Source organism: Pseudomonas lutea (assembly GCF_000759445.1).
Taxonomy (GTDB): Bacteria; Pseudomonadota; Gammaproteobacteria; order Pseudomonadales; family Pseudomonadaceae; genus Aquipseudomonas; species Aquipseudomonas lutea.
Genome location: NZ_JRMB01000001.1, coordinates 459,031 through 920,403, shown reverse-complemented (window position 1 = coordinate 920,403; position 461,373 = coordinate 459,031). Strand labels below are relative to the sequence as shown.

Annotated in this window: 387 protein-coding genes, 3 tRNA genes, 13 pseudogenes and 1 riboswitch (2 of these 404 cut by a window edge); of the genes and pseudogenes, 216 read left to right on the top strand and 187 right to left on the bottom strand. The window is 61.8% G+C overall.

Annotation, left to right across the window (positions count from 1 at the left end):
- On the bottom strand, positions 1 to 1,178 hold the 5' portion of the coding sequence (locus tag LT42_RS03830) for a hybrid sensor histidine kinase/response regulator (RefSeq protein WP_037010086.1). It extends 889 nt beyond the left edge of the window; 1,178 of the gene's 2,067 nt are visible here — the first part of the coding sequence; its start codon is at positions 1,176 to 1,178; its stop codon lies off the left edge, out of view.
- A gap of 139 nt (positions 1,179 to 1,317) precedes the next feature.
- On the opposite strand from LT42_RS03830, the gene LT42_RS03825 reads away from it, so the two are divergent.
- Together LT42_RS03825 and LT42_RS03820 are read left to right on the top strand one after the other, a co-directional pair.
- On the top strand, positions 1,318 to 1,689 hold the full coding sequence (locus tag LT42_RS03825; RefSeq protein ID WP_276209487.1) for a hypothetical protein: 372 nt from the start codon (positions 1,318 to 1,320) through the stop codon (positions 1,687 to 1,689).
- Positions 1,690 to 1,799: 110 nt separating this feature from the next.
- Positions 1,800 to 3,386 (top strand): putative bifunctional diguanylate cyclase/phosphodiesterase, encoded by a 1,587-nt coding sequence (locus LT42_RS03820; RefSeq protein ID WP_052075049.1) that lies wholly within the window; start codon positions 1,800 to 1,802, stop codon positions 3,384 to 3,386.
- Here LT42_RS03820 and LT42_RS03815 read toward each other — a convergent pair.
- Positions 3,376 to 3,951 (bottom strand): cyclodeaminase/cyclohydrolase family protein, encoded by a 576-nt coding sequence (locus LT42_RS03815; RefSeq protein ID WP_081955303.1) that lies wholly within the window; start codon positions 3,949 to 3,951, stop codon positions 3,376 to 3,378. The two genes, LT42_RS03820 and LT42_RS03815, sit on opposite strands and share 11 nt — an antisense overlap.
- A 186-nt stretch (positions 3,952 to 4,137) precedes the next feature.
- Here LT42_RS03815 and LT42_RS24830 point away from each other — a divergent pair, with 186 nt between their 5' ends.
- Positions 4,138 to 4,674, top strand: a complete 537-nt coding sequence (locus LT42_RS24830) for a hypothetical protein (protein ID WP_052075047.1) — start codon at positions 4,138 to 4,140, stop codon at positions 4,672 to 4,674.
- Between the two features lie 205 nt (positions 4,675 to 4,879).
- Here the strand turns inward: LT42_RS24830 and LT42_RS03800 are convergent, their stop codons facing one another.
- From LT42_RS03800 to LT42_RS03785, 4 genes are all read right to left on the bottom strand, one after another.
- Positions 4,880 to 5,065: a hypothetical protein gene (locus LT42_RS03800; protein ID WP_037010079.1), complete on the bottom strand. Its 186-nt coding sequence runs from the start codon at positions 5,063 to 5,065 to the stop codon at positions 4,880 to 4,882.
- Positions 5,066 to 5,271: 206 nt separating this feature from the next.
- Entirely contained in the window at positions 5,272 to 5,643 is a 372-nt protein-coding gene (locus tag LT42_RS03795; RefSeq protein ID WP_037010078.1) for a histone-like nucleoid-structuring protein, MvaT/MvaU family, read from the bottom strand.
- Between the two features lie 91 nt (positions 5,644 to 5,734).
- A complete protein-coding gene (locus LT42_RS03790; RefSeq protein ID WP_037010077.1) occupies positions 5,735 to 6,175 on the bottom strand; it encodes a DUF421 domain-containing protein in 441 nt (146 codons plus the stop codon).
- 9 nt (positions 6,176 to 6,184) lie between these two features.
- Positions 6,185 to 6,697 (bottom strand): hypothetical protein, encoded by a 513-nt coding sequence (locus LT42_RS03785; protein WP_037010075.1) that lies wholly within the window; start codon positions 6,695 to 6,697, stop codon positions 6,185 to 6,187.
- A 214-nt stretch (positions 6,698 to 6,911) separates the two neighbouring features.
- Between LT42_RS03785 and LT42_RS03780 the strand changes: the two genes are divergently transcribed.
- Entirely contained in the window at positions 6,912 to 8,057 is a 1,146-nt protein-coding gene (locus tag LT42_RS03780) for a zinc-dependent alcohol dehydrogenase (protein ID WP_037010074.1), read from the top strand.
- Positions 8,058 to 8,108: 51 nt separating this feature from the next.
- Here LT42_RS03780 and LT42_RS03775 read toward each other — a convergent pair whose 3' ends face one another.
- Positions 8,109 to 9,119 carry a zinc-dependent alcohol dehydrogenase family protein gene (locus tag LT42_RS03775; RefSeq protein WP_037010073.1) on the bottom strand — a complete coding sequence of 337 codons (1,011 nt, stop codon included), beginning with the start codon at positions 9,117 to 9,119 and terminating at the stop codon, positions 8,109 to 8,111.
- A 181-nt stretch (positions 9,120 to 9,300) separates the two neighbouring features.
- Here LT42_RS03775 and LT42_RS03770 point away from each other — a divergent pair, with 181 nt between their 5' ends.
- Together LT42_RS03770 and LT42_RS03765 are read left to right on the top strand one after the other, a co-directional pair.
- Positions 9,301 to 10,200, top strand: coding sequence for a LysR family transcriptional regulator (locus LT42_RS03770; protein WP_037012902.1), 900 nt, complete (start codon positions 9,301 to 9,303; stop codon positions 10,198 to 10,200).
- Positions 10,201 to 11,494: 1,294 nt separating this feature from the next.
- Positions 11,495 to 12,274, top strand: a complete 780-nt coding sequence (locus LT42_RS03765) for a YkgJ family cysteine cluster protein (protein ID WP_276209486.1) — start codon at positions 11,495 to 11,497, stop codon at positions 12,272 to 12,274.
- A 48-nt stretch (positions 12,275 to 12,322) separates the two neighbouring features.
- Here LT42_RS03765 and LT42_RS03760 read toward each other — a convergent pair whose 3' ends face one another.
- Positions 12,323 to 13,279 carry a threonine dehydratase gene (locus LT42_RS03760; RefSeq protein ID WP_037010067.1) on the bottom strand — a complete coding sequence of 319 codons (957 nt, stop codon included), beginning with the start codon at positions 13,277 to 13,279 and terminating at the stop codon, positions 12,323 to 12,325.
- A gap of 97 nt (positions 13,280 to 13,376) precedes the next feature.
- Between LT42_RS03760 and LT42_RS03755 the strand changes: the two genes are divergently transcribed.
- Entirely contained in the window at positions 13,377 to 14,192 is an 816-nt protein-coding gene (locus tag LT42_RS03755) for a helix-turn-helix transcriptional regulator (protein ID WP_037010065.1), read from the top strand.
- Between the two features lie 21 nt (positions 14,193 to 14,213).
- On the opposite strand, the gene LT42_RS03750 is transcribed toward LT42_RS03755, so the two are convergent.
- Together LT42_RS03750 and LT42_RS03745 are read right to left on the bottom strand one after the other, a co-directional pair.
- Entirely contained in the window at positions 14,214 to 14,840 is a 627-nt protein-coding gene (locus LT42_RS03750) for a glutathione S-transferase family protein (RefSeq protein ID WP_037010064.1), read from the bottom strand.
- Positions 14,841 to 14,851: 11 nt separating this feature from the next.
- Positions 14,852 to 15,082: a DUF6434 domain-containing protein gene (locus tag LT42_RS03745; RefSeq protein WP_037010062.1), complete on the bottom strand. Its 231-nt coding sequence runs from the start codon at positions 15,080 to 15,082 to the stop codon at positions 14,852 to 14,854.
- A 260-nt stretch (positions 15,083 to 15,342) separates the two neighbouring features.
- Here LT42_RS03745 and LT42_RS03740 point away from each other — a divergent pair, with 260 nt between their 5' ends.
- Positions 15,343 to 15,630 carry a hypothetical protein gene (locus tag LT42_RS03740; RefSeq protein WP_037010060.1) on the top strand — a complete coding sequence of 96 codons (288 nt, stop codon included), beginning with the start codon at positions 15,343 to 15,345 and terminating at the stop codon, positions 15,628 to 15,630.
- A 63-nt stretch (positions 15,631 to 15,693) separates the two neighbouring features.
- Here the strand turns inward: LT42_RS03740 and LT42_RS03735 are convergent, their stop codons facing one another.
- The 3 genes from LT42_RS03735 to gcvA form a co-directional block, all read right to left on the bottom strand.
- Positions 15,694 to 16,455 carry an SDR family oxidoreductase gene (locus LT42_RS03735; protein WP_037010057.1) on the bottom strand — a complete coding sequence of 254 codons (762 nt, stop codon included), beginning with the start codon at positions 16,453 to 16,455 and terminating at the stop codon, positions 15,694 to 15,696.
- Between the two features lie 68 nt (positions 16,456 to 16,523).
- Complete coding sequence (locus LT42_RS03730) at positions 16,524 to 17,351, bottom strand: DMT family transporter (protein WP_037010055.1); 828 nt, start codon at positions 17,349 to 17,351, stop codon at positions 16,524 to 16,526.
- A gap of 123 nt (positions 17,352 to 17,474) precedes the next feature.
- The gene (gene gcvA, locus LT42_RS03725) at positions 17,475 to 18,380 is read right to left on the bottom strand and encodes a transcriptional regulator GcvA (RefSeq protein ID WP_037010052.1); all 906 of its coding nucleotides are present in this window, start codon (positions 18,378 to 18,380) and stop codon (positions 17,475 to 17,477) included.
- A gap of 1,054 nt (positions 18,381 to 19,434) precedes the next feature.
- Between gcvA and LT42_RS03720 the strand changes: the two genes are divergently transcribed.
- The 7 genes from LT42_RS03720 to LT42_RS03690 all read left to right on the top strand — a co-directional run bounded on the left by LT42_RS03720 (position 19,435) and on the right by LT42_RS03690 (position 27,398).
- Positions 19,435 to 20,640 (top strand): transporter substrate-binding protein, encoded by a 1,206-nt coding sequence (locus LT42_RS03720; protein ID WP_081955302.1) that lies wholly within the window; start codon positions 19,435 to 19,437, stop codon positions 20,638 to 20,640.
- On the top strand, positions 20,637 to 21,221 hold the full coding sequence (locus LT42_RS03715) for an ANTAR domain-containing response regulator (protein ID WP_037010051.1): 585 nt from the start codon (positions 20,637 to 20,639) through the stop codon (positions 21,219 to 21,221). The genes LT42_RS03720 and LT42_RS03715 overlap by 4 nt, the downstream gene beginning before the upstream one ends.
- Entirely contained in the window at positions 21,218 to 22,066 is an 849-nt protein-coding gene (locus tag LT42_RS03710) for an ABC transporter permease (protein WP_037010048.1), read from the top strand. Before LT42_RS03715 ends, LT42_RS03710 begins: the two co-directional genes overlap by 4 nt.
- A complete protein-coding gene (locus tag LT42_RS03705; RefSeq protein WP_037010046.1) occupies positions 22,066 to 22,992 on the top strand; it encodes an ABC transporter permease in 927 nt (308 codons plus the stop codon). The genes LT42_RS03710 and LT42_RS03705 overlap by 1 nt, the downstream gene beginning before the upstream one ends.
- Before the next feature lie 26 nt (positions 22,993 to 23,018).
- Positions 23,019 to 24,626: an ABC transporter substrate-binding protein gene (locus tag LT42_RS03700; RefSeq protein WP_037010044.1), complete on the top strand. Its 1,608-nt coding sequence runs from the start codon at positions 23,019 to 23,021 to the stop codon at positions 24,624 to 24,626.
- Between the two features lie 85 nt (positions 24,627 to 24,711).
- Entirely contained in the window at positions 24,712 to 25,659 is a 948-nt protein-coding gene (locus LT42_RS03695; RefSeq protein ID WP_037010042.1) for an acetamidase/formamidase family protein, read from the top strand.
- Complete coding sequence (locus LT42_RS03690) at positions 25,656 to 27,398, top strand: ABC transporter ATP-binding protein (protein ID WP_037010041.1); 1,743 nt, start codon at positions 25,656 to 25,658, stop codon at positions 27,396 to 27,398. The genes LT42_RS03695 and LT42_RS03690 overlap by 4 nt, the downstream gene beginning before the upstream one ends.
- 861 nt (positions 27,399 to 28,259) lie before the next feature.
- On the opposite strand, the gene LT42_RS26455 is transcribed toward LT42_RS03690, so the two are convergent.
- A complete protein-coding gene (locus tag LT42_RS26455; RefSeq protein ID WP_420806891.1) occupies positions 28,260 to 29,027 on the bottom strand; it encodes a methyl-accepting chemotaxis protein in 768 nt (255 codons plus the stop codon).
- 93 nt (positions 29,028 to 29,120) lie between these two features.
- A pseudogene (locus LT42_RS26450) lies at positions 29,121 to 30,203 on the bottom strand (cache domain-containing protein); the annotation flags it as partial.
- A gap of 273 nt (positions 30,204 to 30,476) precedes the next feature.
- On the opposite strand from LT42_RS26450, the gene LT42_RS03680 reads away from it, so the two are divergent.
- Positions 30,477 to 30,716, top strand: a complete 240-nt coding sequence (locus tag LT42_RS03680) for a hypothetical protein (RefSeq protein ID WP_037010037.1) — start codon at positions 30,477 to 30,479, stop codon at positions 30,714 to 30,716.
- A gap of 20 nt (positions 30,717 to 30,736) precedes the next feature.
- Here LT42_RS03680 and LT42_RS03675 read toward each other — a convergent pair whose 3' ends face one another.
- The 8 genes from LT42_RS03675 to LT42_RS03640 all read right to left on the bottom strand — a co-directional run bounded on the left by LT42_RS03675 (position 30,737) and on the right by LT42_RS03640 (position 41,172).
- On the bottom strand, positions 30,737 to 31,891 hold the full coding sequence (locus LT42_RS03675; RefSeq protein WP_037010036.1) for a P-loop NTPase family protein: 1,155 nt from the start codon (positions 31,889 to 31,891) through the stop codon (positions 30,737 to 30,739).
- 625 nt (positions 31,892 to 32,516) lie between these two features.
- On the bottom strand, positions 32,517 to 33,353 hold the full coding sequence (locus tag LT42_RS03670) for a phosphodiesterase (protein WP_037012898.1): 837 nt from the start codon (positions 33,351 to 33,353) through the stop codon (positions 32,517 to 32,519).
- A gap of 18 nt (positions 33,354 to 33,371) precedes the next feature.
- On the bottom strand, positions 33,372 to 34,403 hold the full coding sequence (locus LT42_RS03665; RefSeq protein WP_037010034.1) for an ABC transporter ATP-binding protein: 1,032 nt from the start codon (positions 34,401 to 34,403) through the stop codon (positions 33,372 to 33,374).
- Positions 34,400 to 35,194 (bottom strand): ABC transporter permease, encoded by a 795-nt coding sequence (locus LT42_RS03660; RefSeq protein ID WP_037010032.1) that lies wholly within the window; start codon positions 35,192 to 35,194, stop codon positions 34,400 to 34,402. The genes LT42_RS03665 and LT42_RS03660 overlap by 4 nt, the downstream gene beginning before the upstream one ends.
- The gene (locus LT42_RS03655) at positions 35,191 to 36,030 is read right to left on the bottom strand and encodes an ABC transporter permease (RefSeq protein WP_052075246.1); all 840 of its coding nucleotides are present in this window, start codon (positions 36,028 to 36,030) and stop codon (positions 35,191 to 35,193) included. The genes LT42_RS03660 and LT42_RS03655 overlap by 4 nt, the downstream gene beginning before the upstream one ends.
- Positions 36,031 to 36,060: 30 nt before the next feature.
- Positions 36,061 to 37,065, bottom strand: a complete 1,005-nt coding sequence (locus LT42_RS03650; RefSeq protein WP_037010028.1) for an ABC transporter substrate-binding protein — start codon at positions 37,063 to 37,065, stop codon at positions 36,061 to 36,063.
- Positions 37,052 to 38,080 (bottom strand): LacI family DNA-binding transcriptional regulator, encoded by a 1,029-nt coding sequence (locus LT42_RS03645; RefSeq protein WP_037010026.1) that lies wholly within the window; start codon positions 38,078 to 38,080, stop codon positions 37,052 to 37,054. The genes LT42_RS03650 and LT42_RS03645 overlap by 14 nt, the downstream gene beginning before the upstream one ends.
- Positions 38,081 to 38,589: 509 nt before the next feature.
- Complete coding sequence (locus LT42_RS03640) at positions 38,590 to 41,172, bottom strand: M10 family metallopeptidase C-terminal domain-containing protein (protein ID WP_052075045.1); 2,583 nt, start codon at positions 41,170 to 41,172, stop codon at positions 38,590 to 38,592.
- A gap of 519 nt (positions 41,173 to 41,691) precedes the next feature.
- Here LT42_RS03640 and LT42_RS03635 point away from each other — a divergent pair.
- Positions 41,692 to 42,180 (top strand): hypothetical protein, encoded by a 489-nt coding sequence (locus tag LT42_RS03635; protein WP_037010025.1) that lies wholly within the window; start codon positions 41,692 to 41,694, stop codon positions 42,178 to 42,180.
- A 122-nt stretch (positions 42,181 to 42,302) separates the two neighbouring features.
- Here LT42_RS03635 and LT42_RS03630 read toward each other — a convergent pair whose 3' ends face one another.
- Positions 42,303 to 42,617, bottom strand: a complete 315-nt coding sequence (locus LT42_RS03630) for an RcnB family protein (protein ID WP_052075043.1) — start codon at positions 42,615 to 42,617, stop codon at positions 42,303 to 42,305.
- 489 nt (positions 42,618 to 43,106) lie between these two features.
- On the opposite strand from LT42_RS03630, the gene LT42_RS03625 reads away from it, so the two are divergent.
- Complete coding sequence (locus LT42_RS03625) at positions 43,107 to 45,557, top strand: PAS domain-containing protein (RefSeq protein WP_420806890.1); 2,451 nt, start codon at positions 43,107 to 43,109, stop codon at positions 45,555 to 45,557.
- Positions 45,558 to 45,560: 3 nt separating this feature from the next.
- Here the strand turns inward: LT42_RS03625 and LT42_RS03620 are convergent, their stop codons facing one another.
- Together LT42_RS03620 and LT42_RS03615 are read right to left on the bottom strand one after the other, a co-directional pair.
- Positions 45,561 to 46,613 (bottom strand): GGDEF domain-containing protein, encoded by a 1,053-nt coding sequence (locus LT42_RS03620; RefSeq protein WP_037010024.1) that lies wholly within the window; start codon positions 46,611 to 46,613, stop codon positions 45,561 to 45,563.
- Positions 46,614 to 46,963: 350 nt separating this feature from the next.
- Positions 46,964 to 47,263: an ArsR/SmtB family transcription factor gene (locus LT42_RS03615; RefSeq protein ID WP_037012886.1), complete on the bottom strand. Its 300-nt coding sequence runs from the start codon at positions 47,261 to 47,263 to the stop codon at positions 46,964 to 46,966.
- Positions 47,264 to 47,347: 84 nt separating this feature from the next.
- Here LT42_RS03615 and LT42_RS03610 point away from each other — a divergent pair, with 84 nt between their 5' ends.
- Entirely contained in the window at positions 47,348 to 48,439 is a 1,092-nt protein-coding gene (locus tag LT42_RS03610) for an NADH:flavin oxidoreductase/NADH oxidase (protein ID WP_037010023.1), read from the top strand.
- A 139-nt stretch (positions 48,440 to 48,578) separates the two neighbouring features.
- Entirely contained in the window at positions 48,579 to 49,457 is an 879-nt protein-coding gene (locus LT42_RS03605; protein ID WP_037010022.1) for a LysR family transcriptional regulator, read from the top strand.
- A gap of 31 nt (positions 49,458 to 49,488) precedes the next feature.
- Here LT42_RS03605 and LT42_RS03600 read toward each other — a convergent pair whose 3' ends face one another.
- Complete coding sequence (locus tag LT42_RS03600) at positions 49,489 to 49,914, bottom strand: VOC family protein (protein ID WP_037010021.1); 426 nt, start codon at positions 49,912 to 49,914, stop codon at positions 49,489 to 49,491.
- A 308-nt stretch (positions 49,915 to 50,222) separates the two neighbouring features.
- Here LT42_RS03600 and LT42_RS03595 point away from each other — a divergent pair, with 308 nt between their 5' ends.
- The 17 genes and pseudogenes from LT42_RS03595 to LT42_RS03520 all read left to right on the top strand — a co-directional run bounded on the left by LT42_RS03595 (position 50,223) and on the right by LT42_RS03520 (position 72,064).
- On the top strand, positions 50,223 to 50,735 hold the full coding sequence (locus LT42_RS03595) for an acyloxyacyl hydrolase (protein WP_037010019.1): 513 nt from the start codon (positions 50,223 to 50,225) through the stop codon (positions 50,733 to 50,735).
- Between the two features lie 238 nt (positions 50,736 to 50,973).
- A pseudogene (locus LT42_RS26445) lies at positions 50,974 to 52,008 on the top strand (HAMP domain-containing protein); the annotation flags it as partial.
- Positions 52,009 to 52,023: 15 nt separating this feature from the next.
- Positions 52,024 to 52,863 carry a methyl-accepting chemotaxis protein gene (locus LT42_RS26440; RefSeq protein ID WP_420806889.1) on the top strand — a complete coding sequence of 280 codons (840 nt, stop codon included), beginning with the start codon at positions 52,024 to 52,026 and terminating at the stop codon, positions 52,861 to 52,863.
- 126 nt (positions 52,864 to 52,989) lie between these two features.
- Positions 52,990 to 54,201, top strand: a complete 1,212-nt coding sequence (locus tag LT42_RS03585) for a GGDEF domain-containing protein (protein WP_037010016.1) — start codon at positions 52,990 to 52,992, stop codon at positions 54,199 to 54,201.
- Positions 54,202 to 55,197: 996 nt separating this feature from the next.
- Positions 55,198 to 60,813, top strand: coding sequence for a putative Ig domain-containing protein (locus LT42_RS03580; RefSeq protein ID WP_037010015.1), 5,616 nt, complete (start codon positions 55,198 to 55,200; stop codon positions 60,811 to 60,813).
- Between the two features lie 383 nt (positions 60,814 to 61,196).
- Complete coding sequence (locus tag LT42_RS03575; protein WP_037010014.1) at positions 61,197 to 62,552, top strand: iron-containing redox enzyme family protein; 1,356 nt, start codon at positions 61,197 to 61,199, stop codon at positions 62,550 to 62,552.
- Complete coding sequence (locus tag LT42_RS03570; protein WP_081955300.1) at positions 62,549 to 63,547, top strand: methyltransferase; 999 nt, start codon at positions 62,549 to 62,551, stop codon at positions 63,545 to 63,547. The genes LT42_RS03575 and LT42_RS03570 overlap by 4 nt, the downstream gene beginning before the upstream one ends.
- Positions 63,544 to 63,873 (top strand): hypothetical protein, encoded by a 330-nt coding sequence (locus LT42_RS03565; protein WP_037010012.1) that lies wholly within the window; start codon positions 63,544 to 63,546, stop codon positions 63,871 to 63,873. The genes LT42_RS03570 and LT42_RS03565 overlap by 4 nt, the downstream gene beginning before the upstream one ends.
- A 164-nt stretch (positions 63,874 to 64,037) precedes the next feature.
- Positions 64,038 to 64,553: a DUF4142 domain-containing protein gene (locus LT42_RS03560; protein WP_037010010.1), complete on the top strand. Its 516-nt coding sequence runs from the start codon at positions 64,038 to 64,040 to the stop codon at positions 64,551 to 64,553.
- A 140-nt stretch (positions 64,554 to 64,693) separates the two neighbouring features.
- The gene (locus LT42_RS03555; protein ID WP_052075041.1) at positions 64,694 to 64,927 is read left to right on the top strand and encodes a hypothetical protein; all 234 of its coding nucleotides are present in this window, start codon (positions 64,694 to 64,696) and stop codon (positions 64,925 to 64,927) included.
- 18 nt (positions 64,928 to 64,945) lie between these two features.
- The gene (ligD, locus tag LT42_RS03550; RefSeq protein WP_037010008.1) at positions 64,946 to 67,651 is read left to right on the top strand and encodes a DNA ligase D; all 2,706 of its coding nucleotides are present in this window, start codon (positions 64,946 to 64,948) and stop codon (positions 67,649 to 67,651) included.
- Positions 67,652 to 67,671: 20 nt separating this feature from the next.
- Complete coding sequence (locus LT42_RS03545; RefSeq protein ID WP_037010006.1) at positions 67,672 to 67,896, top strand: DUF2188 domain-containing protein; 225 nt, start codon at positions 67,672 to 67,674, stop codon at positions 67,894 to 67,896.
- Positions 67,897 to 68,263: 367 nt separating this feature from the next.
- Positions 68,264 to 69,487 (top strand): zinc-dependent alcohol dehydrogenase, encoded by a 1,224-nt coding sequence (locus tag LT42_RS03540; protein WP_037010004.1) that lies wholly within the window; start codon positions 68,264 to 68,266, stop codon positions 69,485 to 69,487.
- 22 nt (positions 69,488 to 69,509) lie between these two features.
- Positions 69,510 to 69,728 carry a PLD nuclease N-terminal domain-containing protein gene (locus LT42_RS03535; RefSeq protein ID WP_037010003.1) on the top strand — a complete coding sequence of 73 codons (219 nt, stop codon included), beginning with the start codon at positions 69,510 to 69,512 and terminating at the stop codon, positions 69,726 to 69,728.
- Positions 69,729 to 70,011: 283 nt separating this feature from the next.
- Positions 70,012 to 70,809, top strand: a complete 798-nt coding sequence (locus tag LT42_RS24825; RefSeq protein ID WP_052075039.1) for a hypothetical protein — start codon at positions 70,012 to 70,014, stop codon at positions 70,807 to 70,809.
- Positions 70,809 to 71,228 carry a phage holin family protein gene (locus tag LT42_RS03525; protein ID WP_037010000.1) on the top strand — a complete coding sequence of 140 codons (420 nt, stop codon included), beginning with the start codon at positions 70,809 to 70,811 and terminating at the stop codon, positions 71,226 to 71,228. The genes LT42_RS24825 and LT42_RS03525 overlap by 1 nt, the downstream gene beginning before the upstream one ends.
- Positions 71,225 to 72,064 (top strand): DUF3618 domain-containing protein, encoded by an 840-nt coding sequence (locus LT42_RS03520; RefSeq protein WP_052075037.1) that lies wholly within the window; start codon positions 71,225 to 71,227, stop codon positions 72,062 to 72,064. The genes LT42_RS03525 and LT42_RS03520 overlap by 4 nt, the downstream gene beginning before the upstream one ends.
- Before the next feature lie 70 nt (positions 72,065 to 72,134).
- On the opposite strand, the gene LT42_RS03515 is transcribed toward LT42_RS03520, so the two are convergent.
- Positions 72,135 to 72,992: an SDR family oxidoreductase gene (locus LT42_RS03515; protein ID WP_037009998.1), complete on the bottom strand. Its 858-nt coding sequence runs from the start codon at positions 72,990 to 72,992 to the stop codon at positions 72,135 to 72,137.
- Positions 72,993 to 73,431: 439 nt separating this feature from the next.
- Here LT42_RS03515 and LT42_RS03510 point away from each other — a divergent pair, with 439 nt between their 5' ends.
- Positions 73,432 to 73,812, top strand: coding sequence for a RidA family protein (locus tag LT42_RS03510; RefSeq protein WP_037009995.1), 381 nt, complete (start codon positions 73,432 to 73,434; stop codon positions 73,810 to 73,812).
- Positions 73,813 to 73,934: 122 nt separating this feature from the next.
- Positions 73,935 to 75,929, top strand: coding sequence for a peptidase U32 family protein (locus tag LT42_RS03505; RefSeq protein ID WP_037009992.1), 1,995 nt, complete (start codon positions 73,935 to 73,937; stop codon positions 75,927 to 75,929).
- Between the two features lie 56 nt (positions 75,930 to 75,985).
- On the opposite strand, the gene LT42_RS03500 is transcribed toward LT42_RS03505, so the two are convergent.
- Positions 75,986 to 76,315 (bottom strand): hypothetical protein, encoded by a 330-nt coding sequence (locus LT42_RS03500; protein WP_037009991.1) that lies wholly within the window; start codon positions 76,313 to 76,315, stop codon positions 75,986 to 75,988.
- Positions 76,316 to 76,602: 287 nt separating this feature from the next.
- Here LT42_RS03500 and pcsA point away from each other — a divergent pair, with 287 nt between their 5' ends.
- Positions 76,603 to 77,322, top strand: a complete 720-nt coding sequence (gene pcsA / locus LT42_RS03495) for a phosphatidylcholine synthase (RefSeq protein ID WP_037009990.1) — start codon at positions 76,603 to 76,605, stop codon at positions 77,320 to 77,322.
- A gap of 101 nt (positions 77,323 to 77,423) precedes the next feature.
- Here the strand turns inward: pcsA and LT42_RS03490 are convergent, their stop codons facing one another.
- Positions 77,424 to 77,885, bottom strand: a complete 462-nt coding sequence (locus LT42_RS03490) for an Lrp/AsnC family transcriptional regulator (RefSeq protein WP_037009988.1) — start codon at positions 77,883 to 77,885, stop codon at positions 77,424 to 77,426.
- 203 nt (positions 77,886 to 78,088) lie between these two features.
- Between LT42_RS03490 and LT42_RS03485 the strand changes: the two genes are divergently transcribed.
- Positions 78,089 to 79,249 (top strand): aminotransferase class V-fold PLP-dependent enzyme, encoded by a 1,161-nt coding sequence (locus tag LT42_RS03485; RefSeq protein WP_037009987.1) that lies wholly within the window; start codon positions 78,089 to 78,091, stop codon positions 79,247 to 79,249.
- A gap of 332 nt (positions 79,250 to 79,581) precedes the next feature.
- On the opposite strand, the gene LT42_RS03480 is transcribed toward LT42_RS03485, so the two are convergent.
- The 11 genes from LT42_RS03480 to LT42_RS03430 form a co-directional block, all read right to left on the bottom strand.
- Positions 79,582 to 80,235: a hypothetical protein gene (locus LT42_RS03480; RefSeq protein ID WP_070356508.1), complete on the bottom strand. Its 654-nt coding sequence runs from the start codon at positions 80,233 to 80,235 to the stop codon at positions 79,582 to 79,584.
- On the bottom strand, positions 80,232 to 84,920 hold the full coding sequence (locus LT42_RS03475) for an RHS repeat-associated core domain-containing protein (RefSeq protein ID WP_037009985.1): 4,689 nt from the start codon (positions 84,918 to 84,920) through the stop codon (positions 80,232 to 80,234). The genes LT42_RS03480 and LT42_RS03475 overlap by 4 nt, the downstream gene beginning before the upstream one ends.
- Positions 84,917 to 87,751: a type VI secretion system Vgr family protein gene (locus tag LT42_RS03470; protein WP_037009983.1), complete on the bottom strand. Its 2,835-nt coding sequence runs from the start codon at positions 87,749 to 87,751 to the stop codon at positions 84,917 to 84,919. Before LT42_RS03470 ends, LT42_RS03475 begins: the two co-directional genes overlap by 4 nt.
- 420 nt (positions 87,752 to 88,171) lie before the next feature.
- Positions 88,172 to 89,518: an APC family permease gene (locus LT42_RS03465; RefSeq protein ID WP_037009981.1), complete on the bottom strand. Its 1,347-nt coding sequence runs from the start codon at positions 89,516 to 89,518 to the stop codon at positions 88,172 to 88,174.
- Between the two features lie 144 nt (positions 89,519 to 89,662).
- Positions 89,663 to 89,884 carry a DUF2934 domain-containing protein gene (locus tag LT42_RS03460; protein WP_037009979.1) on the bottom strand — a complete coding sequence of 74 codons (222 nt, stop codon included), beginning with the start codon at positions 89,882 to 89,884 and terminating at the stop codon, positions 89,663 to 89,665.
- A gap of 25 nt (positions 89,885 to 89,909) precedes the next feature.
- Positions 89,910 to 90,950 carry an SDR family NAD(P)-dependent oxidoreductase gene (locus LT42_RS03455; RefSeq protein WP_037009977.1) on the bottom strand — a complete coding sequence of 347 codons (1,041 nt, stop codon included), beginning with the start codon at positions 90,948 to 90,950 and terminating at the stop codon, positions 89,910 to 89,912.
- Between the two features lie 95 nt (positions 90,951 to 91,045).
- On the bottom strand, positions 91,046 to 91,540 hold the full coding sequence (locus LT42_RS03450) for a CinA family protein (RefSeq protein ID WP_037009975.1): 495 nt from the start codon (positions 91,538 to 91,540) through the stop codon (positions 91,046 to 91,048).
- A gap of 127 nt (positions 91,541 to 91,667) precedes the next feature.
- A complete protein-coding gene (locus tag LT42_RS03445; RefSeq protein WP_037009973.1) occupies positions 91,668 to 93,431 on the bottom strand; it encodes an ABC transporter ATP-binding protein in 1,764 nt (587 codons plus the stop codon).
- Positions 93,421 to 94,626 (bottom strand): glycoside hydrolase family 1 protein, encoded by a 1,206-nt coding sequence (locus tag LT42_RS03440; RefSeq protein ID WP_052075031.1) that lies wholly within the window; start codon positions 94,624 to 94,626, stop codon positions 93,421 to 93,423. The genes LT42_RS03445 and LT42_RS03440 overlap by 11 nt, the downstream gene beginning before the upstream one ends.
- On the bottom strand, positions 94,623 to 95,813 hold the full coding sequence (gene glf / locus LT42_RS03435; protein WP_037009970.1) for a UDP-galactopyranose mutase: 1,191 nt from the start codon (positions 95,811 to 95,813) through the stop codon (positions 94,623 to 94,625). Before glf ends, LT42_RS03440 begins: the two co-directional genes overlap by 4 nt.
- The gene (locus LT42_RS03430) at positions 95,801 to 96,970 is read right to left on the bottom strand and encodes a glycosyltransferase family 1 protein (RefSeq protein ID WP_037009968.1); all 1,170 of its coding nucleotides are present in this window, start codon (positions 96,968 to 96,970) and stop codon (positions 95,801 to 95,803) included. The genes glf and LT42_RS03430 overlap by 13 nt, the downstream gene beginning before the upstream one ends.
- Before the next feature lie 312 nt (positions 96,971 to 97,282).
- Between LT42_RS03430 and galE the strand changes: the two genes are divergently transcribed.
- Positions 97,283 to 98,308 (top strand): UDP-glucose 4-epimerase GalE, encoded by a 1,026-nt coding sequence (gene galE, locus LT42_RS03425; RefSeq protein WP_037009966.1) that lies wholly within the window; start codon positions 97,283 to 97,285, stop codon positions 98,306 to 98,308.
- A 425-nt stretch (positions 98,309 to 98,733) separates the two neighbouring features.
- Here galE and LT42_RS03420 read toward each other — a convergent pair whose 3' ends face one another.
- The 3 genes from LT42_RS03420 to LT42_RS03410 form a co-directional block, all read right to left on the bottom strand.
- On the bottom strand, positions 98,734 to 98,958 hold the full coding sequence (locus tag LT42_RS03420; RefSeq protein ID WP_037009964.1) for a DUF6555 family protein: 225 nt from the start codon (positions 98,956 to 98,958) through the stop codon (positions 98,734 to 98,736).
- Between the two features lie 87 nt (positions 98,959 to 99,045).
- Positions 99,046 to 99,828, bottom strand: a complete 783-nt coding sequence (locus LT42_RS03415) for an OBAP family protein (protein WP_052075029.1) — start codon at positions 99,826 to 99,828, stop codon at positions 99,046 to 99,048.
- A gap of 564 nt (positions 99,829 to 100,392) precedes the next feature.
- On the bottom strand, positions 100,393 to 100,704 hold the full coding sequence (locus LT42_RS03410) for a hypothetical protein (protein WP_037009963.1): 312 nt from the start codon (positions 100,702 to 100,704) through the stop codon (positions 100,393 to 100,395).
- A 263-nt stretch (positions 100,705 to 100,967) separates the two neighbouring features.
- Here LT42_RS03410 and LT42_RS25125 point away from each other — a divergent pair, with 263 nt between their 5' ends.
- The 5 genes from LT42_RS25125 (at position 100,968) to cyoD (ending at position 105,188) form a co-directional block, all read left to right on the top strand.
- Positions 100,968 to 101,228: a metallothionein gene (locus tag LT42_RS25125; protein WP_081955299.1), complete on the top strand. Its 261-nt coding sequence runs from the start codon at positions 100,968 to 100,970 to the stop codon at positions 101,226 to 101,228.
- A gap of 95 nt (positions 101,229 to 101,323) precedes the next feature.
- Positions 101,324 to 102,256 (top strand): ubiquinol oxidase subunit II, encoded by a 933-nt coding sequence (gene cyoA / locus LT42_RS03405; RefSeq protein ID WP_052075026.1) that lies wholly within the window; start codon positions 101,324 to 101,326, stop codon positions 102,254 to 102,256.
- Between the two features lies 1 nt (position 102,257).
- Positions 102,258 to 104,231, top strand: coding sequence for a cytochrome o ubiquinol oxidase subunit I (gene cyoB / locus LT42_RS03400; protein WP_037009959.1), 1,974 nt, complete (start codon positions 102,258 to 102,260; stop codon positions 104,229 to 104,231).
- A 2-nt stretch (positions 104,232 to 104,233) separates the two neighbouring features.
- Positions 104,234 to 104,848, top strand: a complete 615-nt coding sequence (gene cyoC / locus LT42_RS03395; protein ID WP_037009958.1) for a cytochrome o ubiquinol oxidase subunit III — start codon at positions 104,234 to 104,236, stop codon at positions 104,846 to 104,848.
- 1 nt (position 104,849) lies between these two features.
- Positions 104,850 to 105,188, top strand: a complete 339-nt coding sequence (gene cyoD / locus LT42_RS03390) for a cytochrome o ubiquinol oxidase subunit IV (RefSeq protein ID WP_052075024.1) — start codon at positions 104,850 to 104,852, stop codon at positions 105,186 to 105,188.
- 39 nt (positions 105,189 to 105,227) lie between these two features.
- On the opposite strand, the gene LT42_RS03385 is transcribed toward cyoD, so the two are convergent.
- A complete protein-coding gene (locus LT42_RS03385; protein ID WP_037009956.1) occupies positions 105,228 to 105,755 on the bottom strand; it encodes an aldo-keto reductase family protein in 528 nt (175 codons plus the stop codon).
- 256 nt (positions 105,756 to 106,011) lie between these two features.
- Here LT42_RS03385 and LT42_RS03380 point away from each other — a divergent pair, with 256 nt between their 5' ends.
- Positions 106,012 to 106,521, top strand: a complete 510-nt coding sequence (locus LT42_RS03380) for a ferritin-like domain-containing protein (RefSeq protein WP_037009954.1) — start codon at positions 106,012 to 106,014, stop codon at positions 106,519 to 106,521.
- Between the two features lie 174 nt (positions 106,522 to 106,695).
- Positions 106,696 to 108,642, top strand: coding sequence for a putative bifunctional diguanylate cyclase/phosphodiesterase (locus tag LT42_RS03375; RefSeq protein WP_037009953.1), 1,947 nt, complete (start codon positions 106,696 to 106,698; stop codon positions 108,640 to 108,642).
- Here the strand turns inward: LT42_RS03375 and LT42_RS25610 are convergent.
- Positions 108,639 to 109,298: a hypothetical protein gene (locus tag LT42_RS25610; RefSeq protein ID WP_152597580.1), complete on the bottom strand. Its 660-nt coding sequence runs from the start codon at positions 109,296 to 109,298 to the stop codon at positions 108,639 to 108,641. The genes LT42_RS03375 and LT42_RS25610 overlap by 4 nt on opposite strands.
- A gap of 244 nt (positions 109,299 to 109,542) precedes the next feature.
- A complete protein-coding gene (locus LT42_RS26435) occupies positions 109,543 to 110,034 on the bottom strand; it encodes a helix-turn-helix domain-containing protein (protein WP_052075022.1) in 492 nt (163 codons plus the stop codon).
- A 560-nt stretch (positions 110,035 to 110,594) separates the two neighbouring features.
- Here LT42_RS26435 and LT42_RS03365 point away from each other — a divergent pair.
- The 4 genes from LT42_RS03365 to LT42_RS03350 all read left to right on the top strand — a co-directional run bounded on the left by LT42_RS03365 (position 110,595) and on the right by LT42_RS03350 (position 128,392).
- Entirely contained in the window at positions 110,595 to 123,515 is a 12,921-nt protein-coding gene (locus LT42_RS03365) for a BapA/Bap/LapF family large adhesin (protein WP_152597579.1), read from the top strand.
- 106 nt (positions 123,516 to 123,621) lie between these two features.
- Positions 123,622 to 125,025, top strand: coding sequence for a TolC family outer membrane protein (locus LT42_RS03360; RefSeq protein ID WP_052075245.1), 1,404 nt, complete (start codon positions 123,622 to 123,624; stop codon positions 125,023 to 125,025).
- Positions 125,022 to 127,187 (top strand): type I secretion system permease/ATPase, encoded by a 2,166-nt coding sequence (locus tag LT42_RS03355; protein WP_037009950.1) that lies wholly within the window; start codon positions 125,022 to 125,024, stop codon positions 127,185 to 127,187. The genes LT42_RS03360 and LT42_RS03355 overlap by 4 nt, the downstream gene beginning before the upstream one ends.
- Positions 127,184 to 128,392, top strand: a complete 1,209-nt coding sequence (locus tag LT42_RS03350) for a beta-barrel domain-containing protein (protein ID WP_052075018.1) — start codon at positions 127,184 to 127,186, stop codon at positions 128,390 to 128,392. The genes LT42_RS03355 and LT42_RS03350 overlap by 4 nt, the downstream gene beginning before the upstream one ends.
- Here LT42_RS03350 and LT42_RS03345 read toward each other — a convergent pair whose 3' ends face one another.
- Positions 128,393 to 128,989: a trypsin-like peptidase domain-containing protein gene (locus tag LT42_RS03345; protein WP_037009949.1), complete on the bottom strand. Its 597-nt coding sequence runs from the start codon at positions 128,987 to 128,989 to the stop codon at positions 128,393 to 128,395.
- A 395-nt stretch (positions 128,990 to 129,384) separates the two neighbouring features.
- On the opposite strand from LT42_RS03345, the gene proP reads away from it, so the two are divergent.
- The 3 genes from proP to LT42_RS03330 all read left to right on the top strand — a co-directional run bounded on the left by proP (position 129,385) and on the right by LT42_RS03330 (position 132,767).
- A complete protein-coding gene (gene proP, locus LT42_RS03340) occupies positions 129,385 to 130,887 on the top strand; it encodes a glycine betaine/L-proline transporter ProP (protein ID WP_037012863.1) in 1,503 nt (500 codons plus the stop codon).
- 94 nt (positions 130,888 to 130,981) lie between these two features.
- Positions 130,982 to 131,656 carry an HAD family hydrolase gene (locus tag LT42_RS03335; protein ID WP_037009947.1) on the top strand — a complete coding sequence of 225 codons (675 nt, stop codon included), beginning with the start codon at positions 130,982 to 130,984 and terminating at the stop codon, positions 131,654 to 131,656.
- 91 nt (positions 131,657 to 131,747) lie between these two features.
- On the top strand, positions 131,748 to 132,767 hold the full coding sequence (locus tag LT42_RS03330) for a UV damage endonuclease UvsE (protein WP_037009945.1): 1,020 nt from the start codon (positions 131,748 to 131,750) through the stop codon (positions 132,765 to 132,767).
- Between the two features lie 89 nt (positions 132,768 to 132,856).
- On the opposite strand, the gene LT42_RS03325 is transcribed toward LT42_RS03330, so the two are convergent.
- Positions 132,857 to 133,981 (bottom strand): alkene reductase, encoded by a 1,125-nt coding sequence (locus LT42_RS03325; RefSeq protein ID WP_037009943.1) that lies wholly within the window; start codon positions 133,979 to 133,981, stop codon positions 132,857 to 132,859.
- A 1,007-nt stretch (positions 133,982 to 134,988) separates the two neighbouring features.
- Positions 134,989 to 136,590: a hypothetical protein gene (locus LT42_RS03320; protein WP_037009940.1), complete on the bottom strand. Its 1,602-nt coding sequence runs from the start codon at positions 136,588 to 136,590 to the stop codon at positions 134,989 to 134,991.
- Between the two features lie 238 nt (positions 136,591 to 136,828).
- Here LT42_RS03320 and LT42_RS03315 point away from each other — a divergent pair, with 238 nt between their 5' ends.
- Positions 136,829 to 137,077, top strand: coding sequence for a hypothetical protein (locus LT42_RS03315; RefSeq protein ID WP_037009936.1), 249 nt, complete (start codon positions 136,829 to 136,831; stop codon positions 137,075 to 137,077).
- A 93-nt stretch (positions 137,078 to 137,170) separates the two neighbouring features.
- A complete protein-coding gene (tspO, locus tag LT42_RS03310) occupies positions 137,171 to 137,611 on the top strand; it encodes a tryptophan-rich sensory protein TspO (RefSeq protein ID WP_037009934.1) in 441 nt (146 codons plus the stop codon).
- 5 nt (positions 137,612 to 137,616) lie between these two features.
- Here the strand turns inward: tspO and LT42_RS03305 are convergent, their stop codons facing one another.
- Positions 137,617 to 138,822 carry an MFS transporter gene (locus LT42_RS03305; RefSeq protein ID WP_052075014.1) on the bottom strand — a complete coding sequence of 402 codons (1,206 nt, stop codon included), beginning with the start codon at positions 138,820 to 138,822 and terminating at the stop codon, positions 137,617 to 137,619.
- 105 nt (positions 138,823 to 138,927) lie between these two features.
- Between LT42_RS03305 and LT42_RS03300 the strand changes: the two genes are divergently transcribed.
- Positions 138,928 to 139,476 carry a TetR/AcrR family transcriptional regulator gene (locus LT42_RS03300; RefSeq protein WP_037009931.1) on the top strand — a complete coding sequence of 183 codons (549 nt, stop codon included), beginning with the start codon at positions 138,928 to 138,930 and terminating at the stop codon, positions 139,474 to 139,476.
- A gap of 132 nt (positions 139,477 to 139,608) precedes the next feature.
- Positions 139,609 to 140,898: a leucine-rich repeat-containing protein kinase family protein gene (locus tag LT42_RS03295; protein WP_037009929.1), complete on the top strand. Its 1,290-nt coding sequence runs from the start codon at positions 139,609 to 139,611 to the stop codon at positions 140,896 to 140,898.
- Between the two features lie 780 nt (positions 140,899 to 141,678).
- Here LT42_RS03295 and LT42_RS03290 read toward each other — a convergent pair.
- The 6 genes from LT42_RS03290 to LT42_RS03265 all read right to left on the bottom strand — a co-directional run bounded on the left by LT42_RS03290 (position 141,679) and on the right by LT42_RS03265 (position 148,124).
- Positions 141,679 to 142,383 (bottom strand): YebC/PmpR family DNA-binding transcriptional regulator, encoded by a 705-nt coding sequence (locus LT42_RS03290; RefSeq protein ID WP_037009927.1) that lies wholly within the window; start codon positions 142,381 to 142,383, stop codon positions 141,679 to 141,681.
- A 266-nt stretch (positions 142,384 to 142,649) separates the two neighbouring features.
- Positions 142,650 to 143,423 carry an enoyl-CoA hydratase gene (locus LT42_RS03285; RefSeq protein ID WP_037009925.1) on the bottom strand — a complete coding sequence of 258 codons (774 nt, stop codon included), beginning with the start codon at positions 143,421 to 143,423 and terminating at the stop codon, positions 142,650 to 142,652.
- An 85-nt stretch (positions 143,424 to 143,508) separates the two neighbouring features.
- Positions 143,509 to 144,720: an acetyl-CoA C-acyltransferase gene (locus tag LT42_RS03280; protein WP_037009923.1), complete on the bottom strand. Its 1,212-nt coding sequence runs from the start codon at positions 144,718 to 144,720 to the stop codon at positions 143,509 to 143,511.
- A gap of 16 nt (positions 144,721 to 144,736) precedes the next feature.
- A complete protein-coding gene (locus tag LT42_RS03275; protein WP_037009922.1) occupies positions 144,737 to 145,504 on the bottom strand; it encodes an SDR family NAD(P)-dependent oxidoreductase in 768 nt (255 codons plus the stop codon).
- 145 nt (positions 145,505 to 145,649) lie between these two features.
- On the bottom strand, positions 145,650 to 147,044 hold the full coding sequence (locus tag LT42_RS03270; protein WP_037009919.1) for a DHA2 family efflux MFS transporter permease subunit: 1,395 nt from the start codon (positions 147,042 to 147,044) through the stop codon (positions 145,650 to 145,652).
- A 192-nt stretch (positions 147,045 to 147,236) separates the two neighbouring features.
- Positions 147,237 to 148,124, bottom strand: coding sequence for a DMT family transporter (locus tag LT42_RS03265; RefSeq protein WP_037009917.1), 888 nt, complete (start codon positions 148,122 to 148,124; stop codon positions 147,237 to 147,239).
- A gap of 219 nt (positions 148,125 to 148,343) precedes the next feature.
- Between LT42_RS03265 and LT42_RS03260 the strand changes: the two genes are divergently transcribed.
- The 4 genes from LT42_RS03260 to LT42_RS03245 all read left to right on the top strand — a co-directional run bounded on the left by LT42_RS03260 (position 148,344) and on the right by LT42_RS03245 (position 151,541).
- Positions 148,344 to 149,255 (top strand): LysR family transcriptional regulator, encoded by a 912-nt coding sequence (locus tag LT42_RS03260; protein WP_037009915.1) that lies wholly within the window; start codon positions 148,344 to 148,346, stop codon positions 149,253 to 149,255.
- Between the two features lie 70 nt (positions 149,256 to 149,325).
- Entirely contained in the window at positions 149,326 to 150,234 is a 909-nt protein-coding gene (locus LT42_RS03255; RefSeq protein ID WP_037009913.1) for a LysR family transcriptional regulator, read from the top strand.
- 130 nt (positions 150,235 to 150,364) lie between these two features.
- Positions 150,365 to 150,643, top strand: coding sequence for a DUF2790 domain-containing protein (locus LT42_RS03250; RefSeq protein ID WP_037009911.1), 279 nt, complete (start codon positions 150,365 to 150,367; stop codon positions 150,641 to 150,643).
- A 133-nt stretch (positions 150,644 to 150,776) separates the two neighbouring features.
- Positions 150,777 to 151,541, top strand: coding sequence for a 2-keto-4-pentenoate hydratase (locus tag LT42_RS03245; RefSeq protein ID WP_037009909.1), 765 nt, complete (start codon positions 150,777 to 150,779; stop codon positions 151,539 to 151,541).
- 379 nt (positions 151,542 to 151,920) lie between these two features.
- Here LT42_RS03245 and LT42_RS03240 read toward each other — a convergent pair whose 3' ends face one another.
- Entirely contained in the window at positions 151,921 to 152,829 is a 909-nt protein-coding gene (locus LT42_RS03240) for a LysR family transcriptional regulator (protein ID WP_037009906.1), read from the bottom strand.
- A 108-nt stretch (positions 152,830 to 152,937) separates the two neighbouring features.
- On the opposite strand from LT42_RS03240, the gene gcl reads away from it, so the two are divergent.
- The 3 genes from gcl to LT42_RS03225 all read left to right on the top strand — a co-directional run bounded on the left by gcl (position 152,938) and on the right by LT42_RS03225 (position 156,653).
- The gene (gcl, locus tag LT42_RS03235) at positions 152,938 to 154,713 is read left to right on the top strand and encodes a glyoxylate carboligase (RefSeq protein WP_037009904.1); all 1,776 of its coding nucleotides are present in this window, start codon (positions 152,938 to 152,940) and stop codon (positions 154,711 to 154,713) included.
- A 39-nt stretch (positions 154,714 to 154,752) separates the two neighbouring features.
- Complete coding sequence (gene hyi, locus LT42_RS03230) at positions 154,753 to 155,535, top strand: hydroxypyruvate isomerase (protein WP_037009901.1); 783 nt, start codon at positions 154,753 to 154,755, stop codon at positions 155,533 to 155,535.
- A gap of 215 nt (positions 155,536 to 155,750) precedes the next feature.
- Positions 155,751 to 156,653 carry a 2-hydroxy-3-oxopropionate reductase gene (locus LT42_RS03225; RefSeq protein WP_037009899.1) on the top strand — a complete coding sequence of 301 codons (903 nt, stop codon included), beginning with the start codon at positions 155,751 to 155,753 and terminating at the stop codon, positions 156,651 to 156,653.
- Positions 156,654 to 156,928: 275 nt separating this feature from the next.
- Here the strand turns inward: LT42_RS03225 and LT42_RS03220 are convergent, their stop codons facing one another.
- A complete protein-coding gene (locus LT42_RS03220; RefSeq protein WP_037009897.1) occupies positions 156,929 to 158,251 on the bottom strand; it encodes an OprD family porin in 1,323 nt (440 codons plus the stop codon).
- 312 nt (positions 158,252 to 158,563) lie between these two features.
- Here LT42_RS03220 and LT42_RS25605 point away from each other — a divergent pair, with 312 nt between their 5' ends.
- The 8 genes and pseudogenes from LT42_RS25605 (at position 158,564) to LT42_RS03190 (ending at position 164,331) form a co-directional block, all read left to right on the top strand.
- Positions 158,564 to 158,755 (top strand): hypothetical protein, encoded by a 192-nt coding sequence (locus LT42_RS25605; RefSeq protein WP_152597578.1) that lies wholly within the window; start codon positions 158,564 to 158,566, stop codon positions 158,753 to 158,755.
- A gap of 115 nt (positions 158,756 to 158,870) precedes the next feature.
- Positions 158,871 to 159,380 (top strand): annotated as a pseudogene (locus LT42_RS26430) (MCP four helix bundle domain-containing protein); the annotation flags it as partial.
- Between the two features lie 72 nt (positions 159,381 to 159,452).
- On the top strand, positions 159,453 to 160,508 hold the full coding sequence (locus tag LT42_RS26425; RefSeq protein WP_420806888.1) for a methyl-accepting chemotaxis protein: 1,056 nt from the start codon (positions 159,453 to 159,455) through the stop codon (positions 160,506 to 160,508).
- 256 nt (positions 160,509 to 160,764) lie between these two features.
- Positions 160,765 to 161,151 (top strand): copper homeostasis periplasmic binding protein CopC, encoded by a 387-nt coding sequence (gene copC, locus LT42_RS03210; protein WP_037009891.1) that lies wholly within the window; start codon positions 160,765 to 160,767, stop codon positions 161,149 to 161,151.
- A 4-nt stretch (positions 161,152 to 161,155) separates the two neighbouring features.
- Positions 161,156 to 162,019, top strand: a complete 864-nt coding sequence (gene copD / locus LT42_RS03205) for a copper homeostasis membrane protein CopD (RefSeq protein WP_037009889.1) — start codon at positions 161,156 to 161,158, stop codon at positions 162,017 to 162,019.
- A gap of 177 nt (positions 162,020 to 162,196) precedes the next feature.
- Entirely contained in the window at positions 162,197 to 163,402 is a 1,206-nt protein-coding gene (gene ada, locus LT42_RS03200) for a bifunctional DNA-binding transcriptional regulator/O6-methylguanine-DNA methyltransferase Ada (protein ID WP_081955296.1), read from the top strand.
- Positions 163,403 to 163,447: 45 nt separating this feature from the next.
- Positions 163,448 to 163,894, top strand: a complete 447-nt coding sequence (parS, locus tag LT42_RS03195; protein WP_276209484.1) for a type II RES/Xre toxin-antitoxin system antitoxin — start codon at positions 163,448 to 163,450, stop codon at positions 163,892 to 163,894.
- A complete protein-coding gene (locus LT42_RS03190; protein WP_037009883.1) occupies positions 163,894 to 164,331 on the top strand; it encodes an RES family NAD+ phosphorylase in 438 nt (145 codons plus the stop codon). The genes parS and LT42_RS03190 overlap by 1 nt, the downstream gene beginning before the upstream one ends.
- A 24-nt stretch (positions 164,332 to 164,355) precedes the next feature.
- Here the strand turns inward: LT42_RS03190 and acuI are convergent, their stop codons facing one another.
- Positions 164,356 to 165,339, bottom strand: coding sequence for an acrylyl-CoA reductase (NADPH) (gene acuI / locus LT42_RS03185; RefSeq protein WP_037009880.1), 984 nt, complete (start codon positions 165,337 to 165,339; stop codon positions 164,356 to 164,358).
- A 49-nt stretch (positions 165,340 to 165,388) separates the two neighbouring features.
- On the bottom strand, positions 165,389 to 166,027 hold the full coding sequence (gene acuR / locus LT42_RS03180; RefSeq protein ID WP_037009879.1) for an acrylate utilization transcriptional regulator AcuR: 639 nt from the start codon (positions 166,025 to 166,027) through the stop codon (positions 165,389 to 165,391).
- A gap of 82 nt (positions 166,028 to 166,109) precedes the next feature.
- On the opposite strand from acuR, the gene LT42_RS03175 reads away from it, so the two are divergent.
- The 7 genes from LT42_RS03175 (at position 166,110) to LT42_RS03150 (ending at position 173,901) form a co-directional block, all read left to right on the top strand.
- Positions 166,110 to 167,186: an NAD(P)H-dependent flavin oxidoreductase gene (locus tag LT42_RS03175; RefSeq protein WP_037009878.1), complete on the top strand. Its 1,077-nt coding sequence runs from the start codon at positions 166,110 to 166,112 to the stop codon at positions 167,184 to 167,186.
- Positions 167,187 to 167,318: 132 nt separating this feature from the next.
- On the top strand, positions 167,319 to 168,086 hold the full coding sequence (gene modA, locus LT42_RS03170) for a molybdate ABC transporter substrate-binding protein (RefSeq protein WP_037009876.1): 768 nt from the start codon (positions 167,319 to 167,321) through the stop codon (positions 168,084 to 168,086).
- Positions 168,087 to 168,773 (top strand): molybdate ABC transporter permease subunit, encoded by a 687-nt coding sequence (modB, locus tag LT42_RS03165; protein WP_037009874.1) that lies wholly within the window; start codon positions 168,087 to 168,089, stop codon positions 168,771 to 168,773.
- Positions 168,770 to 169,858, top strand: a complete 1,089-nt coding sequence (gene modC, locus LT42_RS03160; RefSeq protein WP_037009872.1) for a molybdenum ABC transporter ATP-binding protein — start codon at positions 168,770 to 168,772, stop codon at positions 169,856 to 169,858. Before modB ends, modC begins: the two co-directional genes overlap by 4 nt.
- 96 nt (positions 169,859 to 169,954) lie before the next feature.
- On the top strand, positions 169,955 to 171,025 hold the full coding sequence (locus LT42_RS03155) for a DNA topoisomerase IB (protein ID WP_037009870.1): 1,071 nt from the start codon (positions 169,955 to 169,957) through the stop codon (positions 171,023 to 171,025).
- A complete protein-coding gene (locus LT42_RS25895) occupies positions 171,022 to 171,195 on the top strand; it encodes a hypothetical protein (protein ID WP_160176708.1) in 174 nt (57 codons plus the stop codon). The genes LT42_RS03155 and LT42_RS25895 overlap by 4 nt, the downstream gene beginning before the upstream one ends.
- 36 nt (positions 171,196 to 171,231) lie before the next feature.
- On the top strand, positions 171,232 to 173,901 hold the full coding sequence (locus LT42_RS03150; RefSeq protein ID WP_037009868.1) for an excinuclease ABC subunit UvrA: 2,670 nt from the start codon (positions 171,232 to 171,234) through the stop codon (positions 173,899 to 173,901).
- Between the two features lie 266 nt (positions 173,902 to 174,167).
- Here the strand turns inward: LT42_RS03150 and LT42_RS03145 are convergent.
- Positions 174,168 to 174,254 (bottom strand) — tRNA-Leu (locus tag LT42_RS03145).
- A gap of 295 nt (positions 174,255 to 174,549) precedes the next feature.
- Between LT42_RS03145 and LT42_RS03140 the strand changes: the two genes are divergently transcribed.
- Complete coding sequence (locus LT42_RS03140; RefSeq protein WP_037009865.1) at positions 174,550 to 174,981, top strand: hypothetical protein; 432 nt, start codon at positions 174,550 to 174,552, stop codon at positions 174,979 to 174,981.
- 123 nt (positions 174,982 to 175,104) lie between these two features.
- Here LT42_RS03140 and LT42_RS03135 read toward each other — a convergent pair whose 3' ends face one another.
- On the bottom strand, positions 175,105 to 175,857 hold the full coding sequence (locus LT42_RS03135; RefSeq protein WP_037009863.1) for an SDR family oxidoreductase: 753 nt from the start codon (positions 175,855 to 175,857) through the stop codon (positions 175,105 to 175,107).
- 110 nt (positions 175,858 to 175,967) lie between these two features.
- Between LT42_RS03135 and LT42_RS03130 the strand changes: the two genes are divergently transcribed.
- Entirely contained in the window at positions 175,968 to 176,918 is a 951-nt protein-coding gene (locus LT42_RS03130; RefSeq protein WP_052075012.1) for a LysR family transcriptional regulator, read from the top strand.
- 36 nt (positions 176,919 to 176,954) lie between these two features.
- Here the strand turns inward: LT42_RS03130 and LT42_RS03125 are convergent, their stop codons facing one another.
- Complete coding sequence (locus LT42_RS03125; protein WP_037009861.1) at positions 176,955 to 177,911, bottom strand: LysR family transcriptional regulator; 957 nt, start codon at positions 177,909 to 177,911, stop codon at positions 176,955 to 176,957.
- A gap of 130 nt (positions 177,912 to 178,041) precedes the next feature.
- On the opposite strand from LT42_RS03125, the gene LT42_RS03120 reads away from it, so the two are divergent.
- A complete protein-coding gene (locus tag LT42_RS03120) occupies positions 178,042 to 179,298 on the top strand; it encodes a cation:dicarboxylate symporter family transporter (protein WP_052075010.1) in 1,257 nt (418 codons plus the stop codon).
- Between the two features lie 59 nt (positions 179,299 to 179,357).
- Here LT42_RS03120 and LT42_RS03115 read toward each other — a convergent pair whose 3' ends face one another.
- Together LT42_RS03115 and LT42_RS03110 are read right to left on the bottom strand one after the other, a co-directional pair.
- Complete coding sequence (locus LT42_RS03115; protein ID WP_037009859.1) at positions 179,358 to 180,956, bottom strand: argininosuccinate lyase; 1,599 nt, start codon at positions 180,954 to 180,956, stop codon at positions 179,358 to 179,360.
- Positions 180,957 to 181,017: 61 nt separating this feature from the next.
- Positions 181,018 to 182,259: an OprD family porin gene (locus LT42_RS03110; RefSeq protein ID WP_037009858.1), complete on the bottom strand. Its 1,242-nt coding sequence runs from the start codon at positions 182,257 to 182,259 to the stop codon at positions 181,018 to 181,020.
- Positions 182,260 to 182,721: 462 nt separating this feature from the next.
- On the opposite strand from LT42_RS03110, the gene LT42_RS03105 reads away from it, so the two are divergent.
- The 3 genes from LT42_RS03105 (at position 182,722) to LT42_RS03095 (ending at position 185,146) form a co-directional block, all read left to right on the top strand.
- Entirely contained in the window at positions 182,722 to 183,243 is a 522-nt protein-coding gene (locus LT42_RS03105; protein ID WP_052075009.1) for an RNA polymerase sigma factor, read from the top strand.
- A gap of 221 nt (positions 183,244 to 183,464) precedes the next feature.
- Positions 183,465 to 183,983, top strand: a complete 519-nt coding sequence (sodC, locus tag LT42_RS03100; RefSeq protein ID WP_052075007.1) for a superoxide dismutase family protein — start codon at positions 183,465 to 183,467, stop codon at positions 183,981 to 183,983.
- A 110-nt stretch (positions 183,984 to 184,093) separates the two neighbouring features.
- Entirely contained in the window at positions 184,094 to 185,146 is a 1,053-nt protein-coding gene (locus LT42_RS03095; protein WP_052075005.1) for a D-cysteine desulfhydrase family protein, read from the top strand.
- A 136-nt stretch (positions 185,147 to 185,282) separates the two neighbouring features.
- Here the strand turns inward: LT42_RS03095 and LT42_RS24815 are convergent, their stop codons facing one another.
- The 3 genes from LT42_RS24815 to LT42_RS03080 form a co-directional block, all read right to left on the bottom strand.
- On the bottom strand, positions 185,283 to 186,131 hold the full coding sequence (locus LT42_RS24815; protein ID WP_152597577.1) for a GNAT family N-acetyltransferase: 849 nt from the start codon (positions 186,129 to 186,131) through the stop codon (positions 185,283 to 185,285).
- Positions 186,132 to 186,339: 208 nt separating this feature from the next.
- Positions 186,340 to 187,227 (bottom strand): alpha/beta fold hydrolase, encoded by an 888-nt coding sequence (locus LT42_RS03085; protein WP_160176707.1) that lies wholly within the window; start codon positions 187,225 to 187,227, stop codon positions 186,340 to 186,342.
- A gap of 108 nt (positions 187,228 to 187,335) precedes the next feature.
- Positions 187,336 to 188,046 (bottom strand): SDR family NAD(P)-dependent oxidoreductase, encoded by a 711-nt coding sequence (locus LT42_RS03080; protein ID WP_037009852.1) that lies wholly within the window; start codon positions 188,044 to 188,046, stop codon positions 187,336 to 187,338.
- 79 nt (positions 188,047 to 188,125) lie between these two features.
- On the opposite strand from LT42_RS03080, the gene LT42_RS03075 reads away from it, so the two are divergent.
- A complete protein-coding gene (locus tag LT42_RS03075) occupies positions 188,126 to 189,010 on the top strand; it encodes a LysR family transcriptional regulator (RefSeq protein ID WP_037009850.1) in 885 nt (294 codons plus the stop codon).
- A gap of 160 nt (positions 189,011 to 189,170) precedes the next feature.
- On the opposite strand, the gene LT42_RS03070 is transcribed toward LT42_RS03075, so the two are convergent.
- From LT42_RS03070 to LT42_RS03045, 6 genes are all read right to left on the bottom strand, one after another.
- Positions 189,171 to 189,244: transfer RNA gene (locus LT42_RS03070), tRNA-Cys, on the bottom strand.
- Positions 189,245 to 189,289: 45 nt separating this feature from the next.
- Positions 189,290 to 189,365: transfer RNA gene (locus tag LT42_RS03065), tRNA-Gly, on the bottom strand.
- Positions 189,366 to 189,426: 61 nt separating this feature from the next.
- Positions 189,427 to 189,987: a CDP-diacylglycerol--glycerol-3-phosphate 3-phosphatidyltransferase gene (pgsA, locus tag LT42_RS03060; RefSeq protein WP_037009848.1), complete on the bottom strand. Its 561-nt coding sequence runs from the start codon at positions 189,985 to 189,987 to the stop codon at positions 189,427 to 189,429.
- A gap of 32 nt (positions 189,988 to 190,019) precedes the next feature.
- Complete coding sequence (gene uvrC / locus LT42_RS03055; RefSeq protein ID WP_037009846.1) at positions 190,020 to 191,843, bottom strand: excinuclease ABC subunit UvrC; 1,824 nt, start codon at positions 191,841 to 191,843, stop codon at positions 190,020 to 190,022.
- 1 nt (position 191,844) lies between these two features.
- The gene (gene gacA / locus LT42_RS03050; protein ID WP_037009844.1) at positions 191,845 to 192,489 is read right to left on the bottom strand and encodes a response regulator transcription factor GacA; all 645 of its coding nucleotides are present in this window, start codon (positions 192,487 to 192,489) and stop codon (positions 191,845 to 191,847) included.
- Positions 192,490 to 192,697: 208 nt separating this feature from the next.
- Entirely contained in the window at positions 192,698 to 193,048 is a 351-nt protein-coding gene (locus LT42_RS03045) for a helix-turn-helix domain-containing protein (protein WP_037009842.1), read from the bottom strand.
- An 81-nt stretch (positions 193,049 to 193,129) separates the two neighbouring features.
- Here LT42_RS03045 and LT42_RS03040 point away from each other — a divergent pair, with 81 nt between their 5' ends.
- The 12 genes from LT42_RS03040 to LT42_RS02990 all read left to right on the top strand — a co-directional run bounded on the left by LT42_RS03040 (position 193,130) and on the right by LT42_RS02990 (position 206,455).
- Complete coding sequence (locus LT42_RS03040) at positions 193,130 to 193,360, top strand: DNA-binding protein (RefSeq protein WP_037009840.1); 231 nt, start codon at positions 193,130 to 193,132, stop codon at positions 193,358 to 193,360.
- A gap of 402 nt (positions 193,361 to 193,762) precedes the next feature.
- On the top strand, positions 193,763 to 193,915 hold the full coding sequence (locus LT42_RS25985; RefSeq protein WP_162835388.1) for a hypothetical protein: 153 nt from the start codon (positions 193,763 to 193,765) through the stop codon (positions 193,913 to 193,915).
- Positions 193,916 to 193,954: 39 nt separating this feature from the next.
- Positions 193,955 to 195,040, top strand: coding sequence for a 3-deoxy-7-phosphoheptulonate synthase (locus LT42_RS03035; RefSeq protein ID WP_037009838.1), 1,086 nt, complete (start codon positions 193,955 to 193,957; stop codon positions 195,038 to 195,040).
- A 313-nt stretch (positions 195,041 to 195,353) separates the two neighbouring features.
- Positions 195,354 to 196,235 (top strand): triacylglycerol lipase, encoded by an 882-nt coding sequence (locus tag LT42_RS03030; protein WP_037009836.1) that lies wholly within the window; start codon positions 195,354 to 195,356, stop codon positions 196,233 to 196,235.
- Between the two features lie 107 nt (positions 196,236 to 196,342).
- A complete protein-coding gene (locus LT42_RS03025) occupies positions 196,343 to 196,624 on the top strand; it encodes a peptidylprolyl isomerase (protein ID WP_027898593.1) in 282 nt (93 codons plus the stop codon).
- A 386-nt stretch (positions 196,625 to 197,010) separates the two neighbouring features.
- A complete protein-coding gene (locus LT42_RS03020; protein WP_037009835.1) occupies positions 197,011 to 198,879 on the top strand; it encodes an extracellular solute-binding protein in 1,869 nt (622 codons plus the stop codon).
- Entirely contained in the window at positions 198,879 to 199,943 is a 1,065-nt protein-coding gene (locus tag LT42_RS03015) for a microcin C ABC transporter permease YejB (RefSeq protein WP_037009834.1), read from the top strand. The genes LT42_RS03020 and LT42_RS03015 overlap by 1 nt, the downstream gene beginning before the upstream one ends.
- Complete coding sequence (locus LT42_RS03010; protein WP_037009829.1) at positions 199,943 to 200,965, top strand: ABC transporter permease; 1,023 nt, start codon at positions 199,943 to 199,945, stop codon at positions 200,963 to 200,965. The genes LT42_RS03015 and LT42_RS03010 overlap by 1 nt, the downstream gene beginning before the upstream one ends.
- 1 nt (position 200,966) lies before the next feature.
- A complete protein-coding gene (locus tag LT42_RS03005; RefSeq protein WP_037009827.1) occupies positions 200,967 to 202,550 on the top strand; it encodes an ABC transporter ATP-binding protein in 1,584 nt (527 codons plus the stop codon).
- Positions 202,551 to 202,613: 63 nt separating this feature from the next.
- Positions 202,614 to 204,032, top strand: a complete 1,419-nt coding sequence (locus LT42_RS03000; RefSeq protein WP_037009824.1) for a sigma-54 interaction domain-containing protein — start codon at positions 202,614 to 202,616, stop codon at positions 204,030 to 204,032.
- 250 nt (positions 204,033 to 204,282) lie between these two features.
- The gene (locus tag LT42_RS02995; protein ID WP_037009822.1) at positions 204,283 to 205,674 is read left to right on the top strand and encodes a GntP family permease; all 1,392 of its coding nucleotides are present in this window, start codon (positions 204,283 to 204,285) and stop codon (positions 205,672 to 205,674) included.
- Positions 205,675 to 205,684: 10 nt separating this feature from the next.
- Positions 205,685 to 206,455: a 3-hydroxybutyrate dehydrogenase gene (locus LT42_RS02990; RefSeq protein WP_037009821.1), complete on the top strand. Its 771-nt coding sequence runs from the start codon at positions 205,685 to 205,687 to the stop codon at positions 206,453 to 206,455.
- 930 nt (positions 206,456 to 207,385) lie between these two features.
- Here LT42_RS02990 and LT42_RS02985 read toward each other — a convergent pair.
- On the bottom strand, positions 207,386 to 208,552 hold the full coding sequence (locus tag LT42_RS02985) for a PilT/PilU family type 4a pilus ATPase (RefSeq protein ID WP_037009820.1): 1,167 nt from the start codon (positions 208,550 to 208,552) through the stop codon (positions 207,386 to 207,388).
- A 214-nt stretch (positions 208,553 to 208,766) separates the two neighbouring features.
- Between LT42_RS02985 and LT42_RS02980 the strand changes: the two genes are divergently transcribed.
- Entirely contained in the window at positions 208,767 to 209,042 is a 276-nt protein-coding gene (locus tag LT42_RS02980; protein ID WP_037009819.1) for a peptidylprolyl isomerase, read from the top strand.
- 180 nt (positions 209,043 to 209,222) lie between these two features.
- On the opposite strand, the gene kdgK is transcribed toward LT42_RS02980, so the two are convergent.
- The 8 genes from kdgK to LT42_RS02940 all read right to left on the bottom strand — a co-directional run bounded on the left by kdgK (position 209,223) and on the right by LT42_RS02940 (position 215,745).
- Positions 209,223 to 210,164: a 2-dehydro-3-deoxygluconokinase gene (gene kdgK, locus LT42_RS02975; protein ID WP_037009818.1), complete on the bottom strand. Its 942-nt coding sequence runs from the start codon at positions 210,162 to 210,164 to the stop codon at positions 209,223 to 209,225.
- A gap of 12 nt (positions 210,165 to 210,176) precedes the next feature.
- Positions 210,177 to 211,382, bottom strand: coding sequence for an amino acid deaminase (locus LT42_RS02970; protein ID WP_037009817.1), 1,206 nt, complete (start codon positions 211,380 to 211,382; stop codon positions 210,177 to 210,179).
- A 54-nt stretch (positions 211,383 to 211,436) separates the two neighbouring features.
- Positions 211,437 to 212,201, bottom strand: coding sequence for an IclR family transcriptional regulator (locus LT42_RS02965; protein WP_037009816.1), 765 nt, complete (start codon positions 212,199 to 212,201; stop codon positions 211,437 to 211,439).
- A 104-nt stretch (positions 212,202 to 212,305) separates the two neighbouring features.
- Positions 212,306 to 212,692, bottom strand: coding sequence for a RidA family protein (locus LT42_RS02960; protein WP_037009815.1), 387 nt, complete (start codon positions 212,690 to 212,692; stop codon positions 212,306 to 212,308).
- A gap of 24 nt (positions 212,693 to 212,716) precedes the next feature.
- Complete coding sequence (locus LT42_RS02955) at positions 212,717 to 213,508, bottom strand: amino acid ABC transporter ATP-binding protein (protein WP_037009814.1); 792 nt, start codon at positions 213,506 to 213,508, stop codon at positions 212,717 to 212,719.
- The gene (locus tag LT42_RS02950) at positions 213,505 to 214,167 is read right to left on the bottom strand and encodes an amino acid ABC transporter permease (protein ID WP_037009813.1); all 663 of its coding nucleotides are present in this window, start codon (positions 214,165 to 214,167) and stop codon (positions 213,505 to 213,507) included. The genes LT42_RS02955 and LT42_RS02950 overlap by 4 nt, the downstream gene beginning before the upstream one ends.
- Positions 214,168 to 214,179: 12 nt before the next feature.
- Positions 214,180 to 214,842, bottom strand: coding sequence for an amino acid ABC transporter permease (locus LT42_RS02945; RefSeq protein WP_037009812.1), 663 nt, complete (start codon positions 214,840 to 214,842; stop codon positions 214,180 to 214,182).
- 75 nt (positions 214,843 to 214,917) lie between these two features.
- Positions 214,918 to 215,745 carry a transporter substrate-binding domain-containing protein gene (locus LT42_RS02940; RefSeq protein ID WP_420806873.1) on the bottom strand — a complete coding sequence of 276 codons (828 nt, stop codon included), beginning with the start codon at positions 215,743 to 215,745 and terminating at the stop codon, positions 214,918 to 214,920.
- A gap of 510 nt (positions 215,746 to 216,255) precedes the next feature.
- Here LT42_RS02940 and LT42_RS02935 point away from each other — a divergent pair.
- The 9 genes and pseudogenes from LT42_RS02935 to LT42_RS02905 all read left to right on the top strand — a co-directional run bounded on the left by LT42_RS02935 (position 216,256) and on the right by LT42_RS02905 (position 223,965).
- Positions 216,256 to 216,624, top strand: coding sequence for an NUDIX hydrolase (locus tag LT42_RS02935; protein ID WP_037009808.1), 369 nt, complete (start codon positions 216,256 to 216,258; stop codon positions 216,622 to 216,624).
- Positions 216,625 to 216,856: 232 nt separating this feature from the next.
- Positions 216,857 to 217,585: pseudogene (locus LT42_RS26420) on the top strand (PAS domain-containing protein); the annotation flags it as partial.
- Positions 217,565 to 218,167 carry a methyl-accepting chemotaxis protein gene (locus LT42_RS26415; protein WP_420806887.1) on the top strand — a complete coding sequence of 201 codons (603 nt, stop codon included), beginning with the start codon at positions 217,565 to 217,567 and terminating at the stop codon, positions 218,165 to 218,167. The pseudogene LT42_RS26420 and the gene LT42_RS26415, both read left to right, overlap by 21 nt.
- 145 nt (positions 218,168 to 218,312) lie before the next feature.
- On the top strand, positions 218,313 to 218,843 hold the full coding sequence (locus LT42_RS02925) for a GAF domain-containing protein (protein WP_037009802.1): 531 nt from the start codon (positions 218,313 to 218,315) through the stop codon (positions 218,841 to 218,843).
- A gap of 215 nt (positions 218,844 to 219,058) precedes the next feature.
- Positions 219,059 to 219,481 (top strand): hypothetical protein, encoded by a 423-nt coding sequence (locus LT42_RS02920; RefSeq protein ID WP_037009799.1) that lies wholly within the window; start codon positions 219,059 to 219,061, stop codon positions 219,479 to 219,481.
- A 184-nt stretch (positions 219,482 to 219,665) separates the two neighbouring features.
- Positions 219,666 to 219,894, top strand: a pseudogene (locus LT42_RS26150) (hypothetical protein); the annotation flags it as partial.
- Between the two features lie 5 nt (positions 219,895 to 219,899).
- Positions 219,900 to 221,486, top strand: coding sequence for an ABC-F family ATPase (locus LT42_RS02915; protein WP_081955294.1), 1,587 nt, complete (start codon positions 219,900 to 219,902; stop codon positions 221,484 to 221,486).
- Positions 221,487 to 221,811: 325 nt separating this feature from the next.
- Positions 221,812 to 223,026, top strand: coding sequence for an MFS transporter (locus LT42_RS02910; RefSeq protein ID WP_037009795.1), 1,215 nt, complete (start codon positions 221,812 to 221,814; stop codon positions 223,024 to 223,026).
- Positions 223,027 to 223,185: 159 nt separating this feature from the next.
- Positions 223,186 to 223,965, top strand: a complete 780-nt coding sequence (locus LT42_RS02905) for an endonuclease/exonuclease/phosphatase family protein (RefSeq protein WP_052075243.1) — start codon at positions 223,186 to 223,188, stop codon at positions 223,963 to 223,965.
- 43 nt (positions 223,966 to 224,008) lie between these two features.
- Here LT42_RS02905 and LT42_RS25980 read toward each other — a convergent pair whose 3' ends face one another.
- Positions 224,009 to 224,173, bottom strand: coding sequence for a hypothetical protein (locus tag LT42_RS25980; RefSeq protein WP_162835387.1), 165 nt, complete (start codon positions 224,171 to 224,173; stop codon positions 224,009 to 224,011).
- Between the two features lie 230 nt (positions 224,174 to 224,403).
- Here LT42_RS25980 and LT42_RS02900 point away from each other — a divergent pair, with 230 nt between their 5' ends.
- From LT42_RS02900 to LT42_RS02880, 5 genes are all read left to right on the top strand, one after another.
- Complete coding sequence (locus LT42_RS02900; RefSeq protein ID WP_037009792.1) at positions 224,404 to 225,399, top strand: aldo/keto reductase; 996 nt, start codon at positions 224,404 to 224,406, stop codon at positions 225,397 to 225,399.
- Positions 225,400 to 225,459: 60 nt separating this feature from the next.
- Positions 225,460 to 226,182, top strand: coding sequence for an aspartate/glutamate racemase family protein (locus LT42_RS02895; protein WP_037009789.1), 723 nt, complete (start codon positions 225,460 to 225,462; stop codon positions 226,180 to 226,182).
- A gap of 408 nt (positions 226,183 to 226,590) precedes the next feature.
- A riboswitch (cobalamin riboswitch) is annotated at positions 226,591 to 226,788 on the top strand.
- A gap of 138 nt (positions 226,789 to 226,926) precedes the next feature.
- Positions 226,927 to 227,928: an ABC transporter substrate-binding protein gene (locus LT42_RS02890; protein WP_037009787.1), complete on the top strand. Its 1,002-nt coding sequence runs from the start codon at positions 226,927 to 226,929 to the stop codon at positions 227,926 to 227,928.
- Complete coding sequence (locus LT42_RS02885; RefSeq protein ID WP_052075242.1) at positions 227,928 to 228,971, top strand: FecCD family ABC transporter permease; 1,044 nt, start codon at positions 227,928 to 227,930, stop codon at positions 228,969 to 228,971. Before LT42_RS02890 ends, LT42_RS02885 begins: the two co-directional genes overlap by 1 nt.
- Positions 228,968 to 229,762, top strand: a complete 795-nt coding sequence (locus LT42_RS02880; RefSeq protein ID WP_037009785.1) for an ABC transporter ATP-binding protein — start codon at positions 228,968 to 228,970, stop codon at positions 229,760 to 229,762. The genes LT42_RS02885 and LT42_RS02880 overlap by 4 nt, the downstream gene beginning before the upstream one ends.
- Before the next feature lie 765 nt (positions 229,763 to 230,527).
- Here LT42_RS02880 and LT42_RS02875 read toward each other — a convergent pair.
- Together LT42_RS02875 and LT42_RS02870 are read right to left on the bottom strand one after the other, a co-directional pair.
- Complete coding sequence (locus LT42_RS02875) at positions 230,528 to 231,802, bottom strand: glucarate dehydratase family protein (RefSeq protein ID WP_037009783.1); 1,275 nt, start codon at positions 231,800 to 231,802, stop codon at positions 230,528 to 230,530.
- A gap of 19 nt (positions 231,803 to 231,821) precedes the next feature.
- Positions 231,822 to 233,108 carry an MFS transporter gene (locus tag LT42_RS02870; RefSeq protein WP_276209521.1) on the bottom strand — a complete coding sequence of 429 codons (1,287 nt, stop codon included), beginning with the start codon at positions 233,106 to 233,108 and terminating at the stop codon, positions 231,822 to 231,824.
- Between the two features lie 230 nt (positions 233,109 to 233,338).
- Between LT42_RS02870 and LT42_RS02865 the strand changes: the two genes are divergently transcribed.
- Positions 233,339 to 234,247 carry a LysR family transcriptional regulator gene (locus LT42_RS02865; RefSeq protein WP_037009778.1) on the top strand — a complete coding sequence of 303 codons (909 nt, stop codon included), beginning with the start codon at positions 233,339 to 233,341 and terminating at the stop codon, positions 234,245 to 234,247.
- A gap of 177 nt (positions 234,248 to 234,424) precedes the next feature.
- Here LT42_RS02865 and LT42_RS02860 read toward each other — a convergent pair whose 3' ends face one another.
- The gene (locus LT42_RS02860) at positions 234,425 to 235,714 is read right to left on the bottom strand and encodes an MFS transporter (protein ID WP_052075001.1); all 1,290 of its coding nucleotides are present in this window, start codon (positions 235,712 to 235,714) and stop codon (positions 234,425 to 234,427) included.
- A gap of 337 nt (positions 235,715 to 236,051) precedes the next feature.
- Here LT42_RS02860 and LT42_RS02855 point away from each other — a divergent pair, with 337 nt between their 5' ends.
- Positions 236,052 to 237,095: a mannonate dehydratase gene (locus LT42_RS02855; RefSeq protein ID WP_037009775.1), complete on the top strand. Its 1,044-nt coding sequence runs from the start codon at positions 236,052 to 236,054 to the stop codon at positions 237,093 to 237,095.
- A gap of 416 nt (positions 237,096 to 237,511) precedes the next feature.
- Here LT42_RS02855 and LT42_RS02850 read toward each other — a convergent pair whose 3' ends face one another.
- The 3 genes from LT42_RS02850 to LT42_RS02840 form a co-directional block, all read right to left on the bottom strand.
- A complete protein-coding gene (locus tag LT42_RS02850; RefSeq protein WP_037009772.1) occupies positions 237,512 to 238,219 on the bottom strand; it encodes a FadR/GntR family transcriptional regulator in 708 nt (235 codons plus the stop codon).
- Between the two features lie 225 nt (positions 238,220 to 238,444).
- Positions 238,445 to 239,575 carry a mannitol dehydrogenase family protein gene (locus tag LT42_RS02845; protein ID WP_037009770.1) on the bottom strand — a complete coding sequence of 377 codons (1,131 nt, stop codon included), beginning with the start codon at positions 239,573 to 239,575 and terminating at the stop codon, positions 238,445 to 238,447.
- Between the two features lie 11 nt (positions 239,576 to 239,586).
- On the bottom strand, positions 239,587 to 240,597 hold the full coding sequence (locus LT42_RS02840; RefSeq protein ID WP_037009768.1) for a zinc-binding alcohol dehydrogenase family protein: 1,011 nt from the start codon (positions 240,595 to 240,597) through the stop codon (positions 239,587 to 239,589).
- Between the two features lie 287 nt (positions 240,598 to 240,884).
- Here LT42_RS02840 and LT42_RS02830 point away from each other — a divergent pair, with 287 nt between their 5' ends.
- Complete coding sequence (locus LT42_RS02830; protein ID WP_208855882.1) at positions 240,885 to 241,286, top strand: hypothetical protein; 402 nt, start codon at positions 240,885 to 240,887, stop codon at positions 241,284 to 241,286.
- 108 nt (positions 241,287 to 241,394) lie between these two features.
- Here the strand turns inward: LT42_RS02830 and LT42_RS02825 are convergent, their stop codons facing one another.
- Positions 241,395 to 242,246, bottom strand: a complete 852-nt coding sequence (locus LT42_RS02825) for an urea carboxylase-associated family protein (protein ID WP_037009763.1) — start codon at positions 242,244 to 242,246, stop codon at positions 241,395 to 241,397.
- A gap of 224 nt (positions 242,247 to 242,470) precedes the next feature.
- On the opposite strand from LT42_RS02825, the gene LT42_RS02820 reads away from it, so the two are divergent.
- Both LT42_RS02820 and iolG read left to right on the top strand, forming a co-directional pair.
- On the top strand, positions 242,471 to 243,496 hold the full coding sequence (locus LT42_RS02820; protein WP_037009761.1) for a LacI family DNA-binding transcriptional regulator: 1,026 nt from the start codon (positions 242,471 to 242,473) through the stop codon (positions 243,494 to 243,496).
- A 60-nt stretch (positions 243,497 to 243,556) separates the two neighbouring features.
- Positions 243,557 to 244,555 carry an inositol 2-dehydrogenase gene (gene iolG / locus LT42_RS02815; protein WP_037009758.1) on the top strand — a complete coding sequence of 333 codons (999 nt, stop codon included), beginning with the start codon at positions 243,557 to 243,559 and terminating at the stop codon, positions 244,553 to 244,555.
- A gap of 380 nt (positions 244,556 to 244,935) precedes the next feature.
- Here iolG and LT42_RS02810 read toward each other — a convergent pair whose 3' ends face one another.
- The 8 genes from LT42_RS02810 to LT42_RS02775 form a co-directional block, all read right to left on the bottom strand.
- Positions 244,936 to 248,037 (bottom strand): error-prone DNA polymerase, encoded by a 3,102-nt coding sequence (locus LT42_RS02810; RefSeq protein WP_037009756.1) that lies wholly within the window; start codon positions 248,035 to 248,037, stop codon positions 244,936 to 244,938.
- On the bottom strand, positions 248,034 to 249,461 hold the full coding sequence (locus LT42_RS02805) for a Y-family DNA polymerase (protein WP_037009755.1): 1,428 nt from the start codon (positions 249,459 to 249,461) through the stop codon (positions 248,034 to 248,036). Before LT42_RS02805 ends, LT42_RS02810 begins: the two co-directional genes overlap by 4 nt.
- A 7-nt stretch (positions 249,462 to 249,468) precedes the next feature.
- Entirely contained in the window at positions 249,469 to 250,086 is a 618-nt protein-coding gene (gene imuA / locus LT42_RS02800) for a translesion DNA synthesis-associated protein ImuA (protein ID WP_037012839.1), read from the bottom strand.
- The gene (gene lexA, locus LT42_RS02795; RefSeq protein ID WP_037009754.1) at positions 250,086 to 250,703 is read right to left on the bottom strand and encodes a transcriptional repressor LexA; all 618 of its coding nucleotides are present in this window, start codon (positions 250,701 to 250,703) and stop codon (positions 250,086 to 250,088) included. The genes imuA and lexA overlap by 1 nt, the downstream gene beginning before the upstream one ends.
- 119 nt (positions 250,704 to 250,822) lie before the next feature.
- On the bottom strand, positions 250,823 to 251,626 hold the full coding sequence (locus tag LT42_RS02790; protein WP_037009752.1) for an isocitrate lyase/PEP mutase family protein: 804 nt from the start codon (positions 251,624 to 251,626) through the stop codon (positions 250,823 to 250,825).
- 93 nt (positions 251,627 to 251,719) lie between these two features.
- Positions 251,720 to 252,250 carry a methylated-DNA--[protein]-cysteine S-methyltransferase gene (locus LT42_RS02785; RefSeq protein WP_052074999.1) on the bottom strand — a complete coding sequence of 177 codons (531 nt, stop codon included), beginning with the start codon at positions 252,248 to 252,250 and terminating at the stop codon, positions 251,720 to 251,722.
- A 116-nt stretch (positions 252,251 to 252,366) separates the two neighbouring features.
- Complete coding sequence (locus LT42_RS02780) at positions 252,367 to 253,287, bottom strand: DNA-3-methyladenine glycosylase family protein (RefSeq protein ID WP_052074995.1); 921 nt, start codon at positions 253,285 to 253,287, stop codon at positions 252,367 to 252,369.
- A 186-nt stretch (positions 253,288 to 253,473) separates the two neighbouring features.
- Complete coding sequence (locus tag LT42_RS02775; RefSeq protein ID WP_037009750.1) at positions 253,474 to 254,154, bottom strand: hypothetical protein; 681 nt, start codon at positions 254,152 to 254,154, stop codon at positions 253,474 to 253,476.
- 479 nt (positions 254,155 to 254,633) lie between these two features.
- Between LT42_RS02775 and LT42_RS02770 the strand changes: the two genes are divergently transcribed.
- Both LT42_RS02770 and LT42_RS02765 read left to right on the top strand, forming a co-directional pair.
- Positions 254,634 to 255,620, top strand: coding sequence for an aliphatic sulfonate ABC transporter substrate-binding protein (locus LT42_RS02770; protein ID WP_037009747.1), 987 nt, complete (start codon positions 254,634 to 254,636; stop codon positions 255,618 to 255,620).
- Between the two features lie 65 nt (positions 255,621 to 255,685).
- Positions 255,686 to 256,492: an ABC transporter permease gene (locus LT42_RS02765; protein ID WP_037012833.1), complete on the top strand. Its 807-nt coding sequence runs from the start codon at positions 255,686 to 255,688 to the stop codon at positions 256,490 to 256,492.
- 325 nt (positions 256,493 to 256,817) lie between these two features.
- Here LT42_RS02765 and LT42_RS26145 read toward each other — a convergent pair whose 3' ends face one another.
- Positions 256,818 to 256,940, bottom strand: a complete 123-nt coding sequence (locus LT42_RS26145) for a hypothetical protein (RefSeq protein ID WP_276209483.1) — start codon at positions 256,938 to 256,940, stop codon at positions 256,818 to 256,820.
- 839 nt (positions 256,941 to 257,779) lie between these two features.
- On the opposite strand from LT42_RS26145, the gene LT42_RS02755 reads away from it, so the two are divergent.
- The 5 genes from LT42_RS02755 to LT42_RS02735 all read left to right on the top strand — a co-directional run bounded on the left by LT42_RS02755 (position 257,780) and on the right by LT42_RS02735 (position 263,077).
- Entirely contained in the window at positions 257,780 to 258,763 is a 984-nt protein-coding gene (locus LT42_RS02755) for a LacI family DNA-binding transcriptional regulator (RefSeq protein ID WP_052074994.1), read from the top strand.
- 105 nt (positions 258,764 to 258,868) lie between these two features.
- Positions 258,869 to 259,684 carry a sugar phosphate isomerase/epimerase family protein gene (locus tag LT42_RS02750; protein ID WP_037009741.1) on the top strand — a complete coding sequence of 272 codons (816 nt, stop codon included), beginning with the start codon at positions 258,869 to 258,871 and terminating at the stop codon, positions 259,682 to 259,684.
- A complete protein-coding gene (locus LT42_RS02745; protein ID WP_052074992.1) occupies positions 259,677 to 260,690 on the top strand; it encodes a sugar kinase in 1,014 nt (337 codons plus the stop codon). The genes LT42_RS02750 and LT42_RS02745 overlap by 8 nt, the downstream gene beginning before the upstream one ends.
- A gap of 75 nt (positions 260,691 to 260,765) precedes the next feature.
- On the top strand, positions 260,766 to 262,082 hold the full coding sequence (locus LT42_RS02740; RefSeq protein WP_037009739.1) for an MFS transporter: 1,317 nt from the start codon (positions 260,766 to 260,768) through the stop codon (positions 262,080 to 262,082).
- Between the two features lie 14 nt (positions 262,083 to 262,096).
- Entirely contained in the window at positions 262,097 to 263,077 is a 981-nt protein-coding gene (locus LT42_RS02735) for a 2-hydroxyacid dehydrogenase (RefSeq protein ID WP_037009734.1), read from the top strand.
- Between the two features lie 107 nt (positions 263,078 to 263,184).
- Here the strand turns inward: LT42_RS02735 and LT42_RS26140 are convergent.
- A pseudogene (locus LT42_RS26140) lies at positions 263,185 to 263,520 on the bottom strand (methyl-accepting chemotaxis protein); the annotation flags it as partial.
- A gap of 332 nt (positions 263,521 to 263,852) precedes the next feature.
- Between LT42_RS26140 and LT42_RS02730 the strand changes: the two are divergent.
- Complete coding sequence (locus LT42_RS02730) at positions 263,853 to 264,146, top strand: DUF1652 domain-containing protein (protein WP_081955291.1); 294 nt, start codon at positions 263,853 to 263,855, stop codon at positions 264,144 to 264,146.
- Between the two features lie 54 nt (positions 264,147 to 264,200).
- Here the strand turns inward: LT42_RS02730 and LT42_RS02725 are convergent, their stop codons facing one another.
- Positions 264,201 to 266,618: a UvrD-helicase domain-containing protein gene (locus tag LT42_RS02725; protein ID WP_152597642.1), complete on the bottom strand. Its 2,418-nt coding sequence runs from the start codon at positions 266,616 to 266,618 to the stop codon at positions 264,201 to 264,203.
- Between the two features lie 376 nt (positions 266,619 to 266,994).
- On the opposite strand from LT42_RS02725, the gene LT42_RS02720 reads away from it, so the two are divergent.
- Positions 266,995 to 267,690, top strand: coding sequence for a pirin family protein (locus LT42_RS02720; protein WP_037009728.1), 696 nt, complete (start codon positions 266,995 to 266,997; stop codon positions 267,688 to 267,690).
- A gap of 376 nt (positions 267,691 to 268,066) precedes the next feature.
- On the opposite strand, the gene pgm is transcribed toward LT42_RS02720, so the two are convergent.
- The 7 genes and pseudogenes from pgm to LT42_RS02690 all read right to left on the bottom strand — a co-directional run bounded on the left by pgm (position 268,067) and on the right by LT42_RS02690 (position 277,372).
- Complete coding sequence (gene pgm, locus LT42_RS02715; protein WP_037009726.1) at positions 268,067 to 269,710, bottom strand: phosphoglucomutase (alpha-D-glucose-1,6-bisphosphate-dependent); 1,644 nt, start codon at positions 269,708 to 269,710, stop codon at positions 268,067 to 268,069.
- A 162-nt stretch (positions 269,711 to 269,872) separates the two neighbouring features.
- On the bottom strand, positions 269,873 to 272,143 hold the full coding sequence (locus LT42_RS02710) for an ATP-dependent DNA helicase (RefSeq protein ID WP_420806886.1): 2,271 nt from the start codon (positions 272,141 to 272,143) through the stop codon (positions 269,873 to 269,875).
- 317 nt (positions 272,144 to 272,460) lie between these two features.
- Entirely contained in the window at positions 272,461 to 272,859 is a 399-nt protein-coding gene (locus tag LT42_RS02705; RefSeq protein WP_037009723.1) for a hypothetical protein, read from the bottom strand.
- Positions 272,831 to 274,225, bottom strand: coding sequence for an aminotransferase-like domain-containing protein (locus tag LT42_RS02700; RefSeq protein WP_037009722.1), 1,395 nt, complete (start codon positions 274,223 to 274,225; stop codon positions 272,831 to 272,833). Before LT42_RS02700 ends, LT42_RS02705 begins: the two co-directional genes overlap by 29 nt.
- An 80-nt stretch (positions 274,226 to 274,305) precedes the next feature.
- Positions 274,306 to 275,807: pseudogene (locus tag LT42_RS02695) on the bottom strand (hypothetical protein).
- A complete protein-coding gene (locus LT42_RS25885; RefSeq protein WP_160176706.1) occupies positions 275,804 to 275,944 on the bottom strand; it encodes a hypothetical protein in 141 nt (46 codons plus the stop codon). The pseudogene LT42_RS02695 and the gene LT42_RS25885 overlap by 4 nt, the downstream one beginning before the upstream one ends.
- Positions 275,945 to 276,349: 405 nt before the next feature.
- Positions 276,350 to 277,372: a zinc-dependent alcohol dehydrogenase family protein gene (locus LT42_RS02690; RefSeq protein WP_037009720.1), complete on the bottom strand. Its 1,023-nt coding sequence runs from the start codon at positions 277,370 to 277,372 to the stop codon at positions 276,350 to 276,352.
- 478 nt (positions 277,373 to 277,850) lie between these two features.
- On the opposite strand from LT42_RS02690, the gene LT42_RS02685 reads away from it, so the two are divergent.
- The gene (locus tag LT42_RS02685) at positions 277,851 to 278,765 is read left to right on the top strand and encodes a LysR family transcriptional regulator (protein WP_037009717.1); all 915 of its coding nucleotides are present in this window, start codon (positions 277,851 to 277,853) and stop codon (positions 278,763 to 278,765) included.
- A 117-nt stretch (positions 278,766 to 278,882) separates the two neighbouring features.
- Here LT42_RS02685 and LT42_RS02680 read toward each other — a convergent pair whose 3' ends face one another.
- The 4 genes from LT42_RS02680 to LT42_RS02665 form a co-directional block, all read right to left on the bottom strand.
- On the bottom strand, positions 278,883 to 279,926 hold the full coding sequence (locus LT42_RS02680; protein WP_037009715.1) for an alpha/beta fold hydrolase: 1,044 nt from the start codon (positions 279,924 to 279,926) through the stop codon (positions 278,883 to 278,885).
- A gap of 177 nt (positions 279,927 to 280,103) precedes the next feature.
- Positions 280,104 to 280,550 carry an NUDIX hydrolase gene (locus LT42_RS02675; protein WP_037009713.1) on the bottom strand — a complete coding sequence of 149 codons (447 nt, stop codon included), beginning with the start codon at positions 280,548 to 280,550 and terminating at the stop codon, positions 280,104 to 280,106.
- A 361-nt stretch (positions 280,551 to 280,911) separates the two neighbouring features.
- Complete coding sequence (locus LT42_RS02670) at positions 280,912 to 282,171, bottom strand: type II toxin-antitoxin system HipA family toxin (RefSeq protein ID WP_037009711.1); 1,260 nt, start codon at positions 282,169 to 282,171, stop codon at positions 280,912 to 280,914.
- Positions 282,164 to 282,478 carry a helix-turn-helix domain-containing protein gene (locus tag LT42_RS02665; protein WP_037009709.1) on the bottom strand — a complete coding sequence of 105 codons (315 nt, stop codon included), beginning with the start codon at positions 282,476 to 282,478 and terminating at the stop codon, positions 282,164 to 282,166. Before LT42_RS02665 ends, LT42_RS02670 begins: the two co-directional genes overlap by 8 nt.
- 365 nt (positions 282,479 to 282,843) lie before the next feature.
- Here LT42_RS02665 and mexE point away from each other — a divergent pair, with 365 nt between their 5' ends.
- From mexE to LT42_RS02640, 5 genes are all read left to right on the top strand, one after another.
- On the top strand, positions 282,844 to 284,085 hold the full coding sequence (mexE, locus tag LT42_RS02660) for a multidrug efflux RND transporter periplasmic adaptor subunit MexE (protein WP_037009707.1): 1,242 nt from the start codon (positions 282,844 to 282,846) through the stop codon (positions 284,083 to 284,085).
- A gap of 12 nt (positions 284,086 to 284,097) precedes the next feature.
- Positions 284,098 to 287,289 (top strand): efflux RND transporter permease subunit, encoded by a 3,192-nt coding sequence (locus LT42_RS02655; RefSeq protein WP_037009705.1) that lies wholly within the window; start codon positions 284,098 to 284,100, stop codon positions 287,287 to 287,289.
- Complete coding sequence (locus LT42_RS02650; protein WP_037009704.1) at positions 287,289 to 288,686, top strand: efflux transporter outer membrane subunit; 1,398 nt, start codon at positions 287,289 to 287,291, stop codon at positions 288,684 to 288,686. The genes LT42_RS02655 and LT42_RS02650 overlap by 1 nt, the downstream gene beginning before the upstream one ends.
- Before the next feature lie 200 nt (positions 288,687 to 288,886).
- Positions 288,887 to 289,984: a tetratricopeptide repeat protein gene (locus tag LT42_RS02645; RefSeq protein WP_052074990.1), complete on the top strand. Its 1,098-nt coding sequence runs from the start codon at positions 288,887 to 288,889 to the stop codon at positions 289,982 to 289,984.
- A gap of 339 nt (positions 289,985 to 290,323) precedes the next feature.
- Positions 290,324 to 290,689 carry a histone-like nucleoid-structuring protein, MvaT/MvaU family gene (locus tag LT42_RS02640; protein WP_037009701.1) on the top strand — a complete coding sequence of 122 codons (366 nt, stop codon included), beginning with the start codon at positions 290,324 to 290,326 and terminating at the stop codon, positions 290,687 to 290,689.
- A gap of 454 nt (positions 290,690 to 291,143) precedes the next feature.
- Here LT42_RS02640 and LT42_RS02635 read toward each other — a convergent pair whose 3' ends face one another.
- Positions 291,144 to 291,698 carry a DUF4946 domain-containing protein gene (locus LT42_RS02635; protein ID WP_037012826.1) on the bottom strand — a complete coding sequence of 185 codons (555 nt, stop codon included), beginning with the start codon at positions 291,696 to 291,698 and terminating at the stop codon, positions 291,144 to 291,146.
- A gap of 140 nt (positions 291,699 to 291,838) precedes the next feature.
- On the opposite strand from LT42_RS02635, the gene gloA reads away from it, so the two are divergent.
- Positions 291,839 to 292,369, top strand: a complete 531-nt coding sequence (gloA, locus tag LT42_RS02630; protein ID WP_037009699.1) for a lactoylglutathione lyase — start codon at positions 291,839 to 291,841, stop codon at positions 292,367 to 292,369.
- Positions 292,370 to 292,533: 164 nt separating this feature from the next.
- Here gloA and LT42_RS02625 read toward each other — a convergent pair whose 3' ends face one another.
- Complete coding sequence (locus LT42_RS02625; RefSeq protein ID WP_052074987.1) at positions 292,534 to 294,357, bottom strand: EAL domain-containing protein; 1,824 nt, start codon at positions 294,355 to 294,357, stop codon at positions 292,534 to 292,536.
- A gap of 368 nt (positions 294,358 to 294,725) precedes the next feature.
- Here LT42_RS02625 and LT42_RS26410 point away from each other — a divergent pair.
- Both LT42_RS26410 and LT42_RS26405 read left to right on the top strand, forming a co-directional pair.
- Positions 294,726 to 295,886: pseudogene (locus LT42_RS26410) on the top strand (HAMP domain-containing protein); the annotation flags it as partial.
- Positions 295,887 to 296,750, top strand: a complete 864-nt coding sequence (locus tag LT42_RS26405; RefSeq protein WP_420806885.1) for a methyl-accepting chemotaxis protein — start codon at positions 295,887 to 295,889, stop codon at positions 296,748 to 296,750.
- A 3-nt stretch (positions 296,751 to 296,753) separates the two neighbouring features.
- Here LT42_RS26405 and LT42_RS02615 read toward each other — a convergent pair whose 3' ends face one another.
- Genes LT42_RS02615 through LT42_RS02595 form a run of 5 tightly spaced genes read right to left on the bottom strand, consistent with a single transcriptional unit; the run spans position 296,754 to position 302,178 of the window.
- The gene (locus LT42_RS02615) at positions 296,754 to 297,665 is read right to left on the bottom strand and encodes an SMP-30/gluconolactonase/LRE family protein (RefSeq protein ID WP_037009696.1); all 912 of its coding nucleotides are present in this window, start codon (positions 297,663 to 297,665) and stop codon (positions 296,754 to 296,756) included.
- Positions 297,666 to 297,681: 16 nt separating this feature from the next.
- Positions 297,682 to 298,638 (bottom strand): ABC transporter permease, encoded by a 957-nt coding sequence (locus LT42_RS02610; RefSeq protein ID WP_037009695.1) that lies wholly within the window; start codon positions 298,636 to 298,638, stop codon positions 297,682 to 297,684.
- Positions 298,635 to 299,624, bottom strand: coding sequence for an ABC transporter permease (locus tag LT42_RS02605; RefSeq protein ID WP_081955288.1), 990 nt, complete (start codon positions 299,622 to 299,624; stop codon positions 298,635 to 298,637). Before LT42_RS02605 ends, LT42_RS02610 begins: the two co-directional genes overlap by 4 nt.
- Entirely contained in the window at positions 299,621 to 301,078 is a 1,458-nt protein-coding gene (locus LT42_RS02600) for a sugar ABC transporter ATP-binding protein (protein WP_052074984.1), read from the bottom strand. Before LT42_RS02600 ends, LT42_RS02605 begins: the two co-directional genes overlap by 4 nt.
- 59 nt (positions 301,079 to 301,137) lie before the next feature.
- Positions 301,138 to 302,178: an ABC transporter substrate-binding protein gene (locus LT42_RS02595; protein WP_037009692.1), complete on the bottom strand. Its 1,041-nt coding sequence runs from the start codon at positions 302,176 to 302,178 to the stop codon at positions 301,138 to 301,140.
- Positions 302,179 to 302,436: 258 nt separating this feature from the next.
- On the opposite strand from LT42_RS02595, the gene LT42_RS02590 reads away from it, so the two are divergent.
- The 6 genes from LT42_RS02590 to LT42_RS24965 all read left to right on the top strand — a co-directional run bounded on the left by LT42_RS02590 (position 302,437) and on the right by LT42_RS24965 (position 308,519).
- Positions 302,437 to 303,711, top strand: coding sequence for a GAF domain-containing sensor histidine kinase (locus LT42_RS02590; protein ID WP_052074980.1), 1,275 nt, complete (start codon positions 302,437 to 302,439; stop codon positions 303,709 to 303,711).
- Complete coding sequence (locus LT42_RS02585; RefSeq protein ID WP_037009690.1) at positions 303,696 to 304,445, top strand: response regulator transcription factor; 750 nt, start codon at positions 303,696 to 303,698, stop codon at positions 304,443 to 304,445. The genes LT42_RS02590 and LT42_RS02585 overlap by 16 nt, the downstream gene beginning before the upstream one ends.
- 823 nt (positions 304,446 to 305,268) lie before the next feature.
- Positions 305,269 to 306,333, top strand: coding sequence for a M4 family metallopeptidase (locus LT42_RS02580; protein ID WP_037009688.1), 1,065 nt, complete (start codon positions 305,269 to 305,271; stop codon positions 306,331 to 306,333).
- A 38-nt stretch (positions 306,334 to 306,371) separates the two neighbouring features.
- Positions 306,372 to 306,677 carry a protealysin inhibitor emfourin gene (locus LT42_RS02575; RefSeq protein ID WP_037009686.1) on the top strand — a complete coding sequence of 102 codons (306 nt, stop codon included), beginning with the start codon at positions 306,372 to 306,374 and terminating at the stop codon, positions 306,675 to 306,677.
- A gap of 166 nt (positions 306,678 to 306,843) precedes the next feature.
- Entirely contained in the window at positions 306,844 to 308,382 is a 1,539-nt protein-coding gene (locus tag LT42_RS02570) for a cryptochrome/photolyase family protein (RefSeq protein ID WP_037009683.1), read from the top strand.
- Positions 308,379 to 308,519, top strand: a complete 141-nt coding sequence (locus LT42_RS24965; protein WP_070356507.1) for a DUF2256 domain-containing protein — start codon at positions 308,379 to 308,381, stop codon at positions 308,517 to 308,519. The genes LT42_RS02570 and LT42_RS24965 overlap by 4 nt, the downstream gene beginning before the upstream one ends.
- Before the next feature lie 47 nt (positions 308,520 to 308,566).
- Here the strand turns inward: LT42_RS24965 and LT42_RS02565 are convergent, their stop codons facing one another.
- The gene (locus LT42_RS02565) at positions 308,567 to 308,788 is read right to left on the bottom strand and encodes a hypothetical protein (RefSeq protein WP_037009680.1); all 222 of its coding nucleotides are present in this window, start codon (positions 308,786 to 308,788) and stop codon (positions 308,567 to 308,569) included.
- A 287-nt stretch (positions 308,789 to 309,075) separates the two neighbouring features.
- On the opposite strand from LT42_RS02565, the gene LT42_RS02560 reads away from it, so the two are divergent.
- Positions 309,076 to 309,702, top strand: coding sequence for a TetR/AcrR family transcriptional regulator (locus tag LT42_RS02560; protein WP_037009678.1), 627 nt, complete (start codon positions 309,076 to 309,078; stop codon positions 309,700 to 309,702).
- A gap of 122 nt (positions 309,703 to 309,824) precedes the next feature.
- Here LT42_RS02560 and LT42_RS02555 read toward each other — a convergent pair whose 3' ends face one another.
- On the bottom strand, positions 309,825 to 312,566 hold the full coding sequence (locus LT42_RS02555; protein WP_037009677.1) for a beta-glucosidase: 2,742 nt from the start codon (positions 312,564 to 312,566) through the stop codon (positions 309,825 to 309,827).
- Positions 312,567 to 313,036: 470 nt separating this feature from the next.
- On the opposite strand from LT42_RS02555, the gene LT42_RS02550 reads away from it, so the two are divergent.
- From LT42_RS02550 to LT42_RS25095, 17 genes and pseudogenes are all read left to right on the top strand, one after another.
- On the top strand, positions 313,037 to 313,264 hold the full coding sequence (locus LT42_RS02550; protein ID WP_037009674.1) for a hypothetical protein: 228 nt from the start codon (positions 313,037 to 313,039) through the stop codon (positions 313,262 to 313,264).
- A 92-nt stretch (positions 313,265 to 313,356) separates the two neighbouring features.
- The gene (gene gspE, locus LT42_RS02545) at positions 313,357 to 315,075 is read left to right on the top strand and encodes a type II secretion system ATPase GspE (RefSeq protein WP_037012818.1); all 1,719 of its coding nucleotides are present in this window, start codon (positions 313,357 to 313,359) and stop codon (positions 315,073 to 315,075) included.
- A gap of 2 nt (positions 315,076 to 315,077) precedes the next feature.
- Entirely contained in the window at positions 315,078 to 316,280 is a 1,203-nt protein-coding gene (gene gspF / locus LT42_RS02540; RefSeq protein ID WP_037009672.1) for a type II secretion system inner membrane protein GspF, read from the top strand.
- A 10-nt stretch (positions 316,281 to 316,290) separates the two neighbouring features.
- Positions 316,291 to 316,716, top strand: coding sequence for a type II secretion system major pseudopilin GspG (gene gspG, locus LT42_RS02535; protein ID WP_037009669.1), 426 nt, complete (start codon positions 316,291 to 316,293; stop codon positions 316,714 to 316,716).
- 1 nt (position 316,717) lies between these two features.
- Positions 316,718 to 317,155, top strand: a complete 438-nt coding sequence (locus LT42_RS02530; protein WP_037009668.1) for a GspH/FimT family pseudopilin — start codon at positions 316,718 to 316,720, stop codon at positions 317,153 to 317,155.
- The gene (locus tag LT42_RS02525) at positions 317,152 to 317,520 is read left to right on the top strand and encodes a type II secretion system protein (protein WP_037009666.1); all 369 of its coding nucleotides are present in this window, start codon (positions 317,152 to 317,154) and stop codon (positions 317,518 to 317,520) included. The genes LT42_RS02530 and LT42_RS02525 overlap by 4 nt, the downstream gene beginning before the upstream one ends.
- Positions 317,517 to 318,128 carry a prepilin-type N-terminal cleavage/methylation domain-containing protein gene (locus LT42_RS02520; RefSeq protein WP_037009664.1) on the top strand — a complete coding sequence of 204 codons (612 nt, stop codon included), beginning with the start codon at positions 317,517 to 317,519 and terminating at the stop codon, positions 318,126 to 318,128. Before LT42_RS02525 ends, LT42_RS02520 begins: the two co-directional genes overlap by 4 nt.
- Entirely contained in the window at positions 318,125 to 318,853 is a 729-nt protein-coding gene (locus tag LT42_RS02515) for a type II secretion system protein GspK (protein WP_037009663.1), read from the top strand. Before LT42_RS02520 ends, LT42_RS02515 begins: the two co-directional genes overlap by 4 nt.
- Entirely contained in the window at positions 318,850 to 319,881 is a 1,032-nt protein-coding gene (locus LT42_RS02510) for a PilN domain-containing protein (protein WP_037009660.1), read from the top strand. Before LT42_RS02515 ends, LT42_RS02510 begins: the two co-directional genes overlap by 4 nt.
- A pseudogene (gene gspM, locus LT42_RS02505) lies at positions 319,871 to 320,461 on the top strand (type II secretion system protein GspM); the annotation flags it as partial. The gene LT42_RS02510 and the pseudogene gspM, both read left to right, overlap by 11 nt.
- A 143-nt stretch (positions 320,462 to 320,604) precedes the next feature.
- The gene (locus tag LT42_RS02500; protein WP_037009659.1) at positions 320,605 to 321,120 is read left to right on the top strand and encodes a DNA utilization family protein; all 516 of its coding nucleotides are present in this window, start codon (positions 320,605 to 320,607) and stop codon (positions 321,118 to 321,120) included.
- Entirely contained in the window at positions 321,117 to 323,462 is a 2,346-nt protein-coding gene (gspD, locus tag LT42_RS02495; protein ID WP_037009657.1) for a type II secretion system secretin GspD, read from the top strand. Before LT42_RS02500 ends, gspD begins: the two co-directional genes overlap by 4 nt.
- 344 nt (positions 323,463 to 323,806) lie before the next feature.
- Positions 323,807 to 324,787 (top strand): alpha/beta hydrolase, encoded by a 981-nt coding sequence (locus tag LT42_RS02490; RefSeq protein WP_052074974.1) that lies wholly within the window; start codon positions 323,807 to 323,809, stop codon positions 324,785 to 324,787.
- A 1,244-nt stretch (positions 324,788 to 326,031) separates the two neighbouring features.
- A complete protein-coding gene (locus tag LT42_RS02485) occupies positions 326,032 to 326,847 on the top strand; it encodes a DUF1206 domain-containing protein (RefSeq protein WP_037009656.1) in 816 nt (271 codons plus the stop codon).
- A gap of 168 nt (positions 326,848 to 327,015) precedes the next feature.
- Positions 327,016 to 328,410: a response regulator c-di-GMP phosphodiesterase, NosR family gene (gene nosR / locus LT42_RS02480; protein WP_052074971.1), complete on the top strand. Its 1,395-nt coding sequence runs from the start codon at positions 327,016 to 327,018 to the stop codon at positions 328,408 to 328,410.
- Between the two features lie 418 nt (positions 328,411 to 328,828).
- Positions 328,829 to 330,223, top strand: a complete 1,395-nt coding sequence (locus LT42_RS02475; RefSeq protein ID WP_037009655.1) for a UDP-glucose dehydrogenase family protein — start codon at positions 328,829 to 328,831, stop codon at positions 330,221 to 330,223.
- A 58-nt stretch (positions 330,224 to 330,281) separates the two neighbouring features.
- On the top strand, positions 330,282 to 330,857 hold the full coding sequence (locus LT42_RS25095; RefSeq protein ID WP_081955286.1) for a winged helix-turn-helix domain-containing protein: 576 nt from the start codon (positions 330,282 to 330,284) through the stop codon (positions 330,855 to 330,857).
- Between the two features lie 69 nt (positions 330,858 to 330,926).
- On the opposite strand, the gene pmrG is transcribed toward LT42_RS25095, so the two are convergent.
- A complete protein-coding gene (gene pmrG / locus LT42_RS02465) occupies positions 330,927 to 331,688 on the bottom strand; it encodes a lipopolysaccharide core heptose(II)-phosphate phosphatase PmrG (protein WP_276209482.1) in 762 nt (253 codons plus the stop codon).
- A 268-nt stretch (positions 331,689 to 331,956) separates the two neighbouring features.
- Between pmrG and LT42_RS02460 the strand changes: the two genes are divergently transcribed.
- From LT42_RS02460 to LT42_RS02450, 3 genes are all read left to right on the top strand, one after another.
- Positions 331,957 to 332,736 carry a phosphatase PAP2 family protein gene (locus LT42_RS02460; protein WP_037009654.1) on the top strand — a complete coding sequence of 260 codons (780 nt, stop codon included), beginning with the start codon at positions 331,957 to 331,959 and terminating at the stop codon, positions 332,734 to 332,736.
- Between the two features lie 248 nt (positions 332,737 to 332,984).
- Positions 332,985 to 335,687, top strand: a complete 2,703-nt coding sequence (locus tag LT42_RS02455) for a GAF domain-containing hybrid sensor histidine kinase/response regulator (RefSeq protein ID WP_208855881.1) — start codon at positions 332,985 to 332,987, stop codon at positions 335,685 to 335,687.
- Positions 335,688 to 335,839: 152 nt separating this feature from the next.
- Positions 335,840 to 337,261 (top strand): sugar porter family MFS transporter, encoded by a 1,422-nt coding sequence (locus tag LT42_RS02450; RefSeq protein WP_037009653.1) that lies wholly within the window; start codon positions 335,840 to 335,842, stop codon positions 337,259 to 337,261.
- Between the two features lie 25 nt (positions 337,262 to 337,286).
- Here LT42_RS02450 and LT42_RS02445 read toward each other — a convergent pair whose 3' ends face one another.
- Positions 337,287 to 337,982, bottom strand: a complete 696-nt coding sequence (locus LT42_RS02445) for a tRNA (adenine(22)-N(1))-methyltransferase (protein ID WP_037009652.1) — start codon at positions 337,980 to 337,982, stop codon at positions 337,287 to 337,289.
- 104 nt (positions 337,983 to 338,086) lie between these two features.
- Positions 338,087 to 338,503 carry a RidA family protein gene (locus LT42_RS02440; protein WP_037009651.1) on the bottom strand — a complete coding sequence of 139 codons (417 nt, stop codon included), beginning with the start codon at positions 338,501 to 338,503 and terminating at the stop codon, positions 338,087 to 338,089.
- Between the two features lie 130 nt (positions 338,504 to 338,633).
- Between LT42_RS02440 and LT42_RS02435 the strand changes: the two genes are divergently transcribed.
- The 6 genes from LT42_RS02435 (at position 338,634) to LT42_RS02410 (ending at position 343,179) form a co-directional block, all read left to right on the top strand.
- A complete protein-coding gene (locus LT42_RS02435; RefSeq protein WP_037009649.1) occupies positions 338,634 to 339,560 on the top strand; it encodes a LysR family transcriptional regulator in 927 nt (308 codons plus the stop codon).
- Positions 339,561 to 339,576: 16 nt separating this feature from the next.
- Complete coding sequence (locus LT42_RS02430) at positions 339,577 to 340,062, top strand: GNAT family N-acetyltransferase (RefSeq protein ID WP_037009647.1); 486 nt, start codon at positions 339,577 to 339,579, stop codon at positions 340,060 to 340,062.
- Between the two features lie 68 nt (positions 340,063 to 340,130).
- A complete protein-coding gene (locus LT42_RS02425; protein WP_037012804.1) occupies positions 340,131 to 340,712 on the top strand; it encodes a TetR/AcrR family transcriptional regulator in 582 nt (193 codons plus the stop codon).
- A 58-nt stretch (positions 340,713 to 340,770) separates the two neighbouring features.
- On the top strand, positions 340,771 to 341,874 hold the full coding sequence (locus LT42_RS02420; protein WP_037009644.1) for an alkene reductase: 1,104 nt from the start codon (positions 340,771 to 340,773) through the stop codon (positions 341,872 to 341,874).
- 113 nt (positions 341,875 to 341,987) lie between these two features.
- Positions 341,988 to 342,731 carry an SDR family oxidoreductase gene (locus tag LT42_RS02415; protein WP_037009643.1) on the top strand — a complete coding sequence of 248 codons (744 nt, stop codon included), beginning with the start codon at positions 341,988 to 341,990 and terminating at the stop codon, positions 342,729 to 342,731.
- A gap of 61 nt (positions 342,732 to 342,792) precedes the next feature.
- Positions 342,793 to 343,179, top strand: coding sequence for a nuclear transport factor 2 family protein (locus LT42_RS02410; protein WP_037009641.1), 387 nt, complete (start codon positions 342,793 to 342,795; stop codon positions 343,177 to 343,179).
- A gap of 922 nt (positions 343,180 to 344,101) precedes the next feature.
- Here LT42_RS02410 and LT42_RS02405 read toward each other — a convergent pair.
- The 5 genes from LT42_RS02405 to LT42_RS02385 form a co-directional block, all read right to left on the bottom strand.
- Positions 344,102 to 344,482, bottom strand: coding sequence for a VOC family protein (locus LT42_RS02405; RefSeq protein ID WP_037009639.1), 381 nt, complete (start codon positions 344,480 to 344,482; stop codon positions 344,102 to 344,104).
- 323 nt (positions 344,483 to 344,805) lie between these two features.
- Positions 344,806 to 346,143, bottom strand: a complete 1,338-nt coding sequence (locus LT42_RS02400) for an MFS transporter (RefSeq protein ID WP_037009636.1) — start codon at positions 346,141 to 346,143, stop codon at positions 344,806 to 344,808.
- 158 nt (positions 346,144 to 346,301) lie between these two features.
- Positions 346,302 to 347,240 carry a hydroxymethylglutaryl-CoA lyase gene (locus LT42_RS02395; protein ID WP_037009635.1) on the bottom strand — a complete coding sequence of 313 codons (939 nt, stop codon included), beginning with the start codon at positions 347,238 to 347,240 and terminating at the stop codon, positions 346,302 to 346,304.
- Positions 347,237 to 348,430 carry a CaiB/BaiF CoA transferase family protein gene (locus LT42_RS02390; protein ID WP_037009633.1) on the bottom strand — a complete coding sequence of 398 codons (1,194 nt, stop codon included), beginning with the start codon at positions 348,428 to 348,430 and terminating at the stop codon, positions 347,237 to 347,239. The genes LT42_RS02395 and LT42_RS02390 overlap by 4 nt, the downstream gene beginning before the upstream one ends.
- 104 nt (positions 348,431 to 348,534) lie before the next feature.
- A complete protein-coding gene (locus LT42_RS02385) occupies positions 348,535 to 349,446 on the bottom strand; it encodes a LysR family transcriptional regulator (protein ID WP_037009631.1) in 912 nt (303 codons plus the stop codon).
- A gap of 213 nt (positions 349,447 to 349,659) precedes the next feature.
- On the opposite strand from LT42_RS02385, the gene LT42_RS02380 reads away from it, so the two are divergent.
- Positions 349,660 to 350,127 carry a DUF305 domain-containing protein gene (locus tag LT42_RS02380; protein WP_208855880.1) on the top strand — a complete coding sequence of 156 codons (468 nt, stop codon included), beginning with the start codon at positions 349,660 to 349,662 and terminating at the stop codon, positions 350,125 to 350,127.
- Between the two features lie 81 nt (positions 350,128 to 350,208).
- Complete coding sequence (locus LT42_RS02375; protein ID WP_037009628.1) at positions 350,209 to 351,666, top strand: YncE family protein; 1,458 nt, start codon at positions 350,209 to 350,211, stop codon at positions 351,664 to 351,666.
- Between the two features lie 37 nt (positions 351,667 to 351,703).
- On the opposite strand, the gene LT42_RS02370 is transcribed toward LT42_RS02375, so the two are convergent.
- On the bottom strand, positions 351,704 to 352,705 hold the full coding sequence (locus LT42_RS02370; protein ID WP_037009626.1) for an oxidoreductase: 1,002 nt from the start codon (positions 352,703 to 352,705) through the stop codon (positions 351,704 to 351,706).
- Positions 352,706 to 352,791: 86 nt separating this feature from the next.
- Here LT42_RS02370 and LT42_RS26400 point away from each other — a divergent pair.
- A pseudogene (locus LT42_RS26400) lies at positions 352,792 to 353,285 on the top strand (cupin domain-containing protein); the annotation flags it as partial.
- Complete coding sequence (locus tag LT42_RS26395; protein WP_420806884.1) at positions 353,277 to 353,729, top strand: helix-turn-helix transcriptional regulator; 453 nt, start codon at positions 353,277 to 353,279, stop codon at positions 353,727 to 353,729. The pseudogene LT42_RS26400 and the gene LT42_RS26395, both read left to right, overlap by 9 nt.
- Here LT42_RS26395 and LT42_RS02360 read toward each other — a convergent pair.
- Positions 353,696 to 354,262 (bottom strand): TetR/AcrR family transcriptional regulator, encoded by a 567-nt coding sequence (locus tag LT42_RS02360; protein WP_037012800.1) that lies wholly within the window; start codon positions 354,260 to 354,262, stop codon positions 353,696 to 353,698. The two genes, LT42_RS26395 and LT42_RS02360, sit on opposite strands and share 34 nt — an antisense overlap.
- Before the next feature lie 186 nt (positions 354,263 to 354,448).
- Between LT42_RS02360 and LT42_RS02355 the strand changes: the two genes are divergently transcribed.
- The 3 genes from LT42_RS02355 (at position 354,449) to LT42_RS02345 (ending at position 357,411) form a co-directional block, all read left to right on the top strand.
- Positions 354,449 to 355,105 (top strand): glutathione S-transferase, encoded by a 657-nt coding sequence (locus LT42_RS02355; RefSeq protein ID WP_208855898.1) that lies wholly within the window; start codon positions 354,449 to 354,451, stop codon positions 355,103 to 355,105.
- 164 nt (positions 355,106 to 355,269) lie between these two features.
- Positions 355,270 to 356,901 carry a methyl-accepting chemotaxis protein gene (locus LT42_RS02350; protein WP_037009621.1) on the top strand — a complete coding sequence of 544 codons (1,632 nt, stop codon included), beginning with the start codon at positions 355,270 to 355,272 and terminating at the stop codon, positions 356,899 to 356,901.
- A 60-nt stretch (positions 356,902 to 356,961) separates the two neighbouring features.
- Entirely contained in the window at positions 356,962 to 357,411 is a 450-nt protein-coding gene (locus tag LT42_RS02345) for a thiol-disulfide oxidoreductase DCC family protein (RefSeq protein WP_037009620.1), read from the top strand.
- A gap of 33 nt (positions 357,412 to 357,444) precedes the next feature.
- Here LT42_RS02345 and LT42_RS02340 read toward each other — a convergent pair whose 3' ends face one another.
- Positions 357,445 to 358,203 (bottom strand): methyltransferase domain-containing protein, encoded by a 759-nt coding sequence (locus LT42_RS02340; RefSeq protein ID WP_037009617.1) that lies wholly within the window; start codon positions 358,201 to 358,203, stop codon positions 357,445 to 357,447.
- Positions 358,204 to 358,657: 454 nt separating this feature from the next.
- On the opposite strand from LT42_RS02340, the gene LT42_RS02335 reads away from it, so the two are divergent.
- From LT42_RS02335 to LT42_RS02300, 8 genes are all read left to right on the top strand, one after another.
- On the top strand, positions 358,658 to 359,572 hold the full coding sequence (locus tag LT42_RS02335; RefSeq protein WP_037009613.1) for an SGNH/GDSL hydrolase family protein: 915 nt from the start codon (positions 358,658 to 358,660) through the stop codon (positions 359,570 to 359,572).
- Positions 359,573 to 359,954: 382 nt separating this feature from the next.
- A complete protein-coding gene (locus LT42_RS02330; RefSeq protein ID WP_081955283.1) occupies positions 359,955 to 361,331 on the top strand; it encodes an MFS transporter in 1,377 nt (458 codons plus the stop codon).
- The gene (locus LT42_RS02325; protein ID WP_037009610.1) at positions 361,312 to 362,241 is read left to right on the top strand and encodes a 2-hydroxyacid dehydrogenase; all 930 of its coding nucleotides are present in this window, start codon (positions 361,312 to 361,314) and stop codon (positions 362,239 to 362,241) included. Before LT42_RS02330 ends, LT42_RS02325 begins: the two co-directional genes overlap by 20 nt.
- 109 nt (positions 362,242 to 362,350) lie before the next feature.
- Positions 362,351 to 363,142, top strand: coding sequence for an NYN domain-containing protein (locus tag LT42_RS02320; protein ID WP_037009608.1), 792 nt, complete (start codon positions 362,351 to 362,353; stop codon positions 363,140 to 363,142).
- A 30-nt stretch (positions 363,143 to 363,172) separates the two neighbouring features.
- Positions 363,173 to 363,421, top strand: a complete 249-nt coding sequence (locus LT42_RS02315) for a hypothetical protein (RefSeq protein ID WP_037009606.1) — start codon at positions 363,173 to 363,175, stop codon at positions 363,419 to 363,421.
- 73 nt (positions 363,422 to 363,494) lie between these two features.
- Positions 363,495 to 364,367: an EthD domain-containing protein gene (locus LT42_RS02310; protein ID WP_052074965.1), complete on the top strand. Its 873-nt coding sequence runs from the start codon at positions 363,495 to 363,497 to the stop codon at positions 364,365 to 364,367.
- A gap of 204 nt (positions 364,368 to 364,571) precedes the next feature.
- Positions 364,572 to 365,870, top strand: coding sequence for an MFS transporter (gene tcuC / locus LT42_RS02305; RefSeq protein WP_037009604.1), 1,299 nt, complete (start codon positions 364,572 to 364,574; stop codon positions 365,868 to 365,870).
- Between the two features lie 11 nt (positions 365,871 to 365,881).
- On the top strand, positions 365,882 to 366,658 hold the full coding sequence (locus tag LT42_RS02300) for a substrate-binding domain-containing protein (RefSeq protein ID WP_037009601.1): 777 nt from the start codon (positions 365,882 to 365,884) through the stop codon (positions 366,656 to 366,658).
- Here LT42_RS02300 and LT42_RS02295 read toward each other — a convergent pair.
- Together LT42_RS02295 and LT42_RS02290 are read right to left on the bottom strand one after the other, a co-directional pair.
- Complete coding sequence (locus LT42_RS02295; protein ID WP_037009598.1) at positions 366,644 to 367,552, bottom strand: LysR family transcriptional regulator; 909 nt, start codon at positions 367,550 to 367,552, stop codon at positions 366,644 to 366,646. The genes LT42_RS02300 and LT42_RS02295 overlap by 15 nt on opposite strands.
- A 251-nt stretch (positions 367,553 to 367,803) precedes the next feature.
- Entirely contained in the window at positions 367,804 to 368,430 is a 627-nt protein-coding gene (locus LT42_RS02290; RefSeq protein WP_037009596.1) for a pyridoxamine 5'-phosphate oxidase family protein, read from the bottom strand.
- 163 nt (positions 368,431 to 368,593) lie between these two features.
- Here LT42_RS02290 and LT42_RS02285 point away from each other — a divergent pair.
- Positions 368,594 to 368,734, top strand: a pseudogene (locus LT42_RS02285) (DUF2986 domain-containing protein); the annotation flags it as partial.
- 113 nt (positions 368,735 to 368,847) lie between these two features.
- Positions 368,848 to 370,206, top strand: a complete 1,359-nt coding sequence (gene chrA / locus LT42_RS02280) for a chromate efflux transporter (RefSeq protein WP_037009592.1) — start codon at positions 368,848 to 368,850, stop codon at positions 370,204 to 370,206.
- 721 nt (positions 370,207 to 370,927) lie between these two features.
- Here the strand turns inward: chrA and LT42_RS02275 are convergent.
- On the bottom strand, positions 370,928 to 371,797 hold the full coding sequence (locus LT42_RS02275; protein ID WP_037009589.1) for a nickel/cobalt efflux transporter: 870 nt from the start codon (positions 371,795 to 371,797) through the stop codon (positions 370,928 to 370,930).
- A 7-nt stretch (positions 371,798 to 371,804) separates the two neighbouring features.
- Entirely contained in the window at positions 371,805 to 372,146 is a 342-nt protein-coding gene (locus LT42_RS02270) for a metal-sensing transcriptional repressor (RefSeq protein WP_037009587.1), read from the bottom strand.
- Positions 372,147 to 372,355: 209 nt separating this feature from the next.
- On the opposite strand from LT42_RS02270, the gene LT42_RS02265 reads away from it, so the two are divergent.
- A complete protein-coding gene (locus LT42_RS02265) occupies positions 372,356 to 373,987 on the top strand; it encodes a GGDEF domain-containing protein (RefSeq protein ID WP_070356505.1) in 1,632 nt (543 codons plus the stop codon).
- A 71-nt stretch (positions 373,988 to 374,058) separates the two neighbouring features.
- Here the strand turns inward: LT42_RS02265 and LT42_RS02260 are convergent, their stop codons facing one another.
- Positions 374,059 to 375,327, bottom strand: a complete 1,269-nt coding sequence (locus LT42_RS02260; RefSeq protein WP_037009586.1) for a DUF2254 domain-containing protein — start codon at positions 375,325 to 375,327, stop codon at positions 374,059 to 374,061.
- A gap of 302 nt (positions 375,328 to 375,629) precedes the next feature.
- Here LT42_RS02260 and nhaA point away from each other — a divergent pair, with 302 nt between their 5' ends.
- Complete coding sequence (gene nhaA / locus LT42_RS02255) at positions 375,630 to 376,931, top strand: Na+/H+ antiporter NhaA (protein ID WP_052075240.1); 1,302 nt, start codon at positions 375,630 to 375,632, stop codon at positions 376,929 to 376,931.
- A gap of 121 nt (positions 376,932 to 377,052) precedes the next feature.
- Here the strand turns inward: nhaA and cydB are convergent, their stop codons facing one another.
- The 3 genes from cydB to LT42_RS02240 all read right to left on the bottom strand — a co-directional run bounded on the left by cydB (position 377,053) and on the right by LT42_RS02240 (position 381,298).
- Entirely contained in the window at positions 377,053 to 378,048 is a 996-nt protein-coding gene (gene cydB, locus LT42_RS02250) for a cytochrome d ubiquinol oxidase subunit II (protein ID WP_037009582.1), read from the bottom strand.
- Positions 378,035 to 379,420 (bottom strand): cytochrome ubiquinol oxidase subunit I, encoded by a 1,386-nt coding sequence (locus LT42_RS02245; RefSeq protein WP_037009580.1) that lies wholly within the window; start codon positions 379,418 to 379,420, stop codon positions 378,035 to 378,037. Before LT42_RS02245 ends, cydB begins: the two co-directional genes overlap by 14 nt.
- Positions 379,421 to 379,504: 84 nt before the next feature.
- Positions 379,505 to 381,298: a thiamine pyrophosphate-requiring protein gene (locus LT42_RS02240; protein ID WP_037009578.1), complete on the bottom strand. Its 1,794-nt coding sequence runs from the start codon at positions 381,296 to 381,298 to the stop codon at positions 379,505 to 379,507.
- Between the two features lie 348 nt (positions 381,299 to 381,646).
- Between LT42_RS02240 and LT42_RS02235 the strand changes: the two genes are divergently transcribed.
- Both LT42_RS02235 and LT42_RS02230 read left to right on the top strand, forming a co-directional pair.
- On the top strand, positions 381,647 to 382,576 hold the full coding sequence (locus LT42_RS02235; protein WP_037009576.1) for an NADP-dependent oxidoreductase: 930 nt from the start codon (positions 381,647 to 381,649) through the stop codon (positions 382,574 to 382,576).
- 38 nt (positions 382,577 to 382,614) lie between these two features.
- Complete coding sequence (locus LT42_RS02230; protein WP_052074963.1) at positions 382,615 to 383,268, top strand: DUF2238 domain-containing protein; 654 nt, start codon at positions 382,615 to 382,617, stop codon at positions 383,266 to 383,268.
- An 11-nt stretch (positions 383,269 to 383,279) separates the two neighbouring features.
- Here LT42_RS02230 and LT42_RS02225 read toward each other — a convergent pair whose 3' ends face one another.
- From LT42_RS02225 to LT42_RS02210, 4 genes are all read right to left on the bottom strand, one after another.
- Complete coding sequence (locus LT42_RS02225) at positions 383,280 to 383,840, bottom strand: arsinothricin resistance N-acetyltransferase ArsN1 family B (protein ID WP_037009574.1); 561 nt, start codon at positions 383,838 to 383,840, stop codon at positions 383,280 to 383,282.
- Between the two features lie 7 nt (positions 383,841 to 383,847).
- Entirely contained in the window at positions 383,848 to 384,546 is a 699-nt protein-coding gene (arsH, locus tag LT42_RS02220) for an arsenical resistance protein ArsH (protein WP_037009572.1), read from the bottom strand.
- An 11-nt stretch (positions 384,547 to 384,557) separates the two neighbouring features.
- Complete coding sequence (locus LT42_RS02215) at positions 384,558 to 385,028, bottom strand: arsenate reductase ArsC (RefSeq protein WP_037009570.1); 471 nt, start codon at positions 385,026 to 385,028, stop codon at positions 384,558 to 384,560.
- Between the two features lie 77 nt (positions 385,029 to 385,105).
- Entirely contained in the window at positions 385,106 to 385,453 is a 348-nt protein-coding gene (locus LT42_RS02210) for a metalloregulator ArsR/SmtB family transcription factor (protein WP_037009567.1), read from the bottom strand.
- A gap of 230 nt (positions 385,454 to 385,683) precedes the next feature.
- Between LT42_RS02210 and LT42_RS02205 the strand changes: the two are divergent.
- From LT42_RS02205 to LT42_RS02195, 3 genes and pseudogenes are all read left to right on the top strand, one after another.
- Positions 385,684 to 386,186 (top strand): annotated as a pseudogene (locus LT42_RS02205) (HIT family protein).
- 47 nt (positions 386,187 to 386,233) lie between these two features.
- Complete coding sequence (locus LT42_RS02200; RefSeq protein WP_037009565.1) at positions 386,234 to 387,121, top strand: serine hydrolase domain-containing protein; 888 nt, start codon at positions 386,234 to 386,236, stop codon at positions 387,119 to 387,121.
- A gap of 37 nt (positions 387,122 to 387,158) precedes the next feature.
- The gene (locus tag LT42_RS02195; RefSeq protein WP_037009562.1) at positions 387,159 to 387,695 is read left to right on the top strand and encodes a RipA family octameric membrane protein; all 537 of its coding nucleotides are present in this window, start codon (positions 387,159 to 387,161) and stop codon (positions 387,693 to 387,695) included.
- Positions 387,696 to 387,720: 25 nt separating this feature from the next.
- Here the strand turns inward: LT42_RS02195 and LT42_RS02190 are convergent, their stop codons facing one another.
- Positions 387,721 to 389,304: a sensor domain-containing diguanylate cyclase gene (locus LT42_RS02190; RefSeq protein ID WP_081955282.1), complete on the bottom strand. Its 1,584-nt coding sequence runs from the start codon at positions 389,302 to 389,304 to the stop codon at positions 387,721 to 387,723.
- Positions 389,305 to 389,410: 106 nt separating this feature from the next.
- On the opposite strand from LT42_RS02190, the gene LT42_RS02185 reads away from it, so the two are divergent.
- Both LT42_RS02185 and LT42_RS02180 read left to right on the top strand, forming a co-directional pair.
- A complete protein-coding gene (locus LT42_RS02185; RefSeq protein ID WP_037009560.1) occupies positions 389,411 to 389,962 on the top strand; it encodes a GNAT family N-acetyltransferase in 552 nt (183 codons plus the stop codon).
- A 123-nt stretch (positions 389,963 to 390,085) separates the two neighbouring features.
- Positions 390,086 to 390,529 (top strand): GNAT family N-acetyltransferase, encoded by a 444-nt coding sequence (locus LT42_RS02180; protein WP_037009557.1) that lies wholly within the window; start codon positions 390,086 to 390,088, stop codon positions 390,527 to 390,529.
- A gap of 23 nt (positions 390,530 to 390,552) precedes the next feature.
- On the opposite strand, the gene LT42_RS02175 is transcribed toward LT42_RS02180, so the two are convergent.
- Together LT42_RS02175 and LT42_RS02170 are read right to left on the bottom strand one after the other, a co-directional pair.
- Positions 390,553 to 391,767 (bottom strand): sensor histidine kinase, encoded by a 1,215-nt coding sequence (locus LT42_RS02175; protein WP_052074962.1) that lies wholly within the window; start codon positions 391,765 to 391,767, stop codon positions 390,553 to 390,555.
- Positions 391,768 to 391,848: 81 nt separating this feature from the next.
- Complete coding sequence (locus LT42_RS02170) at positions 391,849 to 393,429, bottom strand: histidine kinase famiy protein (RefSeq protein WP_152597574.1); 1,581 nt, start codon at positions 393,427 to 393,429, stop codon at positions 391,849 to 391,851.
- A gap of 293 nt (positions 393,430 to 393,722) precedes the next feature.
- On the opposite strand from LT42_RS02170, the gene LT42_RS02160 reads away from it, so the two are divergent.
- From LT42_RS02160 to LT42_RS02140, 5 genes are all read left to right on the top strand, one after another.
- Positions 393,723 to 394,151 (top strand): DUF2231 domain-containing protein, encoded by a 429-nt coding sequence (locus tag LT42_RS02160; RefSeq protein ID WP_037009551.1) that lies wholly within the window; start codon positions 393,723 to 393,725, stop codon positions 394,149 to 394,151.
- Complete coding sequence (locus LT42_RS02155) at positions 394,148 to 395,443, top strand: PQQ-dependent sugar dehydrogenase (protein WP_037009548.1); 1,296 nt, start codon at positions 394,148 to 394,150, stop codon at positions 395,441 to 395,443. The genes LT42_RS02160 and LT42_RS02155 overlap by 4 nt, the downstream gene beginning before the upstream one ends.
- Positions 395,444 to 395,770: 327 nt before the next feature.
- Entirely contained in the window at positions 395,771 to 396,700 is a 930-nt protein-coding gene (locus LT42_RS02150) for a LysR family transcriptional regulator (RefSeq protein ID WP_037009546.1), read from the top strand.
- A 291-nt stretch (positions 396,701 to 396,991) separates the two neighbouring features.
- Positions 396,992 to 398,323 (top strand): MFS transporter, encoded by a 1,332-nt coding sequence (locus tag LT42_RS02145; RefSeq protein ID WP_037009544.1) that lies wholly within the window; start codon positions 396,992 to 396,994, stop codon positions 398,321 to 398,323.
- A gap of 75 nt (positions 398,324 to 398,398) precedes the next feature.
- A complete protein-coding gene (locus tag LT42_RS02140; protein WP_037009542.1) occupies positions 398,399 to 399,385 on the top strand; it encodes a M14 family metallopeptidase in 987 nt (328 codons plus the stop codon).
- 696 nt (positions 399,386 to 400,081) lie between these two features.
- Here LT42_RS02140 and LT42_RS02135 read toward each other — a convergent pair.
- Positions 400,082 to 401,221 (bottom strand): glutathione-independent formaldehyde dehydrogenase, encoded by a 1,140-nt coding sequence (locus LT42_RS02135; protein WP_037009540.1) that lies wholly within the window; start codon positions 401,219 to 401,221, stop codon positions 400,082 to 400,084.
- 198 nt (positions 401,222 to 401,419) lie between these two features.
- Here LT42_RS02135 and LT42_RS02130 point away from each other — a divergent pair, with 198 nt between their 5' ends.
- Positions 401,420 to 402,529 (top strand): serine hydrolase domain-containing protein, encoded by a 1,110-nt coding sequence (locus LT42_RS02130; RefSeq protein WP_037009539.1) that lies wholly within the window; start codon positions 401,420 to 401,422, stop codon positions 402,527 to 402,529.
- A gap of 1 nt (position 402,530) precedes the next feature.
- A complete protein-coding gene (locus LT42_RS26130; protein ID WP_276209481.1) occupies positions 402,531 to 402,656 on the top strand; it encodes a hypothetical protein in 126 nt (41 codons plus the stop codon).
- A 30-nt stretch (positions 402,657 to 402,686) separates the two neighbouring features.
- Here the strand turns inward: LT42_RS26130 and LT42_RS02125 are convergent, their stop codons facing one another.
- A complete protein-coding gene (locus tag LT42_RS02125) occupies positions 402,687 to 403,208 on the bottom strand; it encodes a cupin (protein WP_037009536.1) in 522 nt (173 codons plus the stop codon).
- 313 nt (positions 403,209 to 403,521) lie between these two features.
- On the opposite strand from LT42_RS02125, the gene LT42_RS02120 reads away from it, so the two are divergent.
- The 3 genes from LT42_RS02120 (at position 403,522) to LT42_RS02110 (ending at position 408,695) form a co-directional block, all read left to right on the top strand.
- Positions 403,522 to 405,777, top strand: coding sequence for a putative bifunctional diguanylate cyclase/phosphodiesterase (locus LT42_RS02120; protein WP_081955279.1), 2,256 nt, complete (start codon positions 403,522 to 403,524; stop codon positions 405,775 to 405,777).
- Between the two features lie 198 nt (positions 405,778 to 405,975).
- Positions 405,976 to 407,202 (top strand): MFS transporter, encoded by a 1,227-nt coding sequence (locus LT42_RS02115; RefSeq protein ID WP_037009533.1) that lies wholly within the window; start codon positions 405,976 to 405,978, stop codon positions 407,200 to 407,202.
- 182 nt (positions 407,203 to 407,384) lie between these two features.
- Positions 407,385 to 408,695: an ATP-binding protein gene (locus tag LT42_RS02110; protein WP_037009530.1), complete on the top strand. Its 1,311-nt coding sequence runs from the start codon at positions 407,385 to 407,387 to the stop codon at positions 408,693 to 408,695.
- Between the two features lie 308 nt (positions 408,696 to 409,003).
- On the opposite strand, the gene LT42_RS02105 is transcribed toward LT42_RS02110, so the two are convergent.
- The 7 genes and pseudogenes from LT42_RS02105 to LT42_RS02070 all read right to left on the bottom strand — a co-directional run bounded on the left by LT42_RS02105 (position 409,004) and on the right by LT42_RS02070 (position 417,001).
- A complete protein-coding gene (locus tag LT42_RS02105; RefSeq protein ID WP_037009527.1) occupies positions 409,004 to 410,524 on the bottom strand; it encodes an ArnT family glycosyltransferase in 1,521 nt (506 codons plus the stop codon).
- 3 nt (positions 410,525 to 410,527) lie between these two features.
- Positions 410,528 to 410,806, bottom strand: coding sequence for a lipid-A-disaccharide synthase N-terminal domain-containing protein (locus LT42_RS02100; RefSeq protein ID WP_037009524.1), 279 nt, complete (start codon positions 410,804 to 410,806; stop codon positions 410,528 to 410,530).
- A complete protein-coding gene (locus LT42_RS02095; protein WP_037009521.1) occupies positions 410,803 to 411,549 on the bottom strand; it encodes a glycosyltransferase family 2 protein in 747 nt (248 codons plus the stop codon). The genes LT42_RS02100 and LT42_RS02095 overlap by 4 nt, the downstream gene beginning before the upstream one ends.
- Positions 411,550 to 411,569: 20 nt before the next feature.
- Entirely contained in the window at positions 411,570 to 412,553 is a 984-nt protein-coding gene (locus LT42_RS02090; RefSeq protein ID WP_037009519.1) for an NAD-dependent epimerase/dehydratase family protein, read from the bottom strand.
- 1,059 nt (positions 412,554 to 413,612) lie between these two features.
- Positions 413,613 to 415,010: pseudogene (locus LT42_RS02080) on the bottom strand (right-handed parallel beta-helix repeat-containing protein); the annotation flags it as partial.
- A gap of 94 nt (positions 415,011 to 415,104) precedes the next feature.
- Positions 415,105 to 415,806 (bottom strand): DUF3053 domain-containing protein, encoded by a 702-nt coding sequence (locus LT42_RS02075; protein ID WP_037009514.1) that lies wholly within the window; start codon positions 415,804 to 415,806, stop codon positions 415,105 to 415,107.
- A gap of 250 nt (positions 415,807 to 416,056) precedes the next feature.
- Positions 416,057 to 417,001: a DNA/RNA non-specific endonuclease gene (locus tag LT42_RS02070; RefSeq protein WP_037009511.1), complete on the bottom strand. Its 945-nt coding sequence runs from the start codon at positions 416,999 to 417,001 to the stop codon at positions 416,057 to 416,059.
- A gap of 336 nt (positions 417,002 to 417,337) precedes the next feature.
- Between LT42_RS02070 and LT42_RS02065 the strand changes: the two genes are divergently transcribed.
- Positions 417,338 to 419,764, top strand: a complete 2,427-nt coding sequence (locus tag LT42_RS02065) for a DUF3772 domain-containing protein (RefSeq protein ID WP_052074960.1) — start codon at positions 417,338 to 417,340, stop codon at positions 419,762 to 419,764.
- A gap of 99 nt (positions 419,765 to 419,863) precedes the next feature.
- On the opposite strand, the gene LT42_RS02060 is transcribed toward LT42_RS02065, so the two are convergent.
- The gene (locus tag LT42_RS02060) at positions 419,864 to 420,733 is read right to left on the bottom strand and encodes an SDR family oxidoreductase (protein WP_037012779.1); all 870 of its coding nucleotides are present in this window, start codon (positions 420,731 to 420,733) and stop codon (positions 419,864 to 419,866) included.
- 190 nt (positions 420,734 to 420,923) lie between these two features.
- Between LT42_RS02060 and LT42_RS02055 the strand changes: the two genes are divergently transcribed.
- Entirely contained in the window at positions 420,924 to 421,817 is an 894-nt protein-coding gene (locus LT42_RS02055) for a LysR family transcriptional regulator (protein ID WP_037009509.1), read from the top strand.
- A 175-nt stretch (positions 421,818 to 421,992) separates the two neighbouring features.
- Here the strand turns inward: LT42_RS02055 and LT42_RS02050 are convergent, their stop codons facing one another.
- The 16 genes from LT42_RS02050 to tssA form a co-directional block, all read right to left on the bottom strand.
- Complete coding sequence (locus tag LT42_RS02050; protein WP_052074959.1) at positions 421,993 to 422,970, bottom strand: serine/threonine-protein kinase; 978 nt, start codon at positions 422,968 to 422,970, stop codon at positions 421,993 to 421,995.
- Positions 422,967 to 423,695, bottom strand: coding sequence for a PP2C family protein-serine/threonine phosphatase (locus LT42_RS02045; RefSeq protein ID WP_037009508.1), 729 nt, complete (start codon positions 423,693 to 423,695; stop codon positions 422,967 to 422,969). The genes LT42_RS02050 and LT42_RS02045 overlap by 4 nt, the downstream gene beginning before the upstream one ends.
- Positions 423,695 to 427,219, bottom strand: coding sequence for a type VI secretion system membrane subunit TssM (gene tssM, locus LT42_RS02040; RefSeq protein WP_037009507.1), 3,525 nt, complete (start codon positions 427,217 to 427,219; stop codon positions 423,695 to 423,697). The genes LT42_RS02045 and tssM overlap by 1 nt, the downstream gene beginning before the upstream one ends.
- Positions 427,220 to 427,232: 13 nt before the next feature.
- Positions 427,233 to 428,126: a type IVB secretion system protein IcmH/DotU gene (icmH, locus tag LT42_RS02035; RefSeq protein ID WP_037009505.1), complete on the bottom strand. Its 894-nt coding sequence runs from the start codon at positions 428,124 to 428,126 to the stop codon at positions 427,233 to 427,235.
- A 5-nt stretch (positions 428,127 to 428,131) separates the two neighbouring features.
- Entirely contained in the window at positions 428,132 to 429,463 is a 1,332-nt protein-coding gene (tssK, locus tag LT42_RS02030) for a type VI secretion system baseplate subunit TssK (RefSeq protein ID WP_037009503.1), read from the bottom strand.
- Entirely contained in the window at positions 429,460 to 429,963 is a 504-nt protein-coding gene (tssJ, locus tag LT42_RS02025; protein ID WP_037009501.1) for a type VI secretion system lipoprotein TssJ, read from the bottom strand. Before tssJ ends, tssK begins: the two co-directional genes overlap by 4 nt.
- 5 nt (positions 429,964 to 429,968) lie before the next feature.
- Entirely contained in the window at positions 429,969 to 431,180 is a 1,212-nt protein-coding gene (gene tagH, locus LT42_RS02020; RefSeq protein ID WP_037009499.1) for a type VI secretion system-associated FHA domain protein TagH, read from the bottom strand.
- A gap of 15 nt (positions 431,181 to 431,195) precedes the next feature.
- On the bottom strand, positions 431,196 to 431,336 hold the full coding sequence (locus LT42_RS02015; protein ID WP_037009497.1) for a hypothetical protein: 141 nt from the start codon (positions 431,334 to 431,336) through the stop codon (positions 431,196 to 431,198).
- Between the two features lie 79 nt (positions 431,337 to 431,415).
- Positions 431,416 to 432,933, bottom strand: a complete 1,518-nt coding sequence (locus tag LT42_RS02010; protein ID WP_037009494.1) for a sigma-54-dependent Fis family transcriptional regulator — start codon at positions 432,931 to 432,933, stop codon at positions 431,416 to 431,418.
- 10 nt (positions 432,934 to 432,943) lie between these two features.
- Positions 432,944 to 435,607 carry a type VI secretion system ATPase TssH gene (gene tssH / locus LT42_RS02005; RefSeq protein WP_037009492.1) on the bottom strand — a complete coding sequence of 888 codons (2,664 nt, stop codon included), beginning with the start codon at positions 435,605 to 435,607 and terminating at the stop codon, positions 432,944 to 432,946.
- On the bottom strand, positions 435,604 to 436,626 hold the full coding sequence (gene tssG / locus LT42_RS02000) for a type VI secretion system baseplate subunit TssG (RefSeq protein ID WP_037009490.1): 1,023 nt from the start codon (positions 436,624 to 436,626) through the stop codon (positions 435,604 to 435,606). Before tssG ends, tssH begins: the two co-directional genes overlap by 4 nt.
- Positions 436,590 to 438,377, bottom strand: a complete 1,788-nt coding sequence (gene tssF / locus LT42_RS01995; protein WP_037009488.1) for a type VI secretion system baseplate subunit TssF — start codon at positions 438,375 to 438,377, stop codon at positions 436,590 to 436,592. The genes tssG and tssF overlap by 37 nt, the downstream gene beginning before the upstream one ends.
- Before the next feature lie 109 nt (positions 438,378 to 438,486).
- Complete coding sequence (gene tssE / locus LT42_RS01990) at positions 438,487 to 438,897, bottom strand: type VI secretion system baseplate subunit TssE (RefSeq protein ID WP_037009485.1); 411 nt, start codon at positions 438,895 to 438,897, stop codon at positions 438,487 to 438,489.
- A 13-nt stretch (positions 438,898 to 438,910) separates the two neighbouring features.
- Positions 438,911 to 440,386, bottom strand: a complete 1,476-nt coding sequence (gene tssC / locus LT42_RS01985; RefSeq protein WP_037009482.1) for a type VI secretion system contractile sheath large subunit — start codon at positions 440,384 to 440,386, stop codon at positions 438,911 to 438,913.
- Between the two features lie 26 nt (positions 440,387 to 440,412).
- Positions 440,413 to 440,916, bottom strand: coding sequence for a type VI secretion system contractile sheath small subunit (tssB, locus tag LT42_RS01980; protein WP_037009480.1), 504 nt, complete (start codon positions 440,914 to 440,916; stop codon positions 440,413 to 440,415).
- A gap of 26 nt (positions 440,917 to 440,942) precedes the next feature.
- On the bottom strand, positions 440,943 to 442,499 hold the full coding sequence (gene tssA, locus LT42_RS01975; protein WP_037009478.1) for a type VI secretion system protein TssA: 1,557 nt from the start codon (positions 442,497 to 442,499) through the stop codon (positions 440,943 to 440,945).
- A gap of 585 nt (positions 442,500 to 443,084) precedes the next feature.
- On the opposite strand from tssA, the gene LT42_RS01970 reads away from it, so the two are divergent.
- Positions 443,085 to 443,603: an Hcp family type VI secretion system effector gene (locus tag LT42_RS01970; protein ID WP_037009475.1), complete on the top strand. Its 519-nt coding sequence runs from the start codon at positions 443,085 to 443,087 to the stop codon at positions 443,601 to 443,603.
- Between the two features lie 117 nt (positions 443,604 to 443,720).
- Here LT42_RS01970 and LT42_RS01965 read toward each other — a convergent pair whose 3' ends face one another.
- Positions 443,721 to 444,893, bottom strand: a complete 1,173-nt coding sequence (locus LT42_RS01965; protein ID WP_037009474.1) for an aspartate aminotransferase family protein — start codon at positions 444,891 to 444,893, stop codon at positions 443,721 to 443,723.
- Between the two features lie 98 nt (positions 444,894 to 444,991).
- Here LT42_RS01965 and LT42_RS01960 point away from each other — a divergent pair, with 98 nt between their 5' ends.
- From LT42_RS01960 to LT42_RS01950, 3 genes are all read left to right on the top strand, one after another.
- The gene (locus LT42_RS01960; RefSeq protein WP_037009472.1) at positions 444,992 to 445,894 is read left to right on the top strand and encodes a LysR family transcriptional regulator; all 903 of its coding nucleotides are present in this window, start codon (positions 444,992 to 444,994) and stop codon (positions 445,892 to 445,894) included.
- Positions 445,895 to 446,116: 222 nt separating this feature from the next.
- Positions 446,117 to 447,130, top strand: coding sequence for a zinc-dependent alcohol dehydrogenase family protein (locus LT42_RS01955; RefSeq protein ID WP_037009469.1), 1,014 nt, complete (start codon positions 446,117 to 446,119; stop codon positions 447,128 to 447,130).
- Positions 447,131 to 447,420: 290 nt separating this feature from the next.
- Positions 447,421 to 448,359 carry a PI-PLC domain-containing protein gene (locus LT42_RS01950; RefSeq protein ID WP_276209480.1) on the top strand — a complete coding sequence of 313 codons (939 nt, stop codon included), beginning with the start codon at positions 447,421 to 447,423 and terminating at the stop codon, positions 448,357 to 448,359.
- On the opposite strand, the gene LT42_RS01945 is transcribed toward LT42_RS01950, so the two are convergent.
- The 3 genes from LT42_RS01945 to LT42_RS01935 all read right to left on the bottom strand — a co-directional run bounded on the left by LT42_RS01945 (position 448,346) and on the right by LT42_RS01935 (position 450,861).
- The gene (locus tag LT42_RS01945; RefSeq protein ID WP_037009467.1) at positions 448,346 to 448,663 is read right to left on the bottom strand and encodes a hypothetical protein; all 318 of its coding nucleotides are present in this window, start codon (positions 448,661 to 448,663) and stop codon (positions 448,346 to 448,348) included. The two genes, LT42_RS01950 and LT42_RS01945, sit on opposite strands and share 14 nt — an antisense overlap.
- Before the next feature lie 254 nt (positions 448,664 to 448,917).
- On the bottom strand, positions 448,918 to 449,355 hold the full coding sequence (locus LT42_RS01940) for a DoxX family protein (protein ID WP_037009465.1): 438 nt from the start codon (positions 449,353 to 449,355) through the stop codon (positions 448,918 to 448,920).
- A gap of 102 nt (positions 449,356 to 449,457) precedes the next feature.
- Complete coding sequence (locus tag LT42_RS01935; protein ID WP_037009464.1) at positions 449,458 to 450,861, bottom strand: MltF family protein; 1,404 nt, start codon at positions 450,859 to 450,861, stop codon at positions 449,458 to 449,460.
- Positions 450,862 to 451,057: 196 nt separating this feature from the next.
- On the opposite strand from LT42_RS01935, the gene LT42_RS01930 reads away from it, so the two are divergent.
- Both LT42_RS01930 and LT42_RS01925 read left to right on the top strand, forming a co-directional pair.
- A complete protein-coding gene (locus LT42_RS01930; RefSeq protein WP_037012770.1) occupies positions 451,058 to 451,894 on the top strand; it encodes a TatD family hydrolase in 837 nt (278 codons plus the stop codon).
- A 112-nt stretch (positions 451,895 to 452,006) separates the two neighbouring features.
- Positions 452,007 to 452,228 carry a hypothetical protein gene (locus LT42_RS01925; protein WP_052074958.1) on the top strand — a complete coding sequence of 74 codons (222 nt, stop codon included), beginning with the start codon at positions 452,007 to 452,009 and terminating at the stop codon, positions 452,226 to 452,228.
- 155 nt (positions 452,229 to 452,383) lie between these two features.
- Here LT42_RS01925 and LT42_RS01920 read toward each other — a convergent pair whose 3' ends face one another.
- The 8 genes from LT42_RS01920 to LT42_RS01885 all read right to left on the bottom strand — a co-directional run.
- Entirely contained in the window at positions 452,384 to 453,178 is a 795-nt protein-coding gene (locus LT42_RS01920; RefSeq protein ID WP_037009462.1) for an acyl-CoA thioesterase, read from the bottom strand.
- A gap of 158 nt (positions 453,179 to 453,336) precedes the next feature.
- Positions 453,337 to 454,116, bottom strand: coding sequence for a CHAD domain-containing protein (locus tag LT42_RS01915; RefSeq protein ID WP_037009459.1), 780 nt, complete (start codon positions 454,114 to 454,116; stop codon positions 453,337 to 453,339).
- A 21-nt stretch (positions 454,117 to 454,137) separates the two neighbouring features.
- Positions 454,138 to 456,138 carry a transglutaminase TgpA family protein gene (locus tag LT42_RS01910; RefSeq protein ID WP_037009456.1) on the bottom strand — a complete coding sequence of 667 codons (2,001 nt, stop codon included), beginning with the start codon at positions 456,136 to 456,138 and terminating at the stop codon, positions 454,138 to 454,140.
- Positions 456,139 to 456,151: 13 nt separating this feature from the next.
- Positions 456,152 to 457,108 carry a DUF58 domain-containing protein gene (locus LT42_RS01905; protein ID WP_037009454.1) on the bottom strand — a complete coding sequence of 319 codons (957 nt, stop codon included), beginning with the start codon at positions 457,106 to 457,108 and terminating at the stop codon, positions 456,152 to 456,154.
- Entirely contained in the window at positions 457,105 to 458,022 is a 918-nt protein-coding gene (locus LT42_RS01900; protein ID WP_037009452.1) for an AAA family ATPase, read from the bottom strand. The genes LT42_RS01905 and LT42_RS01900 overlap by 4 nt, the downstream gene beginning before the upstream one ends.
- Before the next feature lie 158 nt (positions 458,023 to 458,180).
- Entirely contained in the window at positions 458,181 to 458,459 is a 279-nt protein-coding gene (locus LT42_RS01895; RefSeq protein ID WP_037009450.1) for a hypothetical protein, read from the bottom strand.
- 179 nt (positions 458,460 to 458,638) lie between these two features.
- Positions 458,639 to 459,328 (bottom strand): response regulator, encoded by a 690-nt coding sequence (locus LT42_RS01890; protein WP_037009447.1) that lies wholly within the window; start codon positions 459,326 to 459,328, stop codon positions 458,639 to 458,641.
- Positions 459,329 to 459,389: 61 nt separating this feature from the next.
- Positions 459,390 to 461,373, bottom strand: partial view of a sensor histidine kinase gene (locus LT42_RS01885; RefSeq protein WP_037009444.1) — the 3' portion only. 674 nt of this gene lie beyond the right edge of the window; only the last 1,984 of its 2,658 coding nucleotides appear in the window; its start codon lies beyond the right edge, outside the window; its stop codon occupies positions 459,390 to 459,392.

The following is a 461,373-nucleotide window of genomic DNA, read 5'->3' as shown; positions in this document are numbered from 1 at the left end:
TCCATCTCGGCGATGAGCACGTGCACGTCGGTGTTCTTCGGCAGTAGCGTCTGCCGGCGCGAGAAGGCCAGCAACCGATGGGTCAGCGCTGCCGCCCTCTGCGCGGCACCGTAAGCCACGGAGACGTAACGCTCGACGTCTGCCGAACGGCCCTGACTCACCCGCAGCTTGATCAGGTCCAGGCTCCCGGTGATGCCTGCCAGCAGGTTGTTGAAATCGTGGGCGATGCCGCCGGTGAGCTGCCCGATCGCTTCCATCTTCTGCGACTGGCGCAGGGCGGCCTCGGCCATTTCACGCTCGGCGATTGCCTGGGTGATGCGCGCCTCCAGCGTTTTGTTCAGCTCAAGCAGCGCGGACTCGGCTTTTTTGCGCGCGGTGACGTCGATGGACGAGCCAATCAGGCCGATCACGGCGCCGCGATCATCCAGCAGCGGGGCTTTCGAAGACAGCCACACCGCAGCGGTGCCGTCCGGCATGTTGACGTGCTCTTCGATCTGCTCGGCCCTGGCGCTGCGCATGATGCGCTGATCGGTTTCCATGATCAGACGCGCCTGATCCTTGTCCTCGAGAAACTCCAGGTCAGTCTTGCCAATGTAGAACTCGGGCGGCCTGCCAATCAGTTCGGTGGTGCCATGGTTGGCCACCAGCATTCTGCCGGCGAGGTCTTTGGCGTAAACCACGCCGGGAACGGCTGCGGTGAAGGTCGCCAGCAGCGCGGACATCCGGTCACGCTCGGCCTCGGCAGCGCGTCGGGACTCGATGTCCATCAGCACCCCGGGAAAGCGAACCGCGTGGCCTTGCCCGTCGAGTTCCGCACGGCCATTGGCTTCCACCCAGCGGTAGAGCCCGTCATGGTGCCGGACCCGGTATTCACAGCGATAAGGGCCACCGCGACGCATCGCTTCCTGAATGTCGGCCGCTACCCGGTCCACGTCGTCGGGGTGGATCGAGGAGAACGCTTCGGCGATGGGCACCCCAGCCCTGCAGCGCTCGGCGGACAAGCCAAAGGTGCGTGAAAACCTTTCGTCCGCCGTCACCGTATCCCCGGCGATGTCCCATACCCAGGTGCCGATGATGGCACCTGCGTCCAGGGCAAGCTGCAAACGCTCCGAGGTGTCCGTCGGGAACTCCTGAGCGGCGTGCAGTGGAGCGGGAACATCGCTGTCGTGTTGATTCATCTACAAACCCGGATGGCTGCCTGGTGATCAGGGGCGAAGCATACCTGTCGACACGTTCAACGCGAAGAGCCTGCCCGCGGGGGGTAGGTTGAGGTGGCACGCCAGACTGAAAGAATTGGCCCGATTAAATGAGCAGTGAATGGATCTTTTGACCAGTCCATTTCATTTCTATATTGGTTTGCACGCTGTGGGGGGGTCACCTTCAAACCCGCAGGTTTCAGCCCTCTCTAATCAGGACGCGTATTTGATGAACCCTGGAACCCGCTGTATCGGACTTGGCACATGCGCGCTTCTTGTGCTTTCGGTTCTTCGATGGTCGGGCAGCCACCCACCGACCCGAGAAGACTTTGCCAAATACCCCTCGCTGCGCCAGCGCTGGCAGATGCTGTGTGATCCTCGCAGCGATCTGGCAAGGGTCAACGCCGAAGGATGCGCTCAGCTCCAGCAATGGCAGACGGCGGATGCCCAGCCGGTTCTTGATCGTCTGATGAACCGCAACCTGGGCAGGTGAGCGTGGCCTTTACGAAAATATAAATATCGTGATCAAGTCAAGCACTGCGCCAAATGACCGATAACAACAGAGTGGCCGCACTGCCGACGGCCCTTTGAGCGCCTCCCCCCATGTCATTCATTCGCAACCCGCACCTGGTGCAAAGCCATCTGTATGCATTACTGGGCTTTTACCTGTTTTCCATCTTTCTGCTTGCCCTGACGTGGGAGTTCAAGCTGGAAGGTGTCGCCATGGGGGTCCTGGACCTGCCCTACGATGGCGACTTCGAAGTGGCTGAGCGCTGGCGCTTCGTGCTGACCTCGACCGGCTTTGCCGTGCTGGCAATGGTCGTCCCCTTCGTGCTGCTCAAGCGCCTGATTGGCAGCTTGCACCAGAGCTACAACAACCTCGTCGTCGCGCAGGCGCAGAGCGACTCTTTGGCGCGTCATGACCCGTTGTCCGGCCTGTTGAATCGCCGGGTATTTCACGAACAGCTGGCGACCCGGCTGGATCAACCCGGCGTGGGCACGGCGGTGTTCCTGATCGACCTCGACCGTTTCAAGCAGATCAACGACACCCATGGCCATGCCGCCGGTGATGTCGCGATCTGCACCATTGCCGACACGCTGCGAGAGGCAACGGCCGGATGGCAGGCCGCCGTGGCACGGTTGGGCGGCGATGAGTTTGCCCTGGCAGTGACGGGCCGTTTCAGCCGTCTTGACCTGGCCACGCTGGCCGAAACCATACTCGCCAAAATTGCCGCGGCACCGACCGGGCTGCCGGGCGTGGCCTTTAGCGCGACGATGGGGATTGCGGTATCGCCGGTGGACGGTATGGTCGCCGAAACCCTGTTGCAGCACGCCGACAGCGCGATGTATCGCGGCAAGAACAACGGCCGCGCGGTGTTCCATTTTTACGAAGCCAGCTTCGAGAATGCGCTGCGTGAACGCATGCGTCTGGAGGCAGAACTGCGTCAGGCCATTGCGCAACGGCAGATCCAGCCGTATTACCAACCCATCGTCAGCCTCCCGGAACAGCAACTGGTAGGCTTTGAGCTGCTTGCGCGATGGATGCACCCGCAGCACGGGGTCATCATGCCTCAGGACTTCATCCCGCTGACCGAACAACTGGGGCTGATCAAATCGCTCACCGAAGGGCTGCTGATACAGGCCTTTGCCGAGGCGCGCAAATGGCCGCCGGGGTTGTTACTGGCGGTCAACGTCTCCTCGTCAATGATCGAGAGCGACGACTTTCCCGACTGGCTGGCGGAACTGGCGCGCACGGGTGACTTTCCCCTTGGGCATCTCGAAGTCGAGGTCACGGAAAACGCGCTGGTCGCGAATGTGGGCAGCGCCCGGCTCAACCTTGAGCGGTTGCGTGCCATGGGCGTCAGCGTGGCGCTCGACGACTTCGGCACCGGCTACTCCGGGCTGTACCACCTGACCCAGCTGGCGATCGACAAGATCAAGATCGACCGGTCCTTTTTCGACACCTCGCTGGATAATCAGAGCGAAATGGTCAAGGCCATCCTGGCACTGGGCAAGAGCCTGCGCATGCAGATTACCGCCGAGGGCGTTGAGCATGAGCAACTGGCCGACTGGCTGACCACCCACGATTGCGATTTCGCCCAGGGTTACCTCTTCGGACGCCCGCTGCCGGTGGCCCAAGTGGCGGCACTCATGGCGCCTGACCGGCATGCCGGTCCGCTCAGGGCGTAACCCTCAGCGAAGCCAGCAAGTCATCCGCTGCGCGCTGAATCTCGGCGCGGTCGCCCATCACGCGCGCACCCTGCCTGGAACCGGACAGGTTGCCCGCGTCGGCGTCGACGTTGATCAACAACGCCGAGAGGCTGGCATGAAGCATGAGTGCGCAGGACGTCACGTCGCATTTGAGGGTTTTTTTCACGCGGGGCATGGCCGCCGCGGCGAGCTCGATGCCTTTCAGGCATGACCTCGCCGCAGCCAGCGATCCCAGCGTCACGTCCAGCGATAACTGAGGGTCATGGCCGGAGCTCGATGACGCGCTGTCTTCGATGAATGCGCCAAAGGTTTTCATGTCGTTGTCGGCGTGCGCCTTGATCACCGCCAGCAGCGCCTCCGTCTCGGCGATCCGGCCGGCCAGTTCGGGATCTTGCTCCCCACCCGCCGACTTGCGCAGCGCCATGAGTAGCAGCGCCAGTGAAAACCCTGCACTCGCGCAAGCGGCCGCACCGCAGCTTGGCACAGGCGCCGAAGATGCAACCTGCTCGCAGAACGCCTCCATTGTGGTTGACCAGATGCTCATGTCGATGCCCTCCCGCTGTGAGTCTCTCCGTCAGCATAGTGACGGTCGCACCACCGCAAAAGTTTGGAAGGTTTTCAGCGGCAGCGCCTTTTGCACTTGGCAGGAAAGCGAGACGTCAGCTATAAGTCATCACGCCGATTTCCAAGGCATTGAAGCCGAAAATACGATCCGTCAAAAGGTGCGGCGATGACAAAACGAGGCGAGAAATATTGGCTCTGGTCCGATTGCCTGCTGCAATCCACCACGCGCAAGACTGTTACGGACGGGGGCGCACAGATTGAGGTGTCCGCGCGGACGTCACGCCGGGCTGTAACGCAGCTGTTCGTCGGCGCCTACCAGGCCAATGGCCTGGCCCTTGCCGAGGAATATTACGCAGACTGCCCGGATGAGAGTGTCGAGCAAGCGCTCGACTGGGGTGAGAGGCGCGGTCAATTTCTCATCGAATCCAGAGGCATGCATCCGGCCGCCCGCGCTTGGCCGAAACGAACTTCGCGTGGCCGAACCGGTCTTGTGCTTCCCGCGATCGATGCCAGGGACTGGTCGAGAACGGCATTTCTCGCCCGGATCAATGCCGCGCAAGCCCGCTACAAGGCAGCGTGCCGCAAGATGGTGGAAGTCATGAAGCGGTCCAATGTTCCCAAAGAAGAATGGGAGGCTTGCCGTGTCGAACTCAATGCCGCCATCGACGAGCGAGCCAGCGCACTCAGGATCAATACTCACTGATCAATGGCGTCGGTGACGTGCATGAGGGGCGGCGATCGGCGCGGGATGGTCCTTATACAGACCGGAACCCACTGCTTACAGTGGGACCGGCTTTAGCCGGGAATAGGCCAGCCTGGCGCCATTGACTGTTGCGGCATGATCGCCCACGTCTTGCCGGCTAAAGCCAGTCCCACAGGAACAATGCAGTGTGCCGGTGGATCCGGGTTTACCGATCGTCGTCCTGCTGAGGCTCGTTACCGTATTCATCGTAATCGGGAGGCGTCAGGCCGTTCTGCCGTCCGGACTCCTGATCAGGCGAGTGAGCCGGCAAAGTGTCCGGCTTGTCCCGTTCAGCAGGCGTTGCGGCATGGGGGTCGCGTGTCGCGTCGGCTGGTGATTTGGCGTCAGTCATGGTGCGCTCCGAGGGGCGAGGCCCTGGCATGTGAGAAGAATGCTTGCCTGGTATCTGAGCGGTCTGCCCGGCGGAAGGTTCGACGTTTTACAGGTATCCGGGATGCGGGGTTCATTCAAACAAGGGCCCACTTGAAACAAAGCGACAGACCCGCTCTGCCGGCCCAATAAAAAAAGCCGCGTTTCGGCGGCTTACACTGAGCTCAGTCAGTGATAAACCCGCCAGTTTTCGACCTCGTCACCGAACTGGGCTTTCCAGGCTTTCAACAACTTGTGATTGCCGCCCTTGGTTTCGACCACTTCACCGGTCAGTGGGCTTTTATACACTTTCAAATCGCGGGCCTTGCGAGGTTTCTTTTCGGGGGGCGCTGAACTGTTCGCCCGGGTGTTCTGCGAGCGCGGGTCAAGCATGCCCACAATGTCCTTCAAGCCGAAACCGTAAGTCTGCAGGAGTTCTCGCAACTTCGTCTCGAATTCGATTTCTCTCTGAAGGCCGCTGTCGTTTTTCAATGTTTCAAGTTCGGCGAGTTGCGCGGCAAGCTGTTGTTCAAGTTTGCGGAATTCTGCGAGACGAGACATCTGGAGCTCCTGTTACCCGATTGAGGGTTTGATAGTAGTGCAATGACCAGCGCCCGTCATCGACCGGCAATAATCGGCGCCACCGCAGTTGTCATTTGACGATGATGGAGATCTTGCCGTTCCGCTCGATGATTGCAAACTTGATCTGTTCTACGGTTTCAACGCCCTGCCCCAGCCGCGCCGCCTGCATGATGTCATCTTCCTGCACGCGGGCCTCATGCATCCGTTGGCGCAGGTAGGTGCCGTTCTCCACCACTATCGTCGGGCCACCGTCGATCAACTTGCCGATGCGCTTTGATCGACGCTTGAGCAGAGAAAAGCCGATGTCGATGCAGAGCAGCGTGACAATAACCAGCACGGCATTGGTGACTGAAAAGTCGTCTCCCAACAATGCCTGTTGGGTCGCTTCACCAATGATCAGCATCAAGACGAAATCAAAGGAGGTCATCTCGCCCAAAGAACGGCGACCCGAGACACGAAACAACACCAGCAACACGAAGTAAATGGCGCCTGCGCGCAACACCGCATCCATACGTTTTACCTAGGGATAAATAAACTGATTGAGCGACACTTCGCCGCCGCCTTCCACCGCGATATGGCCCGCCACCAGACCCAGACCGTCGTTGCGCCATGTCAGGTACAGCGAACTGTCGCCCCGCTCGTCGCCGGTCATGGTCAGCTTCAAGCCCTGACGATTGGCGGCGGAGCCGATGGGCTGAGGCTGCATGGAGTCGACACTGAACGCCTCCAGCAAGGCGGCGTCGACAAACACCGTGTGCGGCTTGCCGGGCTGGCCGTGGCTATGAATCACCATTGCGTCGACCCCGCCGCTGCGGTGGAAGCGTTGGTACTCGACGGTGAGGTCTTTCTGCGCGGAGGTCGCCGTAGCGTCGCTGAGCAGTCCCCGGGAAAACAAACCGCCCAGTGTCAGCAACACGACCAGCAGCAACACATACCAGCCCACGCGTTCGAATTTCCAGATCCGGCGCTGAAGCGCAATGTCTTCGTCCACCGGGTGCTGCCTGTCCTGCATTTCCTGATCATATGAAGACATAAGGGCTTGATGTCCGTTTAAGAAGTCGCCAGTCGACCGCTACAGCTTAGTGCGGTGGCGCGCCAAAGCGTTCAATCACCACCCGCCCCAGACCGCCTGCGTGTGGCGGGTGAGGAGCACCCGTGCCGTTTGTCTGCCCGGCGAGAGTTCGGCTAAACCACGGGCCACGCGACAGGCTCCACCCAACATCAATCACCTAGTTGGGAGACTTGCCATGAAAGCAGTGGTGTTTCACGGAGTCGGCGACATCAGGCTCGATGATGTGCCGGAACCTACCCTTCAGGAACCAACTGACGCGATCGTGCGCATTACCGCGTCGGCCATTTGTGGGACGGATTTGCATTTTATTCGCGGCAGCGCGCCGGACATGCAGAGCGGCACGATACTGGGCCATGAGGGCGTCGGCATCGTCGAGGCGCTGGGACCGGAAGTGCGCAATCTGGCGGTTGGCGACCGGGTGCTGATCCCGTCAACCATCGCCTGCGGCAACTGTGCATATTGCCGCGCCGGCTACTTTGCGCAGTGTGACGTGGCCAACCCCAACGGCAAGAAAGCCGGCACCTCGTTCTTCGGAGGCCCGAAAGCCACAGGGCCTTTCCATGGCCTGCAAGCGGAGAAAGCGCGCATTCCGTATGCGCATGTCGGCCTCATCAAGTTGCCGGACAGCATCACTGACAACCAGGCGATTGCCATGTCGGATATTTTTCCCACCGCATGGTTTGGTGCAGAGATGGCGGAGATCGAGGACGGCGATACGGTTGCGGTATTTGGCTGCGGCCCGGTTGGCCTGTTCGCGATCATCAGCGCCAGATTGATGGGCGCCGGTCGGGTATTTGCCATCGATGGCCTGAGTGATCGCCTCGATCGAGCCCGCGAGCTGGGCGCAGAATGCATCAACTTCGAAGAGGAAGACCCCATCGCGGCACTCAACCGGCTGACCGATGACATCGGTGTTGACCGTGCCATCGACGCCGTGGGCATTGACGCCAATCACGGCCACGGCGGGCACCCTCACGGTCACGAGCAATGGCAGCCGGGGGATGCGCCCTCGCAAGCCTTGAAATGGGCCGTGGAAGGCCTGGCCAAAGCCGGCACACTGTCGATCATCGGCGTGTACCCGCAAGGTTTTGAAAGCTTCCCCATCGGCGCGGCCATGAACAAAAACCTGCGCATGAACATGGGCAACTGCCACCACCGCAAGTACATTCCCAAACTCATCGAGCTGACCCTGGCCGGCAAGGTCGATCCGGCCAGCGTGCTCACCCAGTGCGAGCCGCTGACGGACGCGATCAGCGCCTTTGCTGCGTTCGACCTGCATGAGCAAGGCTGGATCAAAGTCAAACTCAACACCGATGAGTAGCGTGCAAAAGTGGCGTGGCACCGGGCTGGGCGCTCGATGCCATCTGCACCTTTAGCTCACTTTGATCACGACCTTGCCGAACGGTCCTCGCGCCAGATGCTCATAAGCTTCGCGCGCTTGTTCGAAGGGGTACACGTGGTCGATGACCGGGCGAATGCGATGGCCGTCGAGGAACGCGTTCATCCGGTCGAAAGCGCTGCGCGGCGCAACCGCGATGCCGCGCAAGGTGGTTTGCCGGAAGATCAGCGGCATGAGGTTCAAGCCGGTGGTTTGCCCCGTCAGAAAGCCGATCTGAGCGATACGGCCGCCCACCTTGGTGGCTTGAACCGAGGCGTTGACACCCTCCCCACCCGCCACGTCCAGCAACAGATCGACACCCTTGCCGTCGGTGAGCTTCATGACTTCCGCGGCCCAGTCCGGTGTCGTGCGGTAGTTGATGCCGGCCATGGCGCCGAGCTTGATGACGGCGGCAATGTTCTCGTCGCGGCTGGACGTGATGATGACCCGGGCACCCAGCGCCATGGCGATCTGTGCGGCGAAAATCGACACGCCGCCGGTGCCTTGCACCAGGACCGTTTGGCCGGGCTGAATGTGACCGTAATCGACCAGCGAGTACCAGGCGGTCAAGGCGGCGATGGGCAGCGTCGAGGCTTCTTCATCGGTCATGTCGGCGGGGGCACGCACCGCGCTGTCTTCATGGATGATCATGAATTCCGCCAGACCGCCCGGCAAGGGTGAGCCAAAGCAGTAGTCCGGTTCATCGTGGGCAGGCATGCCGTCGAGCCACCGCGAGTACAAGTGCGAGTTGACTCGGTCGCCCACCGCAAAGCGGCGGACGCCCTCGCCCGTTGCCACCACCGTGCCCGCCACATCGCTGACCGGGATCAGCGGCTTGGGGACGGTGTGGGGCTCGTAGATTCCGTCGACAATCGCCTTGTCGCGGAAGTTAAGGGACACGGCGCCGACTTTCACCAGCAGCTCGCCGGTCTTCGGGACGGGCGTTTGCACTTCGCCCAGTTCAAGGTTGTCCAGCCCGAAGTCTTTCAGAAGCCATGCTTTCATGTGTTATCTCCAGTGATTGCCGCCGGGTCGAAGTCGACCGCAGGCGTGTTGGGCGGCATTGTTCCCCGTCTGCCTGAGCGGATAAATGCTCGTCCGGGCAAAGGATTGTTATCCTGCGCCGCAACAATCATGCTGATTTTTTAGGTAGTACGAGGGCGAACCTATGGACCTGTTGCAGTCAATGCAGGTGTTCGCGAGGCTGGCAGAGCTGGGTAGTTTCACCAGAGTGGCTGAAGCCACTCAGCTGGGGCGGCCACACATCACGCGGTCGATCCAGACCCTGGAGGCGTCGCTGGGTGTGCGGCTGTTTCAGCGAACCACGCGCTCGGTGAAGCTGACTGCTGAGGGCGAGCAGTTCTACGAGCGGGTCAAGGGGCTGCTCGCGGACATTTCGGCCACCGCGTCCATGTTCGATCGCAGCGGCGCCACCCTGCACGGGCGGCTGCGGGTCGACATTCCCACCGCGTTCTCGCAACGCGGTTTCATTGAAAGCCTGAAGCAGTTCACCGACGCCTTCCCCGCCCTCGAACTGGTAGTGGGCGTGACCGACCGCGCGGTGGATTTGGTGATGGAGGGCGTTGACTGCGTGCTGCGCATTGGCGATTTGCGGGACTCAAGCATGATCGCGAGGCAGATCGGCACGGTTGAAATGGTGACCTGTGCCGCACCCTCCTACCTCGAATCGTACGGCGAGCCGACAACGCTCGCAGACCTGTCTCGGCACCGCGGTGTTGATTTCCTGTCGGGGCACAGCAACCGGCCGCTGCCCTGGTATTTTCATGAGGACGGCGAGGACCGGCCGTACCCGAGCCGCGGGGCGATCACGGTCAACGAATCCAACGCCTACGTGCACTGCGGGGTTGCAGGTTTTGGCCTCATCCAGGCGCCAGGCATCACCGTGGATGCGTTTCTCGCCAGCGGCGAACTGATCGAAGTGCTCCAGGCTTATCGACCGGGAAGACGCAAGGTCTCGGTGCTCTACCCCAGCCGCACCCACCTTGCGCCTCAGGTCCACGTCTTTGCCGACTGGCTGCGCGAGCACTTCCCGACCCTGCATCCCCGGTGGTTCAAGCCGGAGTGAGCCGACTAAGCGCTTAACGGCTTCCCGGCTAAAGCCGGTCCCACAGAATGCACGCGGTGTTAGTGGGACTGGCTTCAGCCGGGAAGAGGGCAACATGGACACCTTCAGTTCCATGGCGTAACAACCGACGGCTTCCCGGCTAAAACCGGTCCCACAGGGTTCGCGCGGTGTTAGTAGGACTGGCTTCAGCCGGGAAGAGGCCGACATGGACACCTTCAGGTCCGTGTCGTTACAACCGGCGTCTTCGCGGCTAAAGCCGGTCCCACAGGGTTCGCGCGGTGTTAGTAGGACTGGCTTCAGCCGGGAAGAGGCCAGCATGGACGCCTTCAGTTCCGTGGCGTAACAACCGGCGCCTTCCCGGCTAAAACCGGTCCCACAGGGTTCGCGCGGTGTTAGTAGGACTGGCTTCAGCCGGGAAGAGGCCAGCACGGGCACCTTCAGTTCCGTGTCGTTACAACCGGCGTCTTCCCGGCTAAAGCCGGTCCCACAGGGTTCGCGCGGTGTTAGTAGGACTGGCTTCAGCCGGGAAGAGGCCAGCACGGGCACCTTCAGTTCCGTGTCGTTACAACCGGCGTCTTCCCGGCTAAAGCCGGTCCCACAGGGTTCGCGCGGTGTTAGTAGGACTGGCTTCAGCCGGGAAGAGGCCAGCACGGGCACCTTCAGTTCCGTGTCGTTACAACCGACGTCTTCCCGGCTAAAGCCGGTCCCACAGGGTTCGCGCGGTGTTAGTAGGACTGGCTTCAGCCGGGAAGAGGCCAACATGGACACCTTCAGTTCCATGGCGTAACAACCGACGTCTTCCCGGCTAAAACCGGTCCCACAGGGTTCGCGCGGTGTTAGTAGGACTGGCTTCAGCCGGGAAGAGGCCAGCACGGGCACCTTCAGTTCCGTGTCGTTACAACCGACGTCTTCCCGGCTAAAGCCGGTCCCACAGGGTTCGCGCGGTGTTAGTAGGACTGGCTTCAGCCGGGAAGAGGCCAACATGGACACCTTCAGTTCCATGGCGTAACAACCGACGTCCTCCCGGCTAAAACCGGTCCCACAGGGTTCGCGCGGTGTTAGTAGGACTGGCTTCAGCCGGGAAGAGGCCAGCACGGGCACCTTCAGTTCCGTGTCGTTACAACCGGCGTCTTCCCGGCTAAAGCCGGTCCCACAGGGTTCGCGTGGGACTGTTTCAGGTGGCCAGGCGCGCTGTCGGCAGGGCTGGCAGGATGTCCGGGATGTGCCGTTAAGTTAACGGCATCCGGCCAAGACCCGTATGATCTCTTTTTGAAGAACAGATGGCAGCGGTCCCATGAGTAGCGATAGATCAGGCGAGTCCTCCACCCACTCCAGTGCAGGTGTGGACAGCAACGAGCGATTCGCCTGCGTCGGGTGTGGAGCATGTTGTCGGGGCCGCTTTGTGCCGTTGACCCTGAATGAGGCCGTGACGTGGCTCAAGCGTGGCCATGGGGTTGCGGTCATGCTTGAAGCATTCGACGAATCGCTCTGGCCGGACGATTCCCCCGAATTCACCTACAACGCCGGGCGCTCTGCGGCGGTGCCATGCGCATCGGGAACGCTGCGAGTGACGGTGATTCTCGCGGCGAACGCGCTGCCCGAATGTCCGAACCTTCAGCAGGATGGGCTTTGCGGCATCTACCTTGAGCGGCCGCTGGTGTGCCGCATTTATCCGATGGAGATCAATCCGTTCATTCGCCTTGAACCCGCAGCCAAGGACTGCCCGCCCGAGAGTTGGGAGCAAGGCACGTTGCTGGCCTCGGATCAGGGGCTGGCCACCCTCGTTCAGCAGTCGCGACAGGCTGACCGTGACGATGCCCTGCGCAAAGTCGCGTTGTGTGAAAGCCTGGGGCTGACGGTTGCGGGCTGGAAAGGCAACGGCCTGGTGATCCACCAGCCCTCGGTCGAGGATCTTCTCGCCGCCTGCGAGAACATCGATGAGAACGCCGTGCCTGCCTCCCAGGCATGGCAAATCAGAGCCGACGATGCTTCATTGGTGCAATACCTCAAAGACCACGCCCTGCCCCTTGCCGACCCGGCAACCGACAGCTACATCTTTCACTCCACCCGCTGAGCCAACCCAGGCTGGGCAGCCCACAGCCCACAGCTAGCATGCCCTCCCTCAAGCAATCACCCGCGCATACACTGTCCGATCCACATTCCCGCCGGATAGAATCACGCCGACCTTCTTACCCGCCATGGCCGGGCGCTCCTGCATAAGCCCCGCCAGTGCGGCTGCACCCGCCCCCTCAGCCAGGTTATGGGTGTCGGTGTAATAGACGCGCATGGCATCGGCGATCTCGGCGTCGCTGACGGCAATGATCCGTGCAGCCCCCGTGCGGTAAATCGCAAAAGCTGAGGGGATGGGCCGGCGCACCGCCAGGCCATCTGCAAAGGTATCGGCTGACGGGGTTTGGAGCACGGCTCCGGCTTCAAACGACCATTTGGCCGCCGCCGCTTCAGTGGACACCACACCGACCACCTGGGTGCTCAAGCCCAGCGCATCGCGGGCGGCAATCACCGCGCAGATACCGGACCCGCAACCGATCGGTACATAGACGGTGTGCAGATCCGGCACGGCGGTAAACAGTTCCAGGGCATAACTGGCGATACCTTTAAGCATCTCCACATGAAACGGCGGGACCAGATAGTGCCCGTGCACGTCAGCCAGCCGCGCCGCCTCTTCACGCGCCTCGTCGAAATCCCGACCGCATTCGATCACCGTGCCACCGAGCGCGCGCATGGCGTTGTTCTTCTCCACCGAATTGCCTTGCGGCACCACGATCAGTGCACTCAGGCCCGCAGCGCTGGCTGCCAGAGCCAGGCTTTGCCCGTGATTGCCCCGCGTCGCCGTGACAATGCCCTGGACGCCAGGGTAAGTGCGTTTCAACCAGTGAATGAACGTGATCCCGCCGCGCACCTTGAACGCGCCGGTGGGCGTATGGTTTTCGTGCTTGACCCACACCGCACAGTTCAGCCGCTCGGACAGCAACGGCCAAGCGTATTGAGGGGTGGCGGGCATGACCTGGTAAACCAGACGCGCGGCCTCGGTGATGGTTTCGCGGGTCAGTCCGTGCATGGCGGGTCTCCAAAGAATTTCCGCCCAGTCTAGGCACGGGCCCGCCGAGCAGGCTTTCAGAAAACTGACCTGACTTTTCGCCGCGCGCTTGATTACCATGCAGACCATGAGCCCGACCAAATCCGTGTTGAATCCACCGCCCACTGAACCGGTACGCCGGGTCGAGGCAGGGCCGTGGATCCTCGAATTGCTGCCCGCCAGCCGCTATGCGACGCGATACGTCGCTGCGGCGTCGGCGATCGGCTTTGCCTTCGCCAGCCAGCGCGGGCTGCACGCCATCGGCAGCGACCGCGTGCAGCCCTTCGACGCCGTGCCCAACGGCCTGGCATTCGTCCCGGTGGGCTGCGATGTGTTGTCCGAATCACCCACGGGTGGGGAGTATTTGCGCGTGTTGCGCACCGATGGACTGACGCTGAAAGGCGAGCGCGCGTTCAACAACCGCATCGATGCACGCGCGATCGTCCTGGCGATGAAGATCCGCGCTGCGCTGCTGCAGGGCTCGACTGAGGACGACTGGGAGGGCTGGGGGCTGGCGCTGGCTGAGCGGATCGATGACAAGCAGAGACGGGATGCGCCGATGCACGGCTCAATCGATGCCCGACGGATGCGCAGGCTTGATGAATTCATCGACGCTGGCCTCGACGGGCCGCTGGGCGTGCAGGCCATGGCCGACCTGCTGGAATTGTCCGAAGGGTATTTCATGCGGGCCTTCAAGCACACCACCGGCCAGAGCCCGCACCGCTACCTCATTGACCGCCGGGTCGCCAAAGCCCGTGCGCTGATGCGCGACCCCACGGCACGGCTGGCCGCGATCGCCCATGACTGCGGATTCAGCTCGCAGGCGCACATGGCCACGGCGTTCAGGCTGCGCATGGGCATCAGCCCGGCGAAACTGCGCCAGGCGCTGTCCTAGCTCGTGCCGGCACGGCGACGCTCACCAGCCGTGGCGCTCCAGCACCAAAGCGATGCGCGGATGGCGGTCGACTTCCTCAAGCGACGCGTACCATTCCGGCCGGCAGACACGAAGATGCTCACGCGCCCCGCTCCACTGGCTCACCACACTGGCGAGAATTTCCACGGCGCCCGGCGCTTCCGGGTGCCAGGCCACCGGGTTGTGGAAGACATCGCTGAACACCTCCCATTGGCTGTGCAGCTTGCCTGTTGCCCCGGCGACCAAGCGGTCTAATTGCTGCTGATCGGCACCGGGCAGCCATCGCTCCGGGTAGTCGATGAGGCCGATGGTCGCGTAGCAATTGGTGGTGATGTAAGCCAACGCCCTGAGTTGCTGGGCCCGCTCCGGTGAGTCGCCGGATAAAAGGCCGGACTGCGGAAATTCAAGCGCCAGGTGGGTAAGAATCGCCGCGCTTTCGGTGAGTACGGCATTGCCGGGCGCCACCAGCGTAGGCACCTGCATCAAAGGATTGAGCCGTTTAAGCTCGTCCTGCCCGACGCCTTCATTCCACGAACTCGCGGCCACCAGGCGAAAGTCCGCCCCGCATAGCCCAAGGGCCATTTCAATCGCCGCCGAGCCGGACCTGTCCGAACCGAATAACGTGTACATGTGGCCTCCAGTCATGCCGTGGTCTTGTGAATAGCCTCGCAATGGCGCCGTTGCCACTCATCCACCACATCGCCCAGGGTTTTGGGACTGTCGTTGCGTATCCAGGCCATGAAGTCCCGGTCGAACTTGAAGGCAGCGCCACACTGCCCGGTCATGAAGCGCCGCACGTTCTGGGTATTGCGGTAGTCCTGAGTGACGGGAGTGTCTCTGCGCAGAGGCTCGCTGTGCCAGTCAAACGCCATGGAAGGCTCCTTTAAACGCTTACGATGGGCCAAATAATCGGCGGTTGCGGGCCCCCGCCCATGCGCCGAACGAGGGACCTGAACCGGCCTCCCGGGAATGATAGCCGCAGAACACGGCAGTGCGATGGACTCATGGTTTTAGCGAACAACGCTGTGCTGCCGGCAACCAACGGCGCTGAGGCGGGTCAACCGAAACAGCAACGCTTGCAGTGCCAACCGGTCACCGCAGGGATCACCCGACTATTTCTCCTGGAGACCTCATGAATCCGGACATCACCCTGGGCGATGAGGACGGTTCCCCACCGCGGCCGGACTGGTTTTCAAGCGAACATCGCGCCCGGATCGACGAGTTGATCGGCAAGCTCAAGACCAGCGACACCCGGGAAGGTGTCTCGCGCTATCACGCGATGGCCGAGGGGTATCTGCTGGGGCTGTTGGACAGCAACCACGTCAGCGTCGAGCATCACGACGCCGTCCGGCAGTACCTGCACACGCTAGCGATTGCGCGGTTGAAGGTGATCAAGCCAAAGGCGCGTCGACAGTGGTGATGAGATCGCGGTCGAAAGACTCGTCCCTGCTCGCTCGCGGCAGCAGAAAGGGAACGGCAACCCTCATTTTCCGCCTGTGACGTCCAGAAATGTACCGGTGATGAACGATGCTTCCTCGCTCGCCAGCCAGAGAATGGCTCTGGCCACCTCAACCGGCTGTCCGCCGCGGCCCATGGGTATCGAGTCCTTTACACGGTTGACGCGATCCGGCTCGCCACCGCTGGCATGCATGTCGGTGTAGATGTGCCCGGGGCGTATGCAGTTGACACGGATGCCCTCCCGCGCGACCTCCCTGGACAAACCGATGGTGAAGGTTTCAAGGGCGCCCTTGGACGCGGCGTAGTCGACATATTCGTTCGGGCTGCCCAGTCTCGCCGAGGCTGAAGAAATGTTGATGATCGAGCCGCCGCGGCCGTTGTATCGATGCGCCATGCGCCGGATGGCCTGCTGCGCGCAGAGCATCGGCCCGATGGCGTTGACCGCAAAGATGCGCTGCATGCGCTCGAAGCCCAGGTCTTCCAGCCTGGATTGGGGCCCAAGTACGCCTGCGTTATTGACCAGCACATCGATGCGCCCGAACGTCTGGTCGATGGCACTGAACATCTGCGTGACCTGTTCCGGGTCGGCGTTGTCGGCACGGATGGCCAGGCCACGGCGTCCAAGCGCTTCGACCTCAGTCACCACCGCGAGGGCTGCGGACTCGTCGGCCACATAGCTGATTGCAACGTCATAGCCACTCGCTGCCGCCAACCGTGCCGTCGCGGCGCCGACCCCGCGGCTTCCGCCGGTGATCAGCATCACTGGAGCTTGCGAAACGTCTTCCATTGAAAAGTCTCCTTTCTGGCGCTGTGAAAAGGAACAGATGTGTCGTCAATCGGCGCTGTCCTGCGCAGTCAGCCAATCAGCAGAATGCCGGTCGCAATCACCGCGCACGCTATCAGCTTGCGCGCCGTCAGTGATTCGCCAAGGAAGAAATAGCCGATCAGCGCGGCAAACAGCACGCTGGTTTCGCGCAAGGCCGATACCGCGCCCATGGGCGCTTCGCTCATCGCGTAAATCACAATGCCGTAGGCCAGCAGTGACACCAGGCCGCCGCAAAAAGCAGTGAAGAAGCCAGGCCGGATAGTCACCAGACTGCGGGCGTCGCGCAGCAGCACATACGTCATCGGCATCAGCACGCCCCAAGACGCGCACATCCAGGCGGTGTAGGCCATGGGCGCGCCGGACAAACGCCCGCCGATGCCGTCCGTCACGCTGTAGGCCGCGATGAAACAACCGGTGCCCAGCGCGTATGGCAAACCGGGGATTTCCAGCTTGCGACCCTTGAAGGCCAGCGAAATGATCCCCGCCGAAACCAGCGCAATGCCGATCATCGCAGTTGCGCCCACCACTTCGCCTGCAAACAGCGACGCACACACGGTAATCAACACCGGGGAGGAACCTCGGGAAACCGGGTACGTCTGGCCCAGATCGCCGCTGCGGTAGGTGCGCACCAGAAACAGGTTGTAACCCACGTGCAGCGACGCCGACAGCGCTGCATACGGCCAGCTTTCCGGCGCCGGCGCGACCATGAATAGCGCGCCCACGCTGCTGACGATGGCCACGGCCACGCACATGATTGTCATCGACCAGAGCTTGTCATCGCCGCCACGCAGCAACGCGTTCCAGCTGGCATGCAGCAGCGCGGCAAAGAGTATCAACAGGATGATGTGAGTAGGCATGGGCCATGTTAGGCAGCCCGCTTGCGCAAAATGAAGCAAATTCTCCTCATCCGAAGATGAGTGAATGCTCATGCATCACGCATCACGCATCACGTATCACGCATCGTGCTTTGCGCCTATGTCTCAGCCGTAAGCAAGACCGGCGGTCAGCCCTTCTTCAATGAGCCAGGCGCGGAAGCTGGCCACGTGCGGTTGGCGTTCGATGCCTTTCGGGCAAACGAAGTAATAGGCCACCGGCGACGGAAACGGTACATCGAACAGACGCAGCAAGCTGACGTCTTGCAATTCTTTCTCCACATGCCCGCTGCGCGCCAGCGCTATGCCCTGGCCCAGCAGCGCCGCTTCGACGGTCATGTTGGAGTCGGCAAAGCGCACGCTTTCCTTCAACGAAGTCACGCTGACCCCGACCTGCTGGAACCACACTTCCCATTTGGGCACCAGATCCGACCCGTCCCGGGTCAGCAGCGGATAGCGCAACAGCTCCGCCGGCTCGCGGGGAGTGCCAAAGCGCCTGAGCAGATCGGGGCTGGCCACGGGAAAAATGTGCTCCCTGAACATGAATTCAGAATGCAACGCCGGGTAGTGACCGCCGCCCAGCCGGATCGCTACGTCAGCCTCGCCGCTGGCAAAGTTGACCGGCGTGTCGGTGCTGTCCAGCGTGACGAGGATTTCCGGGTGCAGTTCGGCCAACTTGGGCAGGCGCGGCAGCAGCCATTTGAGCGCGAAGGAATAGGTCGTGCTGACTTTCAGCCTGAAGCGTCCCTTCTCTTCCCGAAGGTCGGCGAGCGTTGCTTCCAGGTTCATGAAAAACGTCCGCACGATGGGCGCCAGTGCCGCACCGGCAGGCGTCAGGCTGAGGGTCTTGCCTCGCTGAAACAGCTGCACGCCCCAGATGTCTTCGAGATTCTTCAACTGATGACTGACCGCGCTTTGTGTGACGTGCAGTTCCTCGGAAGCTGAAGTAAACGTGGCGTGACGTGTGGCGACTTCAAACGCGCGCAGGGTGGCGGTGGGTGGCAAATCTCTCATCGCAGCGGGCCTCGTCGGGCACCAGCGACGCTGCCCTGAGTATGAATGTGGGCTCATGGTATAGCACTTGAGGTGTGATACGCGGAGGCCGATCGCTTCCCGGCCAATTCGCAACGAGTGAAACCCACCGTAGAAGCGCTTGGTCTGGAACGCCTCCGGCCCCGCCAGGAACCCGAAAGCGCAGTTGATCGCCTGTAGGAGCGCGCTTGCCCGCGAAATGCTTTTTGCCAGGCACTGATGCATTGACTGACCCAGCGCATTCGCGAGCAAGCTCACTCCTACAAAGGTGTGAAGGCAACCAGTGACAGTACACCCCTCGCCTTCCCCGCAGCCAGCCGGTGACGGCCCACGCTTGCCACCGCTGCAGGCGCCCATCCAGGACGCCAGATGACCGCGCACCCGGCTGGAACCCCGAAGCGCAATTGATCGCCTGTAGGAGCGCGCTTGCCCGCGAAATGCATTTTCGCCAGGCACTGATGCGTCGACTGATCCAACGCATTCGCGGGCAAGCGCGCTCCTACAACGGTGTGACGGCAACCGGAACCGTTCACCCCCGCCACCCCCGCCACCCCCGCAGGCGGCCGATAACGATCCATGTCTGCCACTGCTGCAGGCGCCCATCCAGGACGCCAGATGACCGCGCACCCGCCAGGAACCCGAAAGCGTAATTAATCGCCTGTAGGAGCGCGCTTGCCCGCGAAATGCATTTCTGCCAGGCACTGATGCATTGACTGACCCAATGCATTCGCGAGCAAGCTCACTCCCACAGGTGCGCCCCCTTTTGCCCGCTCAAGCGTGGTGAAGGCTGCCCCGGTTTGAAGCACCATCGGGCGTAATCGCCCCACGTGAGAGCACAACTGGCAAGCCATCGACTGGCAAAAGCTGATTCAAGCGCTACAGTCTGGTTGGCATGTTTATTTCATACCCCCAAAGCACACGACAAGCCGGACTCTGGTCCTTAAGTCTCGTCCACATACGCGCCTCGAATGCGCCAGGTATCGAAGCCTGATCGACCCCTACCGGGTTGATCGGGCTTTTTTTATGGATGCTTTTCATGCCGGACTTCTTCAGACCGAAGCCTTCACTGTCAGGGCTCGCCACCCAGGCGCCCTTTGCGCCAGACCAGCGTCCCACGGTGGCGGTTGGCTTTTTGCTTTCGACCGAAGGCACGTACCGACGCATGGGGCGCAGTGCCTTGCTCGGCCTGGAGGATGCGCTCGCCGACATCAACGCCGATGCGCAACGCAGCGTGCGGCTCGAAGCCATCTGCAACGACCCGCAGGGCGACCCGGCGCGCTACAGCAGCGGTGTCGCCGAGCTGTTGGGCGCAGGGGTCCGGCACATTTTCGGCACCACGCTCTCGGCCAGTCGCAAGGAAATCATTCCTGATCTGGATCAGCACGGCGCCCTGCTCTGGTATTCAAGCCCCTATGAAGGCTACGAGAGCAGCGAAAGCGTCTTGTACCTCGGCGGCTGCCCGAACCAGACGCTGCTGCCCCTGCTGGGTTACGCACTGAGCGAGTTTGGTCATCGGGCCTTTCTGCTCGGCTCGAACTATGTCTGGGGATGGGAAAGCAACCGCATTGCGCGGGAGGTGCTGGAAGCCAACGGCGCTGAGGTGATGGGCGAAAAGTACGCTCACTTGGGCGCAACCGGATTTGAGGTGCTGATTGAAACGCTCATCCAGGACCCGCCGGCATTCGTCCTCAATAACCTGGTTGGCGAATCTTCCTACGGTTTTTTGCAGCAGCTGGACCTTGCCTGCAGCCGACAAGGCCTGCGCCTGCCGGTGCTTAGTTGCAATTTGACCGAAGCGGAGCTGGACGCGGTCGGCCCGATGCAAGCGCTGCGTCTGCTGTCCTGCGGTCCGTTTTTTGAAACCGTCGACCCAGGTTTTTGCCACGCGCAGCAGCGCCATGGTCCACGGGTCTGTTCGCATTACTACACCAGCGCCTACACCGCGCTGCGGGTGTTTGCCGACGCCCTGCAGGCCAGCAATGACGCGTCGCCCACGGCCATCTGCGAATACCTTTATGGCCACCCGGTCGCCAGCGTGCTCGGCACCGTAAGCCTGTCGTCGCGCAATCACCACAGCGCACTGGCCAGCCACATCGCCGAGCTGCGCGACGGCCGCTTTGAAGTGGTGCAGTCGGCGCATCAGCCGATTGCCGCCGACCCTTATCTCACCCATACGGATGTACACGCCGGCGTTGCCAGCCGACACGCGGCCCCGGCGCCGCGCCTGAGGATCGTCAAATGAAAACACGCGCCTTTCCTGCCCTCGATCAGGGCCATCTGCTATTGATCGACTGCGACGAACGCAGTCAGGCCAATCTGGGCAAAAGCCTTCATAGACTCGGCATTCACTCGCAAGCGCTGGCTCACGATGCGCCGTGTGAGACAGAGGGCTGCTTCGCGGCGATTCTGGAAATCGAGCACTTCGCCAGCCCGCTCGCGGTGCAGGCGTTGAACGCCGCCGGGGTTCCCATCATCGCGCTGACCGCCCACGAGACGCTGTCGCAAATCCAGCGCGCGTTGCAGCTGGGGGCCACAGCGTTGCTCAACAAGCCCATCAGCCAGGGCTCGGTGTACACGACGTTGATGATGGCGGTGGGGCTGCGCGAACGGCAGCGCGCCGACGCCGAACGGCTCTGCGAGCTGCAGCAGCGGCTGGCCATGCGTCCGCTGATGGCCCAGGCGCTGGCGCGCTTGATGGTCACCCAGAACATCAACGAGGCGACTGCCTTTGAACGCTTGCGCAGCCTGTCGATGCAGCTCAACCGGCCGATTGAGGCGCTGTGCGTCGACCTGCTCGCCGTGCGCAACGAGGACCGCGCATGAGCACGTTGAAGGCCCTGCTGCGTCGTCCCGCTGTCGCTGTTTCGCTGTTGTTTATTGCTATGGTGGTGCTGCTCGCGGTGCTGGCGCCGTGGCTGAGTCCATTCGACCCGGACGAGCAGTTCGTCGAAGGCCTGTCGATGGAAGGTGCGCCTCTGGCACCGGCCACGCCGTACTGGATGGGCACTGACTTGCTGGGCCGTGACCTGCTGTCGCGGTTGATCTTTGGCGCGCGCACTTCACTGTTCATAGGTTTGCTGGCTAATGGCATGGCCGTGCTGATCGGCACGCTGGTCGGGCTGACCGCAGGCTTTGTGCGCGGGTGGCTGGGCAGCGTGTTGATGCGCGTGACTGACCTGATGATGGCCTTCCCCGCGCTGCTGCTGGCCATCGCCCTGTCGGCGATTTTCCAGCCCAGCGTGTGGATCGTCGCCATGGTCATCGCGATGGTCAACTGGGTGCAGATTGCCCGGGTCATCTACGCCGAAACCGTGGCGCTGAGTGCGCGGGACTTCGTAGCGGTAGAACGTACGCTGGGCGCCAGTTCGCTGCGGATTCTGTTTTCACACCTGCTGCCCCACTTGCTGCCGACCATTCTGGTCTGGGCAACGCTGGGCATTTCCACCACGGTGCTGCTGGAAGCCACGTTGTCGTACCTGGGCGTGGGGGTGCAGCCGCCCACCCCGAGCTGGGGCAATATCATTTTCGAGAGCCAGACGTACTTCACCTCGGCGCCATGGCTCGTGTTCATTCCCGGGGCCGCGATCATCCTGCTGTCGCTGGCATTCAATCTGGTCGGTGACGCCCTGCGCGACGAACTCGACCCCACACTCAAGGGGCGTCGCTGATGCTGCCGTTCATTTGCCGCCGGGTCGGTTACGCGCTGTTGATCCTGCTCGGCGTGACCTTCATCACCTACCTGCTGCTGTTCCTGCTGCCTGCCGACCCCGCGCGACAAATTGCCGGGCGCAGCGCGACGCCGGAAGTCGTGGCCGCCATCCGCGCGCAATTGGGGCTGGATTTGCCGTTCTACCAGCAATACCTGAATTACCTCGGCAACCTGTTGCATTTCGACCTCGGCCGCTCGTACATCCAGCGCACTGCCGTCAGCGAGCTGATCGGCTCGCGCCTGCGGCCGTCGCTGGAGTTGATGGCGGCCGGTATCGGTTTCGAGCTGTTGATCGGCGTCAGTCTGGGCATGCTCGCCGCGCTGAAACGCGACAGCTTCGCTGACAAGCTGCTAATGGCGTTTTCCTTCGTGGGCGTGTCGGCCCCGCAATTCATTGCCGCGATGCTGTTTCTTTACTTCTTCGCGGTGCAGCTGGGCTGGTTTCCGCTGGGCGGTTACGGCGGCGCGAGCCATTTGATGCTGCCCGCATTGACGCTGGGGTTACTGGGCAGCGGCTGGTATTCGCGCATGGTCCGCTCCTCGATGATCGAAGTGCTGCATCAGGACTTCATTCGCACCGCCCGGGCCAAGGGCCTGAGCCGGGCGCGGGTGGTGTTCGTGCACGTACTGCCCAATGCCATCGTGCCGGTGATCCCGATGATCGGCATCGACATTGGCGTGTTCATGGGCGGGCTTGTGGTGGTCGAGTCGGTGTTCGGCTGGCCGGGCATCGGTCAGCTCGCCTGGCAATCGATCCAGCAGGTCGACATTCCGGTCATCGTCGGCGTGACCACGCTGTCGGCGGTGGCCATCGTGCTCGGCAATCTGCTGGCGGATCTGGTGATTCCGCTGGTGGACCCGCGCATCGACATCAAGCAGCACTGAATTCATCAACACAACGGGGCACAACAATGAAGATCAACGCGCTGACCCTGGCCGTGGCGGCCACGCTGTTTACCACGCCACTGTGGGCCGATACGCCGAAAAGCGGCGGCAATGTGGTGGTGACTTACCAGAACGATGTGGCGACGCTGGACCCGGCGATTGGCTACGACTGGCAGAACTGGTCGATGATCAAAAGCCTGTTCGTGCGCCTGATGGACTACAAGCCCGGCACCACCGAGCTGGTGAAAAGCCTGGCCGAGGACTACAGCATTTCGCCTGACGGTCTGGTCTACAGCTTCACTCTGGTCAAGGGCGTGAAGTTCCAGAATGGCCGCGAGCTGGTGGCCAGCGACGTCAAGTATTCACTGGAGCGCACGGTCAACCCGAAAACCCAGAGCCCGGGCGCAGGCTTCTTCAGCTCCATCGTCGGCTACGAAGACATGACCGCCGGCAAGAGCACCAGTCTTGACGGCGTCAAGGTGGTCGACGATCAGCACCTGACCATCACGCTCAGCGCGCCAAACGCCACCTTCCTGCACATCATGGCCATCAACTTTGCCTCGGTGGTGCCCAAGGAAGCCGTGGAGCAATGGGGTGCGGACTTCGGCAAGCACCCGGTCGGCAGCGGTGCGTTCAGGCTGGCCGACTGGAAACTGGGGCAGAAGCTTGAGCTGGTGAAGAACCCCGATTACTTCCAGAAAGGCTTGCCCTACGTCGACAAGATCACCTTCGAGATCGGCCAGGACCCAACCGTCGCGCTGCTGCGCCTGAACAAGGGCGAGGTGGATATCGCCGGCGACGGCGTGCCGCCTGCGCAATTCCTGCAATTCAAGAACGACCCGGCGTCCAAACCGCTGCTGGTCACCGGCAACCAGTTGCAGACCGGCTACGTGACGCTGAAAACCACCCTGCCGCCGTTCGACAACCTCAAGGTGCGCCAGGCCATCAACATGGCCATCAGCAAGGAACGCATCGTGCGCATCATCAACGGCCGCGCGGTGCCGGCGAACCAGCCGTTGCCACCGGCCATGCCCGGTTATGACACCCAGTACAAAGGCCTGCCCTACGACGTCGAAGGGGCGAAGAAGCTGCTCGCCGACGCCGGGCTGGCCAAGGGTTTCGACACCGAGCTGTATGTGATGAACACCGACCCACAACCGCGCATTGCCCAGTCGATCCAGCAGGACCTGGCCAAAGTCGGCATCCGCGTGCAGATCAAATCCCTCGCGCAAGCCAACGTGATCGCGGCCGGCAGCTCGAAGGATCAGGCGCCGATGGTGTGGTCCGGCGGCATGGCCTGGATCGCTGACTTCCCGGACCCGTCGAACTTCTACGGCCCGATTCTCGGTTGCACGGGCGCAGTGGAAGGCGGCTGGAACTGGTCGTTGTACTGCAACAAGGCGCTGGATGAGCGTGCCGCCAAAGCCGACGCCATGGCGCGGCCGGAGCAGCAGGCCGAGCGCACCGAGGCGTGGAAGAAGATTTTCACTGACGCCATGGCCGACGCACCGTGGGTGCCGGTCTTTAACGAACAGCGCTTCACCGTGCGCTCCAAGCGCATGGGTGGCGACGACGCACTGTACGTCGATCCGGTTCATGTGCCGGTCAACTATGACTATATCTGGGTGAAGTGATTGCCCGTGGCCCGCTCCCGGCAACGCTGGAGAATGGGCCACTGCTCCCCTCACCCATCGCCTTTTTGCACCGAGGACCTTACTCATGTGCCAGAACTGCCTGGTCAAGACCATTCACAGCGTCAACAGCCATTTCGGTTGGGACCACAGCTTCACCCCTGTCGAGCGCGTGGCGCCCGGCACCACGCTGCAGATGAACTGCCGCGACTCGTCCAATGGTTATTTCACCGCCCACTCTCAAGTGGCCGACGTCAGCGTCATGCCCTTCGACCAGATCAACCCGGTGACGGGCCCTATTTATGTCGAGGGCGCAGAACCCGGCGACGTGTTGAAAATCACGCTCGACAGTTTCAAGCCGGGCGGTTTCGGCTGGACCGCGAACATTCCCGGTTTCGGCCTGCTCGCCGATCAGTTTCAGGCGCCGGCTCTGGCGTTGTGGCACTACGACACGCAGAGCCTGGCGCCTGCTGCGTTTGGTGACTTTGCCAAGGTGCCACTCAAACCGTTCGCCGGCACCGTCGGCGTTGCCCCGGCCGAAGCGGGCCTGCATTCGATCGTGCCGCCGCGTCGGGTGGGCGGCAATCTGGACATCCGCGATCTGGCGGCCGGCAGCATTTTGTACCTGCCGGTGGAGGTTGCCGGTGCGTTGTTTTCGATTGGCGACACCCACGCCGCCCAAGGCGACGGCGAGGTCTGCGGTACGGCCATCGAGAGCGCCATGGACGTGGTCGTCAAGCTCGATCTGATCAAGCAGACGCCGCTGGCCACGCCGCGTTTCAGCACCCCGGGCCCGGTGACGCGCCACCTCGACAGTGCCGGTTACGAGGCCTTCACCGGCATCGGTCCGGATTTGATGCAGGCCGCCCGCCAGGCGGTGGCCAACACCATCGACTGGCTGTGCCGCGAGCATCACATGCCGGCCGAACAGGCGTACATGTTGTGCTCGGTGTGCGGCGATCTGCGCATCAGCGAAATCGTCGACCTGCCCAACTGGGTGGTGTCGTTCTACTTTCCGAAGGTGGTGTTCCAGTGAAACCCAACGACCAGCCCAGTCTGTCCGTGGAGCGGCTGAGCATCGATGTCGGCGGCGGTGCCTCGCGCCGGCGGGTGGTCGAGGAGCTGAGTTTCGCCTTGTATCCGCGCCGCACCCTGTGCATCGCCGGTGAGTCGGGCAGCGGCAAATCGCTGTCGTCGCTGGCGATCATGGGCCTGCTGCCCAAGGCGGCCAGTGTCCCCAGCGGCGCGATCCTGTTCGACAACCGCGATTTGCTGGGCCTGCCGGAGCGCGAGAAGCAACAGCTGCGCGGCAAGCGCATCGGCATGATTTTCCAGGAGCCGATGACCTCGCTGAACCCGCTGCTGACCGTCGGCCAGCAATTGGCGGAGACGTTGCGCCGGCATGAGGCATTGAGCCGGGACGAGATCCGCCAGCGCTGCCGGGCGATGCTTGATGCGGTGCGGATGCCGCAAGTGGACAAGCGCCTGACCCAGTACCCGCACGAACTGTCGGGCGGCATGCGTCAGCGGGTGATGATCGCGATGGCGATGCTGTGCCAGCCGGAAATCCTCATCGCTGATGAACCGACCACCGCGCTGGACGTGACCATTCAGGCGCAAATCCTTGAGCTGATGCGGGAATTGCAGCAGGAGTTTTCCACCAGCTTGTTGCTTATCACTCACGACATGGGCGTCGTGGCTGAGATGGCTGACGAGGTGGTGGTGATGAATCAGGGTCGCATGGAGGAGCGTGGCTCTCTGCATCAGGTCTTTACCGCTGCACAAGCGCCCTACACCCGCAAACTGCTGGCTGCTGTGCCGGTTTTGGGCAGCGCGCCGCCGCCCGAAGTCTTGACCGGGCAGCCGGTGGTGTTGGCGGTGCAGGACCTGTGCGTGCGCTTTGCGTTGCGCCACGGCTGGTTCGAGGCACCGCGCACGGTGCATGCGGTCGAGGGCGTGAGTTTCGAGCTGCGTCAGGGCGAAACCCTGGGGCTGGTGGGTGAAAGCGGCTGCGGTAAATCCACCACCGGCAAGGCGTTGATGAACATGCTGGACTATCAGGGCAGCGTGAAATTGCTCGGCCAGGAGCTCAACGGTCTGCAGGGCGATGCCTTGCAGCGGGTGCGCCGGGACGTGCAAATGGTGTTTCAAGACCCCTACGCCGCGCTCAATCCGCGCAAAACGGTGTTCGATCTGGTCGGCGAGCCCTTGCTGATTCACGACAAAATGCCTGAACCGCAGCGACGCGAACGCGTAGCGGAGCTTCTGCAGCAAGTCGATCTGCCGCGGGATACCCTGGAACGCTATCCGCATCAGTTCTCCGGTGGACAACGGCAACGCATCTGCATCGCCCGGGCATTGGCGCTGAACCCCAAAGTGATCATCGCCGACGAATCGGTCTCGGCGCTGGACGTGTCGGTTCAAGCGCAAGTGCTGGAACTGCTGGAGCGGCTGCGCGGCGAGCATGGCTTGAGCTATCTGTTCATTTCCCATGACATGGCGGTGGTCGAGCGCATCTGCCATCGGGTGGCGGTAATGTACGGCGGGCGCATCGTCGAAATCGGTGCCCGCGATCAGGTGCTGCACAACCCGCAGCACCCTTACACCCAACGCCTGCTCGCCGCGGTGCCCGTCCCCGAAGTCGGCCGCCGTCGCGATTTCAAAAGCCTGCTGAAAGAGCTGGAACGCCCTGACCCGATCAAACAGGCAGGCCTCATCGCCCCGGCGCAACGTTTTGCGGCGGTGGCGACGGATCATTGGGTGGCGGTGGAGTAACCAGCGGGCGGTCAGCGCTGAGGGGGGGGGTCGTCAACCGCCCAGTAATTCGTATGGCCGTGGAGGAACGCGAGAGGCTGCGGGAGCCGGCTTGCTGGCGAACCCGGTGGATCAGCACCGGACCTGTTGACTGACCCAACGCCTTCGCCAGCAAGCCGGCTCCTACAGGTCGGTGTAAGCCGCAGGTTAAGCGGCGGGCGTGCCGTTTGATGTTCGCCGCGCATTGGTGGGGTTGCCACAGTTTGATGTATCCATACATCGATGGGTGCCACGGTCTGGGATACCCATACATCAATGGGTGCCACCGTTTTATGCATGCCACACATCGGTGGGTCGCCACCCGTCATTGTAGGAGCGCGCTTGCCCGCGAAAGCGTCGGCGGGGACGATAGGGATGCGTCAAATTCGCCGACCAATTCGCGGGCAAGCGCGCTCCTACAGTTTGGTGCAGGCCGTAGATTGAGCGGTCGCCCACCGTTTGGTGTAGGCCGCAAGTTGAGCGGCGGGCGTACCGTTTGATGTTCGCCGCGCATTGGTGGGGTTGCCACAGTTTGATGTATCCATACATCGATGGGTGCCACGGTCTGGGATACCCATACATTGATGGGTGCCACCGTTTTAGGCATGCCCCACATCGCGGGTTGCCACCCGTCATTGTAGGAGCGCGCTTGCCCGCGAAAGCGTCGGCGGGGACGATAGGGATGCGTCAAATTCGCCGACCAATTCGCGGGCAAGCGCGCTCCTACAGTTCGGGGGAAGCCGCAGGTTGAGCGGCGGGCCTGCAGTTTGAGGTAGGCGCATTAAGGGGCAGTCTGGATCTAATGTACGTGGCGGCCATCCCTGGCCGGCATCGTGTCCGCTGTCAGAACTTGAAGCGTCCCACCAGGCCGTTGAGCTGACCGGAGATGTCGGTCAGGCGACCCGAGCCTGCCTGCGCGGTGTGGGCGAATTCTTCGACCAGCTGGGCGTCGGTGTGGATCTGCGAGATGTGGCGGTTGATCTCTTCGGCCACTTGATGCTGCTCTTCAGCGGCCGTCGCGATCTGGGTGTTCTGATCGCGAATCGAATCCACCGACGAGCGAATCTTGTCGAAGCTGTCGCGCGCCTGCTGGATGCACTCAACACTGCTGTGGGACACCTCAAGACTGCCGCGCATCTGCACTGTCACTTCTTGCGTGCGCCTGGCCAGGTTACCCAGCAGGCTGTCGATTTCCCCGGTGGAGTCGGCAGTGCGGCGTGCCAGCGCGCGAACCTCGTCGGCCACCACCGCAAAGCCCCGACCCTGATCCCCGGCGCGGGCCGCTTCGATCGCGGCGTTTAGCGCCAGCAGGTTGGTCTGCTCGGCGATCGAGCGGATGGTGTCCAGAATGCCGTTGATGTTCTTGCTGTCCTGCTCAAGCAACTGCATGGTTTCGGTTGACTGTTGCAGCTCCTTGCTCAGTTTCAGCACGCTGCCGTTGGCCTCGCTGATGTGTTGCTGACCGGCATGCACGTCGCGATAACCCGCATCGGCACTGGACGCCGCGTTGCTGCACGAGCGCGCCACTTCGTTGGCCGTGGCGACCATCTCGTTGAACGCGGTACTGACCAGTTCGACCGCCTCGCGCTGACGCCCGGCGGCCTCGTCCATGTTGCGCGCCACTTCACTGGTGTCTGCGGCTGCACGCTGCAAATCCGAAGACGCCCCGCCGATGCGCTGCATCAATTGCGCGATCATGCCCAGGAACTGGTTGAACCAGCCGGCCAGGGTCGCGGTTTCATCGTTGCCACGCACCTTGAGCTGGCGCGTCAGGTCGCCCTCGCCTTCGGCGATTTCCTGCAAGCCATCGGCCACGCCGCTGATAGGCCGGACAATGACGCCGGCAAAAGTGGCGCCGACGATGGCAAAAATGATCGCCAGCACAGCGGCGATTCCAGCGATCAGCCACGTCAGGCTGGACGCCTGCGCCATCACTTCGTCACGCTCGATCAGGCCGATGAAGCGCCAGCCCAGCCCTTTGGAGGTGATGACATTGGCCATGTAGACCTTGCCGTCGATCTCGATCTGCGTCGAGCCATCCCCGCCCTTGGCGAGTGCGGCGTAATTAGTACCTAAATCGGCCAGCGGCTTGAAGTTGTGTTTGGCATCGCTGGGGTCAACCAGCACGTTGCCATTGGCCTCCACCAGCATCAGGTAACCGCTGTGGCCCAGCTTGATGTTCTTTACCAGCTCGGTGAGCTGCTTGAGCGATACGTCCAGGCCCACCACTCCGACCACGGCGCCACTGGCATCGGCAACGGTATGCACGGTGCCGATCAACGACACGTCATCCGGCGCCCAGTAATAAGCGCCGGTGCGTACGGTAGTGCCCGGTGCGGCAATGGCGGCTTTGTACCAGGGACGCTGACGCGGATCGTAGTTGCTGATTTTCGGGTCATCCGGCCAGCTCGCATAGCCGCCGTCGCTCAGGCCGACCGACAGGTACGCGGTGGTCGGGTGGGTTTTGGCGAAACCGTCGAAAATCTCGAGCATGCGGACGTTACTGTCGGTCAGGGGAGTCTTCGCGGCGTCGGCGCTGGTGTAATTTTTCAGGTCCTTGACTGCGACGATTCGAGGATCACGGGCCAGGTAGTCGACGTTCTGACTGATGGCGTCGAAGAACTGCGTCATGCCGTTATTGATCTGGCGGATTTCACGACCGCTGCTGTCAACGAAGTTGGCTTCTGCAGCATCGCGCGCGTTAAACACCACCAGCCCCGCTACCACCAGCACCGGAACGCACGCGATGGCCGCGAACCCCCACGTCAGCTTCTGTTTGATGTTCATGAGACCTTCCGCATAGGTTGTAAGAGTTGTGGGCAGAATGGATGACGACGCGTGGTGTTCTAGTTGTGAAAGCGTCCACGGTGACCTGAGTTTTATCGGCCGATGGCGCGCGAACCTGAGGCGATAATCTTCGCGAAAGGCAATGGATACGGGGCTTTGCCGACTGCCGGCGCGTTACCAGCGGTCTAGAGGGTCGCGACACCGTCCAGTTGTTGGCACACTGTGGGGCATCCCTCTCAGGTGCAACGCGCCTAACCCTTCTCCGGACGTCACATGACACCCAACGCAGAACGCTATAACCCTTCGACCGAATATGCCGACAAGCTGATTTCGCAGATAGGACAAACACCGTCGTGGATCGCCAAGCGGATCGGTGTGACGGACAAGCGCATCCGCTACATTCTGGATGGCGAACGGACCGTCAAGGGAGAAACCACGCCCATCCAGATGACCTACACAGAGCAGTTCGCCCTTGAATGCCTGGTCGCAGAGGCCAAGGCCCTGAAGCGATAAGGATCCGGGCTGCTGCGAGGTTACAAGCCCTCAAGCAGCCCGTCGGCACGCAGCAAATCGACGATCACGTGCTCGTCCACCGCATAAACCCCCCGAGACGCCTTCCACACCAGATTCTTTTCCTGCAGGGCGATCAGCGCCTGTTGCACGCCTGGCACCTCCACTTTGATGGCAGTTTGCGCAATGCCTGCCTGCTTCATTGCTGCGGCGTACAAGTCCATGGTCGGTGCCTCGAACGGGGCGTAGCTGTCGCCCATGCTGCCCATGACGCGGATCACGGCAGACTGGATCGGCGTGAGGCTGTGGAGCACCTTCTTCAGATTCGCATTGAGTTCATCCGCCTGGGCGCGAACCAGCTCGGCGAACCGCTCACGGACGTTTTCAGGGTCGATAAAGAAGTCAAAGCGGATGGCATCAGCCGCGGCACCGAGCATTTCGGGGCGGTAGCCGCTCTCTTTGAACAGCTCGAACACCTCAGCCGGATCCAGCGGGGATGGCAGATCAATATGCTCGCACAGCCAGTCGATGTAGTTTCGATCCAGGGTCGGGAACGGCACCATTGAAGCACCAAAGAACGCCTGGTCCTTGCTGTTGCGCAGCATGGCCATCTTGTCCCGGTTCGAGCCGGTGCAGACGACACGAAGGCCATGGTGCCGTGAGCTGTTGAGCTCGTCCCTCGCCGCCTTGAGCGCGAACAGCGCCGCCACGCCTGCCTCGGTGGTGATCGCATGCTGCGCTTCGTCGATCATCAGCACGATAAGCTTCTGCGATTCGTCGGAGAGGGCCACCAGCGCGGTGGTGAGGTCGATGTCTTTGCCCAGACCGATTTTATCCAGGCTGAAATTGAGGCCGCCCACGGCAACTTTCTCTATTCCCGACGCCTTGGCCAGCCGCGTAATGAAACCATCGTTGCGTCCCACCGCTTCGCGGATGGCTTCGACGATGACAAGGCCCGGGTCTTTGGTCAGGTCTTGCCAGAGGTCGGCGTACAGCACGATCGCCCCTGCTTTCTCCAGTGCCGGACGCAGGTCTTCACGCGCAAATGTGGACTTGCCCGTGCGCCGTGGCGCTGCCAGGAAGACGCCGGAGCTGGCCGAACTGCCCACAGCGACCTGCATGATCAGTTTGGCGAGTCGGGCAGCCAACTCGGGGCGGTGGTAGACGACTTCGTTCATGAGTAAACCTCGACACGGCTTTATAGCGGATTATAGAGCGACTATAGACCGATTATAGGCAGAGCGAGATTGTGATTTATAGCGAATTATAGAGCGACTATAGACCGATTATAGATTGGCCTTCATGCAACCTCGCGTTGCCCGCCAGGGCGTGCGTCTTAAACAAACCCCAGGGGTCACCGCCGGATTTGCGGCTGCTCCCGGCTTGTAGGAGCGCGCTTGCCCCCGAACTGGCCGGCGAATTTGACGGATTTTTATCGCCAGCACCGGCGCCTTCGCGGGCAAGCGCGCTCCTACAGTCATCATCGGCCTGTGCCTCTGCGGTGTAGAGACGGTTGATGAGCGCCCGCTTGGCCGCGAACTGGCCGTCGAATTTGACGGATCTATCGCCAGCATCGACGCCTTCGCGAGCAAGCTCACTCCCACAGTTATCAACGTCCGATGCCTCTGCGGCGTAGCGATGGTTGATGAGCGCGCTTGCCCGCGAACGGCCGTCGAATTTGACGGATCTATCGCCAGCATCGACGCCTTCGCGGGCAGGCGCGCTCCTGCAATTTTCCGTTGCCTATCGTTGCGCCACGGCGAAACGCAGTTAAACGCCGGTCTAGCACCCGCCGCACGGGCTCTAATCGATCAACCCCTGGGCGTCATAAAACGGATACGGCCCCGGGTAATCGCCGAACACGCCGTTATGGCTCACCAGCCCCTGGCCGGGCTCCCAGCGATGCAGCAAATACCCAGGCGGTTCAAGATTGAAATGCGCGGGTGCGTCTGGGCGCAGATCGAGCACGATCTGGTGCGAGGTGCCTGGGCAGGTGCAACTGATGCTCCCGCCGAAACGTTGCTGCATGGGTCGATGCAGATGCCCGCAGAGCAGACGCTCCACTTGCGGATGGCGCCTGATGACCTGTTCCAGGGCTGCGCCGTTGATAAAGGCTTCGCGGTCCATGTGACCGATCCCGGTCACGAACGGCGGATGGTGCATGACCACCAGCGTCGGCACCTCGGGCCGGCGGCCCAGCACGTCGTCCAGCCAGACCATCTGGCTGTCCAGCACCCGGCCGCCATGAGCCCCCGGGATCGTCGTATCCAGACCGATCAGGCGTAGCGGGTGCTCTTCCACCACCCAGTCCAGTGGCGCTTCAGGGCAGAGCGGCAAATACACGTGATCGGCGAACTCGGCCAGCAGGTGCTCGCGCACGTCGTGGTTTCCGGGCACCAGGTAGTACGGCATGCTCAAGCGCGCCAGTTCTGGATGCAAAACCGCGTACTCGTCCGGCCGGCCGAAGTCCACCAGGTCACCGCTGATGACCACGATATCCGGGCGCAGCTGGCTGGCGTTCAAATGATCGACCGCGCGGCGCAGCGCACCGAGGGTGTCAACCACGCCGTAGGTCAGCTTGTTGCCGGCTTTGAGGTGCAGATCGCTGATCTGCGCAATGAGAAACGGAAGACTCGACATGAACTCGCTCGGCAATACTTAGGGATGCAGGGTAAACAGCGCCTGTGGCGCAACGGACAGGGCAATCAAATCGCCCGGGGTGTGGACGGTGCTGTCGGGGCTGTCCACCAGCAGCGGTTGCGTGGCGCCGACCTCAATCAACAGTCGACTTTGCGCGCCCTGAAAGAACTGCCCCAACAGACGCCCGCGCACATGCCCCGCGCCGCTCACCACCCGCAGATGTTCGGGCCGGCAGTACACCGTCGCCGGCTCATCGACCTGCGACCACGGCAGCTCGCCCCCGTTGACAGTCAGCCCGCCGGCCGTTCGGCCAGACACCGTAAACGCATTCAGATTGCCGACGAAGCCCGCCACAAACGCGTTGGCGGGCCGCTGATAAATCTCGCGCGGAGTGCCGAGCTGGGCGATGCGCCCCTCCTGCATCACCAGAATCCGGTCGCCCAGGGCCATGGCTTCGCCCTGATCGTGGGTAACGAACACCGAGGTGATGCCCAGCCCGCGCAGCAGTTGATCCAACTCACTGCGCAGGCGCTCGCGCAACTGCGCATCCAGCGCTGCCAGAGGTTCGTCGAGCAGCAAGACCTTGGGCCTTGGCGCAAGGGCACGGGCCAGGGCCACTCGCTGCCGCTGCCCACCCGAGAGTTCATGGATGCCGCGTTTGGCGTGTTCCTGCAGGCCGACCAGTTCCAGCAGCTCGGCGCAACGCCGGGAGCGCTCGGCCACCGGCATGCCTCGCACTTTCAAGCCGTAAACGACGTTGCCCTCCACACTGAGGTTGGGGAACAGCGCGTAGTTCTGGAACACCATGCCGACATCGCGGCGCTCGATGGGCAGACGGGTGACGTCCTGATCGCCGAACCACACCTGACCGACGTCGGGCTGCTCCAGCCCGGCAATCATCCGCAGCGTGGTGGTTTTGCCGCAGCCGGACGGGCCGAGGATGGCCAGGGTCTCCCCCGCTTCAATGGTCAGATTGAGGTCGTGAACAGCGACGGTGCCATCGGCAAAAGCCTTGCGGCAACCGATCAGGCGCAGCGTGGTTCCAGTCATCTTTGTGCTCCACGGGACAGGCGTGCGCTGATGGCCTGCAACGCCACCAGCAGCGGCACGATCATCAACAGAAATATGAGGGTGTAGGCGCTGGCGACTTCCAGCCGTGCCGAGGCGTAACTGTCGGCCAGGCCCACCGGCAGGGTTTTGGTCATTGGCGTGTGCAGCATCCAGGTCAGGTTGAATTCGCCCAGCGAGAGCGTCACCACCATCAGTACACCGGCAAGAATGCCGGCCCGACAGTTGGGCACCACGATGCCGAAAAACCGTCGCAGGGGGCCGGCGCCGAGGCTGGCGGCGGCTTCTTCCAGCACGGGAAGGTGCTGGCGCTGCATCACTGCCATCACCGGCCGCACCAGAAACGGCAGCGTGAACAGCGCGTGGCCCACCAGAATGAACAGCCAGCTGCTGCGAAAGCTGCCGAACTGGCCGTAGGTCAGCAACAGGGCCAGCGCACTGGCCAGGCCCGGCATGGCCACCGGCAAGACCATCAACTCTTCGAAGGCACGGCTGAAGCGGTTGTTCATTCGCACCAACGCATAGGCCGCAGGCACGCCGATCACGCAGACGCACACGGCGCAGGCCGCGGCCAGTTGCAGAGACAGCCACACGGTCGGCGCATACGCCTCCCACACCTGCACGATCCAGTCGAAGGTCAGTCCGCTGGACAGGCCTTGAAAGTAATTGCGGGTCAACCCGGCGAGCAGTGACATCACCACCGGCACCAGCATGAACGCGCAGACCAGCAGCGTGAACATCAATTGCGCGCCGAACAACCAGGGACGCTTCACAGGACCGTCCCCGACTGTCTGACCATGCGCCGTGCGAGCAGCAGCACGGCCCACGTCAGCGCACCGAGCACCACTGACAACGCAGCAGCGACGGTGAAATTGGCGTAGTTGGTGAACACGTTATAGATCGCCACCGGCGTGACGTTCAGCTGCGTGCCGAGGGTGAATGCGGTGCCGAAGGCGCCCATGGACGTGGCGAAGCAAATCGCGCCGCAAGACACCAGCGCTGGCGCGAGCCCGGGAATGATCACGTCGTTTACCACTCGCCATGGGCTCGCACCCAAAGATTGAGCGGCTTCTTCAAGGCTTCGGTCGAGGCTTTCGCACGCCGCCATCACGGTCAGAATGACCCGCGGAATCGAGAAATACAGATAGCCCAGAAACAGCCCCGCCAGCGAGTAAGCAAACACCCAGCGTTCCCCCGCCAGTTTGAGGCCGAGCATGGCGGACAGGCCTTGGCGCCCGGCCAGCAGAATCACCAGAAATCCGACAACCACGCCGGGGAATGCCAGCGGGAAGGTCAGCAGTGCCACCAGCGTCGAGCGACCGAAAAAACGCTGGCGCGCCAGGAACACGCCGGTGATGCCACCCACCAGCAAGGCAGCCATTGTCACGACGGCGGCGAGCAGACAGGTTTGCGCCAGGCTGCCCAGGTACTGAGCACTGCCCAGTACCTGCCAATAGCCGCTGCCGGCGGCATCGCGTGCCTGCCCGCCGAGCACGATCAAGTGCGCCAGCGGCAGCAACCAAAACGCGGCCAGCACCGCCGCTGCGGGTGCCAGGGCCCATGCCGCGGTCGGGCGCAACCGCCAGCGCGGCGCTCTACTTCCTTCCAGCCCACGGGCTGGCCATACACGGGTGCTCACTTACTTGACCTCGCTCAGGTAACGCGCGGCAAAGGCTTCCTGCACATCGGCCATGTGCTGATAATCCACCACGCCAGCCCGGGCGTAATCGCTGTCCGGCAAAAACTGCGCAGCCACATCGGCGGGCATCTGCATGGCGCGTACCGGACGCAGATACGCCTTGGCCCACAGCGCCTGGCCCTGCTCGGAAAGCACGAAATCCAGGACTTTCTCGGCGTTGGCCGGATGCGGCGCGTTGGCGACCAGGCTCATCACGTAAGGGACGCTGATGCTGCCCTCTTTCGGGATGACGAACGCGACGTTGGCCTTGTCCTTGTAGCGGGCGCGGTAGGCGTTGAAGTCGTAGTCCACCAGAATCGGCAGCTCGCCGGACAGTACTCGGGCGTAAGCGGTTTGCTTGGGCACGATGGGCGCATTTTTCGCCAGCTTCTGGAAGTAGTCGATGGCCGGTGCGAAGTTATCCAGCGTGCCGCCCATGGCCTGATTGATCGCCACGGCCGAGACGTAGCCGACGAAGGCGCTGGAGGGATCGAGGTAGCCGACCATGCCTTTGTATTCCGGCTTGAGCAGGTCCGCCCAGCTCTGCGGAACCGGCAACCCGCCCAGGGCATCGACGTTGACCATGATGCCCAGGGTTCCGGAATGAATGGCGAACCAGTGACCGTCCGGGTCCTTGAGCCCTGCCGGAATCTGTTCCCAGCCTTTGGGTTTGTAGGTGCCGACCACGCCGGCTTTCTGCGCCTGCAGCCCGAACGTCACGCCGTAATACACCACGTCGGCCACCGGCGCGGCTTTCTCGGCCACCAGTTGCGCCAGCGCCTGACCGGAGTTCTTGTTGTCCAGCGGCACCTGCACGCCGGTTTGGTCGGCGATGGCCTTGAGCTGGGTGCCCCAGTCCGCCCATTCCGGCGGGCAGTTGTAGCAGATCGCGCGGTCGGCGGCCTGGGCGAGGCTGGCAACGCCGCACAGCAGCAGTGCCGCCAGGGTTTTACTAAAGCGGATCATGGAGCGTCTCCTCGTAGGGCTGATTGTAGGGCTGAGTACTTTCGCCCGGCCGGATGTGGCACGGCAGGCAGTGGGATGTCGGGGCGCCGCCGGCAATCTGAGCCAGCAGTTGATCGATGACCGTGGTCGCCAGCGCGGCAATCGGCTGGACCACGCTGCACAGCGCCGGGTGCATCTGCGCGCCGATGGCGATGCCGTCGAAGCCGATGATCGACAGCCGCTGTGGCACAGGCCAGCCGTGGCGGCGCAGTTCGGCGATCAGGCTGATGGCGAGCAAGTCGTTGGAACACACCAGGGCGCTGGGCGCATCTACACCGTTCAACCACGGCGCGAGTGCCGAGAATTCAGCCTGGGTGTGGCTGGGCATTTCGATAATCGGCATGGCGGGCAGTTGTTGTTCGCCCATGGCATCGCAATAACCGGCGTAGCGCTGGCGCGCCCGGTCGGACTGCAAGGTCGGGCCGGCGACCATGCCGATGCGGCGGTGCCCGGCATCGAGCAGGTAGCGCGTGGCGAGTGCCATGCCGGCGCGATTGTCCACCGACACCGCGCTGTACTCGGTGCTGTCGGGCTGGTGATAGGCGAGCACGAATGGGGTGTCTTCCGTGCCGAGGTCTTGCAGCACGCGATTGCTCTGGGCGTCGGTCACGGTGAGGACGAGGCCGTCTACGCGCTGACGCAGCAACTCCTCCACCACGGCGCTTTCGCGCTCGGCGCTGTAATCGGTGGTGGCCAGCAGCAGGCTGTAACCGCGTAACCGTGCGGCGCGCTCCATGGCCTGAAGCTGTTCGGCGAACACAGGGTTAAGAAGGCTGGGCACGACCACGCCAATCAACTGCGTGGTTTGCAGTCGCAGCTGGCGGCCCAGCAGGTTGGGGCGGAAACCGAGCTCCCGGGCAGCAGCAAATACCTGGTCGCGGGTGCCGGGACGTACCACTTCAGGGGAGGAAAAACAGCGCGCGGCGGTGGCTCTTGATACACCGGCCACCCGCGCGACTTCTTTCAGGTCACTCATGTTCACTCGCTTGAGATCGATCTCATTGGCGAGGACATTACGGAGTCAATATGGCATTTGAACGGCGGGGGTGTGACAGATTGAAGACGGGTTGGCGAGGGTCGTGGCGACTGGCAGGAATGGATTCAGCCGGGAAAGGGTCTTGCGACACCCCGAGCAATGGAAATGGTCACACCGGCCTCTTCCCGGCTGAAGCCGGTCCCACTGGGTAGCGTTCGCCTTGAGAGCGCCGTCAATGTGGGACTGGCTTTAGCTGGGAAAGCGTCATGAGACACACCGAGCGATTGAGGAGATCACACCGGCCCCTTCCCGGCCGAAGCCGGCCCCCCTGGCTAGCGTTCGCTTTGAGAGCGCCGTCAATGTGGGACTGGCTTTAGCCGGGAAGGCGTCATAAGACACACCGAGCGATTGAGGTGATCACACCGGCCCCTTCCCGGCTGAAGCCGGTCCCACTGAATAGCGTGCGCGTTGGGAGCGCTATCGATGCGGGGCCGGCTTGGAGCTTGAGATCAGGCGTGGGTGATGACCGCAGGGTCCGTCGCTGTGGCCACACCCACCACCGTGATTTCACCTGCGCCTGCGCCAGCGCTGAACACGAACGCATCGGCATTCAAGGTGTGGCTGTAATCGCCGGCCAGGGTGACCTGGAACTTGTGCCCGGCGCTGTCGGCATCGTCGCTGCGCACGTAAGTGCGGTCGCTGCCGGCGTTGTAGCTGACTTTCAAGGTGCCGTCGTGACCGTCGCCCAGCCCGGTGAAGCCGAGGGCCGAGACGTCCAGTGTGTCGTGACCGGTAGTGAAGTCAGTGATCAGATCTGCGGCACCGACGTAGCTGTCGCTGATCTGATCGAAACGGAAAGTGTCTGCACCCGAGCCGCCGGTCAGACGGTCACTGCCGCCGCCGCCCACCAGCAGGTCATCACCGACACCGCCGCCCAGCACATCGTTCCCGGCCAGGCCGTACAGCGAGTCGTTGCCCCAGTTGCCATACAGCGTATCGACGCCTGCGGTGCCGGTTGCGTTCACCGATGTCAGCGGCTGCGACGAATCGGTGCGTGCATCGTCGGGGTTGGCGAACAGCACGTTGGTCGCGGTCAAGTCATACAGGTGATTGCCGTTGAGCAGGATTTCGAAGCGGTTGCCGTCGGCGTCCGGCTCCAGCGACTTGAGCGCCGTTTGATCGCCCGCCAGGTTCAGCACCACCTTGAGCGTGCCGTCATAGCCGTTGCCCAGGCCCTTGAAGTTCAGCGCGGTCAGGTCCAGACGGTCATGGCCGTTGCTGTTGAAATCCATGATCAGGTCGCGTTGCGCGTAGCTGCCGCTGGCGTCGTTGCGCAGGCTGTCGCTGACGCTGGTGTAGACAAAGGTGTCGGCGCCAGCCCCGCCGATCAGCGTATCGCCGCCGCTGCCGCCCAGCAGCCGGTCCGCGCCGCCGTCACCGGACAGCGTGTCGCGCCCTGCACCGCCCATCAACACGTCATCGGCCAGGGTGCCCAGCAGCTTGTCGTCGCTGGCGGTGCCCGTGATGGCCGAGAAAAAGTTGTCGGCACCCAGGGTGCTCAGGTGATTGCCGTCGAGTGCCAATTGAAAGCGATTGCCACTGGCATCAGCGTCCAGACTCGACAGGTAGGTGGTGTCGCTCGCGGCGTTATACGTCGCCTTAAGGGTGCCATTATGGCCATTGCCCAGACCGGACAGCCCGAGCAGAGTGAGGTCGAGACGGTCAGTGGCGTCGTTGAAATCAGTGATACGGTCACTGTAGGAGGTGGTTGCCGTGCGATAGCTGTCGGTCACGGAGGTGAAACGGAACACATCGCTGCCCGTGCCGCCGCTAAGCCGGTCGGCCCCTGCTCCGCCGTTAATCACGTCGTTGCCTGCGCCACCATCGATGCGGTCACGGCCGGCGCCGCCGCTGATCAGTTCATCCGAGCGGCTGCCAAACAGCGTGTCGGCGGCGGCACTGCCGCGCACGATCAGCACATCGCTGTTGTTGTACACCTGACTCTCGCTGCCAGCCGCACTGATGTCGCCGGCGGGCGTGCCGTTGATCACGTTGCCAAAGATCACGCTGCCTTCCACGCCTGCGACTTCCGACGGCACCTCGGCCACGCCCCACGTCGAACCGTCACCGCCGGTGATCAGGTTGTCGTACACGAAGTTTTGCGAACCGGGTTCGCCGCCCAGGGTGCGGATCGCCACTTCCGGAACGTCGCTGCTCTGCGCGTTGGTATGGATGACGTTATCGGAGACCTCGATGTGGGTCGTGCCTTGCAGGTTTACCCCCGAGCCGCCGTTGTCGTGGATATCGAGGCGGTAAACGCCGCCGTACTCGATACCGCGCATGTGCACGCCATCCCCGCCATTGCCGTGTACGTCGCCGCCGATAACGGTGAAAAAGCCGGTGTCCACGCCGCTTTGTTCATGAACATAGATACCGTCGCCAGCGTTGCCGGACACCAGGTTATCGGTCAATGACATCGGCATGCCGCCGAGCCCGACGTTGATGCCGTGGCCGCCGTTGTCCACCGCGCGGTTGTCCTGAAAGGTCAAGGCCGACAACGCGCCACCCAGCACAAAGCCATCCGAGCCATTGTCGGTTGCCGTGCTGTTGCGCACCACCAGCCCGGTGGCCGCGCCGCTCAGGTCGAAACCGCTGCCGCTGAAGTGGGTCGCGGTCACGCCGTCGATCAACAGATGAGAAACGCTGCCACCCGACTGTGACCAACCGCTGACCTCGCCGCTCGAACCGGAGGCATTGCCTTCCAGCGACAGGTTGCTGACGGCAGCGTCCCGCACCGTGCTGCCCGCCAGCACACCCAAAAGGGCTGTCGTGGAGGCCCCCGGACCTTCGCCAAGTGTGAGCACACTGTTCGCTGCGCCGTCGCCCGTCAGGGTCACATTGCTCTTCAACGACAGCGCGTTGCCCGAACCATCGGCGTCCGACACCCGCCAGGTTCCGGCCGGGATATACACCTTGCCCCCACCCGCAGCGCTGGCGGCGCCGATGGCCTTCTGGATGGCCACGGTGTCGTCCGTGACAGCGTCGCCCTTGGCGCCATAGGTACGGATATCAAAAGTGGGGATGGTGCTCATGCGCTGCTCCTGCCTGGAAAAATACTGACGACCTGTGAACCTGTTGCCGTAACCGGTTCGGCGAACAGCTTGGACCGACAGAGTTCATGATTGTTAGAGACGTGGAGCGGGCTTTCGTCGGATCGGCTTCAGCATCAACCAAGCCTGTCCTCGCGGGCCTTTGCACGCGGGAGCGTTGCGATAATGGGTATTTCCTCGCGCGACGACTGTTTAAGGTAAAAGCGGCAGGAAACGAACATTTCGTCATTAAAAAACCAGGGTCGGGGAACTTTTTTGCAGCGGATACATTTGCGCTGAGGCGAGGTGTCGAAATCCGTGCTAAAAGCCTTACCGCCTCGGTGAAGTTTCCGCATGATCGGCACAAAAACATGGATTTATGGCGTTGCCAGTCGAGCGGGAACACGGAAACCGGGGCGCGAGCTGATCGGCAGACAGGAATGCAGTGACAGGTCTTGTGCGCAGCGCAGCCAGACACCGTCACTCCCTCTGCCAAACCGTCTATTGACCAGGAAGGCTGCCTTGATACTTCGTCCCATTTGCGGCGCCGTTGCGCTGTTGTTGTCTCTCAACTGCGCGGCGGAACTGCGCGTCAAATCCCCCGTTCAGATCTGCCGGCTGCTGGCTGATACGCAACTGCGTGCCGGGGACTGGCGCCAGGACGACACGGGCAGTCAGGGCTGTTCAAGCGGCACTCGACCGGTTTCAGCCGACGTGCCCGCCGGCAGTCAGATCGGGTATGCCGCAGAGGGGGCGGATGACATTCCCACCCGAGTCACACTGACACTTGGCGGCATCTCCAAAGCGGATGACGACCTTGCCAAGCGGGAGTTGGTGAGAGCCTCCAAGCGACTGGCCGTGCGAGTACTGGGCTTGTCGATGCCGCACAGTGCTGAAGAATCGATCATGAAAGGCGCCCCAGCCAAGCTTGAGTTCGGCAGCGGCACCCTCACCATCATTCGTACCGCAAAGGCCGAGGGTCGTTACGAGATGAAAGTCGTGATGCAGTGATTGCCCAAGCGGATCTGGCCACGTTTTGAGCAGTGGGCCGGTCAGCCCGACAGCCGTGACCGGCTGATCACCGCCCCGGTGCTCGGCCGGCGCGCTCAACGAGTGCCTGAGGCAACCCGCTTTTATTTATGGGCTTTGGCTTTAGGGACCATTTTCCTGATGGTGCCGGTCGGGATGTCGATCAAAGCGTACTGATCATGGATCTCAACCCACTGTTTGTCGTCGCCCGGCTCGCTCAGGTGACGGGCGCGCCAATCCTTGAGTGCCAGATCCGGCCGTTGATACTGATCAGGCGCGTTGTCGCCTTCCTTGAGTTCCTTGACGCCGTACCCCGGGCGATCCAGTTTCACACTGGGCTCTTCGGCAGCGTGGGCAAAACTGCCCACGGCGCAAAGGGCGGTGAACATCAAATGAGGGAGGTATTTTTTTGCGAGCATGATCAGGTCCTTTGGCAAAAATGTGCAGCGGGCGGCGTTTTGATTAACGGTGCACCCGTCTTCCTCTGACCGTGGCCGTTTAGAGGGAGTTCGATCCAATCACGCCCCGTCACGAAGCCCGTCCCACAGCGCATCCTGCCTCCTGTCTTTCCCCCCGTCCGGCCTGCTTGACCGAAACTTTATCTGTACGGCCCAGTCCTCTTCTAAACCCGTATTGCGTTCTGCCAGTACCCGGCGTAAAACGCTGTGCGCCGCATCCTCCTGACGCCGGCGACCGAAAACCAGCACGCCACGGGTCAATACGGCCTCAGGTCACGACGTTATTTCGCAGGTGAAATCTTGAAGCATCTGACCCGGGAAGAGCTTGAGGCTGAAGTGCAGCGGCTGCGGTTGGCATTGCAAGCACGTGAAACGGCGTTCCTCGGCGCGTCCGCCACGTGCGAAAGTCAGAACATCGCCGCCGCTGCGCAACACTCGTCCGAGGACAGCGTGCCTTCACTCGCAGACCTCACCCACGATGACGCCCAGTTACGCTATCGCCTCGCTGTCAAAGCCACCAATGACGCCATTTGGGACTGGGACCTCAGAGCGGATCACGTGTTGTGGAACGACGCGCTGGAGCGGGTGTACGGGCACTCTCTAGCGACTATTGGTAAAACCGGGGAATGGTGGCTTGCCCAGATTCACCCGGAGGACCGTGACCGCGTCTCCGTCTCCATCCACAACGTCATCGACGGTGCGGACACCGGCTGGAACGAGGAGTACCGGTTCCGTCGCGCGGACGGCTCGTTCGCCCAGGTCCTGGACCGGGGGCACGTCAGCCGGGACGCTGATGGCAACGCCGAGCGGATGATCGGCGCCATGCTCGACCTCTCGGCGATTCGCGACACGCAGGCGGCGTTACGCCAGAGTGAGGAGCGATTCAGGACCATTCTCGAAACGGTCGAGGCCGCGTTTGCGATCGTCCAGGTCAAATTCGATGCCGACGACAAACCGGTCGATTACCGCTTTGTCGAAGCCAATCCCGCCTTCGAACGCGAGGCCGGGGTCAACCTGCGCGGCAAGTGGGTAACGGAGTTTGCCCCCGATCTGGAGCAGTTCTGGTTCGACACCTATGGACGCGTGGCCAAGACCCGTGTGCCGACCAATTTCGAGAGTTACGCCAAAGCGTTCGAGCGCTGGTTCGACGTGCGCGCCGTTCCGGTGGGCGACCCGGACGAGCGCCAGATCGCGATCATCTTCAACGACGTGACCGGAAGACGCGACGCCGAAGAGCGCCTGCGCCAGAGCGAAGCCATCGCCCGGGCCAACGTGGAACGCGTGCAGCTGGCGCTGGAAGCCGGGGCAATCTTTGGCACCTGGCACTGGGACTTGAGCAGCGACAGCTTCACGGTGGACGAGGCGTTCGCTCGCGCTTTCGGACTGGACCCTGCCCTGGGCCACGAAGGGCTGACCCTTGACCAGGTCATCGTCACGGTGCACCCCGAAGACAAAGTCGGGCTGATGGCCGCGATTGAAGAGGTCATCGCCCGCGGCGGGGCCTATGCGCACCAGTATCGGGTGCGCCGGGCCGACGGCAAGTACTACTGGATCGAGGCAAACGGCCGCGTCGAACTCAGTGAAGAAGGCGTTCCACTGAGGTTCCCCGGCGTGCTGATCGATGTCCAGGAACGGCGATCCGTGGAGGCGCAGCGCGACCTGGCGACTGCCGCGCTGCGAGCGCTCAACGAAACACTGGAGCAACGCGTGGCCGAACGCACCACCGCCCTTATGCAGTCTGAAGAAAAGCTGCGCCAGTCGCAGAAGATGGAGGCCGTCGGGCAACTGACCGGCGGGCTCGCCCATGATTTCAATAATCTGCTGGCCGGCATCTCGGGATCGCTGGAACTGCTGGGTGCGCGCATGGCCCAGGGCCGCCTGGCGGATGTCGACCGCTACCTGACCACCGCGCAAGGCGCAACCCGACGCGCCGCCGCCCTGACCCACCGTTTGCTGGCATTTTCCCGCAGACAAACCCTTGATCCCCGTCCCACCGACGTCAATGCATTGGTCGCCGGCATGACAGAACTGATCCAGCGCACCGTGGGGCCGAGCATCCAGGTGCAAACACTGGGGGCGGCCGACGGCTGCGTTGCCCAGGTCGACGCGAGCCAGCTGGAGAATGCGCTGCTCAATTTATGCATCAATTCGCGCGATGCCATGCGCGACGGCGGGCTGATCACCATCGAAACCAGTCATCACCGGGTCATTGACGCCGAAGCCGCTGCGCTGGATATCCCCGAGGGTGACTACCTGACCCTGAGCGTCACCGACACCGGGACCGGCATGCCCGAGGACGTCGTGGCCAAGGCGTTCGATCCATTCTTCACCACCAAACCCATCGGCCAGGGCACCGGCCTGGGCTTGTCGATGATTTACGGTTTCGCCAAGCAGTCAGGTGGCCAGGTGCGTATTACCTCGGTGGTCGGCCAGGGCACGACGCTGTGCATTTACCTCCCTCGCTATCACGGCGCGGCGAGCGCAAGCGACGGCGATGCGTCACAGTCGACCAACGAGGGCACCGGTGTCGGTGAGACCATTCTGGTGGTCGATGATGAGCCCACGGTGCGCATGCTGGTGACCGAGGTATTGGCCGATCTGGGTTACACGCTGATCGAAGCGGCTGACAGCGTGGGCGGGCTGAATCTGCTGCGCTCGGACATGCGCATTGACATGCTGGTCACCGATGTCGGCTTGCCCGGAGGCATGAACGGCCGTCAGATGGCGGACGCTGCCCGGGAAATCCGGCCCGGGCTGAGAACCCTGTTCATCACCGGCTACGCTGAAAGCGCGGCCGTCGGTGCAGGCCAGTTGGAGCCCGGCATGCAGGTGCTGACCAAACCGTTCGCCATCGAAACGCTGACGGCGCGCGTACGGGAAATGATGAACCTGCCCGCCTGACGGCTACTGCGCCAGCATCACGCGGTTACGCCCTTCCTGCTTGCCCTCGTACAAGCGCTGATCCGCACGGTTCAGCGCGTCCCGGAAGGCTTCTCCCTCCTCCACTGTCGCCACGGCCAGTGTCGCGGTCAGGGTCAGGGTGACCTGGCGGATCGCACCGCCCTGCTCGCGCAACTGCGTGAGGATGCGTTCGGCAATCAGCCGCGCATCTTCCAGAGGGGTGTCCGGCATCAGCACCAGAAACTCTTCCCCGCCCCAGCGCGCCGCGATGTCCGTGGTGCGCACGCAACTGGCGATGATGTCGGCCACCTGCTGCAACACCACGTCGCCCAAATCGTGGCCGTGCTGATCGTTGATCTGCTTGAAGTGGTCGATGTCGATCAACACCAGCGCGGTGGGAACCTCGCGCCGGCTTGCGCCCAGCTGACGAAAGCGCTGCAGCACCCGGCGTCGGGTGTAGAGGTTGGTCAGGCTGTCGCGGTGGGCGGAATGGTAAAGATTCATGTGCATCGACAGGTTGAAACGTACCGAGAGCGCGGTCGCATGCAGCAGCAGCGCGGTCGCGGTCAGCGCGTTGATGGCGCCGAACAGGTCTTGCGCGTCTTCGCTGATGCTGGTCACCGGCACTTTGTTGCGCATCAGGTAGCCACCGACGGTGACGAGGAGCACGGCGGCGCTCAGGCATCCCCGACGCACCGGTGAGGAATGAAACCCGAACGCAATGATCGGCACGATACAGAACACATACAGATGGAAGTTGCTGTCCCAGCCGAGCCGCCAGGTGGCGATGGCGGCGTGGGCAATGATCTCGATGCTGATCAGCATGCCGGCGCAGCGGTACAAACGGTGCTTGATGGCCAGCAGGCAGGCGATGTAGGCCAGGACGCTGACGGCGTTGGTGATCCACATCACCCGCAGCCCGACGATCAGGAACAGCCCCAGCAGCAATACGTGGATCGCAAAGGCGATCTGCACGATGGGGATGATGTGTTTCCAGTATTCGGCGGTGGCTTCCCGAGTGACCTGGGTGCGGTCATCGGCGGTAAGGCTGTTCATCAAGGTTTCTCGGCGCGAATTAATACGATAGGTGGCAGGGAGTAGCTAAGAACAGTGTGCGGGAAGCTGCAACGCGGCCCCGAGAATTAGCTTGAGGGAGGATGCAATTCGCTTGATCTGATTACCGGGCAATTTCGAAGTCAGGCATTTTGCCACTATTTTATCGGCGCGCTGTATAAAACTCCTTGAAACGCGAAGCTGTCGCTTATTTGCCGAGAAAAGGGTATGTGCATGCCGGAAAGGACTTGAGCCGAGGTTAACAACCGGCACGAAAAAAAATGGCCCGATCGAGTGATCGGGCCATTTTCGTTTCAGCGCCAGTGCATCGTTACCGCAACGTTACCGCAACGTCAGTGCTGAGCCAGGATGCAGCGCAACAAACCTGGGAAGCGCACTTCCAGCTCGTCCGACCGCAAAGAGTTCATGTGCGTGGTGCCAATATTTCGCGTGTGCACCAGGCCCGCGTCGCGCAGCACCCGAAAGTGATGAGACATGCTGGACTTGGGTCGCCCGCCGTCGAGTTCGCCACAGGTGGCTTCGGCGACAGACGAAAGACAGCGAACGATGTCGAGGCGCACAGGGTCACTTAAGGCGTAAAGCAAACGCTCAAGTGTGAGTTCGGTAGGTGACGGGTGTTTGAAGGCGCGCATGCGCACATCATAGCGGGGGGTTTCCTCCTGCGCCATATTTCGAATACTATCGAACAAGCGAATTCAATCATCAGGAGTATTTCCATGTCTGCACTGTTCGAACCCTTCACGCTGAAGGACGTGACCCTGCGTAACCGCATCGCCATTCCTCCAATGTGCCAGTACGTCGCAGACAACGGCGTCATTAACGATTGGCACCACGTGCACCTGGCGAGCATGGCACGCGGCGGCGCGGGTCTGGTGGTCGTCGAGGCGACTGCGGTCTCCCCTGAAGGCCGGATCACCCCGGGCTGCGCCGGTATCTGGAGCGACGAGCACGCCCAGGCGTTCATCCCTGCGGTGCAGGCGATCAAGGCAGCGGGCTCGATCCCGGGCATTCAGATTGCCCACGCCGGCCGCAAGGCCAGCGCCAACCGTCCCTGGGAAGGTGACGACCACATGGCAGCCGACGATACCCGCGGCTGGCAGACCATCGCGCCCTCGCCCATCGCTTTTGGTGCAAACCTGCCGAAAGTCCCGCAGGAAATGACGCTGCACGACATCGCCCGGGTCAAGCAGGACTTTGTCGATGCCGCACGGCGCGCACGCGAAGCTGGCTTCGAATGGATCGAGCTGCATTTCGCCCACGGTTACCTGGGCCAGAGTTTCTTCTCCGAACATTCCAACCAGCGTACTGACGCCTACGGCGGCAGCTTCGACAACCGCAGCCGCTTCCTGCTGGAAACCCTTGCCGCCGTGCGCGAAGTCTGGCCGGAAAACCTGCCACTGACCGCACGCTTCGGTGTGATCGAGTACGACGGTCGTGACGAGCAGACCCTCACCGAATCCATCGAACTGGCGCGGCGCTTCAAGGCCGGCGGCCTGGACCTGCTGAGCGTCAGCGTCGGCTTTACCATCCCGGAGACCAACATTCCGTGGGGCCCGGCGTTCATGGGCCCGATCGCTGAGCGCGTGCGCCGCGAGGCCGATATCCCGGTGACCTCGGCGTGGGGCTTTGGCGATCCGAAACTGGCCCAGGCGGCCGTGCAGAATGGTCAGCTGGACCTGGTGTCGATCGGCCGTGCGCACCTGGCTGATCCGCACTGGGCGTATTTCGCCGCCAAGGAACTGGGCGTCGACAAAGCGTCCTGGACCCTGCCAGCACCGTACGCGCACTGGCTCGAACGCTACCGTTAAGCGTCCTGCCACTGAAAATGCCGCCCTCCGGGGCGGCATTTTTATTTGCGCGCGCAGCTGGGTATGATCCGCTGCCGGCCGCTTCAAGGCCGCTGTGCAACGGCTCACACACGACTTCACCACCGCCCAGGACCTGACGATGATCAGAGAGCTGAAAACCTTCGTCTGCGTCGCCCGCCGAGGCACCTTCGCGGCTGCGGGCCGTGAAGTGGGACTGACCCAGTCGGCGGTCAGCGCGCAAATCAAGAACCTGGAAGACACTTTGGGCGTCAGCCTGTTCGACCGCACCGGTCGCGCCGCCACGCTCAATGCAGCCGGGCAACGCGCGGTGACGCTGGCCGAAGAGATGCTTCAGCTGTTCGTGCGAATGGGCACCCCCGACAGCGCCAATGACTTTCGGGGCTCATTGCGCATTGGCGCAATCAGCACCGCGCAGACCGGCATCCTGCCTCAGGCCCTGGTGGCCCTGCGCAGCAAGGCGCCGTTCATCGAAGCCAGCCTGATACCCGGCGTGTCGCTGAACCTGCTCAGCCAGGTCGACGCCGGCGAGCTTGACCTGGTGATCATGATCAAACCGCCGTTTGCGTTACCCAAGGAATTGCACGCCGAGGTGATTGCCCGGGAGCCCTTCGTGCTGGTCGCACCGCTTGATCTGGAGGGAGACGACCCGCGACAGTTGCTCAGCGAGCAACCGTTCATTCGCTACGATCAACGCTCGTTCGGTGGCCGGCGGGTGACTCAATTTCTGCGCGAACGCAAACTCGAGGTCCGGCAAACGCTGGAACTCGACGAACTGGACGCCATCGTCAAAATGGTTCGAGCAGGCCTGGGCGTGGCGCTGGTGCCGATGGCCGGCTTATGGCTTGAGCATGCCCGGGACGTGCGGGTTATCGATCTGGGCGAGATGGTTTTCTTTCGCGAAATCGTGCTGGTGACCAAATACCTGCAGCGGCAGTCGCCGCTTCAGGCGCTGTTCCGCACCTGCGTGATCGACACGCTGACGGGCCAGGCGCGCTAGCGGCGTCAGGCCCGCTGCTTCAATGGCGCGATTACTTGGCGAACAACTGACTCATGTCCTTGAACGCCTTGAATTCAAGCGCATTGCCACAGGGATCGAATAGAAACATCGTCGCCTGCTCCCCCACCTGCCCCTGAAAGCGGATGTACGGTTCGATCACAAAGGAGGTGCCGCGATCGCGAAGACGCTGCGCCAGCGCCTCCCACTGCTCCCAGTGCAGAATGATGCCGAAGTGTGGCACCGGCACGTCATGGCCATCCACGGCGTTGGAATGCACTGATTCCTGGGAAGTGGTTTTGGGGTGCTCGTGGATGACCAACTGATGACCATAGAAGTCGAAATCCACCCATTGTTCGCTGGAACGGCCCTCCGAGAGGCCGAACACGTCACCGTAGAAATGCCGCGCGGCCGCAAGGTCATAAACAGGGATAGCGAGGTGGAACGGCGAAAGGCTCATCGTAGGGTCCTTGGGTCGGAACTAAGTAAGCCCATTGTTGAGATTAAATACGTTTGACGAAAGCGGAATTTTTTACTGCCGAGCCCCAATATTATTGATCAATGCAGAGCATCACCGCGGCATCCGTTCGTTAGGAAAGTGTCGGGGCGATGGCAAAACTGTTAGCTCGACGGGTTTGGCAGAAGCGAGGAACGCCGCCGAGCAGGAAAAATGTGAACCCAAATGGAACTTAGTAGTGGCACTATGCCTCATATCCGTTCGAGTGAGCTGTACCCCGGGTCCCATTTACAATTTTCGGCAGTTAAATCATGAAAAAATTATTGCTTGCTGCGCTGTGCCTGTCCTCACTGGCAATGAATGCCAACGCAACCCAGATGTCCGGCGCCCTGGGTGCCACCAGTCAAGGCGGGGTCACTGCCCGCGTGGGACTGGGTTTTGACTGGGACAAGGCCTGGCTTGAAAGCTCGACGGGCAAACTGACCGGCTACTGGGACTTGGGTTACACCTACTGGGAAGCCGGTAAACAAGCCGGTGCACGTCACTCGGTGTCCTTCGCTCCGGTGTTCGTGTATGAATTTGGCAGCGGCCAGATCAAGCCGTTTATCGAAGCGGGCGTGGGTGTTTCCATGTTCACCGGTGCCAGTGCCGGCGATCAGAAGTTCGGCTCCGCTTTCAACTTCGAGGATCGCCTGGGCGCCGGCCTGAAGTTCGGCGACACCCAACGCGTGGCCCTTCGGGTCACCCACTACTCCAATGCCGGCATCAAAGAACCAAACGACGGTATCGAATCCTACGCGCTGGTCTACAGCCATACGCTTTGAGTGATTAACCCAGCTAAACGCTATCAAGCGGTGTGCCACTCGGCTGCCGCTTGCTCCCTGTCTCACCCTCGCTTTTTCGCCCATGGGCCTCCTTCTCCCTCCCCTCCCGCGACCGGTTGTCCGATTCCACTCAAATAGAGGTGATTAGTTGGAGGACGGTCTTCATCTATAGAAACCCCAGCCGATAGCCCCGTTGACTGTGTTTCTTTCCCTGCAACACCTTGAAGGCTCGTACGGCATGACCAAATCCCTGAAATTCAGCCACAAAATCCTGCTGGCGGCCTCGCTGGTGGTGATCGCGGCGTTTAGCTTGTTCACCCTTTACAACGATTATCTGCAACGCAATGCCATCCGGAATCAGCTTAGGGAAAGTCTGAACCAGATGGGCGAAAGCACGGCGGGTAATATCCAGAACTGGATGTCGGGACGCATCCTGCTGGTGGAAAACGTGGCCGAAGCGGCCGCCACATCGCAATCCCAGGACGCGCTTAACCGCCAGCTCGGCCAGCCGACCCTGATCTCGACATTCATGAGCATCTATCTGGGCAAAAATGACGGCTCATTTTTTACCCAGCCGCCTGACGACATGCCCGGCGACTACGACCCGCGCACCCGTCCGTGGTACACCGACGCGGTGAAGGCTGGCAAAACCACGCTGACGGAACCGTATCTGGACGCCGTGACCAAAGGCCTGATCGTGACCATTGCCACACCGGTCAAAGGCCCGTCCGGTGTCAGCGGTGTGGCGGGTGGCGACTTGAGTCTCGAAGTACTGGTCAAAATGATCAGCGCGTTGCACTTGCAAAACGACGGCCACGCCTTTCTGGTTGACGCCAACGGCCGCATCCTCGTCCACCCGGACACCTCGCTGGTCATGAAAACCCTGGCCGAGGTTTACCCCGATGCGACGCCTCGCCTGTCACAGGACATCAGCGAGAGCGAGCACGCCGGCCGCACGGAGATCATCACCTTCGCCCACGTCAACGGCCTGCCTTCAGTGAACTGGTACGTCGGCATCGCCGTCGACAAAGCACAGGCCTACGCCGCGCTGGGCGATTTCCGTACTTCGGCCATCGTCGCCACGGTGATTGCCGTGGTGCTGATCATCCTGCTGCTCGGTGTGCTGCTGAACGTGCTGATGCGTCCGCTGAACACCATGGGCCGGGCGATGCACGACATTGCTGCCGGCGAAGGTGATCTGACCAAGCGTCTGGAAATCCTCAGCCAGGATGAGTTCGGTTACTTGGGCAACGGCTTCAACCTCTTCGTCGGGCGAATCCATGATTCGATGCGTCAAGTCGCCTCCTCCACCGTACAGCTGAATGAAGTGGCCCTGCGCGTGGTGAGTGCATCGAACTCCTCGATGCTGAACTCGGATCAACAAGCCAACCGTACCAGCAGCGTGGCAGCGGCAATCAACGAACTCGGCGCTGCGGCGCAGGAAATCGCGCAGAACGCCGCGATGGCCTCGGGGCATTCCAGCGATGCGCGCGATCTGGCTTCAAACGGTCAGGCGGTGGTGGGTCAAAACATTCAAGCGATGAACCGGTTGTCCACGCGCATCAGCGGCGCCAGCGAGCAGATTGAACAGCTCAACGCCAAGACCGCCAACATCGGGCAGATTCTCGAAGTCATCACCGGGATTTCCCAGCAGACGAATCTGCTGGCGCTCAACGCGGCCATTGAAGCCGCGCGTGCCGGTGAAGCCGGCCGTGGGTTCGCCGTGGTGGCTGACGAGGTCCGCAGCCTGGCTCATCGCACCCAGGAATCGGCGAGCCAGGTGCAGAAGATGATCGAGGAGCTGCAACTGGGTGCGCGTGAAGCGGTGGCGATCATGAACGACAGTCAGCGCGAGAGCCATGAAAGCGTCAGCATCGCCAATCAGGCCGGTACCAGCCTGGAGAGCGTGACCGTGCGCATTGGCGAGATTGATGCCATGAACCAGTCGGTGGCCACTGCAACGGAGGAGCAGACGTCGGTGGTCGAGGCCATCAATGTCGACATCACCGAGATCAATACGCTTAACCAGGAAGGCGTTGAAAACCTGCAAGCGACGTTACGCGCCTGTGCTGACCTGGAAAGTCAGTCGGCACGCTTGACTCAGCTGGTCGGCAGCTTCCGCATCTAAATTGGCGCCTGTTTTTTCGGGTGACCGGTGAGGACCAACGGCACCCGAAACGTATTCCGACGAAATGATGGCACTAAGGCATCACTCATCTGTCATAGTCCGGTCAACTCACCCTTTTGGTGCATCATGCTTTCCTTTGTCCTCGACCGCCCTGGCCCCAACGATGCGCAAGTCCTCGCCGAGGTCGACCGCACTATCGCGTCGCGCTTCCGTGGCCTGCGTTTCAGTGCCGAACTGGAGTCACGGTATGAGGCCGAAACCCTTGAACAGCGGCGGCGGTTTCTGACAGCGGTCGGTATTACCGGCGGCATCATTTACAACGTGTTCATGGTCAGCGACTGGCTGAGTCTCAACGACATGTTTGCCTACGTGGCGCTTGGGCGGGTTTTCCTGATCACGCCCTTGTTTATCTTCCTGACGGTGATCGTGCTTCGCGCCAAGACCCGTGCGGTTGTGGAAGCGGCCGCAGGGACCGGCACTGTGCTGTGCTCGCTGATGCCGCTGGTGGTGATGATCTTCAGCGAGAGTCCGTTCCGGCTGCATTACCAGCTGGGCATGCTGTTGATCATGGTTTACTGCACGGTGATTCAACAGTTGCCGATCCGCTACTCGGCCGTAGCGATGGCATTCATGCTGACGTTCCAGCTGGTGACCACTTACATCGCCGACTTCGCCGACTTTCAGATCTGGCAGGCCAACGCGCTGCTGTTTGTGTCGACCGTCGCGTTGCTGCTGATGGCGTCCTGGTTTCTGGAGCACGGCAGTCGGCTGAGTTATCTGTTTGCGCTGCGTGGGCGGTTGCTGCAGAAGCAACTGCTGGAACTGGCGCGCATCGATTCCCTTACGCAGCTGTTCAATCGGCGGTTTCAGGGTGAGGTGTTGGCGTCCCTGTGGAGCCGGGCTGCGGAGGTGCCGATGAATGTCGCGGTGATCCTGCTGGACATCGATCACTTCAAATCCTACAACGACAACTATGGGCATCTGCAGGGCGACACGTGCCTGCGGCTGCTCAGCGGGGTCATTCAGCGCACCGCGAACAAGGCTGACGCATTGACCTTCAGGTTTGGCGGCGAGGAGATACTGGTGTTGATGACCCATGCCCATCCGGCTCAGGCGCGGGCGCTGGCGGAAAACCTGCGTTCCGCGGTGTCAGCGCTCAACGTGCCACACCCGGCGCTGGGCGCTGGCGCCAAAGTCACCATCAGCCTCGGGGTCGCGGTTGCCAATGCGCCTCAGATCAGCGCCGAAGCACTGATCGCCATGGCCGACAAAGCCTTGTACGCCGCCAAACGCGAAGGCCGCGACTGCCTGCGCTGCGCCCCGGCGGAAGTGGCCTGATCGTCAATCGCGACCGCTAACGCCTTCCCGGCTGAAGCCGGTCCCACGAAAAACGCACAAACCACCCCAATGCCCCGTATCACCCAATGCGTACCCTTCACCCCAATGCGTACGTATCAGCCCAGTGCGTACGTATCACCCAACGCGTACCCGTCACGACAATGCGAACGTGTCACCCCAATGCGGACGTGTCCCAATGCGAACGTGTCACCTGATGCGTACGCCTAACCCGAAACGGCGGACCTGTTGGATGCACACGGTCCCACTGTAGGAGCCGGCTTGCTGGCGAACCCGCTGTGTCAAGCGCTGCAGCAGCGAAGGCCAAAACCCTCGCGCCAGCTTCCACCGAAACCAGCCATCGCCACGACTAACCCTTCGCGGGCAAGCGCGCTCCTACGGTCGATCCCGACAAAACATGCAACCGGCGACGTTCAAATGACCCGTAGGAGCCGGCTTGCTGGCGAACCCGCCGGGGCAGACGCTGCAGCGGTGATAGCCAGAACCCTTTCGCCAGCATCCACATACATCGCCGTCGACCGCATTTACCCCTTCGCGGGCAAGCGCGCTCCTACGGTCGATCCCGCCAAAACATGCAACCGGCGACGTTTAAATGACCCGTAGGAGCCGGCTTGCTGGCGAACCCGCCGGGGCAGACGCTGCAGCGGTGATAGCCAGAACCCTTTCGCCAGCATCCACATACATCGCCGTCGACCGCATTTACCCCTTCGCGGGCAAGCGCGCTCCTACAGAAACGTGCACGGCGTAGTTGCAGGGCCAATTGACAGGTTCTAAAACCGCTCGCCGTGCCAGAAAAGCGCACCCTTAATTCGTCAAATACCTGACGTAAAAATCAACCGAAATGTGCCGGTCGTCACAAAACGACGGTTTCCCGACATACGGCTACAACTTTCCCATCCAGTTAGGTCATACCTGCGGTGCAAGCCGATCGGAAATTGGCACGCAGTACGACCACAGCCTGGAACCGGAGATAAGTACATGATTTTTAACGTCCAAAATTTTGGCGCCAAAGGAGATGGCGTCTCTGACGACACCGCGGCGATTCAACAAGCGATTGATGCAGCCGCGGCGGCCGGCGGAGGACAAGTGTACGTACCGCCCGGGACCTACATCGTGACGGGCGGCGAAGAACCGTCTGACGGCTGTCTCATGCTCAAAAGCAACGTCTACATGTACGGCGACGGCATGGGCGTTTCGAACATCAAAGTGGCCGACGGCTCTGACACCAAAATCACCGGCGTCATCCGCTCCGCCTACGGAGAAGAAACCCACGACTTCGGCCTCAGCAACCTGACCATCGACGGCAACCGGGACAACACCACCGGCAAGATCGATGGCTGGTTCAACGGTTTCATTCCTGGCAAGGAAGGCTACGACTCCAACGTCACGCTGGACGGCGTCGAAATCAAGGACTGCTCCGGTTACGGTTTCGACCCGCATGAACAGACCGTCAACATGGTCATCAAGAACAGCGTGTCCCACGGCAATGGCCTGGACGGTTTTGTTGCCGACTTCCTGAGCAACAGCACCTTCGAAAACAACGTCGCCTACGACAACGACCGTCACGGCTTCAACGTCGTGACCAGCACCCACGACTTCACCCTCAGCAATAACGTTGCCTATGGCAACGGCGGCGGCGGAATCGTTGTACAGCGTGGCAGCGAGAACATCCCCTCGCCCAATAACATCACCATCACCGGTGGCGAGGTGTATGACAACGGCGCCGAAGGCGTGCTGATCAAACTGTCCGGCGGCGTCACCCTCACTGGCGTCGACATCCACGACAACAGCAGCGCCGGCGTGCGCATCTACGGCAGCAACAACGTCGACGTCATCAACAACACCCTGAGCAACAACGCCCTGGGTGGCGGCGTGCCGGAAATCATCATTCAGTCCTACGACGACACCAAGGGCGTTTCCGGCAAATATTTCAACGGCAGCGACAACACGGTCCAGGGCAACACCATCAACGGCAGCGCGCTGTCGACTTACGGCGTCGCCGAGCGCAACGAAGACGGCACTGATCGCAACGCCATCATCGGCAACACCATCAGCCACACCACCAAGGGCGACACCCTGGTGTACGGCGATGGCAGCTACGTCAGCGACACCGTGCCGGTCATTGCAGTCCAGGGCACCGATGGCAACGACACCCTGCTGGGCACCGATGCCAACGAGATTTTCTACGGCGCGGCCGGCAATGACACCATCAACGGTGGCGCGGGTGATGACATCGTGATCGGCGGCGCCGGCGTCGACAAGCTCAGCGGCGGCACGGGCGCAGACATCTTCCGCTTCACCAGCGAAACGGACAGCTATCGCAACGCGACCACCAGCTTCGATGACACCATCACCGACTTCGACCCGACCAAGGACAAGATCGACCTCGCCGACCTGGGCTTCACCGGTCTGGGCAACGGCCGTGGCGGCACCTTGCAGGTCAGCTACAGCGCGAGCAACGACCGCACCTACATCAAAGATTACGACGCCGACGCCAACGGCAACCGGTTCGAGCTGATTCTGACGGGCAACCTGGTCAGCTCGCTCACCGCCGACAATTTCATCTTCAACCGCACCCTCACCGGCACCGCCAACAACGATTCTCTGCAGGGCACCGAGGGCAAGGACACACTTCTGGGCCTGGCGGGCAACGACAGCCTGGCGGGCGGCGGCGGTGATGATCGCCTGGACGGCGGCGCCGGTCAGGACACCCTGAGCGGCGGAGCGGGCGCTGACACGTTCGCGTTCTCCAGCCGGCTCGACAGCTACCGCAACTACAATGAAGGCGGCGCTAACCTGGGTGATCTGATCACCGATTTTGATGTCACCGCCGACAAGATCGACCTGTCCAAGCTGGGCTTTACCGCGCTGGCCGACGGCATGAACAACACCGTGTATGCGGTCCTCAACGACGCTGGCGACAAGACCTACATCAAGTCGCTGACGGCCGATGCGGACGGCAACCGGTTCGAGGTTGCGCTCGCGGGCAATTATGTCGACAAGCTGACCAGCGCCAATTTCGTCTTCGCCACCCCGCCGACGGTCAACCAGGCACCTGTGGTGGCCAATCCACTGCTTGATCAGAACGCCACCGAAAACACGCCGTTCAGCTACGTGGTACCGGGCACCAGCTTTACCGACCCGGACAACGACAACCTGAGCTACACCGCGACCCTGGAAGACGGCACCGCCCTGCCGGCCTGGCTGACGTTCGATGCCGCCACGCGCACGTTCAGCGGCACACCGGGCAACACGGCTTCGGGCACCTACGCGATCAAGATCACCGCAAGCGATGCCAGCAACGCCGTGGTCAGCGACAGCTTCACCCTCGCAGTGCAGGACGTCCCGCTGACCCCGGGCGTAATCAACGGCACGCCGGGTAACGACACCCTCACGGGCACTGCGGGCAACGATCAATTGTTCGGGGGCGCGGGCAACGACGTACTCAATGGCGGTGACGGCAACGACGTCATCATCGGCGGTGCCGGCGCAGACAAACTGACCGGTGGCGCGGGTGCGGACGTGTTCCGCTTCACCTCTACCCAGGACAGCTATCGCACCGCCACCAGCAGCGTCAGCGATCAGATCCTTGATTTCGATGCCGCCGCCGACAAGATCGACGTGTCAGCCCTCGGCTACACCGCGCTGGGCAACGGCCAGAACGGCACGCTGCAGGTGACCTACAACGCCGGCAACAACCGCACGTACATCAAGGACAGCGTGGCCGACGCCAACGGCAACCGTTTTGAGCTGTCCCTGGCCGGCAACCTGACCGGCAGTCTCAATGCCAGCCATTTCATCTTTGCCAACCAGAACGTGCCGGTTAACGTCGCACCCGTGGTGGTGATACCGCTGCTCGACCAGAACGCCACCGAAAACTCGCCGTTCACGTACGCCGTCACCAGCAACAGCTTTACCGACGGCAATAACGACACGCTGAGCTATACCGCGACCCTGGCCGATGGCAGCGCCCTGCCCGACTGGCTGACCTTCGACAGCACGCTGCTGACCTTCAGCGGCACGCCGACCAGCACTGCGGCGGGAACTTACACGCTGCTGATCAAGGCCACCGACCCGTCAGGCGCTTCTGTCAGTGACAGCTTTGCCCTGGCGGTGGCCGATGCACCGGCGAGCACCCTCACCGGCACCGACAACGGCGAGACGATCGCCGGCACCGCAGGCGCCGACCTGATCCTGGGTCTGGGTGGCAGCGACACTATTCGCGCCGGCGCCGGGGACGACATCATCGACGGCGGCCTGGGACGTGACGCGCTGTACGGCGGCGAAGGTGCCGACACCTTCCGCTACACCAGCGTCCAGGACAGCTATCGCGACTACAGCACCGGCGGCGTCACGGCCACCGACACGATCTACGACTTTACTCACGGCGTAGACAAGATCGATGTGTCCGGCCTGGGCTTCCTCGGTCTGGGTGACGGCAGCAACGGCACGCTGTACCTGAGCCTGAACGCCGCTGGCGACAAGACGTACATCAAATCCAGCCAGCCCGACGCTGACGGTCATCGCTTCGAGATCGCCCTGAGCGGCAACTACCTCAATACCCTGACCGCCGACGATTTCGTGTTTGGCTCCCGGGCCGATCAGGAGATCTTGTTCCTGCCAACCCTCGGCCAGTCCAATGCGCGTCTGCTGCGCATGACCGAAGATGACAGCCAGTCCGGCACCTCCATGCTGGTGGACGGCTTGAGCAAGTACACCACCTACGACGTGCGCAGTCAGTTCAACGACGCCGACGGCAACGGGATCGACATTGCAGTGGGCGGCAGCACGGTCAACGGCATGTCCACCCTTGGCGCCGAAGAACTGAAGCTGTGCTGGTGGCTGACCGATATCGACCAGCCGGGCCCTGCCCTGTTGCGTGCCGTCGCCCTGCTGAACGACCAGCTCACTGAGCTCAAGTCAATCGACAAGGTGACCATGGGCATCATCTGGGGCCAGGGCGAGGAAGCGGCGCAGGAAATCGCCCGCGCCTCGGACAAGGACGCTGCTGCAGCCGCCTACAAGGCGGCGACCCTGTCGGTGTTCGATTACCTGCACGCGCAGTTCGGCAACTTCAACGTGTACATGATGGAAACCGGTCACTACGACCAGGATGCGGCGCGCGCTCGCGGTTTCTCGGAAGAAAAAATCGCCGGCATCGTTGAGGGCGTTGGCTATGTCCGCGCCGCGCAAGAGGCGATTGCCGCCCAGCGCGACGACGTCAAGCTGGCGGTGGATTACACCGACCTGCCACTGCGCCATGAGGTCGACCCCCTGGTTTACCCGGACGACGTCTGGCACCTGCACGAAGAGTCCGCCGAGATCGTCGGCCAGCGTCTGGCCGACTACATTGCCGACGACCTGGGCTTCCATGGCGACCCGAGCGACAACAACAGCGTGCAGGCAATCTTCGACGGCGCGCAAAACGAAGGCGGCATGATTTTCGGTACTGACCAGGACGACACCCTGGTCGGCTCGGCCGGCAACGACACGCTGGACGGCGACCTCGGGGCCGACACCATGAGCGGTGGCGACGGCAACGACATCTATATCGTCGACAACGCCTTTGACAGCGTTACCGAATCCAGCGACTCACCTTCGCAGATCGACACCGTGCAGGCGTCGGTCAGCTGGACCCTCGGCGCGAATCTGGAGAACCTGGTACTGACGGGCGTTTCCGCCATCGACGGCAACGGCAACGACCTGCGCAACTTCATCACCGGTAACGCGGCAGCCAACGTGATCAACGGCGCAGGCGGGGCCGACAGCATGAGCGGCGGCAACGGCAACGACACTTACTACGTCGACAACAGCGGCGACAGCGTGATCGAAACCAACGCCGATCGTGTCTCTGGCGGCATCGACAGCGTGCACAGCACCCTGGCGACCTTCACCCTGGGCAGCAACGTCGAGAACCTGTACCTGGACAGCAGCGATGCGGCCAACGGTATCGGCAACGCGCTGGACAACGTGCTGTTCGCCGGCATCGGCAACAACGTGCTGGATGGACGTGACGGTAACGACACGGTCTCCTACAGCGGCGCTCAGTCGGGGATCACCGTGACGCTGTCGACCTCGGCGCAGCAGAACACGCTGGGCTCGGGGCTCGATTCGCTCAAGAGCATCGAAAACCTGATCGGCAGTGCCTTTGGTGACACCCTGACCGGCAACAGCGGCGCCAACGTACTCAACGGCGGCGCGGGCAATGACACGCTGGTGGGTGGTTCAGGCAATGACCGTCTGATCGGTGGTCTGGGCACTGACACGCTGACCGGCGGCACCGGAGCCGACACTTATGTGTTCAATTCCGTTGCGGACATGGGTGTGGGCGTATTGCGCGACGTGATCAATGGCTTCAAGACCGCCGAAGGTGACTTGCTCGACTTCAGCGGCCTGGACGCCAATCCGCAGACCCCGGGCATGGACCACTTCACCTTCATCGGCAACAACGCCTTTGACAGCAACGATGCGACCGGCCAGTTGCGTTTCGCCGACGGGATTCTCTACGGCAGCGTCAACGCCGATGCGACCCCTGACTTCGAGATCCAGCTGGTGGGCGTCAAGGAGCTGCATGCCACTGACCTCGTGGTCTGATAAACCGCTGTGAACCCGGACGGCCTCCGCAATGGAGGCCGTTTTTTCGTCTGGCAGTTGTGCGGCATCCTTCTAATAGGAGGGCGCACATACCGGCGTCTTCCCGGCTGAAGCCGGTCCCACTAAGTTGGTGCCACCCACACCGCATATCGGTGTAGGAGCGCGCTTGCCCGCGACCCTCGATCAACCTGCGCCATTCATGCGCCTGACCTACCCTCTCGCAGGAACGCGAGCCCCTACCCCGTCGGGCGTAATTATACTGAGCACTAACTTCGCCTTTCATCGGCAACAGGTGTCGATCATCGACTGCGCTGCAACTCTTTTGAATTTTCGGGAAGCGGCTCCCTCTGACATACATATCAAGAAAAGTCAGCAGGCTATCCATGACCTCTTTACAGCTACTTTCCGAGCGTTCTGCCACGGCGCATGTATCCACCGGCGCCCACTACTCGCTGTACTCCCGTCTGTTGCGTGGACAGGTTGAAGGCGAGCAGGACAACGTGCGTGACTTTCTCCATGAGCAACTGGAGATCGCGAAAAAGCTTCCGTCGAACCTGCCTGCTGACTTGGCCGACCTGTCTGGATGGGTGGCGAGCAACAGCCACTCGGTGGCCGAGCGCTACCGCGTGTATCTGGAAGAGCGCCGCGCAGGCGGCCCTCGCAAATTCTTCACCAACAAAGCCCATGCGCTTTACTTTCTGCAGAGCGTTGCGCCGAGCAAGCTGGTCGATGGCGCCTGGCTTTACGGCACTGTGAAGCACGCCGATGACTGGCGCTATCACGGCCTGATTCGCACTTATCTTGAAGAGTTGGGTGACGGCGAACCTGCACTCAACCACGTGGTGCTGTACCGCAACCTGCTCACCGAACACGACTGCGCACCCATCGCTGCGCTGGACGATGCGTTGTACTTGCAGGGTGCGATTCAACTGGGCCTTGGTCATCTGAGCGATGAGTTTCTGCCCGAGGTGCTGGGCTACAACCTGGGCTACGAGCAACTGCCGCTGCACTTGCTGATCACCTCGTTCGAGCTGAGCGAGTTGGGCATTGATCCTTATTACTTCACCCTGCACGTCACCATCGATAACGCCAGCTCCGGCCATGCCCATAAGGCCGTACAGGCTGTGCTGGACTTGCTGCCCAATGACGACAGCAAAGGCGAATTCCTGCAGCGCCTGCAAGCGGGCTATTTGCTCAACGACCTGGGCCTGGGTTCGACCGACATCGTTCGAGGGTTTGATCTGGAAGAAGAAGTGGTGTCGATGCTGGAGACCAAGAGCACCTTCGGTCAACACATGCATTCGGACTACTGCCGCCTCGAAGGCCGCACCATCAACGACTGGCTTGCCACGCCGGGCCAAAGCCGCCAGCTGTTGACTGCTCTGGAAGACCGAGGCTGGATCAAGCGCAATCAGGACCCTCAGGACAGCCGTTTCTGGCAGCTGATCGACGGGCCGGGCGCCGTGATGTTTGGCGTTTTCAGCGGCTACGAAATGCAGTTGCTCAAGGACTGGATCGCGGGCGACTGGCAAGCGCCGGGCCAGAACAATCCTTTCCGTACGCGCTTTCGCCGCCGCCACGTGGCATCCACCGACACCGGCCGACCAGACGCCTCGCCTGCCCTGCCGTTCGCTGAACTGGTCCGGTTGATCGCGCCCGATGCACATCCGACTCCCGAAGGCCTTGCCGCCACCCGTATCTATGCTCGCCAACTGGCGCAAGGAAGCCTGACTCGATGAATCAGCAGAACGTAATAGAGCCGCAAATCGACACTGAACTCGACGCCCCGGAACTGACCGATGAGAGCCACGACCTCGCCCTTTTGCAACTGGGTCAGCATCTACAAGCCGAGGATTATCGTTTCGTCACGGTTACGCCGCTGACTCACCAGCGGGTCAACGCGCGGGATGAAAATCGGGTAGCCCGCACGCTGCGCGATGTGTTCGGCTGGAGCCGGCCCTTTGAAACCGGCCTGCTCGATGAAACCGAACTGGAAACTCTGCTGGCCAGCGGTATTCTCCGCGCCCACGCTGGCATGTGGGTCAGCGAAGTGCGCTGGTCAAGCCTTGACGACCTGTTGTTCGTCCACTCCGCCTTCCCCACGGTGGCGCATGACTCGGTGTTCTTCGGCCCCGACACCTACCGCTTCGCCCAGGCGATTGAAGACCATTTGCGCACGTCCTCACACCCGATCCGCACCGCCGTCGACATCGGCTGCGGCAGTGGCGTCGGCGCGATTCTGGTTGGCCGGGCCCGTCGCGATGCACACGTACTCGCGGTGGACATCAACCCGACTGCCTTGCGGTTTACCGCCGTCAACGCGTCTCTCGCCAAGGCCGATAACGTGGTTGCCTATCACAGCGACATCCTGGCAGGCACCACGGGCGAATTCGACCTGATCGTCGCCAATCCGCCCTACATGAAAGACACCCAGGAGCGCGCGTACCGCCATGGCGGCGAGCATCTGGGCTCGGAACTGTCGGTGCGCATTCTCGGGCAGGCCATTGAGCGACTGGCGCCAGGCGGCAGCGTGCTGTTGTACACCGGCGCGCCTTCCATCGACGGCGAAGATGTCTTTCTGCAACAGGCTCGGGGGCTGATCGACCGCCCTGATCTTGCCTGGTCCTACCGCGAGATGGACCCGGACGTATTCGGTGAGGAGCTGGAAACCGAGACCTATCAGCAGGCTGACCGCATCGCCGCCGTTGTGCTGACGGTCACGCGGACCCGGTGAGATACCCATCGACGCCGGACGGGCGTTACATCGTCGTCAAGGGTCAGCTGTGGCGCTGCAGCAATCCAGCGCTGGATGAAAATGAACGCCAGCGCTGGGTCAACGCCTTGATGGCAGCGCGTCAGGCGGTCAAAGCGGCGAAGCGGCAGGACGATGCATCGGCCCTCAAAGCCGCCCGCGCCGAGGTGAATGCAGCGAAAATCGCCCTTGGCGAGCGCGGTCCGGTCTGGTGGACGGACGGCTCACCAGACTTCAATCGATACAAGGCAGTTAATACTCCCTACCGCGAGTGGTTCGAGTCGCAAGTGGATCTGCAACTGCACTAATCGGCCGTATCAAGATGCCCTTGATATCCGGTTAACCCGTCGACGAATCCATCCGGGCGATCTGTTTAAAAATTCTCTGAACGTTTTACAAATGGCCCCGTCGGAAAGAATACGGGCGCTTAAAGCGGCTCCTACGAATCAATACACTGAAGAGGAACTTCACGATGAACAAACTATTCAAGACTTCCGCACTGGCTCTGTTGATGGCGGTGGGCAGCCAGGGCGTATTCGCTGCGCAGGATAACGATGACTTCGTGGAAGACGCTTCTGCCAAGGGCGTTGCTGAAGTTGAAGCCGGCAAGTTGGCGCAAGAGAAAGGCACCGCTGCCGACGTGAAAACTTTCGCTGCGATGATGATCAAGGATCACACCGAGGCGAACACCAAGCTCAAAGGCATTGCTGACACCAAGAAGCTGGAAGTGTCCGACAACGCGATGCTGATGGACAAAGCCAAGTCGATGATTCTGGAACTGCGCAGCGCCAAGTCGTTTGATCAGGCCTACGCCAACAATCAGGTTGTTGCACATGAACAGACCATCAAGCTGTTCGAGAAAGAGTCCACTGATGGCAAAGATCCAGAGCTGAAAGCCTTCGCAACTCAGATGCTGCCCAAGTTGAAAGAGCACCTGGTTCACGCTAAAGAACTGGCCAAGGCTCACGGCGGCGACGCTGCCAAGTAAGCCGATTAATCCTTTTAAGGATTAGTACCCGGTTTAGTTGATGAAGGCAGGGTGAAAGCCCTGCCTTTTTTGTGTCTGATGCCATACAAATGCGGGCCTGATACATAGCCCGATCGTTGCACCACAAGCAGGAGCCGGACATGAGCGATGCGATACGCAATCAGATGGCAATCGTGCTCAATCAACTGGACACACTTCGGGCCTGTGTCGAGGCACTCGCCCGTCTGGAACTCAGCGAGGTACCCGAGCTTGCCGGGCACCAGACCGTCGACAATTCGCAAAGCATCGCTCAAGGCTTCGTGACACTTGAGGCCTCCATTGTCGAGATGGAACAGACGTTGGCGATGCTAGCGGAGGCCACCGAGCAGCGTTAGGTAAAGGGAGAGAAAGTCATGAGTGCCGGACTCGACGAGTACAACCGCAAGCGCGATTTCGACGCGACGCCCGAGCCGTCGGGCGGCGCGAAACCCAAGCGTACGGCCGCCAAAAAGCGCGGTCAGGCGCATGCCCTGCAGTTCTGTATCCAAAAGCATGACGCAACCCGCCTGCATTACGATTTCCGCCTCGAAATCGACGGCACGCTCAAGAGCTGGGCCGTGCCCAAAGGTCCGTCGCTGGACCCGAAGATCAAACGCCTCGCCGTTCACGTAGAGGACCATCCCCTCGATTACGCCAGTTTCGAAGGTCACATCCCCGAAGGGCATTACGGTGCGGGGGATGTCATCGTCTGGGACCGTGGGGTATGGACGCCGCTCTCCGACCCTGCAGAGGCCTATGCGAAAGGCAAACTCAAATTCGAGCTTCAGGGCGAAAAGCTTGGCGGCGTCTGGAACCTGGTCAAAACCCATATTCCCGGCAAGCAGGAGCAATGGTTCCTGATCAAGCATCAAGACGAATCGGCCCGCCCGGAAGCCGAATACGACGTCGTCAAGGCGCTGCCGGACAGTGTGCTCAGTGACCGGACGTTGATCCCTAAAAAACGTGGAGGGAAAGCCGCCGCTCCCAAACCCGTCGAGAGCGTTCCGGCTTCGCGCAAGAAACCCGCCAAGGCACAGCTGTCAGGCGCCGCGCCGGGTGAACTGCCTGCGCTGCTCAAGCCAGAGCTGGCCACGCTGGTGGACTCTGCCCCCGAGGGCGACTGGCGTTACGAGATCAAGTTCGACGGTTACCGGGTCATGGCGCGGGTCGCGGATGGCAACGTCCAGCTGTTCACCCGAAATGGCCATGACTGGACCCACAAACTGCCTCGCCAGGCCGAAGCCATCGCAGCGCTGGGACTGGAATCAGCCTGGCTTGACGGCGAAATGGTGGTGGCCAACGAACAAGGCGTGCCGGACTTTCAGGCCCTGCAGAACGCCTTCGAAGCGGGCCGCAGCGGCAACATCGTCTATTACCTTTTTGACATGCCCTTTCTCAACGGCATGGACCTTCGCGAAGTGCCGGTCGAGCAGCGCCGCACCGCCCTGGCGACGGTGCTTGAGCGCAGCGAGGACGAAGTCCTGCGTTATTCGCAAGACTTCGACGAAGTGCCCGACGCCCTGCTCAACAGTGCCTGCCAGATGCAGATGGAGGGGCTGATTGGCAAGCGATCGGGCAGCCCGTACGTGTCACGCCGCAGCGGTGACTGGATCAAACTCAAGTGCAAGCGTCGTCAGGAGTTCGTGGTGGTGGGCTACACCGACCCCAAAGGCGCACGCAGCAAATTCGGCGCGCTGCTGCTGGGGCTGCACGACGCCGACAGCGGCGAATTGCGCTACGCGGGCAAGGTAGGCACCGGGTTCAACGAGGCGACCCTGGGGACCATCTTCGATCAGTTGACGCCATTGCAGGCCAAGCAGGCTGCGGTAGTCAATCCGCCCACCGGCTTTGAGGCCAAGGGTGTGCACTGGCTCAAGCCGGTCCTGTTGGCAGAGGTCGCCTTTGCCGAGATCACCAAAGAGGGATCAGTCCGGCACGCCGTGTTCCACGGGTTGCGCAACGACAAGCCTGCCGAGTCGATCACCGAGGAGCTCCCTGCCCCGGCCCCCGCTGCCGGCGACAGCGCTGAAGCTGAGGCTGAGGCTGAGGCTGCTGCATCGCCGAAGCCTGCCAAGCCAGCCAAGCCAGCCAAGGCGGCTAAACCCGCCAAAGCTGCAGAATCCGGCAAGGCTGACGCGACAGAATCACCGAAAACTGCCAAAGCCAAGGCCGCAGCCAAGCCTGCGCAACCGGCGGTGACCAGTGGCAAGATCCGCCTGACCCATCCCGAGCGCGTCATCGACCCCACCGGCGGCGCAACCAAACGCGACCTCGCTGATTACTACATCCGCATTTCGGAGTGGCTTCTGCCGCAGCTGGCTCAACGCCCGGTGGCGCTGGTACGCGCCCCCGAGGGCATCGGCGGCGAGCTGTTTTTCCAGAAGAACGCTGATCGCCTCGCCATCCCGGGCATCGAGACCATGGGCAAGGAATACACCGGCCACCCGGTGATGCTGATCAACAACATCGAAGCGCTGGTCGGCGCGGTGCAGATGAGCGCCATGGAGCTGCACACCTGGAACGCCGTCGCCAAAGACCTGGAGCGTCCGGACCGGTTCATCCTCGACCTCGACCCGGACCCGGTCCTGCCCTGGAAAAGTATGGTGGAGGCCACGCAGCTGACCCTAGCCGTGCTGGATGAGCTGGGCCTGACCTCGTTTTTGAAAACCAGCGGCGGCAAGGGCATTCATGTGGTCGTGCCGTTGACGCCCAAGGCTGACTGGGACGCGGTGAAGGATTTCAGCCACGCCATCGTCAAGCACATCGCCAAGCTGCTGCCGGACCGGTTTTCTGCCGTGTCCGGGCCGAAGAATCGCGTGGGGCGGATTTTCATCGATTACCTGCGCAACGGCCTGGGCGCGACGACGATCAGCGCGTATTCGGTCCGTACACGCGAAGGCTTGCCGGTGTCGGTGCCGATTAACCGCGAGGAACTGCTGGAGATCAAAGGCGCGAATGCCTGGAACATTCACAACGTGCACCAGCGGCTCGCCGAACTGGAAGAAGACCCTTGGGCCGATCTGCCCAAGACCCGACAGACCATCACGGCCGAGATGCGCAAGCGTGTCGGCCTCAAATGATTCATCAACTGGAGGAAACCATGGACAACTACCACATCACCAAAACCGACAACGGCTGGGCACTGACCAAGGAAGGCGCGGCGCGCGCCTCCAAGACGGCAGGCACCAAGACGGAAATCGTCAGCCTGGCCAGCGAGTATCTGGACGGTAAAACAGCGTCGCTGAAGATCCACAAGGAGGACGGCACGATTCAGGAAGAGCGTACCTATCTGCGCGCTGCGGATCCGACCAAGACCAAGGGCTGAAGGCTCCGACTCGCCATGCAGGTGGTGAGACAGGCTTTGCCGGGGGTGATTTGAGGGACTGCACGAGCGATCGCTTCAGGGTTGAGGTGAACGGTCTGGCCCCTTCCCGGCTAAAGCCGGTCCCACAGGTTGGCCGGCGATTGCTGGGACGGGCTAAAGCCAATCCCACTGGTTTGGCCCACGCGATTCGTGGGACCGGCTTCAGCCGGGAAGCTCTTGGCGCCGAACAAAGATGCCTCCGGTGACGATGTTTTTGCTCGCGTCACGCACACCGCTAATCCCTCATCCATGCAAAGTCATGAACTAAACGCCTCGCTTGCCGCTCCGCTATTCAGACATCTGAATTTTTCACTCGCGGAGAATCCCAATGAGAGCACTCACCTATCACGGCGCCCACAACGTGAAAGTGGACACCGTCCCCGATCCGGTCCTGGAACAGCCCGACGACATCATTCTGCGCGTCACCGCCACCGCCATTTGCGGCTCCGACCTGCACCTCTATCGCGGCAAGATACCGACCGTCGAGCACGGTGACATCTTCGGCCACGAATTCATGGGTATCGTCGAAGAAACCGGTTCGGCAGTGACCAAGGTTCAGCGCGGCGACCGTGTGGTGATCCCCTTCGTGATCGCTTGCGGCGAGTGCTTCTTCTGCAACATCGACCTGTATGCCGCCTGTGAAACCACCAATACCGGTCGCGGCGCCATCATGAACAAAAAGGCCATTCCACCAGGAGCGGCCCTGTTCGGTTTCAGTCACCTTTATGGCGGCATCCCCGGCGGTCAGGCCGAACTGGTGCGCGTACCGAAGGCCAATACCGGGCCGTTCAAGGTGCCCGGCACCCTGTCTGACGAGAAAGTGCTGTTCCTCTCTGACATCCTGCCCACCGGCTATCAGGCCGTGCTCAATACCGGGATCGGCAAAGGCTCAAGCATTGCCATCTACGGGGCAGGCCCGGTCGGGCTGATGAGCGCTGCGGTCGCCAGAATGCTCGGCGCCGAACAGATATTCATGGTCGACCACCATCCGTACCGCCTGGCCTACGCTCAGGCGACCTATGGCGTGATCCCGATCAACTTCGACGAAGACGATGACCCGGCCGATACCATCATTCGCCAGACCAAAGGCATGCGCGGCGTGGACGGCGTGGTCGATGCGGTGGGTTTCGAAGCCAAGGGCAGCACCACCGAAACCATCCTGACCAACCTGAAAATGGAAGGCAGCAGCGGCAAGGCGTTGCGGCAGTGCATCGCGGCCGTGCGCCGTGGCGGCGTGGTCAGCGTGCCTGGCGTGTACGCGGGCTTCATTCATGGCTTCCTGTTTGGCGATGCCTTCGACAAGGGCCTGACGTTCAAGATGGGCCAGACTCACGTTCAGCGCTTCCTGCCGGAATTGCTCGAACACATCGAAGCCGGTCGCCTGGCCCCCGAGGCCATCATCAGCCACCGCATGTCCCTTGAGCAGGCTGCCGACGGCTACAAGATCTTCGACAAGAAACAAGAAGATTGCCGCAAGGTCATCCTGACCCCGGGCCGTCCCGAAATCCCTGTCGTCGAACCTGAAGCGGTGACCGGCGTCCCCGCAATGTAACCCCAGTCAGGAGGTACAGAAGATGGAAAGCGTATTCTCGACCGCCGTGGCGATCATCATCCTGCTCGTCGATCTGTGGGCCATCGCCAGCGTCTGGCGCAGCACCAAATCCTCCGGCGCCAAGTTGGGCTGGACCGTGTTGATTCTGATCTTCCCGGTGGTGGGCCTGGTCATCTGGGGCATCGCCGGGCCACGCGGCGTCGCCAACCCGCCAACGTCTGACGAGCACAGCAAAGGCTGATTGCTTCCCCCTCTGAATGCGCGGTTCTCTCCGCGCATTCAGCCCGTTACCGCCCTTACCTTTCCCCCTCAGACGGACCCTCAAGCGCTCGTTCGGATAGGTCCAAACGCCCGGCGCGCGGCCTTCTGACAAAGTGCTCGACCGTTCGTCCTCAACCCCGAACTCGGTCATCGCAGCGTTGCTCAACTTTATAAGCGTGCAGGTTCTCTGCAGCGTGAAATGAGCAGGCGCGCCCGTCATCGGATGCTGCCTATATCCCGTTTCGGTTAAGGATGATGATCAAATGCCCACATTCAGTGAAGACACCGCAGGCGCTCAAGCGCGCCCCGCGTCTCCAGGAGAGGCGCTGCACACCTTGCAAGACGACGCGAAGCATGTGCTTGAAAGCGCACGCGAACATGGCACCGAACAGCTCGGGCAGTACCGTGACAGCGCGGCCGATCAGCTCGAGAACCTGGCGAAAACCGCAAGCGCCGCGGCAGAAGACCTGCAGGAAAAGGACACGCTGGGCATCTCTCATTACATCAGCGACATCGCCGAGAGCCTGAGCGCCTTCGCCTCCAGCATGCGTGGCAAAAGTGCAGAAGAAATGCTGCAGCAGGCCGGTCGGCTCGCCCGCGAGAACCCGGCACTGTTCGTCACCGGCAGCGTGGCGGTGGGCTTCGGGTTGTCGCGATTCCTGCGCGCCAGTAGCTCAGACCTGAGCGCTTCTGCTACGGATGCCTCGTCCACCTCGGGGGCCAGTCCGCAATACCCGGCAGGCGAACGCGACGGCGGGTTCAGTGCAGGAACGGACGGAAGCAACCGTGAAGGCGACGCACTGAAGGCACAGCACCCCTACAGAGGTGATGCGGTGCGCGGCGCGCCCATCCAGACGCCCGACCCGCTGGCCCCCCATGACCCCACCGCCCACGGTTCCGCCACCACCGACCTTGACGATGGTGTGGGCATCCAGCAGTCCGGCGCCGAGCTGGGCAGCTTCAACTCCGACCCCGGCACTGTGAACAGCCCGGCCTCGACCGCCCCGTCATCGCCGATTTCGCCAGCGCCTGACAAGCCCGCACCCCGAGGAGAATTCTAATGTCGATCAATTCAGAACTTCCGCCACGTGGCAACGGTGACAGCGACACCTCGGTGCTGAGCCTGATCCGTCAGCTGACCCACGAGGTCCCGGCGCTGATCAGCGAAGAGCTGGCGCTGGCCAAGGCTGAAATCCGCAGCTCCGTGGCCACCGCTAAAGCCGCCGCCGCTGCGCTGGCCGGTGGCATGGTGGTCATGCTCGCAGGCTTGGTCATTTTGCTCTTGGCCGCCGTTTACGCCTTGGCAATGGTTATGGCGCCGTGGCTAGCCGCGTTGATCGTCGGCGTGATCGCCATGATCGTCGGCTTTGTGATGGTTCAGTCCGGGAAGAAACACCTGGAAGCCACACACCTCGCCCCGGAGCGCACCATGAATTCGCTCCATAAGGACAAAGACGCCATTCAGAGGAAAGTCTCATGAGCATCGAAAGCAGCTTTGCCACCGACGATGAATTCGGCCGTGACCGCAGCGAACGCGTGGCCGGCGACAGCCCGGACGCAATCGAGCGCAACATCGACGCGCGACGGGCCAACATCGAGAACATCGTCGATGCACTGGAAAACAAACTGTCTCCGGGGCAATTGATCGATCAGGCGCTGGCCTTCACCAAGGAAAACGGTGGTGAGTTCTTCGGCAACCTCGGGACCTCGATCAAAAACAACCCGATGCCTGCCCTGCTCACCACCGTGGGCGTTGCCTGGCTGATGCTCGGACAGAATCAGAAGCCCGGCTACAGCACTGGCAGCAGCGGCTCTTCCATGTTTGGCGACCTGGCAGACAGGTTCAGCGGCGCAGCCCACAGCGTCACCGAAGCGTTCAGCGGCGCCACCGCCCATGCCAGGGAGTCAGGGCATCACGCCAGTGACAAAGTCAGTCAGTTCGGCGAATCCGCCAGCCAGACCCTGGGCGATTTCAAACAGCAAGCAGGCGCCCAGACCTCCGCGATGAAAGACAAACTGTCGTCATCGGCCGGTTCTGCGCAAGACGCGCTGCTGCGTCAAAGCCGTAACCTGCAGGGCAGTTTCCAGTACATGCTCCGCGAGCAACCGCTGGCGCTGGCGGCCATGGGCATCGCCCTCGGCGCTGCCCTGGGTGCGGCATTGCCGAGCACCGAGAAAGAGAATAAGGTTTTTGGCAAAGCCAGCGATGACATGGCACAAAAGGCCAAGTCCACGGTGAGCGAGGCGTGGGAAACGGTCTCGGACGCCGGCGTCAACATGGCTGACGACCTCAAAAGCACCGTCAAAGGCACGTGAATCTGACGGACACTCGACAAAAAAAGGGGCTGCATGTGCAGCCCCTTTTGCTATGCAGCCCTCGAAGGATTCAGAGGATCGGCTTGCCGCCCGTCACTGCGTAACGAGCGCCCGAAATGTAGCTGCCTTCGTCGGACGCCAACAGCACGTAGATTGGAGCGACTTCCACAGGTTGGCCGGGACGACCCAGAGGGGTTTCTTCACCGAACGTTTTGACCTGCTCTTCCGGCATGGTCGAGACAATCAGCGGCGTCCAGATCGGGCCTGGCGCGACGCTGTTGACCCGAATGCCGCGATCACCCAGCAACTGGGCCAGGCCTGCGGTGAAGTTGGCGATCGCGCCCTTGGTGGTCGCATACGCCAACAACGTGGGCTTGGGTGAATCGGAATTGACCGAGCTGGTGTTGATGATCGAACTGCCCGCCGCCATCGACGGCAATGCCGCCTTGCAGATTCTGAACATGGCCGTGATGTTCAGATCGAAAGTCTTCACCCACTCCTCGTCCGGGATTTCCTCCAGCGTTTCATGGGTCATCTGGAAGGCTGCGTTGTTGACCAGCACATCGATGCGGCCGAATTTCTTCACGGTCTCGGCGACAATAGCCTCGCATTGGGATTTAGCGGTCAGATCGCCCGGCAGCAGCAGGCACTGACGGCCTGCCTCTTCCACCCAACGGGCAGTTTCTTTCGCGTCTTCATGCTCATCGAGGTACGAGATCGCGACGTCTGCCCCTTCACGGGCAAAGGCAATGGCCACGGCACGGCCAATGCCGCTGTCACCACCGGTGATCAGTGCGATCTTGTTGCTCATGCGGCCCGAGCCCTTGTAGCTGGTTTCGCCGCAATCGGGGTATGGCTCCATTCTGCTCTGATCGCCGGGAACCGGCTGCTGCTGAGGCTTGAAAGGTGGTTTCGGGTAATCAGTCATGTCGCTCTCCTTAAAGTTTTCAACGCAAAGTGGTCAGCGTTAAAGGTGGACTTTGAGCCTTCGCGAGGAGTTCGGACTTTTTTGGCAAGGATGTGATTGGCGGTTATCGCTGGGGTCTTCGGCAGATTCTTTCCGAATCGGGAACAGTGTTTTGCAGAAAGTTAGCTCGCTAACGGTAGGGTCCGCTGCTAGCTTTAACCCCGTTGAATCCGCCGATTTGACCCCCCCCCCCGGAGCCGCCTCCACGTCAGAGATAACGTGGGGGCGGCTTGCTTCTTGGCTTACGGCCACACAATGGCGCGACGTCCACTGCGCTGGCTTTGCGCCAATGTCAGGACCTCGCCTACCGTCAAGCCTGCCTTTTCCCTTCCGAGTCCGCCATCATGTGCGACGGCCCTCGAACGGCCCGTTCACCCCATTTCGTTGAAGAGAGATCACCATGGCAAACCACGACATCACTTTCACGCCCGATCCTGACGTCGACTCCATTTCCTCGGACGTTGCCGGTTTCGGCGGCCTGCTGGTTTCCACGCAGATTCCCACGCGCGCCGACGGCAGTCTGGAGCTGGGCGGCATCGTCGAACAAAGCGAATGCACGCTTCAGGCCCTGAAGGTCGCCCTGGAGCGTGCTGGCAGTTCCATGGATCGCGTGTTGCACCTGACCATCTACCTCACCGACATGGCCGATCGTGCCGCCTTCAACGAGGTTTATCAGCGCTTTTTCGCCAAGCCCTGGCCGGTGCGTGCCGCCGTCGGCGTGGCCGCATTGGGCGTGGCAGGCATGCGCGTTGAAGTGACCGCGATGGCTGCCAAGGCCTGATCACGGGCGTATCGGGCGTCGGCATCCAATGTGCTGACGCCATCGGGCAGCAGACGGGTGCCGGTCAGGCGTTTCGCCGCTACAATACGCGCCTTGACCGTGACCGTGCCGACTAAAAAAATATGTCTCTGCCCAAACATCACCTCGAATTGCTCAGCCCTGCCCGCGACGTGGCGATTGCCCGCGAGGCCATTCTGCATGGCGCTGACGCCATCTATATCGGCGGCCCCAGCTTCGGCGCGCGCCACAACGCCGCCAACGAAGTCAGCGAAATCGCCGGGCTGGTCGAATTCGCCCGCCGCTACCATGCGCGCGTATTCACCACCATCAACACCATTCTTCACGACAACGAGCTGGAGCCGGCGCGCAAGCTGATCCATCAGTTGTACGACGCGGGTGTTGACGCGTTGATCGTTCAGGACCTCGGCGTGATGGAGCTGGACATTCCACCCATCGAACTGCACGCCAGTACCCAGACCGACATCCGCACACTGGAACGCGCCCGCTTTCTGGATCAGGCGGGCTTCTCGCAGCTGGTGCTGGCTCGCGAGCTGAATCTTCAGGAAATCCGCGCCATCGCCGATGAAACCGACGCGGCCATCGAATTTTTCATCCATGGCGCGCTGTGCGTGGCCTTCTCGGGCCAGTGCAACATTTCCCATGCCCAGACCGGCCGCAGTGCCAACCGTGGCGATTGCTCACAAGCCTGCCGTTTGCCGTACACCCTGAAGGACGATCAGGGTCGCGTTGTGGCCTATGAAAAGCACCTGCTGTCGATGAAGGACAACAACCAGAGCGCCAACTTGCGCGCACTGGTCGACGCCGGCGTGCGCTCGTTCAAGATTGAAGGCCGCTACAAGGACATGGGCTACGTGAAGAACATCACGGCCTACTACCGTCAGCGCCTGGACGACATTCTGGAAGACCGCCCGGACTTGGCCCGCGCCTCCAGCGGCCGCACCGCGCACTTCTTCCTGCCAGACCCGGACAAGACCTTCCACCGCGGCAGCACCGACTATTTTGTCAGCGACCGCAAGATCGACATCGGCGCGTTCGACTCACCGACCTTCACCGGTCTGCTGGTGGGCGTGGTCGAAAAAGTCGGCAAGCGCGATTTGCAAGTGGTCACCCATGAGCCGCTGTCCAACGGCGACGGGCTCAATGTGCTGGTCAAGCGCGAGGTGCTGGGTTTCCGCGCCAACATCGCCGAGCCCAAGGGCGAGTTCGAGGAAGATGGCGAGAAACGCTATCGCTACCGCGTCGAGCCCAATGAGATGCCCAAAGGTCTGCAATTGCGGCCCAACCACCCGCTCAGCCGCAACCTGGACCACAACTGGCAACAGGCCCTGCAGAAGACCTCTGCCGAGCGGCGGATCGGTGTGTCGTGGGTTGCACGTCTGCGTGAAGACGCTCTGGAACTGGTCGCCACCAGCGAGGAAGGCATCAGCGCCCGGGTGCAGTTGAACGGCCCGTTTGGCGTTGCCAACAAGCCGGAGCAGGCGCTCGAGCAGTTGCATGACTTGCTGGGCCAACTGGGCACCACCGAATACCACGCCACGGCCATTGAGCTGGACGCGCCGCAGGCCTTCTTCATCCCCAATTCGCAACTCAAGGCCCTGCGCCGTGAGGTGATCGAAGCGCTGACCCTGGCACGTATCCAGGCGCACCCGCGTGGCGCGCGCAAGCCGGAGACGTCCCCGCCCCCGGTATACCCCGAGGCGCACCTGTCGTTTCTGGCCAACGTGTACAACGAGAAAGCGCGGCACTTCTATCATCGCCATGGCGTGCAACTGATCGACGCCGCGTACGAAGCCCACGAGGAAACTGGCGAGGTGCCGGTGATGATCACCAAGCATTGCCTGCGCTTCTCCTTCAACCTGTGCCCGAAACAGGCCAAGGGCGTGACCGGCGTGCGCACCAAGGTGGCGCCGATGCAGTTGGTACATGGCGACGAAGTTCTGACATTGAAGTTCGATTGCAAGCCGTGCGAGATGCACGTCATCGGCAAGATCAAAGGCCATATCCTGGGCTTGCCGCAACCCGGCAGCGGCGTGCAGGTGGTCGGGCATATCAGCCCGGCCGACCTGATGAAAACCATTCCCCGCGCGCCGCACTGATCCTCAGCCCTTGAGGACCTGTCGCGCTGCGAACATCTGGTTCGCGGCGCGATGGATCAGCGTCTGGCCACCTCGTGCTTGATGCAGCCTTCGTAGTAAACCTGTTTGACGCTTTCCGGCCGCAGCCGCGACGGGCTGTCGTACGTTTGCTCGGTAATCCCCAATGCACTCATGCGCATCCACTGCTGGGCAAAATGCTGCGCCTGCATCTTCTTGCGCGCGCCATACAGTGTCAGGCCGGACAGTTTGTATTGCTGGGCCGTACCGGCCATGCCCGCGCCCCACGTACAGAGGTCGCGCTCATTCTTGCTGGGGCCTCGGGCGAAGGCCTCACTGGTCACTAACGCGAGCAGAGAGAAAGTCAATACGGTCCTGAGAAATGACATGCGGTTCCTTGGCTAACTGACTGATTAGCGGGTGATTCTGCATGCGCCGCTGCGCTTCATGGGCCAGCATATTGCCTTCTTTGTCAGTCAGCCGACCAATGACCGCTGCCACCGGCGTGTACCATGGCGCCGCGTCACATTTGAGTAACGAAAGCCGGCGCCGCCTGCTACCGTGTAGGGGTTACGTCTGAACCTTATCGACCGATCCCCGGTCGATAGATGCACCTCTGGTTCCGTCGACTGCGGCTGTACCCGACCGAACCCGCTTATTTCCGGAAGGACCGTTCATGATTCCAATTCAACGCATGGCCTGGCTCAAGGCTTGGGGCGCCCATGGTTTTACCGCCACCGGGGTGGTGCTCGCCTTCCTGGCAACCATTGCTCTGTTCGATAATCAACCCAAGGCGTGCCTGCTCTGGCTGGGCTTTGCCCTGATCGTCGACGGTGTCGATGGCTCACTGGCGCGCAAGCTCAATGTGCAGTCGGTCCTGCCGCACTTCGACGGCTCCGTGCTGGACCTGGTCATCGACTACCTGACCTACGTATTCATCCCCGCGCTGTTCATCTATCGCTATATCCCGCTGCCGGAATACACCCTGCTGCTGACCACGTCGATCATTCTGGTGTCGTCGCTGTTCTGTTTCTGCAACGTCGAGATGAAGAGCAAGGACAACTACTTTCAGGGCTTCCCTGCAGCCTGGAACGTGGTGGCGCTGTGCGTGTACATCCTTTCACCGGCCCCGTGGCTGACGTTCATCACCGTGATCTGCCTGGCGCTGCTGACCGTTACGCGCATGAAGTTCCTGCACCCGTTTCGCGTCCGCCGCTTCATGCCGCTGAACATTGCGGTCACCGCAGTCTGGTTCTTCTGCAGCTTTCTGCTGGTCATGAACCATCCGTACAACGCTTCCGTCACCCTGTTCGTGTGGCTGGCGATGTCGGCGTACTTTCTGGGCATCTGCATCTGGCGCACGTCGATGGAGTGGATCGACAAAGCCCGCGTGTGATCCCCATGTGAGTCTGTAAGCGCACAAAAAAACAGCCATCCTTTGATGGCTGTTTTTTTTGGCCTAGATTAGACCAGCCAGTTTAATGGCTACCTGACGGGTCAGGCCGTGTAGGTCAACGGTAGCTGGGTGGTGGACTTGATCTGCTCCATCGCGAAGCTGGAGCTCATGTCCGTAATCCCCGACAGCTGAATAAGCTTCTTGTACACCGCGTCATAACCGGCGATGTCCGGCACCACGATGCGCAGCATGTAATCGGTGTCGCCCGCCATGCGATAACACTCGACTACCTCCGGCAAGGTTGCGATCAGGTCATGGAACCGACCGAGCCACTGGGCATTGTGCTGATTGGTGCGAATCGCCGCGAACACCGTCACCGCGACGTTCAACTGGCCTGCATCAAGCAAGGCCACTCGGCCGCGAATCATGCCCTGCTCTTCGAGCTTCTGTACCCGGCGCCAGCACGCCGTGCTGCCCAGCCCTACACGGTCCGCGATCTCAGCAATCGGACGCGTGCAGTCGTTCTGCAGAATGCTCAGGATGGCTTGGTCAAACTTGTCCATGACGGTACTTTGCCTCAGATGACTCATATGCATTAAGGCGATAAAGATAAGTCAAAAAGCGCTACCACGAGAACAGAATTCCGCGCTTTCGTTTTTTAGCGGAATATTATTTCGCACGGCCGGACAAACAACGGCGAGGAATCAATTTTTTTTCACGTGGACGCTAGTAGTATTTTCTGCACGACGGACAGCGCAGAACACTCATGAAAACACTCCCTTGTTATTTCGATTACGCAGCCACCACCCCGGTCGACGATCGCGTCATTCAGGCGATGGTCACCTGCCTCGGTCGGGAAGGCACTTTTGGCAACCCGGCCTCCAGCTCCCACGCCTATGGCAATCAAGCACGCCAAGCCGTTGAGCTGGCTCGCCGGCAAGTCGCAGAGCTGGTGGGCTGCAATGCTGATGCCCTGGTCTGGACCTCCGGCGCCACCGAATCAAACAACCTTGCCATCAAGGGCCTTGCGCTCAATCCGCACCACACCGAGCGTCGGCACCTCATTACCAGCACCATTGAACACAAAGCGGTCATCGACACGGTTCGTCAATTGGAACTGGCCGGTTGCCCGGTCACTTGGCTGGAACCTGACGACCGCGGGCTGATCCATCCCGATGCCGTCAGCCAGGCCCTGCGCGATGACACGCTGCTGGTGTCGCTGATGCTAGTGAACAACGAACTGGGCACTGTCACTGACATCGCGGCCATCGGCCAGATCGTCCGTGAGCACGGTGCCCTGTTCCACGTCGACGCCGCTCAGGGCGCCGGCAAACTGCCGATCGACCTGTCGGCACTGCCTGTCGACCTCATGTCCTTCTCTGCACACAAAACCTACGGCCCGAAAGGCATCGGCGCACTGTATGTCGGCGACCGCGCGCGGCCGCTCCTTGAAGCGCAAATGCACGGTGGCGGCCACGAGCAGGGTTATCGCTCAGGCACCCTCGCCACCCACCAGATCGTCGGCATGGGCGCGGCCTACGCGCTGGCCAGCGCCGAGATGGCCGAAGAAGTCACGCGCATCGACCGGCTGTCTGCGCAGTTGCGCGAAGGTTTGCTTGGCCTTGAGGGCATCAGCCTCAACGGCGATCCGCAACAGCGCATCCCGCACACACTCAACCTGTGCATCGACCGCCCGGGCTTCAACGTCGCGAGCCTGGCCAGCGACCTGGCCGTCTCGTCCACCTCCGCGTGCAACTCGGCGAGCAGCAGTGTTTCTCATGTGCTGCTGGCGCTGGGCCTGACCCAGGCCCAGGCGGGCAGCAGCTTGCGATTGAGTTTGGGGCGTTATACGACTGAGGGCGATGTGGAGAAGGCTATTGCGGTGATTGGCGAAAAAGCGAGGGCGCAGGCGACGACGTTTTGGTGATGAGGTAAGTGGGCGCCAACGGGCCAGTTGAGGTGAGTGGCTCGTTGGATAGCCTGCGGCCGGTTCGTCGACGACAGTAAACCCGAGCACGCCAGCGCTAACCATTTGATCTGCCAATGCTGCTCATGCCGGCCGCCCCTAATGGCCCGCCAGCGTGTTCTGCATTAGCTCACGGTTTTTGGCTGAAAGCGCCCGACCTGACCTGATCGAATGAGGATTCGTGGCAGAGAAGTTTATTTCAGTCCTCAGCTCCCGGCGCTACACTCCGTCAACCGATTCATGCAGTTTTGAGACGTGCGATTTTTGGCCAACATGTCGACCGTTTAAGTACTTCAAAAGGTGGCCATGCTTGAAAGCCGGTAAGTTGTCAAAGTATCAATGAGTCGACGCAAGCCAGCAGAAGCGTTACGTGCATTCAGGCCTGGGTCTGACAGATCCAGATCATAGAAGTCCATCGTGTGCCTTATGGTGTTGGTAGCGATCCTGTTTAAGGTTCCCGATTTATCGCTGTCACTTTCAAGGGTGTCAACTTGATATCCGTCCCTTTTTTTGCTGTGGCTGAATCGGATGACTATTGAATCCTGCAAAATTACCGCACCTTCTTTCTGGTCCTTCGAAAAATACAATTCCAGAGGCCTTTGCTGCATGTCAGGTTGGCGTTGGTCAAATCTCATATGGTTGGTCAATAACGAGGTAAGCCTCACCCCCTTCAAAACGTCAAAGCCGCTCCCTATCTGCTGACACCGATAGAAGTAGAGTTTAAAGACTACGGCCACGTCACGATTCCTGTGACTGACGCAGTAAAGCTTTTCAAAAAAATGATAGTCATCACATTCGCCTACCCGTTCAAAGTCATGCTTTATGAGTTCATCTGGCGAGAAGCTTGTGAGCCCAAACAAACGAGACTGACTTGATGTTGCGTCTCTTAAAAAAAGACAAAAAATTTCAAAGAATGATAGATCTAGCCTGTTAAAAGCTTCTCTCATTTCGACACCGGGTTGGTTCCATCACGATGATGATTCCTCAAGATATTTCCGACCTTACTCAGTTCTGGGACTCTCCCAGAGTTGGGGTTTGCCGAAATTCCAGCTTCCGAAGCTTTCGCCATACGGTCTACGTTTCTAGACTCATCAAGGTAGCTACCCACACATTTACAGGCTTTGCGCCACTGGACGCCGTTCATATTGCGAGTCGCTTTGTCAGCCGGTTCTAGTATTACGTGTGTCCCTTTAGGGTCAGGCTTTAATTCAATATGTCCCCCCTTAGGTGGTAGCCCAGGACCATTCACATTTACGTGAACACCGCGCGCTAGTACGTCTTGCCCTGCAGTTTGCGCGGTGACCCGATGACCAGCAAGGCCCAGAGGGTCGACGAAGAAAACCGGATTAGCTGCGTAATGGTAAAGGTTCAGCCCACCCTGATGACCGATAGGGTCTTTACTGATAAACCGGCCAACCCCCGGATCATAGTACCGATGCCGGTTGTAGTGCAGGCCGGTTTCGGGGTCGTGGTATTGGCCCTGGAAGCGGATCGGGTTTTTGAGGCCGACCTTTTGAGCGAAGTCCGAGCGCTGTTCGTGGGCTTGGCCCCATGCTTTGTACTGGGCGCTCCACGCGGTGTTGCCGTTCTGGTCGGTGAGTTCCTGTGGCGTGCCGAGGTGGTCGCATTGGTACCAGGCGAGAACGTCAATGGGTTGTGCTGTGGGTTTGTAGGTCCACAGCGGGTCTTCTTTCCGGTTGTAACGCCCTTGGTAGGTGGGTTGGCTGATCAGGCGGATGGTGGCGTGGCGGATCGCCTGGGCGACCGGGACGAAGGTGCCGGGCTCGAAGAGGTAATGCACGGTGCGGCCGGTTTCACCGGGACCTCGCGCGGGGCTGCTTTCCCAGGCCAGGGTGTCGCCGTCCCAGCCGTAGAGGGTGAAGCCGCAGCCCAATTCCTGTTCTTTGCGGGCGTGTTCGTTTTGGTTCCAGCCGGTGCCGGCTTCGGGGCGTGGTCGGTAATGGGCTTTGGAATGTTTATAGAGGCGACGTCCGAGCGGGTCGTAGGCAAAGTCGACGGTGAGGCGTGGGTCTTTGAAGTGGATCAGTCGATCGAACAGATCCCACTGCAGGTCGCTGCGGGCGCCATTGGTTAACCTCTGTATCTGGTTGCCGCGTTCGTCGTAGTTGTAATGGGTGCCGGCGTATTCGCGCAGCAGATTGTCCATGAGTTTGTTGCGGGTGGGTTCGGGGTCGAGTGGGCGGCGCACCGGTGCGGCAGTGTCGTTTAGCAAATTGCTTGCCGGGTCGAAGGCGAAGGTTTCGACGCCCAATCGGCTTGTTGCGCTGAGCAGTCGGCTTACGGGATCGTAGCGATACGAGAGCTGGCCGCGACGGCTGTCCTGAATCTCAGTCAATTGGCCAGCAGCGTCGTAGGTGTAGGCGCGTTTTATGAACGTGGTTTTATCGTCTGCGCTGCCCAACAGCTGTTCTTGCAGGCGTCCCGCAGGGTCCCATTGCTGCGTTTGCTTGAGCTGGTTGCCCTGATGCCGAGCGACTTCGCGATGCAATTCGTCGCGCTCGTAGCTCAGAAGTTCATGGTCATCGAGCTTCATGCCGAGCAGATGGCCGCTGCCGTAGGTCAGCCAGCTAACGCGATGGCCGTCTGGGCGGACGGTAGCGACGCGGTTGTTCAGCACGTCGTATTCGTGCTGCCAGACCGCAACCAGCGGCTTTTCCAGGCTCAGGTAGTGCTGGTGCTCGCGCACCAGATTGCCAGCTTGATCATGAAACCATTGCAGGCAACTGGCGGCGTTGGTGGCTCTGATCAGTTGGCCGTTGCCGTCGTAGGAAAAGGTTTCGCTTTGCGATTGCTCACCAAGGGTGGCGTGGCGTTCGGTGAGGCGACCCATGGGGTCGAAGCTCAACCCGATGGCGCGCTGGCCGTTGACGGTCTCGGCCAAGCGGCCTGTTTCGGGGTCGTAGCGGTATCGCGTCGAGCGGCCATCGAAGCCGCGTTCTTCCAACAATCTGCCGACCGGGTCGTATTGAAAATGGGCGCGGCTTTGGTTTTCATTTTCCAGCGCGATCAAGCGACCAAGTTTGTCCCAGCGATAGCGCAGGGTCTGTTCGGCGGCGTCGGTGCGTTCGGCGATGAAGCCGGCGGCGGTGTAGCGCCAGGTGGTGCAGCGTTCGAGGCCGTCGGAGCGCGCAAGCAGGCGACCTTCGGCATCGCGGCTAAAGCGTTCTTCCGTTTTATCCGGGTGCTTGGTCACCACCAAGTGGCCTGATGCGTAGGAATACTCGGTTTTATGTCCGGCAGCGTCGGTAAAGCAGACCATCTGCCCGCGCTCGTCGTATTCCCACGCACTTACCTTCCCAGAGCAGTCGGTGTACTTAACGATTTGTCCGGCGTCGTTGTAGGCCAACGCTTTTGTGTTGCCGTTGGCGTCCCTGATCGCCGTAGGAAGCCCGAACGGGTTGTAGGCGTATTCGGTGGTGTTCTCCAGCGGATCAACCGCTTCGACCAGATTGCCCTTGTCGTCGTAGTCGCGCCGCCACAGCCCACCCTCGCCATCGCTGATTTTGATCAGCTGACTTTTGTCGTCGTAGGCGTAGTTCATCACGCTGTGGTCAGCGCGGGTGTGTTCGGTCAGATTGCTGAGGCGGTCGTAGCGATAGCGGTCGGTCGTGCCGTCGGTATGGACGTGGCGAATGATGTTCTTGGCGTCGTCCCGAAAGAACCACTCCGAGCGCCCGTCGGCATGGCGAATGCGATGGGTGTAGCCAAGGCTGTCGTAGAAGTGCTGGGTCTCTTGGCCGAGAGCATCGGTGACGACAGTCAGGCGGATGTTTTTGTCCCAAGACAGCCGCGTATCGAAGCTGCCGTCGTCGGCCCATTCGCGCACAGCCTTGGCGTCGGGGCCCGTGCCTTGCCATTGCAGGTTCATGCCGCGATGGGTGCGGTCGGTATAACGGGTGATCAGGTGATTTTCGTACTGATATCGCCACGCGGAACCGTTCTCGTCCTGAGCAAGCGTCAGGTCGCTAGAATCATCATATTCGTACGCACACAGCTGCCGTTTCACCTCACCGTCGCGGATTTCCCAGATGCCGGTCAGGTGTCCGTGATCGTCGATCTGAGTGCCGAGGCGCAGATGGACTTTGCTGACATCGTTTTCCGAGTACGTCACCACCTCGGAAAGCACCGACTGTTCCCCATGCCGATGCTCGTAATGCAGCATCGCCCCGGCGCCATTGCGCAAAACGATGTTGGTGAGGACAAAGTGCTCACCCCGTCGGACATAGGTTTCCCGGCGCTCAAACCCTCGACACAACACCAGCGTGTCGTTGCTGACGCGGATCAGCGTGAGGTTTTCGATGGCGTTGTAGTGAACCAGCTTGACCTTGGGCAGGGTGAACTCATGGCTGCGCCCGTCGGCGTCATGGAACACCAGGCCCTCGTCCACGCAGTCAAACCGTGTGGTAAACGGTGTGATCCAGCGTGCGCCGACGACGTCCTGGTCGTAGGCACCCAGACTTGAGCAATACGTTCGCGTCCACTCAACAGGAAACGGCCCCGGCAGACTGAAATCGGTGTGCGCGACCGACTCCGACCCCATCGCAAAGTTGATGCTGCGAATCGTCGAGTCGCACACGCAGTTTTTCTTCGGGTTGGGCCGGCCTTTGGCAGCGGCTTCATGCTGGACAACGCCCAGTCTGCCTTCACCCCCACGACGCTTGGCCTGACTGACCAACCCCGGCTTGATGTTGACCGACTGCCCATGACCGTTACGCGAGCGCCAACTGGCCACCGCGCCAGCCAGAGTCATCAGCAACGCGCCAATGGAGTGCTCAGCCGCAGGATCCGCCAAGCCAGCAATCTGGCCCCGAAGCTCTGCACCCATGGCCCGCAAAGATGCCGCCTGCCTGAGCACTTCTTCTTTCAGCGTAGTGGGCACCAAATGGTCCACAACGCTATTAACAGCCCCCTTACCAGCAGCGATGTACACATCGGCCGCCGCCACGAAGATGTTGCCGATCGCCGCCGCGGGGTCGTAAGCCCACTGATCGCCAGCCGCCTGGACCAACTGCTCCGCTTCCAGCAAATTAGCCTGGGCATCGAGATCGGCGTTGACCAGCGTCTCCAGACCCTGGGCGATCTGGCACAGCATTTCTTCGCCGAGTTTCCCTGCCTCATCCAGAATGCCGCCCAGCCGGGCCTGCGCCTGGGTCACGAAGTCATCCAGCGTGCCGATGATGTCGGCATTCAGATGCCCGATCAGCACTTCAACCAGCCCGTCGCCCAGCACCAACTTTCCGGCCTGGCGCATCTCCTGACGCACCAGAAACAGCGTCGGCCGCAGGGTCATGCGTGCCGCCGCCATGGTCGGGGGGAACGGCAGCACCCCGATCAGATTGATGCCGAGACTGACCCAATCCAGCGGGTCGCGCTGTTCACTGCTCGACAGCCTGACGATGTCGTTGAGCGCATCCACCAGCGCCATGATGTTGCCCACGACCGGCAGCGCGCCGGCAGCGGTCTTGATCCTGTCCAGCGTCACGACGCCGCCGCTGATCTCCTGCAGCCAGGCATCGACGTTGGCCGCGCCCAGCCCGACGTCTTCCAGTTGAATCTGATCAAGGGGAACAATCGCTACCTGAGGCTGCGTACCTTTTAACCCCACGCTCACGACAACCACTCCCCGGCCAACAGCCCCGACACTTCAAGCAGCACCTCAGGCACTTCCACCGCTGGCAGGCGCGGGAAAGATCCGCTTTTGATCAAACGACCCAGCAGGGCCGAAGCAGCGGGTGCGGCCGCGCTCGCCAGTGCTGGCAACCCGTGCGACTCGGCCTGCAGCGTCGATATTGCAAACTGCGCAGGGTCCCAGTTCTTGCTCGGTAAAAGCTCGGTCGCCTGACTGAGCAAGGGCGCGGGTGGCTCGGCGGGGCCGCCCGGCGTGCGCGGCCAGTCGGGTTTGCCGATGACGCTGCCCTGGGTCCAGGTGTCGGCCGGGTCTTTGTCGAAGAGCACCCGCGCAGGGCCCGGCGCAGCGCCGGCGACGGTGCCAAAACCCTGGCTGTCGAGGGCGCCCGTCAGACGTTTGCCCAGCGCGTCGACCACTTCAAACCCACCACCCTGGATGCCTTGCAGCCCCCCGTACTGGTTGAATAACTGAAGATCGCCCTCACCCGCTTTTGGCGGCTCGGGAAACACACCTGACAGGTTCGCCGCGCCGGTGTAGGCAAAGTTGGCGGCGCGGGCCGTGTAGGGGCCTGTGGTGACGTGGGTGATGCCCGCCGCATTGTAGGTCGTGGCGCTGCCACCGCCCTGGATGACAAGCTCGGTTTTGGCAGTCAGGGTAATGCGCTCGGCGTTGGCGGTAATGTTCAGCTTGGCCAGCAAGTTGATGCTGTCTTTCAGGGCGCGGACATCGATGTCGCCCGAGGCAGCCACCAGACGCCAGCCGAGGCTTTGCACGAACAGGCGCATGCCTTGGCTGGCGCTGGCCAACAGGCGTTTACCGATGGAAAGGCTGGTGTGCCCCGTACTGCTCAGGGCCAGGTGTTCGCCCGTGGCGATGTGGCTGGAGCGCGGCGTGGTCAGCGCAATGCCTGCAGGGCTGGCGAGGACCAGATGCGGTTCGATGAATTCGGGAAATTCATGGCTGCCGGTATGCCCCGGACCGCTGCCCAGCACGCCCTGATGTTGTGCATGCAACGCTTTGGCCACGGCGTCCTGATCACCGGCTTCTTGAGCTTCCAGCGCTTTGGCCTGCAGTGCGAAGCCATCTTGCTGGTCCGCCGCGGTGGCCAGACGCTCGGCGGTTTCAGGCAGGTCCTTATGGTGCTTCGATTCGTTGGGGCGCGGTTCGGTGCTGATCAACAAGCCGGCGCCCGCCCGCACGGCACCGTGACGATCGGTGCGCAATTCGAAGCCTTCGCCTCGCGGCTGGCCGCCAGCCGGTCGCGGGTGGGTCAGGTAACCGAGGTTGATGGCACTGGCGCCGTGATCGCTGCGCAACGCAATGCTGATCTCGCCGGTGGTGTCATCGATGCGCAGCTCGTTGCCACGGCTGCCTTTGTATTCCTTGCTCTTGACCGTGGCCAGGGTCTTGAAATCCGGCAACTTGTACGGTGGCAAATGGACGCCGTGGTACAGGCAACCGGTGATCAGAGGCTGGTCGGGATCGCCTTCGAGAAAGGTGATCAGCACTTCCATGCCAACTCGCGGTAGATTGATGGATCCCAGGTTCTGGCTCGCCCAGTTGGACGCCACGCGCATCCAGCAGCTGGTCTTGTCGTCGGACTGCCCTTCCCGGTCCCAGAAAAACTGCACCTTCACCCGGCCGTGCTGATCGGTGTAGATCTCCTCGCCTTCGGGGCCTGTCACGATGGCGCTCTGGGTGCCGAGTACTTTGGGTTTTGGATGTTCCAGCGGCGGGCGGTAGTGAACGTCCCAGGGGGTTGCGCTGAAGCGGTTGCGATACCCCTGATGAAAATCAGACTTCAGGTCACTAACGTCACTTGTGGCGACCTCCTCAAGCACCTGCGGCTGTTTGCCTTCGTGGAGGACTTCGGTCAGTAACCACAGGTCATTCCATGCCGGGTTGGCGTGCCCGGTCAGTGCGAGAAAGTGACCGGCCACCAAGCGTGGTTGATCGCCGCTGCCTTCGGCCAGCCGGAAGTCGCTGCGGTGGCGTTCCAGGGCGCGGTTGGCCAGCTGCCGACCGCGCTCACGGTCAACGAAGCGGCCGGGATAGTCGTAATCTTCCAGGTCTGGAATGGCCGTGCCTGCGGCGGTGCCTTCCAGCTGGAACCGCGGCTTGGTGAAGTCGTAGTCGCGCCGGGTGGTGCGGCTGGTGCGCGTATTGAGGCGCAGCCCGAAGCGCTTGATAACCTCGCTGTCCGCCACCAGTCCGGTGTCCTGCTGATACAGCGTCGGCGCGAGCTTCGGGAACACCGTCTGGTCATCGCCAAACACCAGCAGGTAGCCCTCGGGGCTGTGCTGAAAATGAAAGTGAATGCCTTCCTCTTCGCACAGACGCTGAATGAAGTGCAGTTCGGACTCGTCGTACTGAACGCAGTACACGCGCTCGGGGTAGGCTGCGCCGAGCTGGAACCGGTAATCACCCGCGAGGATGCCATGCTCCTCCAGCACGCGGCTGATGATTTGCCCCACCGTCATCTGCTGGAAGATCCGCTGGTTTACCCGGTGTGCAAGGTAAGCAAGCTGCGGACGCAGGCTCATTCGATAACGGGTCAGGCGTTTGCCAGCCTCTCCCTGGACGACGCTGTAGGCGAGGCCGTGAATGCCGGCCCCGTCTGCAGACAGCTGTAGGTAGACCTGAGCGTGCAACAGGCTTTCAAGGTCCAGCGACGGGTTTTCGCTGACCAGTTCCAGCTCGAACTCGAATGGATGGTTCAATCGTTCGCGGCCGGTGAAGGACAGCACCTGAAACAGCGTGTCCTGACCATTCACGGTGAGGCTGAATTGAGCTTTATTTGCCGGTGCGAACATCCCGTGTTCCTTGTGCGCTGTGACAGAAGTCCGAACGCTATGGGGAGCGTGCGAAGGACCACGGAGCTATCAAGGGACGTGCCAGCCAGCGCGCAGCCATGGCGCGATAAGGGATTGCGGGGCTTCAAGCTAGATGCGGGGCGTGTTCAAAGGGGATAACGCAGGCAACCGTGCGCAACAATCTGCCCACCGCTGTGCCGCTCATTGCGTGCTTCTACGGGGGCGATGGTCGGCTTGGGCTTCAGGCTGAAACGGGGTGCTCAGATGCGAAGTCCTGCGCAACTCCCGGCGCAGGAAGGCGTGTGGCACTTCCGTGACCTCACTTATCTGGGCCTGCGGACCACGCCTTCACGTCGCACAAGCCTTGCAACAGCACGGCGGCATCGCGCCACCGTTCGACCCACAAGGAGGGGTCGGAGATTATTCGGCGTCACCCTCCGCCAACTGCGTATTGAACGCAGGCCGGGTTCCATCCACTCGCGCGAGGAAATACAACGCCACGCCCACCAGTATCAGCACGCCTGCGCGCAGCCAGGTTTCAGCGCTTTGCTGTGTGAGCAGAATCAGGCAAGACACGATCGCCAGCACCGGCACCCAGGTCGGCACCCTGAAATGATCGGCCTCGACGTGGTCGCGACGCAGAATCAACACTGCCAGGTTGGTGCTGATAAACACGAACAGCAATAGCAGCACAACGGTTTCCGCCAGCGTAGCAAGGGAGCCGGTCAGCGTCAGAATGATCGCCACCACCGTCGTCGCGACGATCGCCACCCAGGGTGTGCGACGCTCAGGCAGCACCTTCGACAGCGCGTGCGGCAGCAGGCCCTGGCGGGACATGCCATAGGCCAGCCGGCTCGACATGATCATGGTCAGCAGCGCGCCGTTGGCGACTGCCACCAACGCGATAAAAGCGAACAGCCGTGGCGGAATACCCAGGTGCGAAGCCTTGACCACCTCCAGCAGCGGCGCCGAAGAATGCATCAGCTGGTCGATTGGCATTACCGCCGCCGCAGCAACCCCGACGCCCATGTAAATCGCCCCGGCGATCAACAGCGCGCCAAACAGAGCGCGGGGATACACCTTGCGCACGTTGCGCACCTCTTCGGCCATATTCGCCGACGTCTCGAAACCGACAAACGAATAGAACGCCAGCAGCGCCGCGCCCAACACGGCGTACGCGGGGTTGATCCCCTCCTTGAACTGCACGGCTCGGGAAAGATCCGCCTCACCGGTCTGGAAAAACCAGACGGCGGCGACGATGACCAGCAGCAGGCCCGACACCTCGATCACTGTCATCACCAGATTGGCGGACAACGATTCCTTGATGCCCCGGGCGTTGAGCAACGCAATGACGACCAGAAAGATCAACGCCACAACGTGGGCAGGCAGCTGGATGAACGGCGCCATGTAGTCGCCGGCGAACGCCAGGGACAGGCCGGCCGCACTGGTGACACCGGCAGCCAGCATGCAGAAGCCGATCAAAAATGAAGTCAGTGGCGACTTGAACGCCTTGCCCGCAAACACCGCGGAGGCGCCTGCGTGAGGGTATTTGGTCACAAGCTCCGCGTATGAACCTGCGGTGAGCATGGCAAAGCACAGCGCAATCAGCAGAGGCACCCAGATCGCGCCACCGACCTGGCCCGCGATGGTCCCGGCCAACGCATAGACCCCGGCACCCAGCACGTCGCCCAGAATGAACAGCAAGAGCATGGGCCCGGTGACCGCGCGCTTGAGCGCCCTGCTCGGCGAGTGTTGGTGTGATGTCATGGTGTGCTCCGGCTATGCAGCGAGGTTGCTCGGGAAATGTGGCTCGCGGGGAGCAACGCCGCTGCGCTGCTCTGCATCGAAAGATCGCCGCTGGCCGGAAAAATTCAACCGGGTGCGCCGCGAGACACGGCGCACCCTACGGCCTCACTGCTCCGCGTGAGTGCCTTGGTCCACCGGCAGCTCGGGGATCCCGCTCTCGGCGCTGCCGCCAACCGAATCGAGCGTATTGGCCGCCGCAGGCTGGCGGGCTTCTGATTCAAGCTGTTCGCGCGCCTGCAGCCAGTGGCTGTATTCGGCACCTTCTGGTCGCCCGTCAAGCTCCCAAAGCTCGTAGGCACGTTCACGGATTTTCGCATCGTCGATCATGGTCTCGCCCTCTCAAGTGCATGGGTTATCGCGCAGCGCCTGGCTGCGCTTGCGGTTGCTCACTGTGTTCACTTTGCTCACGCATCCGCTCGCGAATACCGCCGGAAACCCCTTGCCCGGTCTCCAGCGGGGTATGCAGGTTGCCGGAGGTCGGTGGCACCTGCGGGTTCATGTCGACCTGGCCTTTCTGCACGGCGTGGCGCGAGAAAAGGTCACTGATTTCGGGGGTCAGGCGATGGCTCCAGTACGCCAGCTTGGCCTTGTAGCCCACCGTGATTTCCCGCCGTGGGTACAACGTGGCGCGGACGATGGCGTTTACCGGCTTCTCCGGCCCGTCCATGGTGGGCATCTGCGGCTGATGGCCGGTGTAATTGGCGGCGTGGTCCCAAATGGGCGTGTCGATCGCCCACGGCATCACAGTCACGACATGGATGTCGCGCTCCTTGTTCAAACGCAGTTCCTGGTTCAGCACACGACCCAGACTCAGCACGCCGGCCTTGGAAGCTGAGTAGGAGGCCTGATAGGTGTGCGGCACTTCGCTGTCGATGGAAGCGACATTGATCAGCACGCCCTCGCCCTGTTTGCGGAACTGCCGCATCGCCAGGTGGCTGCCGGTCAGCGTGCCCTTGAGATTGACGTCGAGCAGCCGCTGATGGTCCTCCAGGGGAATGTCTTCGAAGCGCCCGGTCGCCATGACCGCGGCGTTGTTGATCCAGCCATCGATGCGGCCAAATCGCTCAAGCGTGGCATTGAGCAAATGCTGCATCTCTTCGGTTCTGGAGATGTCGGTGGTCACGACGAGGGGCGTACCGCCCGCAACGACGATCTCCCGGGCCAGGCTTTCAAGGGCCTTGGTGCGGCGCGCAGCCAGCACCACGTTGGCCCCGCTGCGGCCCAGTTGCAACGCGACGCCTCGGCCGATACCGCTGGACGCGCCGGTGACGACGAACGTCTTGCCCACCAGCCGGTTGCGTTCGCTTTCATTCAGGCTTTGTGTGGCGCACCCGGAGAGAAGCAGGAGCGCCGCAGGCACGGCCAGCAGAACAAGAAGAGGAGATGTTCGCATCGCAGTCTTTTCCGATTGAGGATCCTTAATGGATGACTCAATGGTGCTGACGAAGGTTTGTCCCTAACGCTTCACGGTGCGATGAACGGTCCGGCTCAGTGCCGTGTTTCCACCAACTGTCGATGAAACACCGGAACCTGTTCCAAAGCATAGACGGCGGCCTGCTGCTGCACCGACTCGCGGTCGCCGGAGAAGACATGACAATGGGTGAAAATACGCAGCCGTTCCTGGTGAACGAAGCCCCAGGCGAAGCACACCGTACCTGCCGGGATCCCGTCCATGTCGTCGGGCCCGCACACGCCCGTGGTGGCCACGGCGACGGTCGCCGGGCTGTCATGCAACGCACCGGCGGCCATTTCTTCGGCCACCTCCACGCTGGTCAGGTTGTAACGCTCGATGGTGTCCGGGCTGACGCTGAGCAGGCGCTGCTTGGCTTCCGGGGAATAGACCACGTAGCCACATTCGATCAGCGAACCGCTGCCCGGCACTTTGGCCAGCAACGACATGATCATCCCGGCGGTGCAGGATTCGGCCGTGGCCAGCATCAGGGAATGGTCGCGCAAGTAGTCCAAAACGGATTCGGCAGACATTGTTCAAACTCCTGAGAATCGTTGAGATTTTTCCTTTGGGTAACGCTCTGTGGATTCTGCTCGCCGCGTCAGGTTGCGACGACGCGCGAGCCAGCGGATGAAAGGCATCGCGAGCGCGCAGAGCTGTTCAGCTGTGCACGCTCATGCTTTGTAGCTGCCACAGCGTGCGGAATTGACCGGGGACCTCGCGCAGCTCACGCGGAGCGCCGTCCTGAATCAAACGCCCTGCGTCCAGCACCAGAACGCGGTCGAAATTCGAGACGGTCGACAGCCGATGCGCCACTGCCAGCACCGTGCGGCCGCGCATCAAATCCGTCAGTGCCCTCTGGATGATGGCCTCGGAATCGGAGTCCAGCGCCGAAGTGGCTTCGTCGAGAATCAGGATCGGCGCATCTTTCAGGAACGCACGGGCAAGCCCCAGTCGCTGGCGCTGACCGCCCGACAGCATCACCCCGCGCTCGCCCACCTGGGTCCGATAGCCTTCGGGCAGCGCGCGGATGAACTCGTCGCAATAGGCTTGCCGCGCCGCACCGATGATTTGCTCCTCCGTGGCGTGGGGCGAGCCGTAGCCGATGTTTTCCAGAATGCTGCGGTTGGACAAGGCAGGCTCTTGGGGCACCACGGCAATCTGCCGACGCAGGCTGTCCTGGCTGACCGAACGAATGTCGCGCCCGTCGATGAGGATTGCGCCGCTGCTGACGTCGTCCAGACGCTGCAGCAGGCTGATCAGCGTCGATTTGCCGGAGCCCGACGCGCCGACGATGCCCACGCTCTGCCCGGCCGGGATGTCCACCCGCAGATGCTTGAACACCTGCACGCCGCCAGGGTAACGGTAACCGACGTCCACCAGCTGGATGTGGCCCAGCGGCGGTGCCAGCTCTTCGCGGGTGTCGCTGAGGGCATGGGGCTGGGCGATGATGTTCAGGGTCTCGGCAATCACACCCATCTGCTGAGAGGTATCTACCAACGCGAGGGCCAGGTCACGCGAGCCGTGCAGGATGCGAAACGTCAGCGCGCTGACCATCACCACGTCGCCGGGCGTGACCTGCGCATCGAGCCACAGCAATATCGCCCAGCCCAGCATGCCGCCCGCCATCACCGACAGGCAGATGTCATGCAGCACGCGGGCTTTCTCCAGGTAAATCCAGCTGCGCCGCTGGGCGCGCGCCTCGACGCCGATCTCCCGCTCCAGCCGTGCGCGCTCGCGGTCGCGTCCCGAGAACGCCTTGATGGTCCAGACGTTGGACACCAGATCGACGATTTCCCCCCCCACCCGCGCAGACTGCGAGGCGAAATCGATGTGCCGTGTACGCCCGCGAATGCCGATCACGGTGATCAGCGCAGCGACCAGCAGCACGCAGACAATCAGCGCCAGGGCCATGGACAGCCGCACCGTACACAGCACGATCACCGCGCCGATGAAGTCCACGCAGGGCGGAATGATCTTCCACGCCAGCCCTCCGTAGATGGAACCCGCCGCCGCGCCGGCTGACGACACGCGATTGGCCAGCGCCCCAGCGAAATGCTGGGTGAAGTAACGCATCGGGTGACCGGTCAGGTGGGTGAACAGGTCGATGCGCAAATCTGCGCAACTGCCCACCACGGTGCGGCAGCCCAGCCAGCCGCCCAACCGCCAGAACACGTTCTCGGTCACGATCAGCGCCAGGAACAGGGTGAACGGGCCCCAGACATGGGCGACGTGTTCCCTGCCGGCGGCCATGGCGTCCACCAGCAGTTTCATCCCGTATTGCACCGCAACCGCACAGCCGGCAGCCCCGATGACCAGGAACAGCATGGTCGAAAAATGCCACGGGCGCACACGCACGTAGCGCCACAAAAACGCTATAGGCGTCAACGGCAGAGGACACTCGCGCCATCGGTCATTTTTCATCGGCCACTCCCGCAGGCTCCGGGCGGATATCACGCTGTGCCTGAGCCATCAACCGCTGCTGCAGCGCTTGCGCCTGCAAGTGCAGGGGATGAAACGCGGCGCGTTTGCCTTCACCATCGGGATAACCGAACAAGCCGGTCGGGCAGTAGCGGCCGTCGTCCCAGCCGGGGTAGTCCAGAAACGGATACCAGCAGACGCCCTCCATGGGCACGCCTCGATCAATTGCCAGAAGCACCTGATCAACGACGTATTTGAACCACGGCACACGCTCCTCATCCTCGCAGCCGGTTTCAGACAGCAACACCGGGCGTTGGTAGCGCTGGTGCAACTCCTTGAGCATTCCCGCCAGCGGTCGATACTCGGCGCTGCCCCGCGGGATCATGCCGCCGTTGAACATCCATTGGTTGTGCGGGTAGAAGTTGGCGCCGAGGATGTCCAGGTACTTCTCGTCACCGCCCAGCCCCGGCCACTGCCGCCCGGCCAGCATGTCCCAGGCCTCGAACTGCGCCAGGCGATACCGCTCGGCGGCCTCCTGGTCCTCGGCACGCCGGGAACCGGAGACCACGTTGATCAGCGGATCGCACTGGACGAAGCGCGCCGCCGGCACGACATCGCGCACGGCTTCGATGGCGGCGATGCTGGCCCTCACCAACTGGTGCTTGAGTTCCAGTCCGCGGCCATGCGCCGCAGGATTGAAGTAGCCGACATCGCCACCCGCCCAGCTCCAGAAAGACATCTCGTTGATGGGCGAGTAAAACGGCACGTCCTCGCCCTCCTCTCGCATCAAGCGCGCAGCCGCCCCGGCGAAGCGCGCGAAGCGGTCAACGAAGCCGGGCCGCCAGATATCGACATCGTCGGGATAACCGTAATGACACAGGTCCCAGATGACCTGGATGCCTTGACGTCGAGCAGCCCGCAACATCGGCAGGAAGCTACTCCAGTCATAGTGGCCGGGGCTCGTCTCGATCAGGTGCCAGCGCAGCCCGTCCCGGGCGCAACGAATGCCCAGCCCGGTCAGCTGCGCATAGTCGTTGTCAGCCCACTGCGCATGACCGGTTGACGCCGACAAGTCCAGGCGCTTGCCATCCCTGCGGCGCTGGGTCGAGCACTCATAGCCGGCCATGAGGAAGCTCTTGAACAGCGCGCCATTGTCGCCAGCGCCATGACTGCCGTCCCAGCGGCGCTGTACCGTCATGACGCCGTTGCTCCGGCGGCCTCGGGCGTAACCGCATGGCCGTCTTCGATGCGCTGATACAGGGCCAGCGCCTGACCGACCACCTGGTCCATGTTGTAGTACTTGTAGGTGCCCAGACGTCCAAGGAACGTGACATTTGCCGTCTCGTCAGCCAGAGCCTTGTAACGCTTGTACAGCTCGGCGTTCTCCGGGCGCGGCACCGGGTAATACGGGTCGCCGTCGTCACAGGGAAACTCGTAGCTGATGCTGGTCAGCGGGTGGGTCTGTCCGGTCAGGTGCTTGTATTCGGTGATGCGTGTATAGGGCACGCTCTGGTCAGGGAAATTGACCACCGCCACCGGCTGGTACTCGGCCTGCTGCACCGTCTCGTGCTGAAAGCGCAGCGAGCGGTATGGCAAGCGCCCGAAACGGAAATCGTAGTACTCGTCGATCGGCCCGCAGTAGATCAGGTGACGGTGGGCAATCGATTCACGCACAGCCTTGAAATCGGTGTCGAGGAGGATGTCGATGTTCGGGTGATCGAGCATGCGCTCGAACATGTGCGTGTAGCCCTCACGCGGCATCATCTGGAAGGTGTCAGTGAAGTAGCGATCGTCTTCGTTTGTTCGCGTGGGAATGCGCGAGGTCACCGATTTGTCCAGGTCGCTCGGGTCCAGTCCCCACTGCTTGCGGGTATAGCCGCGGAAGAACTTCTCGTACAGCTCGCGACCGATCTGGTTGATGACGACGTCTTCGGAGGTGCGAATCGTTGACACCGGTTCTGCACGCTCGGCCAAAAATACTTCGGCCTCTTCAGACGTCATCGACAACCCGTAAAGCGTGTTGAGGGTCGTGAGGTTGATCGGGATGGGCACCAGATGCTCGTCTACTCTCGCCAGGACGCGGTGCTCGTACGGACGCCATTCAGTGAATTGCGAGAGGTAGTCGACAATCCGCTGGGCGTTGGTATGAAAGATGTGCGGGCCGTAGCGGTGCACCATCACACCGGCATCGTCCAGATGGTCGTAGGCATTGCCGCCAATGTGCTCACGCCGGTCAATCAACAACACTTTCTTGCCCAGCCCCGCCGCCAGCCGTTCGGCGATCACGCTGCCGGCGAAACCGGCGCCGACGATAAGGTAGTCGTAGCCGTCATGGGGCGCGCGCGAAGAGGCGCTGATGGCCTGTTCCAGGGTTATCTTAGGCATTCGATCTGCTCCTTCATGAAACGGCTGGTTTTATCCCACGACATGCCATCAAGGGCGGCATCGGCGCTGCGCAGGAAATCCGCCGAGCCCTTCTGACCCAGCGCGGCTTCTATGGCGGCGACGAACGCGCTGGCGGTGTCGGCGATGGTGACTGCGCCGCTCTGGCCGTAACCACGGATGACGTCATGGATCGGCGTTGACACCACGGGGCAACCGCCGGCGAGGTATTCCGGGGTTTTGGTCGGGCTGATAAAGCGCGTGGACTCGTTGATTGCGAACGGCATCAGCGCGACGTCCCAGCCAGCGAGATACGCCGGGAGCTCTTCATAGCGCTTGCCCCCGAGGTAATGAATATTGGGCAGCCTGGGCAGCGTCGCCGGGTCAATTTTGACCACCGGCCCGATCAGAACGATTTGCCAGTCCGGACGTTGGGCCGCGAGTTGCGCCACCAGATCAATGTCGAACCGCTCGTCGATGACGCCAAAGAATCCCAGCCGCGGAGTCGCAATGGCCGCCTGGTCAGCGGGTTCCGGCAAGCCCTGGCGGGCAGCGGCGAAGTGTTCGATGTCAACGCTGCTCGGCACCGGATGCGCATTGTCATGCTGACGCTGTTTGGCTTCCCACAGGCTGTAGCCACCGGTGAACACCACGTCGGCGCGGGTCATCAGCTGGCGCTCCATGTCCACCAGACGCGGCGGCGCACCCCGGAAGGCCGACAGTTCGTCCATGCAGTCAAAGATGGTCACCGCGCCCTTCAGGTGATCGGTGAAAGCCAGGCTCATGGGAGTGAGGTACCACAGCAGCAACTCGCCCGCGCCCCGGGATTGCAGCAGCTCATCCAGCAATGCGCGTTGCGCGTCGGCCACTTGCTCTTCGCTCAAGCCATGCGCAAGGCGCGGCACCACGACTTCGATACCCGGCGCCGGCTGCGAATGATCCAGATGCGGCGTGGCGTGGTCGTCAAACACCGGCTCCTCGAAGAAGATCACGTCGTAGTCCTGCGCCAGGCGCGACATCACGTGCTGAGGCCGTTGGTACACGAACCCCCAGCGCAGGTGCGAAAGGCACAGCAGCGTCGGACGGGTTTGCGGGTGGGAGTGGAGTGGGTGGTCAATCGCGACGGCGGATAAAGAGTCAGGTTGTTCGGCAAGATTCATGGCGTCTTCCTTCTGGGATGGGCTGTTGTGGGCCATCACTTCCTTGGCTTCAACGTCGAAAGGGCGCGCGGCAGTCAGTGATCTGTTTGCGCGACTCATGCAGTTGGAAGTCGCCCCTGACCGCCCCGTTCATCTGCGCAAACGCTTTGCCGATGAACAGCACGTACCGGTGGTTCAAGACGGTGGAACTCCCCGTCATCTGCATCCCCATAACCCTGACAGACACGGGTTTTCTCGAGCTGGCTTTAGCTCGGCAAGCCCATAAAGGGAGGTCCGGCCACAGGTCGCCGGGGGTCAGTTCGGGGGTTACAGATGATTTTGATTACGGGCGGTGCAGGCTACATCGGCGCACACGTAGCGCTGGAATTGATGCAACAGGGCGATGACGTACTGATCCTGGATAACCTTTGTAACAGTTACCGCTCGACCCTCGACCGGATCGCTGCACTGAGTGGCCGTCGCCCGGGGTTCATCCAGGGCGATGTGCGCAATCGCGGCTTGCTGGACCCGGTATTCGCCGACTACCCCATCGACGCCGTCGTGCACTGCGCGGGCCTGAAGGCGGTCGGCGAAAGCGTCCGCGAGCCTCTGCGTTACTACGACACCAATGTCGGCGGCACGGTGACGTTGTGCCAGGCCATGGCCCATGCCGGGGTGTTCAACCTGCTCTTCAGCTCGTCAGCCACGGTTTACGGGGATTGCGCCATGATGCCCATTGACGAAACCTGCGCCACCGGGCAGCCGACCAACCCTTACGGTCAGTCCAAGTTGATGGCCGAGAACGTGATGCAGAGCATGGTGTGCTCGGATGAACGCTGGTCGGTCGGGCTGCTGCGTTATTTCAATCCGATCGGCGCGCACAAGTCCGGCTTGCTGGGGGAAGCGCCCACCAGCACACCGAACAATTTGCTGCCGTACTTGTTGCAGGTCGCCAGCGGGCAGCGTCCAGCGCTCAGCGTGTTCGGCCGCGATTACGACACGCCCGACGGCACCGGGGTACGCGATTACATACATGTGGTGGACCTGGCCGAAGGGCATGTGAAGGCGCTGGATGCACTGCGCACCCAGCGTGGCGTGCAGATATGGAACCTGGGCACGGGCCTGGGTTATTCCGTGCTGGAGGTGGTGCGGGCGTTCGAGAAGGTGTCGGGGGTGCAGGTGCCGCTGGTTTTCGAGGGCCGTCGCGCGGGGGATATTGCGCGCTGCTGGGCCAATCCGGAAAAGGCCCTCAATGAACTGGGCTGGAGCGCGCGGCGTTCACTGGACCGCATGCTGGCCGACGCCTGGCGCTGGGAATGCCATCTGCATCAGGAAGAGGCTACGACACTGGTGAGCTGACGTCTGGGCGGGGCCGTAGGTGGGGGGTCAGACATGGCCCCTTCCCGGCTGAAGCCGGTCCCACAGGGACAGCGCTCCGTTCTGGACTCCGAGAATCGAATCTGTAGGACCGGCTTTAGCCGAGAAGTGCTTCTGTAGGACCGGCTTCAGCCGGGAAGTGCTTCTGTAGGACCGGCTTCAGCCGGGAATTGCTTCTGTAGGACCGGCTTTAGCCGGGAATTGCTTCTGTAGGACCGGCTTTAGCCGGGAATCTGTTCTGTGGGACCGGCTTCAGCCGGGAAGTAGTTCTGTAGGACCGGCTTCAGCCGGGAATCTGTTCTGTGGGACCGGCTTCAGCCGGGAATTGGGTGAGAGCCAGTGCCACTGAATATTTACCTCATTCAGCGGCACCGGCTCATTTTCAACAACTCACGGGATCTGGCGCTTTACGCCGGCTTCCAGGCCACCGCATCTATGCCCAGCCGCTCGGCCTTGGGTTTTGACAACTTGATGGTCCTGTCACACCGGTATTTGGGTATGTCGGCGACGCCGGCGTCGACGGCTGCCCAGTGCCACGCTTCTGCATTGTCCATCTGCTTTGCGCACACGTAGAACCATCGAGGCTTGCCGTGGAACAGGTACTCGATCCGGTAGTGTTGGGTATGTTGCATGATCGCGATCTCATTCACAGGTCAATTCGTATTGTTGGTTTCCAGAGAAGGTGGACGGCTCACTCACCGGTCGGCGACGCCTGAACGCTAGGAGTCGGTCTGGGAGGCGGCAGATCGGCTGTTGGTGCCCGGAGGCGAGTGCTTTTGCGGTTGCATGATATGTTCGCGGCCGGTCGGGTCCGCCAGCTGCACGGCGTCCCCATGCTGCCAGGCATCCGCGCCCTGAAGGACCGGCTGGGCCTTGATATCGGCGCGATTAGCGCGCGTCTGTTCAGTGCTGATGCCCATGCGCCGATTACGTTGCTCGACCATGGCGGGATCGGCCTGGCCGTCAGCCGTGAAGCCCATCATCAACTGCGGGACACCGAGCGGCAGCTGCTTGTCCTGGTCGGTGTGCCAGGTATGCCAGGTCTTGCCGTAGGTGTTGGCGAGCTTGGCCATCAAGGCATGCTCGGCGGTGTCGGGGATGCCCGGCGCCACCAACTGGCCTGATTTCACTTCGTGGGCATGGCTGTGCCAAAGACGCTTTTCACCTGCCGGCAGCTGCGCAAAGAGCTCGGCGCTGATGATGTATTCGACGCCCATCAGCTTGGCGTCCTTAACGTTGCCGTCGTAGATGACGCACTGAATAAACGACTCGCTGAGCACGGAGCAGTAGTGATGCGCTTCCATTTGCACGTCCGGATGGCCGTTGTAGAAATGGAATCCGTCCAGGTAGGCGTTCAAGGCGTCAATGGGCGGCCTGGACTGGAGTACAGCTGCACCTGCGTCCAGCACGCCCAAGGTGGCACTGGTGGGTTTTCCCGGGCTGGGCACATTGGATTGCGTGTCATCACTCGCGCAGCCGCTGAGTGCAACACAGGCCAACATGACCGATATTCCAAATCTGGGACTCAGACATTGCGACCGGGTAAGGAACATGCGTTCAGGCGCTAACCGCATGGTAAGTCTCCATCATTGAGGCCTTAATCTTTCAAGGGCGGCTTCGTGCCGCGTACAAAACTGGGGCGGTACCCGATATCTCAAGTAAGCGCTTCCACACACGCGCCGAGCTGCGTGTATTAAAAGTGACCGTGAGCAAAATATGAATGTTCATCACATATTTGAAATTTAGGGACGAACGGCCGGAACTCCCTTCAAACGGTTAGTACAACTAAGCCCTGAACATGCGAGCCAACGTATTCGAATGGATGGATGATTGAGTCCCGTTATTTAGACTAAGGCTGCTGACGGCCAGTGGGGGCAGGTAATGTGCATCACTGACAAAGCATCCAAAACGTTAGTTGCCCATTTTTAGCCGGAGAGATGCCTGTTAGTTGATATCTAAACGCCACCAGTTTTGGCCTATTTAAAAAAGTCCGGCATTGCAACAGCGGGAAGCCTGATCGACCAGGCCTGCCAGGAGAGCGTCGCGCCCTCCCCGTTCTCACAGCCCTATTCGGTCTGACGCTGCCCTGTATCAGCGCATGGCAAGCGCCCGGATTCGCCTCCGGCAATCCGTTCGGCCTGATCCCGGCCGCGTTGCAGAGCGTCCTCTACCGTCCACTCGTCCTGTGACAACGTTTCCATACGTTCCACAACACGCTCGCCGTCCGCTGCGTACACGCACACCAGGACCTCGACGCCGCTGACCCCTTCGCGCGCACGGACTTCTATCTGGCAACCGTTTTCTGCCGCCTCGCTGTAGCACTCGTCAGGTGTCTGGGACCGGGTCCAGTGGTTATAGGCATCACCGCGATTGAACATGGAATTGCTCCTTGGAAAGAGGGTAATAAGCAACGACTCACTCAACAGACTAAAGCACCGCAGAATGATTCCGGCCAGTCGCTTAAACGGCCAAGTTCAGTCAGCCCGAATATTTACCGTTTCGTTAGTTATGCCGTTCGTCACCCGTTCACTGGTGTTGTTAAACCATCATGCAGCGCCTCATTCCAAACCGTTAATTGCTGTTACACATTCCCGGCATCTTGTTAGTTGCTTCCACCACTTACCCGAGGGGGACAGACCCTATGGTTTCGCCTGTTGGTTCTCAAAGATGCGCGTGCCCCAAGTGCACATGCGATGCCGCACCAGAAAGTAAATTTACCCGCAATGACGAGGCTTATTGCAGTCTCGCCTGCGCCGATCAACACCCGGCGGGTGCTCCTTGCCCTGATGCGGCGTGTCATTGCGAAGAGGTCAGTCAGGAACAACAAACCGGCGTCAGCGAGCCGCAACTTGACGAAGCGGTTGAAGAGACTTTCCCGGCAAGTGACCCGATCTCTCCATAACCCGCCCTGTACACGAAACGTAAAGCTGCATTCAAACCGCTAAGGGCGACGCCGAAACAGCGCGTCGCTGGATTAACCGCAAGGAGTTGAGCGCTATGGGAACTGTGAGGCGCTGTTTGTGCATCGGCTTATCGGCCTTGTTGTTATCGGGCTGCAACCTGATTGTCTTCAACCCGAAAGGCCAGGTCGCGATTGACGAACGCAATCTGATCATTTTGGCCACCGGGCTCATGTTGCTGGTGGTCATCCCTGTGATCGTCATGATGTTTCTGTTCGCGTACCGCTATCGGGCGACCAACAAGTCAGCCGATTACAAACCGCGCTGGGCCAGTTCCCACAAAATCGAAGCAGTGGTGTGGGGCGTGCCCCTGGTGATCATCATCATTCTGGGCATCGTTACCTGGGTGACAACCCACGCACTGGATCCCTACCGACCCCTGGATTCCGATGTGCCGCCGGTGAACGTTCAAGTGGTCGCCACGGACTGGAAATGGCTGTTCATCTACCCGGACCTTGGCATCGCCACGGTCAACGAACTGGCATTGCCCGTCCACACGCCTGTCAGTTTCACCATCACCTCCGATGCGGCGATGACGTCGTTCTTCATTCCTGCGCTCGGCGGGCAGATTTATGCCATGGCCGGCATGCAGACCCGGCTGCACCTGATCGCCAACGAGACCGGCGAGTTTCGCGGCATCGCGGCCAATTACAACGGCCAGGGCTTTTCCGACATGCACTTCAGCACCCTGTCCACCACTCGGGCCGACTTCGACGCGTGGGTCAGCAAAGTCAAAGCTTCGCCGCAGAAACTGGACCGTACCGCATATGACACGCTGGCCAAGCCCACCATCGGCCATCGCATCGAGTACTACTCGAACGTCGATCAGGGCCTGTTCATGGCCATCGTCGACAAGTACGAAGGCATGAATAAGGGCAAAGCCGCAGAGAACCGTGAAGCCAAGGCTCAGCCGACGGACACCGGGACAGGCGCCATGACAACCGAAGACACGATGGCAAAGGAGCGTTGAGATGTTCGGGAAATTGACTTGGGAAGCGATCCCAACCAGCGAGCCCATCGTGATGTACACGCTGGCAATTGTGATGATCATCGGCGTTGGCGGTGTGGGCTGGATTACCCTCAAGGGCAGCTGGGGTTACCTGTGGCGCGAGTGGTTCACCTCGGTCGACCACAAGAAAATCGGCTGCATGTACATCATCGTCGCGCTGGTCATGTTGCTGCGCGGTTTCTCCGACGCCATCATGATGCGCACCCAGCAAGCGCTGGCCTCCGACGGCAGCCCGGGCTACTTGCCGCCCGAACATTACGACCAGATCTTCACCGCCCATGGCGTGATCATGATTTTCTTCATGGCCATGCCCTTTGTGGTCGGCCTGATGAACGTGGTGGTGCCGCTGCAGATCGGCGCGCGCGACGTGGCTTTCCCCTTCCTCAACGCGCTGAGCTTCTGGCTGTTCGTGGTCGGTGCGATGCTGGTCAACGTGTCGCTGGGCATCGGTGAGTTCGCACGCACCGGCTGGGTGGCCTATCCACCCTTGTCGGAGTTGGGCTACAGCCCCGGGGTGGGCGTGGATTACTACATCTGGTCGCTGCAGATATCAGGGATCGGCACGCTGCTCACCGGCGTGAACTTCTTCGTCACCATCCTCAAGATGCGCACCCAGGGCATGACGCTGTTCAAAATGCCGATCTTCACCTGGACCTCGCTGTGCACCTCGGTGCTGATCCTCGCCGCTTTCCCCATCCTGACCGCGACGTTGGCCATGCTGACGGTTGACCGCTATCTGGGCATGCACTGGTTCACCAACGAGGCCGGTGGCAACCCGATGATGTACGTCAACCTCATCTGGGCCTGGGGCCACCCTGAGGTGTACATCCTGATTTTGCCGGCGTTCGGGATCTTTTCGGAGATCGCCGCCACGTTCAGCCGCAAACGGCTGTTTGGTTACGTCTCCCTGGTGTGGGCGACCATCGCGATCACTATCCTGTCGTTCATCGTCTGGTTGCACCACTTCTTCACCATGGGCGCAGGCGGCAACGTCAATGCGTTCTTCGGGATCATGACGATGATCATCGCAGTGCCGACGGGGGTGAAGATCTTCACCTGGCTGTTCACCATGTACAAAGGCCGTATCCGCTTCGAAACGCCGATGCTGTGGACTCTGGGCTTTATCGTGACCTTCAGCATCGGCGGCATGACCGGGGTCTTGCTGGCGGTGCCCGGCGCGGATTTCATGCTGCACAACAGCCTGTTCCTGATCGCTCACTTCCACAACGTGATCATCGGCGGTGCGGTGTTCGGTTACATGGCCGGGCTGACTTACTGGTTCCCGAAAATGTTCGGCTTCAGGCTCAACGACAAGCTTGGGCGCATTGCATTCTGGTGCTGGCTGGTGGGCTTCTACCTGGCGTTCATGCCGTCCTATGTGCTCGGCTTCATGGGCATGACGCGCCGCCTGAATCACTTCGACAATCCGGAATGGCGTCCCTGGCTGATCGTTGAGGTCATCGGCGTCGGGGTCATTCTGTGCGGCGTGGCCAGCCAGGCGCTGCAGATCTTCATCAGCGTGCGCAACCGCCATGCCTACGCCGACAAGACGGGCGACCCATGGGACGGCCGCACGCTCGAATGGGCGACCGCCTCGCCACCGCCGTTCTACAACTTCGCCGAGCAACCGGTGGTGGATGATCTGGACGCCTACTGGGGGATCAAGGAGCGCGGCGTCAGCACCCTCAATCACACCGATTACCGGCAGATCCACATGCCGCGCAACACGGCGGCGGGCCTGGTCATGAGCGTGTTTGCCTTCATTTGCAGTTTCGCCCTGGTCTGGCATATCTGGTGGCTGGTGATTGTCAGCCTGCTCGCCACGGTCGTGACCCTGGTGGTGCGCAGCATGGACGAGGACACCGACTATTTCGTCCCGGCGGAGGAAGTGGCGCGCATCGAGCAGGCAAGACTTAAACAACTGGCGGAGGCCTAACCATGTCAAACAGTGTGCTGAATACGGATATTGCCCACAGCCAGGAGCATGGGCATGAGGACGCGGGGTCATTGACGGTCTTCGGTTTCTGGATCTACCTGATGACCGACTGCATTCTGTTTGCGACGCTGTTTGCAGGCTATGCGGTGCTGCGCGACAGCGTTGCGGGCGGACCCTCTACCGTCGACATCTTCGAACTGCCGTATGTGCTCACCGAAACCATGTTGCTGTTGTTCAGCAGCATCACCTACGGCTACGCCATGCTGGCGATGAATCGCGACGAACCCACCTACGTGATCCGCTGGCTGGGGCTGACGTTTCTGCTCGGCCTGGGCTTCATCGGCATGGAGATCAATGAGTTTCATCATCTGATCCAGGAAGGCTACGGGCCAGACCGCAGCGGGTTCCTGACCGCCTTCTTCACGCTGGTCGGAACTCACGGCGCACACGTCGCCACCGGGCTGGTCTGGATGGCAATTCTGATGTGGCAAGTCAAGCGCAAGGGCATCAACACCACGACCGCTACCCGCCTGAGTTGCCTGAGCCTGTTCTGGCACTTCCTCGATGTGGTCTGGATCTGCGTCTTCACTGTCGTTTACTTGCTGGGAGTGGTTTGAGATGTATACCCAAAGCCCTGTGAAAAGCTCCGCCGGCAGCAGCCACGGCAGCAAACGTTCCTACACCAACGGCTTTATCATGTCAGTCGTGCTGACCATCGTGCCGTTTGCGATGACGATGTACCCCTCGCTGCCGCGCAATGCGACCGCATGGCTCATCATCGTCATGGCAGTGGTGCAGATTTTCGTTCACCTGAAGTACTTCCTGCACCTGGACACCGCTGCCGAACAACGCTGGAATATGGTTGCTCTGGTGTTTTCGGCAATCATCATCGTGCTGCTGGTCGGCCTGTCGATCTGGATCATGAGCAGCATCCATCACAACATGCTGGCGCATTAGGGCCTGTCGTAAAGGCTGGTATCAGGGGATTCCAGCCTGCTACTTCCACCCCAGCTTTTTCTGGATGGCACGGCGATACGGCGTGTCGATCTGTGTCGGAACCTGGCAGATGTACTCGCGAGCGTGCTCAAGTTCTTCACCGGCAAGGCTCTGCAAGTACGCCAGCGCATCCTCACAGGCAGGCAGCCTTCCCTCCGTGTGAAGGCGCGGCGGTAACGCAGTCCAGATGATGGCGTCCACCTGGCGGTCGCTGGCCCACTCGGCCAGGGGCCCCGTTGCAGAACCGCTCGTTACGAACACGCCGATGCCATCTTCACGCGCGGCCGGAATCTGCTCGCGCTCGCGCAACGCGCTGCATGCCTGCTCCAGCGAATCCGTTGCCAGAACAGCCCACAACACCCGGCAGGGCGGTGCATTCAGGCACAGCGCCGTGGACAGTTCACCGCCGTCGCCGATTCGCGAAAATTCGACCGGCAACCATGGGCCGTCGATGAACCACTCGCTGGCCATCGGCAACGGGTCCGACTTCCATATCAATGAGCCCCAACCCAGACAGGCTATTACCATCGTTCAACGTCCTTTAAACATGCATCGGGAAAGTGAGCATCGGGAGTCCGGCCGGAAGGTTCGCGCGCTCACGGTTTCGCTCGCTCACGCTCCCCTGTACCGGCTCTGCTGCATTGGGCACGGCTTCGCTTGAAAAGGTCAGTTTTTCGGCTTTTTATCGGCGACCGACCGTTTATTCCTCAAGCCTTCGATGAGGTGGAACTCATGCCCGAACCTGCCTATCAACCCCATACATTCACAGCGAGAGGAACACCTCATGGCAACTCCACAAGAAAACCTGCTCGACTGGCTGCGCGACGCTCACGCAATGGAGCAGCAGGCCGAGAAGATGCTCAAGGCGCAGTCCGAACGCCTGGAGCATTACCCTGACCTGAAAGCCCGCATCGATCAGCACATCAAGGAAACCCTCGGGCAGCAGGAGCTGATCGACGGCTGCCTGACACGTCTTGGCGGGAGCCCTTCGACGCTGAAAGACCTGGGCGGCAAACTCATGGCGTTCGGCCAGGCGGTCGGCGGCTCGATGATGAGCGACGAAGTGATCAAAGGCTCGATGGCCGGCTATGTGTTCGAAAACGTCGAGATTGCGATGTACACCGTGCTGATCGCGGCAGCCAAAGCGGCGGGTGATCACGAGACCCAGGCGGTGTGCGAGAAGATCCTGCCCCAGGAGCAGGCCATGGCGAAGTGGATACTCGAGCATTTGCCGCAAACCACCGAGGCGTTCCTGATCCGCTCGGAAGCACCCAATACCGAAGCAAAAAAATAGCCTGACCGCGCGGCCGTTGCGGCGGCCGCGTTTTGCCTGATGCCCCACGTGACGCCGCCCTTGGCTACAGAAACACGCCCGCCAGCCGATATCCACACACAGTCATAACGTTTTGCAGCGCTGCAAGTGGTGCCGTTGTCTTTATTTACAGTTGCGCGCGTTGGGTCCCTTTTTATGAAATTCCTGCCTTTTAAACGATTGAAAGCGCTGGTCAGCGTTCCGCGAACCAACGCCCGCCTGCTGGAAGCGCAATACATCGCGCTGTCCAGACAACTCCCGATGATGTACGTGATCCTGCTGATCAACACCCTCGCCCTGGCGGCCACCCACTACGCAGTGGCACCCACTTGGCTCACGGTGTACATCCCGCTGGTGCTGACCCTGGTGGGCGGGCTGCGGGCCGGCATCTGGTGGCACAGCCGCGGTCAGCGTATTTCCACCGAGCAAATCCACAAAAAGCTGACGCGCACCAACCAGCTCACCGTGTTTATCGCATTCGGTTTCACGATCTGGTCGTTGCTGCTGTTTCCCTATGGCGACACCTACACCAAGTCGCACGTGGCCTTCTACATGGCAATTACGGTGATTGTCTGCATCTTCTGTCTGATGCATCTGCCCTCCTCCGCCATGATGACCACAGCGGTGGTCAACATCGCCTTTGTGGCGTTCTTCGCCACCGCCGGCAATGCCACTTACACGGCCATGGCGGCCAACGTTTTTCTGGTTTCGCTGGCGATGATCGTGGTGCTGCAAAACCATTACGGCGAGTTCACCCGGCTGGTGAACATGCAGATCCGTACCGAGAAACTCAGCGACGACAATCAGCGCCTGGCCAACGAAGACAGCCTGACCGGGTTGCCCAACCGGCGGCAGTTTTTCAGCATGCTCGAGCGCGAGCTGGTCAAGGCGCGAGAAGACGGCTCACGGCTTGCCATCGGCATGATTGATCTGGACGGTTTCAAGCCCATCAACGACTCCTACGGCCATGGCGTGGGCGACAAACTGCTGCGTCAGGTGGGCGAGCGTCTGCTGGCGTTCGCCAGCGACCAGCTCCACGTGGCTCGACTGGGCGGCGATGAATTCGGCCTGATCATGGTCAACGCCGGCGCCGAAAGCGTACTGGTCAAGCAAGGCATGGCTCTGTGTCGGGCCATGCGTCAGCCCTTCGTCATCGGTGACATCCAGGTGACGATCAGCGCGTCCATGGGTCTGGTGGTGTTCCCCGACCTGGCGAGCACCGCAACCGAATGTTATGAGTTTGCCGACTACGCCTTGTACAGCAGCAAGCGCGAGACGCCCGGGGAGCTGTGCATGTTTTCCGCCAGTCAGCATCAGCGCCTCAAGCGCGATGTGCTCACCGAACAGGGCCTGCGCCAGGCCAATGTCGAGGAAGAGTTCACGCTGGTGTTTCAGCCGATCATCGACATCCGCACCTCGCGCACCGTGGCCTTCGAAGCCTTGGCCCGATGGATGAGTCCAAAGCTGGGCAGCGTCGCGCCCGGGCACTTTATCGGCGTGGCTGAACGGATCGGCCTGGTCAACCGCCTGACCCCGCCGCTGCTGGCCAAGGCCATGCAGGCCGCACAGTCATGGCCGGTGGACGTGCGCCTGTCATTCAACCTGTCGGCGCACGACTGCTCGTCGATGGAGGCGGTTGAGCAGTTGATCGGCGTCATCCGTGGAAGTGGTTTCGACGCCACGCGGCTCGACCTGGAAATCACCGAGACCGCGGTTATCAAGGACCTGGTGCAAGCGCAACGGGCGATCAATGCGTTTCGGGAATTGGGTTGCGGCATCTCGCTGGACGACTTCGGCACCGGGTATTCAAGCCTCAGTCAGCTCCATGCCTTGCCGCTGACCAAACTCAAAATCGACCGCACCTTTGTCACCGATATCCACCAGAACCCGGCGAGTTACAAAATCGTCAAGTCGCTGCTGGCGTTGAGCCAGGACATGGGTTTGCAGTGCATCAGCGAGGGCGTCGAGACCGAGGCCGAACTGCAGGCATTGCGCAGCCTCGGTTGCACGCTGGTTCAGGGTTACCTGTTCTCGCGGCCAATGCTCCTTGAACAAACGCTGAGCTGGGTCGGCCCCGAACGGGATGCGGCGCTGGTCGTTTAAGCAGCGGCATCTTCATCGCCTAACAGGCCGCCATCGCGGGCAAGCGCGCTCCTACAAAAGCTGGCATGAGCATGCAGTGGTGACGGACACGAAAATCCGTAGGAGCCGGCTTGCTGGCGAATGCATTCTTCCAGCGGCATCATCGTCGCCTGACACACCGCATCGCGGGCAAGCGCGCTCCTACAAAAGCTGGCATGAGCATGCAGTCGTGACGGACACGAAAATCCGTAGGAGCCGGCTTGCTGGCGAATGCATTCTTCCAGCGGCATCATCGTCGCCTGACACACCGCATCGCGGGCAAGCGCGCTCCTACAAGAGCTGGCATGAGCATGCAGTGGTGACGGACACGAAAATCCGTAGGAGCCGGCTTGCTGGCGAATGCATTTTTCCAGCGGCATCATCGTTGCCTGACACATCGCATCGCGGGCAAGCGCGCTCCTACAAAAGCTGGCAAGAGCATGCAGTGGTGACGGACACGAAAATCCGTAGGAGCCGGCTTGCTGGCGAATGCATTCTTCCAGCGGCATCATCGTCGCCTGACACACCGCATCGCGGGCAAGCGCGCTCCTACAAAAGCTGGCATGAGCATGCAGTCGTGACGGACACGAAAATCCGTAGGAGCCGGCTTGCTGGCGAATGCACTCCTGCAGCGGCATCATCGTTGCTTGACACACCGCATCGCGGGCAAGCGCGCTCCTACAAAAGCTGGCATGAGCATGCAGTCGTGACGGACACGAAAATCCGTAGGAGCCGGCTTGCTGGCGAACGCGATTCCCCTCGCGACATCACCCGCCCCTGACCACCCGCTGTCTCGGCACGTCAACACCCTCAGGTTTTCGTGCAACTTGCGATTCAGGCTGGCGCGAGACCGCTGTGCGCCGGGAGCACACGGGTGCCACGTCAAACGCTGTGTTGCACCTTCATCATTGCCAGCCCGATGAAGCGTCGCGAGTCTTCCTGAAAATCCCTCACCTGCGCGGCGAACTGTTCCTCGCGGTTGTCTGGCGGGCGCGTGCCGAAACAGGTCGCAACGTCGGCGATGACTTGCGTGGTGTGATTCAGACTTTGATGCAGCGTCCCCAGAATGCCGACCGCGTTGCGGTTCGAGACAAGCACTTCGCCATGGCTGCCGGCCAACAAGCGCCCCATGCGGGATGGCTCCCGGGGTTCATAGCCTTGCGGATCAGCCCGAACCGCCCCGCCGGAGAACAGGTAATGCATGTCCACTCCCGCATCACACACCCGCTGCAGATAATCCGCCTTGGGGGAACGATGACCGCTCTCGTAGTGACTCTGCGCGTTGGGTTCGACACCGCCGATCCGGGCGAACGCAATCTGCGTCAGGCCCAACCGTTTGCGTTCTTTTCTCAATCGCGATCCAAGGGGTTCCATGGGCAAACTCCTGCTGAATTCACGCCACACGATGGACCGGTGGGTGCAATGGGGGGCTGGAGTGCGAGCTTCCTGAACTAGCGAAACAGCCTCGTACGGTAGGGGGCACTACCTTACAGCGTTTAAATACGGCGCGAGCAGGTATTTAACGGACCTGAGCAACGTACTTTCCAGCCTTTTGTTCCCGCAAAATCATTGCGAGCGCTAAAAAAACCTTGGCAGCGAATGTCGTGCCGGGCATTCACATGAATGTGCCGGTTTATAACGCAAAGAGCCTGATGCCATTCGTCGGGACCGACTTAATTCAAAGCGTCAACGCAAACGTTTCCCCCCCGATCGAATGCATTTGCGCAAACGCCCCGACGACCGGTAGATCCCTATCTAACTTAGATTTTTAGCAGCGAAATCAGTAAGTTGTCATCCCCTCAATCCGCTTGCTGCCTATCCGTCAAACAATATTCCGTTGATATTGGGTGGATCCAATCTAAATTAATGGCAAACGGCTTCCACTCATAAGAACGAAATGCACCTGACTGGGAAGCCGAAGTCAGGCGGCTGGTATGACACGCCACTCACCGCGTTGTTGTAGTGCTAAAAGCGAAGAAAGGGACTGTCACATGGACAATATCGTTGTAGCCAATAAAGCAACCTCCGAACTTACCGCAAAGACCTGGGGGAATCTGTCCCTCGACACGCCCTCCGTTGTTCAAATGCCCGTTCCCCCCAGTCAAGTCGCTTCAGTGAGCCGCAATGGCCAGGAACTTGTGGTGAATCTGAAAAATGGCGAACAGATCAAAGTTGCCAATTTTTTTAATGCGACCGCGGACGGCGTCAACAGCGACATGGTTTTTCAGGGTGAGGATGGCACCCTTTGGCAGGCCCAATACGATGCCCAGTCCTTTAACGGTTTCACATTTGATGAAGTCAATTCGCTGGACACACTCATCGCAGACGCGGGCGTAGTCAGCGGCGCGACGCCGACCTGGGCGTTTGCCGGCCTCGGCCTGCTCGGTGCCGGCGGTGCCGCTGCAGCAGGCGGGGTAGCTGGAGGCGGTGGCGGGGGCGGTGGTGGCGGCAGCAGTCCGGCCGACACTTCGGCCCCCGTCGCACCGGGCAATCTCCTGGTCAGCGCTGACGGCTCCCTCCTGACCGGCACCAGCGAAGCTGGCTCGACCATTCAGGTACGCAACAATAGCGGCGTCCTGCTGGGCAGCGGAGTCACCGGGCCGGACGGCAACTTCAGCCTCACGCTCAGTCCGCCACAAACCAGCGGCCAGCCATTGCAGGTCAGCGCAATCGATGCTGCCGGCAACGTATCGCCTCCTGCTCAGACTACGACGCCGGTTGTCGACGATGGCCAGCCCGGTGGCGGTACGCCGCCCGGCGCAGACACTACGCCTCCCGCTGCTCCAACCAACCTTGCAGTCAACCCAGGCGGCACTGTCCTGACCGGCTCAGGCGAAGTCGGCGCGACCGTTCAGGTGCGTGCGGCCGACGGCACCTTGTTGGGCAGTGGCATCGTCGGCGCGGACGGGACCTTTAGCGTCGGGCTCAATCCTGCGCAGACTGACGGCCAATCGTTGACCGTCAACGCGATCGACGCTGCGGGCAATGTGTCCGTACCGGCGCAGGCACTGGCGCCGGACCTCGACGTCACGCCACCCGCCGATACCACGCCGCCAGACGCCCCGGGTAATCTCGCAGTCAGTGCCGACGGCATCCGGCTGAGCGGCTCGGGCGAAGTGGGCGCAACCATTCAAGTGCGTGCCGCCGATGGCACCTTGCTGGGCAGCGCTGTCGTCGGCGCCGACGCCACATTCAGCCTGGGTCTGAACCCTCCGCAAACTGACGGCCAGTCGCTGACCGTCAACGCAGTCGATGCCGCCGGCAACGTATCGGTGCCTGCACAGGCGGTGGCGCCGGACATCAATGTCACCCCGCCCGGCGGCGACGTTACTGCGCCGGACGCACCTACCGATATTGCCATCAGCGGCAACGGGCTTATTGTCAGCGGACGCGGCGAACCCGGCAGCACGGCGAGCGTCATCGACATCAATGGCAACGTATTGGGGACCGCAGTCGTCGGCACCGACGGCCTGTTCAACGTCAACCTGAGCGTGGCGCAAAACGCCGGTCAGGTGCTTCAGCTCACCCTCACCGACGCTGCAGGCAATACGTCAGGCAACGTGCCTGTGCCGGCGCCGGATACTACGCCTCCATTGGCACCCTCGGCGTTTGTATTGTCGGCAGACGGCTTGACCCTCACCGGCCGGGCGGAGGCAGGCTCGCGAGTGCTGGTGCGTGATGCATCAGGTCGGGTGATTGGCGCAACGCGTGTCGAGCTGGACGGTAGCTTCAGCGTCCTGTTGGACGCCGCGCAGCGCAACGGCGAAAAACTCAACATCAGCGCGACGGATGCGGCGGGCAACTCGGCGTCGGCAGAGCTGACCGCGTCCGACACCACTGCGCCGACGCAGGTGCGCGATGTGGTGATCAGCGCAGACGGTACGCAAATTTCCGGCAAAGGCGAGATCGGTGCGACCGTTTCGATCGTCAGTGCCGCCGGTGCACCATTGGGCACGGCGGTTGTCGGTGCCAATGGCACGTTTGAAACCACCCTCTTCCCAGCCGCCAGCGCCGGTAATCAGCTGCAAATTACCCAGACCGATGGTGTCGGGCTGGTCTCGCCCGTGCTGGTGGTTACAGCACCCGATGCGAACGGTCCTGCGACACCTTCCGCATTGGCCATCAGTGCCGATGGAGCGCAGCTGACCGGTACCGCGAGTGCCGGCTCGCTGATTCAGGTGCGCGACGCCAACGGCGTGTTACTCGGCAGCGCAACCGCCGCCGGCAATGGCAGCTTCACGGTGACGCTGGTGCCCGCACAAGCCAATGGCGAAGTGGTTGACGTGGTCGCCGTGGATGGACTGGGCGAAAGCTCGGTCACCGTGCCGGTCACTGCGCCCGACATCACCGGCCCGACGGCCGCCACCGATCTCGGCGTGGCCAACAACGGCCTTACGCTGAGCGGCCGTGGCGAGCCGGGCGCCAGCGTGTCGGTGCTTGATGCCCAGGGCAATGTGATTGGCACCGGTGTGACCTCGGCCACTGGCAATTTCACTGTCACCCTGAGTACGCCGCAAACCAATGGTCAGGCCCTGCAAGTGGTGCTGAGCGACGCTGCCGGCAACCCGTCGCCCGTGACCCCGGTCAGCGCGCCGGACCTGGATGGCCCGTTGCAGCCGGGCGCCATCAACATCGACGTCAGCGGCACGACCCTGAGCGGCGTCGGCGAGGCCGGCTCGACCATTACCGTCAGCGCGACCAATGGGGCCGTGCTCGGCACCGCCATTGCGGCAGCGGACGGCAGCTTCACGGTGGTCCTGAGCAGCCCGCAAAATAACGGCCAGACGTTGGTGGTCAGCGCCACTGACACGTCGGGCGGCCCGGCGTCCAGCGTCAGCTTTGTGACCCCTGACACCCAGGCGCCTGCAGCACTGGTCACCCCGACGCTTGATCGAACCGGCCTGATTATGACCGGTACCGGTGAGGCCAATGCCAGCCTGACGGTACGCGGCCCTGACGGCAGCATCATAGGCAGAGGCCAGGTTGGCCCCGATGGTCGCTTTACCCTGACGCTGGACCAGGCGCAAACCGACGGCCAACTGTTGCAGGTGACTCAGGCCGATGGCGCAGGCAACCAATCGCCCCCCGCGCCGGTTATCGCGCCGGACCTCAGTGCACCGCCTGCCGTGACCAATCTTGATTTGTCAGCGAACGGTCTGATCGTCACCGGTAACGGCCAGAGCGGTGCCACCGTGACCGTCACCGGGCCCCTCGGCGCAACGTTGGGCAGCGCCGTGGTGGGCAGCGATGGACGTTTTGAGATCACCCTGTCCAATCCGCAGATCAATGGCCAGGCCCTGAGCGTGACCCAAGTCGACGCCTCGACCCTGGTGTCTCCGGCGGTTCCCTTGCAGGCGGCAGATATCCAGCCTCCCGCCGCCCTCACCGGGCTCACCCTGAGCACCGATGGCCTGACCCTGAGCGGCCAGGCCGAGCCCGGCGCAACTGTCACCGTCCGCGATGCTAACGGTAACCCGCTGGGCACCGCCGTCGCCGACTCGACCGGTGGTTTCAGCTTCACCTTCACCTCGGCCCAGGACAACGGGCAGCTGCTGCTGGTCACCCAGACAGACCTGGCAGGCAACACCTCTGCTGCCACCTCCTACACCGCGCCGGATACATCGGTGCCGAGTGCGCCAACCGGAGTCAGCATCAGCAACGACGGTCTGACGATCTCCGGTACCGGTATCGCCGGCGACACGATTGTGGTTCGCAACGCCGCCGGCCTTTTGCTGGGTTCGGCCACCGTCGCAGGCAATGGCAGCTTTACCGTGACGTTAAACGCGCCGCAGCTGGACGGGCAGCGCCTTGATGTGATCCAGACAGACGCCGGCACCCAGCCCTCGGTGGCCGTTCCTGTTACGGCCCCCGATGTCACCGCGCCGCCTTCGCCAACCGGTGTGACGCTGGATGGCAATGGCGAGTTGACCGGCATTACCGTGCCCGGCAGCTCGGTCAGGGTGCTCGACGCCAATGGCGCACAGATTGGCACCGCTACTGTCGCGCCAGATGGCACATTCAGCTTCACCCTCCCCACGGCGCTGAGAAACGGCGAGACGCTTCAAGTGGTAGCGAGCGACGGGACGAATCTGTCGCAGCCAGCACAGGTCGTGGCGCCCGACACTACCAACCCGGTTGCCATTACCGATCTGGCCATCAGCCCTGAGGGTGACGTGGTTTCCGGCGTCGGCGAGCCTGGCACCACCATCACCATCCGCGGACCGGGCAACCAGCAGATCGGAATCGGGACCGCGGGCCAGGATGGCGCATTCGTTATCACCCTCACCCAACCCGTCCCGAGCAACACCACCGTGCAGGTCATCAGCACCGATGGCGCCGGCAATTTTTCGACGGCTATCCTGGCCGGCCCCAACGGCACTGAATTGGCAACGCCCAACAGCATGACCATCAGTCCGGATGGTTTCATCCTGAACGGCGCCGCGACGGCGGGCAGTACGGTCACCGTGCTCGACAGTACCGGGCTCAATCTGGGCAGCAGCAAGGTCAACAGCTTTGGACGCTTCAGCATTCTGATGCGGTTCGCGCAATTGAATGCCCAAACCCTGCACGTCACCGCCACCGACGACACCGGCCACTCCTCGGTCACCGCCCTGGTAGTGGCCAACGACCTGACCGCGCCTGAAGCGCCTGCCAGCCTCACCATCAACGCCGACGGCAGCGTGGTCTCGGGCAGCGGTGAAGCCGGCGCGACGGTCGCCATTAGCAACAGCGGCGGCACTGTGCTCGGTCTGGGGACCGTTGCACCCAACGGCACCTTCGCGATTACCCTGACGCCTTCGCAACTGGACGCCCAGCCGTTGACGGTCACGCAAACCGACATTGCCGGCAATGTCTCGCAAACCGGTAGCGTCATCGCCCCGGATCTCAAGGCGCCTGACGCGGCGACCGGCCTGAGCATCAATAACGTGGGCACGGTGGTCAATGGCGCCGGCGAGCCCGGCGCGACCGTGACCATTCGCGATGCCGCCGGCAACATCCTCGCCACCGGCCTGGTTAACCAGAGCGGCCAGTTCCAGGTCACGTTGCCCAACGCCGTGACCACTGGCGAGGCGCTTTCGGTAACTCTGACCGACGCTGCCGGCAACGTCTCGACTGGCGCAAGCATCACGACCGTGGACACCACACCACCGGCGACGCCGCAAAGTCTGCTCATCAGCGGAAACGGCAGCACATTGACCGGCCTTGGCGAACCGGGCGCGACGGTGAGGGTTCTTGATGCCAGCGGCGCGTTGCTCGGCAGCGCAGTGGTGGCCGGCGACCGCACCTTCACGGTGACGCTGGCGCCCGCCCCCAGCAATGGCGAAGCCCTCGACATCAGTCAGGCCGATGCGAGCGGCAACGTGTCGCCGTCGGCCAACCTCACGGCGCCGGACATCAGCCCGCCCGCTGCCCTGACTCAAGTGGTAGTGAACGCTGACGGGCTGAACGTGACCGGTCGAGGCGAACCCGGTGCGCTGGTGACCGTTCGCAATGTCGCCGGCACCGTCTTGGGCACCGGCCGTGTCGACGCCGCCGGCGCCTTCGACGTCACGCTCAGCGCCGCGCAAATCAATGCACAGGTGCTGACCGTCACGCAGGAAGACCCGCCTGGCAACGTGTCGACGGCGGTCAATGTAACCGCCTCGGACCTTACCGCACCCGACAGCCCGGCCTTGCTGGTGCTGAGCGGCAGCGGTCTGCAACTGACCGGCAATGCCGAAGCCGGCAGCACCGTCACCGTGCGCGATGCGTCCGGGGTGATAGTGGGTTCGGCGGTTGCCAGCGTAAACGGCACCTTCCAGCTCACCCTTTCCAGCCCGCAGCTCAATGGCCAGAGCCTGAGCGTCACGGCCACCGACGCCGCCGGCAACGTCTCGGTGCCGACGCCTTATCTGGCCGCAGACACCCTTGCTCCGCTCGCCCCCACCAATCTGGCCATCAGTGCCGACGGCGTGACACTGGGCGGCAGCGGTGAGGCCGGCGCCAGAGTAGAGGTGCGCGATGCCACTGGCACCCTGATCGGCAGCGGCACCGTCGCAGCCAATGGCGGCTTCTCCGTGACCCTGAACCCGGCAGCCAGCACGGGCACAACGCTGAGCGTGGTCCAGACCGACGTGGCGGGCAATGCATCCGACTTCGCCCAGGTGGTTGCCCCGGGCAATCTGGCCGAGCCTGCGCCGGTGAACCTGGCCCTCAGCGCCGATGGCCTGAGCCTGACCGGTACCGCCACTGCCGGCAGCACGGTCAGCGTGCGGAACGCCGCCGGTGCGCTGCTGGGTACAGCGCTGGTCAACAGCAACGGCACGTTCACTGCGCAGCTTAACGCCGCCCAGCTCAACGGCGAGTCGCTGTCGGCAGTTGCCACCTCCAGTGACGGGATCAATTCGCTGGCCACCGCTTACCTGGCAGCCGATGTCACCGCACCGGGTCAGCTCACCGACCTGGTGCTCACTGCCAATGGCCTGACTCTGACGGGTCATGGTGAAGCCGGTGCGACGGTAACGGTGCTCGGTGTTGGCGGATTGATCGTCGGATCCGGCCAGGTCGGTGCTGACGGCACCTTCACCCTGGCGATCAACCCGGCGCAGATCGCCGGACAATCCCTGAACCTCAGCCAGACCGACGCAGCCGGTAATGAGTCGGCCAGCGCCAGTCTGATCGCCAGAGACCTGCTCGCACCCGACGCGCCGCTCGGTCTGGCAGTGACGCCCGATGGCGCCGTGATCTCCGGCACCGGGGAAGCGGGTGCCACCGTTAACGTCTTCAACGCCAGCGGCGCCTTGGTGGGCTCTGGCAGTGTGCGCATCGACGGGACCTTCCAGTTCACCCTCAACACACCGCAAGCCAACGGCGAAAGGCTGGCCGTGACGCTGACCGATGCCGCCGGAAATATCTCCCAGACCACCAGCCTGACGTCGGTTGACACCACGGCGCCGCTGGCGCTGAGCCAACTGAGCATTTCCAGCGACGGCGCCACACTGACCGGCCGCGGCGAAGCCGGCGCCATCGTTACCGTCAGCAACAGCGCGGGTCTCCCGCTAGGCACCGCGACGGTAGGCAGCACCGGAGCGTTCACCCTGGTGCTGACGCCTGCCCTGACCAACGCCGAGGTGCTGACGCTGGTGCAGCGCGACGCCGTTGGCAATGTGTCACCGCAGGCCAGCCTGACCACACCGGACTTCACCCCGCCGGATCAGCTGGATAACGTCAACATCAACCCGGCCGGCGCCGTGGTGACCGGTACCGGTGAGGCCGGTGCCACTGTCACTGTGCGCGATGCAAGCGGCACTCTGCTCGGGACCACGCTGGTGCTGGCAGACGGTACGTTCAGCGTCACCCTGACGACGCCGCAGATCAACAGCCAGGTGCTGAGTGTTCAGCAGGCCGACCCGCCCGGCAATGTCAGCGTACCGGCCACCGTCACGGCGCCCGACCTGACTCCGCCAGCAGTCGCAACCGATCTGCGGTTCAATGCCTCAGGCAGCGAGCTCAGCGGCAGTGGCGAAGTGGGCGCGAATGTTCGTATCACACTGGCAAACGGCACCGTCGTCGGCACCGGCAGTGTGGGCCCGGACGGCACGTTTCAGATCACTATGACGCCGCCTCAAAACGCCGGCCAGACGGTATTCGTGGTGCTCACCGATGCAGTCAACAATGCCTCGGCCGCCGGCTTGCTTGCGTCACCCGACATTACGCCACCGGCGCTGGCAACCGGCCTGAGCCTGGATGCCGCAGGGGCGATTGTCAGCGGTCGCGGCGAGGCCGGCGCCAGCCTGCTGGTGACCGACCGCGCAGGCAACCTTTTGGGGACCGGCGTGGTCGCGGCGAACGGCAACTTCGCCGTAACGCTGTCGGTGCCGCAACTCAACGGCCAGGAACTGTTGGTCATTCAGCGCGACGCGGCGGGCAACCCCTCCCTTGGCGCGCCTGTGCTGGCACCTGACATCACGCCGCCGGCCGCCCCGGCGGTGACGGAGCTGAGCCCGAACGGTCTGACGCTGAAGGGCACAGGCGAGATCGGTGCCACGGTCACTGTAACCAGTGCCAGCGGTGCCAGTCTTGGCTCCGCAACGGTCGGTACCGACGGTATTTTCACCGTCACGTTGACGTCCGCCCAGCTCAACGGCGAGCGTCTCAATCTGACTCAGACGGACATTGCCACGAATGCGTCCGCCACGGCGGTCTATCAAGTGGCCGATGTGACCGATCCGGCCGCAGTGACGAATCTTGCTGTCAGCCAGGACGGGGTCCTCCTGACCGGCCTGGGCGAGCCTGGCGCGACCATTCGGGTTTCGGTGGCCGGTACGCCTCAGCTCGGCACGGCAATCGTGCGCGCAGACGGAACGTTCAGCGTGACATTGGCGCCTGCCCAGCTCAACGGCCAGTCGCTGTCGGTGGTGCAGCTCGATGCGGCGAACAACGACTCGACTCCAGTACCCGTCACTGCGCCCGACTCCACGCCGCCTGCGCTTCCAGTGATCACTTCGCTGAACCCGGCGGGCACCGTGCTGCAAGGCACCGCCGAGATCAACAGCATCGTGACTGTGACCTCGGCCACCGGCACGGTGTTGGGCACTGCCACCACCAACGGCTCGGGTCAGTTCTCGGTCAACCTGGTGCCGGCGCAAATCAACGGCCAGCTCATTTCCGTTGTCGCCACGGATGCCAAAAGCAATGCCTCTACGCCGCTCCTTTATCCGGTGAAGGACACTCAAGCACCCGATGCCGTCAGCAACCTGTCCATCAGCGCCGATCACGTGAATGTGGCGGGACGCGGTGAAGCGGGTGCGACGGTGACTGTGAAAGATTCCGGTGGCGTCACCCTCGGCGATGGCCTGGTCGCGGCCAACGGTACGTTTGTGGTCACGCTGAACGCTGCGGTGCCCGCCAATGCCGTTCTGACGATCACTCAGGCGGATGCCGCCGGTAACCCGTCCGGGGTTGCCAACCTCACCGTGCCGGTGAGCCCGCCACCGGATGCCCCGACCAATCTGCTGGTCAGTGCCGACGGCCTGACGGTCACCGGCAGCGCCCCGACAGGCACTACTGTCACGGTTTACAGCGCAACGGGCGTGGTACTGGGCACTGCACCCACCGGAGCGGGCGGCACGTTCAGCGTCACATTGAATGCGGCTCAGACCAATGGCCAAAGCCTCGGCGTGATAGCCAGTTCGATCGCCGGCGGCGCGTCCTTGCCAGCGGCTGTGGTGGCCGCCGACAGCACGCCGCCGGCCGCACTGAGTGAGCTTGCGGTCAACGCCACCGGCACTTTGGTGACCGGTCGGGGTGAAGCCGGGGCAACGGTGACGATAACCGGCGCTGCCAACGCCATCCTGGGCACAGCGCTGGTCAACGCCAGTGGTGCATTCAGCGTCACGCTGACACAGGCTCAGGCCAATGGTCAGGTACTCGGCGCGTACCAGACTGACCTGGCGAACTTGAATTCCGCCACGCTGCCGGTCACCGCACCCGACATCACCGCACCCAATGCACCGACAGCGCTTGTGCTCAATGGCGCGGGCACGGTGCTGAGCGGGGTGGGCGAAGTGGGCGCCACCGTGACCGTGCGCAACGCGTTGGGCGCCTCGTTGGGTACCGCCGTCGTCGGGCCGGACGGCACCTTCAGCGCCAACCTTTCGGCGGCGCAGCTCAATGGCCAGGTGCTGACCGTCACCCAGCGAGACGCGGCCGGCAACGTTTCCCTGCTGGCCACTGCCAATGCCATCGACACGACCCCGCCTGCCAACCTGACCAACGTCGCGCTCAACAGCGCTGGCTTGCAGGTCAGCGGCAATGGTGAAGCCGGCGCGACCGTGCGCGTGACCAATGCGGCCGGCGTGGTGCTGGGCACTGCGCTGGTCAGCGCCGCGGGCACCTTTGTCGTGTCGCTTGCCAGCGCGCAGCTCAACGGCCAGGTGCTGAGCGTTCAGCAAACGGATGCGGCCAACAACCCGTCGGCCGTGGCGATCGTCACGGCGCTCGACGTTCAAGCGCCCAACGCGCCTGCCGCGCTGGTTCTGGCCCCCAATGGCCTGACGCTCAGCGGCAGCGGCGAAGCGGGCGCGACCGTTAACGTGTTCAACGCCGCCGGTACCCAGTTGGGCACCGGCACGGTGGGCGCTGGCGGGACGTTCAGCCTCACCCTGACTGCCGCACAACTGGACGGCCAGGCGCTGACGGTCCGTCAGGTTGACGCCGCTGGCAACGTTTCGGTGGCCGGCAATTTGCTGGCGCCGGACACGACTGCACCGGCAGCACCCACGACCGTCAGCGTCAATGCCGGCGGGACCGTGGTGTCGGGCACAGGCGTCGCCGGCTCAACGTTAACCGTGCGCAATGCGTTGGGGGCTGTACTCGGCACCACGACCGTGGCCGCCAACGGCAGCTTCACGGTCGCGCTGAGTGCTGCGCAGATCGATAACCAGGTGCTCAGCATCACGCAGGCCGATGCCGCCGGTAACGTATCGCAGGCCGCCAGCGCCATTGCGCCAGACCTGACGCCGCCCGCGCCACCGTCCTCAATGCAGGTAAGCGCCGATGGCTTGACGGTATCCGGCACCGGTGAAATCGGGTCTACGGTGCAGATCAAGTCGTTCAGTGGCGCGGTCATCGGCACGGGCACCGTGGGGGCGAACGGCACTTTCAGTGTCACGCTCGCCCCTGCGCAGATCAACGGCGAAAGCCTGTTCGTCAGCCTGACCGACAACAAGGGCAATCTGTCCGCGGCCGCCAACGTTACCGCGCCGGATATCGACGTCAACGCGCCGGTGGTGGCAAGCGATAACCTGGCCACCGCCACCGTCACGCTGACGCCGGCGAAAGCTTCGCAAACCTACGCAGACTCGTTCACCACCCTGTTGGCCGGCTTTTCCAAAGCGTTCGTGTTCACCGTCGCCAGCGGCACCAGCCTTGACCCGACGCTGACGCTGACGACCAACAGTCTGGTATCGCTGCTGGACGGCGTGGTCTATACGCTGCAGGTCAAAAATGCCAGTGGCAACTGGGTCACCCTGGACGTCAACGGCAGCGGCGGTTTGCTTGACCTGGTTGCGCTCACCGGCCAGGGTGTGCGGGTGAATATTGGCGACTTGCTAAGCGGTGACTACCGGCTAGTGGTGTCGAGCACCGGCATCGGGGTCGCGACTACTGTCAACACTCAGCTGCAGCTCGACGTCACCAGCCTGACCCAGTTCAACGGCACCGCCGGCGCGCCGGTGACGGGCAACGTTATCAGCGACGTTGGTGTGGACGGCCAGCGAGACTCGACCGGCCCTGACAATGGCGCGGTGCTGCAGGTGTTGAAAAACGGCAGCTACGTCACGGCGACCGCCGGGCTGACGGTTCAGGGCCTTTACGGCACGCTGACCATCGATGCCAGCGGCAACTACAGCTACAAAGCAGACGGCTCGGCCAGCAGCGTCGGCAAGGTCGATGTCTTCACCTATCAGTTGGCGCACCCGAACGGCCTGACCGACACCGCCAACCTGTACGTGCGCATCGACAGCCCTCAGGCGACCGAGGTGTGGAGCAACAGCAATCTGGCGAGCCCGGCCTTCTTGGTCGACGCGACCAATGATGTGGCGTTCAGCGACATCACGCTGGTGAACAAGGAGGTGATCACCAATTCCACATTGGGCAGCTTTGGTGTTCTGCTGGGGGGCGGCAACGGGTCCTGGACCACGAGCGTGGCGGCCGGGACTGTCAGCGACCTGACGGTGGTGGTCAGCTCCGCCAATGTGCTCGCCCTGCTCGGGTCGATGACCGTCGGCTTGTACAAGCTCAACACCGCCACCAACCAGTATGTGCTGGTGAAGAGCTACGGCGGCGGCTCGCTGGCCAACCTGGGTGGCGGTAATTACGGCGTGCGTTTCGATGATCAGACGGCGGGGAGCTACCAGGTAAAAGTCGCCACCGGCGGTGTGGGTTTACTGACCAGCGTCAACACCAGCCTGATCAACGCCGCCACCTTCACCAACCAGTTCGTGGTCGGCAGCTACACCCCGGTGGCCGGCAACCTCCTCACCGACACGGCGGGCGGCGGCGCCGATGTACTCGGCTCGGCCTTCACCGTGCTCAATGTGCTGGCGGCAGGCAGCTACGTGACGCCGGGCTACAACGGCACCACGATCGTCGGCACCTACGGCTCGTTGCTGGTCCAGGCCGATGGCCGCTACACCTACACGCTGACGCCAGGGCAATCGGATGCCGTCATCGGCAAAGAGGATGTTTTCACCTACCAGCTCAAGCATCCAAACGGCACCACTGACACCGCCACCCTGACCATCGATCTCGATAAGGCCGGGGCCCTCGCCAGCACCTCGTTTGCCGCGTTCTCGGTGGCGGCGACAGGAGAAGACCACAGCGCAGCGACGGCGGTTGCAGCCCACGGCGCCGAGCTCATTCAGGGCACGGCGGGCAATGACACCCTGGACGGTTCGCACGGCGGTGCAGTGACCCTGCAAGGCGGCGCCGGCAACGACACGCTGATCATCGCCGACCAGCATTTTGCCTCGGTCGATGGCGGCACCGGCACCGACACGCTGTTGTGGGCGGGCGGCGATGCGACCATCAATCTGGGCGATCTGCAAAGCCGTATCCATAACATCGAGGTGCTGGACTTGAACCACACCAGTGCGGTTGCGCTGACCATCAGCCTGGCCGACCTGGTCTCCATTACCTCGCCCGACAACAACACGTTGCTGATCAAAGGAGGCAGCGAAGACACCGTGCACATGAGCAACACATGGATCGCCGGCGCTGCGCAGCAGGCCGATGGCGTCGATTACACCCAGTACACGCCGCAGGAAGATCCGACCCATCACTTGTGGGTACAGAACGGGATTCACGTCGTTTGATTGAACAAAGGGAAGCCCTGTATTCGTACAGTAAGGAAGCCATGTGAAGCGCGTTCGCAAGAAGAAATGGCCGGTGGTCGTCTTGACCATCGGCCTGTGTCATCCGATGTATTCCACTGCGTGGGCCGACGATCAGATCGACCCCAGCCTGCGCAGCATCAGCCCGTCGCGGCTGCAGGCCAAACCTGACGAGCCGCGCCGCAAGAACAGTCGCAACGCTGGCGGTGGCGGGGGTTCAGCCGCGGCGCCAGTGGCCGTCAGGGAGGACAGCCAGACGCTGGGCCTGGAACAGGCAGTCAGGCTCGCCGTTGACTGGCACCCCAGCATCAGCGAAGCGATCGGCACGCTGTATCAGCAAGCCGAGGGCATCAACGTGGCCGAAGCCGGTTATTACCCGCAGATTTCCGGCGGGGTCAAAGGCGGGTATACCAGCGGCTACGGCAGCGATGCCGGCAGTCAGTCGGTGAGCATTTCGCTCAAGCAGATGCTGTATGACTTCGGCAAGGTCTCCAACTCGGTCGAGGCGGCAAGAGCCAAGGCAGCGCGCAGTCAGGCGAGTATCCTGCTGGCGATCGATCAGGTCAGCCGCGACACCGCGTTCGCCTACATCGAGGTCCAGCGTTATCAGCGTTTGGTGGACGTCGCCCGCGAGCAGATTCGCGGGGTCGGCGATATCGTCGAGCTGGCCAGGCAACGCAGCGACATGGGCGCCAGTACCCGCTCCGATGTGGTGCAGGCGCAATCCCGGGCCGAAGGCGCGATGGCCACGTTGCAGGAGTACAAAGCGCTGTATGCGCGCTGGCAGTCGACCTTGACCAACCTGCTCGGTCGGCAGACACCGCCCCAGGTCAGCGACAGCTCCAGCCTTTCAATGAGCAATGCCTGCAACGCGCCGGTGATCACCGACGCCCTCCCCGCCGTGCTGCAAGCGGCGGCCCAGCGCAATCAGGCTCAGGCCGAACTGGCCCAAGCCAAGTCCGAGGCCTACCCGACACTGTCGTTGCAGCCGTCGATCAACCAATACCTGGACGACCATTACGACGACCAGAACTCGACCATCAATCGCACTCAGGCCGGAATCTTCCTCAATCTGGAAGTGCCGATCTACCAAGGGGGCGCTACCAGTGCTCGCAGCCGTGCCGCCGGCTACGCGCTGACAGCGGCTGATTCGGCCGAAGACGCCGCACGCTTGCAGGCCCGCCAGGGGCTGGGCGAAGCGCAGGCGCAAACGGCTGGCCTGACGCGCAGGCTCAGCTCCCTTGAATTGCGGCAGACCAGCATCACCGAGGCGCGTGAGTTGTATGGCCGGCAGTATTTGGAGCTGGGCACGCGGCCGCTGCTCGACCTGCTTAACGCCGAACAGGAAATTCATCAGTCCCGCTTCGATCTGGCCAACACCCAGGCCGACCTGCGCCGTCTGCAAATCGACTGCCTGTACAACAGCGGTGCCCTGCGCCGTGCGTTCGGCATCGACCACAGCACCATCCAGCACGTGGAGATCCTGCCATGACCGAGACCATCGTCATCCCTCAGGATGCTGCTCCATCGGCAGGCCCCGAGCGCGCCGACTACTCGCCCTGGCTCGAAGCCATTCTCAAGGTGGCGCGGCATTACCGCCTGGACGTTTCACCGGAAAGCATTCGCCTGGTTTCGGTCCACAGCGAAGGCCGGGTTGAAGAAGTGGTTCGGCACATGGCGCGCCAGGCCGGGTTAAGCGTCAAGTTCGCCCAATACGACCGAAAAAGCCTGTCGCGCTGGCGCACGCCATTGCTGGTGCAGATGCGCGATGGCCAGGTCGGTGTCATCGAAAGCGTTGGCGAACAAGGCGAACTGGGCATCGCCTACAGCGGCGACCAGGGGCTGCAAAGCCGCATCGACCCCGGCGTACTGGCCGAGCAGGCGCTGCGCACGGTGGTGCTGCGGCCGGTTCAGCCACTGAGCGATGTGCGCACCGACGACTACATCAAACCTTACGACGAGCACTGGTTCCGGCGCATCGTGCTGAGCGACTTGCGCCCTTACGGCCAGGTGATGCTGGCGTCGCTGGTCGCCAACCTGCTGGGCATGGCCGGGGTGCTGTTCTCCATGCAGGTCTACGACCGGGTGATCCCGGCCGAGTCGTTGCCGACCCTCTACGTGCTGTTCGGCGGCGTGATGCTGGCGCTGGTATTCGATTTCGTCATGCGCATCATGCGCCTGCGCATCACCGACGTGCTGGGCAAGCGTGCCGACCTGCGCGTGTCAGACCTGGTGTTCGGCCATGCCTTGCGACTGCGCAACTCCGCGCGGCCCAAATCCACCGGCTCGTTCATCTCCCAGTTGCGCGAGCTGGAGCAGATACGAGACTTGATCACCTCCAGCACGGCGACGGCACTGGCGGACATGCCGTTCTTCTTCCTGTTCCTGCTGGTGTTTTATCTGATCGGCGGATCGCTGGTGCTGATTCCGCTGCTCGCGCTGGTGGCGATGGTGTTGCCCGGTCTCCTTGCTCAACGCAAGCTGGCGCGGCTGGCCAATGCTTCCATGCGCGAAGCGGCGCTGCGCAACGCCATGCTGGTGGAGACCGTGCAGGGCATGGACGACATCAAGGCACTGCAAGCCGAGCAGCGTTTCCAGCAGCAATGGAATCACTACAACGCCGCCTCGGCCGACAGCAGCCTGAAGCTGCGTTCGTTGACCAACAGCCTGGTCGCCTGGACGCAAAACGTGCAGGGCGCCGTATTTGCCGTGGTCATTGTGTTCGGCGCGCCGATGGTGATCGCCGGCGATTTGACCACCGGCAGCCTGGTGGCGGCGTCGATGCTGGCCTCGCGAATGATGGCGCCGATGGCGCAACTCACCCACGTGCTGACTCGCTGGCAGCAGGCCAAGGTGGCATTGCAAGGGCTCAATCGCCTGATGCAGATGCCGGTTGATCACCCCGAAGGCAGCCAGCGCGTGCACTTGCCGTCGATCCGTGGCGATTACGTGTTGCGCCAGGCCGGGTTCAAATACAGCGAAGAGGCCTCGCCTGCGCTGAGTGGCATCAATCTGACCATCCGTCCCGGTGAGCGCATCGCCGTGCTGGGTCGCAACGGCGCCGGCAAATCCACGCTGCTGCAGGCGCTGGCCGGCGCCATGGACCTGGCCACCGGCGAGACCAGCCTGGACGGCATCGCCCTCGCCCACATCGACCCGGCCGACCTGCGCCGAGACGTCGGGTTGATGTCGCAACAGGCGCGGCTGTTTCACGGCACGCTGCGCGACAATCTGACCCTCGGCGCAGGTCAGGCCAGCGACCAGGAAATCATCGCCGCGCTGGCAGTCACCGGCGCGCTGGAGTTCGTGCGGCAACTGCCTAAAGGCATGGACCATCTGATTCTGGAGGGTGGTCTGGGGTTGTCCGGCGGGCAACGCCAGAGCCTGTTGCTGTCGCGCCTGCTGATTCGCCAGCCGCAGATCCTGCTGCTGGACGAACCCACCGCCTCGCTGGATGACATCACCGAGCGGCAATTGCTGGAAAAACTGTCCACCTGGTGCCAGGGCCGAACGCTGATCGTCGCCACCCACCGGGTGAGCATCCTGCAACTGGTGGAACGCATCATCGTGCTGGACAACGGCCGGGTGGTGATCGACGACCAGCGCGACGCCGCCCTCACCCGACTCAAGCAACCGCAAGGAGCGAAGGCATGAACGCACTGACAACCGGGCAGACGCCCAGGCTTGCCGATCAGGTGTCCTACCTCGACGGCCAGGACGAACGAAGCATCGCCGGTGGCGTGCGGGTGATCTGGGTCTGCGCGCTGATGCTGGCGTGCTTTCTGGCCTGGGCGGCGTGGTTTCAGGTGGTGGAAGTGTCCACCGGCACCGGTAAAGTGGTGCCCACCTCCAAAGAGCAGCTGATTCAGTCCATGGAGGGCGGGATCATCAAGGAGCTGAACGTCAGCGAAGGCACCCTGGTCGAGCGCGGTCAGGTGCTTGCGCAACTGGATGCGGTCAAGAGCGAATCCAACGTCGGTGAAAGCGAAGCGAAATACCGGGCCGCGCTGGCGAGCGTCAACCGGTTGCAGGCAGAGGTCAGCGAAAAACCGCTGGCCTTCGATGCATCGCTGGATAAATACCCCGAGCTGCGGCGCGCCGAAACCGACTTGTTCAACGCCCGACGCAAGGGCCTGAGCGAGACGCTCACCGGTATAGAGAGTTCGCTGAAACTGGTGCGCAGTGAGCTGGCCATCACCGAGAACCTGGCGAAAATCGGCGCATCGAGTCGGGTCGAAGTCCTGCGCTTGAACCGTCAGCGGTCGGAGCTTGAACTCAAGGCCAGCGAGGCGCGCTCGGAGTACATGGTGCATGCCCGCGAAGACCTGGCCAAGGCCAATGCCGAGGCGCAGATGCTGTCCGCGGTGATTCGCGGCCGTAGTGACTCGCTGTCACGTCTGACCCTGCGATCGCCGGTGCGGGGCATCGTCAAAGACATTCAAGTCAGCACCATCGGTGGGGTTGTGCCGCCCAACGGCCAGCTGATGCAGATCGTCCCGCTGGATGAGCAACTGCTGATCGAGACGCGCATCTCGCCACGTGACATCGCGTTCATTCATCCCGAGCAGCAGGCCAAAGTGAAAATCACGGCCTATGACTACTCCATCTACGGCAGCCTGGACGGCAAGGTGGTGACCATTTCGCCGGACACGATTCAGGACGAGGTCAAACCGGAGATTTTCTACTACCGCGTGTACATCCGCACGGACTCGGACGTGCTGCGCAACAAGGCGGGCAAAACCTTTGCCATCGTCCCCGGGATGATCGCCACCGTGGACATCCGCACGGGCGAGAAGACCGTGCTGGATTACCTCATCAAACCGCTGAACCGAGCCCGCGAAGCCCTGCGCGAACGTTGATCAATTCGTCGCCAGATGGACCGCTGCCGGCGTGGCAGGCTTGAGCTGCGCCGTGTAGCGGGTCCACTCGCGATTGATTTCGTTGTACGGCATGAAAATGCTCACACGTGGCTGGTTGGCCAGGTCCAGACGTTTGATCTTGGCCAGGTCGCTGGAGGTCAGCAGTGCCACGGTAATCCCCACCACCTTGCCGTCTGCCGCGAAAACCGGACCGCCCGACATACCCTTTGCCACCGGGCCATCATGGGTGCCATACATCACGTTGCCTTCTTTGGCGTCCAGACGAACCATGGCCGGCAGCGCATGGCCGCTGCCTTTCACCGACATGTAAGCAGAATTGAAGCCCACGGAAGTCAGCTCTTCGCCCGGCTGGTACGAGCGCCACATCGGCACGTGATCTGCCTTGTGCTTAAAGAACTGCACATCGCCCTGCCCCTGAAACACTGCGCCCGGGATGTACGGAATGTGCTTGACGGTGACGGCGTAATCTTCGTTCCACTGGATCGCGGTGCCCATCAACAGATAAGGCAACGGTGCGCCGGAGTGGACGACAAACGCTTGGTCAAAAACAGGATCCTGGTTAAACGCGGTGGGCATTCCGTTGCACCCGCTGATCAGCACGCAAGCTGCAACAAGTGACTTAAAGGGGCGCATTGTTTTTCACGTGGGGGTAAGTGGATGACGGGAGTGAATATGTCATTGAGCCATCACTAATGCAATAGGCTCACTCTACCGTTTGTCCGCACCTAATAAACTCAGATTATTGGATCCAAGCGTTTCGAAGACATTCGAACGCTGAAATCGTTCATTTGCCATTCATTTGCACGGTGTTGCGAAAAAACCAGCCCCTTTGATGAATTATTTGCCGCTTCGCCCGCTCTCATGCAGCACACCCCTCCGACACCACTACAGCATGCAGCGTCCCGCGCCTTCGCGTGCCGGACACCGGCATGGATTTTCTGCACCACGACACTCAAGCTGCCGAGATTGATATGAGATCACGCAAGAAGACCGTCAACCCGATCGGGTTGCAAGACATCACTATCGTCGACGACGCCAAGATGCGGAAGGCCATCACCGCCGCCGCCCTGGGCAACGCAATGGAATGGTTCGACTTCGGCGTCTACGGCTTCGTGGCCTATGCACTGGGCAAGATCTTCTTCCCCGGCGCCGACCCCAGCGTGCAGATGATTGCGGCGCTGGCGACCTTCTCGGTGCCATTCCTGATCCGCCCCATTGGCGGCGTGTTTTTCGGGGCCATCGGCGACAAGTACGGACGGCAGAAAGTGCTCGCCGCCACCATCGTGATCATGTCGCTGAGCACCTTTGCCATCGGCCTTATCCCCTCTTATGAGTCGATTGGCATCTGGGCGCCTATCCTGCTGCTGCTGGCGAAGATGGCCCAGGGCTTTTCGGTCGGTGGCGAATACACCGGCGCGTCGATCTTCGTCGCCGAATACGCCCCTGACCGCAAGCGCGGTTTTCTCGGCAGCTGGCTCGACTTCGGCTCGATCGCCGGCTTCGTGCTGGGCGCCGGCGTTGTGGTGCTGATTTCTTCGGTGATCGGTGAGGAGAAGTTTCTTGAGTGGGGCTGGCGCTTGCCGTTCTTCCTCGCGCTGCCGCTGGGGATGGTCGGGCTTTATCTGCGTAACGCGCTGGAAGAGACACCGGCCTTCCAACAACACGTCGAGAAGCTGGAGCAAGGCGACCGCGAAGGTCTGGCCCATGGCCCTAAAGTGTCGTTCAAGGAAGTGGCCACCAAACACTGGCGCAGCCTGCTGACCTGCATCGGCGTGGTCGCGGCCACCAACGTCACGTACTACATGCTGCTGACGTACATGCCCAGCTACCTCTCGCACAACCTGCATTACAGCGAGGATCGCGGGGTGCTGATCATCGTCGCGATCATGGTCGGCATGCTGTTCGTGCAGCCAATCATTGGTTTCGTGAGCGACAAGATCGGCCGTCGGCCTTTCATCATTGCCGGCAGTATCGCGCTGCTGTTGCTGTCGATTCCGGCCTTCAAGCTAATCAACAGCGGCCAGCTGGGTCTGATCTTTGCCGGCCTGTTGATCATCGCGGTGATCCTCAACTTCTTCATTGGCGTAATGGCTTCAACGCTGCCGGCGATGTTTCCCACCCACATTCGTTACAGCGCACTGGCAAGTGCCTTCAACGTCTCGGTGCTGATTGCAGGTATCACGCCGACGGCGGTGGCCTGGCTGGTCGAGACCACCAACGATCTGTATATGCCCGCCTATTACCTGATGGTCGTGGCGGTGATTGGCCTGATCACCGGCCTGACCATGAAAGAAACCGCCAACAAGCCTTTGCGTGGCGCCGCCCCTGCCGCTTCGGACCTTAATGAGGCACGCGAGCTCCTGCAGGAGCATCACGACAACATCGAGCAGAAGATCGAAGACATCGACACACAGATCGCCGAGCTGCAGGCCAAGCGCGAAAACCTCGTTCAACAGCACCCGCGTATTGACTGACCGGTCATACCGAACGGGCCGCCCGGTACTGCCGGGCGAGCCCACTTTCACGTTCATTGTCAGCGGATGACACCTGTACCCACGGAGCCCCACCATGCGACCTAAAACCTCTTTCCTGTTTGACCTGGACGGCACGTTGACCGACAGCGTCTACCAGAACGTCACCGCCTGGAAAGAAGCCCTCGATTCGGAAAACATTCCCCTGGCCATGTGGCGCATCCATCGCAAGATCGGCATGAGCGGCGGGCTGATGCTGACGATGCTGTCCCGCGAAACGGGCATGAAGATCAGCGAAGCCCAGGCCAAACGCCTGAGCGAAAAACACGCCGAGGCCTACGAGCGAACCCAGGACCAGATCATTGCACTGCCAGGCGCCGTTGAGTTGCTGCAAACCCTGACCAAAGAAGGCTTTGAGTGGTGCATCGCCACCAGCGGCGAGATGGACACGGCGAAGATCAACCTCAAAGCGCTGGACCTCAAGCCCGATCAGATCAATCTGGTGACCCGCACCGACGTCACCCATGGCAAGCCTGACCCGGACCTGTTCCTGACCGCAGCTGAAAAAATCGGCGCGAAGATCGAAGACTGTCTGGTCATTGGTGACGCCATCTGGGACATGCTGGCGGCGCGCCGTTGCAAGGCGACGGGCATCGGCCTGCTGTCCGGCGGCTACGACACCAGCGAACTTGAACGTGCCGGCGCGCTGCGCGTCTATGAAGACCCGCTGGCGCTACTGGAACATCTGGACGAGGTCGCCACACGCAGCTGACGGCCCGGTCTGGTGAAACACGGCGAGCCTGGCTCGCCGTGTTTGTTTGGGGTTCAGTACCGTTGAGCCTGCTTTGAGATGAGGAAACGCCATGTCTACCGCACGCATCGGCTTTGCATGCCAGTACCGCCACCCGCAGCGCAGCCTGGCGCTGACCGAGCTGAAAGTGATCGAGTCGGCGCTAAATCCGCGTACCACCACCCTGCGCTGGATGGACAGCGTGGCCGTAGAAGTCGCTCGGGCGCGGCTGCTCGAGGTGGTCTCACACAACCTGAAGGCCCAACTGGCCCTGCTCGCCTACGTGGCAACTTTGCCGCCGGCGCTGCGCATGTTGCGTCTGAGCAGTGATCTGCTGCCGTTTTACAGCCACCCGAAAGTCAGCGCGTTTTACCGGCAACCCGAGGTTCAGGACGTCTTGATTGGCGGGTTTGCGGCCATCGGCAACGCCGCGCGCGATGCGGGGATTCGCCTGTCGATGCACCCGGGCCAGTTCTGCGTGCTGGGGTCCGATCGCCCCGAGGTGGTGGAGAACAGCATTGCCGAGTTCGAGTACCACGCCGACATGATCCGCATGATGGGCTACGGGCGGCAGTTTCAGGATTTCAAATGCAACGTGCACATCGCCGGGCGCCTGGGTGCCGACGGTATTCGAGCGATATGGCCACGGCTGTCGCAAGAGGCGCGCAACACCATCACGTTCGAAAACGAAGAGAAAACCTACGGGGTGGACGATTGCCTCGGGCTGGCGGACCTGGCCCCGGTGGTGCTGGATGTGCATCACTGCTGGGTCAACGAGAACGACTACATCGCGCCGGACTCGGAGCGTGTCCAGCGGATTGTCGAGAGCTGGCGCGGCGTGCGCCCGGCGATGCATTACTCGCAGCCCCAGGAGCGTTTGCAGGAGCTGGGTTTTGCTGCCGATGCGAAGCTGGAAATGGATGCGCTGCTGCAGGTCATCCCGAAACGCGAGCTGTACGCCCACAGTGCGCAGATGTGGAACCGCTGGACCAACCTGTACGTCACCGAGTTTCTGGACCGCTTCGACGTGATGTTCGAGGCCAAGGACAAGAATCTGGCAACGGCGGCGTTTTACGAGGCCTACATGCGCTGAGCGCGCCGGACAGGGGTTCGGCCGCGTTCAGCGCATCAGCGTGTTGATGAACCGGGCAGCGCCGGGGAGGCGCTGCCGCTGAGGCTCACTTATTCGGCGTAGGTCGGGTAGTCCGTGTAGCCCTCTTCCGTCCCGCCGTACAGGGTCGCGGGGTTGACCGGGTTCAGCGTCCAACCGTTGGCGATGCGCGCTGGCAAGTCCGGGTTGGCGATGAAAGGACGACCAAACGCGATCAGGTCGGCAAGGCCGGCATCGATCAGGCGATTGCCACGCTCTGCCGTGTATCGACCGGCGTAGATGATGCGCCCGCTGAAGCCCTCGCGAACGGCCCTGCGGAAGGTCTCCGGCAGCTCGGGGGCATTGTCCCAGTCGGCTTCGGCGATGGAGACATAGGCCACGCCCGCGTTCTCCAGGACTTTGATGGCTTCCAGGTAGGTGTGATGGGGATCGCTTTCCACCAGGCCGATGTAAACCCGCTCTTCATCCGTGCTGGCAAACAGCGGCGCAAAACGCACCCCCAGGCGATCGCCGCCGACGGCGTCAGCCACGGCCGTGACGATCTCGCGCAGGAAACGCAGGCGGTTTTCCAACGAGCCGCCGTATTCGTCTTCACGGTGGTTGGAGTGCTCGGAAATGAACTGGTTGACCAGATAACCGTTCGCCGCGTGAATCTCCACGCCGTCGAAGCCCGCTTCGATCGCATTTTTGGCGGCCTGGGCGTACAGCTCCACCAGCTCGCGGATTTCCTCGACGCTCAGCGCGCGCGGTACCGGCGGCACGACCAGCTGCCCTGCACCTGGCGCGGTTTCAATGAATGCCTTGGCATTGGCCGCAGCGATGGCGGACGGCGCAACCGGGGCCTCGCCATCGGGCTGCAAGGCATGGTGCGAAACGCGGCCCACGTGCCACAGCTGGGCGAAGATCACGCCCTCTTCGGCATGCACCGCGTCGGTGATCTTGCGCCAGCCTTCGACCTGCTCCGGCGTGTAGATCCCCGGGGTCCAGGCGTAGCCCTGCCCGCGGGGCTCGATCTGCGTGCCTTCGGTGATCATGAAACCGGCCGATGCGCGCTGCTGGTAATAGGTGGCCATGAGGTCCGACGGAATATTGCCCGGCTGCAGGCTCCGTTGACGTGTCAACGGCGGGAAGGCGATACGGTTTTTCAGCACATGGCGGCCGAGCGTGACATGGGTGAGCAGAGGTTGGTTCGGCATAAGTTGTAACTCCAAAAAGTCAAAAGGGTTTCGCGCACTGGGTCAGCGGCGGCAAAAGGGGTCGACCGAGATATTGTGAAATCCGGACGCCGCTTTGATCGGCGGTCCGGCGAAGACGTCAGGTCGTCTACATGACTGAGTAGACCAGTCATCTAGTGGATTGACGCGAGTGTAGAGGCCATGCCTAAGCCCGGCAATGTCAGATCTGCAATGATTCCGGACATCGACCCGCTGCGTCACCCCAGACAGCGACGGCGCGCTTGCTGACGCCTTCCCGGCTGAAGCCGGTCCCACAATGGGAGTTGCCTGCAGTCAGCGAAACGGCAGGCTGCATGCGGCCTTGCAGGAATGGCTTGGCCATGAGGGTCGCACGCGGACCTGTGGACTGGCTTGGCCATGAGGGTCGCATGCGGACCCGTGGGACTGGCTTTAGCCGGGAAGACTGATCGCGTCACGCCGCAGCAGCGAAGGTGTACCCACCGACGCCTTCCCGGCTGAGGTCGGTCCCACAATTGGAGTTGCCTGCAGTCAGTGAAATGGCAGCCTGCACGCGGTCTTGTAGGACTGGCTTTAGCCGGGAAGACTGATTGCCCCACGCCGCAGCAGCAAAGGTGTACCCACCAACGCCTTCCCGGCTGAAGCCGGTCCCACAATTGGGGTTGCATGCAGTCAGTGAAACGGCAGGCTGCATGCGGCCTTCCAGGACTGGCTTGGCCATGAGGGTCGCACGCGGCCCTGTGGGACCGGCTTTAGCCGGGAAGACTGATTGCGCCGCGCCGCAGCAGCGCAGGTGTACCCACCGACGCCTTCCCGGCTGAAGCCGGTCCACACTTGGAGTTGCATGTGGTTAGGGAAATGGCAGACTGCACGCGGTCTTGTAGGACTGGCTTTAGCCGGGAAGACTGATCGCGCCACGCCGCAGCAGCAAAGGTGTACCCACCGACGCCTTCCCGGCTGAAGCCGGTCCTACACTTGGTAGTCAGGGAGATTGCAGGTGGCACGCGGTCCTACATAAGGTTCGAGGGCTCGCTCTGCAGCAACACCTTCGCATGGAGGCTGGCCAGGGTGGCGTCCAACGTGGAGACGCCTCGACCCTGCCTGGCTTCCTTGTCCTGCTGCAACGCTTGCTGAAGCACGCTGAGGAAGCTCTGGGATTTGGAACGCGAAACCGGTGTATGCGTGTCTGACTCCAGGCGACCCATCACGTATTTGGAGATCCGCGTCGACTGGCTCGCAGACTGACTCAACGTCGCATCCACCAGTGCGCCCTTTTCATAGCCGATGCTGGTTTTGCTGCTGGCCTGATCGCTGATCTGGTAGTACAGATAATTCTGCGTCGCGGGATCGGTGGTCAGCTCCAGCTTGCGCGCACCTGGCAACGCCTTGTGATAGCTGGCAACCAGCGACGACTGCTGGTCCTGCACGATCGTCCGGTTGAGCTGATCGCGGCCTTTGGATTGCGTGGTCTGCGACAAGGTATACGCGAAGGTGTCCAGCTCGCCCGGGCGACCCGGGTTGCCCTCCACGCTCTTCTCGCTGACCGATGCAGTGAAGTCCCCGAGGCCCGTCAACAGGCCGTGATCCGTGTCGGTCAGTTCGATCGAACTCACGGTCTGGGCGGCGGCGGAGACCCGGGTATCCGGGTAATGGCTGTGCAGCGTCTTGAAAGCGTCCTCGAACATCGACAGCAACTTCGCGTCACCGTCACCGCGTTTGCGGGCCGACTCGATCTGACTGACGTAACCGGCAAGCGCCTTATCCTGCTGAGCGCTGTCACCGCGGACGGCTGCGTTCTTCAGGTCCACCGACAGATCCAGATTGCCCAGCGCGCCGCTCATGCTCACCGAACGCCGGTCGGCATCGGCGTGCAGCGCAAGGGTCTGGGCGCTGCCGTCCTCAAGCTTGAGCGAGGTTTTCAAGTCCACCGACGCAAAAGCCTTCGCGTCGAACTGCGTCAGCGCATCCAGCTTGAGCGTTGGCGGCTTGGAGGTGAGCCCGTCAATGGCTGACTGGAAGCCGTCAGCCATGGCACCCAGTGCGCTCATTTCCTCGTCCGTGAGTGCGCCACCGCTGACCTGCGCCTGCACCGCCAGGCCATCGTCCTGGCTGGAAAGGCTCAATTTGATAGCTTTGCCGCTCGCGGTTTGCAGCGTCAGGCTGATGCTGTTGGCCGGATTGCTGTGCAACCGGTTCTGCGCGGCTTCCAGTTCCGAGGGTTCCAGCGCTTTGCCGGTAGACGAACGCAGCACGGATTGGGAGATATTCTGGCCGGTCTGGGCGAGTTGGCTGAGCAAGGTCGCGCCCAGGCCCTGGAAACGGCCCGCAGTCGCCGAGGTGCCGAAATTGCCCGTCATGACGACCGACACTTTATCCTGCCGCGAGTACTCCCACGCCGGCGGCACGATGGCATCGGGCATCAATCCGCGAACGTTGTAGGTCAGCGCGTCGCTGACGGCGGTGTCCTGACCGAGCATGACCACCGTCGAGGGCGAGCTCGCCGATTGACCGGGTACGGCGGTGTCATTCACCGCCACGCTGGCGACCGGCCTGGTGACCGGCTGGGTCATCAACGCCAATGGCGCCGGGCTAACAGAAGAAATCGCTGACATGTCACGTCCCTGTTCGAGTGAGTGCGGGCTTCCTGAACAGGGTGTCGGCGCGTTCGTTTGTAACTTGAGCGATACCTACCCGACATCGGCGGCGGCATTCACTCCCTCCCGGCCGTTCACTATTTTGTTTCCTCGGGTGGGATCTGCGCCGTAACTCGGCCACAATACGCGCCTATCCCAGGCTCCAGGGCTCACCGCCTTTCGGTTCGCCGCCCCACCCGATACCCAGGACTGTGCAATGCCCCAAGAGCGAATTGCTGCACTAAGGCTCCCGAAACCCATTCAGGGGCCGATCGACGATCTGGTACGCGCGCTGAACGCCGCCACCACCAAAGAAGACCTCGAACGCGAGGGCGCCATGGAGATCAGCTTTATCCTCGGCCTGGAAACGACCAAGCGCCTGCGCCCGGCCGATGTGGAAGCGCTTTACATGATCTTCGACGACGCGGTGCAAGACCGCCTTCGTCAACTGGCCGAGCAGAACTAATCCACGTTCGCGCGGACCTTTCCCGCGCAGACGCATCCAATGCTGAGACGGCCGAGCGGTCGGCAACCCAACGGTTTCAGCAAAGGACCCCACATGACCTTCTACATTTTCCTCATCGCCTGCTGCGCTGCCGGTAGCACCGGCATCCTGTTTCAGCCCGGCAGTTGGTACGACGGGCTGCAAAAGCCCCGCTTCACCCCGCCCAACTGGTTGTTTCCGGTGGCCTGGACGACCATTTATCTGTTACTGGCGTGGGCCGGTTATCGCCTGACCCTCATCCCCGGCAGCCAGACAGTGCTGGCCTTGTGGGCCGCGCAGATTGCGCTGAACACCTTGTGGACGCCGGTATTCTTCGGTGCCCACCGGATCTTTGCCGGGATGGTCATCATCGTAGCGCTCTGGCTGGTGGTGGCGGCCATGGTGGTGATGGCGATTCAGCTGGACCTCATCACCGGGCTGATTCTGTTCCCTTATCTGGTGTGGCTGACCGTTGCCGCCGCCCTTAACTTCTCGATCCTGCGTCACAACCGCTAACCCACTCACGCCGCTCGGGTGCGGCCGGCCTGTTGAACCAGCAGGCCGGCCAGTGCCGACAAGGCCAGCAGGACCACCATCCCACCGTAGACGTTGGTGGTGGTCACCAGCCCCGCCGCTTTAATCGAAACTCCCGCAATCAATGCCGGCACGCAAAAGGCCAGGTAACTCAGGGCCAGAAAAGCCGCCATCAATGCGCCCCGCTCGTGGGCGTGCGCCAGCGGCAGCAGCAGGCGCAAGGCGCCAAGAAAGCTGGCGCCGAAGCCGACCCCGGCGACCACCGCCCCCGTGAAAAACAACCACAGCCAGCCAAGATTGACGGCCGCCAGGATCACCGACACCCCGATTGCCAGAAAACTGCAGCCAACCAGCAAAGCCAGCCGGGGCGCCCGCAGCCTCAGGCTATGGATGGACAAGGCGCCACTGATGGTCAGCGCCGCCACCGCGAATCCGCCATTGAGTACCGACGTGGAGCCCGTGGCTGCCGCCAGCAAAGAAGGCGCCAGTGACAGGAAAAACCCGCCCAGCGCCCAGGCGGCGATGTCCGCCGGCAGCACCAACAACAGCATCGACCGCGCCTGGGCCGGCACCGCCAGCCTGGGTCTCAACGTTTTTAGAACGCCGGGCTGCGGTGTCACCGTCTCGGCCACACGCAGCAGGTAAAGCGCCTGCCCCACGAACGCCGTCAGCAGCAGCCCGTAAGCCAGGGCCATGGGCAATGGTGCATACGCCACCAGCGCGCTGGTGCCCAGAGCGCCCAACGCCATGCCGAACATGGGTGTGATGCTGTTGAGCAGCGGACCTTGCCGGGCGTCGCTGTCCAGCATCGCCGCGCCCAGCGCACTGGTCGCGATCCCCGTCGCCACGCCTTGCAGCACCCGGGCGAGGATCAACCCGCTGACATCGGTGGCAGTGATGAACACCAGCATCGAGACGATTTCCAGCAGCAGCCCAAGGAAGATGACCGGTCGCCGGCCGAGGTAATCCGACAGCGAGCCGAACACCAGCAACGTGGCCAGCAGGCTCAACGCATAAACCGCAAAAATGATCGTCAGCAGCGCCGACGAAAACCCCCAGGCCTGCTGATAGAGGTGGTAAAGCGGAGTGGGCGCACTGGAGGCCGCGAAGAAACACAGCAGCACGAACGCCAGGAATCCAAGGTGACTGCGCCTCCGGCCATCGACATGCGGGTACTGCAAAGAATCAGACACGGGTACACTCTCCCAAAAAAGCACGCCACAAAAGCTATGAATTAGCGTTTGGAGTGTGCGATCAGCTTCCGCTTAAAGCAAATACTTTGTGTTAAGGTCCGCACCATGGCTATCAAAGAAGGCATTCGCACCGGCGGCCGCAGTGCGCGGGTGCAGACATCGATTCACGCAGCCGTGCGCGACTTGCTCCAGGAGCAAGAGCGTTCTGCCCTCAGCGTGCCCATGATTGCGGCCCGTGCCGGCGTCACGCCGTCGACCATATACCGGCGCTGGGGTGACCTGACCTCGCTGTTGGCCGACGCCGCTGTTGAACGCCTGCGCCCGGACGAACCCGTCGATTGCGGCAACCTGCGCGATGACCTGCGCACGTGGGTCGAGGTCTATCTTGAAGAAACCAATTCCGCCCCAGGCCGGGAAATGATGCGCGACGTGGTTGCGAGCAGTGCCACGCTGTGCTCGGGCAAATGCCTGAACATAGTGCGCGACCAGCTGCAGATCATCATCGACCGCGCCCGGGAACGCGGCGAACACAGCCCTTCGGCCGATGATCTGGTCGACGCCGTGGTGGCACCGATGGTTTACCGCATTCTGTATGCCGAATCGGCTCCGAGCCTTGAACGCGTGCATCAATTGCTGGACCGCTGCCTGAGCTGATCGCCCTAACGACACAACTGCCGCGCAGGTTGCCGCGCAGGGTTGCGCTGCGGTAACGGCCTCACCGGCCGAGCGCGCAGGACGATGAGCCGCTATCATGCCGGCTCATCGATCATAGGTGCCCTTCCCCCCATGCATACCCTTGCAGACCTGCGTTCCGGCAAACTGGCCGGCGTCACGCGGCTAACCCTCAAAGACGGCCTCAGCACATTCCCCGAGGAAATCTTCAGCCTGGCCGATTCGCTGGAGGTGCTGGATCTGAGTGGCAACCAGCTGACTGAATTGCCGGCCGATCTGCATCGCCTCAAGCACCTGAAAGTCCTGTTTTGCTCCAACAATCCTTTCACCCGCTTGCCCGAATGCCTGGGCCAGTGCGAGGCATTGTTTTTCGTCGGTTTCAAGGCCTGCCAGATCGTCGAAGTGCCCGCCAGCGCCCTGCCGCCGAACGTGCGCTCGCTGGTGCTGACGGACAACCGCATCGAAACACTGCCCGACGCCATCGGAGGGTGCGCGCAGCTGCAAAAACTGATGCTTGCCGGCAATCGGCTGAGACAATTGCCTGAATCGCTGGCCGGCTGCCAGCGCCTCGAATTGCTGCGCATCGCGGTCAATCAACTGCATGAGCTGCCGCGCTGGCTGCTGGAGATGCCTGCGCTGGCCTGGCTGGCATTCGCCGGCAACCCGCTGAACGACATTCATACCGAGGCGCCGGTCCGGCAGATTCCCTGGCAGCAGTTGACGCTGCAACAGGTACTGGGAGAAGGCGCTTCGGGGGTGATTCAACAGGCCGTGTGGCGCGCGGACGACGTCACCCCGGCAATCGACGTGGCGGTGAAGCTGTACAAGGGCGACGTCACCAGCGACGGTTCGCCGTTGAACGAGATGCAGGCGTGTATCGCAGCGGGTCGGCATGCGCATTTGATCCCGGTGCTCGGGCAGATCGAAGACCATCCGCAGGCCGTACGAGGGCTGGTTCTGGAACTGATTGCGCCCTCCTTCATGACCCTCGCCCGCCCGCCGACCCTGGAATCCTGCACCCGAGACACCTATGGCGGCACGCAGCTCAGCCTGTCGAGCGTAACGCGAATGGCTGCCGGAATTGCCGCCGCCTGCGGGCACTTGCACGCCCGCGGTATCAACCACGGTGACCTGTACGCGCACAATATTCTGTGGAACGAACACGGCGACACGTTGCTCGGCGACTTTGGCGCAGCCGCGTTTTATCCCGACGTTGAAACCAGCCTCAGGCTGGAACGCATCGAGGTCAGGGCGTTCGGGATACTGTTGAGGGAATTGCTGGACTGTTGCGAGGCGAGCGACCCGCACACTGCGCGGTTGCAGCAGTTGGCACAGCGCTGCGTGCAGGCGGACGCGATGCAGCGGCCCGGGTTTGCGGAGATCGAGCGGCAGCTTGATGCCTGAATATTTGGGGTTTGAAGCGGGTTGCAGCGTGCAGAGGTCGTTAGACCTTGCCTCGGATTAAACGTAGGGGCCGGCAAACACCGCTGCAGCCAGGCATACCACCGTTACTCGAATGAAATCCGATTCTGCAGGAGCCAGGCATACCACCGTCAATCGGCTGAAAACCCATTCTGTAGGAGCCGGCTTGCTGGCGAACCCGTCGTGTCAGTCGACATCTTTATGGCAGATACACCGGGTTCGCCAGCAAGCCGGCTCCTACAGGTTTTTGCGCGTGTTCGGTATCTGTGCCAGCCTGAAAATCACGCTGAAGCAGCCAGGCACATCACCGTCAGTCGGATGAAATCCTATTCTGTAAGAGCCGGCTTGCTGGCGAACCCGTCGTGTCAGTCGACATCTCTATGGCAGACACACCGGATTCGCCAGCAAGCCGGCTCCTACAGGTTTTTGCGCTGCGTTCGGGATCTATGCCAGCCTGAAAATCAGGCTGAAGCAGCCAGACACACCACCGTCAATCGAATAAAATCCCTTCCTGTAGAAGCCAAGCACACCGCCGTTATTAGAATGAAATCCCATTTCTGTAGGAGCCGGCTTGCTGGCGAACGCGTCGTGTCAGTCGACATCTTTATCGCTGCTTGACCGAGTTCGCCAGCAAGCCGGCTCCTACAGGTTCTGCGCTGCGTTCGGGATCTGTGCAGACGGCGCGTTATGCCGAGGTCGTTGAGGCATCAGGTTCAACGGCTTAGCCAGCACCGGCAGGACCGATCCCCACCCACCGCAGCGTTAACCGGCGAGCCCCACGTAGACGTTCTGCACGTCATCGTGGCTGTCGATGGCTTCAAGGAATGCTTCAACCTCGGCCATTTGCTCCTCGCTCAGACCCTCGACCGGATTCTTCGGGCGGTAGCCGATTTTCGCGGACTCAACGGTGAAGCCGAAGTCAGGCAGCGCCTTGCACACCGCGTCAAGGTCAGTGGTATCGGTATAGAACGTCGCGACGCCCTCTTCGCCTTGTTCAACGTCCTGCGCGCCGGCCTCGATGGCGGCTTCTTCGGCATCGGCATCGGCGGACGTAGCCGCCGCGTCGATCATGCCCAAGTGATCGAAGTCCCAGGTGATCGAGCCCTCGGCGCCCAGCTGGCCCTTGCGGAACAGCACGCGAATCTCGGACACGGTCCGGTTGATGTTGTCGGTCAGGCATTCGACGATGACCGGCACCTTGTGCGGCGCAAAGCCTTCGTAGGTGAGCTTCTCGAAGTGCACGTGCTCGCCCAGCAGCCCGGCGCCTTTTTTGATGGCGCGCTCAAGGGTTTCGCGCGGCATGGAGGCCTTTTTGGCCTGCTCGACCACCAGACGCAGGCGCGCATTCATGTCGGGATCAGCCCCTGAACGCGCGGCAATCATGATCTCTTTGGACAGCTTGCCGAAAATCCGCCCTTTGGCGTTGGCAGCCGCTTCTTTGTGTTTGACCTTCCACTGTGCGCCCATGATTGCTCTCTTGTTCCGATGGCGATAAACCGCTCGCAGCCCGCGCACTTCGCACGCCCGGCCAGTAGCGGTAAACGCTGAAAATGGGTAATCGATGATGACTTGCCGGGGTGCAACCGCGGCGACCGGCGCATTTTATACACGCCGGCGCCAGAACACACCCCTGCCAAGCGCTGGCCTGCCACTGCCTGACTCAGAGACCTGCCCCCGGTGCCAAACATCACCGGACATAAGCGGACGTTGAGGGGCAACCACGCGCGACTCAATCAACGGTGCTTGAACGCCGGTTCGCGCTTTTCAATGAAAGCCGCCATGCCTTCCTTCTGGTCTTCACTGGCAAACGCGGCATGAAACACCCGGCGCTCAAAACGAATCCCCTCGGCCAGACTGACCTCAAAGGCGCGGTTGACGCTTTCCTTGACCATCATCGCCACCGGCAAGGATTTTGCGGCGATCACCGCCGCGACTTTCAGTGCTTCATCAAGCAATTGCTCTTGAGGCACTATCCGCGCCACCAACCCGGCGCTTTCCGCCTCCACAGCGTCGATCATGCGCCCCGTCAGGCACATTTCCATGGCCTTGGCCTTGCCGACCGCGCGGGTCAGCCGCTGCGTACCGCCCATTCCCGGCAACACGCCCAGCTTGATTTCCGGCTGGCCGAATCGTGCGTTGTCTGCCGCCAGGATGAAGTCGCACATCAACGCCAGTTCGCAGCCCCCACCCAGGGCAAAGCCGGACACGGCGGCGATGATGGGTTTGCGGCGATTAGCCACCCGGTCGCTGTCGCTGAACAAATCCTCCAGGTAGATCTGCGGGTACTTGAGCTCGGCCATCTCTTTGATGTCCGCGCCGGCAGCGAACGCTTTGGCCGAGCCGGTGAGCACGATGCAGCCAATGCCGTGGTCACGCTCCAGCTCGTCGAGGGCGTGGTTGAGCTCGCTGATCAGCTGCGCATTGAGGGCGTTCAGCGCCTCAGGACGATTGAGGGTCAGCAGCGCAACACGACCTTTGATCTCTTTTAGGATTGTCAAGTAACTCATTGATTTTTATCCTTATTATTCAAATAGCCAAACCTGATCGGCAACGCGACTATCTAGATTGATTACGACCTGTAACCCGTTGATTTCAGTCAATAAGTTCAACCGCCATCGCAGTCGCCTCTCCGCCGCCGATGCAGATCGCTGCCACACCGCGCCGCAGCCCGCGTTGCTTCAGGGCCGACAGCAGCGTCACCAGAATTCGCGCACCCGATGCACCGATGGGATGCCCCAGGGCACAAGCTCCGCCGTGCACGTTCACCTTCTCGTGTGGCAGTTGCAGCCGGCTCATCGTCACCAGCGCTACCACTGCGAATGCCTCGTTGATCTCGAACAGATCGACTTCGCTCAGCGACCACCCGGTTTTGCTCATCAGCTTGTCAATTGCCCCCACCGGCGCCGTCGGAAACAGGCCGGGTTCGTTGGCGTAAGCGGCGTGGCCGTGAATGACCGCCAGGGGAGCAAGCCCACGTCGCCGGGCTTCGGATTGGCGCATCAGGGTCAACGCCGCCGCGCCATCGGAGATCGAGCTTGAGTTGGCCGCCGTCACCGTGCCGCCTTCACGGAACGCAGGTTTGAGCTGAGGGATCTTGTCCAGCCGGGCCTTGGGCGGTTGTTCATCCTGGCGGATGGTTTTGCGCTCCTTGCCCACGGTGACTTCAACCGGGACGATTTCAGCATCGAACCAGCCCCGCGTCATGGCTTCCTGCGCACGGGTCAGAGACGCGACGGCAAAGGCGTCCTGCGCCTCCCGGCTGCAATTCTCAAGGCCTGCGCACTCCTCGGCGAAGGTGCCCATCAGGCGACCGCGGTCGTAGGCGTCTTCGAGGCCATCGAGAAACATGTGATCGATGATTTTGCCGTGACCCATGCGATAGCCGCTGCGGGCTTTCTCCAACAGATACGGCGCGTTGGTCATGCTTTCCATGCCACCGGCGATCACCACCTCGGCGCTGCCTGCCAGGAGTATGTCGTGGCCAAGAATGGCCGCCTGCATGCCCGATCCGCACATCTTGTTCAACGTCGTGCATGGGGTGGCATCGCCCAGCCCGGCGCCCAATGCGGCCTGGCGCGCCGGCGCCTGGCCGAGACCGGCCGGCAGCACACAGCCGAACAGCACCTCGTCGACGTCGGCGGGCTCGATACCCGCCCTGGTCACGGCGGCGCGAATGGCTGCGGCGCCCAGCTCCGGGGCGGTCAGGCTTTTCAGATCACCCTGAAAGGCGCCCATGGGCGTGCGCGCGGCACTGACGATCACCACGGGGTCGTCATTCGGAATCTGGCGTTTGTTCAGTGACATGATGAAGCCTCCTCGATTAGCGCGCAGCCATGCGCAGGGCACCGTCGAGGCGGATGACCTCGCCGTTGAGCATGCTGTTGTCGATGATGTGGCGCACCAGCGCTGCGTATTCTTCCGGCTTGCCGAGCCGCGGCGGAAATGGCACCCCGGCGGACAGGCTCTCGCGAACCTGCGGAGTCATGCCGGCCATCATCGGGGTTTCAAAGATCCCCGGGGCGATGGTCATGACGCGAATGCCGTAGCGCGCCAGTTCACGGGCGGCCGGCAGCGTCAGGCTGACAATGGCGCCTTTGGACGCTGCATAGGCGGCCTGGCCGATCTGGCCGTCGTACGCTGCAACCGAAGCGGTGTTGATGATGACGCCGCGCTCGCCGCCCGCATCAGGCGCGCTTTCGGCAATCGCAACCGCAGCGAGGCGCAACAGATTGAAGCTGCCGATGAGGTTGACGTTGATGACGCGGCTGAAACTGTCCAGAGCATGAGGGCCTTCTTTGCCCAGGATCTTTTCGGCGCCGACGATGCCTGCGCAGTTGACGACGCCGTTGATCTGGCCAAACGCAGCCAGGGCATCGTCCAGCGCCGCTTGCACCGCGCTTTCCTGGGTGATGTCGCACACAGTGCCGCGGGCATTGGCGCCCAGCGTCTGCACCTGGGCGGCGAGCGCCTGGGCGTTGACGTCGATCAGCATCACGCTGGCCCCTGAGTCAACGAGCATCTGTGCGGTGGCCGCACCCAGCCCGGACGCGCCGCCACTGACCAGAAACACCTTGCCTTCGATCTGCATGATTGTGTCGTCCTTAGACTTTTATTGTTGGAGTGACGAAATACTCCGCTCTGGCGCGCCGATGGGCAATAGTCAAAGCGCGCAGAACGCCTGACGGTTTTGGCCAGTGCGGAGGCTCGTTACCGGGCCCGCGGCCGCAAACCTGTCAGGTCTTGGGTTGCAGCAGCGCCTCACCCGCCCGCGCCGACACACGGCGGTTGTCCAGCAACGCCAACGCCGCAATCAGCGCCACGCCGAGGAACGTCAGCTGGAAATCGGCGGTCATGGCGTGCCCGTCATTGCCATGCACGTACATCGCACCGCGCAGCAATAACGCGGCAATCGCCACGCCCAGGCCCATGCTCAGCTGGAAGCACATGCTGAACATCGTCGAGGCATCACTCATATGTGGCTTGGGCACGTCGGCGAAGCCCAGGGTGTTGAACGCCGTGAACTGCATCGAGCGCGACAGCCCGCCGATGAACAGAATCAGCAGAATGAGCGGCCAGCACATGCCCGGCTCAAGCAACGCGCAGGCGGCGATGGCCGCCACGCCGATACACCCGTTGACCAGCAGCACCTGGCGAAAACCCCAGCGCTGCATGATGACGCTGGTGAAGGGTTTCATCGCCAGATTGCCGGCAAACACGCCCAGCACCAGCAAGCCGGCATCGAACGCGGACAGGCCGAAGCCCAACTGGAACATCAGCGGCAGCAGGAACGGCAAGGTGCTGATGGCAATGCGAAACACCGAGCCACCCAGCAGGCTGACGCTGAACGTGCGGATGTGCACCACCGCCACGTTCATCAGCGGATGCGGGTGAGCGCGCATGTGCCGCCAGGCCAGGGCGCCGCTGACAATGCCAAGTGCTACGACGGCAAGACCCGGCCATTGGCTGCCGTGGCCCTGCCCAAGCCGCTCCATGCCGAAGAGCAGCGCGGTGCAGGCGATGCCCAGCAACAAAAATCCCTTGAGGTCAAACGCCCGTGCGCGGGTCTCGTTGTGCCTGGGGATGAGGATCAGCGTGGCGATCAAGGCCAGCACGCCGAGGGGCAGGTTGAGGTAGAAGATCCATGGCCATGAGGCATGGGTGACGATGAACCCGCCCAGTGGCGGCCCGAGTATCGGCGCCACCAGCCCCGGCCAGGTGATCAGCGAAATAGCCCGGACCAGGTCCTTTTTCTCCGTCGCGCGCATCACCGCAAGCCGCCCCACCGGGACCATCATCGCGCCGCTCATGCCTTGCAGCACCCGGGCAGCGACGAAGGCTTCGAGGCTGCTGCTAAGACCGCACAACATCGAGGACGCGGTGAACAGCACGATCGCTGCGCCGAAGACACGTCGCGACCCGAAACGATCGGCCAGCCAGCCGCTGAGTGGAATGAACGCGGCAATCGCCAGCATGTAAGCGCTCATGCCGATGTTCAGATCCACCGCCGCCACACCGAATGTCTTGGCCATCTCCGGCATCGCCGTGGCGATCACCGTGGCGTCGAGGTTCTCCATGAAAAAGGTGACGGCCACCAGCAGGGCGATCAGCGTGGACTGGCGTTGCGACATCGTTCGGCCTCAGGCAAAAAGAGCGTGTGGATCGGGTGTGACTGTGAAGATGCGCGTGGACGCGGAAAACAGCGCATGAAGCTCGCCGGACTCAGGCGTTGAAAAAAACGACTTCAGCGCGGCGCGATTGCAGGCGCGTTGACCCTCGAACAGCACGTCAAGACACCGCGCCAACCATGAAGCCATCCGGCGTCAACCGCCCTTCTTCCGTTGTTGCCAGGCAGCCGCCAGGCCGCTGAGGCAGATGATTGCGATGCCGGCCTGTGCCGTGAGTGACGGCGCGTGGTTGAAGACGATATAGCCCCATACCCCGGCAAAGACGATCTGGCAGTAGCCGAATGGTGCCAGCATCGCCGGCGCTGCAAAGCGGAACGCCTGGGTGAGCATCAAGTGCGCGACCATTCCGCAGCTGCCAAGGGCCAGCATGAACGGAATGTGCTTCCATTCCGGCGATTGCCAAAAGAACGGCACGACCGCGCTCATCAACAGGCTATTGAACAGGCCGGCAAAAAAGTTGCTGGTGGTCGGGCTGTCGTGGGCCGCGACCAGACGGGTCAGCAGCTGGTAGCAGGCAAAGCACAAGGCCGAGCCCAGCGGCAGCAACACCGCCGGCCTGAACAGTTCGCCGCCAGGATGAACGATGACCAGCACGCCGCTGAAGCCCACCAGCACGGCGATCCATTGACCACGGCTGACCTTCTCCTTGAGCAACGGCACCGACAAGGCCGTCACCAGTAACGGCGCGAGGAAGTTGACCGCCGTGGCTTCGGCGATGGGGATGAACATCAGGCCGCTGGTGAACAGCAAACTGGTGCCCAGCAGGCACACCGCCCGCAGCGCCTGCAGCCCGGGGCGCTTGGTGCGCAGCACGCGCAGCCCGGAGGACGGCATGAAAATGCACGCCATCAGCCCGGTGTGCACGACGTAACGGACCCAGACCACCATCATGATCGGGTAAATGCCGGAAAGGTATTTGGACAGGGTGTCGTGGCTGGAAAACAGAAAGGTCGCAAACAGGATCAGTGCGATGCCCTTCAATGGCTGGTTGACGCCGGAGAGCGGCGTGCTGGTGGTGCTCATCAGCGTTCCTTTGGCCTTGCGTGAATGCGGGTGTCCATTGCCGTGCCGAATGCCGGCCAGCCGTACGAGAAGTCCAGCGTCAGCAAGAATATAGAAGCCGTGCACGGATCACCAAGCAAACATGACCGCGCGGTCGTTTTTCCGGCTGGCTGGAACAGCCCTTTCCGCTCGCCCGGATTTCCCTCAGACTGCCGTTCTTGTCGGCTCGAAGGACGCTCAGTGGACCGCATCCAGGAAATGACCCTCTTCGCCGCTGTCGCCGAAGGCCCCAGCTTCGCGGCGGTGTCGCGCAATCTGAACGTGTCCACGGCCACCGTGACCCGTGCCGTCGCGCAGCTTGAAGCGCGCCTCGGCACATTGCTCATTGTGCGCACCACCCGGCAGTTGCGGCTGACCGAATCCGGCCAGCGCTTTGCCGAAGACTGCCGGCGCCTGCTGGCCGACCTGCATGAGGCGGAAAGCGCAGCCGCCGGCATCCACGCCACGCCGCGCGGGTTGCTGACCATCACCGCGCCGCAGGTGTTCGGTGACCTGCATGTCACCCCGGTCATGACCGATTACCTCAGCCACCATCCCCAGGTGCAGATTCGCGGCCTGTTGATGGACCGCGTGGCGGGTCAGCTGGAAGAAGGCATTGACGTGTCGGTGCGCATCGGCGAACTGGCCGACTCTTCCATGACCGCCATTCAGGTTGGCGCTGTCCGCCGCATGGTCTGCGCCTCCCCTGACTATCTGGCGACCCACGGTACGCCCTTGCACCCGCAGGAGCTGGTCGAACGGGAAACCGTGTCCGTCATGATCGGCGGGCGCAGCCCCGCATGGACGTTCCGGATCGATGGCCAGCATCAGGAACTGAAGGTGCAATCGCGGCTGTCGTTGACCTCGTTTACGGCCTCGATTCATGCCGCTCTTGATGGTTGGGGTCTGACCCAGGTGCCGTCGTATCAGATCCGTCAGCACCTGCAGGCGGGCACACTGCGTGCGGTGCTCGAAACCTTCGAGGTCACGCCCTTGCCGGTTTACGTGGTCTACGTCGAGGGCCGCCGGGGTTCGTCCAAGGTGCGCTCTTTTGTCGACTTCTGCGTCCAGCGTTTACGCGAAGATCTGGACTACAACGCCGGACCACGCTGACCCGCCGCGCGCCCGGCTGCGACTGTCGGCAGCATTGCGCATTGCACTCACCGCACAGGAACACAGACTCATGGACAAGCTGCTGGCGCTGAAGATGTTCGTGGAAACGGTCGATGTGAAAGGCTTTTCCGCAGCCGCTCGACAGCTAGGCGTCGCCACCTCCAGCGTCACGCGCATGATCGATGCCCTGGAAGCCGAACTGGGCACGGTGCTGCTCAATCGCTCGACGCGGCAGGTCACGATCTCCGATGCGGGGGCGGCGTATTACCTGCGCGCGCGCAAGATTCTGGATGATCTGGCAGAAGCCGACGCCACCGTGATGGACAGCCAGGACGAGCCTTCCGGGCCGCTGCGGGTGTCAGTGCCGACCGCATTCGGGCGCCGGGTCATCGCGCCACACCTGGCGCACTTCATGGCACGTCATCCGCGCCTGGAGCTGGACATCACGCTGACTGACACGGTCGTCGATCTGTTTGCCGATCGCGTCGATGTATCGATCCGCCTGGGAACGCCTGCGGCCATGGATGGCGTGGTCTGTCGACCGGTCGGCCAGTTCCGCCGACGGGTCGTGGCCAGCGCGCACTACCTCGCCGACCACGGCCAGCCGCAGATACCGCAAGACCTTGCCGGTCACGATTGCCTGCGTTTCAACTTTGGCAATCCGCAGCAGGCGTGGACGTTCATTGCTGACAGTGGCGAGGTTCGCGTGCCGGTGCGCGGGCGCTTCAAGAGCAACAACGCCGAGGTGCTGCGCGAACTGGTGCTGGCCGGCTCGGGTGTCGCGCTGCTGCCGGACTGGCTGGTGGGCCAGGACATTGAAAGTGGCCAGTTGCTGGAGCTGTTCGCTGACCTGCCGGCGCATCCCGACAATGCCAAGGGTCACGTGTCTGCGCTATTTCTGCCGAACCATCGCGGGTCACGGCGGGTGAATGCATTCATTGCGCTCATCCACGAGATTCTCGGGCCTCTGCCGGGCTGAAGATCATCAGCTGCACTGATGGGCGTTATCGACACGCACCATTTTTCGCCACACGTGCGGCTGCCTAAGATGGCTCCATCAGCGAGCCACTCCCCTGCGCTCGCCTTCCACGGACCTGCGAGTAGCCCTCATGAAACTTCCCCTGTTTGTCGCGCTTTTCCTCACCAGCCTGTTTGCCTTTGCCGGCGAGCCGGGTTCACCCCAGACCTCGACTGCAACGTCGGCGCAAACGGCCCAGTACGATTACAGCGAAGACCTGGACATTGCCAAGGTGGTGCGTATCACCAGTGCCAATAACGCCGCCAACCCGTGCGCCCCGGTCAAGGCACATATGGAATACATCGACAGCAAAGGCGTAGCCCACAAACTGGAGTACACACGTCTGGGTGACGCGTGCGAGCACAGCTAACGCCCTTTTGTGCTTGCGCTGGGATGTGATGCCGCAAATCGGGTTAGAGTAGTCACGCTGGCTCCGAAAGGCCCTCGCCGTTACGGCGACCGGCCCGGAGCGCTTTCCATCAATGGCCTGAAGGAAGACCCGCGTGAATCCATCGTCTCACCCAGCGAACATTGCCCAGTTGATTGTCGATGCCATGCATCGCGGTCAGAAAATCACCGAAATCCCCGCTGACAGCGTGCCTGTCGATGCCGCCAGCGCCTACGCGTTGCAACGCGAAATCCTGCGTCTGCGCGAGACCTCAGTCGGCGGCTGGAAAGTCGGTTCCAAGTCGCCGACCGGGCCAATCAACGGTGCGCTGTTGCCGGACGACGGTATTTTTGCCAGCGGCAGTCAGGTCGAATGCGTCGATTACCCTTCGCCCATCCTTGAGCTGGAAATCGCCTTCCGCCTCAGCCGCGCATTCACCCCACGCGAACAGCCCTATTCGGATGATGAGGTGCTGGGCAGCATCGCCACGATGGGCGCGACCATTGAAGTGGTGTCGAGCCGCTTTGCCGCCTGGCCGAAAATCGAACCGCTGCTGGCGTTGGGCGATCTGCTCAACCACGGCGCGTTGATCATTGGCGAGTTCGTTGACTACGACCCGCACTTCCCCTTCGTCGAGCCTGCCCTGACCTTCACCTTCGCGGATGAAGACATCGTGCCCGGCGACGGCGCTAATCCTGCCGGTGATCCACGGCGCCTGCTGCCGTGGCTGGTCAACCACCACACCCAGAACGGCTTGACCGTGACACCGGAGATGGTGATCACCACCGGGTCGTATACCGGCATGTACAAAACCTCCGGGCCAGGCCTGGCCGTAGGCGAGATCCGTGGTCTGCCGCCGGTGGTTGTCGAGCTGATCTAACCGGCTCCGCCTTCGGGTATCCATTCACCGATCTGTAGGAGCCGGCTTGCTGGCGAAGGCACCGGGTCAGTCGATATCAACGTCTTTGAGCCACCGCTATCGCGAGCAAGCTCACTCCTACAGTTTTTGCGTCGGCCTCAACATGCCTGTCGGCACGCCGACCTGCAGGTGCCGGCTCGCTGGTGAATCGCAGTCCCAACGTGTAGGAGCGCGCTTGCCCGCGAAAAATCGAACACCCGCCAGAGATGTGGTGACTGGACCGGCCATTCGCCAGCAAGCCGGCTCCTACAGAGGTCCGGGGTGTCGCAGCAAATGCAATCCCCTTGTGGGACCGGCTTTAGCCGGGAAGCTTTTGCAGTGAGTGCCGCTGAGGCCTCCCTCACGCCTGCCGCCAGTACCCCGGCCGGTTGTACACCTCTTTCAAAAACGCGATGAAGAACCGCACCTTTGCCGGCAGGTAATGCTGTTGCGGGTATACCCCCTGGATGTCGTAGCTGGGCAAGGCAAACTCGTCCAGCACGGTGACCAGTTCGCCGCTTTGCACTTCATTCTGAATTTCCCAGGTCGAGCGCCAGCTCAAGCCCAGCCCGCGCCTGGCCCAGTCAAACAGCAACTCGCCGTCGTTACAGTAGAGATTGCCCGTCACCTTGATGGCCACCGGTTTGCCGTCGCGCTGAAACGTCCAGCCCCGGTGCTGTCCGCCCTGCAGGTTGAAGGACAGGCAATTGTGCTGCGCGAGGTCTTCAAGGGTCTGCGGGAAACCGTGCCTGGCGAAATACGCCGGTGACCCACACACCACGCGTTTATTGGCGTACAGCCTGATGGCCACATAATTGGGGTCGAGCACCTCGCCGATGCGGATGCTCATGTCGTAGCCCTCACGCACCAGGTCCACCACGTTGTCGGTGAGGTTGAAGGACAGCTGCAGGTCCGGGAACCGCGCCTGAAATTCCGGGGCATGGGGCGCGACATGCCGGCGTCCGAAACCGGCCGGCGCCGACACCACCAAGTGCCCGCGAACGCTGCTCTCGTTCTCGCTGATGCTGGCGTCCAGCTCTTCAAACGTCTGCAGCACCCGCCTGGCGTTCTCAAGATACGACTCGCCAGCTTCCGTGAGGGTCAGGCCGCGAGTGGAGCGATGGATCAGCTTGACCCCCAGCCGATCCTCCAGCGCGCTTAGCCGCCGCCCCATGATCACTGGCGTGACGCCCTCCACCAGCGCGGCGCCGGCAAAGCTGCCGCGCGTAGCGACAAGAACATAACTGCGCAACTCGGTGTAACGGTCCATTCGATACTCCAGATACCGATAGAACGGATTAAAACAGCCATTCACAACCAGGCGGTTTCAAATCACGCTGTTCACATACAAAAACTATCGAGTTCAGGAGAATACCCAATGCCCGTCATGAGAGCCATTGAGGCCGCCGTTCTGGTCATGCGCCGTGAAGGCGTCAGCGCCGCGTTCGGTATTCCCGGCGCCGCCATCAACCCCCTGTACGCCGCACTGAAGAAACTAGGCGGCATCGATCATGTCCTGGCGCGTCATGTCGAAGGCGCCTCGCACATGGCCGAGGGCTACACCCGCGCAGTGGCCGGCAACATTGGCGTGTGCATCGGCACGTCAGGGCCCGCGGGCACCGACATGATCACCGGTCTGTATTCCGCGTCGGCCGATTCGATCCCGATCCTGTGCATCACCGGCCAGGCGCCGCGTGCGCGCCTGCACAAGGAAGACTTCCAGGCGGTGGACATTGCCAGCATCGCCGCACCCGTCGCCAAGTGGGCGACCACGGTGATGGAACCCGGTCAGGTGCCCTACGTGTTTCAGAAGGCCTTTCAGTTGATGCGCAGTGGCCGACCCGGTCCGGTGCTGATCGACTTGCCGTTCGACGTGCAGATGGCCGAGATCGAATTCGACATCGACGCCTACGAACCCCTGCCGGTGATCAAACCCCAGGCCAGTCGCAGGCAGATCGAAAAAGCCCTGGCGATGCTCAACGCCTCCGAGCGTCCATTGATCGTCGCGGGCGGCGGGATCATCAACGCCGACGCGTCGGGCGCGCTGGTGGAGTTCGCCGAACTCACCGGCATCCCGGTTATTCCGACACTGATGGGTTGGGGCGCCATCCCTGACGATCACCCGCAAATGGCCGGAATGGTCGGCCTGCAAACGTCCCACCGCTACGGCAACGCCACAATGCTGGCGTCCGATCTGGTCCTCGGCATCGGCAACCGCTGGGCCAACCGGCATACCGGTACGGTTTCGGTGTACAGCGAGGGGCGCACGTTCATCCACGTCGACATCGAACCGACACAGATCGGCCGGGTTCTGACCCCGGACCTGGGGATTGTCTCTGACGCAGGCGCGGCGCTGGCGATGTTCATCGACGTGGCGCGCGAATGGCACACGGCAGGCAAGTTGAAAGACCGCCGCGCGTGGCTCGCCAGTTGTCAGGAGCGCAAGCGCACGCTGCAGCGCAAAACCCATTATGGGGACATCCCGGTCAAGCCCCAGCGCGTGTATGAGGAGATGAACCGCTACTTCGGCAAGGACACCTGTTATGTGAGCACCATCGGCCTGTCGCAGATTGCCGGCGCGCAGCTGCTGCACGTGTACAAGCCGCGCCACTGGATCAACTGCGGCCAGGCCGGCCCACTGGGCTGGACCATTCCGGCAGCACTGGGCGTGGTGAAGGCCGACCCGAGCCGCCGCGTGGTCGCCCTGTCGGGTGACTACGACTTCCAGTTCATGATCGAAGAACTCGCAGTGGGCGCCCAGTTCAAGCTGCCGTACCTCCACGTGGTGGTGAACAACGCCTACCTCGGCCTCATTCGCCAGGCTCAGCGTAATTTCGACATGGATTACTGCGTGCAACTGGCCTTCGACAACGTCAATGCCCCGCAGCTGGAGGGCTACGGCGTTGACCACGTCGCGGTAACCGAAGGGCTGGGCTGCAAGGCGATACGCGTTTTCGATCCAGCCCACTTGCAGGCTGCCTTCGCCGAAGCCTCGGGGCTGATGCAGCAATACCGCGTGCCGGTGGTGGTGGAGGTCATTCTGGAGCGTGTCACCAATATCGCGATGGGCACCGAAATCAACGCCATCAACGAGTTCGAGGCGCTGGCCGAAACGCGATGCGACGCCCCTACCGCCGTCAGCCTGCTGGACTGATCGCGCTCCCCTTTGCCGCTTACAAACAAGGAGTACGCCATGCCGCGTTTATGCGCCAACCTGTCGATGTTGTTCACTGAGGTGGATTTTCTGCAGCGCTTTGAAGCCGCCGCCAACGTTCCTTTCAGCGGAGTGGAATACCTGTTTCCCTACGATTTCAGCTCGGCCCAGATCAAAGCCGAACTGGAGCGCAACCGTCTGACCCAGGTGCTGTTCAACCTGCCGGCCGGCGATTGGGCCAACGGCGAGCGCGGAATCGCCTGTCATCCTGATCGAGTTGAGGAATTCTACGCAGGGGTCGATCTGGCCATCGCCTACGCCAAGGTCCTGGGCAACACACAGGTCAATTGCCTCGCCGGGATCAAGCCTCCAGGGGTGGATGAAGGACTGATTGAAAAAACCTTCGTCGACAACCTCAAATACGCCGCCGACCGGCTCCAGGCCCAAGGGATCGGACTGGTCATGGAAATGATCAACACCCTCGACATTCCGGGCTTCTACCTGAACACCACGGCCCAGGCGATGGCGATTCGCGACAAGGTCGGCAGCCAAAATCTGTCGCTGCAATACGACCTCTACCACATGCAAATCATGGAAGGCGACCTGGCCCGCACCCTGGAAAAGCACCTGCCGGTGATCCGGCACGTGCAGTTGGCAGACAACCCTGGTCGGCATGAACCGGGCACGGGCGAGATCAACTACGGCTTTTTGTTCAGGCACCTGGACCGGTTGGGCTATCGCGGCTGGATCGGCTGTGAGTACAAACCCCTGACCACCACCGAGGCAGGACTGGGCTGGTTGAAGGCACACAATCTGGTGTGACCTGCGCCGTGTCGGCGCGCGCTTGCCGGCAATTGCATGTGTCATGCGAACTCCGGCGTCAGGCGCCAATTGCCCTCGCGGGCAAGCGCGCGGCTACACGAGCCTCACTGCACGAGCCTCACTGCACGAGCCCCACTGCGCGACTGATTCGCGAACACGTCCGAGCGATTAATCCGGGCTATCCAATCCGACCTGTCTCACAAGAGGAACAACTCATGGCCACCATCGGCTTTATCGGCACCGGCATCATGGGCCTGCCCATGGCGCAAAACCTGCAGAACGCAGGCCATCAACTTATTCTTTCCCGGCACTTCAGTTCACCACCTGCGGCTCTGATAGACGGCGGCGCCATGGTATTGGCCAATCCGCGGGAGGTGGCGCAAGAGGCGGAGTTCATCATCGTCATGCTGCCCGACACCCCGCAGGTCAATGACGTGCTGTTCGGCGAAAACGGGCTGAGCGAAGGCTGCAGCGCAGGCAAGTTGGTGATCGACATGAGCTCGATCTCACCATCGGCAACCAAAGGCTTCGCCGAGAAGATCAACGCGACCGGCGCGCGCTACCTTGACGCTCCGGTGTCCGGGGGTGAGGTGGGCGCAAGGGCCGCGACGCTGAGCATCATGGTCGGTGGCGAGCAGGCCGCGTTTGACAGTGCCCTGCCCCTTTTCCAGGCCATGGGTAAAAACATCACCCTGGTCGGCGGCAACGGCGACGGGCAGACCGCCAAAGTGGCCAACCAGATCATCGTCGCGCTGAACATTCAGGCGGTTGCCGAGGCCTTGCTGTTTGCCTCGAAGAACGGCGCTGATCCGGCCAAAGTGCGCGAGGCGCTGATGGGCGGATTCGCCTCGTCGAAAATTCTGGAAGTGCATGGCGAACGGATGATCAACGGGACGTTCAGTCCGGGCTTCAGGATTGCCCTGCATCAGAAGGACTTGAACCTGGCGCTTGAGGGCGCACGCGAACTGGGGCTGAACCTGCCCAACACCGCCAACGCGCAGCAAGTGTTCAGCACCTGCGCGGCGCTGGGCGGGAGTGGCTGGGATCACTCGGGGTTGATCAAGGGCCTGGAGCACATGGCCAACCACTCGATTCGCGGTGATCACACGCCAAACTGAATGCGCTCACAGAGGTGTTGCACGTTCCGGCCCCTTCCCGGCTGAAGCCGGTCCTACAATGTTCATGCCGCTGACCGCACGCTTAGTTTTGCTTAGCTTTGCTTTGCTTTGCTTTGCTTTGCTTTGCTTTGCTTTGCTTTCAGTGGGACCGGCTTCAGCCGGGAGGGGGCATGCCCTCCTGCCGCATCCCGGAGTGCAGACGATAAGAAGCCAGGCACCTCTCGGACTGCCTGGCTTTTTGTCAGAGCGAAACGGTTACATCAAACTGCGAATCCTCAAAAGATATTGATCGGGTAATCGGCGATCAGGCGAAACTCTTTGACGTCGCCGTCGGGCTGATCACCATTAGCGGTGTGCCACGCCTGACGCATGCGCAACGACAAGTCCTTGGCCGGGCCGGATTGCACCACGTACTTGGCCTCCAGGTTAGTCTCATGGTGATCACCGTCATCGCCATAACCGGTGTAAGTGCTGTTGGACGGGATATGCGAACCGTCAATGTCGTCACCGTGGATATACCGCACCATGAAACTCAAGCCGGGCGCACCGTAAGTGGCCATGTTCAAGTCGTACCGGGCCTGCCAGGACTTTTCACCCGGGCCGTTGAAGTCGGAATACTGAACAGAGTTGGCCAGCAATATCGAATCGCCCGTATCGCCTGCGCCGTTATTGCCAAACGCCACGTAGTCGAAGGGGGTGTCGCCGTGAACTTTTTGATAGGCCAGCGTCAGCGTATGCGCGGTGAGAAACGAATACGCGGCAGCCAGCGACCACGTTGTGTTGCTGATATCCCCCGCCTTGGCGGCGCCAGTGTCATTGGTGCGGTAAATATTGAAATCCAGATTCACTGACTGCTGGTCAGACAGCGGCAAGGTGTAATTGGCATTACCGTAGTACTGACGCCAGACATCTTTAAGGTCCGAGCCGTACAGGCTGACCGTGAAGTTATCGTTGATCGCGTATTTGCCGCCAGCGTAATCAATGCTGCTCGCTTCAACGTTGGCGTACGCCGCCCAGATACCATGATCGTTGTTGGTGGTCACCGGGCCGTTGCTGCCGGTGAAGTGGCCGCCGTCAAGTTCAAGATTGGCAATATCGCTGCTGAGCAGGTTGAAGCCGGTCGCCGTTTGCGGAAACAAACGAGAGCCTCCGGCCGCGAACACAGGCGCCTCTGGCTGCAGGTTGCCGTAACGCAGTTCGGTCTTGGAGATACGCATTTTCAGCGCGCCGCCTGCCGTGCCGTATTCATCCTGCGGATCGCCATGGCTGTCCACCGGCAGGTTGCCAGTGCCGGTGGTACCGCCACCGCCATCAAGCTTCAAGCCCCAGTAACCGTAAGCGTCGACACCGAAACCTACCGTGCCCTGGGTAAAGCCGGAACTGAAGTTGCCGAGGACGCCCTGGGTCCAGTCCTTGCTGTCGTCCTTGCCATTCTTGTTGTCGCGGTTGAAGTAATAGTTCTTCAGGTGAACGGTCAGGCTGCTGTCGTCGACAAAGCCTTTGGCCTCTGATTGATCACTGACAACCCCTGCCGTTGCCCATTGACTCACACCAAGCGAGACGGCCAGCGTCATCAGATTCCATTTTACGAACGTCATTGTTATCCCCTGTCTGATTAAGGCCCAGCACATCCGCACTTCGATGCGGCGTTCAGTTTCGAGTTCATATGAAAGTTCAACGCAGGGCCGGGCGGTTGGCAGATGGTGACCGCAAAAAATCCAAAGCACGACACACTGTCTTTATAGGTATTGCACGCCCTGGCACTCACCGCAGTACCGGGTTAGAGCGCTCGCGGTCCTGCGGCAGTCTTTTAGCACCGTAAGACGCGGCGATAGCCACACCGCTCTTGATAGTCACTATCGATCTTCGTAATAGTCCAAAGCTTTCAGCCGGTGTTACCGTCGTCGGCGATGAAGAACACGACTCAATTGCTTGATGACTCCGCAGCGTCAGGCGACTGGATCATGCTCCGCTTCATCATTCCTTTGGTAAGACTTTTAGCCACCCACCTCAGTGCGGTGGCTTTTTTTATGCCTGCGCAAGGCAACTACCGTGAACCGCGTGACACAGCTGAATGCAGAAAATTCCCGCCCGATGCCTGAATGGTCTCTATGGGCACGATAGATAAATAACGAGGCAAATGAGAGTGAACTTAGATATAAGGTGCGCCTCATAGTAGCACTCTAATATCACGCAACTTATTTCTCAGGTGCCTCCATGTTCAAAGATCTCACGATAGCCAAGCGTCTTGGCCTGGGCTTCGGGCTCGTCCTCGCACTGATGATCCTGCTGACGCTGGTAGGCGTGAACCGGGTCAGGGTGATTGAATCGACGCTCACAGACGTCAGCGAAGACGCCACCATCAAGCAGCGTTACGCGATCAATTTCCGCGGCAGCGTTCACGACCGCGCCATTGCGCTGCGGGATGCCGTGCTGGTGCGCAACGATGCAGGCCTGGCCACGCACTTGCGCGATATCGAGCGTCTCGACGGGCTTTATCAGGCATCCGCGGCGCCCATGGACCGGATCTTCCAGAGCAAGGGCGCTTCACCTCGTGAACAAGAATTGCTGGCGAACGTGAAGTCGGCCGAGCGCACTGCACTGGCAAGCACCGAAAAACTGCTCAAACTGCGCCAGCAGGGCGATATTGACCAGGCCCAGACGGTGTTGATGGAGCAGGTGTCCGGCGCTTACAAAGACTGGCTCGCCCGCATCAATGCGTTGATTGATCTGGAAGAATCGACCATTGGTGGGCATATCACTTCGGTACGGGCCACTGCGTCGCAATTCGCCTCGCTGATGCTACTGGCCACCGGCGTTGCCGTGGTGTTGGGCATCATTGCCTCGCTGCTGATCATCCGCAGCCTCAAGTCGACCCTGGGTGCCGAACCCCACCAGGTTGCGGCCTCCATCCGCCGCCTGGCAGCCGGCCAACTGACCGACAGGATCGAAACGGCCTACCCCGACAGCGTCATGGGCGCGCTCAAAGCGACCAATCTGCACTTGTCGGCAACCATCACCGAGGTACGTTCGGCAGCGACAGCGTTGACTCATTCTTCCGCGCAGTTGCTGTCCAGTTCCGACAGCAACAGCGAGCAGATGCGCCTGCAGGCCAGCGAAACCCAACAGATGGCCACCGCGATCAACCAGATGGCCAGCACGGTCAAGGAAGTAGCGGGCTATGCCAGCCAGGCAGCCAACGCTACACAAACGGCCGACGAAGAAGTCGAGAACGGCAAGCGCATGGTCGAAGGCACGGCGCAGGCCATGGACCTGTTGGCGCGCAAGCTGGAAAGCGCTGCCGATTCCGTAGGACAGGTCTCCAGCGACAGCCGGGCGATTGAAAATGTCGTGGCGGTGATCAACTCGATCGCTGAACGCACCAATCTGCTGGCGCTCAACGCGGCCATTGAAGCGGCACGCGCCGGTGAAGCAGGCCGCGGTTTCGCCGTGGTGGCCGATGAGGTGCGCTCGCTGGCCAACCGTACCCAGGAATCGACCCAGGAGATTCGCGAGATGGTCGGCCAACTGCAAACCGGCGCCGTGAAAACCGCCGATTTGATGCGCGAAAGCCGCGAGATGGCCCAGCGTACCGTCGAGCAGACCCACGACGCGCAGACTGCTCTGGTGAAGATCCGCCACGAAGTCGGTGCACTCAACGACATGAACGCGCAGATCGCCAGCGCCGCCGCGCAGCAACGGGCAGTGGCCGACGACGTCAGCGTTAACATCAATCGCATCCACGATTCAGCGCTCGAAACCGCAGTCGGCTCCAACCAGGTAGCACGCTCAAGCCGTGAGCTGTCGACCTTGGCCGACGTACTCACCGAGCGTGTCAGCTTCTTCAAGGTCTGACACAAGAGGCCCGACTCAAGCCTTTCACCCCCACGCCTGCGCCGCCCTGTGGCGCAGCCTGCGATCATCCCATATCAGCGCCTCTACGCCCCGATCCGCCCCGATCCGCAACGCACGCCCTCGCCGCATTCGGCACATTCGCTGGAGTCCATCAGCACTTTCTGCTCTAGTAGCGATCCATTATCGCGAGTCGGCTGCGGCCGACTCCGTCATCCATCCGCTGCAAATCGCTGCCGCCAAACCAAAGGTCCCGCTGATGTCTGCCCAACGTTTCAAGCACGCCCTCTCCTGCCTGTCCCTGCTGGCCTGTCTGACTTCCACCGCCGCCTTCGCCCACGCCCACCTTGAGAGCCAGCAACCCGCTGCGGACAGCGAAGTCACCGCGCCTAAAGAGTTGCGCCTGACCTTCTCCGAAGGCCTCGAGGACAAGTTCACCAAGGTCGTCATCAGCCTGGATGCGGCCGACGCGCCGACAGAAATCATTCAGACGCGCAGCGTGGAAACCGACCCCGCTGACAAAAAAATCCTGATCGTGACCCCCGCCGTACCGATGGTGCCGGGCAAGTACAAAGTGGAATGGCATGCCGTGTCGGTGGACACTCACAAGAGCGAGGGCACGTACCGTTTTCAGGTGACGCCATAACGCCATGCACGAAGGATTGATCCTGTGCCGCTTCATCCACTTCGGCGCAGTCCTGTTGCTGTTTGGCATGGCGCTGTTCCGCAGCCGGCTGTTCGGGCCCTGGCTGCGGGCGTTTGACGCCGGGCCGGCCGGCCTCCAACTGCAGCGCAGGACCAGAGTTCTCGCTGGCATTGCCCTGGCCAGTGCTGTGGCATGGCTGATGCTGACCGCCGCCTATCTCAGTGGAGAGTGGGCCAGTGCGGTCGATCCACAAACCCTTGGACTGGTACTCGGCAATACCTGGTTTGGGCACGTGTGGGTCGTGCATCTGGTGCTTAATGCGCTGCTGGTCATTTTCTGCCACCGCGCGACGCCCGGCGCTATCCTGACGCTCAACGCCTTGTTGCTGATGACCCTGGCACCGGTTGGCCACGGCGCGATGTTCGACGGGATCAAAGGCCAACTGCTGATCGTCAACCAGATGCTGCACCTGCTGGGGGTCGGTACCTGGCTGGGCGGACTGGCCATGCTCGCCGTACTCCTCAAATCCGCCGAGGGCGTTGATCTGGCGGCGGTGTTACGCCGCTTCAGCGGTATCGGTTATGGGTTGGTGGCCATCATCATCGCCACGGGTTTGATCAACGTGCGCGCACTCACTGGCGGGCTATGGCCCGTACCGGCATTCGACGGATTTGGTCTGGTGCTGACAGTGAAGGCGACGCTGGTACTGGGCATGTTGGTGCTGGCGGCACTCAACCGGCGACTGGCGCACATGGCCGAGCTGCCGGTGGCACGCTTGAAGCTGAGCGTATTCGCTGAAGGTCTGCTGGGTGCGGGTGCGCTGGCCGCGGTATCGCTGCTGGGCACCTTGCCACCGATGCTGGCCTGAATTTGAGCGCAAGACTCGGAGTGTGAGGATGGGGTGAGGCGGCTAGTGTTCAGTGACGTGAGCCGTCCGTGGAAGATTCCCGCAGGGCGCCTCACGTGACGTTCAGATGCGTCCGACACCTGCCCACACGGGCCCTGACCAGCAGCCTTGACCAGCAGCCATGACATGAGTCCTGACATGAACCGCGACATAAGCCGCCCCTCCACCGACACGACACCCCGAAGCGCAGTCCACGATGCGCGCTGGAACGCTGTGGTCACCCGCGACGCCAGCGCCGACACCTCATTTGTCTACGGTGTACGCACCACCGGCGTCTATTGCCGGCCGGGCAGCGCATCGCGTTTGCCGCGTGCGGAAAATGTGGTGTTTTTCGATGATGCAGCCCAGGCCGAAGCCGCAGGGTATCGCCCCAGCAAACGGACCACGCCCGACCGCCGCGAGCTCGCTGCCGCGCATGCCGCCGCAGTCGCCGCCGCATGCCGGTTGATCGCCGAGGCTGAGCCGTTACCGTCCCTGACAGAGTTGGCGGCTGAGGCCGGGATGAGCCCGTGGCATTTCCATCGCGTCTTCAAAGCGGTAGCCGGTGTAACCCCCAAGGCTTATGCCAATGCTCACCGTGCCGGCAAAGTGCGCAGCAAACTGGCAGACAGCGGGCGCATCACCGACGCGCTGTACGACGCCGGGTTTAATTCCAACAGCCGCTTTTACGAAGCCAGCAGCGCCTTACTGGGCATGACCCCGACGAATTACCGCAAAGGCGGCGCGGATCTCAAAATTCACTTTGCCGTAGGCCAGTGCTTTCTCGGCGCGATTCTGGTGGCGCAGAGCCCTCGCGGGGTGTGCGCCATCCTGCTGGGTGAGGACCCGGATCGACTGGTGCAGAGCCTGCAGGATCAGTTCCACTGCGCCACGCTGATCGGCGGCGATGCAAATTTCGAGCGACTCATGGCCCAGGTGGTGGGTTTTGTCGAAGCGCCGAAGCTGGGCCTGAACCTGCCGCTGGATTTGCAGGGCACCGCGTTTCAGCAACGGGTCTGGCAAGCGCTCAGGCAGATTCCACCGGGGAGCACTGCCAGCTACGCCGAGATTGCCCAGCGCATTGGTGCACCGACCGCCAGCCGTGCGGTGGCCCTGGCCTGCGCAGCAAACAGCCTCGCCGTGGCGATTCCCTGCCACCGGGTGGTGCGCAGTGATGGCGCCTTGTCCGGTTACCGCTGGGGCGTCGAGCGTAAACACGCCCTGCTCACCCGCGAGCGTGACAGCGTCGTTCATAGCCCTGCCGATTTGACGTGCGCTTCAAACGGGCTACCGGCCGAGGCCGGCCCCACGCAACCAGATTGCCCTGCAAACGCCGGTAACAGCTCGGTGCTTGAGAAACCCTGACAGCGGCGTAAGGTCCTTGCACCTGATCTCACAAGGAGCATGGACGTGCCTTCGACCCTTCACGCGATAACCGACACCGCCCCTTCATTCTGGCTGATCGCCGATCAACTCAACGCACGCAACGAAACCGAACGGCTGGACTACATCCGCTCGGGCTTCCCTCCCGGCTGGGTCAAAGTGCTGCGCAACGCTTTTCGGCTGAGCAACAGCCAGCTCGAAACGCTGCTGGCCACCTCGGTCTCGACCCTGGAGCGCCGCCAGCGCCAGCAACGCCCGCTTGACGTGGTCGGCTCCGAACGCCTTGATCGGGTCGCGGCCCTCGCCACCCATGCCGCCGAACTCTTTGAAGACCAGAACACCGCACGTCGCTGGATGATCGCGCCAAACCGCGCCCTCAACGGGCTCACGCCCCTCGCCTTGTGCGAGACCGAGATCGGCGCGCGTCAGGCTCGCCGGGTGCTGAGCGCATTGCAGCACGGCGCGGTGGTCTGATGCAGGCCTGGAGAATCTGCAAAGGGCACGAAGCCCATGACCTGTCCGGAAATGGCGCCGCGAGGTTCGGTGGGCGCTGGAATCACGCCGATCAGCCCGCCGTGTATCTGGCGTTAAGCGCGGCGGGTTGCGCGCTGGACACGCTGACTCAATCCACCGGGCTGCCACAGCGGGGCTTTCAGCTCGTGCACGTGCAATTGCCGGATGACCCCGCGTTGTACTGGCAGCCCGCGCTGAGCCACCTCCCGCCCGGCTGGGACCTCATCCCCGCGGACAGGGTCAGCATGGATTTTGGCGGGGCATGGCTGGGGCGGCGTGAGCAACTCGGGCTGATCGTGCCGTCAGCGGCGATCACCCACACGCGCAACCTGTTGCTCAATCCAGCCCATCCCGCCATGGCGCAGGTCAAAGTGCTTGCTGTGCGTCCCTTCACCTAACACTAAACCGCAACTTGCATAGGCTTATCGCTGAGTATCGACCACAATGCGCCCGCGCACGTGCCCGTCCATGAGCGCGTGCGCGGTGTCGATCACCTCGCTCAAACCGATCTCGCGGCTGATCAACGGCAGCAATGACACATCCAGGTCCCGTGCCAGACGCGCCCAGGCGTCAATCCGGTCCTGACGGGGACGCATCACGCTGTCGATTCCGGCCAGCGTCACCCCGCGCAGGATAAACGGTGCCACCGACGCCGGAAATTCCATCCCTTGGGCCAGACCACAGGCAGCCACGGTGCCCCAGTAGCGGGTGCTGGCGCAGATGTTGGCGAGAGTGTGGCTGCCAACCGAATCGATCGCCCCGGCCCAGCGTTCTTTGGCCAATGGACGGCCAGGTTCGGCCAGGGTGGCACGGTCGAAGATTTCGGAGGCGCCCAGGGACGTGAGGTAGGCGCTCTCGCTCACGCGGCCGGTTGAGGCCACAACCCGATAGCCAAGCCTGGCCAATAAGGCGATGGCAAAACTGCCGACGCCTCCGTTGGCGCCGGTCACCAGCACTTCGCCCTTGTCCGGCGTCAGCCCGTTTTTCTCCAGCGCCATGATCGCCAGCATCGCGGTGTAACCTGCCGTGCCAATCGCCATGGCCTCGGCCGCCGAGAATGCGGCGGGTAGCGGGATCAGCCACTTGCCCTGCAGGCGTGCCCGTTGGGCGAGTCCGCCCCAATGGGCCTCACCGACGCCCCAACCGTTGAGCACGACCTGATCGCCCGGCTTGAAGTCGGGGTCGCCGCTGTGCTCCACCGTCCCGGCCAGGTCTACCCCCGGCACCATGGGAAACTGGCGCACAATCGGGCCCTTGCCGGTGATTGCGAGGCCGTCCTTGTAATTGAGCGTGCTATGACTGACGCGCACGGTGACGTCACCCTGGGGCAGCTGAGTGTCATCGATGTCGCTCAGTTCGGTGCGGTAGCCGTTGTCGTCTTTGTGGATCAGGATGCCTTTGAACATGCCACTTGCTCCTATTTAGACCGCTCGTCTATATCCAGGCCTTAAAGCATCAGCGCGGCAAGCCGCGCAGAAACCCGATGATGAAAGTGTCCAGTGGTTGTGCGTTCTGCACCAGGCGTGCGCGCAGCACGGCGCCCTCCCAGCCAATCCAGAAATACGCCGCCAACTCTGAACAGTCAGTGCGGGCGGGCAGTTCACGCACGGTCACCGCCGCCTCAAAGCAGACGCTCAGCCGCGCCTGCCAGTCGAGGAATACGTTTTCCAGTGCTTCGCGAAATCCGCTGGGCAAGACACTGACTTCCTGCCCCATATTGCCCACCAGACAACCGCGTCTGAACGCATGGCGGGCGATATTGACCTTGGATTCCTGGACGAATCCTGCCAGGCGCTCCAGTGGCGACAGCGACTCATCCAGCAGCCACCGGTCAAGGCGCCGTGCGAAGTAATGGGCGTAGCTGTCCAGCACCGCGAGGCCAAACGCCTCCTTGCTGGCGAAGTAGTGATAAAAGGAGCCCTTCGGCACGCCGATGCGTTTGAGAATGGCGTCAATGCCGGTGGCCATGAAGCCCTGTTCGGTCAGCACCTCGACCCCGCAGCGGATAAGCGCCTCGCGGGTATCGAAGTCATCAGGGCGTGGCACTTTGGGAGGTCGCCCGGGGCGCCTGGGTTTTGCAATGATCTCGTTCATGGGGTTGCATATTAGACCGAGCGTCTATTAAATCAACCGCAACGTTGCATTCGCTGCCCTCTTTGCTTTGGAGACCCTGCCGATGATCGCCTGGCCCGACACCCGCCTGCTCAAGCTGCTGGACATCGAACTGCCGATTCTGCAAGCGCCGATGGCCGGGGCATCAGGCTCGGCAATGGCCATTGCCGTCGGCAAGGCCGGCGGGCTGCCCTCGCTGCCTTGCGCCATGCTCACCCGCGCGCAGATTCGTGAGGAGATGGCGCGCATTCGCGCAGGCACCCATGCGCCGCTTAACCTGAACTTCTTCTGCCACCAGACGCCCGCCGCCGATCCGCAGGCCGATGCCCGCTGGAAGGATCTGCTCAAGCCCTACTACGACGAACTGGGCGCAGATTTCGAGGCGCCCACGCCGGCGTCCAGTCGCGCACCGTTTGATGAGTCTGCCTGCGCACTGGTGGAGGAGTTGCGCCCGGAAGTAGTCAGCTTTCACTTCGGTCTGCCCGACCCTGCTTTGCTGGCGCGAGTAAAGGCCGCGGGCGCCAGGGTGCTTTCCTCCGCCACCACGGTCGAAGAAGCCAGGTGGCTGGAAGCACGCGGGTGCGACGCCATCATCGCCATGGGTTACGAGGCCGGTGGGCACCGCGGGATGTTCCTCAGTGAGGCGCTGCACACTCAGGTCGGCACCCTCGCGCTGGTGCCACAGATCGTCGACGCGGTGTCGGTGCCGGTGATAGCCGCCGGTGGCATCGCCGACAGCCGCGGGATTGCCGCCGCGTTCATGTTGGGCGCCTGTGCTGTGCAAGTGGGCACCGCTTACCTGTTCACCCCGGAAGCGAAAACCTCGTCCCTGCACCAGGCGGCGCTGAGCCGCGCCCAAGACAGCCAGACTGCGATTACCAACCTGTTCACCGGGCGCCCGGCACGGGGCATCGTTAATCGGATCATGCGCGAGATCGGTCCGATGGCGGACGCCGCGCCAGCGTTTCCGACTGCGGGTGGTGCGCTCGTGCCGCTGCGCAGCAAGGCCGAAGCCCGGGGTGACGACGGCTTCATGAATCTGTGGGCAGGCCAGGCTGTCGGCATCAAACATTCGCTGTCAGCGGAAGACCTCACGCGCCAGCTCGCCATTGGCGCGCTTGAGCGCCTCGCCGGTCGCTGACCGGCGGTTGATTAGCTTTCGGGAAGATCCGGCTTTCACGCCGGGGCTAGTCGCTATATATTTCGCTGCATAGCGCCTGATGGATGTCCGGTTGCTCTCCCTTCCCCCAGATTTGCAGCCCCGGAGTTGTTCATGCGCACCGTGCCCCATCGCCTCTCTCTCCCCTCGCTGGTCTTCGCCGTTGCGGCCCTTTCGTCGGGCATGGCCTCTGCCGACGTAGTTCAGGTCGCCGTGGCGGCCAACTTCACGGCGCCGATTCAAGCCATCGCCAAGGACTTCGAAAAGGACACCGGGCACACACTGGTGGCCTCGTTCGGCGCGACCGGCCAGTTCTATACCCAGATCAAAAATGGTGCGCCGTTCGAGGTCTTCCTGTCCGCCGACGACACCACGCCAGCGAAGCTGGACAGCGAAAACGAGACCGTCAAAGGCTCGCGCTTCACCTACGCCGTCGGCACGCTGGCCCTGTGGTCGCCCAAAGAGGGTTACGTTGACAACCAGGGCCAGGTGCTCAAGGACGGCAAGTACGCGCATCTGTCCATTGCCAACCCTAAGGCTGCACCGTATGGGCTGGCCGCCACGCAAACGCTGGAGAAGCTGGGTCTGACCGCTACCACCAAAGACAGGATCGTCGAGGGACAAAGCATCGCTCAGGCCTATCAGTTCGTGCAGACCGGCAATGCCGAGCTGGGGTTTGTCGCGCTTTCTCAAGTGTTCAAGGACGGCAATCTCAGCGGCGGCTCGGCGTGGATCGTACCCGCAGATTTGCATGAGCCGATCAAGCAAGACGCAGTGATTTTGAACAAAGGCAAGGACAATGCCGCCGCGAAGGCCTTGATGGACTATCTCAAAGGGCCTAAAGCCACTGCGATCATCAAATCCTTCGGGTACCAGCGGTAAATGCTGCCGGGCAGTGCCGACTTCGCGGCCATCTGGCTGACGCTCAAACTGGCGTCCCTGACGACGGTGATTCTGCTCATCGTCGGCACACCCATCGCGCTGTGGCTGGCGCGCACGCGTTCCTGGCTCAAGGGCCCGATCGGCGCCGTGGTGGCATTGCCGCTGGTGTTGCCGCCCACGGTGATCGGCTTTTACCTACTGCTATTGCTGGGGCCCAACGGAGCAGTCGGGCAACTGACCCAGCGGCTGGGGCTCGGCACGCTGACCTTCAGCTTTACCGGGCTGGTGATTGGCTCGGTGCTGTACTCCTTGCCGTTCGTGGTGCAGCCCTTGCAGAACGCTTTCGCGGTAATCGGCCCCCGCCCGCTTGAGGTTGCCGCGACGTTGCGCGCAGGGCCCTGGGACAGCTTTTTCTCGGTGATCCTGCCCCTGGCGCGCCCCGGATTCATCACCGGCGCCATCCTGGGGTTTGCCCACACCGTCGGCGAATTCGGCGTGGTGCTGATGATCGGCGGCAACATCCCGGACAAGACCCGCGTGGTGTCCACGCAAATCTACAACCACGTCGAATCCATGGAGTACGCTCAGGCCCACTGGCTCGCCGGCGCCATGCTGGTGTTTTCCTTCCTGGTGCTGCTGGCGCTGTACTCCAGCGGCAAGGCCAAATCGCCCTGGAGCAGCGCGTGAGTTCAAACCTTGAAGTGCGCCTGAACCTGGCCTATGCCGGGTTCACGTTGAATGTGGACCTGACCTTGCCCGGGCGCGGCGTGACCGCACTTTATGGCCCGTCCGGCTCCGGCAAGACCACGTGCCTGCGCTGCATCGCCGGGCTGCAAAATGCTACCGGCGGCTACGTCAGGGTGAATGGCGAAGTCTGGCAGGACGCCTACAACGCGGTGTTCGTGCCTGCACATCAGCGCGCCCTGGGCTACGTTTTTCAGGAAGCCAGTCTGTTTGCGCACCTGAACGTCGAGGGCAATCTGCGGTTCGGTTTCAAGCGCATTGCCGAGCGCGAACGCCGTATAACGCTGGAGCAGGCGACCGCGCTGCTGGGGATCGATCACCTGCTGCAACGCTCGCCCGACACGCTTTCAGGTGGCGAGCGCCAGCGGGTCGGTATCGCTCGCGCACTCTTGACCAGCCCGCGTTTGCTGTTGATGGACGAGCCGCTGGCCGCACTCGATCCGCAACGCAAAAGCGAAATCCTGCCCTACCTCGAACGCCTGCACGACGAGCTGGATATCCCGATCATTTACGTCAGCCACGCTCAGGATGAAGTGGCCCGGCTGGCCGACCATCTGGTCCTGCTCAGCGAAGGCAAGGCGCTGGGCAGCGGGCCGATCGGCGAAACCCTGGCCCGGCTGGATTTGCCGCTGGCCATGGGCGACGAGGCGGGCGTGGTCATCGCTGGCAGCGTGCTGGCTTACGACGCCGCCTACCAGCTGATCACCGTCGGCTTGCCTGGCAGCGAACTGAGTATCCGCGTTGCGCACTCGGCACTGCTGCCCGGCAAGCCGCTGCGTCTGAAAGTGCAGGCGCGAGACGTGAGCCTCAGCCAGCAACCCGACGCGCAGAGCAGCATCCTCAATCGCCTGCCGGTGACCGTCGTCGAGGAGATTGCGGCGGACAACACGGCCCATGTGCTGGTGCGCCTCGACGCCGACGGCACCGCGCTGCTGGCGCGCATTACCCGTTATTCGCGGGACCAGTTGCAGCTGCAGCCCGGCCAGCGGCTCTGGGCGCAAATCAAATCGGTGGCATTGCTCGCCTGACCGGGCGGCCTTCGCAAAGCCTCTTTTGCAATTATTCGGCACGACTGCGCAGCGCAACGGTCAATGCAACAAGACCCGCGTTCAGGACTGCCTTTCATGCCGGACACCATCCACAGCGAAGATTTGCCCAAAGATTTGCACTACGTCGATGACAGCCAGCCGGGCTTCAGCCGCAAGATCCTGCGCGGCAAATTTGCCTATTTCGACACCGACGGCCAGCGTATCCGCGACGAGGACGAGATCAAGCGCATCAATGCGCTGGTGATCCCGCCGGCCTACACCGACGTGTGGATCTGCGCTGACCGCCAGGGCCACTTGCAAGCCACCGGCCGCGATGCACGTGGGCGCAAGCAGTATCGCTACCATCCGCGCTGGCGCGAGATCCGCGACGAGAACAAATACTCGCGGATGATTGCCTTCGGCAAGGCGCTGCCCAAAGTACGCAAGCAGCTGGAAACCCAGTTGGCCAAGCCCGGCATGGGCCGCGAGAAAGTCATGGCGGCGGTGTTGTCGCTGCTCGATCAGACGCTGATCCGTATCGGCAACAGTCAGTATGCGCGGGACAATCGCTCGTACGGCCTGACCACGCTGCGCAACAAACACGTGGACGTCAAAGGCAGCAAGATTTATTTCGAGTTTCGCGGCAAAAGCGGGGTCGAGCACCGGCTCAGCGTCACCGACCGGCGCCTGGCGAACATCATCAAGCGCTGCATGGAATTGCCCGGTCAAAACCTGTTCCAGTACCTGGACGACGACGGCCAGCGGCATTCCGTCTCCTCCCACGACATCAATCAGTACCTGCACAAGCTGACCGGTGCCGATTTCACCGCCAAGGACTACCGCACCTGGGCCGGCAGTGCGATGGCCCTGGCGACCCTGCGCAAGTTGCACTGGGAGCCGGAAGCCGACGCGAAGAAGCACGTCGTGTCCATGGTCAAGGAGGTGGCGCGCCTGCTGGGCAATACCCCGGCGGTGTGCCGCAAGTGCTACATCCACCCGGCAGTGCTCGAAGCCTTTGCGGTCGGCGAGCTCGCCAAATTGCCGCGCATCCGGCAGCGCAAAGGCCTGCGCATGGAGGAAGTCGCGCTGGCCGGTTTCCTTCAGGGCCTGCAGGCTGCAGAAGTCATTCGTGAAGCATCAGAAGAACTGGCAGGAGAAACATCATGAAACCCGATAACGCCCACATCCCTGGCGAAAAGCTCAATGACCCGGACGCGCGTCCCGCCGACGTTGCCGACGACCGCGAGCGCACCGACGACGTCCGCGAAGACGAACCGCTGACCGGCGGTGAACACGACGACGCCGGCCACACGCCCAAAGTGCCCCTCGCTGAGTAAACCGCTCCCGCTTTCCCGGATTCAAAGGCCTCACCCATGACCACTGCTCCACGCACGCCAGACGACGCTCGCCCATCCTCTTTCACTGTTGACCCCGACCTTCCCGGATTCGTCCGGGTCCGCGGTGCCCGGGAGCATAATCTCAAGGATGTTGACGTCGACATCCCCCGCGACGCGCTGGTGGTCTTCACCGGCGTCTCGGGCTCGGGCAAATCCTCACTGGCGTTTTCCACGCTGTATGCGGAAGCCCAGCGGCGCTATTTCGAATCCGTCGCGCCGTATGCCAGACGCCTGATCGATCAGGTCGGCGTACCGGACGTCGACTCCATCGAAGGCTTGCCACCCGCCGTCGCGCTGCAACAGCAACGCGGTACACCGAGCACGCGCTCTTCGGTGGGCAGTGTCACCACCCTTTCCAGCCTGATTCGCATGCTCTATTCGCGCGCCGGCAGCTACCCGCCGGGGCAGCCGATGCTCTACGCCGAGGACTTCTCCCCCAACCTGCCCCAGGGCGCTTGCCCGGAATGCCATGGACTGGGCCGGGTCTACGAGGTGCCTGAAGAGTTGATGGTCCCGGACGACTCGCTGACCATCCGCCAACGCGCGATCGCCGCCTGGCCTCTTGCCTGGGGCGGCCAAAACCAGCGCGACATTCTGGTGACGCTGGGTTACGACGTCGATACCCCGTGGCGGGACCTGCCGAAGAAGGACCGGGACTGGATTCTGTTCACTGACGAACAGCCCACGGCGCCGGTCTATGCCGGGTTGACTCCGGCAGAAACCCTTCTGGCGATCAAACGCAAGGTCGAGCCCAGCTATCAGGGCACGTTCACGGGCGCTCGTCGGTATGTGCAGCACACCTTTGCGACCACCCAGAGCGCACTGATGAAGAAGCGCGTTGCACGGTTCATGCGTGGCAGTCCCTGCCCGCTGTGCGAGGGCAAGCGACTGAAACGCGAGGCCTTGTCCGTCACGTTCGCCGGTCTCGACATTGGTGAGCTGTCGCAGATGTCCCTGCTGCGGCTGGCGGAGGTACTGCGCCCCGTCGCCGCCGGGCAATTCGATGATGCGTCCAACAACGCAGTTCTCGACCCCAAGCTGAGGGCCAGTGCGCGCAAGAAAAGGATCGACGCCGGTGGCTCGGGCCATGACGCGGCGCCAGACGTGCGCGCAACCCCGAACCTCTCCGTCGAGAAGCGCCTCGCGGCCCAGCGCATCGCCCAGGACCTGCTGGCGCGGGTCAGCACCCTGACCGAGCTGGGCCTGGGCTACCTGGCCCTTGATCGCAGCACGCCCTCGCTGTCGTCGGGCGAACTGCAGCGCCTGCGGCTGGCGACGCAACTGGGCTCGCAACTGTTCGGCGTCATTTACGTGCTGGATGAACCCTCGGCAGGCCTGCACCCCGCCGACAGCGAGGCGCTGTTCGCGGCATTGCAGCAGCTCAAGGCGTCCGGCAATTCGCTGTTTGTGGTCGAGCATGATCTGGAAACCATGCGCCGTGCTGACTGGCTGATCGACGTCGGGCCGGCTGCCGGTGAGCATGGCGGCCACGTGCTGTACAGCGGCCCACCTGAAGGCCTGGCCAAGGTCGAAGCGTCACAAACGGGCAAGCATCTATTTGCCTCGCACACCGAGCTGAGGGCCGAAAGAAGGCCTGCCACCGACTGGCTACGTCTGGAAGGCATCACCCGCAACAATCTCACCGAGCTGAGCGCGGAATTTCCGTTGGGCTGTTTTACATCGGTCACGGGTATTTCCGGCTCGGGCAAATCCAGCCTGGTCAGCCAGGCGCTTCTGGAGCTGGTGGGTGCCGCGCTCGGCCGGCCTGCGGTCGAGACCGATCAGGAAGAGTCCAGCCTCGAAGATGATGCGCCTCAGCCCACCGGCGGGCACATTGCTGGCGGGCTGGCCTCTATCAAGCGGCTGGTGCAGGTCGATCAAAAACCCATTGGCCGCACGCCGCGCTCCAATCTGGCGACCTACACCGGGCTGTTCGACAACGTCCGCAAACTGTTTGCCGCCACCCCCGCGGCGCAGAAGGCTGGCTACGATGCCGGGCAATTCTCGTTCAACGTCGCCAAGGGCCGCTGCCCGGTGTGTGAAGGCGAAGGGTTCGTCAGCGTTGAATTGCTCTTCATGCCCAGCGTTTACGCGCCCTGCCCGACCTGTCATGGCGCGCGCTACAACCCGGACACACTCGCCATCCGCTGGAACGCGCTGAGCATCGCCGATGTGTTGCAGCTCACCGTCGAGCAAGCGGTGGACGTGTTCGCCGAGCAGCCGGGCGTTCTGCGTTCGCTGACCGTGCTGCGCGACATCGGCCTGGGCTACCTGCGGCTCGGCCAGCCAGCCACTGAGTTGTCCGGCGGCGAAGCCCAGCGCATCAAGCTGGCAACCGAGCTGCAGCGTAACCAACGCGGCGCCACACTTTACGTCCTCGACGAGCCCACCACTGGCCTGCACCCCACTGACGTAGACCGCCTGCTTACGCAGCTGAACGCGCTGGTTGACGGCGGGCACAGCGTCATCGTGGTGGAGCATGAAATGCGCGTTGTGGCGCAAAGTGACTGGGTCATCGACATCGGCCCGGGCGCCGGGGACAAGGGCGGCAACGTCGTGGCCTGCGGCACGCCCGAAGAAGTCGCCCGGGTGGCGGACAGCCGGACGGCGCCGTTCCTGAGCAAGGTGCTGGGTGGGGAGGCTTGAGGCCCGGCGTCATTCATTGCCCGCGCGGGTCAATCACTGGATGAAGACGTTCAGCACGCCGCCCTGTAGGAGCCGGCTTGCTGGCGAACACGGTTGTGAGAGCAACGCGCAATGCGGGATTTGGAATCGGAGACGTCTGGGTCAACCGCGCGGTGGCGCTTTGTTGCGGCTGAGCTAGGCGGGAATTTGCGGCAATGTTGGAGGATTGCGGAAACTCAGACACAAAAAAGGCGCTTCGGATTGATCCGTAAGCGCCTGATTTTAAATGGTGCCCCGAGCCGGAGTCGAACCGGCACATCCTTTCGGACGACGGATTTTAAGTCCGGTGTGTCTACCAATTTCACCATCAGGGCGGTAGCACTTCTGATGCTGAACCTTCACAAACCGTGTCGCGAGGTCAGCTGACAAGAGCGGGGAATATATACACCCGCGGTCGGTGAGGCAAGGCCAAAGCGTTCTGATTTCAATCGGTTACCTTGCTTCAGGCTCGCTTCGGGTTGCGACAAGGCAAGAGGTCTCACGCCCCGGTCTTGCAAACCAAGGGGGCCCAATTCATTGTGTTGCCCCGGCACCCGCCCCGCCCATCATAGCCCCGTCAGGCATTTATCCACCCCGATCAGGCCCTACCCTATGCATCCTCGAGCACCCGTGAACAGTCACCGCCGCCTCCCGCGCAGCTCGCCGAAACGAAGGTCCACCGCTTTCGCAGCCTCCGCGCTCCTGACGCTGATATCGCCCTGCTCGTTTGCCGCCGACACCCTGCCGCTCAAGCACGGCATCTACGTAGACGCATCGCAGACATGCCAGAATCCGGCGAACGCCGGGATCAAGCAGTATGACGGCAAGGGTTTGAGTACGGCGCATACGCATGGCTGTGTTCTGCAAGTGCAGGGCAAGAAAGGCACGACTTATACCGTTGCGCAGCGCTGCATCGACGCAGGCGCAGGCCCGGCGCCTTTTGTGAATGAACGTATGGACGTTACGGTGGTTAACCCAGGCAAATTCGTGTTCAAGCAGGGCAAAACTGCTACCGCCTTCAACCACTGCTCGCCTTCCGAGTTGCCCCCGGGCTTGAAGTAACCACCGGTGGCGGATGAAAAACTGCCCGGACTGATCAGCGCTCAAAGCGACGCCAGGCATCACAAGGAAGCCTGGCGTCACTGATTTCAGAAGCTAAACGTGTCCCCTCAGGCGAGCGAGCGATCAAACCTGCGCTTGCCCGCCGTCGACAAACAGCTCGGTACCGTTGACGTAGCTTGCATCGTCCGAGGCGAGGAACAGCGCGGCTGCGGCAATTTCCTCCGGCTCACCGACCCGCCCCATCGGTATCTGCGAGGCGATATGGTCAAGCAGCCCCTGTTGCTGGTCAGCATCCGGTCCCGCAAGGCCTACCAGGCCAGGCGTTCTTGTCGCGCCGGGGGTCAACGTGTTGATGCGCACATTGCGGTCTTTCAGGTCCAGCATCCAGTTGCGGGCGAACGACCGAACCGCAGCTTTGGACGCGGCGTACACGCTGAAAGCAGGCGTGCCCATGCTGGCGGCGGTCGAGCCAGTGAGGATGATCGAAGCCCCTCTGGCCAGGACCGGAAGCGCTTTCTGGACCGTAAACAACAGCCCTTTCACGTTACGGTCAAAGGTGTTCTGATATTGCGCTTCGCTGATGTCACCCAGCGGCAGCATCGACCCGCCGCCTGCGTTGACGAATAGCACGTCTAGGTGACCTTTCTCGGCGCTGATCTTCCGGTACAGCCCGTCGAGTTGCTCAAGGCTGGTTGAATCCACCTGAACGCCCGTGGCGTTTCCAACCGCTGCTACGGCTGCGTCCAGTTCGGCCTGACGACGGCCAGTGATATAGACATAAGCGCCTTCTCCGGCGAAGCGCTTTGCGGTGGCAAGGCCAATGCCAGATGTGCCGCCGGTAACCAGGGCGATTTTGCCGTCAAGTCTGTGACTCATGGTAGTTCTCCTGCGCGTTTCAATGTGTTGATGAGGATGTGAAACGAGCATATCGACCCGGTGATCTTTTCAAAATAGAATCCTCTGCAACTCATCATTGCAGATTTGAAGTGAGCAAATTACCGGATTTTGAAGGATTGGCCTTGTTCGCCAAGGTGGCGGAGGAAGGGTCGTTTGCCGCAGCCGCCAGGGTGACGGGCGTGTCAGTGCCGACCGTATCGCGTGCCGTGGCACGGCTGGAGGAGCGCTTGGGCGGGCGACTGTTCAACCGTACGTCCCGGCAACTGGCCTTGACGGAATTCGGCGCAAGCCTGGCCGCCCAGGCCGGAGACATATGCCGCCAGGCCGAAGCGCTTGAATCCCGGGCGCAAGACCTTTCGATGTTGCCCCGCGGGCAAGTGCGGCTCGCGGTGCCACTGGCGTTCGGCGTGCGCTGGGTCGCCCCGCTGCTGCCGATCCTGATGCGCCAGTACCCCGAGCTGTCGGTGGATTTGCACCTGTCCGACGCCTCTGTTGATCTGATTGCCGAAGGGTTCGACGCCGCGCTGCGCATCGCGGTCATGCCGGATTCATCGCTGGTAGCACGGCGGCTGTGCGGCGTGACGCAATATCTGGTGGCGTCGCCCGGTTACATTGATACCCATGGTCGCCCCGCTCACCCGCGAGAGTTGGCCGATCGGGCGTGCATGAGCTACGCCTACCGCGCGCGCACGCAGGTGTGGCGGTTCACTCATGCAGACGGCACCGAGGAAGATGTGGTGCCCACCGGACCGCTGCGCGTCACCAATTCGAACGCCCTGATTCCGGTGTTACTGGAAGGGCTGGCCGTCGCCGAACTGCCTGAGTTCATCGCCAGCGAGTATCTGGCGAATGGAAGCCTGGAGCTCCTGCTGCCGGACTGGCACATGGCGCAGGGCGGGCTGTATTTCGTGACGCCTTCGACCCGAAGCCGCTCGGCCAAGGTCAAGGCATTGTCGGACTTCTTTGCGCTGCACTTATCCAATCCCGTGTGGAGATGGCAAGGAAGCGGGACGCCGAAGACGCCGACGCTAAGCACGTAGTTATCACCAGTAAAGCGCCAAAGCGCCGAGTAAACCTCAGCAGCCCGTTTTCAGACGCTGATGGCGCTTCGAGTAACTGCGCCCGCTTAACTGACGAGACAACTCGATGAAGTTAGCCAGCGGCGGGAGCTGATTGAAACTTCGGCACACCAGCGTAACAGGAGCATGCAGACGGGGCCGGCTGCCGCCTATGTGGCAGTACACCACGCTCTCCTTGTGAACATCCTTCATCGAGGCTGGCACGATTGACACGCCCTCACCCGCCGCGACGAGGCTGACGTTGGTCAGCATGCGCTCGACTTCAAAGGCGACCTTGGGCTCAAAGCCGGCGCGCTGGCAGGCTGTGATCAAGTTGGCGTACATGCCCGGCGCGCCGGGGCGACGGACCAGGATGAAACGCTCATCTGCCAGGTCCGTCAGCGGGATGACCGGTGCCTCGTCACCCTCGCCATGCCTGGCGAGCAAGGGGTGGCCCACCGGTAAGGTAAGGAGCATTTCTTCGTTCAGTAACCGATGAAACTCAATGCTCTGATGACGCCCCACCGGCGCTCGCACGATGCCCACGTCGACACTGCCGTCGACGGTTTCCTCGGTGAGTTGTTGGGCGCTGCCCTCCTTGAGCAAGACACTGACCCCGGGGAACCGCTCGCGGTAAGCCCGGATGATCCGTGGAATGAGCGGATGCGTCGCTGCCGAACTGGTGAACCCGACACTCAGTTGCCCCTCGATCCCGTGAGCCGCACGGGACGCCTTCAGCGAGCCCTCTTTGACGTGCGCCAGAATGTCTTGCGCCTCCTGCAAAAAGACCTGGCCGCCCGCTGTCAGGTCCACGCCCTTGGGGTGGCGTTTGAACAGGTCAAAACCCAGCTCGGCTTCCAGCGCGCGGATTTGCTGACTGAGAGGCGGCTGCTGCATGTTCAGTCGCGCAGCGGCGCGGGTAAAGTGACGCTCCTCGGCGACCATCACGAAATAGCGCAGATGACGAAGCTCCATGGTGGTCTGTCTCGCAATGAGGTCTTAGTATTGCCGCCGATCACTGCGACATGGCCGGCCAGCGTGCCCAATCGGCAACCCACTGACAAGGCGCGTTAATAACAACAATCGCACCCATTTCGGAACCCCGATGCCTTTCAGGCTCCTCACCCGACCCTCGCTGCACATGCTGCTGGCCATCGTTTTCGGCACTCTTCTGGGCGTTTTCAGTCCCGGGCTTGCCGTCGAGATGAAGCCGTTAAGTGACGGTTTCATTCTGATCATTGGCTGGTTAATGCCGTTAATGATGTTTCTCCTGGTCGTATCCGGAGTGTCGGGTTTGCAGGCCGGACAACGCGGTCTGCCCGGCAGGCTCGTGGCGTATTTTGTGCTCATGACGCTGCTATCGCTTCTACTGGGGTGCGTGATGGCGGTGCTGATGCAACCGGGCGCCGGCCACGCACCCGGCATGACAGGGCTGGCATCGGCCTGGACAGTGCCAACGCTCACGGGGCTGCCATCGTCAGCAGACTTTTCCTGGCGGGCCTCCGCGTCAACCCTCTTCCTTGCCCTGAAGCAAAATCCGATCTTGCCGGTCATGATTGCCGCCGTTCTGACAGGCGCCCTGATGGCCAAAACCCGATCCCTTCGTTCGGTCGAGGCGCTGCGTGGGACTGCCGAAACCATCGTCAAAGGGTTGTTCAGCGGTATGCGCCTGATACTGCGTTTCGCCCCCGTTGCCGCCTTCGGCGCCATCGCCTTTGCCATCGGCCGATTCGGCCTCGCCTCGGCCCTGCCGCTAATTAAATTCGTCGCGGTGATGTACCTGGCGTGCGGAGCATTCATTGTCCTGGTGTTCATGCCAATCGCCCGCGCATCGGGACTGTCGCTGTGGTCACTGCTGCGGTATCTGAAAGATGAACTGCTGCTGGTGACCTTTACCGGTTCCTCCGTGGCAGCGCTGCCAGGGCTGATCGAAAAGATGCAGGCCCTCGGCTGCGACCGTCAACTGACCCGACTCGTCTTGACCACGGGCTACACCTTCAACCTCAGCGGTTCGGATATCTACCTGATCGTCGCAGTGCTGTTCCTTGCGCAACTGTCGGGCGTACACCTGACCGGCACCGAGTTACTGACCCTGCTGCTGATATCACTGGTCACCTCCCTCGGCTCGACGAGCATGGCGGGCTCGGCCTTCATCACCTTGATCGCCACCCTGCACCTGCTCCAGGCAGTACCGCTTGAAGGCGCCGGGTTGCTGCTGGGCGTGGAGCGTCTGATGAAGTGCCGTGTGCTGACCAACGTGCTGGGCAACTGCGTGGCATGCCTGGCGATTGCCCGGTGGCAGCAGGGTCCGGCATTCCAGCCGGACCCTGCTGCCGATAGCCTGAATGCTGGCCACCGATAGCCTGGCTGCCGGGCGCAGTGCTCATCGGTTATTACCGGCAAGCCAGCAGCCGCCCGCCCTCAGTTTTTCGAGGACAACAGCTTCTCGAACGCCTGGTCGAGGTTTCCCTCGGCCTGCTTGAGCCGGTCCCGTCGCTCACGCAACCAGCTCTGGTCGGCGTCCAGATTTTTGTGCGCTTCGGCCAGCATGCGCTTGACCTCCTCCGGTTGCGGACCGCCGGTGCCCTTGCGGGTCTTGACCATGTTTTCCGGTGACAGCGACGCACGAAAGGTCGCCTCATCCAGCGGCAAGGTGTTCTGTTTCCACTGATACTTGTCCGCCGCTTTGGTGTAGAGCTTCTGGGCATCCGCGTACGGGAAGGTTTTTGGCGTAAGGCCTTGATCCCTGGCTTGCTCGACGATCAGCGAAGCGAAGCTGTGCCCGATCCGGAACGGCACTTTCTGAGTCCGCTCAAGGGTGTCGGCCAGCTCCATGGACGTGGTCCACTCGTTTTCAAGCTCGTCGCGAGCACGCTGAGGATTGACCTGCAACGCGTCGAGCACCGCGTCCATTGCACCGAACATCTCTTTGGTCGAATCGAAAACACCTAGCGAATCAAAGGCAAATTTATAATCGGTCATGCCAGTCGTCACGTTGTGCGCGCGCAAGGTAACGGTTTGCGCCAGACCGACCACGTCGGAGGCCGTCTCCCGCGCTCGCATCAGCAAGCCCGGGTTGCGCTTTTGCGGCATCGCGCTGCTGGTGTAGGTTTTTTCCTCATCCAGCAACAGCCAGGGACGAATCTGATGATACTGGGTGTGAATGTCACCGATCAGCGCACCCACGCGGATGGCCGAGGACGACGCAAGATTTGCCGCCTCGATGGGGATGTCATAGGTCGAGACCTGACTGGAATCCAGTGAGTTTTCACGGACGCCGTCAAACCCCAGCAACTGCGCGAGGCGCTCGCGGTTCAGCGGGTAGGCCGAGTTTGCCAGCACCGCGGTGCCCATCGGGCTCTGGTTCAAGCGTTGGTACAGCTCGCGAATCCGCTGGCCGTCACGATCAAACGCCGCCTCATACGCCAGCAGGTAATGCGCGTAAGTGATCGGCATCGCCTGCACGCCATTGGTATAGGCCGGGATCAGCGTATCGACGTTCTTGTCCGCCAGATCCAGCAGGCGTTGGCGGGTCGCGTTCATAGCTTCGCTGTAGGCGAGCACGTCCGAGCGCAGTTTCGCCAGTCGGTAGGTCGCGAGCATGTCCTGACGGCTGCGCCCGGAGTGAATGAGCGACGCCTCAGGACCGATCTTGTTGGTCATGATCTCCTCCAGCTGCAGCACGTCGCCGGGACGCTTGCCGTTGGGCTGATCCGCCTGATCGATCGCGTAGCGCACCCCGGTGGCGATTTTCTGGCCCAGGTCGGGCGTGACAATGCCCTCTTCGGTGAGCATGACGATGGAGGCTTTGTTGATCCGGTTCAGCCAGGAAAACTGGCTTTCGGTCTTGCTGCCACTGGTTTTGGACTGGTCGACGGTCGCACCGATTTTCGCAGCCTGCGCGGCGCACTCTTCGGTGGTCTTGCAGGGCAGATCAGCGGTGTTGGCTGCGTAAGCCCCATAACTGCCGAACAGGGCAAAGACGACAGCCAGGTGAACAAGGTTTTTTCTTATTGGCATAGCAGGCTCCGGTGTCTCAAGTATTGGAATAGACGGGTGCACAGAAAATCCGGCCAGATGGTTACAGCAGAGGCAACGTATAACTGACGATCACGCGGTTCTGGTCGATGTTGTTACCGCCATTACTGCGGTAGCTGCCATTGCGCCATTTCAGCTCAAGGTTCTTCAACGCGCCGCTCTGGAACACGTAGGCAATGTCGGTGTTGCGTTCCCACTCGGTACCCTCTTCTCGCCCGCGCGCGAAATTGTCACCTTTCAAATAGCGGGTCATGAACGACAGGCCAGGCAGACCCAGCGCCGCAAAGTCGTAGTCATAGCGGGCCTGCCAGGAGCGTTCATCCGGATTGGCGAAATCGGGAGAAATCATCACGTAATTGACGAGAAAAGAGTCAGTGCCGGCCAGGTGTGGAAATCCCGTGTCCCCGCTCATCTTCTGATAAGCGATACCGAAACCATGCCCACTGACGTTGTAGGTGAAGCGAGCACCCAGCGCGGTGTTATCAATATTGGTATTACCGTCTTTGAGTGAGCGCGCGTACCGCAGATCACTTTTGATCGACTGTGACTCGCCAAGCGCAAAGTTATGCAGCAGCGTGACGATGTGTTGCTTGTAGTTGTTCTCCAGCCCTCCGTAGTTGTAAGAGGTGGTCAATGCTTTGCTCCAGTTGTAACTGGCGCTGGCGAAATCGAACTTGTCACTTGGCCGTCCGCCCTTGATGCCTTTTGCTTCCGCTTCGATGTCTTCGTTACCGCTGTCATTGCGCTCGGTGTTGGCGGTCAACCGGCCAACATTGACGGTCATGTCGGCAAGGTCTTTGGAAGTGAGCTGTGCGCCGCGAAAGGTTTGGGGCAACAGACGTCCGTCGTTGGGTAGCACAGTGGGCAACTTCGGCAGTAGGGTGCCGACCCTCAGCACGCTCTTGGCCAGGCGCGCCTTGGCAGTGACGCCGCCACGGCTGTAGTCATCGGGTGCCTTGTCGTCACCCACCGGCAAGAGCCCGGTATTACGGCGGTCGGGTGAGGAATCCAGCTTCAGGCCAAGAAGCCCCATGGCGTCTACGCCGAAGCCGAGCGTGCCCTCGGTAAACCCGGATTCGACATTAAGCAGCAGGCCCTGCGCCCACTCGTCTCGCTTGGACTGGCTGGCGCCCTCCTGACGGAAATCGCTGTTGAAGTAGAAATTGCGAAATTCGAGATCAGCTTTACTATCTTCGAAAAAATCGGCTTCGGCAAAACCTGGCAAGGCCAGACTCAAACCCAGGGCAGCAGACGTCAGGCCCAGGGATACAGGGTTCTTATGCATTGTTGTTTTCCCGTTCAGCGCATTGTTTTTATTAGGGGGACAAGCGATGCAGACGGCGGTAGGCGCCGCTGATCACTGGCAAGAGGATACGCAGCTTAGTTCAGCCTTAATAATACTGAGTTTCTCTCGCTTCGATACTTTAAGGATATGAAGCCATACTGCCGCCCCATGCATTGCACTCTAGAAAAGTACCTTGTAGGGTGCACACGGCGCTGTAACAGGCAAACAAACGGAACGATACTTGTCGCATATCCAGTCGAGACTTAATCGATATGGATGTGCAATATTCGACAATCAGGCGACGCTGCTTTATCGGCATTAAATGTTGGAGATGGCATACTTCGCGGCATACATTTTTTACAGACTGACCCCTCTCCCCCTGCCTGTCTTGCCAGCAGAATATGAATGAGCGGTTGGTACTCCTTCCCGTCTATCCAAGACCTCCTACATCCACGAGATAACATGGCCATCACCGATGCAGACTTATCCGCCCTGCTTCCCGGCATGCTCCCTCGCCTGGGAGCATTCGCGCTCCGGATGTCAGGGAACCGGGACGACGCTGAAGACCTCGTCCAGCTTGCATGCCTTCGCGCCCTTGAACGAGCCCATCAGCTCCAGCCCGATACATCCCCACTCGGCTGGGTGGTTTCGATCACCCATTCCATCTGGATAAACGAGCTCAGGGCGCGTAACGTCCGTTGTCGTTCGCGCTCGGAATGGGGCGACTGGATTGATGAAAGGGTGTGCGATCCCGCCGCGCATACGCCGGAAACCGAACTCATGCACCAGCAAATGCTCGCCGCTGTCGTGGGGTTACCTATCAGGCAACGAGAAGTCATGTGGCTGGTGGCAGTCGAGCAATTTACCTATAAAGAGGCCGCGGAAATTCTACACGTGCCGGTGGGCACTGTGATGAGCCGCTTATTCCGCGCCAGGCAAACGTTCGTCGAGAGAACAAGCGCGATCAGTTTTAGTTCCCCTTGATATATGTCTACTTATGAACACTACTGATTCATCCTGAAGCACAAAGCATCGCGTTAGCCATTACGGTGTTCAACAGTGACGCCAGCCAATTGATCGCTGGATACATGCCCATCTTGTTGTGGACGTCGCCCACATTAGTTCCTATCCTCTCTCGCAGTTCATGCCATAGGGCAAACTAATAGTGGCCTGTGGCTTTTCCTGAGTCACTCACCGAGGTGTTTATGAAATCCCATCTATTACTTGGATTGTTTGCAATGATATCCGTCGGTGCTCACGCAGCATCGCTTGATGTGCCCATGAACCTGGTCAGCGCCGACGGGGCACCTCAGCCCATCGGCCAGGTGACCATCAGCGAGACGGCTTACGGGCTGGTCTTCACCCCGCAGTTGAAGTCGTTGCCTGCAGGCATCCATGGGTTTCATGTGCATGAAAATGCGAGCTGCGACTCAGGCATGAAGGACGGCAAAAAAGTCGCGGCTCTGGCCGCCGGCGGCCACTTTGACCCCGGTCATACGGGCAAGCATCTGGGCCCGTATGCAGACGGCCATCTGGGCGATCTGCCGGCTGTCTACGTCACGGCGGACGGCGTGGCCAACTATCCGGTGCTCGCCCCCCGCCTGAAGAAGCTTTCCGAGATCAAAGGCCACGCGCTGATGATTCATGCCGGTGGGGACAACCATTCCGATATGCCGATGCCGTTGGGTGGTGGCGGTGATCGTATGGCCTGTGGCGTTATCTGACAGTTCTCGCAACGACGTCGTCTAGATGCGTTAGGTCGCTGGTCAGCGAATCGCTTCAAGGTCATTCGCTGGCTGTCGCCCAACACTGGGCTTAAGCAGGAGCTGCAGCAATGGTCCCATCGATTCAAAAAGGGTTTGCCGATGTTCCGCGAATAGATCTGACTGTCGGTCCTACCCCGCTCTACCGCGCGACTGGACTGGAAAGCGCCCTCAAGCGTGAAGGTGTTGAAGCGGGCATTTATCTGAAGCGCGACGACCTCATCCCCATCGGCGGTGGGGGCAACAAACTCAGGAAATTGCAGTACCACATGGCGAGCGTCATTGCAGCCGGCCATGACACAGTCATCACCTTCGGAGGTCTGCAATCCAACCATGCCCGCCTTACGGCCGCCGTTTGTGCAAGATTGGGACTGGAGTGCCACCTCATCCTGACCCAGGAAGTGGACATCAACACTGCGGATTACAACCACAACGGTAACGTGCTGTTGAACAGGATTTTCGGCGCGCAATGCCATGTACTCGCGCGGGGTGCATCAGCCCAGGACAATGCGGTCGTGCTCTGCGACCAACTGACCCTGCGTGGCAAAAGCGTCGCGGTCATCCCGGTGGGAGGGTCAACCCCACTCGGCGCCCTGGGCTATGCCGACTGCGCCGTGGAAATCAGCCAGCAGGCTGACGCTGGGGGGCTGAACCTCAAGGGCATCACCGTCGCCAATGGCAGCAGCGGAACCCAGGCGGGCTTGATTGCCGGCTGGTGCGCCATGGCGCGCGACCCACGGATCATCAACGGCTTTGCGGTGATGACCAGTGCTGCCGGTGCCGTGAAGAAGACCACCGAACTTGCCACCTCCACGCTGGAGCTGGCCGGATTCAATCACGGCCTGGCCCACGCTGTGCAAGTGGACGACAGCCAGCTTGGCGCGGCCTACGGTCAGCCTACTCGGGCAATGCTCGAAGCGGTCGCATTGCTGGCAAGAACTGAAGGGCTGTTGCTGGACCCGGTCTATTCGGGCAAGGCTTTCGCCGGGCTGCTCAGCCAGCTGCGCCAGGGTGCTTACCAGCAAGGCGAGGATGTGGTGTTTGTGATGACGGGCGGAGTCCCTGGTCTCTACGCCTATCAAGCCACGCTCGCTGACGCCTGGGACGGACTCATCAGTCGATAACATCCGGTTTTACAATGGCGCGCGATGTGCACCACTGGTAAGCAACGCCAGTGGTGGCGGTCATTCGCCTGGCAAATCGGCGGCCCCCGCAACGCGGTTGCTACGTAATGCGCAGGGGCCGAGTTCAGTCGTCGAATCAGTCGGCACGCTTGAGATTCAGCCTGATGTAGGCACGCTCGAATCCGCCACGCTTTTGGTTTCTGTACGAGGAAAACCCGGGTTCGTCTTCGACCGATGGCTGCCCCGTTTCACTGGTCACCCATGTAACGCCGCGCGCTGCTGCTTCGTTCAGACGGGCGTCGATTAAAGCAGATTGCAGGCCCCGCCCGCGGTAGTCCGGTAATGTCGTCGACATACCCGACCACGCAGCGCCGTCGCGAATGAACATCGCCGCAGCCGCCGCCGGCTCGCCGTCAATCGTGGCAAGGAAACAGCACCACCCGGGACGCCCGACCAACGCCGCGAACCAATCGGCGCATTCCGGCGCCACGCCAAAGCCTGCCTGCACGGTGCCGCCGAAGGACGCGGCGGCGGCGGCATCGGCAATGCGGATCTCCACGCCTGCAGGCAACCGCGCTGGAGTGGGGCCAGCCACCCACTTGACGAATTTGGCCCAGCCCGACCCCGAGGGGCCGAAACCCATAGGCTCGATGGTCTGCAAATTGGAGGCGGCCTGTGAGGCGGGCGCGACTTGAAAAGCCCAGCCTTGCGCGGCATGGGAATCGAGCCAGTCAGTCGCCGCGAGCAAATCCCTGTGCGGCAACGGGCCCTGGGTGTCCACGCCCATCGCACGGTTGAACTCAGTGATGGGAATGCCACGGCTCGCCAGTAAGCCCATCCCGCCGATCCTGGAACTGGACAGTCCAAACGCCGCCCGAGCAGATTGGGGTGCGGCGTCGAACAGATCCAGCCACGCCTCGCGCTCGACAATTTCCGCCGCCAATGCCACGGCGGGTGTAGCGGGATTTACGCTTGAATCGCTCATTCGTCTGCTCTTCGCTTGCTGATATTTTTATGAAAGGTCCCACGCCGCACACCATCATTCACCAGTGCTTCATCAAGACCGTTACCGAGCTGTGCCGATGGCCCACATTGGCCGTCAGCGCCTGCCTTGTATAAACGTCTGAAGGGGCGAAGTTATTCCAAATTCTTTTTCAGCACTCGTCGAACCCAAGCAGCGTCCCTCGTGGAGGTCAGACGCGCAGCAATTGAAGAGCACGACTATCGTCTCCGTCACGCGCGAGGCTACCGTCTAGAAAGCGCGACAGCACGCTGCGAAAGAGCTCGGCCTCTTCAAGCCAGCAAAAATGACCACTGTTCAGGAATTCAACCAGAACGCTCCTCGCAATGCTGCCGTGGATCGCTTGTGACTGAACCGGCGAGCAGATGAAATCAGACTGCCCCACCAGGCACAGGGTTGGGATGTGCAATTCAGCCAATCTTGCCCTTACTGGAAAGTGTCGATTTGTGACCGCGCAGGCCTGGAAAGTCTTCAGGGGAACCTGATGTTCATTAAGGTAGGTCGTGAACTGTTCATAGCCATGGCCAGAGGGCTCCTTGAAATACAGAGGGGCGACCTGGCGCAGAAACCCGGAAAACTCAGCGTCATCTGCGAATTTGCCTGGCGCCTGAAATGCCGCTGCGGCCGCTGCAAACCGTGAGTCTCCGGCCAGCACCGGCAGGGTCCGCCGCACGTCTGCCTGCGGCTCGTCAACGCCCAATTGCGAGGCCACCAGCACTAGCGCAGTGACACGCCCCGGGTATGCCAGGGCATAGTTCATCGCAATATAGCCGCCATGCGAATGACCCAGCAGCACGAAACGCTCGATATCGAGATGCTGACGCAGTGCCTCCAGGTCCAGCACGAACTGGCCCACATTCACCATGGCGAAACCATCTCCCGAGAGAGACGAACGGCCGCTGCCTCTGGTGTCGTGGAATACCAGCGTGAAGCGCTGCGCAAGATCGCCAAGCGTTGACTGGTACAGGGCAGAGCCGATACCCCATCCCGGCGTCTGTACAAACAATAGCGGGCCGGTCCCCACTATTCGATACCAGATGCAGGCGCCGTCTACAGGCAAGGTGCCTTCCCTCTCACGCGTCATGATTGTCTCGCCCTTGCATCTCGGATCCTCAAAGTGACGTGGGTACGTCGAAGAGGGAGCGCGCCGCTCCCCCTTCCTGTCAGCTCAACGACCCGCAATCAGACCGCCGTCGACATGCAGGATCTCGCCAGTCGAGAACGTCGCATCCTCAAGATAAAGCACCGCGCGCACGATGTCCTCGACCTCACCCAGCTTGTTCATGGGGTGGAAGGCGCTCAGCTGTTCGACCCGCTCCGGGTTATGCATGGGTGTGCGAATCACACCCGGCGCCACGGCGTTCACACGAATCCCCTGGGTAGCGTATTCGATCGCCAGGCTCTTGGTCGCCGAGTTCATGCCGCCTTTGGTGAGCATCGCAATGAAGGCAGGCGAACGCGAGCTGGCAAACTCTGCGGTCGAGGCAGTGATCTGAACGACATGCCCGCTACCCTGCGCCAGCATCACCGGGAGGACGGCTTGGGTGGTAAAGAAGAACCCGTCGAGGTTGGTCTTGAGCTTCAGGCGGTAATCTTCTTCCGTGTAGTCGGTGAATGCCTTGCCAATGAAGATGCCGGCGTTATTGACCAGCGTGTCGATGCGGCCGAACCGTTCCAGCGCCGCAGCGACCAATTGCTTGCCAGTATCGGGATCACCTATGTCACCGGCAACCGTGATCAGATCCGGCCGCGTCGAGGGTTTGATCGAACGGGAGGTCGCGGCTACGCCATACCCCCTGGCGAGAAATGCATTGACGATGCCCTCGCCCATTCCCTGTGAGGCGCCTGTGACGATGGCAACTTTCTTGATATCAGACATTTTGCTGTTCCTGAGTGCTCTGTAGGTCAGCAAAAGATAGAACGTTGTCAGCTGTTCGAAAATTCCCTATCTTTTATCAATGACTGATAAAAAACGCACAGACCCGGACTGGCAAGATGTCAGGATTTTCCTGGCATTGGCTCGGCATGGCAGCCTGTCTGCAGCGGCCAGAATGCTTTCCGTCAACCACGCAACAGTGGCACGCCGGCTTCATTCGCTGGAGGAAACACTGGGGGTGAAGCTGGTCGAGCGACGCCCGGACGGCTATGTCCTGACCCACGCCGGGACGCATGCGCTCGAAGCTGCCAGCGACATGGAGCAAGCGGCTCAGACCTTGGCGCGCGGGATGCAGGACGGCACGCCCTCCGGCCTGATCCGCATAAACTCTTCTCCCGGGCTTTCGGGCGGCTATCTCGCGCTGCGACTGCCAACACTGGCCGCCCGTTACCCGAAGCTGGACATCGACCTCGCCCCTGCCCTGCGAGCTGTCAGCCTTGAACGGCATGAAGCCGACATCGCGATTCGCTTCGACATGCCCAGGGACGGTGATGTCATCGCGCGTCCGCTGGTCACGGTGGGCTACGGGTTCTATGGAACTCAGGAGGCGTGTCGCGCAGCCACTAAGGAAGGCGATCCCGTGCTCATTGGTTTCAATGAAGCAGATGCCTACCTGTCGATGTCCACGTGGATGACGCGGCACTTCCCCCGCGCCCGCGTCGCCTTCCGCGCCAAAGATCAATCGCTCCAGGCCATGGCCGCACGTTCAGGAGTGGGCCTGGCCTTGATCCCCCACTACATCGGCCGCGCGGACCCGGCACTGCACGTGTGTGATCTGGGATTGGTCCCGGAAAGCAAGGACGTGTTCCTGATCACCCGCAGGCGCGACAGGAAGGACACCGCCATCAGGATTGTCAGCGACGAGATCGTCCGGATGTTTGATGAGGAGCGCGAGCTGTTTGAATGAGCGTTCAGGACAGGCGGGCTGGCTGTCCCGGACGGCCCGGGATTGGCACCGCAGGCACGCATCGCCAGATTGCGGAAGTGATGGACGTGATGCGGAAACGATTTGCCAATCACCGCCCACAAAAAAGCCCGTAAGACGTTGATCTTACAGGCTTTAAATGTGGAGGCCGAGGTCGGAATCGAACCGGCGTAAGCGGATTTGCAATCCGCGGCATAACCATTTTGCTACTCGGCCTCAAACGCTCAACGATCCAACCACTACCGTTAAACGCATACAAACTGGAGCGGGAAACGAGACTCGAACTCGCGACCCCGACCTTGGCAAGGTCGTGCTCTACCAACTGAGCTATTCCCGCTTTGTGTGGGCGCCATTCTATACACTCAAATGACCCCGTCAACCCCTTGATTTAAAAATACTTATTTTTCATCTGTAGTGGTACGGAGATGCGGCCATGCGGCGCGCAGGTATTGCACCATCGACCACAGGGTGAGGCCTGCTGCGACCATCAACAGCACATAACCCAACACCACCCAGAAGGTGAAAGCGGGCGGGTTGGCCAGCAAGATCACCAGCGCGAGCATCTGCGCTGCGGTTTTCCACTTGCCGAGATTCGAGACGGCGACCTGCGCCCGCGCACCCAGCTCCGCCATCCACTCGCGCAAGGCGGAGATTACGATCTCCCGGCCGATGATAACCGCCGCAGGCAGCGTGAGCCACAAATTGGCGTGGGCCTGCACCAGCAGCACCAGCGCAACGGCCACCATCAGCTTGTCGGCAACCGGGTCAAGGAACGCGCCGAACGGGGTGCTTTGCTCAAGTCGTCTTGCCAGATACCCGTCCAGCCAGTCAGTCGCGGCTGCCAAAGCGAATACCGAGCTGGCCGCCATGTAGCTCCAGTGGTACGGCAGATAGAACAACAGAATGAAGATCGGAATCAGCAGGACACGTAATACGGTGATCAGATTAGGGATATTCATCGGCACAACTGGCTACGAGGTGAGCGAGCATTCTACTCGCTGTGCAGGTTTGCATAAATCGACTCTGCGAGCTTTTTGCTGATTCCCGGCGCCTTGGCGATTTCTTCGATGCTGGCACGGGACAATTCCTGAAGGCCACCGAAGTGTTTGAGCAGGTCGCGACGCCGGGTTGGCCCCACCCCAGCAACGCCTTCCAGCGTTGAGGTTCGGCGGGTTTTACCGCGTCGCGCACGGTGCCCGGTAATGGCGAATCGGTGGGCTTCGTCACGAATCTGCTGGATCAGGTGCAACGCTGGCGAGTCGCCTTTGAGGGTGAACTCATGCGCAGCATCGTTCAGATACAGCGTTTCAAAGCCTGCCTTGCGCGTTGTTCCTTTGGCAACGCCGAGCAGAATCAGGTCCGGGACTGCCAGCTCATTCATCACGTCACGGGCCATGCTCAACTGGCCCTTGCCGCCGTCGACCAGCAGAATGTCGGGCAGCTTGCCCTCGCCGTCCTTGATTTTGCTGAAGCGACGGGTCAGCGCCTGGTGCATGGCAGCGTAGTCATCCCCGGCGGTAATGCCTTCGATGTTGTAGCGCCGGTAGTCCGACTTGATGGGGCCTTCGGGGCCGAACACCACACAGGACGCCACGGTCGCTTCGCCGCTGGAGTGACTGATGTCGTAGCACTCCAGCCGCTGCGGCGGTTCGTCCAGCTTGAGCACCTGCGCCAGCGCATCGAAACGCGCCGCGACGTGTTGACGGTTGGCCAGCCGCGCCATCAGCGCCTGCTCGGCATTGGTCACAGCCAGTTGCTGCCACCGCGCCCGCGTTCCACGGACCCGATGGCTGATGGTGATTTCGCGGCCTCGCGATGCGTCGATGGCGTCGATCAGCGTCGGGAAGTCTTCGTGGACCACGTTGACGATGACCTCGCCCGGCAACTCGCGCTCACCGCCACCAAGAAAGTACTGCGCCAGGAAAGCGGACATGACCTCACCCACCTCCTCCTCAATACCAACCTGCGGGAAGAAATTCTTGCTGCCCAATACCCGACCGCCGCGCACGCTGATCAGGTGTACGCAAGCGCCACCCGGGTTCACGAACGCTGCCACCACATCAACGTCGCCGGTGCCACCGTCCATGCTCTGCTGATCCTGAACACGGCGCAGCAGCCCGATCTGGTCACGCAGCTCGGCGGCGTGCTCGAAATCGAGGTCCATTGAGGCCTTTTCCATCAGCGCATTGAGCTCATCGGTGAGGGCATTGCTGCGCCCCTCCAGAAACATGACCGAATGACGCACGTCATCGTTATAGATCTGGGGTTCGACAAGGTTCACGCAAGGGGCCTTGCAGCGCTTGATCTGATATTGCAGGCAAGGCCGGGTGCGGTTCTTGTAGAAACTGTCTTCGCACTGACGCACGTGGAAGGTCTTTTGCAGAATGCTAAGGCTCTCGCGAATGGCGCCTGCGCTCGGGTACGGCCCGAAATAGCGGCCCTTGGCTTTTTTGGCGCCACGGTGAATGCTCAGTCGCGGGAATTCACCGTCGGAGAGGTGCACGTAAGGGTACGATTTATCATCCCGCAACAGGATGTTGTACGGTGGCCGCGACTCCTTGATCAGTGTCTGTTCCAGCAGCAACGCCTCGGTTTCATTGGCGGTGATGGTGGTTTCGACCTGAGCGATGCGGGCAACCAGCGCGCCGGTTTTCGGCGCGTGGCCGGTCTTGCGAAAATAACTGGCGAGACGCTTCTTTAAATTCTTGGCCTTGCCGACGTACAGCAGCCGGCCGTCGATATCGAACATGCGATATACGCCGGGGCGACCACTGCAGGTGGACAGAAAAGCACTGGGATCAAACGGTTGGGTCATTTCAGGCGCTGGCGTCGACCATGCCGTGACGGACGGCCAGCAAGGCCAGCTCAACATCACTGCTAATCGACAGCTTCTCGAATATGCGGTACCGGTAGGTATTCACGGTTTTGGGGGACAGGCAAAGCTTGTCGGAAATGGTCTGCACTTTCTGGCAGCCGACGATCATAAGGGCAATCTGGATTTCGCGCTCGGACAGAAGATCGAACGGCGAATTGCTGGTCTGCGGCTGGAAGGATTTCAGTGCCAGCTGTTGTGCGATCTGTGGGCTGATGTAGCGCTGCCCGGCGAACACGAGGCGGATGGCCTGGACCATCTCGGTCAGCCCGGCACCCTTGGTCATGTACCCGGCCGCGCCTGCCTGCAGTAATCGCGTGGGGAACGGGTCTTCTTCGCACACGGTGACCGCGACCACCTTCATGTCGGGATGGCTGCGCATCAGCTTGCGAGTCGCCTCGAGACCGCCGATACCGGGCATTTTGACGTCCATCAGCACGACGTCGGGCTTCAACTCACGGGCTTTCTGCAGCGATTCCTCGCCAGACTCGGCCTGCCCCACCACTTGCAAGCCGTCGATATCGGCCAGCATGCGCGTGATACCTGTCCGAACCAGATCATGGTCATCGACAACCAGCACCCTAATCAAGCAGACACCCCACCGAACGTTGCATGACGATCACCCGCCACGTTAGCAAAAAGAAAGAAACCGACTGACTTCGAAGCGCTCCTGCGCTTATGTATCAGATGATCTACAACAGTGCCGACAAACTATCATCATCGACCGCAGAATTTGATAAAAATCTTCAAACGCACCCCTGCAGCCTTACCCGATGCCGGCCAGATCCGGCGTCAAGTCAGGCCTTTTTCTCAGGCGCATAAGTACTGGTGTATTCCGCAAGGGTCGTGGTCAGTCGATAGATTGCGTCCTGATCCTCTTTGACCAGCGTGCGATAGCTGCCCAGGATCCACTCTTCACTTTGACTCAAACCGTCGATCGGTACCGGGACGCGGGACCCCGTCAACACGTAAAGCACGTCGACGCCCCGCTGAGCGACGCGTGCCAGATAATCTGCTTTTGGCGTACGCTCGCCATTTTCGTACTTACCCTGTGCATTGGCTTCAACACCACCGATTTCGCCGAATGCACGCTGTGAAAGCCCAAGGCGCTCGCGCTCTTCCCTAATACGGGCGTTTATTCCACTCATTTGACTGTATAACCTTGTTGACCCCATCCTTACGAATGGTAGAATCGAAATAATTTGAACGAACTTGAACGGTTTTGAACTATGCCCGGAATTCGCACCGCCGCACAAGCCAAGGCCTGGCTGGAACAGCAGGGCAAATCGGTTCAAGAGTTTGCGAGGGAGCACGACGTAGACCCGGCGACCACCTATCAAGTGTTGTCGGGACGAAAGAAGGGGCGCAGGGGCGAGTCGCACAAAGTGGCGGTGCTGCTGGGGATGAAAGTCGGCGTGATTGCGTCCGCCCCTGCGTCTGGCGAGTCGGTGGACCACTGACTGCGCGGGTTAGTGGCCCCGCTCGATGCCGGGCACAGCAGCAACGCTCGGATCATGGCCATTGCAATTTCCAATTGAAGAACGCCCGTCGCCTGAAGTAAGCTCGACGGCATTCCACGGAGACCGACCATGTCGCTTGCCCTTTCCCATCAGCTACCGAGAACTGCCGACGCCCGCCGTCAGGCTGAGCTCGCGGTTGTGCGGCGTGCAAGCGTGTCCATCTCCCCTGTGTCTTATTTTTATGGGTATTGGTTTAGCCGCTGGCGCGCCTGATACCCAAACGGCGCCCTGAAGTTCGGGACGCCCACCAGAGATAACTCTCACCCCCGGTCGGCTTCCCGACCGGGGGTTTTGTTTTTTATGGCACCGCATTTTCTCAACAACCGAATCGAGGAACGTCACATGAACCGCAGCCACTATTACCGCAACGACGTCGACTTCGCCTGGCGATTTACCACCCTGGGATCGGGACAGCCTGCCACCTCCGATCACCTGCTGACAGGTGGCAATGCCCTCTCCACGGCCAATACGGCCAATTGTCGAACACCCCAGTAGGTCCGCGCGGGCAACGCCCGCCGACCAGGAAGCCCTCACATGAATTCGCCCGTCGTTAACAAGCCTTTGACAGCACTGCCGACCAGCGCCGTCGCTTTGATTGAAAGCCCAGCTGCTCCAAAACGCCTCCCCACGCCAGCTGCATTAAAAGCCCGACTCCCGCTAAGTGCGGCCCTTGGTGCGCAAGTTGCCGCCCATCGCCGTTCCATTCGCGCCATCCTTAACGGTGAAGACTCCCGTTTACTGGTAGTCGTTGGTCCGTGCTCCATCCACGATCCGCAATCAGCGCTGGAATATGCCGAGCGCCTGGCGAATCTTGCCGCCGAGGTCAGTGACCAGATGCTGCTGGTGATGCGTGCCTACGTCGAGAAGCCACGCACCACCGTGGGCTGGAAAGGCCTGGCGTACGACCCTGCGCTCGACGGCAGCGATGACATGGCCCAGGGCCTTGAGCTGTCTCGGGAGCTGATGCGCGAAATGGTCCGGCTCGGCCTGCCGGTTGCCACTGAACTGCTGCAGCCGATGGCTGCGGGGTATTTCGACGACGTGCTGAGCTGGGTGGCCATCGGCGCCCGGACCACCGAGTCACAGATCCACCGGGAGATGGCCAGCGGTCTGGGTGTGCCCACAGGTTTCAAAAACGGCACCGACGGCGGCATCGGTGTCGCCTGCGATGCCATTCGCTCAGCCGCCCATGCGCACCGCCACTTCGGAATGGACCCTCATGGGCATCCGGCGATCATCGACACGGCGGGCAACCCGGACACGCATATCGTTTTGCGCGGCGGCCATGGCGGTCCCAACTACGATGCAGCCAGCGTCGCTGCGGTCAACGCCAGCCTGGAAAAGAACCGCATCGCGGCCCGGGTCATGGTCGATTGCAGCCATGCCAACAGTGGCAAGGACCCGCTGCGTCAGCCGGCAGTCTTCAACGACGTGCTGCAGCAACGACTGGCGGGCGACCGGACGCTGATCGGCATGATGCTGGAAAGCCACCTCTACGAAGGTTGCCAGCCGTTGAGCGGCTCATTGAAGTACGGCGTGTCCGTCACCGACGCATGCCTGGGCTGGAATGCAACCGAGGGGCTGTTGCGCAAAGCTGTCGCGGCTTTGCGGTACAGGTAGCGCACTGGCGGCAATGGATAGAAATCGGAAGCTGGGCACGGCTCTGTACCCAGCCTTCCCGAATGGCGTCGTCGCGATCAGCCACGGCCTGTCGCGATGAGGACGGCCGTTGTGGGAAAGCGGCGTCGGCAGCCTGCGTATCTGTAGCCCGTGACCAACGCTTTTTCAGGCACCCCCGGCGCGCAAGGCTCGCAGCGCTTGAGGCGCTTTGCAAACTCTCGCACAACATCGTCGACGGCCTTCCCTATGCCGCCTGCGCGCACCCGCTGCGCTGTTTAAGCTCGCTCCTTCTCTTTTCGAAGGAACGACAGACATGCGCACGGAAGTCACCACCAAATACCCCATTTTGCTCGTCCACGGGTTGTTCGGCTTCGACCGGATCGGCAAGGTAGAGATGTTCCATGCCATCCCCCAAGCGTTGGAGAAAGCGGGCTGTCGGGTACATGTGCCCGCGCTTTCAGGGGTGCATGACAACGAGACCCGTGGCGAACAGCTGATTGATCAGATCGAGCGTTTCCTGCGCCGCACCGGATATCTCAAGGTCAATCTGATCGGGCACAGCCAGGGCGCGCTGACCTCTCGCTATGCCGCTGCACTGCGGCCCGACATCGTCGCGTCGGTGACGTCGGTGAGCGGACCCAATCACGGTTCCGAGGTCGCAGACCGGGTGCGCCGTGCGCTGACGCCCGGGCAGCTGCCCGAAGCGGTGGCCTCGCGACTGACCGCAGGCTTTGTGCATTTTCTGTCATTGCTCAGTGGCAATGCCGAGCTTCCCCAGGATCCTGTGAAGGCGCTGGATGCGCTCACGTCCGAAGGCGTTGCGTCGTTCAACCGCAAGTACTCTCATGGGCTGCCATCCACATGGGGTGGCGAAGGCGCGGAGCGCGTGAACGGCGTGCATTATTACTCGTGGAGCGGCTGCATCGGCGGCTCGCTGTTTGCCGAAGGGCGTAACGCCCTGGACCCGCTGCACCTTGCGCTGCGCAGTTATTCGCGATTGTTTGAAAAGGAGGCCGCGTCCAATGACGGTCTGGTGGGGCGATTCAGTTCCCATCTGGGCAAGGTCATCCGCTCGGACTACCCAATGGACCACGTGGACTCGATCAACCAGAGTGCCGGCCTGGTGCGAAAGCAGCTCGAACCTGTGAAGCTCTATCTGGACCACGCAGCCCTGTTGTGGAGCAAAGGCCTTTAGCCACCGCTGTCACCGGTCACGCACCGAAGCGCCGACCTGAACTTTCTCGAGAAACGCGACCCTTATTCCGGTACGCTCGTTTTCTTTTTTTCACAGGAGTTACCCAAATGGCCAAAGCCACTGCCCGCCACATCCTCGTATCCAGCGAAGAGAAGTGCAACGAACTCAAAGCTCAGATCGAAGGCGGTGCTGATTTCGCCGAAGTCGCCAAATCCAACTCCAGCTGCCCATCGAGCCGTCAAGGCGGGGACCTTGGCTCCTTTGGTCCTGGCCAGATGGTCAAGGAATTCGACACGGTGGTGTTCAGCGCCCCGGTCAATGTCGTGCAAGGCCCGGTGAAGACACAGTTCGGTTATCACCTGCTGGAAGTGACCAGCCGTCAGGACTGATCCTGCGCGTTGCAACATAAACGGCCCGCCCTTGATGCGGGCCGTTTGTTTTTGTGAAGTTGAAACGCTGGCATTGCGGCGCTGGTATTGAAACGCGGGCCCTGTCGCTGCTACCGGGTTTTGCGGCAGGAAAATTGCTACACCGAGCCCGAGCCGGGCAGAACGCGCAGCACCGGGGGCGGGATCGGCGTGGAGGAAGCATCGCTGGCTGTCCCAGCGGTGCCAACAAAGAAGTCATCAACCGTCGGTATTGTCCGGTTACAAAGCTTTCGGCTTTGCGGTACCTTGCCACCGGGGTAATCACTATAAAAACCGGACCGGCCGCAAGCGCCCGTCATGACCTTCAACCCTGATATCGCTCAGTGATGTCAGTCAGGATTCGTGGAATGCGTTTTGTTTTGTCATCGCTGATGGTTGCAACACTGGTCCTCGTCTCAGGCTTACAGGCCTTGTCCGCCGCACCTCAACATGCATTGACCGTTTACGGCGAGGCGCCGCGATACCCGGCGACATTCGCGCATTTCGACTACGTGAACCCGGATGCCCCAAAAGGCGGCAGCATGCGCCGCTCTGCGCAGGAAATCGGTCAGTTTGACCACATCATGCCCTACCTCGACAAAGGCACTGGCGTGGCGCAGGTCAATGGTTTGCTTTACTCCCCGCTGGCCGTGCGGTCGCTGGATGAGCCGTACACGGTGTATGGGCTGATTGCAGAAAAGATGGAGCGCGCTGCCGACGGCATGTCCCTGCGGTTCTACTTGAACCCCAAAGCCAGGTTTTCAGATGGCTCGCCCATCACTGCCCAGGACGTGCGCTACACCTACGACCTGCTGATGACCCAGGGCAGCCTGTCGTACCGCACCGAGTTTCAGGACGTCAAAGGCGTCGAGGTCGAGTCTGCCTCGCAGATCCGCTTTGATTTCAAAAGCAGCGAAAGCCGCACCCTGCCGCTCGACCTGGCCTCGCTGCCGGTGTTCCCGGAGCATTGGTGGAAGGACCGCGATTTTGCCAACGGCGGTGGATTCGAGATCCCGGTGGGCAGTGGCCCTTACCGTATCGGCAAGGTCGACGCCGGCCGCAGCATTACCTTCGAGCGCGACCCTGACTGGTGGGGCAAAGACCTGCCGGTCAATCGCGGCACCTACAATTTCGACCACTTCAGCGTCGAGTACTTCGGCGACACCGACGTCGCCCGCCAGGTCCTGCGCGGGGGTGGATATGACTACAACCGCGAATACTCGGCCACCGGCTACTCGATCGGCTACGACAGCCCGGCGCTGACCGAGGGCCGCCTGCAACGCGCCCACCTCGCCAAGGGTGCCGTGCAGAGCTCCCAGGGTTTCGTGTTCAACCTCGACCGCCCGAAGTTTCAGGACCGCCGCGTACGCCAGGCGCTGGCCCTGCTGTGGGACTTCGAGTGGACCAACAAGCAAATGATGCGCAACGTGTATGTGCGTCAGAACAGTTATTTCTCCAACAGCGATCTGGCGGCGACGGCATTGCCGACCGAGTCGGAGCTTAAGATCCTTGAGCCGCTGCGCGGTCAGGTCCCTCCGGAGGTATTCACCACGGTATTCAAGACCCCGAAAACCGATGGCAGCGGGTTCATCCGTGACAAACAACTGCAGGCGCTGGCGCTGCTCGAAGAAGCGGGATGGATGCCGCAGGGTGACAAGCTGGTCAATGCTCAGGGCGAGCCTCTGAGCTTCACCTTCCTCAATGGCCAGAGTGGCTTCGAGAAAATCCTGCTGCCGTACAAGCGCAACCTCGCGCAGATCGGCATCGATTTCGAGATTCGTCGCATCGATTCGGCGCAGTACCTGAACAGGGTCATGGCCCGCGATTACGACATGATCGTCACCGGTTACGGGGTCTCCACCTCCCCCGGCATGGAGCTTTACAACAATTTCGGCTCCCGGGTCGCCAACGATTCCGGCTCCAGCAATTACATGGTGCTGCGCGACCCGGCCGTTGATGCCCTTATTGAAGGCCTCGCCAAAGCCGACAGCAAGCCCGCGATGATCGACTATGCCCATGCCCTGGACCGCGTGCTGCAATGGGGCTTCTACTGGATTCCCAACTATTACCCGCCCGGTTCTTCCACCGTGTGGTGGAACCGCTTTGGCATCCCCAAGGTGCAGGCCAGCAACAGCGAGGCCATCGACACCTGGTGGGAAGTCAGCCCTCAGGCGCTGACCAATGAACAGTTCGCCCAACAACGGGGCGCCTCGGCGATCCCTTCGGAGGTCAAGTAATGCTCGGCTACCTGACGAGGCGCCTGCTGCTGATCATCCCGACGCTGCTGTGCATTTTGCTGGTCAATTTTTTCATCGTGCAGGCGGCACCGGGCGGCCCGGTCGAGCAGGCCATCGCCAAGCTGCAGGGCGTTGCCGGCGGGACCATCGGCGCGGGTCATACTGAAACCATGAACGCTGGCCAGTCCCGCGCCACCCGGGGGCTGGACCCCAAGCTGATCAAGGAAATCGAGCGCCAGTACGGATTCGACAAACCCCTGCACGAGCGCCTGTGGCTCATGCTGAAGAACTACGCTCAGCTGGATTTCGGCAACAGCTTCTTTCGCGGTGCCAAAGTCACTGACCTGATTCTGCAGAAGATGCCGGTGTCCATTTCTCTCGGGCTATGGGCGACGTTGATCACCTACCTGGTGTCGATCCCGCTGGGCATTCGCAAGGCGGTCAAGCACGGCAGCCACTTCGATATCTGGAGCAGCACCGCGATCATCATCGGCTACGCCATGCCGGCGTTTCTGTTTGCCATGCTGCTGGTGGTGCTGTTCGCCGGCGGCACGTCACTGAGCTGGTTCCCGGTGCGCGGTCTGGTGTCCGAGAACTTCGATCAATTGAGCACGTGGGGCAAGATCGCCGATTACTTCTGGCACCTGGTGCTGCCGGTCACCTCGCTGGTGATCGGCGGTTTCGCCACGCTGACGATCCTCACCAAAAACTCGTTTCTCAACGAAGTCACCCGTCAATACGTGGTGACCGCGCGTGCCAAGGGATTGAGCGAGCGACGCGTGCTGTATGGCCATGTGTTCCGCAACGCGATGTTGTTGATCGTCGCCGGCATCCCTCAAGCGTTCATCAGCGTGTTCTTCGCCGGTTCGTTGATGATCGAGGTCATCTTCTCCCTCGATGGCCTTGGCCGTATGAGTTATGAGGCCGCCGTGTCACGAGACTACCCGGTGGTGTTCGGGTCGTTGTTCATCTTCACGCTGTTCGGGCTGCTGATAAAGCTGGTCGGGGACATCTGCTACACCCTGGTCGACCCCCGAATCGATTTCAGCGCGAGGAATGCATGATGCGCAGATTGTCTCCGGTGGCCCGCCGCCGCTTCGAGCGCTTTCGCAATAATCGCCGCGGCTGGTGGTCGTTGTGGCTGTTTTGCGGGCTGTTCGCGCTCAGCCTGTGCGGCGAGCTGATCGCCAACGACAAGCCGCTGGTGTTGAGTTATCAGCATGAGCTGTACTTCCCTGCGTTCAAGCGTCACACCGAGCAGGAGTTCGGCGGGCAGTTGCCGTTCCAGCCCGATTACCGCAGCGACTACGTGCGGCAGCTGATCAGCAAGGGCGACGGCTGGATGCTGTTCCCACCCATTCCGTTCAGCGATGACACGCCCAACTACGACCTGAACAAGCCCGCCCCCAGCCCGCCGTCCTCGATCAACTGGCTGGGCACCGACGATCAGGCGCGTGACGTGCTGGCGCGGGTGATATTCGGTGCCCGGGTGTCGATTCTGTTTGCCTTGGCGTTGACCTTCGTCAGTGCGCTGATCGGCATCGCCGCCGGCGCTTTGCAGGGCTATTACGGTGGTTGGGTGGATTTGATCGGTCAGCGTCTGCTCGAAGTCTGGTCCGGCCTGCCGGTGCTGTACCTGTTGATCATTCTGTCGGGCTTCGTCGAGCCCAACTTCTGGTGGCTGCTGGGGATCATGGCGCTGTTTTCATGGCTGGCTCTGGTGGATGTGGTGCGCGCCGAGTTCCTGCGCGGGCGCAATCTCGAGTATGTCAAAGCGGCCCGGGCATTGGGGCTGGATGACCGCAAGGTGATCCTGCGGCACATTTTGCCCAACGCGATGAACGCAACGCTCAGCTACCTGCCGTTCATTCTGACCGGGGCGATTTCGACCCTCACAGCGCTGGATTTTCTCGGTTTCGGCATGCCGGCCGGCAGCGCCTCGCTGGGTGAGCTGATCGCCCAGGGCAAGCAGAACCTGCAGGCTCCCTGGCTCGGCTTCACCGCATTTTTTACCCTGGCGCTGATCCTGTCGCTGCTGGTGTTCATTGGCGAGGCCCTGCGGGATGCCTTCGACCCGAGGTCTTGAGATGTCCGAAAACCTGATCGAAATCCGCGACCTCTCGGTGTCGTTCAACGGCAACACCGTGGTCAAGCACATCAACCTGGACATCCCCGCTGGCGAATGCCTGGCGCTGGTCGGCGAATCGGGCTCGGGCAAGTCGGTGACGGCTCACTCGATCCTGCAACTGCTGCCACAGGCCGGCACGCAAAGTACCGGCAGCATTCGTTATCGCGGCAAGGAATTGCTTGGCGCCGACGGCAACGTCATGCGCGAATTGCGCGGCAACCAGATCGCGATGATCTTCCAGGAGCCAATGACCTCGCTGAACCCGCTGCACACGGTGTCCCGGCAAATCGGCGAGACCTTGTTGCTGCACAAGGGCCTGGCCGGCAAGGCAGCCCAGGCGCGGATCATCGAGTTGCTGGAGCTGGTCGGCATTCAACACCCGAAGAAGCGCCTCAAGGCCTATCCGCATGAGTTGTCCGGCGGCCAGCGCCAGCGGGTGATGATCGCCATGGCCCTGGCCTGCGAGCCTGAATTGCTGATCGCCGACGAGCCGACCACGGCGCTGGACGTCACCGTACAGCGCAAGATCCTGCTGCTGCTCAAACAACTGCAGCAACGCCTGAACATGTCGCTGTTGCTGATCAGTCACGATCTCAACCTGGTGCACAGCATCGCCCAGCGGGTCTGCGTGATGCGCGCCGGGGAAATCGTCGAGCAGTCCAACTGCCAGCTGTTGTTCAAAAACCCGCAACATCCTTACAGCCGCCTGCTGCTGGATGCTGAGCCGGCGGGCGAGCCTCTGCCCCGTGACAGCCGCGAAAAAGTGCTGGAAGTCGATAATCTGCGCGTCTGGTTCTCCCTCGGCGGCGGGATATTCAACCGGCATCACGAGTACCTGAAGGCTGTCGACGACATCAGCCTCAGCATCGAGCGCGGCAAAACCCTGGGCATCGTCGGCGAGTCGGGTTCAGGCAAATCGACACTTGGTCAGGCAATCCTGCGCTTGCTGGAATCGCGTGGCAGTATCCGCTTCAAGGGTCATGCGCTCGACAGCCTGACGCAAAAGCAGATGCGCCCGTGGCGCAAGCAGATGCAGGTCGTCTTTCAGGACCCTTACGGCAGCCTCAGCCCGCGCATGTCGGTGGCACAGATCATCAGCGAGGGGTTGGAAGTTCACAGCGACCTGGACAAGGCCAGCTGTGAGGCCGAAGTGATCCGGGCGCTGGAGGAAGTCGGCATCGACCCGTCGAGCCGGCACCGCTATCCCCATGAGTTTTCCGGCGGGCAGCGACAACGCATCGCCATTGCCCGTGCCCTTGTGCTCAAACCTGCCTTGATACTGCTCGACGAACCGACCTCTGCGCTTGACCGTACGGTGCAGAAGCAGGTCGTCGCGTTGCTTCGCCAATTGCAGGAAAAACACGGGCTGACGTACCTGTTCATCAGCCATGACCTGGCCGTGGTCAAGGCCCTGGCCCATGACATGATTGTGGTCAAGGACGGCAAAGTGGTGGAGCGCGGCGCGAGCCATGATGTGTTCGATGCCCCGCAGCACCCCTACACCCGGGAATTGCTCGCAGCGGCGCACCCCGGCTTTAACTGAGGCACGTATCAACCCGTAGTCTGTGCGGCCAGATGCCGAGAAACACGATGGATGGAACCGCGCATGAAAGACAGCGAGAGCCTCAAGGATTACCGACGCGTTCGGCGATTGGCGATCCGTTCGCTTTTCGAGATCATCGAGCAGTCCAGTGAGGGCACGGTCATCGTTGACCGCGACGCCCGCATTGTCTGGATCAACGAGCGGTACGCCCGCCGCTTCGGCCTGGAAGACCCGAGTCGCGCGGTCGGTCAGCCTTGCGAGCAGGTGATCCCCGGCAGTTTGCTGCGCCAGGTCGCGAGCAATGGCCAGCCGATCCTGCTGGACATGATGGACACGGCAAAGGATCCGCTGGTGGTCATGCGCCTGCCCATTCACGACGACGGCGGCGCGGTGATCGGCGCCATCGGCTTCGCCCTGTTTGACGAGCTGCACGCGCTGTCGCCACTGCTCAAGCGCTATTCGAGCATGCAGCAGGAGCTGGCCTCGACCCGCTCGCAGCTTCGCGCGCGCCAGGCCAAATACAGCTTTGCGCACTTCATTGGCACGAGCGAGGCCAGTCTTGAAGTGAAACGCCGGGCGCGCCGCAGCGCCAGCAGCGACTCGCCAGTGTTGTTGCTTGGCGAGACCGGCACCGGGAAAGAGCTGCTGGCCCATGCCGTGCACAACACCTCTCCCCGAGCGCACAAGCCATTCATCAGCATCAACAGTGCGGCCATCCCCGAAGCGTTGCTGGAGGCAGAGTTCTTCGGCACCGCGCCGGGCGCTTTCACCGGCGCCGACCGCAAAGGGCGCCATGGCAAGCTGCACCTGGCCGAAGGTGGCACGCTGTTTCTGGACGAGATCGGCGACATGCCCCTGCCGCTGCAAAGCAAATTGTTACGCGTGCTCCAGGAGAAAGAATACGAGCCGGTGGGCTCCAACCAGTTGCTCAAGAGTGACGTGCGCCTTATCGCTGCGACTTCCACCGACCTGGAAGCCGCGATCAAACGAGGCGAATTCCGCGCCGATCTCTACTACCGACTGAGCGTGCTGCCGATCACGGTGCCGCCGTTACGCGAGCGTCCGGACGACATTCCGGCGTTGACCGAGGCCATTCTCGAGGACCTGCGCAGCCAGCACGAACTGGCGCCTGCCGCGATGTCGGTCCTCGCGCAACACGCCTGGCCGGGAAATATTCGCGAGCTGCGCAACGTGCTGGAACGTGCTGCGCTGTTGAGTGACGATCTGCTGCTCACCCCTGGCGACATCCGCTCTGCGATCGGCACACTGGTGCCGGTGACTTCGCCCCGCGGTTCGCTGTCTCCGGCGTCAAACGATCAGACTTACAGCGAGGCGCGTCAGCATTTCGACCGCGAGCTGATCCAGGCGAAGCTGGCCCAATGTGCGGGCAATGTCGTGCTGGCGGCCCGGCAGCTGGGCCTCGGTCGCTCCACTCTGTACAAGAAGATGGCGGCGCTGGGAATTGCCGAGTCTCAATACTGAGACTCGCATCCACGCAGGTGGACTGCCACACCGCCGCCTGTTTAGAGCGGCTGACAGGGATGAATGCGGCAGCCTCTGGCTGTAAGACCCTGCGGACAGTCTCAATTGCTGGACAGTCTTATGGGATTGAACAATCCGTTAGCAAAAAAACGTAATAAAGTCAGCCACTTGGCGCAGTGGCACGAAAGTGGCTATACCTCCTGTTGCGCGGCATCGCCGCATCCATAACAAAAACAACAGGAGACACTCGATGAGTGTGATCATCGCTTTAGCGGCGCTAACGCTGCTGATGCTGGCTGCGTACCGGGGTTACAGCGTCATCCTTTTCGCGCCCATTGCGGCGCTCGGTGCAGTGCTGCTCACCGACCCCTCTGCCGTGGCGCCGGCCTTCACCGGCGTGTTCATGGACAAAATGGTCGGCTTCGTCAAACTCTACTTTCCGGTCTTCCTGCTGGGCGCCGTGTTTGGCAAGCTGATTGAATTGTCCGGCTTCTCCCGCTCCATCGTTGCAGCGGCCATTCGCTTGCTGGGAACGCGTCAGGCGATGCTGGTCATCGTGCTGGTCTGCGCGCTGCTGACATACGGTGGTGTTTCGCTGTTCGTGGTGGTGTTTGCGGTCTATCCCTTCGCGGCGGAGATGTTCCGCCAGAGCAACATCCCCAAGCGATTAATTCCGGCGACCATCGCCCTCGGCGCTTTCTCGTTCACCATGGACGCCTTGCCCGGCACGCCACAGATCCAGAACATCATCCCGTCCACATTTTTCAACACCACCGCGTGGGCCGCACCGTGGCTGGGGTTGATCGGCACGGCGTTCGTGTTCAGCGTCGGCATGCTGTTTCTTCAGCGCCAGCGTAACAAGGCGCAGCGCGCGGGCGAAGGCTACGGCACCGAACTGCGTAACGAGCCGGACACCCCTGCCGACATCGCCCTGCCCAACCCCTGGGTAGCACTCGCACCACTGCTGCTGGTGGGTGTGATGAACCTGTTGTTCACACAATGGATTCCCCAGTGGTACGGCAAGACCCACACCCTGGCGCTGCCGGGCATGGCGACGCCGGTGCAGACTGAAATCTCCAAAATCACGGCGATCTGGGCGGTGGAGGCGGCCTTGCTGGTCGGGATTCTCTTTGTGCTGGTGTTTGCCTTTACCACCGTCAAATCGAAACTGGCCGAAGGCAGCAAAGGGGCGGTCAGCGGCGCGTTGCTGGCAGCGATGAACACCGCGTCCGAATACGGTTTTGGCGCGGTGATCGCCTCGTTGCCTGGCTTTCTGGTGCTGGCCGACGGGCTCAAAAGCATTCCCAATCCGCTGGTCAACGAAGCCATCACAGTGACGCTGCTGGCCGGGATTACCGGCTCCGCATCCGGCGGCATGAGCATCGCCCTGGCTGCGATGTCCGACAGCTTCATTGCCGCCGCCCACGCGGCCAATATCCCGCTGGAAGTGCTGCACCGTGTCGCCGCCATGGCCAGCGGCGGCATGGACACCCTGCCGCACAATGGCGCGGTTATCACCCTGCTGGCGGTGACAGGCCTGACCCACCGCGAGGCTTACAAGGACATCTTCGGCATCACGATCATCAAGACACTCGCGGTGTTTGTGGTAATCGGGGTTTTCTATGCAACCGGCATCGTATGAGGAACACAACATGAGTCTGCAAGGCAAAACGGCATTGGTGACCGGCTCCACCAGCGGCATCGGTCTGGGCATCGCGCTGACGCTGGCCAAAGCCGGTGCCGATCTGGTGCTTAATGGCTTTGGCGATGCATCGGCGGTGATCGAGCAGGTCAGGCAGTATGGCGGCAAGGTCGGCCACCACCCCGCCGACGTCAGTGATGTGGCGCAGATCGCCGACATGATTGCCTACGCGGAGCGCGAGTTTGGCGGCGTCGACATTCTGGTAAACAACGCGGGGATCCAGCATGTGGATGCGGTGGAAGACTTTCCGGTGGAGAGCTGGGACAAGATCATCGCCATCAACCTTTCTTCGGTCTTCCACACCACGCGACTGAGTCTGCCGGGTATGCGCGCCAGGGGCTGGGGGCGCATCGTCAACATCGCCTCGGTGCACGGGCTTGTCGGATCAACGGGTAAGGCGGCGTACGTAGCGGCCAAGCATGGCGTCATCGGCCTGACCAAGGTCGTCGGGCTGGAGACCGCAGCCGCTAACGTTACTTGCAACGCGATTTGCCCGGGCTGGGTGCTGACGCCACTGGTGCAGAAGCAGATCGATGACCGCGCCGCCGAAACAGGGGACCTTGAGCAGGCCAAGCATGACCTGCTGGCCGAAAAACAGCCGTCACTGGAGTTTGTCACGCCGTCGCAATTGGGCGAGCTGACCTTGTTCCTGTGCAGTGAGGCCGGCGCGCAAGTCCGAGGCGCGGCGTGGAATATCGATGGCGGATGGCTGGCGCGGTAGGTGCCCTGCTCTGTCGAATATAAGGCAGACCCAGACGCCTGCTGGCTGAATGCGCGGTCCGTAGGAACCGGCTTGCTGGCGAATGTGGTTGGCCAGTGATGAAAGGGGCCACTGGACCAATGCTTTCGCCAGCAAGCCGGCTCCTACAGTCACAACGCATACACCCGGACCCACCGCAGATGCCGTGAGTGGGACCGGCGTTAGCCGGTAAAGCGTCAGGTGTTGCATCGCAACACTGATCACGGTGGAAATCTCGCACCGCAACATTGATGGTGGTTGAAATCTCGAATCGGAAAAATTGACCACGGGCGAAGCCTGCAGGAGCCGGCTTGCTGGCGAAGGCGTTGGGTCAGGCGAATGGATGGCGCTGACACATCGCATTCGCGGGCAAGCGCGCTCCTACAGTCAGACCTTATACCTCCAGACACACCGCAGATGCTTTAAGTGGGACCGGCTTTAGCCGGGAAAGCGTCAGGCGTCGCACCGCACCATTGATCACGGCTGAAATCTCGTACCGCAAAATTGATCACGATTGAAACCTCGCACCGGGAAAATTGACCACGGGCGAAACCTGTAGGAGCCGGCTTGCTGGCGAAGGCGTTGGGTCAGGCGATTGGATGGTGCTGACACATCGCATTCGCGGCCAAGCGCGCTCCTACAGTCAGACCTTATACCTCCAGACACACCGTAGGTGCTTTAAGCGGGACCGGCTTTAGCCGGGAAAGCGTCAGGCGTCGCACCGCACCATTGATCACGGCTGAAATCACGCACTGCAAAATAGATAGCAGGTGAAAACCTGCAGGAGCCGGCTTGCTGGCGAACGCGGTGTGCCAGATACGAAAATGTGAATGACCCACCGCGTTCGCCGGCACGCCGGCTTGTACGGATCGTGCGTCGTCTTCACCCGCAGCAGGCAGCGAAGCTTATATTTCAGTTCCCCGGTTCATCGCGCTCGTCCACCAGCCCCCAGTCCTTCACATTCACCTGCGCGGCCGGTTGCGGCGCGCGCGGCGCAGTGGCGATGGTCGATGGCCCGTTTTCGCTGTGCAGCTTGAGCCGCAGACGCACGTTGTTGGCCGAGTCCGCGTTTTTCAGCGCTTCGTCTTCGGTAATTGCACCCTCCACCGCCAGGTCATAGAGCGCGTTATCAAACGTCTGCATGCCAAGGTTCGTGGACTTTTCCATGATGCCCTTGAGCTCGGTCAGTTCGTTGCGGTGGATCAGGTCACGAATGGTCGGCGTGCCAAGCATCACCTCCACCGCCGCGCGACGTTTGCCGTCGGTTGTTTTCACCAGCCGTTGCGAGACAAAAGCCTTGAGGTTGTTGCCCAGGTCATGCAGCAACTGCGGCCGGCGCTCTTCAGGGAAGAAATTGATGATGCGATCCAGCGCTTGGTTGGCGTTGTTGGCGTGCAGCGTCGAGATCGCCAGGTGACCGGTATCGGCGAACGCCAGCGCGTGCTCCATGGTTTCACGGTCACGGATTTCGCCGATCAGAATCACGTCCGGCGCCTGACGCAGGGTGTTCTTCAACGCCGCGTGAAAGCTGCGGGTGTCCACGCCGACTTCGCGCTGATTGATGATCGAGCGTTTGTGCTTGTGAATGAATTCCACCGGGTCTTCGATGGTGATGATGTGACCGCTGGCATGACGGTTGCGGTGATCGATCAACGCCGCCAGCGACGTCGACTTGCCCGACCCGGTCGCGCCCACGAACAGCACCAGCCCGTGTTTCTCCATAATCACATCGAGCAGCACCGGCGGCAGGTGCAGGTCCTCGAACTTGGGGATGTCGAGCTTGATGTTGCGCGCGACGATGGACACTTCGTTGCGCTGCTTGAAGATGTTGATGCGAAAGCGCCCGACCCCGGACAGCGAGAACGCCAGATTCATCTCCAGGTCGCGCTCGAAATCATGGCGCTGCTCGGCGTCCATGATGCCGGCGGCAATCAGCGCCACGTCACCGGGTTTGAACGCCTCAGTGCCCAATGGCTTGAGCACGCCGTTGAACTTGGCGCAGGGCGGCGCGCCGGTGGACAGATAAAGATCTGACCCATCCTGAGTGGAGAGCACCTTCAACAACGCCGGAAAATCCATAAGGCAACACCGCACAAGAGGTTTGAGGAGACTGCAGGCCTACACTGAGTCGACATTGGGCCCGATTCAACGTTCGGCTTGTTTGCCAGCATGCCGGTCCAGGCGCCGGTAAGCCGGGCTGCGGACGTTCGTCCGGCCGAAGTGTGGGAAATTACCCGAAAACGCCCGGCAAAGGCATAATGCGCCGCTTTTTTATCGAGACGCCTGGTTCATCATGAAAGCTCAAGCCCGTCACATTCTGGTCAAAACCGCTGAAGAAGCCGAGCAACTCAAGCAGCGCATTGCCAAAGGCGAGGCGTTCGACGTGCTGGCGAAGAAATACTCAACCTGCCCGAGTGGCAAGCGTGGCGGGGATCTGGGTGAAGTGCGGCCGGGTCAGATGGTCGGCGCCATTGACCAGGTGATATTCAAAAAGCCGTTGCGCACGGTACACGGTCCGGTCAAAAGCAAGTTCGGGTATCACTTGGTGCAGGTTTTTTATAGGGATTGATGGCTACAGCCGATCCCTTGCATCGATCTCCCGGGCCCCTTCCCGGCTGAAGCCGGTCCCACAAGGTGTCTGTGTTCCCTCAGCCAGGCCCCACCACCAACCCCACTGAATGGACAAGATGCTTTAGTGGGACCGGCTTTAGCCGGGAATAGGCCGGTGGGCACACCGACCATTACCCGTTCAGATCGGCATCACACTTCTGGGAATCAACGCGCCGGGGTGTTGAATCACCAGGCTCGCCAATCGATGCCCGGCCTGCGCAGCATCTTCCGGGCTGCCGCCACGCAACCGCAGGGCCAGGTAAGCGGCGCTGAAAGAGTCGCCCGCCGCGGTGGTATCGACGACTCGCTGCACCGGGTGGGCGGCCACCTCGTGCCGGCGGTCATCGACGCTGATCAAGCAGCTCTGAGCACCGCGCTTGATCACCACCTCGCTGACGCCCATGTCTCGATACGCCTGCATGATCTGCTCGCCGTCGGCGTAATCGAACAACGCCTGCTCGTCCTCCTCGGTCAGCAGGGCCAGATCAACCTCATGCATGACGGCCCGATAAGCCTGGCGTGCCTGCTCAACGCTACGCCACAGCCGTGGCCGGTAATTGTTGTCGAAGACCACCCGCGCGCCGCGGTCCCGCGCATCGCCCAGCGTCGACAACAAACGTGCCCTGCCCACCTCGCCCAGCACCGCCAGGGTGATGCCGCTGAAATACAACACGTCGTATTCCGGCAGCGCCGCAAGCACCGGTTCAGCCGCCGGGGTAGTGAAGCATTCGCGCACGGCGGCTTCGTTGCGCCAGTAGAGAAACCGTCGCTCGCCACTGGCATCGGTCTGTATGCAATACAAACCCGGCAGCCGCCCCGGCAGACGCTGCACCCGGCTCAGGCCGATGCCTTCATCCGCCCAGACCTGGCACATCGCATCGCTGAAACTGTCGTCCCCCAGTGCGGTGACGTAGTCCACCTGCGCCGCCGAGCCCAGCAGCCGCGACAGGTACACCGCAGTGTTCAACGTGTCGCCACCGAAGCTCTGCTTGAGCGAGCCGTTGGCGTGCTGCTGCAACTCGATCATGCATTCGCCGATCAACGCAACACGCGGATAGCTGTGACTGACCATTTCACTCATGGCTGACTCCTGTCAGAAGCAGGTTTCAAAAGATTCAATGACGCACAGATCATCGCCGACCAGGCAACCCGTCCGCCATTTGTCGAAGGTCAGACAAGGGTGCGAGGTGCCGAACGACACGATGTCGCCTACCTTCAGCTCGCATCCCGGCGCAACGGTCATGAACGCGTGCTGGTCCATCACCGCCGTCACTGTGCAGGCGCTGACATCGTCGCTCTGCGCCGGAACAGTCCCCGGACGGTAGCGCCTGATCGGGTTGGGCATCCCGGCGTCAAATGCCACGTCACGCTTGCCCATGGCGATCACCGCAAAACCCGGTTCCGGCATGGACTGCACGTGGGCCCACACTTCCATCGCCGGCTGCAAACCCTCGCTCAGGTCGTGGCGACGGTCTAGCACGCAGCACTGGGCCTCTTTGTAGATGCCGTGGTCGTGAACCACGTAACTGCCGGGGCGCAACACGCTGAGGAACCGCTCGCGCACCTGCTGCTTGTCGAATTCTTCGGCGATCAGGTCGTACCACGCTGACCCGGACGCTGTCACGATTGGCCGCTCCAGAGCGAATGCGTCCTTGTCCTGCAAGGTCACGGCCAAGCGCACCAGCGAGGTCGCGAACTCACGTATACCGGCAACCGCCTGATCGCCGTGAATCACGCCTTCATAACCTTCGATGCCGGTCAGTTTAAGTGCAGGTTGAGCGGCGATTGCATCAGCCAATGCCATGACGTCGGCCTCGCTGCGGCATCCGCAGCGTCCACCGACTACGCCGTACTCGATCATGACATTGAGCTGCAGCCCCTTGCTGGCGAAGAACTCGCCCAACGCGGCGACATTGTCCGGGTGGTCGACCATGCAGTGAAAGTCAAACATCCCGTCGCCGAGCATCTCGGCGATGATCGCCATGTTCGGCGCACCCACCAGTTGGTTGGCCATCAACACGCGCCGGACGCCGTGGGCGTATGCCGCACGGGTCTGCACCGCCGTGGCCAGGGTCATGCCCCACGCGCCATGCTGCAATTGCCGCCGGAATAACGCCGGCACCATGCTGGTCTTGCCATGGGGCGCCAGCTCGGCACCGCTGTCGCTGACAAACTTCTGCATCCAGCGCAGGTTGTGTTCCAGCGCCTTGTCGTGGATGACCAGCGCGGGCAGGCTGACGTCGCGCACCAAGTGGTCGCCTGGCTGCGTGGCGCCTTTTTCGATCGCGGCAATGCTCATGTCTGTTCTCCTGATGTTGGTGTTCGTGTGGGTCATGCGTCGCTATCGACGACGCTATTCGATGACCCGCCGGGCCAGGCCGTTGGCGCTGTCGATCAGCACCTGTCGGTAATGCGCATAGTGCGCGGTGGCGTCGGCACGCGGCGCGACGATGCACAAGGTGGCAATGCAGATGCCCTGCTTGTCGCGCACCGGCGCGGCGAAGCAATGGGTGAAGGTGTCGGCAATGCTGTCGAAGGAAAAAAAGCCGTCCTGGTGGGCCTGGCGGATCTCGGCCAGAAACGTCTCGACCGGCAGGCGCTTGCCATCCGGAAGAATGAAGTCTTCGTCGTCGATCAGGTCAATGATGGCCTGATCCGACAGGTGCCCGAGCAGCAGGCGCCCGGATGCGGTCCACGGAATCGGCGCGTCTTCGCCGATATCCGAGGAAATACGAAAATGCCGCGCGCCCTCTTTCATCAGCGCGACGGTGTACTTGCGCCCGTTGAGCAGGCACATCTGTGCGGTTTCCCGGGTCTGCTCGACGATCTCACCCAGGCTGACTTCGGCCTCGCGGGTGAAATCGAAGTGGCGCAAATGCGCCTGACCCAGGAAGTACAGCTGCCGCCCCAGGTACACGTGGCCGTCTTTGCCGACCGTCTCCAAAATGCGCCGCTCCAGCAGCGAGCTCACCAGTTCATACACCGTCGACTTGGGGCTGCCGATGCCACTGGCGATCTCGTTGGGCCGAAGCGGCGTACCGGTCTCCTTGAGAAAATCGAGAATATCGAACGCCCGGTCCAAACCTCGCGCCCGGCGTTTGATGGTGTCTTCGGTCATTGGACCAGCTCCAGGCTAGAAGAAAGTTTCAAGCTGCAAGTTTCAAGCGGCACGTGTTGCATCAGCGCTCTGCCGACTTGCAGCTTAAAGCTTGCCGCTGCTCCCTACTTCTTCTTGTAGGCAATGCAATCGATCTCGACTTTGCAATCCACCATCATGCTCGCCTGTACGCAGGCGCGGGCAGGCGCGTGTTCCGGGGAGAAGTACTCGCCAAACACCTTGTTGAAGCTCCAGAAATCCCGCGGGTCTTCCAGCCATACGCCGACCCGCACGACGTCTTCGAGGCCGTACCCGGCTTCAGTCAGAATCGCCACCAGGTTTTGCATGGTTTTATGGGTCTGCTCGACGATCCCGCCGTTGATGATCTCACCGTTTTCAGCCGGCACCTGACCGGACACGTGCAGCCAGCCATCGGCTTCGACGGCGCGTGCGAATGGGCGTGGCTGGCCGCCACCTGCGGTACTGCCTGCACCGTAACGAGTAATGCTCATGAAAATCTCCTTTGATTGAGCGTTTTAAAAACGAATGTTCTTGAGGAATTCAGCCAATCGGGCTGACTTGGGTTGTTCAAACAGTGCCTTGGGCGGGCCCTGCTCTTCAATGCGCCCCTGGTTCATGAAGACGATCTGATCAGACACCTCGTAGGCAAAGCGCATTTCGTGGGTCACCAGCAACATGGTCATGCCCTCTTCCGCCAGGCCCTTGATGACGCTGAGCACCTCGCCCACCAGTTCCGGGTCGAGCGCCGAGGTCACCTCATCGAAGAGCATCAGGCTGGGGTTCATCGCAATGGCGCGGGCAATCGCCACGCGTTGCTGCTGGCCACCCGACAGTTGCCCCGGAAAGTGATTGCGACGCTCCAGCAGGCCGACGCGCTCCAGCCACTTTTCCGCCAGGGCGACCGCTTGGTCCTTGGGCAGCTTCTTGACCTTGAGCAAGCCGAGGGTGACGTTTTGCAGGGCGGTGAGGTGCGGGAACAGATTGAACTGCTGGAACGCCATGCCCGTCATCGCCCGGTGCTGCGCGATGAGCTTCTCGGGATGGCGCACGCGTTTTCCGCTGACGTCGCTGTAACCGATGTCCTGGCCTTCCAGGCGAATGTGCCCACCCTGAAACTCTTCGAGCAGATTGACGCAACGCAGCAGCGTGGTCTTGCCGGAGCCGCTGGAGCCGATCAGCGTCACCACGTTGCCCTTGTTCATCTTCAGGTCGACGCCCTTGAGCACTTCGACCGGGCCGTAGGATTTTTGCAGCCCTTCGATGCTCAACAGAGCCGGGGCGGCAGTCGCGGTTTGAGTCTGTGTCATGGCAAGGCCACCCGTTTTTCGATTTGCCGCCCAAGAAGCTCGATGGCGTAGTTAATGACGAAGAAAAGAAAGCCGGCGAACAGGTAAAACTCCAGGGTCATGAAATTGCGCGCAATCACCTGCTGCGTGCTGAGCAGCAGTTCGGCAACGCCGATGACCGACAGCAGCGTGGAGGCCTTGACGATCTCGGTGGACGAATTGACCCAGGTCGGCAATATCTGCCGCAAGGCCTGAGGCAGCAGCACGTAACCGAGGGACTGGGGAAACGTCAGGCCTATGGCTTTGCCAGCTTCCAGCTGCCCGCGCGGTATCGCCTGAAGAGCGCCACGCACGATTTCAGCGACGTGAGAGCCGCAGAACAGCGTCAGCCCCAGGGCGCCGGCCTGAAACGCGCCGATCTGCCAGCCCAGCGCCGGTGCCATATAAAAGCAGGCCAGCACGAGGACGAACACCGGGGTGCCGCGTATCAGATCGACATAGGCCCGAAACGGCAGGCGCGCCCACCATTTACCGTAGGTCAGCACCAGCCCGGCAAACACACCGATCACCGTGCCGAAGACAATCGCCAGCCCCGCGCACTGCACGCTGGTCAAAAACCCTGCCCACAACGTTTCTCGGGCAACCCACAACTCCTGCAACCAACCAGGTTGTTCATACATGGTCAGGGCCTCCTAGCGGCGAATCGCCAGGCGCTGTTCGAGGTAGCGCAGCAGCATGGCAATGAGGTAACAGGCCGCGACGTACAGCGCCGTGGTCACCAGCCAGGTTTCTATCACCCGGTAGCTCTCGACGTTGATCTTGCGCGCGTAATAGGTCAGTTCCGGCACGGCAATCGCGGCGGCCAGGGACGTGTCCTTGAACAAGGAAATGAAATTATTGGACAGCGCCGGCAACACGTTGCGCAGCATCACCGGCACCACGATGTAAGCACGCACCTGCCACTCGCCAAGGCCGATCGCCAGCCCGGCCTCGCGCTGGCCCTTGTGGATGCTCAGCAGGCCTGCACGAAACACTTCGGTCAGGTAAGCGCCGGCATACAGTGACAGCGTCACAATAAACGACGGGATCTTGTCCAGACGAATGCCCATCCCCGGCAAGGCGAAGTAGATCAACAGGATCAGCACCAGGATGGGCGTATTGCGCACCACCGTTACGTATATGGACGCTACCACCCGCAATGCGCGGTACCGTGAAAGCATGGCGAACGCCGCCATCATGCCGATCACGCAACCGATGGCAATCGAGATCAGGGCCAGCTCAAGGCCGAGCCCCAGCCCCGCGAGCAAACTGGGGAAATCCCGCCAGACGGCGGCAAAATTCAGCTGATAATTCATGGTCAGCAAGTCCTGGGACGGGACGGCAACACGGCCATCCCTACCCCTTCAGAAAGTCATGTAAGCCGCGCCGCGTTATTTGTATTCCATCGGAAAGCCGATCGCAGGGGTCGGCAGATCCACGCCGAACCACTTCTTGAACGACTCGGCGTAGGCCGGAAATTCCACACCCGTCATGGCTTCATGCAGTGCGGTGTTGACGAAGTTCAGCCAGTCCTGATCGCCACGCTTGACGGCGCAGGCGTAGGTTTGCGGGCTCCAGGCAAACGACGGCGAGCGATAGCGACCGGGGTTCTGCACCATCAGGTACTTGACCGAAGACTGATCGGTGGCGGCGGCATCAGCGCGACCGGAATTGATGGCCTGGTACATCAGATCGACGCTGTCGTATTGATCGACCTTGGCCTTGGGCAGCGCCTGGTGCACCAATTCCTCGGCGTAGACGTTTTGCAGCACGGCAACCGTGACGCCGTCCCCTGCGCCCTTGAGATCGTCGATCTCCTTGTACTTGCTGTTGGTCGGCAACAGCAGTGCGACGCCTTCGCGGTAATACGGCAAGGTGAAAGCCACCTGCTGCGCGCGGCTGGCGGTGACGGTGATGAACTGGCAGCTCATGTCCACCTTGTCGGTCAGAAGGTTCGGTATCCGTGCGTCGGACGACTGCACCACGAACTCGACTTTACTCGGGTCGTTGAACAGCCCTTTGGCGACCATGCGCGCGATGTCGATATCAAAGCCCTGCAGCTTGCCGTCCGCCCCCTGGAAGTGCCAGGGAGCATTGGTGCTTCCTGTCCCGACGATCAAATGACCGCGCTGCAAGACGCTGTCGAGCTTGCTGTCGGCAGCGAAGGCCGTCGTCGCGAACGTCGCTGCTGTCATCAGGGCCAGTGCACAAGCTTTCATAGAAAGGAATCCGCGCCGCATGAGAGAACCTCCAACCGTCATGTTAATTCCGCTATAGCGGAACGCTGTTTGCCACAACGGAATAGACAGCAGAAAGTGTGCCACAGACCCAGGCGCGGAAAGAAGCGTGAAGAACTGCAAGCGTTTCAACTATTTGCGCTCTCCCGGCAGTCAGTTGGTCTCGATACGGATGGACATGCGCCGAATTGGCCGCTACGGATGGCCACATCGCCCCACACTCAGGCCCCACGAATGTGCGGTGCGCGCCAATAACGCGCATGAAGCAGCAGCATCCTCTACCGCCCATCACCTTCAATGCCGATGGCAGGTGGAAACGATCGGAAAAGACCACAAGCAGCTACGATTTTCTGAACATCGGCCGATTCATAAGAGTCAACGGAACATTGGCACCGTTAGTGCTTCCAATGGTTTATGAAGCTTTTATGACAACCACGTGAACGCGCAGGGATAGCCGGAGTCTTTACGGGGTTGAGCGGTGGAGAAATGCCAATGAAAGAACGAGCCACAGTGATTTGCCGCCGGGACAACCGGATTCTCTATGTGCGCAAACCCAAAGCACGCTGGACGCTGCCGGGCGGCAAGGTCGAGGCCGACGAATCGCCGGCACAGGCCGCCGCGCGCGAGCTGCGGGAGGAAACCGGGCTTATCCTGGAAGACCTGGCCTACGTGACCCGCTTCGAGGGTGGCGCGGTGCTGCATCACGTCTTTGAAGTGTCGGTGACGATGATCGCAACCCCGGCACCCCACAATGAGATCGCTGACTGTAAATGGTTCACGACCAAGGAGCTGGGCGATCAGAAAGTCAGCCCTTCAGCGAAGTCCATCGTGAAGGCATTTTTGAGCGATGCTATTTACTAAGCGTTGTTGAGATGTGTTCACAGGTTTTTCACATTGAGGGCGGTACTCTTCATTTGCTCCTCCAAGACTGACTTTAAGCCCGCACCCCCCATCGCGGGCTTTTTCTTGTCCGCAATTCCTCGATTCGCCTCCCTCCTGCCCCAGCTTGTCTATAAAAAATTCAGACGATCGGACTTAATTTCGGGATCCAAACGCCGACATCAGGGGATGGAGCCTATTCACGGAGCAGCAGATGTTTAATTCCCGGATCAAAAAGCAAGTGTCCACCCTTAGCGCAGAGCTCATCACGCTCAAGCATTTCCATGATGCTTTGATGAATGAAATGCTCTCGCTGAGCGTGGATTCAGAACTACGTATCTCGGATGCGAACGCGAAATTCTGCGCCGCGATCGGCTATTCGGCAGATGAACTGATCGGCAAGCCCATGGCGTCGTTCGTGCCGACCTATGTGGCGACCATGCCTTGCTTCCGCGACTTCAAAGCAGCGGCGGCCAACGGCACCGCAGTGACCGACAACTATCGGTTCATCAGCAAGAATGGTTCCCTGATCTGGATCCGCGCGACCTGGTCGCCGTTCAAGGACGAACAAGGCCGCCTGATCGCGTTGAAGTGCCTGGCCACCAATGTCACCCAGGAAATCAACAAGGCCCGGGAGAACGAGTCATTCATCAACGCACTGCTGCGTTCCACCGCCGTCATCGAGTTTGACCTCAGCGGTCACGTGCTCAAGGCCAACCAGTCGTTTCTCAAGGAAATGGGCTACAGCACCGAGCAGATCGTCGGCAAACATCACAGCCTGTTCTGCGACCCGAAATTTGCAGCCACCGAAGAATACCGCGCCTTCTGGAAACGCCTGAACAACGGCGAGTTCGTCGCTGACCGCTTCAAGCGCATCAACAGCCGCGGCGAAGAGGTATGGCTGGAAGCAACCTACAACCCGGTGCATGACACCCAGGGCGAGTTGTACAAAGTGGTCAAGTTCGCAACGGTGATCACCGATCAGGTTCGGCGCGAAGCCGAAATCAACGTCGCGGCCGGGACAGCGTTCGAGATCTCCCAGCGCACCGACGTCTCGGCGCAGCGCGGGGCGGCGGTCATCAACGATACTGTGGAAACCATGAACGGCATTGCCGACCAGATGCTCTCCGCCTCCCATGGCATGGAGGCACTGGGCAAACAGTCACTGCTGATCAGCACCATCGTGCAGACGATCGGCGGCATCGCTCAGCAAACCAACCTGCTGGCACTCAACGCCGCCATCGAAGCCGCGCGAGCCGGCGAGCAAGGCCGTGGCTTTGCGGTGGTCGCCGACGAGGTCCGTCAGCTTGCCGGGCGCACCAGCACCGCAACCGAGGAGATCGTTGCGGTCGTGCAGCAAAACCAGAAGCTGGTGGATGATGTGGTCAGGGACATGGGCAGCACGCGCAGCCAGGCGGAGCAAGGCCTGTCGCTGGCCAACCAGGCCGGCAGCGTGATCGTCGAGATCCAGGAAGGCGCGCGCCAAGTGGTCGGTGCGGTGCAGCGCTTTACCCACCAACTCTAAATGCCCCGCCCGGTTTCAACCGGGCCTGCCATGGCAAATGGTCGCACCGTGCCGAGCGGCAGATACGCTCGCCCTACAAAATGCTAATCTGCGCGTCATGTGTGGCCCCGCCCGGCCGCCACCCCACATTGACATGGAGCCGACAATGGCTTTGGATTCCTTGCTCTGCCCGGATTTGCTGACCATTGCCGAGCGTTCGGCCATCGCCGAAGTTGAAGCAACCACCAACATCCTCAAGCTGGTGACGCGACTGACCGGTATGCGCTTTGCCGGCATCGCCAAGTTCACTGAATCGCAATGGGTTGCGTGTGCGGTCTATGACGAGATCCACATCGGCATAGAGGAAGGCGAAGTGCTCGAACTGGAAACGACGCTTTGCAACGAGCTGCGCCAAAATCCACAGGCGCTGATCATCCCCAGCATCAGCCAGAGCGACCGCTACGCCGGCCGCCCTGTGGTGAAGCGCTATGCGATCGAGAGCTACATCGGCGTGCCGATCACCCTCCCGGACGGCCAGTTGTTCGGCGCGCTGTGCCTGCTCGACTCCAAGGCCAGCGCCTTCGAAGACCCGGACCTCGTCGAAACCCTCGGCCTGTTTTCCCGCCTCATCGGCTGCATCGTGTTTTCCCATCATACGACGGTGAATAAACCCAAGTCGGTGGTCGAGCACGCCTGATCCGGTGGTGGACGGCGCGCAGTGCGCGCGAGCATTGACGTTTGCTCAAACGTTCATCGTCGCCGGGCTGCCCCGCGCGGCGTGGGCGTCCGGCTTTTGTGCCCCGCGTCGAAAATAAAAAGGCCTAATGCCATCACACTACGCGACGGACCGAGTAGAATCCGCGGCCGCTCAGCCGGGCACCGGCTGGGGGATCATGGATATAGGGAATTCAGATGCACGCTCTTCGCAATTTATCTGCCGCTGCTTTGCTGGCTTTGACCGCCGGGTGCGCCTCCGGCTTGAATTCGGTTCAAGAGTCAGAGCTGGCGGCCTATCGGGCCAACCACCTCGATGTTCAAGAGAAAAGTCCGGGCCTGGCGGCCGGCTTGGGGCTGCTGCCCGGCGGCGGGTCCTTCTACGGCCGCGCTTGCGGTTGGGGCGTCGTCAACCTGCTGCTATGGCCAGTTTCCATCCTCTGGGACCCGGTCAGTGGCTACGATGCGGCCGAGTCGATCAACTATCAGGCGTCCAAGGCCCACGTTGCCAGCCTGAAACGGCGCGACATGGACCGGCTCGATTCGAAGCTTTCGTCCAATGAGATTGACCTGAAAGCCTACACGCTGGAAAAGCGCAAAGTTGAGGACATGTACTACTGACAGACAGCATCAGTCGGGGCCCGCCAAATGGCGGGCTTTTCGCGCCTGAGCATACCGCCGGCCACAGACCGGCGATGCCAGCGCAAGCACCCGCCGAGCCCGAATGAGCTCGATGACAGATATACAGTGGTGACGACGGGCGGCTCAAAGAAGCGGGATTGCCCCTCCGGCAAGGCGGTTTGAGCAACGCCCCCCGTACAACTGTCGTCATACTTATGCGACACTATGCGCAATGTCTGGAATGAATTCCCCTCTTTATCGCCCAACAGCTCGGACACTCAGTCCAGATGCTGCTCTCGACATATGCGCGCTGGCCCGGCTCCGGCGGCGATTGGGGCAAATTGAAAAACTCTGAAGTGCCTCAGGATTGGCCCAAGGCCAGATCCGGCAACCCGCAACCCATTGATAGGTAAGGTCATTGATTTCCACAGCTAACATCACCATGCAGTTTGGCGCCAAACCGCTGTTCGAGAACGTTTCGGTCAAATTCGGCGGTGGCAATCGCTACGGCCTCATCGGCGCCAATGGCTGTGGCAAGTCCACCTTCATGAAAATCCTGGGTGGGGATCTTGAGCCGTCCGGCGGGCAGGTCATGCTCGAGCCAAACGTGCGTCTGGGTAAGTTGCGCCAGGACCAGTTCGCCTACGAAGATTTCACGGTGATCGACACCGTGATCATGGGCCACGAAGAGCTGTGGAAGGTCAAGGCCGAGCGCGATCGTATCTACTCGCTGCCCGAGATGACCGAAGAAGACGGCATGGCCGTTGCCGAACTCGAAACCGAATTCGCCGAGATGGACGGCTACACGGCAGAGTCCCGTGCCGGCGAGCTGTTGCTCGGTCTGGGCATCGGCATCGAGCAGCACTTTGGCCCGATGAGCGAGGTTTCCCCAGGCTGGAAACTGCGCGTATTGCTGGCGCAGGCGTTGTTCTCCGACCCTGAAGTGCTGTTGCTCGACGAACCGACCAACCACCTGGACATCAACACCATCCGCTGGCTGGAAAACGTGCTGACCCAGCGCTCCAGCCTGATGATCATCATTTCTCACGACCGTCACTTCCTCAACAGCGTGTGCACCCACATGGCTGACCTGGATTACGGCGAGCTGCGCCTGTTCCCGGGCAACTACGACGAATACATGACCGTGGCGACCCAGTCCCGCGAGCAGTTGCTGTCGGACAACGCCAAGAAGAAAGCCCAGATCTCCGAGCTGCAATCGTTCGTCAGCCGCTTCTCGGCTAACGCCTCGAAAGCCAAGCAGGCCACCTCCCGCGCCAAGGCGATCGACAAGATCCAGCTGGCCGAGGTCAAGCCTTCGAGCCGCGTGAGCCCGTTCATCCGCTTTGATCAGAACAAGAAGCTGCACCGTCAGGCGGTCATCATTGACCAAATGGCCAAGGGCTTCGACGGCAAGCCGCTGTTCAAGAACTTCAGCTTCCAGGTTGAAGCGGGCGAGCGCGTGGCGATCATCGGCCCGAACGGTATCGGTAAAACCACCCTGCTGCGCACGCTGGTCAATGAACTGACCCCGGACGCCGGCACGATCAAGTGGACCGACGCGGCAGAGCTGGGTTACTACGCCCAGGACCACGCGCACGACTTCGAAGACGATGTCACGCTGTTCGACTGGATGGGGCAATGGACGCAAGGTGAGCAGGTCATCCGCGGCACCCTCGGCCGGATGCTGTTCTCCAACGACGAGATCCTCAAGTCGGTCAAGGTCATCTCCGGTGGTGAGCAAGGCCGCATGCTGTTCGGCAAGCTGATCCTGCAGAAGCCGAACGTGCTGATCATGGACGAGCCGACCAACCACCTGGACATGGAGTCGATCGAGGCGTTGAACCTGGCGCTGGAGAACTACCCGGGCACGCTGATCTTCGTCAGCCACGACCGCGAGTTCGTGTCGTCCCTGGCCACGCGCATCATCGAGCTGAGCCCAAGCGGCGTGACCGACTTCAGCGGCACTTACGACGATTACCTGCGCAGTCAGGGCGTCGCGTTCTGATCAACGCCATGGTGCTGACCCAGACCTGCTGAACCACAAGCCCCGTCCACAGCGACGGGGCTTTTTGTTTTGGTAAGGCGCGCGGCATTCAGCCAACGATTAAGGCGCTAACAGCTTCCCGGCTGAAGCCGGTCCCACAGAGACAAGCGCGGTTGCCTCAACAGCTTCCCGGCTAAAGCCGGTCCCACGGTGCAGCGCTTAGTGGGACCGGCTTCAGCGGGGAAGCTCTTCGGGATTACCTGCAGAGAATATCGTTAGCCAGCTTTCATTTCCCGACACCGCGCGCGATGATGCGGTACTCCCACCGCTCCAGCGAAGAGTCCTCATGTCTGCCGCCCTGCCGCCCAATCCGTCTGTCAGTGACGCCAGCTCCATGGCGATCACACTGCAAATCGTCTCCATCGTCGTCTACACCTTCATCGCGTTCCTGTGCATCGGGCTGCCCATCGCCGTGATGCCCGGCTACGTGCATAACCAGTTGGGGTTCAGCGCAGTGATCGCCGGGCTGGTGATTGGTGCGCAGTACCTGGCGACCCTCTTGAGCCGTCCGGTGGCAGGCCGTATCTGCGACACCATTGGCACCAAGCGCGCCATCGTCTATGGGCTCTCGGGCATCGCCCTGAGCGGCGTGTTGACCCTGGCCGCGGTGTTGCTGGAACGCTTCGCCGGCGTCAGCCTGACCATTCTGATCATCGCTCGCCTGTTTCTCGGCGCCTCACAGGGGCTGATCGGTGTCGGCACCATCAGTTGGTGCATCGGTCAGGTGGGCGCAGAGCACACCGCCCGCTCGATTTCATGGAACGGCATTGCGTCCTATGGCGCCATTGCCATTGGCGCTCCACTGGGCGTGGTGATGGTCGGCGCGCTGGGCTTTGCCAGCCTGGGCGTGGTGCTGTTTGTGCTGGCAGCCGGTGCCTTGCTGCTGATCCGCAAAAAACCGGCGATCCCGGTGGTGCGCGGTGAACGCCTGCCGTTCTTCTCCGTGTTTGGCCGGGTGGCGCCGTTTGGCCTGAGCCTGACCCTCTCTTCCATCGGCTACGGCACGCTCACTACGTTCATCACGTTGTTCTATGTCGCCCGTGGCTGGGAAGGCGCCGCGTGGTGCCTGACCGTTTTCGGTATCTGCTTCATTGTGGCGCGCTTGCTGTTCATCAATGCCATCAACCGCTTTGGCGGGTTTCGCTCGGCCATCACCTGCATGACCGTGGAGACTGTCGGCCTGGTGCTGTTGTGGCTGGCACCCGACACAACTTTTGCCCTGATCGGCGCAGGCCTGACCGGCTTCGGCCTGTCGCTGGTGTACCCGGCGCTCGGCGTCGAGGCCATCAAACAGGTGCCCAACAGCAGTCGTGGCGCAGGCCTCAGCGCCTACGCAGTGTTCTTTGATCTGGCGCTGGCCATCGCCGGCCCGCTCATGGGTGCGGTGGCATTGGGCATGGGCTATGACTGGATTTTCTTCTTCGCCGCCCTGCTCTCGGTATCAGCCTTGACGCTGGCGGTGGTGCTCTCACGCCGCGCGCCCATCGACACGCGTGTCTGAGGAAGGCCGCGGCGCCGCAGTGGAGCCGCGGCGCACCTCGCGCCGACATTGCCAGGTAAGCCTCGGTCCGGTTAAAAGCTGAACTGCCGACGCGCGCTTCGGTCCGAACTAGCACATCCCCCGAACAGGAGTGAGGGCGTGACCCCTGATCCCGCTGGCCTGAACGCTACCCCTCCGGACCCGGCCTCGTTGCGCGAGGTCCACAAATTGCGCGTGCTGACGGTCAACACGCATAAAGGCTTCACCGCCTTGAATCGGCGCTTCATCCTCCCGGAACTGCGTGAAGCCGTACGCAGCACGGGCGCGGACCTGGTGTTTCTCCAGGAAGTCCTCGGTGGTCATGACCGCCACGCCGCCAAGTACGAAGACTGGCCTGATACGCCGCACTACGAATTCCTTGCCGACAGCATGTGGACGGACTTCGCCTACGGCCGTAACGCGGTCTACCCTGACGGTCACCATGGCAACGCGATACTGTCCAAATACCCGATCCTGCATTACCGCAACCTCGACATCTCGATCACCGGGCCGGAGCGTCGCGGCTTGTTGCACTGCGTGCTGCAAGTGCCTGGCCACGCTGAAGTGCACGCCATTTGCGTCCACTTGAGCCTGCTTGAGAGCCACCGGCAGCTGCAGTTGAATCTGCTCTGCGATTTGCTTGACTCGCTGCCCGACGATGCCCCGGTGGTCATCGCTGGCGACTTCAACGACTGGCAGCTGCAGGGCAACAAACGCCTGCAGCGTTGCGGCTATCTGCACGAGGCCTTTGAACGCGCTGACGGCCGTCTGGCGAAGACCTACCCCGCGCGCTTCCCGATGCTGCGCCTTGACCGCATCTACTTGCGCAACGCCACCAGCCACCAGCCGATGATCCTCGGCACGCGGCCGTGGACGCACCTGTCGGATCATCTGCCGCTGGCGGTTGAAGTACATATGTAAATCGAAGGGGCCGCGAACGCCGGCCCCTATCCCAACGACGTATCTACTCGTCGGGATCGATCAGCGGGACAGTGGCATCACGGTCGAACTGAGAGCCCGGGTCTTCGTTGCCAGGATCGTTATCGACGTCCATTTCCGCGTCGTCTTCCAACGGTTGATGAACGTGGCCGGGGTGTACCGCAGCGGAGGCGTGAGGGTGGTTTTGCATGGCGGTTTCCTTGAATGGTAGGAAAATCCCGGAGGTCGCTCAGGATGTCCGGGCGTCGCTTGCCAAGTGTGGCAGATGATTTGAAGCACTGTCGGTCACGAAAGTTGCACAGCAACCAGCCATGCTTTTTCCAGAACTCTCACTACGGCCAGCACTCAGTTAATAACGCCTGTCCGCACGACACTCCTAACCGTCTGCGACATCAATTTACTCTGCACAGGACACATTCCATGAGTCTGCATGACAAGATCATCGGCCGCCTGGGCTTCGGCTCCGCGCCGCTGGGCAACATGTTCCGCACCATCGACGAAGAAGAAGCCGCAGCCACCGTTCAGTCTGCCTGGGATCAGGGCATTCGCTACTTCGACACCGCGCCCATCTATGGCGCCGGCCTGTCCGAGCAGCGCCTGGGCAAGGCGTTGGCCGGCATCCCGCGTGACCAGTACACCCTGAGCACCAAAGTCGGCCGTCTGATCTCCGACGAAATCGACACCGAGACGCGCAGCGGGCCGTTTGCCGAGGGCTTGAAGAACAAGATCGTCACGGACTATTCAGCCGACGCCACGTTGCGCTCCATCGAAGCCAGCCTGAAGCGGCTCAACACCGATCGTCTGGACATCGTGTTCGTGCATGACGTCGCCCAGGATGCCCACGGCGATGCCTGGATCGAACATTTCAACATCGCCCGCACCGGTGCTTTCCGCGCCCTCACCCGCCTGCGCGAAGAAGGCGTGATCAAGGCCTGGGGGCTGGGCGTCAACCGCGTCGAACCGTGCGAGCTGACCCTGGATCTGGAAGAAGCGCAGCCCGATGGCTTCCTGCTGGCCGGGCGCTATTCGCTGCTGGATCACGAGCAGCCTTTGCAGCGGCTGCTCGACAAAGCCCGGCAACACAACGCCGAGTTCGTCGCGGGCGGGCCTTACAGTTCCGGCGTGCTGGTGGGTGGCAAGCATTTCGAGTATCAGGAAGCGTCGCAGGCGATGCTCGACAAGGTCGCGCACATTCAGGAGATCGCCCGCCAGTATCAGGTGGACATCAAGTCGGCCGCGCTGCAGTTTGTCCTCGCCAACCCGCTGGTGGCGGCGGTCATTCCGGGTGCAAGCCGGCCTTCGCGGATTATCGAAGACGTCACCGCACTGAACGCGCAAGTCCCCGACGGGTTCTGGCAGGCCATGCGCGATCAGGGCTTCATCGCCCTGCAGGCGCCCGTGCCGATGAAAGCCTGATATCGTGCTGCAAACGCCGGGCCAGACGCCCGGCAACGGTTTCCAGCGCGAGAGTTGTCCATGCGAATCCTCATCGTCAACGTCAACACCACCGAGTCCATGACCCAGGCCATCGCCGAGCAGGCCCGCAGTGTCGCGTCCCCCGGCACCGAGATCATCGGCCTGACTCCGCGCTTTGGCGCCGAGTCGGTGGAAGGCAATTTTGAAAGCTACCTGGCGGCCATTGCGGTGATGGACCGCGTGATGTCCTACGAGGGCCCTTACGACGCAGTGATTCAGGCCGGCTACGGTGAACACGGCCGCGAGGGGCTGCAGGAATTGCTGGAGGTGCCGGTGGTGGACATCACCGAGGCTGCCGCCAGCCTGGCGATGTTGCTGGGCCATAAATATTCGGTGGTGACTACGCTGGATCGCACGGTGCCCTTGATCGAGGACCGCCTGAAACTCGCCGGGGTGTACGAGCGTTGCGCGTCGGTGAGGGCCAGTGGCATGAGCGTGCTAGAGCTTGAAGCGTCGCCGCAACGGGCGATTGAAGCGATCGTTGCCCAGGCGCTCGAAGCGGTAAACGAGGACAAGGCCGAGGTGATTTGCCTGGGCTGCGGCGGCATGGCCGGACTGGATCAGCAGATACGCGGGAGCGCGGGTGTGCCGGTGGTGGATGGGGTGACGGCAGCGGTGGCGCTGGCCGAGTCGCTGGTGCGTCTGGGCCTGAAGACTTCGAAGGTACGGACGTATGCGCCGCCCAGAACCAAGAAGATGATCGGCTGGCCGTTTAAGCTGTAGCCACTCAAACTTGTTCCATCGACTTTTTCATCCCCTACGGCGTAATGGGTTGAACGCCCCACTCACTGTAGGAGCCGGCTTGCTGGCGAACCCGCGGTGTCAGGCGGGAAATCCACGTATGACACACCGCTTTCGCCAGCAAGCCGGCTCCTACAGACCGTATGCGCCTCATCAGCCCGCGTATTTTGATGCGCCCCGTCTCGCGTTCGGCGGGTGGCGGTTGGCGTTGTGCGTTCGGCGTTCGGCGTTCGGCGTTCGGCGTTCGGCTTACGGCTTACGGCGCTTGACGCTTGGCTCTTGGGGGGCGGTTATAAGGCGCAGCCTTAGGCGCAAGAAGCGTTGCCGTCGCGCATTGGTTCTCGTGGTCTGGCGTATCACCCGCCGCATTCGCCTCGGCGGGTTGAATCGTTTAGTATGCCCGACGCCGGTTTCCACTCGGAATTAATAGGGAATCCAAAGGCGCGAGCCCTCGTGCTGAAATGGAACTGCCCCCGCAACTGTAGGCGCTGAGCCCTGCTTGCTGTTCGCCACTGGGGTTTCCCCGGGAAGGCCGAAGCACGGCATTGATGCGCCAGTCAGGAGACCTGCCGGCCAGCTTATTCATTCACCGGCGGGGTGTCCGGGGAAGGACACCCGTTCGCCCGTTGCGCGAACCCTGCGCTTGCCGTTCCCATGGCCGGCCTGTCGGGATGACCTTTCCAGCGCCTGCTTCGCCAGCATTCAGGCTTTCCGGAGATCGCTGTCATGCCGCTGCGCCGCCTCGCTGCCCTGCTCGTCACCCTGACGCTGCCTACCGCTGCCCTCGCCGCCTCAACGGCTTACCCGCTGAGCGTGGACAATTGTGGCCAGACGCTGACCATCACCCATGCCCCGCAAAAAACCGTGACCATCGGCCAGGCCGCCACCGAGATGCTGTATGCGCTGGGGCTGGGCAAACAGGTCGTCGGCACGTCACTGTGGTTCAATCCGGTGCTGCCCGAATACCAGGCACTCAACGACAATATTGATCGTCTGGCCGACAACGCGCCAAGCTTCGAATCGGTGATTGGCAAGCGTCCGGATTTCGTCCCCGTGCAGTTCGAATGGATGGTCGGGCCACAAGGCGCAGTCGGCACCCGCGAGCAGTTTCAGGATCTGCACATCCCGACGTACATCCTGCCCTCCGACTGCGAGGGCAAAAACAACCGCGTCGGCGCCGACGGTACCCGTCTCGAGGCCTTCCGCGTCGACACGCTGTACAAGAGCCTGCGTCAACTCGCGCAGATCTACGATGTTCAAGATCGCGGCGAACAATTGATCACCCGCTACCAGCAGCGTCTGGCCCATGCCGTCACCCAGGCAAGCACCCATGATGGCCAGCCTGTGTCGGCGCTGTTCTGGTTTTCCAGCCCGGACCTCAACGTCGACCCCTATGTAGCCGGGCGCAAGGGCATCCCCAACTTCATGCTCGACACCCTGGGCATGCGCAACGTCATTGACTCCGACGAGGAGTGGCCCACCGTGGGCTGGGAAACCATCGCCAAGGCCAACCCCGACGTGCTGGTCATTGCTCGCATGGACCGTCGTCGATTCCCGGCCGATGACCATGAAAAGAAACTGGCGTTTCTCCGCTCCGATCCGGTCACGCGTAACATGGACGCGGTCAAGAACAACCGCATCGTGATCATGGACGCCAGCGCGATGGAGTCCAGCGTCAGGCTGTTCGACGGGATCGAGCAACTCGCCCAGGCCACCCTCGCCCGATGATGCGATCGAGTAAACGTCACGCGAACCTGGCCCGGCTGTGCGCCCATGGTGTCTGGGCCAGCGTGCTGCTGATCCTGGCGGTGCTCGCCGGGGTTGCGATCGGCGAGACCTCCATCAGCCTGTCGGTGATTGTTCAGGTGCTGGCGAACAAGCTCTGGGCGGCGGGCTATGCGCTGGACCCGATCGATGAAGGGATCGTCTGGAATTACCGTCTGACCCGGGCCATCGTTGCTGCTACCTGCGGTGCGGGGCTGGCGGTGTCGGGGGTGGTGCTGCAGTCGTTGCTGCGCAACCCGCTGGCGGACCCTTATCTGTTGGGGATATCCGCCGGAGCCTCAACTGGCGCAGTGCTGGTGGCTATCATCGGCGTAGGCGCCGGGACGGTCTCGCTCTCCACCGGTGCCTTCGCCGGTGCGCTCGCCGCCTTCGCCCTGGTCGCCCTGCTTGCCCGCTCCTCCAGGGGCCAGACGCCTGCGGCCCAGATCATTCTGGCGGGCATCGCGGGGTCTCAATTGTTCAACGCGTTGACGTCCTTTCTCATCACCAAATCGGCCAGTGCCGAGCAGGCGCGCGGGATCATGTTCTGGTTGCTGGGCAATCTCAGCGGCGTGCGCTGGTCGTCGGTCGCGTTGTCGGTGCCGGTGGTGGTGTTCGGTTTGCTGGTGTGCCTGATGCACCGACGATCACTGGACGCGTTTACGTTTGGCACCGATTCGGCGGCCTCGCTGGGCATTCCGGTGCGCCGGGTGCAGGCGGTGCTGATCGGCACCGCCGCGTTGATGACCGCTGTGATGGTGTCGATCGTCGGCTCCATCGGCTTCGTCGGCCTGGTGATTCCCCACGCAGTGCGATTGATGGCGGGCGTGCGCCATGCACGGCTCTTGCCCCTGAGCGCCCTCATCGGCGCGCTGTTCATGATTGCCGCCGATGTGCTGTCGCGCACGCTGATCAAGGGCCAGGTATTGCCCATCGGGGTCATCACGGCGCTGGTGGGCGCGCCGGTGTTTGCGTTGATTCTGGTGCGCGGGAGCCGCGGCCGATGAACGCCCGACACGAGGTACCCCATGCAATGGTCGAGGCGCGTGGCCTGAGCTACTCGGTCAAGGGCGAGCATTTGCTGTGTGGGGTTGATCTGTCGATCCGCGCGGGGGAAAACCTCGGCGTGGTCGGGCCCAATGGTTCAGGAAAATCGACGCTGCTGAAGTTGCTGGCCGGCATTCAGACGCCCACTCGCGGCGAGGTCTGGCTGGGCCGGCAGCGTTTGCCGACGCTGAGCCGGCGTGTCATCGCCCGACAGTTGGCGGTGGTGGAGCAACACGCGCAGACCAGCGATTCGATCAGCCTGCAGCAGGCGGTGGAGCTGGGGCGTACCCCCTGGCTGTCGGCGCTGAGACCGTGGAGCGAGGACGATACCCGCATCGTGGCCCAGGCGATTGCCGATGTGCATCTGCAGCATCTGGCCCAGCGGCCCTGGCATACGTTGTCGGGGGGTGAGCAGCAGCGAGCGCATATTGCGCGGGCGCTGGCGCAACGGCCGCAGGTGTTGTTGCTGGATGAGCCGACCAATCATCTGGACATTCAGCAGCAGTTGTCGATTTTGCGGCTGGTGCAGCAGTTGCCGGTGACGACGGTGATGGCTTTGCATGATTTGAATCAGGCGCTGGGGTGTGATCGTCTGGCGGTGATGGCAGGCGGCCGGCTGGTGGCGTTGGGTTCACCGTATGAGGTGTTGACGCCTGAGCGGCTGGAGGCGGTTTTCGGGGTGCAGGGGCACTGGTTGGTGGATCCGTTTGACGGGGCGCGGATGTTACGGTTGCGGGTGGGGTCGGGTTGAGGCTTTGAGATCAGGATCAAGATCAGGATCAGGACCAGGATCAAGATCTAAGGCGTCGGCCTAACGGCCTCGGGTTTCGCCTTCGGCGAGTTACTTGGAAAAGTCGAAAGTCGCACCATCCCCAAGTAACCAAAGGTGCCTGCTCCTGGTTTGGCCCCTCCTTCGTCGGGGTTCCTTCACTCCGGTCCCGCTCCGTGGGCCCGCCGCCATCCGCCATCCATGGCGGGGGGCGGCTCTCGCGGCTTCCATGCCGCTCGGCTCACGGAGCGAGACCTACGTTCAGCCTGCACCCAAGTCGCGTTTGGTGGTGTCTGGGCTTTTTGCGTTTGAAGATCAAAAGCAGATCGGAAGCAGATCAGAAGCAGGTCAGAAGCTTCCCGGCTGAAGCCAGTCCCACAGTCCGGTGCGGTCAACCCTACTCTCATGGCATGCACGCGCTGCTGTTAGTGGGACTGGCTTTAGCCGGGAAGAGGCCAGTTCAGGCGCTGACGGATCTGCGGCCTGAACGATGCTGTTTGATCGTACCCACGCTCAGCGTGGGCACGCATCCCGGGAAGCTCCGCGTCACCCCCGGTCCCACTGGCTGAACACAGTCCTGTAGGAGCCGGCTTGCTGGCGAAAGCGGTGGGTCTGCAACGAGGATGCCCGCTGACCCCATGCGTTATCTGCTCGCTGATGGTGCCCACGCTCCGCGTGGGTATGCATCCCGTGACGCTCCGCGTCACACCCCGTCCCACGACTGCACCGCTGGCCATTCCCCTGACCTCAATACCTCGGCTTGACCGCTTTCCACTCGGGTTTGTATTTCTGCATCTGCCGAACGTCGTCACGTTGGCGGATCCCGCAGCTCAAGAACTGGTCGTTGAGTTTGCCGAGCTGGTCATAGTCAAGTTCAAGGCCCAGCCCGGGCTCGCGGGTGAGGTGGACGCAGCCGTCGACGATGGGCAGTTTGCCGCCTTTGATCACTTCTTCGTCCGGTTCTTGCCACGGGTAGTGAGTGTCGCAGGCGAAGTCCAGGTTCGGAACAGCGGCGGCGACGTGGGTCATGGCCATGAGACTGATGCCCAGGTGTGAGTTGGAGTGCATCGACACCCCAAGACCGAAGGTTTCACACATCTTCGCCAGCGCCTGGGTGTCGCGCAGCCCGCCCCAGTAATGGTGGTCGGCGAGCACGATCTGCACGCTGTTCAAGGCGACGCTGCGGCGGAATTCGTCGAAGTCGGTCACGACCATATTGGTCGCCAACGGCAGGCCGGTGCGTTTGTGCAGCTCGGCCATGCCCTCCAGGCCCGGCGTCGGGTCTTCGTAGTACTGCAAGTCGTCACCGAGCAGTTCGGCCATGCGGATGGAGGTTTCCAGCGACCAGTTACCGTTCGGGTCGATGCGCAGGGGATATCCCGGAAAGGCTTTTTTCAACGCCTTGATGCACGACACCTCGTGCTCGGGTTCCAGCGCGCCTGCCTTGAGCTTGACGCTTTTGAAGCCGTAGGCCTCGATCATCCGCCGCGCCTGGGCGACGATTTGCTCTTCACTCAGGGCCTCACCCCAACTGTCCGGTGCATAGGGCGAGTCGGCGTGCTGGGCGTATTTGAAAAACAGGTAAGCGCTGAACGGCACACGATCACGAACAGCCCCGCCCAACAGGTCAACCAGGGGCAGGTTCATCGAGCGTGCCTGTACGTCGAGAAACGCCACCTCAAAGGCCGAGTAGGCGTTACTCACGGCTTTGCTGGCGTGGGAGCCGGGCGCCAGCTCGGCACCGGCAACGCTCGCGGGCTTGTTTGCCGCGACGGTGGCTTTGACCACCGCGCGCAGTTGGTTGAGGTTGAACGGGTCCATGCCGATGAGCTGGCTCTGCAACTGCTGCTGGATCGCAAGCGCCGGCGCATCGCCGTAGCTTTCGCCCAGGCCGATGTAGCCGTTGTCGGTTTCGACCTCAATGATCGAGCGCAACGCAAAGGGCTCATGGATGCCGCTGGCGTTGAGCAAGGGCGGATCACGAAAGGCGATCGGTGTGACAGCGACGCGTATGATTTTCAAAATGACTTCTCCCGGTCAATCAGGGTTTCAGGCTGGGGGTTGAGCTGAGCGAGGCGGCGGCATGACGCGGATCCGGCTCAGCCAACGGCGGGCGGCGTGGCTCACCTCGCGGCGTGGTGCGGGCAAAAAAGATCACCACTGCCGCCACCAGCGAGGTCGCTGCCAGGCCGTAGAGGCCGCCTTGAATGGAGCCGGTTTTCTGCTCCAGAAAACCGAACGCCGTCGGCGCAACAAAGCCGCCCAGGTTGCCGACCGAATTGATCAACGCAATCACCGCGGCGGCGATGCGCGCGTCCAGGTAGCCCTGGGGAATGGGCCAGAACAGTGCTGAAGCCGCCTTGAAACCGATGGCCGCAAAGCAGATCGCGACGAAGGCGAAGACTGGTCCGCCGAAGGTGGACATGAACATCCCGCAGGCGGCGATCACCAGGGTCAGGGAGACCCATGCCTGCTGATGCTTGAAGCGTGCAGCCAGTGCGGCGAAACCGTACATGGCAATGATCGAGATGATCCATGGGATCGAATTGAACAGCCCGACCTCGAAGTCGCTCAGGCTGCCCATCTTCTTGATCATGCTCGGCAGCCAGAAGGTCGCGCCGTAGATGGTCAGGGCCACGGAAAAGTAGATGAAGCAGAACAGCAGGATCTGCCGGTCGGCGAGGAGCTTGAAGATCGACGGCTTGATCACTTGTGCCGCTTCACGCGCGCGCTGCTCGGCGTCGATGGCGCTGATCAATGCGCCCTTCTCTTCTTCGCTCAGCCATTTGGCTTCGCGGGGGTGCGATTGCAGCCAGAACCAGACGAAGCCGCACAGGGCGATGGAGGCGAAGCCTTCGATGATGAACATCCACTGCCAGCCGTGCAGGTTCAGACCGCTGACGCCGAGCAAGGCACCGGAAACAGGGCCCGAGATCACCGACGCGATGGCCGAGCCGCTGAGGAAGATGGCCATGGCCTTGCCGCGTTCGCTCGAAGGTAACCACTGGGTGAAGTAATAGATGATGCCCGGGAAGAACCCCGCCTCCGCCGCGCCGAGGACGAAGCGCAACACATAAAAGCTGGTCTCGCCGCGCACGAACGCCATGGCCATCGCCGCCGCACCCCAGGTGAACATGATGCGCGTCAGCCAGGCTCGGGCGCCGAAGCGTTGCAGCAGCAGGTTGGAAGGCACTTCGAACAGCGCATAGCCAACAAAAAACAGACCGGCGCCCAGACCGTACGCCGCAGCGCCAATGCCGAGGTCGGTTTCCATGTGGCTGCGGACGAAGCCGATGTTCACCCGATCAATGTAGTTGACGATGAACATGACCACGAACAACGGCAAAACGTGACGTTTTACCTTCGCGGCGGCGCGGGCCAGTACGGCGGGATCAGCGGAGCTGTTGAGCTCACTGGAGGGAACTGTGTTCAAGGCGCGACTCCCGGTCTTTGTATTTTTTGTGGGATGAGCAAATTAAAGCCTGCCCGGATGATGGACCGCTGCCATTGTTGCCGTCTAATCTAGATTGACTGTCGATTGATACCGGGAATGGATCAATGTTTGAGCTAGCCCAGTTGCGCTGCTTCACCACCGTCGCCACCGAACTCAACTTTCGCAGGGCAGCGGAACGCCTGAATATGACCCAGCCACCGCTGAGCCGGCAGATCCAGCTCCTTGAGCATTCGCTTGGTGTCCAGTTGTTCACCCGCAATACCCGCAGCGTTGCGTTGACGGCAGCAGGTCGGGCGTTTTTCATCGAAGCGCAGACTCTGCTCGAACGCGCGCATCAGGCGGCCATTGCTGCCAGACGCTTTGCCGAAGGTGACATCGGCTCGGTGACCATCAGCTTTGTCGGCAGCGCGGTGTACGAATTTTTACCGCGGGTCATCGCCGAAGCGCGGCAGAACCAGCCCCACGTCAAGATTTCCCTGACCGAGCTCAACACCTATCAGCAACACGAAGCCCTGCGCGCGCGGCGCATCGACCTGGGCATCGTGCGGGCGCCGTTGCTGCAGCCCGGTTATGAAACCGAGTGCCTGGTGCGCGAACCGTTTGTGCTTGCCGTGCCCAGTCAGCATCCGCTGGCGAGTGCCACGACTGTCAGCGTCCAGGACCTCGACGCTCAGCCGTTCCTGATGTATTCGCATTCGGCGTACCCGCCCTTCAACGAACTGCTCACCGGCATGTTTCGCTCGGCGCAGGTCGCGCCCGAGTATGTGCAATGGCTGGGGTCCTCGTTGACCATTCTGGCGCTGGTCAATGCGGGCATGGGCCTGGCGCTGGTGCCGCGCTGCGCCACCAATGTGGTGTTCAAAGGCGTCACGTTCCGTGACATCGATTTGGGCGAAGGGGTGCAGAGCGAGCTGCACCTGGTATGGCGCTCGGACAACGACAACCCGGCGTGCAGGATGCTGCTGGAGGCCATACGTGCAGCGGTCAAAGCCGAAGCGCGCGCCGCACAGTAGGACCGGCTTCAGCCGGGAAAGCGTCAGCGGGCACACCGCGAAAATAACGGTGCCCGCACGGGCCTCTTCCCGGCTAAAGCCAGTCCTACAAGTCGTGCGCAAACTGTAGGACCGGCTTCAGCCGGGAAGGCGTCGGTGGTCACACCGCAAAAGTGATGCCCGCATGCGGTTCAACACTCAGATGCGCTGAACCACCACTGGCGCATCTACAGCCGCAGCATCCTCCGGCGTGGTCGAAAACGGTTCGATCTTGCCAACGATGAACAGGTAGCTGAACGCGCCGAGTAAGGCAAACGCCCCCGCAGTCATTAACGGCGCGGTAAACGAGCCGTTGCCGATCACCAGCATGAAGCCGGTAAACGTGGTGATAAAAATACCGGCCGTGTTGGACGCGAAGTTCTGGATACCGCCAATCGAGGCCACGTGGGCCGGGGTCGGTGCCACGTCAGCGGGCAGGCACCAGATGCTCGCGCCGGCAAATGCCAGGCTCGCATACGCCAGGCTGAAGAATCCGAGCATCGCGTAGGTACTTTCGGTGAACACCGAAAGTGAAATGCTTGAGGACATCAGCATGCCGCCGACGATGCAGGTCTTGCGCGCTGCAGTGAGGCTCCACCCTCGGCGGTATAACGCGTCGGAGGTGAGCCCACCGATCCAGCCACCGACGATGGACGCGACAGCGGGAATGGTGCCCAGTGTCCCAAGGGATTTCAGCGAAAAGCCGCGCTCGGTCACCAGGTAGGTCGGGAACCAGGTGATGAAAAAGTAGATCACGAAGTTCAGGCAGAAGAAGCCCAGCATCATTCCCCAGAGAGTGCGGTGGCGGAACAGCGACGCCCATTTGACTTTGGGTCGTGCGGCCAGGGTCGCCGCCTTGCCCGCTTCGTGCTGCTCGATGGCGGCCACGGCCTGGGGTTCCTTGTAGATCAGGAACCAGCCCACTACCCAGATCAGGCCCACCGCGCCCGTGATGACGAACGACGCGCGCCAGCCCCAGAATTCAATGATCAACGCCACCAGCGGGATAGACAGCGCCGACCCGACCCGTGAGCCGCTGTCGAAGATGCTGGTGGCAAAGCCGCGTTCCTTGATGTCGAACCATTGGCTGACGATTTTCGCGCAAGACGGATAGGCACCGGCTTCCCCGACGCCGAGCATCAGTCGGCAGCCGAACATCGCTGCCAGGCTGCTGGCCGCCGCGGTGGCTGCCGTGAACAGTGACCACCAGGCCACGGCCAATGGCAAGGCGATGCGTGCGCCGACCTTGTCGACGAACCAGCCAAACGGCATTTGCATGAGTGCGTAGGTCCAGAAGAAACCGCTGAGCAGCAGGCCCATTTGCCCTGAGCCCAGGCCGAGCTCTTTCTGGATGTAGGGGGCGGCAACCGCGAGGTTGGCCCTGTCGATGTAGTTGATGGCCACCGCGAGGAAGCACAGAAAAATTACCAACCAGCGCCCTTTCTGCATGGCGAGTCCTCCTAATTATTTTTATGAGTAAGACGTCGTTACCGCTTCGCATAGCGCCCGGCGCTTGATTCACGGGCAGGAAATCGGTGAAAAACCACTCCACCCCGCCCCGCTGAATTGGCCTGACCAAATATCCGAATGCAGCCGATACTAGACCCGGATTCCGGGTTAGGGAAATCGAAAAGCCGATTTAATTGCGGTTTTATCGCTGAGCGGTCGGGATTTGCATATTTTGGCCTGACCAATCTATGCTGCTTCGCAACCCGGTTCGGGCCGTTGGCCGTTCTTCCGGCCTGGGCTTTGAGCGGTAGGCGCACATAACAACAAGGACCCTGCGATGAAGATGACCTTCCGGTGGTACGGCGACAGCGACCCCGTCACCCTGCCCTACATCCGCCAGATCCCCGGCATGACCGGCGTGGTTTCCGCGATTTACGACATCCCCGTGGGCGAGGTCTGGCCGCTGGAAAAGATTGCCGCCCTCAAGGCCACGGTCAACGCCCACGGGCTTGACCTGGAGGTCATTGAGAGCGTGCCGGTCCATGAGGACATCAAGCGCGGCCTGCCGAGCCGCGATCAGTTGATCGACAACTACGGGCAGACACTGCGCAATCTGGCGGCCTGCGGAATCAAGGTGGTGTGCTACAACTTCATGCCGGTGTTCGACTGGACCCGATCGACTCTGGCCATGGAGCTGCCGGACGGCTCGACCACGCTGGCGTTTGACGTGGCGGTCATCGAACAGGCGAACCTGGACAACGGCATCAGCCTGCCGGGCTGGGACGTCAGTTATGAACCCGAAATCCTTCGGTCGCTGATCAGCGAATACGCCCAGGTTGACGAAGGCACGCTGCGCGAACGGCTGGCGTATTTCCTGGAGCGGATCATTCCGATGGCAAAAGATGCGGGCATCAAGATGGCCCTGCACCCGGATGACCCGCCGCGCTCGATGTTCGGCATGCCGCGGGTGGTGAAGAACCGTGAGGACCTCGCGCAGATCCTCGCCATGGTCGACGACCCGGCCAACGGCCTGACGCTGTGCTCAGGCTCCCTCGGCGCCGACCTGGGCAACGACATCCCGTCGCTGGTGCGGGAGTTTGGCGGACAGGGCCGTATCCATTTCGCCCATTTGCGCAACGTGAAGGTCAACGAAGCGGGTGATTTCTACGAGACCGCCCACCGCTCCGAGGATGGATCGCTGGACATGGCCGAGATCGTCAAGGCGTACGTCGAGACCGGTTTCGAAGGCTATTACCGTCCCGATCACGGCCGCATGATCTGGGGCGAGACCGGCAGGCCAGGCTACGGTCTCTACGACCGCGCGCTGGGGGCTGTGTATCTGAACGGTCTTTGGGAAGGCATACGCAAGACGATGGGGTGATGGGTCAGCTTCGAGCTTCAAGCTTCTAGCCTCAAGCCTCAAGCTAATCGCGTCTTACCAGCACACCGCAAAACCTGTAGGAGCGCGCTTGCCCGCGAAGACTGCCGTGAAGACGCTACAACTGCGGCGGATGTACCAACGCGTTCGCGGGCAAGCGCGCTCCTACACCGGCGTTCCGCGCGAATCTCGTGGCAGGTTCAACAACGCCAGACCGCGTGGGCGTGGGCATGCCTGCACACCGCAAAACCTGTAGGAGCGCGCTTGCCCGCGAAGACGGCCGTGAAGACGCTACAACTGCAGCAGATGTACCAACGCGTTCGCGGGCAAGCGCGCTCCTACAAGGGTTAGGATGAATGCGTGCAGAACTGGGTGACGCCTGTTTGCGACGTAACCGCAACGGCGCAACAACTGACCGCCTACCGTAACTCTGCATCCATGCCATCCAGCCAGCGCGCTTCGGATCTGCGCAGGTGCTCACGCATCGCGGTCTGGGCACCGATCAGGTCGCGGGTTTGGACGGCGTGCAGGATGGCCTCGTGTTCGGCCACGGCCATGGCCCAGGTTTCGCGGGTTTCGGAGTGCTCGCTGACGTGTGCAGTAAGCGGGCTGTAACGCTCTTCGAAGAGCGAGGTGATAATCCGCACCAGCGTCGAATTACCGCTCATCTTCGCCAGCCGCTGGTGGAATTTGCGATCGTCGTCCAGCGCCGGAACGCCTTTGAGCGCGCCTTCGCGCATCTTGTCGATGCAGGCCTGCAGGTATTTGTAATCGGCTTTGCTGCCGTGCAGGCAGGCCAGCATGACGCTCTCGCCCTCGATCAGGGCTCGGGCCTGCATCAGTTCCGAGGGGCTTTCGCCCAGCGTGCGGGTCTTGCCTTTGACGCCCAGCAGATGCTCACAAACGTAGATGCCGGAGCCCATGCGGATCTCGACACTGCCTTCGATTTCCAGAGCAATCAACGCCTCGCGCAAGGAAGGCCGCGAGACCCCAAGCAACTGCGCCAGATCCCGCTCGGGCGGTAGCCGCGCGCCCGGTACGATGCCGTTCTTGCGGATGTGCTCGCGCAGTCGGTCGGCGATTACCTGGTAAAGGCGGCGTTCGGGTGCAGAGCTTGGCGCAGTCATCAATCACGTTCCGTCAGAATGCGCCGGAGAATATCACAGGCATTGGAATGCCCTGTGGCGTGGCTATGGCGTGAATCATCACTGGACGCACGCAGTGCTTTGGTGGGACCGGCTTCAGCCGGGAAGACGACGGTAATCTTGACCCTCAATTTTGGATTGTAGCCACAGACGCCTTCCCGGCTGAAGCCGGTCCCACTGTTTACGGCGCGGTGTGTCGGGTGGGAATCAAGCGGCCAACGCCCCCTTGAGCAGCGGCTGTTCCAGACCCGCAATCCCCCGCCCCATCTCCACCACCGGCAAGAACCTGCGGCGTTTTTTCTCGTCGTGGTTCTGGGCGATGTCAGCGATACGATGCTGCAGAAACGGATTGAGAAAGCGGTCGCGGACGCTCGCCAGATATTCATGCGCCTGGGCAAGTTGCCCCTTGGCAGCGAACACCGGCAGTACTTCACGCTCCCAGAGCTGTTCCAGACTCTCGCGCAGCTGCGGATCGCTCATTGCCTCGAACACCGTTTCGTCCGGCGCGCGCCGCCCCTGTAGCCACCGCTCGGCCAGCCAGGTGTGGCCCAGGTTAAGCATGAACAGTTTGAATTGCTCGTACTGCTCAAGCTGATCGGTCACCACCATGCACGGATGCGTGCAAGGCAGCACCAGTCCGGCCTGCCGTTCAATGGCCCAGATCGCATAGGGCTCGGCGATGGCGCCGACCGGTTCGATGGGCTGCGAAACGATCCGGTCGACCAGAGAATTCGCCCAGCGACAGGTATCGCGCAGGTAGTCAGCGAAGCCCGGGGCCAGATCCCACTGCACCGCCAGTCCCATGATCAGATCGCGCAACACGTCACCATTGCGCGACACCAGTTCGCAGGGAAACAGCGACAGCGGTGCAGCGGGGTTCGCCAGCCAGCGGTCGTGGAGCAGCACCAGCAATTTGGCCGGAAAACTGCGCGGCGTCGGCGCATCGGCGGCCAGGCATGCCGGCGTATCCGCAGTGTCCAGCACATAGCCCTTGTCACCGGTATTGGAGATCACCACCTGCACGTCATAGCGAATCGCCTGACGAATCAGTGGCCAGTCAGGCCCGGCATGCAGCGCACCGGCAATGGCCGTGGACCAATACTCTTCGTCGACACTGCGGCCGTTTTCTGCGCCCTGAATGCGCACCGGATAGCCCGCCCCGCAAGCCAGCGCCTGCACGCGCCGAGCGCTGTCAGCACTGTCGGTGGTTTGCACCACAGTGACCTGTCCCAAGGCTTCGCCTTTCTCCAGAGCCTGAGAGATGAACAAATCGGCATGAGCCTGAAGAAAGCGGCTGGTGCCAAATTGCAGAATTGGCGTGAACGAGCTTGCCTGCATGCACCCTCCTCCTAGCATTCGACGATGGCTTTGACCACGCGCTGAGCGGGGTCGAGCAAGGACGTGAAGCGCTCGGTGACTTCGCTCAGGGTCATGCGGTGGGTGTTGAGAGCAGCGTCCGGTATCAAGCCGTCGCGCAGGCATTGTTCGACGTAGCGAAAATCCTCGACGGTGGCGTTGCGGCTGCCCATCAACGTCGCTTCGCGCTTGTGAAATTCGGGATCGGAAAAGCTGATGGTGTCGCGCACGATCGAGACCAGCACGTATTTACCGCCGTGGGCGATGAACTCGAAACCGCGCTCCATGGCCTTGGCATTGCCGGTGGCGTCGTACACCACGTCGAAAAACTCGCCTTGGGTGAGCTGATCGAGCTGCTGCTTGTCGTCCTCGCCAATCAGCACGGCAGAGTCGATTTGCAGATTTTGTTTGCAGAACGCCAGTCGATCTTCACGAGTGTCGAGGACGGTGACTTTCGCACCGCGCAGGCTTGAGAAGATAGCAACGGCCATGCCGATCGGACCGGTGCCGACCACCAGCGCGCGCTGGCCTGGCTGTACGTCGGAGCGGCGCACCGCATGGGCACCAATCGACAGGAATTCGATCATGGCAGCCTGATCCAGCGTCACCCCTTCGGCTTTGAGCACGAACCCGTGAGGAAGGCTCAGATACTCGGTGAACGCGCCGTCGCGATGAACACCGAGCACTTGAATGCGTACGCAACAGTTGGTTTTGCCCTGGCGACAAGCGATGCAGTCGCCACATGAAAGATAAGGCATGACGTACACCACGTCGCCGGGTTCCAGCCCGCTGCCCGCCTCGCTTTGCTCGACGATGCCGGAAAACTCGTGCCCCATCACCCGAGGGTATTCGAGGAACGGCTGGTTGCCGTTGAAAATGTGCAAGTCAGTGCCGCAGACGCCGACGCGTTTGATGCGGACCAGCGTTTCGCCAGGAGCGCGTTCGGGTTTCGGACGATCAAGGGCCAGCAATGAACCGGGTTTTTCGCAGACGACGGTGAGCATCTTCATTCTCCAGACCAGGCACGCCGGTGCTTTGAGAGGGCCAAAGCCGCTGACGCAGGGCAGTGATCTTGTTGTTGTTAAGGTGATGGACGGATTCTGGAGGCGCGGATTCATGCCGGGGTGGCAGCTCCGGGGCCGTGGGAAAAAACTACACAGGCGCCTCGGTATTGGCAAGACCAATTACATATTCGCCAATCTGGCCTGACCACATCTGCAGCTTCGCCGGCGTCTCCCCGACACGACTGAGCGCTGTAAATCCCGTGAGCCCGTGGTTATGATCGGAACCCATGACTGCCCCATTGCCGATCCGCTCCCCTTGCCCGCCCGGCGCCTGTAAATGCGACCGCGACCGGCTGTTGGCGCTTGACGGGGCTGACCTGCGGATCCTTTGCCTCACCCGCCAGGAAGAAAAGCGCCTGATCGAGCGGCTGGAGAACATCACCACCCTGGAAGATCTGCAGCACCTGCAACGGCGGATGTACGAGCAGCTTGGCATCCGCCTCGACATCGCCCCCGGCTTCAATGAAGTGCGCAGCATGCGCGGCATGCTCATCGAGATTGCCGAGCTGCCCGGCATGTGTCGCAAAACCCGGGCGGCCATTCCCGCAGCCATTCGCCGCGGGCTGGAAAAGCAGCCTGACATCGCCTGGCGCCTGCTCAACGCCCATGACCTGCTACGCGATGCGTGACGCTGATGCCCGTGGCGCTAATGGCTGATGGTCAACGCTGAAGACTGATGGTTGGCGCTGAGAATTGATGCGTGGCGCCTGACAGCCCATCAGCCCCGACAGTCAGCGCTACTGCTCCCACGGCGCCTTGTCGATTTTCAGCCCGTGCAGGCCGTTGTAGGCGGCGCGTTTGGGCGGTTCCCAGCCCTGCAGCAACTGGGCGTCGACATCATAAATTTCGACCCCCAACGGGCGGCACACACTCAGCGGATCCTGCGCGTCCGGGCCCCACATCGGCAGGGAAAGGTCGCCGCCCGGGCAGGTGGACAATGCGCACAGCAGGTCGATCTCGGCGAAGAACTCCAGATAATCCCCTTGTTTGGCCGGGCATGCCTTCATGAAATACATGTCGTCGTGATTCAGGCCGGTGCACTGGAAGATGTTCAGCACGTCGTGCACATCGAACTCGGTCAGGCCGTGGGGCAGCACGGCGCGGGTGAGGTTTGAATGGCAATGGTGATGGAAGTCCTCGCCGGTCAGCATCTTGTTGACGTAGGGGTCGCATCGCGTGCCGAGCAGGTCATGCAAGCGTCCGCCGTGTTCATCGATGCCGTAGCTGGCGAGGCTGTCGTCGGTGATCGTGACCATGGGGCGCAGGAACGGCAGGTTCGACCACAGCCGGTCATTGACCGTGACATGAGCGCCCTGCAGTTGCCGGGTGCGTGCGGCCCACATACGCTCTCGGGGGTCGTGGGCATTCCAGACATTGAAGTCGCCAACCTGCGGACCCGCTGGCGTGGTCACGCGGAACACTTGGCCGGCGTTGACCTTCCACGCGCGCCCGGTGCGAATCGGCACCTCAAACTGTTCGACCAGCGTGCGCTGCTCCCGTGATTCGCGAATGCGCTGGTAAAACGCCGTATCGACCTGCAAAGCGGCGCCTTTGCTGACCTGGTAAGCAGCGGGATAGTCTTTGTACATGCTTGCTCCTGATTCGAATGTTGATCACACACCTCAGCGTGAACCCGCAGCACAGGCCGTGCCAGCCATGGCAAGGAACCAAAACACCCGTCATACGACTCGGCTATTTAGAATTTAATTTCCATATTTACATCCGATAGAACAGCGACTAGCATTGCGCCAGCCTCATACAGGCCCCGAATCGACCTCAACAAGACCTCACCCAGAGGCTCAAGGGGATTCACATGCTCGACCGCGCCAGACGTTTTTCCATCAAACAGATCGCCACTCAGGCCGGCGTGAGCAAGGCCACGGTCGATCGCGTGCTGCATGAGCGCGGCAGCGTGCATTACCAGACCCACCGGCGTATTCACCAGGCGCTCGAAGAGCTCGAAGCTCAGGAAAAGTCTGGCCCTGCGGTGGGGCGCACCTTCCATATCGACATCATCCTGCACACGCCCAAACGCTTTAGCGATGCAGTCCAGAAGGCCATCCACGCACAGCTGGGCAGCCTCGCCCCATTCCGGGTTTTCCCCAGATTTCATCTTTACGAAGACATTGACTCGCAGCAGATGCACGAGTTGATCCTGCGCTGCGTGGGCAAAGGCAGTCAGGGCCTGATCGTCAAGGCCGCAGATGAATTGCCCATCAACGAAGCCGTCAACCAGGCCATGGCCGCAGGTGTGCCAGTGGTGACGTTTGTTTCCGATCTGCCCCAGAGTGAGCGCATTGGTTACATCGGCATGGACAACCGCACGGCCGGGCAAACCGCGGCCTATCTGATGGCCCGCTGGCTCGACGACACGGCGCAGGACGTTGCGGTGGTCATCAGCAGTGAGCTGTTTCGCGGCGAGGAAGAGCGCGAAATGGGTTTCCGCACCTGGCTGCGCAGCCGCGCACCGCATCTGCGGGTCGTGGACATCACCGGCGGGTTCGGGGTGCATGAGCCGACCCTGGAAAAAGTCACCCGCGCACTGCAGGACAATCCGTCGATCAAGGCGATCTACAGCGTCGGTGGCGGTAACCGCGCCATTGTCGAGGCATTCGCGGCCCTTCAGCGTCCTCTCGATGTGCTTATCGGCCACGACCTCGACGCGGAAAACCGCGAACTGCTGGCGCAGGAAAAGATTGCCGCGATCATTGATCACAACCTGCAAGCCGATGCCCGCAATGCGTTCCTGCACATTCTGCAGTTTCACCGTTTGTGGAAAGCAGTGCCCATTCCGGTTTCCCACGTTCAGGTGGTCACGCCGTTCAATCTGAATCACTAAGATGTGCCGCCTCACCGTTCCGCCGAAATTTCATAACAACAATTCCAGGAGATGCACCTCATGCTACGCATTGCTGTCCTCGGCGCAGGCCGTATCGCCAACATTCATGCTGCCAACGTGGCGGCCAATCCGGACGTGCGCCTGTCGGTGATCGCCGATCCCTGGCGCGAAGGAGTCGACACGCTTGCAAGCAAACTGGGCTGCGCCGCTGCTTACGATTGCGCCGAGGCAATCGCCCGCGACGACGTCGATGCGCTGGTGATCGGCACGCCGACCGATACCCATATCGACCTGATGCTGCGCGCCGTCAAACTGGGTAAGCCGGTGCTGTGCGAAAAGCCCATCGACCTGGACTTCGCCAAGGCGGCCCGAGCGGTGGAGGATATCGAACGCCTGAACGGCAAGGTGATGCTGGGCTTCAATCGGCGCTTCGACCCGGACACGTTGCAGCTGCGCAAAGCCATTGCCCGCGGCGACATTGGCGAGGTGCGCCAGGTGGTGATCACCAGCCGCGACCCCGGCTTGGCGCCGGTGGAATACCTCACCCACTCCGGCGGGATCTTTCGTGACATGACCATCCATGACTTCGACACCGCGCGCACCCTGCTCGGCGAAGAGCCGGTCGAAGTCTTTGCCATGGCCAGCCGGCTGGTGGAGCCGGCGCTGGCACAGATCGACGACTATGACAGCGTGATGGTTTTGCTGCGCACCGCCTCGGGCAAGCAGTGCCACATCAATTGCTGCCGCGAGGCCGTCTACGGCTACGACCAGCGACTGGAGGTGTTCGGCGCCAAGGGCATGATCCTGAACGACAACCATCGCCCGAGCACCGTGCGCACCTACAGCGCTACCCAAACCGAAGTGCGCGATCCGCTGGAAAACTTTTTCCTGGAGCGCTATGCCGATTCTTATCGCATCGAGCTGAACCAGTTCATTGAAGCAGTGCGCGCCAACGCGCCGCTGCCAACCACTGCGCGTGACGGTTTACGTGCATTGCACCTGGCCAACTGCGCCATCGAATCCATCAAAACCGGGCGGGCGGTAAAGGTGGAGATCTAAGCTCAGCATTTCGCGGGCAAGCGCGCTCCTGCAGGCGAAGCAGCCTCATCTGGCCTGTAGGAGCCGGCTTGCTGGCGAACCGGCAATCTCGGTCGCCCATTTCGCGGGCAAGCGCGCTCCTGCAGGCGAAGCAGCCTCATCTGGCCTGTAGGAGCCGGCTTGCTGGCGAACCGGCAGTCTCGGTCGCCCATTTCGCGGGCAAGCGCGCTCCTGCAGGCGAGGCAATCTCATCTGGCCTGTAGGAGCCGGCTTGCTGGCGAACCGGCAATCTCGGTCGCCCATTTCGCGGGCAAGCGCGTTCCTACAGTTTGCGCAACGGTGCAGCGTCAGCCGGCTCCTATAGCTGGAATGGTTTGTCAGGTTCTGTTCAGCCCTGCGATTCATTTGAAATCGCGGCTGCGCACGTCCAGCCCGGTGAGCATGGGGGTCAGGTCGAACAGGCGCTGGGCAATGACGTGGCGGACGCCCTTCTGGAATTCGAACTTGCCGAACACCTGCATCAGCTGTGACCCCACCAATACTTTGCGCTGACGTTCGGCGAGGTCGCGCCATACCACCACGTTGATCATCCCGTGCTCGTCTTCGAGGGTCACGAAGGTCACGCCACTGGCCGTGCCTGGCCGCTGACGGCCAACGACAAGCCCGGCCACGCTGAAGCTTCGGCCATGCTCCTCATTCAGCAGGTCTTTGGAACTGCGAAAGCGTTTTGCAGCCAGTTTGTTGCGCAGCAGGGCCAACGGGTGCGGACCGAGGGTGGTGCCCAGGGTCTCGTAGTCCGCCACCAGGTCCTGGGCGACACTGGGCAAGGGCAACGCAACCTGGGCTTCTTCACCGAAACAGTCGTCGCCGAACAGCGGCCGTTGCATCTCCACGCCGGCGACTTCCCAGCGCGCCCGATGACGGTGCCCCACCAGACCGCGCAGCGCGCCCGAGTCGGCCAGAGAAGCACGCGCCCGGTTGTCCAGTTCGGCCCGCATGCACAAGTCGGTCACGTCCTTGAAATCCCGCACGCTGCGCGCCTTTTCGATGCGCCTGGCGTCTTCCTCGCGAAAGCCCCGAATCATGCGCATGCCCATGCGGATCGCCAGATTCTGGTTGTATCCGCGGCCGGCGACGGGTTCCAGTGAACAGTCCCAGTCGCTGTAACGCACGTCCACCGGATGCACGTCGATCTGGTGGCGGCGGGCGTCCTGCAATAACTGATCGGGGCTGTAGAAACCCATGGGCCAGCTGTTGATCAACGCGCAGGTGAAGGCTGCCGGCTCGTGGCATTTAAGCCAGCAACTGGCGTAGGTCAGAAGGGCAAAACTGGCCGCGTGGGACTCCGGGAATCCGTAGCTGCCGAAGCCTTTGATTTGCTCGAAAATGCGCACGATGAATTCGTCGGTATAACCCTTTTCCTTCATGCGTTCGCTGAGGCGTATACGATGAGGCTCCAGGCCGCCATGACGCTTCCAGGCCGCCATGGAACGGCGCAGCTGATCGGCCTCGCCGGGCGAGTAATCCGCGGCCACGATGGCCAGCTGCATGACCTGCTCCTGAAACAGCGGCACGCCCAACGTGCGCTCAAACACCGCCTTCAATTCATCGGAGGGATGGGTGACTTCCTCTTCACCGTTCTTGCGGCGCAGATAGGGATGGACCATACCGCCCTGAATCGGCCCCGGACGCACGATGGCCACTTCGATCACCAGGTCATAAAAGGTGTTGGGCTTCAGGCGCGGCAGCATCGACATCTGCGCACGTGATTCGATCTGGAACACACCGATGGTATCGGCCCGGGTAATCATGTCGTAGGTCGGTTTATCCTCCGCCGGGATGGTCGCGAGGGTCAGGTCGTAGCCGCGATAGCCTCTGACCAGATCGAAGGTGCGACGCAGCGCGCTGAGCATGCCCAGTGCCAGGATATCGACCTTGAGCAGGCCGACCAGATCAAGGTCGTCCTTGTCCCACTGAATGATCGTACGGTCGGCCATGGCGGCGTTTTCCACCGGCACCAGCGTCTCCAGCGGGTGTTCGGAAATCACGAACCCCCCGGGGTGCTGCGACAGGTGCCGGGGGAAACCGATCAACTCGCCGGTCAAGGTCAGGACCCTTCGCAGGATCGGGCTGTCGGGCTCGAAACCACACTCGCGCAGGCGTTCGGCAGGCGGCAGGTTGTCACTCCAGCGGCTGAAACAATCGGCCAGGGCGTTGATCTGGTCAGGCGGCAGGCCCAGCACTCGGGCTACGTCCCGGACCGCGCCTGCGCCGTGGTAAGTGCTGGCGACAGCCGTCAGCGCCGCCCTGCCCCGACCGTACCGACGGAAGATGTATTGCAGGACTTCCTCGCGTCGCTCGTGCTCAAAATCGACGTCGATGTCTGGCGGCTCGTCGCGCTCTTCGGAGATAAAACGCTCGAACAGCAGATTGCTTTTGGCAGGGTCCAGCTCGGTGATGCCCAGGGCAAAGCACACCGTCGAGTTGGCCGCCGAGCCACGGCCCTGACAGAGGATGTGTTGCTCGCGGGCAAAGCTGACGATGTCGTGGACCGTCAAAAAGTAACTTTCGTAGCGCTTGGCAGCGATGACCTTCAGCTCTTTTTCGATGTTGCTGCGAGCTACTTCCGGCACACCCTGAGGCCAGCGCCTGATTGCACCCTGCTCCGTCAAGTGCCTTAGCCAGCTGCTGGGCGACTGGTCGGGCGGCACCAATTCGTGAGGGTATTCGTAGCGCAGCTCGCTGAGGTCGAAGGTGCAGCGCCGGGCAATGTTCAGAGTTTCCGCCAACAGGCTGGCTGGATAGAGTCCATCCAGCACCGGCAGCGGTCGCAGATGTCGCTCGCCATTGGCAAACAAGCGATGCCCGGCTTCTGCCACCGTGGTGTGATGACGGACCGCGCTCATGGTGTCCTGCAACGCCCGGCGACCGCGGGCGTGCATGTGTACATCGCCACTGGCGACGGCCGGAATAGCCAGGGCTCTAGCCAGTTCCAGCAAAGCGTCCAACCGCTGGCGGTCGTCCGGACCGCAATGCAGCTCGACGCCGAGCCACAGGGTTTGCTTGAACACCCCACGCAGCCATTCGCCTTGCTCGCGCCGGGTTGCAGCGGTTTCATCCAGGTCGGGCAACCAAAGCGCCAAAAGTCCCGCGACTGGCTGCTGAAAGTCCTCGTGCAGCAACCGGTACTCACCTTTTTTGCTGCGCCTGCGGCCTTGGGTGATCAAGCGGCAAAGCGCCTGGTAACCCGCAAGATTCTCCACCAGCAATACGATTTTCGGGCCGCTTTCGACCGTGATCTCGCTGCCGATGATCAGCGGCAGGTCACACTCCTTTGCGGCCTGCCAGGCCCGGACGATGCCGGCCAAGGTACATTCATCGGTGATCGCCAGCGCTTGATAACCGTGAAGGGTGGCGCGCTCGAACAGCTCTTTGGCACTTGACGCACCCCGCTGAAAGCTGAAGTTCGACAGGCAGTGCAGTTCAGCGTATGCCCCGCTCATGCAAACCAGCCGTGCAGCAGCAAGTGGCTCTCGCCCACGCTGCGGAAGGCCCAGCCACGCTGGCCGCTGCGGGTTTCAATAAGGTAATAGTCGCGGCGGACATCCCCGCCATCCCACCAGCCCGACTCGATGCGTTCCGGCCCTGCCAGCACGCGCAAGCCGGGTTCGGTCAGGACTTCTGGCTCGGGCAACAACCAGCCCGGCCGGGGCACCTTGAGCATCAGGGCAGGCGGCTTGCTCGGACAGGCCGCCAGCGAGGCGCATTCGGGGCGGTGATCAGCATGGAACCCTAAACCGGCGACCGCTTCATCGCCAAGCCGCGCACGCAGACGTTCGCGCAGTTGCTCCCATGGCAGAGTCTGCTGGGGACGGTCATCGAACAGCTCCCGATGGGACGGCACAAAGGCTGGCAGGTCCCTGGCCTGAAGGCGCAAGGCATGCACCGGGGACGGCACCTCAACTTGCTCAAGACGACCGCGCGCCAGTTCGAAGAGCATGCTGGCTTCGCGCTCGGCGCTGAGCAGGCCCACGGGAATCTGAGTATCTGGCGCAACGCTGCCTACGCTCGGCACATGCTCCAGATGAATCACGAAGCGTTGCACCCCGCTGTCGCGCCCGGCCAGGAACACCGCCAGGTCAGCAATCATGCGCTTGAGGGGAAACAGCAGCGCCTGATGGGATTCGACGTCGAAGTTGAGCTCAATGCGTGTGTCGAAACGATCAGGCGGTACATAGCATTCCAGTGCCATGGGCCTGCGGCCGAACAGAGTGTCGAGGTGCTGAAGGACGTTGGCCGGGAAGCGCCGGGCCAACGTATCACGGGGCAGTGCCTGGACCTGCCGGACACGGTGCAGGCCCATGCGGGCCAGAGCCGTCGCCACTTCCGAGGGCAGGCCCACGCGATTCACCGGCATGTTCTCCAGCACGTCCTGCAACGCACCGGGGTCGGTGACCGCCAGGCCGTCGTGAGCATTGGCGAGCATGCGTGCCGCCAACGGATTGGGCGCTGCGACAATGCGGTGGGAAAAGCCCAGCTCGGTCAGTTCCTGACGCAGACGCGCTTCAAACACCGGCCATGGCCCGAACAAGCCAAAGCTCGACTCGACCTCCATCAGCAACACGCGAGGGTACTTGAGGCTGACATGGGAACTGAAACGGTACGCCCAGGCAGCCAGCAGACGATGCCAGCGTTCTGTTTCGTCAGGATCGTATTCGACGGTGGCGAACTCGCGGGTCATGGCATGGGCTGCCGTCAGCGACTGGCCTGGGCGCAGGCCCAGAGCGCGTGCCGCCGGGTTGACCGTCTGCAGCACCCGTCGCTGCGCCGTGCCGCTGATCAGCGCCAGGGGTTCTTCAGGGTTATCGCGGCGACGCATGACGCCGTCCAGCGCCAGCTGCGGCAAGAGGACACAAGCCCAGAGCATGGCAACCTCAAGCGTCAGCAGTGAACGGAACGGGTGAGGCAGGCGCCAGCCCACCGCGACACTTGAGCACGCGCAACTGGCTGGGGCGCGTATCGATGGCGATGCGCAACGCGGCCGGTGACGGATTGGCCGCCGCTTCATGGCCGCGGCAGGCGAAGGCAAGGGTCTCGCCGGTTTCGGCGGCCACCTGCAGGCGTCGCAAGGCGCGATCATCGACCTTGGTCGGCCAGCACAGCACCGCCCCGCAACTGCCCGAACGCAGGCACTGTTCCACTGCCCACAGTGCATCTCGCTCGCTGGCATGAATGATCGACAACTGTTTGAGGTCGATACCTGCCATCTGCCAAGCCTGGGCATAGGGTAAATAAGGGGGTGCGACCAGCACGATGCGCTCGCCACTGTCGGCAAGCCGGGCCAGTGTCGGCCACATCAGCCGCAACTCGCCACTGCCATTGGCCGGGATCAAAACTTCGGTCATCGCCGCAGGTGGCCAGCCGCCCATGGGCAGTGCGGCATCCAGAGCAGGATGCCCGGTGGGCTGGGCCGCAATGGAAGGAACCTGAGGACGTCCCTTCCAGACACGCCGCTCGTCCAGCAGCGCGTCGAGGCTGACCACCGCGCCCATCATTCCCGGCGCACCAGGCCACAGAAGACGCCCTCGATGGCGAAGTCCTGGTCAGGCCGTACGATGATCGGTTGATACGCCGGGTTGCGCGGCAGTAGCCGAAGCTGATCTGCGCCGAGCTCAAGACGCTTGATCGTTACTTCGCCGTCCAGCCGGGCGACGACAATCTGACCGTCGCGGGCTTCGGCACTTTGCAGGATGCCCACCAGATCGCCGTCGAAAATGCCGTCTTCAATCATCGAGTCACCATTGACCCGCAGAAGGTAATCCGGGACGCGCATGAAGGTACGGCTGTCGAGCGTAAACGTGTCGTGGGTATCGATGTCCGGCCCGATGGGCACGCCGGCTGCCACCCTGCCGAGGACAGGAATGTCGAGCATTTGGGCCCGCGGGCGTGCATCAATCAAGCGTATGCCGCGCGCCTGATTGGCGACTACTTCAATCAGACCGGCGTCGGTAAGCCCAATGATGTGCTTGCGAGCCACACTGCGAGAGGCAAAGCCAAAGGCCTCGCAAATCTCTGCGAGGCTGGGGGGCTGGCCATTGTGGGCGATGCGATCTCGGATGAAGGTGAGAATGGCAGCGCGTTTTGGGGATAGGTTCGTCATGGAGTACATTTGTACTCTTTCCGTTAAAACCTGGCTAGCACCTCTTGTCGATTGCGCCGTTCATTTTGTAACCGACGAGCGGCAACCCATGACGGCACCACCCCGCACCCAACAATCAATTCACCGGTTTATCGGCCAAACAGGGCCTGTATCTGAGGGTATGCCAGACTGGTTTCGATAACGGCTTCCGAGCGCCCGTCCTGCAAGAAACCGCGCGCCAGTTGTTCGGCCTGTCCCCATAACGTCTGTGCGATGCTGGACCTGGCACTCAATCGGCGCACGCCCAATTGCGCGAGCGCCTCGGCGTCGGGAAGTCCCTGGCGGGCCAATAGATTGATGGGCAGCCCTACACCGGCCACGATGGTTTTGATCTGCTCGATGTCCACCAACGCCGCCACAAACAGGCCGTCTGCACCGGCCTGTTGATAGAGCCGGCCGCGCTTGAGGGTTTCCTCCACGCGCATCTCATCCGCCACCAGTCCAGCCAGGTAGACGTCGGTGCGTGCATTGACAAAGACGTCCAGTCCATTGCGGGCAGCCATGCTTTTGATGGCCTCGATCTTGCGCGCCAACAACTCCGGCGCATCGGTGCCGTCCTCGATATTGATGCCCACCGCGCCGGCGTCGAGTACACGCTTGACGTGCTCCGCTACCGCCAGCGGATCGTCCGAGTAACCGTTTTCCAAGTCCACCGAGAGCGGCACCTTTATCAACCGGGCAATGCTGGCAGCAACGCTGACCGCGGACTCTATCGGGAACAGGCGTCCGTCAGCGTAACCCTGCGCCCAGGCGACGCCGGCGCTGGTGGTGGCGATCGCCGTTGCGCCCAGACTTTCGAACAGCCGGGCGCTGCCTGCGTCCCAGGCGTTGGGCAGGCGCAGAACGGTGGATTGATGGTGCAATGAACGAAATGTCTTAGCGGAACCGGCCATGATCATCTCCATGATAAGGGGTGGCGGTAACAGGTTTTTAGGGGGCCCTGATGTGAGCCATTACCGTGATTTAAGTCGGTCGGTCTAAAACAGTTAGCCCTGGGCCAGAGCGGCCTTGACCATGCTCTTGGGTCGGAGCGCCGGCTGGTAGCCTTCCAGTGACAGCAGCAGGAGTTTGGTGTCCAGACCGCCCGCAAAGCCCGTGAGCGCACCGGTACTGCCGATCACGCGGTGGCAAGGCGCAATGATCGAAATCGGGTTTCTGCCATTGGCGGCCCCGACCGCACGCACCGCAGTGGGGTTGCCAATCTGCACAGCAATATCCAGATAGCTGCGGGTCTCGCCGAATGGGATGCTGAGGAGCGCCTGCCACACCCGGCGCTGAAAATCGGTGCCATGAAACTCAAGCTCAAGCTCGAACGCCTGTCGACGTCCGGCAAAGTACTCACCGAGTTGCCGCTCGGCCTGATCAAGGATACCGCTGCCAGTGTCCTCATCCATCGGCCCCAATAACACCCGATTTGGGCGATCGTTTGGCCACAGCACGGCCGTCAGCCGAGGGCCTTTGGCAATCAGTCTGAGCTGCCCGACGGGAGATTCGATAAAGCGGTAGGTGAAGGTCATTAGTTCGCTCCTGCTCCGACCATCTGGAAGGCGGCTTGGCAACGCTCGCCTGGATCAACCGAATGCTACGCCCGCCAGGCCTGCATGCTATCCACTTCTTGCGCTCAAATTCGCGATCAACCGCCTTTTTGTTTTCCCGCCACATCTGCAGCGGAATTCCAGATGTGCATGGCGGCATACGCCCGCCACGGCCTCCATGCTTCGGCACGCGCCTTGTGCTGAGGCAAGCGCAGCAGGTCTGGCTCCTGCAGCGTCATGAGGTTCATCAGCACCAGATCGGCCGCCGGCCAGGCGTCAGGGTCACGCCATGCGCGCATGGCAATGTACTCCACGGTCCAGGGACCGATGCCGGGCATGGCCAGCAACTGTCGACGCAGATCGCCGATGTCGCCATGACGGACATCCAGGGAGAGCTCGCCACTGGCCACCGCCGCAGCGAGGCGCTGCAGGGTCTCGACCCGCTTGCCGGGCATGCCGATCTTGTCCAGATTGACCTGCGCCAGTGCCTCGGGCGTCGGAAATCGCCAACCGACCTGATGATGGAGGTGGTCGCTGACCTGGACGCCGGCGCGCTGCACCAGCCTCCCGACAATCGTCGTCGCGCCTTTCACGCTGACCTGCTGGCCGACAATCGTACGCACCGCCAGCTCGAAACCGGAAAAAGCCCCCGGCACGCGCAGCCCCGGACGACGCTGCACCAGAGATGCCAGCCACGGATCCCGGGAAAGGCTCTCATCGACCTGCCCGGGTTCAACGTACAGATCGAACATGTGCGAGACCGGCACGACCAGTTCATCTATGTACCGACTGACTTCGCCGTGGGCGGTCGCCAACAGATGCCGCCCATCAGCCGCCATCTCCACCGATAACGCGCCCGGGCAGCCCTTGAACTCGATATTGCGCAGGTAGGCGCCCTCGACCACCGCTTCAACGCCTGCGGTCATGCGGGCTGCGAAGAAGTCGAGCATGCGTTGCCAGTCGAACGGCGGATGAAAAGGGATGAGGCGCGAGGCGTGCGGATGCAGAGGTTCCGGCATGGGGAAAGCCCGTGGCAGTCAGGGTCGGCTGACGCTAACCCAAACCCACGGACGGTACAAATATTGCGGCGCTGTCAGTGCTCAATGCCCGCCGCTACGCGTAAATCGGGACGCGCAATCTGTGGGACCGGCTTTAGCCGGGAAGACGTCGGGAGCCACGCCGCGAATGCCCGTACACACCATCCATCAGCTTGGGCAGCCCACCGCCCCGCCGTCCAGGTTCTGCTTGTAGTTTTCGTACTGCAGGGTGGCTTTGCCATCATTCCATTTGAGGGTCAGAACCAGCACCGAGTCAAAGTCCTCGGCGACCCAGTCGTCGACCAGTTTGATCTTCTCCCCCGACGCCTCCTGGGCAACCTTGTTGATCAACTCCGGCAAGTACCCGTGTGACCAGGCCGTGTAGATGGTGGCGTCGTGGTACTTGTCGCGCATCAACTCATCAGCCAGATCAGCCGTGTCGTTGGCGCCGTAATCGATATTGACCGGCAGGCCCAGTTTGATTGCGCTTGGCCCTACCGTCATCAGCGGGCGAAGGTAACTGTAGGAATGGTCATGTTCGCCTTCCTCAACGTGGCGGCTGGGGTTGGCGGCAAAGATAAAGTCGGCCTTGCCAAACGTGTTGGGCAGCACCGTGGAGAGGTCAATGGCCCGGTTCAGCCCCTGGCAATTCAATTGGCCCAGCCCGCTTTCCGGCTTCTCGGCGTGGCGCAGGAACACCAGGGTCTGAGTGCCATTCTTGGGCTCGGCGTGAACGCCTTTGCCGGCGGCAAACCAGAAAACGGCGGAAGAGATCAGCAGTGCCGGCAGCAGAAAATAGGTCAAGCGCTGCTTTGCGCGTGACCCCACAGGAGACTTGAGAGAATTCATATGGGCATGGATTTCTGATGGCTCATGGTGGGCTCTAACCCGATGCAACGTCCTTGTCAGTGTGCGGCTCGGTGCAGTATGGCGAGCCAATGTTTCTGTATAAGGAACGCGCATCAGACGAGTAAACACTCCAGAGGTTGCACGCAACTCCCTGATTTCCCGATTTAATCGCTGAACGGTCGGATCGGTGTGAGCTCGGCGAACGGCTTTTTGCGGGTGCTTGCTCCCCTGCTCATCAGCCTGACGGCGCCCGCTGTCATGAAACAGCGCAAGTGTTGATCAGCAGACAGTGGATCAACAGGCTGTTGATTCAGGGTCTTTGTTCAGCTCGCTGCAACCCCGAAAGCAGCGGGAAACAACGCCACCCGCCCTTGTGGCATAAAGCCTGCTATATTCCATTTGAGCAGGATGAACAGTTCGGACTGCCGATTCCGTCATAAGCAGCCGCGCGCAGCTTATACCCTTTCAGTGGACACCCCATGACCTCAATCCTCCGTCTGCCGCACGCTTTCAAACTGGTCGCCAGTGCACTGGTACTGGCACTACAATCCCAGGCCTATGCTGCCGAGGCACCTCCGGCTGAGGTGCATCTGGACTACGCCTATTACTCACCCGTAAGCCTGGTGCTCAAGCATTTCGGCTGGCTGGAACAGGCCCTCCCGCAAAGCAAGGTGAGTTGGGTTTTCAGTCAAGGCAGCAACCGCTCGCTGGAGTACTTGAACAGCGGCGGCGTGGACTTTGCGTCTTCCGCCAGCCTGTCTGCTGTTCTGGCGCGGGCCAATGGCAGCCCGATCAAATCGGTTTACGTCTACAGCCGGGCGGAATGGACAGCGTTGGTGGTGGGCAAGAACTCCCCGCTACAGAGCGTTGCCGACCTCAAAGGCAAGAAAATCGCTGCCACCAAAGGCACCGACCCTTATTTGTTCACGCTGCGCGCCCTGCAACAGGCGAAGCTGAGCAAAGACGATGTCGAACTTCTGCATCTGCAACACCCGGACGGCCGCATCGCACTGGAGAAAGGTGACGTCGACGCCTGGGCAGGACTCGATCCGCACATGGCCGCGAGCGAGATTCAGGCCGGCTCGCGTCTGCTGTATCGCAACAAGGATTTCAACAGCTACGGCGTCGTCAGCGTCACCGAGCGCTATGCGAAAGAGCACCCGGAAGCCATCAAGACCGTGCTCGGCGCGTACGAAAAAGCCCGTGAGTGGTCACTCAAGAATCCAGACCAACTGGCGCAATTGGTCGCCACCGAGTCGGGCCTGCCACTGGACGTCGCCAGGCTGCAGCTAAGCCGTACCGACCTCAGCAACCCGCGACTGACAGAGCAGGACACCACCGCGTCGAAGGCAGCTGCACCGATCCTGGTCTCCGAAGAACTGGTGCGCAGAGGCACCGACGTCGGCCAGGTCATCGATCAATTGATCGACCCAAGCTACGCCGACGCGGTCGTCGTCAAGCCATGAGGGAGGCGCACGGCAGCGGTTTGACCGACGGCAGGCTTCGCGGCGCAGAGTCGACATCCCTCGCGTTGAAGGAAGAAATCACAGTCGCCCAAACCCTTGTCACCCGGACGCGTGGGAAATGGCGGTCCCGCTTGAAGGGTCTGGCCGTACCCGTTGCCGTTTTGCTGATGCTGGAAATCGCCGTACGCATCGGCTGGGTGCAGTCGTACCAGATGCCGGCGCCGAGCGAGATTGCTACGACGCTGACTGACCTGGCCGATGGCGCGCTGTGGAAACACATCGGCGCCAGCCTGACCCGGGTGCTGAGCGGGTTCTTGATCGGCGCGGCCGTGGCTCTGGTGTTTGCCGCGTGGGTCGGGCTCAGTCGGGAAGCCGAGGCTTATCTGGAGCCAACATTTGCCGGACTGCGCTCGATCCCGAGCCTGGCTTGGGTGCCGCTGTTGCTGCTCTGGCTGGGGATCGGCGAGACGTCAAAGGTGGTGCTGATCGCCATCGGGGCGTTTTTCCCGGTGTACCTGAACGGTGTGGCGGCCATCCGCAGTGTTGATCGCAAGCTGGTGGAGGTCGGGCAGATGTACCGCTTCAGTCCGCGGCAGATGATCGTTCATGTTTTCTTGCCGGCCGCCCTGCCCGGTTTGTTCACGGGTTTGAGGTCGGGGTTGAGTCTGTCGTGGATGTTTTTGGTGGCCGCGGAGTTGATCGCTGCGACGAAGGGGTTGGGGTATTTGCTCAGTGACGGCCGCGAGACGTCGCGGCCGGACATTGTGCTCGCGGCGATTATCGTGCTGGCGGTGTTGGGTAAATTGACCGATGGGGTACTGGCGATGCTGGAACGGCGATTTTTATCGTGGCGCGATACGTTTAAGGGGTGATGGTTTTTTCTAAGATCAAGACCTAAATCAAGATCAAGATCAAGATCAAGGGCTTCTGCCTAACGGCAGAGCATTTCGCCTTCGGCGAGTTACTTGGAAAAACACCCCAAGTAACCAAGGGTGCCTGCTCCTGGTTAGGCCCCTCCTTCGTCGGGGTTCCCTCACTCCGACGACGCTCCGTGGGCCCGCGCCGAACGGGCATCCATGCCCTGACGGCGCTCTCGCCGCATCCATGCGGCTCGACCCACTGCGCATCGCCTGCGCTCGGCCTGCACCCAAGTCGCGTTTTGCGGTGTCTGGGGTGTAGGTGTTCGAAGATCAAGATCTAGAGCAACGGCAACGGCAACGGCAACGGCAACGGCAACGGCAGCGGCAGCGGCAAAGCAATGGCAATGGCAATGGCAATGGCAATGGCAATGGCAACCGGGATGGGATGGCAACGGCGCATCTTTGGCTTGACCGCGGTCTGTAGGAGCCGGCTTGCTGGCGAATGCGGTGGGCCAGTTATGAAAGTGGCGACTGAACAAATGCTTTCGCCAGCAAGCCGGCTCCTACAGGGGATTGCGTGCGGTCAGTTGGACCGAGTGTGCAGTTGGAACGGTTTCAACCCGGAAGTCTTCGATCCCCTAGTGGTTGGCTGTTGACCTGGCTTTGAACCGGCCTTGGTTTGCTCTTGATTCGCTCTCGATTCACACTTGATCCGCCCTTGATTTGCTCTTGATCAGCTCTTGATCAGCTCTTGATCAGCTCTTGATCAGCTCTTGATCAGCCCTTGACCTCCATACACAAAACGCCCAAACACCGCCAATCGCGACTTGGGTGCAGGCTGAGCGCAGGTCTCGTGGAGTGGGCCGAGCGGCATGGATGCCGCGAGAGCCGCCCCCCGCCATGGATGGCGGATGGCGGCGGGCCCACGGAGCGAGACCGGAGTGAAGGAACCCTGACGAAGGAAGGGCCAAACCAGGAGCAAACACCCTTGGTTACTTGGGGTGTTTTTCCAAGTAATTCGCCGAAGGCGAAACCCGAGGCCGTTAGGCCGACGCTTTTGATGTTGATCCTGATCCTGATCTTGACCCTGATCCGAGCCCAATCACCCCAAACCCGCCGTTAAGCAGATCCCAACCAAACCATATTGACGCCACCCCTCAATCTGTTGTCTCCTGAAACCGGTTTCAGAGCACGCCCGCTCTCCCAAAAACCACCCCAAGCTCCCGCAAGCCTGCTGATAAATCCAATAAGGGTCAGGCCGTGAACAGCATTACGTTACCCACGCGCACCCGCGTCACCATGAACGACGTCGCCGACCTGGCCGGCGTCTCCAAGGCCAGCGTCTCGCGCTTCATCGGCGATGACCGTGCCCTGCTGTCCGAAGCCATCGCCAAACGCATCGAACACGCCATCGAAACCCTGGGCTATCGCCCCAACCAGATGGCCCGCGGACTCAAACGCGGCCGTACCCGCCTGATCGGCATGCTCGTCGCCGACATCCGCAACCCCTACTCCATCGCCGTCATGCACGGCGTCGAAACCGCTTGCCGCAAACACGGCTACAGCCTGGTGGTGTGCAACACCGACCGCGACGACGAGCAGGAACGCCTGCACCTGGCCGCGCTGCGCTCCTACAACATCGAAGGGCTCATCGTGAACACTCTCGGCCATCACCTTGATGAGCTGCGCGAATTGCACACCGAGCTGCCAATGGTGCTGGTCGATCGCAAGGTCGACGAACTGCACAGCGACCTGGTCGGCCTCGACAATCAAGCCGCCGTGCGTCAAGCGCTGGACCACTTGCAGGAGTCTGGCTATCGCGACGTGTTAATGGTCACCGAACCTCAGGACGGCACCAGCTCGCGGATCGAGCGGGTCGATGCGTTCATGGCCGAGATCAGCCAGCGCGCCGGGATGAAGGGCGCGGTGTGTGACACCGGTGAGCACTTGCGCGACCATCTGCGCCAGTTCATCGCGCAAGAAGGTCCCGGCCCTAAGGCGCTGTTCACTGGCAACGGCGTTGCCACCTTGATCACCACCCGCCAATTGCACGAACTGGGCTGTCACTTGTTCGACGACATCGGCCTGATTGCCCTCGACGAACTTGACTGGTACCCGCTGGTGGGCAGCGGCATCACTTCGCTGGCGCAACCCACCCATGAAATGGGTATCACCGCCTTTGAATGCCTGCTGGAGCGCTTGCGTGGCGATCAAGCCCCGGTGCGCCTGTATGACTTCCCCGCGCAGTTGATCCCGCGCGGTTCGACTCGACGACGACGCTGATCAACGGCACTCGCCTACCGCAGGTCAGCGAGTGCCGCGAGGTTCGAACTTTTGCATCGCCTGCTCTTCGAACAAAAATGTAACCGGTTTCAGAGGACAACAATAATGAATCAACCCACCGTTGCCATCAGCCTCGGCGCTTTCGGTGCCGACCTCGTCCGCGCCCAGGGACAGGCCAGTTTCATCCCCCTGCTGGTGAGCGCTGGCGTCAAGCGCATCGAACTGCGTGAAGAGCTGTTCAGCCCTGACGTGGCGCATCAAGATTTACCGGGCCTGGCCCATGCCATTCAGGTCCAGGGGCTGGAGTGCCTTTATTCGGCGCCAATCGAGCTGTGGCTTGAAGGCGACACTAAGCCCAATCCAGAGCTGCAACCGACCCTTGACCGCGCCAGCGCCTGCGGTGCGGTGTGGTTGAAGGTGTCGCTGGGGCATTTCAACGAGCGCTGCGACCTCGCCGCGCTGGCTGACCGGCTTGCGCCCTACGCCGTGCATCTGCTGGTGGAGAATGATCAGACCGAGCATGGCGGCCGCATCGAACCCTTCGTGCAGTTTTTTGCCGCGATCACCGCGCTGCAGATGCCCATCGGCATGACCTTCGACATCGGCAACTGGCGCTGGCATGACCAATTGGCCAGCGACGCCGCGCGCGCGCTGGGCCGTTACGTCGAATACCTGCACTGCAAGGCGATCACCCGTAATGCAGCGGGCAAACTTATCGCCGTGCCGCCGACGCCGGCTGACCTGCAGGACTGGCGGCAACTCATGCAGCACATGCCGACAGGCGTGCCCCGTGCCATCGAATACCCGCTCCAAGGCGACGACTTGCTGGAGGTCACGCGCGAACAGGTTGCCCTGCTTGCCAATCTCGGCAGCTCGTCAACCCCACACTCCACGGAAACGGAGACGCTGAGCCATGTCTGAGATCGATATTTTGTCCTTCGGCGAAACCATGACCATGCTGGTCGCCGAGCAAACCGGCGACTTGGCGCAGGTCCGCCATTTCGAGAAACGCATCGCTGGCGCCGACAGCAACGTCGCCATCGGGCTGTCCCGGCTGGGCTTCAACGTCGCGTGGCTGAGCCGGGTCGGGGACGACTCCATGGGCCGCTTTGTCACTGACAGCCTGCAACAGGAAGGCGTCGACTGCGCCCATGTCACGGTGGACCGGGCTCGCCCGACCGGGTTTCAGTTCAAATCGCTGGAGCTGGAAGGCGCCGACCCGGTGGTTGAGTATTTCCGACGCGGTTCGGCCGCCAGTCACTTGTCGGTCAACGACATCGTCCCCGAGCTGCTCAAAGCCCGGCACCTGCACGCCACTGGCATTCCGGCGGCGCTGTCGGACACCTGCCGAGAGCTGTCCCATGTGCTGATGACGCAAATGCGCGAAGCGGGCCGCAGCGTGTCGTTCGACCCCAACCTTCGCCCTTCGCTGTGGTCGAGCCAGAGCACGATGATCCGGGAGGTCAACCGGCTCGCCAGCCATGCCCACTGGGTCATGCCCGGGATGGCGGAAGGCGAGCTGCTGACCGGATTCGACACACCGGGCGACATCGCGCGGTTTTACCTGGATCTGGGCGCAGAAGCAGTGGTCATCAAACTCGGTGCCGAGGGCGCCTATTGCCGCACGCAATCGATGGAAGCGTTCGTCCCCGGCGTGGCAGTGGACAACGTCGTTGACACCGTCGGCGCAGGCGATGGCTTTGCGGTCGGCGTGATCAGCGCACTGCTGGAAAACCTCGGCCTCGAACAGGCGACGGCCCGCGGCAACTGGATCGGCAGCCAGGTGGTGCAGAGCCGCGGAGACATGGAGGGCCTGCCCTCCCGTGCCGCCCTCGATGCCGCCATGCCTGCCACGGCCCTGCCCGGCAACATGCCCGGCGGCGACATGCTCCGAAACACCAGCGCCTCGCGACGACAGATTGCCTGACCGTCACACGTTGCAAGCCAAACACTGATTAGCATCACCTGCTGCGACAAAAACAACATGCTCAGGGAGCCTGAAATGGAAAAGCTGCTCGAATCCGTCAAACACGCCGGCCTTAAACGCCGCTGGCTGTTGATCATGCCCATCGTTTTCATCACCTACAGCCTGGCCTACCTGGATCGCGCCAACTACGGGTTTGCCGCCGCGTCAGGCATGGCCGAAGACCTGCACATCACCCCCGGCATGTCGTCGTTACTGGGCGCATTGTTCTTTCTGGGGTACTTCTTTTTCCAGGTGCCCGGCGCAATCTACGCGCAGAAAAAGAGCGTTAAAAAGCTGATCTTCGTCAGCCTGATCCTGTGGGGCGGCCTGGCTACGCTGACGGGCATCGTGTCCAACGCCTACATGCTCATCGGCATTCGCTTCATGCTCGGCGTGGTCGAGGCGGCGGTGATGCCGGCCATGCTGGTGTACCTCTGCTATTGGTTTACCAAGGCCGAGCGCTCGCGGGCCAACACCGTGCTGATCCTCGGTAACCCGGTGACCATGCTGTGGATGTCGGTGGTCTCGGGCTACCTGGTGGCGCACTTCAGCTGGCGCTGGATGTTCATCGTCGAAGGTCTGCCTGCGGTGGTCTGGGCGTTTATCTGGTGGCGTCTGGTGGACGAGCGTCCGGCCCAGGCCAAGTGGCTGACCGCTGAAGAAAAGACCGAACTGCAAACGCGCCTTGATGCCGAGCAAGTGGGCATCAAGCCGGTGAAGAACTACGCCGAAGCCTTCCGCTCCCCTCGCGTGCTGCTGCTGGCGGCGCAGTACTTCTGCTGGAGCATCGGCGTCTACGGCTTCGTGTTGTGGCTGCCGACCATCATCAAAAAGGGCATGCAGATGGACATGGTCGAAGCCGGCTGGCTCTCGGCGTTGCCTTATCTGGCTGCGGTGATCGGCATGGTGCTGGTGTCCTGGGCATCTGACAAAACCCAGAAGCGCAAAGCGTTTGTCTGGCCACCGCTGCTGTTGGCCGCCGTTGCCTTCTACGGCTCCTACGCGTTGGGCACCGAGCACTTCTGGTGGTCCTACTCGCTGCTGGTGATCGCCGGCGCGTGCATGTACGCGCCGTACGGCCCCTTCTTTGCCATCGTCCCGGAAATCCTCCCGGCCAATGTCGCCGGTGGTGCCATGGCGCTGATCAACAGCCTTGGCGCACTGGGTTCGTTCGCCGGCTCGTACCTGGTCGGTTACCTGAACGGCGTCACCGGCACGTTGAGCGCTTCGTACCTGTTCATGAGCGGCGCACTGTTGGTGTCGGTTGTTCTGACGCTGTTGCTCAAGCCGGACACCAAGGCGCGGCCCTTGAGCGACACGCCGCAGCCGCGCCCAACGCCTGCCCACTCCTGACCCGGACATTTCCCATGACTGCGCATGTTGTGCTCTACAAAAAACTCTCGGCGCCACTGATGCAACGCCTGCAATCGCAGGCCGAGGTGACGCTGATCGAAGACCCGAAATCCAGTGACGGCCTGGCCCGTCTACGCGACGCCCTGCCCCGTGCCGACGGCCTGCTTGGCGCAAGCCTGAAGCTGGACGCAGGGCTGCTGGACCTGGCGCCGAAGCTGAAGGCCGTGGCCAGCGTCTCGGTGGGTGTCGACAACTACGACATCGAGTACCTGACCCGACGCCGCATTCTGCTCACCAACACGCCGGATGTGCTCACCGAAACCACTGCCGACACCGGCTTCGCGCTGATCATGGCCACTGCCCGCCGGGTGGTGGAACTGGCGACCATGGTCCGCGACGGCCAGTGGACGCACAATCTGGGCCCTGAGCATTTCGGTTCGGACGTGCATGGCAAGACGCTGGGCATCATCGGCATGGGACGGATCGGCGAGGCGGTGGCGCAACGGGGGCATTTCGGTTTCGGGATGCCGGTGATCTATCACAGCCACTCGCCCAAGCCGGCGGTGGAGGCACGCTTCAACGCAGCCTATCGCAGCCTCGACGCGCTGCTGGCCGAAGCGGATTTCGTTTGCCTGACGGTGCCGCTGACTCGCGAAACCGAGGGGCTTATCGGCGCCACGCAATTTGCCCGAATGCGCCCCGAGACGATCTTTATCAACATCGCCAGGGGCAAAGTCGTGGACGAGCAGGCACTGATTGCCGCCCTGCAAAACGGTCAGATTCGCGCGGCTGGCCTGGACGTGTTCGAGCAGGAGCCGGTCAGCGCACATTCGCCGTTGCTGAAAATGAGCAACGTGGTCGCCACGCCGCACATGGGCTCGGCCACCCATGAAACCCGTGAAGCCATGGCCCGTTGTGCGGTGGAGAATCTGCTGGCGGCACTGGCGGGCGAGCGGCCGAAAGACCTGGTCAACCCCACGGCCTGGGAAGGTTGAATATCGGATCGTAGGAGCCGGCTTGCTGGCGAACGTGGTGGGTCAGACGACATCGTTGTGTCGGATGCACAGCGTTCGCCAGCAAGCCGGCTCCTACAGTTCCCGGGCTCTTCGGACGCGCTGGCAATGACCAGGTTGCGCTCGTTGATCTGCGCAATGGCCTCGGTAATCAATTCCAGCGCATCGCCCGCCGAACTGGCGAGGCCCAATGGGGTGCGGGTGCTCTCGGTGTTGCGCGACATCGACTGCACCGCTTCGCCGGTACGCGTCTGAATGCCTGCCACCATTTGCTCGATTTCCGTCGTCGATTGCGCAGTGCGGTGCGCCAGCGCGCGAACTTCATCAGCAACCACGGCAAACCCGCGACCTGCTTCACCCGCACGGGCGGCTTCAATGGCCGCATTGAGTGCCAACAGATTGGTCTGCTCGGCAATCGAACGAATCACGTCCAGCACCTTGCCAATGTCACGTCCTTGCGTGGCCAGACCCTCGACCAAACCGCTGGTGGATTTTCCATGAGGCGCTCATCACCAAGTGCGCCGGTGCGCTATATCGATTCAGCAACAAATCGAATTCGATGCCCTATATAAGCGTGGGGTGACGTTGATCAAAGAAACACGAAATTCTTAATTGTGTAGGAATTATTTCCCGACATTGTCAGAACTCGGTGCTACCTTTAACTGACTCGTGGTCTGCGGGCCGGGCTTCCCTACGCGACGTTTCGATCGCTGCGCAAGTCTGTTCAGACCTGCTGTTTACCTACTCTGCGGAGCTTATGAAGTGCTCAACTGAACGAGGTGGGTTGATGAACAAGGTCACATTCCCCAATGCCTGCCAGCTGATGCGCTGGCATTTTCATCCGGTGGGCTTTGAAGCCAACATGGATGCGCCTGGCAGCATGGTTGCGCGCCTCTTCGACCGCGCCAGTGGGGAAACCGTGATCGCCATCGCCGCCATCCCCTGCGCCACGGTCATGAACGCCACCGACGTGGAGCGCATCATCGAAGCCATCGAGCTTGAAGTCGAAACGTTTATCCCCCGTCGTACGCCCTATCTGAACAGGGCGTAAAACACAGCGGTCAGTCCCGCGCGTCAAGCGGCCAACCCTGTCGCCCACAGGACATCAGACGGTTTCGGCCGGTTGGGCCTTGACCTCAGAGTGGGCGCCTCGGGTGTCGTCGAAAAACGGTTTGTCCGACGCGACCCGTGCGGAGGCGCGGGCGATGGAGGCGTCTTCAGTACCGGCGGCGTCAATGAACCAGTAGCAGTGCCGCACGGCGCGAGTAATGGCCACATAGGCCAGGCGCAACACTTCATCCTTCTGCGCGTTGTCGAACGCTTCCAGGTCCCCTTCCCGGCCGAGACCGGCCAACTGATACACCTGATTCTTGTACGGTGACTGGGTCAGGTGCTGACAGTCGCCCAGCAAAAACACCGCGTCGGCTTGCAGGCCCTTGGCGCTGTGATAGGTGAGCTGTTTCAGGCGACGCTGCTGCGGCGGCAACGCGTAATCGGCGTTGGCAAGGGCCTGAAACGCCTCCGGGAGGCGGCTGCGTTCGCTACCCTTGCGGTAGAGCAGCAGCACAGAGTCGCCGGCGTTGTAATGCTCGGTCAGGAGAGACAGCAGGCGGTCGTCGTCGCGTTCCAGTACGGTTACCGGTACAAGCTCCTGCACCGGACCGCTGGCCCGGGCCTTCTTGCCGCTGATGGCCGGCGCGGCGCGGACGATATGTTCTGCCGCATCGATGATGTGCTGGTGGCTGCGGAAGTTGTCGCTGAGCATGACCTTGGTGGTCGAAGGCGACGAGAACTCCTTGGCAAACTCCATGAAAAACTTCGGTGAACTGCCGCGCCAGCCGTAGATCGATTGCCAGTCATCGCCCACACACAGCAACGACGAACGTTGAGCGCCGCGACCGACGTGCAACGCCGGGCCGCGACTGCGGATTTCGCGCAGAGTCGCACGGATCCACGAGACAATTTGCGGCGACACGTCCTGAAACTCGTCGATCATCAGATGCGACAGCGGCCGCAGCCCGGCATCGCTCACCAGTTTTAGGTTTTCCGGCGAGTTTTCGCCAAACAGGGAAAACATCCGGTTGTAGGTCATGACCGGAGGCGACTGCTCCAGCAAGTGACTCTCGAAGGCTTTCCAGAACAGACTCAAGGCTTCAAAGAAGAACCGGTCGGGGTCCTGGTCGGAAAAGCGCATTTGCGCCACCGCGTCGGCGACGTCCAGCCCGAGGTTTTCGATAAAACTGGCGGCCGCCACAAAACAATCCAGCAGCGGCGCAGCGCTCAGCTCGCCTTTGACCTTGTAATCAAAGCCCGGGCCCGCGACTGCCGCGCCTGACAGGGACTGCATCATGCCGCGCGAAGCCTGGTAGTTTTCCAGCCAGATCACCGGTTTGCGGCAGAACGCCTGGAACAGCGTGCGCTTGATGACCCACTCGGCCCACACGGGCAGCTTGGCGTCCGGGCGGCGCAGATGCTGGTCTTCGCCGGGGTCCAAGCCGAGCACGATCCAGGCATCCAGTTCGGCGGCATAACCGTGGACGTGGAAATTCAGCCCGCTGACTTCGACGGTCTGGCGCATCGGCTCAACGCCCTGAATAGGCCAGGCCCCTGCACGGATCCACAGGTCCTCGATGATGTCGCACAACTCCTCGTCACGCTTGGAGGACAAGCCCATCACCGTGATGCGCTTTTGCACATCAGGGTGATCGCGGTCCAGTTCCTTGAGTTGCAGCGACTGCCGATACAAAGGCGCCATGACTTCACGGAACCGCTCGTTGGCGGCGTAAAGGTCGCGGTAACACAGGTTCATCTGCTGGCGCTGCGCGTCGTTGATGCGCAGGTCGAAAGGGTTGCTGTCGGCGGTGTCGTCAAACAGCTGGCCGGTCTGGCTGCTGAGGTTTTCAAACGCCTGCAGTTGCTCGAACCCCGGGAGGCTGCGCACCAGCGGCAAAATGCGCGAATGGAAGGTGCGAACCACTTCTCGGGCCTCGCGCAGCGTCAACTGGCGTCCCCACAGGGCCATGATGTCGATGAGTTTGTTGATGAAATCCTTGCGCGACTCGCGGGTGAACGTCACCACGGTCATGGAATCCAGCTCGAAGCCCAGGTAATGATTGAGCAGCAACACGCGCAGCACCAGCGACGTGGACTTGCCCGCGCCGGCCCCGGCGATGACATAGGTGGACGGTGTGTCGCTGAAGATCATTTTCCACTGCGCCGCCGTGGGCTGCGCATGAGCCGGCAGTCGCTCGGCCACGTCCGCCTTGATGCGTTTTTTCAGCTCGTTGGTCAGCGGCAGACGCCAGTCGTCGAACAGGTGATCATCGACCCGCGGGCCTCGGTGTTCGAGGGGGCGGGTGTCGCGGATCACCAGCACCTGCCGGCCCTCTTCGATACCGTCCAGATGACCTTCGGCGTAGCCCTCGTTCATGCCTTCGGCATGCCCGTTCAGGTAGCCATCGGCATGACCCTGATGCCAGGACGGCACGTGCTGAGCCTGAATGCGCGACAGGCCCCTACCCATCGCTCGCGCGACCAGGCGTCTGAGAAACGGCAGGCGCTCGGGGGTGGTCAGGTCAGGAGGTAGCTCGTGGGTTGGCTCGGCGGAAAAATCGTGCGGCACGCGGGCTCCGGTATCAGCGTTAACGTCAGGGCGCCTATGGTCGCCGCATTCGCCGTTCAGCTCCAGTGAAATGCTTTGCGCTCATGGAGTTAGTCGATAAAGGGGGCAAAGTTCAAGGCTTTGGGAGCGCCTACCCAATCGATTTTTTCGATAGTTATCACGCAATAATCACGCTTTTTATCGATATCTCGTTGATAGATCATTGCTCCATCGACTGAACAAGTCATCACCAGCGGCGCCCTGCCATAGGCCCGGCCCTGCTACGGAGGAACTGATCATGCTGCAACTTCGACCTTTCAAATCCCTGGGCGGCGCAGACCACGGCTGGCTGAATGCCCACCACCACTTTTCGTTCGCCAACTACTACGACCCGAGCCGCATGAGCTGGGGCCAGTTGCGGGTCTGGAACGATGACGTGATCGAGGCCGGCACGGGCTTCCCGCGCCATCCGCATCGGGACATGGAAATCATCACCTATGTTCGTGAAGGTGCCATCACCCACGAGGACAGCCTGGGCAACCGTGGCCGTACGGAAGCGGGCGATGTGCAGGTCATGAGTGCCGGCACTGGCGTTGCGCACAGTGAATACAACCTGGAGTCGAAAGAGACGCGGATTTTCCAGATCTGGATCATGCCGGACGAAGTCGGCGCGCCACCGTCCTGGGGTGCCAAGCCGTTTCCGAAAGGGGATCGCGAGGGTTTCGTGACGTTGGCGAGCGGCAAGAAGGATGACGACATCGAGTTGCGTATCCGTGCAAATGCTCGTCTGGTGGCGGCGAACCTGAAGGCAGGTGAGACCGCGGAGTACGCGCTGGATGAAGGCCGTCGGGCCTATCTTGTGCCTGCCACCGGGCTGATCGAAGTCAACGGTGTGCGTGCCGAGGCGCGTGATGGTGTGGCGGCTGAAGATGAGCGCGTCTTGCGAGTGACGGCTATCGAAGACAGCGAAATAGTACTGGTGGACGTGGCTTGATGTAGTGGTTTTTTGAAAAGCCCTGGTTTCGTGAGAAGCCGGGGCTTTTTGTTTGGGTTGTGGTTGAGGGTCAAGAGCGTCTGCCTAATGGCAGACCTGTTTCGCCTTCGGCGAGTTACTTGGAAACAGTCGAAAGTCGCACCATCCCCAAGTAACCAAGGGTGCTTGCTCCTGGTTTGGCCCCTCCTTCGTCGGGCCCGACCGGGAGCACAAGCCCTTGGCTGCTCTTTGAAACCGAAGGCGGGGCTTTATCAAGTAGCTCGCCGAAGGCGAAACGATCTGCCGTTAGGCAGATGCAATTGACCTCCGTACGCTAAGCATCAGCACCACCACGCATATTCGAGACGTGCTCGATACACGGGTCGGGACGAAAGCATCAGGGTGCTATCGCACCATCCACCAGCACTTGCGCCTCAGCCACCAGACGCTTGAGGTGATCTTCGCCCTTGAAGCTCTCGGCGTAAATCTTGTAAATGTCCTCGGTACCCGACGGCCGCGCGGCGAACCAGCCGTTCTCGGTAATGACCTTCAGACCGCCAATGGCCTGATCATTCCCCGGTGCCTTGCTCAGGATCTGCTCGATCTTCTCACCCGCCAGCTCCGTCGAAGTCACCTGGTCCGGGGACAGCTTGCTCAGCAACGCCTTCTGCTCGAAATTGGCCTTGGCCTCGACCCGGGTCGACACCGGCTCGCCCAACTCATCCGTCAGCGCCTTGTACATCTCGCTCGGGTCGCGGCCTTCGCGCGCGCGAATCTCGGCTGCCAACAACGCAGGAATCAGACCGTCCTTGTCGGTGGTCCAGACCGTGCCGTCTCGACGCAGGAAGGACGCGCCGGCGCTTTCTTCGCCACCGAAACCCAGCGAGCCTTCGTACAACCCTTCGGCGAAGAACTTGAACCCGACAGGCACTTCATAGAGGCGGCGACCCAGGCGTTGTGTCACCCGATCAATCATCCCGCTGCTCACCACCGTCTTGCCGACAGCCGCATCCGAACGCCAGTCGGGGCGGTTCTGGAACAGGTAATCGATGGACACCGCCAGGTAATTGTTCGGCGCCAGCAGGCCGCCGGTTGGCGTGACGATGCCGTGACGGTCGTGGTCCGGATCACAGGCGAAAGCCACCTGGAAACGGTCTTTCAGACCGATCAGGCTTTGCATCGCAAAATTGGACGACGGGTCCATGCGAATCTTGCCGTCCCAGTCCACGCTCATGAAGCGGAAGGTCGGATCGACGAACTTGTTCACCACTTCCAGGTTCAGGCCGTAGTGCTCACCGATCGCCGACCAGTAACGCACGCCTGCCCCGCCAAGCGGGTCTACGCCCAGCTGCAGGTTGGCGCCACGAATCGCGTCCATGTCGATGACGTTTTTCAGGTCCGCGACGTAGGTGTTGATGTAATCGTGACGATGGGTGGTGTCGGCGCGCAGGGCTTTCTCGTGGGTCATGCGGGTGACGCCGATGACACGCTCGGCGAGCAGCTCGTTGGCTTTGTTCTCGATCCACTTGGTGATGTGAGAGTCGGCCGGACCGCCATTGGTGGGGTTGTACTTGAAGCCACCACTCTCAGGCGGATTATGCGACGGCGTGATGACGATGCCGTCAGCCAGTCCTGACGTACGGCCGCGGTTGTAGCAGATGATCGCGTGGGAAACCGCCGGGGTCGGGGTGTATTCGTCGCCCTCGGAAATCATCACGGTTACGCCGTTGGCCGCCAGCACTTCCAGCGCCGTAGCGGCGGCCGGGGTCGACAGGGCATGGGTATCAGCGCCAAGGAACAGCGGACCATCAATGCCGTTGGCCTGGCGGTACAGACAGATCGCCTGACTGATGGCCAGGACGTGCCATTCATTGAAGCTCAGCTCGAAGGAGCTGCCGCGGTGCCCGGAGGTACCAAAGGCGACACGCTGGGTCGCCACCGACGCATCGGGCTGGCCGGTGTAATAGGCCGTCACCAGACGAGGAAGATCGACCAGCAATTCTGCGGGCGCCAGTTTGCCCGCGAATGGACTGATACTCATGCGAAACCTCCGTGGATGAAAAAACAGGAAATGACAAAAAGAAAGATCCCCGACGAACCGGGAAATGACCTGAAACACCGACTGCGCGGCAGTTTACTGGCAGTTGGACCGTTGCGCTCGGCTATCGATCCGTAACGCCCTGAGACAATTGGCCGGGGACGGCTAAAGTTGCCACCACGCGGGCAGAAGCTGCTGGATCTTGCGCTCGGCGAAGCGGTCATCGATCAATACCACCACGCCGCGGTCGTCCTGGCCACGGATCACCCGTCCCGCAGCCTGTACCACCTTCTGCATGCCGGGGTACAGATAGGTGTAGTCGTAACCGGCGCCGAATAACAGGCTCATGCGCTGTTTAAGTTGCTCGTTCACCGGGTTGATCTGGGCCAGCCCCAAGGTCGCGATGAACGCGCCAATCAAGCGCGCCCCCGGCAGGTCAATGCCTTCGCCGAAGGCGCCGCCGAGTACCGCAAAGCCAATGCCTTGACTGTCCGGCGTGAAGCGATCAAGAAACGCCTGCCGATCAGCTTCCCCCATGCCGCGTGACTGCTTCCACACTGTCACCTGCGGATGGCTGCGCTCCATCAGCTCGGCGACCTGCTGCAGGTAGTCAAAACTGCTGAAGAACGCCAGGTAGTTACCCGGCCGGGCTTCGAACTGACGGGCGATCAGCTCGACTATCGGCGCCAGCGACGCCTGTCGGTGAGTGAAACGGGTGGAAATACGGCTGACGATTTCTACATCCAGCTGCGAGCGCTGGAACGGCGACTCGACGTCGACCCAGGCCGTCGTGTCAGGCAAGCCCAGTAGGTCCCGGTAGTAATGGCGCGGATTGAGCGTCGCGGAGAACAACACGGCGCTGATCGCGGCAGTCAGGCGTGGGCGCACAAATCCGGCCGGCACCACATTGCGCAGACACAGGCGCGACAGCGCTTTGCTGCCCAGTTCGCGCTTGCTGATGTCGAACAGAAAGTGCTCGTCGAACAGTTCAGCGATGCGCCCGAACTGAATCGCCTCGAAGTAGAAGCTCTGCAGTTCACCATTGGCGGCATGCGGGTGTTCGTTGAAGTAATCGCCGAACGTCGTAATGCACTGGCTAAGGGTGTTGAGAAATCTGGCTGGCGTGGCGGCGTACGCCTGATACGGCGCCAACTGCTCCTTATGCAGAGCGTTCCACTCGCGGTTGAGCCGCTGCAGGGCTTTTTTCACCGGCTCCGGGGCACTCTGGCGCACTTGATTCATGCTGTGCTGATCAAGGGTCGCGCTGTACATCTGCCGCGCCCGCTCGACCATGTTGTGCGCCTCGTCCACCAGCACCGCGACGCGCCACTGATTGAACTGACAGAGGCCAAAGAGCATGCCGCTGAGGTCGAAATAGTAGTTGTAGTCGGCGATCACCACGTCCGCCCAGCGCGCCAGTTCCTGGCTCAGGTAATAGGGGCAAATTCCGTGGCGCAGCGCCACCTCGCGCGTACCCGCCTGATCAAGCCACGGCGCAGTCATCGCGTCGGCCCGCGCTGCGGGCAATCGATCGTAGAACCCCTTGGCCAGCGGGCACGAGTCGCCATTGCAGGCGTTTTCCGGGTATTCGCAGGCCTTGTCGCGCGCCACCATCTCAAGCACCCGCACACCCAGGTGCGGAGCGCTGCGCGCGATGACACTCAGGGCATCCAACGCCAGCTTGCGCCCCGGCGTTTTTGCAGTGAGGAAAAACACTTTGTCCAGCTTGCGGGTCGGCGCGGCCTTGAGCATCGGAAACACAGTGCCGATGGTTTTGCCAATACCGGTGGGTGCCTGCGCCATCAGGCATCGCCCGGTGCTCACCGCCTTGTAGACCGACTCGGCCAGCGCACGCTGCCCGGTACGGAAAGCAGGATGGGGAAACTTCAATGCACTCAGCCCGTGGTCACGCGCCTCGCGGTGCGCCAACTCTTGCCGGGCCCAGCGCAGAAAAATGCCCGCCTGGGCCTCGAAGAAAGCCTGCAGCTCGGGCGCCGTGAAGCGTTGCTGCACAAGGGTCTCGTGCTCGCTGATGATGTTGAAATACACCAGCGCGAGATTCACCTCGGTCAACTGCATTTGCTGGCAGAGCAGCCACCCGTACACCTTGACCTGAGCCCAGTGCAGTTGACGATGATTGGCAGGCAGGCTCGCGAGATCGCCGCGATAGGTCTTGACCTCCTCAAGCTGATTGAGCTCCGCGTCATAACCATCTGCCCTGCCGCGGATCGTCAGCTCATGAAACACCCCGCTCAGCGCCACCTCAGACTGATACCCGGGCCCGCGCCGAGCTGCCACCGTTCGATGGCCGACAATCCCCTCCTGCGCCGTGGGCGACGGCGTAAAACGCAAATCCAGATCCCCCGCCTTCGCCGTGAACTCGCACAACTCCCGCACCGCCACCCGATAACCCGTTTCAGGATCGGCAGCCGCCACCGGCACAGACGCCACAGGCGCTGCACGCGGATCGGATGAAAGACTGGAAATGGAAGTCACTGAACGGTCAAACCAACGATCGGAACACTGGACGGACGCACAGATAACAGCTCAAAGCTGCGCAGGCAAATGCAAACGGATTGACGGGCAGAAATCACATAACCGCGAGCCTATCGCATCGCGCATATTCCAGGTGCCGACTAACCCAACGACACAGATCATCGACCATCGACCATCGACTATCAAATTGGATGATCCACCGCATTCGCCAGCAAGCCGGCTCCTACAGGGGCGGTGTTCAGCCAGTGGGACCGGCTTCAGCCGGGAAGCTTATGATCTGGTTTTTGATCTTGATCTTGATCTTGATCTTCAAACACAAAAAGCTCAGTCACCACCCATCGCGACTTGGGTGCAGGCTGAACGCAGGTTTTGCGCAGTGGGTCGAGCCGCATGGATGCGGCGAGAGCGCCGTCAGGACATGGATGTCCGTTCGGCGCGGGCCCACGGAGCGGGACCGGAGTGAAGGAACCCCGACGAAGGAGGGGCCAAACCAGGAGCAGGCACTTTTGGTTACTTTTAGTGCTTTTTAAAAGTAACTCGCCGAAGGCGAAACCCGAGGCCGTTAGGCCGACGCCTTTAATCTTGATCTTGATCTTGATCTTGATCTTGATCTTGAAAATCCAAGCCTCAACCCAACCGCTCTTGCCCCAACGCATTCCTCACAATCACCAGCATCGACTCAATATTCTGCGCCCAATCCACCGTCCCGCTGATCCGCAAACTCTGCTGATGCAACCCCCTCGCGCTGAACAACTCCCCCGGCGCAACTACGATTCGCTGCTCCAGCAATCGATTGAACACCCGCGCCGTATCCACCCGATGCTTGCTCTCCAGCCACAGCGACGCCCCGCCGCGAGGCCGCAAAAACCGGACCTCGTCCCCCAGATACAGCTCAACCGCGCCCGACAACTCATCCATCCGCAACTTCAAGCGGCTGCGCAACTCATGCAGATGCCGGTCCAGCTGCCCCGACGCATAAAGCCGCGCAACCGCCTTCTGCCGAACCGGCGGTAAACGAAACGAACGCAGCACCCACTGCTCGTGCCAGAGCGGGCGCGAATGGCGGCTCAACAAATAGCCGAACGGCGCCTCCAGCCCGATCGTCTTGTCGAACGCGCCCAGTACCAACAGGCGCTGTGGGTCGATCAGATCCCGGAACGGCGGATGGCCCTCCTCGAAACACAACGCCCCATGGCAATCGTTCTCCAGCACCCACAGCCCGTGAAGGTTCAATACCTCTGCCATCTGCGCGCGCCGTTCGCGAGGCTGAAGCTGGCCGCGGACCGGGTCCATCTGCGAGGAAATGATCGCCATTTTCACAGCCTCTCGCTGGATCACCGCCCCCAGGTCGTCCACGTCTATTCCGCCGTGGGCGTCGGCAGAGACCTCGATCACGCGGATGCCGAACGACTGCAGTGTGCGCAGAATCCCCCAGCCACACGGGGACTCCACCAAGACCGCGCAGTCCCGCAATTGCAGCGCCTTGATGACCGCCTTCAAGACGGCGGTCTTGTCCGGCCCGATGAACACATTGTCCGGGTGCCAGCAATGCTCGGTCGACGAGGTGTAGTAACCGGCCAGCGACGTGCGTAATTCAATATCGCCGAACGGCTGGAACTGCGGGTCGGGCGGGCAAGGATAATGGCGCATGAGGTCGCGCTCGGCGCTGAGCAGCGCGCCGTGAAGGGACACCAGCAACGTCGGCTCATCGACACCAAAGATGAACATGTCAGTGCGCCGTGCGCCGGCATGAAAGCGTGTAAACACATCGTCGCCCTCGCAAGGGGCGTCGTGGCAGGGGTTGGGCAGCGCGTAATAACCGGATTTGGGCACGGAACAGATCCGCCCCTCCCTCTCAAGCAAGCTGTACGCGTTTTGTACGGTTGAAATCGACACCCGTAACCGTCTTGCCAGCAGGCGTAACGATGGCAAGCGCACAGCTGGCCCGGTGGAGATCTCATTGGTCAACCGCAGCAAGTAGCGATACACCATCTGGTAGGCAAAATCGGTCTTGTTGTCCATAACACCCCCATCCGTGCGCCTGGCGCAGGGTCGTCGCAGAAAGAGCCAGCGGATCGCCCCGGCCCGTTAAACCGCCGCGCTCAGCGGCCTGAGATCACTTCGCTCGTCAACGTTCCCGTGAGCGGATCCACCGTCACCACCCGACGCTTGTCGGGGTCGGCTGCACGCACGCGCGCGATAATCGAACTGTCGTCGTTAAAGTCCACGCGACCCTTGGCGTAAAGCGATTGCAGTCCCTTCAAGCTCAGGCCGCTGACATCCACCAGCCAATGCTCCACCAGGTCCGGCGCGAGCTGGCCAGCCAACGCCTTGTGCAGGTCACTCAGCCCGACCAGCATGCCCGGATGGTATCGACGCAGGAACGCTTCGAGCCGCGCGCCAGCGTCCACAAAGGGCGAAAACAGCAGGCACACCCACTGCGTCTCGCCCAGCCCGAATGCCTCCTGACCATAGCCTTCGGCCAGCTGCCGGCGATCCTGGATTTTTCCAGGGCTGTCGTACGCGGCGAGCGCCTGGGTGATAAGCCGCCCTGGCATGCGCTTGCGGCGCATCAGTGTGGCGGCCACTTCAAGGTATTGGGCGATGCCCTCGTCGTACGAACGATCTTCGATGAACTCGGCCCTCAAGCCCCGCAGGTGCGCCATGAGCAGCGGGTTGGCGCAGTCCGACTCACTGAAATTGAACGCAAGATCGTCGAAGCGGAAGCCCAGGAAATCCGTCAGCAGTGCCCAGTGCTCATGGGCCCGAAAGCCGATGAGGTCAGCAGCCGTCAGCAGGGTGGGCGCCATGCTTCGGTGCGGGTAAAACGGCGGGCGGGTGTAGCCCGACGGTTGCGCAGCGTTGCCGTACAGCGCCTGGTAGTACTCGCTTGCAACGGTGTCGATGACGTTCAACGCTCCGCTGAACCCCAACGTGTGCCAGGGCGCGAGGTTCTCTTTGCCGTGCCGGGCAAGACGCGTGATCCACGCAGCGTACTGCTTTTGCTCCTTGAGCGAGTCCGCGCTGATCAGCGCATCGACGCCGTCCCCCCAACACGCAGCACGGACCATGAACTCGGCCATGCCCAGGTAGCAGCTGTTGCAAAAGGTGGCCCGGGCGTCCCCAGCCGTCAGGTGGCCGGCCAATAGCAGATCGGAGCGGTTCTGCTCACGGCCTGCGCTGGAAAACGGCAAGTCCGCTTCGAAGATCTGCGCATATTGATGGTCGATTACCAGCAGCTCGACCCTCGGGTCGTCGTGCATGAACAGGGCGGAGTAGCAGCGATCGATATTGCCCATCACGGCTGAGGTAATACCGGCATGCCGCATATTGGCCACTCGCAGCCTGAACGTTGCCGGCCCCCTGGCAGCGATGGTCAACTGCGCGGCGCGCAACATGGCAACGGTGTACGCGCTGTCCTTGCCACCGCCAAACGCCACCAGCACTTTATAACCGCCGATCTTGTCGATTCCCCCGCGGCAACTACCAGGCGTTGAATCAATAGTTGCAGCGCCGTTCGTTCGTTGCGGTTCAAATAACCTGACAAGCGTTGCAGCACTTGTTGGTATACGTAGTTCATGGCTTGTTCGTGCATGGCACTCATGGCGTCACAACCCGGTTGCCCTTAACCGACAGAATGTTGGTTTCAGAACTGATAAAGCAGACGATATTCGCAGGGGCTGCAAAGGCCGCAGCACTGGCGTGGGCGGGCACGGCATTCGGCGGCAGGTCATCAAACATTGCCTCATTCCTTGAGTTTTAATTATTGATGAGATTATCGGCCTCAGAGAAATAATTACAAGCCGGCAACCACCGACATAAAAGCAGCGGTTTTTCCGCGCACAAAGAGGCGCATTAAACAGACCTGTTTAATGGCATGAATAAACGGATGTTTAAACAGAGCGGATAAAACAGGAACAGTGAACCCGCTCGGCTGACGCAACTCCACGAGATCAGTCACATAGGAATGTTGTGAACGTCGTTTATAAAACTAAACTTCAATAAACAAAAAGCCTTCCGGACTTTGCGGGAAGGCTTGAATGTGACCTGTGACCTGTGACGTGTTGGCTACCTTCTACCGGTCTCCAACCTGATCCCGACGCCAGGTCAAAGCGTCGAGCATTCAATAAGCGCGATGATCTGCGCTCAGGATGGATCAACCTCAACCACGATGCGACCACCGACCGGGCAGCCGTCCATCAAACGATGGGCTTCGACCAACTGATCGAACGGGAACACTTTGGTGATCTGCGGAACCAGCATGCCATCGGCCGTCATCTGATTGATGTCGCGCAATGCACGTTTGATCGCCTCTTCGTCCTGCTTGATGCCCAGCTCAGGCTTGCCGGTGAAGTTACCCACGCAATGCACGAAGAACTGGATGTTCTTCTGGAACGCCGCGCATGCCGGGAACGGGGTCTGGTTACCGCCCTGCAGCCCGTAGAGAATCAGGCTGCCACGAGGCGCCAACACATCGCCCAGCATCGACATTTGTGGACCGCCCAGGCCGTCCAGAACGATGTCCACGCCGCGGTTGTCCGTGTACTTGTTGATCGCCAGAAGCAGATCCTGCTCCTCGGTGACGATCACCTTGTCAGCGCCCATCTTCAGCAAATACTCGCGGCAGGTGTCGGTCTTGGTCGCCGCGATCACCTTGATCCCCAACGCCTTGCCCAATTGCACAAAAGCAGGACCTGCACAGTGACTGGCATCGGTCACCAGCGCCGTTTGCTCGGGTTTGGCCCGCGCAAGCTCGACGAACGCGAAATAGGCCACCAGCATCGGCGTGTAATGAACCGCCGCTTCATTGGGGGTCAGCACGTCGGGATACAGGGTAACGGCGTTACGCGGCAGCAGGATCAGCTCGCCGTATACCGGGTGCACGTTAGGGTCTGCCGAGGGAAAGCTGGCAACTTTGTCGCCTACCTTCAAATCGCTCACACCTTCACCCACGGCGGTGATGACGCCCGCCATTTCGGAACCCAGCCCGGCAGGAAGGCGGGCCTGGGATGAAGCCAGATTTTGTCGCCACAGCACGTCGTACCAGGTGACGCCGATTGCCTGAACGCGCACTTGCACCTCACCGGGTGCAGGCAACGCGACGGGCAGCTCTTCTACTTTGAGCACCTCGGCCGGACCGAACTGATGAAAACGGATCGTGCGGGACATTTCGAACCTCGCCTTATGAACCTTGATGCCATGAACTCTATCCGGGCGCTGCCGGTAACACTATCAGTGGCTATTAATAGTCGACATGCCTGCCATCGATTGTGATGGCGACGGCGGCTGCCGGATCTGCGTCGACCGTCCCGGGCCTGCAGGGCGCACATTGTTGTGTGCCTGTGGCGACATTGCAACCCGGCGCCGTGAAACGCCGGGTTGTACACGTGCGCCCTGCTCTGCACCGGTCCAATTTAGCTGGATTACAAATGGCCAGTATGTAGGGTTGGGTCGCCTTCTGCTCGCAAGGTTCACATGACACGCCTGGACGGACGGCAAAAGCCCGCGAGAAACGCATTTACACTGCTGTAGGAAAATTCAACAATGCAGACCGCCGGTATTTACCCGTAATATCCTTGGCTGAGCTGAACACGTGGCGCGCGTCTGGGCCGCCCATGAATCGACCAATGTCCCCGAGACCCCCGTCATGAATCGCAACGACCTGCGTCGCGTTGACCTCAATCTGCTCATCGTTTTTGAAACACTGATGCATGAACGCAGCGTCACCCGCGCCGCCGAGAAGCTGTTTCTCGGCCAGCCGGCGATCAGCGCAGCGCTGTCGCGACTGCGCGGGCTGTTCGACGATCCGCTGTTCGTGCGCACGGGGCGCAGCATGGAGCCAACCGCACGAGCGATCGAGATCTTTGGTCTGCTGTCCCCTGCGCTCGATTCCATCTCAACCGCTGTCAGCCGCGCGGCAGACTTCGATCCGGCCACCAGCACCGCCGTGTTCCGCATCGGCCTGTCCGATGAGGTCGAATTCGCCCTGCTGCCCCCGCTGCTCAAGCGCCTGCGCTCGGAGTCGCCGGGGATCGTGCTGGTGGTGCGCCGGACCAACTACATCCTCATGCCCGCCCTGCTGTCGTCGGGCGAAATTTCCATTGGCGTGAGCTATACCGATGATTTGCCGGCCAACGCCAAGCGCAAAGTGCTGCGCCGCAGCAAGCCCAAACTGCTGCGCGCCGACACCATGCCGGGGCCAATCACCCTGGACGACTTCTGCGCACGGCCCCATGCACTGGTGTCCTTCGCCGGCGACCTGGGCGGCTTCATCGACGAGCACCTGGAACAAATCGGACGCAAACGCCACGTCGTGCTGGCGGTTCCGCAGTTCAACGGGCTGGCGACGCTGATTGCCGGAACCGACATCGTTGCCACCGTGCCGGACTACGCGGCTGCCGTGCTGACGGCTGCGGGCGGTGTGCGCTCGGAAGAACTGCCGATCGAATCTCGCACGTTCGAGCTGCACATGGCCTGGCGCGGCTCGCAGGATAATGATCCTGGGGAGCGCTGGTTGCGGTCGCGCATTCAGATGTTTTTTGGGGATCCTGACAGCCTTTGACACCCTGCCCGCAGCGCAGGTGAGCGCTTTGCGATCCCCACCCCCTGACTCGGATCGAAGCTCACCGAGCTCTAATCCGAGGTCCTCTCACGGCGCGGGCACCATTTCTAAAACCCGCTAAACCCTCATCTTCCGCCCAAGAAACTCCCGAATGTATGCCGCAACCTCCGGTGCATGGGTCTCCAGCGCGAAATGCCCGGTGTCCAGCAAGTGCACCTCGGCATCTGGAATATCTTTGCGAAACGCCAGTGCTCCGGGCGGGATGAACGCCGGATCGTGCTTGCCCCACACGGCCAGCAACGGCGGCTGATGCTGACGCAGGTACGCCTGAAATGCCGGGTAGGCCGAGACGTTGGAGCGGTAGTCGAGGATCAGGTCCAGCTGGATATCTTCAGCGCCAGGCCGTGCCATGTACAGAATGTCCAGGTTGTAGCCGTCGGGCGACAGTTTCTGCGGGTCCGCACCGGTGCCGTACTGCCAGTCGCGAATAGTGGCCGGCAACAATGACGGCCGACAGGCTTCCCGGTTGGCCGGTGTGGGGTCGCGCCAATAGGCTTGCCACGGATCCCACTGGTCGCTGAAGCCTTCGAGATACGCATTGCCGTTCTGGCTGATGATCGCCGTGACCCGTTCCGGGTGGGCGGCCGCAAGGCGCAAGCCGACGGGCGCCCCGTAATCAAATATGTAAAGGGCATACCGGCTCAACCCCAGCGCCTCGGTAAAGCCCTCGATGACTTTGAAGAGGTTGTCGAAGGTGTAATCAAACGCGCCCCGAGCGGGGGTAGTGGTGTTGCCAAAACCAGGCAAGTCAGGCGCGATCACACGGTATTGGCTGGCCAGCAACGGCATCAGGTTACGGAACATGTGGCTTGAAGTCGGAAAGCCGTGCAGGAGCAGGAGCACCGGGGCATTTTTTGGTCCGGCTTCGCGGTAGAACACCTCGACATCGCCGACCTGCTGCTTGTGGAAGGTGACACGAAAAGCATCATCGAATGCTGTGGCATTGCCTGTTTCGGGAGGATGCTGGCTGGCCGCCGCGCTCACAAACGAACTGCCCAAGACAGACGCGGCGCCTGCGCCCGCCACAGCGACTCTAAGCACTTTGCGCCGACTGACGCCGGGGTTGCCGTTACCGGAATTGGCTGGATCAAACGTAGTCATTGAATGGCTCGCATGGGAGATGAGTTCATCTCATGCTATTTGCCCCCTCCGCCAAGGGGAATCACCAGAATATTCAATGCACTGTTGCTGATCCTGCAACGCTGGCGGTCCGCTCCCCTCTCCCCGTCGCTGTCATCCAGGCCCTGATGGCAATGATCCAAGCAGGCCTGCTTTCCTTTATTCGAGAAGAGACAGCGACCGCAGCATTTCGTGAAGCCCTTCCGGCACCAATACGCCGTCGCGACGCAGGCTCTCGCTGTCCCGCCACTGCGCCTGGATGCGGTCGCCATTACTTTCGTGTCCTTCCAGACCGCATTGGTCGTAAACCCGCAGATCGCTGAACTGCGCGTCGTAGACTTGAACGAACTCGTGGCCCGGTTTACCTAAATAGGTGAACAGGCTTTCCAGCGTCCCGAGCAAACGAACGTCGTGGATCGGCAGGTCCAGTTCCTCGCGGATCTCCCGGACGATGGCGTCGGCGCTGTGCTCGCCGAACTCAATGCCGCCGCCCAAAGGCCGAAACAGTGTTTGCTGCTTCACGGCGTCCGGAAACGCATTAACCAGGATCTTGCCTTGATGGGAAAAGACGCAGATGGCGATGTGACGTATGCGGGGCTGAGCCATGGGTTTCCGTTATAAAGAGGAGATGATGAGAGCGGGTGAAACCGACTCCTCGCCAAGAAAGCACCCAGCATCACATCTCAAAGCTTAGAGTGACAACACCGGCCCCTTCCCGGCTAAAGCCGGTCCCACTGGACCAGCGCGGTCACACTGGGGCACAGGCTCCGTCAGCTAGCTGGGTTGTGACCTCGAACGTGGGACCGGCTTTTAGCGGAGCTGGAATCTCGGACATGGGACCGGCTTTTAGCCAGGCTGAGACCTCGAACGTGAGGCCGACTTGTGGCGGGGCTGGAACCTCGAACATGGGACCGGCTTATGGCGGGGCTGGAACCTCGAATGTGGGACCGGCTTTAGCCGGGAAGCCTCAACGCAGCAACGCAACGTTCTCGTCGATCCGTCCCTGAATAGCCTGCAACGTTTCGCCTCGGATCAACCCGGGATGGATCTGCCGGGCAATCGACGCGAACTGAAGGGCGACCTCACAGACAGCGTCGATCACAACGCCCGCTGCTTGCGCAGACATCTCGGCTTCTTCACCCAGCCGGAGCATCGCGTTTCGATCGATCGCCAACGCCTCGCCCAGCACGTCCATCTGGTGATACCCGCCCGGGCCTTCACAGAAGGTCACGTCATACGCAGGCGACAGCGACCAGGCGCCAGTGGCCGACATGAGGTAAGCGAAGTTCTTCGGATGATCGTCGCGGTTGTTGAACGCGATGTTGAACACGGCGCGCTCGTACGCAATGGCTTTTTCACGGACGTCGTTGGTACACAGTTGCGTCGCGCGCAGAAAGTTGACGTAGTCCAGTGACCCGGGCGAGGTGTAGTCCGCGCCGGTGAACGCGGCAAGGCTTTGCATTGGCACTCGGCGACCGTTGACCCGGTCGAATCGGCGACTGGCGAACGCCGCCAGGCCGCCGGGCAAGGTGAAGTGCTGCGTATCGGGCGTGCGGATGCCGCACCGGCGCAGGCATTCGGCATATACGCTTTCAACTGCGCAGACTTCCGGGTGCTCGCCTTTGGCAGGGAATTTGATCAGCCAGGCTTCGAATTCTGGTGTGGCGGCCGTGGTGAATGCGCCGGTGGCACCGTTGCGGTAAACCAATGCCTTGGGCCTGGCGCCCTGGGGTGAGCCGCCGACGAGCATCAAGGTGTGCAGAAATTCGCCTCCGTCTCCCTGCACCACCTCTTGAATCTCGGCGGCCAGCAACTCGATCGGGACATGGGCTTGAGACACCTGACCTTCAGGCGAGACGGGTTCAAACGACATCGCCCCCATGGCCGTGTCGCCAATATAAGCCAACCGCTCCAGCGGCCCGATGCGCGCCGCATTCAGCTGACGACGTCGGAACAATCGGTCCATCAGCAACATGCCCCAGCCATCGGGTAACGCATCGTAGACGGGCCCCGGCAACGCGAGTTGGTGCGACGGAAAGTTTCGACGCAAGCGCGGGCCGTCCAGTGGCAGCGTAAAGCCCGACAGCTCCAGGCCGCTGGCGCGAGCCTGATCGCTGTATTCAAAGACGATCTGCGGGCGTCCGGTCAGGGCGGTGGTGGAGACCAGCGTCCCCCACAACCAGCGCTCATCCCAGCCGTTGTAATAAACATCGATCCGCTCAAGCATCGCCAGATTTCCTTATGCGGCGGCGCGCGGCAGCGCCTTCATAGCGGCGGATGTCATCAAGGCTGTCGAGCCTGGGCATAAACAGCCCTTCGAGCTCCTTCGTCCGCCCCAGAACCATGGCCACGCGAACCAGATTCTCAAAACCGACATTGCGCCCCGCCTCAAGGTTTGAAACGGTGTTGACCCCGACCCCCGCACGGCTGGCCACGTCGGCCTGGGTCATTTCCAGTGCAAGCCGCTCGGCGCGCAAACGTGCGCAGAGGCGAGTGACGATTTCACTGGGTTTGCTAAAGCTTAAGTCCAACATAGGGGGCTCGATGATTGATGCGCTGTTCGTTGCAGTATAGAGCTGAGTCCGCTCTGCTTCCAAACGATAACTCCAAGATGCCGGGTATTAAGCTGCTATTTCCGGCTTAAGGCACAGGATAATGGATTTATAGACGGAGGAAGTTTGACAGGCCTGCCGTTCATGCGTCGTGCCGGGGCATTAATAGCGCGTCAATGAACACCTCCATCCGGAACTAGCGCATGGGCCGCTGTGTCCCATGCCAGAGCCCCGCGCATCCGCCGAATATCATTACGGCTGATAGTTACCTTCGCGTCATTCGATTCGTGCAATAAAACCCCCGAGAACAGAATCCGCCCATCTCAATAACATCGGCGGATTTTTCCATGCTTCAGTCTTTAACTCCTTTGCGCTATCCCCTCGCCGCGCTGGCCCTGGTGGTCATCAGCGCCTGCGGCCGGACGCCTGAAGCGACGGTTGCCCCGGCAGCGGCCAAAGTCAACGTGGCCAAGGTGCTCGAACAGCCGGTCAACGAGTGGGACGAAGTCACGGCCCGCCTTGAGGCGCCGGAAACCGTGCAGGTGCGTCCGCGTGTGTCGGGCCAGATCGACGCCGTCGCGTTCACCGATGGCGAACTGGTGAAGAAAGGCGACCTGCTGTTCCAGATCGACCCGCGCCCGTTTGAAGCGGAAGTGCATCGTCTCGAAGCACAACTGCAGCAATCCAAGGCCGCAGCCCAGCGCAGCACCAACGAAGCCCAGCGTGGCGAACGGCTGCGCACCAATAACGCGATCTCCGCCGAACTTGCCGATTCGCGTACCACCACCGCCCAGGAATCCAAGGCCGCCGTCGCCGCCATTCAGGCACAGCTTGACCTGGCGCGCCTGAACCTGAGCTTCACCCGTGTGACGGCGCCGATTACCGGTCGCGTCAGCCGTGCCGAGATCACGGCGGGCAACATCGTTACCGCCGACCAGACGATCCTCACCAGCCTGGTCTCGACGGACAAGGTCTACGCCTACTTCGACGCCGACGAACGCGTGTTCCTCAAGTACAACCAGCTGGCGCGCGACGGCAAACGCAGCGCGACCACGCCGGTGTATATGGGCCTGTCCAACGAAGTCGAAAACCCGCACCTGGGCCAGATGAACTTCGTCGACAACCAGGTCAATCCGCGTACCGGTACCATTCGCGGGCGCGCCGTGTTCGACAACAGCAAGGGCGAGTACACCCCGGGCCTGTACGCCCGCTTGAAGCTGGTCGGCAGCGGCACTTACTCGGCGATGCTGATCAAGGACGAAGCCGTGGGCACCGACCTGGGCAAGAAGTTCGTGCTGGTGGTGGACAAGGACAACAAGGCGATTTATCGCAGCGTCGACCTGGGGCCGAAGCTTGAAGGCCTGCGCATCGTGCGCAGCGGCCTGAGCAAGGACGACCGCATCGTCGTCACCGGCCTGCAGCGCGTGCGTCCGGGTTCGCCGATTGACCCGCAAGACACGCCGATGGCCACCCCTGAAACCATTTCCGCACTGCAACAACAACGCCAGGCCTTTGAAGCCAGCAACCCACCGAAGGCGCCGTCGAAGCTCGACGCCAAGGTCGCTGCTTCCGCCACGCCACGCGGTTAAGGGACACATTCAATGAATTTCTCCAAGTTCTTCATCACGCGACCGATCTTCGCGGCGGTGCTTTCGCTGCTGATCCTGATCGCCGGTGCCATCTCGCTGTTCCAATTGCCGATCAGTGAATATCCGGAAGTCGTACCCCCGACCGTTGTGGTCCGTGCCAACTTCCCTGGCGCCAACCCCAAAGTGATTGGCGAAACCGTTGCCGCGCCGCTTGAACAGGCGATTACCGGCGTCGAGAACATGCTCTACATGTCCTCTCAGGCGACCGCCGACGGCAAGCTGACCCTGACCATCACCTTTGCGTTGGGGACCAACCTCGACACCGCGCAGGTGCAGGTGCAAAACCGGGTCACCCGGACAGAGCCCAAGCTGCCCGAAGAAGTAACGCGCATCGGCATCACCGTCGACAAGGCCTCGCCGGACCTGACGATGGTGGTCCACCTGACCTCGCCGGACAAGCGCTACGACATGCTGTATCTGTCCAACTACGCGGTGCTCAACATCAAGGATGAGCTGGCGCGCCTGGGCGGTGTCGGCGACGTGCAGTTGTTCGGTATGGGCGACTACTCGCTGCGTGTCTGGCTCGACCCCAACAAAACCGCTTCGCGCAACATCACTGCGACCGATGTGGTCAATGCCATCCGCGAGCAAAACCGTCAGGTAGCCGCCGGTCAACTGGGCGCACCGCCCTCCCCGAGCGCCACCAGCTTTCAGATGTCGATCAACACTCAGGGCCGTCTGGTCTCCGAAGAAGAGTTTGAAAACATCATTGTTCGCGCCGGCGACAACGGTGAAATCACCCGGGTCAAGGACATTGCCCGCGTTGAACTGGGCTCCAGTCAGTACGCTCTGCGCTCGCTGCTGAACAATCAGCCCGCAGTCGCCATCCCGATCTTCCAGCGCCCTGGCTCGAACGCCATCGACATTTCCAACGAAGTGCGCGCCGAAATGGAGCTGCTGAAGAAGAGCTTCCCGGAAGGCATGGACTACAGCATCGTGTATGACCCGACGATCTTTGTGCGCGGCTCCATCGAAGCGGTGGTTCACACGCTGTTCGAAGCGCTGATCCTGGTCGTTCTGGTGGTGATTCTGTTCCTGCAGACCTGGCGCGCCTCGATCATCCCGCTGGTCGCTGTACCGGTGTCGCTGATCGGTACATTTGCGGTCATGCACCTGTTCGGCTTCTCGCTCAATGCCCTGTCGCTGTTCGGACTGGTACTGGCGATCGGTATCGTCGTCGACGACGCCATCGTGGTCGTGGAAAACGTCGAGCGGAACATCGAACTCGGCCACGCGCCGATGGAAGCCACCCAGATCGCCATGCGCGAAGTGACGGGACCGATCATCGCTACAGCGCTGGTGCTGTGTGCGGTGTTTATTCCGGCGGCGTTCATCTCCGGCCTGACCGGGCAATTCTATAAACAGTTCGCGTTGACCATCGCCATCTCGACGGTGATCTCGGCCTTCAACTCCCTGACCCTGTCGCCGGCACTGGCGGCGGTGCTGCTGCGTGCCCACGATGCGCCCAAGGACCGCTTTTCGCGCGTGCTCGACAAGTTGTTCGGTGGCTGGCTGTTCCGCCCTTTCAACCGCTTCTTCGTCAAGGCCAGTAACGGCTATGTAAATTCGGTCGGCCGGGTGATCCGCTTCAGCGGTGTGGCGCTGGTGGTGTATGTCGGCCTGATTGTCATGACCTGGCTGGGCTTTTCGACCACGCCAACCGGTTTCGTACCGGCGCAGGACAAGCAGTATCTGGTGGCGTTTGCCCAACTCCCGGACGCCGCGAGCCTGGACCGTACCGAGGAAGTGATCAAGAAGATGTCCGCGATCGCCCTGGAACAACCGGGCGTAGAAAACGCGATTGCCTTTCCGGGCCTGTCGATCAACGGCTTCACCAACAGCCCGAACTCCGGCATCGTCTTCGTCGCACTCAAGTCCTTTGAAGACCGCAAGGAGGCCAGCGAGTCCGCCGGTGCAATTGCCGGTGCGTTGAACGGCAAATACGCAGGTATCGAAGAAGCCTACATGGCGATCTTCCCGCCGCCGCCGGTACAGGGCCTGGGCACGATCGGCGGCTTCCGTCTGCAGATCGAAGACCGTGGCAACCTGGGTTACGACGAGCTGTACAAAGAGACGATGAACATCATCGGCAAGAGCCGCAGCGTGCCGGAACTGGCTGCACTGTTTACCAGCTACACCGTTAACGTGCCGCAGGTCGATGCCGCCATCGACCGTGAAAAAGCCAAGACCCTCGGCGTGCCGATCAGTGACATCTTTGACACGCTGCAGGTTTATCTGGGCTCGCTGTACGCCAACGACTTCAACCGTTTCGGTCGGACCTATCAGGTCAACGTGCAGGCTGAACAGCAGTTCCGTCAGGACGCCGAACAGATCGGTCAGTTGAAAGTGCGCAACAACCGCGGCGAAATGATCCCGCTGGCGACGCTGCTCAACGTCACCAACACTTCCGGCCCGGACCGCGTCATGCACTACAACGGCTTCATCACCGCCGAAATCAACGGCGCCGCTGGCCCAGGCTACAGCTCGGGTCAGGCGCAGGTGGCGATGGAAAAACTGCTCAAGGAGGAGCTGCCCAACGGCATGACCTACGAGTGGACCGACCTGACCTACCAACAGATCCTGTCGGGCAACACCGCCTTGCTGGTCTTCCCGCTCTGCGTACTGCTGGCGTTCCTGGTACTGGCTGCGCTGTATGAAAGCTGGAGCCTGCCGCTGGCGGTGATTCTGATCGTACCGATGACCCTGCTGTCAGCCATTGCCGGTGTGATCATTGCCGGCAGCGACAACAACATCTTCACCCAGATCGGGCTGATCGTACTGGTGGGCCTGGCGTGCAAGAACGCGATCCTCATCGTCGAGTTCGCCAAGGACGAGCAGGACAAGGGCAAGACCCCGCTCGAAGCGGTACTGGAAGCCTGCCGTCTGCGTCTGCGGCCGATCCTGATGACCTCTTTCGCGTTCATCATGGGTGTGGTTCCGCTGGTGCTTTCCAGTGGTGCCGGTGCAGAGATGCGTCATGCCATGGGCGTGGCGGTGTTCTCCGGGATGCTCGGGGTGACCTTCTTCGGTCTGCTGCTGACGCCGGTCTTCTATGTCCTGATTCGCAACTACGTGGGACGCAAAGAGGCACGCAAGGCGGCCAAGGCTCAACGCGTTCAGACCATCGCTCCGGAGGCTCATTGATGAAGGCTGTAAAACTGTTCCTGCCGAGCCTGCTGGTCCTGGCGCTGGCGGCCTGCGCCGTCGGCCCGGATTACAAAAAGCCCGATACCGCGGCGGCCAACATCCAGGCTGCCACACAGCGCAACTACGACCGCAGCCACATCGAAACCATCTGGTGGCAGCAGTTCGACGATCCGACCCTGAACAAACTGGTCGCCGAATCGCTGCAGGGCAACCGTGAGTTGCGTGTCGCTTTCGCACGTCTGAAGGCCTCAAGGGCTATTCGTGACGACATCAGCAACGACGCCATGCCGGTCGTGACCAGCCGCGCCAGCAGCCAGATCGGCCGCTCGCAAGTGCCGGGTGAAACCGAGCACCGGGTCAATCAGGAACGCTACGACCTCGGGCTGGACATGGCCTGGGAACTCGACCTGTTCGGGCGCATTCAGCGCGAACTGGAAGCCAGCAATGCCGACCAGCAGGCTGCCGAAGCGAACCTGTACCAGCTGCAGGTGACGATGATCGCCGAACTGGTGGATGCCTACGGACAGCTGCGCGGCGCACAACTGCGCGAAAACATTGCCCGGGACAACCTGAAGAACCAGCAGGAATCGCGCAGCGTCACCGCGCAACTGCGCGACGAAGGCGTGGGCAACGAGCTCGACGTGGTGCGTTCCGACGCACGTCTGGCCGCGGTGGAAGCGACCATCCCGCAGCTGCAGGCTGAACAGGTGCGCCAGCGCAACCGCATCGCCACCCTGCTCGGCCAGCGTCCGGACGCCATGACCGTGAGCCTCGCCCCGGCCAAGCTGCCGGCGATCTCCAAGGCTCTCCCGATCGGTGACCCGACCAAGCTGCTGGAAAACCGTCCGGACGTGCTCAGTGCCGAGCGACAACTGGCGGCGCAGACTGCACGCATTGGTGTGCAAACGGCCGACCTGTTCCCGCGGGTCAGCCTGAGCGGCTTCCTGGGCTTTACCGCCAGCCGCGGTTCGCAGATCGGCTCCGGCGCGGCGGCGGCATGGGGCCTGGGTCCGAGCATCACCTGGGCCGCTTTTGACCTGGGCAGCGTGAGGGCGCGTATTCGCGGCGCCAACGCCGATGCCGAAGGCGCGCTGGCCAACTACGAGCAGCAAGTGCTGCTGGCCCTGGAAGAAACCGAGAACGCCTTCAGCGACTACGACAAGCGTCAGCAGCGTCTGGTGTCGCTGGTGCGGCAGAGTGAAGCGAGTCGTTCGGCGGCCAATCTGGCAAACATCCAGTACCGCGAGGGCACGGCTGACTTCCTTGTGCTGCTTGACGCCGAACGTGAGCGCCTGGCGGCCGAGGACAGCCAGGCGCTGGCCGAGATCGATCTGTACCGCGGCATCGTTGCGATCTACAAAGCCCTGGGCGGTGGTTGGCAACCAAACGCCTGATCGGCACGCAGATGGCGGAACTGCCGAGCCGAGGCCGTTCTGCTGACCTCAAAAAGCCCCGGACCCGCAAGGTTCGGGGCTTTTTTCTGGCGGGTGTCGATCGCTCGCCCGCGCAACGAGAGGCGTGATGAACGACCTCAGCGTTTGACACCCGGCGGTGTCTCCCCGAAGCTGCTGCTCACGCAAACACGGAAACCGATATGTCTGAATCGTCTTCCCGGCGCACACCTGACCCGCTGGGGGCCCGACGGCGCTGGCAGGTGGCACTTGCGCTGGCGCTGTTGCTAATGGTCATCGGCCTCGGGCTGCTGGTTCGTAACTGGCATGCGCCGCCTGCCGCCCCGCAGGTCAATCACAGCTACGCCGAAGCGCTGGAGCAGGCTCACGGTGGCAAACCGGGCGCTGCCCGCGTGCTGTATCAGCAATTTACCCGCACCGACCTGTCCGACATCCGCCGTGCCGGGCTGCTCGCCGAACTGGTCAATTACCCGGGCCCGCAGGCGCTGAAGATTCTGCGTGGCGACCTCAAGCGCCCTGCTCCGCTGGTTCAGCAAACGGCGATCCAGGCCGTGACAGCCATGTTGCCTGAAGCTCAGCGCAGCCTGCTGCTCGGCCCCCTGCTCGAGGACCCTGACCCGTCAGTGCGCTTCGGCGCTGTAGAGGCACTGCTGGATCTGAGCCCGGATGATCTGGGTCTTTATTACGGCGCGCTCCAGGAGGCGGCCCAGCAGTACGAACAGGCCCTGAACGCTCAGGTACCGAGCGCCTCCCGCCAACTCGCGCTGTCCCGGCTCTACATCAACGACGGCGCCCCGCAAAAAGCAATCGAGGCGCTGCAGGTGGCAACCCGTCTGGAGCCGGACAATCTCGAGGCCGGGCTGGCGCTGGTTCTGTTGCTTGACCGTCAGGGGCAAGCCGATCGCTCGCGCCAGCTACTCGCACAGTGGCTGGAAAAACACCCGCAGTCGTCCATGGCCCAGCATGCCCTCGGCCAATGGCTGCTGCGTCATCAACAGAATGAATATGCCCTGCTCGCCTTGACCCGGGCCATCGAACTTGAACCCGACAACACCGCTTATCGCTATGACCTTGCCGTGGCGCTGCACGACCTCGACCAGCTGGAAGCTGCACAGCGCCAGCTTGAGGACATCCTCAAGCGCGAACCCGCTGACCGTCGTGCGAGGATCCTGCTGATCCGCTATTGGAAAGACGCCGGACAATTGCAAAAAGTACAGGTGCTGCTGGCGGAGCTGGAGCAGTTGAACGCCGATGACCCGGCGCTGCAGCAAGGCCTTTAGCCGCACAGTTTCCAATAACGCCAAAGTATAAGAAATTACTTACAACGCTTTACGCCTATTATTGGATTTTTGTCAGACCGGTTTGGGCGCCAGCGGCTGTTTGATTTAACAATTAACCACCGCCTATTTTACAACTCCGAAAAAAAGTGCATTATTTGCCCGCACCCCACTGAACTACCTGTCTTGCTCCGACCCTCATCGTCATCAAGTTAGTGTCGGCAGTAGGATCCGATTCAACAGCCGGACAGGCAGCGGGGAAACCACAGGCAGTGACACTGACACGGTCACACACTTGCTTGCGTTGGGCTGACAACAGCCATTTATTGCCGGAGTACCATTTTGTCCAGACTTGCCGAATTTCGCGCAGCAGAAAAAGCCCTTCAGGAGCAGCTGGCCCAGCTGGAACACCTGAAGAATGATGCCGGATTGAAGAAGGAAATCGAGTTTGAGCAGCAGCTCAAGGCCCTGATGAGCACGTACGACAAGACCTTGCGCGACATCATCGCCATTCTCGACCCTGGCACCGCCACTCATGGCACGACCCCGGCCGCGCCAAAACGCCGCCGACCGCGGGTGGTCAAGGTTTACCAAAACCCACACACCGGGGAAGTGATTGAAACCAAGGGCGGCAACCACCGCGGTTTGAAGTCGTGGAAACTACAATACGGCGCTGAGTCAGTGGATTCCTGGTTACGCGGTCGTTAGTCATGTGTTCCGTCGCCACAAGAAAGTTCTGCTGGCAGGGCTTCCTTGTGGGACTTTTAACCGAAGAGTGACTCACTGAGTGTTCCGATTAAAGTCTTGTTCAACCCATGACTTTACGGGCAATGAATCACAGTTTTGATATCCAACCTGACAATTAGCTGAACAGCTTTCTATTAATACCTTCCAGCGCTATTAATGATTCACCGGTTTATAGCATGCTCAGTCATAGCCCCTCATTGGGACAGAGACTTCGATAACCAAAATTCGCTTACGGCCGGAAAGCTGGCCAAGGGCCTCTAGTGCGCGGAAATTTAAAAGGTGAACGGAGGCTGAACGGCACCTGAGCTTCACGTTTTTTTCACACCGGTTTGTAGAGGATAGAGGCTGCTAAAGGATTAGCGCCCCAATGCCCGCTTCGGCGGGCTTCTTTATGCCTGCGATTTGTGTGGTGCCCCTAGGGCGCTTCACCCAGGCGCAGCGAATTCCTGATGTGCATCACCTGATCCTTGTTCGCCGCGTAGCCCTCAGCCGAGCCGGCATAGGACAAAGACCACGCCAGCGCCGGGCTTGCCGCAGCCACCAATGTCTGCGTCATGACGTGATTGCCGTTCTGGGTGATTGTGCAGGTGGTTTCCATCGCCGGAATATCGCTCAGCGTACTGTCCTTCATTCGTGTGCAGACGCTTTGAAACCCGCCCCTGGCGAAATTCACCTGCACCGCCTTGCGCATCGCCAACAGCACTCCCTGTACGTTGACCGCATGACCGGGCTCCAGCCGGGTCTGTGTCAACTCGACGACCATGGCCGGGTCACCGTTCTGATCGTTTTTCACCGCGCGCTGTCGTAACTGCACGGCCGGCTGGCCCTCACTTGCCGGCGGCTGGGGCAGCGATTCGACCTCCCAGCCTTCGGGCCAGAGGATCATCGCGTCGGCCGACATGGCAACGCCCGGAAGGATCAGCAGTAAAGAAACAGCAGCGCGGGCGCATAAGCGCAGTGTGGAAGGCATGAGCGATACCTGAATGGCGAGCCGCCAAGTGTGAGCCGCGCGCTCAGCGCCGACAAGCCGCGCTTTGGAAGTTTGGCGTTTGGCGCGCCACGCTTGAGCCCGTATCATTACGCAACATTTTAGCGTTAACGGAGACAACCATGAGTCTGAATGACCTCAACACCTTCCCTGGCGTCACGGCCAGCCCGGACGCCTCGACCGCAAAATTCGTGTTCAACCACACCATGTTGCGGGTCAAAGACATTACCGCCTCCCTGGATTTCTACACCCGGGTACTGGGTTTCAGTCTGGTGGAAAAACGTGATTTTCCGGAAGCTGAATTCAGCCTGTACTTCCTCGCGTTGGTGGACAAGGCGCAGATTCCGCAAGACGACGCCGCGCGCAACGTCTGGATGAAAGGCATTCCGGGCGTGCTCGAACTGACCCACAACCACGGCACTGAAAAAGACCCCGAGTTCGCTTACCACAACGGCAACACCGACCCGCGCGGCTTCGGTCACATCTGCATTTCTGTGCCCGACGTGAAGGTGGCGTGTGCGCGCTTTGAAGAGTTGGGGGTGGATTTCCAGAAACGCCTGACCGATGGCCGCATGAAAAGCCTGGCGTTTGTGAAGGACCCGGACGGTTACTGGGTCGAGATCATCCAGCCCACGCCAGTGTCGGGCGACTAAACGCGACGTCAGTGGGACCGGCTTCAGCCGGGAAAGACCGAAGGATTTCGATGCGGCCTGACGCGCTCCCTGCCAAAGGCGGTCCTGCAAGCTGCGGGTTTGGAGGCTGAAGCCGGTCCCAATGGATTGCATGTGAACGTGGGACTGGCGTTAGCCGGAAAGCCTCACGCCGCTTCGGTCACCTGACCGTCGTCGAACACCGCCGCGTTGATCAGCTCCTCGTCGCCCCACGCTTCCGGGGGTTGGGCGATGAAGGTCAACGCGATGTTCTGGCATTGCTGCTTGAGCTTTGCCAGGCCAAGCGGCCGGCTCAGGAAATAACCCTGGGCCTCTTCGCAACCGTATTCCCTCACCAGGCTCATGCAGCGAAACGTCTCGACGCCTTCAGCGACGGTGCGATAGCCCAGTTCGCTGGCCAGGTGCAGAACGGAACGCGCAATGATGCGATTACGCGGGTTGCTTTCGAGGTCGCTGACCAGCGACTTGTCCAGCTTGAGAATGTTGGCGGGGATTTCGTGCAAATAGGCGAAGTTGCTGTAACCGGCGCCAAAGTCGTCAATGGCCACATCGACACCCAGTTCGCGAATCCGGGTCAGCTGAGCGATCACCCGCTTGTCGGCACGGATCCACTCGCCTTCGGTGATTTCGACTTCCAGCCGCGCAGGTTCAACACCATGCTGATGGCAGGCGTCCTGCAGCGTTTGAGCAATGTCCAGCTCAGCGAAATCCAGTGGCGACAGGTTCAGCGAGAGGCGTACGTCCTGATCGATCCAGCCGCTGAGATCGGTGAGCGCGCGATCAATGACCCAGCGCGTTACCGTGCTGATCCTGCCGGCGCTTTCGATCAACGGAATGAATTCCGCCGGCCAGATCTTGCCGAGCAGCGGGTGGGTCCAGCGGATCAACGCCTCGACGCTGAGCAGTTTGCCGTCCTGGAGGCTGAAACGCGGCTGGTATTCGAGATAGATGTCGCCGCTGTCCAGTGACTCGTTCAGTTCATTGAGCAACAGCAGTGCGCGGCGCTGGGCGCAATCTTCCGCTTCGTCATACGACGCCCACTGCACCTGGCGGTAGGTGGCCATTCCCACAGCGTGTATGGCTTTGCCCATCAGCGCGGCGGCAGAGTTTTCACCGTCGTCGCAACAGGCCAGGCCCACCGCCACTTGCTGATGGGTGAAAGGCTCGGTGATCAGCGCGAGCATCACCCGAATCAGCTCATCGCGCCGATGCCGTTCGCAGGTCATGAGCAGGCAGAAGTCCAGCTCACTGACATGATAGAGCTCGGCAATTCCGTCCAGACGGCGGCGCAGGCAGTGGGCAATGTCACGGCGTTTTTGCTGCGCATCCAGGTTGCTGGTCACGCTGACATCTGCAGCGCTGGGCACTGCCTGTGTGCGCATGACCATCATCAGGCGCACCTGAGTGTCCGCCACCGCCACATTGTGGGTGTCCAGCAAGAACTGGTGCAGATTGGGCAGCTTGCTCACCGGATCGCGGTAGCGCATCAGTTGGCACTGCTCGATCTGCCCCATGACCAACTCGGCAAAATCTTCGAGAACCGTGATCTCAGCCGGGAGCAGCTCGCGCGGCACGCTGTCGATCAGGCAGAAACTGCCGAGCACTTCACCGTGCTGATTGCGCAGCGGCGCACCGGCGTAGAAGCGTATGCCACCCGGCCGGGTGACCAGCGCCGTGTCGGCGAAGCGCGGATCAAGGTGTGCGTCGTTGACCACCATGACCCCGGAATTCTGGATCGTGTAGCGGCAGAAGGACTGCTCGATCGGAGTCTGGCCCGCGTCGAAACCTACGCGACCGGGGAACCACTGCCGGTCCTTCTCCACCAGCGACACCAGCACGGTAGGCACGCCGAAATGAGCAGCGGCCAGACGGCAGAGCCGATCAAAATTCTCGTTATGCGCCGTTTCCAGCCATTGCAATGCATGCACAGCCGACAGGCGCTTCTGTTCGATTTCCAGCAAACAGGTCATGGCAGAAGCCCTCGGCTGTCAAAAATTTACGGAACCAATGATATCGCATGGCCATCACAGCTGGGTAGCTGATAAAGACGAAAGGTCGCTGACTCATGACACCCGTCAATAGCCACTGCTCGGCAACATGGATTGATATCACAAAGACACTACTTAAACGTTTCAGTTCCAGAATTATACAAATATAAATTGTTGTACAAGTTTTTTTAAAGTTAACCGGAACGCCGCCGACAGGCTGACAGAGCCCAGTGAAATCAGCCTCTCGCACGAGCTCCAAGAGCGTATCAACGCCACCTCAAACCCGAGAAAACGGAACGTTCTCACCGACAACCACCCAACGCGCCCCGCTCCGGGGCTGTGAGAACTGCATGAACATTCTTGCGCCTGCCGTGTACCTGACCAACCGCCTACGTTTTCCTGCCAAATTCGGGGTGCTTGCACTCATCGTACTGATTCCCCTGGCGCTGCTGGGCTCTCGCCTGCTCAGCCAGATCAACGAAAGCATCGCCGGCATCCACTCCGAACAGGTGGGCCAGCGTTACCTGACGGATGTGACGCCCGTGCTGCGCCTGTCGATGCTGCAACGCGCGCTGACCAATCGCCTGCTCAGCGGCGATCAGACGGCACAGGCTGACCTCGCCGCGAACCAGTCAAAATTGCTGGACGCCTTTACTGCACTTGAGAAGACCGACCGGCAGTACGCGACCGCACTCGAAACCGGTGACCGCGTCCAGCGCTTGCGCTCCTCGGCCGAGCGTCTGATCAACCAGAGCAAAACCGCAGCTGACCAGGCCAGCATGTTCGATGCGTGGAATGATCAACTCACCGACACGCTCAACTTCATCTACTTTGTGTCGGCGACGTCAGGGATGGTGCTGGACGAAGACTACGCATCGTTGTTCCTGATCGACCAAAGCACGTTGCGACTGCCACGTCAGATCAACGTGGTCGGGCAAATGCGCGGCCTGGCCAGCGGCCTGCACGAAGGACAGCCGTTGACGGGGTCCGATCGGGGCGTCATCAAAGCGCTGCTCAAGCAGGAAAGCCAGATCCGTCAGGAGCTCCTGCAAAGCATCGCCTTGCTGCGCCGGGAAGAAGCGGGTCTTGCCGAACGCATCCAGTCCCCCGTTTCAAACGCCTTGTCCGGCCTGGACAGCTTCCGCAGCGACCTGGACAGCCTGATCGCATCGAGCCAAGGCATCGTCACTGGCATGCAGGGCCTGGCGGGCAAGGGCAACGCTGTGGTGGCCGAACTGTATAAGGCCCAGGACGCGCTGCAGGGGGCTCTCTCCTCGGTGATGGAACAGCGCGTGCACGCACGCGCCATGGAGCGCACCTACCTGCTGGCCATGTTTGCCATTGCCGGTCTGCTGCTGATCTACGCGTTCAGCGGTATCTACAGTTCCATGCGCCGGGCCATGGAGGAGATGCTCGATGCCACCCAACGCATCGCCAAGGGTGATTTGACCGCGCGTGTGCCTATCGCAGGCAAAGACGAAATGGCCGACATCGGCAGCGGCTTGAACCACATGGTGCAAGCCTTTGGTGAGTCCCTCGCCCAGGTTGAACGCAGCTCCAGCTCGGTGTCGGATGCAGCGACGCGCCTGAGCGCCTCCATCGACCGTGCCAAGCTGTCGATGAACGCCCAGCAAGGTGAAACCGAGCAAGTGGCCACGGCCATCAATGAAATGACCGCCAGCGTCGCCGACGTTGCGCAGAACACCGAAGGCGCTGCCCGTGCCGCGGAACAGGCCAGTCAGGCTTCCGGCAAAGGGCTGGGCGTGATGCAGCAGACCCGCCAGACCATCGAAGCGCTGGCTGGCGAAGTCGATCTCAGCGCGCAGAAAGTGGCAGCGCTGGCGGTGCACAGCCAGGAGATCGGCGGGGTCATCGAGGTGATCCGCAACATCGCCGATCAAACCAACCTGCTGGCCCTCAACGCCGCCATCGAAGCCGCCCGCGCCGGCGAACAGGGCCGTGGCTTCGCCGTGGTCGCTGATGAAGTGAGAACCCTGGCTTCGCGCACGCAGAACTCCACCGCCGAGATCCAGCGGATCATCCAGCAACTGCAGACGGCAACCAACGCCGCCGTCGAACAGATGAAGGCCGGCAAAGAGCGTGCGCAGGATTGCCTGACGTCCGCCGACCAGACCTCCAGCAGCCTGGACGCCATCAACGAGGGCGTGGAATCCATCGTCGGCATGAACACCCAGATCGCCAGCGCCGCTGTGCAGCAACATGCGGTATCGGAAGACATCAACCGCAATGTCACTGAAATCCGCAACGGCACCTTTTTGCTGATGGAAGGCATTGAGGACAACGCCGTGACCGCCGATGAGCTGTCGCTGCTGGCGGGCGAACTGCGCACCGTGGTCGGTCGCTTCAAGCTCTGAGCCTCACGGCACCTGTGCCCCCGCCACCGCCACATACAGCGAATACAGCGACGTATTGGCGGTGATGAACAGGCGGTTGCGGCGCGGGCCGCCGAAGGTCAGGTTGGCGACCTTCTCCGGCAAGCGGATCTTGCCCAGCAGCGTGCCGTCGGCGGCGAAGCATTGCACGCCGTCGCCGGCGCTGGTCCAGACGTTGCCCTGAACATCCACGCGCATGCCGTCCGGCACCCCCGGCTCGATGACCGCAAACACCGTCGACTTCCCCAGCTCGCGTCCGTCGATCACCTCGAAGGCGCGAATATGGTGGGGACCGTCGGGGTCATGGGAGCGGCCCGAGTCGGCGATGTACAACGTTTGGCCGTCCGGCGAAAACGCCAAACCGTTCGGTTGCACGAAATCAGTAGCCACGCAGGTGACCTCACCGCTGTGCGAGTCGATGCGATACACGTGGCGGCCGGATTGCTCTTCATCCGCCTGATAGCCCTCGTAATCGCTGAGGATGCCGTAGCTGGGGTCGGTGAACCACACCGCGCCGTCCCGGTGCACCACCACGTCATTGGGCGAGTTGAGCCGTTTGCCGTCGAAGCGCTCGGCGAGCACGGTGATCGAGCCATCCGGCTCGGTGCGCGTGACGCTGCGCGTGCCGTGCTGGCAACTGATCAATCGCCCCTGCAGGTCGCGGGTGTTGCCGTTGGCGAAGTGTGAGGGGCTGCGGAAGGTCGACACGCCCTGCTCCGGCGTCCAGCGCAACATGCGCTGATTGGGAATGTCGCTCCACAGCAGGTAACCGCCGTCGTTGAACCACACCGGCCCTTCGGCCCAGCGGCACTGATCGTACAGGCGCTCAAGCTGGGTGTTGGGCAGGATCAGGCGGTGGAAGCGCTTGTCATGGCATTCGTAGAGGTCGTCGGACACGGGATTGATCCTTGGTTCAGGCGCGGGCATTTTTGGGTCCGCTGACAGCGGTAATCACCGCGATGATGATCAGCCCGGTGAGGATCAGCCGCACCCCGGCGCTGGCGCCGAAGGTGTTGAGCATGCTCACCAGCAGGTAAAGAAACAGCGAGGCGCCCCAGATCCCGGGGACGTTGGAAAACCCGCCGGCCACCGAAGTACCGCCGATGACCACAACGGCGATCGACGCCAGCAGGTATTCCTCGCCCATGCCCAGCGATGCACCGCCGGAAAAACCCGCCAGGGTCAGGCCACAGAGGCTGCCGAACACGGCGCACAGCACGTAGGTCGCGAAGCGCATCCGGCCGACGCGAATGCCGGCCAGTTCAGCCGCGCGAGCGTTCTGACCGATGGCCAGCACCGAGCGGCCGTAGCGGGTGCGCGTCAGCACATACCCCATGAGCACCGCCACACCGATGACCACCAGGGCAAGGTACGGCACGCCGAACACCCGGCCGGTGGCGAAGCTGTAAAAACTGTCCGGCGGTGGCACCCGCACGCTGCGGCCGTAGGCGATGGCCAGCGACTGCAAGATGAAGCTTGCCGACAGGGTCGCGATGATCGGCGGAATCCGCAGCAAGCGGATCAGCACGAAATTGCCGCAGCCCACCAGCACGCCGATGCCCAGCACGCCGACCACGCCGAGCCACACATTGGCGTCCTGGCCGTCCATGAGTTTCATGCCCAGCGCGCCACTCAGGGCGATGTTGGCCGGGATCGACAGGTCGATGTTGCCAGGCCCCGTGCTGATGACGAACATCTGGCCGATGCCGACGATCGCGAAAAATGTCGAAAACGCCAGCGCACCGGACAGCAATGCACCTGCGCCCTGCCCGCCGGTGAATACCAGTGTCGCGCCCCAGATGAGCAACGCGGCGAGGAACGACCACAGCCACGGCTTGCCGCGCAGCGCTGTCAACGTTGATGTGCTCATACAGGGCGTACCTCCAGACGATTGACCGCCGCACGCAACGCCAGCACGAAAATCAGAATCGCGCCCTGGGCGCCGATCTGCCAGTCCGGCGAGATGCGGATGAACGACAGCAGCGAGCCGGCCAGTACCAGCGTCAGCGCGCCCAGCACGGCGCCGATGGGCGACACGCGCCCGCCGACGAATTCACCGCCACCCAAAATCACTCCGGCGATCGACAGCAGCGTGTAGCGCAGCGCCACATTGGCGTCTGCCGACGTCGTCAGTCCCACCAGAAACAGGCCCGACAACACACCGAAGCTGCCCGCCATGGCGTACATCGCCACTTTGATGCGCAGCAACGACCAGCCAGCCTTGGCAATCGCCAGCGGGTTGCCCCCTGCCCCGCGCAAGACCACGCCCACGGTCGAGCGCATCAGGAAAAAATGCATGGCAACCCCCAGCACGATGCACGCGATGATCGCCAGCGGGACCAGCGGCGGCTTGATCCGCACCATTGCCTGCAACCACTGCGGTGCGGTTCCGCCCGGCGAAGGCAGCAGCAAAATCGCGCCACCGACCCAGATGAACGACATGCCCAGCGTGACGACAATCGACGGCAGATTGCGGCTGTGAATCAGCGCGCCGAGCAGCGCATACACGCCGACGCAGCCGGCCAGCGCCAGCCAGCCGAGAAACGGATGCTGATCGAGCAACGTCACCGAAACGCAGGCGACGAAGCTGATGAAACTGCCCATGGACAGGTCCAGATCGTTGACGCTGATGATCAGCATCTGGGCGATGGTCGCCAGCGCGATGGGCACCGCCAGGTTGAGCATCAGGTTAAGGCCCATGTAGCTCATGGCCCGGGGCTGCATGATGAAAATGGTCGCCAGCAACACGACCAGCGACACCGCCGGCAAGGCGGCACGCAGCATGCGCGCCCGCCGTGCGGCGGGGTTGCGAGTTGCCACGGGGGCGCTCGCGACGGTGTTCAACGGGGCATTCATGCGGTTTCCTCGGCGAAGGAGCTGCGCAAAATCCGCTCCTCGCTCAGTTCGCTGCGCGGCACGTCCAGGACGGTCTGGCCGTCGCGGAATACGTACACGTGGTCGCAGTAGGTCAGCTCTTCCAGCTCGGTGGTGTACCAGATGAACGTGCGACCGCGCGCCGCCTCCTCCATCAGGATCGAATACACCTCGCGCTTGGTGCCGACGTCGACGCCGCGCATGGGGTCGTCCATCAGGATGATCTGGCTGTCGGACGCCAAGGCACGCGCAAACAGGGCTTTTTGCTGGTTGCCGCCGGACAGCGAGAGGATCGGATTGCGCATGTCGGGGGTGCGGATGCTCATGCGCTTCATCCAGTCATCGGCCATGGTCTGCTCGGCGTCGGGGTTCAACAGCAAGCCGCGCTTGAGCTGGTTGAGCGAGCCGACGGTGATGTTCTCGCCGATGGACCACAGCGAGAACACACCATCGGTCTGCCGGTCACCGGCGACGAAGCTGGCGCCCGTGCCGCGCTTGACGCAATCGCGCAGCACCTGGGTCAGCCACTGGCTCTGGCCATGGCCGGCGAGACCGGACAAGCCGACGATCTCCCCGGCAAACGCCTGCACGGTGCGCCCGTCGGTTTGCCGGGCCGGCTGCTGCTGCACACGCGGGCTGCCTTGCTCCCGGCGCGATGCAAACACCTGAGCGGCCGCCTGAGTCTCGCGTGCAGTGCCGCCCATGACCTCCACCAGCGAGTCATGGGTGAAGGCGCTCGCAGCACGGGTTTCTACCACTTTGCCATCACGCATCACAGCGATGCGGTCACAGGTGCCGAGCATTTCGCCGAGGATGTGGCTGATCAGCACGATGCTGCCGCCGCCCTCGACGAAGCGCCGCACATGGCGCAGCAGTTGCTCGGCCACGCGTGCGTCCAGCGACGAGGTCGGTTCGTCGAGGATGACCAGGTCCAGACGCTCATCCACGTGAATAAACGCCCGGGCGATCTCTACCATTTGCCGCTTACCGATGGACAGATCAGAAACGATGTCATCGGCGTCGATGCCGTGACCGGGGAAAATCTGCTCCAGCATGGCCTCGATCAGCGCCCCTGCCCTGCGCCGCCAACCAAAGCCGCGCAGGGCCGGTGACATCAAGCGGGTGTTTTCCGCCACGCTCAGGTTCGGGCACAGCGAGAGCTCCTGAAACACGCAGCGGATGCCGTGCTGACGAGCCACCTGCACCGAATAGCCGTCGCGCACGTCGCGGCCTTCGATCAACAGCTGCCCAGAGTCAGCTGCAAGGGTGCCGGCAAGCACTTGCATCAGGGTCGATTTACCCGCGCCGTTGTGGCCGATAAGGCCCAAACACTCGCCGGCGCGGATGCTCAGGTCGACGTCAGTCAGGGCGCGCACGGCGCCGAACGATTTGCCGGCGCCGGCGAAGGCGACCCGCACAGGTCCATTTGCGTTCATGTCGGAAATTCCTTGGCGGGCCGCAGGCAGCGCGGCCCGCGGTGCTCAGATGTAAACGCTCACAGGGAAGCGGCAGGCTTGAGCTTGGCGACGTCGTCGACGGTGTAGGTCTCGCTGACGATCCCGCCTTTTGGCAGGTCCTTGAGGCTCGCGTCGAGGGTCTGCTGGGTGACGGTCACCGCTGGCGAGAGCAAGTCATGGGGCATGGTCTTGCCGTCGAGTAACTGCTGCGCGACATAAAACGCCAGGCTGGAGATGCTCGGTCCGCTGCTGATCGAGAAACTCTGATACCCCTGCGTGTCGCTCTGCTTTTTCCACCAGCTCAGTTCTTCTTCGCGGTTGCCAAAGATGATTGCTGGCAACGGACGGCCCGCTGCTACAAAGGCCTGGGCAATACCCACCCCCTCGCCGCCCTGGGTGACCACCGCGTCGACTTTCGGCAGGCTGGGCAGCACGCCGGACACGGCTTTCTGTGCCACGGTGGGTGACCAGTTGCCGTTGACCTCGCCGACGACTTTCAGGTTCGGGTGCTTCTGCGCGCCGGCGGTGATACCGGAGTGAATACGCTCGTCCACCGAAACGCCGGCCAGGCCACGGACCTCCAGCACATTGGCGCCCTGGGGGAAGCGTCCGGCCAGGTAGTCCATCTGCTCGATGCCGGTCTGCTTGAAGTCCATGGAGATGCGGTATGCACAGGGTTCGGACACGGTGCCGTCGAAGGAGACCACGATAATCCCGGCATCGCAGGCCTGCTTCACCGCGCCGTTGAGCGCCGTCGGCGAGGCCGCGTTGATGACGATGGCGTCATAGCCCTGCAAAATCATGTTCTGGATTTGCGCGGCTTGCTCGGTGGCCTGGTTTTCGGCGGTGGTGAAGGTGTCGGCCGATTTGATCAGGCCATCCTTGACCGCCTTGTCGGTGGTCTGTTGCCAGCTGGCGAGCATCAGTTGGCGCCAGGAGTTGCCGGCGTAGTTGTTGGACAGCGCGACGGTTTTGCCAGACGTGTCGGCGTGGGCAGCGATGGGCAGAGCCATCAGGGGCGCAACGGCCAGTGCAGCGCAGAGCAATGAACGGCGTAGCGGATGACGACGACTTTTCATAGTTGAACCCTTGTTATTTTTGTGGGGCTGCAGGGTGGCCGACGGCGTCGGTCGCACCTTCTAACGAACAGTACGCGGCGAGTCTGCACTGCCCGGCGCGGAGCGTCAGGGGTCAATCGTGCAGACCTGATGCGGGATCCCGCAACCGGGTTGCTGGATCCTGCGTTCTTTTTAGCGCACAAGGGCCATAATGGCGCGACTGCCCCTCGTTCGATGCAAAGACGGGTCGATTCCAAAAATAAAAGCAGGTTGGAGCCCATGGCACAGCGACCGCACACCCTCGCCGAAGACGTGCTGCACCACTTTCTCGGCATCTCCCGCGCCCTGGCCGGCCAGCTGGATTTCCAGTCGATGATCGACGCCGTCTCGCGGGAGATCAGCCCGATCCTGCCCCACGATCACCTCGATGTGTGTCTGTTCGTCCTCGATGGCCGCGAGCACATCACCTATGAGAGCGGTGTGCACACGCTGTGGGGTGATGTCGCCCAGCCCATGCCGGTGCACACCAGCCCGATTCGCACCGTGCTGCTGGGTGAACAGGCGTTCCTGCTGACCCACGATGCGATGAACGATGCCCGGTTTGCCTTTCCCGGCGCCATCAACCACCCGATCTTCGATGCCCGTTTACGCAGCCGCCTGCATGTGCCTCTGCGGGCGCGCGGTGAAATCATCGGCGCGTTGAGTTGCTCCAAACACACCGAGCATTTCTACACTTTGGATGACGTTCGTCACACCCAGCACGTCGCCGATCTGCTGGCCTCCTACGTATATGCCCTGCGACAGACCGAGCAGGCCAAGCAACTGGCGATCGCCGAGGCCCAGGTGCGCGCCCGTGAAGAGGGGTTGCGTCAGGGCGCATTGCGCCTGACCGAAGAGCTGGAGCGCGAGCGTCAGCGGGTCGGCATGGACTTGCACGACCAGACCCTCGCCGACCTGACCCGCCTGCATCGGCGCATCGCCCGCCTGGAAACCCTGCCCAACGTGCCGGGGGAAGACTTGCGCGGGATCGCGCGGGCGCTGAAAGACAGCATGCAGGAGCTGCGGCAGCTCATCGACGCGGTGAAGCCAACGGTGCTGCAGCTGTTCGGATTTGAAGAAGGCCTTGAGGATTTGTTGCGGCGCAGCGTGCGCGACAGCGGGCTGAGCATCGCGACGCGGCTGCAGGACAGCACGCAGGGCATGGGCGATCGTTTGCCGGAGTCGGTGAAGGTCGCGCTGTTCCGCATCATTCAGGAAGCCGTCAACAATGCGATCAAGCACGCCATGCCGGACAGCATCGTCATCAACATTGGCCAGACGCGCGAGGGTTTGCAACTGACCATCGACGATGATGGCGTGGGCCTGGAGGCCAATCAACGCTTCAACACGGGGGGCATCCAGAACATGCAAGTGCGCGCGCAGCTGATGGCGGCGCAGTTGCAGATCGAGCCGGGGCCCGGTGAGCGCGGCACCCGGGTTCGTGTGTGCCTGCCGCTGACAGACTTTGCGCTTGAACCCGTTACCGCGCCGGAGGTGCCATGCAAGTCCTGTTGATCGAAGACGACCCGGTGCACCGGGCGTTCCTGCGCGAAGTGATCGAGGTGGCCCTGCCGGAATGCACGCGCCTGCTGGAAGCCGAAGACGGTCAGATTGGCGAGCGGCTGTTCAGCCAGAGCCCGGTGGATGCCGTGGTCATGGACCTGCAGATGCCTTGCCGCACCGGCGTTGAGGCAGCAAAAACCATCTGGCGGCTGCAGCCGGACACGTCAATTTTGTTCTGGTCCAATTATTCGGACGAGGCCTATGTACGCGGGATTGCGCGCATCGTGCCCCAGGGCGCTGCGTATGGCTACATCCTTAAAACCGCGTCGGAAGAGCGCTTGCGTCTGGCGTTGAGAGGGCTGTTCATCGAGCAGCAATGCGTGATCGACCGCGAGATTCGCGGCGTGCAACTCAAGGCCCATGATCAGCTTTCCGGGTTGAGCGATGGTGAGTACGAAGTGCTGCAAGACATCGCTCTGGGGCTGACCGACCGCACCATTGCCACGCGGCGCAACCTGTCACTGCGCAGCGTGCAGAACCGCTTGCAGCAGCTCTATGAAAAACTCGGCGTGTACCAGCCCGACGACGCCAGCGAGCGCAGCACCGCCTTCAACCTGCGCGCCCGCGCCGTCAACGTCGCCCTGCTGCGCCGCCTGCTCAACCGCACGGCACTGGAACAGGCTGAAGCTGAACTGCAGCTGTGGCTGAAAAACCCGCCGCCACTCGCCGAAAACGCGCGGCCGTAGCCGGGAATGCAGCGCCCGGAGCTCTGCGTCCTGCGGCGCGGGATTCTTCAGCTGGTACCCGATGACGCAGAGCGTCGCGGCATGCATACCCACGCGGACCGTGGGCACGATTAAATTGTCGGCACGATGAGCCTCTTTGTAGGAGCGCGCTTGCCCGCGAATGCGGCGTGTCAGCCATGCAATAGGTGGTTGAAGAAACGCATTCGCGGGCAAGCGCGCTCCTACAGGGCGAATGCGTTTCTTCAATCACCCACTTGATGATCGTTCCCACGCTCTGCGTGGGAATGCAGCTCCGGACGCTCCGCATCCTCCCGCCCAGACTTCCTCAACGGTCCTACTAAGCAATCGCATACATCCAGTGCGATGTGCGCCGACTGTAGGACCGGCTTCAGCCGGGAAGCTGTTGATCTGCTTTTGATCTTCATGCACATAACATTCAGACGACACAAAACGCGACTTGGGCGCTGGCCGAACGCAGACGATGCGCAGTGGGCCGAGCCGCATGGATGCGGCGAGAGCGCCGTCAGGACAGGGATGTCCGTTCGGCGCGGGCCCACGGAGCCTCGTCGGAGTGAGGGTATTCCGACGCAGGAGGAACCAAGCCAGGAGCAGACACCCTTGGTTACTTGGGGATGGTGCGACTTTCGATTTTTCCAAGTAACTCGCCGAAGGCGAAACAGTCTGCCCCCAGGCAGACGCTCTTCCCGGCTAAAGCCGGTCCCGCTAACGGCAAGCGGGGAACACCGCACCCTCCGCACTTGTCGATTAAAGCGAGACCGAACCGTGTCGCCCACCCGAAACAGGTCACTCAGGAGCATTGTCCATGTGCAGGAACCACACCCGAAACCCTGTTCTTTGCCTCATCCCTCCCTACCTGCTGGATCAGATCGCACGCAACGGCAATAAAGCCCAACGCGAAGCCGCCCTGCGCACCCGGGCCAAGGACAACACCTTTCGGTCACTGCGCCTGAGCGCCCAGCCTGATCGGCGCCTGGTTCATCTCGCCGCCACTGCGCTGACCGGCAAGCGTCGCTCGATCTACACCGCAGATGGCGGCGAAACCCTGCCCGGCACTCTGGTTCGCGGCGAAGGCCAGCCGGTCAGCGGCGACGTGGCCGTTGACGAAGCCTATGACGGGCTGGGCGCCACCTTCGATTTCTTCTCCGAAGTCTATGAACGCAACTCCATCGACGATGCCGGCATGGCCCTCGACGCCACCGTGCATTTCGGCAAGGGCTACAACAACGCGTTCTGGAACTCCGCGCAGATGGTGTTCGGCGACGGCGACCAGTCGCTGTTCAACCGCTTCACCATCGCCCTCGACGTGATCGGCCACGAACTCGCCCACGGCGTCACCGAGGACGAAGCCGGGCTGGTCTACTTCAACCAGGCCGGCGCGCTGAACGAATCGATGTCGGACGTGTTCGGCTCGCTGATCAAGCAGTACGCCCTGAAACAAACCGCCCGGCAGGCCAGCTGGCTGATCGGCGAAGGGCTGTTCACCGACAAGATCACCGGCAGCGCCCTGCGATCGATGAAAGCGCCCGGCACTGCCTTCGACGACAAGGTGCTGGGCAAAGACCCGCAGCCCGGTCACATGGACGACTTCGTCCACACCTATGATGACAACGGCGGCGTCCACATCAATTCCGGCATCCCCAATCATGCGTTCTACCAGGTCGCAACACGCCTCGGCGGGCATGCATGGGAGAAGGCCGGGCGCATCTGGTATGACGCACTGCGCGATTCGCGGCTGCGCCCCAACACCGGCTTCGTGCGTTTTGCGCGGATTACCCACGACGTCGCCGGCCGGCTGTACGGTGTAGGCGAAGCAGCACAAAACGCGGTAAAAGAAGGTTGGGCGGCCGTGGGCATCAACGCACAATGACCCGCCGCGACGAGGAGTCACCCGGAGGAACCGCGAACATGCGTATCTCATTCAGTGAAAGCGGCGGGGTCGCCTACTTCCCGGGTTTGAACAAGCCCAACACCATTGAAGTGGACGCCCTGCCCGAATGTGATCAGCAGGAGCTGCGGCAGTTGGTGGCCGCGTCCGAATTCTTCGCATTGCCTGAAGGCCGCCGTCCGGCCCGCTCGCTGCGTGGCATGCAGCATTACACGCTGACCATCAGCGAAGGCGACCGGGAGCGCACGGTGTGCGTACCGGCGCCGATCGAGTCCGGACCGTTGCAGGGTCTGATGCAGTGCGTCAAACGCCACGTCGCGGGCTAATCCCCAGCGCCGCCGTCCACCGCCACTATTCTCGACGCCATACGCCGCTGGGCTGACCAGCGGCGGGCGTCCTTCGAACGTCCAGGAATAACGTGTCCGAGCTCATCGCCCTGCCAGTCGCGCCTTCACCACCCGGCATGCCGTCGTGGCTGTCAGGCTCACACGAATGATGCCCGTGCGCCGCGTGTGCCTGGTGCTCGGCGACCAACTGTCTTTTGACCTCGCTTCCCTCGCCGACCTTGATCCCAGACGCGACGCCGTCCTGATGGTCGAAGTCATGGAGGAAGCCACCCATGTCGGCCATCACCCTCAAAAAATCGCCCTGATCTTCAGTGCCATGCGCCATTTCGCCCAGGCGCTTCAACAGCGCGGCATCCTGGTGCAGTACGTCACACTCGACGATCCACTGAACACCGGGTCGGTGCCGGGTGAACTGCAGCGCTGGCACGCGTCGCTGCAAGCCGAAGAAATCCACGCCACCGAATGCGGCGACTGGCGTCTGGAACACGCCATCAAGACCAGTGGCCTGCCCATCACCTGGCACAGCGACAGTCGTTTCCTCTGCTCGCGCGCCGAATTTGCAGCCTGGGCCAGCGGCAAACCCCAGCTGCGCATGGAATTCTTCTACCGCGAGATGCGGCGCAAACAGCGGCTGCTGCTCAATAACGATGGCTCCCCCGTCGGTGGTGCATGGAATTTCGACGCTGATAACCGTAAGGCGCTGCCGAAAAAAGTCATGGCGCCCTACCCCGCACGCTTCGCCCCTGACGCCATCACTCACGAAGTCCTGACGCTGGTCGGCGAGCGTTTTGCCAGCCATTACGGCTCGCTGGAAGGCTTCGATTACCCGGTGACTCACACCGACGCGCAGGCCCTCTGGCAGTATTTTCTGGATTACGGCCTGGCCGCTTTCGGTGATTATCAGGACGCCATGGCCATCGACGAGCCGTACCTGTTCCACGCGCGCATCAGTGCGGCGCTGAATATCGGCCTGCTCGACCTGCGCCAGCTGTGCAGCGACGTGGAGTCTGCGTATTGGTCAGGCAGCGTCGGGTTGAACGCGGCGGAGGGTTTTATCCGCCAACTGATCGGCTGGCGGGAATACGTGCGCGGTGTCTACTGGCTGAAGATGCCGGACTATGCCGAAGGCAATTCCTTCGGCAACACCCGCGCGCTGCCCGAGTTTTACTGGACCGGGCAGACCCGCATGAACTGTATGCGCCAGGCCATCGGGCAGAGCCTCAAACACGCCTACGCCCATCACATCCAGCGGCTCATGGTGACCGGCAACTTCGCCCTGCTGGCCGGCATAGCACCCAGGCAGGTCTGCGAGTGGTACCTGGCCATCTACATGGATGCCTACGACTGGGTCGAACTGCCGAACACGCTGGGCATGGTCATGCACGCGGACGGCGGCTACCTCGGCTCCAAGCCCTATTGCGCCAGCGGCCAATACATCAAGCGCATGTCCGATTACTGCGGCGGCTGCGCTTACAAGGTCACCGAGAGCACCACCGATGACGCGTGCCCGTTCAACGCGCTGTATTGGCATTTCGTGATGCGCCACGGCAACGTGCTGCGCGATAACCAGCGCATGGTCATGGTGTACAAGAATCTCGACCGGATGGACGCAGCCAAACAGGACGCGCTGTGGCAGCGGGGCGAAACGCTGCTGAGCCGGCTCGACGCCGGGGAGGCGTTGTGAAAAAGAGCGAACTGCCGGTCAAGACCTGCGCGGTATGCGGGCTGCCGTTCACCTGGCGCAAGAAATGGGCGCGCTGCTGGGACGAGGTTCGTTATTGCTCGGAGCGATGCCGACGCGGCAAGCGCTCCGAGCCTTGAGGGGTGGGCTGAAAAGCCGTGGGCATGCAGCGTCATACACCGATCACTCAATGAATCTGCGCGCGGCTGGCCCTGCCGATGAGTCGGATCAACAACTGCTGCTTGGGCCCGACCGGGGTCTCGCGAGCGACCTTGATCAAGTATTCCTGAGGAATGAGCCCGCCCGCCTCGGCAAGGGCTTCATAGATGGCAAACAGGCGAGAATCGATGGTCGTCTCCTCGGCACATTCAATAAGGTAGGCAACTCCGGGACTGGCTTGGTCGTTCACAATGGATCCTCTTCATAAGGCGGTTACATCAACGGAGAGGCGCGCGCTGCGGGAGTTCCCACTTTCTGGACCGCGCACAGCCGAACGGCGGGCAGGCTTGCCGCGCGCAGGCAGTCGTCAGTTTTTGCTTGCCAAAAAACGGTCGCCCCCTTAAACAGGGCGTGCCGTTTCTGCACCCTCGCGACTGGCTGCATCCTTGCCCTCCTGCAAGGCCGCCAGCCGCCGTCGCGACAGCCCTGCCGAAACCCAACGACACCTGCAAATCATGGAGGCGCCAGGTAAACCCGATGACAGGAAATTCGTCAGACACATTGCCCCGCACGCGCCGGGCACCCAAGGGTGAAAAGCGCCGCGAAGAACTGCTCGACGCCGCACTGCAACTGTTTTCGCTGGAGGGCTACACCGGCGCCTCCATTGCCCGCATCGCCGATCTGGTCGGCATCTCCGTCGCCGGCGTGCTGCATCATTTTCCGAACAAGGTAGCCCTGCTGATGGGTGTGCTGGCGCGCCGCGACGAGGTTAACCACAAGGTGGTGAGCAGCCTGCACAGCGAGCCAACGCTGCAGGGCTTTGTGAGTGGCTTGCGCCAGATCAACCGGTCCAACGCAACGGCGCCGGGTGTGATTCGCGCCTTCAGCATGCTCAACGCCGAAAGTCTGGTGGACAGCCATCCGGGCTGGGAATGGTTTCAGTCCCGTTACGTCACTATTCACGGGCGCATGCGTGCCCGGCTCGACCACTTGGTGGCCACCGGCGAAGTGCGTGGGGATGTGGACTTGGACGCGATCATCCACCAGATCCTGGCGATGATGGACGGGCTGCAGCTGCAATGGCTGCGCTTCCCGGAAACCGTAGATCTGGTGCAGCGTTTCGACAGCTACATGGCTCAGGTCGAACGCGAGATCCGCGCATAAAAAAAGAGGCGATCCAGCTGGCTGGATCGCCTCTTTCATGTCACTGACTCAGGCCCTGATGCCTGCCCCGGAACACAGCCCCGGCGCAGGCGGGTCAATCAGCCCTCGTCCTTCACGGTCAATCAGTACTCGGTGTTGCCGTCGTAGTCGGTGTTGCCGTTGCCTGCGTCGACGTTCTCGCTCTGATCGAACACACCGCCGGTCTTCACTGCCGGCAAGGTCACTTTGACCGAGTTCAGCGCCGAACGTGGCAGCGGGTTGCTGGTGGTGGTCGACAGTTCCTGACGGAACGAGTTAACCAGCTTGGCATTCAGACGGATGTCGTCCGAGGCCGAGCCCAGGCTGATGTTGAAGGTGTCGGCATCGACCACCCACTGCTTGCTCGCCTCGTCGAAGTACGCCAGCGAACGGTCGTTGAGTTCGATGGTGACGCGACGGGTTTCGCCCGGCTGCAGGAAGACCTTCTTGTAGCCCTTGAGCTCCTTGACGGCGCGCTCGACTTTCGGGTTCTGCTGGCCGACGTACAGCTCGGCGACTTCGGAACCGGCACGCTTGCCGCTGTTGGTCAGGTCGAACGAGACCTTGATCGGCGTGTTGCCCACTGCAACGCCCGGGGTGACCGAGATGTTGTTGTAGGTGAACTGGGTGTACGACAGGCCGTGACCGAACGCGAACAGCGGTTTGGTGTTGGTCTTGTCGTAGCCACGGTAGCCGAGCATGGTCAGGTCGTTGGCGTAGCTGATTTCCTTGACCTTGGTGCGAGTGTTGTCGAAGTTCGGGAAGTCCTTGTACAGCGGATTGTCTTCGATGTTGCGCTCGATACTGATCGGCAGCTTGGCCGACGGGTTGACCTTGCCGAACAGGATCTCGGCCAGGGCCTGACCACCGTTCTGACCCGGGTAGAACGCGTGCAGCGCAGCCGGAACCTGATCGATCCAGTCGCCCATTTTCAGCGCGGTACCGCCGTGCATGGTCACCACGGTGTTCGGGTTGGCCTTGGCAATGTTCTGGATCAGCTCGTTCTGGTACTCAGGCAGATCGAAGCTGTGGTCGAAACCTTCACCTTCGTATTCGGCGCTGTTACCCACGGCAACCACGACCGCGTCGTACTGCGACAGGTCAGAAGGTGCAGTCAGAGACGCGGTCGACAGCTGCACGCCCACCAGGCCGCCCATGGTCGACAGGTAGCCGTCACGGCGCGAGTACTCAAGCTTCACGTCGTAGGCTTTGCCGGCTTCCAGCTTGATCTTGCCGGAAACAGGGATGGTCGGCGGAATGCTCTTGTTGGTGATGTTCTCACCGTCGCCGTTGTCGATGACCTTCTCGCCGTTGACCCACAGACGCACGGCGCCGTCGGCACGCACTTTGAAGACCTGGTCGCCGCTGATGGTCGGGGTGACCTGACCGCTCCAGCGAATCGAGGTGTTGGCGGTGTCACCATTGCTCGGCACGGTGTCGGTGGACCAGTCCAGATTAACGTACGTGTCGATCTGGGTGGCCGATGGGTCGCCGGACCAGGTGGCGTTGTTGAAGTACTCGGTCTTCATGCCAGCGACGCTGTTGCCTTTGCTGTCGGTGGTGGTCCAGTGCATGGCTGTCGGGTCGAGGGACAGGGTGTCGAGGAACTCGACCTTGGCACCCGGTGCCATTTGACGCAAACCGCTCAGCTCGCTGATGTAACGCGTGGCATCAACGTGAGCACTGCCGAAACCGGTCGGCGGCGCGTACTTGGCCAGATCGCCCACGACGGCGATGCGCTTGACCTTGTTCTTGTCCAGCGGCAGCACGTCGCCCTGGTTTTTCAGCAGCACGATGCCTTCGCGAGCGATGTTCAGGGCGACCTTGTTGCTGGTGGCGCTGTTCATGTTGTGCGTAGTCAGCGGCGCGAACTTGTCGAACTGGTACAGGTAGATGTTTTTCAGGATGCGGCGGACTTTGTCGTCCACGGTCGCCATGTCCAGCTCGCCGCTGTCCAGATACGGCTTCAGCACGCGGCTGTTCATCTGGCCGCCCATCATGTCCAGGTCGGTACCGGCCTGTGCAGCAGGCAGACCGTGAACCACGGCGTTGTAGTCGCTCTGTACCAGGCCCTTGAAGCCCCATTCCTTTTTCAGGATGTCAGCGATCAGGTGCTTGTTCTCGCACGCATATTCGCCGTTCACCTTCTGGAACGAGCACATCATCATCGCCACGGTGCCGTTCTTGGACGCGGATTCGAACGGCGGCAGGGTCATCTCGCGCAGTACGCGTTCCGGCATCACCTGATTGAGGATGAAGCGGTTGGTTTCCTGGTCGTTACCGGCGTAGTGCTTGGCTTCTGCCCAGACGCGACGCTGCTGGATACCGTTGATGACCGCTGGACCCAGGCTGGCGCCCAGGAACGGGTCTTCACCGGAGAGGTATTCGAAAGCGCGTCCGCTCCACGGCATGCGGTACAGGTTCATGCCCGGACCTGTGACGAACTGATAACCGCCGCTGGCGGTGTCGTAGCCCAGTGCGCGACCGAAATCGATGGCGCGACGCGGGTTGAAGGTAGCGGCCAGGTTCGGACCGGACGGATAGACCACGCCCGGATCGTTGCCTTCGCTGGTGTAACGGATGCCTGCGCCGCCATCAGCGCCATGGATCTGCGGAACGCCATACTGTGAAAGCGGCTTGACGTCCCAGCCGCCGATACCGCCGATGTAGGCCAGCTTTTCTTCCTGGGTCATCTTGGCCAGGGTTTTTTCTGCTGCTTTGTCAGCGCGCAGTTCTTTGGCAGCCAGTTGCTCTTGGGTGGTGGTGTCGGCTGCGTTGGCGTGGCAGATGGCCAGGCTCAACAAAGCCAGTGCCGAGTGGGCACCGAAAGTTTTACGATTTCGCATGGGGGGACGCTCTCCAGATACCGCCCGCGCTCATTTGTCGCAGTTGACACGCCACAGCCCTTTGTTTCAGGCGATACTCAGCCTATACCGAAGTTTCAAATGGAAACATCGACCAACGAAAAGTGACGTAACAACCGGATAATAAGTGTGGGCGATATGATCTTCTATAACTTACATTTATGGCAATGAGCCACCGAACTGCACGAGCGATGCCCGAGACGTTTAAATTAAGGCAATTGTTTTCAATTGATGTCAAACAAAAAAATCATCCGAATACAAACTCGACATTTTTTGATACACCCACTGAACTCTCGCTAAACCTATAGGTCTGTAGGTTTAGCAATTTTTACGAATCGTCGCCCCGGACCCCGTGGATCCGGGCATTTCACCCCGGACCGGGTGGCGATTTCGCGCTGAAGGCCAGCGCGGCGATCACTTCTTACCCCTGAAGAACATTGGAGAAACATCACATGAAACTGCCAGTACTGGGCGCTATCGCCGCACTGACCCTGTCGTTTGCAACCGCCAGCATGGCCGCAGACTCCGACACTCAGGAAACCATTTCCGGCGCACCGGACTCCACCGTCATGACCCAGGCCCAAGACGCCAAAGCGGTGAAGAAGTCCACGAAGCAGAACCAGGCTGACGAAAACAAGCGCGGTCGTCCGACAGCCAATAGTTCGTCTGCGACAAACTAACGCAGCAACGCTTAGTTATTGCATTCAACGTTTTTAATTAACCCAAGAGGTCTCGTGAGAGGCCTCTTATTATTTGAACCGGTGCTGTGTCCATTAACCTGTCTCCTATCAATAGCCAACAACTCAGCGCGCATTCTGTTGAAGCGCTGTGCGCGTGGCTGTTGGCAAACGCCGGGCTCAAGGCAGGTGATCTGGAGCGGGCACAGCGTCTGGCCCTCGAGTCGGAAGGCAGTTCGCTCACCGAATTGCTGACGCGTCTGGGCCTGGTGTCCGAACTCGATCTCGCCCGGGCCTGGGCCGCTGCCCTGCAAGCGCCGCTGCTGCTGTCGGAAAATCTCTCGCTGTCCGGCGAGGCCCTGCCGGAGCTCAGCGAGCGCTTTTTGCGGCACTACCGCTTGCTGCCCATCGGCACCCATGCGGACGGCGTGCATGTGCTGGCGGCCAACCCGGGCAATGCCTATGGGCTGGACGCCGTGGCGTATGCCTGTCAGGCGCCGGTCTACGTGTCGGTGGGCGCTGCCAGTGAGGTCGACGCACTGATCGAGCGTTTATATGGACAGGGCCGTTCGGCGATGGGCTCGTTGATCGAGACTCTCGACGAGCACGGCGGAACCGAAGAAGACATCGAGCACCTCAAGGACCTCGCCTCCGAGGCGCCGGTGATCCGGCTGGTCAACCTGATCCTGCAACGTGCAGTTGAGCAGCGCGCTTCCGACATTCATATAGAGCCGTTTGAAAGCCAGCTGAAGGTGCGCTATCGCATCGACGGCGTGCTTCACGAAGCCGAAGCGCCGCCGTCCAGCTCGTCGGCGGCAATCATTTCGCGACTGAAGATCATGGCCCGGCTCGACATCGCCGAGCGTCGCCTGCCCCAGGATGGCCGCATCATGCTGCGCATCCAGGGCAAGGAACTCGACCTGCGGGTGAGCACGGTGCCCACCAGTTTCGGCGAGTCGGTGGTGATGCGTCTGCTGGACCGGCAGACCGTCAGTTTCGACTTCCCCAGCCTGGGCATGGACGGCGAGCGGCTGCAGAACTTCCTCGACGTGCTGGAAAATCCCCACGGCATTCTGCTGGTCACCGGCCCTACCGGTTCCGGCAAGACCACGACGCTGTATACCGCGCTGTCGCGGCTCAACACCGCCGAGCGCAAGATCATTACCGTTGAAGACCCGGTCGAGTACCAGCTTGAAGGGATCAACCAGATTCAGGTCAAGCCGGCCATCGGTCTCGATTTTGCCGGGGCCCTGCGCTCCATCGTCCGGCAAGACCCGGACGTGATCATGATCGGTGAGATGCGCGACCTGGAAACCTGCCGCATTGCCATTCAATCGTCGCTGACCGGTCACCTCGTGCTGTCGACGCTGCACACCAACAGCGCGGCAGCGAGTATCACGCGGTTGCTGGACATGGGTGTGGAAAGCTACCTGATCGCGTCCACCGTTAAAGGCATCCTGGCCCAACGGCTGGTGCGAAGGCTTGATCCGCTGACGCGCGTCGCCTTCGAAGCACCCCCCGAGTTGGTGGCCGAGCATGGCCTGGACCGTTTCACCGAGCAGCGCCCGATCATCCTCTATCGCCCCGCCAGCGAATTGCCCGGCGGCGGCTATCACGGCCGCAGCGCGATCACCGAATTACTGGTGATGAACGAAGAACTGCGCGGGCTGCTGATGCGTCAAGCCGATGCTGCAACGCTGGAGCAGGCCGCCCGGCGTGGCGGCCTGCGCACACTTTATGAAGAAGGCCTGCGTCAGGCCGTGGCCGGTGTTACCTCACTTGAGGAGGTGCTGCGCGTCACGCGTGGCGACTGACCATGGCTCATTTCAAATACCGCGCCCTGGACGCCGACGGCGTTGCGCAGCACGGCACCCTCGAAGCGGCCGATGAAACCGCCGCGACCGCCATCTTGCAGAAGCGTGGCTTGTTGCTGTTGGGCCTTGAGGCCAGTGCCAACAGCGGCTTGCGCGCGGCCATGCGCCGGGGCGCCATGAACGGCGCGGCGCTGGTCAGCTTCACCCAGCAACTGGCGACCCTGCTCGGTGCCGGTCAGCCGCTGGAACGCGCCCTGACCATCCTGCTCAAGCAGACCCACGAACCCAAGCGTCAGGCGCTGCTGGAACGGATTCGCGAACAGGTCAAAGCCGGCAAGCCGCTGAGCCAGGCGCTGGAAGAAGAGCACGGCCAGTTCTCCAGCCTCTACATCAGCATGGTGCGCGCGGGTGAAGCCGGCGGTTCGCTGGAAAACACCCTGCGCCAGCTCAGCGATTACCTGGAGCGCAGCCAGATGCTGCGCGGCGAAGTCATCAACGCGCTGATCTACCCGATCTTTCTGGTGGTCGGCGTGCTCGGTTCCCTGGCCTTGCTGCTGGCCTACGTGGTGCCGCAGTTCGTGCCGATCTTCCGCGATCTGGGCGTGCCGATCCCGTTTATTACCCAAGCCATTTTGTGGCTGGGCGAATTTCTCAGCGCCTATGGCCTGCTGTTGCTCGGCTCCATCGTCGCGCTGATCTGGGGCGTGGCGGTGCTGCGCCGCGATCCGCAACGCCGGCAACGGCACGACCGGCGCCTGCTGTTCATCAAAGTTATCGGCCCGCTGTTGCAGCGGATCGAAGCCGCGCGTCTGGCGCGAACCCTGGGCACCTTGCTCAGCAACGGCGTCGCCTTGTTGCAGGCGATGACCATCGTCCGTCAGGTCTGCGGCAACTACGCCCTGCGCGCTCAAGTCGAGCAGGCCACTGAGTGGGTCAAGGGCGGCGCCACGCTGGCGCAGGCGTTCGGCGAACAGCCGCTGCTGCCGGAGCTGGCCCTGCAGATGATCGAAGTCGGCGAACAGGCCGGCAATCTGGACGGGATGCTGCTGAAAGTCGCCGACGTGTTCGACGTCGAGGCCAAGCGCGGCATCGACCGTCTGCTCGCCGCCCTGGTGCCCAGCCTCACCGTCGTCATGGCCGTGATGGTGGCGGTGATCATGCTCGCCATCATGCTGCCGCTGATGAGCCTTACCAGTAACATTTGAGGAACTACACATGCCACGATTCAACGCTGCCCAAGGCCGTCGCCAGGGCGGTTTCACCCTGCTGGAAATGCTCGCCGTGATCGTGCTGCTGGGCATTGTCGCCACCATCGTCGTGCGTCAGGTCGGCGGCAACGTCGACAAGGGCAAATACGGCGCGGGCAAGGCACAACTCGCCAGCCTGGGCATGAAAATCGAAAGCTATGGCCTGGACGTCGGCACGCCGCCGGCCAATCTGCAGCAACTGGTCAGCAAGCCGGCCAATGCCAGCGGCTGGGCCGGCCCGTATGCCAAACCTTCGGACCTGAAAGACCCGTTCGGTCACGCATTCGGCTATCGCTACCCGGGTGAGCACGGCAGCTTTGACCTGATCTTTTTCGGTCAGGACGGGCAGCCTGGCGGTGACGGCTACAAGGCCGACATCGGCAACTGGGAATAACATGCACGCCCTGCCCCGCGCCCGCGGTTTCACCCTGTTCGAATTGCTGGTGGTGATCGTCTTGATCGGCATCAGCGTCGGCCTGGTGAGCTTTGGCGTGGGTCGCGGTTTGCAGTCGGCAGGCGAGCGTCGCGCCTTGAGCGAAGTGGTGCAGTCACTGCGCGCCGCGCGAGTGCAGGCAATCGTCAGCGGTCAGCCGGCGCAGACCCGCTTTGATCTGCGCAACGGTCGTTTGCAGGGCCCGCACCTGAAAGCCGTGCAACTGCCTGCCGACATGCGCGTGCAATTACAGACCGCTGACGGCCTGGGCTCGGCGTTCGAGTTCTACCCCGACGGCGGCTCCAGCGGCGGCCACCTGCTGCTGGCACGCGGCGATAAGCACTGGCGGGTCGACGTTAACTGGCTGACCGGCAACGTTCAGTTGCGCACCCTCAATTGAGTCGTCAGCGCGGTTTCACTTTGCTGGAAATGCTCGCCGCCCTCGCCGTCCTGGCGGTGTGCAGCAGCGTGCTGGTGGTGGCTTTCGGGCAGAGCGCGCGCGCGTTACAGCAGGCGCAGCGCAGCGATCGCTTGAGTCTTGCGGCACGCTCGCTGATGGATGAAGCCAGCGCTGGTCGGTTGCAGCCCGGTCGCACCGAGGGCAAGTGGAGCGGCGTGAACTGGCAGATGGACGTCAGCTCCCTGCCCCGTGGCAATGCGCCCGCGAGCGCATGGCGACTGGATCTGGAAGTGAGCGACGGTGCGCGCCGCGCCCACTACAGCAGCCTGCAAGTGCGCAGTGCCGGTTCGGGTGCCGGTCAATGACGCGCCGAAGCCAGGGTTTCACCTTGCTCGAAGTGCTGGTGGTGCTGAGCCTGCTCGGCGTGCTGCTGACCATGGTCGGCGCCGCGATCACCGGGGCCAATCGGGCCATGGCCAAGGCCGAGCGCTACAGCACGCGGCTCGATGAGATACGTTCGACGCAGAACTTTTTGCGCAGCGCGATCGGTCAAGCGCTACCACTGGCGGCCGGCGGATCTGAGCCCGGCCAGGCGCCGGTGTTCGAGGGCGACGCCCAGGCCATGCGTTTTTATGCGCCGCTGCCCGCGACATTGGGCGGTGGTTTGTACCGGCACAGTGTGACGCTGGCACCCGGTCAGCGGTTGCAGATCAGCCTGGAGCGCTTGCGCGGTCAGGGCCTGTTGCCCGCCGAAGAGCCTCAAGTGCTGTTGCATAACGTGCGGTCGCTGCAATTGAGTTATCGCGGCGTGTCGCCCACCGGCGAATCAACGGCGTGGCTGGACCGCTGGCCATGGCCGGGGCGCCTGCCGGTCAGCGTGCGCATCGACGCGCAGCTGGCAGGGCCGGTGCCGTGGCCGTTACAAAGCGTCAACCTGCGCCTGGACCTGTCTGGGGAGGCGCACACGTTATGAATGAGCCTCGGCAAAAAGGCGTGGCGCTGCTGTTGGTGTTGTGGGTGCTGGCACTGCTCAGCACCCTGCTCGCCGGTCTGCTCGGCTGGGTGCATTTGCAGAATCGCCAGGCGCTCTGGCAGCGCCAGCACACGCAAGCCGTGCTGGCGGCTGAAGCTGGCATCGGCATGGCGGTCCTGGCGCAACTGGACCGCGACCCGGCGCGTCACTGGAAGGCTGACGGTCAGCCCCACGGTTTGCGCTTCGACGACGCCGCGCTGGCGGTGAGCCTGGGCAGCGAGACCGGCAAGCTCGACCTCAACGCCGCCCCGGCCGAGTCGTTCGCCCGTCTGCTGGTGGCGTGCGGCGCGGCTCCGGGGCTGGCGGCAGAGGTTGCCCAGGGCCTGGAGCAGCGCCGCGGCGGTGGTCGGGCGCCGCTGCGCATGGTCGAGGAGGTGCGCGAACTGCCAGGCATCGGCCAGCCGTTGTATCAGTGCGCCAGCCCGCACGTGACCTTGTGGAGCGGGCAGACCGCACCCGACGCGCGCATGGCGTCGCCCTGGCTGCGGCGCGCGCTGGGCCTGCCGCAAGCGGGCCCGGCCACAGAAGACGCAGGCCCGGTCATCAGCATTCAAAGCCAGGCGACATTGCCCGGCGGTTACACCACGACGCTCAACGTCACGTTGTTATTGAACCCATCGAAGGAGGGAGCGCGACCGTATCGCGTTCTGCGTTGGCAAGAATGAAGCAATCATTTTTACAGCAACTCGCGCCCTTGCAGGCCCGCGTGCGCAATCAGTGGCGCGACAGCCCGGCGCAACAGTTGTGGCAGGCCTGGCTGCAGGAGTTGCAGGCGATGCTGCCGGCCAATGTGCGCGCACGGTTGATGCCCAAGGTGCGGGTACGGCTGCTCGATTGGCCCTTGCCGGAAGCGCTGCCACCGATGACCGGCGAGCGTCTGATCCTCATGCTGCCGGCGAGCATGGTGCTGGCGCAGCCGCTGCAATTGCCGCTGGCCGCGCTGCGCGATCTGCACAGCGTGGTGGGCTTTGAACTGGACAAGTACACGCCCTACCCGCGCGAGCAGATGCAGTACGTGGCCCGGGTGACCGGTAAGGGCAAGACCCTGGCGCAGGTGCTGCTGGTGGCGATACTGCGTGAGCGTCTGCAGCCGATCATCAACAGCTGCCGCGAGCAAGGCCTGTCGCTGTATGCGGTGGATGCACGCCACGCCAACGGCGAACGGCTGAACGTTGATCTGCTGCCCGCCGACATGAAGCCGGCCGCTGCGGGCTCGGCACGCCTGCCGCGTTTTCTCGCAGTGGCGTGTGGCGTCTTGCTGCTGACGTGCATGGTGCTGTGGCTGGATGCGCGCACGGCCAGGGTCGAGGCGATGCAAGCGCACGTCGACGAACAACGTTCCCAGGTGCAGGCGGTACAGAACCTGCGTCGCGAGCTCAACAACACCCAGGGCGCCGCGCGCTATCTGGCCCAGCAAAAGGCTGCGCAACCGACCACCTCCAGCGTCCTCGCCGACCTCACCGGTTGCCTGGGCGCCGACACCTGGGTCGAGCAGCTGGAGATCGCCGACGGCGGCAGCGTGTCGATCACCGGTCAGAGCGCCAAGGCGAGTGCCCTTATCGGCCGCATGAAAGACTGCCGCACCCTCAGCGATGCGCAGTTCCAGGGGATCATTCAGCCCGATGCACAGACCGGCAAAGAGCGTTTCTCGCTGCGCGCCCAGTTGCGCAAGGAGACCGCCAATGCGCCGTGAACTGACCCCACCTGAGCGCCGTGGTGCCGCGCTGATCGCCCTGGCGCTGGTGCTGTGGGCCGCCTGGTGGTTGCTGGTACAAAGCTGGTTTCTCGACCCGTTGAGCGACCTGCAGGAGCAGGCCGACACCCTGCGCCACCAGGAGCAACGCTATGCCGGCGCGCTCGCTCAACGTGACCGCCTTGAGCAGCAGTTGCAGGCGGCCCGCCGCGATCCGTCGAGCCGCAGCAGCCTGTTGCCGGGTGAAGACCCGAGCGCCGTGGCCGCCGACCTGATGCAGCGCAGTCTGGACCTGGTCAAGGCCCACGCCGATCAGGGCCCCGGTTGCCAGGTCACCCAGCGCATGCCGATCACCCCCGAACGCGACAGCGCCGAGCCGTACCGCCAGGTGAAGGTCAGCCTGACCCTGGACTGTGCCATGGAGCCATTGGTGACGTTGCTGCATGACCTTGAATACGGTCAGCCGTTTCTGTTCGTCGACAACCTGAGCATTCGCCGTGCGACCTCGGCCCCTGCCTCCGGCGGTGCCGGACGTTTGCAGGTGCACCTGCTGCTGCGCGGTTATCTGCAACAAGCAGCGCCGCACAAAGCTCAGGCTGCCGAAGCGAGAGGCGAGGCGCAGAGCGCGTCACCGCCCGATCAGGCGGATCAAGCGGATCAAGCGGATCAAGCCGATCAGCCTGATGAGCCCGATGAATCCTCAGAGAGCGAGGCGCCTGACGCATGAAGTTCGACACCTTGAGTCTCACCCTTGGCGTCGCCACTGCGCTGCTGGCCGCTGCGGCGGTCAGCCTGAGCATGGGCGCCGGTCAGGACATAGACTGGTTGCCAGCCAGCGCAGCCCGTGAAACCGCTGTGGCTGCCGGGCCTGCCGCATTGCCCGCGCTCTCGGCCCAGGCGCTGACCCTGACCTGGCAGCAGTCGATGTTCAGCCCCGACCGCAAGCCCGATCTGGTCAGCGGCAAAGCACAGGCCTCGTCGCTGGACGGCATCAGCCTGAGCGGCGTGATCGTTGACGGCTCGTCGCGCTGGGTGCTGCTGCAACTGCCGCAAAAGCGCCGCCTCAAGCTGGCCGTCGGCAGCACGCTGGACAACGGCTGGACCCTGGATTCGGTCACGCCGCAAAGCGCCACTTTCAGCCATCAGGGCCAGACCCGCGAACTGCGCCTGCCCCTGCTGCGCCTTCCGCCGCCGTCGCAAGTCCCCCCTATTACTCTTCCACACGTACCCACACCATGAACAATCGCACCCCTGAGTTTTCCCGTCTGCGCAGCCCCCTGTTGTGCCTGGCCACCGCCGTGGCGCTGGCCGGATGCGCGTCCACCCCGGAGCGTTTTGAAAACGACCCGGCCCTGATGCAGGAAGCACTCAACGGTACCGGTTCGCAGCGAGGCCCGGTCAGCGATCCGGTCGAAGCACCGAGCCCGAACAACGCGGGCGCCAGGCCTGCGCCGGCACGGCAGCAGATCATTCGCGGCAACCAGACGTTCGTGCGCGGCTCGAACCCGGCCCCGGTTGCAACGGGCAACAAAGGCGCCGCGGCGGCCACTGGCGACATCAGTTTCAACTTCGCCAATCAGCCCATCGAAGCGGTGATCAACACGGTCATGGGCGACCTGCTGCACGAGAACTACAGCATCAATCAGGGGGTGAAAGGCGACGTCAGCTTTTCCACCTCGCAACCGGTGAACAAGCAGCAGGCGCTGTCGATTCTGGAGACCCTGCTGTCGTGGACCGACAACGCGATGATCCGCCAGGGCGACCGCTACGTCATTCTCCCGGCCAATCAGGCAGTGGCCGGCAAACTGGTGCCGGAAATGCCGGTGGCGCGGCCTTCCAGCGGCCTGTCGGCGCGCCTGTACCCGCTGCGCTTCATTTCGGCAACCGAAATGCAGAAGCTGCTCAAGCCGTTTGCCCGCGACAACGCGTTTCTGCTGGTCGATCCGGCGCGCAACGTGCTGAGCCTGGCCGGTACGCCGGATGAGCTCGCCAACTATCAGGACACCATCGACACCTTCGACGTGGACTGGCTCAAGGGCATGTCCATCGCGGTGTACGGCCTGCAGCGCGCCAGCGTCGGCGAACTGATGCCCGAACTGCAGAAGATGTTCGGCCCGGACAGCGGCATGCCGTTGGCGGGCATGGTCAAGTTCCTGCCGATCGAGCGGACCAACTCGGTGGTGGCGATTTCCTCGCAGCCGCGTTACCTGAGCGAAGTCGGCGACTGGATTCACACCATCGACGAGGGCGGCGGCAACGAGCCGCAGATGTACGTCTACGACGTGCGCAACATGAAAGCCTCGGACCTCGCCAAGTACCTGCGCCAGATCTACGGCAACGGCCAGATCAAGGACGACAGCGCGGCCAAGGTTGCACCCGGCCTGCGCACCCGTTCGTTGTCATCGCTCAACGGCAGTGGCAATGGCAGCAGCGGCGGCATGGGCGTGAGCGGTCAGGGCCTCAATGGCAGCTCGGGCATGGGCGGCGGGATGAATGGCGGCATGGGCGGCGGGCTCGGCAATGGCGGCAGCGGCAACTTCCACGCCGGCGCGCAGCAGGGCGATGAAGAGCAGGACGGCGAAACCTCCGAGGACAGCGCCGACAGCAGCCAGAGCGACAGCGGCGATGCGACCGGCAGCGGCTCGGGCGCCAGCAAGCGGCTGGATGACAGCACACGCATTACCGCTCAGCAGAGCAGCAACCAATTGCTGATCCGCACGCGCCCGGCGCAGTGGAATGAAATCGAAGCCGCCATCAAACGGCTGGACAACGCGCCGATGCAGGTGCAGATCGAAACGCGGATTCTTGAAGTCAACCTCAGCGACGGGCTGGACCTCGGCGTGCAATGGTACCTCGGGCGCCTGGCGGGAAATTCCGGCAGCACCACGGTGGCCAATGCGCCTGGCAGCCAGGGCGCGCTGGGCGGCGGCGGCGCGGGCTTGGGTGCCGACTCGCTGTTTTATTCGTTCGTCAGCAACAACCTGCAGGTCGCGCTGCACGCGCTGGAAACCAGCGGTCGCACGCAGGTGCTGTCGGCGCCGTCGCTGGTGGTGATGAACAACCAGCAGGCGCAGATCCAGGTCGGCGACAACATCCCGATCAGCCAGACCACGGTCAATACCAACACCTCGGGCACTACCCTCAGCAGCGTCGAATACGTGCAGACCGGCGTCATCCTCGACGTCGTGCCGCGGATCAATCCGGGTGGCCTGGTGTACATGGACATTCAGCAGCAGGTCAGCGACGCCAACGACGCGAACGGCACCGACACTAACGGCAACCCGCGCATCTCGACGCGCTCGGTGTCCACGCAGGTGGCGGTGCAGAGCGGGCAAACCGTGTTGCTTGGCGGCCTGATCAAACAGGACAACAGCGACAATGTGTCGGCGGTGCCTTATCTAGGGCGCATTCCGGGCCTGCGCTGGCTGTTCGGCAATACCAGTAAAAGCAAGAAACGCACCGAGCTGGTCGTGCTGATCACCCCGCGCGTGATCACCAGCAACAGCCAGGCCCGACAGGTTACCGATGACTATCGCCAGCAACTGCAGCTGATCAAGCCGACGCCGGCAGGCCGGTTCTAACGACCCGCGAGGCGTTTAGCACGGGTGACGCGGAGCGTCGGGGGATGCATACCCACGCGGAGCGTGGGCACGATCATCGGCAGGCAGGTTTCACGATTCGGGTGATACCAACGCGCAATCTCGTGTAGGAGCGCGCTTGCCCGCGAAGACGGTATCCCGGACGCACTAGATGCGGCGGATGCACACACCGTTTCGCGGGCAAGCGCGCTCCTACAGGCCGAGGCCGCAACTGATCGCTGTGCGCCCAGATGGTCAGGTTGGGCGTCGCGATCACGGGCGTGAAACTCTCGAGCCTCGCCAGACACCAAGAGATACCCGACTGGCGGGTTCATTCACAAGAGAGCATGCATTTGGACAGCAACGACGGTTTGCGTTTTCAAGACGATGAATTGGCGCAAGCCCGGCAGTTCAACAAGAAGCTGGCCTGGATGCCGCGCTTTCGCATCCGCAACCGCTTCGCGCCCCTGCTGATCCAGTCGCTGCTGCGCGTCGGTCAATTGCGCGGTGCGGCCAAACTGGCGCGTTACGGCCTGGTTGCTCAACGCGCGACGGCGAGCGTTGACGGCCGGCAGGTGGCCGTACGGATCATTCGTCCCAAAGGCCAACCTAAAGGCGTGGTGCTGGATATACATGGCGGCGGTTGGGTGATCGGCAACGCGCAGATGAACGACGACCTCAATATTGCGATGGTGCGGGCCTGCAACGTCGCCGTGGTCTCGGTCGACTATCGGCTGGCCGGGGCGACACCGGTTGAGGGCCTGATGGACGATTGCCTCGTCGCCGCGCGCTGGCTGCTGGGCGAAGGTTGCCCGGAATTTGCTGGCCTGCCGGTGATCGTCATTGGCGAATCGGCCGGCGGACATCTGGCTGCGGCTACGCTGCTCCAGCTCAAGGCTTGGCCGGCGTTGTTCACCCGCGTGTGCGGCGCCCTGCTCTATTACGGCGTGTATGACCTGACCGGCACACCGAGCGTGCGCACCGCAAGCCGCGACACGCTGGTGCTGGACGGTCCAGGCATGGTCGACGCCCTGCGCCTGTTGACCCCGGGCATCAGCGAGGAGCAGCGCAAAGCGCCACCGCTGTCACCTTTGTATGGGGACTTCGCAGGGTTTCCGCCGTCGCTGATGTGGGTCGGCTCACTGGACCCACTGCGTGACGACACGCTGCAGATGGCCGAGCGCTGGTCGAAACACAGCGGGGTTGAAATTCATCTCGTCCCGGATGCACCCCACGGCTTTATCCACTTCCCTACCATGATGGCCGACCGGGTACTGGAACACAGCCGGGACTGGATCTGCCGCCGAATCGAGTCCGTTGCCGGCTAACCCTGTTGAATGCTCCTTCTGACGCGCCGACGCTGAGCGTCGCTGGAGGCATTACCACGCGGAGCGTGGGAACGATCAAATATCGCTGTGCGCATCAAGTAACGCAGATCTGTGGGACCGGCTTCAGCCGGGAAAGCGTCGGCAGCCATAACACGGAATTATGGGTACCCACAAATCTGTAGGAGCCGGCTTGCTGGCGAAGGCATCTTGTCCGCCAACACATTCAGCGCTGACCCACCGCGTTCGCCAGCAAGCCGGCTCCTACAGGGGTAGCCCTGCCCTTCCACGTGTTGATCGTCCCCACGCTTTGCGAGGGGATGCCGCCCCGGACGCTCGGCGTCCATCGCTATGACGCTGAGCGTCGCTGGAGGCATTACCCCGCGGAGCGTGGGAACGCGCGCGCATTTTAATGATGTCGGACTTGGCGCCATCATGTGGAACCGGCTTCAGCCGGGAAAGCATCAGCCGCCACACCGCAAAATCGCGGGCACCCGCAAATCTGTAGGAGCCGGCTTGCTGGCGAAGGCGTCTTGTCCGCCAGCACATTCAGCGCTGACCCACCGCGTTCGCCAGCAAGCCGGCTCCTACAGGGGTAGCGCCCTACCCTTCCACGTGTTGATCGTCCCCACGCTTTGCGAGGGGATGCCGCCCCGGACGCTCCGCGTCCATCGCTATGACGCTGAGCGTCGCTGGAGGCATTACCACGCGGAGCATGGGAACGATCAAATATCGCTGTGCGCATCAAGTAACGCAGATCTAGGGAACCGGCTTCAGCCGGGAAAGCATCAGCCGCCACACCGCAAAACCGCGGGCACCCGCAAATCTGTAGGAGCCGGCTTGCTGGCGAAGGCTTCTTGTCCGCCAACACATTCAGCGCTGACCCACCGCGTTCGCCAGCAAGCCGGCTCCTACCGGGGTAGCGCCGTGCCCTTCCGCGTGTTGATCGCAGCGACACCGAGCGTTGCAGAACGCATTACCACGCAGAGCGTGGGAACGATCAATATCGCCGCGTGCATTCAAATTACGCGGATTTGTGGGACCGGCTTCAGCCGGGAAGGCGCCAGCCGCCACAACGCAAAAAAGTGGTTGTCCGCCAGGGTTCCTTCCCGGCTGAATCCGGTACCACCATAGGCACCGCCCGAGGCAGGTTTTCCGTGCCAAACCGGTCCTGCTGCTCAACACAATCGAACCCCGCGCCCCGTCTCGGGTCTGCTCATCTATCGCTTACCCCGGAGATTGCCCCGATGTCCCCGCATCACACCCTTGTCATGCTCGCCCGAGCCGGCTATGCCGCCCGCGGCGTTCTGTACCTGATCATTGGTATTTTCGCTCTGCTCGCTGCGCGCGACTCGTCCAGGCCAAAAGACAGCCACAGCAGCCTGGAAGCCTTATTCAGCCAGCCGTTTGGCCACATTCTGGTGGGTCTGGTGGTGGCCGGTCTGTTGGCGTTCGCGGCGTGGCGGGTCTTGCAGGCCACGCGTGATGTCGACCACCACGGCACAGAGCTCAAAGGCCTGGTCATCCGCGCGGGGCTGCTGGCCGGCGGCGTGGTCAACGGCGCACTGGCGTTCTTCGCCCTGGGCCTGCTGGTCGACGGCCTGAGCAGTTCAGGCGGCTCGGGTGGCGGTCAGACCGAAGACCTGCTCGCCAAAATGCTGTCCTGGAAGCACTCCAACCTCGTCGTCTATCTGATCGCGCTGGTCCCGCTGGGCGTCGGCATCGCGCATTTCTTCAAGGGTTGGAAGGCCTCGTTCGAGAAGTACTTCGAGGCCGATGAGGAAGTGATGCGGTACGTGCGCCCAGTGTCCCGCTTTGGCTTGATCGCCCGCGGCGTCTCGTTCGTCGAGATCGGCGTGCTCCTGGCGATCAGTGGCTCAAGTTATCAGGCGATGCATCCGCCGGGCCTGAAAGACGCACTCAACGCGCTGCAAAACCTGCCGGCCGGCGGTGTAGTGCTGATGGTCATGGCACTGGGGTTGATTGCCTTCTCGGTGTACAGCTTTGCCGAAGCCGCCTGGCGCCGGATCAACATGGACGTGCCCGGCGTCACCCACGCCTGATCACAACGGCGGCAGCGTCCAGCCCGCTTCCCCGGCGGGCCACTGCTGCCGATCCACCCTGCAATTTTTTGTGCTTGAACCCTGCATGCCGCACCGATATCTGGACTAACCTTTGGGCATCCAGCAGTCCGTGTCAGTCACCCGTCGGTCCAGACGCGAGGGTTCATCATGGAAGCTTCAGCCCCTGTGCAAGTGCAGCAACGCCCGTCGCAGCAACGCCCCACCGTTCTGTTGGTGGACGATGAACAACCCATCCTCGACAGCCTGCTACGCCTTCTCGGCGAGCAACCCTACGACGTGCTGTGGGCGACCAGTGGCGAACACGCGCTGGCGATCATGGCCGAGCGCTCTGTCGACCTGATCGTCAGCGACGCGCGCATGCCCGGCATGGACGGCGCGGCGTTGCTGGCGCAGGTTTACAGCCTGTACCCGGACACCACGCGCATCATTCTCTGCGGTTACGCCGAGCTCGATACTCTGGTCAACGCCATCAACGAAGGCCACGTCCATCGCTACATCGCCAAACCCTGGACCGACGAGGATCTGATTCTGGCCCTGCGTCAGTCGCTGACGTATCAGTTTTCCGAGCGCGAACGCCACCGCCTCGAACAGCTCACACAGCACCAGAACGATGAGCTTAAGCGCCTCAACGCCACGCTGGAAAAACGCGTGCAGGCGCGCACTGCCGAGCTGCAGCAGACCGCCGACATGCTTGACCTCGCCTATGAAGAGCTCAAACACAGCTACGCCACCGGCACCGAAGTGTTTTCGATGCTGGTCAATCAGCGCCTGCCCCCGGACAAACAGACCAACCGTGAGGTGATCGACCTGATCAACGCGTGCAGCAGCCATCTGGACGTTGACGAGTCGATGCGCCGCGATCTGTGCATGGCCGCCGCGCTGTACAACATCGGCAAACTGGGCTGGAGCGATGCACTGATCAATACCCCGTCGGACATGGTCAGCCACGCCGACCGGGACACCTGGCGCAGCTACCCGCGCCAGAGCGAGTCATTGCTGATGACGCTGGAACCGATTCAGGACGCCGCCAGCCTGATTCTCCACCATCAGGAGCGCTGGGACGGCAGCGGCTTTCCGGGGCACCTCAAAGGCGAGGCCATTCCGTACGGCGCGCGCCTGCTCAAGCTCGCGGTGGACTTCATCGAACTGCAGCGCGGGCTGATTCTGGAGCGACACCTGAGCAGCGGTGAAGCGCTGTTGTTCATCCGCCGCTATGCCGGCAAGCTCTACGACCCCGCGCTGGTCGAGGACTTCGCCGGCGCCTGCGCCACGTACCTGCACGACGCGGTGCTGACCGACCCGACCGTCAAAGCCGTCAGCACTCGGGAGCTGGTGCCGGGCATGACCCTGGTGCGCAACCTGAACGCGGATAACGGCATGTTGCTGCTCAACGCCGGCAAGGTGGTCAGCGCGGCACTGATCGAGAAGCTCGCCGCATTCGAGGCAATAGAAAACAAGACCCGCTACAGCATCTTCGTGCGACTGCCCGCTCAGGTGCCCGGCGCAGAAAAAGCCAAAACCCACTGGACCGAGGTCGAGTAGCTCGGTCACGCCGGCCCCTTCCCGGCTGAAGCCGGTCCTACAAAAGATGTCGCGTGCAGCGAGATGAACCTTGCCGCGCTGCGGTCCCACACAAAAAGCCGGCTTGCTGGCGAATGCGATGATTCAGCCACCTCCGGGCCGAATGACAGATCGGGTTCGCCAGCAAGCCGGCTCCTACGAACGCATGCAGAGCCGCCATCCGTTATCGACGTCAGCATCGCCTTGAGAGGGCGACTGAGCCTGCGGCGACGTCGGGAGGCGTCTTTCATTTACCCCGCACATCCACAAGCTGTTAACCCTCTGTTGGCCATAAAACGTTCACGGGATCGAAATTTGAAGGTGTCACGCTGGGCCTGACGGGTGAATTCGCCCATCAAGCGTCGGCGAGTTTCCAGCACTCTTCTTCAGGATGATCCCCATGAAAATCAGCGTTTTCGGTAGCGGGTATGTCGGTCTGGTGCAAGCGAGTGTGCTTGCGGAAGTGGGCCACGAGGTGGTCTGCATGGACATTGACCACGCCAGGGTCGAGCAGCTGCGCCAAGGCCAGGTGCCGATATTTGAGCCGGGGCTGGCAAACCTGGTACGCGAACATCTGGACAACGGGCGTCTGCAATTCACCACCGACAGCCGTTTTGCCATTGAGCACGCCGACGTGTTGTTCATCGCTGTCGGCACGCCCTCACGCGAGGACGGCTCGGCAGACCTGAGCGGTTTCTTCGCCGTCGGCGAGGCGATTGCCACGCACCGCTCCGAGCCACTGATTATCGTCGAAAAGTCCACGGTGCCGGTGGGCAGTGGCGACGCCTTGCGCGGGCACATCGACAAGGCCCTGCGCCACGCCGGGCGGTTATTGCAGTTCGATATCGTCTCCAATCCGGAATTTCTCAAGGAAGGCTCTGCGGTCAACGACTGCCGGCGCCCGGACCGGATCGTCATCGGCTGCGACAACGAGGCCGTGCGCAACGTGATGCGTGAGCTGTACGCGCCCTTCAATCGCAACCATGACCGGATCATGTTCATGGACCTGCGCAGCGCGGAACTGACCAAATACGCGGCCAACTGCATGCTGGCGACCAAGATCAGCTTCATCAACCAGATCGCCGAACTGGCGGAACACCTGGGTGCGGACGTGGAGTCAGTGAGGCTCGGCATCGGCGCGGATTCGCGCATCGGCTACGACTTCATCTACCCCGGCTGCGGTTACGGCGGTTCATGTTTTGGCAAAGACCTGCGTGCGCTGATCCACAGCGCCCGAGAGGCCGACTGCTCGAATGACCTGTTGGCGGTGGTCGAAGCGATCAATGAGCGGCAGAAGAGCAAGCTCTTTGAGCGGGTCAGGGCTTTTTACGACGGAGATCTGCGTGGCAAAACATTCGCGTTGTGGGGTCTGGCGTTCAAGCCCAACACCGATGACATGCGTGACGCGCCCAGTCGGGTGCTGATGGAGGCGCTGTGGGAAGCCGGCGCGACGGTGCGAGCGTTTGATCCCGAAGCGATGCAGGAAACCCAACGTCTCTATGGGCAACGCAAGGACCTGGTGCTGATGGGCACGCCCGAGTCGACCCTCGATGGCAGTGACGCGCTGATCATCTGCACCGAATGGCAGCAGTTCAAGGCACCGGACTTCGAGCTGATCCAGCAACGCCTGCGTGCGCCGGTGATCTTTGATGGTCGCAATCTGTACGACACAGAACGACTGGCCCGAAGCGGTTTTCGTTATTTCCCGATCGGGCGCGGGGAGTCTTGCGAACTGCCGATCCCGCAGAAGCAATGGCGCCCTTACAAACGTACTGCAAGCGGGACCCTCGGCTGAATTCAAGGGCCCCTTCCCGGCTGAAGCCGGTCCCACACAGGTGCAGTGCAGCGCAGTGATGCATGCATCCACCTCAGTGGGACCGCGAGAAGCCAAGCCACCCGCCCAGTGGGACCGGCTTCAGCCAGGACAAATCCAAGCCACCCGCCCAGTGGGACCGGCTTCAGCCGGGAAGAAGTCGAGACATCTGGTTGATTTCGAGTGTGAAACCTCACGCCCCGACCGCCAGGGCGATGACCATGACGCCCTGCTGCTGAACGGCTTGTTCACGGGACCCGAACTAATTTTTGACAACTGCCCACCTACTATCCCGCCCACTGTCGCAAAGGTGGGCGTATTTATGCTGGTGGTTGAAGATCTGATGCTGGACACGGAAAAATACCGAGCGTTCAGGGCCGATAAACATTTGAAGCTCAATCCAACCAACATCGACATCCTGGCCTTGCTCATGGCCAGAAGTCCGGCGATCGTCAGCAAGGCGGAAATTGCGGCGAAGCTGTGGGGCGAAGACGGGGTTGAAAGAAGTACGGGGCTCGGCACTCGGGTGCATCAAATCAGAAAAGTCGTCGACGATGGCTTTGACTTTCCGCTGGTGCATACCGTGTATGGCGTCGGTTATCAATTGTGCAAATAAACCCTGCGACCAAGTGACTGCGTGTTGAGCAAGTGCACTGCAGTTGTCTGACGTTTATTTATCGCGCATTCATTTACTGCCCTTCACCATGAGTTGATTCCAGCCTTCGGGATTCAACAGCCCTCTTATCACTGGCCGGCCTTGCCGGTTCATTGAAATGAACACCACGCTGTCGTAGTCGCTCATATCAGCGTGGTAATAACCCTGTTGTTTCTCGATCTGGCTGATACAACCGCTGTGGGTCACCAGCACCAGATTGCGCTGGCTCGCTTTGTGGGCCATCACTTGATCCAGGCTCATGTTTTCGCAGTCAAAGAGCCAGTCTTGCGCCGCCACCGGATGGCCAACCAGAAACTCGGCCGTCTGCAGGGTCCGCGTTGACGGGCTGGCAACGACGTCGGTCTGCGTCAACCCAAGCCCCTCAAGCGACCGGCCGACCTCTGCCGAGACCTGCTGCCCGTGGCGGGTGATGCCGTCGCGCGGCCCGACGCAGTCGTTGTTTGATCGGTCACAGCGCTCGCCGTGGCGCACCAGCATCACCACCTCGCCTTTCTTCCAGCTGTCGTAAAGACTGGCGATGCGCGAGTGGCTGTCGATTGCCAGATCGACGGGCGACCGGGGCCAATAGGTGTAACCGGTCAATATCAACAACGACACGGCGATCGCTACAACGGTCATCAGTAGCCTGGATGTTTTGCCCGGTCGTGACAACTTGCCGGCTTTGTCAGCCAGCGGAATAAACAAGGGTTTGCGCATCATTGAGTTCAGGCCATTAGATGAATCGACAACGGCATCCATGTCGAGATTGATGGCCATCTTAAAAAGAGACACATCGTTATTTGGTTATGGCCTTGTGAAAAAAACAGTGGGCGTTGCAACCGTTGAGCAGTGGAATAAACAATGACGAAAAGTTAAATCTGGTTTGCTGACCGAGCCGGATAACCTTTGCCTATAAATATGAGCAATCCAGCGTGGCGTCCTGCGCCCAATGAACCTTTCACATCGCCGTCACCCGACATTGACCTGAACAACGATAGGTTCGGCGCGCCGTCGGTTCGAACCGGTCGAGGCAATGACGCAAACTTTTCGGGATACAACCGTGCGCAGCGAACGATCAAGATTTTATGCCTGGAACCTGGGTCTGCCGATCGCCATTGCGCTGGCGATCTTCGTGGTCTTCGACCTGACGTCGCTGGACGAAGTCATCAGCAACTGGCTGTACTACCCCGATCATGCCTTCCCCTATGGGCACAATCGTCTGTTTGAAAATCTCACGCACCGCTGGCCCCGGATCATCCCGGATCTCACCGGGGAAGCGGCCATCATTGGCGCCCTCCTCTCGTTCATCTGGCCACTGTTAAAACCGGAACGCCCCGGCCGATTGCTGAATTTGCTTGAGAAATTGCACATCGCACCGCTGCTGCGTTTTACGGCGCGCCATCGCCGCGACCTTCTGTACGTGGTGGTGGCCTTCGCTGTGGTCACCGGCATGATCCATTTCTTCAAAAGCCACACCAGCATTTACTGCCCGGTGGAGACGACGCTGTATGGCGGGGCTATGGCGAAAAAGGAATGGTTCGAGAATTTCACGCTGCTGCATGAGGCAGGCCCGGGCCGTTGCTGGCCGGGCGGCCATGCTTCGGGCGGCTTCACCATGGTCGCGTTGTATTTTGTGGCGCGTCGCTACCGTTGGCGGCATGCCAGGGCCGTCCTTTACGGCTCGATGCTCCTCGGCATGATCTACGGCACCACGCGTGTGCTGCAGGGCTGGCATTTCATGTCGCACACCTTCTGGGCAGGCGTGATCGTGTGGCTCGGTGCGCTGCTGACAGCCCTGGCCTTTTATGGCTGGCGCCAGTTGGCAACGCCGTACCGCTGAACGGCATCGAAGCGCGCTCGATAAACCCCACACCGCTCCCGTTTGCTGGCAAACTGCCTCCCCGTGACCAGCATGATAGCTTGAGGCCATAATTTCCTGGCGTTCAAGCCATCCGGCGCCTGGCGAATAACGGCCCGTGGCAGTCCCAGCACTGGCGGGCGGGCATCTGCCGTTCGTCCAGGCGCTGAACTCTCTTGCGCCAATCCCGGTCCATCACCTTCCCGAATGCCCGTTTCGAGATGTCACCCATGAAGTCGGATAACGTACATATGCCTGCTCAAACCCCGGATTTTCTCCGCGGCGGCGGTGAAATGGGGCAATTGATCCGAGACTTCGACTGGGCGGCCACCTCATTGGGCGAGCCCGCGCAATGGCCGCAGTCGTTGCGCTCGGCCATCAGCATTTGCCTGCACTCAAGCTTTCCCACGGCCATCTACTGGGGAGCGGATTTCTGCCTGTTATACAACGATGCCTGGGCGCCGATTCCGGCGGATCGGCACCCGGCCGTGCTGGGCCGGCCGGCGCGCGAAGTCTGGGCCAGCATTTGGGACATCGTGGGGCCGCAAATGGAGGCCTCCGTCAGTAAGGGCGAAGGCTTCTCGGCGTTTGATCAATTGCTGATGATGGAGCGCGGCGGCCAACTGCAGGAAACCTGGTGGAACTACAGCTTCACGCCTATCCGTGGGGAGAACGGCCTGATCGCCGGCATTCTCAATCAGGGCCATGAGGTCACCGAGCGGGTGCTGGCCGAGCGGCGCAAGGCCGAAGAACTGGTGCGCCAGCGCAAAATGTTCGAGCAGGCACCGGGTTTCATCACCATTCTCAATGGCCCCGAACACCGCTTTGAGTTCGTCAATCAGTCCTACACCCGTCTGTTCGGCGAGCGCGATTACGTCGGCAAGACCATCTATGAGGCATTCCCGGAGCTGGGTGGCCAGGGCTTTTATGAGTGGCTCGATTCGGTGTACCACACGGGCGAGCGCCTGGTGCACCAACGCACACCGATCCAGCTGAGCCATCCCGATGCCCCGTCCGAAGTCCGTTACCTGGATTTCATCTATGAGCCCCTGCTTGACCCCGCAGGCCAGGTCACCGGGATCTTCTGTGAAGGCTACGACGTCACCGACGCGCACCTGTCCCGCGCAGCCCTTGAAGCCAGCGAAGCGGCGCTGCGAGAAGAAACGCGCACGCTGGAGACACTGAACCGGGTCAACGCCGAGCTGGCTGTCGATCTCGACCTTAAACGCCTGGTGCAGACCGTGACCGACGCCGGCCGTGAGATGACCGGCGCTGCATTCGGTGCGTATTTCCATAACATCGCCGACGACAACTTCGACCTGTTCACCCTGTCAGGCGCTCAGGCGCAGGACTTTGCCCACCTGCCCGGGCCTCGGGCGACGCCGGTATTCGCACCGACCTTTCTCAACGAAGGGGTCATGCGCTCCGACGATATCCTGCAGGACCCGCGCTACGGCCTGACCTCACCCCACTTCGGCCTGCCCGCCGGTCACTTGCCCGTGCGCAGTTACCTGGCGGTTTCGGTGGTGTCGCGCTCGGGAGAAGTGCTGGGCGGTTTGTTTTACGGCCATCCCGAGCCGGGGCGCTTCTCCTCCCGGCATGAAAACCTGATGTCGGCGCTGGCAGCACAAGCAGCCATTGCCTTCGACAACGCCACCCTGTTCCAACAAGTCCAGAGCGCCAACGAGACCCTTGAGCAGCGCGTGCTGGCGCGTACTCAGGAGTTGTCAGAAGCCCATTCAGCCCTGCGTCAGGCGCAGAAAATGGAAGCGGTCGGACAACTCACCGGCGGCATCGCTCACGACTTCAACAACCTGCTCGCCGGCATCCTCGGCAGCCTGGAAATGATCGAGCGGCGCATCGCCAACGGCCGGGTGGACGCTCTGGATCGCTACGTCAATGCCGCCCACGATTCGGCCACCCGCGCAGCGTTGCTCACCCAGAGGCTGCTGGCGTTCTCGCGACGTCAGACGCTGGACCCCAAACCGACCGACATCAACCGGCTGGTGGCGGGGATGGGCCAGTTGATCTCCTCGACCATCGGCCCGTCCATCAGCACGCAGACCCTCGCCAGCGGCGACCTGTGGTTCAGCAAAATTGACGCACCCCAGCTGGAAAGCGCGCTGGTAAACCTGACCCTCAACGCGCGCGATGCCATGCCCGGCGGCGGTGAGCTGACCGTGCGCACGCGCAATGTCGCCAGCGCGGACGCAGTCAGAATAGAGGCGCAACTGGCCGAGGGTGACTACATCGAAATCAGCGTGACCGACACGGGCACCGGCATCGCCCCGGAAATTCTCGACCGGATTTTCGATCCGTTCTTCACCACCAAACCCATCGGTCAGGGCACCGGCCTTGGCCTGTCGATGATCCACGGGTTCGTGCACCAGTCCGGCGGCACCGTCAGGGCGCGTTCCACCCCGGGCGCCGGCACCACCATCGCGCTGTACCTGCCGCGTTATTGCGGCGAAGCGGAGCCGGTGTCGAACCGATGCGCCTTGCAGGAACAGGGCTGCGGTGAAAGCGTGCTGGTGATCGACGACGAACCCCACGTGCGCATGTTGATGTGTGATGCCCTGCGCGAGCGTGGTTACCGGGTCAGCGAAGCGCAAGACGGCGCGTCCGGGCTACAAGTGCTGCGCGCCATGGAAGAAGTCGATCTGCTGGTGACCGACGTCGGCCTGCCCGGTGGCATGGACGGCCGGCAAGTGGCTGACGCGGCGCGGGCAATGCGCCCTGCCTTGCGGGTGCTGTTCGTCACCGGCTATGCGGAAAACGCTGCGGTCGACGGCGACCAGCTGGAGACCGGCATGGCCGTGCTGCTCAAACCGTTCGGCATCAACAATTTCACGCACAAGGTGGCCGAGATTCTGGGCCCTGGTTCGGCCGTCAGCCACGCTCAAACCGAGGCTACAACGGTCGCGAACGACTGAAACCATTCAGCCCCAGCTGCATTGGGGTTAACCCTCCGAGTAAGATCGTTGAGTTTTTTCGCCACGGCACGGAACTCACAGGGCCGACATGCCCCTAACCACGACGTCAGCGAGCAGGCACAACGCCGGTTCCACGAGAGGTTTAGGTTTTCATGTCTTCCAGTTCCCCATCCGCCGCCATAGGCCAACCAGGCGAACAGCGCGCTTCGGCGCGGCGCCTGATTTTCATCTCGGTCCTTGTCGCCACCATGGGCGCACTCGCTTTCGGTTACGACACGGGCATCATCGCGGGTGCCCTGCCCTTCATGACCTTGCCGCTCGACCAAGGCGGTCTGGGCCTGAACCCCGTCAGCGAAGGGCTGATCACCGCATCGCTGATCGTCGGCGCAGCCTTTGGCTCGCTGGGCAGCGGTTACCTGTCCGACCGTTATGGCCGGCGCGTGACCCTGCGCATGCTGTCGATACTGTTCATCGTCGGCGCGCTCGGCACGGCGACGGCGCCTTCGGTGCCGTTCATGGTCGCGGCGCGCTTCCTGCTGGGTATCGCCGTCGGGGGCGGTTCCGCCACGGTGCCGGTGTTCATCGCCGAGATCGCCGGGCCTTCGCGACGCGCAAGGCTGGTCAGCCGCAACGAACTGATGATCGTCAGTGGCCAGCTGCTGGCCTACGTGCTAAGCGCCGTGCTGGCAGCGCTGCTGCACACGCCCGGCATCTGGCGTTACATGCTGGCCATCGCCATGGTGCCGGGCATTCTGCTGCTGATCGGCACCTTCTTCGTGCCGCCATCGCCGCGCTGGCTGGCCTCAAAGGGCCGCTTTGACGAAGCGCAAGATGTGCTGGAACAACTGCGCGACACCAAAGACGCCGCCCAGCGCGAAGTCGAGGAGATGAAAGCCCAGGAGAAGCAGGCCCACAAGCGCGTGCCCGCCCGCGAACTGCTGCGTCAGCCGTGGATCCTGAAACTGCTGCTGATAGGCGTGGGGCTGGGGTTTACCGCGCAGTTCACCGGCGTCAACGCATTCATGTACTACACGCCGATCATCCTCAAGAACACCGGCATGGGCACCAACGCCGCGCTGACCGCGACCATCGGCAACGGCATCGTATCGGTCATCGCCACCCTGCTGGGCATCTGGGCCATCGGCCGCTACGGGCGTCGGCACTTGCTGATGACCGGCCTGGTCATCGTGGTGCTGATGCAGGCGGCCCTCGGTTGCGTCCTGCAGTTCATGCCGCAGAACCTGACCCAGAGCTACACCGCGCTGGCGTGCATTCTGGTGTTCCTGCTGTTCATGCAGATGTGCATTTCACCGGTGTACTGGCTGCTGATGTCGGAGCTGTTCCCGATGCAGGTCCGCGGCTTGCTGACCGGCACGGCGGTGTCGATGCAGTGGCTATTCAACGCCACCGTCGCGTTCCTGTTCCCGATTGCCGTGGACACGATCGGCAACCCGACCTTCTTCGTCTTCGCGGCCATCAACATCGGCTCGCTGATCTTCGTCTTCACCTGCCTGCCGGAAACCAAGGGCAAGTCCCTTGAGCAGATCGAAAAACACATGAAGAAGGAGCTCTGAACAAATCGGTCCAGGCTGCTGGTATTCAGCCCAGCAGCTCGGTGATCCAGCGAATCTGTAGCGACAGGTCGCTTATCGTTTGCTCGGGCACAGCACCTCGTGCCCGGGCAAGCCCTTCCAGCGTGCGGCGTTTACGGGCCAGCCCACGCTGCCACTTGTCGATGAACGCCGGACTGCGCGCCTGCAACTGCAGCGGCCCGAAATACAGCTCTTCGGGGCTGTAAGCCACCGGTCCGCTGCGCTCGGCCACGATGATTTCGTAATCGAAGCGGTTTTCCCGCAGCAGTTCCTCATGGAGGATGCGAAAGCCATTTTCCATCAACCACTGACGCAGCTCAGGCTCGCCGCCGTTGGGCTGCAAGATCAAACGCTCACGCCCGCTCAGCCGTGACAACCCGCTGTCGAGAATGTCGCGGATCGTCTCGCCACCCATGCCGCACAGGCTCACCGCCGATATCTCATCCGACGCGTCGATGGCACCCAGCCCATCCGCCAGGCGCACTGCAATCTGTTGCTCGAAGCCACTCTCGCGCACCGTCCGCCCGGCTGCAGCGAAGGGCGTCAGGGCGATTTCCCCGGCCACCGCCGCCTCAATCAGCCCTCGGCGCAGCAAAGCCACCGGCAAGTAGGCATGGTCCGAGCCGATGTCGGCCAGCCGTGCGCGGACTGGTACCTGCGCCGCCACGCGCTCCAGACGCCTGGACAAAGTGTGTTCGTTCAACTGCAGCCCTCTTCACCTGGCCGCCTGGCGCCAACGGCCAAAACGGGGCGCAGAGTCTGTCGGGCCGGGGCGAAGATTTCAACCGCCACCGGCCTGCTCCCACGCTAAGCCGCGTGAATCGCGGACGCTTTATCCGGCAGTTGCGCGATCACCTTGATCTCGAAATCAAAGCCGTACAGCCACGTCACTCCCACCGCTGTGATCGTCGGGTGCGGCGCCTCGCCCCAGAACTCTGGCACCACCTCCCAGGCGGTTTCAAATATCGATTCGGGATCGACCATGAACACCGTCACGTCGATCACATCGTCAAACGTGCAGCCCGCCGCCGCCAGAATGGCGTTGAGATTGGTAAACGCCAGTCGCACCTGCGCCCGCAGATCAGGTTCCGGCGAGCCGTCTTCACGGCTGCCGACCTGTCCCGAAACAAACAGCAGGCCCTGGGATTTGATCGCCGGCGAGTAGCGGTTGCGCTCGTACAGCGCGTGGCGGCCAGGCGGAAAAACAACGTCGCGAACAGTCATGTGAAACCTCCTTCAGCGGAGCGGGATGCTCCGTCGTTTCGATGAGGCCACTGTAGAGCGGCGGATTCGCTGGATAAACGAGCGAGGCTGATCAAGACTGTTTGCAATCCCCAAACAATCAGGTGGCGTGATGGACCGTTTCGACGCGATGCAGGCCTTCGTCCGGGTCGTGGAAACCGGCAGCTTCACCAAAGCGGCCGGCACGCTGCACATGAGCAAAACCACCGTCACGCAGTTGGTGCAGCAGCTCGAAGCGCGGTTGCGGGTCAAGCTGCTCAACCGCACCACGCGCAAGGTCAACGTCACCGCCGACGGCGCCGTGTTTTACGAACGTGCGGTGCGGGTGCTGGCTGACCTCGACGACGCCGAAACCGGCCTCTCCAGCGCCGCCGCCGCACCCCGAGGCCGCCTGCGGGTCGACGTGCCCAGCCCCTTCGCGCGGATGGTGCTGATCCCGGCGCTGCCGGATTTCCAGGCGCGCTACCCGGACATCCAGATCGACCTCGGCGTGAGCGACCGCATGATCGACCTCATCGGCGAAAACGTCGATTGCGTGGTGCGCGGCGGTGAGCTGACCGATCAATCGTTGATGGCGCGGCACATCACGGACCTGCGCCTGGGCGTGTATGCCGCGCCCGCCTACCTGGCGCGAACCGGGGTGCCCAGTCATCCCGGTGAGCTCGAAGACATCCGGCACTCCATCGTCGGTTACCGCTGGGCGCGTACCGGGCAGTTGTTTCCCATGACCCTGCAGCGTGAGGGCGAAAGCCTGCAGATCCAAAGCCGCTACCGGCTGGCCGTGGACGATGGCAACGCCTACCTCGCGGCGGGCCTTGCCGGCATGGGTGCCCTCTGGCTGCCGCAGTACATGGCCGAGCCTTCCGTACGCAGTGGCGAGCTGCTGCCGCTGTTCGAAGACTGGCAGCTGGAGCCGATGCCGATGTACATCGCCTTCCCGCCCAACCGGCACATCAGCATCAAGCTGCGGGTGTTCATCGACTGGGTTGTGGAGTTGATGGCCGACGGGTACAACAGCCGATCACCCGCAACCGCCTGACAAGGACGACAACGCCATGGACAACACCCTCCGCTACCGCGAAGCCACACCCGAAGACATCGCGGCGATCTGCGAACTGGGGCAACTGCTCAACGCCATTCACCACGCCGAGCGTCCCGATATCTACGCCGCCGAGACGACCGATTACAGCCGGGATGCGTCGCACTGGCAGGGCTTTTTGAGCAACCCGCAACAGGTGATCTACCTGGCGTTGATCGACGGACAGCCAGCGGGTTTTGTGAGCGCCGGGATGTTCACCGCCAGCGGGCCGCTGCTGCAACCGATGACCTTCGCGCGGGTGGGCTCGGTGTGCGTAGCGGAGCGATTTTGGGGCAAGGGCCTTGGGCGTGGGTTGATGGAGCAGGTGCGGGTGTGGGCGGAGGAGCGTGACGCGAAGGATATTCGGCTGTCGGTGTGGGCGTTCAATGGCCGGGCGCGGCGGATGTACGAGGAGTTGGGGTATGAGGTGCGGGCGCTTGAGATGGGATTAGAGGTGAGGTAAGGCCTTTCATCGGGGCGCTGGACTGGTTGTAGACGACCGGTCAGTTTTGCCCTATGGTGTTGCGCATTATGAAGAAACCCAACCTGGAAATGCGCCAACACATCATCGACGTAGCCAAGTCGCTGATGACCCACAAAGGCTACACCGCCGTGGGCCTGGCTGAAGTCGTGAGCGCGGCGGGCGTGCCCAAGGGCTCGTTTTACTATTACTTCAAATCGAAGGAAGAGTTCGGCGCCGCGTTGCTTGACGAGTACTTCTGCGAATACCTCGGCCGCGTCGAAACGGTCATGACACGATCAGGCAGCGGCGCTGAAAAGCTGCTCGCCTATTTCGATTACTGGATCGAGACCCAGGGTGCTGATCATCCGGAAGGCAAGTGCCTTGTGGTCAAGCTGGGCCCGGAGGTCTGCGACCTGTCCGAAGACATGCGCAGGGTGCTGGAGGCCGGCACCGCGAAGATCATCAAACGCATCACCGCCTGCGTCGACACGGGCGTGGAAGACGGCAGCCTGCACATCGAGGAAAGCAGCGAGGCCTTCGCCGAAACCCTGTATCAACTATGGCTGGGCGCTTCCCTTCTGGTGAAGGTCAACAAGTCCACCACGTCCTTCGACACGGCCATGAGCCTGACCCGACGCCTGCTGCGGTAGCAGGCGCTTTTTTTTGGAAGATTGGTAGACGACCGGTCAAATATGCGAGTAATTATCAATGAGTGACATCAGCAACAGCACCGATTTGTTTTCTCCTGTGCAGATAGGCGCCATCACAATGGCCAACCGAATCGTCATGGCGCCCGTCACCCGCAGCCGCTACGAAGAAGACGGCGTGCCCGGTGAACTGCATGCCACCTACTACGCCCAGCGCGCCACCGCCGGGTTGATCGTCGCCGAAGCCACCAACATCTCGGCCCAGGGGCGCGGCTATGCGGCAACCCCCGGGATCTGGAGCGAAGCGCAGGTCGCTGGCTGGCGCACCGTCACCGATGCCGTACACGCGGCCGGCGGCAAAATCGTATGTCAGCTCTGGCATGTGGGCCGGTTCTCCAGCGTTGAGCTGCAGCTCAGTGGAGAAGCCCCGGTCGCGCCGTCCGCCATTCAAGCCGAAGGCAACACCTACACGGCCAACGGCTTCGTCCCGGTGTCGATGCCCCGCGCGCTGGAAACCGACGAGATCCCCGGCATCATCGAGCAGTACAAGCACGCTGCCGAGAACGCCAGGCGAGCAGGTTTTGATGGCGTTGAGGTCCACTCGGCCAATAGCTATCTCCTGGATCAGTTCCTGCGCGATTCAACCAACCAGCGTACCGACCCATACGGCGGCTCGATCGAAAACCGCGCCCGGCTGACGCTGGAGGTCACCCAGGCGATCGTCGACATCTGGGGCAACGACCGCGTGGGTATTCGCCTGTCGCCGGTCACGCCAGATGCGGGCAACACGCCGCCGGACAGCAACGTGAAGGCGTTGCACGGCTACCTGATTCAGCAACTGAACCGCTTCGACCTGGCGTATTTGCACTTTGTCGAAGGTGCCACCGCGACCTCCCGCGAAGTGCCGGAAGGCGTCGACATGGATGCGCTGAGCGCTCAGTTCAACGGTCCGTTCATTGGCAACAATAACTACGATCTGGACATGGCCATCGAGCGCCGCGCCCAGGGCAAGATCGACGCCGTCGCGTTCGGTCGCCTGTTCATCTCCAACCCGGACCTGGTCGCACGTCTGCGCCATGGCGCCGAGCTCACCATCGCCCCGCGCGAAAGCTATTACGGCGGCGGCGCCAAGGGCTACACCGACTGGCCGCTGGGCACTTACTAACCCCCCTGGCGAACCGCACCGCCTTCAGACGCTGCAGTAACCAACGGCGTAACGGCAAGGCTTTCCCGGGAAAGCCGACGCTGCCCGCACGCCCTGAATTTAGGAACATGAAGATGAATTATCTGGACAAGAAAACCGCCATCGTCACCGGCGCGTCGTCAGGGATCGGCGCTGCAACGGCCAGAGCGTTGGCCGCTCAAGGGGCCAACGTCGTAGCGGCTGCACTGGATGAGAAAGGCCTCGAATCCCTCGTCAGTGAACTCCGCACTGCGGGCTTAGAGGCGTCCAGCTTTGTCACCGACGTCACCGACGCTGAACAGACCCGCGCTCTGGCGCAGTTCGCCAAGGACACCTACGGCTCGGTCGACATCCTCGTCAACAACGCCGGGCTGATGCTGTTCTCCAACTGGGTCGATGTTGTGACCCGGGACTGGAACGCCATGATCGACGTCAACATCAAGGGCTACCTGAACACCATCGCTGCCGCCCTGCCCTTCATGCTGGAACAGAAGTCCGGGCAAATCCTCAACATGGATTCGGTGGCCGGCCACCAGGTCGGCCCCGGCGCCGGCGTCTACAGCGCGACCAAGTTCTTCGTGCAGGCCATCACCGAATCGATGCGCAAGGAACTGGGCGTCCACCACGGCATTCGCGTCAACACCGTCAGCCCCGGTGTTATCAACACCGGCTGGGCGGACAAAGTCACCGACTCGGCCGGCCGCAAAGCAGCACAAGCGCTCAACGAAATCGCGATTGCACCGGAAGACATCAGCCGCGCCGTGATCTACGCGCTGAATCAGCCGGCCAACGTCACCGTCAACGACCTGATCATTTCACCCACCCGACAGGACTGGTGATTGCGCGGCTGTTGGCCATTGAAGCTATCGCCTATCCAACTCAAACCCTGGAGTCATAAACATGAGCAAGAACATCAAAGCCGTTGCCACCCACGACTACAACGCCGTCATCGAAACGGCCAGCCGCTACGTTAAGGGCCTGCGCGAAGGCAACGTTGCGACCATCAAGCAGGCCTTTCATGAAGAGGCGGTGATGTACGGTTTCACCAACGGGCAGCTTCTGGGCGGGCCGATTGGCAACCTGTACAGCTTCGTCGAGAGCAACGGCAAGGCGCCGGACATCACGACGCATCTGGATGTCCTGGCGATTACCCCGACCACGGCGGTGGTACGGGTGGACATGGAGAAGGACGCCATTGGCGCGGATTACAACGACTACCTGACGTTGATCAAGATCAATGGGGACTGGAAGGTGATTGCGAAGGTTTATCACCAGTTTGGGGGGTAGGCCCCGACGCCGATTAGGGACGCATGCCCGGGGTTTCGACCTCGGGCATGCGCCCTGCTTGTAGCGGCCGGTGTGGTGCGGTTAAGTCCACGTCGCACATTTTGCAGCAGCCGGCTTGCTGGCGAACGCATTTTCGCCAGTCACTATCTTCATATTTGACAGACCGCGCTCGCCATCAAGCCGGCTCCTACAGAGAATGCGGTAGCCCGGACGCCGTGTGCATGGCGCCTGACGCATTCTGGGACCGGCTTCAGCCGGGAAGGCGTCAGATGTCACGCCGCAGGGCTGATGCCGTGCCCACATTTCGTAATCTCACGCCGCCGAACCGATGCCGTGCTCCCAGTTCGTAATGCCTCGCCGCCGAACTGATGCGCTACCCAAATTTCGCAATGTCACGCCGCCGAATTGATGTCGTCCGCAAAGTTCGTAGGAGCCGGCTTGCTGGCGAATGCATTGTGCCAGTCACCATCCCCTTATTTGACGGACCGCGTTCGCCAGCAAGCCGGCTCCTACAGAGAATGTGGTAGCCCGGACGCCGTGTGCATGGCGCCTGACGCATTGTGGGACCGGCTTCAGCCGGGAATGTGTCAGATGTCACGCCGCAGGGCTGATGCCGTGCCCACATTCCGTAATCTCACGCCGCCGAGTTGATGCCGTTCGCAAAATTCGTAGGAGCCGGTTTGCTAGCGAATGCATTGTGCCAGTCACCATCTCCCTATTTGACGGACCGCGTTCGCCAGCAAGCCGGCTCCTACAGAGAATGCGGTAGCCCGAACGCCGTGTGCATGGCGCCTAACGCATTGTGGGACTGGCTTCAGCCGGGAAAGCGTCAGATGTCACACCGTCGAATTGATGACGTGCGCGTGTCGTAATGTCACGACACCGAATTGATGTCGTTCGCAAAATTCAGCCCATCAGCCCATCAGCCCATCAGCTCGGAAATCTCGATCAGGTTCAAATCCGGATCGCGCACGTAAACTGAACGGATCGGCCCGGTCGCGCCCGTGCGGTCGACCGGGCCCTCAATGATTGGCCACTGTTCTTGCTGCAGATGCGCGATGACTGCGTCCAGGCCTTGGCTGGCGATGAAGCACAGGTCCAGCGCGCCCGGCACTGGCAGGTGCGCCTTGGGCTCAAACTCATGACCGCGCTGGTGAACGTTAATTTTCTGGTTGCCGAAACAGAAGGCCAGGCGGCCGCTGCCGAAGGTTTCCAGGCGCATGCCCATCACCCGCACGTAAAAGTCCTTACAGGCTTCGACGTCGATGGTGGTCAGGACCAGATGGTCGAGGTGATCAATCATTACGTGCGCTCCATGGAATCGTCAGCCGGGCGCGGCCATCATCGGCCGCCTGCCGGTGCGTTCCGGACGGGTTGAGTAGTGAGTCCCGATCATCCCCGAAAAACAGCACCCTGCACATCCAGGCAAGCGCTTTGTCGGGAATGGCGCCGACGCGTACAACAGCGCCGGCATCGGTCGGCGTCGTCGGCAGCGACAGCCATCGGCATTGGCATTGGCATCAGCATCAGCATCAGCATCAGCAGCCATTGGCATTGCCACCGGCATTAACACCGACATCAACACCGGCCGGGCACGGCACCGATGTCAGCGCCCGCCTGCTGCGTTCAGCCCTCGTTCTTGTCCAGCGTCCGCAATTTCTGCGGCAGTGCCCACATCAACAGCGCCGCAGCGATCAGGCTGCTCACCCCGATCACGTACAGCGCCGGGGTCGTGCTGCCGGTGAGGTCTTTGATAGCGCCGACCATCACGGGGCTGACGATGCCGCCAAACTGCCCCAGTGTGTTGATCAGCGCAATGCCACCGGCAGCGCCGGCACCTGCGCCGGCGAGGAGCTTGGGCGGCAGTGTCCAGAACGCGGGGATCGACGCGACGATGCCGCCGCCCAGCATCGCCAGAGAGACGATGAGCAAGCTGGTGTGCTGAGCGAATATGCCGGCGCTGAAGAAGCCGATGGCCCCCAGCACCACCAGCCCGCAGACGAATTTGCGGCGCTCGCCGCTGGCGTCTGACAAGCGTCCCACGACGATCATGCTGATGGCCCCGAAGATATAGGGAATCGCCGTGAGCAGGCCGATGACTACAGGGCTCTCGACGCCCGCGCTGCGGATCAGCTGCGGCGCCCAGAAATTCAAGCCGTAGGACGCCACCTGGATGAGGAAGTAGATGAGCCCGAGCATGAGAAAGCCGGGCATTTTCAGCGCCGTTAACAGCGAGCCGCCGTGCTTGTTCGGCTCATGCTGGGCAATGCGGCTGGACAGATGGGCTTTCTCGGCATCGGTGAGCCAATGCGCATCCGCGACCCGATCCTTGAGCAGCTTGAGCACGGCGAAACCCAGCGCGATGCACGGCAGGCCGCCGAGCAGGAACAGCCAGTGCCAGCCGCGCATGTGCATTACGCCGTCCATGTGCCCGAGCACCAGGCCCGAGATCGGTGCCCCGAGCAACCCGGCAAACGCCGAGGCCAGGAACAGAATCGACGTGATCCGGCCACGGTAGGTCTGCGGAAACCACAGCGTCAGGTAATAGAGCACGCCCGGCGCGAAACCGGCTTCCATGGCACCGATGATGAAACGCAGCACGTAGAACTGCCATTCGGCGTTGACGAACACCATGAGCGCGGTCGCTATGCCCCAGGAGATCATGATCCGGGCGATCCAGCGCCGTGCCCCGACCCGGTAGAGCATGATGTTGCTCGGCACTTCAAACAGCACATAGCCGATGACGAACAGACTGGCGCCCAGGCCATACGCCGTGTCGCTCAGGCTCAAGTCGGTCTGCAGCTGAAACTTGGCGAAACTGATGTTGATGCGATCGAAGAACGCAAACAGGTAGCAGACCATGATCAACGGCATGAGGCGCCACGCGACCTTGCGGATCAGTGCTTTTTCAGCGTTTACAACCTCGGCGAGGCTGCTGTCCGGGGTCAGAACAGAAACGGTCATTGCGGTTACTCCAGAGGGACTTCCCGTAGGCGTCCTATTGTTTTTGTTGTCTGGCCGAGCGCGCAGGCGGCGTGCTCGCGAGTGCGTGAATCCTTGATGTGGCTAAAGCCGGCCGCGCCTCGCCTGTCATCTCGGGGCGCAGGCCGGGCGGCACAGGTTTAGCCGGGCAGGTTTTCCGGCGCCGGGTGCAGGTCACAATTGCGCCCGGCCTTGGCCACCTGGCCCGGCATCTCGTGACCCAACAGCGCAGGCAGGCCGCGCGACAGATTGAGCAACAGCGGCAGATCGATGCCGGTCTCGATGCCCATCTCGTCGCACAGGTTCACCAAATCCTCCGTGCAGATGTTGCCCGACGCGCCTGGCGCGAACGGGCATCCACCCAGCCCGCCGAGGGACGCATCGAAGCGCCGCGCGCCGGCCTCATACGCCGCCAGCACGTTGCTCAGGCCCAACCCGCGCGTGTTGTGAAAATGCAGCGTCAGCGCCGACGCCGGCACCCGGCTCAACACGCGCTGTACCAGGGCAAAGACCTGACGCGGGTTGGCCATGCCGGTGGTGTCGGCCAGTGTCACGCCGTGCATGCCCAGCGCCAGATAAGCGTCGACGATCTGCAACACGCGGTCCTCATCAATGCGGCCCTCGAAGGGGCAACCGAACGTAGTCGCAATGGAACCGTTCAGGCTCAGCGACGTGCCAGAAGCCAGCGCCGCCACATCGGCGAACGCGGCCAGCGACTGCTCGCAGCGCATGCGCATGTTCGCCAGGTTGTGCGTCTGGCTGGCGGACATCACCAGGTTCAGCTCATCGGCGCTGGCCTCGATGGCCCGCTGCGCGCCGCGTAGATTGGGGATCAATGCGACGTAGGTCACGCCAGGCTGGCGTGCAATGCCGCGGAACACCTCATCGCCGTCACGCAGCGCCGGGATGGCCTTGGGCGAAACAAAAGAACCGGCTTCGATACGGCTGAAGCCGGCCAGAGAAAGCTGATTGATCAGGGCAATCTTGTCGGCGGTTTCCACCCAGGTCGGCTCGATCTGCAAGCCGTCGCGCGGCGAGACTTCCTGCACGATCAGGCGCTGGGAAAAGTCGGTGATCATTGCACCACCCCGCTGGCTTTGAGCTGGGCAATGTCGGCGGCCGTCATGCCCAGCTCGCCGAGCAAGCTGTCCGTGTGTTGGCCCAGCGCGGGGCCCTGCCAGTTGACCGAGCCGGGCGTGTCGGAGAGTTTCGGGACGATGCCCGGCATCTTCACCGAGGCCCCGCCCGGCAGCTCGGCGTCGAGAATCATCCCGCGCGCCTGATAGTGCGGATCGGCCACGATGTCCGCCACGTTATAGATACGCCCCGCCGGCACCTCTGCCTGCTCCAGTGCCTTGAGCACCTCATCGATGGGCCGCGCCGAGGACCAGGCGCTGATCGCGGCATCGAGCAGGTCGCTCTGCGCAGCGCGGCCATCGTTGTGGGCGAACGCCGGGTTTTCGCCCAGATCATCGCGGCCGATGGCCTGCATCAGGCGCTTGAAGATCGGATCGCTGTTGCCGGCAATCACCACGTAGGCGCCGTCGGCCGTCGGGTAGGTATTGGACGGCGCAATGCCCGGCAACGCGCCGCCGCTGCGCTCGCGCACATGGCCGAGCATGTCGTACTCCGGCACCAGGCTCTCCATGACGTTGAACACGCTCTCGGCCAGCGAGACATCGACGACCTGGCCGTCGCCCTGGCCGGTCTTGACCCGCAGCAGCGACATCAGCGCGCCCATCACCGCGTGCATCGAGGCCAGCGAATCGCCGAGGCTGACGCCCACTCGCGCAGGCGGCGAGCCCGGCGTGCCGGTGGTGTAGCGGATGCCGCCCATGGCCTCGCCAATGGCACCGAAGCCGGGACGGTCGCGATAAGGGCCGGACTGGCCGTAGCCGGAGATGCGCACCAGGGTGAGTTTGGGGTTGAGCGCGTGCAGCACCTCCCAGCCCAGGCCGAGCTTTTCCAGCGCGCCGGGCCGCAGGTTTTCGATCAGCACGTCCGCGCTTTCAGCCAGCCGCTTGACGATGTCGATGCCTTCGGCGGATTTGAGGTTCAGCGAGAGGGATTTCTTGTTGCGTGACTGCAGGTACCACCACAGCGACGTGCCTTCGTGCAGCTTTCGCCATTTGCGAAGCGGGTCGCCCTGCCCCAGCGATTCGATCTTGATCACTTCGGCGCCGAACTCGCCCATTAGGCGGGCTGCAAAGGGTGCGGCGATCAGCGTGCCGATTTCGATGACGCGGACGCCTTGAAGGGGGCCAGTCATGGAGTTACCTCGAGTCTTTCTTGGAATTTGTAACCCAGACTAGAGGCGCATCTTGAGCAAATCCAACCGTCAGTTGGCAACAGCCGTTCGCGAAACGCGAAGGCTCAGTCGTCGTGGCGCTGCAGGTGCTCGAACAGTAACTGGCTCACCGGCGACAGCGCGCCCGTGTCGCGCACCACCAGAATCAGCGTGCGCCGCGCCCACGCATCGCTCAAGCCCACGGCCTTGAGGCCCAACGACGGGCCGAGCAGATCGAACGCCCTGCGCGGCAACACGCCAATGCCCATGTCCGCCTGGACCATCCGGCACATCGCATCGAAGCCCGGGACATGGATGCGCACCCGCAGCGGCCGACCATGGGAACGCGCAGCGTTCTGGGTGCGCATGTTGATCGAGCTGGCGGCGTGCAGGCCGATGTAATCACTGCCGAGGGTGTCTTCGAACGCGACCTGCGTCCTGCCGGCCAGCGGATGATCGGGGCGCATCACCACCACCAGTTCGTCGCGGCGGTAAGGAGCGCTGAGCAGGCCCTGCACGTCGGTGTCTTCGGAACAGATGCCGATGTCGGCAACGCCGTCGACCAATCCCTGCACCACGCCGTTGCTCGGCCGCTCTTCGAGGTCCACCTTGACCAGCGCATGGCTGGCGACAAAATCGTGAAGGTCCTCGGGCAAAAACTGAATGATCGCCGACAGGTTCGCCAGCATGCGCACGTAGCCGCGCATGCCCTGCAGGTGCTCATCGAGTTCCAGGCCCATCTTTTCCAGATCGGAAAGCATGCGCCGGGCATGGTGCAACAACGTCTCCCCCGCCGCGGTCAGCCGCATGCCTTTGGCATTGCGCACGAACAGGCCGATGCCGAGCACTTCCTCCAGCTCCATCAGGCGCTTGCTCGCCGCCGACACCGCAATGGCTTCCCGGCTGGCCGCGCGGGTCAGCGTGCCTTCCTCGTACACTGCAACGAACAGTTTCAGGGTGATCAGATCAAGACGACGGAGGAGATTTTTCTGCAGCATGGAGAATGCCCGGCCATGGGGAGGGCCGAAGCATACACCGGGCAGGCGATCACACCAGCCGCGCGCCACCATCGATGTTCAGCACGGCGCACGATAATGGCCTGCCCGTGCGTAGCGCTTGCGCTGCAGAAGAGAGAATCGAAAACGCCCGGGGAATAAATCCGCATCGAGCGTCGTCCTTCTTGTGAACGCTTCAGCCAGGAGGAAACGCACATGTTGAAATTCCATCGCCGCATGATCATCGGCGGACTGGTCCTGCACCTTGCAGGGCTGTCTGTCGCCCAGGCGCACGAAGGCCATATGCACGGCGATGCCGGCGATCCCGTAGCCACCGAGGCGCCTTTCATCAGCGAGAACAACGCTGCGATGGACAAGATGATGGCCGGGATGGACGTCAAGCCCAGCGGCGACGTCGATCGCGACTTCGTCGCCATGATGACTGCGCATCATCAGGGTGCCATCGACATGGCGTTGAGCATCCTCAAGTACGGCCACAACGAACAACTCAAACGCATCGCCCAGGAAATCATCGTTGACCAGCAGCAGGAAATCGCGGCCATGGCCCTGGCTGTCGGGCAACCGCTGCCCCCTTCTGTCGCCGCGCCCACCCAAGGGCCTGCCCAATCGCCTGCGCAACCGCCCGCACAATCGACGACCCGGCCACCTGTCACCCAGCCTTGATTGCCTACCCCTTGATTGCCAACCCCTTAATTGCCAACCCCTGATCGCTGACCCGACGCCACCCCCGGAAGGAACGAACCGATGAATGTCCCTCGCTTGCCACTCGCGCTGCTGACCAGCGCCCTGCTGACCGCCTCGATGTCGACTTTCGCCGGGCAAATCCCCGGCAAGGCCTCGGCCAGGGACATTCCGGTGTCCCATACCGACCGGGTGTACGCCGCCGAGCAGTTTTCCAACACGGTCTCGGTGACCGACCCGGTCGACAACAAGCTGCTTGGCGTCATCAGCCTTGGTGACCCGCAGCCCGGCAACCTGAGCCCGCTGTACAAGGGTGAAGTGCTGGTCCACGGGCTGGGCTTTTCGCCGGACCACAAAACCCTGGCGGCGGTGTCGATCGGCACCAACTCGGTGTCGTTCATCGACACCGAAACCAACACCGTGAAGCACAAGACGTACGTGGGGCGTGCGCCTCACGAGGCGTTTTTCACGCCCAACGGCAAAGAGGTCTGGGTGACCGTGCGCGGTGAGGATTACGTGTCGGTGATCGACGCGAAAACCTACGTGGAAAAAACCCGCATCAAGACGCCGGCCGGTCCCGGCATGCAGATCTTCTCGCCGGATGGTAAATACGGTTACGTGTGTTCGTCGTTCAATCCGGAAACCGTGGTGGTGTCCGTCGCCGATCACAAAATCGTCGGCCATGTGCAACAGGCCAGCCCGTTCTGCCCCAACATCGCGGCGTCGGCGGACGGCAAGCAGGTCTGGTTCACCCTCAAGGACGTGGGCAAAGCTCAGGTCTTCGAAGCGACGCCGCCGTTCAAGCTGCTCAAGACCCTGGACATCGGCCCGATTGCCAACCACGTCAACCTGGTCAACAACGCCAACGGCTCGTTCGCTTACATCACCGTGGGCGGGCTCAATGAGGTGCAGGTCTACCGCACCGACACCTTTGAGAAGGTGGCTACGATCGCCGTTGGCAACCTCCCCCATGGCGTATGGCCTTCGGGCGACGGCACCCGGATTTACGTCGGCCTGGAAAACGCCGATGCGTTCGCGGTGATCGACACGCTGAGCAACAAGGTCATTGCCACCATTCCGATCGGCCAGGCACCACAGGCGATTGCCTACGTGCCTAACGCGGTCGAGAAAGGCCCCGGCACCGATAACCTCAAACCGCTGGGTGTGGCCGGTCAGGCGGTGCACTTGACGCTCAACGCGGTGGGCAAGACCGCCGACCAGGCGCCGACCAGTGTCAGCCTGTTCAATCAGGGCCTGACCCAAGTGCTGCAAGCCGCCGTCACCGGTCTCGACCCCAAGCAGCCCTACACCCTGGCGCTGGCCGACAAAGCCGATGGCAGTGGCACGTTGCAACCGTTGGCCGGCTTCATGACCAACCCGGCCGGTTCGGCAATTGTCAACGCCATCGGGCCGATCCGTCAGATCGTGCAAAGCGAAGCGGCCGAGCAGCGCCGCTACCTGGTGATCGTGTCCGGCAAGCCGGAACAAACGGGCGGTCTGGTTCAGGTTCAGGCGCAGTAATCGGCCCGGTGGACTTGCATGAGCCGGCGGCAGGCCATTAAGCCGTAACGGTCAGGCCGGTCCACTGCTCGGACAGCGTCCACAGGCGTTCGGCAAGTTGTGGGTCAACGGCCCGGCTTGCCACGCCGGCCCGACCTGTACGCGGGTCGTTGGGGCCGGCGATGTTGCAGTCCTCGCAATACACGCCGCCTTTGCCGTCCAGTGCTCGGCTGGTCGCACACCACAGAACCGTGGCCGCACCCTGCTCTGGGGTTTTCAGGCCCGCCGCCGGGTCCAGCCGTTGATTGCCCTGCTCGTCCAGCACGCCGAACGCAGCGATCTCATCGGGGCTGAGGTGTCGGCTGAGGTCCGTGAGAATCTGTCCCGGATGCAACGAAAACCCGCGCACGCCATGCTTGCGGCCGCGGCCGTCGAGCGCGAGGGCAAATAACGCATTGGCGGTTTTCGATTGCCCATAGGCCACCCACTTGTCATAGGGGCAACGCTGAAAATCGATGTCCTCGAAGTCGATTCCGGCGATCTGATGGCCTCGCGACGACACCGAGATCACCCGCGCGTTGCCTGCGGCCGCCAGCGCCGGCCAGATTCCGCAGGTGAGGCGATAGTGCCCCAGGTGATTGGTCGCAAACTGGCCTTCGTGCCCGTCGATGTCGCGCATCAACGGCGAAGCCATGACCCCGGCGCAGTTGACCAACAGCGCGACCGCCTGCCCGTCCTCGACGACGCTGCGGCTGAACGCCTCCACCGAAGCGGGGTCGATCAAATCCATTTCACGCACCTCAACGTGTCCCGGACCGGGAATCCCTGCCAGAGCGGTACGGGCGCGACCCGCGTCTCTGGCGGCCACAATGACGCGAGCGCCTGCAGCGGCCATGTGTCGAGTGGTGATCAGACCAAGGCCGGAATGGCCACCCGTGACAATGACCAAGTGGCCAGTCAGGTCAATGCCCGCCATCACCTCGGCGGCGCTGCTGGCGGCGTTGAAGGACGTAGCGATGGGGTATTGAGCGGTCGTCGTGCAGGTCGTGGTACTGGTCATGGTGAAGTTCTCGGCGGAGTTTCGCGAGAGCGGATTGTTGGCTAAGCTCACCAGACGAACCAGCCAGATAAGTCCGAATTTCTGTCGTGATTATCCAGAACCCTCCTTCCGACCCGCTTTCAGACGTACTCGCCCTCGCCGGACTGCGCGCGGCCTGCTCCGTGCGCCTGCGCGCCGGTGGGGAATGGGCGCTGCGATTCCGGCCTATCGAACTGAAATTCAACGTCGTGCGTCGGGGTGAATGCTGGCTGCGAATCGAGAACACCCCCGCCCGCCTGATGCGCACCGGTGACTGCTTCGTGGTCTCCCGCACGCCCTTCATCTGGCGAGCGGCCCGGACATCGCGGCGGTAGACGCTGCGGCGGTGTTCTCGACGGCCAATGAGTCGGCGCGCTTCGGCGCTGGTGATGAGGTGGAGTTGCTGGGCGGCAGCGTCTCACTGGTTAGCCCCGGCGCCGTGGAGTTGCTCGACCTGCTGCCACCGGCGTTGATCATCCGGGCCGAAAGTGGCGCCGCCAGCTCGTTCGGCTGGCTGCTGGACGAGCTGGACCGGGAATGGCAATCGGGCCTGATGGCCGGTCAGGCGATGTGCAACGACCTGCTGCGACTGATATTCATACATGCCCTCAGGCACCACATCACGACGGCCGATGCGGCTGATCTGAAATGGCTCGGCGGGTTGCGTCATCCATCCATCGCACCAGTGCTGCGCGCCATTCACGGCGCGCCGGAGAAGAGCTGGAGCCTGGCTGAGCTGGCAAGCCTGGCGTGCCTGTCCCGATCCGGTTTTGCAGCGTTATTTAAAAGCGTGGTCGGTCAGGCGCCGGTGGAATACGCGACGCGCTGGCGTATGCAGGTCGCCGCGGCGCGTTTGCTCAACGGCGTGGACAGCGTGGCGACGGTTGCCGCAGCGTTGGGTTACTTATCCGACGCCGCGTTTGGCGCTGCCTTCCGCCGCGTTCATGGGCAATCGCCCGGACGCTATCGCCGTCAAACCGCCGGTATCAGCCCCGATTCACGATAGTCCTGAATCAGCGCGTCAAACAGGCTGATGTCGGACCGCGTACGGGCGATCAACTGCGCACCTGCGATGGCGGTGTAGATCGACAGCGCCCGACGCTCGCAGCGTTCGGCATCGCCGAGTCCGGCGGCCATCAGCACATCAGCGAGCCAGCGCACATTGACGTCAGCGAAGGCTTTGACCTCGCGGCGAATCTCGTCCGGCAGGTCTTCATGCTCGGCGGCCATGAAGCTGGACAGGCATAACCGGTTACCGTTTTCCAGCGAACTGCGAAATATCGACGGGTAGCGTTCAAGGCAGCGAAGCGGGTCGGGGTCGGCCTCGCGCATGTCCTCCAGCACCCGGGCGGTGTCCTGCCAGTAACGCGCGGCAACGGCAGCGCCCAGATCGGCCTTGCTCGGGAAGTGGTAGTAAATACTGGCATTCTTGATGCCCACCGTTTCACCGATGCTTCGGAAATTGATGCCGCTGTATCCGTGCAACTGCGCTGCGGTCTTGGCGGCGGCAAGGATGGCTTCGCGCGCGTTCACGCTCACGGTGTATTCCTCTTTGGATGGCTGAATGCCGGGCATCGTACACCAAACATCTATTACCTGCCAATTGACAGGTAGGGCTTGACAACGCCCATTGAGAAGATGATTATCAGCTCACCTACCAACTGACAGGCAGACAAACTGATGAGCACTCCCACTTCCCAATCCGACGTCGCGCAGATCCCGATGATGACCATCTACGACTGGTTCAACGGTCCCTACCCCGCTCGCGTCCGCATCGCCCTGGCGGAGAAAAACTTACTGGACCGTATCGAGTTCGTGCCGGTGAATCTCTGGAAGGGAGAGCACAAGAAGCCGGAGTTCCTTGCGATCAATTATTCCGGGACGCTGCCCGTGCTGGCGCTGGCCGACGGCACGTTGATTGCCGAATGCACGGCCATCACCCAGTACCTCGACTCCCTGGTCGGCAGCCCGGACCTGACCGGCGCGACGCCGGTGGAAAAAGGCCGTATTCACATGATGACCAAACGCGCGGAAATCGAATTTCTCGATGCGGTCAGCGTGTACTTCCACCACGGCACGCCGGGCCTGGGCCCTGAGGTCGAGCTGTACCAGAACGCCGAATGGGGCGACCGCATGCGCGATAAGGCGGTGCGCGGCATGCACCACTTCGACAGCGTCCTCAAGACTCAACCGTTCGTGGCCGGGGAAGCGTTTTCCATGGCCGACATCGCGGTGTTTGGCGGCATGATCTTCGCCTCGCTGGTCGAACTCGCCGTGCCAGCGGAGTGCACCGCTCTGCTGGAGTGGCATGCGCGGATGAATGAACGCCCCAGCGTCCAGGCATGGCGTGCCATGGTGGCAGCCGGCGCGCCACAGCTTTAAAAAGCGCTGCGGTCGCCGCCCTTGTCTGGGCGGCAACCGCAGCTGACGCACGTTGGCCGCGACCCAAATACTGCATTAGCCCCAAAAAGAGGACGGAGTGTCATCAAGCTGAACCGTTTCATGTCGATATCCCGGTGATTTCCTCACTTATGGACAGCCCCGACATGACCCTCAGACGCCTCAATATCGCCCCCCGCTCTTTGATCTGCTTTGGCTTTTTCGCCCTGCTGATCGCCGCCGTCGGACTGTTTTCGCTGCTGCAATCGTCGAAACTCAAGGACGCCCGGGACGCACTGCAGGACAACGTGCTGCCTACCCTTCTCACCATCGCTGACATCAAAGCCGATCTGCTGAACATCCGTCTGGGCAACTCCAGCCTGCGGGCGGCACAAAGCGCAGCCAGCACCGACGCCGCCCGCGCGCGCGTTACCCAAGGACGCGCGCAGCTCGAAAAGGACGTTCAACAACTGCGACCATTATTGATTTCCGAACGCGGCCTGAATGCCTACCAGCAGATGGAACGGGACATGCAGACCTATCTGGGCGTGCATGCGCGCTTCCTGGATGCCGTGGCGCAAAAGCGCGACGACGTTGTCGCTGCGCTGACCGAACCTGCCGGCGAGCAAACCCGCGCCGCCGACACCCTGGCCAAGGACATCGCTACCATTGCGCAGATGGCCAACGAAAAAATGCAGGCGTCGGATGTGGCCGCCGATGACAGCTACGTCCAGGCGCGCACCGTGATTATTGGCGCAATCGTGCTGGCACTGGTTGCCACCTTTGCCCTGGCGGCGCTGTTCACCCGCAGCCTGGTCGCGCCGATTGCCAAAGCCCTCGCAGTGGCCCAGGACATCGCCGGCAACGACCTGAGCAAAACCATTGTCGTCGACGGCTCCGATGAGCCGGGGCGTCTGTTGCAAGCGCTGTCGGTCATGCAGCAGAACCTGCGCCGCACGCTCTCGGAGCTGGGCCACTCGTCCAATCAACTGGCCTCGACTTCGGAAGAAATGACGGCAGTGACCGAAGAATCACTGCGCGGGGTTCAGCGCCAGAACGACGAGATCAACCAAGCCGCCACCGCTATCAATCAGATGAGCGCGGCGGTGGAGGAAGTTGCGCACAATGCTTCTCTGGCTTCAACGGCTGCCCGCGACTCCAGCGACTCGGCCGAGCACGGCCGCCTGCGCGTCAACGAAACCATTTCGGCCATCAACGAGCTGCACCAATCGGTGGGCAGCACGGCAGTCGAGATCAACGGCCTTGCCGGGCAGGTGCAGAACATCAGTGGCGTGCTCGACGTCATTCGCGGCATCGCCGACCAGACCAACTTGCTGGCGCTCAACGCCGCCATCGAGGCCGCCCGCGCAGGTGAGGCAGGACGCGGGTTTGCCGTGGTGGCCGACGAAGTGCGCGCGCTGGCGCATCGCACGCAACAGTCCACCGCCGAAATCGAAAAAATGATTGCCTCGATCCAGGGCGGCACGCAAAAGGCGGTGAACGCCATGGGCCAGAGCAGCGAACGCGCACGGGTCAGCCTGGACGTGGCCGGCGCTGCCGGGCGCGCATTGGCAGACATTCAGGCGGCCATCGTGTTGATCAACGAACGCAACGTCAGCATCGCCACCGCCACCGAGGAGCAAGCTCAGGTCGCGCGCGAAGTTGACCGCAACCTGACCAGCATTCGGGACCTGTCCCTGCAGACGTCCGCGGGCGCCCATCAGACCTCGGCAGCCAGCAGTGAGTTGTCACAACTGGCAGTGGGCCTGAACGGCCTGGTGATGCAATTCAGAACTTAAACGGATGGCGGGCATCGCACCCTCAAGCGATCATTACGCGTACTCAAAGGGGGTGGTCATATGGAGACTGTGAAATCGCAGCCCGGCAGGTTGGCAGCAGGCCGCGCCGTCGTGTTGTTCGACGGCACCTGCAAGCTGTGCAACGGCTGGGCGACATTCATCATCCAGCAGGACAAAGAACGTCGCCTGACGCTGTCGGCCGTGCAATCGCCCGAAGGTCAGGCGTTGCTGAAATGGGCGGGCCTGCCGCAGGACGCGTTCAATACCATCGTGTTGGTGGAGGACGACCGCTTCTACGTTCGCTCGGATGCCATGTTCAGGATCATCGCCCACCTGCCGGCACGCTGGCACTGGCTGCTGCTGGGGCGGGTCTTTCCAAAAGTGATCCGCGACTGGCTGTACGACAGGATCGCGCTGAACCGCTACAGGATTTTCGGTCGCTACGATGCGTGTCGATTGCCCCCGGCAGATCATGCCGAGCGCTTTCTGACCAGGGACGCGTTGAAATAGCGTACTCAAGTATCGGGGGCTGTGGAGCCCGCCTTACTCAGCGGGCTTGCGCGCCCAGGCACCGAATATAACGTCACCGATGTAGATCCCGGCTGACTGAGTGCGCTCTTCATCGAGCCGCTGCTGCAGGGTGTCGATGTCGACCTCTTCAGCCGTCGCCACGCCCAGCGTGATGATTCTCGGCAAGCAGGCGCGCACGATGTAAGCCAGGGCATAGGGGTTGTCGGGGGTCTGCACGATGCATTCGGCGCGCACGTTTTCCACGGCCAGACCGGCCTTGCTCAGGATGCCGTGAAGGTGGAAGCCGATGTGCAGGTCGGCGCCTTCGCGGGCGATCATGTCGCGCAACCAGCCCTGGGCCTGGCGATGCAGAGCAAAACCGTCGAGGCTGGCCGGGACCATCGTGGTGTCATGCTCCTGGAACACCATGATGCCGCCGGGGCGTAGCAATCGGGCCAACGCCGTCGCAGCGGCCACGGTGTCGGGCTGATACATGAGCACGCGGCGGCCGACAACCGCGTCAAACGTCCCCAGCGACGCCGGCACATCGAGCAGCCCGCTCTGCACGAACGTGGGCGCCGCCAGCTGCCCGTCGCCTACCCTGCCGCGCGCCGTCGCAAGCGCCGCGCCATCGTGATCGATCCCGACAACCTCGCCCTGCGCACCGACCAGGCCGCTCAACAGAAACGCCACGTCCCCCACTCCGCAGCCCACGTCCAGCACTCGCATCCCTGGGCCAATGCCGGCATCAATCAGCAGGCGGGTGGTGAAATCGGGTTGGGCAGTCGTCATGGGCAGCGCTCCTTGAAAGTGCGCGGGAGTCTGCGCCAGGGTGGGTTTGGGCGCAATGACGCCGCTTGCACTCGTTCCTCCCGCCTGCACTTCAGGCGGACCTGCCGGCAACTGATCGGTCGTCGCGGCAGGGTTGGTTATGTACCTCTGTCGAGAAAGCGGCTGTATGGCCAATCAATGTTCAGCGGCTGAAGTGCCGTCTTCGCGAGCAAGGTGGAGCGCCACCCCGGTCACCCCAACAGGGACGGTGTTCACTGCGTGGCAAGGAAGCCTGGACGCCGGCGTGGTTCACCGTGGTCTCTGGAACTGTCCCTGTCGGAAGTCGACTTTAATCCGCCACCTACCTGTCGCGAACAGGACAGATTGCGCGCACTCGAATAAACGCAGGTCGCTGCCGTCGCATGACCAAAGCTTCGGCGGATGTAATCTGGAATGACACACTGGGAGACTTTCAATGACTCGACGCGCTTGCCTGGCTGCTCTATTGGTACTGACTGCATCAACGGCGTTCGGCGCCCCGGTTTACGATCATCTTTATGCTTTCGGTGACAGCTACTCTGACAATGGTGCAGGTGAAAACTTCACCCGAACATTGGCCTCCCGGAAGGTCAAGGATGCGCTGGAGTTACCCGGCTCCTTATATTGGAGGGGACGCTGGAGCAACGGTCCCACTGCGGTAGAACATTTGGCCGAAGCCTTGAAAACACCCTTGACCGACTACGCAATTGGCGGCGCAAAAAGCGGTAACGGCAACTACTACTCCTGGATGGAACCTTCCCGCAACACTGGAGTTTTCGGTCAGATCGCTGATCATCTGAAAGCCGCCGAGGCACACAAAGCGGACCCGAATGCGCTCTATTTCATTTTCACCTCGGCCAATGACTTTTTTGAATGGGCGGACTTCTCGCGGACAGAGTCGATAGACGCGCTTGCCCAGACAAGCGTGGCGAACATACAGAAGGCCACCGCGTCGCTGATTGAAGCAGGCGCGAAGCACGTGATGGTGGTGGGAACTACGGATTTAAGTCATGTGCCGGCTGTGGTCCAGGGCAATCAAGCGACGAGTGCGAAGGCATACCAGGAAATACTCGAACAGAAACTTCCAGCGGCGCTGAAGACACTGGCTAAAACTCGTCACGTCGCCATCAGCTACTTCGACCATCTGGCCTTTAGCAACACGCTCCGAGCCGCACCTGATGTTGCGGGGTTCAAGGAGCTCGATGCCCCATGTCAGGTCACCTATCCGGACGCCGGGCCCGTGTGTGAAACCCCTGACACTCATTACTACTGGGATGAATGGCACCCGACTCGAAAAGTTCACAGCCTGGCCGCGGTCGCCATGCTCAAAACACTGGACGCCAGCCGTTGAATTTCGCTGTGAGATCAGCTCCGGTATGCGCGTTATTGATCCCCTGCCTGCCAACAGAGCCAGCATCCAAGGTCGCTCCCGAGCCCGTCGGGGCGAGCCTGCTCGCGAATGTTTCTTCTCAGTCTGCATAGGCAGTGGCCGAATTCCTCGAGCCGTTCATGAGCGCGCCCTCTTCCATTTGGGTGGTTGCAGGAGCCTGACACAGGCGGCTCTGAATAGATCGACACGACCACCGGTCAGGTCCGCTGCGCTGGCCAAAATCCCGAAGTATAGGGTCACCAATTATCCCTATATATGGGACGACGAATCACATATTGAGGTATCCGCACAGGTCGTCTAAGGTGGGGCTTCTTCGCATTCCATAAAAACAACAGGAAGTCCCATGCCCCAGCCATTTCTGGATTCGGGCCTGCACGCCAGCACGATGAAGCGGCTCAACCTCAAGTTGATTCCGTTTCTGATGCTGCTGTACATGGTCGCGTACATCGACAAGTCGAACATTTCCGTCGCTGCATTGCAGATGAATGCCGAGCTGGGCCTGACCGCTCGCATGTATGGCATCGGCGTGGGCCTGTTCTTTCTCACCTACATCCTGCTCGAAGTGCCCAGCAGCGTCATTCTCACGCGGGTTGGGGCGCGGCGCTGGATCGCGCGGATCATGATCACCTGGGGCATCGTTGCGGCAGGCATGGCGTTCGTGCAAAGCGCGAATCAGCTCTACGGCATGCGTCTATTGCTGGGCGCCGCCGAGGCGGGGTTCACGCCGGGAATCATCTATTACCTGTCGCAGTGGTACCCCAAGACCGACCGGGCCAAGGCCATGTCGTTCTTCTACATCGGGGCTGCGCTGGCGTCGGTGATTGGCCTGCCGCTGTCCGGGGCCTTTTTGCATCTGGACGGTTATTTCGGCGTGAGCGGCTGGCGCTGGCTGTTTTTGCTGGAGGGGCTGCCGGCCGTCATCCTCGGGATCGTCGTGCTGCGCTACTTGCCGGATTCGCCGCAAAGCACCCACTGGCTGCAGGCCGATCAGAAAGAGTGGCTGAGCCGCACTATCGCCGCCGAGCAGGCGAACTCGCCGATTTCCCATCATGCCGCGTGGCAGACCGCGTTTCGCAGCAGGCAGGTGTGGCTGCTGAGCCTGTTCTGGCTGCTGCAGGCATTCGGCACGATTGGCATCACACTGTTCCTGCCACTGATCGTCAAGTCGGTGTCCGGTCAGGAATCGTTTACCGTCAGCGTGCTGTCGGCGCTGCCCTTCCTGTTTGCCTGCGTGTTCATGTACTTCAACGGCACCCATTCGGACCGCAAGGGTGAGCGCGGCTGGCACCTGGCGTTGCCGTTGATGGCGGCCGGTATCTTGCTGGCGCTGGCGGTGATGACCAGCAACCCATGGCTGGCGTACGCCTTGCTGGTGGTGGCAGTGGGTCTGAACTGGGCGGCCACGCCGGTGTTCTGGGCCACCACCACCGAATACCTGTCAGGCGCCGCCGCTGCCGCCTCGATCGCGCTCATCAACTCCATCGCCAACATTGCAGGTCTTGGCCTGCCGCCAGTGATGGGCTGGATCAAGGACGCCACGCAAAGTTACGACTACGCCCTGCTGCTGGTGTCCGCAGCGCTGCTGGCCGGGGGTGTGCTGGGGCTGTTTCTTGCCCGCGCGCCGCGTCCGGCACCGCGAGGTACGGCCGCCACTGCCGCCATGGCAGATGCCACTACCACTCACACACCCCGAGGTCTGGATGAAGCCAAGGCTCCTTAAAATCGCCCGTTTACCGGCCATGCTCGACGAAGCGCTGCACGCGGCCTACGAGGTCGTGGAGGCCGATCAGGATGGCACCGGCATCGGCCCCGCCACCGCCGATCTCCGCGCGATGGTCGCCAACGGCGAATCGACGGTCAGCCGTGAGCTGATCGAAAGCCTGCCGGCACTGGAAGTCATCGTGGTGTTTGGCGTGGGCTATGACGGGGTCGACGTGGACGCAGCGCGCCAGCGTGGCATCCGCATCACCCACACGCCGGATGTCTTGACCGAAGACGTGGCGGATTTCGCCATGGCGTTGATGCTGGGCATCGCGCGAAACCTGCGGGTGGCCGACCGCTTTACCCGCTCCGGCGCCTGGGCAGACGGCCCCATTGCGTTTAGCCGCAAAGTCAGCCGAGCGCGTCTGGGGATCATCGGGCTGGGCCGCATTGGCGCAGCCATTGCTCGCCGGGCGGAGGGCTTCGACATGGCGATTGCCTACACCGGCCGCCGCCCTCAGGACGTCGCGTTCACCTATTACGCCTCGGTCGTCGAACTTGCAGCGGCAGTGGACTTTCTGGTCGTGGCAGTCGGTGGCAGCGCCAGCACCCATCACCTGGTGGACGCTCGCGTACTCGAGGCGCTGGGCCCGCAGGGCTACCTGATCAACGTCGGGCGTGGCAGCGTGGTGGACGAACAGGCCCTCGCGCAGGCGCTGGCCGAGGGGCGTCTGGCGGGCGCTGCACTGGACGTCTACGAAAACGAGCCGCACCCCGCGCCGCCGTTGCTGGCGATGGACAATGTGCTGCTGACCCCGCACATGGCCAGCGCCACCTGGGACACCCGCCGCGCCATGTCGGACCTGGTCATGGCCAATCTCGATGCCTGGCGTACCGGCACCGACTTGCCTACGCCCGTGCCGCACTAGCGCAGCGTTGCGCGGGTGCGAATGCGGGTGGGAATGATCCGCGCGCCGCGCAAGACGGGATTCATCGAGTGTTTGGCGGTATGGTGTGGCTTTTGCGCAAGGAAGATTCATGGCCACGCCTATCTCCACTCACGCTCAAAAGCACCTCGCGGTGTTGATCGACGCCGACAACGCCCCCGCCGCTATCGTCGAGGGGCTGTTTGAAGAGATCGCCAAGTACGGCGTCGCCAGCGTCAAGCGTATTTACGGCGACTGGACGGGCCCGCAATTGGGCGGCTGGAAGAAGGTGCTGCTCGATCATTCGATTCAGCCGATCCAGCAATTTGCCTACACCAAGGGCAAGAACGCCACCGACAGCTCGCTCATCATCGACGCGATGGACCTTTTGTACACGCGGCGCTTCGACGGGTTTTGCCTGGTCTCCAGCGACAGCGATTTCACGCGGCTGGCGTCACGTCTGCGCGAGGAAGGCCTGACCGTGATCGGCTTCGGCGAGGAGAAAACGCCACGCCCCTTTGTTGCCGCCTGCGACAAATTCATTTACATCGAACTGCTGCGCGAGGACGCCATCGCCGTCAGCACCGAACAGAGTGTTGACCCCCAGGCCCAGGCCGACGTGCTCAAGCCTGCAGCGACTGAAACGGCGAAACGGCCGAAAGCGCCCATCAGCTTTATCGCCAAGATACTCGACGACATCGCTGACGAGGACGGCTGGGTCCAGCTCGGTGCGTTGGGCACCAACATCACCAAGCTGCGGCCGGAGTTCGACCCACGCACCCACGGTTACAAAAAACTCAGTGACCTCATCAAGGGTTTTCCGCAAGCCTTCGAGTTGCAGGCCAGACCCGCTTCGGGCGGCTCGGCGGTGATGTACGCCAGGCACAAGCAACCCGGCAAATAACGCCTTTACCTTCTCATTCCGGAGTTCGTCATGCCTGATTACCTCGTTGACTATCGCTACAACGGCGAGCCACGCAGCCACCGATTCGACCTGAACGCGCCGCAGCTGTCGGTGGCCGACGCGGCGATGCACCTGCTCCAGCTGCATTTCGGCGACAGCGAAAACAGCCTGATCATGCCCAACGCCGATGCGTCGCCGGATCAAGTCGTCGAACAGGCCGGCCAACTCGGTCTAACCGACATCAAAGTGACCCATGCGGCCACCGGGGAGCCCCGCTAAATTGCTTTGAACCCTGCCGCGGCACCTGCATCGGATCACTACGACTGATTATTTCCCGAATGACAGGTGCCGCATGATCGAATTCAACAGCTACACGACCGTCAAAAGGCGCGAACGCGTGCCCCACGAGGTGTTTGCGCACTACTGGCGTGACGTGCATGGCCCGCTGTGCTCGCGACTGCCCGGCCTGGGCTTGTACATCCAGCACCACTTCTCGCGGGAACAGGACGCTCATCTCTGGCCGCTGGCTGAGGGCATCGAGACCCTTCAGGACTACGAACTCGACGGCGGCGTGGAGATCGGATTCGAGTCCGCCGCCGACCAGAAGGTGTTTCAGGAGGCCAGCCCGATTCTGTTCTCGGACGAGCAGAACATGTTTGATGAAACCCTGGCCTACGCCCTGCCCCAAGGCTCGATGACGCTGACCAATGCGCTGGCTGACGAGCGGTTCAACGGCACCGATACGTTCGACCGGATTCACGTGCATTTCAGCCCGCGCGAGGCGCTGACACAGTTGCACGGCTATTTGGAATCCGATCTGGGACCGCTGCTGGCAGGCTCGGACGACGTGGTCAAAGTGTGCCTGCACCTGTGCGAACCGTTCGAGAATGACGGCCAGCACCCGCCGGCCCCAAACGTCGCGCATTTCGCCAACGACGCGCGCGCAGAGCTGGCGATCATGGAGATTGCCTTCCGCACGCCGCTGGCCCGTCGGCGTTTTTTCCAGAGCGATGTATTTCAGAACACCTTGCCCAAGCAGGCGCAACACATCGCCCAGCTCAAGGCGTTTGCGGTCTCCGGCCTCTACACCTACGTGCGCGACAAATCGTTGACCACGGCCGGCCTGCGCGGTAGCCGCGCCGCGGAGCTCATTGAATATCTGGGCGCGGTTAACCAGGTCGCGCCGGATGTCGAAGCACTGATGCTCAACGGGACGCTGGCGTAACAGCGCCTCAAGACGGCAGCCGCTCACTGCGGCTGCCGACTACCCCCACGCAATCCTGTGCTACCAACGCGAACCACCCACGCCAGGATTGATCTGATCCATGCATCAATGGATGAAAAAATAACGATTATCGCCATCTGAAAATTGCCACAGAATCTCCAGTTACAAGCGCTTACAAACTCAAAAAAAACGCTGGAGAACACTATGCATCAGCCGCCACGCCAGGCCTCCTCCGGGAAGTCCAGGGCCGGGATGGTCTTCCGGGTCACGTCCGGAAACTTCCTGGAACAGTTCGACTTCTTCCTCTTCGGCTTCTACGCCACCCAGATCGCCGCCGCCTTCTTCCCCGCCACCAATGAGTTCGCCTCGTTGATGATGACCTTCGCCGTGTTCGGTGCGGGCTTCCTCATGCGGCCGCTGGGCGCCGTGTTGTTGGGTGCCTATATCGATGACGTCGGGCGCCGTCGTGGCCTGATCGTGACGCTGGCAATCATGGCCAGCGGCACCTTGCTGATCGTCCTCGTCCCTGGCTACGCCTCAATAGGCTTGTGGGCGCCCGCGCTGGTGTTGCTGGGCCGGCTGCTGCAGGGCTTTTCCGCAGGTGCGGAAATGGGCGGCGTGTCGGTTTATCTGGCCGAGATGGCGACGCCGGGCCGCAAAGGCTTCTACGCCAGTTGGCAGTCCGCCAGTCAACAAGTGGCTATCGTGGTGGCCGCCGCGCTGGGCTACACCCTCAACCAATGGCTGGCGCCTGCCGAGCTGTCGGCGTGGGGCTGGCGCATTCCGTTCGCCGTTGGTTGCCTGATCATCCCGTTCATCTTCCTGCTGCGCCGCAGCCTTGAGGAAACCGAGGAGTTCACCACGCGCAAGCACCGGCCGACCATGAAAATGGTTTTCAGCACGCTGTTCAGCAACGCCAGCGTGGTCATCCTCGGCATGCTGATGGTGGCGATGACCACCACCGCGTTCTACATGATCACCGTGTACGCGCCGACCTTCGGCCGCTCCGTGTTGCAACTGAGCACCAGCGATGCGCTCATCGTCACGCTGCTGGTGGGCGTGTCGAACTTCATCTGGCTGCCCATCGGCGGCGCACTCAGTGACCGGCTGGGGCGTAAACCGCTGCTGTTGTCGATGTCCCTGCTGACCCTGCTGACGGCCTATCCGGCGCTGTCGTTTCTCGCCCAGGCGCCAACCTTCGCGCACATGCTCGAAGTGCTGCTGTGGTTCTCGTTCCTCTACGGTATTTACAATGGCGCGATGATTCCGGCGCTGACCGAGATGATGCCGGTGGAAGTGCGTGTGGCCGGTTTCTCCCTGGCCTACAGCCTGGCCACGGCCATCTTCGGCGGCTTTACCCCGGCCATTTCGACCTGGCTTATCCACCTGACGGGCGACAAGGCTGCCCCGGCGTACTGGATGATCTTCGCTGCTTTCTGCGCCTTTACCGCGACGTTGATGCTGTACCGCCGTCTCGCCGCCCAATCACTGGCTACTGCCTGAAGGACGTCATTATGAATGCCCTGTTCAAACATCTCTCCGTCCTGGCCCTCGCCTGCTGCGCGTATGGCAACGTTGCACAAGCGCAGGAGCTGACCGTCATGACCTCGGGCGGCTTCACCGCGGCGTATCAACGCCTCGGCCCGCAGTATGCCGAGCACAGCGGTAACACGCTAAAAACCGTCCTCGGCCCGTCCATGGGCAAAGCCGCCGAGGCGATACCCAACCGCCTCGACCGGGGCGAGCACGCCGACGTGGTGATCATGGTCGGCTACGCGCTGGATGACCTGATCATGCAGGGCAAGGTCGACGCCGGCAGCCGTGTAGAACTGGCCGATTCACGCATCGGCATGGTCGTCAAAGCGGGCGCGGACGAGCCCGCCATCGGCACCGATACGGAGCTGAAAAACACCTTGCTGGCGGCCAAGTCAGTGGCGTATTCAGACAGCGCGAGCGGCGTGTATATCGAGAAGGAGCTGTTCAAAAAGCTCGGCATCCAGCAGCAGCTCGCGCCTAAAGGCAAAATGATCGAGCGCATTCCCGTCGCGTCTGTCGTCGCCAAGGGCGACTACCAGCTAGGCTTCCAGCAGGTGGCCGAGCTGCTGCCCGTGCCGGGCGTGACCTTCGTCGGCAAAATCCCGGAGAATGTGCAATCGGTCACGCGCTACGCCGCTGGTATCCCGAAGAATGCCGATCACCCGGCTGAAGCGAAGCAATTGCTGGACTTCCTGTCGTCCCCCGATGCCCAGGCCAGCGTTCGCCAAACCGGGCTGGACTCAGTCCCTCGGTAAGGTACCGGGCAGCGCACGAATGCGCTGCTCCAGTTCCAGAGCCGCAGGCGTCAACGTGCGCCCGCGGCGCTTCAACAGGCCCATGTGCCTGACCACCTCCGGTTCGATCAACGCCACGCTCGCCAGGATCGGATGAGGCGAGAGCGGCATGGCAATCGACGGCACCGCAGCAATCCCCAATCCCGCCTCGATCAGCCCGAGCACCGTGGTCACGTGCCGCGCTTCACACACGCTTTCCTTGCCCATTTTCAGACCCGCCAGCGCACGGTCCAGCACCAGACGGTTGCCCGAGGATTTGTCGAGGGTGATGTGCTCGTATTCGTAGGCTTGCGCCCAGGTGACGACGTCGCGTGTGGCCAGGGGATGGTCGCGACGACAGGCAATCACGTAGCGCTCTTCCAGCAACGCACTGAACTCGATTTCCGGTGCCAGGTTGCCGGTGAAGCCCACACCGAAATCCGCTTCGCCGGAAGCCACGGCGGCGCTGACCTCATTGGCTGACGCGTCGATCAGCCTGATTTTAATCAGCGGAAACTGCCCATGGAAACTGCGGATGGCATGGGGCATGAAGTAATACGCCGCCGAAGGCACACAAGCGATGGTCAACGTGCCCCTGCGAGTGGCCCCGCCGTCGCCGATGCTGAGCAGTGCCAGGTCGAGGTCATCGAGCAGCCGTTCCACTTGCGGCAGGAATGCGCGACCGACATTGGTCAGCGACACCTTGCGCGTGGTCCGCTCGAAGAGCTTCACGCCTAACGCCGATTCGAGTTTTTCGATACGCCGGCTCAGGGCCGACTGGGTGATACGGATGGAATCCGCCGCGCGGCGAAAGCCTTCCTTCTCCACCACGGCACGAAAAGCCTGAAGGTCGTTGAGGTCAAAGTTGATATTCACGGCGGCCCGTCGCGTTGATCGAAGATGAGCATCAATGGTAGGGCGGAAGCTGTCATCGGGCCACCCCCAGGATCAACGTCACAACTGCGAATACCGTTCAACCTGTGGGAGTGAGCTTGCTCGCGAAGTCGCCCGTTCAGCCGACGCATCTCTGCGATCAGGACATCGCTTCGTCAGCACGCTCAGCCCCACTGTTGCACCGCGCGCAAGAGCGGGTCCTCTTCCCGTCTTGGGTGCTCCGATTCCGCCGGTCAGTACAGCGTGTCGGCGATCCTTCCCGGTAGCGCCTTGTCGTACGCCTCGCCATCGATGGCGGCCTGAGAGACCGCTTTGAGAATTTGCCCGGCGGTTGGCAGCGCACTTCGCGGCACGTGCCGGGATGAATCCCAGAGTCCGGCGCGGATGACCGCCCTGCTGCACTGAAAGTAAACGCTGCTCACCGTGACCCGAATCACCGACTTCGGCGGCTTGCCGTCCACCGCGAATCGGGCCAGCAGGTCAGGCGCGATACAGATGTGCGCCGTGCCATTGACTCGCAGCGTCTCGCCCACGCCCGGCACCAGAAACAGCAGCGCAACCCGAGGGTCCTCAATGATGTTGCGCAGCGTATCAATGCGGTTGTTGCCGCGACGGTCCGGCAAATACAGGGTGTGGCTGTCGTGGATATGCACGAAACCCGCCTGATCGCCCCGGGGTGAGGCGTCCAGCCCCCCCGCGCCGGAGGACGCAAGCACAACGAAGGTCGAGGCCTCGATAAATGGCCGATACACGGGGTGAATGTGGTCGACCTCTTTGACCAGTGACGGCGCGGCGATGGGGCCATACAAGGCTTCGAGCGCCTGCAGGGTTGTGACGGGCGAGCTGTCTTCAAAGTCCATCGTGGGGCTCCAGGCGAATGGTCGAGCAAGCGCGGTCGGCTCCGCGTGGTGTTTCATAACCGCTGGGCGCCCCCTTGCCAAGGACTGTGTGGAAGATTTGTCGCTGATCTGATTCACTGCCCGCACTTAAACCGTCACGCATCTGCACACCGGGTAACCAGGCATGAACCGTCGCAAGAAACTCAACCAGATTTTGAAGGCCAACGCGAAAAAGGCGAGCGCCAAGCTGGCGCCGAAGAACAAGTCCACCTACGTCAGCAAAGCCGACCGTCTCAAGCTCGCCACCGAAGCGGCGGTTGAACCTGATGCTATCGCCGCCCCAGCTGGTTCGGCTAGCAACAACGAGGCAGAGGCTGGCTTGGCGGATAAAAAGGTCTGACACTCGCCCTCGCCTGCGCCATGAAAGAGCATTCGCCCATGAGCGGCACATTGAAGCCGGAGCCTGAAGAGGAGCTGTCCACCCCTGCCCCCGTCAGTTTGCGTACGGCATTCTGGTTCTGGCTGAAGCTTGGCTTTATCAGCTTCGGCGGCCCGGCCGGGCAAATCTCGATCATGCACCAGGAGCTGGTGGAGCGCCGACGCTGGATTTCCGAGCGCCGGTTTCTGCATGCACTCAACTACTGCATGGTCTTGCCGGGGCCTGAAGCCCAGCAACTGGCGACGTACATTGGCTGGCTGATGCACCGGACAAAAGGCGGCGTGATCGCCGGCGCGCTGTTTGTGCTGCCCTCGCTGTTCATTTTGATCGCACTGTCGTGGCTCTACATCGCGTTTGGCGAACTCCCCGTCGTGGCCGGGTTGTTTTACGGGATCAAGCCCGCCGTCACGGCCATTGTGCTGCAAGCGGCTCATCGGATCGGCTCGCGCGTGCTGAAAAACAACGGGCTATGGGCCATTGCTGCAGCCTCGTTCACCGCTGTCTTTGCCTTCAATGTTCCCTTCCCGCTGATCGTGCTGGCGGCTGCGCTGGTGGGCTATCTGGGCGGTCGATGGGTGCCGGAGATGTTCAGGGACGGCGGGCACGCCGCGGCGAACGCATCCTTTGGCCCGGCCCTGATCGATGACCATACGCCGCCACCGGACCATGCGCGCTTTACGTGGCTCAGGCTCACATACCTCGGTGCCGCAGGCGTCGTGTTATGGGTATTGCCCATGGCGGTCCTGACCGCACTCTTCGGTTGGGAGGGCACACTCACGCAGATGGGCTGGTTCTTCACCAAGGCTGCGCTGTTGACGTTCGGCGGTGCGTACGCGGTGCTCCCCTACGTTTACCAGGGCGCGGTCAGTCACTATGGCTGGTTGACGCCGACGCAGATGATCGATGGCCTGGCGCTCGGCGAGACCACGCCGGGCCCACTGATCATGGTGGTGGCCTATGTCGGATTCGTCGGGGCCTATGTCCTGCACGTCTTCGGGCCGGAGCAGGCGTTTGTTGCAGGGGCCGTCGCTGCCGCGCTGGTGACCTGGTTCACCTTCCTGCCGTCTTTTCTGTTCATCCTCGCCGGTGGGCCGCTGGTGGAATCGACCCACAATGAGCTCTCCTTCACCGCCCCGCTGACCGCCATCACTGCCGCCGTGGTGGGTGTGATTCTCAATCTTGCCTGCTTTTTCGGCTACCACGTGCTTTGGCCCAACGGCTTCAGTGCAGGACTTGAGTGGCCGTCCTTGCTGATCGCCATTGGCGCAGCGGTCGCCCTGTTTCGCTTCAAGCGCGGGGTGATCACGGTGTTGCTGGGATGCGCCGCGGCAGGGCTGTGTGTCCACCTGCTGCGCTGACGCCTTCCCGGCTAAAGCCGGTCCTACAACAGCGGCGCGTTTACTTAGTAGGACCGGCTTTAGCCGGGAATGCCGGCGGCGGCACACTGCACCGAGGCGTGGCAACCGACGCCTTCCCGGCTGAAGCCGGTCCTACCCGGTATGCGCGGTGTCAGTGGGACCGGCTTCAGCCGGGAAGAGGCCTGTTTGAACACCATCGATTCTGTGGCATGACGACTAACGCCTTCCCGGCTAAAGCCAGTCCCACTGAAGGCACTCGGTGTGCCCGTGGGACCGGCTTCAGCCGGGAAGAGGCCTGTTTGAACGCCATCTATTCCGAGGCATGGCGACTGACGCCTTCCCGGCTAAAGCCGGTCCCACTGAAGGCACGCGGTGTGCCAGTGGGACTGGCTTCAGCCGGGAAGAGGCCTGTTTGAACGCCATCTGTTCCGAGGCATGGCGACTGACGCCTTCCCGGCTAAAGCCGGTCCCAGTGAAGGCACGCGCGGTGTGCCCGTGGGACCGGCTTCAGCCGGGAAGAGGCCTGTTTGAACGGCATCGATTCTGTGGCAAGACGACTGACGCCTTCCCGGCTGAAGCCAGTCCCACAGAAGGCACTCGGTGTGCCCACCCCACTGAAGGCATCCGGTCTGCCTGGGTCCACTGGAAGGACGCGCGGTGTCAGTGACACCGCGCACGCTGCACTAAGGATATTCAGCCCCTGTACCGCTGCGACAGGTGCCTAAACGTTCAGCCCGATCCAGCCGTGCACGCCCACGTACACACCGACTGCAATGATCAACACGCTGGACAAGTAAGGCGCCCGACGTGCCAAGGCACTCAACCAGGGCCAGCGGCTGGAGGCTTTACGGGCCCCGACGGCTGCGGCAACGCCGACGGTGACCAGCGTGAGGGCCAGGCCGATGCTGAAACTCAAGACCAGCATCCCGCCCAGCGCGACCTCCTTCACCTGAAGACACAGCAACAGCACGGTGATGGCGGCCGGGCATGGAATGAGCCCGCCCGTCAGGCCGAAGACGATGATCTGGCCGGTGCTGACCTTACGCTGGGTGAAGCGCTTGCGGATGTCGTCGGCGTGGGCGCGCTCGTGGGCGTCCTGATAGCCATCCGCAGACAGGGCCGCGTCCATCGGATGGGTGCCGTCATGATGGTCATGATGGTCATGATGAGGGTCATGGTCATGGTCATGGTCATGGTCATGGTCATGGTGATGATGACCGCCCGCGTGCTCCACGGTGAACATCCGTTCCCCACGCCACGTTCGCCATAGCATCCATAGCGCAATGGCGATGATCAGGGCAGCGGACGCAAGCTGGAAGTATGGCTCGGTGGTCTGCGCGTCCAGCCCTGCACCCAGATACATGCCGCCGATAGCCACCAGCCAGACCACCGCGGTGTGCGACAACGTCGCGGCCAGGCCCAGCAGGATGGCCTGTTTCACCGTGCCCCGGACCGCCACGATAAAGGCTGCCATCATGGTTTTGGAATGGCCGGGCTCCAGGCCGTGCAAGGCACCCAGCAGGATAGCGCTCGGGAAGTACAGCCAGGCATGAGCCCCGCCCTGTTGCAGCAGTTCAGCGAAATTGGGCATGACAGACCTAGAGGTATTTGGTGATTTGTTTGAAGGCTTCCAGTGGCCCGCGCTCGCCATTGCCCAAGGACGCAACGGTGTCTTCAAGGCAATGGTCGATGTGATCCTGGATCAGCGTCCGTTTGGCCTGGCACACGGCTTTTTCCACCGCGTGCAGCTGTTGCGCGATGTCCACGCACTCACGGCCTTCTTCGATCATGGTGATGATGCTGCGCAAGTGGCCGTCAGCGCGTTTGAGGCGCTTGATGATCGCCGCGTGGCTCTGGTGGACATGGGGATGGGTATCGGGGTAAACATGGCCATGAGCAAGGGAATCGGGATGCGCACTTTTGTGGTCGTGATCGCTCATGAAGAAGCCTCGGGTTCGACAGTAATGGCCGGCATCCTATCCCCCCAGGGGGGATATTTCAATCTGGCAAACCGCACTTTTTGAGGGGCGTCCAACTGACTGTCGGCGTGGGCTGGCAATGAGTCGCTCAAGAAACCCCTCACGCTCGCCGATAGCGTAATCAAGAATGCCAGGGATCGAAGGCGTTTGATCCTGCCGGGCGATCTATCATGCAGCTGCTCCCCTTCCAAAGCCTGCGAGCGAAATTCGCAGTGTTCGTCGCGCTTTCCGTGTTGGTGATTACCTGCATCTTCGGCACGGTCATTGGCGCATCAGCAATCTCAAGGCACAAAGAGCAGACCGGACACCAGCTCGCGGAATACGCCGCCTCGATGATTGACCGTCTGGATCGCGACATGCACAGCCGCGCCAAGGAGCTCAGCGTTCTCAGCGCGCTGGAAGCGCTGCGCAACCCCGACAACGTTGCCCAGGCTCGCAGCCTGCTCAACCACCTCAACGCGCAGTTCCCCAGCTATTCGTGGATCGGCCTCACGGATGCCCAAGGCACGGTGGTTGCGTCAACCGGCCGCCTGCTGGAAGGTGCCAGCATCGCGCACCGTCCTGTGTTCATGGAGGGGCAGGACAAGACGTTCATTGGCGACGTGCACGAAGCCGTCATGCTCGCAAAACTCTTGCCCAACCCATCGGGCGAAGCCATGAAGTTCGTCGATATCAGCATGCCCGTGCTGGACACCGCGGGTAAATTCATGGGAGTCCTGGGCACACACCTGTCCTGGCAATGGGCCGCCGAGATTGGCCGGACTATGTTTGAACCCTTGAAGAAAAGCCTCCCGGAGCTTGAATTTCTGGTCGTCAGCAGAGACGGCATTGTCTTGCTCGGCCCCAAGCAACTGATCGGTAAACCAAGCGAAGCCAGCATCCACCACAACAGCGAAAACCACTGGACGGTCAGCCAGTGGCAGGACGGCAAAACCTACGTGTCAGGGTTTGCCGGAAGCGCCGGCATTGATGGCTATGCAGGACTTGGCTGGACGGTCGTGACGCGGCAACCCGCCTCTGTCGCGTTTGCCGAGGCCAACGGACTGCGCGCGGAAATCCTGCTGTGGGGCAGCCTGTTGTCCATCGCGTTTGCCGTGATGGGCTGGTTTGTCGCCGGGGTCATCACGCGCCCCCTTAACCAGATCGCCGACGCAGCGACGCGCCTGAGCGAGGGTGCGGACGTCGATATACCGCTGGTCAAAGGCAGCCTGGAAGTTGAAAAGCTGAGCATGGTGATTCGCCATCTGGTGGAAAACCTGACTCAGAAAAAAGGCCAGCTGGCGCTGATCAAAGGCGTGGCGTACCGCGACACCGTGACCGGTCTTCCCAACCGGGCAGCACTGGAAAACTACGTCGAGGGCCTGCAGAACGAAGCCGGTCAACAGCCTGCCTTCGGCGTGCTGTGCCTGGACCTGGACGGCTTCAAACCGGTCAATGACAACTTCGGTCATGCGGTCGGAGACGCCCTGCTCCACTCGGTCGGCCTGCGACTCTCCGCCACCGTGCGCGATGGCGACATTGCGGTGCGCCACGGCGGGGATGAGTTCGTCCTGCTGCTGCGATTGAAGGCCGGCGAGTCACTGGAGAGTATTCAGAGCGCGGCGCAACGCATCCTCAAGAAGATTGCAGAACCGGTCACCCTCGCCGGCCAGGTGATCAGAGTGGGCTGCAGCATCGGCGGTGCGTTGTGGACCGAAGGCGATTTCGCCAATGCGCTGGGCCAGGCGGATGAAGCGCTGTATCGGGCCAAGCGAGCCGGCAAATCCCAAGCGCAGTTTCATCGGGTCGAGGAACCTGCATAACGCTTAGCCGCCGAGAGTCACACCGCAGGGGTATGAAAGAGCGCGATAAAAAACGCCATTTATTAAGTGATTCACACCCTCGAAGCCGCAACGCACGCTCTCAACCGCACCTTGTCTGCATCAAGCGTCATGGCCGCCTCCGCCCGTTCAAGAATGACGGCCATGTGACGCGCGCATACGGCGGCGTACAACGCCGGACTGCAGCGTGCCAGGCTGGCGAGCGCTTTGACCAGACGGATATTCACCTCCAGCAGCGCTGCGCCGTCGCGCGCAATCGGCGAGAAGAAGTCTTCAAACATGTCCTCCACGGACAACCCGCGCACATGCACGCAATTACACCGTGTTTCAGGCCTTTGCAGCGTGACCGACCTCGCCTGTGCGTTGAAGGCGCGGATGCCCCTGCCTATGACGTCGATTGCTGTGCCGGGATCGTTCACGGCGGGCGAAAGCGCTCTGGACGCGATTTCGGACAGGACTGCCAGCCCGAAGCGCGGATCGTGCTCGAAGGTTCTGCGAACGCCAATAGTGATGGCCGAAAGGATTTGCGCCACCTCAGACTCACCCAGCGGCTCGGCGCCTGCTCTCACTATCCGGGCCAGCAACTCGCCCTCGTTGACAAAGCTGCCAGGCAACACCTCGAGATAAATCAGCGCCGCACATTTTTGTGCAAACGCTTCCAGCGCGGTCACGTCGATATGCTGCACATAGCCGACTTCGCGGCTGCCGATCTCCGCGCTCGGCAGCGCCGGCTCCTGTTGATCAGGGTAGGCGCAGCCGCCCAGGTAAGGCAGCTGGCACCGATCCATCAGGGCACTGATGGTAGCGTCTTCGACCCGGTCAATCGTCTCGCCGACCCGACCCAGCCTGGAAAGGTGATCAATCCATCGCAGCAGGGTGTAGACAATCAGAACCACCACTGCGAGCGTCACTGCGAACAGGATGACCCTGCCCTGCGCACCGTAGGCGCCGGTGCTCAGCGCAATGATGCCAACCAGGCTGAACAGGAACGAGCCAATGAAGGTGGACAGAGCGTTCTGGGTGGTGGTGTCTTCCATGACCAGGGTGGTGGCGCGTGGGGTAGTGCCCGTGCTGGCTGCTCCATAGGCCGTGACCATGGTACTGAGCGAAAACGTGGTAACGGCGAGCATGCTGGACGCGATGATGCCGAGAATCTTGTCGACGGCATCAGCGCCTATCTTGCCTGGCAGATCTATCGGAATGTGGTCCCTGAGGACGACAGCCAGCAATGCCGTCACAACGCCCAGCAGGGAAAACAGTCCCGCCCTGAACCACAGACGTTTGGTCGTCCGAACCAACAGCCATTGCCACCGAGCGATCATCGCACTATTCCTTTTTGAGGCGCAGGAACCGCCAGGACGACGGGTCGGCAGCGTAACCGGGTTGCGCCTTCCGGCACCCTAGATGGAGTGGTAGCAGGGAGCGAAGGTTCAAATGCCATCGACATGAAGGTTTGCACTTGCGCCCCCACCTTTTTATGATCGGCGCGGGTGCGATGTCGCATAGGGCGCAGAGCAGGTTAAATATCACGATTGGTCGGGCCGCCAACGGAGGCTCCACCGTGGCCGCTAATCAGCATCCCCGCCCTACGATCCCACTTCCCCAGCAGTTGGCCGAAAAAGCCATGTCCGCCCTGGAGCGCTTTTCTCACATCGAAGCCGTCAGCGGCATCGCGCTGTTGATTGCCGCGATCGCTGCACTTGTCTGGGCAAACAGTTCATTCGCCGAAAGCTACGAGCACCTGTTGCAAACGCAAATCAGCATCGGCTTTGGCGACTTCAATCTCTCCCGCTCCTTCCATTTTTTGGTCAACGACGGCCTGATGACGATCTTCTTCCTGGTCGTCGGGGCCGAAATACGTCAGGAAATCCACGACGGTGCGCTGGCCAATTTCAAACTGGCCCTGCTGCCTTTGGGCGCTGCCCTTGGTGGCGTGCTGATGCCGGCACTGATTTACCTCGCGATCAACCACGGCACCGAGGCTGGCCATGGCTGGGCGGTGCCCACGGCGACGGACATCGCGTTTGCCGTCGGCGTCCTGGCGCTGCTGGGCAAATCCATTCCGAGCGGGGTCCGGGTTTTGTTGCTGGCCCTGGCAATCATTGACGACATCGTCGCTATCCTGATCATCGCGGTCTTCTACACGACCAGCCTGGATTATTCGGGCGTGGTGATTGCCATCGTCGGCATGCTGATGGTGCTGCTGTTCCAGCGCATGGGCATAGGCAAGATGGCCCCCTATGCCCTGCCAGGCGCGATCATTTGGTTCGGCCTATACAAGACCGGGGTTCACCCCACGCTGGCCGGCGTAATCCTGGGGCTCATGAGCCCCGTGCGGTCGATGCCAATGAAGGAGCGTCCGCTGGAAGCCCTTCAGAACGGCTTTCACGAACTGGTTGAACGGTTCTCCGGGAGCGCGACCGAGTCCCGGGAAGTGTCAAAACCCTTGAAGGTCATCCGGCAGGCGGAGCGGGAGATGCTGACCCCGGTGCAGCGCATTCAGGCGGCACTTCACCCATGGGTTGCGTTCGTCATCATGCCGATGTTTGCACTGGCCAATGCGGGGGTTAACTTCGGGGGCGCGGATCTGCAAAACACCCTGTCTCAGCATGTATTCGCGGCAATTGTACTGGCGCTGGTCGCTGGCAAGCCGCTGGGCGTGGTCATGGCCACTGTGGTACTGGTCAAGTCGGGGCTTTGCAAGCTGCCGGGCGATGTGAGCTGGACCGGTGTCGTGCTGGTCGGCCTGTTGGCTGGCATTGGCTTCACCATGTCCATTTTCATAGCGTCGCTGGCCTTCAACGACGAAAGCCTGCTTGCGGCGGCCAAGCTCAGCGTGTTGTGCGCATCGGGCGCCGCTGCTGCACTGGGACTCGGTTGGGGCATTGCGCGAAAATCCGCCCTGGGACGCGGCAAGGCGCAGTGATGCAACTGCTGCCGGCCACTTGAGGGTGCGCCAGCCAAGGCATGATGCCGGCGTCCTGTGCTTCAAAAAGTGCTGTGTTCATTTCGACCTGCCCAGCAAGCCTGGCCCTCGTTGCCAGGCTTCAGTCGCTTTTAACCTTGCCCCGGAACACCCAGAAGCCCCAGGTGCTGTATGCCAGCGTCACCGGCACCAGCACGGCAAAACCGGAGAGCATGAAAGCCTGGCTGGACACTGGCGCCGAGGCTTCGCGGATGGTCAACGAGGCCGGCAGGATCAGCGGGTACAGGGCAATAATGGCCAGAGCAAACGCCACGCCGAACCCGCCCAGCACCGCAAACAACGGCAAAAATGCGAAGCGGTGAGAGAACGCCCGGTGGAAGCCGGCCACCAACCCGCACTGCAGCAAGATCAGCGGCAGGGTCAGGCTGGAGGCAAACAGGTGCTCTCGGTACGCAGGGTTCACAAGACTGCTCCAGACAAAAACCACCGCGGTCCCCAGCAGCGTCAGCCAGCCGAGTCGGCGCGCGCGTCGTTTTGCGACTGACTGCAACGGCCCCTCCGTGCGCCAGAACAGCCAGCAATTGCCCAGCAGCGCGTAGCCGATCACCAGCACGACGGCGCAGGTCAGAGGAAACACCCCGAACCATTCCCAGCCGGTACCGCTGAACCTGCCATCGTGTTGTTCAATACCTTGCACCACGCAGCCCATGATCAGCCCTTGACACAGGGTGGCGATCAACGAACCGCCCACCAGACTGATATCCAGCAGGCGCTTCATTCGGCCGGATGCGTCCTGGCGGTATTCCAGCGCGACCGCCCGGACGATCAGCGCCAGCAGCATCGCCATAACGGGAATGTACAGCGCCGAGAACAACACGCTGTAGGCCACCGGAAACAGCGCCAGCAGACCACCGCCACCGAGTACGAGCCAGGTCTCGTTACCGTCCCAGATCGGCAGGATGGACTTGACCATGATCCGTTTTTCATCGGGATCGCGGTGCGTTGCAAATAGGATCCCGACGCCCAGGTCGGTGCCGTCCAGAATCACGTAGGTGATGATAGTGAACGCAATCGCAGCCGCCGCCAGGTCGGGCAGTAACGCCTCAGGCATCCACATCACGCACCTCCCGCCGCTCAGCTGTTGTTTCGTCAGCGCCTGGCGTTTGTGCGGGCAGCCTGCCGATGGCGCGCATGAGATAGAAAAAACCAAGGCCGAACACCAGCAGATACAGGACCACGATGGCCAACGTGCTGCCGGCGACAAATGAAAACGGCTGCTGGCCATTGCTGTGGGCCGTGCGCATCAGCCCGTACACGGTGAAAGGTTGCCGCCCCACTTCGGTGACGATCCAGCCGCAGATCATCGCCACGAACCCAGCGGGCGCCATCACAACGGCACTGCGCAACAGCCAGCGAGACCGAAACAGCGTGCCTCGCCAGCGCAGAAACAGGCTCGCGAGCCCCAGCGCAACGATCAGCAAACCCAAGCCCACCATCACGCGGAACGCGAAGAACACCACGGCGACCGGCGGGATATCGTCCGGCGAAAACTCCTCAAGGCTTTGAATGGTGCCGGTCCAGTCATGGCGCAGGTACAACGAACCGAGATGGGGAATCGCTACTTCAAAATCATTTGTGCGATGGGCCTGATCCGGGATCGCGAACAGCCTGAGCGGTTCGCCCTGTCCTGCTTTGGGCCGCTGCCAGGACCCTTCCATGGCGGCCAGTTTCTGCGGCTGGTGGTCACGGGTATTTTCGCCGTGCAGATCTCCCGCGACGATTTGCAGTGGCCCGACGATGGCGGCCATCCACAGCGCCATGGAGAACATCACCCGTGCAGCCTGATGCCGCGGGTTTCGCAGCAGGTGCCATGCCCCGGCCCCGCCCACCAGCAGGGCCGTGCCGAGAAACGCGGCAATGCTCATGTGGACCATTCGATAGGGAAACGAGGGATTGAAGATGATCTGCAGCCAATCCTCAGGCACAAGTCGCCCGTCAGCCGCCACGCTGAATCCGGCGGGCGTGTGCATCCACGAATTGGCGGACAGAATCCAGAACGCGCTGAACAGCGAACCGACGGCCACGGCGCAGGTGGAAAAGAAGTGCAGCCGCGGGCCGACTTTGTTCATGCCCAGTAACATGACGCCGATGAAGCCGGCTTCCAGAAAGAAAGCGACCATCACTTCGTAGAACATCAGCGGCCCGAGCACGCCCCCTGCCCGGCTGGCCAATGCGCTCCAGTTAGTCCCGAACTCGAACTCCATGACCAGGCCCGACGCGGTCCCCACCGCAACCGTCAAGGCAAAGACCTTGAGCCAGAACTTATAGAGGTCCATGTAGACCTGACGCTTGCGCCACAGCCACAGGGCTTCAAGCACCATCAGGTAATTGGCCAGGCCGATGGACAACGCCGCGAGCACGATGTGAAAGCTGATGGTGAACGCAAACTGAAAACGCGCCAGCATCAACGCCGGATCCGATGACTCCATGAAGCAGACTCCACGCAAGTGATCAGGCTTAGCCTGAAAGCTCGCTCAATGATTTATCGACCGGCGTTTTCTTCGGCGTGTCCGTCATGCTCCCTTGCCGCGTCCGGGCAGCACGCTGCTGACGATTTGCTTGGCGGTCTGCTTGATGATGCCCACCTCGTCGGGGTCGCCAGCGAGCAACGCTCCGGCAAACTTTTTCGCCTGGGTCAGCTTGATGTGCGGCGGCAGCGGCGCAACGTTCGGATCGGTCTTGAATTCGATCAGCACCGGGACGTCACTGCTCAACGCCTGCTCCCAGGCACCGGCAACGTCTTCCTCGCGCTCGACATAGATCCCCTTCAGGCCAATCGAGATGGCGAACAGGTGGTAGGGCACGTCCGGGATGTCCTGTGACGCCGCAAACTTGGGGTCCCCTTCCATTACCCGCTGTTCCCACGTCACCTGGTTCAGGTCCTGATTATTGAAGACCGCACACACCCATTTGCCGTTGCCCCACTGCTTCCAGTATTTGGCGACCGTGATCAGCTCGGCCATGTTGTTCATCTGCATGGCGCCGTCGCCGACCAGAGCAATGACGGGGCGCTGCGGGTGGGCGAACTTTGCCGCAATGGCGTAAGGCACCGCGGCACCCATGGACGCCAGCCCGCCGGACAGCGAGCACATCATGCCGACGCGAATCTGCAGGTCGCGCGCGTACCAGTTGGCGCATGAGCCTGAATCGGAGGTGATGATCGCGGCGTCAGGCAACTGCGACGACAGTTCGTAAACCACCCGCTGCGGGTTGATCGCGTCCGCGCTGACCAGCGCCCGCTTGCGCAGCTGTTTGTCCGAGTCGCCGCGCCAGCGCTCGACCTTGCTCTGCCATTTGCGGTCTGTCGTGGGGGTGAGCAGCGGCAGCAGCGCAGTGAGGGTTTCGGCGGCGTCGCCCACCAGATTGACCTCCATCGGGTAGCGCAGGCTGAGCATGTCCGGGCTCAAGTCGATCTGCACGCCGCGCGCCTGGCCTTCTTTGGGCAGGAACTCGGAGTACGGGAAGCCCGAGCCGATCATCAGCAGCGTGTCGCATTCGGTCATCAGCTTGTAGCTGGCTTCAGTGCCCAGCAGGCCGATGCTGCCGGTCACCCACGGCAGCGCGTCCGGGAGCACGGCTTTGCCCAGCAAGGCTTTGGCAACGCCAGCGCCGAGTTTTTCAGCCACCGCCTGAACCTGATCGCTGGCGGTCAACGCGCCGGCGCCCACCAGCATGGCCACCTTTTTTCCGGCGTTCAGCACGTCGGCGGCGCGTTGCAGGTCAGTCTCGTAGGGCAGCACCCTGGGTCTGGAAAACCCCACGCCGGAATGCACCGTGCCATGGGCACGTGCCGGTTCTTCGTAGGGCATTTCCTGAAGGTCGTTGGGCAGAATCAGCGCGGTGACCCGGCGCTCGCCCAGCGCTGTGCGCACTGCCCGATCCACCAGATGCCGCACCTGCGAAGGGGCCGTCGCCTGATGCACGAACGCGCCAGCGACGTCCTTGAACATCGAGACCAGGTCCAACTCCTGCTGGTAGTGCCCGCCGAGCGCGGTACGGGCCTGCTGGCCGGTGATGGCCAGGACGGGCATGTGGTCCATGCGCGCGTCATACAGCCCTGTGATCAAGTGCGATGCGCCGGGGCCGGAGGTGGCAATGCACACGCCCAGCTCGCCGGTGAACTTGGCGTGGGCACTGGCCATGAACGCGGCCATTTCTTCGTGCCGACACTGCACGAATTCAATCTTGTCAGGCGCTCTGCGCATGGCGCCGAACACGCCGTTGATGCCATCGCCCGGGTAGCCAAAGATGCGGGTCACACCCCACTGGCTGAGTCGTTCGATCAGGAAATCACCTACCGTCGTCATGGGCCTTCTCCTTAGCGCCGAGCGCTGCCGTTTCAGGAACGCGAATCCACGTACGACAAAACGTGAATCGGCGGGGTTCATAAAATCTGCCCCTGTCCCGCCACACGTCCCTCGCCAGAAGCGTGTCAGCGCCACGTCCAGCATGCGCGGACCGCAGGGGATGTCGATGCACGCACTGGCGTCGCAGCGCAGGCACCTAACCGCAGGCGCCACCCGGATGGCAAAAAGCTGAACGTTCAAAACCACCACCAGTCGACATTTCAAACCGTACCGAAGGCTTTCAACGGCGATGCTCGAGCCCCACTGACAGCCTTTGCTCAGTCAAAAAACCACCCGTGGAGGTGAACCATGAAAGCCATTCGCATCGATCATTTCGGCGGCCCGCAGGTCATGGAACTCAGCGAAGTCGATATCCCGCAGCCGCAAGCCGGCGAGGTCCTCGTGAAAAACTTCGCCGTGGGCGTCAATCCCGTGGATTACAAAATCCGCGAGGGCGAGTATCCGGAAGTGCGCCAGGACAAGCTGCCGTTGACCATGGGCCGCGAGATCGCAGGAACGGTCGAAGCGCTCGGCGAGGGTGTGTCGGGTTTTGAAGTCGGTGATCGGGTGTTTGCCATGATTGGCGCCGACGGTGGGTACGCCCAGTACTCACGCGTGCCGGTCGCCCACCTGGCCCACGTCCCCTCCTCCCTGGACTGGCGCCACGCGGCTGGCATTCCTCTGGCCGGCCACACCGCGTGGCAGGCTTTGGTGGAGCATGGCCATCTTGAACAGGGCCATAAGGTGCTGATCCATGGCGGCAGTGGCGGTGTCGGGCATTTCGCAGTGCAGTTCGCGCGGGTCAAAGGCGCCACGGTGTTCGCCACGGCATCCAGCGAAAGCCTTGGCTTCCTTCAGGAGCTGGGGGTGGACCGCGCCATCGATTACAAAAAAGAAGCCTTTGAAGACATCTGTCAGGACTTTGATCTGGTCATCGACTTGATTGGTGGCGAAACGCAGGCGCGTTCCTGGCAGGTGCTGGGTGAAGGCGGCCGATTGGTCTCGACGCTTGAAATGCCGGATGCCCATCATCCTCAGGCGCAAGGCAAAACCGGGACCCGCTTTACCGCGCGGCCTGACGGACAGGAGCTTGCAGCCATCGCCGGGCTGGTGGAAGCCGGTGAAGTCAGGGTGTTCATCGAACAGACCTTCGAGCTGGAAGACGCGGCCAAGGCGCTGGACGCTGTCGCCAACGGGCATGTGCACGGCAAGGTCGTGTTGCGCATCCAGCAGCGCTGACCCGCCGAGGTGACGAATCTGATCAGTAAGGATGCCCGATGACTCAAGCAGTAAGCGCCAGCTTCGCCCATCGTGCGCTTTTGGGTTTCAGCCTAACGTTTGTGGCACTGGGGATCGCACCGGTCGATCGACAGTCCTGGTTCGTTGAAAACATCATGGTGCTGCTGGTCGTCGCCGCGCTGTGGCGCAAGCGGACCCGGCCGGCGCTGTCCCGCAGCGCATGGTGCGCGACCTTGCTGTTCCTGTTTATTCATCAGGTCGGCGCGCACTACACCTACCCGGACGTCCCGTATAACGCCTGGCTGTTGAATGTATTCAGTCTCGACCTCAACGGGGTGATGGGATGGGAGCGCAATCAATACGACCGCTTCGTACACCTGACTTATGGGCTGCTGCTGAGCGTGCCGATACGGGAGCTATCGCAGCAGATGGGTATGAATCCGCGCTACGTTTCCCTTATCGCCTGGAACCTGATCATGAGCACTTCGGCGGTCTATGAGCTGATGGAATGGTTTGGCGGCGCGTACCTGGGTGACCACGGAGCCGATGTGGTCGGTGCGCAGGACGATTTTTGGGATGCACAGAAGGACATGGCGCTTGCAGGCGTGGGCGCGATGCTGACGTTGGGGTTTATCAAAAAGCCGGAGCGAGGCCCCACGGCATCAGTCGTCAACGCGGGTGAACACCGATGATGTGCGAGTGGTCATGCCTGCACGCCATACTTCCCCAGCTCCGGGAAAGGGCAGATTTCTGCAGGCGCAGCGGTGGTAGGGCCTAACTCAAGGTGCCAGTAGCCAACGTCGTGCCACTGTCCACGTTTAAAACCAACGTTCGGGTAGGTGCCGATGTGTCGGAAACCAAGCCGTTCGTGCAGCGCCACACTACCGGGGTTCGGCTGGGCGATGCCGGCATAGGCAGCATGAAAGCCTTGGCGGACCAGAATGGGCAGCAGCGCTTCATACAGCGCGCAGCCCACACCCGTTCGACGCTCACCCTCGCTAATGTAGACCGTGACATCGACTGCCCAGCGATAAGCGGCACGAGCCCGGTGCTGACTGGCATAGGCGTACCCGACCACGCGGCCATCTCTGATCGCAACCAGATAGGGGTAGGTCTGCAACGTTGAGGCGATGCGCTGTTGCATCTCTTCAACGCTGGGTGGCTCGTCTTCAAACGAAATTGCTGTTTCGACAACAATCGGGGCGTAAATGGTCTGGATCGCCGCTGCGTCCTCGAGACGAGCCGTACGAATATCAATCATCATGAGGACCTCAAATCGAGCGCTGATTCACGCGAGCCATGAGCTGTTCTGCCGTTTCCTTGCGTTCGGAATAGCGATCCACCAGGAATGCCTGCCGGTCACGCAAGAGCACGGTGAATTTAACCAGCTCTTCCATGACGTCAACCACCCGGTCGTAGTAGGCGGAAGGCTTCATTCGGCCGGCCTCGTCGAATTCCATGTAGGCCTTGGGTACCGAGGACTGATTGGGGATGGTGAACATCCGCATCCAGCGTCCCAGCAGCCGCAGCTGATTGACCACATTGAAGGACTGCGAGCCGCCACACACTTGCATCACCGCCAGGGTTTTGCCCTGGGTAGGACGAACGGCGCCGAGCTCAAGCGGTATCCAGTCAATTTGCGCCTTGAACACTGCTGACATTGCACCGTGGCGTTCCGGTGAACACCAGACCTGGCCCTCACACCACAGCGTCAGGTCGCGCAGCTCCTGGACTTTGGGGTGATCCGCCGGGGCGTCGTCTGGCAGCGGCAATCCGGAAGGATCGAACAGGCGAGTCTCAGCGCCGAAATACTCAAGCAGACGCGCGGCCTCCTCTGTCAATAGACGGCTGAACGAACGCTCACGGGTCGATCCGTAAAGGAGCAGGATGCGCGGTTTGTGATCGCCCAGCCTGAAGGTGTTCGTGTCGTCGAAGAGTGAACGGTCCAGATTAGGGAGTAGTTCTGTCATGTGGCCTCCTGTCAAAGACTGCCGATTCGATCGAGCTCGCGTTTGAGCGCTTCGGGGTTGAGGCTGTCAAAGGGGAGCTCAAAAAACGCCCTGCAGCGTTGCTCGATGCGAGCGAGCGTTGCGCGGAAAGCAGCGTCAATCGCCTCTTCATCGCCTTTTACGTCGGAGGGGTCCTCCAGTCCCCAGTGGGATTTGAGCGCTGGGCCAAAGTACACCGGGCAGCTTTCATTGGCCGCCTTGTCGCATACGGTAATCACGATATCTGGCAGGTCGCCCTCAAAGGCGTCGTTGCCCTTGCTGCTCAGGCCGGCTGTGGCGATACCGGCTTGCTGTAGCGTCGTGATGCTACGCGGCAACACCTGACCTTTGGGAAAACTGCCCGAACTCACTGCCTCAAATCCTTGCGGCGCAAGGTGATTGAACATGGCTTCCGAAAGGATGCTACGGCAGCTATTGGCCGTGCACATAAAGAGGACCCGCATGGATTTTGCACCTTTGGCGTGAGTGATGAAGTGAGTTCAGTTGCACTGTCCGAACGTTGAGTGTGAGTGGCGAAACGTCAACAACACAGAACTTCCCGCAATGGCCGCCCCTCCATGTTCAGCAAGCGATGCGCATTGTGTTGCAGCCATTGGGGATTTGCGTCTAGCGTCAGCTGCAACACCTCACTCACCCACGCGGGAAGGTGCGGATTCAGGCGGTAATACACCCACTGCCCCTGACGGCGATCCTGCAAAAGACCGCTGCTGCGCAGTTGGGCGAGATGGCGGCTGATCTTCGGCTGGCTTTCCTCAAGCGCGAACATCAGTTCGCAGACACACAGCTCACCCTGGCTGGCAATCAACAAGGTGGCGCGTGAGCGCGTTTCATCGGCGAGACTTTTGAATACTTCCGGAGGGGTAATCATGTCGACGCGTAATCGCTGCAAAAATCGAATATATGAAAATCCGTATATGCAAATCAAGGTGTCGGGAGCGATTGAATTAATTCGCGCTTAGCGCGCCCGCCAGCACCTGACTCCGCTGTGTGTCGGGACATGACGCCCGAGTGGCGGACGTGCATATCTGAATGCCCCCAGGCGTAGAGTGCCGCGGACCTGAGTGTTACCCTCCGCTGTCACTCAATCAAGGCAGTGAAATGGACATACCGCCCCGCTTTGTCATCCACGAAACACGCCACTGGTTGATCAATCATCGAGTGGACAGCGCGTTGCCCGGGTACCTCATGCTCGGCGCTAAGTCCATGAGCCCTTCCCTGGCGGCGTTACCCAGCGAAGCGCTGGCCGAGCTGGGTGGTTTGCAAGCCATGCTACAGACCACACTCGATGAACATCTGCAGCCCAGACACCTTTACATTGGCCGTTTCGGCCATCAGGCGGGGCATTCCATCCACTTTCATTTCATTCCGGTTTATCCGTGGTTAGAGGCATTGTTCTGGAGCGACGACAGGTACAGGCTGCTGCAGACGTTTGGCTCATTGCCCGACAACGCCCCAAGACCGATGGCGCAGAACTGATGCTTTACGTCTGGAGAGAGTTTTGCGAACGCCCTGACCCTCCGCCCGTCCAAGGTCCGGGAGTGGATGAGGTGATTGCCACTCTGCGGAGCGCGTTACGTGGGCAGATGGGCGCAGCGCACTGATTGCCCCTGCTGTCGAGCCGCCCCTATCACGCATCACAAGGAAGCCAATGCTCAGTTCATTGATAGTCAATCGCCAGCCGCTAACCGCCCCGTCAGATGAACCGATAACCCCCTGGTGGAGCTTTACCAAGACGGTCCTGGCAACCACGGCGCTCTCGCTGGTTCGTGACCGGCTGATCGGGCTGGACGATCCCGTCGATGCTCAGCCTTTCACCTTGCGCCAGCTGCTGCGACATGAAGCGGGGTTGGCGGATTATGGAGAGCTGGCGGACTATCACGCCGCTGTTGCGCGGGCCGAACCCGCCTGGTCGCCGGAGGAAATGATGCGGCGCCTTGACGGTGAGCGACTTCGGTACCCGCCCGGCACAGGCTGGGGGTATTCAAATGTTGGCTACATGCTGATCAGCAGGCTCATTGAGCGGCTGACTGATCGGCCGCTGGAGGAAGCGGTCACCCAGCGGGCACTTTTTCCCTTGGGGCTGGCCAACGTTCACTTCGCTAAAACGCCGGCAGACCTCCACATGACTCACTTGGGCAACGCCTCGAATTACGACCCCGCCTGGGTTTACCACGGCCTGTTGATCGGGCCGCTTTCGCAGGCTGCGCTGTTTCTGGATGGCCTCCTCGGCGCCGATCTGCTTCCCGGGCCCTTGCTGCAGGAGATGCAGACAGCCCGAGCACTGGGCGGCCCGATTCCCGGACGCCCCTGGGCGACCGCCGGCTATGGTTTGGGTGTGATGCAAGGGTCCATGGAGGCCGGGCATTCTGTTTGCGGGCATACGGGCTGCGGGCCAGGCAGCGTGATCGCCGTGTACCGCATTTGTGACGGCGACGCTTCGGCGTGTTGCGCTGCCTTTGACGCAGGCGACAGCCAGGGCGCGGTCGAATCCGAGGTGATCGCGACAATGCTGGGCGCGCTGCGACAGCGAACCTGAGGCGCAGCAACCCATTGATTTCGCAAAGGACCCCAGCGTGAAGCAGATCATCACCCCCACCACTATCGCCGATGCCAGCGCAGAGGGTCCGCCCGAAATGTTCGGCACGGTGCGCGACCGACTCGATTTCTACCGAGATCAGATCCACAGCGAAACGACCCTGCTGTGCAGGCGCAGCAACACGTACCTGGGCGTGCAATCATTTCTGATCGTGGTTTACGCGTCCACAATGGCCAATCTGAGCGAACAATGGGGGAAGTTCTTTACCCTGATCGTCCCGCTCTTTCTCGCCTTGCTGGGCGTCACGTTATCCGCGCACGCCTGGCCCGGGATCAAAGCCTCCTACAGGCTCATCGATCACTGGTACGCCAAGCAGACGTTTCTACTGCGCAATGAGCGGTCGGCCAGCGATGACCGCCAAGGCGTGCCCTTGTTCAGCCATCGCGAAACGATGCAGAACGGCAACGACAAGGCGCTGGGCTTTTCAACACGCACCCCCTGGTTGTTCGCAAGCGTCTGGGTCCTGCTGGGCGGATTCTCGCTGTACGTGCATCTGGCGGGCCTGGCGGGATAGCACGACCCGCAGTGCAACGGGTGCTCTAAGGAGCGATGACGTCCAGCGTCAGCGGCGCAACGCCTCGCGATGACGACGGCGCGGCTGAAGCCTGGATGGAACGGCCTTCGACCCGGTTGCGACCCTTGGTTTTCGCGCTGTAGAGCAGCCGGTCTACCTCTTCCAGCGCAGCTCTATAGGGGCTATTGCGTGTGGCACTGATGGCCACCACTCCGGAACTGATCGTCAAATTGCCGATGGGGCTGGCCGAGTGTTCAATCAGCGCGTCAACGATGGATAAGCGGATCTTTTCAGCGATGCTCATCGCCCCGGCCAGATCGGTTTCCGGAAGCAGCACGACGAATTCCTCACCGCCATACCTGGCCGCAAGATCCGACGCTCGGTTAACGCTGCTGCCAATGACCCTCGCCACCTGTTTCAGGCATTCGTCACCCTGCAGATGGCCGTAGTGATCGTTGTATTGTTTGAACCAGTCGATGTCCAGCAGGATGATGGCAAGGCTGGAATTATTCCGGCCGGCTCGCGCCCACTCCTTTTGCAACGCTGTGTCGAAGCACCGCCGATTGGCCATGAGCGTCAGGCTGTCCGTCTGGGCGATGACTTCCAGATCGCCTCTGGCAATGTTCAGCTCACGTTCCGCCGTCATTAACTGCTGTATCTGTCGATACAGCAACATGCCAAGCAACCCCAGCGCCGCGATGATCAGGCCGATCATCGCCATCGACCGCCAGGCGTAGGCCCACCAGGGCGCAAATACATGCTCGCATGAGACACCCGCCGCCACGACGATGGGCAGCCCGGCCACTCGGCGGTAGGCATAGATTCTTTCGACCCCGTCCACCACCGACTGGATGACAGCCGTACCGCTGTCGGCCTTCGACAGGTAGAGCGAAAAAATATCGCCCTTGGCGAGGTTGGTCGTCATCAGGGCGGCCAGGGTAGGTCGCCTCGCCAGAAGGTCGCCGTTGTTCAACGCCAGGAAAATTACACCCTTGTCGTCGACATCCATGCGCTCGAAAAACGTCTGAAAGTAGTCAACCGGTACCGTTGCCAACGCCACCCCCGCAAATGTGCCGTCGGGCGCATTGATACGCCGACTGATGGGGATGACCTTATCGCCCGTCGTGCGGCTTTCCACGATCGAACCAATGTGAATGGACTCGTCAGTGTGCTCGCGGTGAAAAGCGAAATAGGCGCGATCACTGTTGTTTTTCGCGGGCGTATTCTGGGGGAAAGAGCTCACGATCCAGTTGCCCTGGGCATCGTAAATGAACAGCGCCTGGATGCCCTCCACGTTCTCGACGCTTCGCGCCATCAGCTTCTTGAGCCGGGCTCGCTGGTCCAGCGCCAAGCCGTCATGCTCCACCCGCTCGATGAGGTCGCGTAAGGTGTTGTCCGCCTGGCGAAAGGTGTCCTGCGCCTGTTGCTCGGCGGCTCGGACGATGTTGGACACTTCGGTTTTGGTAGAGTCGACGCGCTCTCTTCTCGATTGCGTCATCTGCCACACCGTGGCAAGAATCAACGACAGGCCGACCAGGGTAATGAAACCAATCAGGGCCTTGGTCAGCGCGGAAGATGAAAGCCTTGTTGATTTCGAGTACAGCAGCATCTGAAGGCGCCATCATATTGTCGGTTTCAGGGGCTATGCAGTTTCCATACCTCGTTGGAAGAAAGTTAATCAAACACTGCGATGAGCGTTGTGAGGAATGGGGTTTATGACCTACGCCATTGAGCATTACTGCCTGCGAACGCTTGGCCTCGATGACGCCGAGGCCCTTCATCATTATGAAAGGGTGAACCGCGACTTCCTGCAACCCTGGGAACCCGAGCGGGATGAGCACTATTTCAGCTTGAGTAACGCCAGGGCCCGAGTGGAACAGCAACTGGAGTCCATGGCCGCCGGGCGCTCGGTCTGCTTTGTTCTGGTCGACCCCAAGCGCGGAGCGATGTTGGGGCGGTGCAATTACACCCACATCATCGGGGGGGCTTTTCAGGCCTGCTATCTGGGCTTTTCACTGGCGCAGGCGCTGCAAGGACAGGGCTTGATGAAAAGATCACTGGAAGCAGGCAACCGTCATTGTTTTGAGCAAATCGGGCTCCACCGGATCATGGCAAATCATCTGCCGCGCAACGTCCGCAGCGAGCGTTTGCTGGCGTCTCTGGGGTTTGAAAAGGAAGGGTATGCCCGGGCCTATCTGAAGATTGCCGGCGTGTGGGAAGACCACGTATTGCGAGCGCTGACGAACCCGCTCGACAGCAGCGGCTGATCGCAGGATGAAACCAAACTACAACCAAACTACAACCAAACTACAACCGAACCACAACCGAAATGGACAGCGGTGCTCGCAGTCGACCCAGACCGCGTTCGCAGGCAAGCACAGGACAATGAAATGACGTTGCATCTGAGGCAGGCAGTCATCAGCGACCTCCCGGCGATCTACCGGGGTGAAGAGGCCTACATTCGCCAATGGGAGCCGCAGCACGAAGCCGCGTGGCGCTCTCAAACCGAGCGACACCTGACGCAATGGGTGGAGAATTTTGAACGGATGACCGTCGCTGTTTTGAACAACCAGTTTGCGGGCTATTCGTTATGGGCCCGCGCGGGCGATTGTGCGGAGCTCTACACCCTTCACGTAGCGGACACGCTGAGGCGCAGCGGCATCGGTACGGCACTGCTTGAGGGTTTCGTGAAAGCGGCCTCCGGGCAGGGCTTCACTAGGTTATGCCTGAGTGTGCGCCCTGACAACCCGGCGAAAGGGATCTACGAGCGCGCCGGTTTCCAGTGCACGGGAACTGCGGCGAACGGGTATCTGACTTATGAACGCCGCAGCTGATCAGCCACTGCGCGAGCACTGCCTCAGGCCGGCATGGGTTCGACGCTATCCACAAGCAGCGGCAAACGCACAGTAAACACCGTGTGGCGGTCATCGGAGTGCACGTGCAACTCGCCCCCATGGGACTCGGCGATTTGCGAGCAGATGTACAGCCCCAGCCCCAGGCCCGCGCTCTTGTTTTCGCCTTCGGCACGGGTGAACGGCTTGAACAGCAAATCGATCTGGTCGGCGTGAATGGCGGCGCCTTCGTTGGAAAACGACAGCACCATGCTTTGGTCGTCGACATGCCCGTTGATCAGGATCGGCCCGCCTGGGGCTCCATGATGAACGGCATTGGAAAGCAGATTGGAAACCAACTGACTGATCCGGCCAAAATCGCACCGCACCGGCCTGGCGGCGCCGAACCGGTAGACCACATCGGCCTTGGGATGGGCATGCCTGATCTCGGCAATCACCGGCGTCAGGGCTTCGAAAAGGTTGTCGACACGGCTCAGGTTTATCACGAACTTTGCGCCTAAACGACAGCGCGTGAAGTCGAGCACGTCTTCGATCAAGGCAGACATGCGCAGCGTGCTGCTGTGGATGGCGTCGACCAGTTTTCTGGAATGCTGCTCCTCAACGCGCGCCTGAAGCAGCTCTGCACTCAAGCGTACAGCGCTGATGGGCGTCCTCAGGTCATGGCCCAAGACGGCGACAAACTCTTCGCGCAAGCGCCCGGTTTCTTCGGCAACGCCCAGCTCGGACTGACTGTCATTCAGCTGGGTGTGCAGCTCCAGATGACTGGCCAGCAGTTGGGCGAACAACTCCAGGGTCTCGATCACGCTGGTGTCATTGAAGTTCTGCGGTTCGGGGTCGAGGCCGCACAACGTGCCGACGAATAACCCGGTAGAGGTGATGATGGGCACCGAAATATGGCTCTGCAGACGGTCTCGGGGTATGTGGTTCTCCGGTTCGTATGGGCCGTTCGCCAGCTCGCGCATGCCGGCACCGCATGCCAGTGACCGCCGGCGCAGCCGCACTTCATTGCACAGCGTCTCGTGCACCACGCGTTCGTCACCCGGCCTGATGTCCAGGCGCACCGAGTCGTCCACCGCATAGGCCACCCACTGATCCGCCGTGACCCGTGCCACCGCTGAAAACCTCAGCCCCGTGGTCTGCTTCACCAGACGCAGAATCACCGGAATCATGGCCATCGTATCAACGGGAGGAAACGGGCCTGTGTAATCGGTTTCGGACATGCGCTGGCTCACTGTCATTAAAAAAAGGCGATGATAGCGTTTCACTGTATGCACATACAGCCTGATGATCAGCTGCGGGCTTTAGCCCGACTCGTCAGGCGCTTCGAGCGCCTGTCGAATCCTGGCAGCCAGGACGTCGGGCGAGCAAGGTTTGGCCAGCACGGGAAACTCGTCTCCCACCCGGTCAGCCGGGCTCACAAATGCCTCGGCATAGCCGGTGGTCAACAGTATCTTCATGGTGGGGTAGGATTTCCTGACTGCCCGGGCCAGTGCCATGCCATTCATCCCGCCGGGCATGACAACGTCGCTGAACAGCAGATCGAACGCTCGTCCGCTGGCCAGAAGCGCCAGCGCATCGGCGCCGTTACCCGCCGTTTCGGTTTGGTAACCCTGCTCTTCCAGCACCATGCGTGCCAGTTCGGCCACGTCCGTGCGGTCTTCAACGATGAGTATCGACTCGTTTCCGGAGAGCACCCGAGCTTTAGTCTGTTCTTCCGCCAGGCAGAGCCCTGCGGCGTCTGCCGGAAAATACAGGCGCAAGGTGGTGCCCGCCCCCGCTTCAGAATGGATGCGCACGGTCCCGCCCGACTGTCTGGCAAACCCGTACACCATCGACAGGCCAAGGCCCGTGCCCTTGCCCTCCTCCTTGGTGGTGAAAAACGGTTCCATCACACGGGTCCTGACGTCCTCGGGCATGCCGCAGCCATTGTCGGTGATCGCAAGACAGACGTAGCGCCCGGCAGGCATTCCGTCGTAATGGCTGGCATCAGCTTCGGCGATATCCACGTTGCGGGTCTCGAAGGTGATCGTTGCGTTGCTGCGGCCCGCCAGCGCATCGCGGGCGTTGATAATGATGTTCAGCAAGGCCAGCTCGGCCTGGGCCGGATCGACCCGTGAGTTCCACAGGCCGTCATGCAGCCTGCTTTCGAGGATGACTCCGTCGCCCATCACACGCTCGACCGTGCTATGGGCGAAGTCCATCAGGTTGTTGAGGTTGATGACCCGCCCCTCCAACTTTTGCTTTCTGGAGAACGCCAGCAGTTGCTGAGTCAAGGTGGTTGCCCGATCAATGGCATGTCGGGTCATCGCCAGGTTGCGCTGGACGCGCCCGGTATCGAGCTCCGGCTTGGCCACGGCGCGGTCGGCCAGGTCGATGTAACCGCCCATCACCTGCAGCAGATTATTGAAATCATGGGCGATGCCACCCGTGAGTTGACCCAGCGCTTCCATCTTCTGTGATTGGTGCAACGCCTCTTCGGCATCCCGCCGGCGGCTCACGTCCAGCTGGGAAGCGAAGTAATAGATGAGCTCGCCGGCCTCGTTGTAGACCGGGGACACGAACAAGGCATTCCAGAAAGAGGAGCCATCCTTGCGGTAATTCAGCAGTTCGATGGATATCTCCGATTTGGCGTTCACCGCATCTCGAATCAGCGCAATAGCTTGTGGGTCAGTGTCGGCGCCTTGCATCAGGCGGCAGTTGCGGCCGTACAGCTCGTCAGTGCTATAGCCGGTCAGCTCCAGAAACGCCCCGTTGGCGAATATGATCGGGTTGTCAGGCTGATTGGGATCGGTGACGGACATCGGCATGCGGGTGGTTGCCACGGCCGCGAAGAAAATATGCCTGCCCGACCCCGACAGGTCTGCATAGGTTGGATTATCCACTGGGTGTAGATCTTTATGAGTGATCAGGCACTGGGCTGGTCTGTCCCGGTAACGCGCATGGCGTCGGCTTGAAGGGATAGACGTGTGCACATGCCCAAGAGTTTAATCAAAATGCGCGGCAAGCAGTTTGGGGGGACTCGGCGCTCGATAAACCGCGACGCAGACAATCGCGCCGGTAATCCCTTTGAACTTACGCTCCGCCGTCACGCTCTTTCTTATCGCTTGGTCAATGTATTGCCCGCCTTCACTCGCCTCTGTGACTGGCTCAAGCTGACGAACGATAAGGAGCTACCGTGACTGACACAGCCTACCCTCACTACCGGGTTCTACCCGGTCCGCTGCATGCGATCCTGCTGGCAGGAACGGTGCCGCTGTTTCTCGGCGGATTACTCAGCGATATCGCCTACTACAACACTTACCTGATTCAGTGGAGCAACTTTGCTTCGTGGCTGATCGCCGGAGGCGAGTTGTTTTGCGGGCTGGCGTTGCTATTTGCCCTGGTGAACCTGATCCGGGCCAACCCGAAAAAAGGCCGCCCGACGGTGTATTTTCTGCTGCTGCTGGTGACCTGGTGCCTGGGCCTGGTGAATGCTTTTGAACACGCCAAGGACGCTTGGGCAATGATGCCCTCGGGCCTGATCCTGTCGGTCATCGTGACCGCGCTGAGCTGCATTTCGGCGGTGATCGGCCTGACCAACCTTCGTTCGGGAGGCGCACGATGAAACATTCCTACGCACTGACCGCCTTGTCCATGGCACTTTTGTTGAGTGCCTGCGGCGGCGAAAAAAACACTGACGAAGCCCATGGCCCGGACCCGAAAATGCCTGAAGCGCAGCGCGGTTTGCTGCCCAGCATGAAGATCGCCGAGCCGGCTGCCTGGGGTGACCAGAAGCCGACGGTGCCGGAGGGTTACAGCATATCGGCGATCGCCGATGACTTGCGCGTGCCACGCCAGACGCTGGTATTGCCCAACGGCGACATTCTGGTGGCAGAAGGCAAAGGCGGCGCCGATGCCCCCAAGCTCAAGCCCAAGGACGTGATTGCCAGCTACATCAAGGCGCAGGGCAATACCAAGGTCAAAGGTGGCAACCGCCTGACCTTGCTGCGCGATGCAGACGGTGACGGCAAATACGAGCTGAAAACCGTCTTCGCCGAGGGCCTCAATGCCCCCTACGGCCTGGCGTATGCCAACGGCAAATTGTACGTCGCCAATCAGGATGCGCTGGTGCGCTTTGATTACGTCGAAGGCCAGACCAAAGCCAGCGGTGCACCGGTCACCGTCACCGAGCTGCCGTCGCAGATCAACCACCATTGGACCAAGTCACTGGCGATCACGCCCGATGGCAACACCTTGTATGTCGGTATCGGTTCGAACAGCAACGTCACCGAGCGCGGCATGGAAGTTGAGCTGGAGCGCGCCAGAATCTGGCAAATCGATGCGCAGACCGGCGCGCACAAACCCTACGCCACCGGCACGCGCAACCCGACCGCGCTGAAAATCCAGCCGGGTACCGGCAAGCTCTGGGCGGTCGCCAACGAGCGCGACGAGCTGGGCCCGGACCTGGTGCCGGACTACCTGACGTCGATCCGTGAGGGCGGCTTTTACGGATGGCCCTACAGCTATTGGGGCCAGAACGTTGACCCGCGCGCCCAACCGCAGGATCCCGCAAAAGTCGCTGCGGCCATCAAACCGGATTACAGCCTTGGGTCCCACGTGGCCGCCCTCGGCCTGGACTTCTCAATCCCTGAAATGGGTGGCAAATTTGCGGATGGCGTGTTCGTCGGTGAGCACGGCAGCTGGAACCGGGATAACCCGGTGGGCTACAAGGTCGTGTTCGTGCCCTTCAGCAATGGCAAACCCTCGGGCGACCCAGTGGATTTCGCGACGGGCTTTCAGGGCAAAGACGGCAAGACCCATGGCCGACCTGTGGGTGTGACAGTGGACCCTCGCGGCGCGCTGATCATTGCTGACGACCTGTCCAATACGGTGTGGCGAGTGACCCGCAACCGCTAATCCCAGACGACACAGGGCGTCGCTGCCCTGTTGTCACCGGCGGATACGCGCAGTCAGTGGTGCCGGTGGGGGGCATTGTTGCCAGTGGCCCCAGTGGTCCCAGTGGACCAGTGGACCAGTGGACCAGTGGGACCGGCTTCAGCCGGGAAGCTGTTGACGTTGTGGTCGCTCCCAGGCTCAGCGTGGGAGCGACCATCGGAAATCAAAGCACTCTTACGCTCCTCCTCCTGGCGAAAGCCGGTCCCACTGAAGCACTGCATGCTAGCCATGTACGAAGCACACCCGCTGCACGTAGTCTTCTTTCTGAACCGATATCAGGGAGGCCCCATGCAGTTGGAATGGCTTGAAGATTTCATTGAACTGGCGCAGGTGCGCAGCCTGTCGCGGGCGGCCGAGAACCGCTGCGTCACCCATCCGGCGTTCGGCCGCAGAATCCGTGCATTGGAGGACTGGGCCGGAGTAGCGCTGATCGAGCGCAAGCAGCCGCTGTCATTGACGCCCGCCGGCCTGCTGTTCCTGGACGCTGCCACTCAGGCGCTCGAGCGACTGAATACGGTCAGGGCGCAGTTTCAGGATTCCGGCCGCTATCAGGACACGCCCCTGCGAATCGCCACGGGCCGTACGCTGGCCAGCGACTTCTTTCCGGACTGGTACGAAACCTTGACCGCACGGTTTGGCGTATTCCCGGTTTCCATCGTGACCAGTGGCGCCCAGGAGGCGATCAGACGGCTCGCCGCCCGCGAGGTCGACCTGCTGCTGATTTTCTCCAGCCCTCAGACCCATCTGCTGATCGACCCTGACCGTTTCGAGTCCATGACGCTGACCACCGAGGCATTGCTGCCGGTGAGTGCGCCGCTGGCCGACGGCTCCCCGCAATTTGCCATCAGCTCGGACGGCCAGGGCCCCGTGGTGCCGTGGCTGGCGTTGTCGCCCTCGCTGACCCTGCGCGGCGCCCTCGCCCGGCACCTTGCCGGTCTGCCGCAGCGGCTGAGCCTGCGCATGATCTACGAAGCCGATTCGTACGAGGCGATCCTTGAGATGGCCCGGCGCGGCAACGGCCTGGCCTGGCTGCCGCGCATGGCAGTCAGGAAGGCGCTCGACGCCGGCGACCTGGTCATCGCCGCCGGCCCCCAGTATCAATTCAGCTTTGATATCTCGCTGCATCGGCTGCGCGCCAACCGCGGCGAGCGGCTGATGAACATCTGGAACGGGCTGCTGGAGGATGCACCAATGACGGGCGCCGAAGAAAAAATCTAAGTGCCGGTCGGGCCGAAGCAGCAGATGCCCCGGCCGCGTGCCGAGAAAGCCCGTCCGTGTGCCGAAACAGCAATTGCTCCTCCTTCCCTGCTGATCGACAGTAAGCCCCGAACCTGACGCAGCCCCTTGACCCTCACTTGCGAGCCGTCCGGGCGCTTCGCCCAGTACTCATGATTGCTGCTTCATGAGCTGATCCATCACCGATTCATAAAAAAACAAAACGCGATCAACCCGGTACGGTTGCCGAGGTGAGATCGGGGATCTTAATCGTGAATTTGCCGGGGCCTCGCCATGACCGCATCATCATCCGCAATGAACGCTCCGCTCGCCGCCCGCAAGCGTGGCCCCTGGAAAGAGATCGTCGCCGCCAGCATCGGCAACGCGCTGGAGTTCTACGACCTGCTGATCTATGGCTACTTCGCTGTGGTGATCGGCAAGCTGTTCTTCCCCTCCGACAACGAAACCACCTCGCTGCTGCTAAGCGTCGCCTCGTTCGGCATTTCATTTCTGATGCGCCCGCTCGGTGCCATCGTGCTGGGCTCTTACGCTGATCGCGCCGGCCGCAAGGCATCGCTGACGATGTCGATTCTGATCATGATGATCGGCACCGCCATGATCACGTTCACACCGTCCTATGAACAGATCGGGCTGGCTGCGCCGCTGCTGATCGTCGTGGCGCGGATGCTTCAGGGCTTCTCGACCGGGGGCGAATTCGGTGCGGCCACGGCGTTCATGGTGGAACACGCCGAGCCGCGGCGGCGCGGTTTTTTCGCCAGCTGGCAGCTGTCGACCCAGGGCCTGGCGACCGTATTGGCGGCAGGCGTCAGCGCATTGTTGAGCTATGTGCTGACGGATGTGCAGCTCAGCGATTGGGGATGGCGCGTCGCTTTCGGGGTCGGCCTGCTGATCGGCCCGGTGGGTTTCTACATCCGCAGCCAGATCGACGAGACGCCGGACTTCAAAAAGGTCGCCGCCGACACGCCGAAGAAAACACCGCTGCGCGATGTGCTGGTCAAAGGGCACCTCAGCCTGCTGCTGGCCATTGGCGTGGTGGCCGGCGCCACCGCCTTCAACTACGTTCACAAGCTCTACATGCCGACCTACGCGCTGAAGCAGTTGCACATTGCAGCGACCTCCTCGTACCTCGGCGCGCTGGTGACAGGCCTGACGCTGATGGTGATGGCGCCGGTGTTCGGCACCCTCTCCGATCGTTTCGGTCGCTTCAGGGTGCTGACCGTTGCGCTGCTGATCACCGGCTTGTCGTCCTACCCGATGTTTGTGCTGCTCAATCACTTCCCCAGTGTCACCAACCTGTTGCTGGTGCAAGCGGTGGTTGGCGTGCTGATCGCCGCCAGCCTTGGCCCGATTCCGGCGATGCTCGCCGACATCTTTCCCACCAGCATTCGCGGCACCGGCCTGGCCCTCAGCTACAACTTCTCGGTCACGCTGTTCGGCGGCTTTGCCCCGCTGATCGTGACGTGGATGATCGACGCCACCGGCAGCAAACTCGCCCCGAGCTTCTATGTGATCGGCACCGCGCTGATCAGCGTGCTCGCCGTCATCTGCCTGGGCCGTCGCATGCGCAACGCCGGTCACTCCTCAGGCGACCGTGCCTTTCATTAATTGATTAGAACAACGACCTCGCCGCCATCTGCCAGGGCGGTGGGGAATGCAGCCTTTTTCCTGCCGGAGACCACCATGAAGACCATTGAAGACGTGCGAGCGAGCCTCAAGCCCTACCCCATTGAAGTCGAGTTTCCTGACATCACGCCGTGGAAAGACAGCGCCACCGGCGTTGACTACGTGCACAGTTTCGACAGCGGCGTGGCCGGGCCGCACGTACTGATCATGGCGCTGACCCATGGCAATGAGGTCAGTGGCGCGATCACCCTCGACCGCTTCTTGAAGAAGGGCCTTCGCCCGCGCCAGGGCCGCCTGACGCTGGCGTTTGGCAACGTCGAGGCGTACCACCATTTCAACCCGCAAGACATCGACGCCACGCGTTATCTGGATGAGGACATGAACCGGGTCTGGCTGGAGAGCCGCCTCGACGGCCCCGAGCAGAGCCGCGAATTGCGCCGCGCCCGGGAATTAAGGCCGATCATCGAGACGGTGGATCTGCTGCTGGATATCCACTCCATGCACGAAGAAGCAGCGCCCATCATGATGAGCGGCGCCTGCAAAAAGGGTCTGCGGATGGCGGCCGAGTTGGGCGTGCCAGAGCATGTGATTGCCGACGCAGGGCACAAAAATGGTTGTCGTCTGCGCGACTTTCAGGGGTTCGGTGACGAGTCGAGCGCGAAGAATGCCCTGCTGATCGAAACGGGACAGCATGTGTCGGCTGTCAGCACAAAAGTCGCTCTGGATACCGCGGCGCGTTTTCTGATGCTGACCGGCACCGTGAGCGAAGCCGACGTGGCGGATTTCCTGCAACCGGTCAAACCGGCGCCGCAGCGCTTTCTGGAAGTGACCGAACCGATCGTTGCCAAGACCATGGATTTCCGTTTTGTCGAAGACTTCAAAGGGCTGGAGCAGATCAAACACGCGGGCACCGTCATCGCGATGGATGGTGATGACCCGGTGGTCACCCCGTACGACAACTGCGTGCTGATTCAGCCCTCAGTCCGTCACCTGGGCGAGGGCGTAACCGTCGTTCGCCTGGCAAAGGTAATCGACGCGCCGTGAGGGGAAGGCGAACGCGTCAGTCCAGACGCTGCGACATTGCATGCCCCGCCCCATTCGCCAGCAAGCCGGCTCCTACGGTCAACGCGTAGACCCAAACACACCGCAGATCCTGGCAATGCTTAGACCCAGACACGCCGCAGATCCTGGCAATGCGTAGACCCAGGCACACCGCAGATCCTGGCAATGCGTAGACCCAGGCACACCGCAGAGCCCGTCAGTGGGACCGGCTTTAGCCGGGAAAGCGTCGGGCGGCATACCGCGAACAAGTCACTGATAAAATCTGTATCACCTGGCCGCATTGTGACCTGATAAAACGCCGGACCTGTAGGAGCCGGCTTGCTGGCGAACGCGTCGGGCCTGCAAACGAATTACCGGGGCGACTGACGCCTTCGCGGGCAAGCGTGCTCCTACAGCGAGTCTCCATCGAATGCAGTGCTGCGTTTAGACAGAGATGACAAGGTAAGGGGGAATAACGCGGAAAGAATTAGAACACTACGGACCAACTGTAGGAGCGCGCTTGCCCGCGAAATGGGCAGCGAATTCACTGCACATCCACAAGACCGCACACGCAGGGGCGGCAAATGCTTCACCGACCCAGACAACGACCTCGCGGGCAATCCCGTCCCGCTAGCGAACCGAGGAAGGTCATAGCACAAACGCCGGGCACTCTGGCCCGGCGTCTGCAATCAAGTGCCGTCAGGCGGCAGGCTTGAGGATCACTTTGGTCCAGCCCTCGGCGCGTGCATCGAACTGCTTGTAGGCGTCCGGTGCTTCACCCAGTTTCAGGCGGTGGGAAATGATCTGCGACGGCGTCGCGCGGCCGTGGTGGATGAGCTCGGCCAGGCGACGGTTATAAGCTTTGACGTTGGCCTGGCCGGTGCGGATCTGCTGGCCCTTGAACCAGAAGGCGCCGAAGTCGAAGGCCATCTTGCCCTCCTTCGCCAGCTCGTTCTTGGCGCCCGGATCCTGAGGCACAAATACGCCCACCACGCCGATTCCGCCGGTGGCCTTGGTCGACGCCACCAGATTGTTCATGGTCAGGTGGTTTGCCTCGTGGCCGTGCTTGTCGCAGCACTGATAACCCACGCATTCACAGCCGCGGTCAGTGCCCTTGCCATTGGTGAGGTTGAGGATCTGATCGACCGCTTCCTTCTCCAGCGAGTTGATCGGCGTGGCGCCCATCTGCGCTGCCAGCTTCAAACGATCTGGATGATTGTCGACAACGAAGACCTGGGAAGCGCCTTTGATCATCGCCGAATGCGCAGCCATCAGGCCGACCGGCCCCGCGCCGTAGATCGCGATGCTTTCACCCGGCAACAGGCCCGCCAGCTCGGTCGCGTGCCAGCCGGTAGGGAAGATGTCCGAGAGCATCACATAATCTTCTTCCCGCTCCACCGCGTCCTCGGGGAGCACCAGGCAATTGAAGTCAGCGTAAGGCACGCGCAACAGCTCTGCCTGGCCACCCTGATAGGGCCCCATGTCGGCAAAACCGTAGGCTGCGCCGGCACTGCCGGGGTTCGCAGTCAGGCAGAAACCGGTCAGGCCTTTCTCGCAGTTTTCGCAAAATCCGCAGCCGATGTTGAACGGCAGGCACACGCGGTCGCCGACCTTGACGCGGTCGACACCGGCACCGACTTCGATGACTTCGCCCATGTTTTCGTGACCGAGTACACGGCCTTCTTCCATGGAGGTGCGGCCTTCATACATGTGCAGGTCGGAGCCGCAGATGTTGGTGGTGGTCACCCGAATCAGCGCGTCGGTGGGTTTTTCAATTCTGGCGTCAGGTACGTTCTTGACACTGACGTCGCGTGGGCCGTTATAAACAAGTGCTTTCATAATGTTCTCGCGTCCAGGAAATGAATGGCAGCTGTGCTGCTCGCAAAGTGTCTGGCCCGCACATCCGCAGGTTGTTCAATCGTTTCAGCAGCGACACTGACGGGCGGTCGTTCAGCGCGGTTCATTCGGAACGGCGGCTCGCGACGCCGAGCGTCTTCTCGAAGTACTATTTCCCACCCTTTCATCACGAGCCAGCCAATGACTGCATCGACTCGCCTCCAGGCCTTGATTGATAGCCTTGCCCCGACACGCGTACCGGGCCTGACCCTGGCAGTTGGCAACCGCGACGGGCTTGTCTGGGAGGGGGCTGCGGGGTACGCCGACATCGTGAGTCAAACGCCGGCAGACCCTGCGTGCGTATTGGGGGTCGGAAGCATCACCAAGGTGCTGGTTGCGGTGCTGGTCCTGCAACTGGTCGAAGAGAAGCGCCTCGGCCTCGACCACACGCTGATTCCGTATTTATCGACGACGATGCTTGCGGGGATTGCCAACGCTGACGTCACCACTGTTGGCCAGTTGCTGTCGCACCACAGCGGCATCGCCAGCTGGGAAGAGGACGCCCGGTGGATTCGCGATGCCAGAGGCGAGCGCATCACGCCCGGCAAGCAGTGGGCGAGCGTCGAGCCGCTGAACTACATTCGCGGCGCGTCACCCGACCATGACGTCGGCACCCGCTTTCACTATTCAAATACCCATTACACCCTGTTGGGCCTGCTCATCGAAGCCGTCACGGCCAAACCCTTCGAGCAGGTCCTGGCCGAGCGCATCCTCGGCCCTTTGAACATGACGTCCACGTATCTCGAACGCGCAGATACTCAGCGTCCCTCAAGGCTATGCACCCGCTATCACGGCGGCACCGATGCGTTTATTGAGGCTGCCGGAATCGCCCCGTCTTTCCGCCAGATTCAGCCCGGATGGCTGGAGGTTTCGTCGAGCAACTTGTCCGTCGAATGGGCCGCCGGCGGCGTAGTGTCTTCGGCTTCCGACATCGTCAGGTTCATGACCGCGCTCAGGGACGGGCGTGTACTGGGACGCGAGCTGATGCAGCAAATGCTGACATGGCGTCCCGCGCACAACGGCACGCAAATGGGTCTGGGGATTTTCCGCGCCGCAACGCCTCACGGCGCGGTGATCGGCCATGGCGGCAATGTGCTGGGCTTCAGCGCGACGACCTGGTGGTTCGAGGAGGCAGACTGCGTCCTCGCCCTGCTCACCAATTTGGGGTCAATGCATGCAGGACCTCAGGCCTGGTCCGCTTCGCGATTATTTGAAGACACCGTGCTCGGTCGGGAGGCGCAGGCGTTGTGAAGTGGCCGTCGACGATGACCCCGCCAAGGTCCCCGGCCTGCTGTTCGACGGTCTGATACCGGACGAAGTACCCATCAAGTTCATCGGCGTCAACCCGAGCCAGCTCCTTGATACGACTGTCGGCTAACACGCGATCCCGAACGCCAGGCGGGTGAAATCACTTGCGCCAATGCTCAACTACCCCGCCTCTATGGCCGATGACGGGATCACTGGCTGGAAACCTGAGGTGGGCGATCTGTTCGATCTGCGCCGGCGTCGCTGGCTCACGATTGATGTCGCCCTCCTGTCCCGGCGGATAGGCACCTACCACAGCGAAATCATCGCTGGACTCCAGGTTGCAATGCCCTGTGCCTGCCGGCAGCAGCAGCGCATCCCCGGCGTTGACCTCAATGACATGGCCGTTCGGCCCGCCCAGCATCAACCGCGCGCGCCCGGCATAAACTCCCAGCACCTCATGACCGCGAGTGTGGTAATGGTGAAAGTCGTAGACACCGTAGCGCCACTGCGGCGGCCAGCCATTGGCGCCGAACAGCGCTTCAAACGCCTTGGCCGGATCATGAGCGGTGGCATCAATGGCACTGGCATACATCAGCACCGGCAGGCTTGGGTTGTTTGGAATGCCAAGATTTGAATCCAGCGTCAGCGTCTGGATAGCTGGCGCAGCAGTGATTTTTTCCATGGTCAAGCTCTCCTTGGGCCCGGCAGGACGGCGAAGTGGATGTTTCAACTGACGTCGCAGCCGTGTTTCGGTTCGACCGGCTGTCGGTTGGCGGTCGAGAATGGCTTCAAGGGGCCAACAAATCTTCACCAATGATGGCGCTAAGATACTATCGGGTACTCAAAGCTCATGCTCAACGGCCCATCGCCCAGGCGGCTCCACGTGTCTCCATGGCCCAGGCGCACGTGGCCGCCTCCAGGGTTGACTTGAACTCACCCTGATGGGAGCAGTCTCGACTGAATACCTTCTGAATCACCCCTCGCAGGAATTGTGCATGGCCGCGTTACCTCACCTTGGTTTGAACAAACAGGACGTGCTGGCTCACTTTGTGGATACGGCCTCCCACTTCACCGGCACGATAGGCGCGACCCTGATCTGCTGCGAGAACGATCGTTTAAGCATTGTTTCCTCCTACGGCAGCGCACCGCCGATCACGCCGGATTCCACCACGGCCGGATGGTTGAAAATGGTGTTGTCCTATGGCGACGTGGTCGACGTCGGCGAGACGATGCCGATTGACGCCGTGCAACCCACGGGGCTGCATTCACTGGTCAGCGATTCGCTGGTCTGCGTGGCCATCAGGGCACCAGCTGGCCGGCTGACAGGGGTCGTGCTGCTGACTATCCCGGTCCCCCATGCACGCCTGAGCGCTGCGCAAACCTACGCACTGCAAACCCACGCCGCGGACCTCTACGAAGCGCTCCAGCTGCACCCCATCAGCGCCGCCAGTGGGTCTGCGGCCATCGAACGCCTGCGCTTGCTCGAATCGGTGGTGGTCAATGCCAAGGATGCCATCCTGATTACCGAAGCCGAGCCCATCGATCTGCCGGGCCCGCGCATCGTTTACTGCAACCCGGCGTTTCTGGCCACCACCGGTTTCAGTCTGGAAGAAGTCATCGGCAAGACGCCGCGGATATTGCAGTGCGAGGACACCGACCGCGCGACATTGCAGCGCATACGCGACGCCCTGCAGCGCTGGGAACCGGTGGAAGTCGAACTCATCAACACGCGGCGCGACGGAACGAAATTCTGGGTGCAGCTGAGCATCGTTCCGGTGGCCAATGAGAAAGGCTGGTTCACCCACTGGGTGTCCGTGCAGCGTGACATCACCGAGCGCAAGGACGCCGAGCGCGCTGTCCAGCAAGCGCAGCTCGACCGTGAGGAACGCGTGGCGCTTGAATCGCGGCTGTTCGAGCGCGAGCGAATGCAGGACGAGCTGTCTTACGCCGCCTTTCATGACGAGCTCACACGCCTGAAAAACCGCGGCTACTTCATGGGCCGGATCCAGGCTGCGCTAAACGACAACGGCGATGGACACGTCGGCGCGGCGACGGTCTTGTACCTTGACCTGGACCGCTTCAAATACGTCAACGACGGCATGGGCCACCACGCCGGTGACATCCTGCTCAAAAGCGTCGCCGAGCGTCTCAAAGCCTGCATCGACCCGGATGCCGTGATCGCCCGCATTGGCGGCGATGAGTTCGCCATCCTGTTGACCGGCGCGGACCACGAAGCCCAGGCGATTGAAACCGCCAGGCGCGTGACGCGGGCGCTCAGCGTGCCGACGGAGATCGACGGCCAGCCACTGTTCACTTCCTGCAGCATCGGCATCGCCAGCCTGGACGCTCAGCACAGCATCGCCGAAGACCTGATCCGCGATGCAGACGTGGCCATGTACGCGGCCAAAAACAAAGGCCGTGGCAGCTGGGCGGTCTTCGACCTGTCCATGCGCCAGGCGTCGATCAACATGCTGGTGATGCAGAACGCGCTCAAGCACGCCATTGCCCGTGATGAGTTTTACCTGGTCTATCAGCCGATATTTTCCATTGCCAGCGAAGCCGTCGTCGGCGTTGAAGCGCTGGTTCGATGGCGCCACCCAACATTGGGGAACATCTCACCGGACGTGTTCATCAGTGTGGCTGAAGACATTGGCGTCGCGGGCGATCTGGGTCGTTGGGTCATGCGCAACGCCTGCCGCGAGGTCAAGGGCTGGAACAGCGGTACGCAGGGCAAGATCAAGCTCAATGTGAACGTGTCGGGTGTCGAACTCAACCGTCGGGATTTCGCTGCGCAAGTCGCCGACATCGTCCAGGAGACCGGGTTTGACCCCCACTCCCTGCAGATTGAAATCACCGAGTCGGTGTTCCTGCACGAACCCGAAATGGTCGCCGAGACGCTTGAAGAGTTGCGCGCACAGGGCATCCGGGTTGCGCTGGACGATTTCGGTACGGGCTACAGTTCCCTGGGCTATATCGACCGTTACCCGATTGATTCGATCAAGATCGATCGCTCGTTTGTGACGCGCATGATGAAACACGAGCGCAGCGTGGCCATCGTCAAAAGTATCCTGTCCCTGGGCCAGGCACTGGACCTTGCGATTGTTGCCGAGGGCGTTGAAACGGTCGGCCAGCTTGAGCAATTGAGAAAGCTGGGCTGCCCATATGCGCAGGGCTTTCTGCTCAGCCCACCGGTACTGGCGCGGGACGCCGAGGCGTTGTTTCTGGCGCGAAAGCCCAAGGCGCTTGATTGACCGCGACAGCCCTTCCCCGCGCCGGAGTCCTGGAAACATCGAACCGGACCACGGCGCAGGCGTCCCATTGATTGCACTGATGATCACTATCGAATGACCGGCCTGCAGGATTAACACGCCCGCCTCCTATACTCGCCTCCGATTTTGCCCATCCCCTCGCCTGCCGCACGGGCGACTTTTTCCGTGGAACCCAGCCTCATGCCAAGCGCCAGCCAAGCCCCTCGCGGCCTACCCGAACATCGTCAGCAAAGCGTCAAACAACAATGGCTGGCGATACTCTCCGTCGCCATCGGCGCCTTCGCTCTGGTCACCAGCGAGTTTCTGCCAGTAGGCGTGCTTAATGACGTTGCCAGCGATCTGGGCATCAGTGCGGGCCACGCCGGCCTGATGGTGACCCTGCCCGGCATTGCCGCCGCCCTCGCAGCCCCGCTGCTGTCGGTCGGCATTGGCGCCATGGACCGTCGCTATTTGCTGATCGGACTGACGCTGATCATGATCATCGCCAACACCGTGGTGGCCTACGCCAGCGACTTCAGCCTGCTGCTGTTTGGCCGTGTGCTGCTGGGCATCAGCATCGGCGGGTTCTGGGCCACGGCCATTGCGCTCAGCGGACGACTCGCGCCCAAAGGCGTCGGTGTGGCACAAGCCACCTCGATCATCATGGTCGGTGTGACCCTCGCGACCGTGCTGGGCGTGCCGGTCGGCACCTGGCTGAGCGGCCTGCTGGGCTGGCGCACGACCTTTCTGGTCACCGCGCTTGTCGGCGTGCCCGTACTGCTGGCGCAGATTTTCCTGCTGCCACGGCTCATGCCCGACAAGGCCATTCGCATCGCAGACCTGCCGGCCCTGTTCATCAACCCGCAGTCACGGGTCGGACTGATCGCGGTGTTGTTGATCGGCCTGGCGCACTTTGCCGCGTACACCTACGTCGCCCCTTTCTTCAAACAGCAGTCCGGCTTTGACGGCCCGACCATCGGCTCGCTGCTCCTGCTCTACGGCGTCGCCGGGGTCATCGGCAATGTGTTCGCCGGATTCGCCGCCAACCGCAGCGTGCGCCATACGTTGTTGCTGGTCGCTGTGATGATCGGCATCAGCACCGCGCTGTTTCCCTACTTCGCCACCGGCATGACCGGCGCCGCCATGCTGATCGCGCTCTGGGGCTTTGCGTTCGGTGCGTTCCCGGCCTGCGCCAGCATCTGGATGTTTGTCGTGGCGCCCAAGGATGTCGAGCGCGGCATGCCGCTGTTCGTCGCCCTGTTTCAAGTGATCATCGCGCTGGGCTCGTTCTTCGGCGGACGTATCGTCGATACCCTGGGCAGCTCCGCCCTCTTGAGCATCGCGACCGCGCTGGTGGGCTGCGGCTTTGCAACCGTGCTGGTGCTGGGGCGTAACGTCAGTAATAACCCGGTGGCACAGGCCTGCTAAGCAGCGGATTTGCGCGGTGTCGCATCTGCTTTCCCACGATTCACAGCCGCGACACCGAGGGCGGTATCGAGGCCCTTTTCTGGATCCCTGATAACGCCCATAAGTCCGTCTGCCGTTGCGCTTGCGGTCCGACGGGCCGCAGAGGATGATGCGGGACGATTGACTCTCGCTCCGGTTTATTGATGGCCCATCATCCCGCCCCCCTCCCTTTCAACGAGGAAGAGCGTGTCTTATCGCTCGAACACCTGGATGTGCTGGACAGCGCACACGAAAAGGAATTCGACGATATTGTCTTACTCGCCACCACCTTGTGTGATGCCCCCATTGCGCTGGTTTCGCTGGTGGATCGAGAGCGCCAATGGTTCAAGGCCTGCATAGGCTTGGGCGTGCAGGAAACTCATCGTGACCTGGCTTTTTGCGGCCATGCGATTCTGGAGCCCGCGGATGTCCTGGTGGTCGAAGATGCGACCCTTGACCCACGCTTCTCCTCCAGCGCTCTGGTGCTGGGGCCGCCCTATATTCGCTTCTATGCCGGTGCGCCCATTGTCACGGGCAGTGGCGTTGCGCTGGGAACGGTCTGCGTCATCGATACCCGCACACGAAGCTTGAGCGAGGGCCAATCCCTGGCCCTGCAGGCGCTGGCCCGACAAGCCGCTGCGTTGCTTGAAGCCCGTGTGTTAGTGAAGCAGCGCGAGCAGCAACTGGACCATCTCCAAGAGCGTTTCCAGCAAGCGGAGCGCACTCACAGCGAAGTCATGCCGCTGCTTGAGCATTCACGCTGCATTTCTTCGCTGGGCATGCTGACCGCCAGCATTGCCCATGACTTCAACAACCTGCTGCAGAGTGTCAGCGCCGCCTTCCAGATGACCCGTTTGCGCTCGCGCCGGCCGCTGGACGTCGAGCGCTTTTCCGACACCGGTTTGCAGGCGGTGGAACAGGGTCGTCAGTTGATCAGCTACCTCATGTCGAGCGTACGCGGTGACGGGCCCGACCTGATCTGTATCGACGTGACGGCGCGGCTTCATTCCGCGCAATCGTTGATGAAACACTCGATGGCGGGGTCCATCGACCTGAGCTTCGATTTTGCCGAATGGGGCTGGGGGGTGCTGTGTGTGGAGGCCCAGCTGCATGCGGTGGTGATGAACCTGCTGACCAACGCTCGCGATGCGTTGAACGGCACAGGGCAAGTACGGGTGGCCACGCGCTGGGTACACGTCGAAGACGATCTGTCGTTGCAACAGGGCGATTACCTGGTGGTGAGCGTGCAAGATAACGGCCCGGGCATGACCGCCGAGGTCGCCGCGCGGGTGTTCGAGCCCTTCTTCACCACCAAGGCCAGCGGTGCAGGCACAGGCCTGGGACTGGCCCAGGTCAAGGACTTCGCGGTCAAATCCGGCGGTGACGCGCGGATCAACACCGCTCCCGGCGCGGGCACAACCGTCAGCCTTTACTTGAGAATCCTGGGTTCCATCGCCGCTTCCGAGGCCATTTAAGGGCTGAAGCGTTGCGGCCGCCATCCCCCTTTCTCCGCCTGAATAGCCAGCCCTTGCGGTGGTTCCAGGCTGAAGCCATTCTCGCAACGGGAATTGCTGACAGATGAGGGTGAGCTTGCTCACAAAGGGATCAGCACAGCCGATGGATAGTCCGCGCAAGCCTGCGCATTCCGAATGCAGAAGAAGCTGCTAAACCTCCCGTCTGCAACTCAAGGTTCGTCGGTAGAATCAGGCTTTGGGTGCAAGCCAGGAAGCACTGCAAGAAGGCCGCGCATGAGCCCGGCCGCTTTTAATTCAAGTCGAGCGCGCTACCGGCCGGTGTCTCCCCATGAAAAATGAAAAGCGCGGGCAGGCGTCGTTGGGCTGCATTGGCCATTGTCGGCATCAGGGCTGACGATGACCCACTCAGCTCTCGACGTTGATCCAACCGCGCGGGCTTTATTGCGCAAGAAACACCGCTCGATCTCAGCCACTGGCACCATCGCATAGGCCTCGGGATGAGTGCGCAACCAAAGAGCGGCATGTTCAAGGGCCAAGGGGTCCGCAAAGCCGAAATGGACCAGCGGCTGGCGCGCGAAGAGCCAGTGCCCCTCCCGCCAGCCAACCAGAACCAGTTCGGCGCTGGAAGTCATTCGAGCAGCTTCGGCCATGAGCTTTTCGTGGGGGTTGGGCCCGTCTGTGTACGGCTCGACGAAGCCACGCACGAACCACAAAAAAAACCATGCCACCGCCACGCTATTGAATACGCTGCGACGCTTTGGCCGATCACCAAACCATCGTCGAAGCAGCCAGGGAACCATCGGTGCAGCGGCCAGGACCAGACCAGGCACTGCCGGAAAAATATAAAGCTTGCGCTTGCCGGTGCTCAGGCAGAAAAACAGCACCACAAGAACCACCCAACCCAACAGCACCAACAGGCGGCCGTCGTGCCTTTGCAGTTGCCGTCGCCACACGGGTACCAGCCAGGGTAATGCCAGGACCAGGGGCAGCCAATATTGCGGGATGACGGTCAGGAAATACCAGAACGGCTCGCGGTGGTCCCAGGCCGAGGCGAATCGGTCGCCGGTCTGGTGGAGCAAAATCTCGTTGAGGTATGCCAGTTCTTCAGCGCCGCCGTGGAGCCAGACGTTGGCCAGCAGCGGGGCAAGCCAGACGGCACAGCCCGACATCAGCATCAGCAAACCCACAGCCCAGCGACGGCCCTGTCCCGGCATGACTGCCACACCCTGCCATCCCTTTCGCACTGCATAGCCGTAGGGCAGCAACATCAATGCGGGCAGAAAACCCACCCCTTTGCTGATGATGCCCAGGCCCATCGCCAGACACGCGAGGTAGAACCACCCCCATGCCGGCCCCAGCAGCAGATGACGTGCCATACCGTAAAAGCCGACGGCGATCCACAGGCACAGGAAGCTGTCGATTTGCCCGACACGCAATACGCTGTAGGTTTGATAGGTGGCTAAAAACAGCAATGCTGCGATCCTGCCGACCCTTTGGCACCATAGGCGCCGGCCCAGGTCGTACAACACGGCAGTGGTCGTAGCCGCCGAGAGCAGGCCCGGGATGTATAGCGCCTGCCCGGGCGAGCCGGTCAGCCAGATAAAAAAGGCGACCGCCCACATGAACAGGGGCGGCTTGTCGCCATATATCTCGCCGGCACGATGAGGGATGAGCCAGCTGCCGCTGTGAAGCATCTCCAGCGATACGCCTAAAAACCGTTCTTCGTCGACGTTGAACGGCTGTCGGATACCAAAACCTGCACCGACCAGCAGCAGAGCAAGCACCACCAAAGCCAGGCATTGCAGCGTGGGGGAATGGGCACGTCGCAATCGTTATTCCTTCAATGCTTTGTGTTTGGCAATCAACTGCAGATTGCGCAGATAAACGACGAAGCCAAATGACTGGCCGATGATGAACACGGGATCTTCGCGGTAGATTGCATAAAGCAGCAGCAGTGCGCTGCCGAGCATGCTGAGGTACCAGAACCCCACAGGAATAACGCTACGTTTCTTGATTTCGCTGTAGAGCCATTGCAACACGAAACGGCCAGTGAAGACTGCCTGGCCGAGAAATCCCACACCGAGCCAAAGCGCTTCGCGGGTGAAGTTCATTCGACCACCTCCACAGCTTTCGTACCAAGCCGCGTACGACGCACGAGCCACCACACCCCGAAGAGATCGAGAATGCCGACAAGCGCTCGATCCAGATTGCCATAGTTCGAAACGCCAGCCTGGCGATGACGGTGGTGAACGGGATGCACGATCATTCGGCCTTGATCGCGCTGGATCAACGCGGGAATGAACCGGTGCATGTGGTCGAAGTAAGGCAACCGCAAAAACGCCCGGCGCTGGACCAGTTTTAGCCCACACCCCGTATCGGGCGTCGCGTCTCCGAGCAGGCGGCTACGCAGGGCATTGGCGAAGCGGGACGCCCAGCGCTTGCTCGCGCTGTCCCGCCGGTTGATGCGATGCCCCGCCACTAACGTCACCAACGGGTCCTGCCCCTGGTTGGCACTGCGCACGAGAGCCAGCATGCCGGGCAAGTCGGCAGGGTCGTTCTGACCGTCACCGTCCAAGGTCGCGAGCCATTCTCCACAAGCGGCGTGGGCGGCATGCCAGATCGACGTGCTCTGCCCCAGGGAAACCCTGTGGTGCAGGATTCGCAACGGGTCGTACCCTTGCGCTTTGATCTGTTGCAGAACGTGGAGCGTGTCGTCGGTACTGCCGTCGTCAACCACCAGCACCTCATAGCGCTCGCCGGCGAGTGCCGTTCGTATTTCATGCAGCAGTGAAGGCAGGTTCTGCGCTTCATTTTTTGCCGGGATCAACACCGACACAAGCACCGTTTCACTCATTGCACCCACCGATTTTCCTGTTATGCCTGTTTGGCCGGGTAGAAATTCCGATACCAGCGCGCGAATTCAGCCACGCCTTGCTCCACGCTGACCTGCGGGCTGAAGTCAATCCACTGAGCAAGGCCTGATACATCGGCCCAGGTCTGCAGGACGTCTCCGGCTTGAAGTGGAAGGTAATTGCGCTTTGCCTGGACTCCCAATGCCGATTCCAGGCAAAGGATAAAGTCAAGAAGCTTGACCGGCTTGCCTCGCCCGATGTTGAACAGCTGGCAGGGCGCGACCCCATCGATGAGCGGTGGTGGCCTTGGCAGCAGCCGGGTGATCGACTCGACGATGTCGTCGATGTACGTGAAATCCCGCGCCATCTCCCCGTCGTTGTAGATATCGATGGGCTCGCCGTGAAGGATGGCTCGGGTGAATTTGAACAGCGCCATGTCCGGCCGTCCCCACGGGCCATAGACGGTAAAAAACCGCAGGCCCGTTGCACGAATGCGATACAGATGCGAATAGCTGTACGCCATGAGTTCGTTGGCGCGCTTGGTCGCCGCATAGAGAGAAACAGGCTGCTCAACGGCATCCTCCACGGCGAAAGGCATCTTGGTGTTTGCGCCGTAAACAGAGCTGCTGGATGCGTAAACCAGATGGTTCACAGGGTAAACCCTGCACGCTTCAAGGACGTTGAGAAACCCGACCAGGTTGGCCTGGGCATACACACCCGGGTTGTCGATGGAATAACGAACCCCCGCCTGAGCCGCCAGATGAATAACCTCGCTGAAGCCAGACGTGCTGAAAAGGTCGAGCAATGATCGAGGGTAGACGATGTCGATGGGCTGGAACTGAAAGGATGAGAAGTTTCCAAGCTGCGCAAGTCGGGCGGACTTGAGCTCGACGCTGTAGTAGTCGTTCAAGTTGTCGATCCCGATTACCTGAACGCCGAGGCCGCACAATCGCCTCGCCACATGAAAGCCGATAAAACCCGCAACCCCCGTTATCAATACTGTCATCGCGGTACCCGGTGACTGTGCGGATGTAAGCCGATATCACGCCGCGCCATCGCCCCATCACCCAAACGCGATGCCGGGTTGCCCGCTGCACGGGTAAACCCCTCGGCCCTGGCTAGCCTGTCGCTATGCCTCTTCTGTACCGGCCGAAAAACCTGAATGAGTTCAACACCCTTTGCGCCAACCACGATCACCCTCATTTCACATGTCCTTGTTACAGAACTTGCCAGCTGGCCAGCATTTCCAGGTCAGAGGGATCGGCCCTGTAGATGCGTGGTCGGCGAAAAGAAAATCATGGCAGAGCAATATGAACGAGAGATGTCGTCAAGCCGAAATGGCTGAGCTTGTCCTGTAGCGTGGGATGGGCAGTCGGTGCCGGGTGACAATGCAAGTTAGCCTGAACTACAGGCTTCACCCACCTGATGAACTTAGCCAAGTAACAACATGATGCCGCGAGCAGACAGTTGCTAAACGAGTAACCGTGCGTGGTTGACGAAGGTTAATGCAGAGGGGCCGAGGTGATATCGCGGTGTATGAGGGCACCATCGAGACGTACCGCAGGGCCGGTTTGTTGCCATGCACTGCGAAGGGCCGGCGGCGACAGTGATGCCTCGCCACGCGCCGTAAACCTCCGGGTACGGCGCGTGGCGGATTCAGTTGTTCACCGCTGCCAGACTCAAGCCGGGCAGATGGCAAACGGGCCCGGCATCAGACAAACCCGGTGTCTGGATGCGCCGCCGCCACGCCCACCACTTCGACTGCAGCGTGCTCCGCTCCGGCAGACGTGCTCGCCAGCGCTGCATCGGCGTGGGCAAACACAACCGACCGCGCCGGCAGACCTCCTGCGAAATCGCCATCGAGCACCAGCTCAAAGCGATGCCCTTGCACATCGGCATCCAGGTCCTTGAGATACACCCGCGTGTGGTCAGCGTTGGTGGTCAGCTTCAGGGTCGAATCGTGGCCATCGCCAAAGCCGACGAATCCAAGGCCGGAGACGTCTATCGTGTCGTGTTTTACATCAAAGTCGCCGATACGGTCGGCATGCCCCTGGGTCGCGGTTCGGTAGCTGTCGGACACCGAATTGAACCGGAACACATCCGAACCCGCTCCACCGAAGAGTACGTCGGCATCCGCACCGCCCATCAAGGTGTCGTTGCCGCTTCCGCCGCTTAGCCGGTCGTGGCCATCGCCGCCCCATAGCACATCGGCGCCTGCGCCGCCGTTCAAGCTGTCCGCGCCGGCCTTGCCATTGATCGAATCGGCCTTGGCCGTGCCGCTGAGGGTGTCAGCGCTCTGCCCGCCTTCGATGGCATTGAGCACGTGGTTGGTGCCGATGTGGTCACCCGCACCTTGCAGGGACACGTCGCCCTGCTGCAGATGAGCAAAGGTATTGCCGTAAACCGAATTGCTCCCGGTCTGACCATTGGCCTCGGCCACGCCGAAGGTGCTCTTGGCCCCGCCAGTGATGATGTTGTCGGCAAACGTATTGTGGTCCGCGGGAAAAAACTTCCCCGAAACGCCGCCACGGTCATCGAAGGGTTGAATCAACACCTCGGGCAGCGCTGACCCCTGGGCGTTTTCATGGATCAGGTTGCCGCGGACTTCGACATCAGTGCTGCCATAAAGGCGGACACCGGACGTGGCGTTGTGATGAATGTCCACCCCGCTGATATCGACGCCGCTCGACAGTTTGACCAGCACGCCTTCTGCCCCATTGCCGTAGAGTTCGCCGCCCTCAATCGTAATGTGGTGCGGTGACGGAATGTTTTCGCTACCGCGCTGAATGACGATGCCTGCGCCGGCGTTGTCGTGGGCCACGTTATTCAGCAGCGCCAGATCATGGGTGGTGGTCACGATGTTAAAGCCGTGACGGTCATTGTCATAGGCCAGGTTGTTGCGAAACGTGCTGTCGATGAGGTAATCGGCAACGAAACCGTCCAGCCCGTTGCCGTGGGACACGCTGTTTTCGATCAGCATGTTCACCGTGCGCTCGTGCGGGTCGAAGCCGTAGCCCGAGCAGTCGCGGATTTCAACGCCAGACAGCGTGACGTTGCTGTCCTGCCCCGGCTTGCCTGGCAAAAAGCCGTTGTACCAGCCATCCACTTTACCCGTGGTCGCGTCGCGGTTGCCGTCCAGGGTCAGGTTGCTCACGCCAAAATCATGGGTCGCCTCACCGCTCGCAGAACGGATGAGACCGGTGACCGCCTGGCTGGAACCGTCCGCCAGCTTGAGCACCGTGGCGCCCATGCCGTCGCCTTTGATGAATACGTTGCTTTTAAGCATCAGCGCGCCGTCGGCGGGCTTGCCTGCTGCGGTGAGGGTCCACGTGCCCGCAGGGATATAAACTTCCCCGCCGCCGGCCTTGGCTGCTGCATCGATGGCCGCCTGGATGGCCGCCGTGTCAGACGTATGCCCATCCCCGACTGCGCCAAAATCCCGGACATTGAATAGCTGTGTCATAAGGTGCTCCGTTTCAAAAAGTCGTGGGCAGTATGCGCATGATCACGGCAGCGCGGCCCGGAATTAGCGCGAACAGAGCGCCTGCACTTGGGGTTCACCGACCCAGCATCACGCTCTGCAAGCGAGTCTGGGCGTCCTGCACCTGCCTGGCCTTCGCATTCAGCTCCTGCAGGAGGCCATTCAGTTCAGCCTGCACCTTGGCGTCTTTCACCTGCACCACCGCACCGTTGATCTCGATTTGCGATTTATGGGCGTCGACGTAGTCCGCCACTTTGAGGCCGGTGTCCAGCGTGCTGTTGACGTGCGGCACGACCGTCAGGAAGGTATTGGCCGGCACGGACACCGTGCGGTCGTACGCGCTGTCGTAGACCGGCTTCAGGTCGTCCGGTTGCTTGAGCTGGGCGTGGGCAGTGTCGGCCTTGGCCAATTGCTGCTTGAGCTGCGTGACCATGTCGTTCAAGCCGCTTTGCACGGCCTTCAGATCGTCCCGCCGTTCAATGACATCTCCCAGCGAACGGAAGGCGCCCTTCTGCACCAGACCGCCCAACGGTTTGACGCTGGCGTCCATGCCGCTGTTGAAATCGGCAATCACCGCACAGTGACTGGCGTAGTCGCCAAACGCCTTGGATTCATCCGGCGTGAGCTTGGGCACATGTACGCCCGGCTTGTCGATGATCCGGGTTTGCAGGAACTGCTTGAAAGCGGCGCGCTGGTCGGGCTCGCTGTTGCCGCAAGCGGTCAGCAGCAACGGTAGCGCAAGGGCGAGTAACCAGTGACGGGTAAAGGTGACGTTCATGTCGCAAAATCTCCGGGAAGTGAATTGGCCCGCCATCAAGGGCTGAGGGCGGGCGTGCTGTCGAGCCTGCCGATCAACCGGACAGAACCGGGCATCGGCGCGGACAGCAGGCGTCATCCTAGATAGCCGTTAAGCGCATTAATTCCCCTTGGCTCCTTTTTTTCGTGAATGTGTAGAACGACGCTCATCTGGCATCCGGCTTTGCGCGTGGGTCCACTGCAGGCCAAACGGGCTCGGCCGGGGCGGCAGGCTACAAGCGGATATCCTGCGGCCCCTGAATCAGCGCTTCGATGCGAGTGCCGGTGATCTGCTCTTCATTGGAAAATCCGTCGTAGCGCACCAGCTCGCCGAAGTCGACGCCGGCGAGCTGTCCGATCTGCGCGACGCTGCGGCGATAGGTCCTGAGAGCGCCAAATACCAACTCCAGTTTGTCGAGCTCGCGGGTCTGGTCGATCAGGTACGCGCTGGCAGACGGCTTGCCGTCATCGCCCAGAAACGCGACCACTTTCCAGAATGCGCGGGGGATCTGCACGCCTCGGTACACAGGGTCGTCAGTGCGCAGCACCGGCCCGGTGAAGATCGTCGCCCGGCCGTTCCAGCGGCGCGTGTTGTCCAGAATGAAGTCTTCCAGTTCGAGCCAGGTTTTTTGATTGAACGCGGCCATCTGCGGCGAGCAGTTGGTGAAGTGGAAGGTGTCGAGGTTGGCGGCCTGGGCCTCGGTGCCCCAGTTGGGGTCCTGGCGGCGGACCAGGTGGCCGCGGTCCAGCAGGTTGTCGCGGTACATGTCCTCGCCAATCTGCGCCTCCACCGGCAGGCGACCGTCGTAGGCCCAGGCGTCCTGCTTTCGAACGATCTCCACGCTGCTGGCGCCATCGATGTTGACCCCGACGTACTGCGCGATGCGGCGGCTGCGGGACATGCTGATCGAGAAATGGGTGTAGTCCAGACGGTTCCCCGGGTTGCCCAACGGGTAGATGTCTTTCGGCGTCAGCGAGGTCGGCCACGGCACCACGAAGTCACCCAGAAAATCACTGCTGTAGCCCTGCCGGTCTTCCAGCTGCGTGGCTGGCGTGATCCGCGGTTGCGCAGACGACCGCAGCGCAGTGGCCGGTGTCGGCGGCGCAAGGGCAATGGGCTGCAGATCCGCCAGGCGCGGCCTGTGGCTGAGATTGGTTTGAACGTGCTGTGTCGCCATCGTGTTGCCCCTCTGTTCCTGAATGGCTCGCCGTACGCGGACCGTGTCTGAGTGCGAAACGCGATCATGTGCCGGGCAATGTGACCATCCCGTGACCCTGCCGCATGACCCGTCGCACGGGCGGCACCGAAGCGCCGGTTCAGGCAGCCAGAGCTGAATGATTCATCCGCCGCCAGGCAGGGCCTGCGAGGGTGCTCATGCCCCAATCCTTGCTATGATCCGCCTCCGCGCGATGGCAAATCTCCCATAGCCGCGACCCTGCGTTCAAGGCGCAGGCCAGACGCACAGACCGCAAAGCCGGTTAACGCACCGGTTAACGCACCCAAGGGAACCCCAATGCAACACGCTACGTTGAACCGTATCTACACCGGACTGCTTGCCCTGCTGCTGTTATGCGGCACGCTGCCCGCAATGGTCCAGGCAGCGCCCGCGCCGCAGGTGGCGACGCAAGCCGACGCCACACCAGAGGTTGAGGCGCCGAGTCTGGATGACCTGAGCGAGCAGCTCGACCAGATCCGCCAGAAAGTCACGGTGAGCGCCAACGAGGACCTGCTGTCCACCTTGCGTCAGGCTGCCTTGCAGGTGCAGAAGCAGGCCGACGATCTGGTCGCCAAACAAGCGGTCGACATCGAACACCTGAATGATCAACTCAACATTCTCGGCCCGGTGCAGCCGGACGAAGCGCAAACCCTGACGTCCCAGCGCAAGACGCTGACGGCGCAGAAGAACGCGCTGGTCAACGACGAACGCCAGACCACCACGCTCAGCCAGTCTGCGCGAGACCTGGCCACGCAAATCTTCAGCCTGCGCCGCAGCCTGTTTGACTCGCAAATCAGTACCCGCACGGCCAGCCCGCTCAGCTCGGCGTTCTGGTCGACGCTGATCCGCCCGACCGACGATGACCTGCGACGCATGAACGGCCTGCTGAGCGATGTGCGCAGCGTCTTCAACAGCGCCCTGGCACCCGGCAACCGGATGCTGTTTGGCAGCGTCGTACTGGGTGCGCTGTTCGTTTGGGTCGTGGTGCGGCGCCTGCTTGAAAGCCTGTTGATCCGTGTGGTGGTCCGCTGGTTGCCCGAGGGACGCCTGCGTCGCAGTGCCCTCGCGCTGGCCGTCGGGCTGTCGACGATCCTGACCATCACCGCGGCCACTTCCCTGCTGCGCTGGGGCATCGTCAGCAATGCGGTGCTCAGCAATGACGTGGTCAATCTGCTTGACCAGTTGCAGACGCTGATCACCTTCTGCGCGTTCATCGTGGGCCTGGGTCGCGCACTGCTGATGCTGCCGCACCCTTCCTGGCGTTTGCCGAACATCGCTGACGAAATCGCCACGGCGATGGGTCGCTTCCCGCCCGTATTGGCGCTGGCGCTGATGATCATCGGCACCCAGGAGCGCATCAATAGCGTCATCGCCAGCAGCCTGGCCCTGACCGTTGCCGTCAACGGCCTGACCGCACTGGCGGTCTCGCTGGTGTTTTTCTTCGGCCTGCTGCGCTACCGCCGCACCCGCCGTCAGCACGCACTACCCCGCCCGGGCGGCCTGGTCGGGCTGATCCCGTTCGTGGTTGCGGTGTGGGTAGGCCTGAGTCTGCTGGCATTGCTGAGCGGCTATCTGACGCTGGCGTATTACCTGGCGGTCAAGCTGCTGTGGATGAGCGTGGTGGCTTCGACGGCTTACCTGTTGGTGGCCTTCTTCGGCGACGTCTGCGAAAACCTCTTGTCACCCAAGCAACCGGGCGGGATGGCGCTGGGCTCGGCACTGGGCCTGTCGCCACGCCATCAGGCCCAGGCGAGCACCGTGCTGGCAGGCATCGGCCGCACTCTGCTGCTGCTCACCGCCGTACTCCTGGCGTTCCTGCCCTCGGGGTCCAGCCCGGGCGAACTGCTCGAAAGCTTCACCCAAGTGGACGTCACCAACAAATCCCTGGGCAACCTGAACATCGTCCCGAGCGACATTCTGCTAGCGTTGGGCTGCCTGGTCGCCGGCCTGCTCGGCGTGCGCGTGCTCAAGGAATGGTTCGGCGAACGGCTGTTGCCTGAAACCAACATGGACGCCGGGATGCAAGCGTCGCTGGTGACCTTGATCGGCTACATCGGCTTCGTGCTGGTGGTTGCGGTGGTGATGTCGACCCTGCACATCAGCCTCACCAACCTGACCTGGGTGGTCAGCGCACTCTCGGTGGGGATCGGCTTTGGTCTGCAAGCGATCGTGCAGAACTTCATCTCCGGCCTGATCCTGCTGACCGAGCGGCCGGTGAAAGTCGGCGACTGGGTCAGTCTGGCAGGGGTTGAAGGCGATATCCGCAGGATCAACGTGCGAGCGACCGAAATCCAGATGTCCGATCGTTCCACGGTAATCGTGCCGAATTCGCAGTTCATTACTCAGAACGTGCGTAACGTGACCATGGGCAATGCGCTGGGCGTAGTAGGTGTCTCACTGACCCTGCCGCTGGAAACGGACGTCTTGAAGATCCGCGAGCTGCTGTTGCAGGCCTTCACCGAACACGAGGCCATCCTTGATACGCCGGCGCCATCGGTGACGTTCAAGGACCTCACCAACACGGGCCTGATCATCAGCGCCACCGGCTTTGTGAACAGCCCGCGTTCAGTGGGTAATGCCCGAAGCGACCTGTTGTTCACGGTGCTTGGCCGCCTGCGAGAAATGGGCATCGCCCTGTCTGCACCGCAAAGCATGGTGCTGATCAATGAGGGTCTGGGCAACGCCGGGCTGCGCCAGGAGCCGCCGCCAGCGACGGTGGTGTAAGTTTCCGGTCGCGCATGGACGCGCGACACCATTGCCCAGACATAACCAAGCCCGCTGATCGCGGGCTTTTTCTGCGCCAGACTTCAGAGCGTCGGTGGCTCAGACCAGGCGCGCCAGACGCATGGCGAAGTCCTGATAGCGATGCAGGTCCCGCCCGAGCATCTGCGTCAGGCGCGCCACGTCGCCGGGTTCCGGAATCATCCCGTCGCCGACAAAGCGCTCGGCCATGAGGCGCATCTCGTAGGCCATCCAGGCGGGCATGAAGTTCGCGACGTTCTGTTCAAAAGCGGTCGGATCGTCGCCCCCGTAAACCACCGGACGACCGAGCACCTGCGTCCAGATCGAGGCAACACCCTCCCCCGTCAGCGTGTCCGGCCCCACCAGATTGATGGTTTCAGAGGGCAACTCATTGCGCGCCTGATCGCGACGCAGCAGCTCCAGGGCCGCCACCTCGGCGATGTCCCGCGCATCGACCATGGCCAGCCCCTTACTGCCGATGGGCATGGGGTAAATGCCGTGCTCAAGGATGGCCTGGCTGACCATTTCGTCGTTGTCGATAAAGTACGAAGGACGCAGGATCGTGGCGCTGAAGCCCATCGTCTCGATCATTCGCTCGGCGCCTGACTTCACCGCGAAATGCGGCACATTGACGAAGCGGTCGGCGTGGATGACCGAGAGGTAAACGACCCGGTTAACGCCGGCCTCCCTGGCGATGTTCAGTGCAATCAGCGCTTGAGTGAATTCATCGGCGGCGACGGCATTCAGCAGAAAGAATGTCGAGACACCAGCAAACGCGCGCCGAAGTGACTCAAGATCAAGCATATCGCCCTGAACCACCTCGACCTCAGGCGCAAAGCGGGTTTTGGACGGGTCCCGAACCAGCACGCGCACGTCTGCGCCGCGTTCAAGAAGTTGCTCGACGACTTTGCTGCCGACTCGGCCGGTAGCGCCCGTAACGAGGATGGTCATGATGTTTACCGTGGTGGGTTGGACTGGAGACGTCACTATCGGCGGATCATGGATGGGCCGATAGCCTCTATAATTGGACAGGCCGTCCCGTATGTGGAACAGTCGCCGCTTCTCGTGGAAGACTCCTTCGGCGCTGAGATTCAGGCTCCGGCCTTCAGCCACCGCTGGTTTGAACATTTCAGGTGCGACCATGGATTTACTGGCTCTTTCGGATTTCAACCTCGTCGCCCGGCACGGCGGATTCGGGCGCGCCGCTCGAGCCACCGGCCGGCCCAAGGCAACGCTGTCACGCCGGGTCGCGGAACTGGAGCGCAGCCTGAACCTGCGCCTGTTCGAACGCGGCGCACGCACGCTGAAGCTCACCGAAGAAGGCCGGGCGCTCTACGAGCGAACCGGCTCGTTGCTCAGCGAACTGGACGAGACCGCAGCAGACATCGCCTCAGGCGGTGCGCGGCCGCGAGGTCGATTGCGCATCAGCGCCCCGCTGTTCTTTGCGCAGACGGCGATGGGCAAGCTGGCCGCAGGTTTCGCGCTGGAACACCCGGAGGTGCGGCTTGAAGTCACCACCGAAGACCGCGCCGTGGACATGATCGAGGAAGGCTATGACCTGGTGATCAGGGTCAATCCCGCGGTCGACGAAAGCCTCATCGGGCGGATTTTCCTGCACGATCGTCTGGTCGTGGTCGCGAGCCCGCAGTTGGTAAAACCGGCAGCCAACGTTGCAGTGCCGGCGGTGGTTAGGGGGCCCGGGGACCGCGACATCAGCTGGCACCTCACCTCCCCGACGGGCCGAAGCTGCATGACGATTGACCCGGTGCTGAGCCTGTCTTCGCTGGTGATGGTGCGCGATGCCGTGCTGGCCGGCGTGGGCGCCGGGCGTTTGCCCGTGTCACTGGTGGGCGAGGATATGCGCGCCGGCACGCTGCTGCACTGGGGCGACATCGACGCTGCGCCCGTTGCATTGTGGGCGCTGTATCCGTCGCGGCGGCTGCTGAGTGCGCGCGTGTCCGCGTTCCTCGATTACTTGCGACGCGCCTTCCCGCACGGCGCGCCCGAGGAGCTGGCGGCGTACATGGCCCGGTAAAGCTTCCCGGCTGAAGCCGGTCCTACTGAAAAGCAATCGCGTGGATCCTTTGGGACCGGCATTGGAACGATGTTGGTCTTGTGGGACCGGCTTTAGCCGGGAAGAGGCCAGCGGCAACACCATCATGTTTGATCTCCACACCTGCCCAACGACCAGCAACGGCGCTTGGTCAGCGTCACCGGCTCGACCCTTGCCACCACCTGAGTGAGCGAATCGAGAAAACGTCACGCAGTTGTCCAGCCGTTATCGTACGAGCGGCGACGTCGAAGGCCAGCGCCTGCCGCAAGGCCGGCCAGCAGCGTTTGGGCAGGTTGTCGGGGGGACGCAGCTCACGGTCCTGGTGTTCATCGCGGGCCTGGGTTGAAAGGAGCCGACGGAAGGGATGCCTGCCGCTCGCCAGCTCGTAGATCAGGCACGCCACTCCATAGACGTCAGCGCTGGCCGAAAGCCGTTGATGCTCCAGCAATTCCGGTGCCGCATAGCCCGGCGTCCAGGCATCGAACCGCTCGCGGCTGAGGTGCGGTAGACCGGGCAGCACACCCTCTTCGACCCGGCTCAAACCGAAATCGAACAGGCGCACCCCCTCCTCCGTGAGCATGACGTTACTGGGCTTCATGTCGCCATGAACCACGCCGCGCGCATGAACGTAGGCCAGTGCGTCGAGCAGCGGCAGCACGATCTCACGCAGCTCTTTCCATGGCAGCCCCAGGGGGCGCTCACAGAGCAGCTGGTCGAGCGTCATGCCGTGAAGCAGTTCCATGGTGATGAAGGCGCGTTGGCTCGTGGGGTCAACGTGGAACGCCTGCAAACGCAGCACATGATCATGGCGCAGGTGTTGGGTCAGACGAAACTCGCTGTAGAGCAGAGCGCTGCCGTCCGGGGTCTTGGAGAACACCTCGTTGAGAACCTTGAGCGCGACGTAGGGATGCGGGTCCTCATACTGCTCGGCGAGCAGGTCGCGGGCGCGGTAGACGGCGCCCATTCCGCCAGCGCCTAGCAAGCGCTCGATGCGATAACGACTGGCGAGGACGTCGTGCATCGCAGCAAGGCTCGATGGGGCGGCCGCCGGTCCGGGTCGATGTGGAGGCGCGAAAGCAAGATAGGTGAGATCGCCGTCGCTGGCGTCGTCACCGGCGTGCGCGGCGTCAGTCATTGACGTATGACCACCGCGGTCAGGTTGTCCCTGGCCGCTCCCCGCAACGCGCAGTCAAACAAGCGTTGCAGTGCCTTTTCGGGGACAGCGAGGTTGAGCGCCCGGCCCAGGGCATCGCTGCTCATGCCTTGATAAAGCCCGTCAGTGCAGAGCAAAAATGCATCGCCTGGAAGCACTTCGAGCTCAAGCACCTCCAGCGCCAGTTGCTCGCCAGCGCCTACCGCGCGGGTCAAGGCGTGCGCGCCCGGGTGTGCCTTGGCCTGACGGACATTCATCTGCTGCTCGTCGATCAGTTGTTGCTGTAGGGAGTGGTCGCGGGACAGCTGATACAACCGCTGACGACGCCATAAATAGCATCGGCTATCGCCCGCCCAGACACATGCCGCCCGGCGCTGCTCAAGCAGCAGCGCGACCACCGTACTGCCGATGATGTTGTCGCGCCGATCCGGGCTGACCGTCATTTCCTGGCCGAGTCGGCGGTTCAACCAGTGCAGGCATTGCCTGATGCGAATGACCCGATCATCGAAACCCGAGTGCAGGGGCAGCGCTGCCAGGCTGGCCACAATCATCTGGCTGGCAATGTCGCCGCCGTGATGCCCGCCCATGCCATCGGCGACAACCCAGAGGCCGTGTTCGGGACAATTCAAAAACGCATCCTCGTTACGCGCCCGAACCTTGCCGGTGTGGGTCCGGGCGGCGCTGCGCCACTGACTGCCAGTGCCCATCAGAGCTGCGCCGGCATGCGCAACCGTCGGAGCGCGGACAGGTCGAACGGGTTGGGGGAGCGCTGACTGGTCAGCACATAGCTCGCACGCAGCCCGCCGACGTCGGCCTTGAGGACCAGCACATCACGACCGCTCAGTTCTTCACGCTCCATCGAATCCAGCAAACGAAACAGTGACCACGGGCCGGTGCTTTCTTCAATGCCCAGAGGACGACCGACCATTCGGTCGAGGACCAGGCTGGTTCGGCCGGCGTCGGCATCCGTGGGCCACTTGAACGACACCGCAACGATAGGCCCGTGGCGGTACTCAAGGGTTTTATCGCCGAGCTTGAATTCGGAACGGCTCACAGAAGAGTCCAGGGTATGAGGCTCAAGCTTGAACTGCACTTGAGGCTCGGCGGGGTCGTCTGCAAAAAAACCTTGACGAATGACCCGAACGGCAGCCATTTGCTCGAGATAAACCCGGGAGACCGGCAAGCTTTGCCCGTCGATGCTGCGCAGGCGCAAGGTGCCTGCCTCGCCGCTCACGAACGGGCGCATGAAGCTGTCGAAGAAACGCTCGGCAAGCCCTTGAACCTTGAAGAACTCCCGAAAATCACCCAGCGCCACATCACTGACGCTGTCGGCCTTGAACGGATAACGCTTGCTGATCGCCTTGGCGTAGAAGCCGTACACCTCGCTCTGGTAACGCTGGTTGATATGCCGATAAGCATCGTTGAGCACCAGCCGCCAGGCATCTTCGGCCAAGGCGTTGAACCACGTTCCCACTGGACGCGGCAGGCGACTGGATGCAGCGCGCAGGCTGCCGAGTGCATCGCGCTGACCACCCATGCGGGACTTGGCCATCTCAAATGCGGCCTGCTCGGGCGAACCGGCCTGGCCCAGGCTCGCCATCTGCATTTGCAGCTCGTTCAGCATGCCCAGAACTGGCAGTAGATCGGCCGCTGGCCCATCTTTGTCGTCGAGCAGGCGGTGCAAGGGATCAAACCGGTTTTGCAGCGATTTGCGCGCCGTATCGGGAATTGCCGCCCTTGGCGCGTCCGTTGTCTTGCTGATGACGGCTACCGTTTTGCCTGCAGCGCCATCTTTGTCCTTGGGCTGCGCATTGGCGTCAACGGCAGTGGTCAGGGTTTCGGCGAGGGGGGTGAAGCGGGTGTGCTCGCGCACTTCGCGCAGCAGATTGACCACCGGGGAATGCGCCGACGTCAGGCCGGCCAACTGTTGCGCGCTGTCGACAAAATCGTAGGGGCCGGCAAGCTCGACGGCGCTGATGGCTTCGCCCCACTGATCAGCGTAATCCCGAAAGTAAAGCTGCTCCAGTTCGACCATCAGACGACGCATGTCCATGTCGCTGAGGCCGGAGCCCTCACCCAGCACCCAGTTGTCACGCAGGATATCGGCAACCACGCGAGCGCCCTGCAGCGAAAAATACTGCTGGTAGCCCTGACGGGTGTAGAACCCCGGGATCACGGCATCCGTGCCGACAAACATTGCCGCTTGCGGGCCCAGATGCTGGTCGAAACTATAGGCCGGCAAGCTGGCCGCCTGCTCGCGCAGCATCCGATAGACCACCGTCGCCAGGGACTCACTGCGCAATACCTGGCGGGCCTGGGCCACTCGCTGATCATTGAGCACATGCACGAAAGGCAGCTTCAGCAGTCGCTCAAAATGGCCGTTCAGCCTGTTTTGCACTGCGGCGTCCTCGGGGTAAAGGGCCGACCAGTCGGCGGCGACTTCATCTTTGAGCCAAGCCGCGTCGCGCCGGTCTTTCATCCCTAGCATCAGATAAGCGCGCAGGCGTTTAAGCAGTCCCTCGCGGCTATCCAGATGGGCGACCATCTGGCCTTCCAGCATTGCCGCGACCTGTGGCAGCAGCTGAGACTCCAGCTCACGTTCGTAGGCTTGCGCGATCACGCGATTGACGGCTTCTCCCTGATAAAGACCGCCGCGCGCCTGATACTCGACTTGCCCTTTATCAGCAAACACCTGCGTCGCCGCATAGCCGGTGTCGAGGGTTTCAAGCATGGCCAGCAAGGTGTCCTGTGGCTTCGGCGCCGAACGTTGTTCGGCCCATGCACGGGCAAGCTCACCGACGCGATCCAGCCGTTCGTAATTGAAGGAAAAACTCCCGACCCAGAGCATGCCAAATAGCGCGAGTGCCACGATCGCACCCACGTACAGCATGCGCTGCGCCCAGTGAATGCGCTGTTGCTCGCGGATGTCGAGGCCGGCAAGGTCTGCCTCCGGAAAAATCACTCGGCTGAGCAGGTGATGGATAAAGCGCGCCCGGCTGTTGCGCAGGGTCGCCACTTGCCCCAACGGGATGCCTGGAGGGGGCGCCATGCCCGCGCCGAGGGCGGCTTCCTGCTGAGCTGTGAGTGTTGCGCAGGTCAGATAGAAGCCGCGCAACTGGCTTGCAGGCTGGTAGCGAGTGCCCGTGAACGCCAGCTCCACGAAAAGACAGAGCTGTTCGCCGATGCTGCTCAGTTGGCACGGGAAGTCGAGTATGAGTCCTCGTCGCGAGGGATCACGTTCCTGGTGAATACGGGTGATCACCTGATTGTTCAGACCCAGCAAAAGCGCGCCGAACTCATCGCGCAAGACGCCCGCATCGGTGCCGTTCTGCCCTTTGCGGAAGCTGGTACCGAGCACTTGGTCGCTCTCGTCAGCAGTCAAAGTGTCGAAAAACTCGGAGAAGCCAGGAAGGCTGTCGGCCTTGCTCAATACCAGGTACACCGGCACTTCGAGACGCAGCTTCTGATGGACCTCCTGCAAACGTGCTCGCACCTGCCGCGCAACGGTTTCGAGCGCGAGCTCGCTGCCGTTGAGTAACAGGTCGACAGGTAACGTGACCAGCACACCATTAAGCGGGCGACGACGACGGTGCTTGCGCAACAGACCCAGCAACGCCGTCCAGGCATTGCGGTCGACATCCTGACCAGGCTGGGTCAGGTACCGGCCAGGGGTATCCAGAAGCACGCCACTATTGGCGAAGTACCAGTCGCAGTGGCGAGTGGCTTGAGGGTTTCGGCTGAGCGTGCGCTCAAGCTTGTTCAGCGGAAAATCAAGCCCCGAGCATTCCAGCAAGGTGGTTTTTCCACTGCCCTCGGGGCCGATCAGCAGGTACCACGGCAAGTCAGCACGCCCGTTTTCAAGACGGCCGCGATACAGGCTCGAGGTTTTCAGTGTCTTCAGCGCATCACTGAATCGCGAGCGAAGTTCGGCCTGTTCCTCATCCTGCCGGTCGTCGTGCAAGCTGCGCGCCTGACCGATTTCGCTGCCTTCGACCGCCTTTTCGGCCACTCCCGCCCGCCAACCGACATAGACCATTGCCAGCCCCCAGGACAGGAACAGTGCGCTGATGGTCAGCAAGCGGGAGCTGGCACTCTCCCAGAACTTCCGCTCATCGACGGCCAACACCGGCCCCAAAACCCAGACAAACAGCGCCAGGCATAACACCAACAGCAGTGTCCACATCCAGGTCTGACGCAACAACGCGCCGGTTTTCTTGCAAATCTCTTTCATCACACGTCTCTATTTACGGCTGCGGTTGCAGTTGTGATTGCGATTGCGGGTCAACTGCGGTCTGGTCCAGGAGTTGATAAGGCTGCAGAACGGCTTCACGGTGCTCGCCCAGCACCCAGGCGAAGCCCGAATACATCACGACCAGACAGACGACAACGAGCGTGACCACCGTCCATGCGGGAACAACGCGCACGAGGCTGCTGCGCCGGCCACTCAACCCTTGCCAATGGGGAGAGAGCTCTCGGGGTGCGTCACCGCGCAGGTGGCGGATTTGCCGATACAACGCGTCGCGGATACTTTCAAGTTCCACCACACCACGGGTCTGCACGCGGTATCGGCCCTCAAACCCCAGGGAAAGGCACAGGTACATCAGCTCCAGCATCGGCAAGTGCTTCACCGGATTTTTCGAGAGCCGATCCAGTAGCTGGAAAAACTTTTCGCCACCGAAGGTTTCATTGTGGAAGCCGCTAAGCAGACTCATCTGCGACCACTCGCTTTCGTTGCCCCATGCAGTGGTGACCACCGCCTCATCCAGCACTGTGCACAGCACATAACGGGCGCCCATGACCTGACTGCCCTCCACACCGTTATGCAACGCCCGCACCTCGAAGGATTTGAGGGCGTGTGTCAGATGATCGTTGAGGGTGGCTATGTCTTGCGGGTCCTCGACGCGCTTGAGGCGCACCAATTCGGACAACAGCTCGGACGCCGCCGCCACGAGCGGATTCATGCCCACGTTGAAAACCTGCGATGCAGGCAGATGCGCGGCATACACCATGCGTTCTTCGAGCTGCTCGAACCGCGGCGGCGCGGTGGAATCCGTCATGGGGCCTGTCGAGGGTCCATGACCCTGCCGACTGACCAGCACGGTTTTATCATCCTGGCGGTAATCGCTACCCCTATTCATGTCGGTCAGCTCCTGATGGCCCAGAATTTGAGCTCCAGCTCGGGAAACTCGCCGGATACGTGAAACGCAAAGCCGCCTGAACGTTCGAGCTGGGCCAGGTCTTCGGCGGTCAGGTCGAGAACGAACCAGGTTTTTTTGGAGTGGAAGGCAATTTGCCGCGGCGCCACCGGCAGCGGGGTTAGCTTGATGCCCGGCAAATGCAGGTTTACCAGTTGGCGGATACGCTCCACCGGTGCCACCTTGAGGTGCGCGGGCAAGCGATGGCGCAGTTCCTCGGAATCACAGTGAGCGCTGGCGGCCAGCACAAACGAAGCCGAACCCAGCAGCGTGTGGTCATGCAACGGCGAGACGCTGATGCCGTACTGGCGCGCTTGCAGGGCCAACTCGACGGCATGTTGTTCAAGCACCATGGACAGCATTTGCCGCAGAGCGTCCATCAGTTTGCGGAAGCTCTCACCTTGATCATTGTGTTGATAGCGGCTGTCCAGACGTGGTCGTCTGTTTTCGCTCGAAAAGGTCGCCAGGTCGCCGAGCAGCGTCAGCAACGTGCGGTAGAGTTCTTCTGGATGCACCTGCTCAACGCCCAGGTAATGGCGCAGCAGCAACTCTGCCCGGTTGATCAATTGCAGCATCATGAAGTCGCCGATCTCCGCGCTGGCCACCGTGCCACTGCAGCGAATGCGCTCGGCAATCGTGTCGCCACGGTGACTGAGCATGCCGATGACTTCCTTGACGCAGGACAGCAGGTAACTGGACGCATGGGCCTGAAGGTAGGTGGGGACGAAATCCGGCGCGAGAGTGACCACACCGTCCGGGCTGGTGTCCAGCACCTGACAGATTTTCAGCCTCACGAACGCCTGGTAGCTTTGCTGTTCACCGAGCAGCAGCCTGAAGTCGGGGCGACCACAGCTGACCTGGCACACCGCGTCATCACCGGCGTTCGAATCGGCGACCTGGGTTTCATACGCGATGTAGCGCGCCAGAACATCAGTCTGCTCACCCCGGCGTGACTCGACATGATTGCCAGTGACCAACGGCAGCGCCAGATAAACAGGCGTGTCGGCGGTATTGGGCGGAACGTCCAGGGCCAGGGACTCCTTGCTGCCGCCCAGGTCGAACAGGCTGCCGTCGGGCAGGACGCCGGACGCCCGGCTGATCACCAGTTTGCCCATATGGAGAAACTGCACGTCGATGTCCAAAGTGATAAAGCCCCAGACATAGCCGCCCATTAATCGGGTGCGGGTTTTTATCTGGTAATCGTGGTAACGATCGTTGTGCTGCAAGTGCTGCGGGCGCAGCAACATGCCCTCCTGCCAGATGACTTTGTGGGCGTTCATGGGTTTTCCGCCTCGGCCAGCGCTTCTCGTGAAAGGCGAATGCCACTTTGATCAAGGGTGAGATCGATCTCCGTCGTATCGGTCGCTGCAACACGATGCGTTGAGCGCCACACGGTTTGGGACAGGTCGCGATAGGCCGCGACCACACCGACATAGCGACTGCCCCGGTGTACGCTGAGCTTCAGTTCAAGCGTCTCGCCCGGGCGTAGCTCTAGCTCCTCGCTGGCGACCATGTCGGGCGCGAGGGTTTCTTTGGCCCGCTCATAAAGACTGAAAAAATCGGCATTTTCGAAAGCGACCGCGTGGTTGAGCTCGTAGAGCCGTAACACGATGGGCGACGGGCGCCCGTTCAGATCAGGATTCAGTTGATCGCTGGCAGTGAGCCGGAGGTCGAGCTTGGTCAGTCGTGAATAGGGAGACAGCGTCGAGCAGCCTGCCAGCAGCACACACACGGCCAATGCAGTCAGCGCGCCTGAGACGCGAGTGGAACGACAAAACATGTGTTTCATCCCTGGTGGCCACTGCGGAGGGTGGCGATCAATCGGATCTGCTCTTCATAAGCCTGAGCGAAGTCGCGCGCCATCAGACGCTCGCTCCAGTCGTTGTCCTGACGCAGGGCCTGGTGATAGCGGCCGTAGGCCCTCCATCGACTGCCTGAGGTCGGGAACAACGGCGGTTTGTCGCGCTCGAAGCGCAGGATCAGCTGTTCCGGCGAGAAGTGCTCCAGGGTGGCGCGAACGGCGGCGCGGCTGGCCGCCATCAACGCCACCTGATGCGCCTGCACGTCGTTGCAGGCCTGCGACACCGCCTGCTCGCCCGGCAGTTGGCCGGGTTTGTGGGAGGTCAACAATGCCGCCAGGGCTTGTGGCGCATCAACGGCCGATTTCAGCGGGTTGCCTTGTGCGCCCTGCACCGTGGTCTGCGACAGGCGCAGTTCGTTTTTGAGTTCGCTGCGCGTGTGCAGAATCTGCTGCAGCCCGGCGACACTCAGCCTCAGCAAGCGACCTGCATCCACGGCCAGAGCTTCCCGGGCGTCCTGATCGAGATGGCCGAGTTCAATGCCGAGGGCCGCAGAGAACTGCGTCCAGAACTCGCCGCCATGGGCTCTGGTTGTGGCCGTCGATGTAGCGTGATCAACGCTGGGGGCCGATGGTTCTGCAGGCGCCTCGACCAGTTCCGGCACGCGCAAGCTTTCCATATCCACCCGGGCATAGTCCCCACGATGGGAGCCATTGCTGACGCCAGCCGGGGGTGAAATCAGCTCGTCGATGTCCGAGTGAACACGTTCCTGCTGGTCGAGCGCATTCAGCGGGTCGAGGTCAAGAAAGGAATCATCGGGGATGATGCATCCGGCTGTGTCTGCAGGCCCCGCTTGCCGGTCGGATGAAGCTGAGCCCCGGGTGAGCCGTGCGCGAATTTCAAAATCGCCGATCACATACCCGCTGCCGTGATCAATGCGAATCGCCTGGCCCTTGGGCAACCGCTGGCCACTGTCGGCATCCATCACGCCGTTGCTGCTGGTGTCAGTCAGAAAAAAAGCGTTGTCGTTGCAGCTGATCGTAAGGTGGCGGTGTGACAGGTGCCGGGTGCAGTCGGGGATGACCCAGTCGCAGTCCTCTCCCCTCCCAATCACGCCGCCTCCTGCCCCGAATGTCATCCGGTACGACTGCGCTGGCACAAACTGCCGCGCGCTGTGCATTTCCAGAACCAGTTCCATGTTGATACTCCTGGGTCAATAGCCGCGGTTCGCCGGCTGCGGGTCACCCAGAGGGCGGTACAGGTTGTCGTTGAACTTGTAATTGCCGGCACAACCCGAGAGGCCGGATAACAGAACAAGGGTCAATAGAACGGCTTGCCGATGACGAGCAGACATCAGGTGGTCTCCAGAGCTGAGCACGAGGCGCCAATGCCTGGCACCCACCAAAATGGACAGGGGGTGACGCGTTTGCTGACTAGGCATTTACGTCACCCGGATTGATATTCAGACGGGCCAGCCGGTACAGGAGCGTGCGCCGGGGCAAGCCGAGCTTGCGCGCGGACAGGCTTTGATTGCCCCGGTTTTTGCGCAGGCAATCGAGCAGCAGACCGCGCTCGATATGCTCAAGGCGTTCTCGCAGGTTCAGGTGGGTGTCGTCAGCCACCGGGGCACGGGTGAGGCCGAAATGCTCGGCGAGCAACTCCCCGCCCTCGCACAGCAGAACGGCGCGTTCAACCAAACCCTTGAGCTCTCTGACATTCCCCGGAAAAGCGTAACCACACAGTTGATCAAGCGCTGCATCCGACCAGCTCAGTGCATGGCGCTGCAGAGACGCACAGGCCTGGTCAGCGAAATGACGGGCCAGCTCAATGATGTCCTCGCCGCGCTCGCGCAACGGCGGCAACTCGATCGGGAACTGCATGAGCCGGTAGTAGAGGTCCTCGCGGAACGTGCCCTCCCGAACCATAAGCGACAGATCGCGGTGCGTCGCTGCAACAATGCGCACGTCGACCTTGTGGGTGTCATTGGAGCCAAGCGGCCGGACTTCACCTTCCTGCAAAACACGCAGGAGCTTGGCCTGCACCGACAGCGGCATGTCGCCGACTTCATCCAGCAACAACGTGCCGCCATTGGCTGCGTCGAATAGCCCTGGACGATTGCGCAAAGCGCCGGTGAACGCCCCTTTGCAATAGCCGAACAACTCGCTTTCCAGAAGGCTCTCCGGCAACGCCGCGCAGTTCTGCACGATGAATGCCTGTGAGCGACGCGGGCCGCAGTCATGGATGGCCCGCGCGACCACTTCCTTGCCGGTGCCCGTTTCACCGCGCAGCAGCACGGTGTATGAGCTCTGCAGGACCTTGCCAATCATCGAGCCGGTCTGGCGTATGGCAGGGCTCTTGCCCATCAGCCCGTAGGCACTGACGCTTGGCAAGCAGACGCGCCGCGGCGGTGAACCATTGGCAGGTAGCCTCGTCCGTTGAAGCAGCTGCAGCTGCCCCAGCACGAAGCCGCCCAACCGGGCGAGTGAATCGGCAAAGCCGCGCAGCTCCAGAGTCCGGCTGCTTGCGCAGACCAGCAAGCCGTGGACGGTGCCTGGACGGCCTGTGATCGGGATGCACAGCAACGACTGCCAGGCGGTGTCACGAGGCGGCAAGAAACGGGTCTCGTGCAGACTATTGGCGAGGTCGGAGAAGCACACGACGCGGTCCTGACGCAACGCAAAACTCAACAGCTGCTCACCGCTGCCATCCGCCGACAGACTGGGCGCTTCACGCGGCTGCAAACTGCCGTCCAGGCACTCGGCAGCCATGAACAGCCGGTCTTCAGTGGCGTCTACGCTGTACAGCTGGGCCAGTTCGCAGCCGCTCAGCTTCGCCAGGCCGGATACGAGACCGCTCAACAGCGAGGTCTCATCGACCGCACGTGCGAGGCTGCCGAACTCTTCGAGCAAGGCTTCGGCATAGGCCAGTGCCTGCGGCACCTGACTGAACATTGCTCCCATCTCAGGCAATCTCACACGTCACGCAGTTGCTGTGATCAAGCGTTGCATGGACACGCGTGAGACGTTGGCCTGCCGCCATTGCATCCAGTAGCCGATCAGCCACCTGCGGCAGGACCTGAAGTTCCAGCAACTGGTCAATCAAACGCGCTCCACTGTCACTTTGGCTGCAGCGCTCAGCCAGATGGTCGACCAGCGTCTCGGAAAAAGTGAAGTCCAGCCGACGACGGTTCAGACGCTCGCCCATATTTTGCAGCTTGATCTCAATCAGCTCGCGCAACACCGAATCGCTGACCGGGTAATAAGGCACCACACGCAGGCGCGCCAGTAAGGCCGGCTTGAAATGCCGGGCAAGCAGTGGACGAATATGGTCCTCAAGGACCTGCGCCGATGGGCGCGCGCCGCCTGCGCAAAGCTCGCTGATGCGTTCACTTCCCAGGTTCGAGGTCATCAGAATCAACGTGTTGCGGAAGTTGATCTCGCGCCCCTCCCCGTCATTTGCCATGCCCTTGTCAAAGATCTGATAGAACAGGTTCATGACATCCGGGTCTGCTTTCTCGACTTCATCGAGAAGGACCACCGAGTAGGGTTTTTGCCGTACGGCTTCAGTCAGCATGCCGCCTTCGCCATACCCTACGTACCCGGGCGGCGCGCCGATCAGACGGGAGACGGTGTGCTTTTCCTGAAATTCGGACATGTTGATGATGGTGATGAACCGTTCTCCGCCGTACAGCAAATCGGCAAGCGCCAGAGCAGTTTCGGTCTTGCCGACACCGCTTGGGCCTACCAGCAGAAACACACCGGCTGGCGCTTCAGGCTTGCCGAGGCCGGCAGCAGCGGCGCGCATCGAACGATCCAGCGCGTTAACCGCCTGCTCCTGCCCCCGAATGCGGGCGCGCAGGTCGGTGGCAAAACTGGCGACTCTGGCGTTGTGCTCGCGGGCGATCTGCGCCAGCGGCACGCCCGTCCAGGCGCTAACCACTTCGGCGACGAGACGCGGGCAGACTTCGTAGCTGACCAGACGTTCGCAGGTCTGGGCCTGACTCAATGCCTGGTGGACGTCATCCAGCGCCCGTTGTATATCCTCGACGCTGTGCGCTTCATAGATGGACAAGGTGTCGCCTGCCGCACCTGTGGCATCTCGCTTAACCCCCACAGCTGCCCCGGGGGTCTCAGCATCATCAACAGCAGCATCATGGGCCAGCGCGAGTTGCCGACGCAGTTCGAGCAAGCGCTCGGCCAACGCCTTCTGTTCACACCATTGCGCCTCAAGCAAACGCCTTTCTTCGTCCGCAGCGCACAGGCGCTCTTCCAGCGTCTGCAATGCGGATTGGTCGATCGATAACCCCGCTTCGGCGTCACGTCGCTGTGCCTGACACTGGCGCTTGCCTTCAGCCATTTCGCTGCGCAGAAGCTCCAGCCGTTGCGGCGCAGCGGCCAGACTGATGCGAACCCGCGCACAGGCGGTATCAAGCACATCGACTGCCTTGTCCGGCAATTGCCGGCCGGCCAGATAGCGGGCAGACAACTCGGCCGCGGCGACCACTGCATCGTCACGCAAATAGACACCGTGGCTTCGTTCGTAGGCATGCGCGAGGCCACGAAGAATGGTTACGGCTTCGTCGACGGTGGGTTCGTGAAGTCGCACGGGCTGGAAGCGACGGGCAAGCGCCGGGTCCTTTTCAAAGTATTTTTTGTACTCGCCCCAAGTGGTTGCAGCAATGGTGCGCAATTCCCCGCGAGCCAGTGCGGGCTTGAGCAGGTTGGCCGCATCGGAGCTGCCTGCGTCTGCACCCGCACCAATCAGGGTATGGGCCTCGTCGATAAACAACACGATTGCCGCAGGGGACGCCTTGATCTCCTCGATCAGGCCATTGAGGCGTCGCTCGAACTCGCCTTTGAGGCTGGCGCCGGCTTGCAACATCCCCATGTCAAGCGCCAGCAGTTCCACGCCGTGCAGCGCCTGCGGCACTTCACCCGCAACGATGCGCGATGCCAGGCCTTCAACGACGGCAGTCTTGCCAACACCGGCCTCACCGACCACGATCGGATTGTTTTTGCGCCGGCGGGCCAGAATATCGATCATTTGACGGATCGCTTCGTCGCGGCAAAGCACCGGGTCGAGTTTGCCGTCCCGCGCCTGCTGGGTAAGATTGTGAGTGAAGCGAGTCAGTAGCGATTCCGCGCCAACGGCCTGCTTTTGATTGTCGGCATCGGCATTGCGAGAGAGCGCGAAGGCTTTCAAGCGCTCGGTGTCGAGCCTGGCAAGCAACGCCTGATAGCGAGTGCCCGCGTAGCGCAAGGGGTTGCGCATCAGCGAGAGGATCAGTGCTGCCTCCCCGACGTGGGTCTGTCCCAGATCAAGGTTGGCCACCAGCAATGCATCCTGCAGCCACTGCATCAACTCAGGCGCGAATACCGGATTGCGCGACGCGCTGTTTTCAGTCTTCAGGTGCAGCGTTGCGCTGAACTCGGCCGCGTCCAGGCCGGCATCCTGCAGGGCGCGAACAAGCAGGCCGTGCGGTCGGTCCATCAGGCCCAGCAACAGGTCCTCAATGAGGACTTTGCTGCCGCCGCGCGATACACAGCGTTCGGCCGCGTGTTCCAGATCGCGACGGCTTTGGGCGTCGAGCGCCTGAATGAGTTGTTGCAGGTTGAGGGTATTCATCGTTCGGCCGTCCTTAATGTTTTACTGCTCAGCGTCACTACACCGTCCGCGTAATCGCGGCCCAGCCAACTGGTCCACCCCAGACGACAGGTGTTCTGCTCAGCGAGGCGTAACTCACGGATTTCTTCCTGTCGCAGCACCAGGCGTACGTCGTAGTCCATGGGGTCGCGCAGCGTGAATTGAACCAGTGCGCACAGCGGCCGGTAGCTCGCCCCGATCGGAAGAAACTCATGGAATCGCCCCCAGCCAAGTTCGCGAATGTGTATGCGAAACTTGCCGCTGCGATCACGCACCCGGTTGCCCAGGACCAGGTCTTCGCCGAGGTTGCTGTTGGCCCGCCCCAGGCCGTTGCGTTGCTCAACGAGGACTTCCACGCTGCGCTCGATGCATTGCTCGATCGTCACCCCGCCGTGCTTGAAGTAGTAACGCAGGACCGATTCGATCAGCGCCGCCGAGTGAGCTCTGAGGCTGAGCAAACCCAGATAAGGCAGCAGGCGCTTCCAATTCAGCTCGCGGTCGCTTCGTATTTGCTCGCTGCCCAAACCGATGAGGGCGAAGAGTTGCGATGAAAACGGGTCGGTCGCGCCGCGTTCAAAGCGGGCGTGGTAGCGATACTTCTTCCAGATCGGCAACATCAGCCGATGCAGTCGATGGTGAAAGAGGTCGAGAAACTGCCGGGTCGGGTTGCCCTCTTCGCTGTCGCCCAAGGCTTGTTCGCTGTAGAACGCAGGCAAGGGCGAGGCGGAGCCGACCAACCCTGGCAGGTTGAAACGCAGGCGTGCTCGGGTCAGCCCTGATTCCTCAAAAAACTCCACGCGATCCACGTCGCTTCCGGGAAAACCAAGGCTCGGGTTGGCCTGAAATTCGAGTTGGTCGTACAGGTCGTCATCACTCAGGTGCGGGTGCTCAACGCGTAGCCGGTCGAGGACCAGCAGAACCGCCTGGAACAGCGAATATTCGCGGATGCCCTGGCTCAATTCGTTCATAGCAGGGGCTGCTGGCCCATACGGGACGTCCATTGGTATACCTGTCCCGGTATGCTGATCACCCGCAGTTCGTGATACGAATTGAGGCTGGCGTAAAGCGCGAAGAACTCATTCAGCACCGAGCCGAATACGAACAGATCACCCTCTCCGATGTAGCCCTGTGGGTCGATGGTCAGCTCAGTGCGCAAACCACGTACGGGCAGCCCCCTGTACAACCTGTCGACGTGCTGGTGCTTGATTGCCTTGAGGCCGCCAAGCAACCGCTTGCTGACCTTTTCTGCGTGCGGGTCGTAATAGCGCGGCAGGTCGTAGGTTTCGAGTATCACTTTCAACGCGTCGACGTCGGCCAGCGACAGGTAGTTGAGCGACATGTTGCTGATCAGCTTCCACAAGAAGTCCTGATTCAGCGGCGGCGCGTAACTCTGGGTCGCCGGCGTGATGTTGCGAAAAGTCAGAAACTCCGGCGTCTGTTCGCAGGGAATGCAAATGTCACCCAGCTTGAGTCTGCGCGGCAGGTTCTGGTTGGTGCACATCAGCTCGATCGAGAGGGTTTCGCTGGCTTGGGCCTGACGCATGCTGAAGCTCAGATACGTATCAAGCCCATCGTGAAGCGACGATGGCCGCTGGCGAATGCTGTAATGGGCACGACTGGCCGGCACGTCGAAGCTGGGGTCATGTTCAAAGGATTCAAAGGGGACATAGCGTTGGTAACCCAGCCCGCCAGGCTTCCAGCCAGTCACGCTGTCAATCGAGAAAACGCCGCAGTGCTCCGGCGCATACACAGCCGGCAACAACAGGTATTCGTCCTGCTTGCCATCCAGGCGTATGGGCGAGGCGTCGTGCTTGAACAGATTGACAATGGGCGTGCAATGGAGCCTCACGTTGTCCAGCGTAGGTCGCACACGCTGGACGGGACTCTTGCGAATATCGAAGCGCAACTCAAAGCCGCGCACTTGCTTGATGAGCTCTGGCGGCAACGTCGCAAGGCGGTTAAGGCCGTTAATGTCGACGAACAGAAATTTGTCCTGGAACGCAAAGTACTCTTGCAGATACCGATACCCGCGAAAGGTGTTCAAGGGATAGGGGATCATCGCTTCTTCTTCGGCGAATCCCACTGGCTGCGCGCCAGTGCTCGGCAGTCTGAACGCGATGGGCATGCCATCAACGACATTGAGCGGCTTGCCGGCGGCGTCCAGCGGAACCAGCTCAATGCCTTCCAGGTCGTGCAGCAGGCTCAGGTAGAGCATCTGACTGATATAGCGCTCCCCCGCGAGGTGAAGGCGCAAGCGGGTCAATGCCAGTTCCCCCACATGACCGTCGGCGGTCATTTCCAGGCGCAGGCACAACAGCGACCGTTCGCCCTTCGCCGAATAGGTTAACGAAGCCAGATCGAGCGCTTGTACATCGGTGGTGTAGCAAGTGCGGAAGCGGCACGGCACCCCGTCAATCGCAACGCTGTCGACCGGCGTATCCCGGTGGACCTTGAGCGCAGGCCCTGCCAGGGTCGACGGATCGAACTGCAGAATGCTGAACGCAGGTAACGGGCGCATGTAGTTGGGCCATAGCAGCTGCATCAGTGAATGAGTGAGCTCCGGAAGCTCATCGTCGAGCTTCTGGCGCAGGCGTCCGGTCAGGAACGCGAATCCCTCCAGCAACCGCTCTACGTCCGGATCGCGGCCGGCCTGCCCCAAAAATGGCGCCAGGGCGGGGCTGCGCTCGGCAAACTGACGACCCAACTGGCGGAGGGCAGTGAGTTCGCTTTGGTAGTAATGGTTGAAAGACACGGATTACCTTCAAGCAGAGCGGTTTGAGTTCAGCGTGTGCTGGCAACATGCATGGCGAGATGCTTCATGGAGGGGCGCAATACCGCAGTCCGGTTCTGCCGACTGTTTCTTAGCAACTGACCAGAACCTGCCCGCTCCCCTCCAGGCGCGCGGCAAAAGTTGCCTGACGCCTGACGCCCTCTATTTCCAGCAAGCCCTCGATCCTGAAAGCCAGCCGAAGCTGATCGTTGCCGTGTTCCAGTGAAATAACCTGGACGTTGCTCAGGCGCGGCTCGTACGCCTCGATAAAGACTTCGATTGCCAGCCGTGCCTGCGTCAGCGAGTCGTGGAGGCTCAAGCGCATGTCATTGAGGTCAGGCAGCCCATAGTCGGAAAGCGTCTGAACACCTCCCGCTCGTGTGCTGAGCATCTTCGCCAGATGGGCCGCCACCGAGGCCATGGCTGAAACTTCGCGGGTCCAGCCGGCGCGTTTGTCAGCATCGCCACCCAGACGCTCGAAAAGGCTGCCATAGCCCGTCATGCGCTGATCCCCGTCACTCCTTGTCCAACTTGCCAACCAGTGACAGGGTGAAATCGGCGCCCATGTATTTGAAGTGCGGCCGCACGTTCAAGCTCACGCGGTACCAGCCAGGCTCGCCTTCGACGTCACTGACCGCGATCTGCGCGGCACGCAGCGGCCGGCGCCCACGAACTTCAGCGCTTGGGTTTTCCTGATCGGCGACGTACTGGCGGATCCATTTATTGAGCTCCAGCTCCAGGTCGGTGCGCTCTTTCCATGAACCGAGTTGCTCGCGTTGCAGCACTTTCAGGTAGTGAGCCAGGCGGTTGACGATCATCATGTAGGGCAGCTGGGTGCCTAGCTTGTAGTTGAGCTCCGCCGCCCTACCTTCCGCACTGTTGCCAAAGAATTTGGGCTTTTGCACCGAGCTCGCCGAAAAGAACGCGGCGTTGTCGGAGCCCTTGCGCATGGTCAGGGAAATGAACCCCTCCTGCGCAAGCTCGTATTCGCGACGATCGCTCACCAGAACCTCGGTTGGGATCTTGGTTTCGATTTCGCCCATGCTTTCATAGTGATGCAGCGGGAGGTCTTCGACGGCGCCACCGCTTTGTGGGCCGATGATGTTCGGACACCAGCGGAACCTGGCGAAGCTGTCGGTCAGCCGCGTGCCGAATGCGTACGCTGTGTTGCCCCACAGATAGTGCTCATGACTGTGGGCAACCGTCTCCTTGTAGACGAACGACTTGACCGGGTTTTCTTCGGGATCGTAGGGATTGCGCAGCAGAAAACGCGGCACTGTCAGACCTACGTAGCGAGCGTCTTCCGACTGGCGGAAACTTTGCCATTTGGCGAATTGCGGGCCGTCGAAATGATCCTTCAGATCTTTCAGGTCAGGCAGGCCGGTGAAGCTTTCCAGGCCGAAGAATGTCGGGCCGGCAGCGGCAATGAACGGCGCGTGGGACATACAGGCGACGCTTGAGACATATTGCATCAGCTTCACGTCTGGTGAGCTTGGAGACATAAAGTAATTGGCGATAATGGCGCCCACAGGCTGGCCGCCGAACTGGCCATACTCTGCGCTGTAGATATGCTTGTAGAGCCCCGCTTGCATGACCTCCGGCGAGTCTTCGAAATCCTCCAGCAAGTCGCTCTTGGACACGTTGAGGATTTCGATTTTGATGTTCTCGCGGAAATTGGTGCGTTCCACCAACAACTGCAGGCCGCGCCATGCCGACTCCAGGGCCTGGAAATTCGGGTGATGCAGGATCTCGTCCATCTGACGGCTTAGCCTGGCGTCGATTTCGGCGATCATGCGGTCGACCATCGCCTTCTTGACCGGCTCACCGGCGTTCTGAGGTTTGAGCAGCTCTTCAATGAACGCTGACACACCGCGTTTGGCAATGTCGTAGGCGTCGTCGTCGCGGGTCAGACGGGTCTCGGCGATAATGCTGTCGAGAATGCTGTGCTCGCGGGTCTCTTTGCTGTGCTGCTGAACAGGAATGGTGCTCACGGTGTTGCTCCTTGGATGGCAGTGACTCAGTCGTCCCGGGATGTGGCGTTCAAGCCCAATTCACCCAGCACTCGCCCTCGGGACTCATCGTCGGCGAGGACGCCTTCAATGGCTTTGCGGAACGCAGGTGCATTGCCCAGCGGCCCCTTGAGCGCTACCAGGGCGTCGCGCAGCTCCATCAACTTGCGCAGTTCCGGCACCTGATCCACCAGTGAGGCCGGGTTGAAATCCTTCATCGTGTTCACCTTCAACTCCACGCCAAGCTCCTCACCGTCTTTCGCTTCCTGCAGGCGATTGGGGACGCTCAGCGTCAGGCTCAAGGCTTGCTTGGCGAGCACGTCATCAAAGGTTATTTTGTCGATGCTGATAGGCTTTCGCTCTTCCAGCTTGCGGTCGTCCTTGCGCAGGGTGTAATCGCCAATCGCGAGCAGCTTGAGCGGCAGTTCGATCTCTTCCTGCGCACCGCCAGTGGCCGGCTTGAATGTGACGTTGATACGTTCCTTCGGGGCTACCGAGCCTTCTTTGGCCATGGTGTCTCTCCTAGCGATTAGGGCCTTTAGGCCTGTTCAAGTGCCACTTCCAAATCGAGGTGGCACAGCCTGCGATAAACCTGGTCCTTGTGATCACGCACGCCTTGGTTGAGAGGCAACAACGCAAGGCAGCTGTGCAATAACTGCAGAACTTGCAGCGCGAGATCGGGCTCCCAGGCATCGAGGCCTGACTGCTCCAGTGTCTGGTCAAGGGTTTCGAGTTGGGTTTTGGCCAGTTCATATCGCCTGGCCGTGAAGCACAGCCGCGCGAGAGAGAGCTGCCAGAAAAAGCGCGCCCGCTTGCCATGGGCGCTGCGCATCCCGTGCTTGAGAATCCGTACTGCAGTCTTGAGCCCGTCCTGGCTCAACACCGACAGCGCATCGCTCAGCGCACACTCCCATGGAAGCTGCGCACCGGCAGCCTCAACGGAGGGGGGCGCAACGGCGCACTGCAGGCGAGGCATGACACTGCCGGAGATCCAGGCTTTGGTCGCAGCGTCTGCAAACGGCACGCCGTCGTGAAATCGCAGCTCGGTGACGCCCGGCAGGCGCTGAAGAAACAACGCAAAGTGGAGTTCGACCTCACGCATTGCCACGTCGGCATGCACGCCTTGCAGGCACTCCCAGACCATTCGTTGACCGTCGAACCAGAACGGTGCCTTGGCCAGACTTGCTTCGAGTTCGACAAGCAGATCGGCGTAGCGCCGGTGCTCGTACTTGTCCTGATAAGTCTTGAGCCTGTCGGCCGGGAGCCCGCGCAGCGCGGTGATCTGCTCCGTGTTGCTCTCGGGCATCGATTCGATGAGCAGCCAGGGCAAGCTGCGATTGAGGCGCAACGCGCGCACGTCGCCGACTTTCTGATTGAGCCACCAGTCGCATAAAGGGCGTGCGCTCTCCTGCAATTGACGCAGGCATTTATGGGCATCTTTCTCACTTTGGATCATCGAGACCGGGGCAGCTTTCGGCGTAGCGCTTTGCTGGGGCTGTACGGGAGTGGCGCCCTGGGCTTGCGGCAGCGTGTCGGCTGCGGGCTGAACGAGGCTTCGTATCCGTCTGCAGATGGGCAAAAGAGGCGGAGCGTCAGCATCCAGATGCCGGGCAAACACCTGATCGAGGTTTTCCAGCACTGCAATGAGGCGATCGCCCAAGGCAGGCTGCTCATTGAGGACGGCGTTGTCGTCGAGCACCCGCTCGATACGGGGGACGAGCCAATGGATCGCGGCGCATCGGGTGCGCTGCTTTACAGGATAAATGTCGGACCAATGATTGGCGCAAAGCTCATGGATGAGTCCTAGTCCCGCCACTAGCCCGGGAAAGGATTCACGCTGGTACAGCGCCCATGTCAACCACGCACCGATGCGCAGATCCTTGGACTGGGTGGCGAGGAGTATTTCGCTTTGCTCACGGACCTTCAGCCAGTCGACCTGTCCGCCGTCATGCATGGATTGCGCTTTACTCAGCTCACTCTCCAGCGACTCGTATTCGCTCGAATAACGAACGTCCTTACCCGCGAAGTTCTCTTTGGATATAGAGACCTTGGCGAGTTCCAGACAATGTGCGGAAAGTGCGCATGAGTGAGGCATATACATTCAACTAAACATGAGGATATGGAAGGCAGTGCTCTGCCGTTTGGACAGAACAAAACAGATACGTTATTTATTCGGCAAGGTGTAACAAAACGTCTACAGGGCAGAGGCCGCAGATACTACGGAGCACAACTAACACTATCAAGTGCTAGATAAGCGAGGCTAGCAGACAATTAGTGTAGGAAATTTCTCCAAGTTTCTTGTCGGCCACTCATAACCTCCAGCACTTAACCCAAAGAATCACCCATGACACCATACGCGGCCGAGGCTGCCACCATAAGGCCGGTATGCGCAGCAACCTGCCCTACGAAGAGCGGTGAGAAGACGACGCATCGGCGCGAACGACTTATGCGGCAGTGCTCTTGAGTGAGTGCGCAGGATATTGCGCAGTGCCGGGTGACTAACTGCGCATATGCACCCTTTTGAATAACCTCTTTAGAGGGCGACATTGTTGTTGCGCATTTAAATAAGGAGTTAATGGCCAAATTTGGTTAGCTGGCATGACACTTGATAAAACACATCGCGCCCACTGGGTGAATCGTCTGGTGGGTATTCCGTTTATGCAAATCAAGGAGCAACATAATGGCCACACCCGCTTATATGTCCATCACGGGCACCAAACAGGGTCTTATCACTGCGGGGGCTTTCACTGCTGATTCAGTGGGCAACACTTATCAGGAGGGGCATGAAGATCAGGTCATGGTTCAGGGGTTTCAGCATGAAGTGATAATCCCGCGCGACCCGCAATCCGGCCAACCGACCGGGCAACGCGTGCATAAGCCGGTGAAAATCACCAAGGTGTTTGACAAATCGTCTCCCCTGCTTCTGGCGGCGTTGACGTCAGGCGAGCGCCTCACCGAAATCACCATCCAGTGGTACCGTACATCCGCTGCCGGCACCCAGGAGCACTACTACACCACGAAGCTGGAAGACGCGATCATCGTCGACATCAACGATTACATGCACAACTGCCAAGACCCTTCCAACGCGCACTTCACTCATTTGGAAGATGTGGAATTCACTTACCGTAAAATCACCTGGACCCACGAAGTTTGCGGTACTTCGGGCTCCGATGACTGGCGCTCGCCGGTTGCCGGCTAAGCACAACTAGGCACAGCCAGGTACCGCCAGGTACAGCTAAACAGACCTCGACGCCGGTAACGGCGTCGAGGTTTAACGCATCGGCGTTCCTGAGGGAACACGTTCCTCCACTGAGCTTCACTCCCCAAACGCCCCAACCACCCCCGCGACAATCCTGTCCACATCCGCCTCATCGATAATCAACGGCGGCAGCAGCCGGATGGTCTGTCCGCGCGTAACATTGATCAACAGGCCATGCTCCCGGGCAGCGATCAGACACAGGTCACGCACTGGCCGCTTCAACTCAACGCCGATCATCAGCCCCAATCCCCGCAGGTCCACCACCTCAGGGTGCCCGGCCAATGCGTCGCGTAACTTCGCGAGCAGGCGTTCGCCCTGAACCGCTGCGTTATGCAGTAGACCCTGTTCTTCAACGATGTCCAGCACCGTGCAGCCCACACGGCAGGCCAGCGGGTTTCCACCGAACGTGCTGCCGTGACTGCCAGGGGTGAACAACCGCGCTACCGCAGCCGTCGCCAGACACGCGCCGATGGGGATGCCGTTGCCCAGCGCTTTCGCCAGCGTGATGACGTCGGGCGCGATGCCCTCGTGCTGAAACGCGAACCAGCGGCCGGTGCGGCCGATGCCGGTCTGGATTTCGTCGAGCATCAACAACCAGGCGTTGTGGGTGCAATGAGCGCGCAAGGCTTGCAGATACCCCGGCGGCGGCACCGCCACGCCGCCTTCTCCCTGAATTGGCTCAACCAGGACCGCGACGATGCGTTCGCCATACAACCGTGTCGCGCGCTCGACCGCGGCCATGTCGCCGAACGCAACTTTGACGAACTCCCCGGACATCGGCTGATAGCCGAGCCGTGCGGCACCGTTGTCGCTGGCCGATAAGGTGCCGAGGGTGCGGCCATGGAAGGCGTTGTCCATGACCATCACCAGCGGGTGTTCTATGCCTTTGGCCCAGCCATACAAACGCGCCAGCTTGAGTGCCGTCTCGTTGGCCTCGGCACCCGAGTTATTGAAAAAAACCTGCTCCAACCCCGACAACTGCGTCAGCCGATGGGCCAGTTTCTGCTGCCAGTCGATGCGGTAATGGTTGGAGGTGTGCAGGAGCATCCCGGCCTGCTCGCTGATGGCGGTAACGATTTTCGGGTGACTGTGGCCCACATTGGTCACGGCCACACCCGCCACGGCGTCCAGGTATTGCCCCCCGCTGTCATCCCACAGTCGAGCGCCCTCGCCGCGCACGAAGCTCAAGGCCATCGGTTTGTAGGTGTTCATCAGGCAGGCGGCGGTCATGGCGGTGGCTCCATCAGGGGAATGATGGCCAGTATCGTTAGCCGCCTCTGGTGTATAAAGGGGCCTGGACTTCAATGACTTTAAATCAGGGCTTGATAATGGACGTGTTTCTGGCCATGACCGTGTTCGTTAAAGTGGTGGAAGGTGGCAGCATGACGGCGGCCGCGCGCGAGTGCGAAATGTCCACGACCATGGTGGGCAACCATCTCAAAGCATTGGAGCAACGGCTGGGCGTGAGCCTGCTGCAGCGCACCACCCGACGACAGAATCTGACGGAGTTCGGCCTGCAGTATTACCGGCGCTGCGTCGAGGTGCTGGGGCTGGTCAACGATTCCGAACGCATGGCCGAGCAGGCCCAGACCGAGCCCAGCGGCACTTTGCGCATTACCGCACCGCCTGCATTTGGTGCTGAGCGGGTGTCGCCCATGCTCAGCGACTTCGTCCAGCGCTATCCGCAGATCAAGGTCGAGGTCGTGCTCAGCAACCAAACCATGGACTTGGTCGAGCACGGATTCGACGCAGCCATCAGGCTCGGCACCCCAGAGTCATCAGCGTTGATTGCGCGTCCGTTGCAGGATTACACCCTGACCATCTGCGCAGCGCCCGCCTACCTCGAACGCTGCGGCACGCCCACGTCAGTTCATGACCTGCGCGAGCACAATTGCCTGGCCTTCGCCTACCCGGCGGGTGATGACTGGCGGGCCAGCGAGAAACTCTGGCGCCTCACCGGCCCTGAGGGCGTGCTGGAGATTCCGGTGTCAGGAAACATGATTGTCAACAGCACCCCGGCATTGCGCCAGGCGGCGGTCGCCGGCATGGGCGTGACGATGCTGCCGGACGTGCTGATCAGCGAGGACCTGGCAAGCGGAAAGCTCGTGCCGCTGCTGCAGGACTACCGGCCACCCAGCCGTTCACTGTGGCTGATGTACCCGCAGGACCGCTATCGGTTGCCCAAGGTGCGGCAATTTGTCGAACACGCCCTGCTGGCCTGGGGCAAATAATCCCCCTCACACTGGGCGCGCTACCTTTTCCAACAACGTGTACACCCTGCCCTCCGGAATACTCGCCGAGCCAGAAAAACAGGCCTGCGCGCCTGATCGCCGGAGATGGGACAGAGGCGAATTGATAGCACGCATGTCGGGTATCGACCGACACACATAGTGCCGCAGGGTTGGCATCGATACAGTCGTCGCAACACACAACGACAGGCATCGAGGTTTAAAATGTCACGCGCCATCAAATTCCATCGCTTCGGCAAAGCCGATGTCCTCAGTTGCGAAGAGCAACCTGACCGAGCCCCTAGGCCACGGGAAGTGCTCGTGCGTGCCGAGGCCATCGGCATCAGCTGGGACGATGTGTTGTGGCGCCAGAACCTGGCATTGGCACCTGTCCAGTTGCCTGCAGGACTTGGCAGCGAGATGGCCGGCGTTGTCGAAGCCGTGGGTGCTGACGTGGCCGACCTCAAGGTGGGCGACAAGGTGGCGAGCTTCAAGGCCATGAGCGCCAATCAGTACCCAGTGTGTGGCGACCACGTGGTGGTGCCGCGCAATGCGCTGACGCGTTATCCCGAGGTCTTGAGCGCGGTTGAAGCCAGCGTTCATTACACGCCGATGCTGCTTGCATGGTTTGCCTTTGAACTGGCCTCCGTGCAACCGGGCCAGACAGTGTTGATTACCGACGCGACTTACAGCCCCGGCATTGCCTTCGTGCAGTTGGGCAAGGCGTTGGGGCTGCGGGTGATTGCCGCGACGGCCCACGCGCAAGACCGCGACTACCTGCTGGCCAACGGCGCCGAACGGGTCATCGTCACCGACGAAGACGACATCTGCCTGCGCATCGAATCCTTGACCCACGGTCACGGCATCGAGGCGGTATTTGACGGACTGGGCGGCATGCAGATGTCGATGCTCGGCGACGTGCTGGCGCCACGCGGTAGCCTGGTGCTGTACGGTCTGCGCGGCGGCAACAAGACGCCCTTCCCCGCGCTGCAGGCGTTTCGCAAGAACATGCGCTTTCATGTGCATTGCCTGGAAAATTTCACCGGCAAGCCGGAGCTTGGCATCGAGCAGAATGAGCCTGCCGTGCAACGTGCCCTGCAGGGGATCAACGCGATGACAGCGGACGGTCTGCTCAAGCCGGACATTCATCGCACCTGGCCGTTCGAGCAGTTCGGCAAGGCCCATCACCACCTGGACAATCATCCCGTGCGCGGACGCGTGGTGCTCAGGGTGAAGTGAGTGGCGTGGGAAGGCGTTATCGCGGGCGCAGCCAATCCCGGCGCACCGCTCTGATCGACAGCGGCAGGGGCGCGATCGTCAGCGAAGCAGTCTCTGCATCCAACGCAGGTGTATCGCTCAAACCTTGGCAGCCACTTTGCGCCGTGGTGCTCTCACATCCGGCAACGGTTAGACCCCGGCCGCAGGATTGACGCCAGCGCAGCGACGGCCAGACTGGCTACAGGATTCGAGCGAAACATCGCTCAGGTTGCTCCGCCCAGGGAGCTCAAGACACGTCAAGGACTGACTGTATGACCCTCAACTTATCTGCTGCGGCGCGCTCAGCGCATTTCCACTGGATGGCGCAGCCCCCCGAGCTCGGCGGGTTGCGCATCGACCAACTCATTTTGCCCGGTAGCCACAACGCTGGCAGCGACAAACTCTCCCCAAACTCAGGCATCCCCCAGGAAAAAGCTCAGGACGTCTCGCCACTGGAGCAGCTGCGCCAGGGCGTGCGCGCGCTGGACCTGCGCGTCGCCTTTTACGCCCGGTACGAGAGACATGACCCACGGCGATTCCAGCTGTTTCATCTGACCTCATCAGGCCGCAACGTAGTGGTCGACATCCTGCAGGCGGTTGACGGATTCTTTGCAGAACTGGAGAAAAATGGCGTGCCTGCGAAGGAAATGGTCATCCTGGACTTCCATCAGTTCAAGGATTTCTCGCCGCCCGTCCATGAGGAGTTCCAGAACCTGCTCATGCGCGGCCTGAAACCGAGGCTTGTGCCAACAGCCGTGAACGCGTGGTTGCTCGACGACATCTGGCGTGACCATCCAGGCCAGAATGTCATCTTGGCCTACAACCATGGCGCGGCCAGCGAACACCTGTGGCGGGGCGTCAAACAGCGCTGGCCGGGACAGAACCTGTTCAACACCAACACCTTGAAAGCGTTCGTCAACGAAGTCGCGCTGGAGTACAAGCCGGAGGGCAGCCTGACCGCCATCCAATGCGCCAAGTACTCGCTGCCGCTCCATGCCCCCACCGATCTGAGTCTGAAGATCAACCAGTGGTTCGCGTCGGAGGATGAACACAGCTTCATCCAGAATTTCTACATCATCAACACGGATTGGACGTTGCGCAGTGAACTGATTGCTCACTGCCGTCATGCCAACGAAATACGCGCGCGCTTCAAGCGCCAGCACCCTGACCAGCCCTTGCAACCCAAGCGAAGAGCGGTCAGCAGCGCGTGATCAAGCCCTGTCGAGCGACGCGGACCAGCTGGTGGATCACCGCCTGCGCGCGTTCGGCTGCAGGTGCCTGAATAACGGCCAGGTCGAACTGGTCGTTGCTGAAGCGCTCCAGGGCGTCGTCGGTTTCGATGAATTGAATGAGAAAGGCGTGCGGGCCGCCCTGTCGTCGCGGCCAGCCGTCCAGGTAACGCAGCAGGGTCGGCTGATGGGCTCCGCCAAGAAGGATTTGTGGATTACGACGATTGAACTGGCTGGCAATAGGTGCCAGGCGAACGAGGGGACGCGGGTGGGAATGACTGCTCATAGTGTCGTTTCTCTGCCTCATTGATCCGCTGGGCAGCGGTGAGAGGCAACACCGAACCAGCGCTTTAGCGGAATTTCGATAACCGGCCAGCGTTATCAGGCGCCCCGCAAGTAGCTGTTTAAATCGGCGCATGAGCAGCATCCTAGAGAAGCGATGCGGGCACTGTCAATCGACTGATTCGATCAACGTAGGGTCTGACCTGACGCACAAAAAATCCCGGTCTCTTTCGAGCCCGGGATTTGTGTCTGCAACGATCAGCGGCGTGCGATCAGGCGGTCCAGTGACAGCCGCCCTGCGCCCTCGAACAGCACGGCCACTGCGCCGGCGATCAGTGCCAAACCAAACTCGTACCCGTTGTTGGCCATGAACAGGCCGTTGTGGATGTGCACCGAAAGAATCGCCACCACGAGCATTACAATCACGACCAACGCTGCCGGCCTTGCCAGCAAGCCCACAAACAGGGCCAGGCCGCCGAAGAATTCCGCGCTGCCGGACATCAGCGCCATCAGGTAGCCCGGATTGAGCCCCAGGCTGGCCATGTATTGGCCGGTACCTTCCAGGCCGTAACCGCCAAACCAGCCGAACAGCTTCTGGCTGCCATGGGCCATGAGGATGATGCCGACCAGAATCCGCAGTCCGGTGATGCCAAAGCCGGCGTGGGTAGTGAAAAGCGATTTGAGTGAGGTGTTCATGGCGGTTAATTCCGTTTGATTTGAGAATGGCGCCATCATAATCGGATCTATGAATGTTACTACCGCAAAATGCACGTCATTTATATCGATTTTTCAGATTGGTTAACGAGACGACGGACGCTCAAGCGAACTACGCGCCTGGTCGAACGCCAGGTAGTACTTGTTCACGCTGTTGACGTAGCTGACGACGTTCTTGCCGCCCTGCTCCAGCGCGACCCGTTCCACCTGAAAAAACCACTGATTGGGGTTTAGGCCTTGCCGCTTCGCTTCGGCGCGCATGGCTTGCACACGTTCCGGGCCCAAGTTATAAGCCGCCAGCGTAAACGCCATGCGTTCGCGTTCGTTGATCTTCGGGCTGGCGAAGAACGTGCGGCGCAACATCGCCATGTAGCGGCTGGCCGCCTGCACGTTGCCATCCAGGTCATGGATGTTGTCCACGCCCACACGCTGCGCCGCGGACGGCGTAATCTGCAGCAAACCGGTAGCCCCGCTGCCGCCTTTGGCGACCGGGTTGAGCGCGGACTCTTTAAACGCCACTGCCGCGAGGTCGAGCCAGTCCATCTTCTGCTTGTCGGCGTGCAATTGCAGCGTAGGGCGCAGCTTTTCAAGGCGCTGACGGTCTTCGCGGGCCAACGGGTTGTGAATCTGATAGCGGTCCTTGTAAGCGTTCTGAAACGCAACGTCCTGATTGCGGGGTGGCGCATAGGTTTGCAGAAACTGATCGACCGCACCGCGCAGCATCACCGCGTCCTTGCGCACGAACCAGTTCATGTCGCCTGGCTCACTCAGGGCCGCGGCGCGGTCGACACGCAGTTTAGGCATCACGCGCGCCCAGCGTTCGGCGATGGGTTGCTCGACCACAGTGAGGTGGTAAACGCCGGCCTGAACCATTTCCAGCACGTCTTCCACCGCCAGGCTCGGATCGACCCACTCGATCTTCACCGGCGGCAATTTGCGCAGGGCCAGTTTCTGATTGAGTTGCAGGATGGCTTCATCGGCCGCGCTGCCACTGGTCAGCATCAGCGTGCGCCCGGAAAGCTGTTCGGGGTGCTTGAGCGCGCGTTCGCCTTTCACGCCCACCACCACCAGCGGCACGTGGCTGACCACCGGTTGCGTGGCCTCGACATAGCGGGCAGCGCTGGCGTCCAGCAGTTCGCCCGGGGCGACAATATCGCCCTCCCCGCGCTGCAGTGCGGCAAGCAACTGGTCCTTGGCTTTGGGAATGAGCTTGAGGGAAATCTTCTGGCCATCGCGGGCATGGCTGTTGAGATAGGTTTCGAACGCTTGCAGGCGACGACACTCGACGCCCAGCGGTTCACCCTGCACCTCTGCCGAGCTGTTGCGGCTCTGGTTGACCAGCACACGCAACACTTTAGCGCTGCGTATCGCAGGCAGGTCACGCACCTGGTTCTTCTTGATCACCACGGGCGGACCGGCGGGCCGCGGCGACGCATGGGCGGGAACCGCCACGACGCACAGCAGCGTGAACAGGGAGGCTCGGATCATTGATGCTCCGATGAACAGCCGAATAAGCGGCTTGAAGCCTGCGCCTGGCAGCCAGGCGGCCCACGGCGCGTGCAGCGGCGTGCGTCCGATCGGGCGCTGTCACAGGATGTGGGTGATGCAAGCAGTTGGCCTGCCTGTTTTTTATCGCACCAGTCGCTCTGGTATTCTTCTCGGCCTCTGGCCTGAAGGTAGCACCATGCAACTAATCGACATTGGCGTCAACTTGACCAACGCAAGCTTCGCCTCCCGCGAACGCGAGGTCGTGGACCGCGCGTACGCGGCCGGCGTCAGCCAGTTGATACTGACCGGGACCGACATTGAGGGCAGCGAACAGGCCCTTGCCCTGTCGCGCCGACTGGATGACAGCGGCGAGCGGCTGTTCAGCACTGCCGGCATTCACCCCCACTCCGCAAGTGCATGGACCCACGAAACCGAACGCCAGCTCAGCGCGCTGCTGGCGGAAAAATCCGTGTGTGCCGTCGGCGAATGCGGGCTGGATTTCAACCGTGACTTTTCTCCTCGCCCGCAGCAGGAAAAAGTGCTGGAAGCGCATCTGGCCTTGGCGGTGGAATTGCAGCTGCCGGTGTTCCTGCATGAGCGCGACGCTGATGAGCGTCTGCTGGCCATCCTGCGCGAATTCCGCGATCAGCTTCCGGCGGCCGTGGTGCACTGCTTCACCGGAGAGAAGCGTGCGTTGTTCAGCTACCTCGATCTGGACCTGCACATCGGCATCACCGGCTGGATTTGCGACGAACGCCGCGGGACACACCTGCACCCTCTGGTCCGGGACATTCCGCGCGGTCGTCTGATGCTGGAAAGCGACGCGCCGTACCTGCTGCCGCGCACCTTGCGGCCCAAGCCGAAGAACGGTCGCAACGAACCGGCCTACTTACCCGAAGTCCTGCGCGAAGTCGCACTGCATCGGCAAGAAACTCCGGCCGAGGTGGCAGCGCATACCACCGACTGCGCTCGCGAGTTCTTCGGGTTGCCGACGGTCTCGCACGCGGACGAACCCTCCTCCGCTGAGCGCTGATCTGCCGCCTATCAGGCTGATAGCAATCCTCGATTCGCTGAAGTGAACCTTGGCGCCTATTCTCACCTCTATCAAAAACACTTCTTATTCAGGTTTCAACGAGGGGAGCATCATGCCCAAGTTCATTACGGATCTTCATATCGGGGAATTCTTCAGCGGGTCGCGCAAGGAAGGTCTGCCTTCTAACGCTGTGCTGTCGTCACTGGCGTTCCCGCTGTCCATTGTTTCCGGCCTGCTGTTGCTGGACGGTGCCCTGAGCAGCAGCCTGACCTCAGCCGCCATCGGCATTTTAGGTCTGGTCGCAGCCCAAGCCATCAAAGCCAGAGGCCAGTAAACGGCCTCTGCGTGAAACGGTTCCAGGTCGTCACCAGCGAATGTCCGCTCCGCTGACGCCTGCCAGGTTAATCCGCAGCGCGACCAAGCTGCGACTGCGCCCACGCTGCAATCAGAACCCCGCTCATCGGCAGAACAGGCTTCAGATCCCGACTTTCAGCCAAACACCGTCACCGTCTGGCGGCTCATAGCTACCAGCTCCCCTTGTGGCCCCCACAACGCCGCTGCGGTATGTCCATAGCCGTCACGGGCGTGCTCAATCTCGGCTCGATATTGCGTCCAGTCATGGGTCGTCATCGCGGGTAACGGCTGCACAAACTCTATCGTCCAGGTCAACGAGCTCCCCGGCGCAGGCTTATTCAGATGCGGCAGCACTGCGGGCGGCCAGGTGTCGACCAGCGCGAGCAGGTGCGCCTCGGTCAGAGGCTCCTCCTCTACGTCCCTCAAACGGGCGTAGCCGCCAATGGCTCTGGACGGCGTCCCGGAAAACGGCAGCCCGCCCAAAGCCCAGCGCAGATCAATGTAGCGAAGGTATTCCGGCATGACGCCAGAAATGAAGGGAAAAGGCTGAATATCGCCCACCGCCTTGAACACCGGCGCAGGCTCGGCCTGGACGGAGACCATCGACGCCCGGGGCGCGCCGAAGCTGCCCTGAATCAACGTCATGACTTCGCCGTTCTGCACAGCGCGCCCCAGTACCTGGCTGACCGCCTTGCCTTCGCGCAGCACTTCCACCTCAAAAGAAATGGGCGTGTCGATCGCTGGCGGCGCGACAAAACAGATTGCCAGTGAGCGGACCGGACGCTCGGACGACACCTTCGCGCGCATCGCTTCGTATCCCAATGCAGCCATCAGCCCGCCGAAGCAGGCCCGCCCCTGGGCCCAGGATGCGGGGATGGTTACGGATTGGGGGTGAGTACGTACGGCGTCGAGCAGCTCGGAGAATTTCATGCGCGTTCCAGGGTGGCAGGCGGTGTACACGGATGTTAACGAGGCAGGCGCCGCAGGACAGGGTCTATAAGTGCCAACCTGCGGACCAAAGCATCCTGTCCTGCCTGTCCTGCCTCGCCTTCGCCTTCGCCTTCGCCTTCAGCGTTTTACGATGGTGCTTATCGAGGCGAATGCTTGCCAAAACAAGCCGTGTACAGCCGGTCCAATACTTCGTCGGACTTTTCCTCGGCGCGGCGAATTCCAAGCTCCCATCCCGCCACACAGGGCGCGAGGTCCCGCTGGTGCCGTGCCTGCTCCAGCCACTGCAGATGGTCGTGCCAGTCGCCCAGCGCGCCTTGCGCCGCTTTCAAACGACGCTGCATATTTTGGGGCTGATGGCTCAATTCAGGATAAGCCTCGGCGGCGTAGCGCACGCGTTTGATCAGCAGGCGCAGACGGTGACGGTCATGGGCGGGGTCGCCCATCGCCTGGCGCAGCTGCTTCCACTGTTTGTCCAGACGCTTTTCAATGCGCTGCTGCAGCTTATCCAGCTGACCATTGCGCTGCTGGGTGCGCAGCAGTGCTGGCAGCTGGTCCAGCACGCCAAGCAACCGATTGAGCTCGGTTGAGGTGGCAACATTGGGGCAGGCTTTTTCCAGGTACTGGGCGCGCTTGGCGGCTGCCTGGGGCAAACCCTGCTCGGTCAGGAACCCGGCCAGCACCTGCATGTCCCGCAGCGGCGTGGTCAGCGCGCCGACGTCCTTTGCCGAGGCTTCGACCTGATCCAGGCCCGGCAAACCGCGCAGAGGTCGCAGCACGCTGCGCAGACGCCTGACAGTGGTGCGCAAGTCGTGCAGCGCCTCACTGTCGGTGGACGCTTCCAGCCGCGCGTGGCAGGCCAGCAATTTGATGTTAAGGCCGATAATCTCGGCAACCAGGTGATCAACCATCGCTGACATTAAACACTCCTTGGCTGTTGATTAAGGCTGTTTGTCCTTCAACGAAGACAAACGCCACGGCAAGCTGCGGCGCAGGGATTTGAGGTGCTGGCGCAGCGTCGCGTGAGAACCACCTCCTCCCGCATAGCGCTGGGCCTGGAATTCCCGCACAAACGCTTCGATGGCCTGCGCCTGTGCGGGAAGCCGCTCGCCGGCGCGCCGGGCAAACGCCTGGGCACCCTCACCCGGCTGACGCTTAAGACCCTGCCGGGCCAGCAGACGTTCGAAACGGTTGAACACACGCAACTGGAAATCGCTCTGGCGCTGCCACGGTTTAAGCAGCCACAGCGCCAGCAGCCCGAGAATGATCATCGCCCCCGCCGCGAACACCGGCGCCTGAAACCCGGAAAACCAGCGCCCCAGTACCTGCAGCTGCTGCTGGCCCTGATAGCCCAGCACCCAGCGCTGCCAGCCGTAATTGAGGCTGTCCCAACTCATGCGAATCGAATTCAGCCACGCCAGGTTTCGGTAGCGCAGCGCTGACATGGGCGAGTCCCCGAGGAACTCCTCGTCCGCGGCGAGCGCCTGTTCAAGGCCTTGCTCGACACGCATCGGTGCGACCGCCGCCGTAGGATCGACACTGCGCCAGCCCACGCCCGCTTGCCAGTATTCAACCCAGGCGTGCGCATCGAACTGGCGCACGCTGAGGTAGTTGCCGTCAGGATTCAGTTCGCCGCCTTGATAACCGGTGACAACCCGGGCTGGCACCCCCGCCGCACGCAACGCAAAGGTCATCGCCCCGGCGTAGTGCTCGCAGAAGCCGGCGCGGCTGCCGAACAGGAAGTCATCGACGCTGTTGGCACCCAGGGATGGCGGCTTGAGGGTGTAGCGGAACGGCTGCGCGGTGAAATACGCAAGCAGCGCATCCACCACCATGTCGGCTGCGCCATGGTGCCGGTGCAGGTCGGCCGCCCATTCGCGCACCTGCGGGTTGCCTCTGGCCGGCAATTGCAACGCCTGCAGACGAGCGCCTTCGCTGAGCACTGTCTCGCGCACCGCATCGGGCCAGGACTCAGCGCTGTACAGCATCGATTGCTCAACCGGACGTCGACGCTGCCAGCGGAAATCGCTCATCTGGCGCACGCCGGCCACATCGGTTTGCCCGACGTCCAGGGTCATTAGCCAGGGCTTGCCGGTCGGTTCCAGTACTACGCTGTAGCGCACGCTCGGGCCTTCACGGCGCCAGGACGGTGCATCCGGCACCTGCGCCCTTGAAGACTGCGACCAGCGCCGGCCGTCGAACTGGTCAAGCGTCAGTGCTCGCCAGTACAGTTGATGACGGGGCGGCGGCGGACCCTCAAAGCTGGCGCGAAACGCCAACGCAGCGGATTTGCTCAGCTCGGCGATGTCACCCGGCGTCATGCTGTCGGAAAGGCCGGTCTGCGCTTTGTTGCTTGGCTGCGGCAAGGACCACAGCGGGTCAAGCCGTGGGAAGAACAGGAACAACAGCACCATCAGCGGCACGGCCTGCAGCAGTAACTTGCCGGACAGCTTCAATGTCGCGGTTGGCCTGCTTGAGACGCTCGACTGCTGCAGGCCGATCAGCGCGGCCAGCAGCGTGGTGATCGGCAGCAGAGTAAACAGGCCCCAGAGCAACGAGTCTTCGAAGAGATAACCGACTGCAATGCAAAAAAAGCCGAGAAAAATCAGCACCAGGGCATCGCGTCGGGTTTGCATTTCCAGCATCTTCAGGACGAAGGCCGCGATCAGCAAAGCCGCCCCTGCGTCCAGGCCGATCAGGCTGCCGCGCGCCAGGTAAATCCCGCCGGCGGTACCGACCAGCAGCCCCGCCTTGATCCAGGTGCCGGGCATGCGCACGCGCATCCGAAAGATCTGAATGCGCCAGAACGAGCACGCCAGCCAGAGGACCAGCAAGGCCACGGGCACATGCAGCGAAAACGGCACGATCACCAGCGCCTGGGCGATCAACAACCAGTTGAGGCTGACGCGCGGGATGGGCTTGCTCAGGCTTGCGGAGGTCATGGTTGTGGCCTGCTCATGCCCGCACCCCGTACAGCGCCAATTGGCGCAAACACGTCTCGCGATGGGCGTCACCGCTGTCCACGGCCGAAACGAAGCCTGGCAGACGCAGCGCAAAAGGCCGCTGGCGACGGGACAGCTCCAGTACCCAGTAGCAAAGCCGCGACAGCCGTTCTTCGATGTCACCGCCCAACGCCATGAAATCCAGGCACAGGTCGTGGCCGCTGAGGTCGCTGAACTCCTTGACCATCAGCGCCTGCCCGCGCGACCAGGCTTTCCAGTGCATGCGTCGCGTCGAATCACCCGGCTGCCACAGGCGCAGGCCCTGATAGTCATCGACGCCCGGCCCTGTCGTGGCGTGCCCTTCGTCCTCGGCGTGGGGCTGCACGCCCTGCAGCAGCGGCATCGTCCCGGCCAACGGCCTCGGGTAGATCAGCACTGTCTGTTCCAGGTCCAGCCAGCTCCAGGCGCGAAAGATGCCCAGCGGGAACACACTCTCCACCCGCAACCGCGGCGCCCGCAGCCACCCGCGCTGGAGGGCCGGCAGGGTCAGGCCCAACTCCACCTGACAATCGGCCGGTACGTCAGTCTGCTCCAGCTGTTCGCTGCTCCAGCCCAGAGCAATGGCCTGATGCCCCTGACCCGAGCTTTCAAGACGCAAGCGCAATTGCACCGGCTCGCCGACGAACACCGAGCGTGCGTGGCCGCCACTGAGGATCAACCCGCTGACGTTGCGATAGGTGTGCAGAATCGCCAGCACACCGACTGACAGCATGAGGAAGGTCAAACCGTAAGCCAGGCTGTTCTGGTAATTGATCGACACCAGCAACAGCAGAATCAGGACGAGCGCGTACGTCCCCCCTACGCGGGTGGGCAGGATAAAGATTCGGCGGTGGTCCAGCTCGACCCGCGACGCTGGCGGGATTCGGCGTCCCAGCCAGCGCTGCCAGTACGGTTTGAACGGTTCGATCACAGCACCGGCACCTCACGCAGTAGCCATTGCACCAGCGCGCCGCCGCCATGTCCGGTCGGGTCCGTGCGCTCGCGCAAGCGGTGGCCGATGACCGCGGGAAGAATGGCTTGCACGTCTTCAGGGATCACGTAGTCGCGGCCGGCGAGCAGCGCCCAGGCCCGTGCCGCCGACAACACCGCCAGGCTGGCCCGGGGCGACAGGCCATAGGCAAATTGCGGCTGGCTGCGCGTGGCATCGACCAGGCGCAGCACGTAATCGACCAGCGCGTCGCTGGCCCGCACCTGCCGCGCTTCTTGCTGAAGCAAGGCAAGCTCGGCGTGATCCAGCAACGGCTCGATACGCGGCAGCAGGTCGCGCCGGGATTCGCCCAGCAGCAGGGCTTTCTCCGCAGCGCGGGCGGGATAGCCCAGCGAAAGGCGCATTAAAAAACGGTCCAGCTGCGATTCGGGCAACGCGAACGTTCCGCCCTGACTGAAGGGGTTCTGTGTGGCGATGACAAAAAACGGGTCCGGCAACAGGCGCGTGGCGCCCTCGATGGTGACCTGCCCCTCTTCCATGGCTTCCAGCAGCGCGCTTTGGCTCTTGGGGGTGGCGCGGTTGATTTCGTCCGCCAGCACCAGTTCGGCGAAGATCGGTCCGGGGTGAAAAGTGAATTGCCCGGTCTCCCGGTCAAACACCGAGGTGCCGAGGATGTCCCCCGGCAGCAGATCGGAAGTGAATTGAATGCGCTGAAAGCTCAGGCCGAGCACCCGGGCCAGGGTGTGGCTCAGGGTCGTCTTGCCCATGCCGGGCAAATCTTCAATCAGAAGATGCCCGCCGCCCAGCAGGCAGGTCAACGCGAGCCTGACCTGAGGTTCCTTGCCCAGCACCACTTCGTTGACTGCGTTGAGACACGCATCCAGTTTTCTGCCCATCGGAAGGCCTCCCCAGGCGACTGCTCATGGCTGATAGGACTGCAACAAATGCCAGACGTGCAGCCACTGTAAAGTCAGCGTAGGCCTTTTCGCCAGAGTGAGATGGGGGAATTGGAGGGCCGCATCGCGGTGGCATGCACCGCGCGGGCAACAGCGGATCAACGACCGGCGCGGGACTCACGGATGTAGAAGCGGGCTTTCTCGGCTTTCTCGGAACAACCCTCGAAGGCCTCGAACTGCTGCTGGGTCTTGGCGCCAGTCAGCAACGACAGCGCCTTGGAGTAGCTGACCGTGCCGGCGAAACCTTCGGCCTTGGCCAGATCAAGCTCGTGCCAGGCGCCGTCAAGGTTGGTCGCACAACTGTCACGGTAGGCCGTTTTGCCGGCGCAACCGGTGAGAACCAACGCCAACAGGGGCAGGCAGATCCAGGCTTTCATGGGTGTTACCTCAACTAGGGAAATCAGCGATGCGGCTTTGACGGTGCGGCCCGGTAAAAGTGCCGCAGCGCAGGGAGAGGCACAATAGCGGTTTAGACCGTCGCGGTGTGATGAATCGGTTGCCTGATTCAAGCTGATTAATCACCTGATCCGGGCGTGCCTCGCAGTCGCATCTTCTGTTACACATTCACCAGCCTATAGCCAACGCCCGCTTCCGTGAGGATGTAGCGCGGCGCGGCAGGGTCGTCGCCCAGCTTTTGCCGCAGGTGACCCACCACGATCCGCAGATAATGGGTGTCCTCGACATGGGTCGGGCCCCAGATGTCCTTGAGCAGCTGCTGCTGGGTGATCACTCGCCCCGGATGTCGCGCCAGCTGCGCCAGCACTGCGTATTCCTTGCGGGTCAGCGCTACCTCGGCAGCCTCCAGGGACACCCGTCGGTACGCCAGGTCGATGTTCAACGCGCCGATCACCACCGCCGATTCCGCCTGACTGCCCTCCGGTGCCTGACGCAACAGCGCCCGCACGCGCGCCAGAAACTCCTGAATCCCGAACGGTTTGGTTACGTAATCATTGGCACCGGAGTCCAGTGCGCGGACCTTTTCACCCTCGCTGGCACGCACTGAGAGCACCAGCACCGGCACGTTCGACCATTCACGAAACTGGCTGAGCACGTCCTGCCCGTCCATGTCCGGCAGGCCCAGGTCGAGCACCAGCAGGTCGGGTTTGTTGAGCGCCGCCTGGGTCAGGCCATCACCGCCGGTCCCCGCCTCCAGCACTTTGTAGCCTTGTGACGCGAGGCTGATGCGCAGAAATTTGCGGATCTGCGGCTCGTCGTCAATCACCAGAATGGTCGCCGTCTGGCTCATGGGTGTCCTGTCATGGGTAAGACTCAGTTTCACAAGGGCGTCAGAGTAGCGCAAAGCCTATTCAGACCGCCTGGTCCATTTCTGCTTCGGGCTGTGTTTGCAGGGGCAGGTGCAGGCTGATACAGGTGCCATGGCCGTCAATGCCCTCCGCCACGCTGATGCGTCCGCCGTGGGCGCCGACCATGCCCTGACAAATCGCCAGACCCAGCCCGGTGCCCTGCCCGCCCCGGTCCCCGCGCGCGGCGGTGTAGAACATGTCGAAAATCTTCGCGCGCTCGTTTTCGGGAATTCCCGGTCCTTCGTCGCTCACGGCGAAAACCAGTGTCCCCTCCTCCTCGCTGACGCCTAGCTGCAATCGGCCGTTGACGGGCGAAAAGCGCGCCGCATTCTCGATCACGTTGATCAGTGCCTGCTCGATCAGCGCAGCATGCACGTACAGCAGCGGCAACTCGGCGGGCACGTGAGTGCTGACCTGCAACGGTGCCAGCACCGCGCGTAACCGGTTGAGCGCGCTGCCGACGATATCGCCCGGTGACACCCAGTCCCGCGCCAGCTTGAGGGCGCCATGGCCAAGGCGCGTCATGTCCAGCAGGTTCTGGATGTAGCGGTCCAGACGCTCGGCCTCGTCCCGGGTGCCTTCGAGCAGTTCACGGCGATCGTCCAGCGGAATCGCCTCGCCGAGCGCCAGCAGGCTGTCGATGCTGCCACGCATGGCGGTCAGCGGGGTGCGCAGGTCGTGGGACACCGAGGCCAGTAACGCGCTGCGCAGTTGCTCGGTTTCGCCGTGCAGACGCGCGGCTTCCAGGTCCTCGGCCAGCCGCGCCCGTGCCAGCGCCTGCCCCAACGGCTGACTGAGGGCGGTGAGCAAGCGTCGCCGCTGGACGCTGAAGCTATGGCCTTGTTTGGCACGGATGCCCAGTAACGCCAACGGTGCGTCGTCTACCCACAGCGGCAGCCACCACCAGTGACTCGACGGCAACGTGCCAGTGCCCTTGCCCGCCGGTTGACCGTGCTGCCACGCCCAGTCGGCCGCCGCGCGCTCAGGCTCGGAGAACTCGAGCGGCCCGCCCACCTCGACCTTCCAGCCCTGCTCGCGGTCGTTGTCCAGCACGCACAACTGCACTTCGCTCCAGCCGGCCAGATGATGATCGGCGGCAGACAGCACCGCCTGGCGGTCCGTGGCAGCGGTCAAACGTCGCGACAGGTCGAGCAACTCGCTGGTCTCTTCCTGGGTATCGCGCAGCGCTTGCAACTGACGGCGTTGGCGCGCCGCGAGGTTGCCGGTCAAGGCCGCCATCAACAGAAAGAACAGCAACGTCAGCACGTCTTCCTCGCGCTGGATGCTCAGCGAGAAATTCGGCGGAATGAAGAGAAAGTCATAGGCGAGAAAGGACAGCACCGAACAGACCATCGCCGGGCCGACACTGCTGCGCACGGCCACCAACAGGACGGCGGCGAGAAACACCAGGGAAATATTGGGCAGCGCCAGCCAGCCCGCCACCGCCCAGGCCAGCGCACTGGCGCCAAGGGTGGCAACCAGCGCCAGAGCGTAATCGAACCAGACCAGCGTGCGTGGCGATGTGGATTGCGGCTGATCGGGGCGTGACTCGCTGTCGAGCACGTTGATTTCCAGCCCGTGGGCATTGCGCAACAGGCGCGACGCCAGACCGCCACCCAACAGACGACGGCGCAGAGAAGGCCGCGACTGCCCCACCAGCACGAGGCTGGCTCGGCGTTCGGCGGCGTGTTGAATCAGCGTTTTCGCCACCTCTGCCGCGCGCAGCACCACCACTTCGCCACCCAGCCGTTCGGCCAACTGCTGCGCGCCTTGCAAACGGGTTCGCGCCAGTTCGTCGATAAAGCGTCCGTTATCGACATGCACCAGACTCCACGGCAGATGCCGGCGTTGCGCCACGCGGCTGGCATGACGCACCAGACGCTCGGCCTGAGCGTCGCCGTCGATACCCACCAGCAGCCGACCCCGCACCGCCGGCGCAGCCCGACCCAATTGCCGATAGCCCAGCGCCAGGTCGTCATCCACCTGC

Bases quoted from the DNA above. Each gene is read 5' to 3' on its own strand.
- LT42_RS03825 (WP_276209487.1), top strand. From the start codon at position 1,318: ATGGATCTTTTGACCAGTCCATTTCATTTCTATATTGGTTTGCACGCT.
- LT42_RS03820 (WP_052075049.1), top strand. From the start codon at position 1,800: ATGTCATTCATTCGCAACCCGCACCTGGTGCAAAGCCATCTGTATGCA.
- LT42_RS03815 (WP_081955303.1), bottom strand. From the start codon at position 3,951: ATGAGCATCTGGTCAACCACAATGGAGGCGTTCTGCGAGCAGGTTGCA.
- LT42_RS24830 (WP_052075047.1), top strand. From the start codon at position 4,138: ATGACAAAACGAGGCGAGAAATATTGGCTCTGGTCCGATTGCCTGCTG.
- LT42_RS03800 (WP_037010079.1), bottom strand. From the start codon at position 5,065: ATGACTGACGCCAAATCACCAGCCGACGCGACACGCGACCCCCATGCC.
- LT42_RS03795 (WP_037010078.1), bottom strand. From the start codon at position 5,643: ATGTCTCGTCTCGCAGAATTCCGCAAACTTGAACAACAGCTTGCCGCG.
- LT42_RS03790 (WP_037010077.1), bottom strand. From the start codon at position 6,175: ATGGATGCGGTGTTGCGCGCAGGCGCCATTTACTTCGTGTTGCTGGTG.
- LT42_RS03785 (WP_037010075.1), bottom strand. From the start codon at position 6,697: ATGTCTTCATATGATCAGGAAATGCAGGACAGGCAGCACCCGGTGGAC.
- LT42_RS03780 (WP_037010074.1), top strand. From the start codon at position 6,912: ATGAAAGCAGTGGTGTTTCACGGAGTCGGCGACATCAGGCTCGATGAT.
- LT42_RS03775 (WP_037010073.1), bottom strand. From the start codon at position 9,119: ATGAAAGCATGGCTTCTGAAAGACTTCGGGCTGGACAACCTTGAACTG.
- LT42_RS03770 (WP_037012902.1), top strand. From the start codon at position 9,301: ATGCAGGTGTTCGCGAGGCTGGCAGAGCTGGGTAGTTTCACCAGAGTG.
- LT42_RS03765 (WP_276209486.1), top strand. From the start codon at position 11,495: ATGAGTAGCGATAGATCAGGCGAGTCCTCCACCCACTCCAGTGCAGGT.
- LT42_RS03760 (WP_037010067.1), bottom strand. From the start codon at position 13,279: ATGCACGGACTGACCCGCGAAACCATCACCGAGGCCGCGCGTCTGGTT.
- LT42_RS03755 (WP_037010065.1), top strand. From the start codon at position 13,377: ATGCAGACCATGAGCCCGACCAAATCCGTGTTGAATCCACCGCCCACT.
- LT42_RS03750 (WP_037010064.1), bottom strand. From the start codon at position 14,840: ATGTACACGTTATTCGGTTCGGACAGGTCCGGCTCGGCGGCGATTGAA.
- LT42_RS03745 (WP_037010062.1), bottom strand. From the start codon at position 15,082: ATGGCGTTTGACTGGCACAGCGAGCCTCTGCGCAGAGACACTCCCGTC.
- LT42_RS03740 (WP_037010060.1), top strand. From the start codon at position 15,343: ATGAATCCGGACATCACCCTGGGCGATGAGGACGGTTCCCCACCGCGG.
- LT42_RS03735 (WP_037010057.1), bottom strand. From the start codon at position 16,455: ATGGAAGACGTTTCGCAAGCTCCAGTGATGCTGATCACCGGCGGAAGC.
- LT42_RS03730 (WP_037010055.1), bottom strand. From the start codon at position 17,351: ATGCCTACTCACATCATCCTGTTGATACTCTTTGCCGCGCTGCTGCAT.
- gcvA (WP_037010052.1), bottom strand. From the start codon at position 18,380: ATGAGAGATTTGCCACCCACCGCCACCCTGCGCGCGTTTGAAGTCGCC.
- LT42_RS03720 (WP_081955302.1), top strand. From the start codon at position 19,435: ATGCCGGACTTCTTCAGACCGAAGCCTTCACTGTCAGGGCTCGCCACC.
- LT42_RS03715 (WP_037010051.1), top strand. From the start codon at position 20,637: ATGAAAACACGCGCCTTTCCTGCCCTCGATCAGGGCCATCTGCTATTG.
- LT42_RS03710 (WP_037010048.1), top strand. From the start codon at position 21,218: ATGAGCACGTTGAAGGCCCTGCTGCGTCGTCCCGCTGTCGCTGTTTCG.
- LT42_RS03705 (WP_037010046.1), top strand. From the start codon at position 22,066: ATGCTGCCGTTCATTTGCCGCCGGGTCGGTTACGCGCTGTTGATCCTG.
- LT42_RS03700 (WP_037010044.1), top strand. From the start codon at position 23,019: ATGAAGATCAACGCGCTGACCCTGGCCGTGGCGGCCACGCTGTTTACC.
- LT42_RS03695 (WP_037010042.1), top strand. From the start codon at position 24,712: ATGTGCCAGAACTGCCTGGTCAAGACCATTCACAGCGTCAACAGCCAT.
- LT42_RS26455 (WP_420806891.1), bottom strand. From the start codon at position 29,027: ATGGACGAGGCCGCCGGGCGTCAGCGCGAGGCGGTCGAACTGGTCAGT.
- LT42_RS03680 (WP_037010037.1), top strand. From the start codon at position 30,477: ATGACACCCAACGCAGAACGCTATAACCCTTCGACCGAATATGCCGAC.
- LT42_RS03675 (WP_037010036.1), bottom strand. From the start codon at position 31,891: ATGAACGAAGTCGTCTACCACCGCCCCGAGTTGGCTGCCCGACTCGCC.
- LT42_RS03670 (WP_037012898.1), bottom strand. From the start codon at position 33,353: ATGTCGAGTCTTCCGTTTCTCATTGCGCAGATCAGCGATCTGCACCTC.
- LT42_RS03665 (WP_037010034.1), bottom strand. From the start codon at position 34,403: ATGACTGGAACCACGCTGCGCCTGATCGGTTGCCGCAAGGCTTTTGCC.
- LT42_RS03650 (WP_037010028.1), bottom strand. From the start codon at position 37,065: ATGATCCGCTTTAGTAAAACCCTGGCGGCACTGCTGCTGTGCGGCGTT.
- LT42_RS03645 (WP_037010026.1), bottom strand. From the start codon at position 38,080: ATGAGTGACCTGAAAGAAGTCGCGCGGGTGGCCGGTGTATCAAGAGCC.
- LT42_RS03640 (WP_052075045.1), bottom strand. From the start codon at position 41,172: ATGAGCACCATCCCCACTTTTGATATCCGTACCTATGGCGCCAAGGGC.
- LT42_RS03630 (WP_052075043.1), bottom strand. From the start codon at position 42,617: ATGCTCGCAAAAAAATACCTCCCTCATTTGATGTTCACCGCCCTTTGC.
- LT42_RS03620 (WP_037010024.1), bottom strand. From the start codon at position 46,613: ATGAACAGCCTTACCGCCGATGACCGCACCCAGGTCACTCGGGAAGCC.
- LT42_RS03615 (WP_037012886.1), bottom strand. From the start codon at position 47,263: ATGCGCGCCTTCAAACACCCGTCACCTACCGAACTCACACTTGAGCGT.
- LT42_RS03610 (WP_037010023.1), top strand. From the start codon at position 47,348: ATGTCTGCACTGTTCGAACCCTTCACGCTGAAGGACGTGACCCTGCGT.
- LT42_RS03605 (WP_037010022.1), top strand. From the start codon at position 48,579: ATGATCAGAGAGCTGAAAACCTTCGTCTGCGTCGCCCGCCGAGGCACC.
- LT42_RS03600 (WP_037010021.1), bottom strand. From the start codon at position 49,914: ATGAGCCTTTCGCCGTTCCACCTCGCTATCCCTGTTTATGACCTTGCG.
- LT42_RS03595 (WP_037010019.1), top strand. From the start codon at position 50,223: ATGAAAAAATTATTGCTTGCTGCGCTGTGCCTGTCCTCACTGGCAATG.
- LT42_RS26440 (WP_420806889.1), top strand. From the start codon at position 52,024: ATGCGTCAAGTCGCCTCCTCCACCGTACAGCTGAATGAAGTGGCCCTG.
- LT42_RS03585 (WP_037010016.1), top strand. From the start codon at position 52,990: ATGCTTTCCTTTGTCCTCGACCGCCCTGGCCCCAACGATGCGCAAGTC.
- LT42_RS03580 (WP_037010015.1), top strand. From the start codon at position 55,198: ATGATTTTTAACGTCCAAAATTTTGGCGCCAAAGGAGATGGCGTCTCT.
- LT42_RS03575 (WP_037010014.1), top strand. From the start codon at position 61,197: ATGACCTCTTTACAGCTACTTTCCGAGCGTTCTGCCACGGCGCATGTA.
- LT42_RS03570 (WP_081955300.1), top strand. From the start codon at position 62,549: ATGAATCAGCAGAACGTAATAGAGCCGCAAATCGACACTGAACTCGAC.
- LT42_RS03560 (WP_037010010.1), top strand. From the start codon at position 64,038: ATGAACAAACTATTCAAGACTTCCGCACTGGCTCTGTTGATGGCGGTG.
- LT42_RS03555 (WP_052075041.1), top strand. From the start codon at position 64,694: ATGAGCGATGCGATACGCAATCAGATGGCAATCGTGCTCAATCAACTG.
- ligD (WP_037010008.1), top strand. From the start codon at position 64,946: ATGAGTGCCGGACTCGACGAGTACAACCGCAAGCGCGATTTCGACGCG.
- LT42_RS03545 (WP_037010006.1), top strand. From the start codon at position 67,672: ATGGACAACTACCACATCACCAAAACCGACAACGGCTGGGCACTGACC.
- LT42_RS03540 (WP_037010004.1), top strand. From the start codon at position 68,264: ATGAGAGCACTCACCTATCACGGCGCCCACAACGTGAAAGTGGACACC.
- LT42_RS03535 (WP_037010003.1), top strand. From the start codon at position 69,510: ATGGAAAGCGTATTCTCGACCGCCGTGGCGATCATCATCCTGCTCGTC.
- LT42_RS24825 (WP_052075039.1), top strand. From the start codon at position 70,012: ATGCCCACATTCAGTGAAGACACCGCAGGCGCTCAAGCGCGCCCCGCG.
- LT42_RS03525 (WP_037010000.1), top strand. From the start codon at position 70,809: ATGTCGATCAATTCAGAACTTCCGCCACGTGGCAACGGTGACAGCGAC.
- LT42_RS03520 (WP_052075037.1), top strand. From the start codon at position 71,225: ATGAGCATCGAAAGCAGCTTTGCCACCGACGATGAATTCGGCCGTGAC.
- LT42_RS03515 (WP_037009998.1), bottom strand. From the start codon at position 72,992: ATGACTGATTACCCGAAACCACCTTTCAAGCCTCAGCAGCAGCCGGTT.
- LT42_RS03510 (WP_037009995.1), top strand. From the start codon at position 73,432: ATGGCAAACCACGACATCACTTTCACGCCCGATCCTGACGTCGACTCC.
- LT42_RS03505 (WP_037009992.1), top strand. From the start codon at position 73,935: ATGTCTCTGCCCAAACATCACCTCGAATTGCTCAGCCCTGCCCGCGAC.
- LT42_RS03500 (WP_037009991.1), bottom strand. From the start codon at position 76,315: ATGTCATTTCTCAGGACCGTATTGACTTTCTCTCTGCTCGCGTTAGTG.
- pcsA (WP_037009990.1), top strand. From the start codon at position 76,603: ATGATTCCAATTCAACGCATGGCCTGGCTCAAGGCTTGGGGCGCCCAT.
- LT42_RS03490 (WP_037009988.1), bottom strand. From the start codon at position 77,885: ATGGACAAGTTTGACCAAGCCATCCTGAGCATTCTGCAGAACGACTGC.
- LT42_RS03485 (WP_037009987.1), top strand. From the start codon at position 78,089: ATGAAAACACTCCCTTGTTATTTCGATTACGCAGCCACCACCCCGGTC.
- LT42_RS03480 (WP_070356508.1), bottom strand. From the start codon at position 80,235: ATGAGAGAAGCTTTTAACAGGCTAGATCTATCATTCTTTGAAATTTTT.
- LT42_RS03470 (WP_037009983.1), bottom strand. From the start codon at position 87,751: ATGTTCGCACCGGCAAATAAAGCTCAATTCAGCCTCACCGTGAATGGT.
- LT42_RS03465 (WP_037009981.1), bottom strand. From the start codon at position 89,518: ATGACATCACACCAACACTCGCCGAGCAGGGCGCTCAAGCGCGCGGTC.
- LT42_RS03460 (WP_037009979.1), bottom strand. From the start codon at position 89,884: ATGATCGACGATGCGAAAATCCGTGAACGTGCCTACGAGCTTTGGGAG.
- LT42_RS03455 (WP_037009977.1), bottom strand. From the start codon at position 90,950: ATGCGAACATCTCCTCTTCTTGTTCTGCTGGCCGTGCCTGCGGCGCTC.
- LT42_RS03450 (WP_037009975.1), bottom strand. From the start codon at position 91,540: ATGTCTGCCGAATCCGTTTTGGACTACTTGCGCGACCATTCCCTGATG.
- LT42_RS03445 (WP_037009973.1), bottom strand. From the start codon at position 93,431: ATGAAAAATGACCGATGGCGCGAGTGTCCTCTGCCGTTGACGCCTATA.
- LT42_RS03440 (WP_052075031.1), bottom strand. From the start codon at position 94,626: ATGACGGTACAGCGCCGCTGGGACGGCAGTCATGGCGCTGGCGACAAT.
- glf (WP_037009970.1), bottom strand. From the start codon at position 95,813: ATGCCTAAGATAACCCTGGAACAGGCCATCAGCGCCTCTTCGCGCGCG.
- LT42_RS03430 (WP_037009968.1), bottom strand. From the start codon at position 96,970: ATGAATCTTGCCGAACAACCTGACTCTTTATCCGCCGTCGCGATTGAC.
- galE (WP_037009966.1), top strand. From the start codon at position 97,283: ATGATTTTGATTACGGGCGGTGCAGGCTACATCGGCGCACACGTAGCG.
- LT42_RS03420 (WP_037009964.1), bottom strand. From the start codon at position 98,958: ATGCAACATACCCAACACTACCGGATCGAGTACCTGTTCCACGGCAAG.
- LT42_RS03415 (WP_052075029.1), bottom strand. From the start codon at position 99,828: ATGTTGGCCTGTGTTGCACTCAGCGGCTGCGCGAGTGATGACACGCAA.
- LT42_RS03410 (WP_037009963.1), bottom strand. From the start codon at position 100,704: ATGTTCAATCGCGGTGATGCCTATAACCACTGGACCCGGTCCCAGACA.
- LT42_RS25125 (WP_081955299.1), top strand. From the start codon at position 100,968: ATGGTTTCGCCTGTTGGTTCTCAAAGATGCGCGTGCCCCAAGTGCACA.
- cyoA (WP_052075026.1), top strand. From the start codon at position 101,324: ATGGGAACTGTGAGGCGCTGTTTGTGCATCGGCTTATCGGCCTTGTTG.
- cyoB (WP_037009959.1), top strand. From the start codon at position 102,258: ATGTTCGGGAAATTGACTTGGGAAGCGATCCCAACCAGCGAGCCCATC.
- cyoC (WP_037009958.1), top strand. From the start codon at position 104,234: ATGTCAAACAGTGTGCTGAATACGGATATTGCCCACAGCCAGGAGCAT.
- cyoD (WP_052075024.1), top strand. From the start codon at position 104,850: ATGTATACCCAAAGCCCTGTGAAAAGCTCCGCCGGCAGCAGCCACGGC.
- LT42_RS03385 (WP_037009956.1), bottom strand. From the start codon at position 105,755: ATGGTAATAGCCTGTCTGGGTTGGGGCTCATTGATATGGAAGTCGGAC.
- LT42_RS03380 (WP_037009954.1), top strand. From the start codon at position 106,012: ATGGCAACTCCACAAGAAAACCTGCTCGACTGGCTGCGCGACGCTCAC.
- LT42_RS03375 (WP_037009953.1), top strand. From the start codon at position 106,696: ATGAAATTCCTGCCTTTTAAACGATTGAAAGCGCTGGTCAGCGTTCCG.
- LT42_RS25610 (WP_152597580.1), bottom strand. From the start codon at position 109,298: ATGCCGCTGCAGGAGTGCATTCGCCAGCAAGCCGGCTCCTACGGATTT.
- LT42_RS26435 (WP_052075022.1), bottom strand. From the start codon at position 110,034: ATGGAACCCCTTGGATCGCGATTGAGAAAAGAACGCAAACGGTTGGGC.
- LT42_RS03365 (WP_152597579.1), top strand. From the start codon at position 110,595: ATGACACGCCACTCACCGCGTTGTTGTAGTGCTAAAAGCGAAGAAAGG.
- LT42_RS03360 (WP_052075245.1), top strand. From the start codon at position 123,622: ATGTATTCCACTGCGTGGGCCGACGATCAGATCGACCCCAGCCTGCGC.
- LT42_RS03355 (WP_037009950.1), top strand. From the start codon at position 125,022: ATGACCGAGACCATCGTCATCCCTCAGGATGCTGCTCCATCGGCAGGC.
- LT42_RS03350 (WP_052075018.1), top strand. From the start codon at position 127,184: ATGAACGCACTGACAACCGGGCAGACGCCCAGGCTTGCCGATCAGGTG.
- LT42_RS03345 (WP_037009949.1), bottom strand. From the start codon at position 128,989: ATGCCCACCGCGTTTAACCAGGATCCTGTTTTTGACCAAGCGTTTGTC.
- proP (WP_037012863.1), top strand. From the start codon at position 129,385: ATGAGATCACGCAAGAAGACCGTCAACCCGATCGGGTTGCAAGACATC.
- LT42_RS03335 (WP_037009947.1), top strand. From the start codon at position 130,982: ATGCGACCTAAAACCTCTTTCCTGTTTGACCTGGACGGCACGTTGACC.
- LT42_RS03330 (WP_037009945.1), top strand. From the start codon at position 131,748: ATGTCTACCGCACGCATCGGCTTTGCATGCCAGTACCGCCACCCGCAG.
- LT42_RS03325 (WP_037009943.1), bottom strand. From the start codon at position 133,981: ATGCCGAACCAACCTCTGCTCACCCATGTCACGCTCGGCCGCCATGTG.
- LT42_RS03320 (WP_037009940.1), bottom strand. From the start codon at position 136,590: ATGTCAGCGATTTCTTCTGTTAGCCCGGCGCCATTGGCGTTGATGACC.
- LT42_RS03315 (WP_037009936.1), top strand. From the start codon at position 136,829: ATGCCCCAAGAGCGAATTGCTGCACTAAGGCTCCCGAAACCCATTCAG.
- tspO (WP_037009934.1), top strand. From the start codon at position 137,171: ATGACCTTCTACATTTTCCTCATCGCCTGCTGCGCTGCCGGTAGCACC.
- LT42_RS03300 (WP_037009931.1), top strand. From the start codon at position 138,928: ATGGCTATCAAAGAAGGCATTCGCACCGGCGGCCGCAGTGCGCGGGTG.
- LT42_RS03295 (WP_037009929.1), top strand. From the start codon at position 139,609: ATGCATACCCTTGCAGACCTGCGTTCCGGCAAACTGGCCGGCGTCACG.
- LT42_RS03290 (WP_037009927.1), bottom strand. From the start codon at position 142,383: ATGGGCGCACAGTGGAAGGTCAAACACAAAGAAGCGGCTGCCAACGCC.
- LT42_RS03285 (WP_037009925.1), bottom strand. From the start codon at position 143,423: ATGAGTTACTTGACAATCCTAAAAGAGATCAAAGGTCGTGTTGCGCTG.
- LT42_RS03280 (WP_037009923.1), bottom strand. From the start codon at position 144,720: ATGTCACTGAACAAACGCCAGATTCCGAATGACGACCCCGTGGTGATC.
- LT42_RS03275 (WP_037009922.1), bottom strand. From the start codon at position 145,504: ATGCAGATCGAAGGCAAGGTGTTTCTGGTCAGTGGCGGCGCGTCCGGG.
- LT42_RS03270 (WP_037009919.1), bottom strand. From the start codon at position 147,044: ATGTCGCAACGCCAGTCCACGCTGATCGCCCTGCTGGTGGCCGTCACC.
- LT42_RS03265 (WP_037009917.1), bottom strand. From the start codon at position 148,124: ATGAGCACCACCAGCACGCCGCTCTCCGGCGTCAACCAGCCATTGAAG.
- LT42_RS03255 (WP_037009913.1), top strand. From the start codon at position 149,326: ATGGACAAGCTGCTGGCGCTGAAGATGTTCGTGGAAACGGTCGATGTG.
- LT42_RS03250 (WP_037009911.1), top strand. From the start codon at position 150,365: ATGAAACTTCCCCTGTTTGTCGCGCTTTTCCTCACCAGCCTGTTTGCC.
- LT42_RS03240 (WP_037009906.1), bottom strand. From the start codon at position 152,829: ATGGACCGTTACACCGAGTTGCGCAGTTATGTTCTTGTCGCTACGCGC.
- gcl (WP_037009904.1), top strand. From the start codon at position 152,938: ATGCCCGTCATGAGAGCCATTGAGGCCGCCGTTCTGGTCATGCGCCGT.
- hyi (WP_037009901.1), top strand. From the start codon at position 154,753: ATGCCGCGTTTATGCGCCAACCTGTCGATGTTGTTCACTGAGGTGGAT.
- LT42_RS03225 (WP_037009899.1), top strand. From the start codon at position 155,751: ATGGCCACCATCGGCTTTATCGGCACCGGCATCATGGGCCTGCCCATG.
- LT42_RS03220 (WP_037009897.1), bottom strand. From the start codon at position 158,251: ATGACGTTCGTAAAATGGAATCTGATGACGCTGGCCGTCTCGCTTGGT.
- LT42_RS25605 (WP_152597578.1), top strand. From the start codon at position 158,564: ATGAAGAACACGACTCAATTGCTTGATGACTCCGCAGCGTCAGGCGAC.
- LT42_RS26425 (WP_420806888.1), top strand. From the start codon at position 159,453: ATGCTACTGGCCACCGGCGTTGCCGTGGTGTTGGGCATCATTGCCTCG.
- copC (WP_037009891.1), top strand. From the start codon at position 160,765: ATGTCTGCCCAACGTTTCAAGCACGCCCTCTCCTGCCTGTCCCTGCTG.
- copD (WP_037009889.1), top strand. From the start codon at position 161,156: ATGCACGAAGGATTGATCCTGTGCCGCTTCATCCACTTCGGCGCAGTC.
- ada (WP_081955296.1), top strand. From the start codon at position 162,197: ATGAACCGCGACATAAGCCGCCCCTCCACCGACACGACACCCCGAAGC.
- LT42_RS03190 (WP_037009883.1), top strand. From the start codon at position 163,894: ATGCAGGCCTGGAGAATCTGCAAAGGGCACGAAGCCCATGACCTGTCC.
- acuI (WP_037009880.1), bottom strand. From the start codon at position 165,339: ATGTTCAAAGGCATCCTGATCCACAAAGACGACAACGGCTACCGCACC.
- acuR (WP_037009879.1), bottom strand. From the start codon at position 166,027: ATGAACGAGATCATTGCAAAACCCAGGCGCCCCGGGCGACCTCCCAAA.
- LT42_RS03175 (WP_037009878.1), top strand. From the start codon at position 166,110: ATGATCGCCTGGCCCGACACCCGCCTGCTCAAGCTGCTGGACATCGAA.
- modA (WP_037009876.1), top strand. From the start codon at position 167,319: ATGCGCACCGTGCCCCATCGCCTCTCTCTCCCCTCGCTGGTCTTCGCC.
- modB (WP_037009874.1), top strand. From the start codon at position 168,087: ATGCTGCCGGGCAGTGCCGACTTCGCGGCCATCTGGCTGACGCTCAAA.
- LT42_RS03155 (WP_037009870.1), top strand. From the start codon at position 169,955: ATGCCGGACACCATCCACAGCGAAGATTTGCCCAAAGATTTGCACTAC.
- LT42_RS25895 (WP_160176708.1), top strand. From the start codon at position 171,022: ATGAAACCCGATAACGCCCACATCCCTGGCGAAAAGCTCAATGACCCG.
- LT42_RS03150 (WP_037009868.1), top strand. From the start codon at position 171,232: ATGACCACTGCTCCACGCACGCCAGACGACGCTCGCCCATCCTCTTTC.
- LT42_RS03135 (WP_037009863.1), bottom strand. From the start codon at position 175,857: ATGAGTCACAGACTTGACGGCAAAATCGCCCTGGTTACCGGCGGCACA.
- LT42_RS03125 (WP_037009861.1), bottom strand. From the start codon at position 177,911: ATGGAGCTTCGTCATCTGCGCTATTTCGTGATGGTCGCCGAGGAGCGT.
- LT42_RS03120 (WP_052075010.1), top strand. From the start codon at position 178,042: ATGCCTTTCAGGCTCCTCACCCGACCCTCGCTGCACATGCTGCTGGCC.
- LT42_RS03115 (WP_037009859.1), bottom strand. From the start codon at position 180,956: ATGCCAATAAGAAAAAACCTTGTTCACCTGGCTGTCGTCTTTGCCCTG.
- LT42_RS03110 (WP_037009858.1), bottom strand. From the start codon at position 182,259: ATGCATAAGAACCCTGTATCCCTGGGCCTGACGTCTGCTGCCCTGGGT.
- LT42_RS03105 (WP_052075009.1), top strand. From the start codon at position 182,722: ATGGCCATCACCGATGCAGACTTATCCGCCCTGCTTCCCGGCATGCTC.
- sodC (WP_052075007.1), top strand. From the start codon at position 183,465: ATGAAATCCCATCTATTACTTGGATTGTTTGCAATGATATCCGTCGGT.
- LT42_RS03095 (WP_052075005.1), top strand. From the start codon at position 184,094: ATGGTCCCATCGATTCAAAAAGGGTTTGCCGATGTTCCGCGAATAGAT.
- LT42_RS24815 (WP_152597577.1), bottom strand. From the start codon at position 186,131: ATGAGCGATTCAAGCGTAAATCCCGCTACACCCGCCGTGGCATTGGCG.
- LT42_RS03080 (WP_037009852.1), bottom strand. From the start codon at position 188,046: ATGTCTGATATCAAGAAAGTTGCCATCGTCACAGGCGCCTCACAGGGA.
- LT42_RS03075 (WP_037009850.1), top strand. From the start codon at position 188,126: ATGACTGATAAAAAACGCACAGACCCGGACTGGCAAGATGTCAGGATT.
- pgsA (WP_037009848.1), bottom strand. From the start codon at position 189,987: ATGAATATCCCTAATCTGATCACCGTATTACGTGTCCTGCTGATTCCG.
- uvrC (WP_037009846.1), bottom strand. From the start codon at position 191,843: ATGACCCAACCGTTTGATCCCAGTGCTTTTCTGTCCACCTGCAGTGGT.
- LT42_RS03045 (WP_037009842.1), bottom strand. From the start codon at position 193,048: ATGAGTGGAATAAACGCCCGTATTAGGGAAGAGCGCGAGCGCCTTGGG.
- LT42_RS03040 (WP_037009840.1), top strand. From the start codon at position 193,130: ATGCCCGGAATTCGCACCGCCGCACAAGCCAAGGCCTGGCTGGAACAG.
- LT42_RS25985 (WP_162835388.1), top strand. From the start codon at position 193,763: ATGAACCGCAGCCACTATTACCGCAACGACGTCGACTTCGCCTGGCGA.
- LT42_RS03035 (WP_037009838.1), top strand. From the start codon at position 193,955: ATGAATTCGCCCGTCGTTAACAAGCCTTTGACAGCACTGCCGACCAGC.
- LT42_RS03030 (WP_037009836.1), top strand. From the start codon at position 195,354: ATGCGCACGGAAGTCACCACCAAATACCCCATTTTGCTCGTCCACGGG.
- LT42_RS03025 (WP_027898593.1), top strand. From the start codon at position 196,343: ATGGCCAAAGCCACTGCCCGCCACATCCTCGTATCCAGCGAAGAGAAG.
- LT42_RS03020 (WP_037009835.1), top strand. From the start codon at position 197,011: ATGCGTTTTGTTTTGTCATCGCTGATGGTTGCAACACTGGTCCTCGTC.
- LT42_RS03015 (WP_037009834.1), top strand. From the start codon at position 198,879: ATGCTCGGCTACCTGACGAGGCGCCTGCTGCTGATCATCCCGACGCTG.
- LT42_RS03010 (WP_037009829.1), top strand. From the start codon at position 199,943: ATGCGCAGATTGTCTCCGGTGGCCCGCCGCCGCTTCGAGCGCTTTCGC.
- LT42_RS03005 (WP_037009827.1), top strand. From the start codon at position 200,967: ATGTCCGAAAACCTGATCGAAATCCGCGACCTCTCGGTGTCGTTCAAC.
- LT42_RS03000 (WP_037009824.1), top strand. From the start codon at position 202,614: ATGAAAGACAGCGAGAGCCTCAAGGATTACCGACGCGTTCGGCGATTG.
- LT42_RS02995 (WP_037009822.1), top strand. From the start codon at position 204,283: ATGAGTGTGATCATCGCTTTAGCGGCGCTAACGCTGCTGATGCTGGCT.
- LT42_RS02990 (WP_037009821.1), top strand. From the start codon at position 205,685: ATGAGTCTGCAAGGCAAAACGGCATTGGTGACCGGCTCCACCAGCGGC.
- LT42_RS02985 (WP_037009820.1), bottom strand. From the start codon at position 208,552: ATGGATTTTCCGGCGTTGTTGAAGGTGCTCTCCACTCAGGATGGGTCA.
- LT42_RS02980 (WP_037009819.1), top strand. From the start codon at position 208,767: ATGAAAGCTCAAGCCCGTCACATTCTGGTCAAAACCGCTGAAGAAGCC.
- kdgK (WP_037009818.1), bottom strand. From the start codon at position 210,164: ATGAGTGAAATGGTCAGTCACAGCTATCCGCGTGTTGCGTTGATCGGC.
- LT42_RS02970 (WP_037009817.1), bottom strand. From the start codon at position 211,382: ATGAGCATTGCCGCGATCGAAAAAGGCGCCACGCAGCCAGGCGACCAC.
- LT42_RS02965 (WP_037009816.1), bottom strand. From the start codon at position 212,201: ATGACCGAAGACACCATCAAACGCCGGGCGCGAGGTTTGGACCGGGCG.
- LT42_RS02960 (WP_037009815.1), bottom strand. From the start codon at position 212,692: ATGAGCATTACTCGTTACGGTGCAGGCAGTACCGCAGGTGGCGGCCAG.
- LT42_RS02955 (WP_037009814.1), bottom strand. From the start codon at position 213,508: ATGACACAGACTCAAACCGCGACTGCCGCCCCGGCTCTGTTGAGCATC.
- LT42_RS02950 (WP_037009813.1), bottom strand. From the start codon at position 214,167: ATGTATGAACAACCTGGTTGGTTGCAGGAGTTGTGGGTTGCCCGAGAA.
- LT42_RS02945 (WP_037009812.1), bottom strand. From the start codon at position 214,842: ATGAATTATCAGCTGAATTTTGCCGCCGTCTGGCGGGATTTCCCCAGT.
- LT42_RS02940 (WP_420806873.1), bottom strand. From the start codon at position 215,745: ATGAAAGCTTGTGCACTGGCCCTGATGACAGCAGCGACGTTCGCGACG.
- LT42_RS02935 (WP_037009808.1), top strand. From the start codon at position 216,256: ATGAAAGAACGAGCCACAGTGATTTGCCGCCGGGACAACCGGATTCTC.
- LT42_RS02925 (WP_037009802.1), top strand. From the start codon at position 218,313: ATGGCTTTGGATTCCTTGCTCTGCCCGGATTTGCTGACCATTGCCGAG.
- LT42_RS02920 (WP_037009799.1), top strand. From the start codon at position 219,059: ATGCACGCTCTTCGCAATTTATCTGCCGCTGCTTTGCTGGCTTTGACC.
- LT42_RS02910 (WP_037009795.1), top strand. From the start codon at position 221,812: ATGTCTGCCGCCCTGCCGCCCAATCCGTCTGTCAGTGACGCCAGCTCC.
- LT42_RS25980 (WP_162835387.1), bottom strand. From the start codon at position 224,173: ATGCAAAACCACCCTCACGCCTCCGCTGCGGTACACCCCGGCCACGTT.
- LT42_RS02900 (WP_037009792.1), top strand. From the start codon at position 224,404: ATGAGTCTGCATGACAAGATCATCGGCCGCCTGGGCTTCGGCTCCGCG.
- LT42_RS02895 (WP_037009789.1), top strand. From the start codon at position 225,460: ATGCGAATCCTCATCGTCAACGTCAACACCACCGAGTCCATGACCCAG.
- LT42_RS02890 (WP_037009787.1), top strand. From the start codon at position 226,927: ATGCCGCTGCGCCGCCTCGCTGCCCTGCTCGTCACCCTGACGCTGCCT.
- LT42_RS02885 (WP_052075242.1), top strand. From the start codon at position 227,928: ATGCGATCGAGTAAACGTCACGCGAACCTGGCCCGGCTGTGCGCCCAT.
- LT42_RS02880 (WP_037009785.1), top strand. From the start codon at position 228,968: ATGAACGCCCGACACGAGGTACCCCATGCAATGGTCGAGGCGCGTGGC.
- LT42_RS02870 (WP_276209521.1), bottom strand. From the start codon at position 233,108: ATGTTCATCGTCAACTACATTGATCGGGTGAACATCGGCTTCGTCCGC.
- LT42_RS02865 (WP_037009778.1), top strand. From the start codon at position 233,339: ATGTTTGAGCTAGCCCAGTTGCGCTGCTTCACCACCGTCGCCACCGAA.
- LT42_RS02860 (WP_052075001.1), bottom strand. From the start codon at position 235,714: ATGCAGAAAGGGCGCTGGTTGGTAATTTTTCTGTGCTTCCTCGCGGTG.
- LT42_RS02855 (WP_037009775.1), top strand. From the start codon at position 236,052: ATGAAGATGACCTTCCGGTGGTACGGCGACAGCGACCCCGTCACCCTG.
- LT42_RS02850 (WP_037009772.1), bottom strand. From the start codon at position 238,219: ATGACTGCGCCAAGCTCTGCACCCGAACGCCGCCTTTACCAGGTAATC.
- LT42_RS02845 (WP_037009770.1), bottom strand. From the start codon at position 239,575: ATGCAGGCAAGCTCGTTCACGCCAATTCTGCAATTTGGCACCAGCCGC.
- LT42_RS02840 (WP_037009768.1), bottom strand. From the start codon at position 240,597: ATGCTCACCGTCGTCTGCGAAAAACCCGGTTCATTGCTGGCCCTTGAT.
- LT42_RS02830 (WP_208855882.1), top strand. From the start codon at position 240,885: ATGACTGCCCCATTGCCGATCCGCTCCCCTTGCCCGCCCGGCGCCTGT.
- LT42_RS02825 (WP_037009763.1), bottom strand. From the start codon at position 242,246: ATGTACAAAGACTATCCCGCTGCTTACCAGGTCAGCAAAGGCGCCGCT.
- LT42_RS02820 (WP_037009761.1), top strand. From the start codon at position 242,471: ATGCTCGACCGCGCCAGACGTTTTTCCATCAAACAGATCGCCACTCAG.
- iolG (WP_037009758.1), top strand. From the start codon at position 243,557: ATGCTACGCATTGCTGTCCTCGGCGCAGGCCGTATCGCCAACATTCAT.
- LT42_RS02810 (WP_037009756.1), bottom strand. From the start codon at position 248,037: ATGAGCGGGGCATACGCTGAACTGCACTGCCTGTCGAACTTCAGCTTT.
- LT42_RS02805 (WP_037009755.1), bottom strand. From the start codon at position 249,461: ATGCTCTGGGCTTGTGTCCTCTTGCCGCAGCTGGCGCTGGACGGCGTC.
- imuA (WP_037012839.1), bottom strand. From the start codon at position 250,086: ATGGGCGCGGTGGTCAGCCTCGACGCGCTGCTGGACGAGCGGCGTGTC.
- lexA (WP_037009754.1), bottom strand. From the start codon at position 250,703: ATGTACTCCATGACGAACCTATCCCCAAAACGCGCTGCCATTCTCACC.
- LT42_RS02790 (WP_037009752.1), bottom strand. From the start codon at position 251,626: ATGGCCGGTTCCGCTAAGACATTTCGTTCATTGCACCATCAATCCACC.
- LT42_RS02785 (WP_052074999.1), bottom strand. From the start codon at position 252,250: ATGACCTTCACCTACCGCTTTATCGAATCTCCCGTCGGGCAGCTCAGA.
- LT42_RS02780 (WP_052074995.1), bottom strand. From the start codon at position 253,287: ATGCCGGAACCTCTGCATCCGCACGCCTCGCGCCTCATCCCTTTTCAT.
- LT42_RS02775 (WP_037009750.1), bottom strand. From the start codon at position 254,154: ATGAATTCTCTCAAGTCTCCTGTGGGGTCACGCGCAAAGCAGCGCTTG.
- LT42_RS02770 (WP_037009747.1), top strand. From the start codon at position 254,634: ATGACCTCAATCCTCCGTCTGCCGCACGCTTTCAAACTGGTCGCCAGT.
- LT42_RS26145 (WP_276209483.1), bottom strand. From the start codon at position 256,940: ATGCGCCGTTGCCATCCCATCCCGGTTGCCATTGCCATTGCCATTGCC.
- LT42_RS02755 (WP_052074994.1), top strand. From the start codon at position 257,780: ATGAACGACGTCGCCGACCTGGCCGGCGTCTCCAAGGCCAGCGTCTCG.
- LT42_RS02750 (WP_037009741.1), top strand. From the start codon at position 258,869: ATGAATCAACCCACCGTTGCCATCAGCCTCGGCGCTTTCGGTGCCGAC.
- LT42_RS02745 (WP_052074992.1), top strand. From the start codon at position 259,677: ATGTCTGAGATCGATATTTTGTCCTTCGGCGAAACCATGACCATGCTG.
- LT42_RS02740 (WP_037009739.1), top strand. From the start codon at position 260,766: ATGGAAAAGCTGCTCGAATCCGTCAAACACGCCGGCCTTAAACGCCGC.
- LT42_RS02735 (WP_037009734.1), top strand. From the start codon at position 262,097: ATGACTGCGCATGTTGTGCTCTACAAAAAACTCTCGGCGCCACTGATG.
- LT42_RS02730 (WP_081955291.1), top strand. From the start codon at position 263,853: ATGAAGTGCTCAACTGAACGAGGTGGGTTGATGAACAAGGTCACATTC.
- LT42_RS02725 (WP_152597642.1), bottom strand. From the start codon at position 266,618: ATGGGTAGGGGCCTGTCGCGCATTCAGGCTCAGCACGTGCCGTCCTGG.
- LT42_RS02720 (WP_037009728.1), top strand. From the start codon at position 266,995: ATGCTGCAACTTCGACCTTTCAAATCCCTGGGCGGCGCAGACCACGGC.
- pgm (WP_037009726.1), bottom strand. From the start codon at position 269,710: ATGAGTATCAGTCCATTCGCGGGCAAACTGGCGCCCGCAGAATTGCTG.
- LT42_RS02705 (WP_037009723.1), bottom strand. From the start codon at position 272,859: ATGCGTTGGGGCAAGAGCGGTTGGGTTGAGGCTTGGATTTTCAAGATC.
- LT42_RS02700 (WP_037009722.1), bottom strand. From the start codon at position 274,225: ATGGACAACAAGACCGATTTTGCCTACCAGATGGTGTATCGCTACTTG.
- LT42_RS25885 (WP_160176706.1), bottom strand. From the start codon at position 275,944: ATGTTTGATGACCTGCCGCCGAATGCCGTGCCCGCCCACGCCAGTGCT.
- LT42_RS02690 (WP_037009720.1), bottom strand. From the start codon at position 277,372: ATGTCCCGCACGATCCGTTTTCATCAGTTCGGTCCGGCCGAGGTGCTC.
- LT42_RS02685 (WP_037009717.1), top strand. From the start codon at position 277,851: ATGAATCGCAACGACCTGCGTCGCGTTGACCTCAATCTGCTCATCGTT.
- LT42_RS02680 (WP_037009715.1), bottom strand. From the start codon at position 279,926: ATGACTACGTTTGATCCAGCCAATTCCGGTAACGGCAACCCCGGCGTC.
- LT42_RS02675 (WP_037009713.1), bottom strand. From the start codon at position 280,550: ATGGCTCAGCCCCGCATACGTCACATCGCCATCTGCGTCTTTTCCCAT.
- LT42_RS02670 (WP_037009711.1), bottom strand. From the start codon at position 282,171: ATGCTTGAGCGGATCGATGTTTATTACAACGGCTGGGATGAGCGCTGG.
- LT42_RS02665 (WP_037009709.1), bottom strand. From the start codon at position 282,478: ATGTTGGACTTAAGCTTTAGCAAACCCAGTGAAATCGTCACTCGCCTC.
- mexE (WP_037009707.1), top strand. From the start codon at position 282,844: ATGCTTCAGTCTTTAACTCCTTTGCGCTATCCCCTCGCCGCGCTGGCC.
- LT42_RS02655 (WP_037009705.1), top strand. From the start codon at position 284,098: ATGAATTTCTCCAAGTTCTTCATCACGCGACCGATCTTCGCGGCGGTG.
- LT42_RS02650 (WP_037009704.1), top strand. From the start codon at position 287,289: ATGAAGGCTGTAAAACTGTTCCTGCCGAGCCTGCTGGTCCTGGCGCTG.
- LT42_RS02645 (WP_052074990.1), top strand. From the start codon at position 288,887: ATGTCTGAATCGTCTTCCCGGCGCACACCTGACCCGCTGGGGGCCCGA.
- LT42_RS02635 (WP_037012826.1), bottom strand. From the start codon at position 291,698: ATGCCTTCCACACTGCGCTTATGCGCCCGCGCTGCTGTTTCTTTACTG.
- gloA (WP_037009699.1), top strand. From the start codon at position 291,839: ATGAGTCTGAATGACCTCAACACCTTCCCTGGCGTCACGGCCAGCCCG.
- LT42_RS02625 (WP_052074987.1), bottom strand. From the start codon at position 294,357: ATGACCTGTTTGCTGGAAATCGAACAGAAGCGCCTGTCGGCTGTGCAT.
- LT42_RS26405 (WP_420806885.1), top strand. From the start codon at position 295,887: ATGGTGCAAGCCTTTGGTGAGTCCCTCGCCCAGGTTGAACGCAGCTCC.
- LT42_RS02610 (WP_037009695.1), bottom strand. From the start codon at position 298,638: ATGAGCACATCAACGTTGACAGCGCTGCGCGGCAAGCCGTGGCTGTGG.
- LT42_RS02605 (WP_081955288.1), bottom strand. From the start codon at position 299,624: ATGAATGCCCCGTTGAACACCGTCGCGAGCGCCCCCGTGGCAACTCGC.
- LT42_RS02600 (WP_052074984.1), bottom strand. From the start codon at position 301,078: ATGAACGCAAATGGACCTGTGCGGGTCGCCTTCGCCGGCGCCGGCAAA.
- LT42_RS02595 (WP_037009692.1), bottom strand. From the start codon at position 302,178: ATGAAAAGTCGTCGTCATCCGCTACGCCGTTCATTGCTCTGCGCTGCA.
- LT42_RS02590 (WP_052074980.1), top strand. From the start codon at position 302,437: ATGGCACAGCGACCGCACACCCTCGCCGAAGACGTGCTGCACCACTTT.
- LT42_RS02585 (WP_037009690.1), top strand. From the start codon at position 303,696: ATGCAAGTCCTGTTGATCGAAGACGACCCGGTGCACCGGGCGTTCCTG.
- LT42_RS02580 (WP_037009688.1), top strand. From the start codon at position 305,269: ATGTGCAGGAACCACACCCGAAACCCTGTTCTTTGCCTCATCCCTCCC.
- LT42_RS02575 (WP_037009686.1), top strand. From the start codon at position 306,372: ATGCGTATCTCATTCAGTGAAAGCGGCGGGGTCGCCTACTTCCCGGGT.
- LT42_RS02570 (WP_037009683.1), top strand. From the start codon at position 306,844: ATGATGCCCGTGCGCCGCGTGTGCCTGGTGCTCGGCGACCAACTGTCT.
- LT42_RS02560 (WP_037009678.1), top strand. From the start codon at position 309,076: ATGACAGGAAATTCGTCAGACACATTGCCCCGCACGCGCCGGGCACCC.
- LT42_RS02555 (WP_037009677.1), bottom strand. From the start codon at position 312,566: ATGCGAAATCGTAAAACTTTCGGTGCCCACTCGGCACTGGCTTTGTTG.
- LT42_RS02550 (WP_037009674.1), top strand. From the start codon at position 313,037: ATGAAACTGCCAGTACTGGGCGCTATCGCCGCACTGACCCTGTCGTTT.
- gspF (WP_037009672.1), top strand. From the start codon at position 315,078: ATGGCTCATTTCAAATACCGCGCCCTGGACGCCGACGGCGTTGCGCAG.
- gspG (WP_037009669.1), top strand. From the start codon at position 316,291: ATGCCACGATTCAACGCTGCCCAAGGCCGTCGCCAGGGCGGTTTCACC.
- LT42_RS02530 (WP_037009668.1), top strand. From the start codon at position 316,718: ATGCACGCCCTGCCCCGCGCCCGCGGTTTCACCCTGTTCGAATTGCTG.
- LT42_RS02520 (WP_037009664.1), top strand. From the start codon at position 317,517: ATGACGCGCCGAAGCCAGGGTTTCACCTTGCTCGAAGTGCTGGTGGTG.
- LT42_RS02515 (WP_037009663.1), top strand. From the start codon at position 318,125: ATGAATGAGCCTCGGCAAAAAGGCGTGGCGCTGCTGTTGGTGTTGTGG.
- LT42_RS02510 (WP_037009660.1), top strand. From the start codon at position 318,850: ATGAAGCAATCATTTTTACAGCAACTCGCGCCCTTGCAGGCCCGCGTG.
- LT42_RS02500 (WP_037009659.1), top strand. From the start codon at position 320,605: ATGAAGTTCGACACCTTGAGTCTCACCCTTGGCGTCGCCACTGCGCTG.
- gspD (WP_037009657.1), top strand. From the start codon at position 321,117: ATGAACAATCGCACCCCTGAGTTTTCCCGTCTGCGCAGCCCCCTGTTG.
- LT42_RS02490 (WP_052074974.1), top strand. From the start codon at position 323,807: ATGCATTTGGACAGCAACGACGGTTTGCGTTTTCAAGACGATGAATTG.
- LT42_RS02485 (WP_037009656.1), top strand. From the start codon at position 326,032: ATGTCCCCGCATCACACCCTTGTCATGCTCGCCCGAGCCGGCTATGCC.
- nosR (WP_052074971.1), top strand. From the start codon at position 327,016: ATGGAAGCTTCAGCCCCTGTGCAAGTGCAGCAACGCCCGTCGCAGCAA.
- LT42_RS02475 (WP_037009655.1), top strand. From the start codon at position 328,829: ATGAAAATCAGCGTTTTCGGTAGCGGGTATGTCGGTCTGGTGCAAGCG.
- LT42_RS25095 (WP_081955286.1), top strand. From the start codon at position 330,282: ATGCATGCATCCACCTCAGTGGGACCGCGAGAAGCCAAGCCACCCGCC.
- LT42_RS02455 (WP_208855881.1), top strand. From the start codon at position 332,985: ATGAAGTCGGATAACGTACATATGCCTGCTCAAACCCCGGATTTTCTC.
- LT42_RS02450 (WP_037009653.1), top strand. From the start codon at position 335,840: ATGTCTTCCAGTTCCCCATCCGCCGCCATAGGCCAACCAGGCGAACAG.
- LT42_RS02440 (WP_037009651.1), bottom strand. From the start codon at position 338,503: ATGACTGTTCGCGACGTTGTTTTTCCGCCTGGCCGCCACGCGCTGTAC.
- LT42_RS02435 (WP_037009649.1), top strand. From the start codon at position 338,634: ATGGACCGTTTCGACGCGATGCAGGCCTTCGTCCGGGTCGTGGAAACC.
- LT42_RS02430 (WP_037009647.1), top strand. From the start codon at position 339,577: ATGGACAACACCCTCCGCTACCGCGAAGCCACACCCGAAGACATCGCG.
- LT42_RS02425 (WP_037012804.1), top strand. From the start codon at position 340,131: ATGAAGAAACCCAACCTGGAAATGCGCCAACACATCATCGACGTAGCC.
- LT42_RS02420 (WP_037009644.1), top strand. From the start codon at position 340,771: ATGAGTGACATCAGCAACAGCACCGATTTGTTTTCTCCTGTGCAGATA.
- LT42_RS02415 (WP_037009643.1), top strand. From the start codon at position 341,988: ATGAATTATCTGGACAAGAAAACCGCCATCGTCACCGGCGCGTCGTCA.
- LT42_RS02410 (WP_037009641.1), top strand. From the start codon at position 342,793: ATGAGCAAGAACATCAAAGCCGTTGCCACCCACGACTACAACGCCGTC.
- LT42_RS02405 (WP_037009639.1), bottom strand. From the start codon at position 344,482: ATGATTGATCACCTCGACCATCTGGTCCTGACCACCATCGACGTCGAA.
- LT42_RS02400 (WP_037009636.1), bottom strand. From the start codon at position 346,143: ATGACCGTTTCTGTTCTGACCCCGGACAGCAGCCTCGCCGAGGTTGTA.
- LT42_RS02395 (WP_037009635.1), bottom strand. From the start codon at position 347,240: ATGATCACCGACTTTTCCCAGCGCCTGATCGTGCAGGAAGTCTCGCCG.
- LT42_RS02390 (WP_037009633.1), bottom strand. From the start codon at position 348,430: ATGACTGGCCCCCTTCAAGGCGTCCGCGTCATCGAAATCGGCACGCTG.
- LT42_RS02385 (WP_037009631.1), bottom strand. From the start codon at position 349,446: ATGCTGCAGAAAAATCTCCTCCGTCGTCTTGATCTGATCACCCTGAAA.
- LT42_RS02380 (WP_208855880.1), top strand. From the start codon at position 349,660: ATGTTGAAATTCCATCGCCGCATGATCATCGGCGGACTGGTCCTGCAC.
- LT42_RS02375 (WP_037009628.1), top strand. From the start codon at position 350,209: ATGAATGTCCCTCGCTTGCCACTCGCGCTGCTGACCAGCGCCCTGCTG.
- LT42_RS02370 (WP_037009626.1), bottom strand. From the start codon at position 352,705: ATGACCAGTACCACGACCTGCACGACGACCGCTCAATACCCCATCGCT.
- LT42_RS26395 (WP_420806884.1), top strand. From the start codon at position 353,277: ATGGCCGGTCAGGCGATGTGCAACGACCTGCTGCGACTGATATTCATA.
- LT42_RS02355 (WP_208855898.1), top strand. From the start codon at position 354,449: ATGACCATCTACGACTGGTTCAACGGTCCCTACCCCGCTCGCGTCCGC.
- LT42_RS02350 (WP_037009621.1), top strand. From the start codon at position 355,270: ATGACCCTCAGACGCCTCAATATCGCCCCCCGCTCTTTGATCTGCTTT.
- LT42_RS02345 (WP_037009620.1), top strand. From the start codon at position 356,962: ATGGAGACTGTGAAATCGCAGCCCGGCAGGTTGGCAGCAGGCCGCGCC.
- LT42_RS02340 (WP_037009617.1), bottom strand. From the start codon at position 358,203: ATGACGACTGCCCAACCCGATTTCACCACCCGCCTGCTGATTGATGCC.
- LT42_RS02335 (WP_037009613.1), top strand. From the start codon at position 358,658: ATGACTCGACGCGCTTGCCTGGCTGCTCTATTGGTACTGACTGCATCA.
- LT42_RS02330 (WP_081955283.1), top strand. From the start codon at position 359,955: ATGCCCCAGCCATTTCTGGATTCGGGCCTGCACGCCAGCACGATGAAG.
- LT42_RS02325 (WP_037009610.1), top strand. From the start codon at position 361,312: ATGAAGCCAAGGCTCCTTAAAATCGCCCGTTTACCGGCCATGCTCGAC.
- LT42_RS02320 (WP_037009608.1), top strand. From the start codon at position 362,351: ATGGCCACGCCTATCTCCACTCACGCTCAAAAGCACCTCGCGGTGTTG.
- LT42_RS02315 (WP_037009606.1), top strand. From the start codon at position 363,173: ATGCCTGATTACCTCGTTGACTATCGCTACAACGGCGAGCCACGCAGC.
- LT42_RS02310 (WP_052074965.1), top strand. From the start codon at position 363,495: ATGATCGAATTCAACAGCTACACGACCGTCAAAAGGCGCGAACGCGTG.
- tcuC (WP_037009604.1), top strand. From the start codon at position 364,572: ATGCATCAGCCGCCACGCCAGGCCTCCTCCGGGAAGTCCAGGGCCGGG.
- LT42_RS02300 (WP_037009601.1), top strand. From the start codon at position 365,882: ATGAATGCCCTGTTCAAACATCTCTCCGTCCTGGCCCTCGCCTGCTGC.
- LT42_RS02290 (WP_037009596.1), bottom strand. From the start codon at position 368,430: ATGGACTTTGAAGACAGCTCGCCCGTCACAACCCTGCAGGCGCTCGAA.
- chrA (WP_037009592.1), top strand. From the start codon at position 368,848: ATGAGCGGCACATTGAAGCCGGAGCCTGAAGAGGAGCTGTCCACCCCT.
- LT42_RS02275 (WP_037009589.1), bottom strand. From the start codon at position 371,797: ATGCCCAATTTCGCTGAACTGCTGCAACAGGGCGGGGCTCATGCCTGG.
- LT42_RS02270 (WP_037009587.1), bottom strand. From the start codon at position 372,146: ATGAGCGATCACGACCACAAAAGTGCGCATCCCGATTCCCTTGCTCAT.
- LT42_RS02265 (WP_070356505.1), top strand. From the start codon at position 372,356: ATGCAGCTGCTCCCCTTCCAAAGCCTGCGAGCGAAATTCGCAGTGTTC.
- LT42_RS02260 (WP_037009586.1), bottom strand. From the start codon at position 375,327: ATGATCGCTCGGTGGCAATGGCTGTTGGTTCGGACGACCAAACGTCTG.
- nhaA (WP_052075240.1), top strand. From the start codon at position 375,630: ATGTCCGCCCTGGAGCGCTTTTCTCACATCGAAGCCGTCAGCGGCATC.
- cydB (WP_037009582.1), bottom strand. From the start codon at position 378,048: ATGTGGATGCCTGAGGCGTTACTGCCCGACCTGGCGGCGGCTGCGATT.
- LT42_RS02245 (WP_037009580.1), bottom strand. From the start codon at position 379,420: ATGGAGTCATCGGATCCGGCGTTGATGCTGGCGCGTTTTCAGTTTGCG.
- LT42_RS02240 (WP_037009578.1), bottom strand. From the start codon at position 381,298: ATGACGACGGTAGGTGATTTCCTGATCGAACGACTCAGCCAGTGGGGT.
- LT42_RS02235 (WP_037009576.1), top strand. From the start codon at position 381,647: ATGAAAGCCATTCGCATCGATCATTTCGGCGGCCCGCAGGTCATGGAA.
- LT42_RS02230 (WP_052074963.1), top strand. From the start codon at position 382,615: ATGACTCAAGCAGTAAGCGCCAGCTTCGCCCATCGTGCGCTTTTGGGT.
- LT42_RS02225 (WP_037009574.1), bottom strand. From the start codon at position 383,840: ATGATGATTGATATTCGTACGGCTCGTCTCGAGGACGCAGCGGCGATC.
- arsH (WP_037009572.1), bottom strand. From the start codon at position 384,546: ATGACAGAACTACTCCCTAATCTGGACCGTTCACTCTTCGACGACACG.
- LT42_RS02215 (WP_037009570.1), bottom strand. From the start codon at position 385,028: ATGCGGGTCCTCTTTATGTGCACGGCCAATAGCTGCCGTAGCATCCTT.
- LT42_RS02210 (WP_037009567.1), bottom strand. From the start codon at position 385,453: ATGATTACCCCTCCGGAAGTATTCAAAAGTCTCGCCGATGAAACGCGC.
- LT42_RS02200 (WP_037009565.1), top strand. From the start codon at position 386,234: ATGCTCAGTTCATTGATAGTCAATCGCCAGCCGCTAACCGCCCCGTCA.
- LT42_RS02190 (WP_081955282.1), bottom strand. From the start codon at position 389,304: ATGCTGCTGTACTCGAAATCAACAAGGCTTTCATCTTCCGCGCTGACC.
- LT42_RS02185 (WP_037009560.1), top strand. From the start codon at position 389,411: ATGACCTACGCCATTGAGCATTACTGCCTGCGAACGCTTGGCCTCGAT.
- LT42_RS02180 (WP_037009557.1), top strand. From the start codon at position 390,086: ATGACGTTGCATCTGAGGCAGGCAGTCATCAGCGACCTCCCGGCGATC.
- LT42_RS02175 (WP_052074962.1), bottom strand. From the start codon at position 391,767: ATGTCCGAAACCGATTACACAGGCCCGTTTCCTCCCGTTGATACGATG.
- LT42_RS02155 (WP_037009548.1), top strand. From the start codon at position 394,148: ATGAAACATTCCTACGCACTGACCGCCTTGTCCATGGCACTTTTGTTG.
- LT42_RS02150 (WP_037009546.1), top strand. From the start codon at position 395,771: ATGCAGTTGGAATGGCTTGAAGATTTCATTGAACTGGCGCAGGTGCGC.
- LT42_RS02145 (WP_037009544.1), top strand. From the start codon at position 396,992: ATGACCGCATCATCATCCGCAATGAACGCTCCGCTCGCCGCCCGCAAG.
- LT42_RS02140 (WP_037009542.1), top strand. From the start codon at position 398,399: ATGAAGACCATTGAAGACGTGCGAGCGAGCCTCAAGCCCTACCCCATT.
- LT42_RS02135 (WP_037009540.1), bottom strand. From the start codon at position 401,221: ATGAAAGCACTTGTTTATAACGGCCCACGCGACGTCAGTGTCAAGAAC.
- LT42_RS02130 (WP_037009539.1), top strand. From the start codon at position 401,420: ATGACTGCATCGACTCGCCTCCAGGCCTTGATTGATAGCCTTGCCCCG.
- LT42_RS02125 (WP_037009536.1), bottom strand. From the start codon at position 403,208: ATGGAAAAAATCACTGCTGCGCCAGCTATCCAGACGCTGACGCTGGAT.
- LT42_RS02120 (WP_081955279.1), top strand. From the start codon at position 403,522: ATGGCCGCGTTACCTCACCTTGGTTTGAACAAACAGGACGTGCTGGCT.
- LT42_RS02115 (WP_037009533.1), top strand. From the start codon at position 405,976: ATGCCAAGCGCCAGCCAAGCCCCTCGCGGCCTACCCGAACATCGTCAG.
- LT42_RS02110 (WP_037009530.1), top strand. From the start codon at position 407,385: ATGGCCCATCATCCCGCCCCCCTCCCTTTCAACGAGGAAGAGCGTGTC.
- LT42_RS02100 (WP_037009524.1), bottom strand. From the start codon at position 410,806: ATGAACTTCACCCGCGAAGCGCTTTGGCTCGGTGTGGGATTTCTCGGC.
- LT42_RS02095 (WP_037009521.1), bottom strand. From the start codon at position 411,549: ATGAGTGAAACGGTGCTTGTGTCGGTGTTGATCCCGGCAAAAAATGAA.
- LT42_RS02090 (WP_037009519.1), bottom strand. From the start codon at position 412,553: ATGACAGTATTGATAACGGGGGTTGCGGGTTTTATCGGCTTTCATGTG.
- LT42_RS02075 (WP_037009514.1), bottom strand. From the start codon at position 415,806: ATGAACGTCACCTTTACCCGTCACTGGTTACTCGCCCTTGCGCTACCG.
- LT42_RS02070 (WP_037009511.1), bottom strand. From the start codon at position 417,001: ATGGCGACACAGCACGTTCAAACCAATCTCAGCCACAGGCCGCGCCTG.
- LT42_RS02065 (WP_052074960.1), top strand. From the start codon at position 417,338: ATGCAACACGCTACGTTGAACCGTATCTACACCGGACTGCTTGCCCTG.
- LT42_RS02060 (WP_037012779.1), bottom strand. From the start codon at position 420,733: ATGACCATCCTCGTTACGGGCGCTACCGGCCGAGTCGGCAGCAAAGTC.
- LT42_RS02055 (WP_037009509.1), top strand. From the start codon at position 420,924: ATGGATTTACTGGCTCTTTCGGATTTCAACCTCGTCGCCCGGCACGGC.
- LT42_RS02050 (WP_052074959.1), bottom strand. From the start codon at position 422,970: ATGACTGACGCCGCGCACGCCGGTGACGACGCCAGCGACGGCGATCTC.
- LT42_RS02045 (WP_037009508.1), bottom strand. From the start codon at position 423,695: ATGGGCACTGGCAGTCAGTGGCGCAGCGCCGCCCGGACCCACACCGGC.
- tssM (WP_037009507.1), bottom strand. From the start codon at position 427,219: ATGAAAGAGATTTGCAAGAAAACCGGCGCGTTGTTGCGTCAGACCTGG.
- icmH (WP_037009505.1), bottom strand. From the start codon at position 428,126: ATGAATAGGGGTAGCGATTACCGCCAGGATGATAAAACCGTGCTGGTC.
- tssK (WP_037009503.1), bottom strand. From the start codon at position 429,463: ATGAACGCCCACAAAGTCATCTGGCAGGAGGGCATGTTGCTGCGCCCG.
- tssJ (WP_037009501.1), bottom strand. From the start codon at position 429,963: ATGTTTTGTCGTTCCACTCGCGTCTCAGGCGCGCTGACTGCATTGGCC.
- tagH (WP_037009499.1), bottom strand. From the start codon at position 431,180: ATGGAACTGGTTCTGGAAATGCACAGCGCGCGGCAGTTTGTGCCAGCG.
- LT42_RS02015 (WP_037009497.1), bottom strand. From the start codon at position 431,336: ATGTCTGCTCGTCATCGGCAAGCCGTTCTATTGACCCTTGTTCTGTTA.
- LT42_RS02010 (WP_037009494.1), bottom strand. From the start codon at position 432,933: ATGTTCAGTCAGGTGCCGCAGGCACTGGCCTATGCCGAAGCCTTGCTC.
- tssH (WP_037009492.1), bottom strand. From the start codon at position 435,607: ATGAATACCCTCAACCTGCAACAACTCATTCAGGCGCTCGACGCCCAA.
- tssG (WP_037009490.1), bottom strand. From the start codon at position 436,626: ATGGACGTCCCGTATGGGCCAGCAGCCCCTGCTATGAACGAATTGAGC.
- tssE (WP_037009485.1), bottom strand. From the start codon at position 438,897: ATGACGGGCTATGGCAGCCTTTTCGAGCGTCTGGGTGGCGATGCTGAC.
- tssB (WP_037009480.1), bottom strand. From the start codon at position 440,916: ATGGCCAAAGAAGGCTCGGTAGCCCCGAAGGAACGTATCAACGTCACA.
- tssA (WP_037009478.1), bottom strand. From the start codon at position 442,499: ATGCCTCACTCATGCGCACTTTCCGCACATTGTCTGGAACTCGCCAAG.
- LT42_RS01970 (WP_037009475.1), top strand. From the start codon at position 443,085: ATGGCCACACCCGCTTATATGTCCATCACGGGCACCAAACAGGGTCTT.
- LT42_RS01965 (WP_037009474.1), bottom strand. From the start codon at position 444,893: ATGACCGCCGCCTGCCTGATGAACACCTACAAACCGATGGCCTTGAGC.
- LT42_RS01960 (WP_037009472.1), top strand. From the start codon at position 444,992: ATGGACGTGTTTCTGGCCATGACCGTGTTCGTTAAAGTGGTGGAAGGT.
- LT42_RS01955 (WP_037009469.1), top strand. From the start codon at position 446,117: ATGTCACGCGCCATCAAATTCCATCGCTTCGGCAAAGCCGATGTCCTC.
- LT42_RS01950 (WP_276209480.1), top strand. From the start codon at position 447,421: ATGACCCTCAACTTATCTGCTGCGGCGCGCTCAGCGCATTTCCACTGG.
- LT42_RS01945 (WP_037009467.1), bottom strand. From the start codon at position 448,663: ATGAGCAGTCATTCCCACCCGCGTCCCCTCGTTCGCCTGGCACCTATT.
- LT42_RS01940 (WP_037009465.1), bottom strand. From the start codon at position 449,355: ATGAACACCTCACTCAAATCGCTTTTCACTACCCACGCCGGCTTTGGC.
- LT42_RS01935 (WP_037009464.1), bottom strand. From the start codon at position 450,861: ATGATCCGAGCCTCCCTGTTCACGCTGCTGTGCGTCGTGGCGGTTCCC.
- LT42_RS01930 (WP_037012770.1), top strand. From the start codon at position 451,058: ATGCAACTAATCGACATTGGCGTCAACTTGACCAACGCAAGCTTCGCC.
- LT42_RS01925 (WP_052074958.1), top strand. From the start codon at position 452,007: ATGCCCAAGTTCATTACGGATCTTCATATCGGGGAATTCTTCAGCGGG.
- LT42_RS01920 (WP_037009462.1), bottom strand. From the start codon at position 453,178: ATGAAATTCTCCGAGCTGCTCGACGCCGTACGTACTCACCCCCAATCC.
- LT42_RS01915 (WP_037009459.1), bottom strand. From the start codon at position 454,116: ATGTCAGCGATGGTTGATCACCTGGTTGCCGAGATTATCGGCCTTAAC.
- LT42_RS01910 (WP_037009456.1), bottom strand. From the start codon at position 456,138: ATGACCTCCGCAAGCCTGAGCAAGCCCATCCCGCGCGTCAGCCTCAAC.
- LT42_RS01900 (WP_037009452.1), bottom strand. From the start codon at position 458,022: ATGGGCAGAAAACTGGATGCGTGTCTCAACGCAGTCAACGAAGTGGTG.
- LT42_RS01895 (WP_037009450.1), bottom strand. From the start codon at position 458,459: ATGAAAGCCTGGATCTGCCTGCCCCTGTTGGCGTTGGTTCTCACCGGT.
- LT42_RS01890 (WP_037009447.1), bottom strand. From the start codon at position 459,328: ATGAGCCAGACGGCGACCATTCTGGTGATTGACGACGAGCCGCAGATC.